Raw genomic sequence first — 447,677 nt, forward strand, 5'->3', positions numbered from 1 at the left:
TCGACGGCCACCCACCCATCAGCCGGCTGCCACCAACCTGATGGCCAAGTACACCTAGCCGCGGCGGCGGTACCGCAGCATCGTGAATCCGTCTTCCACCAGGATCGATGCCAGATCCATCTCCCGCGCCTCGCTGGCCATCCGGCCGATCGCGATGCGGTCCGCCCCACCACCGGCGAGCAGCGGCGCGACCGTCACGCACAGCTGGTCCACCAGGTCCTCGGCGACCAGCTCGCCGAACAGGTGCGGCCCGCCCTCGCAGTTGACCCGCAGCAGGCCGCGCTCGGCCAGCCCGTCCAGGGCGCGGCGCAGGTCGATGGTCTCCTCACCGGCCAGCAGGATGTCCGCACCCGCCTCCGCGAGCGCCGCGCGCCGCTCGGCGGGGGCGTGCTCGGTGGTGATCACGATCGGCGGCACCTTCGTGTCGGTGAACAGCGGCGCCGACGGGTCGAGGCGGGCACTGCCCGTGACGACGGCGATCGGCGGCACCTCGGCGAGTCCGAGCCGCGCCCGGCGCTCGCGCCGTTCCGGGGTGGTGCGCGCGCCGCGGTAGTTCTCGGCGCGGACGGTGCCGGCACCCGCCAGCACGACGTCGGCGAGCAGCCGGCCGTGGAAGAAGATCCGTTTGTCGGCCGGGCCGGACAGCCCCTCCGACCTGCCCTCCAGCGTGGAGGCGCCGTCGGCGGAGGAGGTGAAGTTGGCCTGGACCCACGGCCGGTCGAGGTCGTCCGGGTAGCCGTAGATCCGGTCCAGGTCGTCGTCGGTCACGTCGTCGAGGGGGTCGGGCCACACACTGCGCACGATCTCCATCACATCAGACCGTGACGGCGCGGGCTCGCCGCAGTGCTCCCGATAGCCTGGGTGGATGCCCGCGCACCTCACCGACCGGCAGCCCGAGCTGGGAGCGGACGAGCTCATCGCCGCTCTGGTGCCACCGCCGCGCTTCGACGCCGTGCGGTTCGCCACGTACGTGCCGAACCCCGACGAGCCGAGCCAGGCCCAGGCCGTCGAGTCGTGCTCGGCGTTCGCCGCGCGCATCGGGCAGGCGTCGCCCAGGAAGTCGAAGCTGCGGGCGCTGTTCGGCGGCGGGTCGGCGCCCGAGCCCGGCAAGCCGGGTCTCTACCTCGACGGCGGGTTCGGTGTCGGCAAGACCCACCTGCTCGCCTCGACCTGGCACGACGCGCCCTCGCCCAAGGCGTACGGCACGTTCGTCGAGCTGACCCACCTGGTCGGCGCGCTCGGGTTCGGCGAGGCGGTGCGGCGGCTGTCCGAGCACCGGCTGCTCGCGATCGACGAGTTCGAACTGGACGACCCGGGCGACACGATGCTGGTCACCCGGCTGCTGCGGGAGCTGACCGACGCCGGTGTGTACGTCGCGGCCACCTCGAACACGCTGCCGGACAAGCTCGGCGAGGGCCGGTTCGCCGCCGAGGACTTCCTGCGCGAGATCCAGTCGCTGTCGTCGCGGTTCGCCGTGGTGCGGGTGGACGGGCCGGACTACCGGCACCGCGGCCTGCCCGACGCGCCGCCACCGGTGGACGAGGAGATGCTGCTGAAGTCGGCGGAGAGCCGCGAGGGCGCGACCCTGGACGACTTCGACGCGCTGTGCGAGCACCTGGCGAAGCTGCACCCGTCCCGCTACGGACGGCTGGTCGACGGGGTTTCGGTGGTGCACCTGCGGGACGTGCGGCCGGCGCCGGACCAGAACGTCGCGCTGCGGCTGGTCGCCTTCGCCGACCGGCTCTACGACCGGGCCATCCCGGTGGTCGTGTCCGGCGAACCGCTGTCGGCGCTGTTCACCGAGGAGATGCTGCAGGGGGGCTACCGGAAGAAGTACCTGCGGGCGGTGAGCCGGCTGACCGCGCTGGCGCGAGACGCCGTGTCGGTGAGCTGAGCGCGAGCACCACGGCAACGGCGAAGCACGCGCCGCCCAGCACGTCGGTGGGGTAGTGGTACCCCAGCCCCACGAGACCGATGCCGGCGACGACGACGATCACCGCGCTGAGCGTCGCGGTGATCGCGGTGGCCGTCCGCGGGCGGGCGAGGAGCACGAGCACGGTCAGCGTGGCGACCATGCTGACGGTGTGCCCGCTGGGGTAGGCGAGGTAGCCGGTCTTCACCCGGTCGAACAGCGGTTTGAGCACCCACGCGTTGAGCGCGACCGGCACCGCGACACCCAGCACCGCGAGCGCCACGCCGTCCCAGCGGCGCCCGATCGCGCAGGCGAGCACGACGATCGCCAGCAGCGGCAGCAGCACGACCGGCTCGGTGGGCAGCACGAAGAGCCGCAGCAGCGCGGGCTGCCCGCCGAAGGTGCCGTCGATCCACGCGGTGATCGTGGCGTCGGGCCCGCTCGCGGTGGTGTCCCCGGCGAACGGGACCCCCACCGCGATCGCGGCGGCCAGGCAGACCGCCGCGGCCGCCCACCTCACGCGCTACTCCGTGATCGCCGGGAAGCGGCCGTTCTCGACCGCGGCGACCAGCTCGGCGTGGTCGGACTCGGTCTGGTCGGCGTAGCGCACCGCGAAGCGGCCGATGGCCTCGTCGAGCTGGTCGTCACCGTCGAAGTATCCCGCCAGCAATCGCGGGTGGACCGAGCGGATGTGCGCACGGGCGAGCAGCGCGCCGGCGAGGCGGCCGTAGTCGTCGAGGTCCCGGCCGCCCAGCCCGGTCGGTTCGATCGAACCCTTCATGTTGCGGAACTGGCGCACGATGAACGGCCTGTCCCCGACGGTCGTCCAGCCGAGCAGGATGTCGGTTTCGGCCTGCACCAGCCGGGCACCGTGGACGATACGCCGGCCCTCGTGTTCGCTGCGGTGCTCCGGGACGAACGGCGCGAGCGCGGACGGGCGGGCCTCCTTCACCTGCAGCACCAGGTCCTCGTCGGTGTTGCCGTGCAGCAGCACGAGGTAGCTGCGCAGCCCGACGCTGCCGGTGCCGACGACGCGGAAGGCGACATCGGCGATGCGGTAGCGCGCGATGAGGTTGCGCCGCGACTCGCGCAGGGTGTGCACATAGGACACCAGCCCGTCCGCGACGGCCTCGGCGGTGTCTTCGTCGACGTGGCGCAGGACCGGTGGGTCCTCGACGAACCGGTGGCGGCTCAGGCCGGTGGTGTGGTCGTCGATGCGCTCGGTCCACTTCGCGGCGACGCGGGCGCTGGTGTTGCGGCGGGCCTTCTCCGCGGCCTCACGGAACTCGTCGGACAGGTCGCCGGCCTTCACCGTGGAGAGGGCGTCCTCGTCGGCGAGCGCGTTCCACGACCGCAGGAACGACGCCTCGCCGAGCCGGCGGACCACGCGCCGGTAGGACTTCACCGCGTCTTCGGCCGCGTCCTGGCAGTCCTTTTCGGACACGCCGCCCTCGCGTCCGGCGAGCACCAGGCTCGCGGCGAGGCGCTTGAGGTCCCACTCCCACGGCCCGCGGACGGTCTCGTCGAAGTCGTTGACGTCCATGACGATCTGCCCGTCCGGCGTGCCGTACAGGCCGAAGTTCGCGGCGTGCGCGTCGCCGCAGATCTGGGCGGACAGTCCACTGTGCGGGGTGCCGGCGAGGTCGGCCGCCATCAACCCGGCCGCCCCGCGGAAGAACGCGAAGGGCGAGGTGATCATGCGGCCGATCCGCAGCGGGATCAGATCGTCGAGGCGGCCGGAGTTGCTCGCGTCGAGGAAGTCGGCGATCGACGGCCGGTGCGGGCCCCTCGCGTCGTGGTCGTGCGCGGAGGGCGGAGTGCGTTCGCCCAGCTCGCGGCCCCGTGCGTGCAGTTCCTCCGGGTCGCTCAGCTCGCCCGGCACCAGTGCCCGTTCCATCCCCTGCTCCCTCTCCTCGCCTGCCCAACGTACGGGAGAGGCCGGTGGTTTCAGCGGCGCAGGACCTCCTCCAGGACGTCCAGCCCGTGGTCCAGGTCGGCTTCCGAGATGGTCAGGGGCGGCGCCAGGCGCAGCGTGGCGCCGTGGGTTTCCTTCGCCAGCAGGCCCTTCCCGGCCAGGGCCGCGCAGGCTTCCCGGCCGCTGAGACCACCGGGGGTGATGTCGATGCCCGCCCACAGGCCGCGCCCGCGGACCTCGGCCAGCCCGTGCCCGACCAGTTCACCGAGGCGCGCGTGCATCCGGGCGCCCAGTTGTGCCGACCGCGCCTGGAACTCGCCGGTGGACAGCAGCCTGATCACGGCCCGGCCGACCGCGCAGGCCAGCGGGTTGCCGCCGAAGGTCGAGCCGTGCTCGCCCGGCTTGAGGACTCCCAGCACGTCCCGCCGGCCGACCACCGCCGACAGCGGCAGGATCCCGCCGCCGAGCGCCTTGCCCAGCGTGTACAGGTCCGCGCGCACCCCGGTGTGCTCCAGCGCCAGCAACGTCCCCGTGCGGGCCAGGCCGGACTGGATCTCGTCGGCGATCAGCAGCACCCCGGCGTCGTCGCACAGCCGGCGCGCCTCCGCCAGGTAGCCCTCCGGCGGCACCAGCACCCCGGCCTCGCCCTGGATGGGTTCGAGCAGGACCGCCGCGGTGTGGTCGGTGATCGCGTCGCGCAGGGCCGCCGGGTCGCCGTACTTCACCACCGTGAATCCCGGCGTGTAGGGGCCGAACCCGGCCCGTGCGGACTCGTCGGTGGAGAACGAGATGATCGTCGTGGTGCGACCGTGGAAGTTCGACCCGGCCACCACGATCCCGGCGCGCCCCTCCGGCACGCCCTTGACCTCGTAGGCCCACTTCCGGGCGACCTTCAGCGCGGACTCGACCGCCTCGGCGCCGGAGTTCATCGGCAGCACCATCTCGGTGCCGGTCAGCTCGGCCAGTTCCCGGCAGAACGGGCCCAGCTGGTCGTGGTGGAACGCGCGCGAGGTCAGCGTGACCTTCCCGAGCTGCTCCTGCGCCGCCGCGATCAGCGCGGGGTGGCGGTGCCCGAAGTTCAGCGCCGAGTAGGCGGACAGGAAGTCGAGGTACCGGCGGCCCTCGACGTCGGTGACCCAGGCGCCGTCGGCCTCGGCGATCACGACGGGCAGCGGGTGGTAGTTGTGCGTGCTCCAGCGCTCGTCGAGCGCGATGAACTCGGCCGCGGAGGTCGTCATGGCTTTCAGGCTAAGGGCAGTTCGAGCCCGGAATCAGCCGTTGATCGTTGCGGTGACGGGCTGATCGTTGCGCAGTTACCCGTGATTCCGGAGGTTCGTTGCGCCCGCGGCGAGAACGGGCAGACCCGCGCCGGCCGCCGCCGCACGACCGCGCGGGTCAGCTCGATCCGCAGCAGGTTCGAGCTGACCCAGGAGCTTGCCGTATTCGGTGGTGTCGACGGTCTCCCCGTGCCGGACGCGCGCTGTTGTGCCGCAGTTCGCGGAGTCCCACGCTGTGGTCGTCCAGAGCCGCCGTGGCCACAACTCACGGCGTGAGGATCTCGTCCCACTCGCGGATGTACCAGTGCCGCACCACCCCGTTGCGGACGAACGGGTCACCGCCGGCGAACTCCTCGGCGGCCTCCCGCGTCCGGAACACGCTGAGCGCCCCGTTCTCCTGGGGGTTCTCGAGTGTGCCGACGAGCAGCAGGTCGCCGCGGGCGTGGAACTCGCGCAGCCGCGCCGAGTGGTCGGCCATGTGCGGCGCCCCGCGCTCGAGGACGTTGTCGGCGGGCTCGTAGAACAGCAGGTACTTCATGCCGCACGCTCCGCTTCCGCCACGAGCCGGGCGAGGATCCGGGACCAGCCCTCGGTGAACGCGCCCCCGGCGTAGCCGCCGTCCAGCGCGCACGCCGCCCGCACCTGCTCGTCGCTGAGGGCCTCCCAGCCGCGGTGCTCGACCGCGACGCGGGTCAGCGCGGGGCCCAGCGCGCGGAAGGTCAGCTCGACCTCCGTCGGCGCGGGGGTGACCAGCCAGCTCATCGTGAACCGCTCGGGTGGGTCCCACGCCAGCACCTCGCCCCAGTCGTGCTCGGTGCCGTCGTCCCACGTCTCGTAGACCCGGCCGCCTTCGCGGCGCTCGAACGTCACGTCACGGACGCGTTCGCGGCCGCGCGAGAACGGCTCGACCGGCCACCACACGCCGATCGTGCGCACGAAAGTGTCGAAGGTGTGCGCGGCGTCGCTGCGCACCAGGGTCGCCTGCCGCACCGGCGGCCGGCTCAGGATTTCGGTCATGCCGATCCTCTCGCCGTGTCGTCTTCGCCGATCCCCCGCTCAGCTTCGACCAGCCGTCGAGCCGTGTCGAGGGATGAGGCCCACATGTCGTCGAGGAACTGCCGCAGTCCCGCGAGCCCGTCCGGGCGGGCCCGGTACAGCCGCCGGGTCCCGTCGCGCCGTTCGTCGAGCAGTCCCGCGTTCTTCAGCACGGTGAGGTGCTGGCTGACCGCCGTGCGGCTCACGTCGAACGACTCCGCGATCTCGCCGGCGGCCAGCTCGTCGTGGGCGACCAGCCGGAGGATCGCGCGCCGCCGGGGCTCCGCGAGCGCCCGCAGCGCCTCGTCCGTCCGCTCGTCGTCCGTCATCGCCACTCCTACGCCCAGAGTCCGACCTGGTTGCCGTCCGGGTCGGTGAAGATCGCGAACCGGCCGAAGTCGCCGGGCAGATCGGTCGGTGGCACCAGCCGCTTCCCGCCCAGCCGCTCCGCCCGGTCCAGGTACGCGTCGAGGTCGTCGACCCGCATGTAGATCTTGACGCCGGCGTCGCCGGGCGCGGTCGACGGCCCGATTCCGCCGCCGATGCCCCCGCCCGTGTCGACGAGCGCGTATCCGCCCATCGCGGGGTCGGCGCCGATCTGCCAGCCGAACAGCTCGGCGTAGAACTTTCGCGCCCGTTCGGCGTCGGGGCTGATCACTTCGAAGAACGCGACCTGCTGTCCCATGACGGCTCCCTTCTGTCAGTAACGGCTAACGTTAGGCCTTACTGACGGAACGTGTCAACGGCCGCTCGCCAAGACCGGCTCTCGTTTGACAGAGTGCGAGGCGTGACCGATGAGCTCTCCTTCCTTCGCCAGCAGGCCCGCACCCAGCGCTTCACCCTCGGCACCCCGCGCGAGTTCCGGGTCGCGCCGGACGGGTCGCGGCTGCTGTTCCTGCGTTCGGAGTCCGGCACCGACCGGCGCAACAGCCTGTGGGAGCTGGACCTCACGCGGGGCACCGAAACGAAGATCGTGGACGCCGCGGAGCTGCTGCCCGGTGAGGAGGAGCTGCCGCCGGAGGAACGGGCCCGCCGCGAGCGCATGCGCGAGAGCGCGGGCGGCGTGGTCGGCTACGCGGTCGACGACGAGTTCCGGGTGGCCGCGTTCTCCCTGTCCGGCAAGCTCTACACCGTCGACCTCACCACGCGCGAAGTGCGCGAACGGGTCGACACCGCCGTCGTCGACCCGCGCCCCGATCCCACCGGCACGCACGTCGCCTACGTCCGCGACCGCAAGCTGCGTGTCCTCGACCTCGCCCACGGCGAGGACACCGTGATCGCCGGTGAGGACGGCGAGGACGGCGAGGACATAGCCTGGGGCCTGGCCGAGTTCATCGCCGCCGAGGAGCTCGGCCGCGCCCGCGGCTACTGGTGGTCGCCGGACGGGACGACCCTCCTCGTCGAGCGCACCGACCGCTCGGACGTGCCCCGCTGGACGATCTCCGACCCGGCCCACCCCGGGGCCGGGGCGAGCACGGTCGCCTACCCGGCGGCCGGCACCACCAACGTCGACGTCTCGCTGTCCTTCTTCCGGCTCGACGGCACCCGGGTGGACGTCGACCGCGGCGAGTGGGAGTACCTCGTCGCGGTGCACTGGTCGGCCGGCGGCCCGCCGCTGCTCGCCGTGCAGCCGCGTGACCAGCGGGAACTGGCGATCTACGCGGTCGATCCCACCGACGGCTCGACCAAGCTGCTGCACACCGAGACCGACCCGCACTGGGTCGAGATCGTCCCGGGCGTGCCGGCCTGGACGTCCGACGGGCGGCTCGTGCACGTCACCGCCGCCGACGGCAGCCACCGCCTCGTGATCGACGGCGACCCGGTCACCGAGCCCGGCCTGCAGGTCCGTTCGGTGCTGCACGTCGGCGCCGACGTGCTGTTCAGCGCCTCCGCCGACGACCCGACCCAGATCCACGTCTACCGCACCGGTCCGGACGGCGTGACCCGCCTGTCCAGCGCGGACGGTGTGCACGTCGGCGCGGGCACCGCGGAGATCACCGTCCTGTCGTCGTGGAGCCTGCGCCGCAGCGGGCCCGAGGTGAGCGTCCTGCGCGACGACCGGCCGCTCGCCGAGGTCCGCTCCTACCCGGTCGACCCGGGGCTGGAGCCCGACCCGGAATGGCTCACCGTCGGCGAACGCGGCCTGCGCGCCGCGCTGCTGCTGCCCACCGGCTACCGGCCGGAGGACGGCAAGCTGCCCGTCCTGCTCGACCCGTACGGCGGCCCGCACGCCCAGCGCGTGCTGCAGAGCCGCAACGCGTTCCTCACCTCGCAGTGGCTGGCCGACCAGGGATTCGCGGTCCTGGTCGCGGACGGCCGCGGCACCCCCGGCCGCGGGCCGGCGTGGGAGAAGGAGGTCGCCCGCGAGCTGGCCGAGGTGACGCTGACCGACCAGGTGGACGCGCTGCACGCGGTCGCGGCCGACCATCCCGAGCTCGACCTGTCCCGGGTGGCGATCCGCGGCTGGTCCTACGGCGGGTACCTGTCCGCGCTGGCCGTGCTGCGGCGCCCGGACGTCTTCCACGCCGCGGTGGCGGGCGCGCCGGTCACCGACTGGTCCCTCTACGACACCCACTACACCGAGCGCTACCTGGGCCGGCCGGACGAGGAGCCGGACTCCTACGAGCGCAACTCGCTGATCGCGGACGCGCCGGGGTTGCGCCGGGCGCTGCTGATCGTGCACGGGCTGGCCGACGACAACGTGTTCGTCGCGCACGCGCTGCGGCTGTCCTCGGCTCTGCTGGCCGCCGGGCGCCCGCACGTGTTCCTGCCACTGGTCGGCGCGACCCACATGACCCCGCAGGCCGAAGAGGTCGCGGAGAACCTGATGAGGGTCCAGGTCGACTGGATCAAACGAGAGCTGGAGGCTGCTGCGCGATGAAGCGCTGGGGTATCACCATTCCGCTGACCGGGGTGCCGCTCACCGCGCACCGTGAGCTGATCGAGCGGCTGCCCGCCCTCGGCTACACCGACGCCTGGTCCGCCGAAACCGCCGGGACGGACGCGTTCTCGCCGCTGCTGCTGGCCTCGCAGTGGGCGCCGGAACTGCGGCTGGGCACCGCGATCGTCCCGGTCTACACCCGCGGCCCCGGCCTGCTGGCGATGTCCGCGGCGACCCTCGCCGAGGCCGCCCCCGGCCGGTTCGTGCTCGGCATCGGCGCGTCCTCGCCGGTCATCGTGCAGAACTGGAACGCCGCGGAGTTCGACAAACCGTTCGCCCGGACCCGCGACACGCTGCGGTTCCTGCGCGCGGCCCTGGCCGGGGAGAAGGTGACCGAGACCTACGAGACGTTCTCGGTGAGCAAGTTCCGGCTGGAGCGGGCCCCGGAACCGGCGCCGCCGATCATGCTCGCCGCCCTGCGCCCGGGCATGCTCAAGCTGGCCGCGAAGGAGGCCGACGGCGCCATCACCAACTGGCTCTCGCCTGCCGATGTGCGCCGGGTGCGCGCCGAGATCGGCCCGGACACCGAGCTGGCGGCCCGGATCTTCGTCTGCCCGACCCCCGACCGCGACGCCGCGCGCGGCCTGGGCCGGATGCTGATCAGCAGTTACCTGACGGTGCCGGTCTACGCGGCGTTCCACGACTGGCTCGGTCGCGGCGACGCGCTCGCGCCGATGCACCAGGCGTGGGCGGCCGGCGACCGGAAACGGGCCAACGAGGTGATTCCGGACGAAGTGGTCGACGACCTGATCGTGCACGGCAGCCCGGAGGAGTGCCGCGCGAAAATCGAGTCCTATGTGGACAACGGGCTGACCACGCCGGTGATCGCGCTGCTGCCCACCGGCGAGGACCCGGTCCGCCAGGTCGAGGCGCTGGCCCCGCGGTGAACCGCGGATGACCCCAATGGCGGCATGACGTGAGCTCCCCGGGCAGGCACTTTGGGAGGAACGTGCCCGCCGGGGGTGTGCCTGCGGCGCACGGTATCCGTATCGTGGCTTAGTGTAGGCATACCTAAGGAGTGGTGAGTGGGCGAATCGATGCCGGGGAGCGCCGCGCTGGCCGGCGGCCGGGACGGTCACCGGCGGCTGGCCGAGCTGATCCCGTTGGTCCTGAACGGGTTGGCGGACGGGACCGCGGAGCGCGGCGGCGCCGGGCCCGCGGGCGGTCCGGCCGCCGTCGCGGCCGGGGTGGCGGCCCTGACCGGGGCGGCCCCGCTGGCCGCTGCCACCGGGGTCGGAGCCGAGCAAGCGCTTACGGAGCTGTCCCGGCTGCTGGCCGCCGGCTCGGTCGACCCGGCCGATCCGGCGTGCGCGGCGCACCTGCACTGCCCGCCGCTGGCGGTCGCGGTCGCCGCGGACGTGGTGGCGAGCGCGCTCAACCCCTCGATGGACTCGTGGGACCAGGCACCGGTGGCCAGCGAGCTGGAACGCGAACTGGTCACCCTCGTCGCGCGGCTGTGCTACCCCGGCGCCACCGCGCCGGACGCCGTCGTCACCACCGGCGGCACCGAATCGAACCTGCTCGGGCTGCTGCTCGCGCGCGAGCCGAACCCGGCGGTCCGCCCGGTGTGCGGGCGCAACGCCCACCACAGCGTGGCCCGCGCTGCCTGGCTGCTCGGCCTGCCCGCGCCGGTCCTCGTGGACTGCGACGGCGAGCGCATGCGGCCCAGCGCGCTCGACGAGACGGTGCGCGGCCTCGGCTCGCCCGCCGTCGTGGTCGCCACGGCGGGCACCACCGACACCGGCGAGATCGACCCGTTGCGCGACCTCGCGCAGGTGTGCCGCCGCCACGGCGCCCGCCTGCACGTCGACGCCTCCTACGGCGGTCTCGCGCTGTGCAGCGCGAAACTCAAGCCCCTGCTGGACGGGATCGCCGACGCCGACTCGGTCGCGCTCGACGCGCACAAGTTCGGCTGGCAGCCGATCTCCGCGGGCCTGCTCGCGGTCCGGGAGGCCGCCGACCTGGCCGCGCTGTCCGTGCGCGCCGAGTACCTCAACGCCGGTGACGACACCGAGGCCGGCCTGCCCGACCTGCTCGGCCGGTCGATCCGCACCTCCCGCCGTCCGGACGCGTTCCGCATGGCCGTGACCCTGCGGGCGCTGGGCCTGGACGGCATGGGTGCGCTGGTCGAGCACTGCTGCGACACCGCCGCGGAAGTCGCCGGGATGATCGATCGGCACCCGGGGTTGCGGTTGTGGGGGGCGCCGACGCTGTCCACCGTGTTGTTCAAGCCGGTGGACGCCGACGACGAGCTGGTCGCCCGCGTGCGCCGGACGCTGCTGGAGGCCGGCACCGCGATCGTCGGGCGGGCCACCATGTCCGACGGCGTGTGGCTCAAGCTGACGCTGCTGCACCCGCACGCGAAGGCCGAGGACTACCGCCCGCTGCTGGAGTCGGTGGTCGCGACCGCGGACGCCGTGCGGCTGCCGGAAAGCGCGGCCGTCCGGTGACTCCGCTCGACCTGGCCGGGGTCGGCATCGGCCCGTTCAACCTGTCCCTGGCCGCGCTCGCCGAGCCGGTCGAGGACCTGACCGTGTCCATGTACGAGCGCAGCCCCGAGTTCCGCTGGCACCCGGGTCTGCTGCTCGACGGCGTGTCCCTGCAGGTGCCCTTCCTCGCCGACCTGGTGTCGCTGGCCGACCCGACCAGCCGGCTGTCCTTTGTGAACTACCTGCGGGAGCACGACCGGCTGTTCCCGTTCTACTTCGCCGAACGCTTCCACATCCCGCGCGCCGAGTACGACGAGTACTGCCGCTGGGCGAGCGGGCGGCTGTCGTCCTGCCGGTTCGGCACCGAGATCACCGCGATCTCGTTCCGCGACGGGCTGTTCCGGCTGGACTCGGCCGACGGTGAGATCAGCGCGCGCAACGTGGTGCTGGGCATCGGCACCGCGCCGCGGGTACCGGAACCGCTGCGCGAGCTGGCCGGCGACCCGGCGGCACCGGTGATCCACTCCGCCGAGTACCTGTCGCAGCGGGAACGGCTGCTCACGCTGCCCGCGGTCACGGTCGTCGGCTCGGGCCAGTCCGGTGCCGAGGTGTTCCTGGACCTGCTGCGCCACCGCAAGCAGCCGGACGGTCTGCGGTGGGTGACGCGCACGGTGGCGTTCGCGCCGATGGAGTACTCCAAGCTGGGGCTGGAGCAGTTCACGCCGGACTACACGCGCTTCTTCCACGCGCTGCCCGAACCCGAGCGCGACCGGCTGCTGCCCGCGCAGTGGCAGCTGTACAAGGGAATCGACGCCGGGACCATCGCCGAGATCCACGACGAGCTGTACCGCCGCTCGGTCGGCGGCGGCTGGCCCGGCGTCACGCTCACCCCCGGCGTGGAGGTGGTGTCCGCCGCCCGCGACGGCGACCGCATCGCGCTCGGCCTGCGCCACCGGCACCAGGGCAGCACCGCGACCTGGGTGACCGACGCGGTCGTCGCGGCCACCGGCTACACCGAACGCCCCCTCGACGGGATCCTCGGCCCGCTGGCGGACCGGATCGAGCGGGACGGCAGCGGGCGTCCGGTCGTCGAGCACGACTACCGGCTGCGGCTCGCCCGGGAGATCGGCGGCGCGATCTTCGTGCAGAACGCCGAACGGCACACCCACGGCGTGGGAGCCCCCGACCTCGGGCTCGCCGCGTGGCGCTCGGCGTCGATCATCAACGCGGTCTGCGGCCGCACCGTCTACCGGCTGCCGTCGCGCACGGCGTTCACGCGGTTCGGGTTGGAGGAGTGAAGGTGGAATCTGCGCAGGCCTGGCGCGCGGCGGGCACGCTGGTCGTGCACAAGATGCTCGGCGAACTGTCCTACGAGGGGCTGTTCCGCCCCGAGCCGGCCGAGGACGAACGGCCCGGTGCGCACCGGCTGTGGTCGCTGAAACTCCCGGAGGCGACCTACCAGTTCCGGGCCCGGCGCGGCGCCTTCGAATCCTGGACCGTGCAGCCGGGCTCGGCGACGCGCGACGGCGAACCGGCCACCGACCCGCGGACCCTGGTCGTGGACGCGCGCCGGGAACTGGGCCTGTCCGGACTGCGGCTGGCCGACGTGCTGGCCGAGCTGACCGCGACGGTGACCAACGAGGCCGCGCGGCTGCGCCGGGCGCCGAGCGCGGCGGAACTGTCCAGGATGGACTACAACCTGGCCGACGGGCACCTGACCGGGCACCCGCGCCTGGTGCTGAACAAGGGCCGCGTCGGGTTCTCGGCCGGCGACCGCGCCCGGTACGCGCCGGAGGCCGGGGTGGACGTGCGGCTGCGGTGGTTCGCCGTGCACCGCGACCACGCGCGGTTCCGGTGCGTGGACGATCTGTCGGCCTCGCGATTGCTGGCGGAGGAGCTGGACGACGACCAGCGCGCCGAGTTCGCCCGGCTCGCCGATCCCGGCGAGTACGTCTGGTTGCCGGTGCACCCGTGGCAGGCCGACGAAATCCTCGGCACCCTCTACGCCGGTGAGCTCGCGACCGGTGCCGTCGTCGACCTCGGCGAGTCCCGGGACGCCTACCGTCCACACCAGACGGTCCGGACCCTGGCGAACGTGTCCCGGCCGGACCGGCGGGACGTCAAGACCGCGGTGTCGGTGCGCAACACGCTCGTCTACCGCGGTCTCGCGGCGGGGGCGACGCTGGCCGGGCCCGCGGTGACCAGCTGGCTCAAGCAGGTCGGGGCGGACGATCCGCTGCTCACCGAGAAGTACCGGTTCGAGCTGCTGGGCGAGGTCGCGAGCGTGTCGGTCGAGCACCCGGTCTTCGGCACGATCGAAGAGCTGCCCTACCGGTTCCACGAAACGCTCGGCGCACTGTGGCGCGAACCGCTGCTGTCGCGGCTGGACGAGGGTGAGCAGGCGATCTCCTTCGCCGCCCTGCCCTACCGCGATCTCTCCGGCGCCGCGGTCATCACGAGCCTGATCGAGAAGTCCGGCTGGGACACCGAACGTTGGTGCGGCACGGTGTTCGACCTGCTGCTCACACCGCTGCTGCAATGGCTGCTGCGCTACGGCGTCGGGTTCTGCCCGCACGGCCAGAACCTGATCCTGATCATCGACGAAGGCGGGCGGCCGCTGCGGGTCGCGATCAAGGACTTCGCGCAGGGTGTCGACCTGCTCGACGAGGACCTGGACTGCTACCGGCTGCTCGCGCCCGAGGCCGCCGAGGAGATGCTGCGGTGGCCCGCGCACCTGCTCGCGCAGTCGCTGTTCAGCTCGGTGTTCTCCGGGCAGCTGCGGTTCTGGGCGGAGATCCTGCTCGATGACCTCGCCGTCCCGCGCGCCCGGTTCTGGGGGCTGGTGCGCGAGGTCGTCGGCCGCTACCGCGCGGAGAACCCGGACGTGGCGGAGCGGTTCGACGCCTGCCTGCTGTTCGCGCCCGACGTCGAGCGCGTCACGCTGAACCGGGAACACCTGGCCGGGCAGGGGTTCGACAAGGTCGACCGGGACGACGAGTTCGACGTGCGGTGGGGTCGCGTGCCGAACCCCCTGCACGCGCCGGACCCGGCGGGGGCGTGGTGAGATCGCCCCGCCCGGTCGGGCCGCGCACGCTCGCCGAACGCGCGGCGGCCGCCCGGGGCATGCGCGCCGCGCTCGCCCGCGGTGACCTGTCCCGGGTGGTGCTGCTGGTGCCCGACCCGCACGCCCGGTTCGCCGCGGTCGAGCTGTCCGGGCGGTTCCTCGCCGAGGAGGTCCTCGCGTCCGGGTACGGGGTGTGCACCTACGTGTTCGCGTGGGACCCGCCGCGGGAGGCGCTGCCGGTGGCCGCGGACAGCCCGCTCGCGCGGTACGTCGACGGCTACGGCGACCTGCGGATGCGGCCGGACCTGGCGACGGTGACCGCGTTGCCGGACGGGCTGACCGGCATCGTGTGCGACGTCGAATGGCCCGGCGGCGAACCGGCGCGAGCCGCGCCGCGGCAAGCCCTGACCGAGCAGCTGGCCGCGCTGGAGGCGACGGGGTTCGTACCCTCGGCCGGTCTCGAGCACGAGGTCGTGTTCAGCGACTCCGGCGGTCCGCTGACCGGGCACGGCGTCGACTACGCCGTCGGCGGGACCGAGCGCATGCGGCCGCTGCTGCGTGACCTGCGGGCGGCGCTCGACGCGTCCGGACTGGGGGTGGAATCGGCGCGCGCCGAATGCCACCCCGGCCAGTACGAGATCGTGCTGCGGCACCGGGACGCGCTCGCCGCGTGCGACGACGCCCTGCTGCAGCAGCTCGTCGTGCGGTCGGTGGCTGCCGAGCACGGCGTCCGGGCGAGCTACCTGGCCGCTCCCGAAGCCGGCCAGGGCAACTCGTGCCACGTGCACCTGTCGCTGGCGACGACGGCCGGCGCTCCCGTGTCCGGCGAGGGGACCGAGCTGTCACCGGTGATGGCGTCGTTCCTGGCCGGGGTGCTGCGCGACGCGGCGGCGCTGACGCCGGTCTGGGCGCCGACCTGGAACAGCTACGTCCGGCTGCGCACCGCGCCGTTCTCCCCGCGCGAGCTGCGGTGGGGCGTCGACGACCGCACGTCGTCGGTGCGCGTCGCGGGCCGGGACGGCTCGCTGCGGCTGGAGTTCCGGTTCGCCGGCGCCGACGCGCAGCCGCACCTGGTGCTCGCCGCGCTGCTGGCCGCGGGCCGGGCCGGGATCGAGGAGGGGCTGCCCCTGCCACCGCCGGGCGTGGTGCTGGGGTCGTTGCCGGGGGCGCCGTGGGAGGCGCTGGCCGGGCTGGACCGCGTCGCGAAGCTGCTCGGCGACGAGGTCGCGGCTCAGCAGGAAGCGCTGCTGCGGGCGGAACTGGACGCCGGGTGCGAGACGGTCACGGACTGGCAGCGCCGGCGGGGCGCCTTGCGGGCATGACCGGAATCGACGGCGGGCGCGTCTTCTGGCGGGGGATCGCGAAGGCCAGCAACAGCGCGACGCCGACCAGGACGTAGGTGGCGGCGGAGAGCTGTTCGAGGAACGTCCAGTCGCGGTGCACGACCGGGAAGTCCGTCTTCGGCAGGCTGTGGAACGGCGCGAGGACGAAGAACACCGCGGTCAGCACGCCCCACGCGAGCCACGCCGCGGCCAGCCAGGAGCGCTCCTCCGCGCGGCGGACCGCGATGCCCAGCATCACCAGCAGTGCCGGGACCACCCACACGTAGTAGTGCGACCACGAGGTGGGGGAGACCAGCAGCGCGAGCCCGGCGTTGGCCATCAGCGCGAGCGCCGGCTCGGCGCGGCGCATCGCGTTCCCGACCAGCGCCAGCAGCCCGAGCACCAGGACGATCCAGACGGCCTTCTCGGCCGCGCCGGTCAGCCCGGTCCGCACGATGACCGCCTCGATGGCCTGGTTCGTCGCGAACGCCGTGCCGCTGACGCCGCCGCCGCTCAGGCCGCCCTTGAACCAGTAGGTGATCGACCCGTCGAAGTCGGCGATGAACCCGATGACCGACGCCACCGCGAACGTGATGCCCGAGGTGATCGCCGCGCGGAAGTCGCGGCGGATCAGGAAGTACAGGATGAACGCGGCCGGGGTCAGTTTGATCGCCGCGGCCAGCCCGATGCCGAACCCGCGCGGCCAGACGGTGCGGCCGGCCAGGCAGTCGATGCTCACCAGGGCCATCATGATGATGCTGACCTGCCCGAAGCCGAACGTCTGGCTCACCGGTTCCAGGAAGACGCTCGCCGGCAGCCCGATGGAGGCGACCGCGACACCCCCCGCCCGCCCGAGCGACGGGCGCACGGCGCGCGCGACCAGGTACAGCGTGACGCCCAGGGCCAGCCCGTTCAGGATGTACAGGGTCACCACGGAGGCGTCCCACGGCAGCATCGCCAGCGGCGACAGCAGCACCGCGGCGAACGGCGGGTACACGAACGGCAGTTGCGCACCGTTCCCGACCGGCGGCAGGGTGCCGTACATGTCCTTGCCGTCCCACCACGCCTGCACGCCGTAGCGGTACACCTCCAGGTCGATCTGGGGGCGGGTGGGCAGGTAGTGCATCATCCCCTGCACGGCGAAGAACAGCCACACCGCACACGGCACCGGCACCAGCCACAGGTATTTGCGCATCGCGACCTACTGTAGAGATTCGGTAACGCCGGCTCACGCCGCCCTGCGGTGTACCCGCCGGTAGGCCGACGGAGGTGTCCCGCACAGCTCGACGAACGCCTGCCGCAACGTCTCGGCCGAGCTGAACCCGCAGCGCCGCGCGACGGCGGACAGCGGCAGGTCCGAGGTGGCGAGCAGCTGGGACGCGACCTCGGTGCGGGCGCGCTGGACGAACCGGCCCGGCGGGGTCCCGACGTGCTCCCGGAACAGCCTCGTCAGCTGCCGCGCGCTCAAACCCGCCCGCCTGGCCAGCGTTTCGGTCGACAAATCGCCGTCCGGGTGGCCGGTGATGTGGGCGACGAGGTCGGCCACCACGCGGTGCTCGGGCGGGGGAGCGGTGAGGAACATGCTGACCTGCGCCTGGTTCCCCGGCCGCTGCAGGTAGGTGACCAGCGAACGGGCCACCTCGCGCGCCATCGTCGGACCGTGGTCCGCCTCGACGAACGACAGCGTCAGGTCCCGCCCGCTCGTCACGCCCGTGGCCGTGTGCACGTTGCCGTCCTGGACGAACAGCGGCGCCGGGTCGATGGTCACCTCGGGGTACTGCCGGGCCAGCACGCCCGCCCACATCCAGTGCGTCGTCGCCCGCCGCCCGTTGAGCAGCCCCGCCGCGGCGAGCACCGAAGCCCCCGTGCACACCGACGCGACCCGCCTGGCCGTCGCGGCGACCCGGCGGACGTGGGTGGTGAGCCGGACGTCCGCGGCGGCGCGCTCGTGCCCGAAGCCGCCCCCCACGATCAGGGTGTCGATCGGCCCCCGGATCCGGTCGAGCCGTCCCTGCGCGGCCCCCTCGTACCCGACGAACACCATGCGGCGCAGGTACCCGTCCCCTCCGCCGCGGTTCCCAGGTTCTCGGACATGGCCCGTGTCGGTGCCGCCGCTTCCCGGCAACGTGCCCGGCCGGAAGACGATTGCTTTCGTGCTGTACCCGGGGCTGACGGTGGTGGATCTCGTCGGTCCGCTCCAGGTGCTGTCCGCGCTGCCGGCGGCGGACCCGTCCTTCGAGACGGTGGTGGCCGCGTCCCTGGAGCCGGGTCGCCACGGACACCGCCGCGTCGCTGGTCGCGGACCGCACGTTCGACGAGGTGCCGTCGCCGTACGCGGTGGTGGTGCCCGGCGGGCCGGCCGGAACGATGCGCGCCCTGGCCGATCAGCGCCTGGCGGAGTACGGGCGGGCGGTGGCAGCGCCGGCGTCGGTGCGCCCGAGCTCGCTGATCCTCGGCGCGGCCGGTCTGCTGACGGGCCGGAAGGCGACGACGCACTGGGCGTTCCTGGAGACGCTGCGCGAGTACGGTGCCGTGCCGGTCAAGCGCCGCTGGGTGGACCACGGCGGGATACTGACCGCCGCGGGTGTCGCCGCGGGCATCGACATGGCGCTCCACCTGGCGGCCCGCTTCGCCGGCGAGGACATTGCGAGGTCCTGCAGTTCGGCATCGAGTACGACCCCGACCCCCCGTTCGGCGGCCTCGACTGGGCGGCCGCGCCACGCGAGCGGTTCCGGGGCCTGTCCGGAACCGCCCTGCGGGACGGACTCGCGTCCGAGCCCTCGCTGCGGGCCCGCCTGGCCGCGCGGCTGTGATCTCGCGGTGGGACCGCTGGGGGTCAGCCCCACCGTTTCCCCAGGTCGAGTTGATGGGGGACCCCGCTACCGGCGCGTGTGCGGTCCGTAATAAGCTATGCCCCGTCGCCACCACGGTGGTGATGGCCGGGATGTGGCGCAGCTTGGTAGCGCACTTGACTGGGGGTCAAGGGGTCGCAGGTTCAAATCCTGTCATCCCGACCGGCAGCGGCCCGTTTACCCAGGTAGACGGGCCGCTTTCGTCTTTCTGCCCGAGAACCGCCCCGGTGCATGCCACATTCATGCCACACGGGGCGGTTCTCGTTGTTGGACGTTGCTACGCCGCTCGCTTGTCCAGGGCCGCGGTCCGCCGGAGATCGAGCACGTCGGCGACCTCGTCCAGCCGGTCCGGGAACAGGTGCCCGTAGATGTTCAGCGTCATGGCCGCGTCGGCGTGCCCAAGCATCTGCTGGAGCACCTTGACGTCCGCACCGGCTGCAATCGCGAGCGACGCCGCGGTGTGGCGGAGCTTGTGCGGGGTCAGGCCCTCAACACCGAGCTTGGCCTCCTTCACCGCCGCGTTGAACTCCCGGACTCGCCAGTTGTTCGCCCGAAGTGAGTGCCCGCGCGCGGTGCGGAAGATCAGCTCGTTGGCCGGCCGGTTCCCCATGACCCGGCGCAGCTCGGGGACCAGGGACGCGGGGATCGGCACCGTGCGCCGCTTGCCCGTCTTCGGCAGGCCTTCATGCTGGACGCCGTTGACCTCGTAGAAGGTCGTCGCGACCCGGACCCGCCGCTTGTCGAGGTCCACCCGGCCGATGCGCAGAGCGGCAGCCTCACCCCACCGAAGGCCGGTGTAGGACAGGAGCAGGATCAAGGCCCGGTTGACGGCCGCCGAGGCGGTCGGCACGCCGTACTTGGTCGTAAGACCGCCCGCGGCGTCGGCGAGCTTCTCGATCTGCTCGTAACTCAGGTAGACGTGCTCGTTCTCGGGTCGGATGGGGAGCTTGACCCCGCGGGCCGGGTTGACCTGCAAGCGGCGGGGCACGCACCACTCCAGGACCATCGCGAGTACGCGGTAGGCATGCCGGGTCTGCGACGGGCCGAGCCCGCTGCCTTCCTCCGACTTCGGCTTGAGCAGCGCAGCCACCCACGTGGCGATGTCCTCGCGGTCCACCGCGTGCAACTGCATGTCGCCCCAGCGGGGAATGACGTGGTTGTCGAGGATGCCCCGATACTTCCACCACGTGGACTTCTTGAGGTCGTGGCGGGACTCCAACCACTTCTCCGCCATGTCGCCGACCGTCACCTTGCTGGCGGCCGGGTCGACGTAGGTGCCCGCGTTGAGGTCCGCTTCCAGCTCGGTCCGCCGGGCCTCAGCACGGGCCTTGCTCGGCGCGACCTCCGAACGGAGCTTGCCCGCCCGGTCGTAGTACTGCACGAGCCACCGCGACGGCGGTTGCCGCCCCTTGGCCTTGGCCCGTTTGACCGCCTCCTGGTAGTCCTTCTTCTTCGTACGGTCGTAGACCCATGCGCGAGCCATCAGGCCACCCCCTGCTGTTCGACCCAGGCGTCCACGTCCTCTGGGCGGTAGCGCACGTACTTGCCGATCCGCCGGCCTTGCGGCCCGTAGCCCTTGGTGCGCCACTGGTAGAGCGTGCCCTTGGGGACGCCGAGGTAGTCGGCCAGGTCCTCGATGGACAGGAGCTTGCGGGTCACGGCTTGTCCTCCTTTTTGGTCGCACGGTTGTCGCGTTTGCGCTGGTAGATGGCTTCGGCGAGTTCACGTTCGGCGTCGTCCGCGTGGCCGTTGCCGGTGTAGTTCCAGTGGTTGACCACGACCACCGAGCCGGGCTCGACGCCGAGGGCATGCAGGGCGGTGTGCTGCTGGAAGGCGCGGCGGTTACCACGGAGCTGGGTGAAGGTCAGCGAATAGCGCTGGCTCTTGGTCAGGAAGTGACCGCGGAAGCCGAGCATGTGCGCCCAGCGGCGGAGGAACGCGAGGTCGTCGTTGCCGCCGAGCTGCCAGGCCGCGCGGATCATCCGCTTGTGGTGGGGGTGCACGTCGAGGTGGTCGATGTGGCGTTCGGAGTGCACCCGCCGGTCCGGGGTCTCGCTGGTGGAGGTGCCCTTCGTGGCGTACTTGGCGATGTAGCCGGCCAGCGCCTGATCAGTGAGGTTGCCGTGCCGGTCCTCGACCTGGTCGGGTCGGTGGATCACGCGGATGTCGAGTTGCTGACCCCAGGTGAACGTGTGCTCCTCGGTCCGGCCGTCGAGGTCGAGCGTCTTGGTGACCTGCGCGGTCTGCGCGGCGGCGCGGACGGCATGCTCCAGCAGGTCGGCGTCGGCCCAGGCCGGGGCCGGGTCGTGGGGACCGTCGGGGCCGTCGAGGCGGATCACGGCGTGGAAGTGGACGAGTCCGCGGCGCTGGTACTCGGCGACCTTGGCGTACGACAGCCGGGCGTGCTGCGAGAAGTCCTTGACCCGCAGGCCGGCCGCGGTGGCCAGCTCCCGGCGCAGCCGGATGGTGAAGCGGTGCCACAGCTCCCCCGCGTGGCCCTGCCACAGCACCGCACCGCGGTAGTCGTAGGCGTCCGGGTCGATCGCGGTACCCAGGCGGGGGTCGTCGGGGTGGTGGAAGGTGCCGCACGAGCACGGCCGAGGCTTGCCATGCCGAGTCGTCGGCCGGGTGTGGACCGCGCCGAAACTCGGAGCGGTCAGTGTGACGAACAGCCGCGGCCTGTCCGCGACGTCGGTGGGGATGGTTTTGCCTCCGGCGACTCCGGCGCGGATGAGCTGGAAGGCGTCCCCGGCGTAGCGGTCGGAGCAGGCCGGGCACACCGAGGCGCGACGGTTGCCGCAGGGGGCGTAGATCGTCCCGGCATGCCGGTCGAGCACCGTGCCGGTGGAGCGGTCGATGAGCTTGCGGAAGCCGGAGAGGTGGACGGGTTTGAGGCATCCGCCGGTGGCCTCCACTCGTGCCCGCCAGGTGCGGTAGTCGGGTGCGCGAAGGCGGTGCTGGATGCGTGTAGCCAGGTCGGTGACCTCAGCGTTCACGAAAATGCCTCCTTGTCGTGCAGGGGGTGGAACGAGGGCGAGGGACGAGCCGACCGGTGGGGATGTCCGGCGGCCCGTCCCTCGCAGGGATGCGCGGAGCGGGAGGTGCTCTGCGCGGGTCAGGTGGTGACGGGGTGGTGGTTGACGCTGGTGTTCAGCTCGTCCAGCAGGGCGGTAAGCATCGCGTCGGGCAGTTTCACCGCGCCCGACAGGTCATCGGCGGTGACCGGGCGGCCAGCGCTGTGGGCGGTTGCGGTGGTGCGGGTGACCGACTCACGCAGCCCGGCCGGCAGTTTCGCCAGTGTCGATCCCCGCGCGGGTGGCGGGAGTGGACGCGGAGGCGGGGCCGGGGTGGTGGTCGGTACGGGTGCCGTCGTGGTTTCCGGTAGGGGCGTGGCCGGTGGTTCGGCCGGGGTGCTGGTGGCGGCGGGAGCGGGTGTGCGGCGCATGAGGAGCTTGACCACGACCAGGAAGCCGAGGGCGGGCATCGCGGCCAAGAGCCAGCCGCCGGGGGTGGGTTCGGCCAGGGCGACCTGGGCGGTCATCTGAATGCCGAATCCGGCTACCAGGACGACCATCGGGAACGTGATCCTGCGGGTGTTGCCGGCGTGGTGGTCGCGGCGGACCTCGAACCCGGCCACGATGGCGATGCCCTCGATGACCACGGCGTCGGCCCAGGCGAGCCACCCGGTTTGTCCGTGGTGGACGGCCCAGTCGTGGGTGTGGGTGAACCCGGCGGCCGCGCCGATCCCGCCCAGCACCACGGTTACCAGCACCCGCACCACCTCCACGAGACGAGTGCCGGTCCCCTTGAGGCTGTCCACCTTGGACACGGTGGTTCTCCTTTCGTCAGTAGGGCTTGAGCGCGGACCAGCGAGCGAGCAGGTTCCTGCCCTGCCTGGTGAGCCGCAGCGGCGAGACCGGCCGCCGGACCACTCCGTGCAGGCACGAGACCGTTTCGCGGGCGGGGCACCGTTCGACGTAGCGGCCCTGGAGGAGGGCGTGCACGGCGTCTTCGTCGCCCGCGATCCGCACCCGGTCGGTGTCCTCGAACAACACCACCCGGTCGGAGTCGTCCAGCAGCCCATACCGGCCGTCCTGCACCTCCGCCAGCACGTCCTGAGCCAATGCCGGGCTCATGACCGCCTTCGAGCGCTTACGCGGTCGCGGTGGCGGACAGGGCCGCGACGGGGCCGGGGCCTCGGTGGCCGGTGTGGTGAACAGCTCGAACTCGTCTTCCATCACGGCCTCCGGTCCGGCCGACCGGTGACCCATTCGTTGACCTCGTGCCGGTAGCCGGTGCCGTGTGCTCGCCACTCCCGGTACAGCCCGACCGTGATGACGGCCCAGATCGCGAGGGTGAGGGCGGCGGCGAGGGCGAAGGGCCAGAACCCGTGGATCAGGGCGCGTTCGATGAGCAGGGCGATGAAGGCGAGGCCGGTGATTTTGGTCCAGGACCACAGGAACCGCAGCGTGATCATGATCAGTACTCCTTGGCCAGTCGGTGATGGGGGCAGAACACGTGCTGCTCGCTGGTGGTGGACCAGCCGGGGTGGTTGGCGACCTCGTCTTGTAGGTCCCACCAGTCGACAAAGGACCGCAGGCCTTCGCCGGGGGTGTCGCCGCAGTCGCCGCAGCGCAGGAGGAACACCGGCTGGTATCTCCAGATCTCGGGTTCGTGGTCACGGGCCGCGGGACTTTGCTGGATCTTGACCCGCCAGCGTTCTTGCTCTCGCTCGGCGGCGGCCCAGTTTGGGTGCAGGATTCCCGACTCGGGGGAAACGGAGTCGTGGCACCACACGACGAGCAGGTAGTGCGGGGTGTCGATCACGGCTGGATAGCGGACGTCGATGAGCATCAGGCCACCACCCGCAGCTCGGCGCCGCGCCATCCGGCCCGCACGAACTCGACCAGTTCGTCCAGTTCGCGGTCGTCGACGTAGGCGGCGCGGACGCGCATGGGGACGCGGGAGCGCTGCCGGATGACGTAGCCGATGCCGGAGGTTTCCGGGGTGTTGGGGATTTCGTCGGCGAGGGCGCCGCGGAGGCGGGCGTTTTCGCCGAGCACCATGTCCACGTGCGCGGCGGAGGTGACGCGCAGGCAGACGCGGGTGGTGAACAGGTCCCGCACCGGCACGGTGTCCTTGGTGGGTTCCTGCACCAGCCCGACCATGGAGTGGCCGGTGGCGCGGCCCTGGGAGCCGACAAGGGCGAGCTGCCGTTTCAGGCCGCGGGCGGCGGAGGCGTCGCCGTAGGCGAGCAGGGCGCCCATCTCGTCGAGGATCAGCAGGTTCAGCGGCGTGACCGGGGAGGGGCTGATCTTGCGTGTGCCCTGGTCGGCCAGGCCGCGTTGGGTGGCCTGCATGTCGGCGACGTAGTCGTCGACCAGTTCCATGCAGGTGGCGTCGTCGGCGGCGTAGCGGTGGGCGATGCCGGCGAGTTTGGCGGATTCCATCTGTTTGGGGTCGCAGATCCACAACCTGACGGCGCCGTCCCGGATCAGCGGGGCCAGCCCGCGGAGGAGGGCGTTGACCACCGAGTTCTTGCCCGCACCGGTCGCCCCGGCGACGAACAGGTGCTGCCCCAGCGCGGAGAGCCGCCAGTCGCCGCCGTACTCGGTCTCGCCGACGTAGAGGTTGGTCAGCTCGATCGCGTCGGAGTCGTAGACCAGCTCCGGGGCCTCGATGACCTCGGTGAACGGCTCGGACCGCTCCACCACCAGGGCGATCACCCGGGGCTTGACCCGCTCGAGTGCGATCCGCTCGACCTTGAGCGCCTCGGTCAGCTCGGGCAGCCGGGCCTCGAACTGCCGCAGGTGCTGGCCGGGGTGGAGCTTGACGTAGAGGGTGTCCACGCTCGGGGAGTAGGAGCGGATCCGGATCAGGCGGGGGACGTGCAGTTCGCCGGTCTTGCGGTTGGTGGTGAACAGGTCGCAGGCGATCAGGGCGTTGCGCCAGCGCGGCCCGAGGTAGGTGATCCAGCGGCGCCGCCAGGCCCGCAGCCGGGGTGCGGCGAACCGGTCGAAGGTGTCCGGATGCGCCCGATACCACGCACCCAGGCCCGCCGCGGTGCCGCAGACGATCCCGCCGGTGGTGGTCCACCCGAGTTCCAGCCCCGAGGCGGTCAGGGCGGCCGGGGTGAGCACGCTGCCCGGGTGCCGGCCGAGCCAGGCGGCGGCCTTGACCTCAGCACCCTTGGCCCGCTTGGAGAATTCCGAAGCCATGATGATCCCTTCCGAGAACGAAAAGAGAGGGACCGGCCCGCCACCGTGGGTGTGGTGGTCAGGCCGGTCCCTGCTGACGTGTGTGGTGTTGGGTTAGTCCTTGATCGCGGAGCGGGAGTCGGACAGTGCGACGGTGAGCTTGGCGACGGCTTTGGCCATGCGGTCGTGGTGGCCTTTGAAGCCCTCTCGCCGCACCGGAATGCCCTTGATCGCCTGCCGCAGCTGCCGCATCGCGGCGTCCACGGCATCTAGTGCGCGGTCTACTTGATGACCTGCCATCGGTCAGACCCTCCACTCGCGGGAGACCAGCTCGGTCTCGTACTTCTTCGCCACCGCCCGCAGCCGCTCCAGCTCATCGACCGCCTGGGACCGGTAGCCCTTCAACTCGTCCTGGGTGGCCACCGCCCACCCGGTGCCCTCGTGCTTGTCGTCCACCTTCTCGATCAGTCCGGTCAGGCCCTCCAGTGCTTCCAGCACCAGGTCCATCGCGGTCACGAAATTGCCGTAGCGGTCCCGAGCGCGCCGGTTGATCGCCTCGATCTGCATTCAGTTCCCCTTTCCCGCCGCGTATTCCGCTGCCGAGGTCAGGTCAGCCACCAGGAAACGCACCGCGTTGCTCACGGTCACCCGCGTTTCGCGATCCGGCTGTGTTGCGGCAAAACGTTCATACGCTGCAGTCGCGGCCGCGATGATGTCCCGAATTTCGGAGATCACGAGTCACACCTTCCACTGACAGGCGCACACGCGGCACGTGGCGATCCTTGCGGTGGACAGAAACCAGTCACCGTGGCCGTTCGGGCAGGTCATCGCGCCCTCCGCTGCGGCCCGTGCGGATCGAACGTGGACAACCCGCCCGGGGTGTCCTCGTCCTTGCCAGACCAGTAGTCACCATCAATCCAGTCTCGATTACGCATCTCCTTACCCCAATCACGTGTTGTGGTAGGACCCCAAGACCCCCGGACGGAAAAGCCGGGAATCAAGGCGCGCCACCACAAAAGGCGCGAATTTAGGCATGGATCGGCCCACTGTGTAATTCTCAAACAACAGGAAAGCGCGCTGGCCCGACTCGAACGGGCAGCCGCCCACACGGGCAGCGCTCCAGGATGTTGATCTGCGAGGCCCGGGGAGGAAGACCCCGCGACCGGTCACCCGCCGGTCAGTGCGGGGCTACGCGGCGGACGACAGACCGCGCTGCCCGGCAGGCTTCAACCCGTCGGCCTTGAACCACAGGCCGGAGGCGGTGATGCGCCCGTTGTCGTCCCGCATCTCGTAGGTGTTGAGGACCGGGTTGATCAGCTCCACGTAGCCGCCCTCGTCGAACCCGTCACCCGGGTCCGCCGGGAGGTTGACGCGGATCTCCTCGCCCTTGCCCGGACGCTTGCCCGGCTGCGCGATCGGCTTGGCGAACAGCACCACCACGAACTGCACCTCACCCTGACGGTTGGTCACCGTCTCCAGCTCCCCGGTGCGCGGGTTCTCCCGCATCTTCACCGTCGGCGCTTCCGTCACCATCAGCCGGTAGTTCCCCAGGTTGATCGAGATGTCCTGCATTGCTGTCGTCCTCCAAGTGCCAGCCTCGGAGCTGGTGTAGGCCCCCTAAACTCCCGAGGCGTGCTGATGTTTGTCGTCGTTGAGGGGGTCTAAACACGAACATAGGCACCCTCGCGCCTACTGTCAAGGGGGACTAAACTTCGGCTGCATGGAGAGTGAGAGCGAGTTCGAGAGCGTCCGCCGGGACCCGGACCCGATCCGGCGGGGCCAGCGGGCGTCCTCGCTGCTCATGCTCTACCAGCAGCGCGCCACGGAGCTTGCTCGCCTGCGTAAGGCCGCGATCGAAGAGGCGCACCGCGAGCGAGGGATGAGCTATACCGAGATCGCAGCAGCGCTGGGGATCACGAAGGGGCGGGTCACCCAGATCCGGAGCACCGCGCCTCCGCGTGAGCGGGCGTTCTTCGGCGTCGGTCCGGTCAGTGTTGGCGTTCCGTACCGCTACCAGACGACTGACCGCGAACGTCCCTTGATCGCTGCCGAGGATGCCCGGACCGGTGAAGAGCTGGAACGGCTGCTCGACAGCTTGGCGCTTGCCGTCACCCGGTACCAGATCGAGCCAGACCGGGAAGAGCCGCCGGCTGGTGACTCCGTGGTTGTCTGTGGTCCCAAGTCGGCACCGGTTGGCGCGGACCTGATGTCGCGTGACCCGGTTTTGGGGATGGTCGAGGCGGATGGACGCTGGTGGATCGAGCACCGCCCGACAGGGGAGCGGTACGGGTCGCCGAGTGACGAGTCGGAGCCCCAGTCCGCGGATGTGGCGTATGTGGCGCGCCACCGTCAGGAGGGACGTGTGATCGTCCACATCGCGGGCATCCATGGAATCGCCTCCCTGGGGGCCACGCACTACCTGACCGCGCACCTCGCCGAGGTGTTCGGGCAGGTGGGGGACAAGAGCTGTTCCCTGGCGGTGCGCGCGACATACGAAGGACTGACCATCACCGGCAGCGAACTTGCCGCCGGTCCGTACGTCTGGTGAGTGATGCGAGTAGCCACGGCCCAGCTCCCGCCCATCGAGGACAGCGACGACAAGATCTTCACCACCCCGAACGCTGTCATCGTGCTTGATGGAGCGTCGGCGTTCGTGCCGGTGCCCGTGCCCGCCTCGACCTACGCCGACGAACTCGGCCGGCAGATCGTCGCGTGCTTGACCGAGCAGCCGGACGCCGAGCTGCAAGGGGTGCTCGCCGAGGCGATCGCGCTGACGGCCAAAGCGCTTGAACTGGAGCCCGGGAGGTCGCCCTCCAGCACCGTGACGATGCTCCGGCAAACGAATGGCGTGGTCGATCTCCTGAGCCTGGGCGACAGCGTAGCCATCCTGCCCGACGAGGTTCTCACGGACGAGCGGATGGATGAACTGGACCTTGCCCCGCGACGTCAGTATCGGCAGCGTTTGGCGGAGGGCGGGGGATACGACGAGGCCCACCGTGCTTTGCTGCGCCAGCTGCAGACTCAGCAGGGGGAGCGCCGGAACCGACCCGGGGGGTTCTGGATCGCGGAAGCATCACCGGAAGCCGCTCACCATGCGCTCGTCGAGCATCGGCCGGTGTCGGCGGTGCCCTGGGCAGTCCTCGCTACTGATGGCGCGTACAACACGATGACCCACGTTGGCCTCACCGACTGGGAGAGGATCGCGGGCGCCAGTTCCGACGAGCTTGCCCGCATCCTGGACCGCTGCCAGCAGTGGGAACGCGACAAGGACCCGCATGCACGCAAGTTGCCGCGCGCTAAGCGACATGACGATAAGGCGATCGCAGCTGTGCAGCTCAGTCCGTAGAGCCGGGGGAATCGGCGTACCAGCGTTGCCAGAACGTGGGCATGTCGGTAAAGGTCTCTTCTGCTTCCTGCGCGATCCAGGACCAGCGAACAACCTCTAGGTTTTCGAGGTCGGTGTGCACGCAGAAGCACGTGCTTGCGCCGTCATCACCGAAGCCGATCAAGGTTCGCGGGAGCATCTCCATCTGCCAGGCTCTCAGGTTGTCGGAGACGATTACCTTGCACGACCACGCGGGCCGCCACTGGCCCCTCAAGTCCTCAAACCCGTTGGCGAAGGCCAGAAACTCTCGCAGGTGCGGCGGCAGCCCTATGCCCAAAGCGCGCTCTGTCCTCGCAAGCTCAGAGGCCGACACACCCTCGCTCAGCCGCAATCCCCACTGGTCAACCTTCAAGATCGCGGCCCAAGCAGTCACCCGCAGATCATCTCCTGAACCTCGCTGCGGCCGCTAGGGGCTTGAGCTCGCGTGTTCAGAGTTTCCTTACTTGTTCAAGGCGGCCCCTGCGGGGCCGCTGATCCGGCCCTCATCCTGTCGAACCGCCAGACGCGGGCGTGCGGCTGGCGCCGGTCCCGCGTGGCGGTTCGACGGAGGCCGGGCGGCCCCGCAGCCGCCGCAGAAGGAAGAAGAAAGATGCCCTCGCCGGGCAGGCAGGCTCCGGGATGACCGGGGGAGTGCAGGCCCGGTTGCGCTGGCAGGGTGGGCGCTTGGTGGTCATCCCGTCGCCTGATCTGATGGCTATCACGCCACGCCGGGGCCGCAAGGTTGGCAACTTCGGCCGGCGGCTTAGCACGGAGGTTGCGGCCCCAACGCGGCGTGATCGAGACGCCATCAGGCGACGGGATGACCACCAAGCACTTTCGGATCGGATAACGGTCAAGTCCGTTGGCTGCTTATAGCCCACGCAACTCTTCCATGCGGGCGTCTATCATATCGTCGATATAAGGTGACGCCATCTCCTCAAAAATCTCGTCCGCAAGTTCTTCGCAATTTCGTTGGATTTCGTCGAGGTCTAGAAGATCGAGAACCTTTGCTTGCCCGTCGACTATCTCAATTCCCAAGGGGAGGCGACCCTCTGGAAGTTGACGTAGCGACCAATTTCCCGAGTCGCCAGGCACAGCATAGCCGCCATCCAAAACTGCCTCGTCGAGGTGCTCCAAGCTATTTCGAAGAAATCGAAGCAGATCGCTTTCCTTGTCTCTTATTTCGCCACGGGCTTTGAGCATGCGCGTCGCCCACTTTTCGAATTGCTGCGTGGAGACCAGGAGTAGGTGCTGCTCGACCCATGCCGCATCCAACCGCTTCGTGACGCTCTCGGGCGGCAAACCCTGAGACGCTCGCTCGTCCACGGTTGCCCGGCCCAAGGAGTCCCTAAGGCGCTCCGCCTGCCGAAGAGCACCATACGCCCATCGCTCAGCGAACGATCGGGCCATGACATAGTCGTAGTCGTCTTCCTCTGCGCTCATCTCTCCCCCTACGGCCCGACCATTCTAAGCCCTGGATGAATAGTGATTGCGAACCGCTTTTGCAACTCAGCCAGCCCGCCAGGCAAACCAAGAACGAGGCTGTTTTCGTCATGAAGCTCAACGAGCTTACGGTAAATTGCTTCTACAAGATCACCCAACGATCGTAGATCCACCCAAGTCGCATTGAATTTGCTGCAATGGGCAAGTTGGCCGTCCCACTTGACCTTTGGAAGACGAACGAGCGGCGCACCCGGATCCGAGCTCGCATCGAGCAGAAAATGGTGCGTCAACTGCTCGCGCAAAATGACGTTCTTGATTTTCGGCGCGTTTATTAAACCATAGTTGTGGGCAAAACTGCATCTCAACGCCCATAATGCTTGCGCTTCAAGAAAAGAAATCTCAGGGGCATACAGGCTAAGCGCGTTCACGAAATCGGACGCTGGCTGTTTTAGTTCAACGCTCCGAATTCTGTAGCATTGGCCAATTTGGTCAAGCAACACCATGTAGCCAAGGGCGCCTAGCCAATTCCCAATCTTATCAATCGTCGCAGGATCAACATTGCCCGATTCGACGTCACGCCCAGTTGCCGACCGGGCGTCTCGCAAACCCGCCATAAGACAGGAAACCCAGTGGGGCTCCAACGGTGATCTTGCTGGCTGATACCTCAGCAGCGCACTGATGGTCTCTCGCTCGGACCAGTTGACGGAACCCACGTCCCATCATCGCGTAACGCAGTCGCGATGTTACGTTTCGCGTACAGAAGTCGACGCGCACAAGCACTGTTGTTTGTGTCTGCCAACTCTCGAGGTAGCGACAGCTGGAGGCTGGCAGCAACAACGAACCGCGCATGCCACATTCGTGCAACACGCCACCCGCAGAGGACGGCAGACGACAACGCTCGACGAGCAGCCCATTCGCAGGTCAGCGACGCTGCGACCGGTCCGCCGCTGGTCGACACAGACCCGAATAAGGTCAAGGGGTCGCAGGTTCAAATCCTGTCATCCCGACGGTCGGATGGAGCCCGCTGGCTCTGGGTGGAAGCCCAGGTCAGTGGGCTTTTTCGTATTCCTTTCACATTAGCCCCGCCTCGTCGATTTCAAGATCAACAGGGGTGTGCAGGAGCGATTCTGGAGTGGATCATGCTTCCGGCGGCAAATGGGGTCGCCTAACCGCTCCTCCTCGGCTGCTCCCTGGGCAACGGTTGTGAACGTGCTCGAACAGCCCGGCCAGAGGGTGGGGAACAACCCGGCGTTCGGCGCTATGGTCAGCGCCGCCGGCGGGGCGGACAAGGTGGCCGGCTACTTCCGTACTGCCGCCGGGAGATCGCCGAGCCGGGGCCGGTGACCCGCGTACTGGCGACGGTCAAGTCGGCGAGCCAGGGGCAGGCAGGTCGTCGTCGTCGCTGACCGGTCCCTGACTCACTCCTTGCGCAGCGACCGGCGGATCTCTTCGAGCTTGTCCCGCGCCGCCCGGTCCCGCTCGGCGATCTGCTCCTCGATCGAGGTGGTCTCGGGGGCCAGTTGGATGCTGCCGTCGGCGACCGCGGCGCGGCGTTCGATCCGGTCGCGCACGTAGTCGAAGGTCTGTACACCGCCCTCGGTAGTCGGTGGGGATCGGCTGCACGAGCTCGCCCTCGAGCATCCGCACTCCTTCGCCGGATCCTGCGACCAGTCTGCCACTCGCGGTCTCCCACACCTTGAACGCGCATATCGCGCAGATCACTTGCGCGTTTTGCGCAGTGAGACATAGAGTTGCGCGTACAACGCAGTCCGGGCGCGCCCCCGCCCCGGGCTTTCCGCACGTTCAAGGAGGAGCGTCGTGGCGGTTCCCATCAAGCGCCGGCTCGAAGCGATCCCGGGCGGGATGATGATCGTCCCGCTGCTGGTCGGCGCCGTGCTCTACACCCTGGCCCCGGGCACGGGAAAGTTCTTCGGCTCGTTCACCGGCGCCCTGTTCTCCGGTTCGCTGACGATCCTCGCCGTGTTCTACGTCTGCATGGGCGCGGGCATCGAGGTCAGGTCGACGCCCTACATCCTGAAGAAGGGCGGCGCGCTGTTCGCGGCGAAGGTGCTGGCCTCGGTGATCGTCGGGATCATCCTCGGCCGGCTGCTCGGCGAGCTGCCGATCAGTTCGGGCGCGTTCGCCGGCCTGTCCACCCTCGCCGTGGTCGCCGCGATGAACGACACCAACGGCGGCCTCTACATGGCGCTGATGGGCCAGTTCGGCAAGGGCAAGGACGTCGCCGCGTACTCGATCATGACCATCGAGTCCGGCCCGTTCCTCACCATGCTCACCCTCGGCGCGGCGGGCCTGTCCGCGTTCCCGTGGCAGACGCTCGTCGGAGCGATCCTGCCGCTGCTGGTGGGCATGCTGCTGGGCAACCTCGACCCCGAAATGCGCCAGTGGCTGGGCCGTGCCGTCCCGGTGCTCATCCCGTTCTTCGCGTTCGCGCTCGGCTCCAGCATCGACCTGAAGTCGGTGTGGCGCGCGGGCCTGCTCGGCATCGGGCTCGGCGTGTTCGTCTTCCTGGTCACGGGTGCGGTGCTGCTGCTCGCGGACAAGTTCACCGGCGGGAACGGCGTCGCGGGCATCGCGGCCGCCTCCACGGCGGGCAACGCCGCGGCGGTACCGGCGATCGTCGCCTCGGCGAACCCGGCCTACCACGCCGCGGCGGCGCAGGCGACGATTCTGGTGGCGGCCTCGGTGGTGGTGACGTCGTTGCTGGTCCCGTTCGCCACCGCCTGGTTCGCCGCCCGGGCCAGGGCGAAGGAGGAACGCGTGGCCGAGGAGGCGAAACCGTGAGCGACCGGCTCGTGATCGTCGCCGACGACCTCACCGGCGCGGCCGACGCCGCGGCCGCCTACGGGCCGTCCGCCGGCGTCACGGTGTCGCTCGACGCGTCGGCCCCGTTGCCGGACGCCGAGATCGTCGCCGTCGACACCGACAGCAGGCATCGCGGCCCCGCGTTCGCGGCCGCGGCCGTGACCGCCGCGGTGCGCGCCGCGGCCGCCGCCGGCATCCCGGTGTACAAGAAGATCGACTCGACGCTGCGCGGCAACATCGCCGCCGAGGTCGGTGCGGCGCTGCGCGAACTCTCCGCGACCGCGCTGCTCGCGCCCGCGTTCCCGGGCACGGGCCGGACCGTGACCGGTGGCATCCTGCGGGTCAACGGCGAGTCGCTCGGCGACTTGCGCAAGCTGTTCCACGAAAGCGGTTTGCGCACCGCGCTGATCCCGCTCGAGACAGTCCGTCGTGGACCGTCCGAAGTGGTCGCCGCCTATCGCGCCGCGGACGCCGACGTGATCTGCGCCGACGCGGAAACCGAGCACGACCTGGCGGTGCTGGCCGCCGCCGGGGCGGCGCTCGGGCCGGACGTCCTGCTCGTCGGCTCGGCCGGACTGACCCGGGTGGCGGCCCGCTCTCGCGGCACCGGCGCCCGGGCGTTCCCGCCGCCGGCGCCGGGTTCCGTGCTCACCGTGCTCGGCAGCTACTCGGGGCCGGCCCGCGAGCAGCGAGCCGCGCTGATGGCCTCCGGTGAGGTCACCGCGGTCGCGGTCGCGGTCGCGGCGCCGTTCGGTCCGCCGCAACAGGACCGCGCGCTCGCCCAGCTGTCCCATGCGGACGCGGACCTGCTGCTCGTGCCCGATCCCGCCGCGGCCGTCGAGCGCCGCAACGCCGCCGCCGTGGCCGCCGCGCTCGCCGCCGTCGCGGGCCGGTATCTCGCCGCGCACCGGGAAACGTTGGCAGGCCTCGTGCTCACCGGCGGCGAGACCGCCCGGGCCGTGCTGCTCGCCGCGGGCGTCACCCGGTTCGAGGTGCTGGGCGAGGTCGAGCCCGGCGTGGTCCGCGCCCGGGTGCCCGGGCTCGGCGGCCTGCCGCTGATCACCAAGGCGGGCGCGTTCGGCGAGCCGGGCACGCTCGACCGCGCTCGCCGCACGCTGCACCTGCCGGCCGCGCACGCCGCGGCCGCGCGCTGACGAAGGAGGAAGGACTTTCCATGGCACGTCCCATCGTCGCCATCACCATGGGGGACGCCGCGGGCGTCGGCCCGGAGGTCGTGGTCAAGGCACTGGCCGAGGAGCAGCTCTACGCCTCGTGCCGCCCGCTCGTCGTGGGCGACGCCGCGCGGCTGCGCAAGGCCGTCGAGATCACCGGCGTCGCGCTGACGGTCGAGGCCGTCGGGTCGCCGGAGGAGGGCGGGTACCGGGCGGGCGTGATCGACTGCCTGGACCTGGGCGTGATCCCCGAAGACCTGCCCTTCGGCACGTTGTCGCCGGTCGCGGGCGACGGGGCGTACCGGTTCGTCAAGGTCGCCACCGAACTCGCCGTCGCGGGCCGGGTGCAGGCGATCTGCACGGCACCGCTGAACAAGGAGGCGCTGCACGCGGCCGGGCACAAGTACCCGGGGCACACCGAGTTGCTCGCCGCGCTCACCGGCACGCCCGAGGTGTCGATGATGCTCGCCGCGCCGAAACTGCGCGTCGTGCACGTGACGACCCACATCGGGCTGGTGGACGCGGTCGCCAGGATCGAGCCCGGCCTGGTCGCGCGCACCATCCGGCGCGGGGACGAGACGCTGCGCAAGTCCGGCGTCGCGCGCCCGCGCATCGCGGTGTGCGGGATCAACCCGCACGCCGGCGAGAACGGGCTGTTCGGGCACGGTGAGGAGGAGGAGAAGGTCGCGCCCGCGGTCGAGGAGTGCCGGGCCGAGGGGATCGACGTCACCGGGCCGCTGCCGGCGGACACGGTGTTCTTCCGCGCCGTGCGCGGGGACTTCGACCTGGTGGTCGCGATGTACCACGACCAGGGGCACGGCCCGGTGAAGGTGCTGGGGCTCGACGCCGGGGTGAACATTACGATCGGCCTGCCGGTGATCCGCACCAGCGTGGACCACGGCACGGCGTTCGACATCGCGGGCACCGGAAAGGCCGATGCGGCCAGCATGCTGGAGGCGCTGCGGCAGGCGGTCGAGCTGGCGCCGGAGGCGAAGGAGGAGCAGGCGTCGTGAACGCGAGCACGCGGCGAGCCGCGATCCGGGACCTGCTGCGGACGAGGCCGGTCGGGGTCGACGAGCTCGCCGTGCGCTTCGACGTGACCGCGTCGACCATCCGCCGTGATCTCGCCATGCTCACCGAGGCCGGCGAGATCGTGCGCACCTACGGCGGCGCACTCGCCCCCGGCGGCGACGAACAACCGTTGCACGAGCGCGAAACGATGGCCGGCGTCGAGAAGGCGGCCATCGCGCGCGAAGCCGAGAAGCACATCGAACCGGGACAGCTGCTGTTCTTCGACGCGGGCACGACGGTCGGGGCGCTGGCTGCGCGGCTGACCGGCTGGCGCGGGATCAGCGTCGCCTCGACGGGCCTGACCACGATCAACGCGCTTGCCGACGCGGAGGGCGTGGAGCTCATCGCGCTCGGCGGCGTGGTGCGGCACATCAGCCAGGGGACGGTGGGGCCACTGACGGAGCTCGCCCTGACGCGGCTGACCGCCGACGCGGTGTACCTGAGCGGCGACGGCGTGACCGCGGAGCGCGGCGTGTGCGAGGCGAGCGCCGAGCAGGCTGCCGTGAAGCGGCGGCTGATCGAGCAGGCCGCGGCGGTCTTCGTCCTCGCCGACGCGAGCAAGCTCGGCCGAGCCGGCTCGCACTGGTGGACGCCGCTGCCCGCGCGATGGACGCTGATCACCGACGCGTCGGCGACCGAGCAGCAGCTCGCGCCGTTCCACGCCCTCCCCGGCGTGACGGTCGTCGTGGCTGAGGGGTAGCGGCGAGGCCGGGGCGAGCGGTAGCGGGGGAGGGCTGGGGCGAGGCAAGCGCGGCAGGCCGGGGCTGTGCAGCCCGATCGCCCGGGTGGCGACGCGCCACTGCCCGTCCGCCACCTGCGGCTGGTCCGGCTGCTGCGGGTGCCTGCCCGCGGTCGGTCTCCCGTTGCTCGCTTGGCGAGTGGCGTTGCTTTGCGCCTCACGGCGGCTGGTCCCTCCGCCGTGGGTGCCGTGCCCGCGGTCTCCCGTTGCTCGTTTGGCGAGCGGCGTTGCTTTGCGCCTCACCGCGGTCGGTCCCGTCGCCAACCAGTGGCGTCCGTTGTGCGCCTGCCGAACGTTGCCGCTCCGCCACCACCCGCGGCTCGTCCCGTCGCCGCCGCCGCGCGGGTGTCGCGCAGCCCGAGCACCCGGCCGGCGAAACGCCGCCGCGCCCGCCGCCCGGGTGCCGCCCGCCGCTCCGCCACCCCCCGCGGCTCCTCCCGTCGCCGCCGCCGCGCGGGTGTCGCGCAGCCCGAGCACCCGGCCGGCGAAACGCCGCCGCGCCCGCCGCCCGGGTGCCGCCCGCCGCTCCGCCACCCCCCGCGGCTCGTCCCGCCGCCGTCCGGGTGCCGCCCGCCAGCGGTATCCCTTGCCCCAGGCGGACGCTGCTGCACCACCCGTCACGTGCGGCTCGTCCCGCGCCCCTGGCCCCCCTGCCGACGGCCGCGCCCCGTGCCCGTCTGGCGACCGCCGCGCCCTGGCCCCTGCCGACCGCCGCGGCCTGGCCCCTGCCGACGGCCGCGCCCCGTGCCCGTCTGGCGACCGCCGCGCCCTGGCCCCTGCCGACCGCCGCGGCCTGGCCCCTGCCGACCGCCGCGGCCCCACAGCTCGTCCCGCCGCCACCGCCTCATGCCTGCCATCCCCGGTCCCGCAAGCGCGGCCCCGCCCCGGCCCACGCCCGCACACACCCTCCGGGCGCCCGGCCCTCCCCGGCCGAGCCTTGCCTTCGGGCTAGCGACGGGTTACCTTACGCCTAACCAGCATTCACCTAACGAGCGAAGGTGCTCAGCGTGCAGACGACTAGCGAGACGAGTGCGGGCACGGTCTCCGGCTCGGCCTACACCCGCCGCGAACGCGGCATGATCATTACGGCCGCGGTGAGCGGTTGGGGCCTGGAGTACTTCGACCTCGTCATCCTGTCGCTGCTGGCGAGCAACGTCGCGAGCGACTTCCACGTCTCCACCGCGGCGGTCGGCGGGGTGTTCACCGCACAGCTCGCGGCGACGGCGGTCGGCGGTGTGCTGTTCGGCTGGCTCGCCGATCGTTACGGCCGCCGCCGGGTGCTGACCTGGACGATCTGGATCTTCGCGATCGGCACCGGGCTCGGCGCGCTCGCGCCGAACTTCGGGATCTTCGTGCTGCTGCGGATGGTCGCCGGCATCGGTATCGGCGGGGAATGGGCCACCGGCTTCTCGCTGCTCAACGAAGCGTGGTCGCCGAAGCGCCGCGGGTTGGCCGGCGGGGCGGTGCAGGCCGCGATCTGGCCGGCGTACGCGATCGGGATCTTCGTCGCCGGCGCGGTGCCGAGCTGGCGATGGGCCTTCGCGATCGGTGCGGTCCCGGCCCTGTTCGCCGTCGTCATCCGGTTCTTCTGCCCGGAATCCAAGCAGTGGCAGGAACTGCGCCGCGCCCGCGCGGCGGGCGAGCTGCCGCCGGACGACCGCCAGGACTCGATGCGCCGCCTGTTCCGCCGGGGCAACGTGCGGCTCGTCGTGCTCGGCACGTTGCTCGTCTTCGGCGCGCAGTACTCCTACTACGTCTACTCGTCCTGGATGCCGACCTTCCTCAAGACGGGCCTGCACCTCGGCGCGAGCGGCACACAAACCGTGCTCTACGTCAGCGCCGGCATCTCGCTGGTGTCCTACCTGGCCGCCGGCGCGCTGGGCGACCGCTGGGGCCGGAAGCGCTCGCTGCTCGCCTTCGCCGCCGTGCAACTCGTGGCGTTCGTCGCCTTCGCGGTCTTCATCGCCGCGCACGCTTCGGTCGGTGCGGTGATCATCGCGTACTACGTGATTTCGTTCGGACTGGGCTATTTCGCCATCTTCGGCGCGTGGTTCGGCGAATTGTTTGCCACGCCGATCCGCGCCACCGGTTCGAGTTTCTGCTACTCCGTCGGGCGCGGCATCGCGAGCTTCGGCCCCGGGCTCGTCGGCTTGCTCGCGGCGAAATTCGGCCTGGGCGGCGGAATTTCCACCGGCCTGTTCGCCGTCGCGGCGATGATGGTCACCGCTCGTTTCCTCACCGACCGCTCCGGCCGCGCCATCACGGCCTCGGAATGAGTTAAGGATCCGTTTAGGAATGCAGCTCTGGAGGACCCTCGCCGACGAAACACTGGTCGCCGAGGCACGCGAATTCGCCCGAACCCACGTCGCCCCCGTCGCGGCCAAGCTCGACCGGGAAGATCTGTATCCGCTCGATCTCGTCCGCCTCACCTCGGACCACGGCTGGAACGCGATGACACTGCCGGCCACCTACGGCGGTGGCGGGCGGCCGATGACGGACCTGCTGGCGGTCATGGAAGAACTGTCGGTGCACAGCCCGATTCTCGGTATCTCGCTGATCACCATCTTCCAAAGTCAGAAGTGCATCGAGATGTACGGCCAAGAGTCGCTCAAGCGCCGTTACCTGCCGCACTACGCGGACGGGCTCCCCGCGTCCTTCGCGCTGACCGAGGACGGGCACGGCAGCGACATCCGTTACCTCGACACGAAAGCGCGCCCCAGCGACGGGGGCTGGGTGCTGTCCGGAGAAAAGGCGTTCATCACCTCGGGCGCGGCGGCCGAGCTGTTCGTGGTGCTCGCCGAGACCGAGCACGGCGTGTCGACCTTCGCGGTGCCGAAGGACGCCGCCGGGGTGTCGACCTACGAAGGTGAGCACGCCGAGACGTTCGGGCTCCGCAACGGGCCGCACGTGAACCTGGTGCTCGACGACGTCGAGGTCCCGGAAGACCACTTGATCGGCACCGAGGGCCGCGGGCTGAAGCAGGTGATGGTGACGCTGGCCAACTCTCGCACGCTGGCCGCGGGCATCAGCCTCGGTATCGCACGGGCGGCGTTCGAAGACGCCCTCGGCTACGTCAACGAGCGCACCGCGTTCGGCACCACCGTGCTCGACTTCCAGGGCATCCAGTGGTACTTCTCGCAGCTCGCGGCGGAGATCGACGCGGCACGACTGCTCACCTACGAGGCCGCCCGGGATCTCGACGCGGGCCGCGACATCGCACGATCGTCCTCCGAGGCGAAGATGCTGGCCGCGTCCCTCGCGACGCGCGTCGCGGCCACCGCGGTGCAGGTGTGCGGGGCGCACGGCACGCGCGAGTCGCAGCCGTTCGGGCGATATCTCCGGGATGCCAAGGCGTACGAGGTGGCGGGTGGCTCCGCCGAGGTCCTGAAGAACACCGTGGCCAAGACCCTGGTCAAGGCCGTCCGGGCGAAGGAGGATTGATGTTCGCCGCCACCTTGCAGCGACGGTGCGAGGCGTCGGGGGACGCGCCGTTCGTGCTCCACGGTGACCGGACGGTGACCTGGCGCGAGCTGTTGGAGGTCGTCTCGCGGACCGCGACGCTGCTGCACCGCAACGGCGTCCGCCACGGCGACCGGGTGTTGCTGGCCTGCGGCAACAACCCCAACTTCCTGTACCTGTGGTTCGCGTTGCGCTGGGCGGGTGCCACCTGCGTGCCGCTGCACAACCAGTCCACCCCCGAGCACGTGCGCCGGATCGTCGCGGACGCGGGCATCACGTTCGCGACCGGCGACGCGGAGGCGCTGGCGCGGCTGCGGGAAGGCGAGGCGTGGGCCGGCGCGGGGCACGGCTTCGCCGACGCCGAGGAGCTCGAGAAGTCCGTCGTGGACTTGCCGCCGCTGCCCCGGGCGGACGCCGAGCCCGGCGACGAGTGCAGCCTGCTCTACACCTCGGGCACCACCGGACCGCCGAAGGGCGCGGTGATCTCCGACAACGCGTTCGTCGCCGGCGGCCGGGAGCTGGCCGAGGCCATCGGCATCACCGCCGAGGACCGGATCCTGCTCGCCCTGCCGTTGTTCCACACGAACCCGCAGGTCTACGGCGTGATGACGGCGATCGCGACCGGCTGCTCGCTGGTCCTGGTCGAGCGCTTCGAACCCGCGCGGTTCCTCGAGCAGGCGGTCCATTATGGAGCAACCGGCTTCACCTACGTCGGCACGATGCTCGCGATGCTCACCCGTGCGCTGCCCGAGCGGATCCCCGAACACCGGCTGCGGTTCTGCACGGGGGGCGGGGCGCCGATCGAGTTGTGGAACGTGATCGAGGACCACCTCGGCGTCGACGTGCACGAGCTGTACGGCATGACGGAGACCGGCGGCTGGGTGACCGCGAACCGCGCGGGGGAGCGGCGGCGCGGCACCTGCGGCACGGTCCGGCCGGACATGGAGCTCGCCGTGCTCGGTCCCGCCGATGAACCCGTGCCCGCCGGTGAGCCGGGGGAGATCTGCGTGCGCCCGTTGCGGCCCGCGGTGCTGTTCGACGGCTACCACGGCAAGGCGGAGCTGACCCTGCGGAAGTTCCGCAACCTCTGGTTCCACACCGGTGATCAGGGGTTTGTCGACGAGAACGGCTACCTGCACTTCCTGGGACGGCTCGACGACATGATCCGCCGGGGCGGCGAGAACATCCGCCCGGCCGACGTCGAAGCCGTCCTCGCGGAACACCCGGCGGTCGAGGAGGTCGCCGTGGTGGGGGTGCCGGACGAGGTGATGGGCCAGGAGGTGCGGGCGGTCGTGGTGACGAACGGCGACTTCGACCCGTGGGCGCTCGCCGAGTTCCTCACCGGGCGGTTGCCGAAGCTGGCCTGGCCGCGCTATGTCAGCGTGCGCGACGCGCTGCCGAAGACGGCGACGCAGAAGATCCAGGCCGCGCGCCTGCGCGTGCTCGAAGCCGGCGACATCGATCTGCGGGAGGCGCGACGGTGAGTGGTGGCGTGCGATGGGAAAGCACCGGCGGCGTCGCGCTCGTGACGCTGGACAACCCGGGGCGGCGCAACGCGATCGACGCGGCGCTGGCCGCCGGGTTGGCCGACGCGTGCGACGCGATCGACGCGGACGCGACGATCGGCGCCGCCGTGCTCCGGGGCGCGGAAGGCTACTTCTGTTCCGGTGGCGACCGCGACGAACTCGCCGAGATTTCGGCTGCCCCCGTTTCGGACGCCGGGATGTCGGCCACCCAGCGCATCTACGACGCGTTCCTGCGCGTAGGCCGGCTGCTCGTGCCGACGATCGCGGCGGTACGCGGCGGCGCGGTCGGCGCCGGGGTCAACCTCGCACTCGCGGCCGATGTCCGGGTGGTCGCGGACGACGCCGTCCTCGCCTCGGGTTTCACCAGGCTCGGCGTGCATCCGGGCGGTGGCCACTTCGCGTTGCTGAACCGCTTCGCCGGACCACAGGCAGCGGCCGCGCTGGGTGTGTTCGGCGAGACCGTGGACGGGGCGTCCGCGGTGCGGCTCGGGCTGGCCTACGACAGCGTCCCCGACGACCAGGTGGAGGACCGCGCCCTGGCCTTGGCCCAGGTGGCGGGCAAGGATCCGGCATTGGCGCGCGCGACGATCAAGAGCCTGCGCACCGAGGCCGGGCCGCCCGCGGTCAGCTGGCCGGCCGCCGTCGCGCTGGAGCAGAGCGTGCAGCCGTGGTCGTTCGCGCGCAAGGGCGGTCCGGGCTGGTCGGCGCGCGGCGAACGCGGCGACGGCCGCTCCCGCTAGCCGGCCAGCTCGGGCGCCGTCAACGCGGCCAGCGCCAGGCCGGCGGTCCATTCCGCCAAGCGCGGCGCGCCGGCGAACCGGGACGACCGGGCCACCGCGTGGATCAGTTCCATCACCGACCTGCTCGCGGTCTGGGCGACCTGCTCGGACAGCTCGGGGCGCAGCGCGCGCACGGCCCGCACCCAGTAGTCCAGGTAGCGCTGCCGGTCCTGGCGAACCTGGCGGCCCAGCTCGCGCGGGATGTGGTGCGCCTCGGTCATCCACACCGAGATCCGGTCGCGGTCGGCCAGCGCCGTGCGCACGTGCGCGCTGACCAGCAGCTCCAGCACCTTCGCCGGGTCGTCGCCGGTGGCCAGCGCGCGGGCGCCGCACCAGCACAGCTCGTCGGCCGTCTCCTCGATGAGTGCGGTGAGGAGCGCCGCCTTGCTGGGGTAGTGGCTGTAGAGGGACGGGCCCGCGATGCCGATCGCGTGGCCGATGTCGTCGATGCCGACCGCGTGGTACCCGCGCGTGCGGAACAGTCGGGCCGCCCCGGCGAGGATCTCTGCCCGGCGGCCGGTAGCCGCTTCGTGGGCCCGTTCGACGGCGCCGAGCTCGAGCAGCTCCGGCGGTGGCGGCGGCGCCAGGAGCGTGGCGAGCACCAGGGTCTCGAGGGTGGGCGCCTGCGCCCGGAGGCGTCTGCGTGGCAGCACGGGGACGCAGTTGAGCAGGCCGAGCGCGGCGCGGATGCGGAACTCGCTCTGCCCGGCGTCGAGTTCGGGGCGTACTTCGCGCAGCACGCGGCTCCACAGCCCGACGCCCTCGACGCGCACGGCGATCAGCTCGTCGCGCACCTCGGCCGGCAGGTGGTGGGCCTCCTGGTGCCACAGGCCGACGACATCGGGGCGCTCCAGCACCACGGCCACCACCGTGGTGGTGAGCCGCCGCAGCACTGTTTCCGGGTCGCCGCCCTCGGCGAGGGCGAGCATCTCGCGGTCGCGCCAGGTGAGCACCATCTCCCGGATCGGCTCGGAGAGCAGGACCTTCTTGCCGGGGAAGTGCTTGTACACCGCGGACGCGGTGATGCCCACCTGGTCGGCCACGTCGGCCACGGAGACCCCGCCGAACCCACGCTCGCGGAACAGCCGCGCGGAGGCAGCGAGCAGGTCGGCGCGGCGGCCGGCCGACCGAGTACCCACCTGACCTCCAAGACGTGCGGAACACCCCGACTCTACCGCCACGATGACGTGGCGCCGAGAATCGGGGAGCGACGCGGTCTCAGTTCTCAAAGGACAGTCGTGGCCCGGGTTCGGTGTCTTGTCTGCGGTGGACTTGTTTCGGGTGCCGGTCGCCCCGTCGGCGGTGACGGCAGGCAACTGCTCCTGGGAGCCGGGGTACCGGTTGACGAGCGCCCACGCCTGCCGAGGCGGGGATGTCCCGTACCCCGGCGCCGTCGTAGCCGAGCTTCGACAAGGCCGCGATCGCCGGATTCAGGACGCGGCGCGGATGTCCGCCGAGATTCGGCCCCTCGGCGCGAATCTGGCTTCACCGAAAATTGGCCCCCACCTACGACCGGGTCCCCAGACGCCTTCTGTACGTCATACCGCCGTTGCCTCTGGGACCACGGGCTCACGGGACTTCGCCCGACGCAGGATGGCCAGCACGTCCCGCGGGGCTAGCCGCCGCCTTCACACTGTTTGGGTGGAGCAAGTCTGGAGCAGGCCTGGGCGCGCAGGAGCAGGAGCGAAAGCGGAGCGGCGGATGGTCGCGTGGTGCGTTGAACCGTCCTCAACGGGCCGCAACCGTCCCACGATGTGCAGGGCATTCTCTGTTCCCACTGGTCGGTGGCTTACCCGGGCGACACTGGGGGAGAGGTACTTGCCGTGGGCTTCGCCGCGTGCCGGCGGGGGCGGCGCGCTGGGCGATCACGTCGGTGGTGGGGCCGTCCGGCGTGGGCAGCTCGGCGCTGCTGAAGATCCTCGCGTGCCGGTGAGTGTCAGGTGTCGAACACGGGGGACGGCGCGGGCGACGTCCCCCGTGAACAGCGCCGGCAGAGCGCTCCAGTAGTGCACATGGGCGTTCAGCCCGGAGCCGTCCAGCGCGGCAGCGAGAGCACCGAACTCAGCCGGGCATTCTCGGCCCTCTTGGGCGTCACCGTGAAGAGCGGGCCGAGTGGTTGTTGGTGGATCCGCGCATTCGTTCTTAGCCAGATCAGACCGGTCGCGTCACGACTCCGGCGACGTCGGCGGGCAGGGCGGGGTCGAACGTCGCAAGGGCGAGCTGCAGCGTCGAGTAGTACCCGATGAGCCAGACGAGCTCGGCGAGCCCGGCGGCTCCCACCACGCGCACTGTCTCGGCGTACTCCTCGTCGTCGAGTCGCCCCTGTGCGAGCAGTGCCTCTGTGGCGCGCCACACGCACGCGTCCGTCGCATCGAGCCCGCCCGGCTCGTGGCGCTGCTGGATCGCCCTCAGCTGGGCGTCCGTCAGGCCCGCGTCGCGCCCGGCATTGACGTGCGCGAACCATTCGAAATCGGAGCCGCGGTGCACGGCGACGGTCAGGATCGCGAGTTCTCGCGTGCGCGGGGCGAACGCTCCCGAGAATCGCAGCGCCGCGCCGACGGATTGCACGGCATCGCCGATTTCGGGGGCGATCGTCATGAGCGCGAACGGCCCGAGGAGCCGGCCCGCTTCGTCGACGACGGGCACGAGTCCGGCCTGATGTTTGCGCGGTCCGTCCACGATCGCGGCATAGAGTGCGCGCTGCCGGGGGGAGAACTCATCGGGCAGCGGTGCCGTGTACCGGCTCATGCCACCTCCCGGACGGCCGAGCACGCGACGCCCTCGGCAATGGCGGCGCGCAGCGCCGGGAGCGACTGCTCCAGTGCGGCGCGTCCCGTCCCGGATTCGTACACGTACCCGTCGGGACGTACGAGCACCCAGGTGGCTCCGGCCCTCGCCAGCCAGTCGGCGAATCGCGGCTTCTCCTCGGCGAACGACGGGGTCGGCTCCCCGACGGCGACCCCGATGACCGCGCTACGGACCCCGACCAGGGCACACGTCTCCTCGGCCTCAGGAGAAAGGCCTTCGACGTCCGCGGGATCTGTCGTCAGCAGCTGGAATCCCGGACCGAGCACGTCGTCGAGCATCCGGCTGCGGTCGCCGTCCCACACCCGCGGCTGCACGGCGAGCGTCCCGGCGAGCGGGCCGGGGACGACGAACGCCTCCACGGGCGGGCGGAAGGGCGGCGGAGTTTCCGTCTGCGCGGCGAGGATCCGGTCGCGCTCGGCTGCCTTGGCCGGATCCGTCTCGCACACCATCTGGCCGATCCGCACCGACTCGGCGATGTACTTCGTGACGTGCGGGCGGCGGCTGAGCGTGTAGTTCTCGAGGAATGGCACGGGCGCAACGTCGCGCAGCACGAGATCGAGCATCCAGCTCAGCGTGATCGCGTCGCGCAGGCCGCTGACCATGCCCTGCCCCATGAACGGCGGCATCAGGTGCGCGGCGTCGCCGGCGAGCAGCACGCCCCCGGTACCGAAGGTCTCGGCCACGAGCGAGCGGAACGTGTACAGCGCGGATCGCCGCAGGACAGCCGATCCGGGGTCGACCCACCGGCTGAGTTTGGCCCACACCCGCTCGGGGTTCACCGCTTCGCCGGCGTCGACGCCGTCCAGCACCATGAACTCCCAGCGGTAGTGCCGGCCGCCGAGCCAGGCCATGTGGCGCGGCTGCGCCGGATCCAGCACCTGCCCGGTGTCCGGCACGTCCAGCGGAGGGCACCCCTCCTTGAGCTCGACGTCGTTGACCACCCACGTGGCCTCGAACCCGAGGTCTTCCCGGGGAATCCCCAGGCACTCCCGGACGAGGCTGTTCGCTCCGTCCGCGCCGATCACGAACCGGGCGGTCACGCGCTCGCCCGAGTCCAAGCTCACCGTGACGACCTCGCCGTCGTCGACGACGCCGGTCACCGCCATGCCCTGGCGAACCGTGACACCGGGCAGCGCCTTCGCCGCGGCGTCGAAGATGTGCTCGACGTCCGGCTGGTAGAAGTGGTACGACGCTTCCCAGCCCGTCGGTGTCTCCCAGCCGCGCGGCAGATCCGACAGCACACTGAGGTCCCCGCGCAGGAGCAGGTACTCCCTCGCCGGCGTGATCGCGGCGTCGATCTCGTCGGCGATGCCCATCGCCTGCAGGATCCGCATCGCCTCGTAGTCGAGATGACAGGCGCGAGGCAGCGGGTAGAGCTCGCGCTGGCGGTCGAACACCGCCGTCTTCCAGCCCCGTCGGCCGAGCAAGATCGCGAGCGCCTGCCCGACGGGGCCGTACCCGGCGATCGCGACGTCGAAGTCCGTGGTCACGGCAGCTCCCTCAGCGGAACGGGATCGGATCCGGACTCGCGACGATCGTCGACCGGAGCGAGCCGAGCCCCTCGATCGCGGCGACGACCTCGTCCCCGGGTTGCAGGAACGGGAAACGGCCGGCGCCGTGCGCCTGGCTCAGCTCGTTGATGCAGCCGGTGCCGCACGTGCCCGAGCCGATCACGTCACCGGGGCGCACCTCGGTGCCGCGGCTGGCGTAGGAGACCATTTCGCCGAACGAGAAGTGCACGTCCGACCAGTTCGCGCGCGAATACTCCACGCCGTTCACGGTGCAGGTCATCGTCCGGTCGAAGCCCGTGGCGGTGCGGTGCGGCTCCAGCTCGTCCTTCGTGACGAACCACGGCCCGAGCGACGTCGCGGTGTCCTTGCCCTTGACCGGACCCATCGACAGCGTCATTTCGCGGCGCTGGACGTCACGACCGCTCCAGTCGTTGAGGATCGCGTACCCGGCCACGGCGTCCTCGCCCTCCTCGGCGGTCAGGTCCGAGCCGCCCTTGCCCAGCACGGCCGCGACCTCCAGCTCGAAGTCGAAGGCCGTGGACCCGGGCGTCATCCGCACGTCGCCCTCGCCCCGGAAGGCGTACGGGTTCGAGAAGTAGAAGACGGGGATCTCGTACCAGAGCGGGTCCATCTCGAGGCCGCGCCACTTGCGGCCGGCGCGGACGTGCTGCTCGAACGCGTAGAAGTCCCGGAACGTCGGCGGGGTCGCGATGGGCGAAAGGTTCACGACCGTCGCGGGATCGACCGTCTCGCCCCGCTCGATCGCCGCGCCGCCCGCCTCGAGCAGCGCGTCCACACCGGACTCCAGCAGCGGCAGCAGGTCGGTGTGCCCCGCGACGACGTGGTAGGCGTCGCCGTCGACCACACCGAGCCGGGGTGCGTTGTCCCGCCCGGCGAATCGCACGAACTTCATGAATGTCTCCTTGTCGGTGCGCTGCGGTCAGCGCTTGGTCGTCGGCGCCAGGCCGTGGTCGCGGAAGCCGTCCGGCAGGAAGCCGCTGTGGGTGCTCCACTCGTTCCACCAGACCTTGCCGTCCGGCCACTCCGCCGGTGGCCGGTCGTCGTCGTAGATGTGCTCCATGTCCGTGTAGAGCTCGACGACGTTGCCCGAGTGCTCCAGGTAGTACGCGGCGAGGTTCTGGCCCGCGCCGTGGCGCACCGGTGCCCACAGCAGCTCGCGCCCGTGTGCGTGCAGCCGGTCCCCGAGCTTGGCGAGATCGACGAAGCTCTGCGTTTCCCACGCGTGGTGGTGCAGCGTGCCTCGCCCGCCGAGCACGGCGATCCCGTGGTGCTCGCTGCTGCACCGGAGGAAGTAGCCGAGCGAGCCGCCCGTGCCGATCACGTCCGAGACCCGGAAGTCGAGCACGCCGGTGAGAAAGCCGACCATGCGCCGGTGGTCTTGCGGGTGGAAGTTGAAGTGTCCGTACCGCTTCGGCCCGAAACCGGATGGCTGGACCGGGTTCCCCCCGGGCCGGACCACGACCTCGAACGCGAAGTTCTCCGGTCCGAGGAAGGAAAAGCCGTCCTCCGCGCCGGGCTGGCTCGGCGAGGTCGCGAGGATCGGCAGCCCCTCGTGCTCGATGCGCTTGCGCACCTCGTGCAGCGCGTCGAGGGTCGGTGCCACCAGCCCCAGCAGATCGAGGCCGTCGACGTCCGCGGCGAAGTACGTCAGTTCGGGACGGTCGCCGGCCGCGGCCAGGTGCACGCGTTCGCCGTCGCGTCCGACCTCCTTCAGGCCGAGAATGCCGACAGCGTCCCGGACGGACGTCTCGATGTCCGAGGTCCGGATGGTCACCGAACCCATGTCGGAGATGACACCCCAGCTCATGCGAGCCTCCACAGCAGGTTGAGCGCGATGGTCGAATGCCCGGCGGCGCCGGGCACGAAGGTCTTGTTCAGCTCCGCGACGGCGCGCTCGGGCGCTCGGTCTGGGCGCGGACGGCGCGGGCGCGTCCGCGGAGCGGGCTGACCGACTGTTCCGCTTCGTTCTCCGGGCCGAGGCCGATCCCGCTGCGGTCCTTGAGAAGCAGAATCGCCAGGGTCGACAGGCCGACCATCACGATGAGGTAGATCGTGACCGACGACGTGGTACCGGTCGCCTGCACGAGCGCGGTCGCGATGGTCGGCGCGAAGGCGCCGCCGGCGATGGCGCCGATGGCGTACGCGATCGAAGCCCCGGAGAGGCGCACCGAGGTGGGGAACATTTCCGCGAGCAACGCGGCGAGCGGGCCGTTCGCGAGGCCGAGACCGACGGTCAGGAACGCCAGCCCGAGGAACAGCAGGCCCACGTTGCCGGTGTTGACCAGGGGGAACATCGCGAGCACGGCGACGAACAGCAGCCCCCACGCCAGGAAGAAGGTCCGGCGGCGGCCGATCCGGTCGGAGAGCAGGCCACCGACGAGCGTGAAGACAAGCCAGGTCACCGCCGACCCCGTCACGGCCCACAGGACCTCCCCGGTGGGCAGGCGGAGGGGGCCGGTGGGATCCGTGGCGTAGCGCTGGATGTAGCCGCCCGTGGTCATGTAGCCGACCGCCTGACTGGCCACCGGCACGAAGCCGGCGACGATCAGGAGCAGCGGGTGTTTGCGGAAGAGCGCGGCGATCGGCGCGTGCGGCCGCGCCTTGCGTTCGACGAGCGCCTCGAAGACCGGGCTCTCCTCGACCCGGCGGCGGATGTAGACGCCGGCGACGATGAGGACGACCGACAGGAGGAACGGCACCCGCCAGCCCCACTCGAGGAAGGCCTCGCCGGGCGCGATCCGGGTCATGAGCGCCAGCACACCGGAGGACAGCAGCAGCCCGATCGGCACGCCGACCTGCGGAAACGCGCCGAAGAGCCCGCGTCGCCGCGGCGGCGCGTGCTCGACGGCCAACAGCGCGGCTCCGCCCCACTCCCCGCCCGCCGAGATCCCCTGCAGCACCCGCAGCACGACGAGCAGGACCGGCGCGGCGATACCGATGTCGGCGTGCGTCGGCAGGACACCGATCAGGGTCGTCGACACACCCATCATCACCAGGGTGACCAGCAGGACGAGCTTCCGGCCGTACCGGTCGCCGAGGTGCCCGGCGAGGAACGCGCCGAGCGGGCGGAACAGGAAGCTGAGGCCCACGGTCAGGAACGCGAGGATCGTGCCGAACCCCCGTCCCGCCGGGGCGAAGAAGAGTTCCGCGAACACGATCCCGGCCGCCGCCGCGTAGAGGAAGAAGTCGTACCACTCGATCGCGGTGCCCACGATCGTCGCGAGGACGACCCGGCGTCGATGAGCCGGTGAGGTGCGCGAGTCCGGGGGCGGCGGGTACTGGCTCGTCTCGGTCACTGCGATGACTCCTTTGTCGTCGCGCGCGGCTTCGCGCGTGTGGTCGCGTCGATCGACGACGCATGAACCGCTGCGTTCTGATAGGCAGAACAGATTTCGATAGGCGGAATCGCTGTTGGCAGGCTAGGCGGCGTTGCCGCGAACCCGCAAGACCTGTTTTTCGGCGGATCGTGTGCTAGCTTGCAGAACCGAGTCTGCTGTGCGGAACATCAGCCGCCAGAACCCTCCAACCCCCCCCAGGCAGGTGTGACAGACGTGACGACGCAGTCGAAACGGACCGAGGTGCAGCTCGACGACCTCTTCCCGAGTTCGCCGACCGAAGCGATCACCGAGACCGACGCGGAACTCGAACGGGTCGTCGACGGCGCGGAACTGCCCGTGCTGCTGGCATCGATCGCCGCGGCGACGGGTGACCTGTCCTGGCTCGGCGTCGGGCTCGAGCCTCCGCACCCACCGGCCGACCTGACGCCGTGCCCGCACGGCGGGATGACCGAGGATCAGCAGGCCCAGGCGCGGAAGCTCGCCCTGGCCGGGCTCCGCGAACTCGCCGAACGCCGGATCACGACGGTCTCCGTCCTGCCGCCCGAGCACGTCGACGCGATCCTGGGTTACCTCACCGGCGGGCGCGAGGAATGGCACCCCTCGCTGAAGCACGAACTGAACCTCGCGCCGGACAAGGGCGGCGCACCCGATTGGCGGTTCGCGGACCTGGCCGGGGATCGCGACTACTCGGTGCTCATCGTCGGCGCGGGCGTGGGCGGCATCGCCGCGGCGCACCGCTTCTCGCAGGCCGGTGTGCCGATCACCGTGGTCGAGAGCGCCGCGGAACTCGGGGGCACGTGGGCGAAGAACCGCTACCCGGGTGTCCGGCTCGACACCCCGACATTCGGGTACTCGTACTCGTTCGCGCAGCGGGGCGACTGGCCGCACCAGTTCGCCGAGGGACACGAGATCCTGGAGTACCTGCGGGACGTGGCCGTTCGCGCCGGTTTGACGGACAAGATCGAGTTTTCCACGACGCTCGTGCGCGCGCGGTGGAGCGACGCGGACGGGCGGTGGCACGTGACCACCCGCGACTCCGCCGGCGTGGAACGCGAACGGACCTTCTCCGCGATAGTCAGCGCGGTCGGCCAGCTCGACCGGCCGAACATCCCCGACTTCGCGGGCGCCGAGGACTTCCGCGGGGTCACGATGCACACCCAGGAGTGGCGGGACGACGTCGACTGGACCGGGGCCCGCGTCGCCGTCATCGGGACGGGGGCGAGCGCGTACCAGATCGTGCCGGCCGCGATCGCCGACGGCGTCGGCGAGCTCGTGCTCTTCCAGCGCAGCGCACCGTGGATGCTGCCCGCGCCGACCTACCACGACAAGGTCACCGAGGCGTTTTCCTGGCTGCGGCGCAAGGTGCCGCACTACGCGCAGTGGTACCGCCTGTGGGTCATCCTGCTCGGCATCCCCGGCCGCACGCATTCGGTGACGGCGGAGGAAGGCTGGCCGGGGGCGCCGTTGAGCGTGTCCGCCCGGAACCAGGCGGTGCGGGACGAACTCGTGCGGCGCCTGTCCGCCCAGCTCGAAGGCCGCCCGGATCTGCTCGCCCACGCGATTCCGGACTACCCGCCGGGGGCGAAGCGCATGCTGCGCGACAACGGGGTGTGGGCGGCCGCGCTGCGCTCGTCGCGCACCACCCTGGTGACCAGCGGCATCGACCACTTCACGCCACGGGGCATCGTCGACGGGGACGGCGTCGAGCACGTCGTGGACATCGTGGTGTTCGCGACCGGGTTCAAGCCGTCGGACTACCTCGAGGGCATCGAGGTCATCGGGCGCGGCGGGCTGGAGCTGCACGAGTACTGGGCGGGCGACGCACGCGCGCACGCCTGCGTGACGGTGCCGGGGTTCCCCAGCTTCTTCATGATCTACGGGCCGAACATCGGCGGTGTGTCGGCGGGGAGCCTGCACTTCATGCTGGAGCGCGCCGCGGAGTACGCCGTCAAGGCCGTGCGCCGGGTGCTCGAGGAAGGCGCGGCGGCGATCGACGTGCTCCCGGCCGCGCTCGACCGCTTCGTCGCGTGGGTCGACCGCGGCAACCGGCGGATGTCATGGGGGCAGCCGTATGTCCGCAGCTGGTACAAGAACAGCCACGGTCGCGTCTCGCAGATATGGCCGTACACCAACGCCGACTACTGGGACGTCACGGAGACCGTGCGCGACGAGGACCACGTCTTCCTCCGATGACGACGCACCGCCGCGGTGACGTTCTCTCGCCGACGCTGTGGATACCCTGGCTCAGCCGGCAGAGAAGGGACGCTCATGGATCAGGAACCAACCGCCGCGACCGAGGCGCGGTACGGGTACGCGATCGAGGCGGTGGAGAACGCCGCCAAGACACTGCTGATGCTGCGCACCCGTTCGACGATCCGGGCCGTCGACGTCTCGGCCGAGCTGGGCGTCGCCCGTTCCACCGCCCACCGCATGGTGTCGACGCTGGCGCAAGCGGGGCTTCTGCAGCGCAACCTCACCGACAAGACCTATACGGCCGGGCACGCTCTCGTCGAGCTCGGGATGGTCGTCGCCGATGCGGTCGACGTCCGTCCGGTCGTCCAGCCGCTGCTGACGCAGCTCGCGTTCGAAACGGGCGAGACCGCCCACTTCCTCGTCCGCGAGCAGGACGAGGTGCTCTTCACCTTGGTCGCGGAAGGCACCTACGTCATCCGCTCGGCCTCGCGCGTCGGCTCCCGGCTGCCCGCGCACACGACGTCGGCGGGGAAATGCCTGCTGGCCACGCTGACCTCCGAGGAGCTGAGCGCGCTCTACCCGCCGGGGCAGCCGCTGGAAGGTGGCACCGAGCGCGCCATCCGCGACCGCGGTCAACTGCTCGACGAGCTCGCGGAGGTCGCGGAAGCGGGGTGGGCGGTCAACCGGAGCGAGAGCGAGCCCGGCCTGTACGCGGTGAGCGTCGCCGTCCCGGGAAGGCGCGGGCGGGCGCTCGGCGCGATCACGATCTCCGGCCCCGCGGAGCGGCTCGAACCCCTGACGAAGCAGACGGTCGAGAAGCTGCGGTCCGCGGTGGCGGCCGTTCAGGTGCAACTCGCGGGCGCGCCGTGGCGGCACCCGGACGACTCCGGCACCCACCGCCGCACGAATTCATCCCCGGATACGGCGTAGCCGCCCGGCGGGCCCGGTCAGACCGACTTGGTCTCGCCACCGTCGACGCGAATGTTCTGACCGGTCAGGTACGCCGATTCCTCGCCGGCCAGGAAACGGACGACCCGCGCCGCCTCCGCGGTGCTCTGCGCCCGGCGCAGCGGGATGCCGCTCGTCCACTCCGCCGGGACCACGCTCGGGTCGTCCTTGGTCAGCCCGGTGAGCAGGTTGTTCATCCGGATGCCCCGGGGGCCGTATTCGTTGGCGTACAGCTTGGTGAACGAGGCCAGTGCCGCTCGCATCGTCACCGAGACCGGGAACATCGGACCGGGCTCGAAGACGCCGGCGGTGGAGATGTTCACGATCGCGCCGCCCCCGGAAGCGATCAGGTGGGGGGTCACCAGGCGGGCCATGCGCACGACGTTCATCAGGTAGAGGTCGGCGCCCTCGGACCACTGCTCGTCGGTGATCTCGAGCACCGGGCCGCGTGCCGCGTGACCGCTGCTGTTGACGACCGCGTCGACCCGGCCGTACCGCGAGACCGCGAGTTCGACGCAGGCCCGCAGATCCTCGACGCTGGTGTTCGAGCCGTCCACCCCGGCACCGCCCAGCGATTCGGCCAGGGCCCGGGCCCGGCCCGACGGCGACATCGCCACCACCCGGTAGCCGTTCCCGGCGAACTCCCGGACGCACGCCGCGCCGATCCCGGATCCGCCACCGACGACGATCGCGACCCGCTCGGCCGCGGACGAGGTGGGCTCAGGCATGCTCGTGCTCCTTCAGGCGGGCGGCGACCAGGAATTCGAGCGCGTCGGCGGACAGCTCGGCGTACCGGAGGAAGTCGATGTCGTCGCCGGCCGCCGCGGCGACGCGGAAGCCGTCGGTGAGCGCGCGGCCCATGACGGCCATGTCCACCGCCAGCTCCGCCAGGACCTCTTCCGGCACGCCCGGGTGGGAGGCCCGCACCCGGTCGGTGACGAGCTGGAACATCTCCTCGCGGATGGCGAGGTACCGCTGGCGGGCGAGGTTGTCCTCCAGGCGCCGCTCGAACGCGAAGACGAGGCCGATGCTCCAGAACGCCGCGGCCGGCTCGTCCAGGCTCGCCGAAGCCGCCGCCGACTCGCTGATGCTGCGCCGCAGCCGCTCACGCATGCCGCTGATGCCGGCGTCGGTCTGCTTCCAGACCTCGAAGCAGTAGTCGAGCAGCTCGACGAAGAGCTGCTCCTTGTTCTGGAAGTGCCAGTACACCGACCCGATCGGCAGACCAGCCGCGCGTGCGACGTCGGCCATGGTGGTGCCCTCGTACCCGGCCTTCACCACCTGCGAGAGCACGGCCTCGAGGATCGCCCGCTTCGACATCTCGGACGCCCGGTGGGTCCTTCGCCTCGTCGCCATCGATCCCCTTAGCAGCCGCTCGGACAGCCGTTCTACCAAATTCGGTTCACCCCTTGACAACTGAGGTCGGCATCAGTGACTGTAACGTCAATTCTAGAACCCTGATTCTAGGGACCGCCACCCGCCGGTGCGCGGCCCACCCCCGACCTGGCGGCCACGGCGACCACGCACGTCCGCCGATCCCGAGACAGAGAGGTCTCCATGAGGATCACCGACCACATCGCTCGAGAAAGAATGAGCGGCCTGCAGATCCGCGCCGTCGTCGTGGCGATCGGCCTGGTCGTGCTCGACGGCTACGACGTCTCGCTCACGTCGTTCTCCGCCCCCTACATCGAGAAGGGCTTCGGGGTCTCGAAAGCCGAGCTCGGCCTCGTCATGTCGGGCGCGCTGATCGGCATGCTCGTGGGCTCGATCGTCGTCGCGCCGCTCGCCGACCGCATCGGCCGGCGCAAGATGGGCGTCATCTCCACCCTGACGATCGCGATCGGCATGCTCATCGGCCCGTTCGCGACGCAGGAGACCGGCACCTGGCCGCTCGTCCTGAGCCGCATCGTCACCGGGATCGGCATCGGCGCCCTGGTGGCCGCGGTCGGCGTCATCCTCGCGGAGTACACCGCCAAGCGCGTGTACGCGCTGGTGATGGCGGTCTACGCCGCCGCCATCAACATCGGCGGGCTGCTGGGCTCGATGATCGTGGGCCCGATGCTCGGCGCGCACGGCTGGCGGTTCGGCTGGTGGGCCGGGTTCGCCCTGAGCCTGATCGCCGCGCTCGCCACGTTCGCCTTCCTCCCCGAATCACTGGCCTGGCTTTCGGAGGGCCGGCGCAAGGACTCCCTGCAGCGGCTCAACGCGCTGCTGACGAAGATGCACCGCCCCGCGCTCGACGCGCTCCCGGAGTCCGACTCGACCAGTGTCAAGGCGAAGGGCTCGCTGCGCACCGTGTTCACCGGCCGGACCGGCTTGTACACGCTGCTGATGGTCATCGGGTACTTCGCGTACATGCTCAGCTTCTACTTCATGACGAACTGGGCGCCGAGCACCGTCGCGTCCGCCAACCACCAGCCGGCCCTCGCCGCGCAGCTCGTCACGGCGTTCAGCGTCGGCGGCATCCTCGGCAACGTCCTTTTCGGCTTCCTCGGCGACAAGCTCAACGTCCGCCTCCTCACCCCGGTCTTCCTGGTACTGGCCACCGTCACCCTGTCGCTGTTCGGCTTCGCCGGCCCGGGGATGCCGACCGCCTGGTGGACCCTGTTCCTGGCCTCGTTCTTCGTCTGCGCGGGCACCGCCGCCTTCTACGCGATCGTCCCCGCGCTCTACCCGACGCTGGCCCGCTCGACCGGGTTCGGTGTCGTCATCGGCGTCGGCCGGTTCGGCGGCATCGCGGCGCCGATCGTCGGCGGGGCGGCCTTCGACGCGGGCATGGGGATGGGGGCGGCCTTCACCGTCTTCGCCTTGCCCATGCTCGTCGCCGGCCTCTGCGTCGTGGGCCTGCACCTGAGCCTGCGCCGCCGCTCCGCCGCACCGGACGTTCAGCTCGCCGCCACGTCCGCGTAGCCGCCGTCCAACACCTTCGAGAAAAGGAAACCGCACCATGCCGCTGGCTGTCGCCGCGCTCTCCCACGCGCCGTCCTTCGGCAACGTCGACCCGGGCGGGGAGACGTTCGCCGAGATCAACGCCGCCATCGACGAGGTCAGGGGGTTCGTCGCCGAGTACGGCCCCGACCTGGTCGTGGTGTTCGGGCCCGACCACTTCAACGGCCAGCTCTACTCGCTGATCACCCCGTGGGTGATCGGTGCGGTCGCCGAAGGCATCGGCGACTACGGCACCACCGCGGGGCCGCTCCCCGTCGACGGCGAAGCCGCCCGGGCCTTCCACACCGCAGTGCTGGGTGCGGGCATCGACATCGGCCGCAGCGAGCGGATGAAGGTCGATCACGGCGTGGTGCAGCCGCTCGACTTCGTGTTCGGCAAGGATTTCACGCAGTCGATCGTGCCGGTGTTCGTGAACGCGATCGGCCTACCGCTCTCCCCCCTGCGGCGGGTGCGCCTCATGGGCGAGGCGTTCGGCCGGGCCGCCCAGGAGATGGACAAGAAGGTGCTGTTCCTCGCCTCGGGCGGCATCTCCCACAGCCCGCCGATCCCGCGCTGGGAGGGTGCCCCCGACACGGTGCACGAGCGCCTGGTCAGCTATGCGCCCTCGCCCGAGGAACGGCACGAACGCGAGCAGCTGATCGTCAAGGGCATCCAGGCGATCGCCGACGGCAAGGCCCCGAGCGACCCGCTGAACGAGGAATGGGACACGCTCGTCCTCGACGTGCTCCGCTCCGGCGACCTCGCTCAGGCGGACGGCTGGGAGAACGGCTGGTTCCTGGCGGAGGGCGGCTCGGCCGCGCACGAGATGCGCAGCTGGATCGCCGCCTACGCGGCACTGTCCACGGCGGGCCCGTACCGCCTGGCCGTCGACCACTACTGGGCGGTCGAGAAGTGGGGCGCCGGCTTCGCGATCCAGGCGGCGGTGACCGCGTGAACCGCACCGGAACGAGACACCTCGCGACCTTCTGGGAGGAGATCGCGGACCTGGAGCACACGCTGCGGTACGTGGACGCGGGCGGCTACCGCACCCGGGTCCTCGACTTCACCGGAGCGGGCCCCGGGGCTCAGACGGTCATCCTCGCCAACGGCACCAGCGGCCACATCGAGGCGTGGACGCAGAACGTCCGCGCCTTCGCCGAGGCGGGCTTCCGGGTGGTCGGCTACGACTACCCCGGCCACGGCTACTCCTCGCCGGCGGACCATCCGCTGGAGATCCGCGACTACGAGGAGCACCTGCTCGCGCTGCTCGACGCACTGGAGCTGGAGCGCGTGCACCTCGCCGGCGAGTCGCTGGGCGGGTGGCTCGCGCTGAAGTTCGCGCCGAAGCACCCCGAGCGGCTGCACACGGTGATCCTTTCCGCGCCGGGCGGGCGGATGATCGCCGGACCGCGACTGGACAAGACGCAGTCGGTGAGCACCCAGGCGGTGCACGAACCGACCTTCGACAACGTGAAGAAGCGCCTGCAGGTCGTCATCCACGACCCGGAGAAGATCACCGACGAGCTCGTCCGCGTCCGCCGGGCGATCTACGCCCGGGACGGGTTCAGCATGGCGAACGTGACCGCGCTGCGGGAGCCGGAGCGGCGGTGGCGCAACCGCGTCACGGACGAAGACTTCGCCGCGATGCCGGTCCCGGCCCTGATGGTGTGGACCGACAACGAGCCGACCGGCGACGAAGCCGAGGGCGAGCGGCTGTGCGGATTGCTGCCGGACGGCGAGTACCTGCTGATCCGCGGGGCCGCGCACTGGCCGCAGTGGGAAGGCGCGGCGGAGTTCAACGCCGCGGCGGTCGCCTTCCTGAAGAAGCACGCGTGCGGAAAGGACCGCCGGTGAGCGTCACCCAGGAGACCATCGACCGGATCGCGCGCGAACTGTTCGAGGCGAAGCGCGACGTGTACACCGTGCCGTACGTGAGCCCGCGGCTCCCCGAGCGCGATCTCGACGCGGCGTACGCGATCTCCGCCGAGTTCGCCGCCCTCCGCGAGCGCGAGCTGGGTGTGCGGCGGGTGGGCCGCAAGGTCGGCCTGACCAACCCCCTCGTCCAGCAGCGCGTGGGTATCGACGAGCCCGACTACGGGATCATCCACGACGACATGGTGCACCCGTCGGGCGCGCACCTGCCGCTGTCGCGGTACAACCGGCTGCTGATCGAGGCCGAGGTCGCGTTCGCGCTGAAGAGCGACATCCTCGAGGCCTCCCGCGAGAGCGTCGAAGCCGCGATCGACTACGTGACGCCGGCGTTCGAGGTGGTCGACTTCCGCTACGGCGGCTCGGTCGGGCAGATCGTCGACACCATCGCGGACAACGCCGGCTGCAGCGGCATCGTGCTCGGCGAGGAGCGGCACCCGTACGGCGAGACCGACCTCACGAAGGTCGAGATGATCATCACCGGCGGCGGCGCGGAGATCACCCGGGGCGTCGGCAGCAATGTGCTGGGTGACCCGGTCAACGCGGTGATCTGGCTGGCCGGGACCGCGATCCGCATCGGCGAACCACTGCGGGCAGGCGAGCTGCTGCTGTCCGGGTCCATCGGCTACATCGAGCCGTGGCCCGCCGACGTCGAGTGCGTCGCCACCATCACCGGACTCGGTCGCGTGGTCGCGACCGCGGATGCGAAGGGCTGAACATGAGCGACTACCACCCCGTCGACGCGGCCACGCGCGTCGAGATCGAGCAGCTGATCGCGGAGATGCTGTACCGCCTCGACCACAACCGGGCGGACACCACCTGGGAGCTGTACACCGAGGACGGCGTCTCGGCCGGCCCACTGGGCGACATGGACCGCGAGGCCATGAAGGCCTGGGGTGCCCGGCGCGCCCAGCAGACCGACATCGTCAGCCGGCACTTCATCGGCGGGATCCGCCTCGTCCGGGACGGCGAGGAGGTCGACGGCACGGTGCAGTACCTGACCTTCCGCGACACCAACGAGCCGCCGACGCAGCCCGCGTCGGTCGGCGAGTTCCGCGAGCGGTACCGGAAGGTCGACGGGCAGTGGCGGTTCGCCCGCCGCGAGATCGTACCGATCTTCGGCGGCCAGGCAGCCGCCGCGCATGCCGCCCGGCTCGCCGGGCGAGAAGGGCCGGCGCAGTGAAGCGGGCAGCTCTCGGCGGCGGCAACCCCGTCCTGTACCACCAGTCGGTGCCGTCGTTCTCGATGCCGGAGTGGGCGGCGGCAGCCGGCTACGACGGGGTGGTCCTCGACCTCCAGCACGGCGAGCTGGGCCTGGAGGCGGCATGCGGGATCCTGCGCTCGCTGCCGCGGCAGAGCGCGTACTGCTACGCGCGGGTGGGCTCGCTCGATCCCGCGCCGGTCCTGCGGCTGCTCGACAGCGGGGCCCGCGGCATCATCGCGCCCGCGATCGAATCCCGGGCCGAGGCCGAGGCACTGGTCGCTGCGGTCGCCTACCCCCCGGTCGGCAACCGCAGCCTCGGCCCGTCCAGACCCGCGCTGTACCAAGGCGCCTCGTACACCGAGGCCGGCAATCTCGCCGTCTCCGCCATCGCCCAGATCGAGACGAAGACCGGCGTGGACCGTGCCGAGGAGATCGTGTCGACCCCGGGCCTGGACTCCGTCTACATCGGACCGGCCGACCTGGCCGTCTCCTACGGGCTGCCCGGGCGGGGCGACTGGGCGGACGGCCCCGTGCGCGCGGCGATCGCGCACGTGCGCGAGGTGACGGCCGCGCACGGCGTCACCCTCGGCATCTACTCGGGGCAGCCGGCGTACGCCGCCGGCCTGATCGCCGACGGCCTGGTCGACTACGCGGCCCTCGGCATCGACCTCGTCCTGCTGAACCGCGCGTTCGCCGACACCATCGCCGCGCTGGACTCGGCGCGATCTTCCGGGAGCACCGCATGAGCGAGACCACCGCCGACGTCCTCATCATCGGTGCGGGACCGGTCGGCCTCACCCTCGCGAACCTGGTGGGGCAGCAGGGCGTCGAAGTCCTCCTCGTCGAGAAGGGCGAGGAGCTGATCGACTACCCGCGGGCCGTCGGCATCGACGACGAGGCGCTGCGCGCGATGCAGACCGCCGGGCTCGTCGACGAGGTGCTCCCGCACACCATTCCGGACCAGAAGATCTACATGGTCAACGGGGACCGGATGATCCTGTCCGAAGTGGACCCGAGGACGCGCGAGTTCGGCTGGCCGCGCCGCAACGGCTTCGTGCAGCCGCTGGTCGACCAGGTGCTGCTCGCCGGCCTGGACCGCTTCCCGAACGCCACCGCGCGGTTCGGCACCGAAGTCACCGACCTCGCCGAAGACGCGGACGGCGTGGTGGCCACCCTCGCCGGCGGGGGGACTGTCCGCGCCCGGTACGCGGTCGCCGCCGACGGCGGGGCTTCGCCCACCCGCAAGCGCCTCGGCATCTCGTTCGAGGGCGAGACCCGGCCGACCGACGGCATCGTGATCGACGTGGCCAACGACCCGATCGGCACGCCCCACGCCGTCTTCGGCGGGGATCCGGCCCGCAGCTACGCCTCCATCGCGCTGCCGCACGGCATCCGGCGCTGGGAGTTCACCCTCTTCGAGGACGAGACCCCCGACCTCGTCGAGGACGACGCCTACGTCTTCGGGTTGCTGGCACCCCACGTACCGGACCCGGCCAAGCTCGACATCATCCGCCGCCGCGTGTACCGGCACCACGCCCGGATCGCCGGGCGGTTCCGCCACGGGCGGATCTTCCTCGCCGGTGACGCCGCCCACGTCATGCCGGTCGTCGGCGGCCAGGGCTGGAACTCGGGGATCCGTGACGCCTTCAACCTCGGCTGGAAGCTGGCCACCGTCCTCAAGGGCCTTTCGACCGACGCTCTGCTCGACACGTACGAGACCGAACGGCGGGGCCACGTCACGCAGATGGTGGCCGTCTCCCTCGGGATGGCGAAGGACATGACCGACCACGATCCCGAGAAGGCCGCGGAGCGCGACCGGATCGCCGCCAACCGCACCCCGGAGGAGCGGGAGGCCCTGAAGCGGCAGGCGTTCAAGCCCCAGCCGAAGTTCGACCAGGGCGTCGTGGTGCACACCCCGCTGCCGGCGTTCAAGACGCTGCCTGCGCGTGACGTGCCGCGTCTCGCCGGGTCGATCTTCCCGCAGCCGCGGGCCACCGATGCGGACGGCGTGGAGATGCTGCTCGACGAGGCCACCGGTCAGGGCTGGCGGGTGATCGCCTGGAACAACGACCCGACGGCCTTCCTGCCGGCGCAGCGGCTCGCCGTGCTCGAGCGCCTCGGCGCTCGCCTCGTGCGGATCGTGCCGAAGACACAGCTGCCATGGGCGCGCAAGCACGCCGCGCCCGGCGTCACGGTCGTCGGCGACCTCGGTGGGGAGTCGAGCCTGCAGGCCTGGTTCGACGCACGCCCGGTCGGCGCGGTCATCGTCCGCCCCGACCACGTGATCGCCGCCGAGTGCCTCGCCCAGGAACTCGACGACGTACTCGGCAAGGTCTTCGAGGCCGCCTGCATCGCGTGACCCCGCACATCCCCGAACCCGAACACGATGGAGCGCTGATGCCCGAGGCCGCCGAGATCGACGACGTGTACTGGCGCGACGAGTACACGCCCATTACGGAGGACGACGCCTTCCTCGAACGCATCGTCGCCGAGGCCGACCTGCCGTCGCTGCTCACGGCGCTGGCCGCCCTGACCGGAGATCACACGCTGATCCCGCCGGAGCTGCGCCCCCCGCTTCCTCCCGTCGACACGGCTCCGCCCGCGCACGGCGGCATGAGCGAGGCCGCGCAGGCTCGAGCGCGTGAGCTCGCGCTGACCGCGCTCAAGCGCGTCCGCGACGAGGGGCTCACCTCGCCCCGCCTGCTGGACCCCGAGGAAGCACGCACCATCGTGGACTTCATCACGGGCGGGGCGAGTGCCGAGGACGCGGCGCTGATGATGCACGAGCTCGACCTGGTCACCCAGCGCCCGGGAGCACCGGCTTGGCATGTCGACGAGGTCGCACCCGACCGCGACCTCGAAGTCGCGGTCATCGGCACCGGGATGAGCGGCATCGCGGCCATGTACCGGCTCAAGCAGGCGGGCGTACGGTTCGTCGCGTTCGAGAAGCACCCCGAGGTCGGTGGCACCTGGTGGGCCAACACCTATCCCGGGGTGCGCCTCGACACCCCGACCTTCGCCTACAGCTTCTCCTTCGCCCAGCGGGCCGACTGGCCCCACGCGTACGCCGAGGGCGCCGAGGTCGAGGGGTACGCCGTCGAGATCGTCGATCGCGCCAAGCTGCGTGAGCACATCGAGTTCGACACCGAAGTCGTCTCGATGACCTGGGACGCAGCATCGGCCACCTGGGAGGTCGTCGTCCGGCGCGACGGCGTCGAGCAGTGCCGGCGGTTCCACCTCGTCATCGCCGCGACCGGGCAGCTGGAGAAGCCGAGCATCCCGGAACTCCCCGGACAGGACGACTTCGGCGGCGTACAGATGCACTCCGCGCGGTGGGACCACGACGTGGACCTGACCGGGAAGCGCGTCGCGGTGGTCGGCACCGGCGCCAGCGCCTACCAGATCGTCCCGAGCATCATCGACCGAGTCGGCCACCTCGATGTCTTCCAGCGGTCCGGACCGTGGACGGTGCCCGCCCCGAACTACCACGACCGGGCACCATCGGCCCTGACCTGGCTCAGCGACCACGTCCCGCACTACGGGCAGTGGTTCCGGTTCCAGGCGTTCTGGGGTGCGCGCACCGGACGGCTGCACACCGTCAAGGTCGATCCGGAGTGGGACCGCACCGACTCGGTGTCGGCCACCAACCTGCGGGTGCGGGAGGAACTCACCGCGATCCTGCGCGAGCAGTGGGCGGACCGCCCCGACATGCTCGACGTCGTCGTGCCCGCGTACCCGCCCGGCGGCAAGCGCATGCTCCGCGACAACGGCGTGTGGGCGCGCGCACTGCACCGGGAGCACGCCGAGCTCGTCACCTCCCCGATCGAACGGTTCACGGCTGAGGGCATCGCCACCGCCGACGGCGAGCGGCACCCGGTCGACGTCGTGATCTACGCGACCGGGTTCAAGGCGTCCGACCACCTCGACCCGATCGTGGTCACCGGGCCGTCCGGGCAGACGCTCAAGGAGCACTGGAACGGTGACGCGACGGCCTGGGCCGGCATCTGCGTGCCCGGCTTCCCGAACCTCTTCCTCATCCAGGGGCCCAACACGAACTACGTCGTGCACGGCCAGTTCCACTTCATGATCGAATGCGGGGTCGAGTTCACCGTCGAGGCGATCCACCAGCTGCTGCGCCGCGGGGCGGCCTCGCTCGAGGTCAAGCAGGAGACCCTGGACCGCTTCCTCGCCTGGGTCGACCGGGGCAATGCCGAGTGCGCATGGGCGCAGCCGCAGGTCCGCACCTGGTACAAGAACTCCCGCGGCCGGGTCTCGCAGGTGTGGCCGTACAGCCATCTCGAGTACTGGACGCTGACCCGGGGCGCCGACTTCGACTCCGACTTCACGCTCGGCTCACGCCCCGAGGCGACGTCGTGAGCGCGCGACGTGACGTGCTCGTGGTGGGTGCCGGCCCGGTCGGGCTCGTCGCCGCCCTCCTTCTCGCCGATGCGGGCGTGCGCGCGACGCTCGTGGAGAAGGAGACCGAGCCGGGCGACCTGCCGCGCGCGATCAGCCTCCAGGACGAGTCGTTCCGCACCCTCGAGCAGCTCGGTGTGGCCGACGCGCTCAAGGCCGAGTCCCTGCTCGACACGGGCAGTCGCTACTTCGGCCTCGGGGACCGCCTCCTGCTCGAGGCGAGGCCGGTCGCGTCCCGGCTGGGGCATCCCGCCAAGACCCAGTTCGACCAGCCGATCCTGGAGCGGCTGCTGTGGGAGCGAGCAGCCGCGCACGAGCGACTCGAATTCCTGCGCGGCGCCGACGCGACAGCGATCATGCAGGACAGCGACGGGGTCGGCGTGACCGTGACCGCCGGAGAGAAGACACAGACCCTGACCGCCGACTGGCTGATCGGCGCCGACGGCGGGCGCAGCTTCGTCCGCCGGGCGGTCGGGATCGAGCTGGCCGGCACCACCCAGCCGCAGCGGTGGATCGTCGTCGATCTGCGCAACGAGCCGCGCGAGCGGGCCCCGTTCGCCGAATTCCACGGCGACGGCGAGCGGCCGTACGTGCTCGTGCCCGGCGTCAAGGGACGCCTGCGGATCGAGTTCATGCTCTTCGACGACGAGGACCCCGAGGAGATGACGACGCCGGAGCGGATCCGGGAGCTGGTCGTGCCGCGCTTCCGGGCCGAGCTGGCGCCGGATGACGTGCGCCGCGCGACCGTGTACATCGCGCACCAGCGCGTCGCGCGGCGGTATCGCGCGGGGCGCACGTTCCTGGCCGGTGACGCCGCCCACCTGATGCCGCCGTTCGCGGGCCAGGGCCTGAACGCCGGTATCCGCGACGCGACCAACCTCACGTGGAAGCTGATCGAGGCGATCACCGGCGGCGGGACCGAGCGGCTGCTGGATTCGTACGAGCTCGAGCGCCGCGCCCACGGAGCCGCGATGGTGCGGGTCTCGCGCCGCATCGGCGAGGTCGTCATGGCGACCCATCCGGTCGTCACGCGCCTGCGTGACGCCGTTGTCCGCACGGTCGGCTTGCTCCCCGGCGTCCGCGAATTCCTCGCCACCATGCGCTTCATCGCACCACCCGACTACGCCGCGGGAGCCGCCGTCGCGTCCGACGGCGTCACCTTCGACACCGTGACCGTCGGCCGCGCCTTGAGCCAACCGGTCGTCCGCGACGCCACTGGCGCCGAGCGCGGACTCGACGCTCATCTCGGGCGCGGGTGGACGTTGCTGCAGATCGGCGGTCCGCCCGCCGCGGCGGCCGACGCGTACTGGGACGCGATCGGCGCGAAGCGGCTGTGCGTCCGCCCACCGGGCAGCGAGCCGACCGACGGCGTGGTCACCGAGACGACCGCGGTGCTCACCTCCGGCGCCGGCACCCGTCCGGTCTTCGTCGCGGTCCGTCCCGACCGCTACGTCGCGGCGGTGTTCGACGCCGCCGGCGAGCGACGCGTCGTCGAGCACCTCCGCGCCTTCGTCGACGACCGCGACCTTCCCCGAAATCCCCGTTTCTCCGTCCACCCCTGAAGAGGAAGACCCGATGACCAAGTTCGTCAGCTACTACCGCGCCGACCACACCATCGCGTGGGGGCGCCTCGACGCCGAGACGATCTACGACGCGACCCCGGCCGCGCCCTCCCTCGCCGCGGCCATCACGGCCGGCTCCCTCGAATCCTTGGCGCACTACACCGAGCGCCCGGTGGCGCTCGGCGAGGTGGCGCTGGCCCCGGTCATCCCCGACCCCGGAAAGATCATCTGCATCGGGGTCAACTACCGCAGCCACCAGGACGAAATCGGCAAGCCGGCGCCGCAAGCCCCGGTCGTCTTCGCCCGCTACGCCGACAGCCAGCTGGGCCACGGCGCGGACGCCCGCAAACCGGCGGGCTCCGCCCAGTTCGACTACGAGGGCGAGGTTGCCCTGGTCATCTCGAAGCCCGCGCACCGGGTGGCCAAGGCCGAGGCCTACGACCACGTCGCCGGCTACGCCGTGTACAACGACTTCTCGGTCCGCGACTGGCAGCGTGCCGCCAGCCAGTGGCTGCCCGGCAAGACGTGGCCGGGCACCGGTGGCTTCGGTCCCTGCCTGGTCACCGCCGACGAGGTCGGCGACGTCACCGAGCTCGAGCTGACGACCCGGGTCAACGGCGAGGTGCGCCAGCGCGCCAAGCTCGCGGACCTGATCAACGACATCCCCTCGATCATCGAGTACGTCACCACGTTCACGCCGCTCGCCCCCGGCGACGTCATCGTCACCGGCACGCCCGGCGGTGTCGGGCTCTTCATGGACCCGCCGGGATTCGTCGTCGACGGCGATGTCGTCGAAGTCGAAGTGACCAAACTCGGAACGCTGCGCAACACGGTGCGCGACGTCGCCTGACCGATGCGAGGCGGCGACGCGATCGGGCAGGCGGCCTCCGCACCCGCTGACCGCCACCGCGGCGTCGGCTGCGGTCATTCCTGGAGCCTTGCGGGACAACAACTCTGGGGGCTGCATCGAGGGCGCAGCTTCGGTCGTAGCGTCGCCGGGGCTGTGGCCGAGTTCGCCGACGGCGTGACCGACCTGATCGGCTTGTGGCCACGTTGACCACCGCCTGGCGGGTGGCGCACTACCCGGTCGGCGGATGATCGGTGCAGGGCCGACTCAAGCCAGCACCCGCCCGAGGAAGCCTCGCAGATAACCCGCAACGACATCCAGATGGCTCTCCAGCAGGAAGTGACCGCCGTTGATCAGGTGCACCTCCGCGTCCTTGGCGTCGCGGGCGAAGGCGCGCGCGCCGGCCGGGCCGAAGATTTCGTCGTTGCGGCCCCACACGGCGAGCACCGGGACCTCGCTGGTGCGCAGGAATTCGTGCAGCAGCGGGTAGAGCGGGCGGTTGTTCTGGTAGTCGCGAAACAGCGCCAGCTGGACCTCGTCGTTGCCCTCGCGGGAGACAAGGGCGAAGTCGTGCTTCCAGGTGTCCGGGCTGACCACGCTCGGGTCGGGCACTCCGTGCACGTACTGCCAGCGGATGGCGTCGATGCTCAGCGCGGCGCGGACGGCGGATTCGGTGTCGGGGCCGGGGTTCGCCCCGTAGGCCCAGATGTCGGTCCAGAACGACTCGACGAAACCGTCCTCGTAGCCGTTGCCGTTCTGGGTGACGATGGCGGAGATCCGTTCGGGGTGCTTGAGCGCGAGGCGCCATCCGATGGGGGCGCCGTAGTCCTGGACGTAGAGGGCGTATCGGTCCAGGCCCAGTCGGTCGAGCAGTCCGGAGGTAAGTGCGGCGAGAGCGTCGAAGGTGTAGGCGAACTCCCCCGCGAGTGGGGCGGCGGAGTGCCCGAAGCCGAGGTGGTCCGGCGCGATGACGTGGTAGTCCCCGGCCAGCAGCGGGATGAGTTCGCGAAACATGAACGAACTGGTCGGGTAGCCGTGCAGCAGGACGACCGCGGGGGCGTCGGCAGGGCCGGCTTCGCGGTAGAAGATCTCGTAGCCGTCGACGGTGGCGGTCCGGTGGTGCACCAAGCTCATTTCTAACCCCTTCGGAGGTTTTATCTGGTTAGCCCTCGCCATACAAGCACGGGATGGGCTAACCTGTCAAAGGGTTCGATCTGGTTAGAGGGAGAGCGGTATCTGATGAATGCGCTGCTGGACCTGCTCAACAGCAGGCCACTGGTCAACGGCGAGGAACAGGACGCGCTCGCCGACCCGGAAGAAGGCAGACGCTGGGCACGGGAGCACGGCGGCGACGGCAGCCTCGCGGAACTGGCGCTGCTGCGCGAGGCTCGGGACATCCTGCGAGACGTCGTGCGCGGAGAAAGCCCGGCCACCGCGTTGAGTCCACTGCTCGAAGGAGTCCACCAGATCCCGGAGTTCACGTCGGATGGTCTTCAGTGGACAGTCAAGGCTCCTCCGCACGCCCGATTGGCAGTCGAGGTGGTCCTCGCCTGGGCCGACATCGAGGAGCGTCTACCGGGCCGGCTACGCCCCTGCGCCAACGACGAATGCCAGCTGTTCCTGCTCGACCGCAGCCGCGCCAACCGCGCCCGCTGGTGCTCGATGGCTGTCTGCGGCAACCGCGAAAAAGCACGCCGCCACTACCAACGCACCCGCTGACGCCTGCCGCTCGTGTCGCGCCCCATGCGCGTGGTCAGGACCACGCGGGAACCCACCCATATTTCAACCATGCTGCGAATGAACCGTCGGCAACGCCGTGCGACGTCCCGGGGGAGGCGATGCGGAAGAGGTCGCCTGTGTGCGTCACGGTGGTCAAACTCGGCGGAAAAGGACGGCAGCCAGGGCGACGAGGGGGATCGCCCTGGCTGCCGGAATCCGCGTGTCGTTACCGCTGTCCGTCGCCGATCGCTATCGCGGCCATCGGGCAGGACGCGGCCGCGTCTCGGACGCCGCCCAGGGCGCCGTCGGGAACGGGGTCCATCAGCAGCCGGGCGCGTTCGTCGTCGCCGACGGTGAACAGGTCCGGTGCCACGGATTCACAGATCCCCGACCCGATGCAGCTGTCGTTCACGCGGACGTTCTGACTCACGCCGGCCTCACCCACTGCCGGTGCATGCCATCCGGAGTCAGGTAGTTCCGTTCGCCCGGCTGGTGGTAGATCGGGATGAATGTGCGCGTGCTCACTTCGCCGAGCTCGCCGAGCGTCATCAACTCGGGGGACGCGCTCCACTTGCTCGCTTGCTCGGCGGAATCCCAGTGGGTCAGCAGGAGGTAACGGACGGGAGCCAGCTGCGGGGCCTCCTCGAGCGGGCCGACGAACTGGTAGGGGTTCGGCTCGAACTCGCCACTCAGGGTCTCGAACGGCCGCGGCCCGTACGCCGGCAGCGCCTGGTCGAGCAGCTTGAGCACGGAGGACATCTCGTTGTCCGACAACGGCTCCCGCCGAGCGAGGGAAGTCTCCACGAGCACGCGGCCGGTCACGGCCTCGCCATCCTCGGGTAGCCGCCATTTCCGGATGTAGTAGGCGTTGAACCAGGTTTCGTAGGCCTTGTTCTGGACCGCGCGGTGATGCCGCGTGTGGTACCACTGGTCCATGTCCTCGGGGGTCGCGAACACTCCCCCGAAGTACAACCAGGACGAGTTCGCGATGGGGCCGCCCAGTACGCCCCGGAAGCCGGGAGCGGCTGCGGCGATCGGGCCGAAGCGCTCCTGCGCCGGCCAGAACTCGTCCTCGACACCGGGGGCCAGCGTGAAACAGGCCTCCATCATGGTCAACGTCTGGGGTATCCGTGTGGGTGCCGCCATCGCACACCACTCCCTTTCGGCTGCGCTCGCACCGTTGCGATAGGACCGAGAGTATCGCTGAGCTGTGACGACCGTCAACAGAAAAGCATAAGTTGACCCGGACTTCGGCGAGTTCCCCGGCGCGGGGTTCCAAGCGATCGTCATCTGCGCGACAGTCAGCGATACCTGCGGCGCTGTCGGTGAATCGACCTCGCGCTCAAGGGGCTTCACCCGTCCAGGTGGCTACAGTGCGGTGCGGCCTCGGTGCAGCGACCCCAAGGTCGAGAAGACATCCGGCTCGGCCGCACCCGACCCGAATTGGTCGAAATGGCATGGGGACGTGCCGGTCACGAGGAACAGGGTCGCCTCGGTGGGATGCACGACGGAGGGGCGTCCGGGGAGGGCGAGTGCGATGTTCCGGCGCTGGGGGAGGTTGGTCAGAACCGGTAGCGGAGTATCCGGGTGCCTTGCCGGGACAGTGCGGTGCTGTGGCTCATGAGCCGGGTGGCCGCGCGCAGTGGCTGGGGAAAGTCGGCGACTTCCGGGGCGCGGGTGAGTAGTTGCTCCTCGACCACGGTCAGGCCGGCGTTCCAGGTCTCGGGGTCGTGCGGGTCGTCGAAGCCCTGAGCGGCGGTGATGCCGATGGCCTTGATCGTCGGGTGGTACTTCATCGACCAGGCGGCGAAGCGGGTGTAGCCGTTGATGGCGAGTTCGCCGGTGGTGAAGTGCGCGGTCAGCTCCTGGGTCATCCGCTGGAAGGTGTCGCCGGGCAGGAACGGCAGCAGGCCCTCGGCGACGATCATGGCCGGCCGGTCGCGGGGCAGCGGATCGAGCCAGCCCGGTGTGGTCAGATCGGCGCCGAAGCGCAGGGACCGGTCCGGGAGGAACCGGGCTCGCAGCTCGACGATGTCGGGGAAGTCGACGTCGTACCAGTCGACGCCGGCGGGCGGGTCGCAGCGGAGGACACGTGTGTCGAGTCCGCAGCCGAGGTCGAGCACGACGGCGTCAGGGTGGCCGGCGACGAACGCCCGGACCGCCTCGTCGAGTTTCTTGGCGCGGAGGGCGGTACCGCAGACGAGGCTGGGCTTGAGCTTGAGCTTGGCGAAGTCGTAGTCGATCGTGTCGGCGATGGCGGCGGAGTGGGTGTCGCCGAGGATCGAGTGGGGAAGCTTGGCGTCCAGAGCCCTCGCGTAGAGCGTGAGCAGCAAGGTTTCCCGGAGCGGGTCCAGGTCGAGTCGCAGGCGTGGCACGAGAAGTCCTTACCTTTTCGGGGGATTTCGGGCGGCGATGTCGCGTAGCCAGGTCAGGGACTGCTGGGCGGCGCGGATGCGTTCGCTGCGCGGCCCTCTGCCGCCCGCGAGTTTGACGCCCTCATCGGCGATGCCGTCGAAGGCGCCGAGGCTGTCGAGCTTGCGCTGGATCACCCTGTGCCAGGCGTCGTCCTCGATGCGGTAGTAGGTGGTGCGGTCACCTGGCACGCGAACCTTGCGGACCAGCCCGATGGCGGCGAGGAAACGCATGTTCGAGGTCAGCGAAGCGCGGCTGGCCTTGATCGTCTCGGCGATCTGGCCGGCGGAGCGCTCGGGCGGGTCGCAGATCATCAGCAGGCCGAGGATGCGCCCGGTGATCGGTGGGAGCGCCCATTCCTCCACGCAGAACGTGGCCACCCGCTCGACCCACCGCAGCACCTCGTCCTGGTTGTCCTGACTGGACACGGCACTCCTCCTCGGCTGAGTTGTCGGGGCCGTCACTGTGCCATGCCGGCAACCGGCTCGCGGGTCGGACCGGTGCAGAGGGTGGCGACCATCAACAGCGGGGTGGGCGACAGCCGGTGGACGAGACCCTCCGGCGCGACGGTGCTGGGGCTCGGCACCACAACACACCTCGCGCGCCGGACGAGCACCGCGGCCTGCACCGCGTCCGAGCCACTGACCCTGACACCCCAACCTGATCCGTGCCGGGTCCACCTCCGGTCGGTTCTGCAGGTAGGAGATCGCGCTGCGGATGTCCTGCCCCGAGGTTCGCCCTCGCCGGCACCGACCGTGCGGTCGTCGATTGCCGGCACGGCGAACCCGGCGCACGAGGTGCCGAGACTGGTGAACATCACCTGCCCAGGACGCGGAGTCATCGCCGCCGCCTTCCATCCGAGACGTAGCTAGTGGTTTCAGTCTCGACTGAAATCACTGGCTACGTCAACCCCCTGCCCACGCGTCGCGAACCGGGTGTCCGGTCCGGACGGACTGGAACGGCCGAGTTCCAACTGCCCGTCGACTTCGTGCGGCGCGCGGAGGCGGGAGTCGATGACGATCTCACCGTTGGCGAAGTGAGCCACCGATGGAGTTCCTCCGGCAGGTCCGGCTGGACCGCGCCCGCACCGAGCTGCCCTCGACGAGCCCGGCGAGGGCAGCCGGCCCGCGTCAGTAGATGTTGGTGTCGGCGAACGTGCTCTCGTGGCTGTTGATCTGCGCCCGCAGCGAGATCTGGTCGAACACGCGCACCTCGCGCACGATCCGTCCACCCTGGATCAGGAACTGCGACACCCCGAGCAGGTCCACCGGCCGGCCGGTGAGCGGCCCGAACTCGGCGACACCGCGGTAGGAGCCCTTCATCACCCACAGCACGGCGACGCGCAGGCCCGCGTAGCGCTCGGCGTGGTTGGTCTGGATGTCGCGCACCTCGAACCGCGCGTCCGGGAACGGTGCGACCTGGTTGAGCAGATCGCGCTGGTAGCCGTCGGGGCGCACGACGGTCCGGTCGCCGATCGTGTGCAGGAACAGGTCGCGCGGCATGAACTCGGTGACCTTGTGCAGGCGGCGCGCGTTCCACACCTCCTCGATGAACTCCAGCACCATCTCGCACTCCGGCCGGAAGTCGTCGGGGCGCGGGCCGCTGTCGCCCGCGGACAGGACGTCCGCCGGGGCCGGCTTGGTCATCGAGCCCTCGTAGCCGCGGAAGCGCAGCCCCCGCGCGACCTCGGCGGGGTCCAGGCCGAGCTGCAGGCACTCGGCCAGGTCGTCGCGCACCACCCATTCCTCCACCATCCGGCCCCGCCGGTACAGGCAGTTGGCGATGGTGCGCTTGCGGATCGGCGCCGGAACGCCGTTCACGATGTGCGTGTCGCTGGAGAAGACCAGGTGCGAGCTGAGGAAGGCGTCGTCCCCGCGGGCCTCCCACACGACGTCCTCGGCCTGCCCGACGTGCTGCGGCACCTGCGCGATCCGCATCAGGCTGCCCTCGATGACGCCGTCCCTGCCGACGACCGTGCCCAGGCCACCGTGGACGATCGAGTCCGGCTCGTAGTTGTCGACGATGTAGGAGATGTCGCGCTGGACCCAGATCCGGTCGGTCACTTCGCGGATGAAGTCGTCCGGGTCCTCGTAGGGCTGGTAGGCGACCGGATCGAGTGGCATGGTCTTCCCTTCGGTGGCACGGGGTACGGGCACCGCGAGTGTATCCGTATGCATAGCCGTCGGCAAGGTCGGACGCACATGTGCGGTTTGCGTCTTGACCGGGGCACTTGGCCGACCTATGTTGCCTCTCATACGTATGCAAACGGCTCTCGCCGTTGTGGCACAATGGAGGTGTCATGTCCACCGTCGCGCCGACCACAGCCGCGTCCACCGATGCGGCCGGACGTCGAAGGGTGATCCGCCGCGCGATCGTCGCCGGCAGCATCGGCAACTTCGTCGAACAGTTCGACTACGGGTTGTACGGCTACATGGCGCCCGTCCTCGCCTCCTCGTTCTTCCCGGCGAGCGACCACACGGCCAGCGTGCTGAGCGCGTACGCCGTGATCGCGATCGCATGCCTCGTCCGGCCGCTCGGCGGCAGTCTGCTCGGCCGGTGGGGCGACCGGTTCGGGCGCAAGCGCGTGCTGTTGTGGACGGTCGTGTTCATGGGCATCTCCACGGCGTTGATCGGTGTGCTGCCCACCTACGGCCAGATCGGGCTCGCCGCGCCGCTGATCCTGCTGGTGCTGCGGGTCGTGCAGGGCATGGTGGCGGGCGGTGAATACGTCGGCGCGGTCGCGTTCGTGGTCGAGTGGGCCGAGCCGCGCCGCCGCGGGTTCTACACGTCGTTCGCGTCCAACAGCTGTTTCTTCGGCATCCTCGCCGGTGCCGGGGTGGCCGCGCTGATGAGCGCCGTGTTCAGCGACGCGGCGCTGCACAGCTGGGGCTGGCGGATCCCGTTCCTCGCGGTGCTGCCGCTGTGCCTGGTCGGGATGTGGCTGCGCAGCCGGATCGGGGAGACGCCGGAGTTCGAGGCGGCGACCGAGCACGGGACGAACATCGTGGAGGCGCCGTTCCGGGAGGCGCTGCGGTCGCAGTGGCGGCCGATCCTCGTGTTCTGCGGCGCGTCGATCATGCTCGCGATCCTGTCCTACACGTGGGTCACCTTCTACCCGGAGTACCTGTCGGAGACGCTGGGCCTGCCGAAGTCGGCGGCGTGGCTGTCGAACATGATCTCGGTCGCGGTGCTGATCCCGCTGCTGCCGCTCGCCGGCGCGATCTCCGACCGGATCGGCCGCAAGCCGATGCTGATCACCGGGGCCGTCGCGTGCATCGTGCTGGTGCCGCTGGCGTTCTGGGTGGGGCAGCAGGGCACGTTCGCCGGCGCGGTGGGCAGCCAGCTGATCTACATCATCCCGGAGTTCTTCCTCACCGGCATCGTCACCGTGTGCGCGGCGGAGCTGTTCGCGACGCGCACCCGGTTCAGCGCGAGCTCGATCGCCTACAACAGCTCGTTCTCGATCTTCATGGGGATCACCCCGTTCGTGGCGACGCTGCTGGTGTCCACGTTCGGCACCATTTATGCCGTGTGGGTGTACCTGGCGGTGGCGGCGGTGCTGGCGCTGGTGGTGATCACGGTGTTCATGAAGGAGACCTACCGCAGCGACCTGGCGGCCGACAAGTTCGCCCACTGAGGCTCGCGGAGGCGGAACCGGCGGCGGCTCCCGCTTCGGCGGGGGCCGCCGCCAGTTCCGCCTCCCGTGGTCAGGGTCGCGGCTCCCGCGCGGGCAGGGGCCGCCGCTGGTCGAGCATCGAGTTGGTCAGCAGCAGGTCCACCGCGAGCCGTGCCAGTTCGGATGTCGCGGGGGACAGCTGGGTGTGCCGGCGGCGGATCAGGGCGAACGTGTTGTGCAGCGGCGGGTCGAACGTCGTCGTGTGCAGGTGCAGGCCCTCGGTCCGGATGAGGCGTTCGGCGACCGCACGGGACAGGAACGTGTCGCCGACCCCGCGGGCCACCAGGTGCAGCGCCGCCTGGGCCTGTTCGACCTCGATGAACGGCTCCAGCCGGACCCCGGCGACCTGCGCCCGCTCCGCCAGCTGCAACCGGTCCGGGTCCGACCACCCCACGTGCGCGTCGTAGAACACCAGGCGCCGCGAGGCGAACGTCGTGATGTCCACCGGCGCCGACACGTGCGCCGGGTCCGCCGACACGTACAGCACCTCGTCCCGCGCGAGCGGCGTCACCTCCAAACCCGCCGGGGTCACCGGCAGCACCACGATGCCCGCCTCCAGGTCCCCGGCCGCGACCGCCTCGGCGACCAGCGCCGCGTTCACCCCGACCAGCCGCACGCGCACATCCGGATGCGCCGAAGCGAACCGCTCACCGAGCTCGGCCAGCAGGTAGAAATCCGCGTTGCGGAACAACCCGAACGACGCCACCCCACCGGTCAGCCCGCGCACCGCCTTCACCGTGTCCTCGGCGTTGCGCGCCGCGCTCACCGTCTGCCGCGCGTGCGGCAACAACTGCGCACCCGCGGGCGTCAGCGTCAGCCGCCGCCCGCCGCGGTGGAACAACTGCAGCCCGCACTCCTCCTCCAGCCGGCGCACCAGCTCCGAGATCGCCGCCTGCGTGTACCCGAGCGCGGTGCCCGCGGCCGTGAACGAGCCGAGCTCCGCCGCCGCGACCAGCGCCCGCAACTGCGTCAGTGTCACAAGGAAATGCTATAGGTCGTCCAACGAAAGACAAGGTGGTCCTGTGGCTTCCACCGAACTAGCTTTCCGGGCATGTACTTCACCGAAGCCACCCAGCGCCGGTTCGCCGGCCGGTTCACCGTCGTCAAGGAGCCCGCGGCCGGGGGCGCGCCGGCCCAGCGCGATGCGGCCGTCATCGAGACCGTGACCCGCATGCTCGGGCAGATCCGCGCCGAGGGGCTCGACGCCGTCACCCGCTACGCCACCGAACTCGACGGCTACGACGGACGGCCGCTGGAGATTTCGCGCGAGGAGATGCACCGCAGCGGCGAGCTGCTGCCCGACGACCTGCGCGAGGCCATCGAACTCGGCGCCGCTCGCACCGCCGCGTTCGCCAAGGCCTCCCGCGACGCGCTCAAAGACCTCGAGGTCGAGCTCGAACCGGGGCTCGTCGCCGGATACCGCTACGTCCCGGTGCAGCGCGTGGGCGCCTACCTGCCCGCCGGCCGGTTCCCGCTGACCGCCAGCGCGTTCATGACCGTGAACGTCGCCAAGGCCGCGGGCGTCCCGTCGGTCGTCGCGTGCACCGCACCACAGGCGGACGGCGGCCCCAACCCCGCCGTCCTCTACGCCGCCTACGTGTCCGGAGTGGACCGGGTCTTCCTGCTCGGCGGGGTGCAGGCGCTCGCGTCGATGGCCTACGGCCTGGTCGGCGACGCCCCGGTCGACATGCTCGTCGGCGCGGGCAACGCGTTCGTCGCCGAGGCCAAGCGCCAGCTCTTCGGCACCGTCGCGATCGACCTGCTCGCCGGACCGTCCGAAGTGGCCGTGATCGCCGACGAGTCCGCCGACCCGGAACTCGTCGCGGCCGACCTGCTCGGCCAGGCCGAGCACGGACCGGACTCGCCCGCCGCGCTCATCACGACCAGCGGCGACCTGGCGGCCCGCGTCGCCGCGGAGGTCGGCCGGCAGCTCGCGACCCTGCCGACCGCGGCGATCGCGGGCCCCGCGTGGCGCGACCACGGCTCGATCACGGTGGCCGCCGACCGGGAAACGGCGGCGGCGCTCATGGACGACCTCGCCCCCGAGCACCTGGAGATCCAGACCGCGGACGACGACTGGTACCACGAGCACCTGACCGCGTACGGGTCCCTGTTCCTCGGGCCGTGGAGCACCGTCGCCTACTCGGACAAGGGCATGGCGGGGACGAACCACGTGCTGCCCACCGCGGGCGGCGCGCGGCACGGCGCCGGGTTGTCGGTGTCGCGGTTCCTGCGGCCGCTGACCTACCAGCGGGTCGCCGAGGAAGCCACGCCCGCGCTCGCCGGCGCCGTCGAGGTCATCTCCGCGTCGGAGGGCATGGCCGCCCACCTCGCCACCGCCGCCCTGCGGACCCGGCGTCTGACCCGGCAGGAGGTCTGATGGGCCGCCCGCTCACCCTCGCGCTCGCCCAGGTCCCCGGACGGCCGGCCGGTGATCTCGACGGGTTCGCCGCGCACGCGACCGCGACGCACCGCCGGTTCCCGGGCACCCGTCTGCTGGTCTACCCGGAACTGCACCTCGAGTCCGACGTGGACAGCGCGGAACCGGTCGGCGACGGGCCCCGGCACCGGTGTTTCGCCGAACTGGCCGGGGATCTGGGACTGTGGCTGTGTCCGGGCAGCGTCGCCGAACTCGGTGCCGACGGCCACGTCTACGACACCGCCGTCGTGTACTCGCCGGAGGGTGAGCTGGCGGCCGCCTACCGCAAGGTCTTCCCCTGGCGCCCGCACGAGCCGTTCCGGCCCGGGCGGGAGTTCGTGGTGTTCCCGATCCCCGGCGTGGGTCGTATCGGGCTGTCGGTGTGCTATGACGCGTGGTTCCCCGAAACGACGCGGCATCTGGCGTGGCTGGGTGCCGAGCTGGTGCTCAACGTGGTCCGCACCGACACCGCCGACCGCGCGCAGGAGATCGTGCTGGCCCGCGCGAACGCGACGGTCAACCAGGTGTTCGTCGCGAGCGTCAACGCGGCCGGCCCGGCCGGTCTCGGTCACTCGGTGCTGGCCGGCCCCGAGGGGCAGGTGCTCGCCGAGCTGCCCGGCGCCGGCGCCGGCGTGCTCACCGCCGTGATCGACCTGGACGCGGTGACCGCCGTGCGCCGCCACGGCAGCTTCGGCGTGACGCGCGTGTGGCGCCAGCTGCGGGAGGACGACGAGCCGATCCCGATGCCGCTGTACGGGGGCGCCCTGACCCCGGCCGCCTGGGCCGGGACGGACCTGCGGCAGGGGGAACCGGCGTGAGGATCACCGCGCCGCGTGCGTTCCCCTCGGCACCAGTTCCGGGGCGAACGTGACCCGGCGCGGTGCCTCCGGCGCGCTGCCGGACAGGCGCTCGACCAGCAGGCTCGCGGCGGCCTTGGCCATGCCGTCGAGGTCGTGCCGGACGGTGGTGAGGTCGAACGTCTCCCAGGCGGCCATCGGCAGGTCGTCGAACCCGATGACCGTCAGGTCGCCGGGCACGGTCAGCCCCAGCCGCCGCGCCGCGTTCATCGCGCCGATCGCGATCACGTCGTTGCCGCAGAACACCGCGGTGGGGCGGGGCTCGTCCCCGAGCAGGTCGAGCAGCCCCTGGTAGCCGGTGCCGTAGTCGAACGGGCCCCGGCGCACGCGGTGGCGCGGCAGCCCGACCCCGGCCTCGGACAGCCCGTCGCGGAACCCGAGCTCCCGGTCGCGCCCGGTGGTGGTGTCCGCGGGGCCGCCGATCAGGGCGACGTCGGTGTGGCCGAGGCGCACGAGTTCCTCGGCGACCACACGGCCGCCCGACTCGTTGTCGACCACCGCCGCGTCCGCCCCGTCGTTGCCCGTTTCCCGGTTGAGGAAGACGAACGGCAGGCCGCGACGGGTCAGCTCGGCGGGCAGGGGCGAGCCGATCACCGCGGTGGTGAGCACGACGCCGTCGATCGACCGGTCGAGCAGACGCTCGGTCTCCAGTGCGGTCTCACTGCGCTCGGTGAACAGCATCATCCGGTAGCCGTGCCGCTCGAGCTCGTCGTGCAGCGGGCCGATCAGGTGCGGGTAGAACGGGTTGGTCAGGTCGGTGACGACCACCCCGACCCGGTGGGTCGAGCGCGTCGACAGGCTCCGGCCCGCCTCGCTCGGCACGTAGCCCAGCGCCTCCGCCGCCTCGCGCACCCGGGCGCGCGTGGCCTCCGAAACCCGGTGGTCCCCGCGCAGCGCACGGGAGACGGTGGGCTGGGAGACCCCGGCGAGCCGGGCCACGTCATGGCTCGTGATCGACATCGGCTGCCCTTCCGGCGGAGTGTCCGTGCATACGCATCCTAGCCGAACTTCGGGGTGCGCGGGCTTGACACACGGGTGTCGCCGGTGGTGTTCTGCATACGTATTAACAAAACGAGCGCGGAGGGTGTCATGGTCAACGGCGAGGGGTGGGTCCCGGCGGACGAGCTGCGACGTCGCACGATCCGGCGGACCGATTTCGTGTCCTGCAACCAGGCGTTCATCGACTGCCGCACGCCGGGATCGGACCGCAAGGAGAACTACTCGATGATCGGGCCGGGGGTGACCCAGAACCCGAACCAGGTCGTCAACCTGCGCGAACCCCACGGCTTCAACATCGGCGCGGCCGCGATGCCGCACGGCATCACCAACAACCTGCACCTGCACTTCACCGCCGAGGTGTTCCTGTGCTTCCGCGGCGAGTTCCTGCTCCGCTGGGGCGCCGACGGCGACGAGGGCGAGCTGGTGCTCCGCGAGGGCGACATCGCCTCGATCCCGACCTGGATCTTCCGCGGGTTCACCAACATCGGCCCGGACGACGGCTGGCTGTTCACGGTCCTGGGCCACGACGACACCGGCGGGATCATCTGGGGACCGTCCGTGCTGCGTGAGGCCGCGGACCACGGCCTGTACCTGACCGCCGACAACCGGCTCGTCGACACCGTCGCCGGTGACGAGGTGCCCGAGCCGTCCGAGCTGGTCCGCCCGATGTCCACGCAGGACATCGCCGCACTGCCCGCCTACGACGTGGCGAAGCTGCGCCGCCGGGTGGTGGGAACCGGCGATCTGCGGTGGTCCGCGCGCGCCCTGCTGGGCAGCGTGCTGCCCGGCGGGCGCGCCGAACTGGCACCGGTGATCGGCTTCGGCATGACCGAGGACCGCGACCAGGAACCGCCGATCTACCACCCGCACGGGCACAACGTGGCGTGGCTGCGCGCCGAGCCGGGCGAGGGCGTTCCGCTGCACCGCCACGACGAGACGCAGGTGCTCATGGTCAAGGACGGCGAGTGGGAGGTCACGCTCAACCGGCACGACGAGGTGAGCGTGCGCCTCGGCCCGTGGGACATGCTGTCCGTGCCGCGCGGCGCGTGGCGCAGCATCCGCAACGTCTCCGACGGCACCGCGACCCTGCTCGTCGTCAACAGCGGGGACGGGCGGGTGCGCCTGCAGTGGGACGAGGAGGTCGTCAAGGCGGCCGCCGACGCCGGGGTGGGCCTGGACCACAACGGCTACCTCGCGCCCTACCACCTGCTGCCCAAGCCGGCCGGGCGGTGACCGTGCCGCCGGTGGTGCTGGTGCCCGGGATGCTGTGCGACGCGGGCCTGTGGGCCGACGTCGAGCCGCTCCTGGCGGGGCCGGTGGTCCACGCCGAGATCACCGCCCCGCACCTCGGCGGTATGGCCGAGCAGATCCTGGCCGCGGTCGACGGGCCGTTCGTGCTCGCCGGGCTGAGCCTCGGCGCGATCGCCGGGTTCGAGGTCGCCCGGCGCGCGCCGGAGCGGCTGGCCGGGTTCTGCGCGGTGTCGACCAACGCGGGCGCGCCGACACCCGGTCAGCTGGCCGGCTGGGCGGACTTCGACCGGCGCACCGCCGGGGGCGCGTTCGCCGGGGTCGCCGAGCAGATCCTGCCGACCATGTTCGCCGAGCCGGATCCCGGCCCCGTGCTGCGCGAGCGGTTCCTGGCGATGGCCCACCGGGTCGGGCCGGCGACGTTCCGCGCCCAGCTCGCCGCGCAGGCCACCCGGCGCGACGGCCACGACGCGATCGCGGGGCTGTCCTGCCCGGTCCTGGTGGTGTGCGGCGAACGGGACGCGCTGTGCCCGCCCGCGTTCCACCACGCCATCGCCGCTCACGCGCGGCACGCCTCCCTGCGCGTGCTCCCGGGAGCCGGGCACCTGCTGACCCTCGAGACGCCGGCCCCCGCGGCCACCCTGCTGCGCGACTGGCTGCGCGGCTTTTCCCACCAGTGAAGGAGTTCCCCATGCCCAAGGTCCTGAAATCCGCCGTGCCCGTCGAGCAGGTCGCGGCCCGGCGCACCGACGTCGCCGAGCGCGTGCGCGCGATCATCGCCGACATCCGGGAGCGTGGCGACGCCGCCGTTCGCGACTACTCCGCGAAGTTCGACTCGTGGTCGCCCGAGTCGTTCCGGCTGTCGCCGGAGCAGGTCGACCAGATCGTCGCCCGGGTGCCGGCCCAGGTGCTGGAGGACATCCGGTTCGTGCAGGACCAGGTGCGGACCTTCGCGCGGCACCAGCGTGACTCGCTCAGGGAGTTCGAGGTCGAGACGCTGCCGGGTGTCCACTTGGGACAGAAGCACGTCCCGGTGGCCGCGGCGGGCGCCTACGTCCCGGGCGGCCGGTACCCGCTGACCGCGTCGGCGCACATGACGATCGTGACCGCGAAGGTCGCCGGGGTGCCGCGCGTCGCCGCGTGCACGCCGCCGATCCGCGGTGAGGTGCCCGACGCCACCGTCGCGGCCATGCACCTCGCGGGCGCCGACGAGATCTACCTGCTCGGCGGCGTGCAGGCCGTGGCCGCCCTCGCCGTGGGCACCGAGACCATCGGACGGGTCGACCTGATCGCCGGGCCGGGCAACGCCTACGTCGCCGAGGCCAAGCGGCAGCTGTTCGGCGAGGTCGGTATCGACCTGTTCGCCGGCCCGACCGAGGTGCTCGTCGTCGCCGACCAGACCGCGGACCCGTTCGTCGTGGCGGTGGACCTGCTGTCGCAGGCCGAGCACGGCCCGGACTCCCCGGCGGTGCTGATCACCACCTCCGAGGCCGTCGCGCGGGAGGTACTCGACCACGTCGAGGCGCTCCTGCCCGGCATGCCCACCCGCGACTTCGCCGAGCCGGCGTGGCGCGACCACGGCGAGATCCACGTGGTCGACTCCCTCGACGAGGCCTTCGCACTGGCCGACACCTACGCCTCCGAGCACGTCCAGGTGCTCACCGCCGAGCCGCGTCAGGCGCTGGAGAAGATGCGCGACTACGGTGCCCTGTTCCTCGGGCCGGGGACGTGCGTGTCCTTCGGCGACAAGGTGATCGGCACCAACCACGTCCTGCCCACGCGCGGCGCCGCCCGCTACACGGGCGGGTTGTGGGTCGGCAAGTACCTCAAGACCGTCACCTACCAGGAGGTCACGAACAGCGAGTCGAGCGTGCGGCTCGGCGAGGTGTGCGGGCGCGCGGCGCGGGTGGAGCTGTTCGAGGGGCACGCCCGGTCCGGCGACGTGCGCGCGGCCGGGTTCCGGCGCGGTGAGCTGTCGTGGAACCCGGCGTGAGGGGGCGCACCGCACTGGTCACGGGGGGCGGCAACGGCCTCGGCCGCGCGATCGCGGTGGCGCTGTCGCAGGCCGGTGCGCGGGTCGTGGTGACCGGGCGGAACCGGGACACCCTCGAGGAGACGGTGGCGGCGCTGCCGGGACCGGGCCGGGCCGCGGTGTGCGACGTCGCCGACCCGGGGTCGGTCGCCGCGCTCGCCGGCGAGCTGGCGGGCGAGGAGATCTCGGTGCTCGTCAACAACGCGGGCGTGGCGGGTCCGGTCAAGCCGCTGGTCGAGGTCTCGCCGGAGGAGTGGGACGAGGTCTTCGCCGTCAACGTCCGCGGGGTGTACCTGGTGTGCCGGGCGTTCCTGCCGGCGATGGTCGCGCGCGGGGCGGGCGACGTCATCAACATCGCCTCGGTGAGCGGGAAGCGGCCGTTGCCGCGCCGCACGCCCTACTGCGCGTCGAAGATGGCGGTGATCGGGCTGACGGCCACGCTCGCGGCCGAGGCCGGGCCGTCCGGGGTGGCGGTGAACTCGCTGTCGCCCGGGCCGGTGGAGGGACCGCGGATGACGCGGAACTTCCGGCTGGAGGCCGAGCGCACCGGGGTGAGCTACGACGAGGCGGAGCGGGCGTTCACCAGCCGCGCCGCGCTGGGCAGGATGGTCACCGAGGCCGAGGTGGCGGCGGCGGTGCTCGCCATGCTGCGGATGCCGGGGCTGTGCGCCGCGGACATCGACCTGTCGGCCGGGATGGTGGCGCGATGAGCACGCTGAAACAGCGCTTGTCGGCGGGGGAGCGGCTGCTCGGCGGGCTGCTGCGGCTGCCGTCGGAGACGCTCGTCGAGATGGCCGGTGTGGCCGGACTCGACTTCGTGGTGCTCGACTGCGAGCACGGGCCCGCCGACCTGGTCCCTTTGCAGCAGCACGTGGTGGCGGCCCAGGCGCACGGGCTCGGCGTGCTGGTGCGCGTCGGCGCGGCCGAGCCCGCCCTCGTGCTGCGGGTGCTGGACCTGGGCGCGGACGGGATCATCGTGCCGCACGTCGACACCGCCGGGCAGGCCCGCGCCATCGTGTCGGCGGCGCACTACCCGCCGCTGGGCGAGCGCGGTTTCGCGACGTACAGCAGGGCCGGCCGGTTCGGCGCGCGCGGCATCGCCGAGCACCTGGAACGGTCCGCGGAGACGACGATCGTGGTACCGATGCTCGAGACGCCCGCCGCCTGCGAGGCCGCGGGGGCGATCCTGGCGGTGCCGGGTGTGGACGCGGTCCTGGTCGGCCCGGCGGACCTGTCCGTCGCGATGGGCCTGACCGGCGGCGCCGCCGAACCCCGTGTGGCACAGGCGATGACGGAGGTCGCGGACGCGGCGGAGCGGGCGGGCAAGCCGATGGCGAGCATCGTCGCAACCGTGGAGCAGGGCGCGGCCGCCCCGCCCGGCGCGGTGATCTACAACCTGGCGCACGTGCTGCTCCACGCGCTGCGCGGCCTCACCGGCCGCTGACCGTCCTCTCCGGACTGCCCGTGACCCCTCCCGGGTGCGGGACCGCACCGGCCCGGCGCGGTCCCGCACCCGCGTCCCCGTTTGACGCGGTGGCGCGGTGGGTAGGTCGGCGGAGGTCGCCGGACTCCTGCTCGGAAGGCCCGGCAACGACCGGCTTCGCGGGCGAGGAGGTGAGGACAGTGGGGTCCGACTTCGCCGAGGACCTCGGGCTGGTGTTCGCCCACGTGTCCGGTCTGCTGCTGTCCCGGGAACAGGTACAGACGGCCCTGTCGCTGCTGACCGCCCTGGTCACCGAGACCGTCCCGGGTACGGCCGGGGCGGGGATCTCCCTGCTGGACGAGGGCGGGACGCGCTCGACCGTCGCGGCCACGGCGGAGGAGGTGTGGCGCGCCGACAGCCTCCAGTACCGGCTGGGCGAAGGGCCGTGCCTGACCGCCTGGGAGCAGCGGGTGGTCGTGCGGGCCGACGACCTGCGCGACGAGCCCCGGTGGCCGGCCTGGGCGGAAGCCGCGACGGGCGCGGGCGTGGGGTCCTGCGTGAGCGCTCCGCTGGTCGCCGGCGCGCGTGCGCTGGGAGCGCTGAAGATCTACGGCGCCGGCCCGGGCGTCTGCGGCCCCCGGACCGAGCACGTGCTCGCCATGTTCGCCAACCAGGCGGCCGTCCTGCTGAACAACGTGCGCGGCGCCGAGGATGCCGAGCGGATCGGCGAGGCGCTCGGCGACCGGTTGCGGGGCCGGGACGCCGTCACCCTCGCCAAGGGCATCGTGATGAGCCGCGACGGGGTCGACGAGCACACCGCGTTCCTCGCCCTCGCCGACGCCGCCCGGCGGCACCGGCGGACGGTGCGCGAGGAGGCGGAACGACTGGCCGGGACGACCGTGCGCCGGCGGCGCTGAGGGCGTCATGACCGGCGAGCAGCAGCGCAGCATCGCCCAGGCCTGGCGGCGGGGCGGGCTGACCGCCGGGGAACTGTGGAGCCGGTACTTCGAGCTCGGCGGCGCGGCCGGGCCGCGCGCGCTGGAGGACTACCTGGCCGCCCGCGGCTCGCTGCCCGGCGCGCAGGCGGACCTGCTCGCGCAGGCGGTCAACGAGCGGCTGGACGAGCTGGTCCCGGCCGTGCGCGCCACCTACAGCCGTCCGTTCCGCGACAGCCGTCCCCGCGGCCGCCCGCTCGGTGCCCTGGTGCGGCTGCTGGAGGGCGCCGTGCTGTCGCCGCCGGAGCGGCTGCCGGCTCTGGTGACGGCCGCGGGCGGTGTCCTCGGGGTGGCCCCGGCGGTGTACCTCGTCGACTACGACCAGCGGCGGCTGCACCCGATGGGCGGCGGCGAGGCGCTCGACATCGACAACACCCTCGCCGGCCGCGCCTTCCGCGAGGTGCGGGTGCTGCCCGCGGAGACCCCGGGGCGTCCCCGCCTGTGGGTTCCGTTGCTGGACGGTGTCGAGCGGCTCGGTGTCCTCGAGGTCGAGGTCGACGACCCGGCCGAGCTGTACGACCCGGGGTTGCGCACCCAGTGCCGCTGGCTGGCGAGCCTGCTGGGGCACCTGGTGACGGCGGTCGACGGGTACGGCGACGCGTTCGACCGGGTGCGGATCCGGACGTCGCGGACCCTGGGCGCCGAACTGATCTGGGCCCTGCTGCCACCGCTCACCGCGGGGGTGGACAACCTCGTCGTCACCGGCGTGGTCGAGCCGAGCGAGCGGGCCAGCGGTGACGCCTTCGACTACGCCCTTTCCGAGACCACCGCCGACCTGATCGTCCTCGACGCCGTCGGGCACGACCTCGGCAGCGGGCTGATCACCGCGACGGCGTTGTCGGCCTACCGCGCGGCCCGCCGGGACGGGATGGGCCTGTTCGAACAGGCACGGGCCATCGACGAGATCATCGCCGGCCAGTTCGGCCGGAGCCTTTTCGCGACCGCGGTGCTCGCCGAGATCGACCTGGGGACCGGCCGGATGCGCTACCTCAACGCCGGGCACCCGCCGCCGCTGATCATGCGCGGCGGCAAGGTCGTCAAGCCGCTCACGGACGGGCGCCGCCGCCCGCTCGGACTGGGCGCGGAGGAGCTGACGATCGGGGAGGAGACGCTCGAACCGGACGACTGGCTCGTGATCCACACCGACGGGATCACCGAGGCGCGCGACGCCGACGGCACGTTCTTCGGCGAGGAGCGGCTGGCCGACTTCCTCCAGCGGGAAGCCGCCGCGGGGCACCCGCCGCCGGAGACCGCGCGCCGCGTCGTGCAGGCCGTGCTCAAGCACCAGCACGGAGCCCTCCAGGACGACGCGACGATGGTGCTGGCGAGGTGGACCAGCGCCCGCGGCCCCTGACGCCGCGGCCGGCGGCCGGCGGCGCGGGACGCGGGACCGGGCGGGCGCACGTGCTCGCGTTCGCCGGGGAGGGGGTCGGGTCGTCAACGGCGCGGGGACCGCATCCCCCGTGCACGGGCGGTGTGCGTGAGGTGCGGAACCGGTCTCCGGAGACCGCGCGCCGCGTCCTCCAGGACGACGCGACGATGGTGCTGGCGAGGTGGACCAGCGCCCGCGGCCCCTGACGCCGCGGCCGGCGGCCGGCGGCGCGGGACGCGGGACCGGGCGGGCGCATGTGCTCGCGTTCGCCGGGGAGGGGGCTCGGGTCGTCAACGGCGCGGGGACCGCATCCCACGTGCACGGGCGGTGTGCGCGAGGTGCGGAACCGGCCTCCGGAGACCGCGCGTGTCAGGTGAGCTCGGCCGAGACGACCGCGGGCAGTTCGCGCAGCCGGGTCAGCAGCTGCTCGATCTCGTCGCCCGGGAGGAGGACGGCGCAGGCCATGCTGCTCTCGCGCACGCCGTCACGGATGTCGACCGACAGTTCGTGCACCAGGTGGCCCCGCTGGGCCAGCACGCCGACCAGGCGCGGGATCTCCTCGACCCCGCCGGTGAAGTAGGTGGCGATCCGGCGGCGCACCGGCAGCGACCGGGGAGCCGGGGCGGTGGGGTAGGCGGTGTGGACGGACACGGGACATCTCCGCGGGTGAGAGAACTGGCAACGGTCGACGGGCCAGGTCCCGAAAGGAGAATGCCGCTCGTCCGCGGTCGCCGGTACTGCGCGCCGGCGACCTGGTTCAGCCGGCGCGCCGGGCTACGAGTCGCGAGGACGTCATCGGGCGCTGCACGGCGACAGGCTAACACGACCGCCCCGCCCGCAGCACCCCCGGAAAAAATCTTCCCCGGGCTGTCGAATTCGCCGGTGGCCGATCGATGCACTGGTGACAGCACACCACACCCACCGAGGAGGACCCATGCGCACCCTGATCGCGACCGCGTTCGTTTCGCTCGACGGCGTCGTCGAGGCACCCGGCGGCGAGCCGGGCTACCGGAACTCGGGCTGGACCTTCCGGGACATCCCGTTCGACGAGGCGGCTTACGAGCTCAAGGGCCGCGAGCAGGGCGAGGCCACCGCGATGCTGATGGGCCGCGTCAGCTACGAGGTCTTCGCGCCGGTGTGGCCGGGCATGACCACCGAGTTCCCCGGTTACAACGCGATGCCGAAGTACGTCGTGTCGACCACGCTCAAGGACGAGGACCTGGTGACGAACTGGGGCGAGATCACCATCCTGCGGTCCCTCGACGACGTCGCCGCGCTCAAGGACACCGAGGGGGGCCCGATCATCGTCCACGGCAGCGCCACCCTCGACCGCGCGTTGTCCGACGCCGGCCTGATCGACCGCTACCACCTGCTGGTCTTCCCGGTCCTGCTGGGCGCGGGCAAGCGGCTGTTCAGCGACACCGACAAGGACAAGCAGAACCTGCGGCTCCTGGAGAGCGAGTCCTACGGCAACGGCGTCCAGAAGCTCGTCTACGACGTCGTCCGCTGACGGGTTCCGCCGGGGCCGCTCACTGGGGGTGGCCCCGGCGGGGCGTCACGCGCCGACGTAGGCCGCGAGGTGCTCGCCGGTCAGGGTGGAGCGCTCGGCGACCAGGTCGGCGGGCGTGCCCTCGAAGACGATCCGGCCGCCGTCGTGCCCGGCGCCGGGGCCCAGGTCGATGATCCAGTCCGCGTGGGCCATGACGGCCTGGTGGTGCTCGACCACGATCACCGACTTGCCGGAGTCCACGAGCCGGTCGAGCAGGCCGAGCAGCTGTTCGACGTCGGCCAGGTGCAGGCCCGCGGTGGGCTCGTCGAGGACGTAGATCCCGCCCTTGGTGCCCATGTGCGTGGCCAGCTTGAGCCGCTGCCGCTCGCCGCCGGACAGCGTGGTCAGCGGCTGGCCGAGGCTGAGGTAGCCGAGGCCGACGTCGGCGAGCCGGTCCAGGATCGCGTGGGCGGCGGGCACCCGTGACTCGCCCGCGCCGAAGAACTCCGCGGCCTCGGTCACCGGCATCGCCAGCACCTCGCTGATGTCGCGGCCGCCGAAGCGGTACTCCAGCACCGCGGCCTGGAACCGCTTGCCCTCGCAGTCCTCGCAGGTCGTGGACGCCCCGGCCATCATCGCCAGGTCGGTGTAGATGACACCGGCGCCGTTGCAGGTGGGGCACGCGCCCTCGGAGTTCGCGCTGAACAGCGCCGGCTTCACGCCGTTGGCCTTGGCGAACGCCTTGCGGATCGGTTCCAGCAGCCCGGTGTAGGTGGCCGGGTTGCTCCGCCGGGACCCGCGGATCGGGGCCTGGTCGACCGACACCACACCCTCACCGGCGGGGATCGACCCGTGCACGAGCGAGCTCTTGCCGGAACCGGCCACGCCGGTGACCACGCACAGCACCCCCAGCGGGACGTCGACGTCCACGTCGCGCAGGTTGTGCGTCGTCGCGCCGCGGATCTCCAGCTTCCCGGACGGCGTGCGGACGGTGTCCTTGAGCTTGGCCCGGTCGTCGAAGTGCCGTCCGGTCACGGTCTTGCTCCGGCGCAGCCCGTCGACCGTGCCCTCGAAGCACACGCGCCCGCCCGCGGTGCCGGCGCCCGGGCCGAGGTCGACCACGTGGTCGGCGATCGCGATCGTCTCCGGCTTGTGCTCCACCACCAGCACCGTGTTGCCCTTGTCCCGCAACCGCAGCAGCAGGTCGTTCATCCGCTGGATGTCGTGCGGGTGCAGGCCGATGGTGGGCTCGTCGAAGACGTAGGTGACGTCGGTGAGCGACGACCCGAGGTGGCGGATCATCTTGGTGCGCTGCGCCTCGCCGCCGGACAGCGTGCCCGACGGCCGGTCGAGCGAGAGGTAGCCCAGACCGATCTCCACGAAGGAGTCGAGGGTGTCCCGCAGCGACGTCAGCAGCGGCGCGACCGTCGGCTCGTCCAGGCCCTTGACCCACTCGGCGAGGTCGCTGATCTGCATCGCGCACGCGTCGGCGATGCTGATCCCGTCGATCTTGGACGAGCGGGCCTCCGCGGTCAGCCGGGTGCCGTCGCAGTCGGGGCAGGTGGTGAAGGTCGCGACGCGCTCGACGAAGGCGCGGATGTGCGGCTGCAGCGAGTCGATGTCCTTGGACAGCATCGACTTCTGGATCGACGGCACCAGACCGGAGTAGGTGAGGTTGATGCCGTCGACCTTGATCTTGGTGGGTTCCTTGTAGAGCAGGTCGTCGAGCTGCTTCTTGGTGTACTTCTTGATCGGCTTGTCCGGGTCGAAGAAGCCGGACCCGCGGAAGATGCGGCCGTACCAGCCCTCCATGCTGTACCCGGGGATGGTGATGGCGCCCTCGTTGAGCGACTTGTTCTCGTCGTAGATCTGGGTCAGGTCGATGTCGTTGACCGAACCCCGGCCCTCGCAGCGCAGGCACATGCCGCCGGTGATGCTGAAGCTGCGCCGCTCCTTCACGGTCCGCCCGGCGCGCTCGACCGTGACCGCGCCGGCGCCGCTGATCGAGGCGACGTTGAAGGAGAACGCCTTCGGCGAGCCGATGTGCGGCTTCCCGAGGCGGCTGAACAGGATGCGCAGCAGCGCGTTGGCGTCGGTGGCGGTGCCCACCGTCGAGCGCGGGTCGGCGCCCAGGCGCTGCTGGTCGACGATGATCGCGGTGGTCAGCCCGTCCAGGACGTCCACGTCGGGCCGGGCCAGCGTGGGCATGAAGCCCTGCACGAACGCGCTGTAGGTCTCGTTGATCAGCCGCTGCGACTCGGCGGCGATCGTGGCGAACACCAGCGAGCTCTTGCCCGAGCCGGACACCCCGGTGAACACCGTCAGCCTGCGCTTGGGGATCTCGATGCTGACGTCGGCGAGGTTGTTCTCGCGCGCGCCGTGCACCCGGATCTTCTCGTGCGTGTCGGCGACGTGCGGCGCGGGTTTCCGCTTGGCCGTGGTCATCGTTTCTCCATCGTGTCGAGTGGAGGCCGCGGGGTCGCGGCCTCCACATCCGCCGGAGCGCTCAGCGCAGTTCCTGAATGCGGATCATGTTGCCGTTGGGGTCGCGGAAGGCGCAGTCGCGGACGCCGTAGGGCTGCTCGGTCGGTTCCTGGACGACCTCGGCGTCGCCGGCCTGCAGCCGCTCGAAGGTGGCGTCGAGGTCCTTGGTGGCCAGGTTGATGCTGGCGTAGGTGCCCTTGGCCATCATCTCCGAGATCGCGTTGCGCTCGTCGTCGGTGAGGCCCGGGCTCGCGGCCGGCGGGTACAGGACGATGTTCACCGGCTGGCCGGGCGGGCCGACGGTGATCCAGTGCATGCCCTGGTAGCCGACGTCGTTGCGGACCTCGAAGCCGAGGGTGTCGCGGTAGAAGGCCAGGGTGGCCTCGTAGTCGGTGTGCGGGAGGTAGCTCGCGTGAATGGTGATGTCCATGGCGGCCACGCTAACCACGTGCCGTCGTCGGCGCTTCTCGATTCCTGATCGGTCGGGTCACCTGTTTCGCGACGCACGGCGGCATGCCCTCGGTCGCGCGGGCCGCCTCGGCCCGGTAGGTGCTCGGTGGCATGCCGACCAGCTCGGTGAAGCGCGTGCTGAACGTGCCCAGCGACGAGCAGCCGACCTCGAAGCAGACCTCGGTGACGCTGAGGTCACCGCGCCGCAGCAGGGCCATGGCGCGCTCGATGCGCCGCGTCATCAGGTAGCTGTAGGGCGACTCTCCGTAGGCGCGGCGGAACTCGCGGCTGAGGTGGCCCGCGGACATGTTCACGCCCCGCGCCAGCGCTTCGACGTCCAGTGGCTGCGCGTACTCGCGATCGATGCGGTCGCGGACCCGGCGCAGCCGGGCGAGGTCCCGCAGGCGGGCCTCCGCATTGGCGCTTCTCGTCACCTGCGGAATCGTGCCACACCGGCGGCAGGGGTGGTGGCGGTTCCGGCCCGGACCCAGCCGGACCCCCGGCACGGGTGAGGCGACCTCACCGGCGACGGCGGGCCCGGGGGACGCGCAGCACGTCGCGCCACCGTCGAGCTGAGGGCCGGCATCGGCGCGGGGTCACCGGTCGTCGTTCTCGCGCCAGCGCGCCGCCAGTTCCGTGCGGTTGGTGATGCCGAGCTTGGCGTAGATGTGCGACAGGTGCGTCTTGACCGTGCTCCGGCTCATGAACAGGCGGGTGCCGATGTCCGGGTTGTTCAGGCCCTCCACCACCAGGCGCGCGACGCTCTCCTCGGTCGGCGTGAGGCTGCCCCAGCCGCTCTCCGGCCTGCCCCGCTTCCCGCGGGCGCGGCGCGCGTAGGCGATCGCCTCGCGCAGGGGCATCGCGTTCTCGTCGGCCACGCCGTGGGGCAGGCCCATGTCCCACCGCGCGCGTTCGCACGCCCGCCGCAGCGGTTCGTCGCCGTCGGCCAGTGCTTCCAGGCTGCTCAGGCAGCACAGCCACAACCCGTGCCGGGCGCGGATCACGAGCGCCTCGTGGTGCAGGCCCTCGGGCGCCTCGGCGAGGAAGGCGGACTGTTCGAGCGCGTCGGCGATCACCTTCGGCATCCCGGCGTCGCGGGCGGCGGTCAGCGCGCGCTCGCAGGCCGCGGCCGCCGTGCCGAGGTCGCCGAGCCGCCGGTGGGCTTCGGCGAGCCCGACCAGCGTGGGCGGGGTGAGGCGGCCGTCGCCGGCCTCCCGGTGGAACCAGCGCACCGCCTCCGCCGGCTCACCCGACCACAGGTGCAGGTAGCCCTTCGCCCTGGCCAGGCCGGGCACGAACGGCGCGGACTCGGCGCCGGCCACGAGCCGCACCATCGGGTCGAGCGCCGCGCGCGCCTCGTCGAGCCGCCCCGCGGTGCCCTCGACCATCGCCAGCACGCTCGTCGCCGAGCCGATGCGGTGGTAGTCGTCGAGCGGACGGGCCACCCGGACGCTCTCGGCCGCGAGGTCGCGGGCCCGCTCCACCTGCCCGGTGTGGAGCGCGCTGGTGGCCAGGAACGCCAGGGCGGTCGAGGCGACACCGCGGTCGTGCCTGCGCCGCAGCCCGTCGATCGCCGATTCCAGCAGGGTGGCCGCGGTGTCGTGGTCGTCCCGGAGGTGGGCGATGATGCCCAGCAGCGCGGTCGAACCGTCGCGGACGAACCCGTCCTCGCTCGCGCGCCCCTGCTCGGCGAGCTTGGCCGCGGCGTCGAAGTCGCGGACGAGTTCGCCCAGCGCGCCGAGCAGGGTCGCCAGCCCGTCGCCGGGGACGATCGCCAGCGCCGCCTGCGCCGCGTCGTAGTCCAGGCCCAGCGGCTGGGTCGTGTCGGCGACCAGCGCCAGCCCGGTGAGCAGGCGCGCCTGCAGCGCGGTGTCCGCGGGGCCGCGGTCGATGGCCCGGCGCAGCAGGGCCATGCCCTCGTGGCCGCGTCCGTTGAGGTGCCACAGCCAGGCCAGCGCCGCGGTGAGCCGCCGCCCGCGGTCCGGGTCCGCCGCGGCGAGGCCGTGTTCGATGGCGGCGCGCAGGTTCTCCTGGTCGGCCCCGACGAGCGCGCGCCACGCGTCCTTGTCGGTGTCCAGCAGCGGCGCGGCGCCCTCGGCGACGGCGAGGAAGGTGCGGAGGTGCCGGTCGCGGATCTCGTCCTCCTCGCCCGCGGACGCGAGCCGGGCCAGGGCGTAGTGGCGGATCGTCTCCAGCATCCGGTACCGCGTGACCGGCCCGGTGGTGTCCGCGATGACGAGCGATTTGTCGACCAGGCGGCCGATCCCGGTGAGCACGTCCATCCGGCCGAGGCCGCACACGGCGCCCGCCGCGTCGAGCGTGAACCCGCCGTGGAACACCCCGAGGCGGCGGAACAGGACCCGGTCGGCTTCGTCGAGCAGGTCGTGGGACCACGCCATGGACGCCGCGAGCGTCTGGTGCCGCGCCGCCACCCCGCGCGGGCCGCGCACGAGCAGCGCGAACCGGTCGTCCAGGCCGCGCAGGATCTCGGGCACGGTGAGGGTGCCGGACCAGGCCGCGGCCAGCTCGATCGCCAGCGGGATGCCGTCCAGCCGAGCGCACACCGTGCCGGTCGCGGTGTCCTCCCCGGTGCCCGAGCGGGCGCGGAAGAGCGCGACCGCGTCGGCGGCGCTGAGCGGAGGGACCCGCCACACGCGTTCGCCGGGAACGCCGAGCGGCTCCCGACTGGTGGCGAGAACGGTGACGTTCGGGCAGCCGGTGATCAGTTCCAGCGCCACCTCGGCGGCGGCGGTCAGCACGTGCTCGCAGTTGTCCAGGCAGACGAGGAGCCGCCGGTCGCCGATCTGGCGGGGCAGCGACCCGCCGCCCAGGGTGCCGGCCGCGGCGGCCACCAGTTGCGGCACCACGGCCCGGTCGGTGGTCGCGGTGAGGTCCGCCCAGCACACGTCGTCCCGGGCGGCGGCGACCTGCAGCGCCAGCCGGGTCTTGCCGCACCCGCCCGGCCCGGCGACGGTGACCAGCCGCGCCCCCGCGAGCTCCGCGGCGAGCGCGCCGAGTTCCGGGCCGCGGCCGACGAACGGGGTGAGCTGCGGCGGCAGGGTGGCTGACATCGCGGATCAGTCTGCCACTCCGAAGGTGGCCAGGTGGCCGATATTCCGGGACCGCGGCGTCGGCAGAGTGGTCGGTGTCCGGTTCACCAGGCAGAAGGAGAACTCCGATGAGCAAGGTCATCGCCAACATGTCCATGTCCCTCGACGGTTTCATCGCCGACCCCGGCGACGGCATCGACCAGCTGTTCGGCTGGATGGGCAACGGTGAGGTCGAGGTGCCGACCGCGGTGGAGTGGGCGACGTTCCGGATGTCGCCGGCGAGCGCGGAGTACATGCGCAGCGCCATGGCCGGGGTCGGCGCGCTGATCGCGGGCCGTCACCTGTTCGACATCACCCAGGGCTGGGGCGGCCGGCACCCGCTGGGCGTGCCGGTCGTGGTCGTAACGCACGAGCCGCCCGCGGACTGGCCGCACACCGAGACGTTCACGTTCGTGTCCGGCGTCGAGGAGGCGGTGCGGGTCGCGTCGGACCTGGCCGGGGACAAGGACGTGGTCGTCGCGAGCGCGAAGATCGCCCAGCAGGTGCTGGACGCGGGCCTGCTGGACGCCATCAACGTCGACCAGGTGCCGGTCCTGCTGGGCGAGGGCGTGCGGTGGTTCGAAAACCTGGGGAAGGCCCCGGTGCACCTGAGCGACCCGACGGTCATCGAGGGCAACGGCGTGACGCACCTGGCGTACGAGGTGCGCCGCGGGTGAGAAGGCGGTGGGCCGCGGGTGGGGCGTGGGGTCGGTCGGGGAGTGGCCGCGCGGGGCGGGCCGTGATCAGCCGGGCGCGGGGGCCGGCCGACCCTCCCGGCCCCCGCGGTCAGCGCGGTGGTCCCGCGTCCGTCCGGCCGGTTCGCCCGATGCCGCGACTGTGGCCGGCCGTCTGGGGCCTAGCTGTGTTGTCGATGAGGTTGGTGGCGCGGCTGGCTGGGGTGTTGTCGCCGATGGCGGTACGGGGTCGGTGGTGGTTGTACCGGTCCAGCCAGCCGCGGAAGGCGTGTTGTCGGTGGGCTTCTGAGGTGTGGGGCTGGTGGTAGGCCCATTGGTCGAGCAGGGTGCGGTGGAGGCGTTCCACCCTCCCGTTCGTTTGGCGTCGCCAGGGGCGGGTGAACCAGGCGTGCGCGCGGCGCAGAAGGGCTGCGCAGGTGGCAGCTTTCTCGTCGCGCAGGATCTCGGTGTCGGCCAGGCGGGAGCGATCACCCAGAGTGGTGCGCAGGCAGAGGTAGCCGCCGCTGGTGCGGACCTGGTTTTCCTGGCCTTGGGCACGGCCCAGGACCTTGTGCCGGCCTCCGTCGGGCGATGCGGCCGAGTTTCTTGACATCGACGTGCACCATCTCGCCGGGATGGTTCCTTTCGTAGCGGCGAATCGGCTCGCCGGTGGCCCGCTCACATGCGGCCGGCGCCCGGCCGATCTTGTGCTCCTCCCGCAACATCACGACCAGAGCCTCCACCGCAACCTACGTGCGGTTCGGGCTGTGATGCGGCCGGCTGGACCGGTCGTTCATCCCCGCCGGGCCGTGCTGGCGAGAGCGGCCCACCCAGCGGGCGACGGTGATGTGACTACCCGTGGGTGTCAACGGCGCGTTCCAGCGCACCTAGCCCGCGGCGTCCAGCCGTTGCGCGATCGGGCCGCGAGTGGGGGCCGGGGTGTCCTTCGGCAGCTTCTCCACGGCGCGCGCGAACTCGTCCCAGTTGGTGGCTTCCTTGAGCCGGAACTGGGCCGGTTTGAAGTTCGGGCTCGTCACGTCGATGCCGACCGCCGGGTCCTTGAAGAAGCTGTGCGCGTTCTCCTTGGCCATGTTCTCCAGCATCGCGGTGAAGTAGCCGGCCAGCCGGTCGCCCGCCTCGGCCAGGTTGGTCCGCGCCTGGAGCACGTCGGCCCGGAACTGCGTCATGATCTTGTCCGGGTCGGTCTCCTCCCAGGTCTTCTGCAGCTTCTGGATCGCGCCGACGACCTGCTCCATGTTCTTGATCCCGTTGACCAGCTCCGCCTTCTTGACCGCCTCGATGAGCCCGGCGGTGCCGTAGAACATGGTCAGCGCGAACTCCTGTTTGGCGGCGGTGCGGTGCTTGGCCGCATCCGTCAGCGCCTTCGTGATGTTCTCCGCCAGCTTCTCCGCGTTGTCCTCGCCCGTCCGCACGAGCAGGGCGTACTGCTCCAGCACCTTGTCCAGGTACGCGACGTAGGCCGACTGGTTCCCGACGAACGTCTCCAGGTCGTTCAGCGCACCCTTCACCGCCAGGGCGCCCGACCCCGCCCAGTCCTCGAGCGCCTCCCGGACCGACTTGAAGTCGCCGTCGACGTCGTCCACCGTGACGCCGACCGACGGCAGCTGCGCGCGCGCCCGGTCGGCGGCCTCGGCAGCTCCGGCCTGGTAACCGTGCACCTGGCCGAGCAGCTCGTAGGCCTCCCAGACCACTTCCTTCTTCTTCGCCGCGTCGATCGACAGCTGCCGGACGTACTCCTCGGTCTGGGTGCCCACGCCCTCGATCACCGGCGCCGGCGTCTGCTGGAGCAGGATCTTCGCGCAGTCCTCGATGACGCCGGCCAGCCGCAGGAACTCGGCGAAGAGCTGCTCCCGGTACTCCTCGTACTTGCCCACCGCTCAGCCCTGCCCGTCGGCGCGCGCGTACAGCGCCTTGATCTTCAGCATCGCCTTGCCCGCGTAGTCCAGCTCGTCGGCGACGTGCGTCTGCCGTCGTTCGACGAGATCGGTCAGTTTCGCGATGACGCCCTCCAGCTTGCGCAACGGCAGGTTCTCGGCGTCGCCCCGCAGCAGATCGTCCAAAGTGGACCCATCCGTGAACTCGACGTTCGTGCGGCAGGCGTGCAGGCGTCCCGCGTTCTCCGCCGCCGACCCGGCCGCCTTGCCCAGCGCCTTGCCCGCGGCCTCCAGGCCGGACAGGTCGACCTCGTACCCGCCGCTCATGCGCACCATCCCCATCCGCTCACCGCGACGGCGGCGCCGCTCCAGCCCGCGTACTTGATGCAGTCCGGCGCGTACCCCTTGGCCACGGCGTAGTACTTGTAGTCACCCTGGTCGATGACGTTGCGGCCGGAGTCCTCGGAATCCCGGTACAGCCCGGCCATCGTGTCGGTCGGGGTGCCGATCGCGGTCCATTTGATCGTGACCACGCAGTTGTAGCCGCCCGAGGCGTACAGCAGGTACACCCCGGCGTAGGCCTTGCCGTTCCACGTCGCCGTCCGCGAGTCGATCACCCGGTAGCCCGAGCCGCACACCTCCTGGGGTGTGTAGGGGTTCGTGGCGGCGTTCGCCGGGCTCATCCCGAGCCCGGCGAACAGCGCCACCATCCCGGCCAGCGTCACGGCCCTCCCCGTTCTCCGCCGCATGGCTCCCCCTCCGGTCGTTCCCCCTCGGACGGACCGAAGTGTGACGTCCGAAACCCTGCTGTCACCAGGTCCATTCCGGACAATGTCCGCTTGTGGTCACCTCTACAGCCAGCCGCGGCGCACCGCGGCGACCCCGGCGGCGAACCGGCTCTCCACGCCGAGGAGCTCGAGGATCGCCCCGACGTGCCGGCGGACCGTCCGGACGGCGGTGCCGGTCTGTCGCGCGATCGCCTCGTCGGTGAGGCCCGCGGCCAGCAGGCGCAGGATCTTGTGCCGCGCCGGGGTGAGCTCGGCCGGGGCCGACTCGCCGATGGTGGTGGTGCCGGGCGCGTCCCACAGGGCGTCGAACCACTCGGCGAGCAGGGCCAGCAGGGCCGGCGAGCGGACGTGCAACGCGCCGTCCGCGCCGGTGCGGTCGATCGTGACCAGGGCGACGCTGTCGTCGACGTGCATCATCTTCACCGGCACCGACCGGCGGATCCGGGCCTGCTCCCCGGCCAGCACCGACTGCTCGATGCTGTGCGAACCCCACTCGTCGGACGCGTGCTCGGCGTCGTAGAGCATGCGGAACTCGACGCCGGCGGCGATCGCGTCCGGCGGCGGGAGCAGCAGGCCCTCGGTGGTCGGGTTGTGCCCGGACCGCGCGTTGAACGTCGCCCGCAGCAGCCGCCGCGGCGACCGGTAGAGCCCGGCGGCGAGGCGGGCCATCTCGGCCGGGTCGCGGACCGCCTGGACGTCCTCCCCGTCGAGCGCGCCCTGCGCCAGGCCGGTGGTCGGCGCGACGAGGTCGGCGAACCGCTCCCACGACTCCGCCAGGCGGCCCTGCAGCGCCGAGAGCTGCCGGTGCTGCCGGTCGAGCAGCCGCCGCAACGCGATCACCGGGTGCACCACGCGCACGAACCGCGGCTGGCCACCCGCGCCGGCCAGCGTGACGAGCCCCGCGTCGAGCAGCTCGCGACCGACCTCGCTGTCGAGGTCGAACTCCCCGGGCCCGGTGCCGAGGGTGAGCTGACCGGCGGTGTGCAACCGGTCGTAGGCCTCCGCGCCCGCTTCGGACAGGAGGCCGGTCAGCACCTTCGCCGTCATGGTGGACATCATCTCGGTCTTCGGCTGAGGGGTCGCTACTCGGGTGGTTCACATTAATTAATAATTAATATTGACGCCGTGGCTCGGGCTGGGTGAGACTGGCGGCCGGGTGCGGCAACTGCCGTCGCGGCCACCCGAGCTCATGGAGGTGTCGTGAAGGTCGCGGTCGTCACGGGAGCCGCGCAGGGCATCGGCGCGGCGACCGCGCGGCGGCTCGCCGCCGGCGGTGCCGCGGTGGCGTTGCTGGACGTCCACGACAGCAGCGAGGTCGCCGCGGGCATCCACGGTCTCGCGATCCGGTGCGACGTCAGCTCCGAGGACTCCTGGGCCGAGGCGATCGAACGGGTGCACGCGGAACTCGGGCCGGTGGACATCCTGATCAGCAACGCCTGCACCGTCGACGTCTTGCCCGCCCACGAAACCACGCTGGAGTCGTGGAACCGGCAGCTGTCGGTCAACCTGACCGGCACGTTCCTCGGGTTCCGCGCCTGCCTGGCGGACCTGTCCCGCAACGGCACCGGCGCGGTGGTGCTGACCTCGTCGGTGCACGCGCTCGTCGGCCTGCCCGGCCGCCCCGCCTACGCCGCGACCAAGGCGGCGCTGACCGGCCTGGCCCGCCAGCTCGCCGTCGAGTACGGCACGGTTCTGCGGGTCAACGCGGTGCTGCCCGGGCCGGTGCTGACCGCCGCGTGGGACGGGATCGGCGAGGCGGACAGGCGGCGCAGCGCCGAGGAGACCGCCGTGAAGAGGTTGGGCAGACCGGAGGAAGTCGCCGCGGCGATCGCGTTCCTCGCCGGCGACGACGCCTCGTTCGTCACCGGTGCCGCACTGACCGTCGACGGCGGCTGGAGCGTCTCCAAGATGTCGTCGTGACGGGGTCGTGAGGACGGGGAGGATGGGCGCATGAGTGCCTACACCGGTCGCGGTGTGCACGGCCAGACGGTGGCCACGCTCGGCGCGCGCATCGTGTCCGGGGAGATCCCGCAGGGGGCGGTGATCGACCTCGGCGACCTCGGCCGGGACCTGGACGTCAGCCTGACCGCGCTACGCGAGGCGCTCAAGGTGCTGGCGGCCAAGGGACTGGTCGAGGCGCGCCAGAAGCGCGGGACGTCGGTGCGGGCGCGGGAACACTGGAACCTGCTCGACAGCGACGTCATCCGCTGGCGCAGCGAGGCCGGCGACACGGCCGCGGTGCTGCGCGACCTCGCCGAGGTGCGGGCCGTGGTCGAACCGGCCGCCGCATCGATGGCCGCGCGGCGCCGGGACGACGACGACCTCGCCGAGCTGGACGCGGCGCTCGAGGAAATGCGCACGGCGCGCGGCGCGGCCGCCGAGGTCGCGGCCGACCTGCGCTGGCACCGGGCGCTGCTGCAGGCGACCCACAACGAGATGCTGGCGCGGATGGACGTGTTCATCGAGCCCGCGCTGAGCCTGCGGGACGCGCTCGTGCACGAAACCCACGCCGGCGATCCGGTGCCCAGCCACGCCGTCGTCGTGGACGCGATCCACCGCGGCGACCCCGGCGCCGCCGCGGCCGCCGTGACCGCACTGCTGGACAAGGCCGCCGAGGACGTCGCGGGTGTCATCGGCGTCCGGGAGAAGGACGACGCGTGAAGATCACCTCCGTCGAGACGTTCCTGGTGCCGCCGCGGTGGCTGTTCTGCCGGGTGGCCGCCGACGACGGTCTCGTCGGCTGGGGCGAACCGGTCGTCGAGGGACGGGCGGACACCGTCCGCGCGGCGGTCGGCGAACTGTCCGACCTGCTCCTCGGCCGCGACCCGCGGCGGGTCGAGGACCTGTGGCAGCTCATGACCAAGGCGGCGTTCTACCGCGGCGGGCGGTGCTGTCCAGCGCCGTCGCGGGGCTGGACCAGGCGTTGTGGGACATCCTCGGCAAGTCGCTCGACGCGCCGGTGCACCAGCTGCTGGGCGGCGCGGTGCGGGACGAGGTGCGCGTGTACGGCTGGATCGGCGGCGACGAGCCGTCGGAGGTGGCCGACGCGGCGGCCGCGCAGGTGGCCGCGGGCCTGACCGCGGTGAAGATGAACGCCTCGGGGCGCATCGGCCGCATACCGACCCGCGCCGAGGTCGCCGACGTGGTGGCGCGGCTGGCCGCGGTGCGCGAGGCGGTGGGGGACTCGCGCGACGTCGCGGTGGACTTCCACGGCCGGTTCGGTGTGGCCGCCGCGCGGCGGGTCCTCCCGGAACTGGCGCCGCTGCACCCGTTGTTCGTCGAAGAGCCGGTGCTGCCGGAGTTCTCGCACCGGCTGGCTGACGTCGTGTCGTCGTCCGCGGTGCCGGTGGCGTGTGGCGAGCGGTTGTACTCGCGGACGGACTTCCTGCCGGCGCTGCAGGCCGGGATCGCGGTGGCGCAACCCGACCTTTCGCACGCCGGGGGGATTTCGGAGGTGCGGCGGATCGCGTCGCTGGCCGAGACGTTCGGCGCGCTGCTGGCCCCGCACTGCCCGCTCGGGCCGCTCGCGCTGGCGGCGAGCCTGCAGGTCGCGTTCGCCACACCGAACTTCCTGATCCAGGAGCAGAGCATCGGGATCCACTACAACGTGGGGGCCGAGCTGCTGGACTACGTGCTGGACCGCGCGCCGTTCGCGTTCCCCGGCGGCGCGATCCGGCGGTGGGACGCGCCCGGGCTCGGCGTGTCGATCGACGAGGACGCCGTGCGGGCGGCGGACCGGACCGGGCACCGGTGGCGGAACCCGGTGTGGCGGCACGAGGACGGGTCGTTCGCGGAATGGTGACCTGGCAGGCGTGGCCGACCGGTTCGGCTCGGCGAGGGGCTGCGGTTCGACGGCTGGCGGCTGGTGATGGAGGACATCCTGACCGGGCGGTTGCCGGAGCTGCCGCCCCGTCCGGGCCGCGGCTGATGGGCGCTGTGGACTGTCCGCTCGGGGCGGTGGCACGGCTGGGACGGGCTGGATCGCGGCGGGCCGCGGCGGGACGCGGTGGCTCGCCAGGGCCGGACGGGGCGCGTGAACGACGGCGTGGCCGATCCGGCCGGCCGGTTCCGGGCCGGGTCGATGGCCTACGACAACACGCACGGTGCGCTGTACCGGGCGGACGCGGACGGCACCGTGGCGGTGGCGCGAGGGGCTGACCGGGCCCAATGGACACCTCCCGTGAGCGGCGCGCCACGCACTGACGGCGTCCCGTGCCGCGGCGGCCCGCCCTGCCTGGAAACCGGAGAAGAAACTCCGCCGCGGCGAGGCGGAGTTCACGCTCGTCGACCCGCGCCCGTACACGACCTACCAGCCGTTCCTGCGCGAGGTGGTGGCCGCTCGATCGAGGCGTTCCCGGCGGCGGCGCGAACCCCGTCATCGCACGGCGCTCCCGCCGTCCTCGCTGGACTGTCCGATGTAGATGAACCACCCGCCCGTCAGAGGCGTTCTCGACGCAGCACCGCCATGTGGTGGAACACCGGGGCTGGGTCCAGGATCAGACGTCGTAGGTCAGCGCGAATTCGTACGGGTGCGGCCGCAACCGCAGCGGGTCGATCTCCGTCTCGCGCTTGAACGCTATCCACGTGTCGATCACGTCCTCGGTGAACACGCCGCCGGCGAGCAGGAACTCGTGGTCGTCCTCCAGCCGGTCGATCACCGCCTCCAGCGACGCCGGCACCTGCGCCACGTCGCGCGCCTCCTCGGGCGGCAGCTCGTACAGGTCCTTGTCGATCGGCGCCGGCGGTTCCAGCTTGTTGCGCACCCCGTCGAGCCCGGCCATCAGCATCGCCGAGAACGCCAGGTACGGGTTGCCCGACGAGTCCGGGCAGCGGAACTCGATGCGCTTGGCCTTCGGCGACGACCCGGTCACCGGGATGCGCACGCACGCCGACCGGTTCCGCTGCGAGTACACCAGGTTGATCGGCGCCTCGAACCCCGGCACCAGCCGGTGGTAGGAGTTCGACGTCGGGTTGGTGAAGGCCAGCAGGCTCGGCGCGTGGTGCAGGATCCCGCCGACGTAGTGCCGCGCCAGGTCCGACAACCCGCCGTACCCCGCCTCGTCGTAGAACAGCGGCCCGTTCTCGTCCCACAGCGACTGGTGGCAGTGCATGCCCGACCCGTTGTCGTTGTAGAGGGGTTTGGGCATGAAGGTGACCGTCTTGCCCTGCTCCCACGCGGTGTTCTTCACGACGTACTTGAACAGCTGCAGGTCGTCGGCCGCGTGCAGCAGCGTGTTGAACCGGTAGTTGATCTCGGCCTGGCCGCCGCTGCCGACCTCGTGGTGCGCCTTCTCCACGTCGATGCCCACGCCCTCCAGGTTGCGCACCATCTGGTCGCGCAGGTCGGCGAAGTGGTCGCGCGGCGACACCGGGAAGTAGCCGGCCTTGAACGGGGTCTTGTAGCCGAGGTTGCCGCTCTCCTCGTCGCGGCCGGTGTTCCACCAGCCCTCCACGGAGTCGACCTCGTAGAAGGCGGTGTGCTCGACGTTGCCGAACCGCACCGAGTCGAAGATGTAGAACTCCGCCTCGGGCCCGAAGAACGCGCGGTCGGCGATCGAGGACTCGCTGATGTACTCCTCGGCCTTGCGGGCGATGTTGCGCGGGTCCCGGCTGTAGGACTCGCGGGTGAACGGGTCGTGCACGAAGAAGTTCATCATCAGCGTCTTCTCGGCCCGGAACGGGTCGATCCGCGCGGTGTAGGGGTCGGGCAGCAGCAGCATGTCGGACTCGTGGATCGACTGGAACCCGCGCACCGAGGAGCCGTCGAACGCCACGCCCTCGTCGAAGGCTTCGGCGTCGAACGCCCGCGCGGGCACCGTGAAGTGCTGCATGATGCCGGGCAGGTCGCAGAACCGGACGTCGACGAACTCCACGTTCTCGTCGGCGAGGAACTGCAGGACTTCTTCCGCGTTCGCGAACATGAGCGGGCTCCTTTGCCGTCGCTGCCGGTGCGTGATCCAGGGTCCTCGCGTCGCGGGAGAGGTTCAATGGAGGAATGCGCGGTGGGGACAGCACGATCGAATCCGCGACGTGGAACCCGGCCACGGGCTGCGACCGCGTCAGCCCCGGCTGTGACCACTGCTACGCGCTGACCTTCGCGCGCCGGCTGCAGGCGATGGGCAACCCCGCCTACCGCCGCGACGGCGACCCGCGCACGAGCGGGCCGGGTTTCGCGCTCACCCTGCACCCCGATCGGCTCGCCGTTCCCGTGCGGTGGCGGCGGCCCCGGCTGGTCTTCACCGGGTCGATGACCGACCTGTTCCACCCCGGCGTTCCCGAGGAGTTCCTCGCCGACGTCCTCGACGTGATGGCGCGCGCCGGGCAGCACACGTTCTTCGCGCTCACCAAACGGCCCGCGCGGATGGCGACCGTGCTGGCCCGGCTGCGGCCCGAGCCGCTGCCCAACGTGTGGTGGGGCGTCACCGTCGAGAGCAACGACCACGTCCGGCGCGCCGACCGCCTGCGCGAAACCCCGGCCGCGATCCGGTTCCTGTCGCTGCAACCGCTGCTCGGGCCGCTGCCGGACCTGGACCTCACCGGCCTGGACTGGGTCTACGCCGGCGGGGAGTCCGGCCCGCACGCCCGCCCGATGGACGCGGCGTGGGTGCGCGCCGTACGGGACCGCTGCGTGGCGGCCGGGATCCCGTTCCTGTTCAAGCAGTGGGGCGGGCGGACCCGCAACGCCGGCGGGCGGCTCCTCGACGGCCGCACCTGGGACGAGATGCCACTGGGCTGGACACCCGCCGGTCGCCGGGCCAGGGTGTCGCCATGACTTCGACACGGGTTTCCGGGTTCGTGCGGGCGCCGCGCCCGGCCGTCTACCGCGCGCTGACCGACGCCCGCGCGATCGCGGCGTGGCGGGTTCCGGACGACATGACCGGCCGGGTGCACGAGTTCGAGGCCCGCGAGGGCGGCCGGTACCGGATGTCGCTGATCTACGACGACCCGGGCCGCGCGGGCAAGTCCGGCGCCCGCACCGACACCTTCACCGGCCGGTTCGCCGCGCTGGAACCGGACCGGCGTGTGGTCGAGCTGATCGAGTTCGACAGCCCCGACCCGGCGTCGCAGGGCGTCATGACCATGACGACCACCCTGTCCGACGCCGACGGCGGCACCGAGGTCGTGATCGAGCACGAGGGCATCCCGGACTCCGTCGCCCCCGCGGACAACGAGACCGGGACCCGCATGGCGCTCGCCAAGCTCGCCGCGTTCGTCGAGCAGCGGGGCTGACCCGCTTCTCGTCACGGCGGCGCGGGAGCCACGGCCGGCCCGTAGCTCCCGCGAACTCACACCACGTACTGCGCGAAGGACTTGCGCACCTTGTTCACCTTGGGCAGCGCGACCGCGAGGCAGTAGCCCTGGCCGGGGTTCTTGGCGAAGAAGTCCTGGTGGTACTCCTCGGCCCGGTAGAACTCGCCCAGCGGCTCCAGGGTCGTCACGATCTCGCCGTCCCACCACTCGCTCGCGCGCTTGATGGCGGCCTCGAACTCGGCGCGCTGCGCGTCGTCGGCGTAGAACATCGCCGACCGGTACTGGGTCCCGACGTCCGCGCCCTGCCGGTTGAGCTGCCGGGGGTCGTGCAGGGTGAAGAAGACGTCGAGGATCACCTCGGCCGGGATCACCTCCGGGTCGAACGTGACCGCGACGGCCTCCGCGTGCCCGGTCCGGCCCGTGCACACCTGCTCGTAGGTGGGCCCGGCCGTGTCGCCACCGGTGTAGCCGGACACCACGTCCTGCACACCGCGCAGCGTCCGGTAGACCGCGTCCAGGCACCAGAAGCACCCGCCGGCCAGCACGAACGTCCGCATCTCACATCACCTCACACCGAGTCCACTGGTTGCACCCGGGGCAACAGGGTGCGTGGTCCCAGTATTCCTGGCCAACCCGCCCGGAACCTCGGCAAACCCGGGCACGAGGGAACGCAACCGCCGCGCGGCCCGCACGGTCAGCGTCCGCCCGTCCGCGTCGAGCTCGACCAGCTCCTCCGCCCGCAACCGGTTCAGCACCGCGTTGCCCAGCGCCCCACCGAGATGCGGCCGCCGCAACGTCCTGTCCAGACAACTCGTCGCGATCTTGCGGCGGCCCCCGGCCACCTCGGACACGTCGATCCCGAAGCGCCCCAGCACCTCTTCCGCCCGCGGCCCCAGCTCCAGCTCGTCGGTGTCGGAGCGGCGGCGCACCGCGTCCTCGTCGAGCAGGTGGTCCAGCACGGCCACCCCCAGCCGGCCGGCGGCGTGGTCGTAGCACAGCCGTTCCGGCGGTGTGGCCGGGCCGGGCAGGGGGAGCGCGCCGCCCGCGTAGTCGGCCAGGGCGTCGAGCACCGCGGTGATCGCCGGGTCCGCCAGGCGGTAGGTCACGTGCCGGCCGCTCTGCTCGGTGGCCACCAGCCCGGCCTGCCGCAGCTTCGCCAGGTGGTTGCCGAGGCGGGCGGGTGTGACGCCGAGGATGTCGGCGAGCTGGGTCATGCCGTGCGGGCCCTCGTGGGCGAGCAGTTGCAGCACGGTCAGCCGGATCGGGTCGGCCAGTTCGCGGGCGAGGCCGGTCACCGTCGCCACCACCGGCTGCTCGGCGCTGGTCCATCCGAGGGAACTCACGGCACGCACTCTACCATCGACTTTCACGTTTCACGGATACGTGATAGGTCTTTGCGGATGCAGGCGCTGCGCAGGTACTGGCACGGCCAGGTCCCGCCGCCCGGCCCGTTCCGGGTGATGGCGCTCGGGGCGCTGGTCACCACGGCGGGGGGCGGCGCCTGGTACACCACGTGGGCGGTCTACTTGACGACGGTCGCGGGGTTGCCGCCGCCGGTCGTCGGGCTGGGGCTGATGGTGGCCGGCGGTGCGGGCCTGCTGGCGGCGACGCCCGTGGGGGCGCTGGCGGATCGGATCGGCCCGCGGGCGCTGCTCGCGGTGCTGATCGCGACGGAGGGCGTGTCGATGGGCGCGTTCGTGTTCGCCCAGCACGTCGCGGTGTTCCTGCCGGTCGCGGTGCTCAACACGATGGCCGATCGCGCCACGGCAGGGGTCCGCACCGCCTACGTCGCCCAGCTCGCCGACGAGCGGACCCGGGTGGGGCTCCTCGCCCGGCAGCGGGTCGCGAGCCACCTCGGGTACACGGTGGGTGCCGCGGCCGGGTCGGTGTGCCTGACGCTGGGGACGCCGGCGGCGTTCCACGTGCTGATCGCGGTCAACGCGGTCACGTCGCTGATCTACGCGGCGATGATCACGCGGTTGCCGGTGGTGCCGCCGGCCGCTCGGGAGCGCCGGTCGCTGGTGCGGGACCCCGCGTTCCTCGCCGTGGTGACGACGACCGGGTTGTTGTCCCTGTGCTGGGGGCTGGTGTCGACCGCGCTGCCGTTGTGGCTGGTGGGGAACACGCACCTGCCGGCCGGGCTCGCCGGGGTGGTGGTGATCGTGAACTCGCTCGGTGTGGCGTTGCTGCAGGTGGCGGCGAGCCGGGGATGCAGCGGGCCGCGGCGCGGGGCCCTGCGGGCGGCCTGGTCGGGGACCGCGCTGGCCGTCGCGTGCCTGCTGTTCGCGGCGACGAGTGGCGGGAGCGGCGCGGTGGCGGTGGGGCTGGTGCTGCTGGCGGCGACGGCCCACCTGGCGGGGGAGTTGTGGTTCATCGCGGCCAGGTGGTCGCTGACGCTCGGCCTGACCCCGTCCGGCGCGACCGGCCGGTACCAGGGCGTGGCGGCGACCGCGCAGGCCGGCGCGCAGATGATCAGCCCCGCGCTGATGACACTGCTGATCGGCAGCTGGGGCCGGCCCGGCTGGTTCGTCCTCGCGGCGGTGTTCCTGGCCGCCGGGGGTGCCACCGTCCCCGCCGCCCGCTGGGCCGTGCGCACCCGGGCGGGTGTCCTGAGCCGTCCGCCGTCCATCGGAGGAACAGGTTCCGGTCCGCGCCGACGGCACCCCTGACCACCGGCCTTGTCCGCGGTGAGAACATGTTCTAGTTTTGGGGCGTGACGGATCTGGGGCTGACGGGTGCGGTGGTGCTGGTGACCGGCGGTGTCCGCGGTGTCGGCCGCGGGATCAGCCGGGTGTTCCGCGACCACGGCGCCCGCGTGGTGACCTGCGCGCGGCGCGAGCCCGCGGAACCGGGCGGCGACTTCATCGCGTGCGACGTCCGTGATCCGGATCAGGTCGGGAGCATGATCGAGCGGATCGCCGGCGAGCACGGCCGCCTCGACGTCGTGGTCAACAACGCCGGCGGTAGCCCGTTCGCGCGCGCGGCCGAGGCCTCGCCCCGGTTCTCCGACCGGATCGTGCAGCTGAACCTGCTGGCGCCGTTGCTGGTCGCCCAGCACGCGAACGCCGTCATGCAGGGGCAGGACGGTGGTGGTTCGATCGTGATGATCTCCAGCGTCAGCGCGACCCGGCCTTCTCCGGGAACCGCCGCGTACGGGGCGGCGAAGGCGGGGCTGGACAACCTCACCGCGACCCTGGCCGTCGAGTGGGCGCCGAAGGTGCGGGTCAACGCGCTCGACGTGGGCATGGTGCGGACCGAGCAGGCGCACCTGCACTACGGCGACGACGCGGCGGTCGAGGCGGTGGGCAAGACGGTGCCGCTGGGCCGGCTGGCCGAGCCGGAGGAGGTCGGGCAGTGCGCCGCGTTCCTGGCTTCCCCGCTGGCTTCCTACGTCTCGGGAGCGACGTTGAAGGTGCACGGCGGCGGTGAGGTCCCCGCGTTCCAGGCGGCCGCGGATGTCAATCGGGAGGGTTCGTGAGCAGGTTGTGCCAGGACCGCGTGGTCGTCGTGACCGGCGCGGGACGCGGGATCGGGCGGGCGCACGCGCTCGCGTTCGCCGCGGAGGGGGCGCGGGTCGTCGTCAACGACGTGGGAGTGGCCCTCGACGGCTCGGCGACCGCGGACGGTCCCGCGGCGCAGGTCGTCGCCGAAATCGAGGCGCGGGGCGGGAAAGCGGTCGCCAGCACCGATGATGTCGCCGACTTCGCCGGCGCGAAGCACCTCGTCCGCACCGCGCTGGAGCACTTCGGCCGGCTGGACGTGCTCGTCAACAACGCCGGCTTCGTGCGCGACCGGATGCTGGTCAACCTGAGCGAGGACGAGTGGGACGCGGTGATCCGCGTACACCTCAAGGGCCACTTCGCGCCGTTGCGGCACGCCGCGGAGTACTGGCGGGGCGAAGCGAAGGCCGGCCGGACGCCGGACGCGCGGGTGATCAACACCAGTTCCGGGGCGGGTTTGCTGGGGAGCGTGGGGCAGTCCAACTACTCGGCGGCCAAGGCCGGGATCGCCGGGCTGACGGTGGTCGCCGCGGCGGAACTCGCGCGGTACGGGGTGACGGTGAACGCGATCGCGCCGTCGGCGCGGACGCGGATGACCGAGGAGGTGTTCGCGGGCACGATGGCCCGCCCGGACTCCGGCTTCGACGCGATGGCGCCGGAGAACGTCTCGCCGCTGGTGGTGTGGCTGGGCAGCACCGAGTCGGCGGGGGTGACCGGCCGGGTCTTCGAGGTCGAGGGCGGGAAGGTGTCGCTGGCGCAGGCGTGGCGGCACGGTCCGGCAGCCGACAAGGGACAGCGCTGGGAACCGTCCGAACTCGGCCCCGTGGTGGAGAAGCTGATCGCCGAGGCGCCCGCCCCCGAACCCGTGTACGGAGCGAACTGATGGGCATCACGACCAAACGCGACAGTCATATCGAGACGATCACAGTGGACTATCCCCCGGTGAACGCCCTGCCCGTGCGGGGCTGGTTCGACCTGGCCGCCGCGATCAACGCGGCCGGGGAGGATCCGGATGTGCACGTGGTGGTGCTGCGGGCCGAGGGGCGCGGGTTCAACGCCGGGGTGGACATCAAGGAGATCCAGCGCACCGAGGGTTACGACGCGCTCGTCGGCGCGAACCGGGGCTGCTACGCGGCTTTCGGTGCGGTGTACGACTGCGCGGTGCCGGTGGTGGCCGCGGTGCACGGGTTCTGCCTGGGCGGCGGCGTCGGGCTGGTGGGCAACGCCGACGTGATCGTGGCGTCGGCGGATGCGACGTTCGGGGTGCCCGAGGTGGAGCGGGGCGCGCTGGGTGCGGCGACGCACCTGGCCCGGCTGGTGCCGCAGCACCTGATGCGCACGTTGTACTTCACCGCGCGCAAGATCACCGCGGCCGAGCTGCACCAGCACGGCTCGGTCTACCAGGTGGTGCCGCGCGGCGAACTGGACGAGGCGGCGCTGGCCGTGGCCCGCGACATCGCGGCGAAGGACACCAGGGTGGTTCGCGCCGCGAAGGAGGCGTTGAACGGGATCGACACCCAGCAGGTGCACCGAAGTTACCGGTTCGAACAGGGGTTCACGTTCGAGCTGAACCTGCTGGGCGCGTCGGATGCGGCTCGTGAGGAGTTCCTGAATGGCCGATAAGCGCATGACCGCCGACGAGGTGGCTGCCGAGATCCGGGACGGCATGACGATCGGCATCGGTGGCTGGGGCTCGCGGCGCAAGCCGATGGCCCTGGTCCGCGCGCTGCTGCGCACCCCGGTTCGCGATCTGACGGTGGTGTCCTACGGCGGCCCGGACGTGGGACTGCTGTGCGCGGCGGGCAAGGTCCGCCGGGTGGTGTTCGGGTTCGTCACCCTGGATTCGATCCCGTTCGACCCGTGGTTCGGGCGTGCCCGGGAGACCGGCGCGATCGAGGTGACCGAGTACGACGAGGGCATGTTCGGCGCGGCGCTGTCGGCGGCCGCGCAACGGTTGCCGTTCCTGCCGATGCGGGCCGGCCTCGGGTCGGAGGTGATGCGCGCCAACCCGGGCCTGCGGACGGTGCGCTCGCCCTACGCCGACGGTGAGGAGCTGGTGGCGGTGCCCGCGCAGGAACTGGATGTCGCCCTGGTGCACCTCAACCGCGCCGACGCCCGCGGGAACGCGCAGTACCTGGGCCCGGACCCGTATTTCGACGACCTGTTCTGCCTGGCCGCGAAGAAGCGGTTCGTGTCGGTGGAGAAGGTGGTCGGCACCGCCGAGCTGACCGCGGGCGGGCCGGTGCAGTCGTTGTTGCTGAACCGGTCCGCTGTGGACGGTGTCGTGGCGGCGCCGCGAGGTGCGCACTTCACCACCGCGGTACCCGACTACGGTCGCGATGAGCGGTTCCAGAAGCACTACGTCGACTCCGCGAAGGACCTCGATGCGTGGCCCGGGTTCGTGGACCGGTTCCTGTCCGGGGACGAGCGCACGTACCTGTCCGAGGTGGACAAGTTCGAGGCGGAGGCGGCATGAGCGCGACCAGGGCCGAGATCGCCGTCGTGGCGGTGGCCGAGCTGTTCCGCGGCGACGGGGAGATCGTGGCCAGCCCGATGGGCCTGATCCCGTCGCTCGGTGCGAAGCTCGCGCGGCTGACGTTCGAGCCGGACCTGTTGCTCTCCGACGGCGAGGCGTATCTGGTCGACGAGAACGGTGTGGTGGAGGGCTGGCAGCCGTTCCGCAAGATGCTGGACACGATCGTCCCGCACGGGCGGCGGCACGTGGTGATGGGCGCGAACCAGATCGACCGGTACGGCAACCAGAACATCTCCGCGATCGGTGACCACGCCAGGCCGAAGAAGCAACTGCTGGGGGTGCGGGGCGCCCCGGGCAACACGGCCAACCACCGCACGAGTTACTGGGTCCCCCGGCACAGCAAGCGGGTTTTCGTGGACGCCGTGGACGTCGTCTCGGGCGTGGGCTACGACAACGCCGCCAAGGCCGGGCTGAAGTTCCACGACGTGCACCGCGTGGTGACGAACCTGGGGGTGTTCGACTTCGCCACCCCGGACCACACGATGCGCGCGGTGTCGCTGCACCCCGGCGTGACCGCGGCGGAGGTGGCGCAGGCGAGCGGATTCGAGATCGACTGCGGTGGGGCGCCGGTGTCGCGGGAGCCGACGGCGGAGGAGCTGCGGCTGATCCGCGAGGTGCTCGACCCGAAGGGGTTGGGGGACAAGGAAGTGCCGTCATGACGCTGGACACCGCGCTGACCCGGCTGGCCGGGATCCGGCACCCGGTGGTGCAGACCGGGATGGGGTGGGTCGCCGGGCCGCGGCTCGTGTCCGCCACCGCCGAAGCCGGTGGGCTGGGGATCCTGGCGTCGGCCACCATGACCTACCCCGAACTCGGCGCGGCCATCGCCGAGGTCAAGCAGCGCACCGGCAAGCCGTTCGGCGTCAACCTGCGCGCGGACGCCGCCGACGCGGGCGAGCGGGTCGACCTGCTGATCCGCGAGGGGGTGAAGGTCGCGTCCTTCGCCCTGGCGCCGCGCCGGGAGATGATCGCCAAGCTGCGTGACCACGGCGTCGTCGTGATCCCGTCGGTGGGTGCCGCGCGGCACGCGGAGAAGGTCGCGTCGTGGGGCGCGGACGCGGTGATCGTGCAGGGCGGCGAGGGTGGCGGGCACACCGGGGGAGTGGCGACGACGTTGTTGTTGCCGTCGGTGCTGGACGCGGTGGACATCCCGGTCGTGGCGGCGGGCGGGTTCTTCGACGGGCGCGGGCTGGCGGCGGCGCTGGCCTACGGGGCGGCCGGGGTCGCGATGGGGACGCGGTTCCTGTTGAGCAAGGAGAGCACGGTGCCGGAGGAGGTCAAGCGGGTCTACCTCGCGCAGGGCCTGGCCGGGACGGTCGTGACGCGGCGGGTGGACGGTCTGCCGCACCGGGTGTTGCGCACCGAGCTGGTCGACCGGCTGGAATCCACCGGCCGTGTGCGGGGCCTGCTCCAGGCGGCGCGCAACGCGGTGCGGTTCCGGCGCATCACGGGCCTCTCGCTGCCCGCGATGGTGCGCGAGGGCCTGGCGATGAAGCACGGCAACGAGATGACGTGGAGCCAGATCGTGATGGCGGCCAACACGCCGATGCTGTTGCGCGCCGGGCTGGTCGACGGTCGCACCGACGCGGGTGTCCTGGCGTCCGGGCAGGTGGTCGGGATGATCGACGACGTGCCGTCGGTGGCGGAGATCGTGGAGGGGACGGTCAGCCAGGCGGAGGAGATCCTCCACCGCCTCGGTGGGTGAAGGCGGTACCCTCCGACGGACCTGCTGACCGGTCAGCGGCGGCGGTTCCCGGAGCGGGCCGGACCTCGGGTGAGGCCGTTGTCGCGGCAGGCCGGCCGGCGGCTTGCGGTGCCCTGGCCCCAGGGGTGCGTCGTGTCGGGGCGAGCCGTGGCGTTCGGTGCGGTGCTCGTGCGCTGGGGTTTCCGGAGCGGGCCCGCCGCCCGGGTCTCGTCCGTCCGGCACCCGCCAGTTCGTGCGCACGGGGTGACCCAGGCGGTGCCGCCGTCGGGTGGGGCTGGGCTGTGGGGTTCGACGAGAGCGTGCGTGTAGCGGGCCGGCCGCGGCCCCCGCTGCCGGCTCCCAGGGCGGTGCGTCACACTGGGCGCCGGGCCCGGGTAGCAGGGTCTTCGCTGGTCAGAGGCGCTCGATGATGGTCACGTTGGCGGTGCCGCCGCCTTCGCACATGGTCTGCAGCCCGTACCGCCCGCCTCGGCGGCCGAGTTCGTGCAGCAGGGTCGCGAGCAGCTTCGTGCCGGTGGCGCCGATCGGGTGGCCCAGCGCGATCCCGCCGCCGTTGACGTTCACGCGCGCGGGGTCGGCGCCGGTTTCGTCGAGCCAGGCCAGGACCACGCTGGCGAACGCTTCGTTCACCTCGAACAGGTCGATGTCGTCCACCGACAGCCCGGTCTTCTTCAGCGCGTGCGCCGTGGCGGGGATGGGGCCGGTGAGCATCCACACCGGGTCCGCCGCCCGCACGGACAAGTGGTGGATCCGGGCGCGCGGGGCCAGCCCGTGTTCGCGCACGAACGACTCCGACGCGATCAACGCGGCACTCGCCCCGTCGGAGATCTGGCTGGCGACGGCGGCGGTGAGCCGGGAGCCGTCACTGAGGGGCTGCAACCCCTGCATCCGTTCCAGGCTGGTGTCGCGGCGTGGGCCCTCGTCGACGCGGAAGTCGCCGGCCGGCACGATTTCGGCGTCGAACCGGCCCTCGTCGATCGCCGCCAGCGCGCGCTGGTGGCTGCCCAGCGCGTAGGTTTCCATGGCTTCGCGGGTGATGTCCCAGTGCTCGGCGATCATGTCGGCGCTGCGGAACTGCGAGACCTCGACGGTGCCGTAGCGTTCCTGCCAGCCGGTGGATCCCGAGAACGGGTCGTCGAACCCGTACTCGCGTCCGGCGAGCATCGCGGCGCTGATGGGGATGCGGCTCATGTTCTGCACCCCGCCCGCGAGCACGAGGTCCTGCGTCCCGGACAGCACGGCTTGCGCGGCGAAGTGCACCGCCTGCTGGCTGGACCCGCACTGGCGGTCGACGGTCACGCCCGGCACGTGGTCGGGGAACCCGGCGGCCAGCCACGTGGTGCGGGCGATGTTGCCCGACTGCGGCCCGAGGGTGTCGGTGCAGCCGAGGATCACGTCGTCCACCAGCGCCGGGTCCACCCCGCAGCGCTGCACCAGCGCGGTGATCACGTGCGCCGCGAGGTCGGCGGAGTGCCAGGCGGACAGTGCGCCGCCGCGGCGGCCGACGGGCGTGCGCACGGCGTCGAGGATGAAGGCTTCGGGCACGACCACTCCTAGACGAGTAAGTCTTAACCCTGGGTGGTGTGTGGAGATGGGTGAAGGGTGTTCAAGATCAGTTTGTGAGGACCGATCTGAACACCCTTCTGACCGCACTGTACGTCAAGATCGATGACCATCTCGGCAAGCCCGTGCGTATCGGCAGGCCGCCGCGGCTGACCGATGCTGAACTGCTGACGCTGGCGGTGGCGCAGGTGCTGCTGGGGGTGCGCTCGGAGGCCCGGTGGTTGCGGTTTGTGCCCCGCCACCTGCCCGGCGCGTTCCCTTACCTGCCCGGCCAGTCCGGCTACAACAAGCGGCTGCGGGCCGCGGTCCCGCTGCTCAAACGGCTGATCCGGGTCTTGGCCGCCGACACCGACCTGTGGAGCGACACCACCTGGATCGTGGATTCCACCCCGGTGGAATGCGCACGGTCTCGTCCCACGGTGAAGCGGTCGAACTTGGCCGGCTGGGCCGGTTACGGCTACTGCGCCAGCCATTCCCGTTTCTTCTGGGGCCTTCGCCTGCACCTGATCTGCACCCCGGCCGGCCTGCCAGTCACCTGGGCCCTGGCCGACCCCAAAATCGACGAACGTCAGGTGCTGATGGCGATGCTGGATCAGGATCGCGCGTTGATCCACGACCGGCCCGGACTGCTGATCCTGGCCGACAAGGGCTACGTCTCCCGCGAACTCGACACCTACCTCGCCGACCGCAGGGTGCGCCTGCTGCGCCCGTCCTACCGCAACCGAACCCCGCATCCCGCCCAACACCTGCTCAAGCCAGTCCGCCAACTGATCGAGTCGGTCAACGACACCCTCAAAGGCCAACTCGACCTCGAGCTACACGGTGGCCGCACCATCGAAGGAGTCGCCGCCCGCATCACCCAACGACTGCTCGCCCTCACCGCCGCCATCTGGCACAACCGCGCCACCGGCCAACCCACCACCCGATCCCTGATCGCCTACGACCACTGATCAAATTCGGAATCACTCATCTAGGGGTGCTGGCTGGAGACGGAGACGACTTCGCCGGTCAGGTAGGAGGCGTAGTCGCTGGCGAGGAAGACCATCACGTTGGCGACCTCCCACGGCTGCGCGGCGCGGCCGAACGCCTCCCGGCCTTCGAGTTCGCGCAGCAGTTCCTCGCTGGTCACCTTCGCCAGGAACGGGTGCATCGCCAGGCTCGGCGCGACCGCGTTGATCCGCACCCCGTACTCGGCGGCGTCGAGGGCGGAGCAGCGGGTCAGGGCCATGACGCCGGCCTTGGCGGCGGCGTAGTGGGCCTGCCCCTTCTGCGCGCGCCACCCGACCACCGACGCGTTGTTGACGATCGCTCCGCCGCCACCCTGCTCCGCGAACTGCCGCAGCACCGCCCGGGTGCAGCGGAACGTGCCGGTCAGGGTGATGTCGAGGACCCGCGACCATTCCTCGTCGGTCATGTCCAGCACGGACTTCGTCCCGCCGAGACCGGCGTTGTTGATCATCACGTCGATCCGCCCGAAGTGCTCCACCGCACCCGCGACCAGCGCCTGGACCTGGGCCTCGTCGGTGACGTCGCAGGCGATCGCGTGGACCTTGCCCAGCTCGGCCAGTTCGGCGGCTTTCTCGGCGAGGCGGCGTTCGTGCCAGTCGCTGACGACGACGTCCGCGCCTTCCTCGAGACAGCGCCGGGCCACGGCGGAGCCGATGCCGGTGCCTGCGGCGGCGGTGACCACCACGACCTTGCCGGCCAGCAGGTCGTGTCCGGGCGGGTAGGCGGGGATCACGGTCGGGCCTCCTGGGGCAGGCCGAGGACGCGCTCGGCGATGATGTTGCGTTCGATCTCGTCGGAGCCGCCGTAGATGGTGTCGGCGCGGGTGAACAGGAACAGCCGCTGCCACTCGTCCAGCTCGCCGCCGGCCACCAGCGACCGCGCGCCGCGGGCCCGCACCGCGAGTTCGCCGAGGCGGCGGTGCCACTGCGCCCACATCAGCTTGCCGACGGCGACCTCCGGTCCGGCCGCCCGGCCGAGCGTGCGCAGGGCGTGCGCGCGCAGCACCCGCAGGCCCATCCGGGCGCGTTCGAGATCGGCGCGCAACAGCGGATCCTCCCAGGTCCCCAGCCGTTTCGCCTCGGCGATGACGCCCTCCAGCTCACGCCGGAACCCGATCTGCTGACCCAGGGTGGAGACGCCGCGTTCGAAGCCGAGGGTGGCCATGGCGATCCGCCACCCGTCGCCCGGCTCGCCCACCACCATCGACGCGGGGGTGCGGGCGTCGTCGAAGAAGACCTCGTTGAACTCCGAGGTGCCGGTGAGCTGCTGGATCGGCCGCACCGTCACCCCGTCCTGCTTCAGCGGCACCAGCAGGTAGGACAACCCGCGGTGCCGCTGCGAACCCCGCTCGGTGCGGGCGACCACGAAGCACCAGTCCGCCACGTGCGCCAGCGAGGTCCAGATCTTCTGCCCGTTGATCACCCACTGCCCGTCACGCAACTCCGCCGACGTCGACACCGCCGCCAGGTCCGAGCCGGCGCCGGGCTCGGAATACCCCTGGCACCACAGCTCCTCCACCGCCACGATCTTCGGCAGGAACCGAGCCCGCTGCTCCGGGGTGCCGAACGCGATCAGCGTCGGCCCCAGCAGCTGCTCCCCGATGTGGTTCACCCGCGCCGGCGCCCCCGACGCCGCGTACTCCTCGTGAAAGGCGACCTGCTCGTCCAGCGACAGCCCCCGGCCGCCGAACTCCACCGGCCACCCCACGCACGTCCACCCCGCCGCGGCCAGGTGCCGCTCCCAGGCCAACCGCAGGTCGAAGGCCTCGTGCTCCCGCCCCGGCCCGCCCAGACCGCGCAGCCCGGAGAACTCCCCGGTCAGGTTCTCCGCGAGCCAGTCCGCGACCTCGCGGCGGAATCGCGTCAGCTCCACGCACGCCTCCTTGCTGCCGGGCCCGTCGGGCACCTAGGGTAATGAGAACACGTTCTAGTTTCTCGGTCCAGGGGAGGGTGCGATGGGGCAGGCCACGATCCCGGCCGTTGTCCGCGATGCCGCAGCCAAGTTCGGCGCGTCGGAGGCCCTGGTCGACGGCGGTCTGCGCCTGGACTTCCGCGAACTCCTGGAACACGTTCGGACAGTCGCGCGGGCCTTCCTCGCACGCGGGATCCGGCCCGGCGACCGGGTCGCGGTCAACCTGCCGAACACGCACCACTGGGTCCTGACCGCGCTCGGCGCGCTCTACGCGGGCGCCACGCTCATCCCGGTCAACACGCGCTTCACCGCGGCCGAGACCGTCGACCTGCTGGTGCGTGGCCGGGCACGGGCCCTGGTCGTCGCGGCGGACTTCCTCGGCGCCGACCGCTACGCCGCGATCCGGGGGACCGGCGCGGACCTGCCCGATCTGGACACCGTCGTCCGGGTCCCGCTGGAGAAACCGCACGCCGGGGTGGACGGCACGCTCGGCTGGGCCGAGTTCCTCGCGCTGGCCCCGAGCGTCCCGGCCGCGGACGCGGAGGCGCGGGCCGATGCCGTCCGCCCGGACGACGTCAGCGACATCCTGTTCACCTCGGGCACGACCGGCCGGTCCAAGGGCGTGCTGTCGGCGCACCGCCAGGTGGTGGACGTCGCCGCGGCGTGGGCGGAGTGCGGCCGCGTCACCGAGGCCGACCGCTACCTCGTCATCAACCCGTTCTTCCACAGCTTCGGCTACAAGGCCGGCATCGTCGTCGGCCTGCTCACCGGTGCCGCACTCGTCCCGCAGGCCGTGTTCGACGTGCGAACGACACTGGACGTGATCGCGCGGGAACGCATCTCCGTGCTGCCCGGCGCACCCACGATCTTCCAGTCGCTGCTGCACGAACCGGACCGCGGGGACACCTCGTCGCTGCGGCTCGCGGTCACCGGCGCGGCCACCGTGCCGGCGTCGCTGGTCCGGAAGATGCGCGCCGAGCTGGGGTTCGAGACCGTGCTGACCGCCTACGGCCTGACCGAAGCGGTGGTGGTGACGATGTGCCGCCCCGGCGACGACGCGGAGATCGTCGCGAGCACCTCCGGGCGCGCCACGGCCGGGTTCTCCGTGGCGATCCGGGATGGGGAGATCCTCCTGCGCGGGCCCAACGTGATGCTCGGCTACCTCGACGACCCGGAGTCGACCGCGAAGGCGATCGACTCCGACGGCTGGCTGCACACCGGCGACGTCGGCGTCCTCGACGACGCCGGCAACCTGACGATCACCGGCCGGCTCAAGGACATGTACATCTGCGGTGGTTTCAACGTCTACCCGGCCGAGGTCGAACACGCCCTGACCGAGCTGCCGGGGGTCCGCGACGCCGCGGTGGTCGGGGTGCCGGACGAGCGGATGGGCGAAGTCGGCAAGGCGTTCGTCGTCGGCACCGGCCTGACCGCGGAGGACGTGATCGCGTTCTGCCGGGAACGGCTCGCCAACTACAAGGTCCCGCGGTTCGTCGAGTTCCTCGGCGAGCTGCCCCGCAACGCTTCCGGCAAGGTGCTGAAGCGGCTGCTCACTGAGGAGAACGCATGAGTGAACCGGTGGTCCGCTACACACGCCGGGGCGCGGTCGCGCTGGTGACGATGAACCGCCCCGAGTACCGCAACGCGCAGAACTCGGCGATGACCTACGCGCTGGACGACGCGTTCACCCGTGCCGTGAACGACGCGGAGGTGAAGGTGATCGTGCTGGCGGGGGAGGGCGAGCACTTCTCCGCGGGGCACGACATCGGCACGCCCGGCCGGGACGTGGATCGGTCGTTCGACCGGCGCGCGGTGATGTGGTGGGACCACACCGATCGCGCCGGGGGCGACCAGCGGTTCGCCCGGGAGTCCGAAGTGTACCTGGGGATGTGCCGGCGGTGGCGGGAGATCCCCAAGCCGATGATCGCGAGCGTGCAGGGCGCGTGCATCGCGGGTGGGTTGATGCTGGCGTGGATCTGCGACCTGATCGTGGCGTCCGACGACGCGTTCTTCGCCGATCCGGTGGTGCGCATGGGCATCCCCGGGGTGGAGTACTTCGCGCACCCGTGGGTGCTGGGCCCGCGTGCGGCGAAGGAGGTCCTCTTCACCGGCGAGCGGTTCTCCGTCCAGCAGGCCAGGGAGTGGGGGATGGTCAACCGGGTCGTGCCCCGCGCCGAGCTGGCGGAACGGACTCTGGAACTGGCGGGGAAGATCGCCGGGATGCCGCAGTTCGGGCTGGCGCTGGCGAAGAAGGCCATCAACCAGGCCGAGGACCTGATGGGCCTGCGGTCCGGCATGGACTCGGCGTTCGGCCTGCACCACTTCGCCCACGCCCACAACGCCGAAACCTCGACCGACTCGCTCGGCGGCCAGGACGCGCGCTCGATGCGTGACGCGAACAAGGGGGCGTAGTGGACCTCGACATCGATCCGGTCTCTGCGGCGTTCCGGGACGAGGTGCGGGAGTGGCTCGCGGCCAATGTGCCACGACCGGCGTTGCCGTCGATGGACACGGCGGAGGGGTTCGCCGCCCACCGCGAGTGGGAGGCCGAGCTCGCCGACGCCCGGCTGTCGGTGGTGTCCTGGCCGCGCGAGTACACCGGCCGGGACGCGTCGCTGCTGCAGTGGGTGCTGTTCGAGGAGGAGTACTACGCCGCCCGCGCGCCCGGACGGGTGTCCCAGAACGGGATCTTCATGCTCGGGCCGACGTTGTTCGCCCACGGCACGGCCGAGCAGCGGGACCGGATCCTGCCCGCGATGGCGCGCGGTGAACAGGTGTGGGCGCAGGCGTGGTCGGAGCCGGAGGCCGGGTCCGACATCGCCGCCCTGCGCAGCAGCGCCGTCCGCACCGACGGCGGGTGGTTGCTGTCCGGGCAGAAGACCTGGTCCTCGCGGGCCGCCTTCGCCGACCGCGCCTTCGGTCTCTTCCGGACGGACCCGGCCGAGAAGCGGCATCGCGGGCTGACGTACTTCATGTTCGACCTGCGGGCCGAGGGCGTCACGGTGCGGCCCATCCCGCAGCTCGACGGCGAGCCGGGATTCGCGGAGATCTTCCTGGAGCAGGTGTTCGTGCCCGACGCCGACGTGATCGGCGAGCCCGGGCAGGGGTGGAAGGTCGCGATGACCACGGCCAACAACGAGCGTGGTCTGTCGTTGCGCAGCCCCGGCCGGTTCCTCGCCGCCGCCGACCGCCTCGCCGGGTTGTGGCGCGAGACGGGCGAGGACCCGTCGCTGCGGGACCGGGTGGCCGACGCGTGGATCGGCGCCCGCGCCTACCAGCTCTACACGTTCGGGACCGTCAGCCGTCTCGCCGAGGGCGGCGAGCTCGGCCCGGAGTCCAGCGTGAACAAGCTGTTCTGGTCGCACCTCGACCTCGCCCTGCACGAGACGGCGCTGGACGTCCTCGGCCCGGACGGCGAAACCGACCGCTCCTGGGTGGACGGTTACCTGTTCTCCCTCGCCGGTCCCCTCTACGGCGGCACCGACCAGATCCAGCGCAACACCATCGCGGAACGGCTGCTCGGACTGCCCAGGGAGGCCCGCCGATGAGATTCGCGCTGTCCGCGCAGCACCGCGACTTCGCCACCAGCCTGCACGACTACCTCGCCGGCGCCGACACCCCCGGCGCGGTCCGGGCGTGGGGTGCGGGGCGGCACGAACCGGGGTTGACGATCCTGCGCGGGCTGGCGGAGATGGGTGTGACGGCGTTGCTCGTCGGCGAGGGTCACGGCGGGCTCGGTGCGTCCCCGGTCGACCTCGTCGTGGCGTTCGAGGTGCTCGGGTACCACGTCGTGCCCGGGCCGCTGGTGGAAACCGCGGCGGTGGCGCCCGTCGCGCTGACCGGTCACGCGGCACAGCGGTGGCTCCCGTCGCTGGCGGCGGGGAAGGCGTTCGCGACCGTGCCGGTGCCGCTGGCCCTCGACGCGGACATCGCCGACGTCGTCGTGGGCGCGGACGCCACCGGCGACGCCGAGTTCGTGCGGTCGATCGATCCCGCCCGGCGCCTGTTCCGGATCCCGGGCGCGACACCGCTGACCGGCGGCGAAGCCTTCGACACCGGGGTGCTCGCGGTCGCCGCCCAGTTGCTGGGGGCGGGACAGTGGCTGCTGGACGCCTCGGTGGCCTATGCCAAACAACGCAGGCAGTACGGCCGGCCGATCGGCGAGTACCAGGCCGTCAAACACCTGCTGGCCGACGTCGCCACGCACCTCGAACTGGCCCGGCCGCTGGTGCACGGTGCCGCCGTGACCGGGAGCCCGCGGGACATCTCCGCGGCCAAGGTCAAGGCCGGTGATGCGGCTTACCTGGCCGCGCGCACCGCGCTGCAGGTGCACGGCGCGATCGGCTACACCGCCGAGCACGACCTGGGACTGCGGCTGACCAAGGTGCGGGCGCTGGTGGGCGCCTGGGGCGACGGCCGGTTCCACCGGGAGCGGGTGCTGGCGCGATGAACCGGCCCGATCCACTGTGGACGGCGGAGGCGCGGGCGCTGCGGGAGTCCGTGCGCGCCCTGCTGACCCGGCGGTCGGGACCCGCGGCGGTGCGCGCCGCCATGGCGTCGCCGCTGGGCTACGACGACAAGTTGTGGTCCACGTTGTGCGAGCAGATCGGCGTGGCGGCGCTGGCCGTGCCCGAGGAGTACGACGGCGCGGGCGCGACCCTGGCCGAGGCGTGCGTGGTGCTGGAGGAGCTGGGGCGCACGCTGACACCGTCGCCGATGCTCGGGTCGGCGGTGCTGTGCGGGCAGGCGCTGCTGCTGACCGGCAACGACCAGGCGTGTTCCCGGCTGTTGCCCGGGATCGCGGCGGGCACGACGCTGGCCGCGCTGGCCTGGTCCGATGAGGACGGTCAGTGGACCCCGGCGTGTTCCGTCGTGGACGGCCGGATCCACGGGCGGGCGCACTACGTGCTCGACGGGGACATCGCGGACGTGCTGCTCGTCGTGGCCCGGACCCCGGAGGGCCCGGGCTTGTTCGAGGTGCCGCCGTCCGGCGTCCGGCGCGAGCGGGTGACCACGGTGGACCCGCTCCGGCGGCTCGCGGTGATCGGGTTCGACGGCGTCACCGGGCGGCGTCTGGACTCCGGCGGGTTCGACGTGGGGCGGCTGCGCGAGCTGGCCGTGGTCGCGCTGGCCGCGGAGCAGGTCGGCGCGGCCGGGCGGGCGCTGGAGCTGACCGTGGAGTACACGAAGCAGCGGCACCAGTTCGGCCGGCCGATCGGGGGTTTCCAGGCGCTCAAGCACCGGATGGCGGACGTGCACGTGTCGGTGGAGGCGGCCCGCTCGGCGCTGTACGCCGCCCTTACCGGCGACGACCCGTCCCTCGACGCGGCCACGGCCAGAACCGTCTGCTCCGAGGCGCTCCAGCACGCCGCCGCCGAGATGATCCAGCTGCACGGCGGCATCGCGATCACCTGGGAGCACGACGCGCACCTGTTCTTCAAGCGCGCCCACGGCAGCGCACTGCTGTTCGGGCCGGCCTAGCGTGTTGGCAGCTTGGAGCTGGTGTCTCCGGTAAACCGTTGTCGTTGCTGGTGGGTGTTCGGGTGGCCCGTATCGATCGTGGTCGAGCGCGGGCCCGGCCGGCGGCGAAGACGCTCCCCCGGCACCCGCGAGGCCGTGACCGGGCCCGGGTGTCGTGATCCCTACTCGTGGGTATCCCGATCGTTCGAGGTCGGTGGCCGGGCCCTTGCGCCCGCCCCGATGTGTGTTACCTTAGGTAACAGTAAATCGAGGTAACAGGCAACGGTGTTCAGGGAGGGTGTCATGACCAGCGTCGGTATGCACGAGCACGCGGACACGCGGCCTGACCGGCAGGAAGTCGCGCGGCGGCTGCTCGACTCGTCCGAGACGCTGTCCTACGACCCGGTCACGGAAGTCGACTGGGAGACCCCGCTCGACACGAGCTACCACGGCGCGAGCCCCGAGTGGAGCACCCTGTACGGCACCTCGTACTGGAACGAGATGACCCCCGAGCAGCAGCGCGAGCTGACCCGCCAGGAGGCGGCGTCCGTCGCCAGCACGGGGATCTGGTTCGAGATGATCCTGCAGCAGATGGTCCTGCGCGACTTCTACGCCAAGGACCCGACCGACCCCGCGTTCCAGTGGGCGCTCACCGAGATCGCCGACGAGTGCCGTCACTCGATCATGTTCGCCCGCGGCGCCGCGAAGCTGCGGGCCCCCGCCTACCGCCCGCGCCGGCTCGCGGTCGAGCTGGGCCGGTTCTTCAAGACCACCGCTACCGGTGAGGCCGCCTACGCAGCGATCCTGGTGGCCGAAGAGGTCCTCGACGTCATGCAGCGCGACTGGATGCGCGACGAGCGCGTGGTGCCGTTCGTGCGCACCATCAACAACATCCACGTGGTCGAGGAGTCGCGGCACATGAAGTTCGCCCGCGAGGAGACCCGCGAGCGGCTCAAGGGTGCCGGCCGCCTGCGCCGCCAGTACAACGCGCTGGTCGTGTCGATCGCCGCGTACTTCATCGTCAGCAGCATGGTCAGCCCGAAGGTCTACGCCAACGCCGGGCTCGACACCCGGCGCGCGCTGCGCGAGGCCAAGGCCAACGAGCACCACAAGTCGATGATGCGGTCCAGCTGCGCGGGCCTGATGGAGTTCCTCGACTCCGCCGGCCTGCTCACCAAGGCCTCGCTCGTCTTCTACAAGCGCGCCAACCTGATCTGACGCCATGGCCTTCGCGATCACCCAGACCTGCTGCAACGACGCCTCGTGCGTGTCGGTGTGCCCGGTCAACTGCATCCACCCGACGCCCGACGAGCCGGACTTCGGCACCACCGAGATGCTCTACATCGACCCGGCCACCTGCATCGACTGCGGCGCCTGCGCCGACGCCTGCCCGGTCGACGCGATCTTCCCGGTGGACGCGCTGGCGGCCTCGATGCGGCCCTACGCCGGGATCAACGCGGCCCACTACGCCGGACGTGACCAGGCCGAGGGTGATCCCGCGCCGAACTTCCACCGGTGGGGTCCGCCGGTGTTCGACCGCACCATCCCCAGCGACTTCCCGGCGCTGGACGTCGCGGTCGTCGGCACCGGGCCCGCGGGCATGTACGCGGTCGAAGACCTGTTGCTGCACACCAGTTCCCGCGTCACGCTCTACGACCGGCTGCCGGTCGCGGGCGGTCTGGTCCGCTACGGCGTCGCGCCCGACCACCCGTCCACGAAGAAGATCGGCGAGACGTTCGCGCGCTACCACCACCACCCGCGGCTGCGGATGCGGCTGGGGGTCGAGGTGGGCCGGGACGTCTCGGCCGGCGAACTCGCCCAGCGGCACGACGCCGTGATCTACGCGGTCGGGGCGTCCTCGGCCCGGCGGCTCGGCATCCCGGGCGAGGACCTGGACGGCAGCCTCGCCGCGACCACCGTGGTGGCCTGGTACAACGGCCACCCCGACGTGCCGGCCGACGCGGTCGACCTGTCGTCGGACCGCGTCGTGGTGGTGGGCACCGGCAACGTCGCCCTGGACGTCGCGCGGATCCTGACCACCGACCCGCGCTCGCTGGAGGGCACCACGATCTCGCCGGCCGCCCTCGAGCGGCTGACGGCGAGCCGCGTGCGGGAGGTCGTCGTGCTCGGCCGCCGCGGCCCCGAGTCCGCCGCCTACACCACGCCGGAGCTGCTGGCGCTCACCCAGCACGAGGACATCGACCTCGTCGTCGACGCGCACGACCCGCGCGTCACCGAGGCCATCGACACGGCCGAGCGGGCCGCGCTGCTGCGCAACCTCAAGCAGGAGACCATCGACTGGTCGGCGCCGCCCCCGCCCGGCAAGCGGCGCATCGTGCTGCGGTTCCACTCCGCGCCCCAGGAGATCGTCGGCGACCAGCGGGTCGAGGCGCTGCGCGTGACCGGTGACGTGGTGATCCCGGCCGGGACCGTCGTGCGCGCGGTCGGGTACCGCGGTACGCCGGTTCCCGGGCTCCCGTTCGACGAGGACACCGGCACCATCCCGAACGACGACGGCCGGGTGGCGCCGGGAACCTACGTCGTCGGCTGGATCAAGCGCGGTCCCTCCGGCGGGATCGGTGCGAACCGGTCGTGCGCGCAGGCTACCGTCGGCAAGCTCCTCGAGGACGCCGTCGCCGGGAAGCTGCGGACCTCCCGCCGCCGCACCGGCCTGGTGTCCCGTCTCGTCCGGCGCTGACCGTCACGACCGGGCGGCGCGCCGGGCGGCGAGCCGCCCGCGGGCCACGTCGACGACCGAGCGCCCCCCGGTGACGCACCAGATCGCGATCACCGGATCGCACACGGCGCAGCCGAACGACGAGTGGTCCGCGAACGGCACGATCGGCTCCCCGCGCAGGTGGTGCACCACGTCCCAGGCGGTGTGCATCAGCCAGCCGATGCCGATGAACGTCCACGACTCCAGCCCGCGGTAGGCGACGTAGGTGAGGGCCGCGGTGAACACGAACTCCCCGATCCCGAGCCCGCCACCGCTGAGGTAGGCCGCACCGGCGCCGCCGACCACGAGCGCGTTGACCTTGCGCCGGGTCTCCTCCTCCGGGATCAGCGAGTTGAGCAGGACGTAGAGACAGCCGATGAGAACCGCCAGGATGATCACGGAGCCGACGCTAGAACCGCCCGCACACGGCGAGTAGTGGCCGGAGTGCCAGGTTGCGACGGAATCTCGCCAGGGCCGTCAGCCGAGCCGCTCCTCGAGGCGCACGTGGACGGTGTCGCCGGCCTCCTTGCCGATCGCGCGGCGCACGTCGGTCTTCACGGGCAGCTTGTGGGTGCCGTCGCCGAGCGCCATGAACGAACTGCGGAACGGGACGCCGTCGATCGTGCCGCGGACCTTCACCAGGCCGCGGGTGCCGAAGTACTCGGCCGAGCCGGGCATCACCACGTAGGTCCAGCCGCCCTTGTTCGGGCTCCTGAGCAGCGTGGCGTCGAATTCCTTGCGCAGAGCGGTGCCGGTCATGCCGTCTCCTCCGTCAGCGGGGTCTGTCACGGGAAACGTCGAGACCGGCCGCCGCGTTTCGACATCGCCACCCGCAGCGGGGGAAATGCCGGGTGCTGCCCCCAGCACCCGGCACCCCCCCGGGCGTCAGCTCTCGCCGACGCGTGCCCACGCGCCCACGAGGGTCGGCGGGCGGAACATGCGGCCGGTCTCCACCTGCTCGTCGAAGAACCGCTGCCCGAGCGTCTCGATGCCGACATCCTCGGTCGTCGCGAGCCCGGTGCGCGTGAGGACGGGCAGCAGGGTGCGCAGGACGCCCGCCGCCATCCGGCTACCGGTCAGGGTGCCCGGCGCGGAGTAGCCCTGCAGACCCAGCACCGTCGCGCCGGCGAGGCCGGCCTCGGCGAACACCGTGCCCAGCCGCGCACCCAGGCCGGGGTCCAGCCCGGACCGGCGGAACGACTCGGTGATCCAGAACGCGACCCGCTCGCTGAACGGGGTCGGCGGCAGCAGCCCGGCGACGCTCATCTCGTACTCCATCGACACGACGACCCCGCCCGGCCGCACGTACCCGGCGTACTTGCGCAGCACCGCGGCGGGGTCCGGCGCGTAGAGCAGCACCAGCCGTCCGACCACCGCGTCCACCTCGCCGGCCGGGCGCATCTCGTGCAGGTCGTCGTGCACGAACGACACGTTCGTCAGCCCCTGCTCCGCGCACCGGCCCGCGGCCCAGCGCAGGGCCTTCGACGACTGGTCGATCCCGACGACCGACCCGGACGGCCCGACCAACCGGGCCACCTCGAAGGCGACGTCCCCGGCGCCGGTGCCCAGGTCGAGCACGCGCATCCCGGGCCGGATGCCGGCCAGCGCGAGGATCGCGCGGGTCGCGGGCGCCAGCGCCGCGGCCTGCTCCTCGAGGCGGCGCAGCTCCTCCGGTTCGCTGCCGAGCAGGTACGGGGTCTCGGTGGTGGTCATGGTGTGCTCCCTGCCTTGTGGTCGCCCCAGCGTGACCCGCGAGGGGGCCTGGTGACTTGGCGGAATCGTGGGGATGATGTGGAGATTCGCTGACGAGGTGACCTGCCGTGTACGCGTTCGAGGACTGCGAGGTCGACCCGCGGCGCTTCGAGCTGCGCCGCCGGGGCGAACCCGTGCACGTCGAACCGCAGGTCTTCGCCCTGCTCACGCACTTGATCCGGCACCGCGACCGCGTGGTCGGCAAGACCGAACTGCTCGACTCGGTGTGGGGCTACCGGCACGTCAGCGAGTCCGCGCTCACCAGCCGCGTCAAGGCGTTGCGCCGCGCGATCGGCGACAGCGGCGAGCGGCAGCGCATCGTCGCGACCGTGCACGGCGTCGGCTACCGGTTCATCGCGGAGGTGCGGGAGAGCGGCGCCCCGCCGCGCGGCCGGATTCCGCAGCAGATCCGCTACTGCCGCTCACCGGACGGCGCGTGCGTGGCCTACGCGCTGTCCGGCACCGGGCCGCCGCTGGTCAAGGCGGCGAACTGGCTGACCCACCTGGACCTGGAGTGGACGAGCCCGATCTGGGCGCACTGGCTGGACGGCCTCGCCCGGCGGCACACCCTGGTGCGCTACGACGAGCGCGGCTGCGGGCTGTCGGACTGGGACGTCGGCGACTTCCGGTTCGAGGACTGGGTCGACGACCTCGAACTCGTCGTCGACAGCGTGGGCCTGGACCGGTTCCCGCTGCTCGGCATCTCCCAGGGCGGCGCGGTCGCCATCGCCTACGCCGTGCGCCACCCCGAGCGGGTGTCCCGGCTGGTGCTCGCCGGCGCCTACGGCCGCGGCCGGTTCGCCCGTGCCGCCACCCCGGAGGAGAAGGAGGAGGCCGAGCTGGACCTGACACTGGGCCGGATCGGCTGGCGGCACGACGACCCGACGTTTCGGCAGGTGTTCGCGAGCCAGTTCCTGCCCGACGGCAGCCGCGAGCTGTGGGACGCGTTCAACGCCCTGCAGCGGGCCACCACCTCCAACGACAACGTGGTGCGGTTCCTGGACGTGTTCGCCCGCATCGACGTGTCCGGACTCGCGGCCTCGGTGCGCTGCCCGACGCTGATCCTGCACTCGCGCGGTGACCTGCGCGTGCCCCGGTCGCAGGCGCGCGAACTGGCGGCGCTCATCCCGGACAGCCGGGTGTGCTTCCTGGACAGCCGCAACCACATCCTCACCGAGCACGAACCGGCGTGGGCCGAGTTCCTCGCCGAGGTGGACGATTTCCTCGGCGGTTGACTCCACGGGTGTCGACCGTTGCAACGGCTCCACGACGTCTGGGAAAGCGCTTTCTCAGCGCCGTCGGCGACCTGCGCGGGCAACAGCATCGAGGCGTTCGACGCCATCCGTCGCGCGGAGGGCGTGGTGCCACGGGACGAACGTGTGTACCGCCGATCGGCCGTCAGCGAGGACCAGCGGGTGCCGTACTTCGGGCGGACCGGGGTGTTCGACCCGCGGACGGCGCCACCTGCGGCATCGACGCCGGGCCCGTTCGCCTGACCGGTTGCCGTCGGCGGGTTCGCGGGCGCCGCTAGTATTCCCGCATCCCCTTCAGCGCGCGGAAAGCAGGCAGGAATGGCGAAGTCCCGGTTCGAGCAGTTCCCGATGGACGGCGTCGACCTGGACCACCCCAACGTGGCCCGGGTGTACGACTACTACCTGGGCGGCAAGGCGAACTACGCGGTGGACCGGGTGTTCGCGGAGAAGGCGCTCGAGAAGTTCCCGTTCGTCCGGGACGCGGCGCGGGCGAACCGGCTGTTCCTGCACCGCGCGGTGCGGTACCTGGTCAAGCGGGGCGTGCGGCAGTTCGTCGACATCGGCGCCGGGGTGCCGACGATGGGCAGCACGCACCAGGTGGCCGACGAGCTGAACTCCGGGGCGCGCGTGGTCTACGTCGACAACGAGCCGGTCGCGGTCGCCCACTCCCAGATGCTGCTGGAGAAGGAGGGCGACCTCGCCCGGCACCGCGTGCTCCAGGCCGACCTGCGCGACCCCGACCTGTTGTGGCGCAAGGTGTCCGAGACCGGCGTGATCGATTTCGGGCAGCCGGTGGCGTTGCTGCTGATCGCGGTCCTGCACGTCACGCAGCCCGGCCCGGACGGTTCCGACGTCGGCCCGGCCGCGGTGGCGCGCTACCGGGAGCTGCTGGGGTCCGGCTCGTACCTGGTGCTCTCCCACGGCACGGCGGACGGCGTGTCGGCGAGCCGGGCGCGGGAGATGGCCGAGTTCGGCGAGATGTACGACGCCACGGCGACGCCGGTGATCTGGCGCCCGCGGCGGGAGATCGAGGCGCTGTTCGGGGACCTGGAGATGGTGGAGCCCGGCGCGACGTGGACGCCGCTGTGGCACCCCGAGGAAAGCGGCGAGAACGCGCCCGAGATCGAGTTCGACGAGCCCAACGAGTCCGTGGTGTGGGCCGGGGTGGGCCGCAAGCCCTGACCGCCCGGGTGGGCGGCGGGGCGGCGCGCACCCGCGGTGGCGTCCGGCTCAGCGCGGCGATGTCCGGACCTCGAGATCGGCCGGCCCCACCCGCAGGACCCCGTCGTCCAGGGGGACGCACCGCACGCCCCCGCGTCCGCGCAGGGCGCGGAACGCTCCCGAACCCAGGGTGACGTCCATCCACGCGCACGGGTGCGCCGGCCGGTGGGCCTGGAAACGCACCGCCCCCGCGCCGGAATCCAGGCTGAACACCGCCCCCTCCGGCACTTCCCGCGTCCGTGCGAGCGTGTCGACGCGGAAACCCCGCAGCACGATGTTCCGCCTGGCGGCCACCGGATCGGCCCCCGCGGGCAACACCGACGCGTCGAACACCGTCAGCGCGGCCTGCCGGTGCGCCGGCCGGTTGAAGTAGCGGTCGCCCACCAACCCCAGCCCGGCCCGCACCGCCACCTCGTCCCGGCTCACCGGTCCCGGATCCGCGCGCGGCCCGTCGGCGGGGCGTCCCTCGAAGGCGTGGATCGGCGACACCACCAGCGCCACGATCTCCACCCGCACCCGTGCACACTACCTCCGGGAAATCGCCGATCTCGGGGCCGCGCTCGTGGGAGACTGCGCCGGTGAAGCACTGGGGGTTGCCCGCACCCTGGGCACGGGCGCCGTGGATGCTCCTGCGCCAGCCCGCGGTCGCGGTGGCCATCGCCGCCGCCGCGTTCCTCGTCGCCCTGCCCGCGGCCGCCGCGGCCCTGTTCCTGTCCGCGGCGGGCAACGCGAGCCTGCGCGACCAGATCGCGGACGCCTGCCCGGCCTACACCGGCGCCCACGTCCAGGGCGGCGTGCGGTTCGACAACGGCGGACCACCGCTCGACGAGCGGGTCCGGTCGCTGGCCGCGGAGGGGGCGACGGTGCCGCGGCTGTCCGCGCCGGTCGTCACGCTGACCAGCCGGGCGCGCGCCGGTGACGGCACGGTCTCGCTGGTCGCCCGCGACAGGTTCGCCGACCACGTCACGGTGCTCGACGGCGGACGCGGCCCCGGCGTCTGGCTGCCCGACGGGTTCGCCGCCGAGCGCGGCATCCACGTCGGCGACCGCGTCCCGGTCAGCCAGGAGAACCACACGGTGCCGATGCCCGTCGCCGCGATCTACCAGGACCTGCGCGCGCAGCCCGACCAGCCGTACTGGTGCGGCCTGGTCGACCTCTACCGCGGCAAGCCGCTCGGCGAGGCCGCGATCTACCCGCTGGCGCTGGTGTCGCGGGCCGATTTCGTCGACCTCGCCCGCGGCACCGGCGCCGCCGCCACCACCACGATCGAGCTGACGGTCGACGCGGACGGCCTCACCACGGCGAACGTCGACCCCGTACTCGACGGCCTCGACCGCTTGCGCGACAACACCAACCAGGCCGCCGGGCAGTTCTCCTACGGCGTCCGGTTCGCCTCCGCCCTGCCCGCGATGGCCGAGCGGGCGGACCTGGTGGCCGGTGCGCTGACCGGCACCGTCGTGCCGCTCGCGGCAGCTGCCACGCTCGCCGGGCTGGTCGTCGCGGGCGCGGCGGGCGGGTTCTGGGTGGACCGCCGCCGCGCGGAGCTGACCGTGTTGTCGGCGCGCGGCGTCGGGCCGGTGGCGCTCGCCGGCAAGGCGGTGCTGGAGGTGGCGGCCGGCGTCGCCGCCGGTGCAGCCGGCGGCTGGTTCGCCGCCCGCGCACTCGTCGGGTCGGCCGGTCCGGGCTCCCTGGTCACGCCGGCGGCGCTGGCCGGCTCGATCGGCGCCGCCGCGGGTGCGGTCGCGGTGACCCTGGCAGCCGTGGGCCTGGTCGCCGGGCGGCGTGCGGCGCACCTGTTCGACGTGCCGCCGGCGCGGACGCGGCGCCGCCGCTGGGTGCCCTGGGAGCTGCTGCCGTTCGCCGCGGCTGTGGTGAGCTGGTTCGTCCTGGGCGACGACGTGCAGGCCGGGCTGACCGGGAGCGCCGGCACGGTCGCCCGCGTGCCACCCCGGCTCGTGGTCGCGCCGATCCTGCTGGTCATCGCACTCGCCCTGGCCGCGGCGCGCCTCACCCGCTGGGCGCTGTCGCGCGTGCGGGCGCGCGGCGGGCCGGCGCGGACGGGCTGGTTCCTGGCGAGCCGGCGGGTGCTGGCCGGCCCGGTCGCGGCCGCCGTGCTGATCGGCGCGACCGCGGTGCCGGTGGCGCTGGCGGTGTACGGGGCGTCGGTGACCGGCTCGGTGGACCGCACGCTGCACGCCGAAGGGCAGCTGATCGTCGGCACCGACGTCGTCTTCTCACTGGACCGGCCCGCGCCCACCCCGCCCGCGCTGGCGGACCGGTCCAGCCAGGTGTCCTTCTACTCGAACGGGCACGTCGCCGGCAGCACCGTGGAGGTGCTCGGCGTCGACCCGGCCACGTTCGGCCGGGTCGCGTTCTGGGACACCGCGCTGCCCGGGCCGTCCCTGCCCGGTCTGCTCGGCCGGATGGCCGGCGGGGAACCGATCGGCCTGCTCGCCGGGCTGCCCGGCGCCGACGGCCTGTCCACTGTGGACATCGGCGGGCGCGCCGTGCCGCTCACCGTCGTCGCCGTGCCGCAGCTGCCCGGCAAGAAGTCGGGCAACCCGCTGCTGGTGGTGCGCCAGGACGTCCTGAACTCCCTCGGCCTGGCCACCCGGCCGCAACTGTGGGTGCGCGGCGACCCGGACCTGCTGCTGCCCGAGGTCGCCGCCGCCGGGCTTCCCGTGCGCACCTACGCCGAAGCCACGAACGTGACCGCGGGCGGCGTGTACTCGCCGATCACCTACACCTTCGGCTTCCTGGCGGCGGTGTCGTTGCTGTGCGGCGCGATCATCGTCGTCGGCCTGCTGCTCTACCTGACGGCCAAGGCGCGGGCCCGGCGCAGCGCCTACGTCCTGCTGCGGCGCATGTCGGTGACACCGGCCGACCACTGGCGGGCGCTGTGTTTCGAAGTGGGCGGCCTGCTGCTGGCCGGGTTCGTCGCCGGGCTGGTGCTGGCCGCGGTGGCGGTCGGCTGGACCTCCGGCGGCTACGACCTCAACCCCGCCACCCTGCCCGGCACGTTGCTGGACGTGCCGTGGGGACTGGTCGCGGGGCTCGCCGGCGCGGCGGCGGTGACGACGGTGGTCGCGGCGGCCCTGGCGCAACGCGCGGTCTCCCGCGCCCGGCCTGCGGAGGTGCTGCGTGACGCGCGATGAGCGGTCGCTGTGGTGCGAGGGCGTCGGGTACGACTACCCGACGCCCTCGCACCACAGCGAGTCCGTGCGGGCCCTGTCCGACGTGGCGTTGTCGGTGCACCGCGGCGCGATCACCGCGGTGGTGGGCCCGTCCGGATCGGGCAAGTCGACGCTGCTGAAGATCCTGGCCTGCCTGGAACGGCCCGAGGAGGGGCGCGTGTGGATCGACGGCACGGAGGTGACCGCGTTGTCCGCGCGGGCGCGGCGCGCGATCCGCCGGGCGCGGGTGGGGTACGTGTTCCCCGACCCGGCGGACAACCTGCTCGACTACCTCACGGTCGCCGAGCACCTGGCGCTCGCCGCGCGGTTGCGCGGCCGCGACACCGGCGCCGGCCGGGTGCTCGGCACGCTCGGGCTGGAGCACCGGCGGGACCACGTGCCGCGGCGGCTCTCCGGTGGCGAGCAGCAGCGGTTGGCGCTCGCGTTCGCCGCGGTCGGTGAGCCGGCGGTGGTGGTCGCGGACGAACCGACGGCGCAGCTGGACCGCGCCTCGGCCGCCCGTGCGGTGGAGGCGTTGCGGGGACTGGCGGACCGGGGTCAGGCGGTCCTGCTCGCCACCCACGACCCGGAGGTGAGCCGGGCGGCGGACCGGGTGGTCGAACTGGTCGACGGACGGCTGGGGGAGGGCTGATGCTGAGCCTGCGCGGGGTGTGCAAGAGCTACGGGGAGGCGGAGGCGCTGCGGCCGGTCGACGCCGACCTGCCGGCGGGGGAGCTGGCCGTGCTCACCGGCCCGTCCGGGTCGGGCAAGAGCACGTTGCTGATGATCGCGGGCGGCTGGGAGACGCCCGACGGGGGCGAGGTGGTGCCGAGCCCGCCGTTGCCGGACCTGCCGATGGACCGGATGTCGTGGTCCGACGTCGGTTTCGTGCCGCAGTCGATCAGCCTGTTCGAGGAGCTGACCCTCGCCGACAACCTCGCCCTCGCGCTCGGCCGCCCCGGCGGCGGGGACCTGCTGGAGGCGCTGGACCTGACCCGGCTGGCCGCCCGCCGGCCGGGCGAGGTGTCGCGGGGCGAGCAGCAGCGGGCGGCGGTGGCGCGGGCGCTGGTCGCCGCGCCGGCGCTGGTGATCGCCGACGAGCCGACGTCGCACCAGGACCACCGCCGCGCGCTGCTGGTGCTGGACGCGCTGCGGGCCGCGGCGGACCGGGGCGCGGCCGTGCTGATCGCCAGTCACGACCCGGTCGCGGTCCGGTACGCCGACCGCGAGATCCGGCTCGGGGCGGGCAGCGTCCTGCGCGGATGAGCCGCCGCCCGGCGACCGTGGCGGTCAGGCCGGTGACGAGATCGGCGATCAGCTGTGCTCGTCGCCCGGCTCGGCGGTCTCGTACCGAGCTCCGGCGAGGGCGTTGGCGAACCTCGCCTGGCCGAGACTGTGTCGCACGCTCTCCCGGGTGTGGTCGCGGTCGCCACCGGGGATCAGATACGCCGACGACCAGGAGCCTGTCCGGACCGAGTGTCCGTCTCGCGCGTGCGGTGATCTCGGGGCCGTTCGCGGCGAGGACCCGCGGGTACGCGGTCCAGGGAGCGGTGCATCGTGGACAGCGGGCTGCCGAACTCCCGGCCGAGCGATGCGGGCCTGCTCGGGGTAACCGACGCCCGGCCCGAGCACCAGCCGTCCCGGATGAGCCCGGGCGAGGAAGTCCGCTCCGCCGTTGCCGAGCACCGGCACTTCCGGCCGCGCCGCGGCTGCGCTGCACATCACCCAGCCCTCCCTGAGCCGGCAGATCCGCTCGCTCGAACGGCAGCTGGGCGCATACGGGGGCCGCCGCCCGGGCGGGCTGGCTCACCATCGGCTGCACCGTGCACCTCATCGTCACGCCCGCGGTGCGCGGAATGCATCACCAGCGCCCCGGTTCCGACGTGCGTGCCGTGCACCTGCGCCGGAACGAGGCGCGCCGACCCGCGGCCCGACGGGCGCGCCGCCCCGGACGGTCCCCTGGTCGAGACGGTCGAGGACAAAGTCGAGCTCACCGCGGGCGGCGAGGCGGTGGCCATCGTCCCCGGGCGCGGCGGGGCGGTACGGCACCGGCCCGACCACGGTCCCACTGGAGTGCGTCGAGCCGAGCCACGTCGTGCCCGCCAAGCGGGCCGGCGACCACGACGCGGCCTTCCGCACGATCGCCGGGGCCCGTCTCACCGGCGCCCCGCCCGCCGCCGGAAACCCGCGCCGGGCAACGGTTTCCCTGCCCGTGTGCGGGGTATGAGGTCGGCTCACGCCGACACAGCGAGGGAACCACGCGATGAAACGACAGCTCTCCCGGAGGCTGGTGGACGGCCTCGGGGTTTTCAGCATCGGACTCGGCACCGCGCAGCTGGTGGCGCCCGCCGCGCTCAACCGCCTCATCGGCGCGCGGGACGACGACCGCACCCGGGCGGTGCACCGCTGGGCGGGCGGCGCCCGCGAAGTCACCGCCGGGGTGGGCCTGGGATCGCGGCGCAACCCGGTGGGGTGGCTGTGGGCGCGGGTCGCCGGCGACGCGGTCGACCTGGGCATGCTCTCCGCGGTGCGCCGCCGCGCCGGTGATCCGGACTCGCGGCGCCGCGCCGCCGTGGCGACCGCGGCGGTGGCCGGTGTTGCCGTCGCCGACGTGGTGGCCGCGGTCGTCATCACCCGCGCCGGAAACCGCGCCCCGGTCGAGGCCGCGGCACGCATCACGGTGAACAGGCCCGTCGGCGAGGTGTACGCCGCGTGGCGGGAGCTGGAGAACCTGCCGCGCATCATGACCCACCTGGTGTCGGTGCAGCCGGTCGGCGAGGGCCGCACCCGGTGGCGCGCCCGCGGCCCGGCCGGTCTCGACATCGTGTGGCACGCCGAGATCACCAGCGACGAGCCCGGCGAGCACATCGCATGGCGGTCGGTGGACAAGGAGACCGTGCGCAACTCCGGGCGGGTCGAGTTCCGGCCCGCGCCGGGCGGGCGCGGCACCGAACTGCGCGTGCACCTGACCTACGACCCGCCGGCGGGCAAGCTCGGCGCCGCCGTCGCGAAACTCTTCGGCGACGAGCCGTCCCAGCAGCTCCGAGACGACCTGCGGCGGTTCAAGCAGACGCTGGAGACCGGCGAGGTGGTCCGTTCCGACGGGTCACCGGGCGGGTCCGACGCGCGCGACCACCTCACCCAGCGCCCCGGCCACCCCCTGCCCGCCTGATCGGAGCCTGACATGCGAGCCAACACCTGGATGGGCAAGAACCACCTGAAGGTCCAGGAGGTCCCGGACCCGAAGATCCTCAACTCGCACGACGCGATCGTGCGCGTCACCTCGACCGCGATCTGCGGCTCGGACCTGCACCTCTACGACGGGTTCGTGCCCACGATGCGCAAGGGCGACATCCTCGGGCACGAGTTCATGGGCGAGGTCGTCGACGTCGGGCGGGAGGTCACCAAGGTCAAGCCGGGCGACCGCGTGGTCGTGCCGTTCCCGATCGCCTGCGGGAACTGCCGGGCGTGCGAGCGCGGGCTGACGTCGGTGTGCGAGAACTCCAACCCGAACGCGGCGATCGCCGAGAAGCTGATGGGCCACTCACCGTGCGGGATCTTCGGGTACTCGCACATGCTCGGCGGGTTCGCCGGCGGCCAGGCCGAATACGTGCGCGTGCCGTTCGCCGACTTCGGCCCGTTCAAGATCGAGGACGGGGTGCCCGACGAGCAGGTGCTGTTCCTGTCCGACATCCTCCCGACCGGCTACATGGGTGCGGAGATGTGCGACTTGCGGCCGGGCGACGTGGTGGCGGTGTGGGGCGCCGGACCGGTCGGGCAGTTCGCCATCGCCGGCGCGAAGATGCTGGGGGCGGAGCGGATCATCGCGATCGACCGGTTCCCGTACCGGCTGGAGATGGCCCGCGACAAGGCGGGCGCGACGGACGTCGTCAACTACGCGGAGACGCCCGTGCTGGACGCGCTGGACGAGCTCACGGCCGGACGCGGGCCGGACGCCTGCATCGACTCGGTCGGGCTGGAATCGCACATCGACGTCGGCGCCCTGCACCTGTACGACCGGGCGAAGCAGGCGACGATGACCGAGACGGACCGCCCGCACGCCCTGCGCGAGGCGATCATGGCCTGCGCGCCGGGGGGCGTCGTGTCGGTCGTCGGGGTCTACGGCGGGCTGGTCGACAAGTTCCCGATGGGCGCGTTCATGAACAAGTCGCTGCGGATGCGGACCGGGCAGTGTCACGTCCACCGGTACCTGCGGCCCCTGATGAACCGGATCGTGGCGGGCGACATCGACCCGGGTTTCGTCATCACGCACCGGATGAAGCTGGATGACGCGCCGAAGGGGTACAAGATGTTCCGCGACAAGAAGGACGGGTGCGAAAAGGTGGTACTCACGCCGTGAGTTCGGAAACCCTACGACGGCCGCCACCCCAGGGCGGGCCCGAGCTTCTCCGCCATGTCCGTCAGGATCTGCACGTAGTCGGCCTGCTCGAACGTGAACGGCAGGGCGAAGGCGACCTCGTCCACCTCCCGGAACGCGGCGTGTGCGTACAGCCGCTCGGCGATCTCATCCGAGGTCCCCACCAGATCGGGAGCGAACAGCAACCGGCCGGGCCCCTGCGGCTCACGGGTCCGGGGCGTGCGTTTCTCGGCGTACTCCCGGTACTTCGCACGCTGTGACGGCGTGGCCGAGTCGGTCGGGATCACGACCAGCCCCTGGGAGACCCGCGCCCGCTCGCCGTCCGGGTGGTGGGCCCGGAAGGTGCGGATGAGGGCGAGCTGGATCTCCGCGAAGTCCTCCGATTCCTCGGCTTTGACGACGCTGCTGGTCAGCAGGTTCATGCCGTTCTCGCCCGCCCACCGGGCGGAGCGGAGGCTTCCGCCGCCGTACCAGAGTCGCCGCGCGAGGCCGGGGGAGTGGGGCTGCACGCGATCGGAGTAGACCTCGAACCCCTCGGTGCCGCGGAAGGTCGTGACCGGCTCGCCGCGGACGGCGTCGAGGAAGCGGCGGACGCGGTCGTGGCTGAAGTCCTCCGCGTCGGCGGTGTGCGGGTACAGGGCGTGTTTGACCTGGTCCCAGTGCATCGGCGGGCCGACGGACAGGCCCGGGTTGAGGCGGCCGCCGGAGAGGATGTCGACCGTGGCGAGGTCCTCGGCCAGGCGGAGCGGGTTCTCCCAGCCGAGGGGGATGACGGCCGTCCCCAGCTCGATGCGGCGCGTGCGCTGCGAGGCGGCGGCGAGGACCGCCACGGGCGACGAGATGCCGTACTGCAGGTGCCGGTGCCGCACCCAGGCGCTGTCGAAGCCCAGCTGCTCGCCCAGTTCGATGACGCCGAGGGTCGACTCGTGCCCGGTGCGCGGATCGGCCTCGTCGAACAGGCCGATCGTGAGGAAACCCAGCTTCCGCAACGGCTGCGAGGGCAGTGGCACGTGATCCTCCCGGGGTCCGGTGATCACGATTGTGGCAGCCCCGCCACCGGCGGCGCCGCGTTCCCACAGGCTGGACGCCGCACCGGGGGAGCTCGGTGAGCGGCCGCGGCCCCGGCGATCGGCTGCTGCGCCGCTCACCCCGCCGCGGCCGCCGCCTGGGGGAGGGGAGCGCTGCCGGCCCGGGGGCGCGGAGCGGCTCGGCCTGCGCCGCCGCTTGGGTGGGGGGTGGCCGCGACCGGGGTGCGCTGCCGCTCTGGGGTGGCGGGGCACCCGCCCGGGTACCGCTGCCGGCCCTGGGGTGTGCTGCCGGCCCCGGGGTGTGCTGCCGGCCCCGGGGTGTGGGGCATCCGCCGAGTACTGCCGCCGGCCCTGGGGTGCGCGGACCGGCCCGGCCCGGCCTGCATCGCCGCTTGGGCCGGGGGCGGCCGCGACCGCGGTGTGCTGCCGGCCCCGGGGTGCGGGGCACCCGCCCGGGTACTCCCGCCGGCCCTGGGGTGCGCGGAGCGGCCCGGCCTGCACCGCCGCTCGGGCGGGGGACGGCCGCGACCGCGGTGCGCTGCCAGCCCCGGGGTGCGCTGCCGGTCTGGCGTGCGGGGCACCCGCCCCCGGTACTGCCGCCGACCGGGGATGCGCTGCCGACAGGCGGCCGGGCGGTGTTGGGCGGCGCCTCGCGCCGCCCGGATCACGTCAGCGCGCGCCGACCACGTCGGGTACGCCAGCGGCCGCCTCCATGACCGCCGGTACCTCGGCCTCGAAGCGGCTGAACTCGAACCGCACGTCGCTGCGGTCCGGGCCGCACGGGATGGCCGTGACGACGCCCGCGGTCTCCACGGCGGCGAGCTGCGCGAGCAGGCGCGCCAGCCGGTCGGGTGCGGAGGGCACCTCCTGGTCCGTCTGCACCACGGTGCGGTGCAGCGGCCCGTTGCCGGTCGGCACCGGCAGGGCCACCGTCAGCAGCCACCGCCCCGGCTTGCCGGACAGCGACGGCGTCCGGTGGCTGCCGATCCCGACGACCTGGTCGGCCCGGACCAGCCCGTCACCGAGCGTGCGAATCCACACGTTCTCCAGCGCCATCCTCATCCTCCCGTTCGGTCTCGTGATCGGTGTGCTCGCCCAGCCTGCGCCGCAACTCCCGGTTCTCGGCCCGCACCTTTGCCAGCTGGTCCTCCAGCCGGACGATCCGCTCGGCCGCCGCGAGGGTCATCCCGTCGTCGAACAGCTCGCGGACCCGCGCGGCCAGGCGCAGCTGGCGGCGCGAGTAGCGGCGGTGGCCACCGGACGAGCGGTGCGCCTGGACGACGTCGGCGGCGTCAAGGCTGCGCAGGAACGCGGGCTGCACGTCCAGCGCGTCCGCCGCCTGCCCCATCGTCCACGCGGGGTAGTCCTCGTCGTCCAACTTGTCTGTAGCCACACCTCCAGTGTATCTGCGCCATCGCCTTGACTCAATCTACAGTCACGACTATAGATTGGCTACGGAGGTGACGGCAGATGTTTCCGGATCTGGGGCTCGACCCGCAGAGCAGGCCCGCGCGGGGCCTGCGCCGGTACATCGGACTGATCGAGGAGACGCTCGGGTTGAGCGGGCAGGGCTCGTGCGTGCAACTGGAGCGCCCGCTCAGCGCCTACGTCGCGATCGAGGGCCGGGTGCCGGCCTTCCCGGACCGCGACGTGGCCCTGCTCTGGGACGAGCGGTACGGGTGGGCCGTCGCGGTGGAGGCCCGCTGCGGTGAGGACCTGCTGGTGCTGGCCTACCTGGGCGGACCCGTGGTGCCCTCGCCGCGCGTCGTCGCGCGGTTCGTGCACCGCGCGCTGGACGGCGAGCCGGCCGGCGCTCCCGAGCCGGATGTCCTGGAGGCGGGCGATGTCCACGACGAGCTGGCCGTCTACGCCCCGGCGGGTGAGGAGCTGCTCGCCGCGAGATAGCGCCGCGGCCGGTGGTGGCCCCCGACGCCCTCAGCCGCTGAGCGCTTCCTCCAGTGACGCGTGCACGGTCAGGAACTCCAGCAGATCGGTCAGGGCCAGGATCCGGCGGACCACCGCTCCGGCCACGACGCGCAGTTGCGCCGGCGCGGCTTCGCGGTGCGTGGTGGCCAGCAGGCCGAGCCCGCTGGAGCTGATGAACCGCAGTTCCGTCAGGTCCAGCACGAGCCGCCGCGGGTGGTCGACGAGCGCAAGCCGGATCAGGCGGCGCAGCTTGGGCATCGTCGCGGCGTCCAGCTCGCCCGTCGCGGTCAGCACGACGTCCTGACCGCGGTGCTCGGCCGACACCGTCATGGTGTGGGCGGGCGCGGCGTCGGGCGGAAGTCCCACCGGGGAACGGTCGCTGGGTGCCATCCGCCCATCATGCACACGAAACCGGAATCCGGCAGGGGAGCACCGCCGACCGCGTGAGCCTTGTTTTGCCCGGTGCGCGCCGGGGTATGAGCGCCGCGGATCCCTGTTCCGGCAAGGAACTCACCCTGCGACACCCGCTCCTACGCGCGCCCGCTTCGGCGTGCCGTGCCGGAAACGGAGAAGTTCGGCAGCGTGCCCCCGCGTTATCACGTCACATTCAGCCCGGAAAACAGTGGCACACGGCGCCGTGAGGCGGTTTTCGAGGAAACGAGCGGGGCCGCACGGTGGTTTTCCGTGCGGCCCCGCTCGTTTCAGTTCTTGGCGTGGTAGGCCTCGATGACCTCCGAGGGGATGCGCCCGCGATCGGAGATGTCGAAGCCCTTCTTGCGCGCCCACTGGCGGATCGCGGCGTTCTGTTCGCGGTCCGATTTGGGCGGTGAGGTCACCTTGGCGGGCACGGCGACCGCCGCGCCCGAGGTGCGGCGCTTGCGGCCGCCGACGCGGCGCGCGTGGCCCACGAACTGTGCGAGCGCGTCACGCAAGTCGGCTGCGTTGTCCTCCGACAGATCGATTTCGTAGGTGACCCCGTCGATCGCGAACTCGACCGTTTCGTCGGCCTCGGATCCGTCCAGGTCGTCCACCAGGGACACCACTACCGATTGCGCCATGACTCCCACTCAGCTTCGGATTCCACCAGTTTCCGAGCGCAAGGTAGCACGTCACCCGCGTGCGGGAGGGCCCGGTCACGACGTCGGAGCGCGCCCGGTCACCCGGTCATCGCGACCTGCTGAAGGCGGCGCGCAGTGGCCGCCCGTTGAGCAGGAACGCCGCCGGCACGAGGGCGAGCGCGCCCGCGATCTGCGCCGCCGCGAACCACGGCGGCAGAGCGCCGGGAATGCTGTCCACGGCGACGATCGCGACCGGTACGACGACCGAGATGACCCGCACCCGCACGTAGGCCCACCGCGCGCCCCGCGCTGCCAGTACGGTGAACCAGTTCGTGACCGCCGCGCTCGCGAACATCCCGCCGGTCCGTCCCCACTGGAACGAGCTCACCGCGTGCCCCGTGACCGCCAGTACCACGACCACGACGAGCAGCGCGACGCTCACCGCCCCGTAGGCCGCCACGAGCTTGCGCACCTTGCCCAGGGTTCCCACGATTCCTCCCGATGTCCGATGTGGACACCACGCTAGGGAGAACCCGGGCCGCCCGGTACGGGCCGGGACACACGACCGGGGTGGGGCCGGCCCCACCCCGGGTGCGCACCGGAGCCGGTCCGGTAGCGGTGGTTCAGAGGGCGCGGGCCAGCAGCATGACGCCCAGCGCGAGCATGGTCGTCGCGACCAGGGCGTCCAGCGTGCGCCACGCGGCGGGGCGGGACAGGACGCCGCTGAGCAGACGGGCCCCGTAGCCGAGGCCGGTGAACCACGCGAGGCTCGCCAGCATCGCGCCGGCCCCGAAGACCCACCGCAGCGGTCCGCGTTCGGCGGCGACCGAACCGAGCAGCAGGACGGTGTCCAGGTAGACGTGCGGGTTCAGCCAGGTCATCGCGAGACAGGTGAGCACCGCGGTGCCGGCGGACCCCGCCGTGGCGCCGGTCGTCGTCAGCGCCTGCCCGGGCCGCAGCACACGGCGGGCGGCCAGCGCGCCGTAGCAGATCAGGAACGCGCCGCCGGCCAGGCCGACCACGGTCAGCGCGGCCGGCCACGCGGTGACCACCGCTCCGAGGCCGGCCACGCCGAGCGTGATGAGCACCGCGTCGGACGCGGCGCAGATGCCGACCACCGCGAGAACGGCCTGCCCGCGCACGCCCTGGCGCAGCACGAAGGCGTTCTGCGCGCCGATGGCGACGATGAGGGACAGGCCGGTGCCGAAACCCGCGAGCGCCGCGGGGAGGATGCCGCCGTTCACCCCGCCGACGGTAGGGACGTTCCGGGCATCAGTACAGCTAAACATCTTTACGTATCATTAGCGCTTGTGATGGCCGATCTGCCGTTCGACCAGGTCCGCACGCTGCTCGCGGTCGTCGACGAGGGCACCTTCGACGCCGCGGCCGCGGCCCTGCACGTGACGCCGTCCGCCGTCAGCCAGCGGGTCAAGGCGCTGGAGCAGCGCACCGGGCGGGTGCTGGTGATGCGGACGAAGCCGGTGCGGCCGACGGAGTCCGGTCAGGTGGTGGTGCGTTTCGCGCGGCAGCTGGCGGCGCTGGAGCGGGATGCGCAGGCGGAGCTGGGGATCGCGGCGGGCAGCGCCCCGGCGCGGCTGGCGATCGCGGTGAACGCGGACTCGCTGGCCACCTGGTTCCTGCCCGCGCTGACGCGGGTGCCGCAGGACCCGCCCGTGTGCTTCGAGCTGCACCGCGAGGACGAGACGCACACCGCGGAGCTGCTGCGCGAGGGAAAGGTCATGGCCGCGGTGACCGCGTCGGCGGAGCCGGTGGCGGGCTGCACGGTGCGGCGGCTGGGGCTGGCACGCTACCGGCCGGCGGCCACCCCGCGGTTCGTGGCGGACCACCTGGACGGCGGGCCGCTGGAGCGCCGCCTGCCGGACGCGCCGGTGGTGGTCTTCGACCGGCGGGATGAGCTGCAGGACCGGTTCGTCCGGTCGCTCACCGCCGGCCGCTCGGGCGCCTCCGCGTTCCGGCACCACGTGCCGACGTCGGAAGGCTTCTGCGACGCGGTGGCGGCGGGACTGGGCTGGGGCCTGGTGCCCGAGCCGCAGGCCGCGCCGCTGCTCAAGTCGGGCGCCCTGGTGGAACTGGCGCCGGGACTGCGGATGGACGTGCCGCTGTTCTGGCAGCAGTGGACGCTCGACGTGCCCGCGCTGGCGCTGGTGGCCGAGACGATCGCGGCCGCGGCGGCACAGGCGCTGCACTGACGCCCTGCTCAGCCGCGGGCGCCGACCAGGCGGAGGGCGAACTCGCTGTACTGCCAGACCACCGCGAAGGCCCCTTCGTCGACACCCCCCTGCACCACTGCGCGGAACCCGGCCTCGTACCCGGCGCGCAGGTCTACGTCGCCGCGCTCGCCCGCCGCACCGCGGCGTTCGTCCGCGATGCGGTGATCCCCGTCGAGGAGGAACACCGGGGCGTGGTGCGCTCCGACGAGGTCCGCGCCCGGCTGCAGCGCGCCGCGAAGGAGGCGGGGGTCTTCGCCCCGCACGCCTCGCCCACGTACGGCGGGCGCGGCCTGGACATGGGGGGCCGCGCCGTGGTGTTCGAGGAGGCCGGCTACTCCCTGCTCGGACCGCTCGCCCTCAACATCGCCGCGCCCGACGAGGGCAACATGCACATGCTCGAGGCCGCGAGCGCCCGCTGGGGAGCGGCGAGATCTGCTCCTGCTTCGCGATGACGGAACCGGCGCCCGGCCACCGGGTGTGTGTCCAGCCTGCACGTCAACCGGGTGCCGGGCCACCAGGGCGGAAGCCCGGTTGTGGCCACCGTCACCCGGGAATCCGGACAACCGTGAGACGATGACCGCGCCCGAGCGTGGACGAGGAGATTCGATGCTCATCGGAGTGCTGAAGGAGGCCCAGGCGGGGGAGACCCGTGTGGCCGCGACCCCGGCGACCGTCGGCCAGCTGCGGAAGCTGGGCTACGAGGTGGTGGTGGACCCGGGCGCCGGTGTGGCGGCGAGTTTCACCGACGAGGCCTACGCCGAGGCTGGTGCGTCGATCGGTGACGCGGTGCGGGCGGACATCGTGCTGGGTGTGAACGCGCCCTCGGCCGAGCAGCTGGACGCGATGAAGCCGGGCGCGACGCTGATCAGCCTGCTGGCGCCGGCCCTGAACAAGGACCTGGTCGAGGATCTGGCGCGGCGGCCGGTCACGGCGATGGCGATGGATGCGGTGCCGCGGATTTCGCGCGCGCAGTCGCTGGACGTGTTGTCGTCGATGGCCAACATCGCCGGGTATCGGGCGGTGGTGGAGGCGGCGCACACGTTCGGCCGGTTCTTCACCGGTCAGGTGACCGCGGCGGGCAAGGTGCCGCCGGCGAAGGTGCTGGTGGTCGGCGCCGGGGTGGCGGGCCTGGCCGCGATCGGCGCGGCCGGGAGCCTGGGCGCGGTCGTGCGGGCCACCGACCCGCGCCCGGAGGTGGCCGACCAGGTCGCCTCGCTGGGCGGGGAGTACCTGTCGATCGAGGCGCCGGATGTCGAGGTGTCGGCGACCGGTTACGCCAAGGAGATGAGCGAGGACTACAAGGCCCGGGAGCGCAAGCTCTACGAGGAGCAGTGCCGCGACGTCGACATCGTCATCACCACCGCGCTCATCCCGGGCAAGCCGGCGCCGCGGATCATCACCGCCGACATGGTCGCCTCGATGCGGGCGGGCAGCGTGATCGTGGACATGGCCGCGGCCAACGGCGGCAACGTCGAGGGCACGGTGGCCGGCAAGGCCGTGACGACGGACAACGGCGTGACCATCCTCGGCTACACCGACCTCGCCGGGCGGCTGCCCGCGCAGTCTTCGCAGCTGTACGGCACGAACCTGGTCAACCTGATGAAGCTGGTGACGCCGGGCAAGGACGGTACGCCGGTGTTCGACACCGACGACATCGTGATCCGGTCGATGACCGTGGTGCGCGACGGTGAGCTGTTGTGGCCGCCGCCCCCGGCGCCGGTGTCCGCGGCGCCGGCGCAGGCGGCCCCGAAGGCCGCGCCGGCGGAGCCGGAGCCGGAGAAGAAGATGTCGGCGGCGGCCCGGATCGGGTTGACCGCGGTGGTCGGCGCGCTGTTGCTGTTGCTGGTGGCGGCGTCGCCGCCGGCGTTGCAGGGGCATCTGACGGTGTTCGCGCTGGCGGTGGTGATCGGCTACTACGTGATCGGCAAGGTGCACCACGCCCTGCACACGCCGCTGATGTCGGTGACCAACGCGATTTCCGGGATCATCGTGGTCGGTGCGCTGTTGCAGGTCGGCCACGCCAACGCGGTGGTCACCTGGATCTCGTTCGCCGCGATCCTGCTGGCCTCGATCAACATCTTCGGCGGGTTCGCCGTCACGCGGCGCATGCTCTCGATGTTCTCCCGCAGCTGATCTCGACCAGGAAGAGTGACATGAACCTCGACACGATCGCCCAGGCGGCCTATCTGGTCGCCGCGTTGTTGTTCATCCTGGCGCTGGCCGGGCTGTCGCGGCACGAGACCGCGAAGACCGGCAACGGGTTCGGCATGGCCGGGATGGTCATCGCCCTGGCCGCGACCATCGCGCTGGCGGTGCACCGCGACATCTCCACACTCGGCGTCGTGCTGCTGGTGGTGGCGATGGTGCTCGGCGCCGCCGTCGGCCTGCAGCGCGCCCGGGCGGTGCAGATGACCGGGATGCCCGAGCTGATCGCGCTGCTGCACTCCTTCGTCGGCCTGGCCGCCGTGTTGGTCGGCTGGAACGGCTACCAGGAAGTGGAAGCCCACCCCGGCGGGGCCGAGGCCCACACCTTGGAAGCACTCGGGCTGGGTGGGATCCACTCCGCCGAGGTGTTCATCGGCGTCTTCATCGGGGCGGTGACCTTCACCGGATCGATCGTGGCGTTTCTGAAGCTGTCGGCGCGGATCAACTCCAAGCCGTTGATGCTGCCCGGCAAGAACTTCCTCAACCTCGGCGCCCTGGTGGTGTTCGTGGCGCTGACGGTGTGGTTCGTGATCGACCCGCAGCTGTGGCTGCTCGTCGTGGTCACCGTGGTGGCGCTCGCGCTGGGCTGGCACCTGGTGGCCTCCATCGGCGGCGGGGACATGCCGGTGGTGGTGTCGATGCTCAACAGCTACTCCGGCTGGGCCGCGGCGGCGTCCGGGTTCCTGCTGGAGAACAACCTGCTCATCGTCACCGGCGCGCTGGTCGGGTCCTCCGGTGCCTACCTGTCCTACATCATGTGCAAGGCGATGAACCGCTCGTTCATCTCCGTCATCGCCGGCGGGTTCGGCCTGGAGAACACTGCGGCAGGGTCCGATGTCGAGTACGGCGAGCACCGCGAGATCACCGTCGACGGGGCCGCGGACCTGCTGGCCGACGCGAGCAGCGTGATCATCACCCCCGGTTACGGCATGGCCGTCGCGCAGGCCCAGCACGGGGTGGCCGAGCTGACCCGGCGGCTGCGGGAGCGCGGCGTGCAGGTGCGCTTCGGCATCCACCCGGTCGCCGGGCGGCTGCCCGGGCACATGAACGTGCTGCTCGCCGAGGCCAAGGTGCCCTACGACATCGTGCTGGAGATGGACGAGATCAACGACGACTTCGCCGACACCGACGTCGTCCTGGTCATCGGTGCCAACGACACCGTCAACCCCGCCGCGGCCGAGGACCCCGGCTCGCCGATCGCGGGCATGCCGGTGCTGCGGGTGTGGGAGGCCCGCAACGTCGTCGTCTTCAAGCGCTCCATGTCCTCCGGCTACGCCGGTGTGCAGAACCCGCTGTTCTTCCGCGACAACTCCGCCATGCTCTTCGGCGACGCCAAAGAACGCGTCGAAGACCTGCTACGCGCCCTGCCCACCGGAGCACCGGCCCGCGCGGGCGCGGCGCAGGGCTGACCGGCGCCGCGGCGACGACGACCAGGGATCGCCTGCCGTGTCGAGGGGTGGGAGTAGGGCTTGTCGGCGACTACCGCGTCGGCAGCGTGGTCGACCCGGTCCGATCCGGGCGACCGCGATCCCGTCGAACAGAACCCACAGCCAGATCAATTACCGGACATCGCCTGACCGCCCGCCGGGGGCGTGAGGAACGACTGCACGGTCGCGATCACGACCCCCGGTGCCTCCGCCGCGCCGAGGCGTCCCGCGCGGGTTTCCTCGGCCGCCCCGTTGAGCACGTAGTGCACGACGTTCACCAGCCACGTCAGCGGCAGGTCCGTGCGGAACACGCCCTGCCGCTGGCCGCGGCGGATCAGGTCCGCCATGCGCGTCGCGGCGTCGCCGTGCAGTTCGCGGATCCGCGCGGCCGGCAGGACGTCCTCGGCGGCCTGCAGCAGCTTCGTCGACTCCGCCACCAGTGACCAGCTCGGCTCGATCAGCCGGGCCAGTGCGGCGCGCGCGTCGCCCTCGAGGTCGACCGCGGACAGCACCTCCTCGCCCACCCGCAGCGCTTCGGCCAGGGCCGCTTCGACCAGGGATGCCCGGTTGGGGAAGTGCCCGTACAGCGTCATCCGGCCGACCCCGGCCGCCTTCACGACGTCGTCGATGCTCGCGTCCGGATCGCGGCTGAGAACCTCCCGTGCGGCGGAGACGATGCGGGCGATGCTGCGTTCGGCGTCGGCGCGCCGGCGCGGTCGGGCGGAAGTGGCCACGGCCGCAGTCTAGCTCGTATGGGAATGTACGAGTTAGCATGGCCGTTGTAAGTCGTACTGTGTCGTACGAGTTGACCGGAGCCGGCCATGTCAGAACTCCCCGGAAGACATCCCCTGCGGTGGCGCATCCTCGGATTCCTGGGCATCGCCCAGCTGATGCTCATCCTCGACGTCACGGTCGTGGCGATCGCCCTGCCGCACATCGAGAACGACCTGGGCCTCAGCCGCGCCGCGATGACCTGGACCGTCAGCGCGTACACGCTGACCTTCGGCGGCCTGATGCTGCTCGGCGGGCGGCTGGCCGACCTCGCCGGCGCGAAACGGGTCGCGCTCGCCGGCCTGCTGGTGTTCACCTTGGCGTCGCTGGCCACCGGGCTCGCCCCGTCCGCCGGTGTGCTCCTGGGCGGGCGGATCGCGCAGGGCGTCGGCGCGGCGCTGCTGTCGCCGTCGGCGTTGTCGCTGGTCGTCGCGCTGTTCGACGGCGACGAGCGGAACAAGGCGCTCGGTGTGTGGTCCGCGCTGGGCGGCGGGGGCGCAGCCCTCGGCGTGCTGCTGGGCGGACTGCTCACCGCCGGTCCCGGCTGGCCCTGGGTGTTCTGGGTCAACGTGCCGATCGGGCTCGTCATCGTCGTCGCCCTGGCCCGGATGCTGCCGCGCGGGACGGTGGCGGCGCCGCGGGCGCGGCTCGACGTGCCGGGGGCGCTGCTCGTCACCGCCGCGTCCGGCGCGCTGGTGTACGGGTTGATCAACGCCGGTGACCAGGGGTGGCTGACCGCGACCACGGGCTGGCTGGTGCTCGCGGCCGCGGCCGGCTACCTGGCGTTCGTGGCCTGGCAGCGCTCCGCGCGGGCCCCGCTGATGGACGTCCGGCTGCTGGTCCGCCGCCCGGTGGCGACCGGCACGTTCCTCATCCTGATGGCGACGGCGCTGACGGTCGCCGTGTTCTTCCTCGGCACGTTCTACTTCCAGCACGAGCGCGGCTACAACGCGCTGCAGACCGGCTTGCTGTTCCTCCCGGTCGCGCTGATGACCACGGCCGCGGCCAACCTCACCGGACGGGTCGTCGCGCGGTTCGGCGCACGACCGCTCGCCGTGTCCGGATTGCTGGTCGCCGCGGCCGGCCTGGGCCTGCCCGCGCTCGCGATGAACCCCGTGGTGGTCACGCTCAGCATGGCGGTCGGCGGCGCCGGGACCGGCGTGCTGTTCGTCGTCGCGTCCGCGACCGCCCTGGGGCAGGTCGCCCCGCACGAGGCCGGGATCGCCTCGGGCATCGTGAGCACGTTCCACGAGTTCGGTGCCTCGCTCGGCGCCGCGGTGGTCTCGAGCGTCGCGGCGGCGAGCCTGGTCGCCGACACCCTCACCGGCTTCACGAACGGCTTCCTGGTGTTCGCCGCGGCCGCGCTCGCCGCCGCGGCGGGGGCCGCCGCGTTGGCCCCGGGCCGGCCCGCACCGGTCGGCTGAGCGTTCCCCGGCGGTCCTGTCCGGACTGTCCGATCAGGACCGCAGGGTGGACGCGCGCAGGTGCAGCACCGGGTCGATCACCAGTGCCTCCGCCGGCTCGGCGGCGCCCGACAGCCGGGCGAGCATCAGCTCGACCGCGTGCTCGGCGAGGCTTTCGTGGTTGAGGTCCATCGCCGTGATCGGCGGGGACGCCGTGCGTGAGTGCTCGCTGTCGGTCAGCGAGGCGATCATCAGATCGTCCGGGACGCGCAGGCCCTCCTCGGTCGCGACGCGGGCGGCCGGTGCCGCGAAATCGCTGGTGGCCATGATGATCGCGTCCGGGCGGTGCCGCCCGCGCAGGGACGCGCGCACCGCCGTCATCGCGTCCTCCGGCGTCAGGCCTTCGCTGAGCACCTCGACGCGGGGCGCGCGGCGGCGCCGTGCGGACCAGGCCAGGTAGGTCTCCCGGGTGCGCCGGTTCCACGCGTTGTCCTCGGTGCCGGTGAACAGCGTGATGCGGCGGGCGCCCCCCTCGCGCAGGTGGTCCAGCAACTCCGTGACCACCTTGGGGTAGTCCAGCCGCACGGCCCACGGCAGATCGGGCCGTTCCGGGTCCTCCTCGACCGTGACGACCGGGATCCCGCGGCGCGTCAGCTCGGTCAGCACCGGGTCGTCGCCGTAGGGGTGGGCCACGATGCAGCCGTCCATCGGCACCCGCGCCACCGACGGGTCGTCGATGTCGGGCACGTGGATCAGCCCGGTCTTGCGCCGCAGCATCTCGGTGGCGACCGACCCCACCAGGCGGTTGAACGTCTCGGCCCGGTCCGGCGTCCCGGTGACCGCGTAGCGCGGCCGCAGCACCAGCCCGACGATCCCGGACCGCCCGGTGCGCAGGGACCGCGCGCTGGGGTTCGGGTCGTAGCCCAGCTCCTCGGCCGCGCGCAGCACGCGCTCCCGGGTGGCCTGCGAGATCGGCCTGCTGCCGGAAAAGGTGTGCGAGACGGTGCTGATCGCGACCCGGGCGCGTTCGGCCACGTCCCGGATCGTGATCTTCGCGGCCGGTCTGCTCACCGCTCCAGTATCGCCCACGGCCGTCCCGGCTCTTGACAGTCCCGCGTCGCGGCGCGTTTCATGTCCCGAACCATCAAATCGTTTTGACGAAGGCGGTGGGCGAATGGCCTCCGAGAGCGGAGCAGTCCCGGACACGACCGCGCCGGTGTCCGTCGGCGACGTGTGCGACCGCATGCAGCTGACCCGTGCCCACCTGATCGCGGGCGCGGTCCTGTTCTTCACGTTCGTCATCGAGGCGTGGGAACAGGTCGGGCTCGTCTACGTCTCGACCGGCATCGCCGACGACTTCGGCGTCGACAACACACGGCTGGGCTGGGCGCTGTCGGCGGTCGCGTTCGGCATGGTGCCGGGTGCGCTGCTGTGGGGTGCGGTCATCGACCGGCTCGGCCGGCGCAAGGTGACCGTGCTGAGCCTCCTGCTCTACGCCGGTCTCGCCCTGCTGGCCGGGGTGTCCCCGCAGTTCTGGATGTTCCTGGCCCTGCGGTTCCTCTCCGGCATGGCCTTCGGCGGCGTGTACTCGGTGACGTTCCCGTACTTCCTGGAGCTGCTGCCGACCCGGTGGCGGGGGCAGGGTGCCGTCGCGTTGTCGATCGGCTTCCCGGTCGGCACGTTGCTGTGCATCCTGGTCAGCCAGACCCTGGGCACGGTCAGCTGGCGGGCGGTGGCCATCGTGGCCGCGCTGGCCGGGCTGTGGGCGCTGGCGGTGCTGCGCTGGGTGCCGGAATCCCCGTACTGGCTGGCCAGGCAGGACCGCCACGCCGAGGCCGCGCAGGTGCTGCGGCGCCTGGGCGCCGGCATCGCCGAGGACACGCGGTTCCGGGTCGACCAGGAGGGCGGCGGCAGCCGGCGCGGTCTGCTCCGCGGTCGCGTCCGCCGGAACTTCCTGCTGCTGCTCGTGGTGTCGTTCACCTTCAGCTGGGGCTACTGGGGTCTGCAGACCTGGCTGCCGGTGCTCTTGCAGGGCCGCGGCATGAGCGTGTCGGGCGCGCTGTGGTTCGTCGCCGTGACGCAGCTGGTGTCGGTCCCCGGCTACCTGCTGGCCGCGTGGCTGACCCGGCGCCAGGGCCGCAAGCGCGTGTTCCTGTGGTTCGTGTTCGCCTCCGCCGCGGGCGGGGTGCTGTTCGGCGTCGCGGCGAACGCCGGCCAGATGTACGCGGGCAACCTGGTGCTGGCGTTCTTCTCCCTGGGCGCGTGGGGCATCTGGAACACCTGGGCGGGCGAAGCGCTGCCCACCAGCCTGCGCGGTCTCGGCTACGCGTGGGTGACCTCGGCGATCCTGCTGGCGAACACGGTGTCGGTGCCCGTCATCGGCGCACTGATGGACCACGGCGTCGCGTCCTTCGCCGTCATCGGCTCGATCGTGGCGTTCCTGGTCGTCGCGCTGCTGGCGGTGCTTCCGCTCCCGGAGACCGAGGGCCGGGCGCTCGACTGACGTTCTTCCGTCAACCACAAGGAGTTCTTCGCATGACCTACCGGGTCGCCATGGACATCGGTGGCACCTTCACCGACGTCGTCACCTACGACGAGACGACGCGGGAACTGCGCGCCGGCAAGGTCCTCACCACCCCGGACGACCTCGCGCGCGGCGTGTTCGACGCGCTCGAGGGGTTCGGGCTGCCCTTCGCCGACATCGGGTTCTTCGTGCACGGCACCACGCAGGGCCTCAACGCACTGCTGGAACGGCGCGGGGCGCGGGTGCTGATCCTGACCACGCGCGGGATCGGCGACGTGTACCAGATCGCCCGCGGCAACCGGAACCGCTTGTTCGACCTGCACTACCGCAAGCCCGAACCGCTGGTCCCGCGCAACGCCGTCGCCGAGGTCGGCGGCCGGTTGACCGCGGAGGGCACCGAACTCGAACCGCTGGACGAGGACGCCGTGCGGCTGGTGGCCAAACGCGTGCGGGAAGAAGGCTTCGACGCCGTCGCGGTCTGCTTCCTGTTCGCCTACCTCGACGGGGACCACGAGCGCCGCGCCGGCCGCATCCTGCGCGAGGAACTCGGCGACGACGTCCTGGTCGTGCTGTCCCACGAGGTCGCCCCGGAATGGCGCGAGTACGAGCGCACCTCGACCGCCGTCATGGAGGCCTACACCGGCCCGTCCGTGCACCGCTACCTCGACCGGATCGAGGCGCGCTTCGCGGAGAAGGGCCTGTCGGTGCCGGTGCACGTCATGCAGTCCTCCGGCGGGCTGGTCAACGCCGGCTTCGCGCGGCGGCACCCGCTGCAGACGCTGCTGTCCGGCCCGGTCGGCGGCACGATGGGCGGCGTCGCGGCGAGCCGGCTGCTCGGCAGGCCGGACGTCATCTGCATCGACATGGGCGGCACCTCGTTCGACGTCTCCCTGGTGATGGACCACCAGCCCGACGTGACCCCGGACGGCGAATGCGAGGGCTTCCCACTGCTCATGCCGCTGGTGAACCTGCACACCGTCGGCGCGGGCGGCGGCTCGCTCGCCTACGCCGAGGGCGACGGGTTGCGCGTCGGTCCCGAGTCGGCCGGCGCCGTGCCCGGCCCGGCCTGCTACGGCCGCGGCGGCACCCAGGCGACCGTGACCGACGCGAACTGCGTGCTGGGCCGCGTCGACCCGGAGTCCTTCGCCGGCGGCGGGATGCGGCTGGACACCGAAGCCGCCCACCGGGCCGTCGCCACGCTCGCCGCCGGGTTCGGCATGGACCCGGTCGAGCTCGCCTCCGGGATCTGCGACGTGTCCAACGCCAAGATGGCGCAGGCGATCCGCACCCTCACCGTCGAGCACGGCCGCGAACCGGCCCAGTTCGCGCTGCTCGCCTTCGGCGGGGCCGGGCCGATGCACGCCGCGTTCATCGCCCGCGAGATCGGCGTGCGGGAGGTGGTCGTGCCGCGGTTCCCCGGTGCGTTCTCCGCCTGGGGCATGCTCGAGGCCGACGTGCGCCGCGACTTCACGCAGCAGTTCTTCGCCACCGGCCAGAGCCTGGACACCGCCGCCCTCGCGGCGGCACTGAACACTTTGGACGAACAGGCGACGGAGGCGCTGGCCGAGCAGGGCATTCCGGCGGAGCGCCGCGAGGTCACCCACGGGCTGGACATGCGGTACGAGAGCCAGGACTACACGCTGACCGTGCCGATCCTGCCCGGCGAGGACGTGACCGCGCCGGAGTTCCGCGCCGCCATCGAGGACCGGTTCGCGCGGGCGCACCACCAGCGCTACGGGCACGCCACCCCCGGCGCCCCGGTCCAGTTCGTCACCATCCGCACCACCGGGCGCGGGCTGGTGGACCGCCCGCCGGGCGAACCGCCCGCGGTGCGGGAACGGGGCGAACCGGTGGTGCGCGACGTGGTGTTCGACGGCGCGGCGGTGCCGACGGCGATCGTCGCGCGCTCGGCCCTGCCCGCCGGGGCCACGCTGACCGGCCCGGCGATCGTGCACGAGGAGACCTCGACCACCGTCGTTCCGCCGGGCGCGGTGCTGCGGGTCGACGACCACGGATTCCTGATCATCACCCTGGACGCGGAGGAGCAGGCATGACGCCGAGCCCGGTCACCACGGAGATCATCCGCTCGGCGCTGATCCAGGCCGCCGAGGACATGAACATGACCCTCATCCGGTCGTCGTACACGCCGACGATCTACGAGGGCAAGGACTGCGCGGTCGCGCTGCTCGACCGGGAGCACCGGGTGCTCGGCCAGTCCTCCGGCCTGCCGATCTTCCTGGGCAACCTGGAGGAGTGCACCCGCTGCACCGAGGCCGAGTTCGGCGCTTCGGTGTGGCAGCCGGGTGACGTGTGGGTGCTCAACGACTCCTACATCGGCGGCACGCACCTCAACGACTGCACGGTGTACGCGCCGATCTTCGTCGAGGGCGAGCTCGTCGGGTTCGCCGCGTCGCGCGCGCACTGGATCGACATGGGGTCGAAGGACCCGGGCGGGTCGATGGACTCGACCACGATCTACCAGGAGGGCCTGCGGATGGGCCCGACCCGGATCGTCGTCGGCGGCGCGGAGAACCCGGACGTGTTGCGGCTGATCGAGACGAACGTGCGCTTCCCGTACGTGACGATCGGCGACATGCGGGCGCAGGTGGCGTGCGCGCGGATGGGGGTGCGCCGGCTGGGGGAGTTGTTCGCCCGGTTCGGGGCGGAGACCATCGAGGCCGCGCGCGCGGAGATCTTCGCGCAGACCGAGCGGCTGGAGCGGGAGCGGGTCGCGGCGATCCCGGACGGCACCTACGAGGCCACCGGGTACCTGGACAACGACGCGATCGACCTGGCGACCCCGCTGAAGGTGACCGTGCGGGTCGTCGTCGAGGGGGACCGGATGACGATCGACCTCACCGACTGCGCCGACCAGACCACCGGTCCGGTCAACTGTGGACGGTCGCAGGCGGTGTCCGCCGCGCGCGTGGGGTACAAGCTGCTGATCTCACCGTCGATCAGCCTCAACGGCGGCTCGTTCGCGCCGCTGGAGGTTCTGGTGCGGGACGGGTCGATGCTGGGCGCCCGCGAACCGGCGGCCTGCCAGTACTACTACTCCAGCCTCGGCATGCTCATCGACCTGGTGGTCAGGGCGCTGGCGCCCGCGATGCCCGGCGAGGTCGCCGCGGCCAGCTACGGGGACTCGATGATCGTCCAGTTCGCCGGCGACAACCCGCGCACGGGCGAGCCGTTCGTGACCCTGGAGGCGACGGTCGGCGGCTGGGGCGCCTGGCACGGCGGCGACGGCGAGACCGCGCTGATCAACAACGTCAACGGTTCGCTGCGGGACCTGCCGATCGAGGTGGTCGAGACGCTGTACCCGGTGCGGGTCGACGAATACCGCATCCGGCCGGACTCCGGTGGCGCCGGCCGGTGGCGCGGTGGGAACGGCGTGGTCCGCCAGTACACGATGGAGGCCGACCAGGACCTGTCCCTGTGGTGGGAGCGCTCGGTGACCCCGGCGTGGGGCGTGTTCGGCGGCGAGGCCGGGGCGCCGCCGCGGGTCGTGCTGAACCCGGGACGGCCGGACGAACGGGAGATGCTGAAGGTCAACAGCCTGCGCGTGCACCGCGGCGACGTCCTGCGCTGCGAGTCCGGGGGCGGCGGCGGATACGGCGAGCCGGCCGACCGCGACCCGGCGGCCGTCGAGTCCGACCTCGCGCTGGAGCTGATCACGCGGCGCCCCTGAGACGCCGGGGCCCCGGCGGACGGTGCGATCCGCCGGGGCCGGTCCCGCCGTGGACACGCCGGCCGCCGACATGTGTGTATAGTGTGTGTATGGCAAGGCTGAACGTCTACGTGCCGGACGAGCTGGCGAACCGCGCGAAGGCCGCCGATCTCAACGTGTCGGCGCTCGTGCAGGCCGCGATCGCCGACGAACTGCAACGCCGTGCCACCGACTCCTGGCTGGACGCTCTCCCGGTGCCGCGCGGTGCGGTGGCCCACGATGCGGCCATGACGGCTCTTGACGCCGCTCGGGCGGACCTGGCCGGCGATGACTGACGTTCCCGCGGAGATCGTGGTCCTGGACGCCTCGGTTCTCGTCGACCTGCTCGCGGGCACCGACCTGGCGGCGGCGGCCAAGGAGCGCCTCCCCGGCACCGTCCTGCACGCGCCGGCTCACCTGGACGCCGAAGTCCTGTCCGCCCTGGGCAGGCTCGAGCGTGCGGGGCACCTGGGCGCGACGGATGTCGAGGCGGCGCTGGCGTCCCTGGCGACCATCCCGCTCACCCGCCACCCGGTCGTGGAGCTCGTGCCCGGCGCGTGGGCGCGGCGGGCGGATCTGCGTCTGGTCGACGCGCTGTACGTCGAACTCGCCGCCCGCCTGCGCACCCGCGTGCTCACCACGGATCATCGCCTCGCCCGGGCGACCCCGCTCGCCGAGGGGATCGGCCGCTGAGGCCGGCGGGAGAGCGGAGGTGGACGGGAATCGAACCCGCCAGGCCGGGATCCCCGGCCTCGTCGGTTTTGAAGACCGCGGCGTCCACCAGGGCGCAGACACCTCCCTCGGCCGGCCCCATGCTAGCCGCACGGAGATCAGCGTGCGCGCCGGACGCGGCGGCACCGCCGGTTCCCGGCGGCCGGCGCCGCTGACCGGAGATGTGCGGGAGCCTCCCCACCGGCCGCGGCCGGATCAGGACCGCGGCCGTCCGGAGGCGACCCGCGGGGTCGCGTTCACAGGTCGGGCAGGTGCTGCGGCCGGCCGATCAGCGGGGCCAGCGGATCACCGGTGTCGCGGACGCGGTCGAGGACGGTGCGGATCGTCCAGCCGTCCGGCCGCAGGGCGGGGTCGTCGAGCTCGTCCCACGTGATCGGCACCGACACGGGCGCCCCGGGCGCCGGGCGCGGGCTGAACGGCGCGACCAGCGTCTTGTTGATCGCGTTCTGGGTGTAGTCGAGGCGGGCGAGGCCGCCGCGCTCGTTCTTGTACCAGCGCCAGCTCACCAGGTCGGGCAGGACGCGGCCGACGACCCGGGACACCTTCTCGACCCACGCGCGGGTGTCGTCGAAGGTGTAGCCGGCCGCGACGGGCACCCAGATCTGGATGCCGCGCTGCCCGGTGACCTTGGGCATGCCCGCGACGTCCAGGTGCTCCAGCGCCGTGCGGTAGAGGCGGGCGAGCTCGACGACGTCGTCGAAGCCGGTGGTCGTTCCCGGGTCGATGTCGATCAGTGCCCAGGTGGGCTGCCGCACGTCGGGCAGCCGCGAGGTCCACGGGTGCAGCTCGACCCCGCCGAAGTTCACCATCCACACCAGGGCGGGCACGCTGTCGAGCACCGCGTAGCACTGCGTTTCGCCCGGATCCGCGTCCGGGTTCTGCCAGCGGGTGAGCCAGTCCGGGGCGTGGCCGGGAACCTCCTTGTGCCAGAAGCCCGGCCGGTCCACGCCGTCGGGGTAGCGGTGCGCGTTGACCGGCCGCCCGGCGAGGTAGGGCAGCATGAACGGGGCGATCCGGGCGCTGTAGCGGATGAGTTCCCGCTTGGTGACGGGCGGCTCGCGACCGGTCCCCGGGAAGAGCACCTTGTCCAGGTTGGTGAGCTTGAGCGTGCGGCCGGCGACCGTCCAGGTGCCGCTCTTGCCGAGGTCGTCGAGTGCGGCGAGCTCGTCGTCGTCCGGCGCGTCCCACCGGCCGACGGGCGCGGCCAGGGGCACCTCGGCCTGGTCGGCCGGCACGTCGCTGCGCCACATCGCCTCCGGCGCCGCGGCCACCTCGTCGTTGGTGCGGCCGGTTTTCACCGAGCGCGGCAGCTCCTCGGGGTCCCAGCCGGGCCGGGCGTGGTCGTCGTGCTTGTGGATGAGCAGCCACTGCTCGTCCCCCCGCCCGGTGCGGACGAGCGCGAACCGGCCGGCCAGCTTCTCGCCCCGCAGGTCGAAGTGCAGCTCGCCGCCCGCGATCGCGCGCACCGGATCGGTGTCGTCGGCCGGTTCCCAGGTGCCCCGGTCCCAGACGATCACGTCGCCGCCGCCGTACTGGCCCTTCGGGATGACGCCTTCGAAGTCGGCGTATTCCATCGGGTGGTCCTCGACGTGCACCGCGAGCTGGCGCACCCCCGGGTCCAGCGTCGGCCCCTTCGGCACCGCCCAGCTGGCCAGCACCCCGTCGACCTCCAGCCGGAAGTCGTAGTGCAGCCGCCGGGCTCGGTGCCGCTGCACGACGAACCGGCGGCCCGGCCCCGGGGTCGCCGGCGCGCCGGCCGGCTCCCCGGTCACCGAGAAGTCCCGCTTGGCCCGGTACGACGACAGCCGGTCGCGGTCACCCCTGCTCCGGCTTCGCGCGCTCACCACCGGGAAATACCCAGACCGGCGCCGGCCATGCCGGGCACCGGCCGCCCGGTCAGCCGATCACCGCCATCGCGATCAGCATCGCCAGGCGGTGGCCCGGGTCGGTCAGGTCCACGCCCGGCACGGCTTCCGGGATGCGGCGCAACCGGTTGCGCACCGTGTTCTGGTGCACCTCGAGCGCGGCCGCGGCGCGGGCCAGGTCGCCTTGTGCTTCCAGCCACGCGCGCAGCGTCGGCAGGAACTCCGTGCCGTGCGAGGCGTCGTGGGCGGCCAGCCGCGCGACCGGTCCCCGGGCCGGGATGCGGCCCGCCGCGGCGGCCGAACGCAGGCGCTGCAACAACACCTGGTGCCAGGAATCGTCGTAGCACACGGCATCCGGGCCGCCGAGTTTCATGTGCAGCGCCAGGCATTCGTCGGCTTCCCGGCGTCCCGCGGACAGCCCGGCGACGTCACACTCTCCCGAAATGCCCGCCACGATCCGCAGGTGCTTCGGCAGCCCGTGGACCAGTTCGCGCACCCAGTGCCACGCCGGCGCCGGGTCCGCCCCGGCCGGCAGCACCGTGTAGACCGTGTTGCCGAACAGCGTGCTGCGCCCCACCCGCGACCACCCGAACCCCGTAGTGGCGCGCTCGAACGCCAGCAGCAGCCCGGCGTTGCGCTCGGCGTCGGCATGGGCCTGCACCGCGATGACCCGCAACCCGGCCTCGGGCAGGCCCAGCTTCCCGGCAACGGCGTCGGCGTCCGCGTCGCCCTCCAGCAACTGGATGACCAGTTCGGACTCCACCTGCCGTTCCAGGTCCGCACTCACCCGCCAGCGCAGCAGGTGCAGCGCCACCGTCCGGGCGCCGTCGGTCAGGATCCGCGCCCGGGCCTCGTCCAGCGGAGCGGTGCACGACACCCACAGCGACCCCAGCAGCTCCCGGCCCGCCCGCACGGCCGCCACCGACCGGCCGTGCAACCCGTGCTCCGGCGAAGCGGGGACGTGCAGCGGTTCGTCGGACCGGGCGAGGTGGGTGAACACGCCCTGCCGTTCGAACAGCGCGCGCACCCGGTCCGGCACGCGCCGGCCGAGGATGGTGTCCTGCCGCGCCGGATCGGCCTCGTGCTGCTGGCTCGAGTACGCCATCACCCGCGACAACTGGTCCTCGATCGTGACCGGACCGCCGACCGCCGCGGCGATGGTGTCGGCCAGCGCGGACAGGTCGGCCGGGCCGCGTCCCGACTCGGTCTCGCGGCCCTCCAGCACCAGCCCGTAGACCACCCCGGCCACCTGGCTCCACGACACGCTGGGCTCGACCACCAGCAGCGCGACGCCCGAGCGCAGCAGCTCGTCCGGCGGGGTTTCGGTGGTCCGCGCGACCAGCACCGCGGCCTGGGCCTCCCGGGCGAGGCGCACGGCGTCGGCCAGCGCCGGCACCCCCACGGCCAGGAAGACATCGCCCACCGGTGAGCCCGGCCGGACGGGGTCGTGCAGGGCGACGCTGTGCAGCTCGACCTCGCGATCGGCGGCGCCGAGGAGCCGGGCCCCGAAGGTGCCGAGGATGGTGATCAACCGGTCGAGCCGGACCATGCCCTCGCCTCCCTGTGGTCTTCCCACAACCGTACCCCGCCAGATTGTCGGGTTCGAACACTCACCGGAGGCGCGAAGTGGGCGATGCTCGGACGAACACGGCGAACCGGACGGCGAGGAGGATGTCGATGAGGGAGGCCGCTCAGGGCACGGGACCCCGCACCGCGGTGGTGGTCGGCGCCGGGATCGTGGGCCTGTCCACGGCGTGGTTCCTGCAGGAACACGGGGTGCGCGTCATGGTGGTCGACCGCGACGGGGTCGCCGCCGGAGCCTCCTGGGGCAACGCCGGCTGGCTTTCGCCCGGGCTGGCGATCCCGCTCAACGAACCCGCAGTGCTGCGTACCGGTCTCGCATCGCTGCTCCGGCGGGACGCGCCGCTGCACGTGCCGCGCACCGCCGACCCGGCGCTGTGGTCGTTCCTGCTGCGGTTCGCCGCGCACTGCACCTGGCCGGCCTGGCGCCGGGTGGTCCACGCCAACCTCGCGCTCAACGGCGACTGCCTCGAGGCGTTCGACGCCCTCACCCGCGGTGGCGTGGCGGCCGGCACCGTCGAGGCACCGATCACCGCCGTGTTCGACTCAGCCGGGCACGCCGGGACCCTGCTGGCCGAACTGCGCCGGTTCACCGCCGCCGGAGCCGAAGCTGCGCACACCGTCCTGACCGGCAGCGAACTCCGCGACCGGCTTCCGCAGCTGTCCGCGCGCGCCGGCGCCGGGGTGCACCTGGCCGGCCAGCGGTACCTGGACCCGGGCCGCTTCGTCAAGGCGCTGGCCGACTCGGTGCGCCACCGCGGCGGCACCATCCGCACCGGATTCGACGTCCGGTCCCTCCGCGCCCACCGGTACGCCGTCACCCTCGTGTCGCGGGAGAACGTCGGCGTCTCCGCCAACGTCGCCGTGCTCGCCACCGGAGCCTGGATCAGCTCACTGGGCCGCGACCTGGGCGTGCGGGTGCCGGTGCGCGCCGGCCGGGGCTACTCGTTCACCGTCCCCACCTCCACGCCGTTGCGCCACCCCGTCTACCTGCCCGGCGTCCGCGTCGCCGTCACGCCCTACCAGGACGGGATGCGCGTCGCCGGGACGATGGAGTTCCGCGGCCCCGACGACCCGCTCGACGAGCGGCGCGTGCGGGCGATCGTGCGCTCGGCGGCGCCCTACTTCGACGACGCCCGCTGGGACGACCGCGCCGACGTGTGGGTCGGTCCGCGTCCGGTGAGCGGCGACGGGCTCCCGCTCATCGGCGCCACCGCCCAGCCGGGTGTGTTCGTCGCCGGCGGGCACGGCATGTGGGGCTTCACGCAGGGGCCGGTGACCGGGAAGCTGCTCGCCGAACGCATCGTCACCGGCAAGCAGACCGAGGCGCTGCGGCCCTTCGACCCCCTCCGGAAGTGAGCCGTGGACCCGGAACTGGAGTTCCTCCGAGCCGAGAACGCGCTCCTGCGCACCGAACGCGACATCCTGCTGCGCGTGGCCGCCGGGTTCGCCGAAGACGCGAACGCGACCCTGCTCCGGCGCCGCGCCGCCCGAGAAGACAAGCGAGGATCCACTGTGGACACCGTCTGGCTGACCGAAGAAGCCTACGCCCGCCTCAGCGACGAGCTGGCCGCCCTGCGCGCCGCGGATGCCGCCGGTGACGGCGAGGACCGCGTGCTGGAGCTGCGACGGCGGCAGGCCCGGGTCGGCGAGCTGGAGGACCTGTTGCGCCGCGCCGTCGTCGGGCAGGCGCCCCCGGACGACGGCGTCGCCGAACCCGGCATGGTGCTGACCGTGCGCTTCGACGACGACCCGGAAACCGAGACGTTCCTGCTCGGCTTCCGCGACGGCGGTGGCGACCTGGAGGTGTATTCACCCGACTCGCCGCTCGGACGCGCTCTGACCGGCGCGCGCCAGGGCGAGTCCCGGACCTACACCGTGCCCAGTGGTGCGACGGTGCGAGTGACGCTGGTGGCGGCCGTGCCCTACGGTCACCACGCGGCCGCGACGGGGCGGTGAGGCCACCGAGACCCGCCGGCCGACGAGCTTCACGCTGCTCGGCCGACACCCGCGCAGTCGCGGGCTCCGTCCGAGGTCCGCTTCCACCCCTGACCGGCCCGGCCCGTCAGGGCCGCTCGCCGCTGCTGCGGTGTCCCTCGATCATCACGCGCGCCGCCGCGACGGACTTGGCGACCACCTGCTCCGGCCGGTAACCGTGCTTGACGAAGACCCCGTCGAGCCAGAACATGCCGTACCCGTGCGCCTGGGTGAACAGCTGCTCCATCAGCTCGAGCGCCTCGCCCGGCTCGGCGCACAGCCGCAGGCACAGCATGAGGAACTGATCGGTCAGCACCCGCGTGTTCTCGTGCAGCTCGGTGTAGCCGGGGCCGTGCAGGCCCTCGGCGTAGATCAGGTTCATCCCGGCCCGCCGGCGGATCAGGTAGGCGGTGTAAGCACCGGCCGCCGCGGCCAGTGAGTCCGCCGGGTCGTCCTCGCGGTCGATCGCGGCCCGCACCTCCTCCGCGAGCTGGCAGGCCACCGTGGCGGCCACGGCGGCCAGCAGGCTTTCGCGCTCCGGAAAGTGCCGGTAGGGCGCCGCGGGGCTGACTTTCGCCCGCCGCGCGACCTCGGCGACGGAGAACCCGGCCACCCCCCGCTCGGCGATCAGGTCGAGGGACACCCGGACCAGCTCGTCGCGCAGGTTGCCGTGGTGGTACTTGCCGCCCATGGCGTGGATCACATCCCCCGGCCGAAATATGTAAGAGCCCTCTTACGTAGCTGATGTATGAGGGCTCTTACAGTATGCCCCGCGACGTCGTTCCACGGAGGATTGATGACCACCACCACGCACGCCATCGCTGTCCCGTCGCCGGGTGCGCCGCTGGTGCCCACCACGATCGAGCGGCGTGACCTGCGACCGGACGACGTGCTGATCGACATCCGCTACGCCGGCATCTGCCACAGCGACATCCACCAGGCGCAGGAGGACTGGGGCGAGGCGATCTTCCCGATGGTGCCCGGCCACGAGATCGCCGGTGTCGTCGCCGCGGTCGGCCCGGCCGTGACCAGGTACCGGGTCGGGGACCGCGTCGGGGTCGGCTGCATGGTCGACTCGTGCGGCGAGTGCGAGTACTGCCGGGCGGGCACCGAGCAGTTCTGCGTCAAGGGCAACGTGCAGACCTACAACGGCGTCGGCTTCGACGGCGAGAACACCTACGGCGGCTACAGCCGCCAGATCGTCGTCAAGGACGCCTTCGTCTGCCGCATCCCCGACGGGATCGGCCTCGACGTCGCCGCGCCCCTGCTGTGCGCGGGCATCACCACCTACTCCCCGCTGCGGCAGTGGGGCGCCGGCCCGGGCAAGAAGGTGGCCGTGATCGGCCTCGGCGGGCTCGGGCACATGGCGGTCAAGCTGGCCGCCGCGATGGGCGCGGAGGTCACCGTGCTCAGCCAGAGCCTCAAGAAGCAGGAGGACGGCCTGCGTCTCGGCGCCAAGGACTACTACGCGACCAGCGACGAGGGCACCTTCGAGGCGCTGCGCGGCCGGTTCGACCTGATCCTCAACACCGTCTCGGCCACGCTGCCGGTGGACGCCTACCTCGGCCTGCTGCGCGTCGGCGGTGCGATGGTCAACGTGGGAGCCCCCGGCGAGCCGCTGTCCTACAACGCGTTCTCCCTGCTGGGCGGCAACAAGGTGCTGGCCGGGTCGATGATCGGCGGGATCGCCGAAACGCAGGAGATGCTCGACTTCTGCGCCGAGCACGGCATCGGCGCGGAGATCGAGACGATCTCGGCGGACCAGGTCAACGAGGCCTACGAGCGCGTCAACAACAGCGACGTGCGCTACCGCTTCGTCATCGACACCGCCACCATCGGCGCCTGACCGGGCGCGCGGGCCGGGCACTCCGGTGCCCGGCCCGCGAACCGGTGAACCCGGGGATCGGATGCGGGCGCGCTGTCGAAACGCGGCCGGCTCGTTCGATGTGCAGGTATGACTGACACCACGAACAAGCCCATCGCCACTCGGAACCTCGACCGGTACGGACACGCGGAACTGCCGTGGAGCCGTCCGCGCGACCTCCTCGTCCGCGACTCGGCCACGACCGACCTGACGTTCTTCGTCGCCACCGTGCGGCCCGACGGGCGGCCCCACTCGGCGGCGGTCGGCGCCGTGTGGGTGGACGACACCCTGTACTTCGTCGGCGGGCCCGGCACGCGCCGGTCCCGCAACCTCGCGGCCAACCCCGCCTGCACCGTGTCGGTGCGCCTGCGCGGCATCGACCTGGTGCTCGAGGGCGAGGCCCACCGCGTCACCGACACGCCCACGCTGGAGCGGATCGCGGACTTCTACCGCACGAGCGGCTGGCCGGCCACCGTGGACGGCCCGGCGTTCACCGCGCCCTACAACGCACCCAGCGCGGGCCCGCCGCCGTGGCACCTCTACCGGCTCACCGTGCACACCGCGTTCGGTGTCGCCACGGCCGAACCGCACGGCGCCACCCGCTGGGACTTCGCCCGCTGAACGCGCCGCGCCCGGCGGAGCGGGTTCAGTGACCGTGGAAGGCCTCGGCCAGCCACCAGGAACCGCCGTCGTCGGTGATCTTCGCGTCGACGACCAGCGGGGTGTCGCGGGGGCCGTCGAGCCAGCTCGTGACGTGCCGCAGGTCGCCGGTGGTGCGGACGGTCACCCCGGTGCAGCCGAACCCGCGCGCGATCGCGGCGATGTCGGTGGGCGGGAAGCGGACCGTCGTGTGATCGCCGGTGAAGTGGTGCACCTCGGCCCCGTACGCGGCGTCGTTGTAGACGACCACCATCAGCGGCAGCCCGAGCCGGACGGCGGTCTCCAGTTCGCCGGCCGCCATGTGGAACCCGCCGTCGCCGAGTGCGGCCACCGGCAGCCGCGCGGGCTGGGCGATCGCCGCGCCGATCGCGGTGGCCAGGCCGAGCCCGATGGACTGGAAGGCCTGCGTGAAGCAGAACCCGAACTCGTCGGGCACGTGGAGGTAGGCGCTGGGATAGCCCATGAAGTTGCCCGAATCCACCGACACGACGCGTTCGGTGGGCAGGATCCGGTCCAGCTCCGCCGACAGCGTGCGCGGATCGATCAGCTCGGCGGTCGAGCAGTCGGTGAACTCGGCCGTCGACCAGCGGGCGCGCGCGGCGATCCGGGCGCGCAGCCCGGGGGACCGGTAGCCGGGCGCGACCCGGCCGCCCAGCTCGGCGAGAACCGCGCGGGCCGTCGCGCCCGCGTCGCCGACCACCCCGGCGTCGATCGGGCGGTGCGCACCGAGCGCACCGGCCTCCACGTCCACCTGCGCGAGCCGCGCACCGGGCCCGATCAGCTTGCCCTGACGGGTCGTCCAGCGGTTCAGCGCACAACCCCAGCCCACGACGAGATCCGCGCCGCGGATCAGGTCCGCGGCGAGCGGGGAGGCGAACCCACCGGAAATGCCCAGCGCCCACGGATCGCCGTGGAACAACCCGTGCGCCACCGCCGACGTGGCCAGCAACGCACCACAGGCGTCGGCGAGGGCACGGATCTCCGCCGCGGCACCGCGACCACCCCGGCCGGCGACGAACACCGGCCGCTCGGCGCCGGTCAGCAGCGCGGCCAGTTCGGTGACCGCGGCGGGATCGGGCTGCAGCACGGGAGGTTTCCCCACCGGCGCAACGGGATCCAGCGGCGGGGCGGGCATCGCCTGGACGTCGAGCGGGAGGTTGAGCACGACGGTCCGCCGCTCGTGCAGCGCGGTGGTGTAGGCGCGGACGGTGTCGGCCACCGCCGTGTCCGGGCTGTGCACGCGCGCGGCGGTCGCGCCCACCGCGCGGGCCAGGCCGTCCTGGTCGATGCGGAAGTTGTTGAGCGGATCGCCGGCCGGCGTGTCGGCGGTGAGGACGATCAGCGGGGTGCGGCTCTTGGCCGCCTCGCCGATCCCGGTGACGGCGTTGGTCAGCCCGCAGCCCTGGTGCGTCGACACCAGCGCGACCCGGTCGCTCATCCGGGCGCACGCGTCGGCCGCGGTGGCCGCGCCGCCCTCGTGGCGGGTGGCGTGGAACGGGACACCGGCGTCCCGCAGCGCGTTCGTGACGTGGAAGTTCCCGCTGCCCACCACGCCGAAGACCGGTCCCGCACCCAGCTGCGCGAGCACCCGTCCCACGGCTTCGGCGACGATCACGGCTTCTCCACGAGCGCGTACACCCGCGCCGGGCTGCCCGAGCCGCCGACGATCGGCAGGGGCGAGACCACCAGCAGGGCACCGGTCGGGGGCAGCTGGGCGAGGTTCTGCAACTGGGTCAGCCCGCACTTGCCCGCCCCGAGCAGCCGGTCGTGGCACGGGAAGATCGGCTCCAGCTCGGCGGCGCGGCCGGCGTCGGTGCCCACCGTCTCCACGCCGAAGCCCGCGATCGGGGCCTCGTCGGCGAGCCACTGCGCGCACTCCGGCGACACGCCCGGGGTGTGCGAGGCGCCGTCGGCGACGTTGAGGAAGTCTTCCTGGTCACCGGAACGGGCGTCCCAGCCGGTCCGGTACAGCAGCCAGCCGCCGTCGGGCAGCGCCCCGTGCTCCCGCTCCCATTGCCGCACGTCGTCGATCGTCAGCAGGTAATCGGGGTCGTCGGCGACCTGGGCCGAGGCGTCGAGCACGACCGCGGGCGCGATCAGCGTGCTCAGCGGGATCTGGTCCACACCACCCTTGTCCTTGCCGGACAGCCAGTGGTTGGGCGCGTCGACGTGGGTGCCGACGTGCTCGCCGGTGTGGATGTCGTTCCAGTACCAGCGCGGGCCCCGGTCGTCGTACCGGCTGATCTCCTCCAGCCGGAAGCTCTGGGTGTTCGCGAACGGCGGCGGCAGCTGCAACACCGGAGTGCTCGCCGAAAGCGGTGCCGTCAGGTCGACGACCTCGACACGGCTCGTCCGCAGCGCGGACAGCAGGTCGGCCAGCACAGGCATGGGAACCTCCTCGGGATCCGGACGCTCACGGGCGGTGGGCGCCGGCCCGCGCTGGTGACGAGCCTAGTCAGCGGTCAAGCCCCGGCCGCGCGAGTTGCGGCCGGGCACTCGGGACGGTCTTCGCCGCGAGTGCCCGGCCGTGGGTCGCCCGGCGCGGGATCAGCCCGCCGGGGTGCCGGTGATGGCGGTGCGGAAGCCGCGCAGCCGGAGGCTGTTGGTCACCACGAAGACCGAGCTGAAGGCCATCGCGGCGCCGGCGATCATCGGGTTGAGCAGGCCCGCCGCGGCGAGTGGCAGGGCGGCGACGTTGTAGGCGAAGGCCCAGAACAGGTTGCCCTTGATCGTGCGCAACGTCCGCCGGGACAGGCGGATCGCGTCGGCCGCCACCCGCAGGTCGCCGCGCACCAGCGTCAGGTCGCTCGCCTCGATGGCGACGTCGGTGCCGGTGCCCATCGCCAGGCCGAGGTCGGCCTGGGCGAGGGCGGCGGCGTCGTTGACGCCGTCGCCGACCATGGCCACCACCTTGCCTTCGCCCTGCAGCCGCTTGACCACGTCCACCTTGTCCTTCGGGAGGACCTCCGCGATCACCTGGTCGATGCCGACCTCCGCGGCGACCGCCTTCGCCACGGCTTCGTTGTCCCCGGTGAGCAGGACCGGGGTGAGCCCGAGCCCGCGCAGTTGCCGGATCGCTTCGGCGGAGGTGGGTTTGACGGTGTCGGCGACCACCAGCACCGCCCGCGCCCGCCCGTCCCAGCCGACGGCGACCGCCGTCCGGCCCTGCCGCTCGGCCGCGGCCTTGGCCTCGGCGAGGCCGGCGGGCAGGTGCTGGCCCCAGTCGGCCAGCAGCGCGGTGCGCCCGGCGAGCACGGCCTTGCCGTCGACGATCCCGTGCACGCCGAGGCCTTCGACGTTGGTGAAGCCCTCGACGTCCGGCAGATCGCCGACCCGTTCCCGCGCGCCGGTGGCGATGGCCTGCGCGATGGGGTGTTCGGAGGCGTTTTCCAGCGCTCCGGCCAGGCGCAGCGCCTCGGTGGTGTCGACGCCGTCGGCGGTGTGCACGTCGGTCAGGGCCATCTTGCCGGTGGTGACGGTGCCGGTCTTGTCGAGCACGATGGTGTCGACGCGGCGGGTGGACTCCAGCACCTCCGGGCCCTTGATGAGGATGCCCAGCTGGGCGCCCCGGCCGGTGCCCACCAGCAGCGCGGTGGGGGTGGCCAGGCCCAGGGCGCACGGGCAGGCGATGATCAGCACGGCGACGGCCGCGGTGAACGCCGCGGAGACGGTGCCGCCGGCGCCGAGCCAGAACGCCAGGGTCCCGGTGGCGAGGGCGATGACGACCGGCACGAACACCGCGGAGATCCGGTCCGCCAGCCGCTGGACGGCCGCCTTGCCGGTCTGCGCCTCCTCGACCAGTTTCGCCATCTGCGCCAGCTGCGTGTCGGCGCCGACCCGGGTCGCCCGCACGACCAGCCGGCCGCCCGAGTTGACGGTGGCGCCGGTGACCGCATCGCCCGGCCCGACCTCGACCGGCACCGACTCACCGGTGAGCATGCTCGCGTCGACCGCGGAGCTGCCCTCGGTGATCACGCCGTCGGTGGCGATCTTCTCGCCGGGCCGGACCACGAACTTCTCGCCCACGGCCAGCTGCTCGACCGGGATGCGCTCCTCCCGGCCGTCGCGCAGCACCGCCACGTCCTTGGCGCCGAGTTCGAGCAGCGCGCGCAGCGCCGCCCCGGCCCGCCGCTTGGAGCGGGCCTCGAAGTAGCGGCCGGCGAGGATGAACGTGGTCACCCCGGCCGCGACCTCGAGGTAGATGTTGCCGTCCCCGCTGAGGCGTTCGATGGTCAGCTCGAACGGGTGCGTCATGCCGGGCACGCCGGCGCTGCCGAACAGCAGCGCGTAGAGCGACCAGGCGAATGCGGCCAGCGTGCCCATCGAGATCAGCGTGTCCATCGTGGCCGCGCCGTGCCGCAGGTTCGCCCACGCCGCCTTGTGGAACGGCCCGGCGGCCCACACGATCACCGGTGCGGCGAGCGTCAGCGAGATCCACTGCCAGTAGGTGAACTGCCACGCCGGGACCATCGCCAGCACGATCACCGGCACCGACAGCACCAGCGAGCCGACCAGCCGCTGCCGCAGCGACGCCGTCGGATCCGCCTCGGCGGCCTCCGGCTGCGGCTCCGCGGTCTTCGGCTGCGGGACGGTCGCCGTGTAGCCCGCCGCCTCGACCTGGGCGACCAGGGTGGCCGGGTCGAGGCCGGCGGGGAAGGTGACCTTGGCCTTCTCGGTGGCGTAGTTGACGGTCGCGGTGACCCCGTCGAGCTTGTTGAGCTTGCGTTCGATCCGCATCGCGCACGAGGCGCAGGTCATGCCGCCGATCGCCAGCTCGACGTCGCGGGCCGGTGCGTCGGTCCGCAGGTCCGAAGTCATCGTGGTGCCCCTTTCCCGGTCAGCGGTGGCCATGGCCGCTGTCACCGTGGCCGGCCGCGGGTGGAGCGGCCGGGGTGGTGCCGGCGGTGGGCACCGTGAACTCGGCCGTGCGGACCTGACCCGCGTGCTGGAAATCCAGGAACAGCCGGTAGGTGCCGGCGGAGGGGACCTCGGCGTAGAAGGTCACGGTCGGTCCCGGCCGGGTCACCCCGTCGCCGGGTGCGCCGTCGGGGTGGACGTGGAGGTAGGCCAGGTCGCCTTCGCGCAGCGCGACCAGGTGCCCGTAGGCGCCGAGGTAGGGCTGCAGGTCGGTGACGTCGCGGCCGTCGCGGGTGACGGTGAGGGTCAGCTTGGACGTCCGGCCCGGCACCAGGTCGCCGTCGAGGCGCACCTGGTAGCCGTCGACCCCGGCCACCCGCGAGGGCTGGTGAGCGCGGGGCTGGAAGTCGCCGGCCGCGGCCAGGTCGACGCCCAGGGTGGTGGCCTGGCCGCCGGTGGGGGTGAAGTCGGCGAAGGCGCGGTAGCTGCCTGCGTCGGCGACGGCCAGCGGCACGGTCCAGGTGCCGTCGGCCGCCATTTCCGGGTGCACGTGCTGGAACCCGGCGGTGTCGCGGCGCACCACGATGAGGTGCATGCGCTTGTCGTGCTCGACGTCGAACGCGGTGACGGCGTTGCCGTCGGGACCGGTGATCCGGAAGGAGAATGCGTTGGTGGTACCCGTGGTCAGCGTCGTGCTGGTGGGCGTGAGGGTGTAACCGCCCCTGGACGACGCCAGCCCCGCGGGCAGGCCGGGCTGTGCGGTCTCCGCGACAGTGCCGCTGTGACTGTCCCCGTGCGCGGCGTCCTCGCCGCCGCGCGTGCCGGCTTCGCCGGTGACGGGACCGACAGCGGTGCCGATCGCCCAGGCGCCACCGGCGACCAGGACGAGCGCCGCACCGTAGGCGGAGAGCTTCCCTGCAGTGTTCATGACATTCCTGTCCTCGGGCCGCCGCTACGCGGTCAGCTGGTATCCGGCTTCTTCGACGGCGGCGCGCACCGCGTCGGTGGTGAGCTCCTGCTCGCTGGTGACGGTGACCGTGCCGGTGGGCAGATCCACCGCGACGTCGGTCACGCCGGGGATCTCGCCGACCTCCTCGGTCACCGAAGCCACGCAGTGCCCGCACGTCATGCCGGTCACGGTGTAGGTCTGCTGAGTCATCTGTCTCTTCCCTTCTCGTTGTCAGGAACGGACCAGCCGGGCGATGGCCTCGCTCGCCTCGCGCACCTTCGCGTCAGCGGTGTCGCCACCCACGGCGATCGCCTCGGCCACGCAATGCTTGAGGTGCTCGTCCATCAGCCCCAGCGACACCGACTGCAAGGCCTTCGTCGCCGCCGAGATCTGGGTCAGCACGTCGATGCAGTACTCGTCGTTCTCGACCATCCGCTGCAGCCCGCGGATCTGCCCCTCGATCCGGCGCAGCCGCGCCAGGTAGCCGTCCTTGTCACTGGTGTAGCCCCGCATGGTTCGTCCTCCCTGCCCCGGCACTGCGGTGATACCCCCTGGTGGTATCCGCGCCGGTACGAGATTTATACCGCCCGGGGGTATGCGTGGTCAAGTGCCGGGTTCGCTGGAGGTGGTCAGCGACGCGCTGCGCCGGGAACCGTCCACATGACGGCGCTCTCCCCGGCGGGCATCCGCGTGAGCGTGGCGGGTCTGACGCTGTCCCAGCCGAAGGTGCCGAACGCGACGCGCACCATCACGGCGATGACGGAAAACCGGATAGCCTCGGGGATCAGGGCCGGCGCCGAGAGGATCTCCGTCCTCGCCACCCGCGGGGAAACCACGAAGGCCGCGCCGACCGCGGGCGAGCGAGAAGCGTGGGTGGCGGACCGGGCACGGAAACAGCGGCCGGGACCCGCCGGGCGACGGGGCTAGATGTGCCGTTCGGTGAGGTTGGTGGCGCGGCTGGCTGGGGTGTTGCCGCCGATGCCGGTGTGGGGTCGGTGGTAGTTGTACCAGTGCAGCCAGTTGGGGAAGGCTGTTTGGCGTTGGGTTTGTGAGGTGTAGGGCTGGTGGTAGGCCCATTCGTCGAGCAGGGTGCGGTGGAAGCGTTCCACTTTCCCGTTCGTTTGGGGCCGCCAGGGGCGGGTGAAGCGGGGTGTGATGTGCAGGTCGGTGCAGGTGGTGTGCCAGGTGGTTTTGCGGTAGGCCCAGGCGTTGTCGGTCAGCACGCGCTCGATGGTGATGCCGTGGCTGGCGAACCAGGCGTGCGCGCGGCGTAGGAAGGCTGCGCAGGTGGCGGCTTTCTCGTCGGGCAGGGTTTCGGTGTAGGCCAGGCGCGAGTGATCGTCCAGGGCGGTGTGGAGGCAGAGGTAGCCGCCGCCGGCGGCGCGGGCCTGGTTGGCCCGGCCTTGGGCACGGCCCAGGACCTTGTGCCCACCACCGTCGGGGATGCGGCCGAGTTTCTTGACATCGACGTGTACCAGCTCGCCCGGAGTGGTGCGTTCGTAGCGGCGGATCGGCTCGCCGGTGGCGCGGTCACACGCGGCCAGCACCTGCAGCCCGTGGCGGCGCAGGATCGCATGAGCGGTCGAGGGCGCCACCCCAGCCCGAACCGACAGAGCCTCCACCTCAGCCGAGGTGCGGTTCGGGCTGTGATGCGGCCGGCTGGACCGGTCGTTCATCCCCGCCCGGCCGTGCTGCCGATAACGGACTGACCTGGAACCGCTCCGCCGCCCGACGCAGCGACCACCCCTGCTCCACGACACACCGGGCCAGCCGCAGCCGACCCGTGGGTGTCAACGGCGCGTTACGGTGGACCATCGAGGACCTCCTGGTGTTCGGGTGTCGATGTCGCCATCCACACCGAACCCGGAGGTCCTCACCCACATCAAGATCATCCCAAGCGTGTCAGCCCATCACCAACGTCCCCGAACAGCGCAGCTAGACAGACGGCCCGGCGTCAGGGCAGGGATCGAAGGGCACGCGCGCCGGAGCGCGCGTGCCGCGGGCTGGGTGGCCTCGACAGCCGTGGGTGCGACTGCCGGGGCCACTCAGCCCGCCGCTCTCGCGACCGCCCAGATCAGAGCAGGTCCTCGATCCGGATCGGGATGTGGCGGACCCGGATACCGGTGGCGTTGTGGACCGCGTTGGCGACCGCGGCCGCCACCCCCACCGTGCCGATTTCGCCGAGCCCGCGCGCCCCGAGGTCGTTGTGCAGCGTGTCGGGGTACTCGACGAACTGCACGTCGATGTCCGGGATGTCGGCGTTCACCGGGATCAGGTAACCCGCGAGGTCGGCGTTGGCGAACCGGCCGCTGGACTCCACCTCGAAGCCCTCGTGCAGCGCCGCCGACACGCCCCAGATCATGCCGCCCTTGAGCTGGCTGCGCGCCGCCTGGTCGTTGATGATCCGGCCGCCGTCGAAGACCCCGAGCATCCGCGACACCCGCGCCTCCCGCGTCAGGCGGTGCACCCGGACCTCGGCGAACTGCGCGCCGAACGAGCTGAACGAGTGCTTCGTCATCTCCTCGCCGGGCGCCGACGAGCCGACCGCCGTCAGGCCCGGCCGTCCCACCGCCCGCAGCACCTCGCCGAAGGTCATGGTCCGGCCGTCGCCGTGGACCCGCCCGTCGGCGTAGCTGACCTCCTCACCGGCGAACGGTGCGCCAGGAGCGGAGGCCAGTGCGAGCAGCTCGTCGATCACCTGGGCGGCGCCCGCCATGATCGCCGTGCCCGCGCTGGCCGTGGCGGTCGAGCCGCCGGACATGCCTCCCGGCGGCAGCGCCGAGTCGCCGATCCGCGGCGTGACCCGGTCGGCGGGAACGTCCAGGGATTCGGCGCCCACCAGGGCCATCACGGTCAGCAGGCCGGTGCCCGGGTCCGCGCCACTGGTCTGGACGTCCACGGTGTCGTCCGCGTTGAGGGTGATCCCGACCGACGCCGGGAACCGGAGCGCGGGGAACATCGCCACGGCCACACCCATGCCCACGAGCCAGTCGCCGTCGGCGCGGCCACGCGGCTCGCGGTCGGCCCATCCGAACCGCTCGGCGCCGATGCGGAAGCACTCGTCCAGGTGCTTGCTCGACCACTGCAGGTCCTTGCCCGGCGGCGCCAGCGAGTTGTTCCGCTGCCGCAGCTCGATCGGGTCCATCCCGAGCGCCTCGGCCAGCTCGTCCATCGCGCTCTCCAGCGCGAACGAGCCGGGAGCCTCACCCGGCGCGCGCATGAACGTCGTCGGCGGGAGGTTCAGCGGCACGATCCGCTGGCTGATCGCCAGGTTCCGCGTCGCGTACCACTCGCGCGACGTACCGTGCGAAGTCGGCTCGATGAACGACCGCGCGATGTCGGTGCTGCACCACGACTCGTGCCGCAGGGCGACCAGCGTGCCGTCCCACTCCGCGCCCAGGGTGATCCGCTGCACCGTCGCCGCCCGGCCCGCCGTCGCGGTGAAGACCTGCTCCCGGGTCAGCGACGCCTTCACCGGCCGGCCGAGCGCCCGCGACGCGGCGGCCGCCAGGAACGCGGGCGCCGAGGTGCGGCCCTTGCCGCCGAAGGCGCCACCCACGAAGGGGTTCACGGCCCGCACCGCCGACGGCTCCAGCCCGAGCGCCATGGCCAGCTCCGCGGCCTGCAGGTGGGCACCCTGGTTTCCACTGTAGACGGTGAGCTCGCCCGGTTCCCACACGGCGACCGCCGAATGCGGCTCCATCGGGGTGTGGTTCTGCGGTGCGGTGCGGTAGGTGGCGTCGACGACCACCGGGCTGGCGGCGAACGCGTCCTCGATCGAGGCGACGCCGTCCTCCAGCACGGTGAGCGACGGCGGCGCGTCCACGTGCCCGGGTGCCGCCTCCACCGCGGTGTCCAGCCCGTCCTCCAGGGACGTCAGCGCGGGAAGCTCGCGGTAGGACACCTCGACGAGCATGGCGGCGTCCCGCGCCTGCTCGAACGTCTCCGCCACGACGAACCCGATCGGCTGGCCGACGTGGTCGACCTTCTTCTCGCGCAGGGGCACCCACGTCTCGCCGAACATCGGCGTCGTCACCGGGTTCAGCGCCAGCGGGTCGAAGGGGGAGTACACGCCGAGCACGCCCGGGGCACTCTTGGCCGCGGTGACGTCCATGCTCGCGATTTCGCCGTGCGCGATGGTGCTGACCACGACGTAGCCGTACACCATGCCGGGGAAATTGTGGTCCACCCCGTACTTCGCGTCGCCGGTGACCTTCAGCGGCGCGTCCAGCCGTGCGGGCATCATCGGCTCCCCTCGGTGACTTCGAGCAGGGCGCGGACGATCGTCCGCGGCAGCAACGACAGCTTGAAACCGTTCTCCGGCAACGGTTCGGCGCCTTCGACGGCGAGCGATGCCGCCTGCGCGAACGACTCCTCCGTCGCGGGCGCGCCGCGCAGGGCCGCCTCGACGGCCGGCAGCCGCCAGGGCACGGTGGCCACGCCACCGACGGCGACCCGCGCGTCGGCGACCACCCCGTCCCGCACGTCCACGGCGACCGCCGCGGAACAGAGCGCGAATTCGTACGACTGCCGGTCGCGCACCTTGACGTACGTCGAACGGTCGGCCCAGTCCAGTCGCGGCACGACGACCTCGGTGATCAGCTCGCCCGTGTGCAGGTCGTGCTCGACCTCGGGGGTGTCGCCGGGAGTGCGGTAGAAGTCGGTCAGCTTGACAGCCCGCTCCCCGTGCGGCCCGCGGAGCCGGACCTCGGCGTCGAGGGCGACGAGGGCGACCGCCACGTCGCTGGCGTGCGTGGCGACGCACTTCTCGCTCGTGCCGAGCACGGCGTGCATCCGGTTCGCGCCGGTGATGGCGGGGCAGCCGCTGCCGGGGACGCGCCGGTTGCACGGCGTGGTCACGTCCCGGAAGTACGTGCACCGCGTGCGCTGCATCAGGTTCCCGCCGATGCTGGCCATGTTGCGCAGCTGCTGGGAGGCGCTGAGCAGCAGCGCGCGGGAGATCGCCGGGTACACGCCGGGGTGCGCCGCGATGTCGGCCATCCGCTCGAGCGCGCCGATCCGCAGCCCGTCGCCGGTCTCGATGCCGCGCAGCGGGAGCCCGTTGATGTCCAGCACGTGCTGCGGCGTCAGGACGTTGAGCTTCATGAGGTCGACGAGCGTGGTGCCGCCGGCCAGGAAGGTGCCGGACGAGCCCAGCGCGTCGCCGACGGCTGCCGGGGCGGTCAGCTCAAAGGGTCGCATCGGCCCTCCTCGCCTGCTCGACGGCCTTGACGATGTTCGGGTACGCCGAGCAGCGGCAGAGGTTGCCCGACATGAACTCCCGGACGTCGTCGACGTCCTGCTCGATGGCGGCGACCGCGGACATGATCTGCCCCGGCGTGCAGAACCCGCACTGCAGGGCGTCCTGATCGGCGAAGGCCCGTTGCACGGGGTGCAGTTCGTCCCCTGTGGACAGTCCTTCCACGGTGGTGACCGGTGCGGTCACGGTGGCGGCGAGCGTGAGGCACGCGAGCACGGGCCGGCCGCCGACGTGCACCGTGCACGCCCCGCATTGACCGCGGTCGCAGCCCTTCTTCGGTCCGGTGACCCCGAGCCGCTCGCGCAGTGCGTCGAGCAGCGTCACGCCGGGGTCGGCGCTCAGGTGTTCGGGGTGGCCGTTCACTTCGAGTGAGATGTCCACTGATCTCTTCCCTGGCAGGGTGGTGGGTGAAGCGGATAAGAATCCGTTTGAACTGTGATCGAACGTATCGGATTACAATCCGCTTCGCAACGAACGGTACCCGCGGAGTTGCTCCAGGCCGGCGGGTTAACGTGGGTCGCCGGCACCGGACAGGGCGAGGAGGGACCATGACGACGGGTTCGGTCAGCCCGCGGCGTGCCGACACCCGCCGCAACCACGAACGCATCCTCACCGTCGCGACCGAGGCCCTCGCCGAGTCGTCCGAGGTGTCGTTCAACGCGATCGCCAAACGCGCCGGGGTCGGCGTGGGCACGGTGTACCGGCACTTTCCGACGCCGGCGGACCTGATCCTGGCCGTCTACGAGCGCGAGGTGCGGCACCTGGTCGACGTCGTGCCGGAGCTGCTGGAGCACGCCGGCCCGGCCGGGGCGTTCCGCGCCTGGGTGACCGGCCACCTGGCGCCGTACATGATGACCAAGCGCGGACTGGCGAAAGCGCTGGCCGCGGCGACGGCGCAGCGGGGCACGCTGCCGCCCACCGCCGTCCAGTCCATCCGGGGGGCGATGAAGGCCCTGCTGGCCGCCAACGTCGAAGCCGGCCTGGTGCGGCCGGGAATCGACGCCGAGACGGTGATGCGCAGCCTCCTGGGCCTGCTGCACCTCAACCCCGACGGCGACTGGCGACGCGAGACGACCGAGCTGGTCGAGCTGGTGTGGCGGGGCATCCGCGCGGACTGAGGTCCCGGCCGGCCGGTGCGAGGTAGCCCGGGGCGGGCGCCGTCATCCCGGGCCACCGGGGTGGGCGAGGTCGTAGGCACGGGACACCTTCTGGGGGACGACCATCCGCCACGCGTCCACGACCAGCTCGCGCGCCTCGGCCGGCTCCAGGGCGGCCAGCTCGGCGCGGACCCAGTTGAACCGCATGTCCGACGCCGACGGCAGCCGGAACTTCTCCGGTTCGCCGGCGACGAGCGCGGCGCGCTCCTCCTTCGGGAACGCGAACTCCATCACCGTTTCGTCGCGGGAGAACGCGACGTAGACGATCTGCTTGACCCGGAACTTCAGCCGGCCGCGCACGTAGACCGGATAGGAGCGCTCCAGCTGCGACCCCAGTGCGAGAACGTCCTCGACCACCGCCATCACGTACCTCCTCACGCGGGACGAAGGCAGGCCGAGCCCGGGATACCGGCCGTCCCGGGGCGTGCCCACCACCGTATCGCCACGGACGCGGTCGGGCCGGGTGCGGGAACACCGGCGCGTCGCCGGCCTGCCCGGGACCGACCAGAGCGATGCCAGGTCCAGATCCGCGACACGACCGCCACCATCCCGACAACCAGCCACGATCTTTGTCAGACACGCCCTGGGCGTCCCGGCGGCCGGCAACACCGGGCCGGGTGGGCCGCCCGGCCCGCCCGGCCCGCTGTCTCACGCGCCGGCCGCCACTGCGCCGAGCGGCGGTGCGGGGTGGTCGGCGGGCACGACCGCCGAGTAGAGCGCCGTCCAGCAGGAGGGGCAGCAGTACTGCCGGAAGACGACCGCCGCGTCGACGTAGTCCGCGGCGTTCGCGATGATCTGCGGCCCGGCTTCGGTGGCGGGTCCGTCGAACACCGCGAGCGCGAGGTCGTCGCTCTCGCCGAGGATTTCCCTGCAGTGACGGCACGCCACGGCCTCACGCGGCCCGTCGGTGATCTCGACCAGGTTGTCGTCGAGTCGCTTGCCCGATGCCAGGTCGGTCTTCCGCCCGGACGGCGCCCGCAGCAGGCGCGAGCGTTGCCGGCGCTCGGCTCGCCGCCGGTTGCGTTCGGCGGCGGTCGCGGCTTCGTCCACCGCGCCGCCCTCGACGACCACCCCGTAGACGCTCCTCGCGGCGTCGGCGGTGATCTTCTCCTCGCGCAGGTCCCTGGCCACGGCGCCGGGATCGCGGGTGAGGGGGTCGCCGTACCCGCCGCCGCCCTGCCAGGTCATGACGAACACCTCACCGGGCGCGAGGTGGCTGGAGGCGTAGTTCTGCGCGGGTTCCAGCGTCCCGCCGATCTCGGACAGGTCGCCGGGAATCCGCCCGGCGGCGAGGACGTCGGTGATGCCGCTGCCGCGGGCCAGCACGTCGAGTCCGGTGTTGCCCGGGTGCCCGCCCGCCAGGCCGCCGTTCTGCGAGACCGCCTTGCCGTTGGAGGCGAGGACGAGTCCCATCGGGATGCTCGTGCCGTGCGGGGTGATGGCGATCGACGCTCCGACGCCGCCGCGGTGCCGCCCCGGGCCGCCGGAGTCGGGCACCTCGCGGCGCCACAGCGCCAGGACCGGGTAGAGGAACTCGGTCATCTCGACATCGGGGATGCGGCCCATCGGGATGCAGAACAGGCCGCCGGTGTCGATGCCGTCGGCGTGCGGGCGGGCCCCGTACCCGCCGGACATCGGCTCCATGATGATGTTGAGGAACGGGGCGGGCTGCTCGCCGCGCTCGTCGAGTCCCGCGATCACGGCGGTGTCCCAGGTGCCGCAGCAGGTGGCCTGGACGTTCTTGCCGAGTTCGAGGTCGCGGTCGAGCATCTGGGCCAGGCATTCGGCGACCAGGTTGCCGGTGAGCCAGGCCGGGCCGATCGGCCCGCGGCCGACCGCGGCGGGGTAGGTGGCGTTGTTCAGCGTGCCCTCTTCGGTGACGAGGTCGAAGCAGCGCATCAGCCCGCCGGCCGACCACGGGATGTCGCCGGCCAGGATGGGCAGCAGGGCGAGCATGACGCCGCCGCGCATCCCGGCGTAGGTGCAGTTGACCACGCCGGACTGGGGGCCGGTGCCGGTGAAGTCGAACGTGAGGTGGTCGCCGGTCTTGGTGGTGGTGACGGTGATCTTGTGCAGGCCGCGGTCGCCCTCGTGGGACTGGTCCTGGTACCCGGTCGCGGTCCAGCTGCCGTCGGGCAGGCCGGCGAGCTTGCCGCGCAGCCGGGTCTCGGCGTCGGCCATCATGCGCTTCATCACGGCCTTGACGGTGTCGGCGCCGTACTGCTCGATCAGCGCGTGCAGGCGTTCGCGGCCGACGTTGTTGGCGCCGATCTTGGCGCGCAGGTCGAGGGCGACCAGCATGGGCACCCGGGAGCGCCGGACCCACAGGTCGGCCACGTCGCGCTGGAGCTGGAAGTCGCGCACCACCTTGACGGGCGGGGTGGGCAGCGATTCGGAGAAGACGTCCTGCGCGGCGGGGGAGAACGAGCCGAGCCCGACACCGCCGAGGTCCGGTTCGTGGCAGATCGCGCTGGTCCAGGCGAACAGCTCGCCGTCGTGGAAAACCGGCTGGTACACCATCACGTCGTTCTGGTGCAGGCCGCCGCCGACCCACGGGTCGTTGGTGAGGAACATGTCCCCGTCGGCGATCCCGGGGTTGGTGGCGCGGTGGCGCAGCGTCCAGTAGATGGCCAGGTCGACGGCGCCGACCAGCATGGTGTTGTAGAGGCCGACCTGGACCTCCTGGCCGAGCTCGTCGGAGATGGCGAAGTCGAAGTCGTTGGCGTCGGTCACGATCGGCGAGCCGGACATGCGCTTGAGCGCTTCGCCCATCTCGTCGGTGACCGACCACAGGCGGTGGCGCACCACCTCGTAGGTGAGCGGGTCGAGCGCGTCGACCTGCTCCTGGGTGACGGTGTGGACCGGCAGGGTGGTGGGCAGCGAGCGCTGCAGCTCCGCCGGGTCGACGGGACGGCTGGAGAAGGTCTCGGAACCCAGGATGGGCATGCTCATGAGGTGCTCCCGGCGGGGGTGCGGCGGATGATCAGGTTGCCGAGCGAATCCACGGTGCCTGTGGTGCCGGCCGGGACGACGACGGTGGTCGTGGGGACCTCGACGATGGCCGGGCCGGCGAGCTCGTGCCCGGCGCGCAGCGCGCGGTAGTCGTAGACGGGCGTGTCGGCGTAGCCGGCGGCGGCGTCGAGGCAGACCGGGCGCCGGCCGGCCAGCGCCGCGGCCGGGTCCGGTGAGCCGGCGGCCGGAATCGTGGGCAGTTCGGGCGAGAACGGCAGCACGCCGATCCCGCGCACGCGGAAGGTGATGGCCTGGATGCCGGCTTCGCGGAAGCCCGCCTCCTGGCCGTAGAGCGCGGCGTAGCGCTCCTCGAACGCCGCCGCGGCCTCCTCGATCGCGGCCGCGTCGAGCGGGCCGCTCACGACCGGTGCGGTGACTTCGGCCAGTTGCATCGAATAGCGCATGTCGATCTCGCGGTGCAGCTCCACGGTTTCGAACCGCACACCCTGCCGGTCGAGCCCCTCGCGGACCTGCTTCTCCAGGTCGGCGAAGTTCTGCTCGGCCCGGGCCGGGTCGAACGGCACGGTGGTGGGGTCGGACAGTTCGGCGGCCAGCGCGATGTCCGAGGACGCCAGGCCGTAGGCGGAGAACGCGGACGCGACCGGGCCCAGCGGGACCACGACCTCGTCGACCCCCACCTCGGCGGCGTAGCCGGCGCAGTGCGCGGGTCCGGCACCGCCGAAGGCGTAGAGCACGAACTCGCGCGGGTCGTGTCCGGCTTCGACGACGGTCTTGCGCAGCAGGTCGCCCGTCTGGGCGTTCTGCACGGTGTAGATCGCGGCGGCCGCTTCTTCGATCGAGAGGCCGAGTGGTTTCGCGATCTGGGTGTCGATGGCCTGGCGCGCCAGCTCGAGCGAGAGGGGTTTGCGGCCGCCGAGCAGGCCGCGCTCGGGCAGGATGCCGAGCACGAGGTTGGCGTCGGTGTTGGTCGGCTCGGTGCCGCCGTTGCCGTAGCAGGCGGGGCCGGGCACGGCCTGGGCGCTGCGCGGCCCGATGCGCAGGTTGCCGCCCGCGTCGAGCCAGGCGATCGCGCCGCCGCCGGACCCGATGGCGTCCACCCGCAGGGTGGGCACGTTGATCGGGTGGTGGTTGATCACCGTGGTCGTGTCGCGGACCGGTTCGCCGTCCACGACCAGCCCGGCCAGGAACGTGGTGCCGCCGACGTCGGTGGAGATGATGTTGCGGTGGCCCAGCTGGCGGCCCAGTGCCACCGACCCGACCACACCACCGGTCAGCACGGAGCCGACGGTGCTGATCGCGGTGGCCGGGGCCTCCTTGGCGGCGACGGCCCCGCCGTTGCTCTGCATCACCAGCAACGGGCCGGACAGCCGGTTCGCGCGGAGCGTGGTCTCCAGCGTGGTGAGGTAGTCGCGCAGGCCCGGCCCGATCTGGGTGCTCATGATCGTGGTGGCGTTGCGGGCGAACTCGCGGATGCGGGGACTCACTTCGCTGGACAGCGCGACGAACACCCCGGGGTCCTGCTCGGCGACCAGTTCCCGCAGCCGCCGCTCGTGGACCGGGTTGCGGAACGACCACAACAGCGACACCGCGATGGCGCGCACGCCGTCGTCGAGCAGGGTGCGGATCGCGGCGCGGGCCTCGTCCTCGTCGAGGGGGACGACGATCCGGCCGTCGCGGTCGAGCCGCTCGGTCACCTCGAGCGCGTGGCGCTTGGGCAGCAGGGTGTGGTCCTTGGCCTGGCCGAGCACGTTCTGCAGTTCGTGCGGCGAGCGGCCGAGGTAGCGGCCCTCGACGTTCATGATGAAGATCGAGTCGCGGTGGCCCCGGGTGGTCAGGAAACCGACCGGGGGCACGTTGCCCATCACCAGCGCGTTGAGCGAGGACGTCGTGCCGTGCGCGATGTGGTGGGTGTCGGCCAGCATCTCCGGCAGCGGCCGGCCCAGCTGGCCGGCCAGCAGTTCGAGCACGTCGAGGACACCGCGGGAGTAGTCCGGCGGGGTGGACGGGGACTTGGCGGCCAGCACGGTCCCGGCGTCGTCGTCGAGGACGGCGTCGGTGAACGTGCCGCCCACGTCCACGCCGATGACATAGGCCATGACTCACGCTCCTTTGCGCGGAGGCTACTAACGGATGAGTAGACTATTCAACGCTGACGACAGTAGTCAAGGACTTGACGCGCCCTCTTCCATGCCGTCAAATAGTCGACGGTCTAGTTGAACCGGGAGGTCAGGATGCACCTGAGTCGAGCCGCGGTGCTCGGTGGGGGACCGGGCGGGCTCTACGCCGCACGCCTGCTCAAGCTCGCGTACCCGTCCTGCGAAGTGACCGTGTACGAACAGGGCACGCCCGACGCCACCTTCGGCTTCGGGGTGGGACTCGCCGCGGGCACCCAGCGCAAGCTCGACGCGGCCGACCCCGACACGCTGCGCGACCTCGTCGCCGCGGGGCACCGCCACGACATGACCCTGCGGGTCGGCGCCGACACCGTGCGGGTGCGCAACGACCGCCTGATCGGGATCGCCCGCACCGAGCTGCTCGCGATCCTGCACCGCCACGCGGAAAAGGCCGGGGCGGCGCTGGAGTTCGGCAGCCGCCGCACGGCCGCCGAACTCGACGCCGACCTGGTGATCGCCGCCGACGGGGTGAGCAGCGAAACCCGCGGGAACGGGCCCTTCGGCACCCGGATCGACGTCGGCCGGGGCCTCTACCTGTGGTGCGGCACCGACTTCGCGCTCGAGGACGCCGTGTTCGCCCCGGTGCACACCGAGCACGGCACGTTCGTCACCCACGCCTACCCCTACTCGGGCGGGCGCAGCACCTTCCTCATCGAGACCGACGAGCGCACGTGGCGCAACGCCGGGTTCGACGTCTCCACCGCGGCGACGCCGTTCGACGCCTCCGACGAGGTGTCCCTGGCCTACCTGGGAGAGATCTTCGCCGAGCAGCTGCGCGGCCGCCCGTTGATCGGCAACCGCACCCGCTGGCTGCGCTTCCGGACGGTGCGGTGCGCGCGCTGGTCCGCCGGGCGCACGGTGCTGCTGGGCGATGCCGCGCACACCGCGCACTTCTCCATCGGCTCCGGCACGAAGCTGGCGATGGAGGACGCGATCGGCCTGGTCGCGGCACTGCGGGAGGCGCCGGACCTGGCGACGGCGTTCGCGCGGTACGAGGCCGCGCGCCGACCCGCCGTCGAGCGGCTGCAGGAACTCGCCCGCCGCAGCCAGTTGTGGTGGGAGTCGTTCCCCGCGCGCTTGCACCTGCCCGTCGAACGGCTCATGGTGGCCTACATGACCCGGTCCGGGAACGTGCCGCTGGACCGCTTCGCGGCCACGAACCCCGATGTCGTGGCCGCGGCGCTCACCCACTACGCGGGCGAACAACCACCGCCGTCTCCGGACGCCGTCACCGGCTGGGTGCTCGACCGCCCGTTGATCCACAACGGACGGCATTACCCGCACCGGCACCCGGCGCGCGTGGACGCGAACCTGGTCACCCTCGACGAGGTGCTCACCGACCCGTGGGACGAGACCGGCGACGCCGTCGTCGCGCGGGCCCGGCGCGCTCGCGCCGACGGCGCCGACGGGTTCCGCTTCACCGGGCCCGGCGACCGCGCCGCCGTGCTCACCCGGCTCGACCTCGCCGAGCGGGTCCGCACCGAGGTGGGCGGGCTGTCCGTCGTGGAGGCACCGGCGGCGCTGCGCGAGGACCTCGCCGCGGGCCTGGTCAGCGGCCGCACCGACCTCGCGTCCTTCACCGGGGAGTCGTGATGGGCAAGCTCGTGACCTACCCCGCCGACCTGCGCCGCGCGTACCGCGAAGCCGGGCTGTGGGGCCCCCGCACCCTCGCCGACGAGTTCCACCGCGTCGCGCGCGCCCACCCCGCCCGCCACGCCGTCGTCGCCCTGGACGGCCGGCTGAGCTACCGCGAACTCGACGAACGCAGCGACCTCCTGGCCGCGGGACTGGCCGGGCTCGGCCTCGCGCCCGGCGAGCCGGTGCTGTTCCAGGTCACCAACCGGCTGGACACCGTCGTCGCCTGGTACGGCGTGCTCAAGGCCGGTTTGGTGCCGGTGTGCACGCTGGCCGCGCACCGGGGTCACGAGATCGGCGAGATCAGCCGGCGCGTCGGCGCCACCGCGCACCTGGTGGAGGCCGGTACCCGCGGGTTCGACCTGATCGCCTTCGCGCTCGGGCAGCGACGCGACCACCCCACGCTCCGGCACGTCCTGACCCTCGGCGCGCGGGACGACCCGCGCGGCATCCCCGTCGAAACGCTGGCCGCTGACCTGGACCCCGGCACCGCCCGCGAGACCGTCGCGCGGATCCAGTCCGCGATCGACCCCGACGACGTCGCGGTCTTCCAGCTCTCCGGCGGCACCACCGGCGTGCCCAAGGTGATCCCGCGGCTGCACGCCGAGTACTGGTACAACGCCGCCGCCTACGCCCGGTCCTGGGACTGGGGCCCGCACACCCGCGTCGCCCACCTGATCCCGGTCATCCACAACGCGGGCATCGTCTGCGCCGTGCACGGGCCGCACAGCGCGGGCGCCTGCCTGGTCCTGGGGACACCGGACCTCGACGAGTCGCTGCCGCTGCTGGCCCGCGAACGCGCCACCCACGTGCTGCTGGGGCACGGGCACTTCCGCGCCGCGAGCCACCCCGCGTTCGCGGCCGCCACCGCTTCGGTGACGCAGGTCGTGCTGTCGGGCAGCAAGATCCCGCCCGCGCTGTTCGACGGCCTCGAACGCCGGGGGCTGTGGTCCGGGCAGCTGTTCGGCATGGGGGAGGGACTGTTCCTCACCACCCGCCCCGGCGCGCCGCGCGAGGCCCGCGCGACCACCGTCGGCACCCCACTGTCCGAACTGGACGAGATCCGCATTCTCGAACCCGGATCGGAGACCGTGCTTCCCGACGGCGAGACCGGCGAGCTGTGCTGCCGCGGCCCGTACACCCTGCGCGGCTACTTCGACGCCCCGGAGCACAACGCGCGCGCCTTCACCTCCGACGGCTTCTACCGCACCGGAGACCTCGCGGCGGTGCGCGTCATCGACGGCGAGCGGTACGTGTCCATCGAGGGCCGGATCAAGGACGTGATCAACCGCGGCGGCGAGAAGATCAACGCCGAGGAGATCGAGCTGCTGCTGGTGCGCCACCCCCGCGTGAGTGCCGCCGCGGTCGTCGCCATGCCCGATCCCCGTCTCGGCGAACGGGCCTGCGCCTTCCTCGTCACCGAGGGCGGACCGCTGGCCCTGAGCGAGGTCCAGGAGCACTTCGCCGCGCTGGGCGTGGCCAAGTTCAAATGGCCCGAACGCCTCGAACACCTCACCGAGATGCCCCGCACCCTCGTCGGGAAGCTCGACAAGAAGCGCCTGCACGCCGAGATCGCCGAGAAGGTCACGGCCGAACTCGCGTCCACCACAGGAGGTAACCCGTGACCGCAGTCCACCGCATCGGCCTGATCGTGCCCAGCTCGAACGTCACCGTCGAGACCGAGGTGCCGGCGCTGCTCGCCCGCCACCGCGGCGCCCGGTTCTCGTTCCACTCCAGCCGGATGCGGATGCACCGGGTCTCGCCGGAGGAGCTGCGGGCCATGAACGCCCAGCGCGAGCGGTGTGTCGACGAACTCGCCGACGCCGGCGTGGACGCGCTGCTCTACGCCTGCCTGGTCGCGCTGATGGCGCAGGGACCGGGCGAGCACCGGCGGACCGAGAAGGCGGTCACCGGCCGGCTCGCGCGCAGCGGCCGCCGCCCCGCGGTGCTCTCCAGTGCGGGTGCGCTCGTCGAAGGGCTGCAGGCGCTCGGTGCCCGGCGCATCGCGCTGGTGACCCCGTACCTGCGGCCGCTGGCCGAGCAGGTCGTGGGCTACCTGCGGGCCGAGGGCTTCGACGTCGTCGACTGGGCCGCCCTCGAGGTCGGCGACAACGCCGAGGTCGGCTGCATCCCGGGCGACCGCGTGATGGCCGCCGCCCGCGGTCTCGACCTCGACGGTGCCGACGCGCTGGTGATCTCCGCGTGCGTGCAGATGCCCTCGCTCGGGCTCATCACCGCCGCCGAGGAGGAGTTCGGCCTGCCGGTGCTGTCGGCGGCCACCGCCGGTGCCTACAGCCTGCTGCGGCACCTCGGCCTGCCGCCCGAGCTTCCCGACGCCGGGCGGTTGCTCGCCGCGCCACTACCATCACATCCATGACCCGCAAGAAGACGGCGAACGTCGGCGAGGTGAAGACCGGGAGCACCGCGCGGCGCGAGCTGGTGGAGAACGAGCTCTACGAGCACGCCACCCGGCTGTTCGCCGAGCGCGGGTTCGCCGGCACCAGCCTGCAGGACATCGCCGACGCGCTGGGCATCACGCGGCCGGCGCTCTACTACTACGTCAAGAGCAAGGACGAGCTGCTCGCCAAGCTCGTCACCGAGGTCACCAACGGGCCGCTGGACGAGCTGAGCGAGCTGGTCGCGCGGGACGAGCTGGACCCGGTGCAGAAGCTGCGCGGGATCGTCGAGGTCATCGTCGGCCGCCGGGCGACGCAGCCGGCCCGGTTCCGGCTGCTGATCCGGTCGGAGGCCGAACTGCCCGCCGAGCTGACCGCGGCGTACGACGACAGCCGCCGCGCCGTGCTCAAGACCATCGCGGGGGTGATCGAGGACGGGGTGCGCGCGGGCCGGTTCCGCCCGGTCGACCCGCGCGTCGCGGCGCTCGGCGTGCTGGGCATGTGCAACTGGGTCGCCTGGTGGTTCCACCCCGGCGGCCGCGACACGGCCGAGGACGTCATCGAACAGCTCGCCGACATGGCCGTGGGCGCGTTGCAGCGTCCCGACCACCACGTGCTCGACGGGGAGGGGCCGGCGGCGGCGCTGAAGATGCTGCGGCAGGACCTCGACTACCTGGAGCGCATCCTGGACCGCTGATCCCGCCCCTCCGCCGCCGGTGGAGGGGTCTTTCCGGCCCTGCGATTCGTCTCAACCGTCAAACTGTTGACTCAAGCGTCGAGAGCGGCGTACCGTCCGGGTACGAGCACTCGCCCAGGGGAAGGACATGCCATGACCGAGCTGGACCACCGGGTACAGGGGGTCGACCACGTCGCGTTCCCGACGTTCGACCCCGCGGCGACGGTGCGCTTCTACCGGGACGTGCTGGGTTTCCCGGTCGTGCACTCGATCTGCGCGGCCGGCTGGGGGCCCGAGGACCACCCGGACTTCATCCACTTCTTCTTCGACATCGGCAACGGCGACCGGATCGCGTTCTTCTACTACTTCGGCGCCGACCCCGCGATCGGCGGCGCACCGGGCGAGAAGGGCGACGTCTACGCCCGGTTCGGCGCGGGCGTGCCGGAGTTCTTCGTGCGGTCGCGGCACCTGGCCATCCACGTGGAGAACGAGGACGACCTGCTGGAGTACCGGCGGCGCCTGGACGCCAGCGACTGGCCGGTGGAGATGCAGATCCAGCACGAGACCATCGAGTCGATCTACACCCACGACCCGAACGGGTACATGTTCGAGATCACCCGTGCCATGCGGCCGGTGACGCCCCAGGAGGACCTGGACGCGAACCTCACCATCGACGCGCTGCTCGACGTGGTGGGCGAGCCGGAGCCGACGTTCGGCAAACTGCTGGCCCGCAAGGCCGAGCTCATCGTCGAGCGGGCCGCGGAGTGGGAACTGGCGCGGGGGAGCGACCGGTGACCACGCTCTACGTCCTCGACGTCCCCGAAAACACCCCGATGGCGAAGGTCGCCGCCGAGGACCCGGCGGTCACCGTCGGCCGCATCGGCCCGTACTTCGAGATCAGCGCGGCGGGCCCGATCGTGATCGACCGGCGCGCCACCGGCTGCCGTCACGCGGTCTGGTACTCCGCCGTCGGCGGCGTGGCCCGCGACAGCCGCATCACGCAGCACGACAAGAACGCGCTGCGGGTGGAACCGGCGTGAGCGCGAGCGCGTCCCGGCTCGGCGTCGGCCGGTACCTGCCGGCCGGCCGCCGCCCGGAGAACACCAGCACCACGGTCCACGAGCTGACCACAGTGGACGGTGCCGGCGTCCGTGGTGTCCTCACCACGACGCCGGGCGCGTCGACGGTCGTGTGCCTGACCCACCCCCGCCAGGACGTCACCCACCACCCGCTGGTCCCGCTGCTGCTGCGGGCCGGGGCGGCGGTGTGGACCCAGCACACGCGGTCGGTCAACAACGACCTCACCCTGGTGCACGAGCAGGCGCTGCTCGACGTCGCCGCGGGCCTGGTGTTCCTGCGGGAGCGGGGTTTCCGGTCCATCGTGACGCTCGGCCATTCCGGTGGCGGCACGCTCTACGCCTTCTACCTGGAGCAGGCCGCGCTGCCGGCCACCCGTCGCCTCGCCACCACCCCGGGCGGCCGCCCCGTCCCGCTGGCCGAGGCCGAGATGCCCCTCGCGGACGGCGCGGTCTTCCTCGCCCCGCACCCGGGACAGGGACAGCTCTTGCTCGCGTGCATCGACCCGTCGGTGGCCGACGAGCGGGACCCGATGTCCGTGGTGCCCGAACTCGACCCGTTCAGCCCGGCGAACGGTTTCGCCGATCCGCCCGCGAGCTCGTCCTACCCGCCCGAGTTCCTGGCCCGCTACCGCGCCGCGCAGCGCGAACGGGTCGCCCGGATCGACGCCGTCGCCCGGCAGCACCTCGCTCGTGCGGCCGAGGCGCGGGCGGCGTTCAAGGCCGGCGGCGACCCGGTGCACCGGCGCCGCGCGCTCGCACCGCGGATCATCCCGGTGTACCGCACCGACGCCGATCCCCGGAACGTCGATCTGTCGCTCGACCCCAGCGAACGCCCCTACGGCTCGCTGTTCGGCACGCGCCCCGACCTCATCAACTACGGCCTGACCGGCTTCGGCCGCCTCACCACCCCCGAGGCGTGGCTGTCGACGTGGTCCGGGCTCAGCTCGAACGCCGACTTCGTCCGGTGCGCGCCGGGCGTCACCGTGCCGACCCTGTTCGTCGAGCTCACCGGCGACCAGGCCGCCTTCCCGGCCGATTCCCGCCGGATGATCGACGCGCTCGGCGCGGACGACCTCAGCACGGCCACCGTGCGCGGCCTGCACTTCGGCGGCGCCATCGCCGAGGGCGAACCCACCGGCAACGAACTGGCCGCCGCGGAAATCGTGCGCTGGCTGGACGAACGCTACGAACTCGCCGCGCGGGCCTGACGCCCGCGGATCCGGCGCCAGGGCTCGCAGTCGCTGCCGCAGTCGCCGGCCGGCCGTCAGGCCGGGGCGAGCAGTGACACGGTGAGCAGCTCGATCATGCGGCTGTAGCGGCCGGCGAAGTCCACGTGGGCGGCGTGCAGTGCGGGGTCTTCCACGGCCGCGGTGACGGCGGGCCCGGGGTGGGCGAACGGCCACAGGCCCGCGATGAGCACGATGGTCGACGAGGCCAGTTCCCCCGCCGCCGCCCGGTCCAGGCCGGCCACCCGCGCGTGCAGGATGTCGGCGAGCCGCTCGTTGTTGGCCAGTGCCCGGCGTTTGTAGGTGCGCACCGTCTCCACCGACAGCGTGCGTTCCAGCACGCTGGCCAGCACGCTCGCGAGCTCGCACAGGACGGGCCGGGCGTTGAGCGAGGCGGCGTAGGCGTCGGCGAAGGCGCGCACCGGCTCGGTGCTGTCGCCGTCCGGCGCCAGGTCGGCCGGGAGCGCGTCCAGCCAGGCGCCGTACTCCCGGTTGAGGAGCTCCAGGAAGACCGCTTCGCGGTTCTCGAAGTACCGCAGCACGTTCGAGGTGGCGATCCCGGCCTGCCGGCCGATGTCGCGCAGGGTGATGTCGGCCACCTGCGCCCCGGACAGCAGCTGCGCGGCCGCGTTCAGGATCGACTGCCTGCGCAGCTCCCGGTTCTCCGGGCGGCGGGCGCGGATGAACCCCTGCGTGGTCTCGCTCATCACCCTCCTCGTGCTCGCCCCGCTCGCGCCGCCCGCCACGATACAGCCACCCCTGGATAAGAGAACGACATTCTGTTACGGTCGTTAAGAGAACAGGATTCTCTTACGAAGGAGACATCGTGATCACGTACGACAAACTGCTGGTGGGCGGCGAGTGGACCACCCCGGCCACGACCGGCGTCCTGCGGGTCCGCTCGCCGCACGACCAGTCCCTGGTGGGCGTCGTGCCGGAGGCGTCCGTCGCCGACGTCGACCGCGCCGTCACCGCCGCCCGCGAGGCCTTCGACCACGGCCCCTGGCCGCGCCTGGCGCCCGCGGAACGACAGCGGGTGGTGGCGCGGTTCACCGAGCTGCACTCGGCGCGCGCCGACGAACTGGCCGCCCTCATCACCTCGGAGAACGGCTCGCCGATCTGGTTCACCACCTGGCTGCAGCGCAGTCTGCGGGGCTACAACGACGATTTCCTCGAGACCGCGGCGGGGTTCGACTGGGAGACCGAGCTGCCCGGGGAGGACGGCCACCGCACCGTGGTGCGCCGTGCCCCGGTGGGGGTCGTCGCCGCGGTGATCCCGTGGAACGCACCGCACCAGTCCGCGCTGGTCAAGATGATCCCGGCGCTGCTGGCCGGATGCCCGGTCATCCTCAAGCCCTCGCCGGAGACAGCCGTGGACGCCCTGCGACTCGCCGGGATCCTGGCCGAGGCCGGCTTTCCCGAGGGCGTGGTCAGCGTGCTCCCCGCCGACCGCGCGGTCAGCGAGTACCTGATCGCCCACCCCGGCGTGGACAAGGTCGCCTTCACCGGTTCGACCACCGCCGGGCGCCGCATCGCCGCCCTCGCCGGTGAGCGGTTCAAGCGCGTCAGCCTGGAGCTCGGCGGGAAGTCCGCCTCCCTCGTCCTGCCCGACGCCGACCTGACCCAGCTGGCCGAGGGCCTCAAGGGCCTGGCGCTCGGCAACAACGGCGAGGCGTGCGTGGCCCACACCCGCATCCTGGCGCCGCGCAGCCGCTACCGGGAGGTCGTGGACGCGATCGCCGGGATGATGGAGGGCATCACCGTGGGCGACCCGGCCGACCCCGCCACCTGGATCGGGCCCATGGTCAAGGAAGCCCAGCAGCAGCGCGTCCAGTCCTACATCGAGGCGGGCCTCGCCGAAGGCGCCCGCCTGGTGCTCGGTGGGCCCGGCGCACCGGACGTCCCGGGGCTGGAGAAGGGCTTCTACGTGCGCCCGACCCTCTTCGCCGATGTCGCCAACACCATGCGGATCGCCCGTGAGGAGATCTTCGGCCCGGTCCTGGCCGTCATCCCGTTCGGCACCGAGGACGAGGCCGTCGCCATCGCCAACGATTCCCCCTACGGCCTGGCCGGCGGCGTGTGGACCGCCGACCCGGAACACGGTCTCGAGGTGGCGCGCCGCATCCGCACCGGCACGTTCACCGTCAACGGCGCGCCCCGCGACATGCGGTCCCCGTTCGGCGGCTTCAAGGCGAGCGGCTTCGGCCGCGAGTACGGCCCCGCGGGGCTGAGCGCCTACACCGAATACCAGTCCATCGGCGTGTGATCCGCGCGGGCGCCGGCCCGGCTCGGTGCTACGGCGGCCAGGTGTGCACCGGCTCGTTGGTGTGCATGTGGTGCCGGTAGTCGGCGACCAGGGTGCGCAGGGTGTCGAACCGGTCCATCGTGGTGGTGTCGAACAGCCGGTGGAACCGCCGCTGCTGCCAGGTCGCGCCGGTGGTGGCGGTGAGGCAGCGCTGCTCGATGACGCCCAGCAGCCGGTCCCGTTCGCCGGCGTCGACCCCCCACTCGCGCAGTCCCTCGTCGGCCATCGGTAGCAGCCTGCGCAGGACCAGCTCGGCGACCGGGACGGTGCCCAGGCCGGGCCAGTAGATCGAGGCGTCGATGCCCATCCTGGCGCAGGTGTGGAAGTTCTCCTCCGCCGCGCTGAACGACATCCGGGTCCAGATGGGGCGTTCGTGCTCGGCGAGCGTCCGCACGAGTCCGAAGTAGAACGCGCCGTTGGCCATCGTGTCGACCACGGTGGGTCCGGCCGGGAGGACGCGGTTCTCCACGCGCAGGTGGGCGCGGCCGCGGGTGACCGCGTAGATCGGCCGGTTCCAGCGGTAGATCGTGCCGTTGTGCAACCGCAGTTCGGCGAGCGAGGGTGTGTCGCCGCGGTCGAGCACCTCGAAGGGGTCCTCCTCGGAGCAGATCGGCAGCAGCGCCGAGAAGTACCGGGCGTTCTCCTCGAACAGGTCGAAGATCGAGGTGATCCACCGCTCGCCGAACCACACCCGCGGCCGCACCCCCTGGGCCTTGAGTTCCTCGCTGCGCGTGTCGGTCGCCTGCTCGAACAGGGCGATCCGGGTCTCGGCCCACAGGTGCTTGCCGAGCAGGAACGGCGAGTTCGCGCCGACCGCGACCTGCACCCCGGCAATCGCCTGGGCGGCGTTCCAGTACGCCGGGAACTGCGCGGGGCTCACCTGCAGGTGGAACTGGGTGCTGGTGCACGCCGCCTCGGGCACGATCGTGTCGCAGGTGGCCCGCAGCCGTTCGGCGCCGTCGATGGCGATGTGCAGGTCCTCGCCCCGCGCGGCCAGGATCTGGTCGTTGAGCAGCGCGTACCGCGGGTTCAGCGACAGCGACGCGCCGGTCAGGTGGTCCTGCCGCAGGGTGGGCAGGATCCCGACCATGATCAGGTGCGCGCCGATCCGGTTCGCCTTCGCCTCGGCGGCGTTGAGGCTGGCCCGCACGTCGTCCTCGAACGTCTTCGCGCCCGCTCCGCTCAAGCGGCGGGGCGAGACGTTGATCTCCAGGTTCCACTGGCCCAGCTCGGTCTGGAAGTCCGGATCGGCGACCGCCTCCAGCGTCCGGGCGTTGCACATGGTGGGCTCGCCGCGCTCGTCGACCAGGTTGAGCTCGATCTCCAGCCCGGTCATCGGCCGTTCGAACTCGAAGTGCGACTCGCGCAGCATGCGCGCGAAGGCGTCCAGGCAGCGGCGCAACCGGACCCGGTACCGGGTGCGGTCGGCTCCGGTGAACGTGTGCTGCTCGACGTCCTCGCCCATGTGGCCTCCGGCAGGATCGTCTGTAGTGTCCCACCGATCCGCCGGTGGTGTCAGTCCGCCGGCGCGCCCAGCCCGAGTGTCCGCAGCCGGGCTTCGAAGAACGCCGCCGCGGTGATCGACCGGTACTTCCGCTCGCCGCCCGCCCAGCGCTCGTCCGGCCGGAGATCGACGTCGGCGCGGGGGTAGATGAACAGCGGGCTGGAGTAGCGGCTCCGCCCGGTCGGCGCGCCGGGGGCGTCGATGCGGTGGACGGCCGAGCGCAGGTGGCCGCCGGTGAGGTGCTGCAACATGTCGCCGACCTGCACGATGGTGTGACCTTCCGGCGCGGTGCCGTCGATCCAGCCGCCGCCGCGGAGCTTGACCTTGAGGCCCTTGCCCGTGGACGGCGGGAGGACCGACACGAGGTTGCCGTCGGTGTGCCGGCAGCCCCACACGACCCGCCCGGTCTGTTCCGCGGTGAGCGGCGGGTAGCACAAGGGTCGCAGCGCCGTGCTCCCGTCACGGGTGAGGTCGTCGAAGAATCCGTCGCCATAACCGAGCCGCTGCTCGAGAGCGCGCAGAACCGCCATGCCGACGGCGTTCAGGGCGTCGAACACGGCGAGTGCGTTGTCGCGGAAGTTGGGCGCGTCCACCGGCCACACGTTGTCGGCGTAGAAGGCGGGGAAGCGGTCCCTGAGCGTGGTGTCGGCGACGGACTCGGGGCCGATGAGCCAGCACGAGCGCTGGTCGGGCTGCGATGCGCCGTCCGCGCCGGAACGCCGGCACGCGGCCGCGGTCTCGACGCCGAGCGGGGTGTAGCCGCGCAGGTGGTGGATCCCGGGCCGCCGGTACCGTTCGAGCTCGTCCGCGGGGCGGGCGAACACCTCGGCGTAGGACGCATACGCGGCGGGCAGCATGCGCGCGACGTCCGGGGTCCGGACGAACACGAAGCCGATCTCGCGCAGCCCCCGCTCGACGGTTTCGGTGAACTCACGTCGCCGGGCCGCTGGCGCCGCCGCGTCCGCCAGGTCGACCCGGGGTATTTCCCGCATCATGCCGGGACGGTAAGCGCGCCTGGCCCGCGCGGGCAATGGCCCGCGAGGCGGTTCACGACACCGGCACGATTCGTCACGCAAGGCCACCCCGGATGACCGCGCTGCCGGTGTCCGGATCTGTGGGGTAGCGGTCGGAATCTCGGGAGCACCCACCACCCGCGGTCGGCAAAACTGGATTCAGTCCAGATCACGTCCGACCGTCGAGGAGACGACATGGCGTTCGCCGAGAACACCGAACCGCTGACCACCGCGGCGGGAGCGCCCGTCGCGGACAACCAGAACAGCATGAGCGCAGGCCCGCGCGGCCCTCTGCTGTTGCAGGACCTGTGGCTGATCGAAAAGCTCGCCCACTTCGACCGCGAGGTCATCCCCGAGCGGCGCATGCACGCGAAGGGATCCGGGGCGTTCGGCACCTTCCGGGTCACGCACGACATCACCCGCTACACCAAGGCCGCGATCTTCAGCGAGGTCGGCAAGGAATGCGAGGTGTTCGCCAGGTTCTCCACCGTCGCCGGTGAGCGGGGCGCGGCCGACGCCGAACGCGACATCCGCGGTTTCGCCGTGCGGTTCTACACCGAGGAAGGCAACTGGGACGTCGTCGGCAACAACACCCCGGTGTTCTTCCACCGCGACCCGCTGAAGTTCCCGGACCTCAACCGGGCCGTCAAGCGCGATCCGCGGACCAACCTGCGCAACCCGGAGAACAACTGGGGTTACTGGACGAACCTGCCGGAGGCGCTGCACCAGGTCACCATCGTGATGAGCGACCGGGGGATCCCGAAGTCCTACCGGCACATGCACGGGTTCGGGTCGCACACCTTCAGCTTCATCAACGCCGAGGGCGAACGGCACTGGGTCAAGTTCCACTTCCGCACGCAGCAGGGCATCCAGAACCTGACCGACGAGGAGGCGGCGAACGTCATCGCCGGCGACCGCGAGTCGCACGGGCGTGACCTGTTCGAGGCGATCGAGCGCGGCGACTTCCCGAAGTGGACGCTGTTCGTGCAGATCATGCCGGAGGCCGACGCGGAGACCTACCGCTTCCACCCGTTCGATCTGACGAAGGTGTGGAGCAAGAAGGACTACCCGCTGATCGAGGTCGGGGAGTTCGAGCTCAACCGCAACCCGGACAACTACTTCGCCGATGTGGAGCAGGCCGCGTTCACCCCGGCCAACCTGGTCCCCGGTATCTCCTACAGTCCCGACAAGATGCTGCAGGGCCGGCTGTTCTCCTACGGTGACGCCGCGCGCTACCGGCTGGGCGTCAACCACCACCAGATCCCGGTGAACCACCCGCGCGCCGCGAAGCTGGTCAACACCTACCACCGCGACGGGGCGATGCGGGTCGACGGCAACCAGGGTGGCGTGCCGGGGGTGGAGCCCAACAACTTCGGCCGCTGGGCCGAGCAGCCGGCCTACGCCGAGCCGGCGCAGAAGATCGGTTCGACGGCCGACCGGTTCGATTTCCGCGAGGACGACGACGACTACTTCACCCAGCCCGGCGACCTGTTCCGGTTGATGAGCACGGAGCAGCAGCAGGCGCTGTTCGACAACACGGCGCGGGCGATCAAGGGCGCGCGGCGGGAAACCGTGGAAAGGCACATCGAGAACTGCACCAAAGCCGACCCGGATTACGGAGCGGGCGTGCGAAAGGCCTGCGAGAAATTCGGCGCGCTCTGATCCCTCGTGCCGGACCGAACAATGTGAAATGCCTTCCCGCCGGGCGCGGCGGGAAGGCATTTTCGTCGGACGATCACAGCGTGCGGCCGAACATCTCCGCCGCCTGGCGCGCGGTGGGCGTGCCGAGGTCGAGGTTCGCGCCCGACCGCTTGAGCAGCTCGACGATCTCGCTCTCGCCCTTGAACAGCGCCCCGGCTATGGGGGTCTGGTCACGATCGTTGGTCACATCGGGATCGGCCCCGCGGCGCAGCAAGAGCTCCACCGTTCCGGCCCGGCCGTGGTAGGCCGCGAGCATGAGCAGCGAATTCCCCGACTCGTCCCGCGCGTCGACATCCAGTCCGTGGTCGAGGAAATCGGCCAGCTCGGCGGAATTCCCCTCCCGGGCGAGATCCATCGCGATCGCGCGTATCTTGCGGTACTGCTCGCTGTCCTCGTCCAACCGGGACAGGACATTTTCGTCATTCGAGGGCATGACCGCAGTGTACCGGAAATTGATGCACGAAATGGCTTTCGCGCATCAATTTCCGAAATGCCCGGCAGCCGGTGGTCGCGGCGGTCGCGCGCTCAGCGGTCCCGCCGGACGGCGCCCCGCTGTCCTTCCCGGTCCCGCAGGGCCTTGCGCAGGATCTTCCCGGCCGGGGACTTGGGGATCGCGTCGACGAACTCGACGGCGCGGACCTTCTTGTGGGGCGCCACGCGCGGCTACGAATTCGATCACTTCGCTCGCGCCGAGCCCGGGGTGGGTGTCGCGGCGGGTGACGAAGGCCTTCGGCACCTCCTCGCCGTCCCGGTCGGGCACACCGATGACCGCCGCGTCCGCGATGCCCTCGTGCGTGAGGAGCACGGCTTCCAGCTCGGCGGGCGCGACCTGGTACCCCTTGTACTTGATCAGTTCCTTCAGCCGGTCGACCACGTGGAAGACCCCGCCGTCGTCGACGGTGACCAGGTCGCCGGTGTGCAGGAACCCGTCGGCGTCCACAGTGGCCGCGGTGGCCTCCGGATTGCCGAGGTAGCCGCGCATGATGTTCGGACCGCGGACCCACAACTCGCCCGGCTGCCCGGGCGGGGTGTCCGCGCCGCCGCGCGGGTCGACGACCCGTGCCTCCACCCCGGGCAGCACGACGCCGATCGAGCCGCGGTCGATGTCCGGCCGGTCGGCGGGAATGCCGTGCGTGGCGGGGCCGGCCTCCGTCATGCCGTAACCCTGCGCGACGGTCGTGTTCAGGCGCCGGCCGAGCGCGGTGGCCAGTTCCCCGTCCAGTGGTGCGGCGGCCGAGATCACCATCTCGAGCGCGCTGAGGTCGTAGTCGTCCACGAGCGGGCTCTTCGCGAGGGCGAGAGCGATGGGCGGGGCGATGAACACGTGGTCGATCCGGTGGTCCTGCAGCGCACGGAGGAAGCCGGCGAGGTCGAACCGCGCCATCGTGACCAGGGTGCCCCGGCTGTGCAGGGTCAGGTTCATGATCGAGTTGAGGCCGTAGATGTGGAAGAACGGCAGCACGGCCAGCACCCGCGAGCCGGTGCGCACGCGGTGCACCGGGTGCAGCTGCAGCAGGTTGGCGACCAGGTTGCGGTGGGTGAGCTCGACGCCCTTGGGCAGGCCGGTGGTCCCCGACGAGTACGGCAGTGCGGCCAGATCGCCGCCGGAGACCGGCGCGACCGGTGGTATGAGCGGGCCGGCCAGGAAGTCGGTGAACGCGGTGGCACCGTCCGGGCCGTCGTCGCCGAGCACGACGATCTCCCGCACGTCCGTCCCGGCGGCGGCGCGGACGCGGTCGAGTTCGGACGGTGTGGTGAACACCAGCCGCACGCCCGCGTCGCGGAACTGGTGGGCCATCTCGTGCGCCGTGTACAGCGGGTTGACCGGGGACACGACCGCACCGGCCCGGAGCACCCCGTGGAAGAGCGCCGGGTACTCACCGCGGTTGGGCGTGACGAGCGCGGCGACGTCGCCGGGCCCGAGCCCGCGCCGCGTCACGGCCGAGGCGACCCGCTCGACCGCCTCGGCCAGCGCGGCGTAGCTGTACTCGCGGCCGGTGGTGGTGTCGATCACCGCGGGCCGGCCGGCCACCTCGGCGGGGACGCTGCCGGAGAGGAACTCCGGGAGCGTGCTGTCGGGGACGGTGATGCCGGGGTAGGTGCTGCGGATGATCACGGGGTCTCCGGAGCGGCCGGACGGGGCGGTGGTCACCGGGCGCGGACGTCCTCGTGCTCGGCCTGCCACTGGCGCCGCAAGCGTTCGCGGTCCACGACGCGTCCGTGGAGGACCACGTCGGAGATGCGGCGGGTGTTGGTGATGTCGTCACGCGGATCGGCGTCGAGCACCAGCAGGTCGGCGCGACGGCCGGCCTCGATGACGCCGCGGTCGGTCAGCCCGAGCAGCCGGGACGACCGGCGGGTGGCGAACTCGATGGCCTCCAGCGGCGACAGGCCCGCCTCGACCAGCGCTTCGAGCTCGCGGTGTTCGGCCACGCCGGGCAGCTGCGCGAAGACCCCGGTGTCCGGCGAGTACACCAGCCGGACGCCCGCCTGGTGCAGGGTGGCGAAGTTCTGCTGCAGCCGGCGGAACGTTTCGCCGGTGTCGAACAACGGCTCCGGCTCCCGGGCCCGCATCCGCGTGCGCAGGTCCTCGATCGCCGCGTCCGGCAGGGTCTCGCGCACGAACGGGTCGTCCAGCCACCCGGTGCGGGCCGGCCCCTGCACGCTCATCGAGGTGAACACCGCGATGTCGCGGTCCACGAGCCGGTCGATGAGCTCCTGGTCGGGTTCCGGGCTGCGCGGCATGTGCGCGAGGATGTCGGCGCCGGCGTCCAGCGCGGTCTTGGCGTCCTCGACCGTGTAGATGTGCGCGGCGGCCTTGATGCCGTGCCGGTGCGCCTCGTCGACGATCTCCCGGCAGGCTTCGGGGGACAGCTTGGCCGCGGCACCACCGCGGTCGTCGATCCAGAACTTGACGGCGTCGACGCCCTGCCCGGCGAGCTCGCGCACGAAGGCCCGGCCGTCGGCGGGATCGGTGACCTGGTGCACGGCGTCGACGGCGAAGAACGGGGCGCCGCTGGCCTGCCCGGCCGTCGGTGCCGCGACCAGGCCCGAGCCCGCGGTGAACAAGGTCGCCAGGTCGGGGTCGGCGAGGGCGCCGGAGCGCTGCTCGTCGCGGATCGCGACCTCGGTGCCGTTCCAGTCGGTGCCCAGGCACTGGAAGGTGCTGACGCCGTGGTAGACGAACCGGCGCAGGTGGTCGAGGATGTTGTCGCGCGAGTAGAAGGCCGGGTCGCACACCGTGCCGCGCATGTAGCCGATGTGCCCGTGCGGGTTGACGAGTGCGGGCATCACAGTCTTGCCGCGCAACGAAACCACGTTCGCGGCACCGAGGTCGCCGGCCGGGGCCCGGGTGACGCCGGTGATCAGTCCGTCGTGGACGGTGATCACGGCGTCGTCGAGGACGGTGGTCCCGTCACCGACGATCACCCGCGCATCGGTGAACGCGGTCGTGCCGGCAGGGTGGTGGTGGGTCATCGGCGTTGCCGTCTTTCCGTGTGGGACGGGTGGATCACTGGTAGCGGGCGGCGCGTGCTTCGTAGTCGGCGTAGCCCATGAGGGATTCGAAGGCGTGCTGGCCCAGCATCAGGTCGCGGATGTCGGCGACCTCGCGGCCCTGGCCGAGCGCGTCGAGCGCCGCGAGGACGTTCTTCGCCGCCGCGCCGATGAGGCTGTACCACAGCAGCAGGACGTCCGCTCCCGCTTCGGCGTACTCGGCGAGCGTGCTGCCGGGCCGGTCGCCGTCCGGAGCGTCGAACAGGTCCGCCGCCACCACGACCGGGGCGTCGATCCGCGACCGGACCTCCTTGAGCTTCGCCGCGGGGATCGCCGGGGCGAACACCGCGTCGGCACCGGCCGCGACGTAGCTCCGCAGCCGGCTGACCGCCTCGTCGACGTCCCGGTACACCCACGCGGCGTCCGAGCGGGCGATGATCAGGAAGTCCGGATCGGTGCGGGCGTCGAGCGCGGCGCGGATCCGGTTGGTCATCCGTTCGCGCGTCATCAGCCCCGCCGGCCGTGACGTGTGCTTGCCGCCGAGGTTGTCCTCGATGTGGATGCCGGCGACGCCCGCGCCTTCGAACGCCTGCACCGTGCGCCAGATGTTCTCGGCGTCGTAGAAGCCGTTCTCGCCGTCGGCGAGCACCGGCAGCCCGGTCGCCTCGACGATCCGGCGCGAGGCCTCCACCATGTCGTTCAGGGTGATCAGTCCCACGTCGGGGTGACCGAACGTGCTGGCCGCGGCGGCGAAGCTGCCCAGGTAGGCCGCGGGGAACCCGGCGCGCTCGACGAGCCGTGCGGTGAAGGCGTCGTAGGCGCCCGGGAGGACGAGCGGTTCGGACGCCCGGACGAGCTCGCGGAACGCCACGCGGCGCTGCGCTGGGGTTGCGGACATGGCTGCGCCTCCGTGCTGGGAATCCCCGCACCGCGTGGTGGGTGCCGGGCCGGGCCGCCGGTGCGTACCCCGGCCGCTGACTTGTTTTCCGCAACTTAGCAGGCTGGGTTTCGAACCGCAAGTCATCCGGGTAGCATCCGGGTATGCCCAAGACGCTCGGCAAGGACTCGACCTGCTCCATCGCCCGGAGCCTCGACGTGCTCGGCGACAGCTGGACGCTGCTGATCGTCCGGGAGGCGATGCTGGCCGATTCCACGCGCTTCCAGGAATTCCGCGACGCGCTGGGCATCGCGCCGAACATCCTCGCCAAGCGGCTGGCGGTGCTGGTGGACGAGGGCCTGATGGAACGGCGGACCTACCGGGAGCCGGGGCTGCGCGCGCGCGACGAGTACGTCCTCACCGAGGCCGGCCGGGGGATGAGCGTGATCATCGCGGCGCTGGCCACCTGGGGGCGCACCTACCGGCCCCGCGCCGACGGCACGTCACCGCGGTTCGTGCTGGAGGACTCGGACACGGCGGCGCGGCTCGCGTTCGTCACGCCGGACGGTGACGTCGTGCCGCCCGCGCGGCTGATCGCCCACCGCACACCCGACGAGGTGCTCGACCGCACCGCCTGACGACGGCGCCCGGTCACCAGGAGCGCACGTGCACGTCCGCCTCGGTGACCTCGCCGCCGGTGATCCGGTAGGCGCGCACCGAGCGGGTCCACGGTGGACCGGTCGCCACGATGACGTGCCAGATCGACGGGTCGTCCGCGTGCTCGACGTCCAGTGTGGACGGACACGCGGGTCCGGCCGTGTGCGAGTGGTAGATCGCCAGCGGGACCTCACCGCGCTCGTCCATCGCGCGGAACTGCGCGAGCAGTTCGGCCGGGTCGGCACGGTGCCGGTGCGGCTCGCGGGCCACGTTGCGCAGTGGCACGGCGCGCTGCCGGGTGTGGTCCTCGGCGAGCGCGGCGATCAGGCCGTTCGCCTCGACCGGGTGGTCGGACTGCGCGTGGGCGAGCACCGTGGCGTAGACGTCCGCCCGCAGGACGAGCCCGCAGAGATCCGGGCCCGTTGCGGGCGGACGCGCGGGGGAGCTCATTCCGGCCAGGCGTTGCCGCGGATGATCTCCACGAAGTCCGCCCGGGTGAACCCCGGGTCGAACGCGGCGAGCACGTCGTCGTTCATGGTGCCGAACGTGGTGTCCGGGCGGTCCTTCATCCCGGTGTAGAAGGCGTGCAGGATGCCGTTCTTGAAATCGGGGCGCGGGTGCGCGGCCACGACCGCGTCACGCTGCTCCGCGGTGATCTGGTCCAGCTCCAGGCCGAGCACGTCGGTCTCGACGCCGAGGGTGACGACGTGGACCTCGGGCTCCAGGTGGTCCGGGATCCCCGGCGTGGTGTGCAGCGCGATCGCCAGCCACACCGTGCGCGCCTCGGCCTCGCTCCAGCCGTGCCCGAGCAGGAAGTCGCGGGCCAGGTCGGCGCCGTCCACCTCGAACCGCTGCTTGGTGCTGCGGTACTTCTCGGTCAGGCCGAGGTCGTGGAACAGGGCGCCCACGTAGGCGGCCTCCGGGTCGACGGTCAGGCCGCGGTGGCGGGCCTTGAGGCTGCCCCACAGGAACACCCGTCGGGAGTGGTGGAACAGCAGGTCGTCCTCGGCGGCCCGGACGAGGTCGGTGGCTTCCCTCGCGAGGGCGGAGTCGGGAACGGCTATCCCGGCGATGGTCTCGGTCACGGTCGGTGCCTCCCGGTTCGGCGGAATTCGGACTTCACCACCGATACTCCGCCGCCGGGTACCCAGGCGCCGCCCGATGACGGACACGTTCCCCTCGATTTCGGACATGCCGCCGGGTTCGCCGGAGGCGCGGTCAGCCCACGTGCCGTCCCAGATCGAGCGTGTGGCCCATGCGCTCCTGCTTGGTCCGCAGGTAGCGCAGGTTGTGCGGGGTCGGCGCGGTGGGCAGTGCGACCGAACCGGCGATCTGCACGCCGTGGCCCGCCAGATCGCCGTGTTTGCCGGGGTTGTTCGTCACGAGCCGGATCCTCGTGATCCCGAGTTCGCCGAGGATGTGCGCCGCCGTGCCGTAGGAGCGGGCATCGACCGGGAGGCCCTGTGCGAGGTTGGCTTCGATCGTGTCGAGACCGCTGTCCTGGAGGGCGTACGCGCGGATCTTGCCGGCCAGGCCGATCCCGCGGCCTTCGTGACCCCGCAGGTACACCACGGCTCCGGCACCTTCGGCGGCGATCGCCCTGAGCGCCTGCTCGAGCTGGGCGCCGCAGTCGCAGCGCAGCGATCCGAGGATGTCGCCGGTGAGGCATTCGCTGTGCACCCGGACCAGCGCACCGCCCGGGGTGCGGGCCGCCGCGGCGGCGTCACCGTGGACGAGCGCGAGGTGTTCGGTCCCGTCCGGAAGGGACCGGAACGCCAGCGCCCGGAACTCGCCGAACACGGTCGGCATGGCCGCCGTCGCGACGAGCTCCACGCGGCGTTCGGTGGTCTGCCGGTACCGGACCAGGTCGGCGATGGCGAGCACCGGCAGGTCGTGCTCCCGGGCGAACGCCCCGAGCGCTTCGCCGCGAAGCATGGACCCGTCCGGTCCGACGAGCTCCCCGATCACGCCGACCGGCTCCTGCCCGGCGAGGCGGAGCAAATCCACCGCGGCCTCGGTGTGGCCGGGACGCTGCAGCACGCCACCGGGCCGGGCCCGCAAGGGGAAGACGTGGCCGGGCCGGCGCAGGTGCTCGGGACGGGTGGCGGGGTCGGCCAGGGACCGCAGCGTCGCCGCGCGGTCCGCCGCGGAGACGCCGGTGCCGGTGCCGGCGTGGTCGACGGTCACGGTGAACGCGGTCCCGTGCGGGTCGGTGTTGTCCGGGACCATCGGCGGCAGCCGCAGCGCATCGGCGCGCTCGGCGGACATCGGGGCGCAGACGATCCCCGTCGTGTGCCGGACGACGAACGCCACCTGCTCGGCGGTGGCGGTCGCGGCGGCCAGGACCAGATCGCCCTCGTCCTCACGGTCGGCGTCGTCGGTCACGACGATCATCCGGCCCTCGGCGAGAGCGGTGACCGCCCCACGCACGGACTCCGGCTGTGACCGCGCGGCCCTCACGCCGCCGCCTCGAGCGTCTCGTGCCAGCCGAGAACTCCGCACGCGACGTTGAGGGCCCGGGACAGCGCCAGCGCGTGCTGCCGGGCCTGGTGCAAGTGCGGGGCGACGGCGGCGCGGCGGCGCAGTCCGCCTTCGTAGTCGCCGACCAGCTGCCCGGCCAGGGCGGCGATCGCGGACAGGTCGGACAGCGCGATGAGGGCGTCGCAGTCGCCGTACGCGCGGTCGGGGTGGGCGAACACTGCGGACAGCGCGTCGACCGCGTGCGCGATGTGGTCCTGCGGAGCGTGCGTCATACCGTTCCTCCTTCCGCGAGAACGTCTGCCCAGCGAGGCTACGAGCATCCCGCCGGGTGCGGCTATCCGCTTTCCGCCCGCCGCTGTCCGCCGGACGACACCTTTCGACGCGACCCCGGCCAGGCTCAGTCAGCGGGTTGTGGTCATTCGCTTCCGGCCGCGTGCCGGTGGGCACGCACGGATCGGTCCCGCCACGGCGACCCGGTCCGGAAACCGCCACCAGCTCCCACAACTCTTCCGAGATCTCGGGACCCGCCTAGGCCAGCTGATCACCCCACTTGCGCTCGATCTCGCGCAGGAACTCCGGTTCGCTGCGGGCCACGCGCGGGAACGAGCCCAGTCGTTCGAAGGGGCGGCACGCGTCGATGATCGCGCGGGTGTTGCGGGCCGGCGTGCCCTCGGTCCACAGTGGATCCAGCCGGCTGCCCCACGTCTGCCGCAGCACCTCGATGTCCTGCCCCGGGTCGCTGCGGGTGGACATCGCCCAGATCACCTCGTCCGGGTCGGCCGGGTTGATGTCGGCGTCCACGACCACCACGTAGCGGTTCATGTAGGCCGCGGCGGGGCAGTGCGCGGCCAGGTGCGCCACCTGCCGCGCGTGCCCGGGGTAGCGCTGCTCCACCGACACCGCGATGAACAGCCGCCCGCCGCCGGACTCGTGCGCCCACGCCTTGACCACGCCCGGCACGCCGGTCGCGGCCAGCTCGTCGTGGATCATCGCCGACTTCATCACCGTGCGCATGTACGAGTAGTCGTGCGGCGGCTTGCCCGGCGGCGCGCCGAGCAGGACCGGGTCGTCCCGGTGCCACAGGCGCGTGATCTCCACGGCCAGGTTGGGGCGCCGCCGCCCCGAGTAGTACCCGGTCCACTCACCGAACGGGCCCTCGTCGCGCAGGTGGTCCGGGCGCAGCCAGCCCTCGATCGCGATCTCGCTGCCCGCCGGGATCGGCAGCCCGGTGTCCGGCCCGGACACCACCGGCACGCGCTCGCCGAGCACCGCGCCCGCGTACTCCAGTTCCGAGATCCCGCCCGGCACCTCGGTGCCGCCGAGCACCAGCAGCAGCGGGTCGTGCCCGAAGGAGACGGTCACCGGCGCCCGGCCCTCCCGCTCGAACCAGCGCTGGATGTTCTGCGCCCCGTGCTTGCCCGGGACCGCCGCGACCGTGACCGTGCGGCCGTCGTCGGCGACCTCCATCCGGTAACAGCCGCCATTGTGGACACCGGTCTCCGGATCGCTGGTCACGACGAAGCAGCCGGTGCCGATGAAGCGGCCACCGTCGTGCTCGTGCCAGCGCGGCACCGGGAACTCCAGCAGGTTCACCTCCTCCCCGGGCACCTCGTTGGCCAGCAGGGGAGCGTCGTCGACCGGGCGCACCGGGAAGTCCCGCGCGGCGGCCGCCCACCGCGACGGTTTGCCGCGCAGCGCGGCGACGACCCCGGCGTCGTCGAGGTCGTCGCCCAGGCGCAGGGTCCGCCCGAGACGCCGGGGCGAGCCCGTGCTGCCGGTCAGCACACGCATGCCGGCCGGATAGCCGGGGATCTCGTCGAACAGCACCGCCGGTGGGGCCGCCAGCCGGTAGCTCAGCTCGGCGATCCCGCCCAGTTCGAGGTCCCAGTGCGCACCGCGCACGTGCCGCAGCTCGCCGAAGCGTTCCACGGCGTCGAGGTGGGTGCGCAGGCTCAACAACGGTTCGTCCATCACCCGGCTCCCGTCAGCCGGCCAGGTGCGCGGCCACGGCCGGCCACAGGTCCGGGCGTTCCAGCAGGCTCAGGTGCCGGGTGCGGGCCAGCACCTCCAGCCGGGAGCCGGGGATGCCGGCCGCCAGCGCCTCGGCCATCGCCGGGGGAGTGGCGTAGTCCTCCTCGCCGACCAGGATCAGCGTCTCCGCCCGCACCTGGGGCACGAGGCCGGTCGCGTCGAGCGCGCCCAGGGCCCGGCAGGCGGCGGCGTGCGCCGCCGAGTCCGTGGCGAGGAAGATGTCGCACACCCGCTCGACCTCCTCGGGGTGCTGCGCCCGGAACTCCTCGGCGAACCACCGGTCGCGCTGGAAGGTCAGCTGCTGCGCCCGCGGCACCCGCTCGGCGCGCTCGGCGCGTTCGGCCCACTCGGCGACCCGGTTGGGGCCGTAGCAGGCGGTCGCGTCGGCCAGCACCAGGCGGTGCACCAGCTCCGGCCGGGTGGCGGCGAGGACGAGCGCCGTGCTGCCGCCCATCGACAACCCGATCACGTCGGCCGGGCCGTCACCGGCCTCCTCGATGACCGCCGCCGCGTCCGCCGCCATGTCGGCCACGGTGAACTCCGCACCGTCCCAACCGGACTTGCCGTGGCCGCGCGCGTCCGGGGCGAGCACCCGCTGCCGGGTACCCAGGTAGGCCGCCACCGGGTCCCACACCGCGCCGCTGAGCGCGAGCGGGTGCAGCAGGACGACGGGACGGCCGTGCTCGCCCGTCCGGTGCACGTACCGGGTCATGCCGTTTTCCTTTCCCCAGCGGCCTGCCGGCGGGCGGCGGTGGCCTTGATCGCCGCGCGGATCTCGCCGTAAGTGCCGCACCGGCAGATGTTGCCCTCGAGGTGCGCGGTCACGTCCTCGTCGGTCGGCCGCGGGTTCTCGCCGAGCAGTTCGTGAGCCATCAGCACGAACCCGGGGATGCAGTAGCCGCACTGCATCGCCCGCGCCGCGACGAACTCGTCGACGACGTCGTCGTCCTCCGGCAGGCCGTCCGCGGTCGTGACCTCGGCGCCGTCGTAGCGCGCGGCACGTGCCAGGCAACTGGACACGCTGCGCCCGGACACCAGGACCGTGCAGGCCCCGCACGCGCCGACGCCGCAGCCCTCGCGGACGCTGGTGGTGCCGAACTCGCGGCGCAGCACGTCCAGCAGCAGCTCGTCGTCGGCGACCGCCACGCGGCGGCGCAGGCCGTTGACGGCCAGTTCGATCTCCCTCATGCTCGCTCCTGCTCGGTGATCGCGGTGAGAATCCGTTCCGGCGTCAGGGGCAGCCGGGTCAGCCGGACGCCCGTGGCGTCGCGCACCGCGTTGGCGATCGCGGGCGCCAGCGGGATGATCGTGGTCTCGCCGACCCCCTTCGCGCCGAACGGCCCGGTGCGGTGGGGGCTTTCGACGATGATCGGCGTGAGCCGGTCCGGCATGTCCTTGATCGAGGGCAGCTGGTAGTCCAGCAGCGTGCCGTTGACGATCTGGCCCTCGTCGAACACGAGCTGGTCGAACAGCGCGTGGCCGAGACCCATGATCGCCGCCCCGGACAGCTGCTGCTCGACCAGTGCCGGGTTGATGGCGCGGCCGACGTCACCGGCGACCGCGAGGTGCTCGACGTGCACGCGGCCCGTCGCGGTGTCCACGGTCAGCTGGACGGCGGCGGCGCCGGCGAACCAGTGCTCGGTGACCTGCGGCGACCGCCCGGTCTCCGGGTCGTAGGGCTGCCAGGACGTGGCGAACTCGGCTTCCGTGGTCAGCGTCGTGCCGCGCGCGCCGAAGTGCGCGTGCAGCAGGTCGGGGATGCTGACGGTCTCCTGGGTCTGGGCGCTGACCAGGCCGTCGCCGGTCAGCTTGAGGTCGGTGGCCGCGACGCCGAAGTGCCGCGCCGCGAGCTCGATCAGCTTGTCCCGCATGGATTCCGCGGCCAGCCGGACCGCGTTGCCGGTGTGGTAGGTCGACCGGCTGCCCGCGGTGATCGTGTCGTAGGGCGTCACGTCGGTGTCCGCGCCGACCACCCGCACCCGGCCCTCGCCCAGGCACAGCACCTCGGCGGCGATCTGGGCCATGATCGTGTCGCTGCCCTGCCCCATGTCCACGGTGCTGATCAGCAGGGTGGCCGAGCCGTCCTGGTTGAGCTGCAAGGTCGCGTTGGAGATCGTCGGCGTGAGCACCGCCTTGACCCCGACGGCGACGCCGCGCCCGCGCAGCAGACGGCCCTCCTGGCGGGTCAGCGGCGTGTTCCAGCCGATCGCTTCGGTGACCGCGTCCAGGCAGCCCACGAAGTCCGCGCTGTGCATGGCGGTGCCGACCGGCGACACGTCCCCGTCGCGCAGCAGGTTGCGCCTGCGGAACTCGGCGGGGTCCTCGCCGAGCTCGCGGGCCAGTTCGTCGACCAGGGACTCGTGGGCCCACGTCACCTGCGGGACGCCGAAACCGCGGAACGGCCCGGCGGACGGTTTGTTCGTGTAGACGCAGCGGGACCGGATGCGCACGTTGTCCGCTTTGTACGGTCCACTGGCGACCATGCCCGACTTCGCGGTGATGCGGGGCCCGACGTCGGCGTAGGCGCCGGTGTCGTAGCGGATGTCCGCGGTGACGGCGGTGATGCGGCCGTCGTCACCCGCGGTCATGCTCCCGGTGACCGCGGCGCCGTGCCGCGTGGTGAGCAGGAACGACTCCTCGCGCGTCGCCGTCATCCGGACCGGCTTGCGCTGGGTCCAGGCCAGCGCGGCGATCAGCGGTTCGAGCCGGTCGTACATCTTCGCGCCGAAGCTGCCGCCGAGGGGGGCGGTGCGGACGCGGACGTGGTTGAGCGGCAGGCCGAGCAGATCGGCCAGGCTCTGCCGGACGTAGGAGGGGGTTTGCGTGGTGGCCAGGATCTCCAGCCGGTCGCCCTCGCACCAGGCCGCCGCGTAGGGCAGTTCGATGGGCACGTGGTGGGTGGGCGGTGCCCAGAACTCGGCGCTGACCGTCGTGCCCTCGGCCGTGCCCGGGTCGCCGTGCCGCAGGTTGAACTCGTAGTTGACGTTGGTGTCGCGCTTGCCGCGCAGGTGCTTGAGGTCGCCGAACACCGCGGAAGGCCGCAGTTCCTCGTGCACGAAGGACTGCCCGAGGGTGGCCTCGTCCACGTCGTGCACGCCGGGCAGGTCGGCGTAGGAGACCTCGATCGCGCCCGCCGCGGCGCGCGCGATGGCCACGCCGTGCGCGATCACGGCGGCGACCGGCTCGCCGACGTAGCGCACCTTGTCCACGGCCAGGCAGGGCTGGTCGGAGAACGCCGGGCCGGTCATCATCCGGTCACCCAGCAGGGCGTACAGGTCGGCGCCGGTCACGACCGCGACGACACCGTCCATCGCCAGCGCAGACGCGGTGTCGACGGACTCGATCCGGGCGTGCGGGCGGGTGCTGCGGTGCACCGCGACGTCGAGGCACGGCCGCACCGGCTGCTCGGCCGCGTACCGGAACTCGCCGCGGACCTTCGCCCGCGCGTCGGTCCGGGACCAGCGTTCACCGACGGCGGCGCCAGAACGGGGTTCGCCGTTCATCGTCACCCTCCTTCCAGGAGGCTCGTACGGCTTCGCCGACCGCGACGAGGCCGAGCCGTTTCTTGTGGTCACGTCCGCCGCGAACGTCGGGGATCGGGTCGATGACCGCTTCGGCGGCCGCGCAGGCGGTGGCGACGACCTCGTCGGCCGTGCTGCCGGCGTCGGCCTCGAACTGCACGTACAGCGGGATGTGGGAGAGCGCGCCGAGGCCGAGCCGGACCTCGCGCCGCCGTCGTGAGCCGTCCACGACCAGGGCGGCCGCGGAGGCGCACGGCCAGTCGTTGGCGGCCAGGCTGCTGAGCTTGACGAAGTGCGTGCCCGCGCTCCCGGGCTGGTGCGGGATCTCGATCGCGGTCACGATCTCGCCCGGCTCCAGCGCCGTTTTCTGGAAGTCCACGAAGAACTCCCGCGCGGCGACGGTCCGCTTGCCGCGGGAGGAGGTCAGCTCGACCGATGCATCCAGCACCATGAGCGCGGTGGGCGGGTCCAGCCGGTAGTCGCCGTGGGCGATGTTGCCGCCGACGCTGGCCGTGTTGCGGACCCGCGGGTTGGCGACGTGGCCGTAGACCGTGGCGGCCAGCGGCGCGACTTCGCGGACGAGGGGGCTCGTCTCCATCTGGCGCAGCGTCACCAGCGGTCCGACCCGCAGCCCGGACCGGGTGCGCGTGATGTCGGTGAGCCCGGGGACGCGGCCGATGTCGACGAGGTCGGAGGCGAACAGCACGTCCTGTTTGAGCAGGATCTGCACGGCGGTGCCGCCGCCGTAGACCATGCCGTCGTCGGCGGCGGCGAGGATCGAGCAGGCCTCGGCGAGGGTGTCCGGGTAGTGGTAGGCGGGCATCAGCGCCGCTTTCCGAACAGGCGGGTGAGCAGTCGGCGCCACCACGGGACGCGCGCGCTGACGGCCGGCTCGTCGACGGCGGCGCCCTGGCCGCGCCGGTCGAGCACGCGCTGCAGCCCGGGGTTGCCGGGACCGGGCGGCCCGGCGGCGCAGATCTCGGCGAACGCGGCGACGAACTCGCGCTCGACCTCCTGGGACCGGCGCCGCACGATCGACTCGCCGAGCCGGCCGATCTTGCCCCAGATGGCGACGTCGAGGCTGTAGCCGACCTTGGCGGAGTCGGGGCCGTCGGGCTCGACCGCGAGCGTGGCGTCGATCTTGATCGAGCTGCCGAGCCGGTGGTCCTCGCCCTTGAGCAGGGCGCGGACCTGTTCCGGTTCGCGCAGTTCGACGATCTCGGCGCTGAACCCGGCGCTGAACCGGACGTGCGCGATCTCGTTGACCAGGCGGCCGCGGTAGTGGGTGTCGTCGGACCGGACCAGCTCCGCGCAGCCGGGAACCGCGACCCGCATGGAGTCCGGATCCAGGAAGTGCGCGAACACGCGGTCGTGCCCGGCGGGGACGAGGAACGAGGACGTCAACTTCATATGACCACCATTGAGGACTTGGTGTCTGATATGGAGGACAGTAGCACGTTCCTGGCGACCCCGGAACCCGCTCGGCTACGGTCGCGGGAACGGAAACGATGAGGGGTGACCATGGCGAGCGAGGTGCCAGCCGTGCTCAGCGCGGTGCGGATTCTCGAGCGGATCGCGCGCGACTGGCCGGAACCGGTGGCATCGGGGGCCTTGATCGACGAGCTCGGTCTCAACCGCAGCACCTGCTACAACATCCTCGGCACACTCCAGCGCGCCGGCTGGGCGGCCAGCCGCGGCGATCGCGGCGGGTGGTCGCTCGGGCCGCGGCTGCTGGCCATGGCGCGGGTGTCCGAGGACTGGATGTCCGAGATCGTCGAGCAGGAGCTGGACGCCTACAGCCGGCGCCTCGGCTGCATCGTCTTCGCCGTGCAGCGGCAGGGGCAGGGGCAGTACTCCGTGCTGGCCAAGGGGGACCGCGGCCAGGGGGTCCGCATCACCGTCGGCGTCGGCGACACGTTCCCGTTCTCCGCGCCGGCCATCATGCGCGCCTTCCACGCCTGGTCGGACCCGGCCGAGGTGGACCAGCTCATCGGGCGGCACGGGCTCGAGGCGTTCACGCCGGAAACCGTGGTGGATCCGGGGAAACTGCACGACGTGCTGCGCGAGACCCGGGAGCGGGGGTACAGCGCGAGCATCCGCGAGTTCGACCTCGGCCAGTCCGGGGTGGCCGCGCCGGTGTTCGACACGCAGGGGCGGGTGTCGATGGTCGTGTGCTCGCTCGCCTTCTCCTCCGAGCTCAACGAGTCCACTCTGGACCGATACGGCGCCCTGATCCGCGAATGCGGTCTGCGCATCACCGAGCGCACCGGAGGTACGGCGCGAATCGGGTGACGGTTCCGCGAATGCCGGCGTTCCCCGTGCCGTCGCCGGCGGGACGTCCTTGACCTGCGGGGCCACTTCTGCCTACTGTGCCGCATGCAGGACCCGATGTCCTCGATGCAGGACATCACTCCTGCGGCCCTCCCGCGTCCGGCCCACGGCGGCCCGGAAAGGAGACATCCATGGCAGAGGTCGCCGCCGCCCGGAGCTCGTGGACGAAGACACTGGACCGGACCCAGCGCCGGTCCCTGTTCGCCGCCAACCTCGGGTGGCTCTTCGACGGGTTCGAGACCTACGCACTCATCCTCACCGCCGGCATCGTGCTGCGTCAGCTCGACCCGTCCGCGCCGGCGGGGCGGGTCTCCTTCCTCACCGGTGCCACCATTTCCCTCACCCTCCTCGGGTGGGGTCTCGGCGGGATCCTCGGCGGGGTGTTCGCCGACTACTTCGGACGGCGCCGCGCGCTGCTGACGTCGATGGTCCTGTACGCGACCTTCACCGGGCTCACCGCCCTGTCCTGGTCCTGGACCTCGTTCCTGGTGCTGCGGTTCATCACCGGGTTCGCGCTCGGATCGGAATGGGGGACCGGCACCGCCCTGGTCGCCGAAACCTGGCCGAAGCACGCACGCGCCAAGGCCGCCGGGCTCATGCAGTGCGGGCTCGGGCTCGGGTTCTTCGTGGCCTCGGCGTGCTGGTACTTCATCGCCCCGCTGGGCGGGAGCTCCTGGCGCTACCTGTTCCTCATCGGCGTCCTGCCCGCGCTGTTCGCCCTGTGGCTGCGGCGCAAGGTGCCCGAGTCGGAGCAGTGGAGCGCCGCGCACCGGCGCCGCCGCGAACTGCGCGAGCGCGGTGACGCCGAGCTGACCGCGCGGGAGCGGTCGTTCACCCGGCTGACCCTGCGCGAGATCATGGTGGACCCCAAGCTGCGCAAGCTCACGATCCTCGGCTCGCTCATGTCGCTGGTCACCACGCTGGGCTGGTGGGGGATCTCGACCTGGGTCCCGGCCTACGTCGCCTCCCGCGCGTCCGGCTCCGGCCAGTCCGCCACCGCGTGGGCCAGCTGGGCGGGCATGATCTACAACGCCGGTGCCATCGCCGGGTACGTCGCGTTCGGTTTCCTCGCCGACCGGTTCGGCCGCAAACCCGCCGTGCTGCTGTACTTCGGCGCGTCGCTGGTGCTCACCCCGGTGCTGTTCCTGTGGACGCACAACCTGGGGCTGATCGTCGTCGTCCTCGTCGTCAACGGGTTCTTCACGCTGGGCCAGTACACCTGGATGCCGGTGTGGCTGCCCGAGTTCTACCCGACGCACCTGCGCGCGACCGGCGCGGCGTTCGTGTTCAACGCCGCGCGGTTCGTCGCGTTCCTCGGCCCGCTGACCGCGGGCGCCATCATCTCCCGGCTCGGCGGCTACGGGATCGCGGCCTCCACCGTCGGTCTGATCTACGTGCTCGGACTCGTCGTCGCGCCGTTCTGCCCCGAGACCAAGGGCCAGACCCTCCCCGAGTGAGCTCTTCCGCGAAAGGAAGCCACCCCGTGTCGATCGTCCGCCATCCCGCCCGCACGGGCGGGAGCACCGCCACGCGCGCCTTCACCGCCCGCGTCCTGTTCTTCGCCTTCCTCGGCACCCTGTTCGACGGTGCCGAACTCAACCTCGTCGGCTACCCGATGGCCTACATCTCCCAGAGCCTGGACGTGAGCACCCTGCAGATCGTGCAGGTGGCGACGCTGCAGGGGTTCGCGTCGATCGCCGGCGGGATCCTGTGCGGATGGCTCGGCGACATCGTGGGCCGCCGCTGGACCTACACCGGTTCGGTGCTGATGTTCGGCATCGCCGCCCTGCTCGGCGGGCTGGCACCCACCTACCTGCTCTTCCTGCTCACCCGGCTGCTCGCGGGCGTCGGGATGGGCGGCCTGTTCGGGTTGTCGTTCTCGATGTTCGCCGAGTGCTGGAAGACGCGCAAACGCGGCATGATGGGCGGCTCGATCCAGGCGATGTACTTCGTCGGCCAGATCCTCACCGAGGGCGTCCTCTACTTCTGCCTGGTCCGCTTCGGCGAGCACACCGGATGGCGCACCGGGTACATCCTGATCGGCGTCGCGACCCTGGTCATCGGCGCGGCCGCGGCCGTCCTCCTGCCCGAGTCCGAGCAGTGGCGCACCTACCAGCGCGAGCTGACGGAGGGCCGCATCCCGGAGAACCTGCGCCGCACCAAGGTTCCGCTGCTCGACCTGTTCCGCGGAGGGTACGCGCGCGGCACGTTCCTGTTCATGGGACTGGCCACGGCGCTGTTCCTCACGACCAACTCCCTGATCTCCTACCTGTCCACGTTCCTGATCAAGGTGGAGAAGGTGCCGCTGGGCACGGCCAGCCTGATCGTGCTGCTCGGGCTGATCGTCACCGCCGTCACCTACCCGGTGGCCGGGCTGCTGTCGGACGTGCTGAAGCGCAAGTGGGCCTTCTTCGCCTCCAGCGCGTTCGGGCTGATCGGGTTCGTGTGGTTCCTGACCCTGGTGCTGACCCACTCGACGGCGATCGGTGCCGATTTCTGGGCGTCGCCGACGTTCTGGGCGCTGATGATGTGCGCGGGCGCCAGCGGCGGGTTCGGTGTGCTCGGCGTGTGGATGGCGGAGTTCTTCCCGACGCGGATCCGCTCCAGCGGCTCCAACCTCGGCTACTACGCCGGGCGCGGCCTCGGCGCGGGCCTGTTCCCGCTGATCGCCCTGTCGCTCGCCGGGACCGTGCCGCTGGCGCTCGCCCTCGGCATCGTCGGGCCCTTCCTCGGCGCCTTCCTGGCGGTGGCCGCGCCGGACTCGACGGGACGGCACATCGAGGCGATCGAATAGCGGGGAGAGGCGGATGCGGATCGTCGTGGCGATCACCGGGGCGAGCGGCGCCGTGTACGGGGTGCGGATCCTCGACCTGTTGCGGGGCCGCCCGGACGTCGAGGTCCACCTGGTGGTGACGCGCGCCGGGATGATGACGCTGCGGCACGAGTGCGGTCTGACCCCGGCCGCGGTGCGGGACCTGGCCGCGGTGGTGCACCCGCCCGGCGACATCGGGGCGACCATCGCGTCCGGGTCCTACCCCGTCCACGGGATGCTCGTGGCGCCCTGCTCGGTCAAGACGCTGTCCGCAATCGCCTACTGCCACGCCGACGACCTGGTCAGCCGGGCCGCCGACGTGTGCCTCAAGGAGGGGCGGCCGCTGCTGCTGATGGTGCGGGAGACGCCGTTGCACCTGGGGCACCTGCGGGCGATGACCGCGGCCGCCGAAGCCGGCGCGATCATCGCCCCACCGGTGCCCGCCTTCTACGCCGGGCCGTCCTCTGTGGACGAACTGGTGGACCACACCGCCCGGCGGGCGCTCGCCCGCATCGGCCTTTCCGGCCTCGCACCCGCCGAATGGGCCGGCGAGATCGGCCGGGCGACCGAAGCGGACCCGGCGGTCGTGGCGCCCGCGCGGCGAACGCTTCGTTGAGCTCAGAGTTTCGTCCGCTCGGCGCGGTACAGCGATCCGCCGATGATCAGACGCTGGATCTCGCTGGTGCCCTCGTAGAGGCGCAGCAGCCGGACCTCGCGGTAGATCCGCTCGACCGGGACCTCGCGCATGTAGCCGGTGCCGCCGTGCACCTGCACCGCCAGATCGGCCACGCGCCCGGCCATCTCGGTGCAGAACAGCTTCGCCGCCGAGGGAGCGACGCGGCGGTCGGCGCCGCTGTCGTAGGCCGCCGCGGCGTCGCGGACGAGTGCCCGGCCCGCGGCGACGCCGGTGTAGGAGTCGGCCAGCATCGCCTGCACCAGCTGGTGCTCACCGATCGGGACCCCGCCCTGGGTGTTCGCGGCGGCGTAGGCGACCGACTCGTCCAGCGCACGCTGGGCGCACCCGACGGCGAGGGCCGCGATGTGCACCCGCCCGCGCGCGAGTGAGGTCATCGCCGCCCGGTAGCCGACCTCCTCCGAGCCGCCCACGAGCGCGGAGTCCGGGACGCGCACCGAGTCGAAGTGCACGTCGGCGGTCCAGGCGCCCTCCTGGCCCATCTTGGCGTCGTGGGGGCCGACACTCAGCCCAGGCGTGTCCGCGGGCACCAGGAACACCGCGATGCCCGGGTCCTTCGGTGCCGCCTCCCGGGTGCGGGCGAACACGAGGAACAGGCCGGCCACCGGCGCGTTGGTGATGAACCGCTTCTGCCCGTCGATCACCCAGGCGGCACCGTCGCGGTGGGCGCGGGTGCGCAGGCCGGCCGGGTTCGAGCCCGCGCCGGGCTCGGTGAGTGCGAAGGAGGCGACCACCTCACCCGAGGCGATGCGCTCCAGCCACTGCTTCTTCTGCTCGTCGGTGCCGAAGTTGACCAGCACCTGCCCGGCGATGCCGTTGTTGGTGCCGAACATCGACCGCAGCGCGAGCGTGGTGTACCCGAACTCCATGGCGAGCTCGACGTCCTGCCGCAGGTCGAGCCCGAGCCCGCCCCACTCCTGCGGGATGGCGTACCCGAACAGGCCCATCGTCGCTGACCTTCTCGTTCCCTCGATTCTCGGCCCCCGTCCGGTGCGGTGTCCAAGGTCCGGAACAGCCGGTGCGAGCACCGCCGATACCATCGTCGTCGACTGAGAGGGGTCTCCCATGTCCGAGCCCGATCCCGCACCGCGTCCGCTGGCCGGCCTGGAGATCGTCGAATGCGCGAGTTTCGTCGCCGGGCCCACCGGCGGGATGACCCTGGCCCAGCTGGGCGCGCGGGTCGTGCGCATCGACCCGATCGGCGGTGGCAGCGACCAGTACCGCTGGCCCGTGGTGGGTGGCGGGAACGGGGCCCCGGACGCGCGGTCCTACTACTGGGCCTCGCTCAACAAGGGCAAGCGGTCGGTCGCGGTGGACATGCGGTCCGGCGAGGGGCGGGAACTGGTCACCGCCCTGATCACGGCGCCCGGGGAGAACCGCGGCATCCTGGTGGACAACGTCGTGGGCCGCCGGTGGATGGCGCACGACGCGCTCGTGGCACGCCGGCCCGATCTGATCCACCTGCGGGTGCAGGGCTACCCCGACGGCCGACCCGCGGTGGACTACACGGTCAACGCCGAGGTCGGCATCCCGGACATCACCGGCCCGGAGATCGGTGGGGCACCGGTCAACCACGTCCTGCCCGCCTGGGACCTGGTGACCGGCCTGACCGTGTCGACCGGTGTGCTCGCGGCGCTGCGCGAGCGGTCGCGGACCGGTCGCGGTGCCTTCGTCGAGCTCGCGCTCTCCGACGTGGCGCTGGCCGGCGTGGCGAACCTCGGCTGGCTGTCCGAGGCCGCGGAGCGGGGCAGCGAGCGGCCCCGGCACGGCAACCACGTCTACGGCAGCTTCGGGGTCGACTTCGCCTGTTCCGACGGGCACCGCGTGATGGTCGTGGCGCTGACCGAGGGCCAGTGGTCGGCGTTGTGCGAGGTGACCGGGACCGCCGAGGTGTTCGCGGCCCTGGAGGCGGCGATGGGAGCGGATCTGGCGAAGGAGGCCGACCGCTACCGGCTGCGGGAGACGATCGCGGCGATCCTCAAACCGTGGTTCGCCGCGCGTGATCTCAAGCAGGTGCGCGACGAGCTCGACGCCGCGAAGGTGCTGTGGGGCCGCTACCAGGGCATGCGTGACGTCGTCGCCGCCCACCGCGACGGACGGCACCCCGTGCTCGCCGACGTCACCCTCCCCGGCGGCACGGCCGCCATCACGGGCCGGTCCCCGTTGCGGTGGAACGGAAACCACGGCGACGCGGGCGCGGCACCGCTCCTGGGCCGGGAGACCGACGAGGTGCTCGCCGAGTGGCTCGGGCTGACCCAGGCGGAGATCGGCGCGTTGCGGGCGCGGGGTGTCGTCGCCGGTCCGTCATGACCTGCGAGCCGCCCCCGCTTTCGGGGCGGCGTCCACAGTGGATCGTGGCGTGCGCCGTTCACCGGACGGTGGCGGCAGCCCGGCGGCGTGCGGTGGCCAGTCCGAGAGCGATCATGCCGGCGCCGAGGCCGAGGTGCAGCCAGTTGTCGGCGCTGTTCACCGGGACGAAGTTGGCCGTGGAGTCGTGGCCGATGGCGAGGCCGTAGAGCCACAGCACCAGGTAGATCACCCCGCCCGCGATGAGGAAGGTTCGGGCGCCGCCCGGGGTGCGCGCGAGCGCCAGACCCGCGACGCCGAACGCCAGGTGCACGATGTTGTGCAGGATCGACACGGCGAACACGCCAAGCAGCATCGCGCCCGAGTGGTGCCCGGCGAAGCTGAGCATGTCGTAGTGGGTGGTCAGGCCGGGGATGAAACCGGCGACACCGACGAGCAGGAACACGACGGCCACAGTCGCCGCGATGACTTGACCGGCGGTGCGTGAGCCGGTGACAGTGGTGGATCGGGACATCGGTTTTCCCCTTCGACAAGTGGCAGCGCGGTGGTCCTCGGCCGCATTGGCTCCCACATACCCCGGCGCAGCCGCGTTCAAAGACGGGAACGCCTCGTTTTTGCAACGTTTGGCTGTCACCGGATCGGGTAACTGCGGTGGACCGGACTGCCTCCTCGTCCAGAGCGGGGCGCGGTACGGCGCCGAGCGCAGCTGGGCGCCCCTCGAAGGGAATGAACTCCGATGACGCAGAGCCAGCAGAACTACGCCCGCTGGAGCGGGCGCACCCTCTACGACAGCAACGGTGAGAAGGTCGGTCAGGTCGGCCGGCTGTGGACCGACGACGAGGACGGCCACCCCACCTGGCTGACCGCCCGCACCGGGATGTTCGGCACCGGCGAATCGTTCGTGCCGGTGCAGGGTGTCCGCGACCGCGAGGACGGGAACCTGGAAAGCCGCTACAGCAAGGAAATGATCAAAGACGCCCCGCGCGTCGACCCGGACTCGACACCGCGGGGCGAGCACATCGACCGCGCGGAGGAGGACCGGCTCTACCGCCACTACCAGCTCACCGGCACCGGGCAGAGCGGCACGGCGAGTGGCGGGGACGGGCACGACACGTCCGGGCCGACGACGGACGAGGCGATGACCCGTTCCGAGGAGCGGTTGCGGGTGGGTACCCAGCAGCGCGAGCGTGGCCGCGCCCGTCTGCGCAAGTACGTGGTCACCGAGACCGAACAGGTCGAGGTCCCCGTCAGCCGGGAAGAGGTGCGCGTCGAGCGGGAACCGATCACCGACGCCAACCGCGAGCGGGCGGTCGACGGGCCGGCCATCTCCGACGAGGAACACGAGATGACCCTGCACGAGGAACGCCCCGTCGTGGACACCGAAGCCGTCCCCGTCGAACGGGTCCGGCTGGCCAAGGAGCGGGTCCAGGACACCGAAACCGTCAGCGGCGAAGTCCGCAAGGAGCACATCGAAACCGACACCGACAGCGGCCTCGAAGGCCGCCGCGGATGATCCCGCGTCACGGCGGCCCACCCGGTACCCCGGCCCGATGCGCGGCCGGGGTACCGCCCCGCTTGCCGAGGCCGGTCGGCGATCGAGCGGCGCACACTCAAAGGTTCTTGATATCCGCCAGTCATCCCCGAACGGGGCAACGGAGGGTGAAGACCTTGACAGGTGGACAGAGGTGTGTCTGCGGCATCAGGGGCGAGGGATGGGGTTCTGCCACGTCGAGCGCGCGAGATCGCGCTGTGCGGTCGTGTGCTCGCGACCTGCGACGAACCTAGTTCAACTATTCGTGCCGTGGTGGAGTGGGCGGCGGTGACCGATCGCCGGGGAGGCCGGTTGCAGCCGAAGTGATCGGCCGGGCTAGTTACCCTCGGTCAATTCTGCCGTTCACCCGACCGCTGAGCGCTCCGGTTGAACCGCTCGGCGCGAAGCGCCCGGAGTTGCGAGAGGGGAGCGGTGTAGAGCGGTCAGAATGGGTCCAATCGCACCAGCGCTTGCGCGCTGGTGGAGGAAAGGACGTGGCCCCCTGCGCCAACAGGGGGCCACGTGAGTGTCCATGAATGTCCGCCTAGACAAACGTGAGGACTCGATGACTGTACCGCCCGCTGCTGGCACTCCGCCAGAGAAGGTCCCGCCCCCACGCGTTCGCGTCGTCCTGAACCACACGGACGAGAGCCCTCGGCGTCCGCTGCCGGCGCCTTACCGTCCAGTCGGCTCGAACAAGCAGTCCGGTCCTGGGCGCCATCGCCGGCAGCCCGTGCGCGACGGGTGGTTCTGCCTGGCCGCTCAGGTGTTGAGTGGCTGGTCGACGACCTTGCGGGCCTGTGTCCTGCTGTCGGTCTTCGGGGCGCTGATCGCCGCGATCGTTCTGATGACCGCTCCGGCCATCGGCGCATCCCTGGGAACCGTTGTGGCAGGCCTCGGCGCGCTGACCTTCTGGACAGCTCAGGCTCGTCGGAGCCCGCAGCCGCGCCTGTGACGGCGGGGCGCGGTTCGACCCTCTTCGTGGGACTGGGGCCGGACCGCGCTCCAGTCACGGCGAGCATGTCTGTTTGCCTGCCTGGCGCCAGAAATTGGGGTTCGTCCACTCGGGGGTCTCGGCGCAGTGGCCCCTGGACGGTGACCGGGCCATCTGCGAGGCTGGAAGGTCACGGTGCTCCAGGGGGAGCATGCGCGTCTGCTTCGGGGCAGGAGTCGGCGATGGGTGAACTGGGCATCGATCTGGGCAACTCGAACACCGTCGTCTGCACTCCGAACGACGGGCTGGTCTTCGAAGAACCGTCGGTGATGCTGCTGCGCGACAGCGGCGGACGACGGCCCCGGGTCGCCGCCATCGGGCACGAGGCGCGGGTGATGCTGGGGCGCGCCCCCGCGTCGTTGACGGCGACGAGACCGTTGCGGGACGGCGTGATCACCGACCTGGACACCGCCCACGAGTTCATCCGGGCGATCCTGCGCAAGGTCGCCCGGCACCGCTGGCAGCGGTGGCGCACCCGGGCGGTGATCGGTGTCCCGGTGGGCGCGACCGCGCTCGAGCGCCGGGCCCTGCTGGAGGCGGCGGAGGAGGCCGGGCTGCGCCGGCCGGCGCTGCTGGCGGAACCGATCGCGGGCGCCATCGGGTGCGGGGTCGACCCGCTGGACCGCCGCACCCACCTCGTGGTCGACGTGGGCGGCGGCACGGCGGAGGTCACCGCGTTCTGCTTCGGCGGTGTCCTCGCGCACCGGTCCTGCCGCGTCGCCGGGGACGAGATGACCCTCGCGGTCTACCACCACATCCGCGACGCCCACGGGATCCTCGTCGGTGAGGTGGATGCCGAGGAGATCAAGATCCGGTGCAGCGCGGAGGAGGGGCCGGCGATCGCGGTGTCGGGGCGGGACGCGGCCACGGGACGGCCGCGGGTCGCTTCGGTCCCCGTCGCCGAGATCGAGGCCGCCGTGCGCCCGGTGACGGACTCGATCATCCGGACGCTGGCGTCCTGTCTGGACGACCTCCCGCCGCAGAGCGTGGGGGACGTCCTGTCCGAAGGACTGCTGGCCTTCGGCGGCGGCTCCCTGCAACGCGGCTTCCCCGAGCGGCTCGACGACGCGCTCGGGTTCTCCGTGAAGCCCGCGGAACGGCCGTTGACGTGCGTGGCCGAAGGCGCGGTCGTCGCGTTGCGCAACCGCGCCGTGCTCGACGCCTTCCGGGGCTGGTGACGGGTCAGCCGCCGGCGACCTGCTGCACCGGCGGCGTGGCCAGGATGTCCTGCTGGTGGGCGAAGTAGTAGTCCAGCGCCTGGCGCACCACGGGGCCGGTCCGGGAAGCGCCGTCCCCGTGACCCTGCACCATCGCGGTCACCACGATCGAGGGGGAGTCGAACGGCGCGGCGGCGGTCATCCAGTCGTCGAGCCCGCTGCCCCCGGCGGACGGGTCCTGGGCCGTGCCGGTCTTCGCGCCCACGGGCACGGGCAACGAGTTCAGCTGCGTCGCGGTGCCGGAGGTGACCGCGGCGCGCATGCCCTCGCGGACCGGGCCGAGCAGGCCGGCGAACGGTAGCGGGGTGGTCCGCGGTGCCGGCAGGGCGGTGTAGGTGCCGGACCCGGTCGCCATCCCCAGCCGCGGCGTCACGAGGTTCCCGGTCGCCGCGGCCGCGGTCCACCGGGCGTTCTGCAGCGGGGTCACGGTCAGGTACCCCTGGCCGATGCCGAGGATGACGGTCGACCCGCCGTACCAGGTCCCGCCGGCCTGTGTCACCGACTGGGGCGTGCCGAGGTAGCCCGCGCTCTCGCCGGGCAGGTCGATCCCCGTCGGCTGCCCGACCCCGAACTCGCCGGCGGTGCCCGTCAGCGCGTCCGGTCCGAGTGCGGCGGCGAGCTTGTAGAAGTAGACGTCGTTGGACCACGCGATGGCCTGCACGAGGTTCTGCGGGGGCAGCACCCGCCAGTTGTTGAACGTGTGCCCGCCGAGGGTGAACGAGCCACCGGTCGGGATCACCGCACCGGGGTCCCAGGGGGGAGCCCGCAGGTCCGCAGCGGCGACCACCAGCTTGAAGGTCGACCCGGGCGGCGCGGCGAGCTGGGTGACGTGTTCCAGCGTGGGCTGTCCCGGTGCGCGGGCCGCCGCCTGCAGCGCGGCGGAGTCCACGGGCGGGCCGTAGGCGTTGTTGTCGAACGAGGGCAGGCTCGCCATGGCGAGCACGGCGCCGGTGCGCGGATCCATCGCCACCGCACCGCCGACGGCGCCGTGTGGCTCGGTGGCCAGCGCCCCGGCGAGCGTGCTGGTGAGGTACCGCTGCAACGGCAGGTCCAGCGACAGCCGCAGGTCCGCTCCCGGTACCGGTGCCCGGATCGTGCTCTGGGCGACCGGTTCGCCGACGGGGTCGACCGTGAAGCAGTCCTGGCCGTCGACGCCGCGCAGGACGGCGTCGTAGGACTGCTCGAGTCCCGCGCGGCCGACGATCGCGGTGGGGGAGAGCCCGGGCCAGCGGCGCAGTTCGGTGGGCGTGGCGATGCCGGCGAACCCGAGCATCGGGCCGAGCAGCGCGCCCTCGGGGTAGCGGCGGGCCGGCTTCGGCACGAGCACGACGCCGGGGAGCCCGGCGGCCGCGATCTGCCCCGCGGTCGCGGGCGGCACGTCGGCCAGCGGGGTGGACAGCGTGGTGGCGGGCAGGGTGTCGAGCGTGTGCTGGACGGCGTCGGCGGGCTGCCCGGTCAGGGCGGCCAGGCGGTCCACGTCGGCCGGGCGGCCCCGCAGCAGCGCGGGCACGGCGAGCACGGTCTGGGTGTCGACGCCGGTCGCCAGCGGTGTGCCGTGCCGGTCGGTGATCGTGCCCCGCGGCGCGGGCAGGGTGATGCAGCGGGTCATCTGGGACTGGCCGGCCAGCCGCAGCGCGGCGCCCTGCGTGTTCTGCAGGTTCCACGCGTAGCCGGCGAAGACCAGCAGGAGGCAGGTCAGCGCCAGCGCGGCGAAACGGCCCAGCCGTGGCCGGGCGTGCCGCCACGACGGTGCCGACCACAGCCGCCGCCGGGCGCCGTCACGGCGCACGGCGAGCACGATCCCGAGCGCCACCAGGTGCACGAACACCGCGGTGCCCCCGTAGCTCACGAGCGGGAACGGCACGCCCGCCACCGGCAGCAGGCCGAGGTTGCCCCCCAGCGACACGGCCGCCTCCACACCGATGAGCACGGCGAGCCCGGCGGCGACCAGACCGCCGGCCCGCTCCCGCGGTACGCGCGCGGCCACCGCGAGCCGCCACACCAGCACCAGCGCGGCCGCCACCGCCGCGGCCGCGGCCACCAGGCCCCACTGCTCGGCAAGGCTCGCCAGGGCCAGGTCGGTCTCCCGCTCCGGCAGGTACTCCGCGAGCAGCTGGCGCATCGGGTTGCCCGCCTGACCCAACAGCCCGCCGGAGGCGAGGGCGATGTGGGCCTGGTACACGGCCCAGCCGGTGCCGGAGTTCGCGGGGGTCGCGGCGAGGAACGCCGTGAGGCGGTCGATCTGGTAGGGCCGGAGCAGCCCGACGGCCAGCGGCGCGATCACCAGGGCCCCGCCGAACAGCGGCACCAGGAAGCGCGCCGGGATGCGGCCGAGGATCATCATGGTCGCGGTGAGCACGACCAGCAGCGTGGCCGTGCTCAGGTCCGGTTCCAGCACGGTCAGCCCGATCGGGATGGCCGCGAGGACGAGGGAGAACAGGAACCGCTGCCAGTCCGGGCGGTTCGACCCGGCCACACCGGCCAGCACGATCAGCAGGCCCAGTTTCGCCAGCTCCGAGGGCTGGAAGGTGAATCCGGACAGGGCGATCCAGCGTTGCGCCCCGTTGGCCTCGGAGCCCACCACGAGCACGGCGGCCAGCGCCACGACGGCCACGCCGTAGCAGGCCCAGCCCAGCAGGGTGAGCAGCCGCGCCCGGATGCGCCAGAACACCACCAGCCCGGCCACCCCGGCGAGCACGACGACGGCCTGGTGGTCGGCCAGGGGCAGGCCGCCGACCGCGTAGAGGTTGAGGATGCCCAGCCCGGCCAGGACGAGCAGCGCGAGGACCGCGGCCAGGTCGAACGCCCCCGCCGGCACCCGGGGCAGGCGCAGCCGGGGCCAGGGACGGCGCCGGCGCAGGCGATGGCGCCGGGAGCGTCCCGGTCCGTTGGGCCCGCCTCCTTCGAGTGTCAGCACGACGGACTCCCCACGATCAAGGGTGGGCTGCTCGCGCGCCCCGGCGAGCCGGTCACCGCGAACACCGCGACCGTCCGCGCGGCCGGCAGGGGCACTTCGGTGACCACGTTGAGCCGCGTGTCCTGGGCGGCGGCGGCGAGTTTCCCGCCCGGCGCGGTGGTTTGCGCCCCGGTGCAGCGGTCGACGATCATGACGTCCCAGGCGAGCGTGAGGGCGTCGTGCGGGGGCGTGAGGTCCACCTGCAACCGGACCTGGCAGGACTGTCCGGGCGCGCAGAGCACGAGCGGGCGGAGGTCGAGGCCGCCCACCGGGGTGGACGACGGCGGCGCCGGCGCGGCGACCGGTCGCGGCGGGACGGTGGTCGGCGCGGACGCCTCGGGCGCGGCACGACCGGCGTCGAGCAGAACGCGCAGGTCGTTGCTGAGCCGGTCGTGCAGCAGCAGCCATTCGAGCAGGACGGCGGCGGCCAGCGCGGCCAGCGCGGCCAGACCGCGCCACAGCGGCCGCAGGCCCGCTCGCGGGCGGCGGGGCACGGGCACCAGGGGTGCGCGTGCCGGCGGGGTCGCGGCGGGCTCGGGCCGTCGCCCCAGGGCGGCGTTCACGAGGACCGCGACCTCGGCGGCCACGCGCTCCGGATCGGGCCCGGCCAGCCGGGAAGCCACCTCGGGCGCCGCCGCGCCCGCCGCGATGTCCCGGGCCGCGTCACGCAGGGTACGGCGAGCCCGTTCGTCGCTTCGGACGTTGTCCGCCAACAAGGTCAGCAGTGCGGCGAGGCCGGAGCGGTCGAGCGGGCCGGGCGGACCGGTGGTCAGCACCTCGCCGTGGTGGTCGACCAGGACCGATGCCGCCGGCCCGGCGACCGGTGCCCGGCCGAGTGCTGTGACGATTCCGTGGGCGAGGAAGAGCGCCTGCTCGCCCGTGACATCACCGACGCGCAGCAGCCGCCGCACCGTGAGAGTCCCCGTGGGGTGCGCGATCTCCGCCCGCTGGACCATCCCCGTTACCTCCCCGCACCGTCCAGTTTCGCCCGGATGCCGCAGAGGGCAAGGCTTTCGGGGGCCAGCGGCGCCCGATCGTTATTGAGGAGGCCGGCGAGTGCTCCCTGATCAAGGCGCGGGGCGGTCGTCCACCCGCTCGCCGATCACCAGTGTGGGGGACAGGCGGCGGACGTCCTTTCCGGACGGTGCGGGCCGTGCGCGGGCGAGGTCAGCCGCAGTGTGATCAGCTCCGGCTCGGCCGGTGCTGGGCAGCATCCCCCGGCGCGGCCCCCGTGACCCACTGCTGCACGCCGTCGCGACCGGCCCGGTCCTGCACCACTCCGCACCGGGCACGACACCGTCTTCCTCGAGCGTCGCTCACCGGTCAACCGGCCGCTCCGGGCTCGGGCGCCCCGTCCGTTCCCAGCCAGGCGAGCGCGGCGACGGTCATCGCGCTGACGCCGGTGTCGAGCGTCGGCTGGATGACGGGTGCGAACCTCGGGCTGTGGTTGACCGGGATGTCGCGGGCGAGCGTGCCCCGCTTCTCGGCGTCGGCGTACTCGGCCGGGTCGATGCCGCCGAACCCCCAGTAGGTGAACGGCGCGCCGAACGCCCGCGGGATCTGGCTCATGTCCTCGCTCGCGGTCTGCCGCTCGATGGTGTGGGACTCGTCGAAGTACCGGGCGAACGCGGCCGCGACCCGCGCGGTGGGTTCCTCGTCGTTGATCGTCGGCGGGAAGGAGGTGATCCGCTTGATCTCCGGGGGTTGCGGGGACCCGGACGCCGCGCATTCGGCTCGCACGATCCGCTCGACGGCCTCCAGCACGTGGGTGCGCGTCGCGTCGTCGTAGGTGCGCACGTTGAGCTGGATCACCGCGCTGTCCGGGATGATGTTGGGCCCGGACCCGGCGTGGATGCTGCCGACGGTGAGCACCGCGGGGGTGGTGGCGGCCAGCTCCCGGGCGACGACGGTCTGCAGGCGCACGACGATCATCGCGGCCATTACCACGGGATCCACGGCCGCTTCGGGCTTCGAGCCGTGCGCGCCGCGGCCGTGGACGGTCACCTCGAGACTGTCCGCGGCCGACAGGAACGAGCCCGCGCGGGTGCCGACGTACCCGGCGGGGTAGGGCAGGACGTGCTGGGCCAGCACGACATCGGGCGTGGGTGCCCGGCCGGTCAGCCCGTCGCCGATCATGGTGTCGGCGCCGTCGCCGTTCTCCTCCGACGGCTGGAACAGCGCCACGAACGTGCCCCGCCAGGCGTCCCCGGCTCCGGCGAGCAGCCGCGCGCACCCGGTCAGCGCGGCCACGTGCATGTCGTGCCCGCAGGCGTGCATGACCGGCTGGTCGCCGTCGGTGACCGTCGACGCGTACGGCAACCCGGTCGCTTCCCGCACGGGCAGGGCGTCCATGTCCGCACGGGCCATCACCACCGGCCCGGCGCCGTTGGCCAGGACCCCGACCACCCCGGTGCCGCCGATGCCCTCGGTGACGTCGTAGCCGGACTCGCGCAACGCCCGGGCGGCCTTGGCGGCGGTGCGGTGCTCCCGCAGGCCCAGTTCCGGGTGCCGGTGCAGATCCCGGTAGAGCTCCTCGAGATCGTCCCGGACGTCGGCCAGGCCGGCGAGGACCTGATGAACGCTCATCACGACTCCTCGGCCGGTGTCAACCGGTATCGAGTCTAGGAGGGTCTCGGCGCGGCCGCCCGGTGGCCGTCCTGCGTAGGGTGCCGGGTATGGCGGCGATCGAGACGATCACCCAGGTGACGCGCTACCTCGACCTGGCGGGGGTGTTCGCGTGCGCGATGCTCGGCGGGGCCATCGCGCGCGTCGAGCGGCTGGACCTGTTCGGGTTCCTCGTGGTGGGCAGCGTGTCCGGGCTCGGCGGCGGCGTCATCCGCGACACGCTCCTGCAACACGGCACGCCGGTCGCGCTGACCGACTACGCCTACCTGACGACCGCGCTGGCCGGCGCGCTGCTGTCGTTCGTGATCTCGATCAGCGAGAGCGCGTGGGACAAGCTGTTCACGGCTCTGGACGCGGCGGTGATCGGGTTCTGGGCGGTCACCGGGGCGCAGAAGACGCTCGCCGCCGGGTTGGGCTGGCTGCCGGCGATCCTGCTGGGCACGACGTCGGCCGTGGGCGGCGGGGCGCTGCGGGACATCTTGTTGCGGCGGGTGCCGGCCGTGTTCGGCGGCACCCCGCTGTACGGCACGGTCGCGGCGGCCGTCGCGGCCACCATGGTGATCTGCACCGACCTGGGCGTCCCGCTGGTGGGCATCGTGGTCGGCGTCGTGGGCGCCCTGCTGTTCCGCGTGGCCGCCGTCAGGTTCGGGTGGAACCTGCCCAACGGGCTGGAGTGGCAGCCGCACTCCCGGCTGGCGAGCGCGTGGCGCAACCGCCGCCAGCGCCGCAACCCGCCCCAGGACGGCACCAGCTGACCGGGGGTGCCAGGCGGCGCCCGTCACCGCTCGGAGGCGTTGTCCCTGCGGTGATCACCGGGGATGATCACCTCCTCGGTGCCCAGCCGGTGCTGGACCACGAGGGCCACCTGCCCCGTGCGCAGTGTGTTGAACCCCTTCCCGACGGAAACCTGGCGGGCCCGGCGTGCGGCGATCTCCTCTGCGGCCGACGACCCCGGCCGGGTACCCGCCGGAGGCCGGGTGCTGGAACCGGCGCCCCCGGTGGCGGGGGCGCCGTGTCGCCCGCCGACGATGGTCACTGTCGTCGTCGCAATCTCCGGTGTGCCCGACCGGTTCCGCGATGTGCGGGAACCGGCAGCACCGCCGGCAACGCGGCGCTCGGACCTACCGCGCGCGTTCGAGGACGAAGTCGTACCGGGCCAGCAGGCCACCGTCGCCCCGCGGCTGCGGGTCGAGGACGAGCTCGGGTTTGGTGGCGCGGGCCACGTCGTCATCGAGCCAGTCGCCGCCTTCGAAGTACAACTGGGTGGTGATCCGGCGATAACCCGGGGCGCGCACGATCAGGTGCAGGTGCGCCGGCCGCCAGGGGTGCCAGCCCGCCGCCTCGATGAGCTCGCCGGTCGGACCGTCGGTCGGGATCTGGTACGGGGCCGGCTTGATCGTGCTGATCTCGAACCGGCCCTGTCCGTCGCAGACCACGACCCCGCGCAGGTTCCCCTCCGGGACGTGCGCGGCGAACCCGCTGTAGTACCCCTCGTCGTCGGCGTGCCAGATGTCCAGCTCGGCTCCCGGGACCGGGTCGCCGTCGAGGTCCCGAACCTGACCGGTGAACACGAGCGGAACGCCCTTCTCGCCGGGGCGCATGGGCAGCTGCGTCACCGACGGCAGCTTCGGCCGGCCGGGCAGGTAGTACGGCCCCAGGATGCTTCCCTTGGTGCCGTTGCGCTCCTCCGATGCGACCTCCTCCACGACGTGCTCGACGAACACGTCCAGCAGCAGCGGCCACTCGCCGCCCTCGCCGACCTCGATCAGCCACTGCTTGGCGGCCTGGAACTCCGGGTAGGTCACCTTCTTCGCGCGGATGGCGGCGTGTACCCCGTCGAGCACCGCCGACACGACATCGCTGGTCCGTTCCGCGGAGACCGCCGGCGTGGCGTGGTCCTCGGTGCGTGCGGAACGGAAGACCTGCGTGGCGGAGGCGCCGGCGCCGGCGGCGGTCGGCGGGTGTTCGGTGGCGGTCATCGGATGCTCCCTCCGTGGCGGGTTGTCCGCCGGACAGTCGCACGACCCCGTGAACCCGGCGGAAACGCGCGACGGGCGGTGCTTTCGGTCCGGTTCACGGGAATGCCGGATTCTCGTGGGCGACCGGGCAGGGCCGGACGTGAGGAGTGCGTGATGGACAGGACCGAGTTCCGGCGGGTGGCCGGCCACTTCGCCAGCGGTGTCACGGTGGTGACCGCGCGGCACGACGGTGCCGACTACGGCATCACCCTCAGTGCGATGTCCTCGTTGAGCCTGGATCCGCCGATGGCGCTCATCTGCGTGAACCGGTCGGTTCCCTCGCACGACGCGATCAAGGCCAGCGGCGTGTTCGTCGCGCACGTGCTGGCCCGGCACCAGAAGGGTCTCGCGAGCCAGTTCTCCCGGCCCGCCACCGACAAGTTCTCGGGTGTCGAGTGCACCCGCAGCGCTGCCGGGCCGCTCGTCATCGCCCGGACCCTCGCACATTTCGTGTGCCGGGTCGCGCACACCGTTCCCGGCGGCACGCACACCGTGTTCCTGAGCGACGTCCTGTCGGCGGAAACAGCGTCGGGGCTGGAGCCGTTGATCTACTACCGCGGCGGTTTCGGCCGCCTCACCGAGGAGGCGGACGTCACCGCCCCGCGGGCCTACGTTCCGGCCGAACACGAGGACGATCTCGTCGGGGCCGGGGTCACGCCGGCGCCGTTCCGCCTCGGGTCCTTCTACCTCTCCTGACGCGCGATCACCGGCGCAGGTCGTCCAGCAGCCTGCGGGTGCTGGACGCGGGTCTGGTGCCGAGCTGGCCGAGCGCCTGCTCGCAACCGCGGTACGTCGCGATCACCCGGTCGGTGTCACCGAGGGCGTCGGCTACCCGCATCTTCAGGCGCCACATCGATTCCCGGAAGGGGTCCTCGGTCAGCACCTCCTCGGCCAGGGTGTTCGCCCGGGAGAAATCGCCCGTCGCGAAGGCCAGCTCCGCGGCTTCGCACCGGGTGTCGACGCACAGCACCGCCAGCTGTTCCCGCCGGTGCTCGACCCACGGCGACGACAGGTCCGGCAGGTATTCGCCACTGGCGATGGACAGCGCCGAGGACAAGGTCGCCAAGCGGTCCGCGCCGCGCAGGTCGGCCGCTTGCGAGATCAGACACTGCAGCCGGCCGGAATCGCTGCCCACCACGACGTGCTCGCTCAGCCGGATGAGGCCGCCCTCGGCGCGCACGGAATCCTCCGGTAGCACTTCGCGGAGTTTGCGCAGCGCCTGCCTGAGGTAGGCACCCGTCGAATCGTCGTGCCGCCCGGCGAAGAGGGCGTCGACGAGTTCCTCCTTCGTGGCTTCGCGCTGACGGCGAGCGGCGAGGTAGGCCAGCAGTTCGTAGCTCTTCTTGATCCGGGGCCGTACTTCACGCCCGTTGACGTGGATCGCCACCCGGCCGAATTCGGTCAGCCGGATCGTCGGCGCGAGCGGGCCCGCCAAAGCCACCCCACGGGACATCAGGGCCCGGCCCAGTTCGTGCCAGGGCGAGTCGGCGTCCGGTTCGGCGTCGAGACGCCGCGACAGCACGAGCGGAAAGCTGGTCAGGGCCTCGAGCAACAGGTGGTTCGAGCCCTGTCGCTCCGCCGCGGCGAGGGCCAGGTCGCTCGCGCGGTCGGATCGTTCTTCGTCGCCGGTGCGCCATTCCGCCTCGGCCAGGTAGATCGCCGCGGCGGGGAGCGAGAGGATGCGATGCCCGCGCTGCATGCTCGACACGGCCTCACGCAGGCACTCCGTCGCCGCCCGGTCGTCCCCGTCGAGCAGCTGGGCCAGGCCCAGCCAGGTCGCGGCCTGCTCGGCCACGAACGCGTAGTCGCGTCCCACCGGGTGGCTGCGCACCCGTTCCAGCGCCGCCCGGGCGCTGGTGGTGTCCCGGTTGAACCGCAGTTCGAGCGCGGCCTCCTCGACGTAGCTCAGCAGCTCCAGCATCACCGATCCGCTCGCGCGCAGCCGTTCCCGTCCCTTGAGCAGGGCCCGCCAGGCCTGGTCCGGTTCGCCCAGCCGGCGCAGGAGCTCGACGCTGAACAGCGAGTACAACCACACCCCTGGGTCGCGCTCGGCGCAGATCGCCCGGTACAGGGTCGCCGCCTCGTCCACGTGACCCATCGCGAGGAGCGCGCCCAGGCGCCAGGATTCCGTCGCCTTGACGGCCCACGGAAGCGACGGCGGGTCGAGCAGCCGGGGGAAGTTGCCGTGGTAGTAGTGCACGCGCATGGTCAGCGCGTCGAGCGGCCCGCCGCTGAGCGCGCCACCGGCCCGCGGCTGCGGGACGTCGTCGAGCAGGGTCATGCAGTACCGCATGGCGTCGAGGTCGGCGCCGGCCCGGCCGGCGGCGAGGACGGCGCGGATGTCCTCGAGCCGTCCCGCGTGCAGATAGCACCAGGCCATCATGGCGGCGAGCTTGCTCGAGGACCCGGCGACCTCGTCGCGGCGGCCCGCCCGGGCGAGCCGGTCGGCGATCCGGACACCCAGGCGGTAGTTCTCGTCGGAGATGGCCAGCATCAACTCCGCTCCGGTGAGACGGACGTGCTCGTCGTCCCGTACCGGTGCCAGCCGGTCCAGCCAGTGTTTCGCGACCGGGAAGTCCGCGCGTTCCATGACGGTGTCGATGACCTGCTCGGCCACGGCGGCCGCCGCGCGGAGCTCCCCGGCCTGCAGGTACTCCTCGACGGCTTCCTCCAGGTGCTTTTCGCCGGCCAGCAACCGGGCGTGCGCCGCGTGCCGGGCCCGCTGGGTCTCCGCGTCCAGACGCTCCAGGCGGGCCAGGAGGTATTCGCGGAACCGCGGGTGGCAGCGCAGCGCGAGGCCGTCCCACGCGGCCGGCAAGCGCTTGTGCCGCAGGCGGTGCATCCGCGCGGCGGCGTCGGTTACGCCGAGCGCCTCCGCCCGGGCCGGCGTGACCTCGTCGAGCAACGCGGTCTCGACCAGGAAGTCCCGTTCCTCCGCGGACAGCTGGGCGAGGATGTGCGTGGCCAGGTAGCCGTGCAGCGGATCCGCCTCGCCACCGAGGCCGCTGGCGTGATCGGCGGAGCGCCACGCCTCGAACAGCACTCCGGTCACCCAGCCGCCGGTCACGGCGACGGCTTGCTCGGGGTCGACGTCGGGGAAGTCGGCGCGCGACAGCGCGACCGCCGCTTCTTCCGCGGTGAAGGCGAGATCCTGCTCGCCGAGCACCGGGAGCCAGGCGACCCGGCTGATTCCGTCCCGGACGAAAGCCAGTTCCTGACGGCTGATGAGCACGACTCGCGCGCCGGCGGGCGCGTACTCGAGGAAGGCCTCGACGACGGCCAGCGACGCGGGCACCCTCGCCAGGCATTCCATGTTGTCCAGGACCAGCAGCAACTCCCGGTCGCCGATCGCTTCGGCCAGCATCCCGGCGACCTCGGTGTGCGCGAGGCCCGCGGCGAGCGCCTTCCTGATCAGTCCCGCAACACTCGGCACGTGAACCGCGAGCGCGGCCTCGAGGTAGGTGAGCAGCCGCCCGGTCGCGGCCTCCGTCGTGTCCACCGACAACCAGCAGAGGGGCAGGCCGAGCCCGCGTACGGTCTGGGCGACCGCGGTCGTCTTCCCCGCACCCGCCGTGGCGTACACGCAGACGACACGGTTGTGCCGGATCAGGCGGGTGAGTTGCTCCTCCAGCCGCGGACGTGGCACCGCCGAGGCGGGAACCGGTGACGGCATGATCTTGCGGCGGATGATCCGCGAGGTCGCCGGCACAGGACCACCGGCGGCTTCCGGCGGGCGGGCATCGGGAAGGTCATGAGCCGCCATGGCCACCATCCAACGCTTCGGAACCGGGACTGGGAAGTACACGATCGCGCCTGCCGGGCGGCCCGGAGGTCCGGGACCGCCCGGCAAGCGTGCGTCAGGCGTGCGCCGCGGCCCGAGCCGGGAACGGCAGGGCCTGAGCGGCCAGCACCTTCAGGCCGGCCTGGAAGTTCAGGCCGTAGCGTCCCTGCAGTTCCACCATGAACAGCGCGTTCTGCTCGAGCACCCGCGAGTTGCGCAGGGCGCCCGCGTCGATCGGGCGCAGCCCGCTCGATTCCACCAGTTCGGCCACCCGCGCCTTGGCCTCGTCGGAGTCGGAGGCGAGGAAGACGTCCACGACCGTGCGGTCGAAGGCGTCGTCGGCGAGCACCGGCGCGAACGTGGTGTTGAACGCCTTGACCACGTGCGCCCCCGGGATCCGGCGCTGGATCTCCTCCCCGGCGCTGGTGTCGTAGTCGGTGATCAGCCCGTCGAACGTCTCGTTGAACGGGTTGGCGATGTCCACCACGACCTTGCCGCGCAGCAGGTCGCTCAGTTCCACGGCGATGCGCGTCGACTGGGAGTACCAGGTCGCCAGTACCACGACGTCGCAGCCGCTCGCGACGGCGTCCTTCGTCGCGGCGGCCTCGATCGTCCCGGGCCCCTGGCCGCCCAGTTCCTGGGCCAGCGCGCGGCCCTTCTCCTGGCTGGATCCGGCGACGAAGACCTGGTGCCCGCCGTGGATCAGCCGCCGGGCGATGACCCGGCCCATGTTGCCGGTGCCGATGATGCCGACCTTCATGATTGTTCCTTTCTTCCGAAGCCGTGGCAGGGAAAGACGCATGGCGCTCAGGTGTGGGCAGGTGCGCCCTCGACGGGCTGCCACCGCGGCCAGGCATCGCCGGTCCAGCCGTCCAGGTCGTACTCGCTCATGCACTGGTCGACCATCGCGCGCAGCCGGTCGTTGTCGCCCAGCGCTTCCCCGGTGAAGTAGGTCTCGACGCGGTTGCCCTCGTAGCTGCCGGAGAAGTTGCGCTCGTGCACCTCGGCTCGCCCGGCGAACTCCGTCGCGAACTCGTCCCAGACCAGCCGGACCAGCTTGACCCGCTCCTCGGCCGAGAGGGTGGCCGACTTCCAGTAGCGGTCGAGCCAATGCCGGATCGCCGGGTTCTTGAAGTCCTGCGCGGAGGAGGGGATCTGGATGAACCCGCCGGCCATCAGGTTGTGGAACACGGTGCGGACCTTGGTGAAGATGTCGCCGTAGCAGTTGCGCCACTGCAGCGCGTACCGGATGTTCGGGTGCACGTACGGCTCGCCGCTGGGCACCGGGTCCGGTTCCGCGGCCATCGCGCCGACGAGCGCCCACAACTGGTGGCGCAGTCCCAGAACCTCGCCGATCGAGGCCTGCACCCCGCGGAAGGCGGAGATCTGGTTCATGTCGGTGACCTTCAGCAGCAGCCCGCACAGGAAGTCGAGCTTGACCGCCGTGCGGGTGCAGGCGTGGAAGCAGAACCGGGCGGCGAAGTCCCGCGGGAACAACCCGTTGACGACCTCGGGGTTGCGGTAGGCGGTGACGTTCTCCCACGGGATCAGCACGTCGTCGAGGATGATCGAGTAGTCGGTCTCGTCGAACCGGCTGGACAGCGGGTAGTCGAAGGGCGTCCCGACCTTCTTCGCGAGGTACTCGTAGGAGTACCGGCCGATCAGCTTCACGCCGGGGGCGTCGAAGGGTACGAAGAACCCGAGTGCGAAGTCCTTGTCGTCCGCGCCGAGACCGGCCGCCGGGATGTACTGGCTGACGTAGGTCACGTGGCTGAAGGCAGCGCCGGTGGAGATCATCCGCGCGCCGCGCACCACGATGCCGTCGTCGCGTTCCTTGACCACGTGCATGTAGGTGTCCCGCTGCTGCGCGATCGGCTTCATCCGGTCACCGGCCGGGTTCAGCAGGCTCAGGTTGACGAACATGACGTCGTCGGTGACCTTTTCGTACCACCGGCGGACGTTGCCGGCGAACTCCCCGTAGAAGTCGGCGTCGGCCGCCAGCCCGGCGACCAGCGCGGCCTTGTAGTCGGGCCCGCGGGACAGGCTGCCGTAGCTCATCCGCGCCCACTCGGCGATCGCGTTCCGCGCTTCGAACAGGTCCTGCGACGAGGTGGGGATCTTGTAGAACTTGTGCGAGCGCGTACCGCGTTCGGTCTCGAACGTCAGGACGTCCCGCTTCGCGGGGTCGTGCAGCGAGTCGTACATCCGCGCGACGGAGTGCGCCGCGTTGGTGAAGGCGGGGTGCCTGGTGACGTCGTCGACGCGCTTGCCGTCGAGGTAGAAGACGCGGCCGTCCCGCAGGCTCTCCAGGTACTGCGCGCCGGTGGGCGGTTCTTTCGCCAGGCGGGGTGGTGCGAGGTCCCGTGAGACTTCCGGCCGGTCGGCGATGGCTGTCATCGGCTCTCTCCTTCTCCTGGTGGTGGCGCTCCCGAACCGGCGGGCGGCCGGGGTGCCGGAAAGAGTGCGATGGTGACGTGAACCACACCGAAATCCGCGGCGGCTGTGCGACGGCGCCGTCAGCGTGCGTAGTTCGCATCCAGCGCCGGGCGCGCCGGCTCCCAGCCGATCTTGCCGGCGTCCCAGCCCTCGGCCAGGGGAACCCACCAGAAGAAGGTGACCTTGCGTTCGGCGAACAGCCACCTCCCGTCCTGCCGCACCAGTGAATCGGTGTACCGGCCGGCCGCGACGTGCGCCTCGCCCTCGACCACGCAGGGTTGGTACAACCAGGTTTCCCCGGAGGCGACGTCACCGTCCACAGTGACCGTCTCATTGGCACTGAAGTGCCACCAGGCGGTGAGCGGTCCGCGCTGCAGCCCCGCGAAGAACGTCCGCAGCTCGGCGCGCCCGCTGGCGGTGGACAGGCCGACGAACCGGCCCTCCTCGGTGAACAGATCGGCCAACTGGTCCCAGCGCCCGTCATCCAGGTACTGGCAGTACCTCGCGCGCAGCTGACCGATCTCGTGGACGTCTTCCAGCCGCCTGATCCGCGCCTCGAGGTCGGTCATGCAGCGCCTCCTCGTTGAGTACGAACGATCGTTCTCAGCGTAGGCCCGCGCTCCGGGCCCGGGCAAGGTCAGCCGTCGAGGCGGGTTTCCAGCAGGGCGAGCGCGTACCGGGCGTGCTGCTCGGCGAGGGCCTCCTTGGACAGCTGCCCCTCCGGGTGGTACCAGGTGGAGATCGCCGAGCACATCGAGACGATGTTGCGCGCCGCGCCGTCGGGGTAGGGCGTGGGGAACCGGTTCCCGGCCACGCCGTCGGCGATGATCTCACCGAAGATGGCCTGGGTGCTGTCCCGCGCGCGCACGACCCGTTCCCGGTGCTCGCCGTGCAGGTAGCGGATCTCGCTGATGGCGACGAGTGCGGCCGTCTGGTGGTCGACGACGAACCCCACGTAGGCCTTGACGGCCTCCCGCAGCCGGTCGGCCGGGTCGTCCCCGGCGTCCCGGACCGCGGTGCTCGTGCGGTGGAGCAACTCGTCGTTGGCGCGCCGCAGCAGTTCGGCCAGCAGGTGCGATTTCGACGGGAAGTAGTTGTAGAGGTTGGACAGGCTGGTTCCGGCGCCGGCGGCGACATCACGCATCGAGGCGCCGTTGAAGCCCTTCTCCCCGAACGCCGCCAAGGCGGCGTTGAGGATCGCCGCCCTGGTGCCCCCACTCGACTCGCTGATCAGACCGGCGACGGGAGAACGACTGTTCATCCGGCGAGATTACCCGAGGGGAAGTCCGCATTCCGCGCGCGAGGTGCGCAGGTGGGGAGACGAAACCCGGCCGGGTGCCGGAGCTGTTCCCACGCGCAGCCGCCTCGGCGCACACGCCCGGCCGGGGCCGGGCCTTGACGGTGCCCGGGTCGGCTGCTTCACTACCTGAACGGTCGTTCGTTCTCACCCGGCCGTGTGGACGATCAACGAGGAGGTCCCCGGTGTCTACCGACCGTGACGTGTCCCCGCCGCCCCGATCCGGCGCGGCTCACGGTGGTCCGGTCGTCGACGAGCGCAGGATGCGCAACCTCGCATTCGCCTCGATCGCGTCGACCGTGCTCGAGTGGTTCGACTTCCTGGTCTACTCGACCGCCGCGGCCCTGGTGTTCGGTCCGTTGTTCTTCCCGGCACTGGGCGGGGTGCAGGGCACGCTCGCTTCGTTCGCGACGCTCGCGGTCGGGTTCGTCTCCCGGCCGCTCGGCGGCGTGCTCGCCGGGCACATCGGCGACCGGTACGGGCGCAAGGTCCCGCTGGTCGGCTCGATGGTGCTGATGGGCGTCGCGACCTTCGTGGTGGGCCTGCTGCCGACGTACGCCGCCATCGGGATGTGGGCGCCGATCCTGCTCGTCGTCGCCCGCATCGTCCAGGGGCTCGGCGTGGGCGCGCAGTGGGGCGGCGCGGCGATGCTGCTGGTCGAGCACGCGCCGCTGGCCAAACGGGGATTCTACGGGTCGCTGGTCAACACCGGCACGATCCTGGGCGCGGTCCTGGGCAACGGCTTCTTCCTGGTTCTCACCGCGCTGGTGCCGGCGGGGTCGTTCGAGGCGTGGGGCTGGCGGATCCCGTTCCTGTCGGGGCTGCTCCTGGTGTTCGTCGGGATCTACGTCCAGCTCAAGATCGAGGAGAGCCCGGTGTTCAACGAACTCCGCCGGTCCTCCTCCGCCGCGGCGCGCCGGGCCGGTGTGCGCAAGGCCCCGGTCGGCCAGGCGATCCGCTTGTACTGGCGGCAGATCCTGCAGGCGGTCTGCGCGTTCTTCGTGGTCAACGGAACCTTCTACATCTTCATCTCGGGAATCCTGGACTACGGGACGAAAACGCTCGGCCTGGACCGCACGCCGATGCTGCTCGTGGTGATGCTCGCGGGGCTCACGCAGGTGGTGACCATCCCGGTGTTCGGCGCGTTGTCCGACCGGGTCGGGCGCAAGCGGATCTACCTCGCGGGCGCGGTGGCCATGGCCGTCGCCGCCTTCCCGATGTTCTGGCTCATCGACACCGGCAGCCTGCTGTGGCTCGGGGTCGCGCTGGTCGCCGGGTTCACGATCCACGCGGCGATGTACGGGTGCCAGACCGCGATGTACGCGGAGATGTTCCCGGCCGACGTCCGCCTTTCCGGCGCGTCACTGGGTTTCCAGATCGCGTCGGTGCTCGCGGGCGGTCTGGCGCCGATGATCACGACCGCACTGGTGGCCACGTTCGGCGGGTCGTCGGCGGTGTCGGTGTACATCATCGCGATGGCCGCGGTGACCGTCCTCGGCGTGAGCACCATCCGGGAGCGGTTCCGGCGCGACCTCTACGAGGTGTCCGGCGACCGGGAAGCACGTGCGGCGTGAACGGTGGAGGTGGCGTGTACTTCGAGGAATTCCGGGTGGGCCGGCGGTTCACGGCGGGACCACGAGTGGTGACCGAGGAGGACCTGGTGCGGTTCACCGCGCTCAGCGGCGACGATCATCCGCTGCACACCAGCGCCGGATACGCCCGGTCCACGTCGTTCGGCGAGCCGGTCCTGCAGGGCTCCTTCGGTGCCGCGGTCGCGGCCGGGCTGTGGACCCGGCTCGGCCTGGTCGCCGAGTCGATCGTGGCCGCCGTGGGGGAGAGCTGGACCTACCACCACCCGATCAAGGTGGGCGACGAGCTCTCCCTCGCGGTGACGATCGTCCGCCTGCAGGACAGCCGCGGGGGCGGTAAGGGACTGGTGACCCGGTACAACGAACTGCTCGACGGCGACGGGACCGTGCTCCAGTCCGGCACGGCCACCGCGCTGGTGCGGGCCGGCGACGGCGGGGCCCGGCCGACCAACCGGGACGTGGGCACCGTGGCCTGGGGGAAAGCGCTTGCCGACACCCTCACCGCGAACCCGGCGTTCACGTCCGCGGTCGCGTCCTGGGACGGCACCATCGGCCTGCGCGGCGGCGAGCACGAAGTCCACCTGCGCGTCTACCGGGGGCGGATCATCGACGTGACCCGGCGGTCACCGCACGGCGCCACGTTCACCTTCGGCGCGAGCGACAAGACCTGGGCGGACCTGCTCACCGCGGAGGAGGGCCGGTTCGGCACCCGGCTGATGACCGGGGAGTTCGCCTCCACCGGTGACCCGTACGAGTACCTGCGGCTGACCAAGGCACTGGAGATCATCGTGGACGCCGCCCGGGAACTCGCCGCGAGGAGCGAGGACAGCGAGGTGCCCGCGTGAACGTCACCGCCCACCACCTGACCCTGGACGGCCGCATCGGGTTCGTGCAGGACGCCGCACCGCGGGAGCCGAACGGAACCACGGTGGTGCTGGTCCACACGGCGGGGCAGAGCGGCGTGCAGTGGCGGCACGCGCTCCGGCCGTTGACCGACCTGGGATACCGGCTGATCGTGCCCGACCTGCCCGGCCACGGCCACTCCGAACCCCCGGCCGCCGGTGCGATCCGGGACCTGCGCGACTACGCGGACTGGCTCGTCCGGCTGCTGGACGTCCTGGCGGTGCCGCGGCCGGTCGTGGTCGGCTGCTCGATCGGCGGCAAGATCGCGCAGGACCTCGCCGCCCGGCACGGAGCCCGGTTCGCCGCGGCGGTGTCGATGTGCGCCGAGTCGGGACCCGGACGGGCGCAGCTGCACGCGCTGGAACGGGAGCTGGAGGACAGCGCCGCCGCCTCGCGCGCCGACCGCACCCACCTGGGCACCCGCGCCGTGGTGGGCCGGCGGGTGGACCGCGATCGCGCCGAACTCATCGCGCGCATGCACTGCCGCGAAGACCCGCTGGTGTCCACCAGCGACCTCATCGGCTGGGGCACCCACGACGTGCGGCCGTTGCTGGCCGGCATCCCGTGCCCGGTCACGTTCGTCGCCGGCGAGGACGACCTCTGGGTGGACCCGCGATCGGTGGCCGACTCCGCCCGCCGGGTGCCCAACGGCCGGTTCGTCCTCCTGCCCGGGTACGGGCACTACCCGATGGAGGAGATGGACGACTTCGCGAAGGTCCTCGACGCTTGGCTGGCTGAGATGAAGGAGGGACGACAGTGACCGCGACACCGCGTCTGCTCGACGTCTTCGCCGGTCTGACCGCGGCCGACCCCGACGCCGTCGTGCTGTACGACGCCCACGCCGGCCAGGCCCCGGCCCGCCCGGTCACCCGCCGGCAGCTGCGCGACCTGGCCGCAGGCATGGCCGAGGACCTGCGCGCCCACGGCGTCGGGACGGGCGACTGCGTGGCCGTGTGGCTGCCCAACTGGTCCCACACCGTCGCCGTGCAGTTCGCCGCCCTGGCCGTGGGCGCCCACGTCATCGGGATCAACACCCGGTACAACGTCGACGAGGTGGCGCACGTGCTGCGCATGGCCCGGCCGCGGGCGGTGGTCGCCGCCCACGGCTTCCTGAACCTCGACCTGCGCGCGATCCTGCACGCCGCGCACGAAGCGGCCGCGACCGCGGCGCCGGTGTGCCTGGTGACGACCGCGCCGGGAACGCCTGGCGCCGCACCGGAGGAGGTGGCGAGCTACGACGTGGGCGGTGGGGCCTCGGCGTTTCCCCGCGCGAGCGGCGGCGGCGAGCTGCGGCCGTGCCCGGAGCCGGGACTCGCCACGGCGTTCACCACTTCGGGATCGACCGGGCACCCGAAGCTGGCCGCCCACCGCGAACTCGGCCTGGGCGAGCACCTCCTGGCCGCCGCCGGGCGGATCGGGCTCGGACCCGGGCACGTCGTGCTCGGCGCGCTCCCGCTGTCCGGGGTCTTCGGGTTCGTCGCGGCGATGGCCGCCGTCGTGTCCGGCGCCGCCGTGGTGCTGGAGCCGGTGTTCGACGCCGGCGGGGTCCTCACCGACGTGGTGCGCCACCGGGTGACCCACGTGATCGGCGCCGACGACCTGATCGGCCGCCTCGAGCGGGCCTGGCGGGACCATCCCGTGCCACTGCCGTGGCAGTGGATCGGGATCGCCGACTTCGAGGGTCGGTCCCGGCAGCTCGCGGAGTGGGCGGAGCGGGAGTTCGGCACGACCGTCGCCGGCGTGTACGGCTCGTCGGAGCTGTTCGCGCTCACCGCGTTCTGGCCCCGGCACTACGCACCCGAGCTGCGCTGGACCGGTGGCGGCCAGGTGGTCACGGACTCGATCGAGGTGCGGGTCGCCGATCCCGCCACCGAGGAGGTCGTGCCGGACGGGGCCGAGGGCGAGATGCAGTTCCGCGGCCCCAACGTGGTCGACGCCTACCTCGGCGATCCCGCCGTCGCCGGTGAGGTGTTCACCCGGGACGGCTGGTTCCGCAGCGGCGACCTCGGGCGGCTGGTGGCTCCGGGGACCGTGCAGTACCTCTGCCGGATCGGTGACGTCCTGCGGCTGCGGGGATTCCTGGTCGACCCGTCCGAGATCGAGGCCCGGCTGGCGGCGCACCCGGGGGTGGCGATGACGAAGGTCGTCGGCGTACCCGGGCGCGGCGGGGGCACGATCGCGGTCGCGTTCGTCGTGCCCTACGGGCCGACACCGCCGGCCGAGGACGAGCTCCGACAGTGGTGCGCCCAGACCCTGGCGAAGTTCAAGGTGCCGTCCCGGATTCGCCTGATCGACGAGATGCCCACGACGTCGGGCACGAACGGAACCAAGATCCGAGCCGCCGCGCTGCGCGAGCTGGCTCTTGCGGAGGGAATCTGAACCATGGACGACGTCGTGATCTGCCACCCGCTGCGCACCCCGGTGGGCCGGTACGGCGGTGCCTTCCGGACCTTGTCGGCGACCGAGCTCGCCGCGCACACCCTGCGGCAGCTGATCGAGCGAACCGGCCTGCCCGCCGACCGGGTCGAGGACGTGCGGCTGGGCCAGTGCTACCCGAGCGGTGAGAGCCCGGCGATCGGCCGCGTTGCCGCGCTGGACGCCGGCCTGCCGGTGACCGTGCCCGGCGCCCAGATCGACCGCCGCTGCGGATCCGGTCTGCAGGCCGTCATCGACGCCACCATGAGCGTCGCCACCGGGGCAGCCGGGCTGGTCATCGCCGGGGGCGCCGAGTCGATGAGCAACGTCGAGTTCTACACCGACCAGATCCGCTGGGGCGTCAAGGGCGACGGGCCCCGGTTGCACGACAGGCTCGCGCGGGCCCGGGTGACCGCCGGTGGAAAAGACCACCCGGTGCCGGGCGGCATGCTCGAGACGGCCGAGAACCTGCGGCGCGAGTACTCGATCTCGCGGCAGGAACAGGACGAATGGGCGTTGCGCTCCCACGAACGCGCGGTGAAAGCCGCCGCCGAAGGCCGCTTCGCGGAGGAGATCGTGCCGGTCACCGTGCCCGGCCGTCGCGGCGCGCCGGCCACCGTCGTCGACACCGATGAGCACCCGCGGCCCGACGTCTCGCTCGACGCGCTGGGCACCCTGCGGCCGGTCATGCTCGCCAGTGACCCGGAGGCGACCGTCACCGCGGGCAACGCCAGCGGCCAGAACGACGGCGCGGCGGCCTGCATCGTCACCACCCGCGACACCGCCGGCGAGCTGGGCCTGACGCCGATCCTCCGCCTGGTCAGCTGGGCCGTGGCCGGGGTTCCGCCGCGCACCATGGGGATCGGGCCGGTGCCCGCCGTCGCCAAGGCACTGGACCGCGCCGGTCTCACGCTTTCGGACATCGACCTGCTGGAGGTCAACGAGGCCTTCGCCGCCCAGGTCATCGCCTGCTTCCGGGAATGGGATCTCACCGATCGCGACCTCGAGCGGGTCAACGTCAGCGGATCGGGCATCTCGCTCGGCCACCCGGTCGGCGCCACCGGGGCGCGGATCCTGGCCACGCTGGCCTACGAAATGCGCCGGCGCGGGGCGCGCTACGGCCTGGAGACGATGTGCATCGGCGGCGGGCAGGGTCTGGCCGCCGTCCTGGAGCTGGTCGAGTGACCACTGCGCTGCGCGGGCTGCGGGTCGTGGAGGTCATCAGCTTTATGGCCGGCCCGCTCGCTACGCGGTGAACCGCCGGCGGAGGTGCTCGGGCTGTCCGGCCGGGATCGGCCGGCTCGCCGACGACGGGCTGATCACGACGAGGAGAGAAGAGAGCAATGCCGCGTGAACTGTGCCGGACCGAGGGACTGACCGACGTCCAGGACGAAATCCTGAAGACCGTCCGCGCGTTCGTGGACGACAAGATCATCCCGGTCGCGACCGAGCTGGAGCACGCCGATCAGTACCCGGCCGCCATCGTCGACGGGATGGCGGAGCTGGGCCTGTTCGGGTTGACGATTCCCGAGGAGTACGGCGGGATCGGCGAGTCGCTGCTGACCTATGCGCTGGTGGTCGAGGAGATCGCCCGCGGCTGGATGAGCGTGTCGGGCATCGTCAACACCCATTTCATCGTGGCTTACCTGCTGATGCAGCACGGCACCGAGGAGCAGAAGCGCCGCTACCTGCCGAAGATGGCCACGGGTGAGGTCCGGGGCGCGTTCTCGATGTCCGAGCCCGGCTGCGGCTCCGACGTGTCCGCGATCCGCACGCGGGCCACGCCGCGCGGCGACGGGTACGTGATCAACGGGCAGAAGATGTGGCTGACCAACGGGGGATCGTCGACCCTGGTGGCGGTGCTGGTCAAAACGGATCTCGGCGCGCCGTCGGCGCACCGGAACCTGACCACGTTCCTGGTCGAGAAACCGGCCGGTTTCGGTGCGGTGGCGCCGGGCCTGACAGTGCCGGGCAAGATCGAGAAGATGGGGTACAAGGGCGTCGACACCACCGAACTGGTCTTCGACGACCACGCGATCGGCGCGGCGCAGATCCTGGGCGGCGAGCCGGGGCGCGGGTTCTACCAGATGATGGACGGCGTCGAGGTCGGGCGGGTCAACGTCGCGGCCCGCGGGTGCGGGGTGGCCTGGCGCGCGTTCGAACTCGGCGTGGCGTATGCGCAGCAGCGGCAGACCTTCGGCCGTCCGATCGCCGAGCACCAGGCGGTGCTGTTCCGCCTGGCCGAAATGGGCACCAAGGTCGAGGCGGCGCACCAGATGATGGTGCGGGCGGCGCGGAAGAAGGACTCCGGGGAACGCAACGACCTCGAGGCCGGGATGGCGAAGTACCTGGCCTCGGAGTACTGCGCCCGGGTGGTCGAGGACTCCTTCCGCATCCACGGCGGATACGGGTACTCCACCGAGTACGAGATCGAACGCCTCTACCGCGAGGCGCCGATGCTGCTGATCGGCGAGGGCACCGCCGACATCCAGCGGATGATCATCGGCCGCCGCCTGCTGGAGGACTACGCACTGCGGTGAGGCGGCGGACCCGTCACACGGTCAGGTCCAGGGCGGCGCGGACGATGCTGTCGGTGTCCAGGCCGTGGTGGCGGTAGACGTCGTCGAGTGAGCCGGACTGCCCGAACCGGGTCACGCCGAGCGCGGTGGTCGGCACGCGGTTGATCGTGTCCAGGAACGACAGCGTGTGCGGGTGTCCATCGAGGACGGTCACCAGCGGGGTGGCGCGGTCGGCGGGGAAGACCTGGTCCAGGATCCAGGTGCCGGCCGCGTCGTGGCCCTGCCGGGCGCGGAGGGCGCGGTAGAGCAGGTCGGGGCTGGTCACGCACACCACGTCGGCCGGGATGCCGATCTGGCCGAGCCGGGCGGCGGCGTCGAGGGCCTCGGGGACGACGGCGCCCATCGCCGCGATCGTGACGGCCGCGTCAGGCGTCCGGCGCAGGGGGTAGGCGCCGGCGACGACCTGGCGGCGCCGGCGTTCGCGGGCGGCCGGGTCGGTCGGCACCGCGGCGAGGGTCTGGTCGACGGGCCGGGTGGACAGCCGCAGGTAGGCCGACGAACCGCCGGGTTTGCCCAGCTGGGCGAGTGCGGCGAGCAGGGTCCATTCGGCGTCGATCGCGAACGCCGGCTCGTAGGTGAGGCAGCCGGGTTGTTCCAGGCCGATCGAGGGGGTCTTGATCGACTGGTGCGCCCCGCCTTCGGGGGCCAGCGTCACCCCGGAGGGGGTGCCGATGAGGATGGACTGGCCGCCGGCGTAGATGCCGTAGGACCAGGGCTCGAGGGCGCGTTCGACGAAGGGGTCGTAGAGCACGCCGATGGGTAGCAGGGGCTGGCCCCAGCGGCTCCAGGTGGCGCCGAGCTCGCCGATCAGGCTGACCAGGTTGGTCTCGGCGATGCCGAGTTCGATGTGCTGCCCGGTGGGTTTTTCGCGCCAGTGCAGGATGGTTTCGGCGTCGTCGGCGAACCAGTCCGGTCGTTCCTGGACCGACCAGACGCCGACCTTGTTGACCCAGCCGCCGAGGTTGGTGGTGGAGCTGACATCGGGGCTGACGGTGACGACGCGGCGGGCGGTGCCGGGGGCTTCGCGGGTGAGGTCGAGCAGGGCGCGGCCGAGTGCGGCTTGGGTGGTGGCGGTGCCGGTGGGGGTGCGGCCGAAGTCGGCGGGGACCGCGGGCGGGGCGACCGCGGGGACGTCGGCGCGGCGCAGGCGTTCCGCGGTGGCCCGGCACAGTTCGGCTTCGGGGCTGCCGTCGGGGAAGGCGCGCCACGGGTCGTCGAGGTCGGCGCCCAGCCGGTCGGCCAGCTCGCGCATCTGGGCGTCGGTGAGCAGCGCGGAGTGGTTCTGCGGGTGGCCCTTGGTGGCCAGGCCGTAGCCCTTGATGGTGTAGGCGAAGATGACCGTCGGGCGGGTGTCGTCGATCCGGGCGAACGCGTCGTCCAGCGCGGTCAGGTCGTGGCCGCCGAGGTTGGCTATCGCGTCGACCAGGGTGGTGTCGTCGAGGCCGGCGACGAGTCCGGCGACGGCGTCGGCGCCGGGACCGTCGCCGGGCAGGCGCCGGCGCAACTCGGCGGCGTCGCACCGCAGCAGCCGCTGGTATTCCGGGTTGGTCATCGCGTCGATGCGCTGCCGCAACTCGGCCCCGCCGGGCCGGGTGAACAGGTCTTCGAGCAGGCGCCCGTACTTGAGCCGGATGACCTGCCAGCCGGCGGCGGCGAACATGCCCTGCAGCTTGTCCGCGGCGATGTTGGGCACGATCCGGTCCAGGGACTGCCGGTTGAGGTCGACGATCCAGACGATCTCGCCGAGTTCGGCGACGCCCGGGTCGAGCACGGCCTCCCACACCGCGCCCTCGTCCAGTTCGGCGTCGCCGACCAGGGAGTACTGGCGGCCGGTGCCGGCGCCGCCGAACGCCGTGTCGACATAGCGCCGCGCCACCGCGCCCCAGATCGGGGCGGTGGCGCCGATGCCGACCGAGCCGGTCGAGTAGTCGGCCGGGTCGGGGTCCTTGGTGCGGCTGGGATAGCTCTGCAGGCCGCCGAACTCGCGCAGTCGCGGCAGGTAGGACGCGTCCAGCTCGCCGAGCAGGTAGTTGATCGCGTGCAGCACGGGGGAGGCGTGCGGTTTGACCGAGACGCGGTCCTGCGGGCGGAGGTGGTTGAACCACAACGCGGTCATGATCGAGGCCATCGACGCCGACGACGCCTGGTGGCCGCCGACCTTGAGCCCGGACGGGTTGGGCCGCACCCGGTTGGCGTGGTGGATGATCGCGCTGGACAGCCACAGCACGCGGTTCTCGAGCGCCCGCAGGACGTCGGTGCCGGGCGTGCTGACGACGGACTCGGTCATCGGGCCATCCTCGATCCAGGGGTGCAGGTTGCACCCAGTGAACCAACCTGCTGGACTGATGCTCAACACCCCGGCCCGAGATTGAGCAATCTGCCCAATCCCTGGTGCGCAGATCGAAGGAGAGGCGAGCAGAATGCCCCACGACGGACCCGTCGACGCGGTCGACGCCCGGATCCTGCTGGAGCTGGCCCGGCACCCGCGCGCCACCACCCTCGCGATCGCCGACCGGGTCGGGATCTCGCGCAACACCGCCCAGTCCCGGCTCGGGCGGCTGGAGCGGAGCGGGGCGCTGGAGTCGTTCGAGCACCGGATCTCCCCGGCCGCGCTGGGCTACCCGCTCACCGCGTTCATCACCGCCCAGGTCACCCAGCGCCTGCTGGACGAGGTCGCCGCCGCGCTCGCCGACGTGCCCGAGGTGCTGCAGGTGCAGGGCATCTCCGGGCCGGTCGACCTGATGATCCAGGTGGTCGCCCGTGACGCCGACGACCTCTACCGCATCGCCGGGCGCGTCCTCGCGATCCCCGGCGTGGAGCGCACCAACACCGCACTGGTCATGCGGCAGCTCGTCGGCTACCGCCTCACGCCGCTGCTCCACCTGACGACGGGATGACACCGGGCCGGGACCTGTGGTGCCGCGGAAGTCACGGCCGGGAGCGGCGTGTCAGTGGCGGCGTCAGCGCGATGGCGGTCCGGTGTCAGGACGGCGGGCGATCGTGGCGACATCGACCACAGGGGTTCCCGGCCAGCGGGAACGCCCGATCCCGAGGAGAGCACGATGCACACGTTCGACACCCCCGCCCCGATCTCCGTCGCCCTGGCCGTCCCCGCCGGCCGCATCCAGGTCGTCGCCACCAACCGTGCCGACACCACCGTCGAGGTCGCGCCCGCCGACCCCGGAAAGAAGCGCGACGTGCGGATCGCCGGGCAGATCACCGTCACCTACGCCGACGGCGTCCTGCGGATCCAGGCGCCCGAGCCGGCGAACCAGATCTTCGGGCCGTCCGGGGAGGTGGCCGTCACCGTCGGGTTGCCCGCCGGCTCCCACATCCGGGCCACGACCGCGTGCGCGGAGTTCCGCGCCGCCGGCCGTCTCGGCGACGTCACCGTCGACGGCGCGTACCGCCACATCCGGATCGACGAGGCCGCGACGGCCAGCCTCACCGCGGTCGACGGCGACGTCGAGGTCCGCAGGCTGGGCGGCCCCGCGGACATCCGCACCGCCCGGGGCGACATCCGGATCACCGAGGCCGTGCGCGGCAAGGTCGTGCTGAGCACCCGGTCCGGCGACATCGCGATCGCCGCCGCGGCGGGCGTCTCGGCTGCGCTGGACGCCGGCACCGGTCACGGGCGCATCAGCAACTCCGTCCGGAACACCGGCGAGCCCGGGCTCGACATCCGGGCCACGACCGCCCAGGGCGACATCACCGCCCGGAGCCTGTGACCGGTGCGAAGCCAGGATCGGCGGTGCTGCCGCCGGTTCGGAGGGTGAGACGGGACGGGGTGCGCCCGGGGCCACCGCGGCCTCGTGAGCGCGCCCCCGGCCCGGCGGGGCGCTCCCGGTCCGTCATGGCCCTCCCGGCACCGCCGGTGACCCACGGCGAAGGCCGTGGACGGCCCCGTCACCACCGTCCACGGCCTTTCCGCGCGGTCACTGGTAGAGCGCCGCCTGGATCTTCGGATCGTTGATGTTGGTCTTGTCGTACCAGTAGAAGGCCGTGTCGATCCGCTTGGGCAGCGGCTGGTGGTTGATCGCCTTCAGCGCCGCGTCCACCAGCTGCCGGCCGATGTCCATCGGGTCCTGCGTGATCGCACCGGCCATCAGGCCGTTGTTGATCGCGTCGATCTGGGCCTTACCGGAGTCGAACCCGACGATCGTCAGGCCCTGCTTCCCGCTCTCCTGCACGCCCTTGATCACGCCGATGGCCGAACCCTCGTTGGAGGCGTAGATGCCCTTCAGGTCCGGGTTGGCCGCGATGATCGACTTGGTGATGTTGGCCGACTCCAGCTGGTCACCGCCGCCGTACTGGGGTGGCAGCACCGTGATGCCGGGCGCGTTCTTCGCCATCCAGTCCAGGAACCCGTCCCGCCGGTCCTTGCCGGACAGGCTCGTCTGGTCGTGCACCACCAGCGCGACCTTGCCCTGCCCGCCGATCTGCTGCGCCAGGTGCTTGGCCGCCTCGGCCGCCGCCGCCTTGTTGTCGGTGGCCACGGTGGTGACCGGGATGTCGCTGTCCACCCCGGAGTCGAACGCCACGACCGGGATGTTCTGCGACTTCGCCTGCTGCAGCAGCGGGGCGGCGGCACGCGAGTCCAGCGCCGCGAACCCGAGCGCCTGCGGCGACTTGGCCAGCTCGTTGGTCAGCATGTTGACCTGCTGCTCGACGTCCTTCTCGGTCGCCGGGCCGACGAACGTGGTCCGCGCGCCCTTGGCGGCCGCCTCGTCCTCGGCGCCCTTCTTCACGGCCTGCCAGAACTGGTGCTGGAAGCCCTTGGACACGATCGAGATGAGCGGGCCGTTCCCGCCGCCACCGGCGGTGTTCCCGCCCTGGCCGCACGCGCCCAGCGCCAGCGCCAGCACGGCGGCGGCGGCCGCGGCGGCGAACTTTCTTGTCCTCATCAAGAACTCCTTTGTTCTTTTCAGGCTTCCCGTTTCCGGATCCGGTCGGTGTAGACGGCCACGAGGATGACGCATCCGAGGATGACGTTCTGCCACTCCTGCGGGATCGACATGATCTGCAGGCCGTTGTTGAGCACCGAGATGATCAGCGCGCCGATCAGGGTGCCGAGGATCGATCCCTTACCACCCGACAGCGACGTCCCGCCGATCACCACGGCGGCGATCGCCTGCAGCTCGTATCCCATGCCGGTGGCCGGCTGCGCCGACCCCAGCCGGGCCGAGATCATCACCCCGGCCAAGCCGGTGAACAGCCCCGCGAAGGCGTAGATCCCGAGCTTCCACCGGCGCACGTCGATGCCGGACAGGGCGGTGGCCTCCTCGTTGCTGCCGATCGAGTATGTGTAGCGGCCGAGGACGCTCTTGGTCAGCAGCACGCCCGCGATGATCGCGATCGCCAGCAGGATCAGCACCGCGTTGGGCACGTTCGGGATCAGGTTGCCGGCCGAGATCTCGATGTAGCCGGGCGAGTTGCTGAAGTAGATGGGGGTGCTGTGGGACAGCACCAGCGCCAGCCCCTCGGCGACGAGCATCATCGCCAGCGTCGCGATGAACGGCGGGATCTTCAGCAGCGCCACGTTGATCCCGTTGACCAGCCCCATCAGCCCGCCGAACAGGATCGCCAGCGGCACCCCGAGCGCCAGCGGCAGCCCGATGTTCACGATGAACACCCCGGACATCACCGCGCACAGCGCCATCCCGGTGCCGATGGACAGGTCGATCCCGCCCGTGATGATGACGAACGTGGTGCCGATCGCGAGCGTGCCGATGACCACCGTGGAGAACAGGATGGCGATGAAGTTGCCGTAGGAGAAGAAGAACGGGCTCACGATCGAGAAGAACGCGTAGATCACGATGAGGCTCGCGAACGCCAGCAGTTGCTGGAGCCTGCTCTTGATCGCACCGGCCATCCCGCCGGCCTGCTGCCGCTCCGCCGTCGGAGCCTTGACCGTCGTCATGCCTGTCCTGCCTTCTCTTCGGCCGTCCCGGGGATGAGGCCGAGCTCGGCGGCGTCGGCCGGGTTCTCGTCCGGCCGTAGGGTCGCGAAGTGCATGATGTTCTCCTGGGTCGCCTCGCTCGCGTCGAGCACGCGCGTCACGCGGCCCTCGCTCATCACCACGACACGGTGGGACATGCGCAGGATCTCCGGGAGTTCCGAGGAGATCATGATGATCGACTTGCCCTGCCCGGTCAGCTCGTTGAGCAACTGGTAGATCTCCTCCTTCGCGCCGACGTCGATGCCCCGCGTCGGCTCGTCGAAGATGAGAACGTCGCAGTCCTTGGCCAGCCACTTGGCGATGACGACCTTCTGCTGGTTGCCGCCGGAGAGGTTCTTCGTGGTCTGGTCGAGCGAGGGGGTCTTGATGCTCAGCGCGCCGATGTAGCGTTCGGCCTTCGCGCGCAGCGCGCCGTCACGCACGAACCCGGCCCTGGTGAACTGGTCCCGCAGCGCCGACAACGCGATGTTGGCCTTGACGTCCTGGTCCAGCAGGAGCCCGAACCGCTTCCGGTCCTCCGACAGGTAGCCGATGCCGAGCTTCGCGGCGTCGGCCGGGGTGCTGATGCGCACCGGCCTGCCGTGCAGGGTCACGGTGCCCGCCTCGGCCTTGTCCGCGCCGACGAGGGCGCGGGCCACCTCGGTGCGGCCGGCGCCCATGAGCCCGGCGAACCCGAGGATCTCGCCGTGCCGCAGGTCGAACGACACGTCCTTGAGCAGGTCCCGGGTGCGCAGGCCCTCGACCCGCAGCACGACCTCCTGGTCCGCGCGCACCCCTTCCGGGCGGGCTTCGGTGTCGATGGGCCGGCCGACCATCAGTGCGATGATGTCCGCGGTGGCCGCCGTGGCCATGTCGAGCGTGTCGATGTACTCGCCGTCGCGGATCACCGTGACCCGGTCGGCGATGCGCTTGATCTCCTCCATGCGGTGGGAGATGTAGATGACCCCCGTACCCGGCCGCACGAAGTGGCGGATCAGCTCGTGCAGGGTGGCCACCTCGGCGTCGTTGAGCGCGGCCGTGGGCTCGTCCATGATCAGTACGCGCGGGTCGTAGGACAGCGCCTTGGCGATCTCGACCATCTGCTGGTTGGCCACGGTCAGGCTGCCGGCGACCGCCCGCGGGTCCAGCCGCAGGTGCAGCCGGCCGAGCAGGTCCGCGGCGTCGGCGTTGAGCTTGCGCTCGTCCAGCAGCAGCCGTCCGCGACGCGGTTCCCGGCCGATGAAGATGTTCTGCGCGACCGTCAGGTGCGGCACCAGGTTGAACTCCTGGTGGATGATGCTGATGCCCAGCTCCAGCGCGTGACGCGGGCCGGAGGGCCGGTACGGTTCGCCGCCCAGCCGGAACTGCCCCGAATCGGCGGTGTGGATGCCGGAGAGCAGTTTCATCAGGGTGGACTTGCCCGCACCGTTCTCGCCGACCAGGGCGAGAACCTCGCCGGAGCGCAGCTCCAGCCGCATGTCGTGCAGCGCACGCACACCCGGGAAGTGCTTGTTCACGCCCTCGACTTCGAGCAGTGGCTCCGTCATCGTCACGACCCCGCTCATCGCACCCGCTCCGCCACACGGTAGAGCGCCCTCGCCGTCGCGGACAACACGGCAGCCGGTTCGGTCTCGGACAGCTCACCGATCAGTGTCGATACGGTTTCCCCGGTTTGGCCGTACCCTCCACTGGGGACGGTCACCGGCCGGTCCCCGGCGTAGCGGACGGTGGCACGCAGCGGACCGCCGGGTGGTGGCCACGCGTGCTCGCTCACCGTGCGGTCCCACTGGTGGGTGTTCACGCCGTACTCGGTCGTCATGCCCGGATCAGCCCCTTGTCGCGCAGTGTCGTCCAGAGTTCGCCGGGCACGGCGGTCCGCAGCCGCCGCGCGTTCTGCCGCACCTCCTCCGGGGTGGCGGCACCCACCACGACCGCGCGCACCGCCGGTTCCCGCAGCGGGAAGTGCAGCGCGGCGGTGGGCAGGTCCACACCGAACTCGGCGCAGACCGCGGCGATCTCGCGCGCGGTGACCACGACGTCCGGGGGAGCGGGGGCGTACTCGTAGTGGCCCGACGGCTCGGGCGTGGCCAGCAGACCGGAGTTGAACACGCTCGCGGCCGCCACCGCCACCGACCGGGTGCGGCACTCGGGCAGCACCTCGTCCAGCGCGGACTGGTCGAGCAGCGTGAACCGGCCCGCGACCATCAGCAGGTCGGCGAGCCCGGAGCGGGCGGCGGCGGCCAGTGCGGCGACCGACTTGGAACCGACACCGACCGCCCTCACCACGCCCTCCGCGCGCAGCGCGGCGAGCGCGGGCAACCCCGAAGCCAGTGCCGAATCCAGGTCGTACTCCTCCGGGTCGTGCAGGTAGACGACGTCGACCGAGTCGAGCCCCATCCGGGTCAGCGACTCCTCCAGCCCGCGGCGCACCCCGTCGGCGGTGAAGTCCCACACCCGCCGGTGGTCGGCCGGCACCGCGAACCGGTTCGCCTCGTCCAGCCGTCCGGCGCCGGCGGGGTCGGGCACCAGGCGCCGGCCTGCCTTGGTGGACACCACGAACTCCGCGCGCGGCTTGCCGGCGAGGAAGGCGCCCAGGCGGCGTTCGGACAGGCCGAGGCCGTAGTGCGGCGCGGTGTCGAAGTAGCGGATCCCGCAGTCCCACGCGGCGTCCAGCACCGCGTGCGCCTGCGCGTCGCTCATCGGCGCGTACAGGTTGCCCAGGTTCGCGGCGCCGAGCGCGAACGGGCCCGGCACGCTAGTCATGGGCGTACTCCGCGAGCGACGACGCGTGCATCTCGGTCCCCGCGCCGGGTGCCTTGGGGGCGAAGTAGCGTCCACTGTGGACCTCCACCGGGGTGGTGAAGTGCTCGTGCAGGTGGTCGACGAACTCGATCATCCGGTCCTCGACCGTCCCGGACACCGCGACGAAGTCGAACATCGCCAGGTGCTGCACCGCCTCGCACAGTCCGACGCCGCCCGCGTGCGGGCACACCCGGACCCCGAACTTGGCGGCCAGCAGCAGGATCGCGATGTTCTCGTTGACGCCGGCCACGCGGGTGGCGTCCAGTTGCAGCACCGAGAGCGCCTGGGCCTGCAGGAGCTGTTTGAACAGCACCCGGTTGGCGCCGTGTTCCCCGGTGGCGACCGGGATGGGCGCGACCGCCTTGGCGATGGCGGCGTGGCCGAGGATGTCGTCGGGGCTGGTGGGCTCCTCGATCCAGGCGAGGTCGAACGGGCGCAGCCGCTCCACCCACGCGATCGCGTCGCCGACGTCCCAGCGCTGGTTGGCGTCCACGGCGATGCGCACGTCCGGCCCGCACACCTCGCGCGCGATCCGCAGGCGGCGGACGTCCTCGTCGAGGTCCGCGCCGACCTTGAGCTTGATCTGGCCGAACCCGTCCGCGACCGCTTCCCGGCACAGCCGCGCGAGCTTGTCGTCGTCGTACCCCAGCCAGCCGGGGGTCGTGGTGTAGGCGGGGTAGCCCTCGCTCAGCAACCGGGCTTCCCGCTCGGCGCGACCGGGCTGCGCGGCGCGGAGGATCTCCAGTGCCTCGCCGGGGGTCAGCGCGTCGGTCAGGTAGCGGAAGTCGACCAGGTCGACGATCTCCTCGGGGCTGAGGGAGGACAGCAGCTGCCACAGCGGTTTGCCCTCTCGCTTGGCGCGCAGGTCCCACAGCGCGTTGACGGCCGCGCCGATGGCCATGTGCATGATCCCCTTTTCGGGGCCGAGCCAGCGCAGCTGCGAATCGTGCACCAGGTCGCGCCACAGTCCGCCGAGGTCGGCGAGCGTGGCGTCCACGTCCCGGCCGAGCAGGTGGCCTTCGAGCGCGCGGAGCGCGGCGACCTGGACGTCGTTGCCGCGGCCGATGGTGAAGACGAACCCGTGGCCCTCCACGCCGTCGCCGGCGTCGGTGGCCAGGCGCAGGTAGGCGGCCGAGTAGTCGGGGTCCGGGTTCATCGCGTCCGAGCCGTCGAGGGTGCGCGACGTCGGGAACCGGACGTCGTGCGTGTGCAGGGCGACGATGCGAGCCACGGACCCACTCCCTTGTACGTCTCGGTGACGAGGCCGACGATAGAGATCCGATGTCTTCGGCGTCAAGGCTCGCGACTGGCCCGATATCTGCCCCACGATTCGGCCACTCCGGAGGAGAGACCCGACCAATATGGTGCGGACGTGAACCGGGTACCTCGTCCGCCTCGGTTCCGTGGGACAGGAACGCCCCGCCGTCCTCGCCGACGGCCTGCGATCTGTGCCCTGATCATGGATCGTCGGGGCCGAGAGGAACTCGGATCTCGCGACCGCTCGGGGCCTGCCCGAGGTCGGGTCGCGTTTCCGGCAGGACCACCACCGGCCGGGCCTCCTCCGTCAAGGCTGAGCCCGGGGGGAGCGCTACGCCGGCTCGGTCCGTCCATTGTCGACTCGGAGGGTCGTGGCCCAGCGTGTGCGCAGCCGCCGGGTGTGGGCGGCCACCGCGGTCGCGCCCCGGGCCGGGGGCAAGTGGTTCGCCGGCTCCTCGATCGCGGGGCCGGCTCGTCCAGCAGGACCGCCGACGGTCGTCGCAACCAGCAACGCCGCCGGCGCGAGCCGTCCGCGCCGGCCTCCGGACGGCTCGCGCCACGTCGGCGGCGGCTCCGCGCCGCCGAACCCCAGCCCCGCGAGTACGATCTCCGCCCACGGGTCGGCGGCCCGGGTGTCGTGCAGCTGGGCCAGTTCGAGCCGTTCGGCGTAGGCCGCCATCGCTTGCTCGTCGTCGGCGAGGAGGGCGCCGAGCCAGTCCGGCTCGGCCGGATCCTCGCGCGCGTCCGCCAGCGCGGCGTCGACCGCAGCGGCCACCGTCGCCGCCGGGTCGAACGGCATTTCCTGCTGCGGGTAACCCTGATCGGCCGGGCGTTCGACGCTGCTGCGGTCCGCCCCGGCCCGCACCCGCAGCAGCGTCGAGACCCGCGCGCCGTTCTCGCCGATCAACCGGATCCGGTGCCCCGGCGCGGCCGTCAGCGACGCCCCGTCGAGCACATGCCGCCGAATCCCGGCGTGCGTCAGCGGGACTCGGTCAGCGTGCCGTCGGCGAGGCGGAGCCTGCGGTCGATCCGGATCTCGCGGAGGAACCGTTCGTCGTGGCTGACCACGACGAACGCGCCCTGGTAGGCGTTGAGCGCGCTCTCCAGCTGCCCGGCGCTGACCAGGTCCAGGTTGTTGGTCGGTTCGTCCAGCAACAGCAGCTGCGGTGCGGGCTCGGCGAACAGGATGCACGCCAGCGTCGCGCGCAGCCGTTCCCCGCCGGACAGCACCGCGACGGGCAGGTGCGCGCGGTCGCCGCGGAACAGGAAGCGGGCGAGCAGGTTCATCCGCTGCGCCGGGAGCATCGCGGGTGCGAACGCGGCCAGGTTCTCCGCGACCGTGCGGTCGTCGTCGAGCAGGTCCAGCCGCTGGGACAGGTAGGCGATCCGGCCGTCGGCGCGCTTGACGGTGCCGCCGTCCGGGTCGAGATCGCCGGTGATCATCCGCAGCAGCGTGGACTTCCCGGACCCGTTGGCACCGGCGAGCGCGATGCGTTCCGGGCCGCGGATCGCCAGGGCGATGCCCTCGCCGAAGAGGTCTCGCTTGCGCAGGCCCTCGCCGAGGAACAGGGTCCGGCCGGCGGGCACCGCGGTCTGCGGGAGTTCCAGGGTGATCTTCGCCTCTTCACGCAGCGAACGTTCGGCCTCGTCGAGCTTCGCCTTCGCCGCGCTGACGCGGGCCGCGTGCGCGCCGTCGGCCTTGCCCGCGGACTCCTGCGCGTTGCGCTTGCGGGCTCCCGCGAGGATCTTCGGCAGGCCCGCGCTGGAGAGGTTGCGCTGCGCGGTGCTCGCCCGTTTCGCCGCGCGCTCCCGGGCCTGTTGCCTCTCGCGCTTCTCGCGCTTGACCTCCTGCTCGGCGTTGCGGATGTTCTTCGCCGCCACCTCCCGCTCGGCCTGGACAGCCTCCTCGTAGGCGGTGAAGTTGCCGCCGTAGTAGCGCACCTCGCCGGTGTCGAGCTCGGCGATGCGGTCCATGCGGTCGAGCAGGGCGCGGTCGTGGCTGACCACCAGCAGGCACCCGGACCAGTCGTCGAGCACGGCGTAGAGCTTGCGCCGGGCCGCCAGGTCGAGGTTGTTCGTGGGTTCGTCGAGCAGCAGCACGTCGGGCCGCTTGAGCAGTTGCGCGGCCAGGCCGAGCGAGACGATCTGGCCGCCGGACAGGGTGCTCAGCGTCCGGTCCAGCGTGACCTCGCCCAGGCCCAGCCGGTCCAGCTGGGCGCGGGTGCGTTCCTCGATGTCCCACTCGGTGCCGATGGCGGTGAAGTGCTCCTCGGCGACGTCCCCGGACTCGACGGCTTCCAGCGCGCGTAGGACCGGCTCGATGCCGAGGACCTGGGACACCGGCAGCTCGCCGGTGAGCGGCAGGTCCTGCGGCAGGTAGCCGAGCAGACCGTCGACGGACACGCTGCCGTCGGTGGGCTGCAGTTCGCCCGCGATGAGCTTGAGCAGGGTCGTCTTGCCGGCGCCGTTGGGCGCGACCAGGCCGGTGCGGCCGTCCGGGACGGTGAGGGACAGCTGGTCGAACACCGGGGTGTCGTCGGGCCAGGAGAAGGACAGGCCGGACACGACGATGGGGGCACTGCGGACATCGGACATGGGACTGAGACCTCGGGGCGTGGGGCGCAGGCCAATCGCCTGCGTGCGAACGGGTGGACGACGACATGGCCACCGCGGCTGTCAGATGCCGGGGGCCCGCTCACTCCGGGGCTCACCCGGAGATGTCGTCTTCACCTGCCACGTCGGGTCTCCTTCGCACGGCTGTCTCCCCTTCGACCATAGCAGCCGGCCCGTTCTCCGGCGATCAGGTTTTCCCCCGGGACGATCTCCGGATCGTCCACACTGGAGCGGACGGGTGCCTCCCGGTGGCGGAGTCCGTGGCCGCCCGCCGGCTCGGCGGCGCCGCCCGAGTGCCTCAGCGTTGTGGCGGATACCGATGGTGACGGCTACACGGGAGGGTATGTTGTGGGAATGAGAGCCGACGCCGCCCGCAACCTCGAGCTCGTCCTGACCACGGGCGCCCGCATGCTGGCCGAGGACCCCGCCGCGAGCATGGGGGCGATCGCGGCCGAGGCCGGCGTCGACCGCCGGACCGTGTACCGGCGGTTCGCGAGCCGGGAGGAGCTGCTGGCGGCGGTGTACCGGGCGCGGCTGGACGCGATCGAGGCGGCGATGGACACCGCCCGGCTCCGCGAGGCGCCGGTGCCGGTGGCGCTGCACCGGTACGTCGAGGAGATCGTCGGCGTCAACCGCAAGTGGCCGGTCGAGCTCAGTCGCATGCGCGCCGACCCGGAGATCTGGGCGCGGCGGCTGCGCGCGGTCGAGGAGCTGGAGGTGTTCCTGCAACGGGCCACCGACGAGGGGTTCCTCCGGCCGGGCCTGCCCGCGCGGTGGGCCGGCCACGTGCTCGGGCGTCTGCTGCACCTGGCCGCACGCGAACTTCCCGGCCTGACCGATGCGCAGGCGGCCGACGTCCTCGTCGACACGTTCCTGCACGGTGTCGGCCAGAGCACCTGAGGCTCGAGGCGGCCCCACGCCACGCCGGGCGCAGCCGGCCGGGTTCGGGGGCCCGAAGTGACCACAGTGGACACGACGAGCCCGGCCGCGGCCGGGAGGCGGGCGACCGGGCCCGGAGGGGTGCCTGCCGGCCCGAAGTTAAGGTAGCCGGATGAGTGCCACCCTCCTCGCGAAGGACCTCACCGCGGGGCATGGGCACCGCACCCTCTTCGCCGGCCTCGACCTGGTCGTCGCGCCCGGTGAGGTCGTCGGGCTGGTCGGCGTCAACGGCGCCGGCAAGTCGACCCTGCTGCGGATCCTCGCCGGGCTGGACAAGCCGGAGCGGGGCGAGGTGCGGCTCACCCCGCCCTCGGCGACCGTCGGGCACCTGCCGCAGGAGCCCGAGCGCCGGCCGGGTGAGTCGGTGCGCGCGTTCCTCGCGCGGCGCACCTCCGTGGCTTCGGCACAGGCGGAGCTGGACGCGGCGACCGAAGCGCTCACCCAGGGGGTGGACGGTGCCGACGACCGCTACGCCACCGCGCTGGACCGCTGGCTGGTCCTCGGCGGCGCGGACCTCGACCACCGCGCCGAGGAGGTCGCCGTCGACCTGGGGCTGGCCGTGGACCTCGACCAGCCGATGACGTCGCTGTCCGGTGGGCAGGCGGCCCGTGCCGGACTGGCGTCGCTGCTGCTGAGCCGCTACGACGTGTTCCTGCTCGACGAGCCGACCAACGACCTCGACCTGGACGGGCTGGAACGGCTGGAGCGGTTCGTGACCGGCCTACGGGCGGCGACCGTGCTGGTCAGCCACGACCGCGAGTTCCTCGCCCGCACCGTCGACAGCGTCCTGGAGCTGGACCTGCCGCAGCAGCAGGTGCGGCTCTACGGCGGCGGGTACGAGGCGTACCTGGAGGAGCGCGCGGTGGCGCGCCGGCACGCGCGCGAGGAGTACGACGAGTACGCGGCGACGCGCGCGAACCTGGAGACGAGGGCGCGGACGCAGCGGGCGTGGATGGAAAAGGGCGTGAAGAACGCCCGGCGCAAGGCGACCGACAACGACAAGGCGGGGCGCAAGTTCCGCGCCGAGGCCACCGAGAAGCAGGCCGCGAAGGCGCGTCAGACCGACCGGTTGATCGAGCGGTTGGAGGTCGTCGAGGAGCCGCGCAAGGAGTGGGAGCTGCGGATGGAGATCGCCGCCGCCCCGCGCGCCGGTGCCGTCGTGGCGACCCTGCGCGGGGCCGTCGTCCGCCGTGGCGCGTTCACGCTCGGGCCGGTCGACCTGCAGATCGACTGGGCCGACCGGGTGGCCATCACCGGCGCCAACGGTTCCGGGAAGTCGACCCTGCTGGCGGCGCTGCTCGGCCGCGTCGCCGTGGACGCGGGCGCCGCTTCACTGGGGTCCGGCGTGCTGGTCGGTGAGGTCGACCAGGCGCGGCGGTTGTTCCTCGGTGACCTGCCGCTGGTTCAGGCGTTCGCGCGGGAGGTGCCCGAGTTCGCCGACGCGGATGTGCGGACGCTGCTGGCGAAGTTCGGCCTCGGCGCGGCACACGTGCTGCGCCCGGCGGTCACGCTCTCACCGGGCGAGCGGACGCGCGCCGCGCTGGCGCTGCTGCAGGCCCGCGGGGTCAACCTGCTGGTGCTCGACGAGCCGACCAACCACCTCGACCTGCCCGCGATCGAACAGCTCGAGTCCGCTTTGGACACCTTCGCGGGCACCCTGCTGCTGGTGACCCACGACCGCCGCATGCTCGACGCCGTGCACGTCACGCGCCGTCTGGAAGTGAACGACGGCAAGGTCACCGAGGCCTGATGGCCGTGCCCGTTCCCGGGCGATTGTTTAACGCACGAGTAGTAAAACGACGTTAACCGTCCATTTGACACAATGGTGAATCAATCTTGGTTTTTCACCTTGTTCAAGAATCTCATTTTCGTCAGTTCCACTCGTTTCGGTGACACCCGGCCGGGGTAGCTCGATGTGCACGAACGCATCCTGCTCGCCCCGAGACGTCGGGGGGTGGCGCGTGGGTTGTGAACTCGCCAATCGCCGGAGTCAGGAGGAAACGAAATGAAGGCAGGGGCACGGGTGGCCGCCGCGGTCGCCGCGGGATATCTGTTGGGGCGCACCAAGAAAATGCGGCTGGCCCTGATGATCGCGGCCGCCGGGGCGACGGGGAAGGCGAACCTCTCGCCCGGGAAGCTGCTGCAGAACGGGCTCAGCCAGCTGGGCTCGTCGCCGGAGCTGGGCAAGCTCGCCGATCTCGCCCGTGACGAACTGCTGGGGGCGGCGAAGGCGGCGGCGGTGACCGCGGCCAGCAGCCGGATCGAATCGTTGAGTGACCGCCTCCAGGAGGGCGGCCCGTTGCTGTCCGGCAAGAGCCGCGGCAAGGACGGCGAGCAGGAGGCCGAGCCGGACGAGGACACCTACGCGGAAGAGGAAACCGAAGAGGAATCTCCCGAAGAGGAAGAGGAACCGCAACGGCCCGCGCGTCGTCGTGCGGCCCGCGGGGGACGGCGTCGCGCCGAGCCCGAAGAATCCGAGGACACCGGCTCCGACGAAGGCGAGTCCGACGAGGCCCAGTCCGATGAGGGCGAGTCCGACGAGTCCGAGGAGGCCGAGCCCGAGGAGGAGTCCCGGCCGACCCGTAGCCGCCGCACCCGCGCCACCGCCACGCGGACGCCGGTCCGGCGGGCCCGGAGGTGACGGCGATGGCTACCAGGCAGGTCGGCAAGGCCGCGGGCAAGGCGAAGGACACCGCGTCGAAGGCCACCGGCACAGCGACGGACACGGCGTCGAAGGCCACTGGCACCGTGTCCGACGTCGCGACGGTGCCCACGGGGGATCTGACGGTGGCGCTGCGCAAGCTCGCGACCGCGGTCGCCGGGCGGGCGACCACCTCGCTGACGAAGAAGATCACCTCGACCTCGGGACGTCTCACCGACTTCTCCCAGGGCGGCGGTGGCGGACTGGTCGAGGCCCTCCTGGGCGACAAGCCCAGCGTGAAGGGCAAGGCGGCGATGGGCGCGGTCAAGGGCGGCCTGTCCGGCGTCATGGACAAGGTCAAGGGCGCGGTGTCCGGCGGTGACGGTGGCGGCGGCGGGCAGAAGCTCAAGGTCACCAACATCGTCGAGCACATCGACATCGGTGCGCCGGTGGACCTGGTGTACGCCCAGTGGACCCGGTTCAGCGACTTCCCGCGGTTCATGAAGAAGGTCGAGAACGTCGCGCAGGTCAGCGACGAGAAGACCGAGTGGAAGGCCCAGATCTTCTGGTCGCACCGCACCTGGGAGGCCACGATCGTCGACCAGGTGCCCAACGAACGCATCATCTGGCGGTCCAAGGGCGAGAAGGGGCACGTCGACGGCGTTGTCACGTTCCACGAGATCGCCCCGAACCTGACGCGGGTCGTGCTGGTGCTGGAGTACCACCCGCAGGGGCTGTTCGAGCGCACCGGCAACATCTGGCGCGCGCAGGGCCGCCGGGCTCGTCTGGAGCTCAAGCACTTCCGGCGTCACGTCATGACCGAAGCGCTGCTGCACCCCGACGAGGTCGAAGGCTGGGAGGGGGAGATCCGCGACGGCCAGGTCGTGGACAGCGAAGAGGGCGAGGAAGGCGAAGAAGAAGGCGAGGAGTCCGACGAGGCCGGTTACGAGGACGAGGAAGAACCCGAAGAGGAAGAACCCGAAGAGGACGAGGAAGAACAGCGCCCGGCACGCCGGTCCCGCGCGGCGGCGGGCCGTGGACGAGGGAGGAGCCGATGACCACAGCAGTGCAACCGGCCGGGGGTGGCGGCGGACTCGACCGCCCGAGCTCGAGCAGTCTCGCCGACGTGATCGACACGATCCTGGACAAGGGACTCGTCATCGACGCCTACGTCCGGGTCTCCCTGGTGGGGATCGAGCTGCTGACCGTCGACGCCCGCGTGGTGGTGGCCAGCGTGGACACCTACCTGCGGTTCGCCGAGGCGGTGAACCGGCTGGACATCTCCGGTACCGAGCAGAAGGGCCTGCCCGACCTGGTCGAGGGTGTGGCCAGTGGCGGCTCGAAGGCCAAGACGAAGGGAGCCATCGAGGCGGCGGGCGACAAGTTGCGGGACCTGCTGGGCGAGGACGAGGAGCCCGAGCAGGCCGGGCGGCGCCGGAAGGGGAACTGACATGGCCGAAGACAGCGACGGCAAGGCGGTGTACGTCTACGGCATCGTGCCCGCGGACGTGGAAACCGATCCGGAGGCGAAGGGCGTCGGCGATCCGCCGGCCCCGGTCAAGACGGTGCGGCACGAGAAGATCGCCGCGCTGGTCAGCCCGGTCAGCACCGGGGATCCGCTGGGCAGGCCCGAAGACCTGACCGCGCACGCCTCGCTCCTCGACGCCGCGGCGGCCGAGGTGCCGGTGCTGCCGCTGCGGTTCGGCGCCGTCGTCACCGACGAGGACGCGGTGGTGGACGAGCTGCTGGCGCCCTACCACGAGGACTTCGAGTCCGCGCTCGAAGAGCTGGAGGGCAAGGCCCAGTACGTGCTCAAGGCGCGTTACGTCGAGGAGGCGATCCTGCGCGAGGTGCTGGAGGGCGACGCCGAACTGTCCCGGCTGCGCGAAGCCATCCGGGGCAAGCCCGAGGACGCCACCCGCAACGAGCGGATCGCCCTCGGGGAGCGGATCACCCAGGCCATCGCCGCCCGGCGCGAGGAGGACACCCAGCGCGCGGTGGCGGCACTGGAGCCGCTCGACGTGCGGATCAACCTCCGCGAACCGACGCACGACCAGGACGCGGTGCACCTGGCGTGCCTGGCCGAAACGGCGAAGCAGGCCGACCTCGAGGACGCGGCCGGGCGCCTCGCGCAGGAGTGGGAAGGGCGGGCCCACGTGCGGCTCCTCGGACCGCTGGCGGCCTACGACTTCGTCGTCACCCGGCGGCCGGGGGAGTAGCGCATGGGGCTGCTCACCACGATCGTCACCCTGCCGCTGGCGCCGCTGCGCGGCGTGATCAGCCTCGCCGAGGTGATCAAGCGGCGGGTCGACGAGGAACTCGCCGATCCGGCCGCCGTCCGGCGCCAGCTCGAGGCGGCCGAAGAGGCCCGCGAGGCCGGTGAGATCTCGGCCGAGGAGGAGACCGAGATCCAGCAGCACGTGCTGCAGCGGCTCGGAGCGAACGAGAAGGAGAGGTGATGGCGCGATGGCCGGGGAGGACGGACGAGGGCTGACCGCGTCCGAGGCCGCGTCCAAGGCACTCGGGCACGCGGGCGAACTGATCACGAGCGACCCGGTGGCGGTCACCTCGGTCGAACCGGTCGAGGACGGGTGGCTGATCGAGGTCGAGGTGCTCGAGGAACGCCGCATCCCCTCGTCCGCCGACATGCTCGCCATCTACGAGCTGGAACTCGACCTCGGCGGCGACCTGCTCGCCTACCGCCGCACGAAGCGGTACGTGCGCGGGCAGGCCGGCACCGGAAGCGAGGTGGGCTGACCATGGCGCAGCGGCAGCCCGTGACCAGCACCGGGAACCAGACGCCCGCACTCGGCGGCGGCAACCACCAGACCGCCAACCTCGGCGACATCCTGGAGCGGGTCCTGGACAAGGGGGTCGTCATCGCCGGCGACATCCAGGTCAACCTCCTCGACATCGAGCTGCTCACCATCAAGCTGCGGCTCGTGGTCGCCTCGCTGGAGACCGCCAAGGCGGTCGGCATCAACTGGTGGGAAAGCGATCCGTGGCTGTCCGGGGACACCTCCCGGCTGGAGAACGAGAACCGCGAGCTGAAGGCGCGGCTGGCCGAGCTGGAGGGGGACCGGCACGAGATCGAGGACGGCCGAAGTGACTGAGGGAACCGGGATCTGGCTCTACGCGGTGACGCGGCAGCTCGCCCCCGGGGTGCTCGACGCGCTGCGGGGCGTGGCCGGTGAAGAGGTCCGGGTGGTGCGCGACGCGGGCCTGTCCGCCGTCGTCGGGGACGTGCCGATGGAGACCTTCGGCGAGGAACCGTTGCACCGCAACTTCGAGGACCTCGACTGGCTGGGCGGCGTGGCGCGCGCCCACGACGCCGTGATCAGCGCGGTGGTCGCGGCCGGGCCGGCCGTGCCGATCCGCCTGGCCACCGTCTACCACGACGAGGACCGGGTGCGCCGGGTCCTCGAGCACCGCCGGCCGGACTTCGAACGCGCGCTGGACTTCGTGACGGGACGAACGGAGTGGGGCGTCAAGGCCTTCCTGCAGGACCCCGGACCCGGGGAGGAGGGCGGCGACGCCGGGAACGCTCCGTCCCGACGAGGGGCCGGGACGGCCTACCTGGCCCGCAGAAAAGCCGCGCTGTCCGCGCGGGAAACCACCCAGCAGCGGGGCCGCGACCAGGCGGTGGACGTCTACAACAGACTGCTGGAGTTCGCCGTCGCCGCGCGGACCCACCCGCCGCAGAGCAAGGAACTGAGCGGCCACAGTGGACAGATGATGCTCAACGCCGCCTACCTGGTCGACGAGGACGCCGCGCGGGGTTTCGCCGCGGCGGTGGCCGCGTGCGACGACGAGCACCCGGCGCTGCACCTCCAGCTCACCGGGCCGTGGCCACCGTATTCGTTCGCGTCAGTGGAGGAGTCATGAACCAGCAGGGTCCCGCGAGGGTCACCGGGCGCCGGATCCCGGCGCGGACGGTGCAACAGCAGGCTCCCGCGAGGGGCACCGCGCGGCGGGTACCGGCGCGGACGGTCGAACAGCACGCTCCCGCGAGGGTCACCGGCCGCCGGGCTCCGGCGAGGACGACCGGAGAGCAGGTTCCCGCGCCGGTCGCCGACCAGCCGATCGCCCTGGTCGACCTGCTCGACCGGGTCCTGGCCGGCGGGGTCGTCGTGACCGGGGAGATCACCCTGTCCATCGCCGACGTCGACCTCGTGCACATCTCGCTGCGCACCCTGTTGTCGTCGGTCAGCGCGCTCCGGGCCGGCGATGAGTGAGCCCGGCGGGCGGCGGATCAACGCCGACCCGGACAACACCGAACGCAGCCTCGTGACGCTGGTGCTCACCGTGGTCGAGTTGCTGCGGCAACTCATGGAGAAGCAGGCGCTGCGCAGGGTGGACAGCGACGACCTGACCGACGACCAGGTCGAGGCGATCGGGCTGACCCTGATGCGGCTGGAGGAGCGGATGGCGGAACTGTGCGACCACTTCGGTCTCGAGCCCGCCGATCTGAACATCGATCTCGGCCCGCTGGGCCCGCTCCTGCCCGAACGGTGAGGAATTCGCGTTTCCGCGGTGTCGTGCGGGGAATCCTGGTGCATCGCCGGAAAATGGAGTTGCGATGACAATCACCGGAATCATCAGTGCACTCGTCGTCGGCCTCGTCATCGGTGTGCTCGGCCGCCTGCTCGCGCCCGGGAAGCAGCGCATCCCGATGTGGCTGACCATCGTGATCGGTATCGTCGCCGCGTTCGTGGGCACCGCGATCGCCCGGGGCGCCGGTTACGCCGACACCAACGGGATCGACTGGCTCGAGCTCCTGACCCAGGTCGTCCTCGCCGCGCTCGGGGTCTCCGCCGCTTCCGCCCTGTTCGGCAAGCGGCGCAAGCTGATGCACTGACCCCCTCCCCGCCCGGCCCGGTCCAGGTTCCGCTGGGCCGGGCCGGGTTCTTCGTGCGGGGCCGTCAGTCCGCGGCCCGCGCTACAGGCAGGAGTAGACCGCCTCGACGAACGCTCTCGCGTTGGGTGCGCCGAGCAGGCCCGGCTCCATCCGGTTCATCACGTAGGCGAACGTCAGGCGCCGGTCGAGGTCGTTGACCACCACGGAGCCCCCGAATCCGCTCCACCAGCAGATCCGGCCCTCCGGCAGCGGCAGCGGGCCGTCCAGCGCGTAGCCGAGTCCGAACCGGACACGGGTGCCGAGCACGCGGTCCACCCCGTCGCTCTGCACCTCGAAGATCCGGTCCACTGTGGAAATCGCGCCGTGCGAGACGAGCGACTGCAGCGAAGCGACCGACCGCGCGTTGCCCTGCCCGTTCAACCCGCCCAGCTCGGCGGTGAGGAACGGCCGAGTGGTGGCCACCGCGGGCGGGATGACCGGGTTGGTCAACGTCCGGATCGCGATCGGATCCAGCGCGGAACGGTCCACACCGGACGATGCCGCGGGAACCAACGTCGCGATCCGGTCGAAAGCGCTCTCCGGCGTGCCGAGCCAGTAGTCCGCGCCCGGGAACTCCTCCCGCAGCACCGTGCCCAGCGATCGCCCGGTGATCCGGCGGACGATCTCGCCCACCAGGTGCCCGTGGCACACCGCCTGGTACCCGGACCCCCCGCCCGGCGTCCACCACGGCTCCTGCGCGGCGAGCAGCGCGGCGGCGCGCTCGGCGTCGTAGAGATCCTCCAGCGTCACGGTTTCCCGCCACCCGCACACCCCGGAGGTGTGACCCAGCACGTGCCGCACGAGCACGTCCCGCTTGCCGGCCGCGGCGAACTCCGGCCAGTAGCGGGACACCGGCGCGTCCGGGTCCAGCTCGCCCCGGCCGGCGAGCACGAGCGCGACCAGCGCCACCATCGTCTTGGTCAGCGAGTAGGTGTTCACCAGGGTGTCCCCGCGCCAGGGCGCCGACGGGGACGCGGCGCCGCCCCACAGGTCCACCGCCACGTCCCCGTCCTGGATGACGCACACCGACGCGCCGACCTCGTCGCCGTCGCGCAGCCGCCGCTCCAGCAGCTCACCCACGCGGGCGAACCGAGCCGCGCACGCGCCGGACACGCTCACCGCGCGGCCGCCAGTGCCCGCTTGCGGCCCGCTTCGATCTCCTTGTGCAGGTCGCGCACGTACCGCGCGAAGTCGACCTGGATCGTGTGCCGCGGCGCCTGGTAGTACTGGCCCAGGTGCCTGGCCTCGTCCCGCGCGATCGCCTCCCGCATCTCCGCCACGCCCGGCAGGGCGTAGTCACCGGTCAGGTGCGCGGCGACGAGCTTGCTCTGCTGTTCGGCGAGGTTGACGATCGTGGGAGAGGCCTGCGCCAGTCCCGCGTAGTACAGGTTGCCGATCCCGGGCCGGATGATCCGTTTGAACAGCGGCATCCGGTGCTCGGCGTCCGGGAGCAACGCGGGATCGTCGAAGAACGGGAACGACATCCGGTACCCGGTCGCGCACACGATCACGTCGGCCTCGATCCGCGTGCCGTCCACGCACACCACGGCGTCCCCGTCCAGCCGCGCGATCTCGGGGACGCAGGTGAGGTCGCCGGAGCCGGCCTTGGCGAGGAAGTCGATGCTCACCGACGGGTGCGCGGACAGCGGCTCGTGGTCCGGTTTCGGCAGCCCGTAGTCCTCCATGTTGCCGAGGATCTTCTTGATCGCCCGGCGGGACAGGGCCAGGCCGAGCTTCTTCGGCATCCACGGCGGCATCATCATCTTGTCCGCCGGCTTGCCGCCGCGGTACTTCGACAGCACCCACACGCCGCGGCGCGCGGAAACCCAGACGTGCCGGGCGATCGAGCGGTGCGACAGCTCGGAGGCGATGTCCAGCGCCGAGTTCCCCATGCCCACGACGACGATCCGCTTGCCGCGCATGTCGACCGGGTCGAACGGGCTGCGGTAGGAGTGGCTGTGCAGGAGGGGCCCGTCGAACTCGCTGGGGTAGTCGGGCAGGTAGGGGTTCCAGTGGTGGCCGTTGGCGACGACGAGCGCGTCGTAGCCGCGCTTCTCGCCCGTGCCGAGGGTGACCGACCACGTGCCGTCCGGCTGCCGGGCGGCGTGTTCGACCGCGGTGTTGAAGGTGATCTTCTCGCGCAGCCCGAAGTGGTCGACGTAGTCGCGGAAGTACTGGTGGATCAGCGAGTGGTGCGGGAAGTGCGGCCAGTCCTCGCCGGCCGGGAAGTCCTCGAACTGCAGCCGCGTGGTGGAGGTGTCGATGTGCAGCGACTCGTAGCAGGCGGAGCGGCCGTTGGGGTTGCCGTAGTACCAGTTGCCGCCCACGTCGTCGGACATCTCGAAGCAGTCGAAGGGGATGCCGTGGTCGGCGAGCCGCTTCGCCGTGGTGAAGCCGGAGCACCCGGCGCCGATGACGCAGACGGTCGGGAGTGAACTCACGCGCGCCTCCTCGCGAACGATCGGGTGCCGCTCACTGTCGCACGTTCACTGACGCAGTGTCCAGTGAGTAGTCTGAGCGTCATGACCCTGCGCGAGCTGCAGAAGCAGCAGACCCGCCGCAGCCTGCTGGACTGCGCCAAGAACCTCTTCGTGGAGCGCGGGTACGCGGCCGTCACGATCGACGACATCGTGTCCGCGGTCGGGTGCAGCCGCGCCACGTTCTACCTGCACTTCTCCGGCAAGCCGGAAATCCTGCAGAAGATCGGCGCGGAGACGATGGCGCGGCGGGCGGTGACGGTGTACGCGGACCTCGACGCGGTGCTGGAGACCGGTTCGCGTGCCGAGTTCGCCGGCTGGATGCGGCGCGCGGTGGCCTGGTTCGAGGAGAACCAGGCGATCCTGCCGGCGTGGGACGAGGCGGTCGCCCTCGAACCGGAGTTCAAGGCGATCGCGAAACGGGCGGTCGACGAGCTGCCCGCGGCGATGCCCCGCTACCTGGCCCGGTGGGGCGCGCGGCGCCGGGACGAGGCGCACCTGCGGATCGAGCTGCTGGTCAGTCAGCTCGAGCGGTTCTTCACCCGGTGGGCGGTGCAGGGCACGATCGACTCCTCCGCGGACGCGGCCGCGGAGGTGCTGGCCGACATCTGGTTCCCGGCGCTGCTGCCCCCGGAGTCTCGAGAGCTATCGATTGACTTTCGATAGATTGCTGCTGATACTCGATGCATGGTGACCGGTCATCGCGTGGTGCTCCCGCTGCGGCTCTTCCTCGTCCTGCTCTTCGGGGTGCTCGTGGTGTTCCAGGTCCTGTCGCTGCCCGGGCAGTTCGCCCACATGGCACGCGAAAACCCGGACCTGGCGCACCTGCGGTGGCCGGCGACGGCGGTCACGGTGTTCTGGCTGCTGTGCGTGCAGGTGGTGATCGTCGCGATCTGGCGGCTGCTGACGCTCGTCAAGAGGGATCGCATCTTCAGCGAGGCATCGCTGGTGTGGGTGGACGTGATCGTGGGGGCGATCGCCGCCGCGTGGCTGGCGCTGGCCGGCGTGTTCCTGTTCGTCGGGTTCAGCGCGCACGACCCCGGGCTGCCGCTGGTGTTGTTCCTGCTGCTGATCGGGGTCACCGTGCTGGGGCTGCTGATGCTGGTGATGCGGGCGCTGCTGCGGCAGGCCACGACGCTGCGGACCGACATGGACGCGGTGATCTGATGGCGATCGTCGTGCGCCTCGACGTCGAGCTCGCCAAGCGCAAGATGAGCGTCGGCGAGTTCGCCGAGAAGGTCGGCCTGACACCCGCCAACGTCGCGGTGCTGAAGAACGGGCGCGCGAAGGCCGTGCGGTTCAGCACGCTCGAAGCGATGTGCCGAGTGCTCGGCTGTCAGCCCGGGGACCTGCTGGAGTGGGTCGAGGACTAGGGAGTGTCCCTCGCATCAGTGGTGGCCGCCGGCAACCCGCCCGGGTGGTGACAACCCTCGACGGCTGACCTCGCCTCCACAGTGGACCCGGCTGCCCGGCGGTCCTGTCGCGGATCAGGACCGCGCCCCGGCGTGGGTGTCCAAAGCCTGACCACGTTCGTCGTGCGGGCCCGGCCGGACCGTCATCCCCGTCATGACCCGGGCCCGCGGCGAAACCGTCCAGCGACATCAGGAAATGCCAGTTGACCTGGAGTTCGCTCCAGCACCTAGCGTCGCCGCCATGACCACCGAACAGCACAAAATCGGCTCCGGATTCGGCGCGACCACCACCGTGGCCGAGGTCCTGCGGGGCATCGACCTGTCCGGCAAGCTCGCGATCGTCACCGGCGGCTACTCGGGCCTCGGCCTGCAGACCACCCGCGCACTGGCCGCCGCGGGTGCGCACGTCGTCGTCCCGGCACGACGGCCGGACGTCGCCCAGCAGGCGCTCGCCCGCCTCGCCGAGGTCGGCGAACTGGACCTCGGCGACCTGGACAGCGTGCGCGGCTTCGCCGAGCGGTTCCTCGGCTCGGGCCGTCGCATCGACATCTTCATCGGCAGCGCGGCGATCATGGCCTGCCCGGAAACCCGCGTCGGACCCGGGTGGGAGGCGCAGTTCGCGACCAACCACCTCGGCCACTTCGCCCTGGTGAAGCGCTGTGGCCGGCGATGGCGCCCGGCGCGCGGGTCGTGGCGGTGTCCTCGCGCGGGCACCACTTCTCCGGCATCCGCTGGGACGACCTCGCCTTCGAGCGCGGCTACGACAAGTGGGCGGCCTACGGCCAGTCCAAGACCGCGAACGCGTTGTTCGCGCTGCACCTCGACAAGCTCGGCGAGCCGTCGGGCGTGCGGGCGTTCTCGGTGCACCCGGGCAGCATCCTGACGCCGTTGCAGCGCCACGTGCCGCTCGAGGAGAAGATCGCGAACGGCTGGGTCGACGAGAACGGCGAGCCGGTCGCGGACTGGTTCAAGACCCCGGAACAGGGCGCCGCGACGCAGGTCTGGGCCGCGACCTGCCCGCAGCTCGCCGGGATGGGCGGGGTGTACTGCGAGGACTGCGACATCGCCGAACCGGCCCCGGACGAGGACCTGGCCTGGCCGGGCAACCGCCCGCCGGTGCGCCTCGGCGTCCGGGACTGGGCGGCCGACCCGGCGCAGGCCGAGCGCCTCTGGGCGCTGTCGGCGGACCTGACGGGCGTGAACGCGTTCGCGTGAGTCCGAAGTGGATCCCGGCCGCCCCGTCGCGCGGCCGGGATCCGGCCCGGATCAGGAGAGGTGGTGCACCTCCTGCAGTCCGTACACCTCCGTCGGGATGCCCTCGTAGCGCGCCTTCAGCTGCAGCGCCAGGTACAGCGAGTAGTGCCGCGACTGGTGCAGGTTCCCGCCGTGGAACCACAACCCGGGTTGCTGGGTGGGCTTCCACATGTTGCGCTGCTCGCCCTCCCACGGCCCGGGGTCCTTCGTCGTCGCCGAGCCCAGACCCCAGCACTTGCCGACGCGGTCGGCCATCTCCTGGCCGGCGATGTCGGCGACCCAGCCGTTCATCGACCCGTACCCCGTCGCGTACACCACGAGATCGGCCTTGAGCTCGGTGCCGTCGGCGAGCACCACGGCGTCACGCGTCAGGTGGTCGACCTGGCCCTGCACGAGCTTGATCTTGCCGTCCGCGACCAGTTCCGAGGCGCCCACGTCGATGTAGTAGCCCGAGCCGCGGCGCAGGTACTTCATGAACAGCCCGGACTCGTCGTCGCCCCAGTCGTGCTGGAAGCCGGCCTTCTCCAGCCGCGCGTAGAAGTCCGCGTCCCGCTCCTTGATCTTCTGGTACACCGGGATCTGGAACTGGTGCATGATCCGGTACGGCAGCGAGGCGAACACCATGTCGGCCTTCTCGGTCGTCATCCCGGCCGCCACCGCGCGCTCGGAGTACAGGTCGCCGAGCCCGAACTCCATCAGCGAGTCCGACTTCACCACGTGGGTGGAGGACCGCTGCACCATCGTCACGTCCGCGTCGTGTTCCCACAGCGCGCCGCAGATGTCGTGCGCGGAGTTGTTCGACCCGATCACCACGACCTTCTTGCCGGCGTAGGCGTCCGGACCCGCGTGTTGCGAAGAGTGGTGCTGTTCGCCCTCGAAAACATCCATCCCGGGGAACGAGGGGATGTTCGGCTTCCCCGACATGCCGGTGGCGAACACGAGCTGTTTCGGTTTCAGGACCACGGTTTCCCCGTCCCGGTCGACGGTGACCGTCCACTCGCCGGTCTCCTCGTCGTAGGACGCCGACTTCGCCTCCGACCGCGTCCAGTACGGCACCTCCATCACGCGGGTGTACATCTCCAGCCAGTCCGCGATCTTGTCCTTCGGCGCGAACACCGGCCAGTTGTCCGGGAAGGGCAGGTAGGGCAGGTGGTCGTACCAGACCGGGTCGTGCAGGCACAGGCTCGTGTACCGGCTGCGCCACTGGTCGCCGGGCCGGTCGTGGCGGTCCAGGACCAGCGACGGCACGCCGAGCTGCCGCAGCCGCGCGCCGAGGGCGATGCCGCCCTGGCCGCCACCGATGACCACGACGTAGGGCTGCCGCTCGTAACCGAGTTCCTTGGCTTCCAGTTCGCGCTCCTGGGCCCACGACAGGCGTCCTTCGAGGGCGCCGTGCCGGACACCCTTCGGACGGCGTTCGCGCTGCGGCTCCTCGAACCCCTTCAGCTCGCGCAGGCTGGTGAGCAGCGTCCAGGCGCCCTCGTCGGTCAGCCGGAGGTGGCCCTTGCCTCGCCCGGTGGCGGTCTCGAACTCCAGCCACGCCTCGGTGACACCGTCGGCCTCGGTGGGCGGTTCGGTGGTGCGGAAGCCGGACGGGTCGGTGCCGTCGAGGCAGGCGGACAGCATGTCGGCCACGCCCTCGCGGCCCTCGACGGTCTTGATGTTCCAGGTGAACGCCACCAGGTCGCGCCAGAAACTGTCGACCGCGAACATGCCGGCCGCCGCCGCGACGTCCCGTGCCGCCAGCGCCGCCTCGAACTCGCGCAGCCAGGCGTCGACGCGGGCCTGCGGGGACCGCGACGGTGCCTCCCGGTCGATGGTCTGTGTCATCGCCACTCCTCGTCCTCGCCGTTGGGGATGTAACACCGATCACAGCCCGTCCGGACGCGGCGGGCAACGGTTGCAGCGGATTGCACGTCTTGGCGACGGCCGCGGCGGGCACCTATGCTCGGTCGTCGACGCAGTGGTGCGGAGGTGGAGTGTGAGCGTGCCCGGCGCAGTCCCGCCTGGGTGCAGCCTGCCCGCCTACGCCCGTGACCTGGTCCGCATGCACGACGCCGTCATCGCGGGCGGTCGGCCACCGCTGCGGCCGCGGGACGTCGTGTCCCGGTCCTGGTCCCGTGTGCTCGGGCTGGGGTTGAAGGCGGACGGGCTCAACGCGCGCGACTGGCTCGGCGAGGACGAGCTGGCGCGGCGCCGGGAGGCCTCGCCGCTGCGCGACGCGGTCGGCGACCTCCGGCAGGTGCTCGGCGGGATGTCGCACGTGCTGCTGGTGGTCACCGACGCCGACGGCGTCATCCTCTGGCGCGAGGGCACGCCGGCGGTGCGCCGCCGCGCCGACGACCTCGGGTTCTTCGAGGGCGCGGAGTGGACGGAAGAGCGGGTCGGCACGAACGCGATCGGCACCGCGATCGCCGAGGCCGCCCCCGTCGAACTGCTCGCCGGCGAGCACTTCGAGCAGGACCAGCACCCCTGGTACTGCACGGCGTCGCCGGTGCACGACCCGCGCACCGGCGAGCTGCTCGGCGTGATCGACGTGAGCGGTCCCGCCCTGACGCTGCACCCGGCGATCGGGGCGCTCGTCGAGACCGGGCGCAGGTTCGCCGAGGCGCAGATCTGGCGCTGGCACCAGCACCGCCTGGACCGGTTGCGCCAGGTGGGTGAACCGCTGCTCGCCGCCGGTCCCGCCATCGTGGTCGACGACCACGGCTGGGTGGCCGCCAGCGCGGGCGTCTCGGTGGGCGACCGGATCGCGGTTCCCGCCGGCGGCGAGCCGATCGCGGTGCCCGGGCTGGGCGCGTGCCTGCCCGAGCGGCTGGGCGAGGGCTGGCTGATCCGCCCGGCCGGGCCCGGCCGCCGCGTCACGCTGGACCTCGACCTGTCCGGGACCCCGCTGCTGACGCTGCAGGGCGGCGACACCGGCTGGCGGCGGCCGCTGACGCGCCGGCACGCCGAGATCCTCGTGCTGCTGCACCGGGCGGGCCCCGCCGGCCTCTCGGCGGAGCGCCTGAGCCGCGCCCTGTACGGCGACGCCGAGCACCTGGTGACGGTACGGGCCGAGGTGTCCCGCCTGCGGCGCCTGCTGGGCGCCCTGGTCGACACGAGGCCCTACCGCCTGGCCGACGGCGTGACGATGACGGTGCGCGAGAACTAGCCGCTCGACGATCGCCGACGGCCGGTCACCATGTCCGGTGTCCTCCTCCGGTGCGTCCCGTTCGTCGGACGGGGGACGGCGTCTTCTCGCAGGGAGGCAGACATGCGGACAGTCACATCGGCGGACGGGACCACCATCGCCTACTCGCGGCAGGGCAGCGGGCCGGTGATCGTGTTCCTCGGCGGCGCGTTCAACGACCGGACGGCGTGCGCACCGGTCGCGGACGCGTTGCGGGACTCCTACACGGTCGTCTGCGTCGACCGGCGCGGGCGGGGGGACAGCGGGGACGTCATCGCGCCGCGGGAGGTCGCGCGGTACGAAATCCGGCGCGAGGTCGAGGACCTGGACGCGGTGATCGCGGCCGAGGGCGGGTCGGCGGCGGTGTTCGGGTTCTCCTCGGGCGGCATCCTGGCGCTGCACGCCGCGGTGGCCGGTTCGGCGATCGGCGCGCTCGCGCTGTACGAGCCGCCGTTCGCGCTCGGCGGGCTCGCGGGATCGGCCCGGGATCTGACCGGGAAGCTCGCGGAGCTGGTCGCCGCCGGGCGGCGTGGTGATGCCGTCGCGACGATGCAGATCGAGGGCATCGGACTGCCGCCCGCCGCGGTCGACGACATCCGCCGCTCCCCGATGTGGCCCCAGCTGGAGGCGGTCGCGCAGACGGTGGTCTACGACGCCGCCCTCACCGCGGCACCCAACCTGCCCACGGAGGCCATGCGCGCCCTCGAGGTGGACACGCTCGTCCTGGCGGGCGCGGAAACCTGGCCCGGCCTGCGGAGCGCCGCATCGGCCCTGCCGGACCACCTGCCCCGCGCCCGGTACGCCGAGATCCCCGGCGGCGCCGGACACGGCATCCCAGCGGAGGCGACGGCCCGCGCCGTCGACGAGTTCCTGCGCGGAAAATGAGTGAGCCTGTGGCGGGCGCGGCGGTCGAGTTCCTGACCGGCTTCGCCGACGTTGGGCGCGCACTCGAACTGGGCACCGGCACCTGGCGGATCGCGCTACCCCTCACCCGGCGAGGTGCACGGAATCGACCTCTCCCGTGCGATGGTCGCCCGCCTGCGCGCCAAACCGGGCGGCGACGCCACCCCCATATTTCTCCGTCGCCTACCTGGTCGGGGTCCCCGCGCTGCGGCAGCTCCCGCGCGGCCAGGACGTCGTGCCGTTCCGGGTGGGCTTATGACGTCTACGATGCCGCGCCACCCAGGCGATGAGTTCCAATTACGTCGACGTGGTCGACCGGCCCGCCGAGCGCGCTCGCCGGGCTTCGCCTGCGCGAGCGCTGGTCGAGCTGGACCCGGGAGCCTTTCACCGGCGAGAGCGAGAAGCACGTCTCGGTCTGGGAGAAGCCCTGAGTCACTCGCCGCGCATCTGGCGGCGGATCTCCTCCAGTTTGTCCTTCGCGGCGCGGTCGCGGTCCGCCAGCTTCTCCTCGAACGAGGCGGCCTCCGGCGTCTCGCTCGCCAGCTCGGTCGAACCGAGCGACGTCGCGTAGCGGTTTTCGATGCGGTCGCGCACGAAGTCGAAGTTCGGCACACCCGAGTCGGTGTAGTCGCCCTCGGGCGGGGTCGTCTCGGACATCTGGGTCCCCTCTCGTCGGTCCCCACCATTGTGCGCTCAGGACACGGGTTTCGAGGTCGGCCGCCGGAAACTGTCGGTGGTCCCGGTTAGTCTCCGCGCATGCTGGATCACCTGGGAGTTCAAGTCGCCGACGTCGAGGCGTCGGCCGCCCTCTACCTGCGCCTGTTCGGGCCGATCGGGATGGCGGAGGCGATGCGCATCCCGGTCGGCGACAGTTCCGTCGTGGGCTTGTCCGGCCCCGACGGCGGCCCCGACTTCTGGCTCAGCCCGGCGCGCGGAGTGGAGACGCGAGAGCTGCACGTCGCCTTCCGCGCGCCGAGCCGGGACGCGGTGGATGCCGTGCACGAGGCCGCCGTCGCCGCGGGGGTCGAGGTGCTGCACGCGCCGCGCGAGTGGCCCGAGTACCACCCGGGCTACTACGCGGGTTCCTCCGCGACCCCGACGGGCACAACGTGGAGGCGGTGCACCACGGCGGATGAGCACACCGTGACGCCCCCGGTCATCCTCTGAAGACGGGTCCGGCGCTTTTCACCCGGCGAGATGTACGCCTGCACCGGGTGGACATCCCCGGTCAGCGGCTGCACGGTGTGACCCCGTCCGGGCCGGGTGGAGCTGGACGCGCGGGGGAGCGCCGTCGAGCTCCTGGCCGGCGATGAGATGCCGGCGGTCACCGAGCACGGACTGGCCCGGCTCGGTCCACGCTCAGGCCGGACCACGCCGATCATCGAGCTGCCGCCCGCATGCGCGACGGCGCGATCGACCCGCCCGGCCGGTGCTTCGCGGGCTCGCCCACACGACGGGCAGGGTGCCGGGGCGTGTTCTGCATGCCGGGGCGCGGCGTCGAACGGCCTGGACCGTCCGCCGGACGGGCGGGTGCTCCGCCACGTCGGCACCTCCACCGGGGACATCACGGCGTGGCGTTACCGCCCGGCGACGGGGGAGGTGGCGCACCCGCGGGTGCCGCGGCACGTGGGGTTGCCGGAGGGACTGACCGTTGACGTGGCGGCTGCGTGTGGGCGGCCAGTTATGACGGCTCGACCGGCTGTTCGGTGAGGGTCTGACCACTGTGGACGTCGCGGCGGCGTGCCCGACGAGCTGCACCTTCGGCGGTGCGGACCTGGACCAGCTTGTCGTGACAAGCGCGCCGGGAGGGCGAAGGCGGGCTGCTGTACCCCGCCGCGCTGGTTCGTCGAGGGCTTCTGACCGCACCCCGCCCGGGCCGCCGCCGGGGGCGGCTGCGTCAGCCCTTGAGGCGACACGGGACGGTCGAGGCGGGCGGTCGCCGGAGTCGGTCGCTTCGCATTGCTGTGCCTGCCCCGCACGTGCGTGGCCACCTCACTGGCGTGGCCACCCCGCCGGAGGGCGGCTGGGCTGGGGTGGCCGCCCGCCGGAGGGCGGCTGGGCCGCCGGATGTGGCTGCGCCGCTGCGCCTACCCGGCCCCCGCTTGTGTACCCGCTCGCGGCTTACCCGGGCGAGCCGTGGGTCGAGCACTTCGAATTCGAATGGCCGGCCCCGCTGTTCGACGAGTACCTGGAGATCTCCGGCGGGCGCATGCACCTGTCCGCGCGGCCGGGACTGGGCGTGACGATCAGCGAGCAGGCGCGGGAGTGGACGGTCGCCTCGGGCGAGGTGCGGGCCTAGCGCGCCAGTTCGGTGTCCCAGGCGGTCACCGTGATCGTGCCGGTGGTGCCGAGGTCTGTCTCCACCGGCAGCGCACGCGGGGTCTCGCCGGGCGCCGAGGCGACGCTGATGGCGGAGCCGGTGGTGAGGTCGCCGGACGTCACGGTTGCCGACGACGCCACCACGGCGACCAGGGACCGGCCCGGTCGCAGGTCGAAGGTCTTCGGCCCGGGGTCGATGCCCATGTAGGACGTGCCGTTCTCGACGCGCACGTCCGTCACCTGGTTGCGGCCGTCGAGGACGTGGACGTCCGGGTAGCCGGCGACCCGCCGCGGGCGGTCGCCGCAGTTGACCACCGTGAGCACGAACCCGCGGTGCCCCAGCGCGGCGTCGACGATCCCGGCCTCGTACCGCACGCCGGCAGCGCAGTCGCTCGCCGACGGTACGGGTTCCGGTGCCACGGTAAGCGGCTCCGGAGGCGGTACGGGCACCGGCCCGGGCGCTGAACACCCGGCGAGACACAGCAGCACGGCCGCGAGCGCGACCCGGATTCCCCCATCAGCGGCGAGGCTACCGGAACCGGGCGAGACGGTGGCCGCACAGGCGGTCGGTCTGGTCGTGCGAGGTCTCTGCCTGCTGTTCCTGAACGTGCTGTCCGTGCCGACTAGGGGCTGCCTGCGCTGGCGCCGGGGAACCGGTCTGGTGAGCGGCGGCCTACGACGTCCGGGTCGTGCGGGGTGTCGAGGCCGGGCCGACTGTGATCACCGGGCCGGTCCACTGCGTGGACAGGGTGGACGGGCTGCCGAGCGGCGGCCGGGGGTGCGGCTCCAGCGCACGCTGCCGGGCCACCTCGTCGCTGTCGCCGTCGTTGCTCGGCCTGGTCGTGCGGGCAACGGCGCGGCTCGGGGTGGTGCGGGCGAGCGTTCCCGGCGGGGTGGCCGTGGTGGTCTCCGTGACGGGCGCGGCGGGAGCGGTGGCCGAGGTCAGCGCCTCCGCCGGGACCACTGGGGCGGGAGCAGGAGCGGGAGCGGGTGGTGCGGTGGCCGTGGACGTGAGCGAAACCGCCACGACCGCGGCCGCGCCGGTCGCGAGGGTGAGCACCGCGAGCGCGGGCCGCGACCAGGATCTGGATGTCATCGAACCTCTTCCGGGTGATCGCGCGAAAAGTACCACCCGGTCGCGGGTCAGCCCGTGGACACCAGTTCGGCCAGGCGGGTGAGCGACTCGTCGAGCCGGTTTTCCACGTCCTGGGCCGCCCCGCCGCCGTGGGCGGCCGGCTGGTCGCCGTGGAAGGACAGGTGCAGGGTGGCGTAGCTGGAGCCGCCCTCGGCCGAGGACACCTGCAGCCAGCCGCTGTAGTCGGGGCTGCCGCGGCGGCCCCACTCGAGCCGCATCTGCTCCCGGCTCGCGCCCAGGACGCCCGGCGCCTCGTACTCGCCGGCGGGGTCGTGCACGTCGACGTCGAGGCCCTCCGGCTCGTCCGGGCGGACCGTGATCACCCCGGGCAGCCACTCACCGAGGCGGTGCACGTCGGAGGCCACGGCGAACACCCGCTCGGCCGGGGCGGGCATCGCGCGTTCGCGTTCGAACTCGGTCATGCCCGCGGGCTACCCGTGCCCCGCGGCCTCTACTCACCGCGCCCGCGTGTAGACCCACTGCCCGTCGACGCGGGCGAACTCGCTGTTCTCGTGCACCGACCCGGGGCCGTCGGGCGTGCGGTAGTGCGCCCGGAACTCGACGGTGCCGGTGGTGTGGAACGGGCTCCCGCCCGTCGTGCCCAGCACCTCAAGCCGGATCCAGCGTTGCCGCGGGTCGAGCTGGAGCGCGGGCGGGCGCGTGTCCGGGTGCCAGCTGCGCAGCAGGTAGGCCGAGTCGCCGACCGCGAACGCGCTGAACCGCGATCGCATCAGCCGCTCGGCCGTCGGCGCGGCCGACGATCCGCGGTGCAGCGGCTCGCAGCAGTTGTCGTACGTCTCACCCGACCCGCAGGGACACCTCATGCCGGTGATTCTCCCGCTTGACGCTCACCGGCCGAGCCTGATAACCCTATATCAGTAATGCTGATATAAGGAGCACGATGAGCACAGGCAACGGCCAGGTCCGCACGGAACCCTGGGGCGACACGGTGGCGGTGGAGTTCGACGAGGGCATCGCCTGGGTCACGCTCAACCGGCCGGACAAGCGCAACGCGATGAACCCGGCCCTCAACGACGAGATGGTGCGGGTCCTGGACCACCTGGAGGCCGACGACCGCTGCCGCGTGCTGGTCCTCACCGGCGCCGGCGAGTCGTTCTCCGCGGGCATGGACCTCAAGGAGTACTTCCGCGAGGTCGACGCCACCGGCAGCACGGCGGTGCAGATCAAGGTCCGCCGCGCCAGCGCCGAGTGGCAGTGGAAGCGGCTGGCGAACTGGAGCAAACCGACGGTCGCGATGGTCAACGGCTGGTGCTTCGGCGGCGCGTTCACCCCGCTGGTGGCCTGTGACCTGGCCTTCGCCGACGAGGCGGCGACCTTCGGGTTGTCCGAGGTCAACTGGGGCATCCCGCCGGGCGGCGTGGTCAGCCGGGCACTGGCGGCGACCGTGCCGCAGCGGGACGCGCTGTACCACATCATGACCGGCGAGCCGTTCGACGGCCGTCGCGCGGCGGAGATGCGGCTGGTCAACGAGGCGCTGCCGGCGTCCCGCCTGCGCGAGCGCACCCGCGAGGTCGCGCTGAAACTGGCGTCGATGAACCCGGTGATCCTGCACGCGGCCAAGACCGGGTACAAGATCGCCCAGGAGATGCCGTGGGAGCAGGCCGAGGACTACCTCTACGCCAAACTCGACCAGTCCCAGTTCGCCGACAAGGCGGGGGCCCGCGCCAAGGGGCTCGGCCAGTTCCTCGACCAGAAGGCCTACCGGCCGGGCCTGAGCGCCTTCGACCCGGAGAAGTAGCGGCGGTGCGCAACCTGGGCCTGGGCTCGTGGCCGGTGCGCCGCGCCAGGATGAGCCCGCACGCGATCGCGGTCCGCCACGGCGGGACGGAGCTGACCTACGCGCAGCTGTTCCGCCGGGTGGCCCGGCTGGCGCACGGGCTGCGCGCCGCCGGGGTTCGCCCCGGCGACCGGGTCGCCTACCTCGGGCCGAACCACCCGGCGTACCTGGAGACGCTGTTCGCGTGCGGGCAGGCCGGGGCGGTGTTCGTGCCGCTTGAACTTCCGGCTGACCGTCCCGGAACTCGACTACGCGCTGGCCGATTCCGGGGCCACCGTGCTGATCCACACCCCGGAGTACGGCGACACCGCCGCGCGGCTGTCCGGTGACCGGCTCACCCGGACACCGGTGGGCGCGCTGGAGGGCACGGACGAAGAGCCGCTCGACCTACCCACCGGCCCGGACGACGTGTGCCTGCTGATGTACACCTCCGGCAGCACGGGACGCCCCAAGGCCGCGATGCTCACCCACGGCAACCTGACGTGGAACAGCGTCAACGTCCTGGTGGAGACCGATCTGGCCGGCGACGAGCGGGCCCTGGTCGCCGCGCCGCTGTTCCACGCCGCCGCGCTCGGCATGATCTGCCTGCCCACGCTGCTCAAGGGCGGCACCGTGGTCCTGCACTCGAAGTTCGACCCGGCCGCCGTGCTGTCGGCCATCGAGGCGGAGCGGGTGACGCTGATGTTCGGCGTGCCCGCGATGTACCAGGCGATGGCGGCGCACCCGTCGTGGGAGTCGGTGGACACCTCGAGCGTGCGCACGCTGCTGTGCGGCGGCGCGCCGGTGCCGGCGGAGGTGATCCGCCGGTACCTCGACCGCGGCCTGGTGTTCGTCCAGGGCTACGGGATGACCGAGACCGCGCCGGGCGCGCTGGTCCTGGACCGCGCGCACGCCGCGGACAAGATCGGCTCGGCCGGGGTGCCGTCGTTCTTCACGGACGTGCGGGTGGTCGGTCCCGGCGGCGAACCGGTGCCGGCGGGCGAGAAGGGCGAGATCGTCGTCAGCGGCCCGAACGTGATGAAGGGCTACTGGGGCCGCCCGGACGCGACGGCGGACGTGCTGCGGGACGGCTGGTTCCACTCCGGTGACGTGGCCACTGTGGACGACGACGGGTACTTCCACGTCGTCGACCGGATCAAGGACGTGATCATCTCCGGCGGCGAGAACGTCTACCCGGCCGAGGTGGAGAACGAGCTGTACGGGTTCCCCGGGGTGCGGGCGTGCGCCGTGATCGGTGTGCCGCAAGCGCGGTGGGGCGAGGTGGGCCGCGCGATCGTGGTGCCCGAGCCGGGTGCCCGCGTCACCGAGGACGAGCTCCTCGGCCACCTGCGGACCCGGCTGGCGTCCTACAAGGTGCCCAGGTCGGTGGTGTTCACCGACGACCTGCCCACCACCGGGTCGGGGAAGATCCGCAAGGCGGCCCTGCGCGGCCGGGACGGGTGAGCGGTCAGCGGCGCCGGCCGGAGAGGGCCGCGAGCGTGGTGGTGCCGCGCTCCAGGCCCTCCCGGAAGGTGTCCCACCGCGCCGGTTCGAGGCCGGCGAGCAGTTCGTCCTCCAGCTCCCGCACGGCGGGCGCGCACTTCCTCGCCGGCCTCGGTCAGCGTCGCCGGCAGCACCCGCTTGTTGCCCGCCCGCGGCCGCCGCTCGATCAGCCCGCGCTTCTCCGGCGCGAGCACGATCCAGGAGCGCGCGGATCACCAGCTCCAGCCGTTTGACCAGGTAGAGGGTCAGTGGCCGGCCGGGCTCGGGGTCGCTGCACCGGAGGGGCCCGGCGCGCGAAACCGGTGCGGTTCCGGGGCAGCGGCTAGGGTGGCGAGCATGGACATCCGGACGAGGAACGCGGTGAGCGTCACCGGCAGGCCGGGCGGGCAGCCGGTGATGTTCGCCCACGGTTTCGGGTGCGACCAGTCGATGTGGCGGTCGGTGACGCCGGCCTTCGAAGCGGATTACGCGCTGGTGCTGTTCGACCACGTCGGTGCGGGCAGCTCCGACCTCGGCGCGTGGCATCCCGAGCGCTACGGCTCGCTCGGCGGGTACGCCGACGACGTCCTGCAGATCTGCGACGAGCTGGACCTGCGGGACGTGGTGTTCGTCGGGCACTCGGTCAGCTCGATGATCGGCGCGCTGGCCGTGGCGCGCGAACCGTCGCGCTTCGCCGGCCTGGTGATGGTGTGCCCGTCGCCCTGCTACATCGACGACGACGGCTACACCGGCGGCTTCGCCCGGCCGGACATCGACGAGCTGCTCGACTCGCTGGACAGCAACTACCTCGGCTGGTCGGCGACGATGGCGCCGGTGATCATGGGCAACCCGGACCGGCCCGAGCTCGGCGACGAGCTGACCAACAGCTTCTGCCGCACCGACCCGGAGATCGCCCGCGAGTTCGCGCGGGTCACGTTCCTGTCCGACAACCGCGACGACCTGGCGCGGGTGCCGGTCCCCACCCTCGTCCTGCAGAGCAGGTACGACGCGATCGCGCCGGTGTCGGTGGGCGACTACGTGCACGACCGGCTGCCGGACAGCGACCTGGTGGTCCTCGACGTGCACGGGCACTGCCCGCACCTGAGCGACCCCGACCTGACCCGGTCGGCGATCGCCGCGTTCCTGGCCCGCCGCGGGATCCGGTGATCGAGGGCGGCTCCCCGGTGCTCGCCTGGGACAGCGCGGAGGACCTCTGGGACAACGCTCCCTGCGGCTATCTCGTCGCGAAGCCCGACGGGACCATCCTGCGGGTCAACAAGACCCTGCTGAACTGGCTCGGCTACCCGGCCGGCGAGCTGGTGGGACGCCGGTTCAGCGACCTGCTCACCGCGGGCGGCCGGCTCTACCACGAGACGCACTACGCGCCGTTGCTGCGGATGCAGTCCGAGGTGCGGGAGATCGCACTGGAACTGGTGACCGCGGACGGCGGTCGCCTGCCGGTGCTGGTCAACTCGACGCTGCGCACCGGCCCGGACGGCAGGCCCGGTATCCGGACCTCCGTCTTCGACGCCCGCGCCCGCCGGTCCTACGAGCGGGAGCTGCTGCGGGCGCGCCGGGAGGCCGAACGGGAGCGCGAGCGGCTGGCCCGGTTGTCGCAGACGCTGCAGGAGACCCTGCTGCCGCCCGGCCTGCCCGAGGTGCCCGGACTGCGTGCCGCCGCCTATTACCACACCGCGGCGGCGGAGCAGCTCGGCGGCGACTTCTACGACCTGTTCCCGGTCAGCGGGAACCGGTGGGCGTTCTTCATCGGCGACGTGTGCGGCAAGGGTGCCGAGGCCGCCGTCCTCACCTCGCTCGCGCGGTACACGCTGCGCGCCGCGGCGGTGCAGGAGTCCGATCCGCGCTCGGTGCTCGCGACGCTCAACGCGGTGCTGCTGCAGTCCTACCGCGCTCGTGAGGGCCGGTTCTGCACCGTCCTGTTCGGACTGATCGAACCGGACGGCGACGGGTTCCGGGTGGATCTCGCCGGTGGTGGCCACCCGCCCGCGCTGCGGGTGGCCACCGACGGCCGGGTGCGCAGGCTGGACACCCCCGGCGGGCAGCTGTGCGGGGTGATCCCCGATGCGGCCTTCACGGCGGTGGCCACCCGGCTCGAGCCGGGGCAGGTGCTGTTCCTCTACACCGACGGGCTGTTCGAGGCGCGCGATGCCCAGGGGGCGCTGGTCGGCGAGGAGCGGCTGGCACGGGCCGCGGCGGGGTTCGCCGGGCTGGACGCGGACGCCGTGGCCGGGCGGGTCGCGCGGCTGGTGGCGGACCTGGAGGAGGGCGTGTCCGACGACACAGCCGCGCTGGTGCTCACCGTGCCCGCCTGAGCGGGTTGCGACGAGCGGGTGGTGACCGTCCGCTGATCAGGTGAACAGTGTTCTACACGGCCGGACGCTTCTGGCCCCCCGGCCGATCGGCGGCTTGCCCGATACTCCTCGCGATCCACTGTGGAGGGTCTGGTACTACTGTCCGATGATCCATTCGGTAAGCGTTTTCGCAGATGGCGGGTGCAGGAACGGCCACGGCCCCAGCGGTTTCCGGGCGCGCGGGGCACGCAAGGTGCTGGGGTGCGAGCGAATTCCCGCGTCGCGCGGCGCCCGCGCAGCTGGTGACCGGGAGTGCGCTCAAGATCACTCCTCCAGCGGTACGTCTCGCCGGAAAGATGACGTTATGTTGGTCGACGGTCTGTCCCCCGCCTAGTCGAGTCGTTGCTCGCCAGACCGTCGGAGTGAGTGTGAACGTCGCGCCTGTGACCCTATTCGACCACGCCAGTAGACAGCTCAGAAATCTCTGCAGGGTGGCAGGTTTTCCGGACGACGACGGCGATCCCGTCGTCGTCCTGCGTGAGCTTCTCGATGCCGCGGGCCGCCGCCCGCTGACCCGGCCCCCGTTGTGGCCCTCGGACGTCGCCGACGACGCGACCCCGGTGGAGTTCTCGCTCGCGCTGGACGAGAGCGGCGACCGCGCGGTGCGGATCCTCGGTGAGCCTATCCCGGAGAACCCCGGTCCCGCAGCAAACATCCACGCCGCGAAGCGCTTTCTCACCCACATGGCGCAGCGCCTGGACCTGACGCTGCACCGGTTCCACGCGGTCGAGGACCTCTTCCTCGCCGAGGAGCCGCAGGGGAAGTTCGCGCTGTGGTTCTCCGTCATCCTGCGTCCCGGGCGCCCGCCCGCGCTCAAGGTGTACTTCAACCCGCTGGTGCGCGGCGTCGACGCCGCACCCGCACTGGTCGCCGAAGCCCTGCGGCGCCTGGGTTTGGACGAGGCCTACGACACGGTGGCGAGCTCCGCGTTGCGCCGCGGCGCGGCGGACCGCTTCTCGTTCTTCGCGCTGGACCTCGACAACGGCCCGCTGTCGCGGGTGAAGCTCTACATCTCCCACGAGTCGGCGGATTCGGCCACGGTCGAGCGCGCCGCGGAGGCCGTCGACGGCGTGAACCCCATGGCACTGCGGGAGTTCCTCACGCTCGCCGGGGGCGGGACCGGGCCGTTCGCGGGCCGGCCGCTGGTGTCGAGCTACTCGTTCGTCGAGGCCGGCGCCGGGCGGCCCGGCAACTACAGCCTCTACCTGCCCATCCGCGACTACGTCCCGGACGACGAGGTGGCGCGGGCCCAGGTGCTGGCCCACTTCGACCGGGCCGGGCTGCCCGCGGCGGAGCTGGACCGCGCGATCGGCGCGGTCACCGGCCGCGCGCTGCGGGACGGGACGGGCCTGATCGCGCACGTCTCCCTGCGTCTCGGCCGCTTCGGGACCGGGACCACGGTATATCTTTCTTCGGAGGCCTACGCCGTGACGGCGCCGCGCGGGCGGATGAGCACCGCCCAGCCGCGCGGCACGGCCACCGCCACGCTCTGACAGGGAGGAAGAGTCGCACATGAAGCCGTTCCCGCCGTACCGGGTCCAGGTTGTCAAGGAGATACCGATCACGACCCGGCAGGAGCGGGAGGAAGCGCTTTCCCGCGCCGGCTACAACATGTTCGACCTGCCGGCGAGCATGGTCACCATCGACCTGCTGACCGACTCCGGCACGGGCGCGGTCTCGGCGGCCCAGGAGGCCGGCGCCGCGGCGGCCGACCGGTCCTACGCGGGCTCGGACTCGTGGTTCCGGTTCCGGGAGGCGCTGGCGGACCTGACGTCGTTCCCACACCTGTTCCCGGTCCACCAGGGCCGCGCGGCGGAGCGGGTGCTGTTCTCCACGGTCCTGAAGCCGGGGCAGATCTCGCTGTCCAACACGCACTTCGACACCACCCGCGCCAACGTGGAGCTGACCGGCGCGGAGGCGCGGGACCTGCCCTGCGCGGAGGCGGCCGACCTGGACAGCCGGGAGCCGTTCAAGGGCAACATCGACCTGGGGGCGCTGGAGGACACGCTGGCGGGCCCGGACGGGCCGCGGGTGGGCCAGGTGCTCATCACCATCACCAACAACGGTGGCGGCGGGCAGCCGGTGTCGATGGCGAACCTCAAGGCCGTGCGCGCGCTGTGCGACCGGTTCCGGGTGCCGTTCTTCCTCGACGCGGCGCGGTTCGCGGAGAACTCGTGGCTGGTGATCCAGCGCGAGCAGGGGTACGCGGACAAGACGCCCAAGCAGGTCGCGCAGGAGACCTTCGCACTGGCCGACGGATTCGTGGCGAGCCTGAAGAAGGACGCGATCTCGCCGATGGGCGCCGCGATCGGCGTCCGGGACACCGAGCTGGCCAAACAGTGCGAGGCGATCCTCATCGCCACCGAGGGGTTCCGGACCTACGGCGGCATGGGCGCGCACGACCTGGAGCGCGTCGCGCAGGGCCTGCGGGAGGTCCTGGACCCCCACTACCTGCGCAACCGGGCCGAGGAGACGGCCCACTTCGCCCGGCTGATCAACGAGGCCGGGGTCGACATCGTCCAGCCCGCGGGCGTGCACGGCCTGTACCTCAACGCCGGCCGCCTCCTCCAGCACCTGCCCCCGCACGGCTTCCCGGGACACGCCCTGGCGTGCGAGCTGTACCTCGCCGGCGGGATCCGGTGCGCCGAGCTGGGGTCGCTGTACCTGGGCACGTTCGACGAGTCGCACAACCTGGTGAGCCCGGCGCCGTTCGAGCTGGTCCGGTTGGCGATTCCGCGCCGGACGTACACGCTGGCGCACCTGGAGTACGTGGCCGACGTGCTCGCCTCGATCGCCAAGAACCCGGAGCGGGTGCCCGAGTACCGGGTGACCTACGCGCCCGAGTTGCTGCGGCACTTCAACCTGAAGCTGCGCCAGGTTCGACGGGGCGTGTAGCTGCTGCTCGGGTTCTTGCCGCTCCGCGGGTCTGCCTTCCGAACCCGATCGCGTAGCGGCTGGCACGGTCTGGGCTCCTGAGCCAGGAAGGGAGCTCTTGGCTGAGCGAGTGTGGAGTGAGAAGGACCTGGTCAGGCGCCCGAACCGGCGCCTGGCCGTTCTTCGTCACGCGGACGAGGTCAGTGGCACCGTCGCGGCCACCTGCCGGCACTACGGCATCCGCCGCACAGTCTTCTATCGGTGGAACTGAAAGACGGTTCGAGTGCCCCGATGCCTTGCCCGGCCAGAACGTCCACCACACGAGAAAGGGCCACCCCGCCCGAAAACGGCGGGGTGGCCCGGAACAGATCAGGCCCGCGTCAGCTCGGGCTCGGCGGGCAGCTTGCTCATCGCGTAGCGAACCAGCCGGATGAGCGCCAGCTTGCTCGACTCCCGCGACCGCGCGTCGAAGAACATCACGGGCACACCGGGGGAGATGGCGAGCGCCTTGCGGATCTCGTCCTCTTCGTACTCGTCCGCGTCGTCGAAGCAGTTGACCGCCACGATGAACGGGATCTTGCGCCGTTCGAAGAAGTCGATCGCCGCGAAGCTGGAGTCCAGCCGTCGCGTGTCGACCAGCACCACGGTTCCGATGGCGCCGAGCGCGAGCTCGTCCCACATGAACCAGAACCGGTCCTGCCCGGGCGTGCCGAACAGGTAGAGCACCGTCTGGGGCGAGATGGTGATGCGGCCGAAGTCCAGCGCGACCGTCGTGGTGGTCTTGCGTTCGACGCCGGTGAGGTCGTCGACACCGGCGCTGGCCTCCGTCATCACCTCCTCGGTGGACAGCGGCACGATCTCGCTCACCGACGCGACCATGGTGGTCTTGCCGGCGCCGAAACCGCCCGCGATCACGATCTTGACCGGCGTCGGGATGACGCCCGCCTCTTCAGAGCCTGTTGAGGCCATCGAGCACCGCCTGGAGTAGTTCGCGATCCGGGGCCTTGGCCGGCTGCGACGGAGAACGGACGATCACGGCGCCCCGTTCGATCAGATCGCTGCACAGCACCTTGACCACGGCGAGGGGGACCTTGACGTACACGGCAATTTCAGCGACCGACAGCGGGCGCTGGCACAACTCGAGGATCGTCAGGTGTTCCGGGGTGAGGCCGATCGGGTCGTGGTTGCCCCGGATGGCCATCACCTGCGTCGCCACGTCGAGCTTGATGTCGACGGACGGGATCCTGCCCCGGGTGATGGCGTACGGCCGGATCAGCGGCCCGGCCGCTTCGTCGTACCACTGGTCGTCCGCCATCAGTTGTGCTCCGGAACGAACCTCGCGGCATCCCGGGGAGCCGACGTCATGTAGTCACCGACGCGCTTGACGAGACGGCTCATCTCGTAGGCGATCATCTCCACGTCGACGGTCTCCTCGGCGAGAATCGCCAGGCACGCGCCCTGACCGGCCGCGCACACGAAGAGGTAGCCCTCCGCCATCTCGATGAGGGTCTGCAGCACCGGGCCGCGCTGGAAGTGCCTGCTGGCGCCCTTGGCGAGGCTCTGCAGGCTGGACGCGATCGCCGACAGCTGGTCCGAGTCGTCCTTCGACAGGTTCGCGGACTTGCCCATGAGCAGCCCGTCGGCCGAGAGCACCACGGCGTGCTGCGCCCCGACGACCCGGTCAACCGTGTCGTCGAGCAGCCAGTTCAGGTCGACCTTGGAATTCTCGTTCTCGTTCATCGATGAGGTTCGACTTCCCTCTCAGTCGGTGGTGGCCCGTGGGTCAACCGGAGCGTCCGCGTCGCGCCCGCGGCGGGTTCCCTTGTGGAACGCCGAGAGCGTGGAGCGGGTCCGTCCGGAGAACTCGTGGTAATCGGTGGCGTCGGACTCCGGGTCGTCGCGGAGCTGGGCGACCAGGTTCTGCTGCGGCTCGCGCTGGGGCAGCGGGGCCTTGGCGCGCTTGGGCCGCGGCGAGGGCGCCGGCGTCGGCGCCGCCTCCGGCTCCACGACGGAGATCGTGCGGACCCCGCTCGTCTCGTTCGCCGTCTCCGGCTCGGGTTCGGCGTGCCTGCCCGCGCGGATCTCCGCGGGGACGCGCCGCACGGGTTCGGGGGAACCGTTGTTGTCGTTTCGTCCCATACCATTCGCCCCGGCCGTGCGGCCGGTCTCCTCCAGCTCGTGCGAGTCGTGCCCGGACGCGCCGGGGAACTCCGAGTCGGCGTTCTCGGCGACCTGGTCCCCGCTGGCGAGCAGCGCCGTGGGGATCAGGATCGTGGCGCGGGTGCCACCGTAGCGCGACGAGTCGAACATGACCTTGAGGCCGAGCCGCGCCGCCAGGCGCGCCACCACGAACAGACCCAGGCTGGAGTCGGCCTTGAGCGCCATCGCGTCGAACTCCGGCGGCTCCGACATCATCCGGTTGGCCCATTCCCGGACGTCGTCCTTCATGCCCAGGCCCTGGTCGGCGACGTCGACGACGACACCGCGCGCGACCAGCGTCGAGGTCATGTGGACCTGCGACCCGGGCGGGGAGAACGTCGTGGCGTTGTCGACCAGCTCGGCGACCAGGTGGATCGTGTCGGCCACCGCGGACCCGATGATCGCGACCTGCGGGACGTTCTCGACCTCGACGCGCGAGTAGTGCTCGGTCTCCGACACCGCGGCGCGCAGCACGTCCATCAGCCACACCGGCTTGCGCCAGCGGCGGCCCGGCTGCTTGCCGCCGAGGATGATCAGGTTCTCGGTGGTGCGGCGGGCGCGGGTGGCCAGGTGGTCGAGCTGGAACAGGCCCTTGAGCTGCTCGGGGTTCTCCTCGCGGCTCTCCATCCGGTCCAGGATCTGCAGCTGGCGGTGCACCAGGCCCTGGTTGCGGTGCGCGATGCCGAGGAACACGTTGTTGACACCGCTGCGGGCCTTGGCCTCGGAGGCGGCGGCCTGGACGGCGGTCAGCTGGGCGATGTTGAACGCCTCGGCCACCTGCCCGATCTCGTCCTTGCCGTGGTCCAGCCGCGGCAGCTCGGCCCCGACGTCGACCGCCTCGCCCTCCTTGAGGCGGCTGACGATGCTGGGCAGGCGCGTGCGGGCCAGCTCCAGCGAGTCGTTGCGCAGGCGCTCCAGGCGCGTCATCAGGGTCCGGTCGACCAGGGTGCGGGACACGCGGACGGCGACCCAGATGGAGGCGACGGCGGCGAGCAGGGCGACCACACTGCCGATGATCACCGTCCACAGGTTGACGTTGCCCTTGTCCAGTGCGGCGCCGGAGGCCAGCTCCGACTGCTCGACGGTCAGGTCGATCAGCTGCGTCGAGACCTGGGTGGTGACGTCCCGCCAGTCGTTCTCCCGCACGTTGAGACCGGCGACGTTCTCACGGAACGGGCCAGGGCCGTGCGAGATGATCACGTTCTCCGCCGCCGCGAGCCGCTGCCACGCGTCGGTGTTGGTCAGCTGCCGGTACCGCTCGCCGGCCTGCGGGGCCATGTAGGAGGCGACCTTGGCCAGCTGGTTGCGGTAGCTGCCGACGAGCTGGGCGAACTGCAGGTGGTCGGCGGGGGAGAACTGGCCGGCCGCGAAGGCGCTGGAGGCCAGCGAGGCCGCGCGCGACATCTGGTCGGAGGCGCGGAAGATGTCCACCGACGTCATCCCGCCCTGCGTGGACTCCGCGTCCGGCACCAGGCGGGCCTGCGAGTCGAACAGGTCGGTCGAGGTGTCCAGCAGCCGGTTGTAGAAGTCGTTGACCTGCTCCTTGGAGATGGTGCGCAGGTTGATCTCGGCTCGGATGACCGGGAGCTGGTCGAGGCTGGACTCCATCTGGTTCATCCGCTGCCCGATCTCGTCGGGCACCAGGCTCTTCACCTCGGCCAGCGCGCTGCGCAGGCTGGTCAGCGACTTGTCGATGGACTGCTGCTGCGCCTGCAGGTCACGCAGGCCGACCTGGGGGCGTTCCAGGTAGACCAGGGACAGCTGGCGTTCCTGCTGGACGGCGCCGAGCGCGGTGACCGCGGGGATCGACACGTCCTGCACGGAGGAGGCCACCGTGCGGACGTAGATCGCGTCGACGAGGAAGTAGCCCGAACCCGCGATCCACATCACCAGCAGCGCGATACTGGGGATCAGGACGGTGCCGGTCAGGCGCTTGCGGATCGACTTGTGGTGGCCTTCGCCAGACTTGTCTTCTGTGTTTTTCACGACGCTCCACGAAATCCTGGGGACCGGGACGAAGACGGCGACGTCACCACAGAGTCGTACTCAACCACCCCTGTCAAGTGCGGGGTGCCGACGACGGCCCCACCGGCGGCTCGGGGGTCGTTCTCACTCTGAGTCACAGTCACCGATCACTCGATAGATGCTCTGGTCGGAGGAGAATCATGTCGCATTCGGTTCCCGCGCGAGCCGCGACCCCCCGGTTACTGTGCGCAAACCACGTTCTTCCCGGTTGCGGCGACCCCCTGGCCCCCGAAAGCGTTTTCCTCCGCACGGGTGAGCTACGCAGAGGTGCCGGGAACGGCGAACCCGTGCCACGGACGCGGGAAGGCGTTCGTGACGCGGGTTCGCCGGGGTCAGGCGCCCAGCGCCGGGCCGGAGCGCGCGATCCGGCCGGTCTCCACGTGCCCGGCCGGCTGCCGCGTGACACCGGGCCCGTCGACGCTCACGTCGCACCAGCCGTCCGTGGTGCGGACGAGGTGCACGGCCGACGCCCCGGCCCGCGGTCGGTGGGCCGCCGCGCGGTCACCTCGGCCGCGTCGCCGGCGAACCGGCGGAAGAACCCGGTCGGGCCGTGCGCCGCGACCTCGGCGGCCCAGGTGTCGCTGACCTGGTCACCGGCTCCGACGGCGTACCCGCGGGGGCCGTCGGCGTACGTGACGTGGAAGTGCGCGCCCGCCCCGCCCCGGCCGGCGAAGGTCAGCGTCAGCCTGCCCTCGCGCCTCGCCGTCCACCGCCACGTCGTAGGGCAGCGGCAGGGCCGGGCGGCGGCGCTCTCCTGGCCGGCAGCGCCGGATCGGCCGGGGAGCGGGCACGGAGTCCGGGTGCCGGTCGCGGTCCGGGTGGGCGACGTCGAACGCCGTGGTCAGGTCGCCGCAGATCGCGCGGCGCCACGGCGAGAGGTGTGGTCGAACGCCTGCGAGCACACGCGGCCACCCTTGCTCCACGGCGACACCACCACCATCGGCACGCGCCGGCCGACGCCGTGGGGCAGGCCGTCCAGCAGCTCGCCCGTGGTGTCCACAGTGGATCTGCCGGGCACTCCGCCGCCGGCCGGAACGGCAGCACCTCGCGGTCCGGCTGGTCCTGGGCGACGCTCGGGGCGAGCGCGGACAGGGCGGCGGATCCGCCGGCCGGCTGCGGGAACCCGCGACGGTGCAGGGCTGTCACGGCGGTCAGTCTGATCTCGCGCTTCGCGGGTGTCCGGTGGCCTGCCGCGAGCCGGCGCCCTAGCGGCCGGGGAGCCGGCCGAAGCTGTCCACACTGGACCCGGTGGGCACGTACTCCAGCCCGACCCAGCCGTCATACCCGGTGGCCGCCAGGCGGTCCAGCCACGCGATGACCCCGAGCGTCCCGGTGCCCGGCTCGTGACGTCCCGGCGCGTCGGCCACCTGGACGTGCCCGATGCGCTCGAACAGCGGCGGGGCGAGCAGCGCGTCCAGGTCGTCGCCGTTGACGCCGAGGTGGTAGACGTCCGCGAGGAGCCTCACGCCGTCCGCCCCGGCCTCGTCGGCGAGCGCGAGCGCGTCGGCGGCGTGCAGCAGCGGGTAGTCCGGCGCGCCGCTGAGCGGTTCGAGCAGCACCGTGCCGTCCAGTCGCTCGGCCGCGAACGCGAGGTTGTCGAGCAGCACGTCTCGCGACGCGCCGGTGCGGTTGCCGGGCAGGACGTTGAACAGCCGGCACCCGAGCCGTTCGGCGATGCCCGCGGCGACGTCGACCCCGTCCCGGAACTCCGCCGTCCGCCCGGGAAACGCGGCCAGCCCCCGTTCCCCCGCGGCGAGGTCCCCGTGCGGCACGTTCAGGGACACCAGCTGCACGCCGGCATCGGCCACCGAGCGCACGAACCGCTCGACCTCGCGGTCACCCGGCACGCCGCGGAAGGGCCACCACGACTCCACGCCGGCGAAGCCCGCCGCGGCCGCCGCCGCGGGCCGCCGCTCGGGCTCCAGCTCGGTGAACAGGATCGAGACGTTGACGTCGTACCGCACGAGGTCATCCTCGCAGACGCGCCCGCAGCTCCAGCTTGGCGATCTTGCCCGTGGCGCCCTTCGGCAGCTCGTCGACGATCCGCACCCGCCGCGGGTACTTGTAGGCCGCGATCCGCTCCTTGGCCCACGCCACGATCTCCTCCGGCTCGGCGGTCGCGCCCGGCTTGAGCGAAACCACCGCGACCACCTCCTCGCCGAGCCGCTCGTCCGGCTCGCCGATCACCGCCGCCTCCGCGATCGCCGGGTGCCGGTACAGCAGCTCCTCCACCTCGCGCGGGTAGACGTTGAACCCGCCGCGGATCACCAGGTCCTTCTTGCGGTCCACGATGAACACGAACCCGTCGGAGTCGACGTAACCGAGGTCGCCGGTGTGGAACCAGCCGCCGCGGAAGGCCTCCGCGGTCTCCTGCGGCCGCTTGTAGTAGCCCTTGGTGATGTTGTGCCCGCGCAGCACGATCTCGCCCACCTGCCCGGTCGGCAGCGGCCGGTCCGCCTCGTCCACGATCCGCAGCTGCACGCCCCAGATCGGCTTGCCGATCGACAGCACCTTGCGGTTGTCCGCGCCCGGGTTGACCGTCGTCGTCGAGGCCGATTCGGACAACCCGTAGCCCTCGAGCACGGGGATCCCGAACTTCTCCTCGAACCGGCGCAGCACCTCCTCCGGGATCGCGGCGCCGCCGGAGCTGCCGATCCGCAGACTGCTGGTGTCGTAGCCGGTCGTGTCGGCGTAGGCCAGCGCGTGGTACATGGTCGGCACCCCGGCCATGATCGTGACGCGGTCGCGCTGGATCGCCTCCAGCACCGCGGGCACCTCGAACCGCGGCACGACCGAGATCGTGCGCCCGTGCCGGGCCGAGGCGTTGAGGATGCTGGACAGCCCGTAGACGTGGAAGAACGGCAGCACCGCGAGCGCGACGTCGTCGGGTTCCGCGCCGAACTTCTCGCTGCCCAGCGTGCAGGTCATGTAGAGCTGGAAGTGCGACAGCTCGGCGCCCTTCGGGCGGCCGGTCGTGCCGCTGGTGTAGAGCAGCACGGCCGTGTCGTCCGCCGCGCCCGGCCAGATGTCGCCGTCGTCCTCGGGCTCCAGCAGCGCGCCGAACGCGGTGGTGCCCTCGGGCCAGGCACTCGCGTCGAGTTCGCCGACCACCACCGCGCGCACGCCGGCCAGCTCCTTGAGCGCGGTGGACACCTCCCCGGCGCCCGCGGTGTGCGTGATGATCATCCGGGCGTCCGAATCGTCCAGGTGGTAGGCGATCTCGGCGGCCTTGAGCAGCGGGTTCAGCGGCACCATCGTCAGGCCCGCCTTGAGGATCCCGAAGTAGGCGACCACGAACTCGGGCACGTTGGCGAGCTGCACGGCGACCTTGTCCCCGGGGCGCAGGCCGCGCTCCCGCAGCGCGACGGCCACCCGGCCGGAGCGCCGGTCGACCTCGGCGTAGCTCATCGACCCCGACGGGAACCGCAGGAAGTCCTTGTCCGGCGCCGCCGTCGCCGACTCCCGCAGCATGATCGCCAGGTTGAAGCTCATCGCCTGCTCACCCTCCGAACGTCGTGGTGTCCGTTCCCGGCGGGCCGGCGGGCGGCACAACAGAATCCCGTTCGGTTTTGCGGCGACGTCGACCCGTCAGCCAGTTAAGCGCGCGCTCAGTCGGGCGGTCAAGCCCCGGCCGGTTCGGCCAGGTCGCCGGGCCTGATGCGGTAGACCTGCAGCCGCAGGTCGTAGTACTTGCTGGTCTCGCCGACCCACTGCATGCCCAGCCGCTTGGCCGTCGCGATCGCCCGAATGTTGTTCGGCCGCGCGACCGCGAACAGCTCGTCGGCGTCCTGCGTGAACGCCCACTCGATGAGCGCCTTGCTGCCCTCGGTGGCGTACCCGTGGCCCCAGGCGTCCGGGTGCAGCTGCCAGCTGAGCTCGAGGTCCTCGTCGAACGGCGGCAGCAGCCGGATGCCCAGGCCGCCGATCACCCGCCCGTCCTCGCGGCGCTCCATCGCCCACCGCCCGCGCGGTGGCGGCAGCTTGGGCTGCGCCTCGTGCCAGGCCTGCAGGACGGCGCGCATCGCGGCGACATCGCCGACCCGGTCCATCGCCGGGGTCAGCCAGTGCGTGACCTCTTCCGCGCCGTAGATCGCCAGCGCGGCCTCCGCGTCGTCGACCGTCCAGTCACGGATGACCAGCCGGTCGGTGATCAGGGGCGACTCCATGGGTAAACGCTACGGGAAGGACGGCCGGCGCGGCAGCCGTGAGCGGCAGATGCGCCCAGAGGGCCGCATGGTCCCCGTCGCCGCTGCGGCCCCACAGGGCCGCGCAGGTCGTCAGGACGTGCAGACCGGTGCCGAAGCCGGTGCCGGTGTCCGGCAGCTGGATGCCGGGCGCGGCGAGGGAGATCCGCAGCCAGTCCGAGCGGGAGCCCTCGCGCAGGAGGCGGATCGTGGCCGGCACGCGGCCCTGGTCGTAGGCCGTGCTGGCCAGTGCGTCGACCACGAGCAGGGCGTCGGTGATGGTCTCGACGCTGCAACCGGTCAGGAACGCCGCCGCAGACTCGCGCAGGGCGCGGATGTCGGTGGGCTGGGACAACACCCGTTGCAGGGCGTTGTCCATCCAGAAGTCGGTCACGCGCGGGCTCCTTCCGCTGTCTGCTCAACGGTCGGGACGGGCTACCCAGCCGAGCGGGACGCAAACCGGGCGAGCGTGTGACGGTGATCGCAATACGGGGCGTTCCCGCGTGATCACCCGCCCGCGGTGTGGTGGCGGAGCACCCGGCCCAGCAGGGCGGTCAGCTGGTCCCGCTCGGCGGCCGTCAGCGGGGCGAGCAGGTCGTCCTGGACGCGGGTGATCTCCTTGTCCAGCCGCTTGAGCTGGCGCCGGCCCGCCGCGGTGATGGTGACGACGTTGCGCCGCCGGTCCGCGGGATCGGGCTCGCGGCTCACCAGGCCGCGCTCGGCGAGCTCGTTGATCGTCGCCACCAGGTCGGACAGGTGGATCGCGCTGCGCCGCCCCAGCGTGGCCTGGCTCGCCGGGCCGGACTCCTCCAAGGCGGCCAGCAGCCGGTAGTGGTAGCCGCGGGCGCCGGCCTCGGCGAGGCCTTCGCTGACGAGGCGGTGCGCGTGGTGGGCGGTCTGGGTGATCAGCCAGCTGGGCAGGGTCCGCAGGCGCTCCGGGGCGGTGTCCATGCGCGGAGTGTAGCCGAACCGTTCGTCGTCCGAATCATTTGACGGACTAACGTTAGTCGGACTAACGTTGCGGGCATGACTGGGAAACCGTTCCGCATCGACATCCCGCAGGCCGCGCTCGACGACCTGGCCGCCCGGCTGGATCGCGTCCGCTGGCCCGACGAGCTGCCCGGCGCGGGCTGGGAGTACGGCATCCCGCTCGCCCGCGTCCGCGAGCTGGCCGGGCGCTGGCGTCACGGCTACGACTGGCGCGCGCAGGAGGCGGCGCTGAACGCCCTGCCGCAGTTCGTCGACGAGATCGACGGGCAGACCGTGCACTACGTGCACGTGCGGTCGCCGGCGGCGGACGCCCTGCCGCTGATCCTGACCCACGGCTGGCCCGGCTCGTTCACCGAGTTCCTGGACGTGATCGAGCCCCTGTCGCGGGAGTTCCACCTGGTGATCCCGTCGATCCCCGGGTTCGGGTTCTCCGGCCCGACCCGGGACCGGGGCTGGGACACCACCCGGGTGGCGCGCGCGTGGGCGGAACTGATGCGGCGCCTGGGATACCGGCGCTACGGCGCCCAGGGCGGCGACTGGGGATCGGGGATCTCGACCGCACTGGCCGCGGTCGCCCCGGACCAGGTGGCCGGGGTGCACCTGAACTACCTGCCCACCCCACCGCCGCCGGGCGGGATCACCGGACTGTCCGCAGAGGACGAACGGCGGCTGGCCCACACCACGGCGTACGCCGCGAACCGGCCGGGCTACCAGGTCCTGCACATGACCACACCCCAGACGCTCGCCTACGCCCTCACCGATTCCGCGGTCGGCCAGCTCGCCTGGATCGCCGAGCGGTTCGCGAGGTGGACGGACCCGGCGTCGCGAATCCCCGACGACCGGCTGCTGACCGACGTGATGCTGTACTGGCTCACCGGCACGGCGGGATCGTCGGCGCGGCTGGCGAAGGAGAGCTCCTACGGCGGGCGGCCGCCGTGCCCGGCGCCGGTCGGGGTGGCGGTGTTCGCGCACGACATCACCCTGTCCGTGCGCCCGGTCGCCGAGCGGCTGTTCGACATCCGGCACTGGAGCGAGTTCGACCGGGGCGGCCACTTCGCGGCGATGGAGGTGCCGGAGCTGTTCGCCGGAGATGTCCGGAAGTTCTTCGGTTCGCTGGCATAATCGTGCCTCGTGTTGTCGGCGAGCGAGCTGGACGCGCTGGCCGCGTGGATGGACGCGCGGGGGTTGCCGGGCGGGCCGGTCGAGGACCTGGCGCCGATCGCGGGCGGCACGCAGAACCGGATGTTCTCCTTCCGCCGAGGTGGCCGGGCGTACGTGTTGCGCAGCGGGCCCCGGCACCGGCGGGCGGGCAGCAACGACGCGTTGCGGCGGGAGATGCGGGTGCTGGACGCGCTGTCCGGCACGGCGGTCCCGCATCCGGCGCTGATCGCGGCGTGCCCGGAGGAGACCGTGTGGCCGGGCGCGGTGTTCTACCTGATGGAGCCGGTGGACGGGTTCAACGCGACGGTCGAGCTGCCCGAGCCGCACGCGTCCCGGCCCGGCCTGCGGCACGCGATGGGCCTGGCGATGGCGGATGCGCTCGCGGCGCTGGGCGCGGTCGACCACGAGGCGGTCGGGCTCGGCGATTTCGGGCGCCCGCACGGGTTCCTGGACCGGCAGGTGCCGCGGTGGCTGGCCGAACTGGACTCCTACCGCGGGTCCTATCCGGGGCCGGAGCTGCCCGGTGTGGAGGCGGTCGCGGAGTGGCTGGGCGCGTGCGTCCCGCGGCGGTGGTCACCGGGGATCCTGCACGGCGACTTCCACCTGGCGAACGTGATGTTCTCGCGCGCGGACGCCACGGTGGCGGCGATCGTGGACTGGGAGATGAGCACGATCGGCGACCCGCTGCTCGACCTGGGGTGGCTGCTGGCCACCTGGCCCGGCACCCGGGGCGCGCTCGGGTGGCAGGGCCTGGCGACGGCCGCCGGCCTCGCCGGCGAGGACGAGATCATCGCCCGCTACGCGGCCCGGTCGGAACGGGACCTGTCGGCGATCGACTGGTACGTGGTGCTGGCGTGCTTCAAGCTGGGGATCATCCTGGAGGGCACGCACGCGCGGGCGTGGGCGGGCAAGGCGCCCCACGAGACCGGCCGGCGCCTGCACACCGCCGCGGTGGGGCTGTTCGAGCAGGCGCTGGATCGCATCGCCGCGGCGTGACGGCGGGGCTGGTGCGTGGTGGGGTGCCCCGGTGAGTGCCCGGTGAGCGGCGGCTGCGCGCTTCGGTAGTGGGTGTTCGAGCAGGCGCTGGATCGCATCGCCGCGGCGTGACGGCGGGGCTGGTGCGTGGTGGGGCGCCCCGGTGAGCGTGCCCGGCGGCGGTGGCTGCGCGCTGCGGTGGTGGGGTGTTCCGGCAGGTGCCCGATCGCATCGCTGCGCGTAGCCGCGGCGGCGTGCGCGATCAGGGCACCACGGTCACCGGCCAGAGACCGGCTCGCACCAGGCGGTTCGCCACGGAGCCGACTATGCGGTGCCCCCGGCTCTCCGACGCGCCCACCACGACGAGGTCCGCGTGCAGCTCCACCGCCGCCCGGCGCAGTTCCGCGAACGCGTCGCCCCGGCGGACGATGAACGTGATCGGCATCCGCGCCTCGTCGGCCAGTGCGCGGATCGGCTTGCGCATCTCCTCGATCGTCGCCTCGTAGGCCTCCTCCTGGGCGGCCGCGAGGTAGCCGGTCGCCATGCCCGTCCACGCCGCCGGCGCCAGCACGTACACGACCACCAGCCGCGACCGCTGCCGTCGCGCGAGCCCGGCCGCGTAGGCACCCGCCCGCGACGCGGCGGGGGAGCCGTCCACCCCCGCCAGCACCACGTGCGGTCCGTCGGTGCCCCGCTCGAACGGCCCCGGCGACCACGCCGGGCCGTACTCCTCCACCAGCTGCTCCGCACCCACGGTCCGCATTATCGGGCACCGGCCGCGCCGGGTGCGGGTGCCCGGCACCACTTTGGTACGAATGACGTCTACGCCGACAGGAGGAACGAAGTCGTGGGTAACGGGTCCAGCCCGGTGCGGGCGGCCGACGTGGCGATGGCTGCCGCCCGGTTCGCCGGGGTGATCCAGCCGACACCTCTGCACCGCAACGAACGGCTTTCGCAGCGGCACGGCGTCGACGTCTGGCTCAAGCGCGAAGACCTCAGCGCCGTCCGCTCCTACAAGGGGCGTGGCGCGTACAACCTCGTGAGCCAGCTCTCACCCGAGGAACGCGCCCGTGGTGTCGTGTGCGCCAGCGCCGGCAACCACGCGCAGGGTGTTGCGTTCGCCTCCGCCGCGCTCGGCGTCCTCGCCCGCGTCTACCTGCCGCGCACCACCCCGCGGCAGAAGCGGGACCGGGTCGCGCGCCTGGGCGGCGAGCACGTCCAGATCGTGGTGCACGGCGACACCTACGACGACGCGGCCGCCGCGGCCCAGCAGTACGCCACGAGCACCGGCACCACGTTGATCCCGGCGTTCGACGACCCGCGCACCATCGCCGGGCAGGGCACGGTCGTCAAGGAGGCCATCGAGCAGCTGGGCCGCGCGCCCGACGCGGTGGTGGTGCCCGTCGGCGGCGGCGGCCTGCTCGCCGGGACGATCGCCTGGCTGCGCGAGACCCACCCCGAGGTGCGGGTGATCGGCGCCGAGCCGCAGGGCGCGGCCAGCATGGCCCTCGCGCTCGAACACGGCGGGCCGGTCGCGATGGACACCGTCGACCCGTTCGTCGACGGCGCCGCCGTCCGCCTGGTCGGGGAGCACACCTACGCGCTGGCCGCCGAGCGCCGGCCGGACATGGTGGCCGTGCCCGAGGGCAAGATCTGCGTCGAAATGCTCGACCTGTACCAGTCCGACGGCGTCATCGCCGAACCCGCGGGCGCGCTCTCACCGGCCGCGCTCGGGCCGGACCTCGGTCTCGAGCCCGGCTCGACGGTGCTGTGCATCGTCTCCGGCGGCAACAACGACGTCAGCCGCTACGCCGAGGTCGTCGAGCGCGCGCTGATCTTCGAGGGGCGCAAGCACTACTTCCTCGTCGAGTTCCCGCAGGAGCCCGGGGCGCTGCGGCGCTTCCTCGACGACGTCCTCGGCCCCGACGACGACATCACCCTCTTCGAGTACGTCAAGCGCAACAACCGCGAGACGGGCCCCGCGCTCGTCGGCATCGAGCTCGGCGCGCCGGAGAACCTCGAGCCGATGATGAAGCGCATGTCCGCGGGTCCGCACCGCATCGAACGGGTGCCGCCGGACAGCCCGCTGTTCACGTTCCTGGTGTGACGGGCGTCGAGATGGCGTGTTCGGCCGCCGGGGAGGGGAAGAAGGCCGGCTGCGCAAGGCCGTGCCGGCGGACCAGCTGTCCGATGTGGACATAGAGATGGCGGCGGACCTGACCTGGGCCCGGTCACAGCCCGGTCCTCGGCTTCCCGCGCATCCCACCGCCCGCCGCCGCGGGGGAGGTCAGCGCTTGGCGGCCACCGCCTGCTCGAAGAAGTCCGCGAGCTGCCTGCCGTAGGTGTCCAGGTCCAGGGAGGGGTCCTCGTCGTGGGCCTGGACCGCGCCGTCGATGCTCTGGGCGATCGTGCGGGCCGCGACGTCGGGCGCGAACTCCCCGAACGCCCCTTCCCGTTGTCCCTGGATCAGCAGCCGCTCGATGCGGCCGATCCGGAAACCGCGCAGCAGCGGCCCGGCGACCGGCCAGCCGTCCGCGTCGTCGGCGTTCGCGGCCACCTCGCGCAGCACCCGCACGCACTCGGGGTGGTCGCGGACGAACGTGACCTCCGTTTCGATCAACGCGCGCAGCATCCCGGCGCGGTCGGTGGTGCCGCCGGCCCGCTCCTCCAGGTAGCGGTCCCGGATGCTCATCGCGGTCGTCACGACGGCCTGGATCAGCGCGGCCTTCGTGCCGAAGTGGTAGCCGATCAGGCGCGTGCTGCTCAGCCCGGCCCGCTCCTTGATCCGCGCGTACGACGTCCGCCGGTACCCCAGCTCAGCCATCGTCGCCATCGTCGCGGCGATGATCTGCGCTCGCCGCGCCTCTTCCGCGGGACTGAGCCCGAGGTCCGGCTGCACATCCTTGATTACTTGCATGAGTAACAAATTACTCACGCAGGTAACGGGCCGCAACCGCCTTACTTGAGCAGTGCGTCCACCAGTTCCTCGGTCCAGCTGGGATCCGCGGGCTGACCTGCGAAGATCGCCCGGTAGTAGAGCGGCCCGAGCAGGACGTCCGCCGCGTGCGCGGTCTCCGGGGCGGTGCCGCCGCGCGCGCGTTCCCGGTCGAGGATGGCGGTGAGCTGCGCGTGCCGGTCGGCCGTGCAGGCGCACCCGCCCTGCGGGCCGGATCCGATGGCGGCGCGCATCACCGCCAGGACGTCGGGGTCGGCGAGGTCGGTCGCCACGTCGCGCGCCCACCGGCGCAGGTCCTCGCGCAGCGAACCGGTGTCCGGCACCACGATGTCGCCGCTGAACCGGCTGCTCGCGACGTCGGCCATCAGGTCCGCGACCGTTCCCCATTTCCGGTACAGGGTCGTCGGGTGGACGCCGGCACGGCCGGCGATCAGGGGCAGCGTCATCGTCTCGGCCGGGTTGCCGGCGAGGAACTCCTGGACGGCGCGGTGCACGGCGGCGCGCACCCGTGCGGAGCGGCCACCGGGCCGGGCTGTGCTTGTCGCGACGGGCATGCCACAAATTATCGCATCGATCGTTGCGTTTGCGCTATGGTCGACCTAACGCATCGATCATTGCTTTTTGAGGAGTGTTGATGTCCGGTTCCCCCGCCCTCGCCGCCGGCGCGGTCGTCCCGAGATCACGGCGCCTACCGCACCCGGTCGCGTTCGCGGCGGTCGCGGTGATCTTCGTGCTGTTCATGGCCGCCTCCAGCGTGCCGTCCCCGCTCTACGTCGTCTACCAGCAGGAATGGGGCTTCTCGTCGATGACGCTCACCGTGGTCTTCGCGGTGTACGTCCTGGGGTTGATCGCGTCGCTGCTGGTCGTCGGCGCTCTGTCCGACCACGTCGGACGACGGCCGGTGCTGGCCGCGGCCATCGTCGGTGAGGCCGTGTCGCTCGTGCTGTTCCTCCTGGCCGGGGACGTCTCCGCGCTGTTCGCGGCCCGTGTGGTGCAGGGCATCGCGACGGGTGCGGCGATGTCGGTGCTGGGCGCGACCCTGGTCGACCTCAACCCGCCGCACGCTCCCGGTCGCGCGGGCGTGATCAGCAGTGTCGCGCCCACGAGCGGTCTCGCGCTCGGCGCCCTGGGTTGCGGGGCGCTCGTCCAGTTCGCGCCCGCGCCCACGCACCTGGTCTACGTGCTGCTCCTCGCCGGAATGGTCGTCGCGCTGCTGCTGACCGCCGGCCTGCCCGAGACCTCGGCCCGCCGTCCCGGCGCGCTCGCCTCGCTCACCCCGCGGCTCGGCGTCCCGGCCCGGCTGCGCCCCGACCTGTTCGCCCTGGTTCCGATCCTGATCTCCAGCTGGGCGCTGGGCGGCCTCTACCTGTCGCTCGGGCCGTCGGTGGCGGCCGGGCTGTTCGGGCTCACCAACCACCTCGTCGGCGGACTCGTCGTGACCCTGCTGTGCGGCACCGGCGCCCTGACCTCGCTGGCGCTGCGGTCCGCACCGGTCGGGGGTGTCCTGCAGGCCGGTGCCGCGTTGCTGGCGGTGGGGATGGGGATCACGCTCGCCGGGGTGCTGTCGGGCGTCGTCGCCGCCGCGCTGGCCGGCACCGTCGTGGCCGGTATCGGGTTCGGCGCGTCCGCGCTGGCCAGTTTCGGAACCCTGGCGCGGCTCGCGGCGCCGGCCGAACGCGGGGAGCTGTTCGCCGTCGTCTACGTCGTCGCCTACCTCGCGTTCAGCGTGCCCGCCGTCATCGCCGGTTTCGCCGCGACCTCCGCGGGCCTGCGGCCCACCGCGATCGTCTACGGGTTCGCCGTCGCCGGCCTGGCCGTGCTCGCGGTGATCGCCCAGTCGGTGCGCGCCGCCCGCCGGTGATTGCGGAATCGGGCGGACCGGGTTATCTTCTCTGTCTATACCCCTAGGGGGTATAGAAACGGAGGGAGTGCCTGATGGACCACTCGACTCACCAGCTCACGGCGCGCACCGCCACCTGGGCGACCGCGGCGCAGGCGACGCTGCACTGCCTCACCGGCTGCGCCATCGGCGAGGTGCTCGGCATGGTCATCGGCACCGCGCTGGAGTTCGGCAACCTCGCGACAGTGGTGCTCGCCATCGCCCTGGCGTTCGTGTTCGGCTACTCGCTCACCATGCGCGGCGTCCTGCGCGCCGGCCTGCCCTTCCGCGACGCGCTGAAGGTGGCGCTGGCCGCCGACACCGTCTCGATCGTGGTGATGGAGATCGTCGACAACCTGGTCGTTCTCGCGGTTCCGGGCGCGATGGACGCGGGCCTGGACAGCTGGCTGTTCTGGGCCTCGCTGGCCGGCTCGCTGGCGGTGGCGTTCGTGCTGACGACACCGGTCAACAAGTGGATGATCGGGCGCGGCCGGGGCCACGCGGTCGTCCACCAGTACCACCACTGACCCGGGCGGGCGGCCCTGCCGGCCGCCCGCCCGGTGCCCTGCCCGGGTCGGCAGCTGCCGAATCTCGTCGTGGCGGCGACCGCGCGGGACTAGCATTCCGCTCGTGGTGGACACCCAGAGCACGTTCCGCACCGGCTCGACCGACCCGGCCGTCGTCGCGCGCCTGGCCGAGATCCTCGACTCGCAGGCCGCGACCCCCGGTGTTCAGCGGTTGCGCGCGTGGGCGCATGACGCGCTCGCCGTCCGGCCGGGGGAACGGGCCCTGGAGATCGGCTGCGGGACCGGGTCGGAGGTCCAGGTGCTCGCGGCCGCCGTCGGACCCGGTGGTGAGGCCATCGGGCTCGACCCCAATGAGGGCATGCTCGGTCTGGCGCGCGAGCGCGCCGCCGGGTCACCCGCCCGCTTCGTGCCCGGCGACGTCTACGCGCTGCCCTTCGCCGACGCGAGCCTCGACGCGGTGCTCTGCGAACGGGTCTTCCAGCACCTGACCGACCCCGTGTCCGCCGTGGCCGAGATCGCGCGCGTCCTGCGGCCCGGCGGGCGGGTCGTGCTGGTCGACACCGACTGGGCGACCGGGCTGCTGCACCCCGGTGACCCGGGAACCGTGCGGGCGATGCTGGACGGCATGCTCGGGCGGACCGCCCAACCCGCCGCGGGCCGCAAGCTCGCCGGATGGCTGTCCGGCGCCGGCCTGACAGTCCGCGACCGCGGTTCGCAGGCGCTGATCTCGGACTGGGAACCGGTGCGCGACACGCTGCTGCCGATGATGGTCGACACCGCGGTCGGCGGCGGCGTGGTCACGCGCGAGCGGGGTGACCGGCTCATGGCCGACCTCGCCGACGGCGCCGCCCGCGGCGACTTCCACATGTCCGTGACGATGTTCGCGGTGCTGGCTCAGCGGGTCTGAACCGCCCGCCACGCGGTGCGGATCGCGGCCACGCTGCGGTCCACGTCGGCCTCGGTCGTCTGCCAGTTCGACACCGAGATGCGCATCAGTCTGCGGCCCTGCCACGTGGTGCCGCCCATCCAGCACTCGCCGGACCGCTGCACCGCCTCCAGCACGCGCGGGGTGTCGTCGCCGAAGCCCACGAGAACCTGGTTGAGGACCACGTCGTTGACGATGTCCGCGCCGGCGTCGGACAGCTGCGCGGCGAACCGGCGGGCGAGGGCGCAGTTCCGTTCGACCAGGTCCGCGACGCCCTGCCGGCCGAGCTGCCGCAGCGCCGCCCAGGTGGTGAACCCACGGGCCCGGCGGGAGGACTCCAGGACGTGGTCGCCCGGCGAGCGCAGGGTTTCCGGGGAGTCGCCGACGAGGTAGGCGGCGGTGTAGGAGGTCGCGGCCACGTGCGCGGCGGGGTGCGCGCAGAACGCGTAACCGCTGTCGTAGGGGACGTTGAGCCACTTGTGGCCGTCCGCGGACCACGAGTCGGCCCCGGCCATGCCGTCGGTCAGGTGCCGCAGCGCCGGGCAGGCCGCGGCCCACAGCCCGAAGGCGCCGTCGACGTGCACCCAGGCGTCGTGCTGCCGGGCGGCGGCGATCGCCGCGGGGAAGTCGTCGAAGGCGCCGGTGTTCACCTCGCCGGCCTGCAGGCACACGATGGCCGGTCCGTCCGCAGTGGACAGTGCGGCGCGCAGTGCGGGCACGTCGATGGCGCCGTCGGGGGAGGTCGGCACCTCGGCGAGCGACTGCGTGCCGAGGCCGAGCAGGCGCAGTGCGCGGTCGATCGTCGCGTGGCGGCCGCTGCCGGCGAACACCCGGACCGGCGGTGCGCCGTGCAGGCCCCGGGTCTCGACGTCCCAGCCGGCCCGCTCGAGCACGGCGTGGCGGGCGGCGGCCAGGCAGACGGTGTTGCCGCCCTGGCCACCGGTGACGAACCCGAAGGACGCGGTCGGCGGCAGCCCGAACAGGTCCTTGAGCCACGTGCCGGCGACCTCCTCGGCCAGGGCCGCGGCGGGGGAGGTGAGCGGGTTGAAACCGTTCTGGTCCCAGCCGGTGGTGAGGATGTCCGCGGCCGCGGCGGCCTCCAGCGCGCCGCCGGTGACGAAGCCGAAGTAGCGCGGTCCGGCGCTGGCGACGAGCGCGGGTTCGACCGCGGTGCGGAGCTGCTCCAGGACGGTGGCGGGCGCGGTGGAGCCGTCCGGGAGGTCACCGAGCGCGGTGCGGACCGCGGCGGGGTCGAGGTCGTGGGGGAACACCGGGCGGCCGGCCAGGTCCGCACGGAAGTCCCGGGCCAGCTCCGCGGCGCGGGGCAGGAGGTCATCGGTCACGGCGGGATTCTAGTCATTTGCCTTCCGAAAATATGAATCGTGAAGTACCTGCGGAGTTGGGTGGCCGCGTGGGCTGGTCGCCGTGGCCGGGAGCCGCGCGGAGGTGTTACTGCGCGGTGGCGCGGTGCAGGCTCAGCACGCCGTCCCGCGGGCCGGTCGGCGTCCAGCCCCCGGACTCCGCCGTCCAGGTCACGCCGTCGAACGTGACGCCGTCCACGGCGAAGCGCGTCGCGTTCGCGACCAGCCAGCTCGCGTACGCCCAGCCCTCGGCCGCGGGGTGCGGGCCGCTCAGCACCGCCGTCCCCAGCTCGGCGTCGGCGACCGGCACGATGTCCGCCTCCGGTGCGCCGAGCGTCAGGTTCGAGCAGGTCAGGGCCTGCGGCGTGCCACCCGTCAGCGCCCCGGCGGCGGTCCGCGCCAGCGGCTCCCACTGGGCGTAGGCCTCGGGCAGCGCCGACCGCTGCACCAGCTGCGCCGCCTGCGTGACCGGCATCGTCGCCCACCCCGGCTGGTCCCGCAGTCGCTCGAAGAACGCCGCCGCGGCGTACAGCGGGTCCGTCACCTCGTCGTACGTGCCCCATCCCTGGCTCGGTCGCTGCTGGAACAGGCCCGCCGAATCACGGTCCCCGCCCGGCAGGTTCCGCAGCCCCGACTCCTGCATCGCCGTGGCCAGTGCGACGGTCACCGCGTGGTCGGGCATGCCCAGCCGCCGCCCCACGGCGGCGATCGTGGCGGCGTTGCGGGCCTGCTCGACGGTGAGGCGGAAGCTCTCGCCGCCGGCGGTGGACACCGTGCACCCCGGCTTCGGCGCCGGACGCCCGGCCAGCACGATCCACCCGACCACCGCGACGACCACGACGACGGCGAGGACGAGGACCAGCAGCGGCCCACGGCTGCTCCGCATGCTGCCCTCCCTCCCCGCGACGTGGGCGTGCCCCTCCCCCCATCCAGACGCGCGAGACCGTCCCCGGTTCGTCGTACCCGCCGACCGCCCCCGGAAACGGTGTCCCCGTTACCCGGAAGAGGTGCGAAACCGGGTGCGATACCGTTCCATGCCGAACCGCCACACCGCACGAAGGATTTGATCATGGGAGAGAGCTCCCCGAAGGTCACGGTCGTCGTCCCGACCTACAACGAGCGGGACAACCTGCCCCGCCTCGTCGGCCAGCTCACCGACCTCGGCCTGCCCGATCTGCACGTGCTCGTGGTGGACGACAACTCGCCGGACGGCACCGGCGACGTGGCGGACAAGCTCGCCACCGAGAACCCCGACCGCATCGCGGTGCTGCACCGGACCGAAAAGGACGGACTCGGCCGCGCCTACGTCGCCGGCATCACCCGTGCGCTCGACGAGGGTGCCGACATCGTCATCCAGATGGACGCCGACCTGTCCCACCCGGTCGAGGCGGTTGCCCGGATGATCGACAAGCTGTCCACTTCGGACGCCGCCGTGGTGCTCGGATCCCGTTACGTGGCGGGCGGTTCGCTGGCCGGGGAGTGGGGCTGGCACCGCAAGGCGCTGTCGGCGTGGGCCAACTTCTACGTCAACGCGATCCTGCGGCTGCACGTCAAGGACGCGACGGCCGGGTTCAAGGCGTGGCGCGCCGAGACGTTGCGGCGCATCGACATCTCCACCATCCGCAGCAACGGCTACGCCTTCCAGGTCGAGATGAACTACCGCACCGTGAAGCAGGGGCTGCGGATCGACGAGATCCCCATCCGCTTCGAGGAGCGCGCGGAAGGCGTGTCGAAGATGAGCCTGGCCGTGCAGCTGGAGTCGGCGCTGATGCCGTGGAAGCTGCTGTTCGGCCGCAAGCTCGGCTGAGTACGCGTCCCGGCGTAGACGCCGGTCACGCTCCTCGGCGGACGCGGTGACGGCCTCGCGCCCCCGACAGTGGGGGGCATGAAGCGACTGACCGCGGGCGGACGGAAAGCCTGGCTGGCGACCCACATCGTGGCGTCCGGAGCCTGGATCGGCATCGACGTGGTGCTGGCGGTGCTGGTGTTCACCGCGATGCTCACGACCGACCCCGCGCTGGCCGCCGTGTGCTACCAGGCGCTGCGGGTGTTCACCCTCTGGCCGCTGCTGGTGGCCGGGCTGCTGTGCCTGGGCAGCGGGATCGTGCTCGGGCTGGGCACCAGGTACGGGCTGGTCCGGTACTGGTGGGTGGCCGTCAAGCTGGTGCTCAACATCGTGCTGACCGTGCTCGGGCTGGTCGCGCTCCGGCCGGGCGCCGAGGAGGCCGCGGCCTACGGGCGGTCGCTGCTCGCCGGCCTGCCCGGCGTGGAACCCAACCTGGTCTTCCCACCGATCGTGTCGCCGTCCTGCCTGCTGATCGCGGTGCTGCTCTCGGTGTACAAGCCGGGCGGGCGGGTGCGCGGGACACCGTCCAACGCCGGCGGCGCCTCCCGCGACGACCGGACCTCGCGCTCCAGGAACTCCGCCGCGTCGGCCGCCGTCCGGAAATCGAGGCCGACGACGACGTAGTGCGGATCGCCTTCTCCCGCAACGCCTTCGACGCCTGCGCCGGCAGGCGCCTACCGCGAAGAGCGCGTTGCGCGAGCGGCGCACCCTGCCGGCCCGTGCCCGGGCGGCCGAGCTCGCTCCGGCCGTTTCCGGCGCCGGTGCGCGGAAACGAGCAAAACTGTCGGGCATCGGTGGTAAGAAGGCGAAGTGACCGACGATGCCTTCGCCGACCTCGATGCCTACGTCCGCCTGCCGCGGTTGTCGGGGCTGGTGCTCTCCCCGGACGGCCGCCGACTCGTCGTCGGCGTCGCGACGCCCGACCTGAAGAAGAACCGCTACACCACGGCTCTGTGGGAGGTGGACCCGGCGGGCGAGCGGCCCGCCCGGCGCCTGACCCGCAGCGCCGAGGGCGAGTCGGGCGCCGCCTTCACCCCGGGCGGCGACCTGCTGTTCGTCTCCGCGCGGCCGGACTCCGCCGCCGACGGTGAGGACGCCCCGAAGAGCGCCCTGTGGCTGCAGCCCGCGGGCGGGGGCGACGCGCGGGTCGTCGCGGCGCCCGCCGGCGGGATCGGCGGCGTGCTGGTCGCCGCGGAGGCCGGCACCGTGCTCGCCGGCGCGCCGGCGATGCCCTCGGCCACGAGCCTCGACCACGACGCCGAGGTCCGCAAGGCCCGCAGGGACGCCGGGGTGTCGGCGATCCTGCACGAGAGCTACCCCATCCGCTTCTGGGACCACGACCTGGGGCCCGACCGCACCCGGCTGGTCGTCGCCGACGGGGTGCCCGCCGGGGAGGACCGGCTCGATCTGCGGGATCTCACCGGCCACGTCGGGGGCGCCCTCGACGACGAGGCCTCCTGGGACGTCGCGCCGGACGGCCGCACCGTGGTCACCACCTGGGTGGTGCCCGAGGAGGGCGGCTCGCGGCGCACCACGGTCGTCGCGATCGACGTGGCCACCGGTGAGCGCCGGGTCCTCGCCGACGACGCCGGCCACGAGTACGAGTCGCCCCGGATCTCCCCGGACGGAACCCGGGTCGCGATCGCGGTCTACCGGCGCTCCACCCCGCACGACCCGGGCGACTACTGGATGTCCGTCGTCCCGCTCGCCGGGGGCGAGCCGGTGCCCCTCACGCGCGACTGGGACCGCTGGCCGCACGCGGCGCGGTGGCTGCCGGACGGCTCCGCGTTCGTGGTCGCGGCCGACGACCAGGGCCGGTCTCCGCTGTGGCGCGTCGACGCCACCACCGGCGAGGTCACCCGCCTGACCCCGGACGACGGCGCCTACACCGATCCGCGGGTCTCGCCGGACGGGCAGTGGGTCTACGCGCTGCGCTCCGCGGTCGACCACCCGCCGGCGCCGGTGCGCGTCGCGCTCGACGGCTCGGGCGTGCACCCGCTGCCCGGGCCGGCCGAGGCGCTGGGCCTGGACGCGGAGATCCCCGGCCGACTGGAGGAGGTGACCGCGACCGCCGAGGACGGCACGCCGCTGCGCGCGTGGCTCGCGCTCCCGCGCGACGCCGGGCCGCAGTCACCGGCGCCGCTGCTGCTGTGGATCCACGGCGGCCCGCTCGGCTCGTGGAACGCCTGGCAGTGGCGGTGGAACCCGTGGCTCGCCGTCGCGCAGGGGTACGCGGTGGTGCTGCCCGACCCGGGCATCTCGACCGGCTACGGCCGCGACTTCATCGCCCGCGGCTGGGGCGCGTGGGGCGCCGAACCGTTCACCGACCTGATGGCGATCACCGACGCGGCGGAGCGGCACCCGGGCGTGGACGAGACGCGCACGGCGGCGATGGGCGGCTCGTTCGGCGGCTACATGGCCAACTGGGTCGCCGGGCACACCGATCGCTTCAAGGCGATCGTCACGCACGCGTCGCTGTGGGCCCTGGACCAGTTCGGGCCGACCACCGACGCGTCGTACTACTGGCGCCGCGAGCTGACTCCCGAGATGGCCGAGGCCAACTCCCCGCACCGGTTCGCCGACCGGGTCACGAGCCCGATGCTGGTCATCCACGGCGACAAGGACTACCGCGTCCCGATCGGCGAGGGGCTGCGCCTGTGGTGGGACCTGGTGTCCCGCTCGGCGGCCGAGGACGGCTCGACACCGCACAAGTTCCTCTACTTCCCGGACGAGAACCACTGGATCCTCACCCCGCACCACGTGAAGGTCTGGTACTCGACGGTCTTCGCGTTCCTCGCCCACCACGTGCTGGGCAAGGACTGGGAGCGGCCCGGCCTGCTGGGCTGACCGGTCAAGGCCGCGGAACCGGAACGTCCTCCCTCGCCCGTCACCGCCGGCGAGGGAGGACGCCGGTGCGCCGTCTCGCCCACTCGAGGACGCCACGGCCGCCGAGGCCCGGGGCCGCCTGCAGACCGCCCGGCTCCACACCACGACCCGACGACCCGGGCGTGAGGGACATGCTCAAGCTCGACCCCGCCCGCGACGCCGTCCGGCGATCTCACCGGGGCGACGTCGAGACCTCCTAGGGCGGACGGGCCGTGGGACGCGCCCGCAGCGCGAGCCGCCACGCCGGTGCCGCGGGGCTGCATCTGCGCTGGTAGGGCACGGTCGCGGCGCCTCGACGGTGAGTGGCCCCGCCAGCCAGCGAAATGGCCGAGATTCGATGGCCAGGGGCCCAGAATTGCAGAGTCGTCTCGAAGTGGGACGCAGCGCGACTGGGCGCCACCGCAGTGCGATGACCTGCGAAACGCGGCCTGAGGTTTCCACCTCAGCGGTCTCCCCGGACGGTTGAGCACCTCTGCGCACACACCCGCCCGGCTGACGATGATGTCGTGCCACGGCCGGAACCGCCCATCAAGCCGAGGCCGAGGTCGCCGCGGCGTTGCCGAGTGGGCCCGGCTGGCGGTTCGAACCGACGATGGACGGCTTCCGCGGCCTGATTCACGTGCCCTCGGGGCTGGTGCACTCCTGCACCGGGGCCGATCTCAGGGCCGCTTCCCGGGCCTGGTCGAGGACGCCATCGAGCTGGGCGAGGTCGTGCTCGACGGCGAGATCGCCGAGGTCCAGGCCGGCGGCCAGGGCCGGCGCGCAACGCCGAACGCCACGGCTACCGTCAGTGAGCACGCAACCGAGGTGACCACCATCGAATGCACTTCGCGCGATGTCCACTCGAAAGGGTGGCCGAGGCCGTGCGCCCGGCACCGGAACTGGCTAGCTTTTGCCCCTCGTCGAACAACGGATGTCCCGAGGGAAGGAAAGCTCAGTGTCGCGCACACTTCGTGCTGGTGTCATGGGTCTCGCGGCCGCCTCGGCGGTTCTGGCCGGGACGGGCGCCGCGCAGGCCGATGTCGGTACGCCACAGCTCAAGGCTGTCGGCATGACGGTCAACGGCCTGATGGGCGCGGGCGGCACCCCCAGCGTGCTCAGCGCCGTCACGGGCAAGGAGAGCGCGGTCTCGCCGATCACCGGCGGCAACCCGCTCCGGTTGGTGACGGGCAAGCTGCCGATCCGCTGAACCCGAACAAGCGCGCCACGGAAAACCCTTCCGTGGCGCGCTTCTTCGCGTTCAGCGCTGCAGTGACTCGAGCAGGTTGCGGGCCACCACGGCGAGCTTGGTGTTCGTCCGCTGCGACTCCTCGACGAGCCGGGTGAACGCCTCCTCGGCGGTGCACCCGTGGATCGCCATCAGCACACCCTTGGCCTGGTCGATCTCGGCCCGCGAGGTCAGCGCGGTCTCCAGCTGCCCGATCTTGCGGTTGGTCGCCTGCCAGCGGCGGGCGTTGGCGAAGGCGTCGCAGGCGGCGGTGACGAACAGGCGCATCACCTGCTCGTCGTAGGTGTCGAAGGCCTGCGCGGTGAAGCTGTACATGTCCAGGCCGCCGACCACCTCGTCCTCGCCGGACTCACCGGACAGCAGCAGGGGCACCGACAGGTAGGTGTTGACGCCGGCCGCCTTCGACGCGGCGGTGAACTCCGGCCACTCCGCCTCGTGTTCGCCGACGACGGCGCGCACCGGGTGACGCCGGGTGGCCGCCTCGACGCACGGGCCACGGCGGGACGCGTACTGGACCTTGTCGATCTGGACGACGCTGTCGTCGGTGGCCGCGAGGGTGTACAGGTGGCCGTCCTCGGCGAGGGCCGTGATCGTCGCGGCGTCGGCGTCCGGCACGGTCGCGATGGCCCCCTCGAGAATGCCGCGCACGGCTTCGTCGAGCGGCTGCTCGGCGGCCTGATCGCGCAGGTCCTCCAGCGCCGCCGCGATGTGGTCGAGGCGGGCGAGGTGGTCGTCGCGGCCTTCGTCGCTCATGCCGGGCGGGTACCCGAGGCGCCGGAGGCGCAACCGGGAGCCGTGCGCAACCAGATGTTGCCGCCCGGGTTGTGCGCCATGTCCGGAATCGCGGACTCCAGCAGGTCGCGGTGCCTCGTCCACATGTACTGCTGGAACCAGCGGACCTCGAAGCGCGGGTTGTGCGTCAGGAACGACCGCAGCAGGTAGATCTCCTGCCAGGCCCGGCCCTCGGTCACCCAGTCCAGCGGGTACTCGAACGGGAAGAACACGTCGTGCACGTGGATCCACACCCCGTCGGGGAGCCGGGGGAGCACCTCGAAGAACAGGTGGTTGACGTCGGAGCCGGCCTTGACGACGTGCGTGGAGTCGATGAACAGCACGTCCCCGGCTTCCAGCGCGAGGAACGTCTCCAGCGGCACGTCCTGCACCGGCCGGGCGAGCACCGTCACGCGCTCGTCGTCGCCGGGTCGCATCAGCGACCGCAGCCGGTCCGGGTAGGGCTCGACGAAGGTCAGCTCGACCGCACCGTCCAGCCAGTGCTCGACGGTGTCCAGCGTCATCGCCGAGGAGTAGCCGGACCCGATCTCCACGAGCCGGCGCGGCCGCAGGTGGCGCAGCATCGCGTGCAGGACGAGCGCGTCGGACCAGGAGTACTCGGGGTTGCCGAAGAAGTACCGGTACCGAGGCGACCGCTCCGCCGGGAAGGGGTGGTCCCGCAGCAGTTCGGTGAGGGTGCTCAGCAGTGCGAGCTGGTCGCCCTCGCGCAGGTCGATGCCCACCGGGTCGCGGGTGGTGTCGAACAGCTCCGGGGACCGGGCGGCCACCTGTGCCGGGTCCGGGTGGGGCGAGTAGAAGTGACCCGGCGGCACCCACGTGCGGTAGGTGGCGGCCAGCTCGTCCCGCTCGGCTGCCAGCGCCGCGTACCGCGCGAGCAGGTCGTCGTGCGTCCGGCGCGACACCGCGTAGCGCCTGGCCAGCCTGCGCAGCGGCTCACCGATCATGGGCACCGCGGCAGTCTAGACACCGGCGGCGCCTACCCTGGAGTCGTGTTCGTCAAGATCTGTGGCCTGCGCACGGAGGCCGACGTGGAGTGCGCGGTGACGGCCGGTGCCGACGCGGTCGGGTTCGTCCTGACGCCGAGCCCGCGGCAGGTCACCGTCGCGGAGGCCACCCGGCTGGTGGCCGCGGTCCCGCCCGGGGTGCTCAGCGTCGGGGTGTTCCTCGGCATGCCCGTCGCCGAGGTCCGGGACGTGGCCGTCAAGACCGGGCTGGGCGCGGTCCAGCTGCACGGCGACGGCTACACGGCCGGCGACTTCGCCGCCCTCACGGACCTGGGCGTGCGGCTGGTGCGGGCCACGTCCACCGCCGGTGAGCGGGTCGAGGTCGGCACGTTCGGCGAGGAGATGCTGATCCTGGACTCGCCGCGGGCCGGCTCGGGTGAGCAGTGGGGGTGGTCGGAGCTGCGCGGGCAGACCGGGCGGTGGCTGCTCGCCGGCGGGCTGCGGCCGGGCAACGTGGCCGAGGCGGTCGAGACCGTGCGGCCGTGGGGCGTGGACGTCTCGAGCGGGGTGGAGTCCGCGCGCGGGACCAAGGATCATGGGCTGATCCGCGAATTTCTCGCCGCCGCGCGTCCCTGAGCGCGCGTCCCGTTCGTCGGTGTGGTGAGAACACAGACCGGCGAGGAGGACCGACATGCAGTACATGCTTCTGATCTGCGGGGGCCCGGAGGCCGCCGAGCACGCCGAGGACGGCTGCGGCGGCTGGAGCGAGGAGATGGCCGAGCGGGGTGTCCTGCGGGGCGGGGCGGGCCTGCGGCCGCCGCAGGAGGCGACCACGGTGCGGGTCCGGTCGGACGAGGTGCTGCTGTCCGACGGGCCGTTCGCCGAGACCAGGGAACAGGTCGGCGGGTTCTGCCTGATCGAGTGCGCCGACCTGGACGAGGCGGTCGAGATCGCGTCCAAGCACCCGGCCGCGACCTACGGCTCGATCGAGGTCCGGCCGCTCTGGCAGCCGTGACCGACGTCCACGCCGCGCTCGTCCGGGCCTTCCGCGACGAGTGGGGCCAGGTGGTCGCGACCCTGATCCGGCTCACCGGTGACTGGGACCTCGCCGAGGAGTGCGCGCAGGACGCGTTCGCCCGTGCCGTCCGGTCCTGGCCCCGGGACGGCGTGCCGCGCCGCCCCGGGGCCTGGCTCACCACCGCCGCCCGCCACCGCGCGCTCGACCGGCTGCGCCGGGACGTGGTGGGGGAGGCCAAGCTGCGGGAGGTCGCGGCGATGACGTTTCCCGATGACGAGGACTTCGACGACAGCGGCGTGCCCGACGACCGGCTGCGGCTCATGTTCACCTGTTGCCACCCGGCGTTGTCGCTGGACTCGCAGGTGGCGCTCACGTTGCGCACACTGGCCGGGCTCACGCCGGCGGAGATCGCGCGGGCGCTGCTGGTCGCCGAGCCCGCGCTGAAGAAGCGGCTGGTGCGGGCGAAGCAGAAGATCCGGCACGCCGGGATCCCGTACCGGGTGCCGCCGGCGCACCTGCTGCCCGAGCGCACCCCGGCCGTGCTGGCGGTGCTGTACCTGCTGTTCAACGAGGGCTACTCGGCGACGGCGGGTGCGGACCTACTGCGGCGCGAGCTGTCGGCCGAGGCGATCCGGCTGGCGCGGGTGCTGCACCGGCTGATGCCGGACGAGCCGGAGGCGGCGGGTCTGCTGGCGCTGCTGTTGCTGCAGGACGCCCGGCGGGATGCGCGGGTGGACGACCACGGGGACCTGGTGCTGCTGGAGGACCAGGACCGCGCCCGGTGGGACCACGCGGAGATCGACGAGGGCGTCGCGCTGCTGGACGCCGCGTTGCGGCGGGGCGCGCCGGGGCCGTACCAGGTCCAGGCGGCGATCGCGGCGTGTCACGACCGCGCGGCGCGCGCCCAGGACACCGACTGGCCGCAGATCGCCGCGTTGTACGGGCGGCTGGCGTCGATGACCCGGTCGCCGGTGGTGGAGCTGAACCGCGCGGTGGCCGTGGGCATGGCCGCCGGGCCGGCCGCCGGCCTGCGTGCGCTGTCCGATGTGGACCTGCCGGGGTACCACCTGCTGCCGGCGACGCGGGCGGAGTTCCTGCGACGGCTGGGGCGGCGCTCGGAGGCGGCCGACGCGTACCGGGAAGCGCTGCGGCTGGTGACGTCGGACGCCGAGCGGCGCTTCCTGACCCGGCGGCTCGCGGAGGTGGGATGCGCTCCCTGAGCGCACCTGCTCATCCGCGAGCCGGGGACAGTGGTCACGGGCGGGATCAGCCGCCGCTGAGGACGCGTCAGCGGAGCAGACGCGCGACGAAACCGGTCACGACGAGCCAGAAGACCGCCGCCACCCCGTAGTTGATCAGCACGTTGAGCTGCGGGTTCGCCACCGGGAAGAGCCCGGGGAAGAACAGCGCGAGCGGTTGTGCGATCGAGTTGATGAATCGGTAGAAGGCGTTCGCCGCGTTGGCGCCCGCCAGGACCAGGACGATGTAGATCGCCTCGACGAGCGCGAAGAGCGCCCCGATCCCGGTGACCACTCTGACGGCTGCGCCCCGTCCACGGTAAATTCCCGTTCTGGTCATACGAAGGAGTGACCGGATCGGGGATTTTCAAACCCGTTCGGGTGGCCTCCGCCGGGGCGCGTTCGGCCGTGCCGGTCAGCGGCGTTCGCTGGGGATGATGACCCACAGCACGAGGTAGACCAGGAACTGCGGGCCGGGCAGCAGGCAGGACAGCACGAACAGCCAGCGCATCGTGCTGGGCTTCCAGCCGAGGCGGTGGGCCAGGCCGGCGCACACCCCGGCGATCACGCGATCGTGGCGGGACCTCGTCAGGGTCGTCGTTGTCGTCATGCCTCCACGATGCCCCTGCCCGGCGCCGTCCGCATCGGTGGAAACCCCGGATCCGACCCTCAGATGTCGGCGCACGCGCCGCGGGCGCGGGTCATCGCCGCGTCGAACTCGGGACCGTCCGCCCTGAAGGTGGCCTGCACGATCTCGATCGGCCTGCGCAGCGCGTCCGCGAGCGCCTGGCGCCGCGGGTCCTGCTCGGCGGCGACGGCGGCGAGCTCGGCCGCCGCGGCCCAGCGGCGGTACTGCGCGTAGTCGGCCTCCGGGTCGAGCCGGGTGGTGCGGCCGACGATCGCGCAGGCGGTTTCCACGTCCGGCGAACCGGCCGCGGACCCCAGCCACACCAGTCCCACCGCCCCGCCGCCGACGACGAGCCCGGCCACCAGTGCGGCCACGGGCAACCGCCAGCGGCCGCGGGCCGGCGGAACGGGTTGGGGGTGGGTCATGGGAAGTCCTTTCCGTCGCGGGTGGAGTCACCACATCGACGCGCGCCCCCCCCCGCACCCGGTTCCGGCCGGTGCTCGGCGCGACGCCCGCGCGGACACCCGGCTCGTCGCGGGCCGCGGACGTGAACCGCCCGTGGCGAACCATTCTCCGGCGAAATCGGCGAAACACTGCCCGGTCTGCTCGAGTTCGTGCTCACCGTGCCGTCTAGGCTCGCCCGGTGACGACGAGACCGGCGGACCGCCCGTGAAGCGATGGGTGCTCCTGCTCGCCCTCCTTCTGGTGGCGTGTGGAGCGCCGGTGCCCGCCCCGGCGCAGGACGTGGTGTCCCTGGGCGCCGGGCGCCTGCGCGGCACCGTGGCCGCGGATCACCGGTTGTTCCAGGGAATTCCGTACGCGGCCCCGCCGATCGGCCCGCTGCGCTGGCGCCCGCCGCAACCCGTCGCGGCCTGGACCGGGGTGCGGGACGCGACCGCGCCCGGCGCGCGCTGCCCCCAGCCCGGCGCGGAGGGCAGCGAGGACTGCCTGTTCCTCAACGTCACCACGCCCGCCGACACCCACGAGCGGCACCCCGTGCTGGTGTGGGTCCACGGCGGCGCGTTCCTGGGCGGCAGCGGGGACACCTACGACGCGCGCGAGCTGGCCGCCCGCGGCGACCTGGTCGTGGTCACCCTCAACTACCGGCTCGGCGCGCTCGGCTGGCTGGCGCACCCCGCGCTCGCGCACGAGGGCGGGGCGGGCAATTTCGGCCTGCTCGACCAGCAGGCCGCGCTGCGGTGGGTGCGGGACAACATCGCCGCGTTCGGCGGCGACCCGGCGCGCGTGACGGTCGCGGGCGAGTCCGCGGGCGCGATGTCGGTGTGCGACCACCTGGTGTCACCCGGATCGGCCGGGCTGTTCCGCGCCGCCATCGTCCAGAGTGGACCTTGCCAGGCGCACGCGACCGCCGCGGCCGCGGCGCAGGCCAGCACCGCCTACGCGGCGAACGTCGGCTGTGCCGACCCGGCCACCGCGGCGAGCTGCCTGCGTGCCCTGCCGTTCGCCGCCCTGCTGACCGCACCGCGGTACTACGACCTGGCCGGGGTGCCGGTAGCGGGACCGGTGACCGGCGAGGCGCTGCTGCCCGCCAACCCGGTCGACGCGATCGCCTCCGGTGCCGCGGCGCGCGTTCCGGTGATGGTGGGCGTGACGCGAGACGAGTTCACCCTGTTCCTGGCTCAGCAGTACGCGGCGACCGGGAAGACGGTGACGGCGGCGGACTACCCGCCGGCACTGGCGAAGGTGTTCGGCGCCGGTGCGCCCGCGGTGGCCGGCGAATACCCGCTCGCCGCCTACGACTCCGCGCCGCGGGCGCTGGCCGCGGCGCTCACCGATTCGGCTTTCGCCTGCGTGGCCAGGGACATGGCGTCGTCGCTGTCGCGCACCGCGCCGGTGTACGCCTACGAGTTCGACGACCCGCACGCGCCGGCACCGGACTCGTTGTCGCGCACGCCGTTCCCACTGGGCGCGGCGCACAGCCTGGAACTGCCGTACCTGTTCGGCGACGGCCGGTCGCTGGACGACGGGCAGCGGCAGCTGTCGGCGGAGATGATCGCCGACTGGGCGGCGTTCGTGCGCACCGGCGCGCCCGGCCCGGGCTGGCCCCGCTTCGACCCCGCCCACGAACAGGTCCGCACCCTCGCGCCCGGCGAGACCCAGGTGAGCGCCGGCTACGCGACGGCCCACCACTGTGATTTCTGGGCGGCTCACCGGCTCCGCTGAGCTCCTCGGAACGGGCGCGCCGAACGTCGTTCGGTCCGCCGGGGCGACAGTTGTCACGCTGCGACGAAGTCCGGCGTTCGATAGGTTGTCCGGCGTGCGAAAGCGGATTCTGATCACGGGCGCCAGCGCCGGGCTCGGCGAGGAGATGGCGCGCCAGTTCGCGGCGCTGGGCCGGGACCTCGCGCTGTGCGCCCGGCGCGTCGACCGCCTGGAGGCCCTGCGCGACGAACTGACGTCGGCGCATTCCGGTGTCGCAGTGGCGGTTCGCGGTCTGGACGTCACCGATCACGACGCGGTGTTCCGGGTTTTCCGTGAACTGCGCGACGAACTGGGCGGGCTGGACCGGATCGTCGTCAACGCCGGATCGGGCAAGGGGCAGCCGCTCGGGACCGGATATTTCGCCGCGAACAAGCAGACGGCGGAAACGAACTTCGTCGCCGCACTGGCCCAGTGCGAGGCCGCGATGGAGATCTTCCGCGAGCAGGGCGCCGGGCACCTGGTGGTGATCTCGTCGATGAGCGCGATGCGCGGGCTGCCGCGCAACCTGACGACCTACGCGGCCAGCAAGGCCGGAGTGGCGGCGCTCGCCGAGGGCATCCGCGCGGACACCCTCGGCACGGGCATCAAGGTGACGACGGTGTTCCCCGGCTACATCCGCAGCGAGATGAACGCGCGGGTGGCGAAGACGCCCCTGCTGGTCGACACGAGGCCCGGCGTGCGCTCGATGGTGAAGGCCATCGAGCGCGAACGCACGCAGGCCTACACGCCGGCCTGGCCATGGACGCCGCTCAGCCTGGCCATGCGGCACCTGCCACTCCGCTGGGTCGCGAAGTTCTCCTGACCGGGGCGCGCCGGCGCCGTACCCGTGGATCCTTGAGGCCGCGCCCCACCCGGCGGGTATCACACCCGGGCGTCGGCCGGGTCGCGTCACCCGGTGCGGAGCCGCCCGGGCTGAGCGCGCGCCGCCGGCACCGCAAGGAGCATCGGTGGGCACTGGTCACCGCGTCAGGACCGGCTCCGGCCGCAGCGCCCGTCCCACGATCCGCGTGTCCCCGAGCCACCCGCAGTACCCCTGCCCGTACTGCTCGGCGAACCGGGTTCCGCCGGTCCCGCGCCGCGGTTGGGCCGCCGGCCGACCGAAGGCCGGCGTGGCCGGGTGCGGCGCGTGAGGCCGTCGCCGTCGCCGGGCAGCGGCTCGTGAAGTCGATCTCGACGGTGAACCGGTCGGTGTCGCGGGACAGTTCGCGTGTTTCGGCCTCCAGGGCGGTCGGATCGCGCCGCGCCCAGCCGGGGCGAGAAGGTGCCGACGTCGATCACGCCGCGCACCAGGTCGAAGGCGCAGTAGCGGAGCATGCCCGCGCCGCCGTAGCAGCGGTCCTGGTGGTTCGTGATGTGCAGGTGAACCGGGTTGCTGTGGTCATCGAGCAGCGTCGGGCGCCCGGTCGGCCAGTACAGACCGCCCTTGGCGAGGAAGATCGGGTCGAAGCGGCGGATGACCTGGTCTCCGTGGTCGGACAGGGCCGCGCCGCCGTTGCTCTCGCGGTGGATGAGGTCGTGCGTCGTCAGGATCGCCGGCAGCCCGGGGGGCGCGTCGAGCACGCCGCGCGTCCAGGCGATGCCCTCGTCGGACCCGCGCCAGTCCAGCGCGAGCAGCAGTCGCCGCCCGCAGGACGTGGAAGCTGTGGTACCCGTCGTGCGAGGCGCCGCCCTAGTGCTGGACCGGGCGAAAGCGGCGCGGCCCGAACGCCCGCATGGTCGTCGCCGGAGACGCAGGTCTCGCGCAGCGGGTCGCGGTCGGAACCGGGCTCTCGGTACCCGCCGGGACTGGAGCACGGGCCGCCAGGGCGGGCTGCGCGCCGAGCACGGCCGAAGCCGCGACGGGGGCGCCCAGGCCTCCGGCAACCGGGTCCGGCGAGCGAGAGTCGGACTGGGCCGCGCCCAGCCTGGAGCGCACGTCCGACGTCCCGATGTCACCCCGCGAAACGGTCGCCCACCTGGGGCGGCACCTGGTCCATCGCCGCGCGGCTCAGCCGTCCGTGCCGCGCCCGGTCTTCTCCTGTAGCCGGTCGATGAGCTGCGACGCTTCCGCCTTGGTCAGGTCCTCCGGCAGCTCCTCACCCGCCTCGCGGGCGAGTGTCTGCAGGTAGGAACGCTGTGGGCCGGTCATCTGCTCCTCGCCCGTGGTCCACTCCCGCGGGTCCTTCTCCGGGTTCTGCGGTCCGGTCACCCCTGCCTCCGTTCGCCGGTGTGTTCGAAACCGGCTTACCCAGGGCGGGCCCCGCTCATGCGCCGGACGCCTCCCGGATCAGCCAGGCCGCGACGTCCCGCAACTTGACGTTGGCGTGCTGGGACGCCTCGACGAGCATGTCGAACGCCCGGTCGCCGTCGACGTGGTGGCGCTCGACGAGGATGCCCTTGGCCATGCCGATGGTGTCCCGCGTGTCCAGCGCGTCCACCAGCTGGGCCTGCTTGCGCGACCCGGACAGCGCGACCGCCGCGTGCGCCGCGAACATGCCCGCGACGGTCTCGGCGTCGTCGTCGAACGCGTCCGTCTTGCCCGAGTACAGGTTCAGCGCGCCGAGCACCGTGCGTTCGGTGTACAGGCGGACCGCCAGCATTGAGACCACACCGAGCTCGGTGGCGGCGACGGTGAACTTCGGCCACCGGTCGTCGCGGTTGAGGTCGCCGCTGCGGTACAGGTCGCCCTCGAACGCGGCGTCGGTGCACGGCCCCTCGCACAGTTCGTGCTGGACCTGGTCGAGCTTGGCGACCCGTTCGCTGCTCGGCCCGACCGAGCGCACCCGGCCGCGCTCCAGCAGCGTCACGCCCGCGTCTTCGGCGCCGGGCACCATCGTGATGGCCGCCCGCACCAGGCGGCCCACGGTCTTCGTCACGTCCGGTTCCGGTTCCAGGCGCCGGGCGACCGCGGCGAAGGCCGTGGCGAGGTCGGCGGTCTCGTCGTGGGCGGTCATCCCCTCACTGTCCCCGCGCGAGGACCCCCCGTCCACTCAGGCGCGGATTTCGTTGAGGTAGTTGTAGATCGTGTAGCGGGTGACCTCGAGCTCGGCCGCGAGGAAGTCGACCGCGTCCTTGATGAGGAAGAACCCGGCCTCGTCCAGCTCGCGCACCACCGCCGCCTTGTGCTTCTTCTTCATCAGCCCGACCGGGATCCCGGTCTGCGCCACGGCCCGGTCGACCAGGAACCGCTGCAGGCTGTCCACGTCGGGCGGGAAGCTCTCCGCCCGCACCTCGGCCGCGGCACCGCGGCTGACCTCGCTGTTCACGCACAGGCAGCCGATCGCCACGCCGTCGGGGTCGCGCAGGAAGATCGTCGACGACCGGATCGGCCTGCCGTCGGGGCCGTGGGTCTCGTAGTTGGTCAGGTCGTGCGTGGTGCCCCGCCGCACCAGCCCGAGCAGCAGGTCGGTCATCGGCCCGCCGGGCTCCCGCCCGGTGATGCCGCCCGCGATCGCCACGATCGAGTCCGGCAGCTTGGACAGGTCGTGCAGCACCACCTCGTTGCCCGGCCCGAGCATGGCGGCCAGCCCGTCCACGGCCGGGACCAGCGCGGACAGCACCGAGCCGGCCGCCTGCGCGGCGGTCCGCGGCCGGGACGGCAGCGGCCGGGACAGGTGCTCCAGCGCGGTGCGGACGGCCTCGGCGGCCGACGCGGGCGTGGACGCGTGCGGGGACAACCGCACGTGGTCGGTGCGGACGGTCGCCGCGATGCCCTCCGCCGCCAGCACCGCCCCGACCCGCTCCGCGGAATGCCCGGGCAGGGCGAACGCGAGGATCCCGGCGCGGCGGTCGACCGCGGAGACGATCTCCGCGCCCAGCGAGCGCAGCATTTCCTCCAGCTCACCGACCCGGTCGGCGATCCGGGCCTCGATGGCCGCCACCCCGGCCTCCTCGACCAGTTCGAGCGCCGCCGCGAACGCGCCCGAGGTGACCGGGCTGAGGTTGCTCACCGACCACGACGCGGCGAACTCGGCCGGCGGGTGGATCTCGTCGTCGAACAGGCCCGCGTCGTGCGCGCCCGTCCAGCCGGACAGCACCGGCCGCATGCGTTCCAGCGCCCGGTCCGACAGCACCGCGAACCCGGTTCCCCAGCCGGCGCGCAGCCACTTCTGCCCGCCGACGACCAGCACGTCGGCCGCGTCCCACGGCGCGTCGACCACGCCGAAACCCTGGATGCCGTCGACCACGAGCAGGCGGTCGCCGACCGTCTCCCGCAACGCGGCGAGGTCGGCTCGGTAGCCGGTGCGGAAGTCGACCGCGCTGACCGACACCACCGCGGTGTCCGGCCCCAGCTCCGCGGCGACGGCCTCCGGCGTGACGTACCCGTCCTCCGGCCGCATCCGGCGCAGCGTGACCCGCCCGGCCTCGTGGGCGCGCGCCCACGGGTAGGTGTTGGCCGGGAACTCGGCTGCCGACACCAGCACCTCGCCGGGCGGGGCGTTGAACGCGGCCTGGAACAGGCCCTGGCTGGTGTTGGGCAGCAGCACCACGTGATCGGTGTCGGTGCCGCACAACCGGGCCACCGCGGCCTTCGCGCGGACCTCCTGCCGCATCAGATCGTCCACAGTGGAGGGACCGGCCTTGGCCGAGGAGTTCAGCAGGCGCGCGGTGGTGTCCACGACCGCGTGCGAGGGCGGGCCGTAGCGGGCGAAGTCCAGGTAGCCCGCGGGCTCGTCGAACTGGAGCAGGTAGCTGGGCGGGATCCTGGCCATCAGAGGATGCGCGCCAGGAACTGCCGGGTGCGCTCGTGCCGGGGCGCGCCGAGGACCTGCGCGGGCGGCCCGGTCTCGACGACCGCGCCGTCGGCCATGAAGACGACCTCGTCGGCCACCTCCCGCGCGAACCCCATCTCGTGTGTCACGACCACCATTGTCATCCCTTCGGCCGCGAGCGAGGTCATCACCTCCAGGACCTCGCCGACCAGTTCCGGGTCCAGCGCCGAGGTCGGCTCGTCGAACAGCATCAGCTTCGGTTTCATCGCCAGCGCCCGCGCGATCGCGACCCGCTGCTGCTGGCCGCCGGAGAGCTGGTCGGGGTGGGCGTCCGCGCGGTGGGCGAGACCGACCCGGTCGAGCAGGTCCATCGCCGTCCGGCGGGCTTCGGCCTGGTCGAGCCCGCGCACCCGCACCGGGCCCTCGGTGACGTTCTGCAGCACGGTCCGGTGCGCGAACAGGTTGAACCGCTGGAACACCATGCCGATGTCCCGGCGCTGGCGGGCGACCTCCCGCTCGCGCAGCTCGTGCAGCTTCCCGCCGCGCAACCGGAACCCGATCGGCTCACCGTCCACCCACACCTGACCGCCGTCGATGGTCTCCAGGTGGTTGACGCAGCGCAGGAACGTGCTCTTGCCCGCACCGGACGGCCCGAGCAGGCACACCACCTGTCCCTTGTGGACCGACAGGTCGATCCCGCGCAGCACCTCGGTGCCGGCGAAGTGCTTGCGCACGTTGACCGCGCGCAGCAGCGGCTCGGTCATGTCAGGCCCTCCGCAGCGTCGTCAGCGCCCGGCCGACCCGCGACCACGGCCGTGCCGCGGGCGTCTCGGACGCGAACGCGCGTTCCAGGTAGTGCTGGCCGATGCTGGCCACGGTGACCACGACCATGTACCAGATCGCCGCGGCCAGCAGCGTCTCCATCACCAGCAGGTTGTTCGACGAGATGTTGTTGGCCGCGTGGATGAGCTCGGTCACGCCGATCACCGATGCCATCGACGTCCCCTTGAGCATGTTGATGAAGTCGTTGCCGGTGGGCGGGATGATCACGCGCATGGCCTGCGGCAGCACGATCCGGCGCAGCGTCGTGGCCGGGGTCATGCCGATCGACTTCGCCGCCTCGGTCTGCCCGCGGTCCACGCTGTTCAGGCCCGCCCGCACGATCTCGGCCATGTAAGCGCTCTCGTTGAGCGCGAGCCCGAGCAGGGCGGCGACGAACGCGCTGACGATGACGTTGGTCGGCTCGTGCACCAGGTAGCCGCCGCCGAAGGGCAGCGGGATCGACACGAACTCGAACACCAGCGCGAGGTTGAACCAGATCAGGATCTGCAACAGCACGGGCAGGCCGCGGAACAGCCAGATGTAGACCGCGGCCACGACGCGGGCGACGGGGTTGGCCGAGCGGCGCATCAGCGCGATCACGACACCGATGACGATCGCGGCGGCCTGTGCGATCACGGCGAGCAGCACCGTGTTGAGCAGGCCGACGGCCATCACGCGGTACCAGAGGAACTCCGGCACGGTGTCGTAGGCGATCTTCGCCCGGGCCAGCACCACCCCGATCCCGGCCAGCAGCGCCAGGATGACCACCGCCGACACCCACCGGCCCCAGTGCCGCAGGCGCACGATGGGAAGCTCGGCCGGTGGCGTGCGGGTGGACAGGTCAGCTTCCGGCATTGACGGTCACCTTCGTGATCGCGCCCTGCTCGACGCCCCACGCGTCGAGGATCTTGCCGTAGGTGCCGTCGGCGACCAGCGCGGACAGCGCCTTCTCGACCGCGTCGCGCAGCTGCGGGTTCGCCTTGTTCACACCGATGCCGTACGGGCCGCCGTTGATCGGCTCGCCCGGTACGACCTCGAAGAACTCCCCGTTGCCCGCGTTCTTCGAGACGTAGGCGGCGGTCGGCAGGTCGTTGAGGATGGCGGCGACGCGGCCGGTGCGCAGCTGGTTCTGGTTCTGCGAGTCGCTGTCGGTGGCCGTCGTGGTGATCGCCGGCTTGCCCGCCTGCACGCACCGGGTGCTCTGCTCGGCGGCGAAGGTCTGGTGGCTGGTGCCCTGGACGACCGCGACCGTCTTGCCGCACAGCGAATCCGGCCCGGTGATGCCGTCCGGGTTGCCCTTGCGCACCATGATCGTGATGCCCGAGGTGAAGTAGTCCACGAAGTCGATCTGCGCCTGGCGCGCCTTCGTGTCGTTCATCCCGGCCATCGTGAGGTCGAGCCGGCCGGACTGCAGGCTCGTGATCAGCGAGCCGAACGCCATGTCCGTGTGGTGCGCGGTGACGCCCAGTTTGGCCGCGACGGCCTTCGCGATGTCCACCTCGAAGCCGACCGGCGTCTTGCCGTCCGCGGAGTAGAAGTTGTTCGGCGCGGACTGGATGTTCGAGCCGATGTTGAGGGCGCCGGCCTGCGCGATCTGGGCCGGCAGCGCGGCGGCGAGCTGCGGGTCCTTCGTGACGGCCTGCAGGATCGCCGTGGTGTCGGGCACGTCCGAACCGGTCGCGGCGGCGCCCCCGGTGCCCCCGGCTCCGTCGGACCCGCCGCCGCAGGCCGCCGTGAGCAGCAGACAGCCGACGACCAGCGCGCCCCAGCGCGTCACCCGTGCCCTCGCAGACATCGCATCTCCTCACCCGTTCGAATGATGAGGACGGACGCTACAACTGCTTGTTGAAGACGTCAACTGCCGGTTGAAACATGCTGGTCAAGTGGCGGGGAAGTCGAACTGGTAGCCCTGCCCGACCAGCCAGGGCAGCAGCTCGGCGAGCGCGTCGACGGTCTGCCCCCGCTGGCCGCCGCCGTCGTGGAGGAGGATCACCGCGCCCGGCTGGACCGCCTGCTCGACCGTCGCCACGATCGCGGGCGCGCCGGGCAGGGTCCAGTCGCGGGAATCGACCGACCACCCCAGGGGCGTCATTCCGGCGCGGGACGCGATGGTGGTGATCGTTTCCGACCAGTTGCCGCCGGGCGCGCGAAAATAGGGAACCGCAACGTCGCCGTCGGCGGCCAGTCGCAGATCCGCCTGGGCGCCGGTGATGTCCGCGGAAATGCGCGCCTCGTTTCGCCGCGCCAGTTGTTCGTCGTGGCTGACCGTGTGGTCGCACAGCCGCATTCCGCGTCGCACGACCTGCGCCACCAGTTCCGGGTGGCGGCGCACCTGGGTGCCGACCATGCAGAACGTGGCGACCGCGCCGTGCTGCGCCAGCAGGTCCAGGATCTGCGGCGTGTAGGCCGGATCGGGGCCGTCGTCGAAGGTCAGCGCCACGAACCTGCCCTGCCGTGCCGTGGTCCGGACCGGCGCGTGGGCCGGCGCGGCGGGCGCTTGCGGGCCGGGCGCCGCCTGAACCGGTTGCGCGGACGGCGGTTGCGATCCGGCGGGTGTGCCCTCGGCGCCGGCCCAGGACAGGGAAATGATCAACGAAACCGTCACGAGCACAATGGAGATCAGGACCGCCCACCGATAGCAGTACGGCGGGCGCAGCACCTGATAGCGCATGGGCACCTCCACGAATCGCGACGTCGCCCGCGCACGATAGAGTGAAAAGTGCCTCGATCGGGGGAATTCCGCGCGTGTCCGAAATGGTTGCCGAGGCGAAGTGCCGCAGGTGCGGCCAGAGCGCCGGCCTCGTTGTGTCAACGGCGCGCACAGCGTCGCGACTGTCCTGCTCGTCGTTGCCCGGCGTTCGGTCGGGGGTCGTGTCCGGCGCCGGCTGGAGCGGGGGCCGCGCGGACAACACGGTGAGCAGGGTGAGCACGACGCCGACCGGTCCCGCCGCGAACTGCGGGAGGGGCTGGGTTCTCAGGGGCGTCCCGTGCGCGGCGGTGCCGGTCATGTCGAGCTCCGACAGTGGGAGCGGCAGGGCGGGGTGTACGGCGAGTGCGGACGGCCGGACGCGGGGTGGCGCCCGGGATGCGGGCTGGATGCTGGGAGCGAGGCCGGACGCGGGGTGGCGCTGGTGCCAGGTTCGGCGGTCGCTTCGGGCACCCGGACAGGGCCGGCGCACGCAGGTCGTGATCGGACAGTCACGGTGCGCCTTTTCGTCAAGGACGCTTCCTCCTAATCGGGCAGCAGGGGCACCGACGGACCGTCGTCCCGCCCGAGGAGCATCGCGCGCGTCACCGCGGACGAGCCGTAGCGGTCACGCACCCGGTCCAGCGCCGCGTCGAGGGCGTCCGGCGGGTGGGCGTCGAACGGCAGCTCCAGTTGGCGCGGCGTGTCGTTGTCCAGGTTGGACAGCGCGACCCCGATCAGCGTGATCCCCTGCGCGTGGATCATCGGCATGGCCGCGGCCAGCAGCCCGCGCGCGGTCGCCAGGATGTCCTCCGTGTGCGCCGTCGCGTGGGACACCGTCTGCGACCGCGTCGCCCGGCTGAAATCGGCGAACCGCAGTCGCAGCACCACCGTCCGGCACACGCGGTGCGCCGCGCGCAGCCGCCGGGCCAGCCGGTCGACCAGCGCGGCCAGGATCTCGTCCAGCTCCGCGGGGGAGCGCTGCCGTCGCCCCAGCGCCCGCTGCGCCCCCATCGACCGCCGCCGCCTGCCGACGACCACCGGCCGCGGATCGCGGTTGTGCGCGAGCGCGTACAGGTGCCGCCCGCTCGCCCGGCCGAGCAGCGCCACCAGCTCGGCCTCGCCCCGCTCGGCGACCTGGCCCACCGTCCTGATGCCGCGCGCGTTCAGCTTCTCGGCCGTCACAGTCCCCACGCCCCACAGCCGCTCGACCGGCAGCGGGTGCAGGAACTCCAGCTCGCGGTCGTGCGGGACGACGAGCAGCCCGTCCGGTTTCGCCACGCCGCTGGCGACCTTGGCGAGGAACTTCGTGCGCGCCACGCCGACCGTGATGGGCAGACCGACCTGTTCGACCACCGCGCGCCGCAGGCCGGCGGCGATCCGGCTCGGCGTGCCGGCGATCCGGGCCAGACCGCCGACGTCGAGGAACGCCTCGTCGATGGACAGCCCCTCGACGACCGGCGTGGTCTGCTCGAACACGGCGAACACCGCCTTGCTGGCGGTGCTGTAGGCCGACATCCGCGGCGGCACCACGACGGCCGACGGGCACAGCCGCAGCGCCTGCGCGCAGCCCATCGCGGTGCGGACGCCGCGCGCCTTGGCCTCGTAGCTCGCCGCCAGCACCACACCCCCGCCGACGATGACCGGCCGCCCGCGCAACGACGGGTCGTCACGCTGCTCGACCGACGCGTAGAACGCGTCCAGGTCGGCGTGCAGGATCGGGCCCTCGTTCGTCACGAACACATGTTCGCACCCGCCTCCGACATTTTCCGGATCCGCGACGGCGGTGGAAGGCTGTGCGCATGGACGATCCGAAGGCCGACCTGCACCGCTACCTGCAGACCGCGCGCGACGCGATGCTGTGGAAGCTCGAGGGGCTGTCCGAATACGACCTGCGCCGCCCGATGACGCCGACAGGCACGAACCTGCTCGGGCTGGTCAAGCACCTCATCGGCTGCGAGATCGGCTACTTCGGCGCGACCTTCGGCCGGCCGTTCGGGCGCGAGCTGCCCTGGCTGTCGGAGACCGAGCCGAACGCCGACATGTGGGCGCGGCCGGACGAGTCCAGCGCGGAGATCGTCGCCCTCTACCGCCAGGCCTGTGCGCACGCAGACGCCACCATCGACGCCCTGGCCCTGGACGCGGTCGGGCACATCCCGGCGTGGGACGGCGGCACCGAGGTCACCCTCCACCGGATCCTGGTGCACATGACCGCCGAGACCCACCGCCACGCCGGGCACGCCGACATCGTGCGCGAGCTCGTCGACGGCGCCGCCGGCCTGCGCCGCGACCACGGCAACCTGCCCGACGCCGGCGAGCAGTGGTGGGCGGACTACCGGGACCGGCTCGAGCGGGTCGCCCGCGAATCCTTGCCTTGACGTCAGCGTCAAGCTTTACGCTCGCCGGATGCGAATCGGCGAGCTGGCGGAGCGGGCCGGGACGACCACGCGGGCGTTGCGGTTCTACGAGTCACAGGGGCTGCTGTCCGCCCGGCGGGCGGCCAACGGCTACCGCGAGTACGGCGAGGAGGACTTCCGGCTGGTCCGGGAGATCCAGGCGCTGCAGGCGGTCGGGTTCAGCCTCGACGACACGCGTCCGTTCGTCGACTGCCTGCGCGCCGGCCACCGGACCGGCGACTCGTGCGCGGACTCGATCGAGGTGTACGAGCGCAAGCTCGCCGAGGTCGAGGCCTGCCTGGACCGGCTGCGGGCCGTGCGCGACGACCTGCGCGCCAAGCTCACCGAGGCGCTGGACCGAGAACCCGGCCCGTGCCGGGTCACCACCGCGTTCGAGGAGCCCAGATGACGTCCACGCACCTTCCCGGCGAACTGCTCGCCGTCACCGACGAGACCTTCGAGGCGGAGGTGCTGCGCCACGACGGACCCGTGCTCGTCGACTTCTGGGCGCAGTGGTGCCCGCCGTGCCACATGATCGCGCCGGTGCTCGCGCAGATCGCCGAGGAGCGGGCCGGCAGCCTGACCATCCGCAAGATCAACTCCGACGAGAACCCCCGCACCGCGCGGGACCACCAGGTGATGTCGCTGCCCACGCTGATCCTGTTCGACGGCGGGCGGCCGGTCGCGCAGTGGGTGGGGGCGCGGCCCAAGGCCCGCCTGCTCGCCGACCTCGACGCCGCGCTGGAGGCGTAGGGCGTGTCTGGCAACGCGTTTGTCCAGGTGATGGCGTCGACGATGAGGATGGCGGCGCGGTAGACGGTGGCGAGTTGGTCGTAGCGGGTGGGATGCCGCGCGATTGTTTGAGCTGGATGAAGCTGCGTTCGATGGCGTTGCGGCCGCGGTAGTCCCCGCAGGTGGGCCATGAGCGGTGTGAACATCGGCGGGTCCCCCGCTTGCCCGGCGGTCAGCAGCGTGACCAGCGGGCGGCCGTCGCCGTCGGCCAGACGGTGGATCTGGGTGGTAGGGCCGCCGCGGGAGCGGCCGATGGCGTGATCAGGCGGCTCGATCCCGGGTCCGGACCTGGCATCGCCGCCTGGCGCGAGAGGGCACCTGGGACGTGGTGCTGCAGCGGTTGCTCGCGACGGCTGACGCGGCCGGGCAAACGGCCGCCCGGGTATCCCGTGGGCGCCGGCAACACGTCCTTGATCAACGCCCGCTGCTCATCCGCGAGCAACTCACACCGCGACACGACCAGCAGCATCCCAAAAACCAGCCACGACCTTCTATCAGACACGGCCTAGGGGCGACGCCGTTTAGTCCACTTCGGACGCCGGGGCGTGCCCGGCGTCCGGTTCGCGACCGTGCCCGGGACGGCCGGCGTCAGTCCCGCAGGCGCGCACGAGCGAGCAGCGTGGACGCGCCGGTGACGACGGCCTTCCCGGCGCCGCGCACGCTCGAGGCGAGGAACGTGGCCCAGTCGAAGTAGTCCCGCCACAGCACGATCCCGCCCTCGCGCACCTCGAAGGTGCCGCAGACCCAGAACCGCGCGTCCCAGGCGCCCGCACGCAGCACGTCGGTGCGCTCGGTCAGCACGATCGGGCCGTCGGCGGCGATGTGGTGCACCCGCGCCTCGAACCCGATGCGGTAGCGGGTGAGCAGCCGCAACTGCTTCTCCACGGCCGCGATCCCGCGCGCCGGGGGGAGCGGCACGTTCTGGTACACGACACCGGGGTCGACGAAGGTCAGCGCGCCTTCGACGTCGCCGCGCTCGAGGGCCGTCAGGAACGAGGTCACCGTGCTCTTCGGGTCCGCCATGGGATCAGGCTAGTGGCGGGAGGTGCTCGTCAGAAGGGACGATCACCGGCGATCGCGACGCGTTCGGCGACGCGGACGTGCGGGTGGTAGTCGTTGACGGCGTAGTGCTGGGTGGCGCGGTTGTCCCAGAACGCCACGGAGCCGGGCCGCCAGGTGAACCGCACCTGGTACTCCGGAACGTGCGCCTGCGCGAACAGCAACCGCAGCAGGCGGTCGCTTTCGTCGCGGTCCAGGCCGGTGATGTGCGTGGTGAAGGCCTGGTTGACGAACAGGGTGCGGCGCCCGGTCTCCGGGTGCACACGCACCACCGGGTGCTCGACCGGCGGGAAGCGGTCCTGCAGGCGGGCCAGCAGGTCGTGGCCGGCGAAGCGGGCGAAACCGGGGACGAAGTCGTGCACCGCGCGACGGCCGTCGATCCGTTCCCGCACGTCGGCCGGCAGGTTGTCGTAGGCGGCGGCCATGTCGGCCCACAGGGTGTCGCCGCCCAGCGGTGGCACCTCGACCAGGCGCAGCACCGAGCCGAGCGCGGGCGCCGGGCGCCACGTCACGTCGGTGTGCCAGATGTTTTCGAAGCCGGGCACCCCGGCGCCGCGCGCGAACCGGACCACCTCGGCGGAGTCGCCGGCGGGCAGGAACGGGTTGGTCTCCAGCGGGCCCCAGTTCCGCGCGAACGCCCGCTGCTGCGCGGAATCGATGTCCTGGTCGCGGAAGAAGAGCACCTTCCACTCCAGCAGCGCGCGGTTCAGTTCGTCGCGCAGCGCGGGGGTGAGGGGCCGTCCGAGGTCCACGCCCTCGATCTCGGCGCCGATCACCCGTCCCAGCGGGCGCACGTGGAACATCTCGTAGGGGCGCGAGTGGGCATTCTCGTGCAGGCGCGACAGGAGACGCGGGCCTTCGAGGATGCCGCCGGCCGGAACCCGGGCCGGACGGAGTCGGACGCGTTCGGGCAGCTCAACGGGCATTTCGCGGACCTCCCGGGAAGACCTGGCGGACTCCCGGATGATCACCAGGCGTGCCTGGACGCGGCAAGGCACGTCCAGCATGTGGTCCTCTCGTGCGGGAAAGGACTGACCCCGCTACCGCCTCAGGCCGTAGGGTTTGGGTCGTGAGCCTGCCCATCCTCATGACCGTCGACGACGATCCGTCCGTGTCCCGGTCGGTCGCCCGTGACCTCCGCCGTCGTTACGGCCAGGATTACCGCGTCGTGCGCGCCGCCTCCGGCGCGGACGCGCTCGACGCGCTGCGCGAGATCAAGCTGCGCGGTGACGCGGTCGCCGCGATCCTCGCCGACTACCGCATGCCGCACATGGACGGCATCACGTTCCTGGAACAGGCGATGGACCTGTTCCCGTCGGCGCGGCGAGCGCTGCTGACCGCCTACGCCGACACCGACGCGGCCATCCAGGCGATCAACGTCGTCGACGTCGACCACTACCTGCTCAAGCCGTGGGACCCGCCGGAGGAGAAGCTCTACCCGGTGGTCGACGCGCTCGTGGAGGCCTGGCGCGCGGCCGGTGAGCGCCCGGTCGAGGAGACGAAGGTGATCGGGCACCGGTGGTCCTCGCCGTCCTACAAGGTGCGGGACTTCCTGGCCCGCAACTCCGTGCCCTACCGCTGGTACTCCGTCGACGAGCCGGAGGCCTGCCGCCTGCTCGAGGCGGCGGAGTGCGCGGCCGAGGACATCCCGGTGCTGATCACGCCGGACGGCACCGTGCTGCGGAAACCGCAGGGCGAGCAGATCGCCGACGCGGTCGGCCTGTCCACCCGCCCGGCGTCGGAGTTCTACGACCTGGTGGTCGTCGGTGGCGGCCCGGCGGGGCTGGGCGCGGCGGTCTACGGCGCGTCGGAGGGGCTGCGCACGGTCCTGGTCGAGCGGCGGGCCACCGGGGGACAGGCCGGGCAGAGCTCGCGGATCGAGAACTACCTCGGCTTCCCGGACGGCGTGTCCGGGGCGCAGCTGACCGACCGGGCCCGGCGCCAGGCCCAGAAGTTCGGCGCCGAGGTGCTGACCACGCGGGACGTCACCGGCCTGGAAGCGCGCGGTTCGGCGCGGGTGGTGAAGTTCGGCGACGGCAGTGAGATCGCCGCGCACGCCGTCGTCCTCGCGACCGGTGTGTCCTACCGGGCGCTGGAGGCCGAGGGGGTGGCCGAACTGACCGGGCGCGGCGTGTTCTACGGCTCGGCGTCCACCGAGGCTCCGGAGTGCGCCGGCGAGCACGTCTACATCGTCGGCGGTGCGAACTCCGCCGGGCAGGCCGCGGTGTTCTTCGCCCGCTACGCCAAGGAGGTCTCGATCCTGGTGCGCGGCGCATCGCTGCAGGCGTCGATGTCGCACTACCTGATCGAGCAGATCGAGGGCATCGACAACATCCACGTCCGCACCCGCACCACCGTGGTGCGCGCGCACGGCACGGACCACCTCGAAGAGCTGACGTTGTGCGACCAGGAGCGGGGTGTCACCGAGACCGTGCCCACCGGGCACCTGTTCGTGTTCATCGGCGCGGCCCCGCGGACGGAGTGGCTCGGTGACGACGTGCTGCGCGACGAGCACGGGTTCGTGTGCACGGGGCCGGACCTGGTCGTGGAGGGCAAACGACCACCGGGGTGGACGCTCGACCGCGATCCGCACCACCTGGAGTCGTCGATCCCGGGCGTGTTCGTGGCCGGGGACGTGCGGTCCCAGTCGGTGAAGCGGGTGGCGTCCGCGGTCGGCGAGGGCGCGATGGCGGTCACGCTCGTGCACCGGTACCTGGAGGCACGATGAGCGAGCCCCAGCTGACCCGAGAGTTCCTGCGCGAGCTGTTCCTGTTCACCAGCCTGGAGGACGCCCAGCTCGACTGGATCCTGGACCACGCCAAGATCGAGCACTACCCGGCCGGCACCGCGATCATCAGCGAGGGCGATCCGGCGACCTGCTTCTACGTGCTGCTGTCGGGTGCGCTGCGGATGACGCGGCTGGTGGGCGGCAGCGAGGTGGAGACCGTCCGGTCCGATCAGCGCGGCGCCTATTGCGGGGCGACGCAGTTCTTCTACGGGCAACAGGAGCAGGTCTACGGCGCATCGGTGTACGCGGTCACCGAGCTGACGTTCCTCACGTTGCCCGCGAAGGAGTTCGCCGAGAAGTTCCGCAGCTGGTTCCCGATGGCGACGCACCTGCTGGAGGGTTCCTACCTGGGCTGGCGCAACTCGGACGCGCTGATCGGGCAGCGGCGGCGGTTGCTGGCGCTGGGGGAGATGTCCGCGGGGCTGACCCACGAGCTGAACAACCCGGCGGCCGCGGCGGTGCGGGCCACCGCGGCGTTGCGGGAGCGGGTCGCCGGAATGCGGCACAAGCTGGCGATACTGGCGAAGCGGGACATCGAGCCCGATCTGCTGGAGTTGCTGCTGGAGGTGCAGGAGCGGCTGGTCAAGCAGGTGGCCGACGCGCCACCGCTGACGGCGATGCAGCAGGCCGACCGCGAGGACGAGATCGGTGACTGGCTCGAGGAGCGCGACATCGAGCAGGGCTGGGATCTGGCCCCGATCTTCGTGGCGGCGGGACTGACCGCGGACAGCCTCGACCACGTCCTCGAGTCGGTGGGCGACGGGCTGCTGGACGGGGCCCTGCGGTGGCTGGCGTACGCGCTGGAGACCGAGATGCTGATGGGGGAGATCGAGGACTCGACGACGCGGATTTCGGCGCTGGTGGGTGCGGCGAAGCAGTACTCGCAGATGGACCGGGCGCCGCACCAGTGGATCGACGTGCACGACGGTCTGGATTCGACGCTGGTGATGCTCGCCGGGAAGATCGGCACCGGGGTGGAGGTGGTGAAGGAGTACGACCGCGGCCTGCCGACGGTCCCGGCGTACGCGGGCGAGCTGAACCAGGTGTGGACGAACATCATCGACAACGCCGTGAGCGCGATGGGTGGCACGGGCACGCTGACACTGCGCACTTTCCGCGAGGGCGACCGGGTGGTGGTCGAGATCGGCGACACCGGGCCGGGCATCTCGGCGGAGACCAAGCAGCGGATCTTCGAACCGTTCTTCACGACGAAGCCCGTCGGCGAGGGGACGGGGCTCGGGCTGGACATCTCGTGGCGCATCGTGGTGGACCGCCACCGCGGCGACCTGCGAGTGGAGTCGGAACCGGGGAACACGCGGTTCCGGGTCTACCTGCCGACGACGGAGCAAGCCTCCGAGTAACGCAGACGCGCTTCTGGGGTGGCGTACGTACCCCGTGGGGGGAGCAAGCGTCCGCGTAACGCCGGCGCCCTTCTGGGGCGGCGCACGTACCCCGTTGGCCGAGCGGCGGCCATCGGTGGGGCTGCTCCAGCCCGTCCAGTGCCAAGGGGAGCCCGTCGCCCGGCCGGCGCCTTCCGGCGGCGCCCACCAGCGCCTACCGGGCGGGCGCCCGAGGCGCCCGCGGCGCAGCTGTCCTCGCGGCGGTCGGTGGGAGCGGCATGCGCGGTGCGGCTGCGGCGCCTGCGGCGCGGTGCACCTCCGGCGGGTTGCTGTGCGGGCGCGGTCCGCCTGGTGTGCGGTGGCGCCTGCGGCGGGTGCGCCTGGTGCGCGGTGGCGCCTGCGGCGGGTGCGCCTGGTGCGCCGTGCGTTTGCCGCGGGGTGGGCCTTGCGCCTGCGCCACGGTGCCTGCACCGCGGTGCCTGATGCGCGATGTGCCTGCTGCGCCCCGCGGTGCTTGCTGCGCGCTGCACCTGCTCGCCTGCTGTGCCGTGCACGTGCTGCCCGGTGCGCCTGCGGCGCCCTGCTCCGCCACTTGCGCTCCTACGGCGCGCACCCGGCCGCCGGAGCTGCGTCGGCTACTGGGCTGCCTGGCTACTGGAGGCGCGCTGGCTGGAGTTGCCTTCCGGCACCTGGGCCGCCCGCTGCCCGCGCGCCCGCGCCCTCCGCCTGGGCGGCGCGCGCGTCGGCCGAGACTGGGGCCGTGCCCCTTCCGGCCGCCGCCGTAGCTACCTCCGCCGGAACCGGCGCCATGCCCCTTCCGGCCGCCGAGGGCTCCGTGGCCACCTCCACCTCCACCGCCGCCGGCGCGGTGGCCACCTCCACCGAAACCGGCGCCGGCCAGCGCATCTGCACCGTGGTGCCCCGGGGGCCGGGGGAGATTTCCGCGTGCTCGGCCAGTGCGTGGATCAGCGGCAGGCCCCGGCCGTGCAGGGGGCCGGGCTCCGCGGCCGGCTCGCGCCAGTTGCCCTGGTCGCTCACGGTCACCCGCACCGCGTCCCGGCGCAGCTCCGCGGACAGCTCCAGCGGCCCCTCCTCGCGCACGGGGTAGGCGTGGGTCACCACGTTGATCATCGCCTCGTACGCCGCCAGCACCATCGCGTCCGCGGTGTCCTCCGGCAGCGCCACGGCGTGCGCCCAGCGGGTGAGTTCGTGTCGCAGGCTCGTCGCGTTGTGCGACCGGGCCGGCACCAGGTGGTGCAGGCGTTGATCTCCGGCGTCCATCGAAGTCCCCCTCGGCGTGTGCTCCGTCGCACCGGGATTACCCACCGTGCACGGGTTACACACCTGCTGGTCGCCGGATCCGGGTCAACCGGTCGTGAGCTCGGCCCACACGACCTTGCCGTCCGGGGTCGTGCGCGTCCCCCACCTCGTCGCGGCCTCCTCGACCACCTGCAGCCCACGGTGCTCGATCCCGCCGGTCGCCAGGATGTGCGGCAGGGCGCCCGCGCGGTCCGCGACGTCCACCGTCAACCGCTCCCCGTCGTGGTACAGCCGCAGCGTCAGCGGCGCCGACGCGTGCTTCAGCGCGTTCGTCACCAGCTCGGCCGCCACCTTCGCGGCGCCCTCGGCCACCTCGTCCAGGCCCCACCCGGCTAGCCGCCCCACCACGAACTCCCGCACGGCCGCGACATCCACCTGCCGCGTCAACGCCATCGACGCCACCCGCCGGTGCGCGCCGCGGTGGTCGACGTACAGCAGCGCCACGTCGTCGTCGTGACGCCCGCCCGTCAGCTGCGCGATCAGCGCATCGCAGCCGGCGTCGAGATCACCGTCCGCGGGCAGCGCCCGCAGCCCGGCCAGCAACTCGTCGATCCCGGCGCCCAGCTCGCGCGTCCGGCTCTCCACCAGCCCGTCGGTGTACAGCACGAGCCGCATCCCGGGCGGGAACGGCACCTGCTCCTGCGGGTACTGCTCGCCGACCCCCAGCGGCATGCCCAGCGCCTCGGCGATCTGCCGTGTCGACCCGCCGGCGTCGATCAGCACCGCGGGCAGGTGCCCGGCGTTGGCGTAGGTGAGCGAGTCGTCGATCGGGTCGTGCACCGCGTACAGGCAGGTGATGAACTTGGCGCCGGGCGTCGACCGCGCCAGCTGCGACACGTTGTGCAGCACATCGGACGGCGGCAGGTCCACCAGCGCGTACGACCGGATCGCGGTGCGCATCTGGCCCATCACCGCGGCCGCCGGCACCCCGCGCCCCACCACGTCGCCGACCACGAACGCGGTCCGCCCGCCGGGCAGCTGGATCACGTCGAACCAGTCGCCGCCCACCTCCGACCCCGCCGCGGCCGGCAGGTAACGCGACACGATCCGCAGGCCCGGGATGTCCGGCACCGCGGGCAGCATGCTGCGCGCCAGCTCCGTCGCCATCGACCGGTGCCGCGCGAACATCCGCGCGTTGTCCAGCGCGACGGCCGCGTACCCGGCGATCCCGGCCGCGATCTGCTCGTGCCGCACGGTGAACCGCCCCGGCTCGGGGTGGGCGAAGAAGAACCCGCCCAGCACCTCGCGCGTCGTCGGCGTGATCACCGGGACGGCCAGGTAGCTGCGCACCGGCAGGTGACCCTCCGGCATGCCGAAGTGCGGCGCGTTGTGCCCGTAACGCGGATCCTCGGTGATGTCGTCACTGCGCACGATGCCGCTGCCGTTGAACGTCGGCGCGAACACGCCCGTGTTGCGCGGCATCGGGAAGCCGTCGAAGGTCTCCTTCGGGATCCCGGACAACGTGTAGAGCGTGTAGGACTCGCCGAACTCGTCGATCAGGTTGTAGAAGAACGCCCCGAACGCGGCCGCGGTGCCGCGGGTGGCCGCGTCGGTGGCCTCCTGGACGAGGGTGTCGATGTCGAGCTGGGCGGTCAGCCGTAGGCCGATCGCCTGGAGCATGTCGACCAGTTCCGCCTCGGCGCCCACCCGGTCGACGGCCCGTTCGAGCGCCGCGCCCTGCACCCGCGCGACGTCCTCCAGCATCGCGAGGTAGTCGCGCAGCGCTTCCTCGCGTTCGGCGGCTGTCCCGCGGGACAGCAGCCCCGCCCGCACGCTCACGGCGATCGCGCGGGCGGTCCGCTCCGGCAAGCCGGCCGGATCGCGCAGCGCGATCCAGAACGACCGTCCACCGGACAGCGGGCCGCCGAAGGCCAGCACCCCGGCCGAACGGGCCACCGGGAACCGCTCCGCAGGCGGCCGCGGGCCGATCACCCCGTCCAGCGCGGCGCCGGCCGGCGGATCACCGGCCGAAGCGACCAGCACCGGCGACCCGTCCTCGTCCACTGTGTACAGCTCGGCCGCGGCGGCGAACCCGTCCCGCAACCGGCGGACGACGGCCTGCGCGGCGGTGGCGAGGTCGGGCGCGTGTTCGGCTTCGGCGCGCAGCGCCGCGGCGACCCGGACGGTGTCCGACAAGCCGAAGACCGGGGGTTCGTGCGCCCCCGCTTCCCCGTGGTCGGCCTGCCGCCCGGTCATCGGTCCGCGCTCCCCTCACGTCGGCGGCTGCCAGCCTAACCCTCGTGACACCGGCGTGACGCGGTTTCGGCCGGATACGACACCGATCCGCTGCTCAGTTCACACATTCCCCCGCCGGCGCCGGGCCTGTCGCGGGCAGGTCCGCCACGAACGTGCGCACCTGGCCGGGATCGAGGCCGAGGGTGCCGGTCCGTTCGTCGTCGGCGACGGGCACGGTCGCGATCCGCAGCCCGGCGGGCCGGGTCGTGCGCAGGAGAGCGGCGAACCCGGGCAGGTCCCAGCCCGGATCGGTCCGGACGGACCGGCCGACGGCGTGGATCAGCGCGGTCACCGACGCGGGGTCGGCGAGCAGGTTCCCGGTGAGCACCTCCTCCGCCGCCGAGCGCAGGAACGCCTGCAGCCGCACGATCCGGTCCAGGTCCCCGTTGGGCAGGCCGAAGCGTTGCCGCAGGAAGTCCGGCGCCGTCGTCGCGGTCAGGACCTGCCGCCCCGCCGGGAAGGACGCGCCGGTGCGCGGGTCGTGGGAGGCGGCGCGCAGGCACACCGGCACACCGTGGAGCGCTTGCGCGAGCGCGCCGAACCCGGACATGCCCACCAGCGCGTAGTGGTCGATGGGCGTGCCGGTCAGCTGCTGCACGGTGTCGACGAGCGTGCGGGCCCCGGCCTCGGTGGCGCTCGCCTCGTCCTGGCCCCGTTCGCGGGCGGCCGCCTTGGCGCCGGCGTAGGCGGAGTTCAGCCTGCCCTCGCCGAACCCGGGGATGGCCACCCAGGAGTCGCGGGGGATCGAGGCGAGCGCGGCGGTGCCGTCCGGGCGGAACCGGCCGAGCACCACCGAATCGGCCTGGTCGTGGTCGTCGAGGCCGGCCAGCAGGACGGTCTGGCCCGCGGCGGGCGGCGTGCCGACCACGGGTTCGGTGCGCTGGAGCACCTTCGGCACCAGGACGGCGGCGACGGCCACGACGACCACCGCCGCGGCGGCCACGACCAGAACCGGGGTCCGGGCGCGGCGCGGCTGCGCGCGGCGGCGCTCGAGTTCGGCCAGGACGGCCCGCGGGTCCGGGCGCCGGTCCGCTTCGACGGCCAGGGCGGCGCGGATCAGCTGTTCGGTGCTCGGGCGTTCGGGGGTCATGACAGTGCCTCCGTGACGGACACGCGACGGCTGCGCTCGGCGGTGCGCAGTGTGCTCAGGGCGCGGGAGATGTGGCTGCGGACGGTGCCCGCCGAGCAGCCGAGCACCTCGGCGATCTCGGCGTCGGTGCAGTCGGAGTAGAAGCGGAGCACGATCGCGGCGCGCTGCTTGCGCGGCAGGGCGGCGATCCGCGAGCGCATGGCGTCGCGTTCGGCGAAGTGCTCGGCGGGGTCGGCGACGGGGGTCGCGAGGGCGTCGAGCGTGCTGTGCGCGGCGGCCACGTTGCGGGAGGACCGCAGGCGCCGCCACGACAGGTACTCGTTGGTGATCATCTTGCGCACGTAGCTCTCGGGGGCGGCCAGCCCGGCGATGCGGGACCAGCGGTGCTGGGCGCGCAGCAGCGTCTCCTGCACGACGTCCTGCGCGAGATGCGGATCGCAGGTCAGCGCCGTGGCGTAGCGGAGCAGGCGGTCGAGGCGTTCGGCCACGAAGTCGTCGAAGCGGTCCCGCACCGGCGCTCCTTTCGGTCTGTCGGGTGTGCGTCCTCAACGCTGCGGGACCCCCCGGTTGTTGAATCCGATCCGGAAATCGTCCCAGCCGGTTAGGGTCGGGCCATGTTGCTCCTCGCGCACCTGTCGGACATCCACCTCGACGGTGGCGAACGCAACGCCGGGCGCGCGGCGCGGATCGTGCGCTACCTGGCCGACTTGCCGCGGCCGGTGGACGCCGTGCTGGTCACCGGCGACCTGGCCGACCACGGCTCGCCGCAGGAGTACGGCGAGGTCGCGACGCTGCTGGCCGGGCTGCCCTACCCGGTGTTCCACTGCCCCGGCAACCACGACGCGCGGCCCGCCTACCGGGAGGCGCTGCTCGGCGAGGCGCCGTCGGACGCGCCGGTCAACCAGGCCCGCCACGCCGGCGGTGCGGTGTTCGCGCTGTGCGACAGCAGCATTCCCGGCAGCGGCGCCGGACACCTGGCCGACGAGACGCTGGACTGGCTGGACGGCGTGCTGGCCGAGGAGGCGGGGCGGCCCGCGTTCGTGGCCTTCCACCACCCGCCGGTGGTGCTGCACCACCCGCTGCTCGACGAGATCCGGCAACGGCAGGCGGAGCGGCTCGCCGAGGTCGTCGGCCGCCACCCGGACGTGGTGGCCCTGTTCTGCGGGCACGCCCACACCCCGTCGGTGAGCACCTTCGCCGGGCGGCCGCTCGTGGTGGCGCCCGGAGTGGTGTCGACGCTGTCCCTGCCGTGGGAGCCGGGCGGCGAGGTGGGCTGGGCGGACGGCGGCCCGCTCGACCACGACCGGCCACCGGCGCTGGCGTTCCACGTGGTCGACGACGACCGGCGGCTCACCACGCACTTCCGGCTCTGCCCGTAGCCCGGAACTCCTTGGCGGCTAACGGGTTTCCACGCGGTCAGGCGCCCGATGCGGGCCCGGGCACCAGCCGGAGCGGGTCGTGCTGCGGCGTCCGCTCGGCGGGACGACCGATCCGTGCAGCTCGCCGTCGGCGGCCCAGTGCAGGAACTCCTCTTCCCAGGGCCGGTTCTCCAGGTCGCGGCGCTCGGCGAGCTCCACCTGCGTCTCGGCGAACTCGCGCAGCGCGGTGAGGATCCGGCTCAACAAGCGCATGGCCCGATCGTGCTCCGGCTCACCAGCCCGGACGAGTGGCAGTACTGCTTGTGTTCGACAAAATTCTGCCATTGACGGCTTTCGCCGCGCGAAAGGACTGCACCCGGGGGTGACTTCGGCCGCCCGTGAAGGCATGATCGCGGAGTATCCGTAGTGGGAGGCCAGTTTTGAGCATCGTCGGCACCAGGGTGGTCCGCGTCGAGGACCACCAGCTGATCACGCAGGGCGGGACCTACGTCGAGGATCTGCGGGTGGAGGCGCTGACCGGGGCGGTGCACGCCATGTTCGTGCGCAGCCCGGTCGCGCACGCCCGCGTCACCGTCGACGCGTCCGCCGCGCTCGAGGCGCCGGGGGTCGTCGCGGTCTACACGGCCGCCGACCTCGACCTCGCGCCGCACAAGGCAGGACCGGTCGTCGAGCCGTGGCTGGCCGACGGTGTGGTCCGCTACGTGGGCGAGCCGGTCGCGCTCGTGCTCACCGAGGAGCGCTACCAGCTCGCGGACGCCGCCGAGCTGGTCGACGTCGACTACGACCCGCTCGACGTGGTCGCGAGCATCGACGCCGCGCTGTCCGACGAAACGGTGCTGTTCCCCGACCAGGGCACCAACACGCTGCAGACCACCGGCGGCGAGTTCGACGACAAGGCGTTCGACGACTGCGAGGTCGTGGTCACGAAGACGATCCTCAACCAGCGGGTCGCCCCGGCGCCGCTGGAAGTGCGTGGCGCGGCCTGCGCGTGGGGCGACGACGGCAGGCTGACGCTGTGGTTGTCCACGCAGAACGCGCAGATCTCGCGCGCCACCGTGGCGAAGGGGCTCGGCGTCGACGCCAAGGACGTCCGGGTGATCACGCCCGACGTCGGCGGCGGGTTCGGTGCGAAGATCGGCACCGACCCGGAGTCGGTGGTGCTGGGCTGGGCGTCGAAGCGGTCCGGCCGGCCGATCCGCTGGGTGGAGACCCGCAGCGAGAACCTGGTCGCGATGACGCACGGGCGGGCGCAGCAGAACACCGTCACCATCGGCGGGCGCCGCGACGGCACCGTGCTCGCGTTCCGGCTGGAGGTCGTGCAGGACGCCGGCGCCTACCCGCGCACGATGTTCCTGCCGACGCTGACCGAGCTGATGGCCACCGGCGTCTACCACTTCCCGAAGGTGGAGACGAGCAGCCGCGCGGTCGTCACCAACACGACGCCGATCGCGGCCTACCGGGGCGCGGGCCGCCCGGAGGCGACCGCCGCGATCGAGCGCGCGATGGACCTCTTCGCCGCCGAGATCGGCGTGGACCCGGCCGAGGTCCGGCGGATCAACTTCATCCGGCCGGAGGAGTTCCCGTACACCTCGCCGACCGGCGCCAGCTACGACACCGGCGAGTACGCCAAGGCGCTGGACAAGGTCCTGGAGGCGGGCGGGTACGCCGGCCTGCGCGCGGAGCAGGCCCGGCGCCGCGAATCCGGTGACCCGGTCGCGCTCGGCCTCGGGATCGCCACCTACGTCGAGATCACCGGCGGCGACTCGGGCGGCGAGAGCGGGCGCCTGCTGATCAACCCCGACGGCTCGGTCACCGCCTACACCGGCTCCTCGCCGCACGGCCAGGGCCTGGACACCACGCTGACCATGCTGCTGTCCGACCAGCTCGGCGTGCCGATGGAGCGGATCACCGTCCGGCACGGCGACACCGACGAGGTGCCCCGCGCGATCGGCACGTTCGGGTCGCGCTCGCTGCAGCTGGGCGGGTCCGCGCTGCGCCAGGCCGCCGACCAGGTCATCGACCAGGCCCGTGCGCTGGCGGCCGACCGGCTGGAGGCGAGCCCGGACGACGTCGAGCTCGTCGACGGCGCCTTCCAGGTGCGGGGCGCGCCCGCGAGCGGGTCGGTCACCTGGGCGCAGCTGGCCGAGGAGGCCGAGCTGACCGCGGACGTGTGGTTCGGCGACGGCAGCCCGACCTTCCCCTTCGGCGCGCACCTCGCCGTCGTGGAGGTCGACACGCTCACCGGGAAGGTCGTGCTGAAGCGGATCATCGCGTGCGACGACGCCGGCCCCATCGTCAACCCGCTCGCCTTCCAGGGGCAGCGGCACGGCGGGCTCGGCCAGGGCGCGGCACAGGCGCTGCTGGAGGTCATGAACTACGACGCCGACGGCAACCCGACGACGGCGACCCTGGCGGACTACTCGTTCGTCACCGCACCCGAGCTGCCCGACTTCGAGCTGGTCGACTCCGAGACCCCGACGACCCGGAACCTGCTGGGTGTCAAGGGGATCGGCGAGGCCGCCACGATCGGCTCGACGCCCGCGGTGCACAACGCGGTGGTCGACGCGCTGTCCCACCTGGGCGTGCGTCATCTCGACATGCCCACCACCCCGCTGCGGGTGTGGCAGGCGCTCACCGAAGCGAGGAAGGCGAACTGACGTGAAGGTCTCCATCGAGATCAACGGCACGACGGTCTCCGAGGAGGTCGAGGACCGGACCCTGCTGGTCCACTTCGTGCGTGAGCAGGCCGGGCTGACGGCCACGAACATCGGGTGCGACACCACGTCGTGCGGCGCGTGCACCGTCCTGCTGGACGGCGAGTCCGTCAAGTCGTGCACGGTGCTGGCCGCGCAGGCCGACGGGCACCGGGTGACGACGCTGGAGGGCCTGCGCGGCGAGGGCGGCGACCTGCACCCGGTGCAGCGCGCGTTCCGCGAGGAGCACGGTCTGCAGTGCGGGTTCTGCACACCCGGCATGATCATGGCTTCGGTGTCGCTGCTGGACCACAACCCGAAGCCGACGCGCCAGGAGGTGCGTGACGGGCTGGAGGGCAACCTGTGCCGCTGCACGGGTTACCACAACATCGTCAACGCCGTGATGAACGCGTCCGGTCAGGAGGTGCAGCGGTGATCCCCGCCCGGTTCACCTACCGGCGCGTGTCCTCTGTGGACGAGGCGCTGGCCGCGGTCGCCGAGCACGGTGACGACGCCAAGCTGCTGGCCGGCGGGCAGTCGCTGTTGCCGTTGATGAAACTGCGGTTCGCCGCGCCGGAGCTGCTGATCGACCTCGGGCCGCTGGACGAGCTGCGGTACGTGCGGCGGGAGGGCGACGAGATCGCGGTCGGGGCCATGACGCGCTACCACGACCTGCACCACGACGCGGTGCTGGCCGAGCACGCGCCCCTGCTCGCGCACGTCGCCGGATCGGTGGGCGATCAGCAGGTGCGCCACCGCGGCACCATCGGCGGCTCGCTCGTGCACGCGGATCCGGCGGCGGACCTGCCCGCGGCGGTCCTGGCCGTGGACGGCGTGCTCGTCGCGCGGGGCCCGGACGGTGAGCGCCGGATTCCCGCGGCGGAGTTCTTCCAGGGCCCGTTCGAGACGCCGCTGGCGCCGGAGGAGCTGCTGACCGAGGTCCGCGTGCCGGTGCAGGACGGCGCCGGGTGGGGGTTCGAGAAGTTCACGCGCCGGGCGATCGACTGGGCCATCGTCGGCGTCGTGGTCGCCGGGCGGGCCGTGTCCCTGATCAACATGGGCGGCACGCCGCTGCGGGCGTCCGCTGTCGAGGCGGCTCTCGCCGAGGGGGCCTCGGCCGCCGAGGCCGCCGCACTGGCCGCGGAGGGAACCTCACCGGCGGACGAGGCGCACGCCACGAGCGAGTACCGGGAGCACCTGGCCCGCGTGCTGACCGAGCGGGCCCTGGTGTCGGCCGGGGTGTCGTAGCGGGCTTCGCCGCGCGCGGCCGGCCGGGCGTGTCAAGGCTGTCGCCCAGCCTTGACACGCCTGCCGGCTACGAAGCCGCCAGCAGAACAACGCCGTCGTCATCGGCGTACAGCAGATCCCCGGGCCGGAAAGTCACCCCGCCGAAGCCCACCGGCACGTCCACCGAACCGTCCCCGGCCTTGCTGCTCTTCCGGGGGTTCGTCCCCAGCGCCTTGATCCCGATCGGCAGTCCGGCGAGCACCGCCGAATCGCGCACCGCGCCGTTGATCACCAGCCCGGCCCACCCGTTGTCCACCGCGGACCGGGCGATGATGTCGCCCGTCAGGGCCGTGTGCAGTGACCCGCGCCCGTCGACCACCAGCACCGCGCCGTCACCGGGCGTGGCGAGCAGCTGCTTGACCAGGCCGTTGTCCTGGAAACACGAAACGGTCCGCACGCGCCCGGAAAAGACGCGAGTCGCCCCGAACTGGCGGAACTGCGTGTCGCACACCCGCAGCTGGTCGCCGTGCTCGTCGACCAGGTCGGCAGTGGAGAAGGTCACCCGGATCGCCTTTCGTCGTGGTGGGCCCGGCGGATCGAGTCCAGCAGGCCGGGGAACCGCGCGGTGATCTCGTTCCGGCGCAGGCGCACGAAACTGCCGTTGCCGGCGTCGCGCTGCCGGATCAGACCGGCCTGCCGCAGCACCCGCCAGTGGTGGGTGCGCGTCGACTTCGCCAGTGGCAGGTCGAACGACGCGCACGCGTGCTCGCCGTCGGGCCGGTCCAGCAGGTCGACCACCACCCCGCGCCGATGCGGATCGGCCAGGGCGGACAGCACCGCGCCCAGATCGAGGTCGTCCATCGCGATCCCCTTGTCGTAGGTACGACGGTGATAGTACCTTGCCGGACATGCTGCTCGTCTTCGACATCAACGAAACCCTCCTCGACCTCGCGCCGCTGGACGACGTGCTCGGCGGCACCGAGGTCCGCACCCGCTGGTTCGACCTGCTCATCCACACCGCGCTGGTGGTCACCGCGAGCGACCGGTACGAGGACTTCGCCAAGCTCGCCGGGGCCTGCGCCCGCACCGTCGCCCCCGGGGCCGACGTGCCCCAGCTCGCCGAAGCCCTGCGTTCGCTGCCGCCGCACCCGGACGTCGTGCCCGCCCTGGACGAGCTGCGCGACCAGGGGCACCGGCTGGTCGCACTGGGCAACTCGCCGCAGGCCGTGGTCGAGGCGCAGGTCGCCGACCTCGGGTTCGACGCCGTCTACTCGGCGGAGGCGGCGGGTGCGCTCAAGCCGTCCCCGGCGGCGTACGCGCTGGTCGAGCACAGCGGGGAACCGCCGGTGATGATCGCCGCGCACGACTGGGACATCGCCGGCGCCCAGGCCGCCGGGATGCGCACGGCGTTCGTCACCCGGGACGGCCGCAACCCGCTCCCGGGTCACCCGAGTCCGGATTGGACGGTGACCGACCTGGCCGAGTGGGCGCGCTCGCTGCGTCAGTGAACCGGCGTGACGATGCCGTACTCGTGGATCTTGCGGTAGATCGTCGCGCGGGAGATGCCCAGCAGCTGGGCCGCGCGGACCTTGTTGCCGTCGGCCTCCTCGAGGCTGCGCACGATCGCGTCGCGCTCGACGGCCTCGAACCGGTTCAGCTGGCGGCGGGTGAGCGTGTGGTACTCGGCGGGCAGGTCGGTCGGGCGGATGGTGCCGGTGCGGCGGCGTTGCGTGACCTCGCGCAGCACCTGGTACAGCTGGGCGGTGTTGCCCGGCCACGGCGCGCGCATCAGCAGGTGCATCGCCGCGGGTGAGCAGGTGATCTCCCCGCCGTGCGACAGCCTGCTCAGGAACAGCGGCACCAGCTCGGCCAGGTCTTCCACGTGCCGCCGCAGCGACGGGACGCCGATGGTGCGGGGGAAGAACGCGAGCAGGTCCGCCAGCCGCGGGCTGGTCTCGGCCTCCGGGGTGAGCGTCAGCGCGATCCACGGCCCGTCCGGCCGCGGCACCTCGCGCAGCACTTCCACCAGCGCGGCCACGTCGTGGTCGCCGAGGCGGTCGGCGTGCCGGATCACGAGGGTGTCCACGGGGTCGTCGAGCAGTTCGCGCCGCAGGTCGGCGGCCCACGTCGGTCCGGCGTCGGCGGCGTCCAGGGTGTGCAGGCGCCCGGCCGGGTTGCGCCGCCGGTGCACGCCCTGGGCGAGCGTGTACTTCCCGACGCCCGGCTCGCCGGCCAGGACGATCCACTCGCCGCGGCAGTAGCTGGTGTCGACGGCCTGGCTGCTGCGCGTCCACTGCGACGCCGACCCGGCCACCCCGGGCAGGAACATCGGCACGACCGGCAGCGCCGCGCCCTCCTCGTCGTCGGTCTCGATGAGCTTGACCGTCAGCACCCCGCCGGCGATCTCGCCGGCCCGCTCACCGGGCACGCGGCGGCAGTACATCCGCACCCGGCTGCCGCTGGACAGCACGATCGTCTCGGTGGCGCGCCGGTTCGACGACAGCACCTGCGTCGCGTGCCCCAGCACGAGCGCCTGGTCGGCCGGATCCAGGAGGTGGCGGGCGGCGTCGTTGACCATCACGACGTCGTCGTTGAACGCGATCACGATCCCGGAGGTCCGCCGGCACGCCTGCAGGTAGGACTGGAACAGCACCAGCTCGCGCATGTTGCTGTGCGTCAGCAGCGCCTGCCGGATCTGCTCGGCCGTGGTGCGGGCGAGCGCGACCAGCAGGCCGCCGGCGTCCTTGCGCCAGCACGTCAGGTCGACCGCGCCGATGGTCTTGCCGGAGATGGGGTGGTGGATCGGCACACCGGCGCACGCGAGGTTCTCCAGGTTCTCCGCGTAGTGCTCGTGCCCGAACACCTGGGTGGGCCGGCCGTCGGCGAGCGCGGTGCCGATGCCGTTGGTGCCGACGAACCGTTCGCCGTAGCTGAACCCCGGCGCCAGTTCGACGCTCTGCAGGTGCCGGTGCAGGTCGTGGTCGCCGGTGCGCTGGCTCAGCACGACGCCGGTCTGGTCGGTGAGGATCATGCTGATGGGCTGGCCCTCGAGCTGGTCGCCGAGGCGTTCCAGCACCGGTTTCGCGCCGCGGATCAACGGCGTGTCGAGGTCCTGGTCGCCGGCGTAGGGCAGGTCGATCCGGTCGGCGGGCACCCGGAACTCGCGGGATCGCCACCACGACGCGAGGATCGCCTCGCGCACCTGCCCGGGTTCGACGGATTCCGAGGTCAGGAACCGGATCCGGGTACGCGCGAGACCGTCGTCGTCGGCCAGAACCTGAGTCCGGTCGCCGTCCACGATGACCTCCCGCCGCCTGCCCAGCGCGATACCGGGCACCGCCGTGTGCCCGCACCACACGGTACGCCGGGCCCGCACGGCCCCGTGTCTCAAATTGAGACACGCCCCACGTGGGGACAGGCGTGTGATGGGGAGATGTCCGAGGAGACGTACAACCCGTGGACCGTGGTGAACGTCGTGTTCCACCACCTCGCCGACCAGGGCCTGCACCCGACGCTGGGCGACGGGCACCCGGGGGAGCCGGCCGCGGAACTGCTGCGCGCCCTCGGCATCCGCCCGGAGGCCGAGGGCGACACCCGGCAGCGCACCGACGTGCACGATCACCTGGCCGAACTGCGCCGCAGCGTGTTCGGCGAACCCTGAACCGCCTGTCTCATATTGAGACCCGCGTCACCCGGCGGCACGCCGTTCAATCGTGATGTAGGACTGGTGCCCACCGAGGAGTGAACATGAGCCGCCAGAGTGTGGCGAAAGCCCATCAGAAGATCCAGGAGCTGTCCTGGGAACCGGCCTACCACGAGCCGGTGTCGCAGTACGGGACGGACTACACGTTCCGCAAGGCGAAGAAGAAGGACCCGCTCAAGCAGGTCCTGCGCTCGTACTTCCCGATGCAAGAGGAAAAGGACCACCGCGTGTACGGCGCCGAGGACGGCGCGATCCGCGGGAACATGTTCCGGCAGGTCCAGGAACGCTGGCTGGAGTGGCAGAAACTCTTCCTGAGCATCATCCCGCTGCCGGAGATCTCGGCGGCGCGGGCGATGCCGCTGCTGTTCCGCACGGTGCCCAACCCCGAGCTGCACAACGGCCAGGCGATCCAGATGATCGACGAGGTCCGGCACTCGACGATCCAGCAGAACCTCAAGCGCCTGTACATGAACAACTACATCGACCCGGCGGGCTTCAACTCGAGCCTGCGCAACTTCCAGAACGACTACTGCGGCACGATCGGCCGCCAGTTCGCGGAAGGCTTCATCACCGGTGACGCGATCACCGCGGCCAGCATCTACCTGACGATCGTCGCCGAGACCGCGTTCACCAACACCCTGTTCGTCGCCATGCCGGCCGAGGCCGCCGCCAACGGCGACTACCTGCTGCCGACGGTGTTCCACTCGGTGCAGTCCGACGAGTCCCGGCACATCAGCAACGGTTACGCCACCCTGCTGATGGCCCTGTCCGACGAGAGCAACCACCAGCTGCTCGAACGCGACCTGCGCTACGCGTGGTGGAACAACCACGCCGTCGTCGACGCCGCGATCGGCACGTTCATCGAGTACGGCACCAAGGACCGCCGCAAGGACCGGGAGAGCTACGCCGAGATGTGGCGCCGCTGGATCTACGACGACTACTACCGCAGCTACCTCGTGCCGCTGGAGAAGTACGGCCTGGTCATCCCGCACGACCTGATCGAGGAGGCGTGGAACCGGATCTGGAACAAGGGTTACGTGCACGAGGTCGCCCAGTTCTTCGCGACCGGGTGGCTGGCCAACTACTGGCGCATCGACCCGATGACCGACGAGGACTTCGAGTGGTTCGAGCACAAGTACCCCGGCTGGTACGACAAGTACGGGAAGTGGTGGGAGAACTACAACCGGCTGTCCGTACCGAACGGGCATCACCCGATCGTGGCCGAGGACGTCGACTACGTGTACCCGCACCGGTGCTGGACCTGCATGGTGCCGTGCCTGATCCGTGAGGACATGGTCACCGACAAGGTGGACGGGCAGTGGCGCACCTACTGCTCCGAGACCTGCCGCTGGACCGACGCCGAGGCGTTCCGGCCCACCTACCAGGGCCGCCAGACGCCGAACATGGGCCAGCTCGTCGGCGCCCGCGAGTGGGAGACCCTCTACCACGGCTGGAACTGGGCCGACGTGGTCGCCGACATGGGATTCGTGCGCGACGACGGCAAGACCATGGTCGCCCAGCCGCACCTGGACCTCGACCCGAAGAAGATGTGGACGCTGGACCACCTGCGGCGCATGCCGGAGGTGCAGAGCCCCAACGTGCTGCTCAACCAGATGACCGACGACGAGCGGGCGGCCTTCGTGGCCGACTACAACCGCCAGGGCCCGGCCGGGCGGCCCGCACCGGCGAACTGATCCGCGTGGGGCCCCGGTCGTTCCGGGGCCCCCACGCACCGACGACACGAAGGGGTGTCGATGGGCGACAAGCACTCGGTGCGCTTCGAGCCGGTGGGGATCGAGATCGAGGTCGACGAGGAGCAGACGATCCTGCGGGCCGCGGCCGAGCAGGGCGTCATGCTCATGCACGGCTGCAAGGAGGGGCAGTGCGCCTCGTGCAAGTCGTTCATCCTCGAGGGCGACGACGTGGAACTCGACAAGTACTCCACGTTCGCGCTGCCCGAGTTCGAGAAGGACGAGGGGTTCACGCTGCTGTGCCGGGCGCACGCGTACGAGGACCTGACCATCGAGCTGCTCAACTACGACGAGGAGATGATCCACTCCGGACTGCCGATCCGGACGGCGGTCGCCGAGGTCGTGTCCAACGAGAACGTCACGCACGACATGCGCCACCTCGTGCTGAAGCTCGTCGAACCGGCCGCCCTGAAGTACTTCCCCGGCCAGTACCTGGACTTCGCGATCCCCGGCACGGACGAGACGCGCTCGTTCTCCATGGCGGGGATCCCCGACACCGAAGGCGGCCTGCTCGAGTTCGTCGTGAAGATCTACCCCGGCGGCCTGTTCTCGAACTTCCTGGACACCGGGGTCGCGCCCGGTGACCGTCTCGAGGTGACCGGCCCGTTCGGGGTCTTCACCCTGCGGGACGCGCCCGGCGCGCCGCTGGTCTTCGTCGGCGGCGGCGCCGGCATGGCGCCGATCCTGGCGCTGCTGCGGTCCATGGCCGACCGGGGGATCGACCGGAAGACGACCTTCTACTACGGCGCCCGCCGCCGCCGGGACCTGTGTTTCGACAAGGAGCTCCACGAGCTGGAGCAGACCCTGCCGGACTTCACCTACGTGCCCGCCCTGTCCGAGCCGGGGGACGACGACTGGGACGGCGAGACCGGGATGGTCACCGACGTCCTGCGCCGCCGTGAAACCGATCTCACCGGGGCCGACGCCTACGTGTGCGGCCCGCCGCCGATGGTCGAGGCGGCGCTGGAACTGCTGCCCGCGCTGGGCGTCGCGGACAAGCGGATCTTCTACGACAAGTTCACCACCACCGGCGACGCGGACGAGTAAAGGAAGAAGCCGATGACCACGACGCAGGAACGCAGCGTTCCCAAGCCCGTCTTCACCGACGCCGAAGCGGGCGCCAAGGTGTTCCCGGACTCGGGGGCGCGGCAGTTCAACTACTTCAACCCGGCCAAGCGCAAGCAGAGCCACTACGAGGACGTCACCGTCGAGGTGCAGCCCGACCCACGGCACTACCTGGCGCAGGGCTGGCTCTACGCCTTCGCCGACGGGCGCGGCGGCTACCCCCTGGAGTGGACGCGGCTCAAGGCGTGGGGCTCGGACCGGCCGGAACCGCAGCGGGGTCCCGGCTCGGGCGGCCGCGGCTACGACTGGCCTGCCCACGGCTGGCACGAGTTCCGCGACCCCAACGAGGAATGGGAGCTGACCCTCTACCGCTACAACGCCAACGTGGTCCGGCAGCTCAACCAGAACGTCGAGGCGGCCCGCCAGTCCAAGGCGTTCGAGCAGTGGAACCACAACTGGGTCACCTTCGTCGCGCAGCACGTCGGCGCGTGGATGCACGTCGACCACGGGCTGGGCCTGTACCTGTTCGCCAACGCCAACCGGCGCGCGCCGACGAACATGCACAACAACGCGATCTCGGTGAACAGCATGCACCGCATCCGCGCGGCGCAGGACCTGGCGCTGTACAACCTGACGCTGTCGGAGGAGATCGAGGGCTTCGACGGCACCGCCCACCTGTCCACCTGGAACGACGACCCGGCCTGGCAGGGCGTGCGGGAGACCGCCGAGCAGCTGACCGCGATCGACGACTGGTGCGAGGCGGTCTTCGCCGCCAACGTGGTGTTCGAGCCGCTGGTCGGTGAGCTGTTCCGCAGCAACCTCGTGCAGCAGGCGGCGCCGGCCAACGGCGACTTCGTCACGCCGACGCTCATCGGCGCCGAGGAGTTCGACTTCGCCGAACGGGACCTGCGCTACACGCGGGTGATGTTCGACCTGCTGGTCAACGACAAGGAGTTCGCCGAGCACAACACGAAGATCCTGCAGGAGTGGCTGGGCACGTGGGTGCCGCGCTGCCTCAAGGCGGCCCGGACGCTGCAGCCGTTGTGGTCGCAGCCCGACGCCAAGCCCTCCCGGTTCGAGGACGGGCTCGACCGCGTGAAGAGCCGCTTCGGCGGCATCCTGTCCGACCTGCGTCTGCAGACCCCGAAGGAGCTGGCCCAGTGACCACGTTCAAGAGCGCGGAAAGCCCCTACAAGTCCGACAACACCGCCTCCAACAAGTGCGGCTTCACCCTGATGAACAACCAGGTGGGCGTGATCGTCGCCGAGGTCATGGGCACCAAGGACAACGTGGAGATCACCCACCTGCCGTCGATGATCCGCGTCGACGCCACCGGCCGGATGGACGTGGTCTACAGCGAGATCGACGAGGCGGCCGGCGAGGAGGAGGGCTGGTTCAACTCGGCGGAGTTCGAGGAGAGCATGTCCACCCACTACGGGCGCATGGTGCACCTCGACGACCGCACGATCATGTTCGCCAACCCGGAGGACGCGGCCGAGTACCTCGACTTCGACCTCAAGCCCATCCGCTGACCCGCCACCACACGAAGCAAGGGCAGGACAAACCATGTACGAGAAGGATGGCGAGAAGTACTTCGTCGTCGACGGCCACACGCACTTCTGGGACGCGAGCCCGGAGAACTGGGTCGAGGGGCAGGAGGAATACGCCAAGGGCTGGATCGAGTGCTTCCACGCCTACCAGGGCCTCGGCCCGCAGGACACGCACTGGCCCATCGACCGGTTCCAGAAGTACTCCGAGGAACTGATGATGCACGACCTGTTCGAGGCCGGGCACGTCGACGTGGCGATCTTCCAGCCGACGAACCTGCGGCAGTGGTACCGAAACGGGTTCAACACCACGGAGGCCGACGGTGCGCTGGCCGAGAAGCACCCCGGCAAGTTCCTGGTGAACACCTACTTCGACCCGCGCGAGGGCGACGCCGGCATGAAGGCGTTCGAGGAACGGGTCAAGCGCTACCACTGCAAGGGCGTCAAGCTGTACACGGCCGAATGGCTGGGCGACTCGCGCGGCTGGTCGCTCAAGGACCCGGAGGCCTCGCGCTACCTGGAGAAGTGCGAGGAACTCGGGGTCAGGAACGTCCACGTCCACAAGGGCCCGACGATCTGGCCGCTGGACAAGGACGCGTTCGACGTGTCCGATGTGGACTACGTGGCGACGAACTTCCAGGGGCTCAACTTCATCGTCGAGCACGTCGGGCTGCCGCGGATCGAGGACTTCTGCTTCATGGCCACGCAGGAGCGCAACGTCTACGCCGGCCTCGCGGTCGTCGTCGGCGGGCTCATGCACGCCCGGCCGAAGTTCTTCGCGAAGGTGATGGGCGAGCTGATGTTCTGGCTCGGCGAGGACAAGCTGATCTTCGGCGCCGACTACGCCATCTGGGAACCGAAGTGGCAGGTCGAGGGGTTCGTCGACTGGACCATGCCCGCCGACGACGACCTGTCCGACTTCCCGCCGCTGACGGTCGCGCAGAAGAAGAAGATCCTCGGCCTGAACGCGGCCCGGCTCTACGACATCGAGGTACCCGAGGAGCTCAAGCTCGAGGCACCGAAGGTGGTCGAGCCGGTCGGCGTGCCGAACCCGTGACCGCCCTGGAGGAGGTCCGCGCCTGTCACGCCGCGGTGTGGCAGGCGCTGGGCACGGTGCGCGACCCCGAGCTGGACGAGCCGCTCACCAGCCTCGGGTTCGTCGCGCGGTGCGCGGTCGAGGACGGCCGCGCCTCGGTCGACCTGCGGCTGCCGACGTACTTCTGCGCGCCGAACTTCGCGTTCCTCATGGTCGCCGACGCCTACGACGCCGTGTCGGCGGTGCCCGGTGTCGCCACGACCGAGGTGCGCCTGGTGGATCACTTCGCGGCCGAGGCGATCAACCGGGGAGTGGCCGCACGGGCGGGGTTCGCCGCGTCGTTCGAGGGCGAGGCGACCGGCGAGCTGGAGGAGCTGCGGGCGACGTTCGTGCGCAAGGCGGTGCTGGCGGGCACCGACCGCGTCGTCCGGGCGCTGCTCGCGTCCGGGGTGGACCGGGCGCGGCTGGCGGACCTGACGCTCGGCGAGGTGCCCGCGACGGCGGACCGCGAGCGGCTGCGGGACCGGCGCCGCGAGCTGGGACTGCCGTGCGGTGACGGCGATCCGCTGCTCGTCGACCCGGAGACCGGGCAGCCGGTACCGGCGGGGGAACTGGCCCGGCACCTGGGTTTCGCACGGCTGACGCGGGCCAGTCAGGAGGCCAACTCCGGGGTGTGCCGCGACATGCTGCGCGTGCGCTACCCGCACATCGGAGAACAGGAGGGCGCACGATGAAAGCGGTGCGGCTGCACGCCTACCACCAGCAGCCGGTGGTCGAGGAGGTCCCCGAACCGCGGGCGAAGGAACCGTTCGACGTGGTGGTCAAGATCGGCGGCGCGGGCGTGTGCCGCACCGATCTGCACATCATCGAGGAGCAGTGGGCCGAGAAGTCGGGTGTCACCCTGCCCTACACGATCGGGCACGAGAACGCCGGCTGGGTGCACGAGGTCGGACCCGCTGTCACCAACGTGGCGGTCGGTGACACGGTCATCCTGCACCCGACGCCCACGTGCGGGCTGTGCCGGGCCTGCCGCGCCGGCAACGACATGCACTGCGAGAACTCGACCTTCCCCGGCATCGACTCCGACGGCGGGATGGCCGAGTACCTGCTGACCTCGGCACGGGCGTGCATCAAGCTCAGCCCGGACACCCAGCCGGCGGACGTGGCGGCACTGGCCGACGCCGGCATCACCGCCTACCACGCCGTGCGCAAGGCCGTGCCGCAGCTGTACCCGGGCACGGTCTGCGTGGTCAACGGAGCGGGTGGGCTGGGCCACATCGGCATCCAGTCGCTGCGCGCCCTGACCGCGGCCACCGTGGTGGTCGTCGACCGCAACGCCGAGGCGCTCGAGCTCGCGGCCGAGCTCGGCGCCGACCAGACCGTGCTCGCCGACGGCAAGCAGGTCGAGGCGGTGCTGGACCTCACCGGCGGCAACGGCGCCGAGGTCGTGCTCGACTTCGTCGCCGAGCAGGGCGCCCAGCAGGACGCCTTCGCGATGACCCGCCGGGGCGGCTCGCACTTCGTCATCGGTTACGGCGGCAACATCGACATCCCGACCATCGACATCATCTCGACCGAGCGCAACGTCATCGGCAACCTGGTCGGCACCTACAACGACCTGGCCGAGCTGATGGTGCTCGCGCAGGCCGGGAAGGTCACCCTGCACACCAGGAAGTACCCGCTCGACGCGGCACTCGACGCGCTGGCCGATCTCGACGCCGGCCGCGTGCGGGGCCGGGCGATCCTCACCCCCTAACTCACTCGCAGCGGAGGAGTGGACCCACGATGGCCAAGGAACTGCGATTCGGCACGGACGCCCGCGGCCTGCTGCTGTCCGGTGTGGACAAGCTGGCGGAGGCGGTGAAGTCCACGCTGGGCCCCAAGGGGCGCAACGTGATCATCGAGAAGATCACCGGCTCACCGGTGGTCACCAACGACGGCGTCACCATCGCCCGCGAGATCCACCTGAAGAACCAGTTCGAGAACATGGGCGCGCAGCTGGTCAAGGAGGCCGCGATCAAGACCAACGACGTGGTGGGCGACGGGACCACCACGGCGACGGTGCTCGCCCAGGCCATCGTGCGGGAGGGCATGGCGGCGATCGCGCGCGGCGGCAATCCGGTGCTGGTCAAGCGCGGCATCGACCACGCCGTCGGCCGTCTGGTCGAACGGCTGGAGAAGGTGGCGCACCCGGTGGTGACCGAGCACGACTACGCCCGGGTCGCCGCCATCTCCGCCAACGACGACGACGCGGTCGGCGCGGTGATCGCCAAGGCGCTGCACACCGTCGGCGACACCGGTGTGGTCACCGTCGAGGAGTCGCCGCGGATCGGGATGAGCGTGGACTTCGTCGAGGGGTTCGAGTTCGACAACGGCTACCTCTCCCCGTACCTGGTGACCGATCCGGGGCGCCTGGAGGCCGTGCTCGACGACCCCTACATCCTGATGTGCAGCGAGAAGATCACCAAGGTGCAGCAGCTGATGCCGTTGCTGGACAAGGTGATGCGCGCGCCGCGGCCACTCGTGGTGATCGCCGAGAACGTCGAGGGCACGGCCCTGAGCATGCTCGTGCACAACCACGTCAACGGCGCGTTCCAGGCGTGCGCGATCCGGGCCCCGGGCTTCGGCGACCGGCGGCTGCACAAGCTGGAGGACCTCGCCGCGGTCGTCGGGGGCGCGGTGCTGTCCCGCCAGTCCGGGTTCACGCTCGAGACGATGACCCTGGAGCACCTCGGGCGCGCCCGGCAGGTGCGCGTCACCGAGAACACGACGACGATCGTCGGAGGCGCGGGGTCCGCCGACGACGTCGAGTTCCGCGTCACCCAGCTGCGCGCGGAGCTGGAGCGCGCCCGGTACGGGATCGACGAGGACGTGCTGACCGAACGGATCGGCGCCCTCACCGGCAAGGTCGCGATGATCCACGTCGGCGCGGCCACCCCGGCCGAGCTCAAGGAACTCCAGCACCGGGTCGAGGACGCGTTGTCCGCGACGCGGGCGGCCATGGCGGAGGGCATTGTCGCCGGCGGCGGGGCGGCGCTGCTGCACGCCGAGAAGGTCCTCGCCGACACCGGCCTGGCCGGGGACTACGCCACGGGGGCGGAGATCGTGCGGCGGGCGCTGGCCGAACCGGCGCGGCTGATCGCGGCCAACGCCGGCTACCCGGCCGAAGAGGTCGTCGCGCGCACCCGCGAACTCGGCGACGACGAAGGTTTCGACGCGCTGCTCGACCGGTACGGCAACATGGTCGAGATGGGGATCATCGATCCCCTGCGGGTGTGCCGGTCCGCGCTGCAGAACGGCGCGTCGGTCGCCGGGCTGCTGCTCACGACGAACTCGCTGATCGCCGAGGAACAGACCCCCTGGGGTGGCAGCCCGGCGCTGATGACCGAGTTCGGTCCGCTGGACGAGGGGCTGCACCAGCCCTCGCCCGATTCCTCTACGCCACAGTCGCTCGGGATGGGCCCGTCCGTGGGCTGATCTCACCGATCTCCGAGGTGGAACGCCATGACTGAGACAACGCAGAGCACCAACGTCCATCCGGAAACCGTGCCGGCGGCCCACGACCTGCGGGCCATCGTGGAGTCGCCGGGACACCCGGCCGGAGTGGTGGTCGGCGCCGGTGGTGATCCGCTGATCCTGGCGCTGCCGATCTTCGCCGTCGGATCGCTCGCGCTGGGCGTCACGCTGACCGGGCTGATGTTCCCGGTGGCCTCGCTCGGCGCGGTGATCCCCGTCGTCCTGCTGGCCACCGGGCTGGGCCTGGTGATGTCGACGATCTGGGCGGCGCTGCTCGGGCAGACGATGGTCGCCGGGATCACCGGCACGTTCGGCGGGTTCTGGCTCAGCTTCGGGGGCCTGCTGCTCGGGCTGACGCACAACTGGTTCGGCGTCGACCCGGCCGCGGTGGCGCCGGTGCAGGAGCTGTTCTTCGTCTCCTGGGCGTGCCTGTTCCTGTTCCTGCTGGTGCCGTGCCTGCGGCTGCCGGCCGTGTACCCGGCCATCGTCGGGCTCGTGGTGGCCACGCTGGCGCTGGCCGCCGCGTCGGCCGCCACCGGCAACGCCACCGTGCTCAAGATCGCCGGGTACGTGACGCTGGCGTTCGCCTTCCTCGGGTTCTCCGCGTTCGTGAACGTCGGCCTCACCGCGATGGGCGCGCGCAAACCCTTCCCGCCGTTGGGCAGGCCGCTGATGTCCTGACGGCGGGCGCGAGCCCCGTGCGCCGGGATTGGGCCGCCACTCCCGGCGCGCGGCGGCCTACCGGGCGACCGCTCGCCACGGCCCGGGCACCGGCTCGGACCGCGTCGCGGCGGGGGTGGCTCAGGCTTCGGGCAGCGGGAGGCGCAGGCTGGACGTTCCGGTCAGGTCCAGCCACGCCGCTCGCGGTCCGCGCACCAGTTTCAGCACCACCGCGTCACAGCCGGCGCAGCGGGCCACCAGGCCCGGGGCGTGCCGGTACACGCGCAGCGCCGCCACCGCGTCGACGCGGCCACAGCCCACGCACCGCGTCTCGGCGGCGGTGATGTCCACCGCGAAGATCTCGCCGGCCGGGCCGGCCAGCGCGTTGCCGTCTTCGAAGAGCTCGCTCATGGTCAGCTCCCGCTGGGCCCGAAACGTTCGGTCTTGACACGCCGCGCGTCGTGCCCCAGCGCGACGAGGATGTCGGCCACCGTCTCCACGAACCCGGTCGGCCCGCAGACGAAACACTGCGGCGAGAACTCCGCGGGCCATCCCGCCGTGTTCACGTCCGCGACGCCGATCCGGTGTGGTTCGCCCGGCCGGCCGTCCGGGCCCTTGCGCGTGTAGCGGATCGTGACGTCCAGCCCGGGTTCCGGGCGGCGCAGCTCGTCGGCGTAGTACACGTCCTCCGGGGTGCGCACCGAGTACAGCAGTTTGAACGGCGCCCGGCTGCCCGCGCGGCGCCGGGCGCGGATCATGGCCATCAGCGGCACGATCCCCGCACCGCCCGCGACCAGCATCACCGGATCGGGTGCCGTCGGCCGCCACACGAACCACCCGCCCACCGGGCCGCGCAGCTCGATCGGATCACCGACGGTGAACACCTCGGTCAGGTACGGGGACACCTCGCCGTCCGGCACCCGCTGCACGGTCACCTCGACGCGCTCACCCTCGGCGGGCGCGGCCAGCGAGTACGTGCGCGTCGTGCGGTACCCGTCCGCGGCGGTGAGGCGGAGGTCGACGTGCTGCCCGGCCAGGTGCCCGGGCCAGCCGGGCACGTCGAGCGCGAGCGTGCGCGCGCTGGGCGTCTCGTCGCGGACCGCGGCGAGACGGCCCACCCGCCACGCCAGCTTTCCCTGGACCACGTCAGTCCCCCTGGTAGCGCTGCTCGCGCCACGGGTCGCCGTACGAGTGGTAGCCGGCCGCTTCCCAGAACCCGAGGTCGTCGTCCAGCATCAGCCGCAGGCCCTCGACCCACTTGGCGGACTTCCAGAAGTACAGGTGCGGCACCAGCAGCCGGGCCGGACCGCCGTGCTCGGCCGGCAGGTCCTCGCCCTCGAACTCGTACGCGATCCACGCCTGGCCGTCGAGCAGGTCCTCCAGCGGGAGGTTCGTCGTGTACCCGCCGTGCGATTCGACCATCACGTGGTCGGCCGCCGTGTCCACGTCCTCCAGCAGCGTGTCGAGCGAGACGCCCCGCCAGGTGGTGGACAACTTCGACCACCGCGTCACGCAGTGGATGTCCACGGTGGGGGTCTCGGACGGCAGCGCCACGAGGTCGTCCCACGACCATTCGTGCTTCCGGCCGGCCTCCGTGGTGACGGTGAAGCGCCAGTTCTCGGTGCGCACCCGCGGCGTCGGCCCGGCGGAGAGGACCGGGAAGTCCTCCACCAGGTACTGCCCGGGCGGCAGCCGCTCGTCGTCCGACCGTGCGCGCCCCCGGAACCCCGGTGTCACGATGCCCATCCCAACCCCTTCCTCGCCCGGTGAGTCTAAGCGGCCGCGATCTGCCGTGCTTTACTAGAACGTGTTCTCATCGCCGGAGACGGGAGGCGGCTGTGCGCCACGGGGTCGTGCTGTTCACCAGTGACCGCGGGATCACCCCCGCCGCGGCGGCGCGGGCGGCGGAGGATGCGGGTTTCGACTCGTTCGCGGTGCCGGAGCACACGCACATCCCGGTGCGGCGCGAGGCCGTCCACCCCGGCACCGGCACGGCCGACCTGCCCGACGACCGCTACCTGCGCACGCTCGATCCGTGGGTGGCGCTGGCGACCGCCGCCTCGGTCACCAGCCGCATCATGCTGTCGACCGCGGTCGCCCTGCCCGCCGAGCACGACCCGATCACCCTGGCGAAGACCATCGCCTCGCTCGACTTCCTGTCGGGCGGGCGGGTCGTGCTGGGCGCCGGGTTCGGGTGGAACGTCGACGAGCTGACCGACCACGGGGTCCCGGCCGGTCAGCGGCGGACGGTGGTGCGTGAGTACCTGGAGGCGATGCGCGCGCTGTGGACCGCCGAGGAGGCGTCGTACGAGGGAGCGCACGTCCGGTTCGGACCGTCCTGGGCGTACCCGAAGCCCGTGGGGCCGGTGCCGGTGGTGATCGGGGCGGGCGGCACGGAACGGACGTTCACCTGGATCGCGCGCTCCGCGGACGGCTGGCTGACCACCCCGCGGGACCACGAGCTGGACGACAAGGTGCGGCTGCTGCGCAAGATCTGGCACGACGCGGGCCGCGAGGGCGAGCCGCAGGTGATCGCGCTGGCCGGCAAACCCGACCCGGCCGTGCTGGCGCACTGGAGTTCGCTCGGGGTGACCGAGGTGCTGTTCGGCCTGCCCGACCGGGGCGCCGGCGAGGTGACCGCCTACATCGGGAAGCTGGGGGAGCGGCTGGGGCTGGGGTGACCCACCGGGCCCTGGCTAGCGACGCGAGCGGTAGGTGCGCATCTTGTGCCGCGCGCCGCAGATGTCCATCGTGCACCACACGCCGTTCCCGGCGGGGGAGCGGTCCCAGAACAGCCACCGGCACTCCGGCGCCCGGCACGGCTTGAGCCGCCGCGCCCGGCCCGTCACCTCGGCCCGGAACAGGATGTCCAGCAGCCGCGCGATCAGCTCGTCCCCGCCGGTGCCCGCCGCCGCCAGCGCCGGCCCACCGGCCGACCACCGGGGCCCGGCCACCGCCGCGGCGGCGAACGAATTCAGCGCCGCCGTCACGTCCTGCCCGCCGAGGTGGTCCCGCAGCGTTTCGCGGAACCGCACCAACCGCTCCAGCGACGGGGAGTCCAGCGCCGGCTCCCCGAACCCGTGCGATGCGAGCCAGCCGGTGGCCTCGTCCGGCGAACTCAGGTTGTCCTCGTCGTACAGCAACCGCGCCGAGTTGCCGAACAGCTGCAGCGGGAGCAGCTCGGCGGGGGCGGCGGGACGCGACGAGGCCATGAACGGCAGGTTACCGAATCAAGGCGGCAAGCGGTAACACGTGCGCCCGGCCGGCGTCAGCACCGCTCGCGGACGGGCTAACGTGACAGGGGAGCGAGGAGGGGTGCATGGCGAACGAGGACGAGGCCCGCGACTGGAACGGTGCCACCGGGCGGTACTGGGCCGACCACCCCGGCCACTACGACGCGATGCTCGCCCGCCTGACCCCGCACCTCATCGAGGCGGCCGGCATCCGGCCGCGGGAGCGGGTGCTCGACATCGGCTGCGGCTTCGGCACCACCACGCTGCTCGCCGCCGAGCGGGGCGCGACGGTGCTCGGCGCGGACCTGTCCGGCCCGATGCTCGCCGTGGCCCGCGAACGGGCCGCCGGGCGCGACGGCGTGCGCTTCGAGCAGACCGACGTCCAGGTCCACGACTTCGGCGCGGACTCCTTCGACGTCGCGCTGAGCCGCTTCGGCGTGATGTTCTTCGACGACCCCCTCGCCGCGTTCACCAACGTCACGCGCGCGTTGCGTCCCGGCGGCCGGCTGGCGTTCCTGTGCTGGCAGGACCTGCGCGAGAACGAGCACCGCGCGGTCGCCCTGGACGCCATCGCCCCGCACGTCGACGTCACCGGCGCCGCCCCGGCCGGCCCCGGCCCGTTCTCCTTCGCCCGGCCGGACTACCTGCGCGAGCTGCTGTCCGGCGCGGGCCTGACCGGGATCGGCGTGGACCCGGTCCGCGAGCCGGTCCGGCTCGGCGCGGACGCGGCCGACGCGGCGGAATTCCTGCGCCACGGCGCGATGTTCAAGACGATCTTCGCCCGGTACCCGGCCGAGACGGTCGAGCGGGCCGTCGCCGCGCTGATCGAGGCGCTGGTGCCGCACGAAACGCCCGAGGGGGTGCTGCTGGGCGGGGCCACCTGGCTGGTGACCGCCCGCAAACCCTGATGGAGACCACGCGACGCTCGCTGCACGGCGTCGCCGAGCTGCTGTTGGCGGGGCCGCAGTTCCGCGCCGGGCACGGCATCCGGTTGCGCGTCACGCCCGGCGGGTTCGGCACGACCGCCGCGCCGGACCTGCGGCTCGACGGTGACCTGCTGGTGGCCGGCGCCCTGCGGATCCCGGTCGCCGGGCGGCGCTACACCGATCTCGCGGCCGAAGCCGGGGTCGAGGCGGGCGCACCCGCCGGGTTGTACTCCGGCGGGTCCGGGGTCTCCCCGGCGGAGGAGGTCGTCCTCGATCCCGAGCCGGCGCGGCTGATCCTGCGCGCGTTCGCCGAGGGCGACGAGGCGCTGCGCGCGTTCGCGCCCGGCGAGACGCCGGTGCTGTGGCCGGAGCACTTCGACGTCGCGATCACCGTCGACGAGGTGAACTACGGCGTGTCGCCCGGCGACGCCCACCTGCCGGAGCCCTACGCCTACGTCGGACCGCACCGGCCGCGGACGGGTCCGTTCTGGACGGCGCCGTTCGGCGCGGCCCGCGCGCTGCGCGAACTCGGTGGCACCGCGGAGATCCGCCGCTTCTTCGAGGAGGGCCGGGCGGCCCGCTGACTCCACAATGGAGGAGTGGGGTTCGTCTCGCCGGGCCGGGAAACCCGCACGGCTGCGGTAACCTGGGACAACGTGCCCGCTGATCCCCTCCTGACCCTCGGTCCGTGGCAGCTGGCGTTCCTCGTGGTGGCCGGTGTCGGCGCGGGCCTGACCGGCTCGATCGCCGGGCTCGCGTCGCTGGTGTCCTACCCGGCGCTGCTGGCGGTCGGCGTGCCCCCGGTCAGCGCGAACGTGACGAACACCGTGGCACTGATGGGCAACACGGTCGGCGCCGCCGCGGGGTCGCGCCCGGAGCTGCGCGGGCAGCGGAACCGGTTGCTGCGCCTGTGCGCGATCACCGCCGTCGGCGGTGCGGCGGGCAGCGCGCTGCTGCTGCTGACCCCCGAGGGCACGTTCGCCTCCATCGTCCCGTTCCTCATCGCCGGTGCCTCGGTGCTGCTGCTGTTCTCGCCCCGGCTGGCCGAGCGCGCCGCCCGCGGTGACGGCGGGGTGACCGCGGGCACCGGGGTCGGTGCGTTCCTCGTCGCCATTTACGGCGGCTACTTCGGGGCCGCCGCCGGGGTGGTCATGCTGGCGCTGCTGTCGGCGGCGTGGGCGCAGCCGCTGGCGCGGACGAACGCGGCGAAGAACGTCGTCACCGGCGCCGCGAACATGGTCGCCGCGCTGGTGTTCGCCTTCACCGGCCCGGTGCTGTGGCCGGCGGCGGCCGCCCTGTGCGTGGGTCTGGTGGCCGGTTCGTTCGCCGGGCCCGCCGTGGTCCGGCGCCTGCCGCCGGCGCCGCTGCGGATCGCGATCGCCCTGGCCGGACTGGGGCTCGCCGGGGCGCTCGGCTGGCAGGCCTGGGCCTGACGCGTCCACAGTGGAGCCGGCGACGGTCGCGACCGCCGACGAGGTCCGGCTCGCACGCTCGACGTGCTCGCCTGCGGCCAGGACTTCGCCGCGGCGCTGGGGGCGCGCTCACCCGGCCCCCGCCAAGGCTGCCTGCTGCCGGTCGGCGTGGTCACGTCGAGCAGCGGCGTGCCGGCGTTTGTCGCCGTCCTCGACGGCGGCCGTCCACAACGGACGGTGGGAGGGCGCGTCAGCGCAGGGCGTCCCGTCCGGCGTCGGTGAGCCGGGCGGGGATCCGCGCGCCGGTGCCGGGGACGCGCCGGACCAGCCCGGCGTGGATCAGCAGGCGGGCGCTGAACTGATCGCAGCAGGACAGGCCGTCGACGTAGACGTGCGGCTCGCTGCTCGCGGTGAGTTCCACGCGGCCGTCGGCAACCGCTTTCAGGAACTCGGCGTCACGGTGGCTCAGGGTGGACGCGGTCATCGCTGGGCACCTTTCCGAGGTGGTGTGGTGCGCCACAGAATAGAGGATTGTTGAACGATGAGGCAAACGGGTTGACGGATCGTTCAACAATCACTAGTGTTCTGCTCATGCGATCCAGCTCACACGACAGCGGGCAGACCGTCGCCGCCGGCGTCCCGGACGACATTTCCTGGATTTCCTGAGAACTGTTGATGACCTGCCAGTAACGCGCCCCGCTTTCGCCTCGATTCACTGGTAAGGCCCGCGCGGAGGGTGGGCGTGACACCTCCGGCAATGCCGTCTTGCCCGGCGCTCGAACTCCCCCTCGGAGCGTTGCGGCAGGCGAGTGGCCCCCGAGCGCGGACTCCCAACTGCCCCGCGCTCGGGGGCCCTATTCGTAGACCACGTACGACGGCCGCGGCGTCAACGCGAGCACCTGTTCGGGCGACATCAGGTGCTGACCGTTGCGCGTGTCTTCCTGGTAGAAGAGCTTGAACCCGGCGTTGACGAACGAGGGACGGCGCTTCATCACCATGTCCCAGGTGGCCTTCTTCGCCTCGGGGCTGCCGATGCCGTCCACGACGTTGATCACGGCGACCCCGTTGTGCCGCCTCAGGCCCTGGATGTCCTCGACCACCGACACGGCGACCTGGTGGTAGACCATGATCTTCTCCGGCAGTCCCCGGCGCGCGACGAGCGACGCGAGGTAGGCGGCCACGCCGTCCAGCTCCTGGCCGGTGGTGCGGCCGAACGCCTCGCCCGGCTCCACACCCGGTTCCACGGCCCACTCCGGATCGAGCGCGACGCCGACGTCCGGTTCGGTCAGCCACCGTTCGTAGGCCTGGACCTCGGGCAGGAAGTCCGCGCGGCCCGGCTGGATGTTGAGCAGCAACTGCCCGCCCAGCGCCCGCGCCTGGTCCAGGTAGCGCTGGATCGTGCTGTCGTTCGCGCGGCTGCGGTACATGCCGTCCGGACCCGGCGCCGGGTTCACCGTGGTCGCGATCAGTTCGACGACCGGGACGACCGGCCGGTCCTTCGGGTAGGTGCCGATCAGCTCACGCAGCTGCGCGGACGCCTCCCGCAGATCCCCGGTCATGCGGCCCAGCGCCGGGCTGCCGGGCGCGCCGCAGTAGCCGACCAGCAGGTGGTCGGAGACCACGCTGTGCGCCGTCACCTGGGCCGGGATCTTGCGCAGCCCGGCCGCCGGCGCGTCCAGCCGGGGCTGCGCCGGATGTCCGGAAAACGTGGGCACGGAAAAGAAACCGCCACCGCCGCACGCCGTCGTCGCCGCGCCCGCCAGGAGCGCGGTGAGGAACGCCCGCCTGCCCAGTCCGCCAGTCCTGTTCCCCGCCATGACCGCGGGATGCCCGGTGATTCACCGCTTACACGCAGCAGCAGGAAAATCACTGCCCGCGAAACTACTTCGTTACCCGGGCAGCAGCTCGGTGACCAGGTGCGTCAGCTGGCGGAGGTTGCGGCACTCGTGCATCGGCACCACTCGGCCGTACTCGAGGGCGGCGGAATCACCGGTGCCCCAGGAGGAGCGGGCCTCCGGGTTGAGCCAGTACACGTGCTTGGCCCGGTCGGCGATCCGGCGCACCGCGTCCAGGTTCGGATCGCCGCCGTTGGTGCGGCCGTCACCCAGGATCAGGACCGAGGTGCGGGGGCCGATCGCGTCGGGCCACCCGTCCACGAAACTCGCCAGCGACCCGCCGTAGTCGCTGCTCATGCCCCAGCGGGTGAGCTTCGCCCGGGTCAGGATGCGCCGCGCGAGCCCCTCCGGGTCGGCCGCGCCCGCGGGGACCAGGCCGGTGATCTCGTCGGTCAGCTCGACGAACGCGAACGTGCGGATCTTGCTGAACTGGTCCGACAGCGCCTGCACCAGCAGCAGCGTGAACTGGGCGAAACCGGCGACCGACCCGGACATGTCGCACAGCAGCACCAGTTCCGGGCGGCCCGGGCGGCGGTCCCGCATCGCCGGGCGCATCGGCACCCCGCCGGTGGCCAGCGACCGCCGCAGCGTGCGGCGCAGGTCGATCTGCCCGCGCCGGGCACGACGGCGGCGGGTCGCCAGGCGTGTGGCGAGCTTGCGGGACAGCGGCTGGATCGTGCGGCGCAGCTCGGCGAGCTGGGCGCGGGTGGCGTTGGTGAAGCTGACCAGGTCGGTCTGCGGCGGCACCGCGTAGTGGGCGATGCGTTCGCGCCCGCGCAGCTCGGCCGTGCGCCGCCGCGCCTCGGCCTGCACCGCCTCGCGGTAGCGCGTGATGCGGGACCGCGCCTCGGTGCGCGCGACCGCGTCGCCGAAGGCGCCGGTGTCGGTGCGGATCGCGGCGAGCACCCGGTTCAGCAGCGCCTCCGGCCGGACCCGGTCCAGCGCCTGGTAGGCCGACCAGCCGCGCATCCCGCCCGCCCCACCGCCACCGGAACCGCCCTGGCCGAAGTTGCCGTAGCGGCCGAACTCCTCGACCGCGGCCGCGGCCAGCGACCGCAGCCGCGCCTCGTCGCCCTCGGCGAGCGCGGCCACCAGGGCCTCCCGCAGCTCGGCGGCGTCCAGCGGCTTGTCCGCCGACTCGGCGGCGCCGACGGCGACCGGGAAGTACAGGTCGAACAGCGCGTCGAAGGTCGCCCGCTGACCCGAACGGCGCAGGACGGTCGCGGCCAGCGCCGCCCGCAGTTGCTCGCGGTCGGCGAGCCCGAGCACGTCCACCGCGGCGGCCGCGTCGACCGTCTCGCCGGGGCCGACCGGGATGCCGTGCTCGCGCAGGGAGCCGACGAACTCCACCAGCCGCCCGGGCAGCGCGGACGCGGTCATGACAGGAGCGTGTCGAGCCGCAGCTCCGCCGCGGCCTTCCGGTGGTCGCTCTGGTACTTGAGGATCACGCCGAGGCTGGTCTCGACCACCTGCTCGTCGAGCGTGTCGGCGCCGAGCGCGAGCAGCGTGCGGGCCCAGTCGACCGTCTCGGCGATCGAGGGGGCCTTGCGCAGCTCCATCGTGCGCAGCGCGCCGACCACGCGCACCACCGAGTCGGCCAGCGTGGCGTCCAGACCGGGCACCTTGAGGGCGACGATGTCCCGTTCCAGCTCGGGCGAGGGGAAATCCAGGTGCAGGAACAGGCAGCGCCGCTTGAGCGCCTCCGACAGCTCGCGCGTGGCGTTGGAGGTGAGCAGCACGAACGGGCGGCGCTGCGCGGTGATCGTGCCCAGCTCGGGGACCGTCACCTGGAAGTCGCCCAGGACCTCCAGCAGCAGGCCCTCCATCTCGACGTCGGCCTTGTCGGTCTCGTCGATCAGCAGGACGGTCGGGTCCGGGTTGCGGATCGCCTTCAGCAGCGGCCGGGGGAGCAGGAACTCCTCGCTGAACACCTCGTCGCGGGCCTGGTCCCAGCCCTCGTCGCGGCCGGCGGTGATGCGCAGCAGCTGCTTGGCGTGGTTCCACTCGTAGAGCGCGCGGGCCTCGTCGATGCCCTCGTAGCACTGCAGCCGGACCAGGTCGCTGCCGGTGGCCTGCGCCAGCGCACGGGCCAGCTCGGTCTTGCCGACGCCCGCCGGGCCCTCGACCAGCAGCGGCTTGCCCAGGCGATCGGCGAGGAAGACGGTGGTGGCCACGGCGGTCGACGCCAGGTAACCGGCCCCGGCCAGGCGCTCGACGACCTCGTCCACCGAGCCGAACAACGGCTCCTGCATCGGCCACTCCTCTTCCGCGGTGCGTAACCCTCCCATTCTGGACTTCCGAACCGCGTTCGGTCGCCGGGATCGTGCGCAAGGTCACCCGCGCCGCGCGGAACCGGAGGTCACCGGGTGCAGGCGGCCAGCACCCGGCGCAGCACCGCGGCCTCACCGGTGACCTCCAGCGGGTGCGCCGTGCCCCGGCCCCACAGCCACAGGTACACGTCCGGCGCGTCGCCGGCGACCCGCCCGTCCGCGGCCCCGGCCGCTTCGCGGAGCACGTCCGGATCGCCCTCCCCGTCGGGCATCCGCACCGTCCACACGCGACCCGGGCACCGCACCTGGATCACCTCGCCCCGGCCGGTGACTGTGACGGCGGGCCCCGGGGCGGGCCGGTTCGGTTCCGCCAGCCACAACGTCAGGACCTCGTCCACCCCGTCGGCCGCCAGCACCGGGTCGACCACCGGTGGCATGCCCAGCGCCTGCTCCAGGTCCACCCGGTGCACGGTGAACTCGTGCGCCATCCGGCGCCGCCAGAACCCGAACGTGCGGTCGGCGGGGGACCAGGTCTGGCACGGGAAGCTGGGCGGCCTGCTGGCGAGGCTGCGGAACAGGCCGTCGGCCGCCGCCCGGAACCACTCCAGCGCGTCCTGCCCCGCGGAGGGTTCCCGCTCCCACTCCAGCGGCGGCGTCTGGGTGTCCACCCACGCGGTGACCCGGTGGGCGACGCCGCCGAGGTGCTCCACGAGCGTGCCGGTCGTCCACCCCGGACAGGCCGGGACCGGGAGATCCGGGTCGGCCGGAGTGGCGAGGACCCCGATCCCGTGGATCTCGGCGCGCAGCGTGTCGAGGAGGAACGGCTGATCGGGCTTGGTCATGACCCGGCCGAAGATACCGGCCGGCCGATGGACGCGGGGGACGGATTCACTCCGAAGTGGACGTTTCAGGACCGGGTGTCACAGCGGTCGCCGGGCGGCGGTCACCGCACCGTCGCCACCCGGACGTCCTCCGGGCCCGGCGCGCGACCGCCGGCGGCCCGGGCCGCGGGCGCAGGGCCGTGCCAGGCCGCTCCGGCGGCCGGAACAGCTCCTCGAGACTGGTGGTGTGCGCCCCGCCGGGTACGCTGGGTTGGAAGCGGTGCGGAACAGCAGCCGCTCACCCAGTGCGCCCGAAGGGCAGGCGAGCGCGCATGACTCATGCCTCGCACGTCCCCGACGAACCGACCGGACTGCCCCGATCCGCGGCACTCACCGTCCACGCCCGCTGGCCGGACCGGCGGGTCGCGGTCCTCGCGGTCGCCGGCGAACTGGACCTGGCCACCGCGCCCCGCTTGGAGGCCGCGCTGCGCCGCCTCGCGGCCCGCCGCCCGCGGCTGGTCGTCATCGACCTGACCGGCGTGGTGTTCCTCGGCTCCTCCGGCCTGGCGGTGCTCACCGCGGCCGGCACGCTCGGCGTCGTGCTGCGCATCGTCGCGCCCGGGTCGCTGGGCCGCATCTTCGCGCTCACCGCGCTGGACAAGGTCCTGCACCTCCACGACACCGTCGAAGAGGCGCTGGCCGCGGGCTGAGCCGGGGGTCACGAGGCGCGCAACGCCGCCTCGATCCCGGTGAGCAGGCAGTCCAGGCCGAATTCGAAGCGCGCCGCGGGGTCGGGGTCGCCGGCCTCCAGCACCCGGCGGTTGAAGTGCGGGTACCGGCCGGACTCGACCACCTGGCGCACGTAGGCGCCCACCCAGTCGCGCCACTCGTCCTCGGTCATCCCGGTGCGGCGCTGCACCTCCAGCTCGGCCAGCTCGGCCGACACCGCGCCCAGCACGTGCGTGTTGATCGCGTTCACCACCATCGAGGCCAGGGTCGGATCGTCCGTCACCCGGGACACGATGCCCAGCTCGTGGTCGGCGCGGGCGATCACGTTGGGTCCGAGCGCGGGCCGTCGGGCCGCCTGCACGGCGAGCCACGGGTGCCGCAGCAGCACGCCACGGTAGTGGCGGGCCACCGCGGCCAGCTCGTCGCGCCAGCCGCCCGTGGCCTCCGGCAGCGGCTCCGCGCCGAAGATCGCGTCCACCATCAGCTCGATCAGCTCGTCCTTGCTCGCCACGTACCGGTAGAGGGACGTGGTGCCCGAGCCCATCTCGCTCGCGATGCGGCGCATCGACAGCGCGTCGAGGCCTTCGGCGTCGGCGAGCGCGATGGCCGTCCGGACGATCTTGTCCTCGGTGACGACCGGACGGGTGCGGGTGGTCCGGTCGCGCATCCAGACGGCGGTGGGCGGGTTCTTCGAGGGCGGCATGGGCACACCGTACTTCTCGGGTACAGTGTGCCCAGTAGTGGGAACGCTGTTCCCAGGGAGGAGAGCGCACATGCCGGACGTGGTGATCGCCGGTGGCGGGTCGGTCGGCCTGGCCACCGCCGTGTTCCTCGCGCACCACGGGGTGCGCGCCCACGTGGTCGAGCGCCGGGCGGGTCTGTCCGAGCATCCGCGGGCGCTCGGGATCAGCCCGCGCACGCTGGAGTTCTTCCGCGAGACCGGGCTGGGCGAGTCGCTGGAGGCCGTCGCGGTCCGCTCGACGGCGATGTGGAAGGCGAACGCCCGCACCGTGGCGGAGATCGACCGTGACCGCGCGCCCCGCCGCCCCCCGCTGGTGGTGCCGGAGGTGTCGCCGGAGATGCCGCGCGGGCACTACCCGCAGGACCGGCTCGACGCCGTCCTCCTGCCGGCCGCGCGGGAGCGGGGCGCGACGGTGGAGTTCGGGGTCGCCGTCACCGGCGTGGAGCAGGACCCCGACGGGGTGTCGGTGGCGTTGTCGGACGGGCGGGTGCTGCGCACCCGGTACCTGGTCGGGGCGGACGGGGTGAACACCGCGGTGCGGCCCGCGCTCGGCATCGGCACGACCGGGCCCGGCGAGGTGGGGGACCCGGTGCTGAACATCCTGTTCGAAGCCGACCTCGACGCGCGTTTCGGCCTGATGCCGGCGATGACCGAGATCCGGCACCCGGACGTCCGCGGGATGCTGATGAGCGTCGGCGAGCGTCGGTGGGTGCTGCACACCGGGGCGCCGGGGACGCCGGAGGAGCTGGTGCGCACGGCGATCGGCGCCGACGTGCCGGTGACGGTGATCGCCGCCAAGTGGTGGCGGGCGACGCTGCGGATGGCCGAGGAGTTCCGTGCCGGGCGGGCGTTCCTGGTGGGGGACGCGGCGCGGGCGATCACGCCGCTGGGGGCGTTCGGGCTCAACACCGGCCTGGCCGACGCGCACAACCTGGCGTGGAAGCTGGCGATGGTGCTCGCCGGGCGGGCCGGCGAGCGGCTGCTGGACACCTACCACGACGAGCGGCACGCGGTGGCCGAGCTCGTGACGCGGCAGGCGGTGCTGCGGTGGCGGAACCCGCGGCTGCACTGGGACCCCTCGGCGGTGGCCGAGCGCGCGGCGGTGGGTGCGTGGCACGCGCCGGTGGTCGCGATGGGCTACCGGTACGACTCCGCGGCGGTGATCGACGCGGTCGTCGACATGCCGTCCACAGAGGACGTTCTGCTGTCGCTGGACGGCGCCGCGGGGTCCCGGTTGCCGCACCGGTGGGTGTCGGCCGCGGTATCCACACTGGACCTGGTGCGGTCGCGGTTCACGGTGTTCGCGGCGGAGGCGGACTGGGCCGAGGTGGACTGGGCCGACGCGGCGGACAAGGCGGGAGCACGGCTGGGGTTGACGGTGGGGACGGCCCTGGTCGCCGACCCCGGGTGGCCGGCGCAGGTCGGGCTGTCCGCGGGCGGCGCGCTGCTGGTGCGGCCGGACGGGTTCGTCGCGTGGCGCTCACCGGTGCCGGTGCCGGAGCCGGACGCCGTGCTGGAGTCGGTGCTGGCGCGTGTCACCGGGTTGCGTTGATCCGGCCCGCCACGACGACGACCGTCGGCGCGCGCCGCCGTGCGCGCGGGGTGGGCGCCACTGGTCTTGCGTGGGACACTGGGGCATGCTCTTCGACCGGAGGGCGATCGAGGGACTTGCCGACGGCAGCGTCACGGTGGCCTTCCGCCGGTGGGACGCGCCGCGCGTGCGCCCCGGTTCGCGCATGCGCACCGCGGCCGGGGTGGTCGAGGTGACCTCGGTCGAGGAGGTCGGTTCCGTCACCGACGAGGACGCCCGCGCGGCGGGTGCCGCCTCCGCGGCCGAGGTGGCGGGCCGCGGGACCGGGCGGCTCTACCGCATCGGTCTGCGTGTCGTGGGCCCGGACCCGCGCGTGGCGCTGCGCTCGTCGGCCGACCTGAGCGACGACGACCGCGCCGGGATCGGCGCCGCGCTGTGGCGGCTGGACCGCGTGGCGGAGGTGCCGTGGACGGGCGCGCTGCTGCGGCTGATCGCCGAGAACGAGGCGGTGCGGGCGGCCGACCTGGCCGACCGGGTGGGCCTGCCCAGGGACGTGTTCAAACGCCGCGTGCGCCGGCTCAAGGAGCTCGGGCTCACGGAGAGCCTGGACATCGGATACCGGATATCGCCACGAGGTCGCGCCTTCCTCGCTGGTGGCTGATCCCGCTCGCGCGCTCAGGCCAGCGCGTGCAGCACCGCCGCGGCCAGGGCGCTTCGTTCCAGCATGCCGTCGATGCTGATGTGCTCGTGCCGGGCGTGCGCGCCGTCGCCGACCGCGCCGAAGCCGTCGAGCACCGGGATGTCCAGCGCGGCCACGAAGTTGCCGTCGCTGGCGCCGCCCACCGCGCATTCCCGCAGCGTCACACCCAGCTCCGCGGCGAGGTCCCGGGCCAGCCCGAACAACCGCGCGATCCCCGCGGACCGCTCCATCACCGGCCGGTTCCAACCGCCCTCGACCGACACCGTCGCCCGCGGGTCGGCCGCTCCCAGCCCGGCCAGCGCGGCCTCCACCCGCGCCGCCTCCGCCGCGCTGGACACCCGCACGTCGACCTCGCCCGAGGCGGCCCCGGCGATCACGTTGCCCCGCGACCCGCCGGAAATCACCCCCACGTTCACCGTCGTGCCCGCGCCGTGATCGGTCAGCCCGTGCAGCGTCAGCACCATCCGCGCGATCTCGTCCACCGCGCTGGCGCCCTTGCCCGGGTCGAGCCCGGCGTGCGCCTCGACCCCCGTCGCGCTGATCCGGTATATCCCCACGCCCTTGCGGGCGGTCTTCAGCGCGCCGTCGGCCGCCGCCTCGAACACCAGCGCCGCCTGGACACCCGACGCCGACGCCTCGATCACCGGCCGCGACACCGGGCTGCCGATCTCCTCGTCGCCGTTGAGCACCAGCCGCACCGGCGGCCGCGGCAACCCGGCCGCCTCCAGCGCCCGCAGCGCCCACACCGCCTGCACCAGCCCGGACTTCATGTCGAACACACCCGGACCGGTCGCCCGGTCACCGTCCACGGTGAACGGCCAGCCGGCGAGCGTCCCCTGTGGCCACACCGTGTCGTAGTGGCACAGCAGCAACACCGGCGCGGCACCCGAACCCGGGTAGTCGTACACCCGCACGTCGCCGAAGCGGCCGCCCTCGGTGACCTGCACCGACGACGGCTCACCCAGCCGCGCCCGCAGCCAGCCGTCCAACCAGGACAGTCCGGCCTCGAGCAGCAACCGGTCGGTGCTCGGGGTCTCCAGGTCGACGTACCGGCCCAGGTCGTCGACCATCTCCTCGCGGTGTGCCCGCACCCACTCGTGCAACGCCCGGACGTCGCTCACAGCATCCGCTCCAGTTCCCTCAGGTGATCCTCCGACATGAGCCTGCGTCCGGCCTCGACGTCGCGCAAGAGCGCGAGCATCGCCGTCAGCAGCGGCACACCCACGCCCCGGGAAGCGGCCTCGGCGAGCACCGGCCGGTAGTGGTGGTGCACCTCGACCGGGCGGTGCCGCACCGCGATGTCCCGCCAGATGCCGCTGCGGTCCTTCGGCTGGCTCCGCAGCCACGCCACCAGCCGGTCCGTCGCCGCCTCCCGCGCCGCGACCGGCGCCGCCGGCAGGTACGCGGCCGGGTCGAACTGGTCGAACGGCTCCAGGACCCGGTCACCCGCGACGGCCAGCACCTCCGCCGTGATCGCGTGCATGAGCGGCCGGTGGGCGTCGATCAAGTCCGCCATCGGCGCGTCGGCCAGCGCGGTCGTGGTCAGCATCGCCCCGAAGCCCAGCTTCGACCACAGGAAGCCCTCGACGTTGGCCGTCGCCTTCGCCGGGCCCCACGCCTGCAGGTCCGCCACGATCCGCTCGACCCGCGGCGTGATCCGCCCGTCGGGTTCGCCGACCACCAGGGCGCCGGCGCCACCGTCCCGGATCACGCCCGGCGCGACCACGTCGGCGAACAGGTTCACGAACGCCCCGACGGTCCGCTGCGCGCCCACCACCGAAGCGATCGTGGACTCGTTCAACCCGTTCTGCAGCGACACCACGAACCCGTCCGGCGCCAGCCGCGGCGCGAGCCACGGCAGCACGTGCTCGGTCGCCTGCGCCTTCACCGCGAGCAGCACCCGGCTCAGCCGCGCCGGTGCCTCGTCGGGGGAAAACGCTTCCACGACCACGCGAGCGTCGCCGTCCGCGCCGCGCAGCACCAGACCGTGCCGGCGGATCGCGGCGACGTGCGCGGCATCGGTATCGACGATCCGCACCGGGTGCCCGGCGCGGGCCAGGTGGAACCCCAGCGTGCCGCCGATCGCCCCACCCCCGACGATCGTGTACGGCTCAGACATGAACGCTCCCTTCCTGGACGGCGGTGGTGCCGTCCCAGTGCAACGGCAGCCCGGGCGCCCCGGCGGTCGACCCGCCGTCCACGCGCAGCACGGCGCCGGTGATCCACGAGGCCTGCTCACCGGCGAGCCAGTGCACCGCCTCGGCGATGTCGCCGGGCAGCCCGCGCCGCCCCAGCGGGTTGACCGACACCGCGGCCGCGTACTCCTCGGTGACCGGGTTCGCCGCACTGTCGACGGTGACGAAACCGGGACTGACCGCGTTGACGCGGATCCCGTGCGGACCGAGCTCGACCGCGCAGGCCTTGGTCAGCATCTCCAGCGCGGCCTTGGACGTCGCGTAGTGCGCGGCACCCGGCCGGGCGCGGGTCGCGGCACCCGACGAGATGTTCACCACCACGCCACCGCGACCCGCCGCGACACACCGCCGTCCGAATGCGACGGTCGTCAGCATGGCCGCGCGGACGTTGACGTCCTGCACCCGGTCCCAGGTGGACGCCGTCATCTCCAGCAGGGGAGTGGCCGGGTAGATCCCGGCGGCGTTCACCAGGACATCGACGGCACCGGCGTCATCCACGAGCGACGACGCGAACGCGGCATCGGCCAGATCGCCCGCGAACCAGGCGGCGTCCAGTTCGGCGGCCCGCTCGGCGAGCCGCGGACCGTCCACGTCGGCCAGGGTCAGGCGGTCACCGCGGAACCGTCCGGCGATCGCGGCGCCGATCCCGCCGGCGGCGCCGGTGACGAGCACGTGCCGCACTACAGCTCCTTCCCCTTGGTCTCGGGCATCGTGGCGTAGACGGCGACACCGATCACCGCCGCGATCGCCACGTACAGCCACACCAGGTGACCGAGGCCGCCGGCGTTCATCCACGTCGTCACGTACGGCGCGGTCCCCCCGAAGATCGCGACCGCCAGCGCGTAGGGCAGCCCGATCCCGGTCGTGCGGACCTCGGCGGGGAACTGCTCGGCCATGATGACGGCGCAGTTGGCCGAGTACCCGACGATCAGCACCATGCCGACGATCTCGATGAGCAGCAACGTCCAGAAGTCGTCGGCCAGGAAGTGGAACGCGGGCCACGAGAAGAGCAGGAAGCCGGCGGCGAACGCGGTCATCGTGGGTTTGCGCCCGATCCGGTCGGACAGCAGCCCGCCGAAGGGCAGCAGGACCAGGAACACCACGATCGCGAGTGTGTTGGCCAGCAGCGCGGTGCGCAGCGGCATCCCGGTCGCGAGGTGGGCGTAGGTGGGCATGTAGGTGACCCACACGTAGTAGATGAGCGTGCCGGCGATGGTCACCCCGGCCACCCGCAGGGCCGCCTTCGGGTGGTCCCGGAACATGGCGGCCAGCGGGTTGCGGCGCGGCCGGTCCTTGATCCGGGTGAACGCCTCGGTCTCGTGCACCGAACGCCGCAGCCACAGCCCGACCAGGCCGAGCAGCCCGGCGATCGCGAACGCCAGACGCCAGCCCCAGCCCTGCAGCTGCGCTTCCGACAACGTCGAGTTCAGCACCGTCCCCAGCAGCGAGGCGATCAGCGCGCCCGCGCCGACCGACACCTGCTGCCACGAACCGGCGAACGCCCGCCGTCCGCGGGCGGCCGACTCGATCAGGAACGCCGAGGACGAGCCGAACTCGCCACCGGCGGAGAACCCCTGCACCAGCCGGGCGAGCAGCAGCACCAGCGGCGCCAGCACACCGACCTTCGCATACGTCGGGCACACCGCGATCACCAGGGAGGCGCCGGCCATCAGCGAGATGGTGAGCGTCAGGCCCTTCTTGCGGCCGTGCCGGTCGGCGTACGCGCCGAGCACGGCGCCGCCGATCGGCCGCATCACGAACCCGACCGCGAACACGGCCAAAGCGGACAGCAGCGCGGTGGTTTCGTTGCCCGGCGTGAAGAACTGCCTGGCGAACACCGGGGCGAACGTCGCGTAGACGGCCCAGTCGACCCATTCGACGGTGTTGCCGATGGCGCCGGCGACGATCGCCTTGCGCTGGGCGGCGGAGAGCCGGTGGTCCTGTGTGGACACGGCCTGGGTGGTCATGGCGTCTCCTGCTCGGCGAGGACGTGGGCGACGACCTGGGCGTGGGTGGCGAACCAGACGCCGTCGTGGCCGCTGATGTGGTCCAGCAGTTCGGTGAGGACGGCCATCCGCGAGCGGTGGCCGATGATGTGCGGGTGCAGGGTGAGCTGGAACAGCCCGCCTTCGGCGTAGGCGGCGTCGAACTCGTCGCGCCAGATGGACAGCACCCCGCGCGGCGGCGTGTACGGGCGCAGTGACGCGAAGCGGTCCATCATGAAGTACGGGGCGTCGTCGCGGATCCACTCCACCGGCAGCTCGACCACGCCGGTGGGCTCGCCGTCGGCCAGCAGTTCGTAGCAGTCGTCGTCGGCCATCAGCGACGAGTCGTAGGCCAGGCCCAGCTCGCGGGTGATCGCCAGGGTGTCGGCGGAGAAGTCCCACGACGGCGTGCGGATGCCGGCCGGACGCGTGCCGGCCAGTCTCTCCAGCGTGTCGGCAGCGCGGAAGGCCAGGTCGCGCTCGGCGCCCGGGGGCAGCGACGTGTTGCGCTCGTGGATCCACCCGTGCAGCGCGACCTCGTGCCCGCCATCCACATAGGACTTGATCTCGCCGTCGTGCAGCAGCGCCGACACCGCGGGCATGAAGAACGTGGCGGGTGCGGAGATCCGCTCGAGCAGGCGCAGGATCCGCGGCACACCGACCCGCGCGCCGTACTCGCCCTGGGCGAGCTTGCCGGGCAACGTCTCGCCGTCGCGCAGCGCGGGCGTCTCGTGGTCGGAGTCGAACGACAACGCGACGGCCACGCGCGCGCCGCCCGGCCACGACGACGGCCGCAGCGACCGTCCGGCCCGGACCCGGCCGACGTGGCCCCGCCACGTCGATTCGTCCCACTGCCACGGGGAAAGCTGGTCGGTCACACGTCCTCCAGGATGGTTCGGGGGGTGGGGGTCCAGGCGCGCTTGAGGGTCGACACCTGCAACGTGACGTCGGCGGCCTGCAGGCCGGGCAGTGCGCCCACGACGTCGGTGGTGTGGCGGTAGAGCTCCCCGTAGTGGCGCAGCACCACCTGACCGACCAGGTTGAACCGGCCGGTGGTGGCGGACAGGTAGCGCGTGCCGGGGTGGGCGGCGAGCTGCTGGCCGGCGGCGTCCAAGTGGGCCGGCAGCACCGACAGCCACAACATGAACTCGACGGTGAAGCCGAGGATGCCCGGCTCGGCGAGCGTGCGGAAGCGCAGGCAGCCGCGCTTGACCAGCGAGTCCACGCGGCGCGCCGCGGTCGACTCGCTGCTGCCGACCTGGCGGGACAGCTCCTTGAACGACATGCGGCCGTCCTCGCCGAGCGCGGCGATGATGGCCAGGTCCAGCTCGTCGAGCTTCTCCGGCGGCTGCTCCCACAGCTGTTCCTCGAACGGCCGCACGTCGGGCCCGCGCAGCCCGGCCACCGCGTCCGGGCCGAGCACGCCGGAGTCCCAGTCGTGGTTGGACGTGAAGGTCCGCATCACGGCGAGCGTCTCGGTCTCCAGCACGTTGTCGCCGCCCGGCAGTCCGTCCAGCTGGATCCGCGCCACATCGGAGTGCGTCGGCAGCACCAGTTCGGCGGTGAGGTCCGCGCTGCCGGTGAGCACGCTCGCGTAGCGGGTCTCGGGGCGGGCCGCGACGGCCTCGGCGACCGCGCCCGCCGTGCCGGGGCGGCAGCGGAACCGCACCAGCACCGGCACCCCGAGCCCGCAGCGCAGCACGTCCACGACGCCGATCACCCGCACCTGCCCGCTCTCGGTGAGCTGGGCGGCGCGGCGCAGCACCGTCGACTCGCTGGTGCCCGTGTGGCGGGCGATCGCACCCCAGGACGCCCGGCCGTTGAGCTGCAGCGCCGCGACGATCCGGCGATCCAGTTCCCGTCCTTTGACGTCTTCCTGCATGAGAAGGATCGTCGGTGCAGGAAATCGTCATGTCAAGAGAAGATGTGCGGGAAATCTGCGCGTACCTGATGGTCCGCGCGTGGCCGGCGAGGCTCTCGAGGCCAGGAACGCCTGGTCAGGACGTTGCGCAGGTGGACACCCCGCAGGTCGCGTGGTAGGACAACCGCACCGGACTCGTGCGCAGGGGAGGGCAGCACCATGTCGGTCAGGACCTCCGCCGACGGTCTGCTCACCGTCCGCCGCGAGACCCGCGCACCCGCGGTGGTCCTGCACGTCACCGGCGAGGTCGACTTCAGCTCGCTCGGGCACCTGCAGGAGGAGTTCAGCACCGCCGTGCTGGCGGCGTCGCCGCCCGGCCCGGTCGTGCTCGATCTCGAGGAGGTCGGCTTCTTCGGCTGGTGCGGGCTCACGATGCTGGTCAACTCCGACGACCGCTGCACCCGCAACCACACGCCGTTGCGGGTGGTCGCGGCGAGCGCGACGGTGCTGCAGCCGCTGAAGCTCGCCGGCCTGGACCGGGTGCTCCCGATCTACCCGGACGTGGGGTCCGCGCTGGCCGAGAACGCACCCGTCGCCTGAACGCGCGGGCGCTTTCACGCACCGGACGTGGAGCACTACGCTGGGTGGACCCACCCGCCCGCGAGAAGGTGTATCGATGACTTCTTCGCCCAGCCAGGTGCCCGTCGGCGTCGACCCGACACGGCCCAGCATCGCCCGCATCTACGACGGTTTCCTCGGTGGCAAGGACCACTACGAGGTCGACCGCGCGGTGATGCAGAAGATCAACGCCGCGGTCCCCGAGGCGGTCGACATCGCGCGCGGTAACCGCGGCTTCCTCAACCGCGCCTGCCGTTTCCTGGCCACGCAGACCCCGGTGACCCAGTACCTCGACTGCGGCTCCGGCCTGCCCACGGCGGAGAACACCCACCAGATCGTGCAGCGCGCCAAGCCCGAGGCGACGGTCGTCTACGTCGACAACGACCCGGTCGTCCTCGCCCACGGCCGCGCGCTGCTCGAGGAGAACGAATTCGTCCACATGACCGAGGCGGACATCTTCGAGCCACCGCAGGTCCTGAACAACGAGGTCGTGCGGCGCCACCTCGACTTCAGCGAGCCCCTCGTGCTGCTGCACGTCGGCACGCTGCACCACTTCGAGGGTGACGGGGCGGCGGACGTCATGCGCGAGTACATCGACGCGCTGCCCTCGGGGTCCTACGTGGTGTTCTCGCACTTCTTCGACCCCGGGGTGCCGGAGCTGACCGCGGTCGCGAAACGGATCGAGGACATCCTCGTCCACGGCCCGATGGGCGCCGGCCGGTTCCGCACCCGGGACGAGATCCTCGCGATGCTGCCCGGACTCGAGCTGATCAAGCCCAACGCGCTGTCCGAGCCGGGCCTGGCGGTGTGCGACGAGTGGTGGCCGGACGGCCCGCGCCTCACCCCGCTCAGCGACGCCGCCCAGTGCATCGTCGGTGTGGTCGGCCGGAAACCGTAACGCGCGCGAAAACCGGCCCGCTGGGGTGGTCGCGGATGGACGGGTTGTCCGGCACGGGCGCGATCGTGAGCTGACGCGGTCGTGCGCCGCGCGCTGCTCGCCGCCCGATTCCGCGGACCGGTGATTCGCCGGTGCGCGCCTGCCGGATGTGGCCGGTTCCCTGCATCTCTGGGTGCCGGGACACGTGCCCGTACCGAGTTCCCCGGTGACGGCGGCGGATCAGGAGTCTTCGCGCTCCTGGTCCGCCGCGTCCGCGCGGTGCTCGTCCTCCTCACCGGCGCCGCGCGGGCCGAACCCGGGCGCCGGTTCGGGAGCTCCCCGGCCGGCGTCCGCGGCGGCGATGCGCTCCTCGCCGAGGTGGGGGTCGGGTTCGAAGGGTGAGGTCGTCATGGCGGTGGGGTACCCCGGTGCCGGGCGATCACGCCCCGGCGGGCGGCCACGCCGGCGCACCCAGCTCGCGCGAGATCGCCCGCGCCGCCTCCCGGACCGCGCCCGCCACCGCGGGCCCGGCCGGCCAGTCGGTCATCGGCACGACCACGCCGATCGCCCCCGTGATGTCCGGGCCGGCGTCGAAGATCGGGGCGGCGAGGCCGCATTCGCCGATCACCGCCTCCTCGACCTCGGTCGCCAGGGCCTCGTCGCGAATGCGCCGCAGGTGGCCGGCCAGTTCGTCCGGGTCGGTCACGGTGTCCCGGGTCATGCTGCGCAGCGGCTCCGGCGCGAGGCCGGGGGACCAGGCCAGCATCGCCTTGCCGAGCGCGCTCGCGTGGGCGGGGATGACGATCCCGACCTCCGGCATCTGGCGTGAGCCGTCCGGGCGCGGCTCGTGGTGGACGATCATCACCTCGCCCGGCAGCAGCACCCCGGTCCGCACCGCGAACCCGGTGGTGCGCGCCAGCTCGGCGGCCCAGGTCAGCGCGCGGGAGCGGAGCTCGAGGGTGTCCAGGTAGACGTTGCCCAGTTTGAGCACGGCCGGCCCCAGCCGGTAGCGGGCCGAGCCGCGGTCCTGCAGCACCAGGCCGTGGGCCTGCAGGGTCTTGATGATCCCGTGCACTGTGGACGGTGCGAGCCCGAGCCGGGCCGCGATCTCGGACAGGCTCACCCGCCGCTCCGCCTGGAGCACGGCGAGCACGCGGACTGCCCGGTCGACGGACTGGATCATCGGCGTCCCTCCTGCCCGCCCGCACTTTACAACAGTCCCCCGTCGTCCTATCTTCGGACGATATTCGATAATGTCGAATGACAGTCGACGATGACGGAGGAGCGGCATGGCGGTACGTCAGCTCGTGAACGATCCGGACGAGTTCGTGCGGGAGGCGCTGGAGGGGCTCCAGCGGGCGCATCCGGACCTGGTCCGCCGGCACGAGGACCCGGCATACGTGGTCCGGGCGCGGCAGGTGGACAAGGTCGCGCTGGTCTCCGGCGGCGGGTCCGGGCACGAGCCGCTGCACACCGGTTTCGTCGGAACCGGCATGCTCGACGCCGCCGTCCCGGGCGCGGTGTTCGCCAGCCCAACCGCGTTCCAGATCCGCGCGGCCATCGGCGCGGCCGACCGCGGGCGCGGCGTGCTGCTGATCGTCAAGAACTACACCGGTGACGTGCTGAACTTCCGGATCGCCGCCGAACTGGCCGCCGACGACGGCATCGAGGTGCGGACCGTCCTCGTCGACGACGACCTCGCCACCGACGGCCAGGAGGACGGCGCGCCCGGCCGCCGCGGCACGGCCGCCGTCGTCGCGGTGGAGAAGATCTGCGGCGCGGCGGCGGAGAACGGCGCGTCCCTGGACGAGGTGGCCGCGCTGGGGGAGCGGGTCGTGTCCTCTGCCCGCACGATGGCGCTGGCGCTGGCGGCGTGCACGCAGCCGGGGCAGGACCGGCCCTCGTTCGACCTGCCCGAGGGGGAGATCGAGTTCGGGGTCGGCATCCACGGCGAGCACGGTGTCGGGCGCCGGCCCTACGCGCCGGCGCGGGAACTGGTCGCCGACCTGGCGAAACCACTGGTCGCCGCGCTCGGGCTGGACCGGGGCGACGAGGTGATCACCATCGTCAACGGGCTCGGCGCCACGCACGGCCTGGAGCTGTCGGTGGTCCACCGCGAGCTGGCCGGTTTCCTGGACGGGCTCGGCGTCCGCGTCGGGCGCGCGCTGGTCGGGTCGTACGTGACCGCGCTGGACATGCGGGGCTGCTCGATCACGCTGTTGCGCACCGACGACGAACTGACCGCCCTGTGGGACGCGCCGGTCCGCACGCCGGCCCTGACCTGGTGAAGGAGACTCTTGTGGACAGTCGCAAGTGGATCGAGCGGTTCGCCGCCGTCATCGACGAGCGCGGCGCCGAGCTGACCGAATTGGACCGCCGCGCCGGTGACGGGGACTTCGGCACCAACCTGCGCTCCGCCCTGGGCCGGGTGCGGGCGAACCTGGCCGCGGACGACCCGTCGACCCCGGACGAGGTGTTCACCGCGGTGTCGACCGCTTTCTTGAACACCGGTGGCACGAGCGGGCCGCTGTTCGGCATGTGGTTCCGCGAGTTCGCGAAGGGCCTGGGCGACGAGGTGTCGATCCGGAGCCTGGCCGCGGCGGCGGGGGAGGCCGAAGCGGTGGTGCGCCGGCTGGGCGGTGCCGAGGTCGGCCACAAGACGATGGTGGACGCGATGGTGCCGGCGGCGGAGGCCCTGGCCGCGGCGGCCTCGCGGGGCGCCGACGTGGAGACCGCGCTGAAGGAAGCCGCGGCGGCGGCCGACGCGGGGGCACGCTCGACCGCGGAGCTGCTGGCCAAGCGCGGCCGGGCGAGCTACGTCGGGGAGCACGCCCGCGGGGTCGTGGACCCGGGCGCGCTGACGGTGGCGTGGTTCTTCGAAGCCGCGACCGCCGCGTGACTCGCGCCGCTGTGGCGGCAGGGTGACTCCCGGCGCGGCGGCGGGAGTCACTGGCGCCGCTGTGGCGGCGGGGTGACTTCCGGCGCGGCGGCGCCTGCGTGACTGGCGCCGCTGTGGCGGCGGGGTGACTTCCGGCGCGGCGGCGCCTGCGTGACTGGCGCCGCTGTGGCGGCGGGGTGACTTCCGGCGCGGCGGCGGCCGTGTGAAACTCGGCAGTCGCGGCGGCCGGGTGAGACCCGGGGCGGCCGGGTGAGACCCGGCAGTCGCGGCGGCCGGTGGAGGCCCGGGGCGGCGCGGTCCAGTGGGGTGTGGCCGCGCCGCCCCGTTCTGCCTGTCCCGTTCTGCCCGCCCCGGCTGCTCAGCTGGTGACCACTCCGGTCCTGGAATGCTCCCCGAACACCCGCTTCGCGTGCTTGCGCGGCCGAGCCCAGCCGATCCCGTCCGCGCCGGCCGACGAGCGTGCCCAGCACGCGAGCTGGATCTGCGGCACGAGGTGCACGGCAGCCCGCCGCGGTCGATGGCTTCCGCCAGGTGCTGCTCCACCCGCCCGGCCCACCCCCGGTAGCCCACGGCGCGCTGCGGCCGGGCGTCGGCCTTCTCCCGGCAGTTCGTCGTCCACCTGGAAGCGCTCTCCGCGACGCGCCCGGACCCGCAAGCGGCGGCGAAAGGCCCCGGTTCTCCGCCCGAAACCGTCCGCCCCCGGCGCGGGCTGCTGCTCGAGCGCCGTCACCTTCCCCACGCGGAGGTGCGCCGGACGGCTCACTCCGCGGTGAGCCACTCCGGCCGGGACGAGCCGCGCGGCACCAGCACCGTGCGGTACCGGCCGGGCGTGGCCGACATCCGCACCTGGTCCGTCACGCCCTGGTAGTGCCCGAGCGGCGTGTCGGCGGTGAAGGTCTCCGGGTCGAGGTACGCGTGCTCCTCGCCGCGCCCGGCGGTCTCGGTCGCGTACGTCTTGTCGAACACGCCCAGGCTCAGGATCCACAGCGCGGCCCGCGTGAGCGACACGTGCACCCGGTAGCTGCCGCCCTCGACGGCGCGCCGCGCGAGCGCCTCGACGATCCCGGCGCTCATCAGCCACGACACGATGTAGTCGTTGACCACCAGGATCGGCGGCAGCGCGGGCCGCGACCCGTCGCCCTCCAGGTGCATCATCCCGACCAGGCTCCCCGCGCTCTGGTCGAACCCGACGCGGTCCGCCCACGGGCCCTGCTCCCCGTTCAGCGAAGCCGTCGCGTGGATGATGCCCGGCCGCACCTGCGCGGCCTCCTGCGCCGAGAACCCGATCTTGTCCAGATAGCCCGGACGGCGGTTGGCGTAGAAGACGTCCGCCCCGCCCAGCAACGCGCGCAGCCGCCGCGCGCCCGCCTCGTCGTACGGGCTGATCGTCGCGGACCGCACCCCGACGTTCGCCGTGATGTAGGTGACGTCGTGCTCCAGCTCGTTCGGGCGCCACACGTTCAGCACGTCCGCACCGTGCAACGCCAGCGCCCGCCCCACCCCGGCACCGGCGATCACGTGGCCCATGCCCAGCGCCTGGATCCCGGACAGCGGATCCTCCGCCGGCCCCAGCGGTTCCGGCGCGCTCTCCCCGATCTTCGTGACCTCGACCAGCGGCAGGTCCGCGAACACCTCGCGGTAGTGCGGCTCGGCCATCAGCTCGGCCGGCGTGCGCAGCATCGGCAGCACCGCGCCCGCGGTGACGGCCGCGTTCTCCAGGTCCCGGCCCCGCCACTTCGCGATCGCCGCCGCGACCGCCTCCGTGTCGTCGGGCACGCCGAGCAGCTTCTGCGCCGCGAGCTTGATCTTCGGGTACGGGTTGAGCGGCATCACCCAGTGGTCGTCGGCCGTGCGGTAGAAGTGGAAGCCCAGCGCGTTCGAGGGGTTGGCGGGCGTGCTCCCCGGATAGCCGTTGAGCAGTTCCCACTTGCGGTCGTAGAACGGGCACAGCCGGTGCGGCGCCACCCGCAGGTCGACCGCGATGTCCTGCCCGTCACCGCCGCGCAGCCGCCACAGCTTCGCGATCGCCGCGGACTTCGCGGCCAGCGCGATCGCCGCCGACCCGCCCAGCCGCAGCGTGCTCGGCACCACCGGATCCGCCCCGCGGAAGGAGATCGTGCCTCCGGTGTCGTCCGGGCTCATCCCGATCCCGGCGAGCACCTCGGCCAGTTCGGCGTGCGGGTCGAACTCGTCGCTCGTGGCCGGCTTCGCCACGGCGGCGGTGATGCGGTCACTCAGCGACATCGGCGAGCAGCTCCTCGGGGATCAGGACGTGCTTGGCGCGCAGGTATTCGCCGACGGCCTTGCCGACCTGGTCGGCGCGCAGGTTCGCGGAACCGCCGGTGCCCAGCAGCCCGCGCAGGACGAAGTGCACGGCCCGCAGGTGCGGGAACTCGTGCCGGACGATGTCCAGGCCCGCGGCCTCGGGCAGCAGACGGCGAAGCTCCGCTGTGGACAGTGTCTGCCGCAGCCACGGCCAGGCCCGTTCGTCGGGCACCCATACTCCGACGTTGCTGTTGCCGCCCTTGTCGCCGCTGCGCGCGTACGCCACCGCACCGAGCGGCGCCTCGCGCACGCCCACCGCGGCCGGTGCCCCGGCCGGTTCGCGGTGCACCGGTTGCGGGTGCACGGGCGCCGTCGGCGGGGGCCCGACCGGCAGCGTGCGGCCGTCGTCGAGGACCACCCGGTGGGCGACCTCGGACATCGGCAGCAGCGCCGGCCAATAGTCGATGCGCGGCTTGCTGCGCCCGGTCAGGCCGGCGCCGCCGTCGTGGTAGAAGCCCGGGATGCTCTGCAGGTACAGCGATCCCAGGCGGGCTGGCAGGTTCAGCTTCGCCAGCGGTTCGGGTGTCGCGGCCACCGCCATCACCCGCAACGCGACCGTCGCGTCCCACTGCGTCCGAGGGTTCTCCGCCGCGGTGCCCAGGCGCGTGATGTCCAGTTCCACGCCCTCGGGCAGATCGCGCGAAATCTGCGCGCGCAGCAGCGCCACCTTGGCGTCCACGTCCGGCGCGGTGACGTAGACGGTGTTGACGAGCGTGTGCCCGATCGCGGCGAACACCGCGACCTTCGTGGTCGGCGGGGGAGGGGTCCCGGTCGCGCCGGTGACCTCGACGCGGTCCGGTCCGGCCGCGGCCAGCCGCACGGTGTCCAGGTGCGCGGTCACGTCGGGGTTGAGGTAGTGCGGGCCCTGGATCTCGTACACCAGCTGGGCGGTCACCGTGTCGACGGTGACCGCGCCGCCGTGCCCGGCGTGCTTGGTGATCACGCTGCTGCCGTCCGCGGCGACCTCGGCGATCGGGAACCCGGGGACCAGCATGTCCGGGATCCGCGTGAAGCCGGAGAAGTTGCCGCCCACGGCCTGCGAGCCGCACTCGATGATGTGGCCCGCGGTGACCGCACCGGCGAGGGCGTCCCAGTCGTCGGCCGCCCAGCCGTGCCACCACGCGGCCGGCCCGGTGACCAGCGACGCGTCGGCCACCCGCCCGCACACCACGATGTCGGCACCCTCGGCCAGCGCGGCGGCGATGCCCCAGCCGCCGAGGTAGGCGTTGGCCGCCAAGGGTTCGTGCCCCCAGGACGCCAGGGGCGCGCCGGTGTCCAGGTTCTCCATGCGGTGCCCGGCCGCGGCGTACTCGCCCAGCCGCGACAGGACGTTGTCACCCTCCACGTGTGCCACCCGCAGCGCGACGCCCTCGTCGGCGGCGACCTTGCGCAGCTTCTCCGCCAGCGCGGCCGGGTGGAAGCCGCCGGCGTTGGTCACGACCTTCACCCCGCGGGCGGCGAGCGCGGCCAGGTGCGGGCGGATCTGGTCCACGAAGTACTCGACGTAACCGCGCTCGGGGTCGCGCCGGTAACCGACCGCGAGCGCGGCCAGGGTGACCTCGGCGAGGTAGTCGCCGATCAGCACGTCGACCGGATCGCCGCTCATCGCCTCGTCGATCGCCGTGTAGCGGTCCCCCAGATATCCGGAGAAGTTCGCGATCCGGACGGCACGGCTGCTCATCGGGCGGCACCTCCTGTGGTCTCCTGCCGACGATAGCTTATTAAGCGCTCGTTAAGTAGAGTGATCAGGCGGTCCCCGGAACGGCGACGAAGACCTCGGTGCCGTGGTTCCCCAGGTCCTCTTCGGACAGTTCCAGGGCCCGTCCAGCCACCCCGTGTGGACAGGTGTGCCCAGGGCGCGCTGCAATATCTGCGAACGGACGTGAGCAGAGTGGAGACCGACGATGGGCCAGGCTGCCGCCCCGGCCCGCCTGGACGACGCGATGATCGGCGCCGGCCTGCTGGCCGCGGGCGCGAACGTGATCATGCAGCTCGCCCATCCCGGGGTCGGGTACGGCGTGTACGAGAGCCGGGTGGACAGCGGGAACCTGTTCAAGCACCCGATCAAGCGCAACCGGACGACCATCACCTACCTGGCGGTCGCGGCGCTGGGCAGCGACGAGGAACGCGCGGCCTACCGCGAGGCCGTCAACGTCTCCCACCGGCAGGTCCGCTCGACCGAGCAGAGCCCGGTGCGGTACAACGCCTTCGACCCGAAGCTCCAGCTGTGGGTCGCCGCCTGTCTCTACCGCGGGGTCGAAGACGTCTACGAGGCCTTCGTCGGGCCGCTCGAGGGCGAGAAGGCCGAGGAGATCTACCGGCACTCCGCCGTGCTGGGCACCACGTTGCAGGTCAAGGAGGAGATGTGGCCGGCCGACCGGGCCGCGTTCGAGAAGTACTGGAACGCGGCGCTGGACGAGGTCTCGATCGACGACACGGTCCGCGAGTACCTGATGGGCATCGCGGACCTGAGGTTCCTGCCGAAGATCGTCAGCCGCGCCCTCGGGCCGGTCAACCGGTTCCTCACCACCGGTTTCCTGCCTGCCAAGTTCCGGCAGGAGATGAAGCTGGACTGGACGGCGCGCGACCAGCGCCGGTTCGAGAAGGTGCTCAAGGCCGTGAGCGTGCTGGTGAGGTTGTCGCCCAAGCCGCTGCGCGAGTTCCCCTACAACGCCTACCTGGCGGACTTCCGGCGCCGGCTGCGCACGGGGCGGCCGCTGGTCTGAGGCTCAGGCGCGGCGCGGCGGCCCGGACGGGCCGCGGGCGGGAAGGGTGCGGCGGTAGACGACGTTGGTCGTCGTGCTGCCGAAGTGCGCCAGCCGGTCGACGACCTCCTCCAGGTGTTCCATCGAGGCGGCGGCGACCTTGAGGGTGTAGCAGTCGTCGCCGGTGGTGCGCAGGCACTCCAGGATCTCGCAGCGGTCCGCGAGCAGCTCGTGCAGCGGCTCGTGCCGGTTGCCCGGGTACTTCAACCGGACGACGGCCAGCACCGGGTAGCCGACCTTGCCGAGGTCGACCTCGGCGCGGTACCCGGTGATCACCCCTGTCGCCTCGAGCCGCTTCACGCGCTCGGTCGCCGCGGACGCGCTGAGGTTGACGCGGCGGCCCAGCTCGGTCAGCGGGATCCGCCCGTCCCGCTGCAGCTCGGCGAGGATCGCCCAGTCGGTCGCGTCGAGGGTCTCGGTCATGCGCCGAATCTACCGGCAGATCCACGGCGCGGGGCCCGTGATAGCGGGAAGAATCCCTGTGCGCCACGGCGATCGCTGCCTAGCCTGGATCTCGTGCGACTCGGTGTGAACGTTCCGAACTTCGGGCCCGGCACCGACCCCGGCGTCCTGCGCGACTGGGGCCGGACGGTCGAGGGCCTGGGCTACGACCTGCTGATGGTGTCCGACCACGTGGTGATCACGCCCGACGTGGCCGAGCAGTACCCGGCGCCGTTCTACGAGCCGTTCACGACGTTGTCGTGGTTCGCGGGGGTCACCGAGCGGATCCGGCTCGGCACGACCGTCCTCGTGCTGCCCTACCGGCACCCCCTGCTGACGGCGCGGATGGCGGCGAACCTGAACGCGTTGAGCGGTGGGCGGCTCGTGCTGGGGGTCGGGGTCGGCTGGGCGCGGCAGGAGTTCGCGGCCCTGGACGTTCCGTTCGACCGGCGCGGCGCGCTGACCGACGAGTACCTGGACGCGATCCGGGCGGCGTGGGGCGAGAACGACCGGGTCCCCCTGTGGATCGGCGGGAACAGCCAGGCGGCTCTGCGGCGGGCCGTGCGCCTGGGCGAGCCGTGGCACCCGCTGCGGTTCACCCTGACCTGGTACCGCCGGATGCTGGGCCGGTTGAAGGAGCTGGCCGACGAGAGCGGACGGCCGGTGCCCGGGCTCGTCCCGCGGATCGTGCTGCGCCTGACGGACACGCCCGTGCACGACCCCGAGCGGCGAGCCGGGGAGGGCACGATCGAGCAGGTCACCGCCGACCTCGAAGAGCTCGAGACGCTCGGCGCCGGGACGGTGGTGCTGGACCCGTTCGGCGGAGACCCGGAGGAAACGACGCGGCCGCAGGCCGCCTGGCAGGCGCTGGCGACGGTCCGCGCCCACGTGGAGGTTTGATGGAAGAGAAGTACCTGCGGCGCGCGATCGAGCTGGCCGCCGAGGCGCGCGAGTCGGGCAACCCGCCGTTCGGATCGCTGCTGGTGGGCCCGGACGGGCAGATCCTCGCCGAGGAGCGCAACACCACGATCACCGACCGGGACATCTCGGCCCACCCCGAGCAGAAACTGGCCCGGTGGGCGGCGCGCGAGCTGGAGCCGGAAACCGCGGCGGCCACCACGATGTACACCAGCTGCCAGCCGTGCGGGATGTGCGCCGGTGCGCTGGCGCGGTCCGGGCTGGGGCGGGTGGTGTTCGCGCTGTCCGGGGAGCAGCTGGAGAGCCTGAAGGAACCGACCGCGCCGGTCGTGGCGAGGCCGGTGCCGCAGGACGGGCCGTTCCTGTTCGACGAGGCGCGGGTGCCCGTGGAGGGCTACTACCGCTGACGGTTGGTCGCGGCCGGGTCGACGCGGCCGCTGTCCCGGTTCTTCCCGGTGACGGGCGCGCGGGTGGTGGCCGCCGGCGGCCGGGACTCACGGTGATTTCGTGGCGGGATCGGTTCGGCGTGCGCGGGTACGGCTCGTCTGGCGTCGCCGCCCGTGTCGGCAGGTAGGCGCTGGCCGCCTCGGCGGCTACCTCGGGGAACCACCGGTCGCCCTTGTCGGCCACCTCGATGCCGGCACCCAGTCGCGCGGGCGCGGCGCGAGCGCGGATGGCGACCGCCGGAACCGGGACTCGCCGTGATTTCGTGCCCGGATCAGTTCGGCGTCTGTGTTCCGGTTGGTTGGGCGTCGCCGCCCGTGTCGGCAGGTGGGGGCCGGCCGCCTCGGCGGCCACCTCGGGGAACCGCCGGTTGCCCTCGCCGGCCACCCCGATGCGCGCCGTCCGGTCGCGCGGGCGCGGCGAGAACGAGGATGGCGACCGCCGGAACCGGGACTCGCCGTGATTTCGTGCCCGGATCGGTTCGGCATGCGCGTTCCGCTCCGGAGCGGCTATCATGGAGGAGGCGTCGTTCTCCCAGTGACCCCCAGGCTGGTCGAGAACGACGCCCCTTTTTGGTGCTTGACTTTTGTTCGCCGTAATCATTAGATGAGTACGGTAGTGCAGAAGAACGGCCAGCAGGGGGAGAAGTGGCGAACGAGCCGTTGCGGGCCGGCATCATCGGCGCGGGCTTCATCGGAGCGGTGCACGCCCGCGCGGTGCGCACCCTCGGGCAGGACCTCGTGGCGGTCGCCGCGTCCACGCCCAGCCGCTCGCGCGAAGCCGCGGCGGCGCTCGGTGCCCGGACCGCCGTCGACACGGCGGAGGAGCTGGCCGCCTCCCCGGACGTCGACGTCGTCCACATCTGCACGCCGAACGCCCTGCACGCACCGCTGACCCGCGTCGCTCTGGCGGCGGGCAAGCACGTCGTCCTGGAGAAGCCGGTCGGGATGAGCACCGGCGAGGTCGCCGACCTCGAACAACGGTGGCGCGACACCGACCGCGTGGTGGCCGTTCCCTTCGCCTACCGCTTCTACCCGGTGGTGCGCGAGGTGCGGGAGCGGGTGCGCGGTGAGCGGATCCGGCTGATCCACGGGCAGTACCTGCAGGACTGGCTCTCCCGTGACAGCGACACGAACTGGCGCGTCCAGGCCGCGCTCGGCGGGCCGTCGCGCGCGTTCGGGGACATCGGCGTGCACTGGTGCGATCTCGCGGAGTTCGTGAGCGGGCAACGGATCGCCCGCGTGCACGCGATCCTGCCGCGCGTGGTGGCGCAACGGGCCGGGGCCGCGGTGGACACCGAGGACGCGGCGCTGGTGCAGTTCGAGACCGGTCAGGGCGTGTTCGGCTCGACGGTGATCAGCCAGATCTCGCCCGGCCGGCGCAACCAGCTGCAGCTGCGGATCGACACGCCGGACACCGAGTACGCGTTCGACCAGCAGGAGCCGGAGGTCCTGTGGATGGGCCGGCGCGACGGGACGCGGATCCTGCACCGCGGCGACCCCGGCTTCGGCCCGGACGCCCGGTCCCGCGACCTGGTTCCGGCCGGCCACCCGCAGGGCTACCTGGACAGCTTCACCGGCTTCATCGCCGACGCCTACGCCGCGATGCGCGGCGGGCGGCCCGAGGGGCTGCCGACCCTGGCCGACGGTGCCCGCGCGGCGGCGATCACCGAGGCGGTGCTCGAGTCCGCGCGGCGGCGCGACTGGGTGGAGGTCACGCCCGGTTGACCCCGGGTTTGGTACGAATTCCGGGTAGTGCGAGCGAAGGGACCGCCGTGACCGCAACCATCCCGTCCGACCAGCTCGACGATCTGGTCCAGGTGCTCGACCTGGTGCGCTCCGGCGCCGCGCGGACCCGGCCCGAACTGGGCAGACGGTCGGGGCTCGGGCGGACGGTCATCAGCCAGCGCGTCGGTCACCTGATGCGCGCCGGGTTGCTGGAGGACGGCGAGCTGGGCCCGTCCAGCGGCGGGCGCGCGCCGCGCGAGCTGCGGTTCCGGTCCGGCGCCGGGGTGATCCTCACCGCCGAGCTGGGCGCGACCAGCGTCAGCGCCGGGCTCACCGACCTGGCCGGGTCCCTGCTGGCGCAGCGCACCGAGCCGTCCGACGTCGCCCGCGGGCCGGAACCCGTGCTGGCGCAGGTCGACGCGCTGTTCGACGAGCTGCTGGCCACGCGGCCGGACGCGCCGGTGTGGGGGGTCGGCATCGGGCTGCCCGGGCCGGTCGAGTTCGCCACCGGGCGGCCGAGCGCGCCACCGATCATGCCCGGCTGGGACGGCTACCCGGTGCGCGACCACTTCGCCCGACGGCACGGCGCGCCGGTGTGGGTGGACAACGAGGTCAACGCCATGACGCTGGGCGAGTTCCGGGCGGGCGCGGCGGCCGGGGTGCGTGACTACCTGTACGTGAAGATCGGCACCGGGATCGGGGCCGGGCTGATCTCGGGCGGGCACCTGCACCGGGGCAGCCAGGGGTGCGCCGGCGACATCGGGCACACGGCGGCGCGCATCGACACGACGGTGGTGTGCCGGTGCGGCAACATCGGCTGCCTGGAAGCGCTTGCGGGCGGCGCGGCGCTGGCGCGGGACGGCGAGATCGCCGCGAAGGACGGCAGCAGCCAGGTCCTCGCCGAGCGTCTGGCGGACAACGGCACGATCACCGCGGAGGACGTGACGTGGGCGGCGCAGAACGGTGACCGGGCGGCGCTCGAGCTGATCCAGCGGGCGGGGCGCCTGATCGGGGACCAGCTGGCGATGCTGGTGTCGTTCTTCAACCCGTCGCTGCTGCTGATCGGCGGCGGCGTGGCCGGCGCGGGCGACCACCTGCTCGCCACGATCCGCGAGGTGATCTACGGACGATCCCTCCCCCTGGCGACGCGCGACCTGCGGATCGTGCGCTCGTCACTCGGCGACCAGGCCGGGGTGGTGGGCGCGGCGTTCATGGTGCTGGACGAGCTGTTCAAACGGGACCGGTTGGCACGGTGGATCGACGCCGGCAGCCCCGCGGGACTGCCGGAGCTGACCGAGCCGGCGGCCTGACGCGGAGGTCCTGACCGCACCGGAAACCCCCAAAAAAAAGCGGTGTGCCCGGTCCCCCGAAGGGAACCGGGCACACCGGAGCTCGTGGTGTCAGACGATGCTGACGCGGCTCGCCTGGGGGCCCTTGGCTCCCTGCGTGATTTCGAAGGTCACCTGCTGGTTCTCCTCGAGGCTGCGGAAGCCGTTGCCGTCGATCTCCGAGTAGTGGACGAAGACGTCCGGGCCGCTCTCCTGAGCGATGAAGCCGAAGCCCTTCTCGGCGTTGAACCACTTCACGGTGCCCTGTGCCATGTGTTTCTCCTTGATTTTCTAACTGTGGGCGGTTGCCCTGTTGGTCAGCCCGAGCATGTCGAGCAGCTCTCGGCAGTCCTGGACGTCCAGCGCGTGGTCGGCGACCGTGCGCGCGGCCCGGTGGTTCGCGAGCGCCTCGCCGTGCGCCATGCGGGCGCGGGCCTCGGCGATCGGACCGGTTTCGGGTTGCGCCTGCGTGGCGTGCCGGGCCCAGGTCATGGTGATCCCTTCGGTTGGACGGGTGTCTTCACGGCCAGCCGGGCCAGCCGTTGCTCGGTGGGCCAGCGCACCTGCCAGGCCCAGCCGAGTCGTTCGAACGCCCAGATCACGCGGGCGGACACGTCGATCTGCCCCCGCCGCACGCCGTGCCGCGCGCAGGTCGGGTCGGCGTGGTGCGAGTTGTGCCACGACTCGCCCATCGACAGGATCGCCAGCGGCCAGAAGTTGGCCGACCGGTCGCGGCTGGCGAACGGGCGGTCGCCGATCATGTGGCAGATCGAGTTGACCGACCAGGTCACGTGGTGCTGGAACGAAACCCGTGCCAGCCCGGCCCACAGGAACCCGGTCAGCGCGCCCCACCACGACAGCGTGGCCAGCCCGCCGATCAGCGCCGGCAACAGCACCGACAGCGAAACCCACAGCGGGAACAACCGATCCACCGCGCGAATGTCCTTGTCAGCGGCCAGATCCGGCGCGAAACGCTCCACATTGGTGCGATCGCGGCCGAACAGCCACCCCATGTGCGCGTGCCAGAAACCCTTGGCCAGCGCGGCCGGTGAGGTGCCGAACAGCCACGGCGAGTGCGGATCGCCCGCCCGGTCGGAGAACGCGTGGTGGCGGCGGTGGTCGGCGACCCAGCCGAGCACCGGTCCCTGCGCGGCCATGCTCCCCGCGATCGCCAGCGCGATCCGGAGTGGACGGTTGGCGCGGAACGCGCCGTGCGTGAAGTACCGGTGGTATCCGATGGTGATGCCCAAAGTGGACACCGTGTAGAACCCGGCGGCGACCGCGAGGTCGAGCCAGCTCAGGCCCCATCCCCAGAACAGGGGCACGGCCGCGATCAGCGCGGCGAAGGGGATGATCAGGAACGCCCGGATGATCACCATTTCGGCCATCGAGGCGGGTTGGGACAACAGGGGCTTGGGCGCGGGGGGCGCGGCGGAAGCCGTTGAGCTCAAAAAGGAACTTCTCTCGTGGAGGATCAACCGGCAGCCCGGTGTTTCGTTTTTCCTCGTCCAGCGCCGGACGCTGAACATCGTGGGGACTGCTGGACGAACTGAAGGGAACGAAACCGGCCCGGTTGCCAGCCTGCGATTAACTCCCGACAAGAGTGACACTACCGTACCCGGCCGCTTCCGTCACGGTTCGACCGGGGTGCCTGGCAAGCTGGCCCGATGATCGTCCTCGCCGTGGTCGCACTCCTGGCCTGGTCGTGGCTGGCCGCGACCGGGTTCTGGCGCACCGGGCAGCGGCTGCCGCCCCGCAGGCCGCCCGCGACCTGGCCGAGTGTGGCGATCGTGGTGCCCGCGCGGGACGAGGCCGCCGTCCTGCCGGACACCCTGCCCACGCTGCTCGCCCAGCGTTACCCCGGCCCGCTGCGCCTGGTCCTCGTCGACGACGGCAGCACCGACGGCACCGCGGACCTCGCCCGCGAGCTGGGCGGCGCCCGGGTCACGATCACCGCATCGGGTGAGCGTCCGGACGGCTGGACGGGCAAGCCCTGGGCGCTCGCCCGCGGGGTCGAGGTCGCCGGCGAGGTCGACTGGCTGCTGTTCACCGACGCCGACATCGCTGCACGGCCCGGATTCGCTCACCGCGATGGTCGAGGCCGCGGGCGAGCGGGACCTGGTGTCCCAGATGGCGGTCCTGCGGACCCGCACCGTGTGGGAACGACTCGTGGTTCCCGCGTTCGTGTACTTCTTCGCGATGCTCTACCCGTTCCACCGGGTGAACGGACCCGGTCGCACGGCGGCCGCGGCGGGCGGCTGCTGCCTGGTGCGGCGGACGGCGCTGGAGCGGGCCGGGGGAGTGGCCGCGATCCGCGGGGCGGTCATCGACGATGTCGCGCTCGGCCGGGCGGTCAAGCGCGCCGGGGGCCGTGTCTGGCTCGGGTTGGCCGACGACGTGCGGAGCGTGCGCCCGTACCCCACGCTGGGATCGTTGTGGCGCATGATCGCCCGCAGTGCGTACACGCAGTTGCGGCACTCGGTGGTGTTGCTCGCCGGGACGGTGCTGGGCCTGGCCGTGGTGTTCCTCGCGCCACCGGTGCTGACGGTCGCGGGCCTCGGGCAGCCGTGGGTGCTGGTGCCGGCGCTCGCGGCGTGGGTGCTGATGACGGTCACGTTCGTCCCGATGCTGCGGTACTACGGGCAGCCGTGGCCGGCCGCGCTGCTGCTGCCGGTCACCGCGACGCTGTACCTGCTGATGACCGTCGACTCGGCCGTGCGGCACTGGCGCGGCCGCGGCGCCGCGTGGAAGGGGCGCAGCTATTCGCGTGAGCGCGGATGATCGCGGGTACGGTCGACACGACCCCGGAACGAGGAGAAGCACCATGGCCGACCAGGACATCATCGCCAACATCGACAAGCTGATCGCCGAGGAGCACGAGCTGCGGTCACGTTCGGTCGGCGACGGCCTGAGCGACGAGGACCGCACCCGGATGCGCCGGGTCGAGGAGCAGCTGGACCAGTGCTGGGACCTGCTCCGCCAGCGCCGCGCCGCGCGCGAGTTCGGCGAGAACCCGGACCAGGCGCAGGCCCGGCCGGTCAGCGAGGTGGAGTCCTACCGGCAGTGACACGGTGCCGCCCGGGGCTCGCCCCGGGCCGGCCGCCGGTGCGGTTGACCTGCGGCGCCGGCTGAACCCCGGCCGGGCTTCCGCGGGGGTGCTGCGGCCGGCGCCGGGGGCCCTGCGCCGGCCGCAGCGGCCGTCAGCGCCCGGCTGGGCGCCCGGCCGGGTGCCCAAGGGGCGAATGTGGTGTCCCGGGGCCCGGCGCCAGCCGACGGTGCCCGGCGGGCGCCCAAGGGGCGGTGTGGTTGCCCTGGGGCCCCTTCGGCGGCCGGAACCCGGGCCGGGGCGAGCTTGGGCGGGTCGGATCACGCCCGTGTGCGGAGCGGTGTCCCATGCCCGGTGCTTGAAGCCCGGCGAGCGGCGCCCGCGGAACCCCGGCCGGGCTTCCGCGGGGGTGCTGCGGTCGCCCCGGGGTGCCCTGCGCCGGCCGTTGCGCCCGGCAGAGCCCGGCTGGGCGCCAACGGGCGGTGTGGTGCCCCGGGGGCCCGGCGCCAGCCGACGGCGCCCGGCGGGCGCCCGAGGGGTGGTCTGGTTGCCCTGGGGCCCCTTCGGCGGACGGAACCCGGGCCGGGGCGAGCTTGGGCGGATCGGATCACGCCCGTGCGCTGAGCGGTGTCCCATGCCCGGTGCTTGAAGCCCGGCGGGAACCCGGGTCGGCTTCCGCGGGGTGCTGCGGTTGCCCCGGGGAGCCGTGCGCCGGCCGCCGGCGCCCGGCAGAGCCCGGCTGGGCGCCCAAGGGACGGTGTGGTTGCCCGGGGCCCGGCGTCAGCCGCCGCGGGTTGACCTCCGGCCCCGCCCGGCGCCCGGCCGGGTGCCCGGTGGAACGGCTCGGCTCCACGGCGCGACGCCGGAATACCGGCGCCGCCCCCACCGTTACCCTGCATAGTTGAACGCACAACTACCTGAGCAGGGTGAGGTCCATGTCCCGCACACTCGTGGTCGTCTCGGCCGGCCTGAGCAGCCCTTCCTCGACACGGCTGCTGGGCGACCGCCTCGCGCAGGCCACCGCCCGCGAGATCGACGCCCAGGTCGAGGTCGTCGAGCTGCGCGATCTCGCCACCGACATCGCCAACAACCTCGTCACGGGCTTCCCCAGCCCCAAGCTGGACGAGGCGATCGGAACCGTGACCCGCGCGGACGGCCTCATCGTGGTCACGCCGATCTTCAACGCCTCCTACAGCGGCCTGTTCAAGTCGTTCTTCGACGTGATCGAGGCCGGCTCGCTGCAGGGCAAGCCGGTCCTCATCGCCGCCACCGCGGGCACCGCCCGGCACTCGCTCGCCCTCGAGTTCGCCCTGCGGCCGCTGTTCGCCTACCTGCGCGCCGACGTCGTGCCCACCGCCGTGTTCGCCGCGTCCGAGGACTGGGGCGCGGCCGACGGCCCGGACGGCGACCTCACCGCCCGCATCGACCGCGCCGCCGGTGAACTGGCCGCGGTGATGGGCGGACGGCAGGCCGCCGCGCCCGCCACCGACGAGGAGGAGTTCGTCCCGTTCGAGGCGCAGCTCGCCCGGCTGGGCATCACGTCATAGCGTTGACGCCGGTCAGGTCCCGGCCGATGATCAGCTTCTGCACCTGGCTGGTGCCCTCGTACAGGGTCAGCACGCGGGCGTCCCGGACGTACTTGCCGACCGGGTACTCGTCGATGAACCCGTAACCGCCGAACACCTGCAGGCAGCTGTTCGTCACGCGCACCGCGGTCTCGCTCGCGTGGTACTTCGCCGCCGAGGCGTCCGTCGCGTACTCCTTCGGCTTCACCCCGGCGTCGGCCATGCGGGCGACCTGGTGCGTGAGCAGGCGCGAGGCCTGCACGTCCACCGCCGCGTCCGCGAGCAGCTCCTGCACCAGCTGGAACGAGGCGATCGGCTTGCCGAACTGCTCCCGCTCGGTCGCGTACCGGGTGGCCGCGTCCAGCGCGGCCTGGGCCACGCCGACGGCGCCCGCGGCCACCGAGATGCGGCCCCGCGACAGCGTGCCGAGCGCGATGCCGAGGCCCTTACCGACCTCGCCGAGCCGTGCCGAGTCGGGCACGCGCACGTTGTCGTAGGTCAGCTCGGCGGTCGCCTGGCCGCGCAGGCCCAGCTTGCCCTTGATCTCCTTGGCCGTGAAGCCGGGGGAGCCGGTGGGCACCAGGAACGCGGTGATGCCGGATTCGCCGGTGCGCGCGAACGTCAGCGCGACCTCGGCCCAGGTGCCGTTGGTGATGAACATCTTGCTGCCGTTGATCACCCAGTCGCCGCCGTCCCGCTTCGCGCGGGTGGTCAGCGACCCGGCGTCGGATCCGGTGCCCGGCTCGGTGAGGCCGAAGCAGCCCAGCGCCTCGCCGCTGATCAGGCGCGGCAGCCACTCCTGCTTCTGCTCGTCGGTGCCGTGCGCGGCGATCGTCTTCGACACCAGGCCGAGCGACACCGACACGATCCCGCGCACGGCCGAGTCGCCGCGGCCCAGCTCCTCGGTGACCAGGACGTAGGACAGCATGTCGGCGTCCACGCCGCCGTACCGCTCGTCCAGGGTCAGGCCGAGGAACCCGAGCTCGCCCAGCCGCCGCACGACGCTCTGGTCGACCTGCTCGGCGCGGTCCCACTCGCGGGCGTTCGGCACGATCTCGGCGTCCACGAACTCCGCCGCCATCCGGCGGAAGTCGCGCTGGGTCTCGGTCAGCCCGAAATCCCGTGCCAGCATGGTTCTTCTCCTTCTCAGACGTCTTCGGGCGCGGGGCCGGCGGCGGTGAGCGGCAGGCCGAGCTGCGCCCGCTCGGTCAGCCAGCGCGTCGGCCGGTAGCGCGGGTCACCCGTCGCCTCGTGCAGGGCGCGCTGCAGTGTGAGCAGCCGGGCCGGCCCGATCTCGTCGCCCCACGACAGCGGGCCCTTCGGGTAGCCGAGTCCGAGCCGCACGCCGAGGTCGATGTCCTCCGGCGCGGCGATGCCCTGCTCCGCGATCGAGGCCGCCACGGACACGATCGACGACACCAGCCGCTGCGCGACCCCGCCCTCGACGTCCCGCACGACCGTCACCGCCTTCTCGCCGCGGGCCAGCACCGCCCGCGCGTCCCGCGCCGCGGCCGGGTCGGTGGCCGGGGTGATCGCCAGGACCCGGCGCCCGGTCCGCACCGACAGCGGGTCGACGCCGAAGGTCCGCTCCGGCGGCAGGCCCTGGGCGGCGATCACGGTCGCCACCGTCGTTCCCCACGTCGCGACCAGCGCGACCGCATCCCCGGTCAGGCTGTCGGTCACCTTCGCCCCGGCGTCGGTGAGCACCGCGCGCAACTCCGCGTCGTCCGTCCACACCGGACGGTCCGGGTCGCCGGTGACCGGCTTTTCCGCCGGCTTTTCCGCGCCGGGCGAGTAGTCGAACCAGCCCTGCCCGGTCTTGCGGCCGTGCAGGCCGGCGGCGACCCGGTTCGGGGTCAGGAACGATGCGCGCAGCCGGTCGGCGTAGCGGAACCCGGCCCAGATCGACTCGATCACCGTGGCGGTCACGTCCAGCCCGGTGAGGTCCATCAGCTCGAACGGGCCCATCTTCAGCCCGAGCACGTCCCGCGCGACGCGGTCCAGCTCGGCGGGCTCGGCGACCTGGCGCTCCAGCAGGGCCAGGGCCTCGGTGACCAGGCCGCGGCCGGCGTGGTTGATCAGGAAACCCGGCGTGTCGGACACGACGACCGCGCTGTGCCCGGTCCGGCGGACCAGCTCCGAGACCGTGTCCACGACGCCGGCCCGGGTGCGGGCGCCCGGGATCACCTCGACGATCTTCATCAGCGGCGCCGGGTTGAAGAAGTGCAGCCCGACCAGGCGGGACGGATCCGACAGGCGCGCCGCGATCTGCGTGACCGGCAGCGACGAGGTGTTGGTGGCGAACACCGTCGTGGCCGGCAGCGCGTTCTCCAGTTGGGTGAACAGCGCGGCCTTGGTGTCCAGGTCCTCCCGGATCGCCTCGATCACCAGGTCCACCTCGCCCGGCTCGGCCGGCGAGCCCAGCGGCACCAGGCGCTGCGCGATCGCGGCGGCCTCCTCGGCGGTGCTGCGGCCCTTCTGCACGGCGCGGTCGAGCATGCCGCGGACGAACTCCACGGCCTCGCCGACCGACTCGGGCCGGGCGTCGGCCAGCTCCACGGTGTGCCCGGCGGTGGCGGCCCACTGGGCGATCCCGCGGCCCATCACCCCGGTCCCGACGATCCTGATGCGCACGGTCCTCTCCTTCATCGCAGATACACCCGCTCCGGGTCGACATCCTCGCGCAGCAACCGTAGTTCCGCCTCGGTGGGCGGTTCGATCACCGGCACGTCGTCGGCGACCTGCAACGGCCATCCGGTCGACTCGCGCGCCTGCTCGACGGTGACGCCGGGGTGCCGCGCGACCAGCCGCAGCTCCTCGCCGGGGCCGCCTCGGGCCAGGATGCCCAGCTCGGTGATCACCTTCGTGACGCCGAGCCCGAACGGTTCCACCCCGTCGGCGAGCGCGCGGTCCGGGCCGGGGGAGGTGCAGAAGTCCAGTTCGTCCACAAAGGACCGCGGATCGTGGCGGCGCATCACCACGAACACCTCGCGCGAGTTCGCCATGACCTCCATCGCACCACCGGGACCGGGCAGCCGCACCTTCGGCGAGTGCCAGTCGCCGATCACCGACGAGTTCAGGTTTCCCCAGCGGTCGATCTGCGCCGCGCCGAGGAACCCGACGTCGATGTGCCCGCCCTGCAGCACGTACCCGAACAGCGCGGGCATCGACAGCACCGCCTCGGCGCCGGTGATCAGCACCGCGTCCGCGATGGTCTCCGGCAGGTGCGACGGGTGCGCCCCGCACACGCCGGACTCGTAGACGATCTCCAGGTCCGGCGCGACGGTCAGGTGCGCCAGTGACGCGGCGAGCGTGGGCAGGCCGATCCCGGCGAACACCGTGCGCCTGCCGGCCAGCTCGCGGGAGGCGACGACGGAGAGGACTTCCGACGCTGTTGTCACCGTGGCCATGTCCGTCACAACCTCCGTCCGTAGTTCACCGGTTCGCTGAGCGCCTCGCCGACCGCCAGACCCGCCCAGAACTCCTCGCCCAGCTTGGCGACGTACTCGGCGTGGTCGGCCGTGCCGTGCACCCACTCCGCCATCCACGCGGCCAGTTTTTCCTTGTCCCTGCTGATCCCCGACCACGCGCGGTAGAAGGCGTTGTCGCGGTCGTAGTAGCCCTGGGCGAACGACGGGTGCGCGCCGCGCGGGCACTCGACCACCGCGTCGACCGCGTGCGCGGGGACGACCGTGCGGTTCGGGTCGGAGCGGACCACCTCGTCGGGCACGACCTCCTCGACGACCACGATCGCCTTCTCCGCGGCGAACACCGCCTCGGCCTGGATGCCGGTGAGTCCCCAGATCTGGGTGTTGCCCGACCGGTCCGCGCGCTGGGCGTGGATGATCGTGACGTCCGGGTTCACCGGCGGGACGACGTAGATCTGCTCACCGTCACCGTAGGGCGAGGTGACCTTGCGGATGTCCGGGTTGACGCGCGGCAGGTCGGAGCCGGCGTAGGAGCGCAGCGGGTAGAACGGCAGGCGCTGCGCCCCGGCGAGGTAGCGGCAGATCATGCCGTAGTGGCTGTACTCCTCGAACTCCAGCGGCTCGGGATCGGCGTGCTCGACGCGGCGGCGCAGCTCGCCCAGTGAGCCGGCCGAGGAGTTGCCGACGAACGACGACACCAGCTTGCGCACGCACCCGCCGGCGAGCATCTGGTCGACGACGATGTCGGCGGTCATCCGGACGACGGTGAGGTCGCGGCGGCCCTGGCGGATGATCTCGTGCCCGGCCGCGGTGGGGATGAGGTGCGTGAACCCCTCGAGCGAGACGGTGTCACCGTCGCGCACGAAGGCCGCGACGGCGTCGGCCAGGCTCATCGTCTTGTCCGGGCTCGGACGGGGCATCGTCGCTCCTGCTCGGGTCGGTGGACGGGGCGGTCTTCACCGTGCCACCGAGATTGATTAGTGTCCAATACCGAATCGGAGTCAGATCAAGACGGAGGCCGTAATAGTGGAGCTGCGCTACCTCACGTCGTTCCTGGCCGTGGCCGAGGAGCTGCACTTCGGGCGGGCCGCCAAGCGGCTGCAGATGGCGCAGCCGCCGCTGTCCCAGCAGATCCGGCAGCTGGAGAAGGAGCTCGGGGTCCAGCTGTTCGAGCGCAACACCCGGTCCGTGCGTCTGACCAGCGCGGGGGAGTCGTTCCTCGAACCGGTGCGGCAGGTGATGGAGGACCTCGACATCGCGACGAAGGCCGCCCGGGCTGCCGGACGGGGCGAGTACGGGCGCGTGACGGTCGGCTTCGCGGGCGCGTCGAGCCACGAGAGCCTGCCACTGCTCACCCGTGCGGTGCGAGCCGCCCACCCCGGGTTGGAGCTGGTGATGCGCGGTCAGACGTACGCCAACGTGGCGCTCGCGCGGGTCGCCGACGGCTCGCTGGACCTGGGCTTCGTGCGGTTGCCGATCACCGCGCCGGGGGTCGAGGCGCGGGTGATCGACGAGGAGGAGATGATCTGCGCGCTGCCGTCGGACCACCCCCTGGCCCGGCTGGACGAGGTGCCGGTGGAGGCGCTGGCCGAGGAACCGTTCGTGAGCTTCCCGGCCAACGCGGGGTCGAGCGTGCGGGACGCGACCGTGCGGGTCTGCGTGTCGGCCGGGTTCAATCCGCGCGTGGTGCAGGAGGCGCCGGACTCGTACACGATTCTCGCGCTGGTGGCCGCCGGGGTCGGGGTGACGTTGACCGTGTCGTCCTGTCAGCACATCCAGCAGACGGGCCTGGCGTACCGGCGGCTGGCCGGGGAGCCGGTGCGGTTGCAGGCCGCGCTGGCCTGGCGGCGCGACAACCCGTCCGCGGCGCTGCGGACGGTGCTCGCCATCGCGGAGCAGGCGCTGCCGACGCCCCGCCGCGATTGAGACGACCGCCGTCTTGCCGGGGGCGTCATTCGGTATTGGACTCTTCTAGGTTCCGTTTGGCACGGTGTGCGAGCAACACGGGATCTCAAGGGAGAGAAAATCACCATGAGCGCGGCCACCGCGGCCAGACGAGCGGGTATCGGGTCGTTCATCGGCTCGACCATCGAATGGTTCGACTTCTACATCTACGGCACCGCCTCGGCGCTGGTGTTCGACAAGGTCTTCTTCCCCGAACTGGACGGGGCGCTGGGGACGCTCGTGGCGTTCGCGACGTTCTGGGTGGGCTTCCTGGCCCGTCCGCTGGGCGGCATCGTCTTCGGCCACTACGGTGACCGGCTCGGGCGCAAGAAGACCCTGGTCATCACGCTGCTGATGATGGGCGTCTCGACCACCCTGATCGGCGTCCTGCCCTCCTACGCGCAGATCGGCATCGCCGCGCCGGTGCTGCTCATCGTGATCCGCATGGTGCAGGGCATCGGCCTCGGGGGCGAGTGGGGCGGTTCCGTGCTGATCGCGTCCGAGCACGCACCCAAGGGCAAGTCGATCCTCTACGGCGCGTTCGCCCAGCAGGGGTCGCCCGTCGGCAACACCCTGAGCACCGTCAGCTTCCTCGCGATCAGCCAGCTGCCGGACGACGCGTTCACCTCGTGGGGGTGGCGGGTGCCGTTCCTGTTCTCCGCGCTGCTGGTGATCGTCGGCCTGTTCATCCGGCTGCGGGTGGCCGAGTCGCCCGCGATGGCCAACCTCATCGAGAAGAAGGCGGTCGCGAAGCTGCCGTTCACCGAGGTGATCCGCACCCAGCCGATGCTGATCGTGCTCGGCATCGGGGCGTGCACGATCGGGTTGTCGGCCACGTACTTCAAGTCGACGTTCGCGCTGTCCTGGGCGACCTCGGACCTCGGCTTCGACAAGTCGTCGTTCCTGACGATCATCCTCGTCGCCAACATCACGCAGATCCTGGTGCAGCCGTGGGGCGCGTGGATCGTGACGAAGATGCGCAGCTGGTCGCGCGCGGTCATCGTGATGCTGGTGCCGGAGATCATCCTGATGCCGTTGATGTTCCTGTTCATCGGCACCGAGAACTACGCGCTGGCGATGGTCGGCACGGTGATCGCGACCGTCCCGCACTGCCTGTACTACGCGGCGCTGGCCGGCATGCTCGCCAGCCGCTTCCCGGCGCACGTGCGCTACACCGGAATCTCGCTGTGCTACCAGCTGTGCGGCACGTTGCTCGGCGGCACCACCCCGATCGTCGGGCAGTTCCTGCTCAACCAGACCGGGTCGATCACCGCGGTGATCGCGTACGCGGTGTTCCAGGTGCTGCTGACCATGGGCTGCATGCTGGCCCTGCTGCGCAAACCCAACCACGACGACCGGGCCGGCGAGGAGCCGCGCACGCAGGCCGTCGCGGCCTGAGGGAGGAGAGGAACCGCATGCCGGTGGTGGCCGACGGGATCGCGGAGATCCTGGCGCTCAAGGGACGCGACCTCGGGTACTCGTCGTGGCGCGAGGTGACGCAGGAGCTGATCGACGCCTACGCCGAGGTGTCCGGGGATCACCAGTGGATCCACACCGACCCGGAGCGCGCCGCGCACGGCCCGTTCGGGCGGACGATCGCGCACGGGTACATGACGTTGAGCTGGGGCATCCCGCTCGTGGCCGAACTGCTGCAGGTGACCGGCGTCGGGATGGCCCTGAACTACGGCGTGAACAAGGTGCGCTTCCCCGCGCCCGTCCCGGTGGGCAGCCGCGTCCGGCTGCACGCCGAGATCGCCGACGTCGAGGAGGTCGGCCGCGGCGGCGTGCAGGTCACGCGCACGTTCACGTTCGAGATCGAGGGCTCGGACAAGCCGGCCTGCGTGGCGGAGTCGCTGACGCGCTACTACCCCTAGCGCGTGTCTGACAATGCCTTGGTCCAGGTGATCAGGGCATGCGGGACGACGGCTGGTCGGTAGTCGATGGCCAACTTGTCGTCACGAGTAGCCGGGGCTCGCCACTGTTTGGGCAGGTTGAACCGTCGTTCGACGACGTGGCGGCCGCGGTGGTCCGCCGCGTCGAATGCCGGTGGCCGGCCGCCGCGGGAACCGCGACGTTGGCGGTGCCTGGCCTGGTCAGCCGGCTCGGGGATCACCGCGGTGCTGCCGCGGGTGAGCAGTTGTCCCCGGGTCGCTGGTGATGAGTAGGCCTTGACGCCGCGGACCCGGTCAGGCCGGGTCCGGGCACCGCGACACCACCAGCCGCATCCCAACAACCAGCCACGACCTTTGTCAGACACGCCCTAGACCGGGTCGCGGACGAGCGGGCACGTCATGCAGTGCCCGCCGCCGCGGCCACGGCCCAGTTCGGCGCCCGAGATGGTGATGACCTCGATGCCGGCCTTGCGCAGCAACGTGTTCGTGGTCGTGTTGCGGTCGTAGGTGAACACCACGCCCGGTTCGACCGCGACGGCGTTGTTGCCGCTGTCCCACTGCTGGCGTTCCGACTCGTAGGCGTCGCCGCCCGTTTCGATCACCCGCAGCTCGGACCCCACCGCCTCGGCGACCACGTCCAGGAACGACCGCTTGCCCTCGTCGACCACCTCGATGCCCGGCGCCCGGTCGGACGGGTGCAGCGAGAACGGGTGGATCCGGTCCACGATCCGCGGGTAGACGGTGACGACGTCGTGGTCGGCGAAGGTGAACACGGTGTCCAGGTGCATCGCCGAGCGCAGCTTGGGCATGCCGGCGACGATGACGCGCTCGGCGGCCCCCGCGGCGAACAACGCGCCCGCGACCTGCGTGATCGCCTGCCGCGAGGTCCGCTCGCTCATCCCGGCCAGCACCGTCCCGCCGCCGATCGGCATCACGTCGCCGCCCTCGAACGTCGACCGGCGCCAGTCCCGCTCCGGATCGCCCCACCACACCGTCGACGAGGCGAACCCCGGGTGGTGGGTGTAGATCGCCTTCATGATCAGCGTTTCGTCGTGCCGCGCGGGCCAGTAGAGCGGGTTCAGGGTGACCCCGCCGTAGAGCCAGCACGTGGTGTCGCGCGTGTAGAGGGTGTTGGGCAGCGGCGGCAGCAGGTACTCCCGCGCGTCCGGCGAGTACTCCGCCAGCAGGCGGTACCCGGGTGCGAGGTCCTCCGGCAGCTCGGTGGTGGCCAGCCCGCCGATGAGGTGCTCGGCGAGCTCGTGCGGCGCCAGCGTCTCCAGGAACTCGCGGGTGGCGTCCACCAGACCCGGGCCGACGATCTCCGGCACGATCGTGCGGTCGAGCAGCCAGTCGCGCGCCCCGGGCAGCGTCACCGTCTCGGTCAGCAGCTCGTGCAGCTCGACCACCTCGACGCCGCGACCCCGCAGCAAGTGCACGAAGTCGGCGTGGTCGCGCTGCGCGGTCTCGACCCACAACACGTCGTCGAACAGCAGGTCGTCGCAGTTGGTGGGGGTGAGCCGCTGGTGCGCCATCCCCGGGCGGCACACCAGGACCTTGCGCAGCCTGCCCACTTCCGAATGCACGCCGTGTTCCATGGCCCTCCCCTTCAGATGGCGATCGCCCCGGTGGCGAGCGCGACGATCCCGGCGACGGCACCGAGCACCGAGATGACGAAGATCCCCAGCTCCACCGGGGAGAACAGCCGGCGGCCCTGCTCGCGGCGCGCCATCGCGAACAGGACCGTGGCGGGCGCGTAGACGATGAACGCGATGAGCAGGAACTTCAGGCCCGCCGCGTAGAGCAGGAACACCGTGTAGACCGTGGCCAGCGCGGCCACGACGAGTTCGCGCCGCCACCCGGCCGGCTGTTCGCGGTAGGTCTCGCGCGTCATGGCGAGCTTGAGCGCGTAGCCGGCGGCGAGCAGGAACGGGATCAGCGACAGCGCGCTGGTGAGGTCGAGCGCGAACGCGAAGGCGTCCTCGGAGAACAGCGTGATCAGCAGGACGACCTGGATGAGCAGCGTGGTCATCAGCAGGGCCGGGCCGGGCACGTCGGCGGTGTTGGTGCGGCCGAGGAACCGCGGCATGTCGTGGTCCTTCGCCGCGACGAACAGCACCTCCGACGACATCAGCGTCCACGCCAGGTACGCGCCGAGGACCGAGACGATCAGCCCGACGCTGACGAACGCCTTGCCCCACGTGCCCACGGCCGCTTCGAGCACGCCGGCCATCGACGGCTGCCGCAGCTGGGCGATCCGGTCCAGGGGCAGGATGCCGTAGGACACGATGGTCACCGACGCGAAGATCGCCAGGACGCTGAGGAACCCCAGGACGGTCGCCCGCCCCACGTCCTCCCGGCGGCGGGCGTGCCGGGAGTACACGCTCGCGCCCTCGACGCCGAGGAACACGAAGACGGTGGCCAGCATCGTGCCCCGCACCTGCTCGAACAGCGAGCCCACCCCCGGCCCGCCGCGCAGGTTGTCCACGAACACCTGGGGTTTCAGCAACACGAGCGCGAGCACGATGAACACCACGATCGGCACGATCTTGGCGACGGTGACGATCCGGTTGAGCGCCGTGGCCTCCCGCACGCCACGGCGGATCAGGAAGTAGAACGCCCACACGCACACCGAGGACAGCACGAACGCCAGGACAGTGTCGCCGTCGCCCAGCGCACCCCAGATCGTGCCTACGGTCGAAAAGATCAGGATCCAGTACGTCACGTTGCCGACGCAGGCGCTGGCCCAGTAGCCGAACGCGGAGAAGAACCCCAGGTACTCGCCGAACCCGGCCTTGGCGTAGGCGTAGACGCCGGCGTCCAGGCCGGGTTTGCGGATCGCGAGCGTCTGGAAGACGAAGGCCAGCATGAGCATGCCGAGGCCGGCGATCAGCCACGCCACGACGGCGCCGAGGATCCCGGTCTCCGCGGCGAAGCGCTGCGGCAGGGAGAACACGCCCGCACCCACCATGGAGCCGACGACCATCGCCGTCATCGTCGGGACGCCGAACTTCGCGGTCGTCCGTTCCGTCACCTCGGTCGAGCTCATGCTGCGTCTCCTCCCCGGTCAGCTGCTGAAGGCCGGACGGTCGGTCAGGGTCAGCGGTGCGCGCACGTCCCGCCCGTCCGGCCCGTGGAAGGTCAGCGTGATCACCTGACCCGGGTCGCGCCGTCGCAGCTGGACGAGGAACTCCTCGGGCGTTCTCACCACCGCGTCGTCGACGCGCGTGATGATGTCGCCGGGGCGCAGGCCGGCCGTGGCCGCCGGGCCGCCGGGCACGATCGCGGCGGCGATCACACCGTCCGCGCGGGGCAGGCGCAACTGCGCCACGATCTGCGGCGTGAGCTGGGCGGGTTCGAGCCCGGCGAAGGCGTGCCGGGCGCGGCCGGTGGTCCGCAGCTGCTCGGCGACGTCGACCGCGGTCGCAGCCGGGATGGCGAAGCCGAGTGCCACGGCGCCGGCCTGCGGCGGGATGTAGGCCTCACTGATGCCGACGACCTCGCCCGCGGCGTTGAACATCGCGCCGCCGCTGCTGCCCGGGCTGATCGGGGCGTCGGTCTGGATGAGGTCGACCAGCGCCTGGGTTTCGGCCGCGCTGCCCGGGATCTCCCGGTGCAGTCCGGAAATCACCCCCGCGGTCACGCTGTTTTCGAACCCGAGCGGGCTGCCGATGACGATGACGAGCTCACCGGGCTGGGGGAGCGCCGGCTGGAACCTCGCGGGCGGCAGGTTCGCCCGGGGAACCTCGACGAGCGCCAGGTCGGTGACGACGTCGACGGCGCGGACGGTTCCCCCGATCCGCTGCCCGTCGGCGAAGGCGACCTGCACGGCGGACGCGCCGCGCACGACGTGCTCGTTGGTGAGGATGAGACCGTCGGGGGTGTAGACGACGCCGCTGCCGTTGCCGCCGGTGGTGAGGATCTTGACCACGCTCGGCTGGGCCTGCGCGGTGACCGCGACGACCCCGGTGGTGATCTGGGGTGCCGGGGGTTGCTGGACCGGAGCGGGTGACCCCGTGCAGGAGGCCAGGAGGAGCGCCGCGGCGCACACCGCGGCCGGCAGGCGAACCGGCCGCGAGGCCGGGCGGCCACCGGTCCGCTTCCTCACCCGGCGGACGCTAGTGCCCCACCGCCGCCGCACCCTCACCCGAAGCGGGTGAGATCGCCGGGCGCGCTGTCGGAACTTTTCCCACCGCTTGACCGCGAACAACCTTCACGTTATGGTCCATACCATATGGTCTAGACCAAAGAAGTCATCAGGTCCCACCCGAGGAGCCGGCATGACCACCGGACGCCGTATCGCGACCATCGCCGCCGCGGCCGCTCTCGCCCCGCTCGCCCTCGTGGCCCTGCCGGGCACCGCCAGCGCCCACGGCTACGTCGACACCCCGCCCAGCAGGCAGGCCCAGTGCGCCCAGGGTGTCGTGCTGTGCGGCGACATCAAGTACGAACCGCAGAGCGTGGAAGGTCCCAAGGGGCTGCGCAGCTGCAGTGGGGGCAACGCCCGCTTCGCCGAGCTGGACGACGACTCGAAGGGCTGGCGGGCCACCCCGGTCGGCACCACTGTGACCTTCACCTGGCAGCTCACCGCCCGGCACCGCACCAGCACGTGGGAGTACTACGTCGGCGACACCCGCGTCGGCCTGGTCGACGACGGTGGTGCGCAGCCCGGCGCCACCGTCACCCACGACGTGGACCTCAGCGGCTTCACCGGGCGGCAGAAGGTGCTGGCCGTCTGGAACATCGCCGACACGGCCAACGCCTTCTACGCCTGCCTCGACCTGCAGGTCGGCTGACCGCCACCGGCCGTCTCGCGGTGCGTCAGGTCGCGAGACGGCTGGTGATCCAGTTCTCCACCTCGGCCACGTGCCGGGCCGCCGCGCTGAACGCGGCCAGGCTGTCCCGGTCCCGCAGTGCCTGGTAGATCCCCAGGTGCTGCTGGTGCGTCCACGACGCCACGTCCTCCTTCACCAGCGCCCGCCAGATCCGCGCCCGCGCCGTGCGGTGCGCGATCGACTCGGCCAGCGACTCCAGCGTCCGGTTCCCGGTCGCCGCCACGATCGCCCCGTGGAAGGCCAGGTCCTCGGCCACCAGTTCCTCCGGATCGGTCAGCGACGCCATCCGCTCGACGCTCGCGTGCAGCACCGCCAACCGCGCGTCGGTCATCCGCGTCGCCGCCAGCGCCGTCGCGCCCGGTTCCAGCACCCGGCGGCACTCGAACAGCTCACCGAGGTGCCGGTCCTGCGACAGGTCGAGGAACTGCCCGAGCACGCGCACCATCTTGTCCGGCCGCAGATCGGTCACGAACGTGCCGGTGCCGCGCCGCACCTCGAGCACCCCGGCCATCACCAGCGCACGCACGGCCTCGCGCAGCGACAACCGCGACAGCTGCAGTTCCTCGGCCAGCGTGGCTTCCGGGGGCAGGCGGCTCCCCGGGCCGTACTCGCCCCGGGAGATGCGTTCGCGCAGCCGCTCGATCGCCACGTCGACGACGCCGCCCGTGCTCGTCTCGGTCATGTCCGACTTCCTACACCCCGCCACACTTCGCCGTCCGGGAAGGTGAACCGGCGCAGCGTGCCGGGCCGGATCTCGGCGCTGTAGCCGGGCGTCTCGGGCACCAGGTACCGCGCGCCGCGCATCCGCACCGGGTCGACGAAGTGCTCGTGCAGGTGGTCGACGTACTCCACCACCCGGTTCTCCATCGACCCGCTCACCGCGACGTAGTCGAACATCGACAGGTGCTGCACCAGCTCGCACAAGCCGACGCCGCCGGCGTGCGGGCACACCGGCACGCCGGCGGCCGCGGCGAGCAGCAGCGCGGCGACCGCCTCGTTGACCCCGCCCAGCCGGCACGCGTCGATCTGGCAGATCCCGATCGCGCCCGCGGCGAGGAACTGCTTGACCATCACCACGTTGTGCGCGTGCTCGCCGGTCGCGACCTTGACCGGCGCGATCGCCTCCGCGATGGCCGCGTGCCCGAGGACGTCGTCCGGGCTGGTCGGTTCCTCGAACCACCAGACGTCGAACCCGGCCAGCGCCTCCGCCCAGCGGATCGCGTCCGGCACGCCGAGCGTCTGGTTGGCGTCGATCATCAGGCGCCGGTGCGGGCCGAGGATCTCGCGCGCGATGCGGCAGCGCCGGACGTCGTCGTCGAGGTTCGCGCCGACCTTGAGCTTCACCGAGTCCCAGCCCGCCTCGACGGCCTCCCGGCACAGCCGCGCCAGTTTCGCGTCGTCGTAGCCGAGCCAGCCGGCGCTGGTCGTGTAGGCGGGGTAGCCGTGCCGGCGCAGGTGCGCCTCCCGCTCGGCGCGCCCGGATTCCTGGCGGCGCAACATCTCCAGCGCATCGTCCGGGGTGAGGACGTCGGTGAGGTAGCGCCAGTCGACGAGGTCGACGATCTGGCGCGGGCTCATGTCCGCCAGCAGCTTCCACACCGGTTTGCCGGCGAGTTTGCCCGCGAGGTCCCAGGCGGCGTTGACGACCGCGGCGGTGCCGAGGTGGATCGTGCCCTTGTCCGGGCCGAGCCACCGCAGCTGGCTGTCCGCGGCGAGGTGCCGGGCGAAGCCGCCGAGGTCGTGCACGACGTCGTCGACCGGAAGGCCGATCGCGCGCTCGCCTACCACGCGCGCCGCGGCCAGTGCCAGCTCGTTGCCGCGGCCGATGGTGAACGTGAACCCGTGGCCGCTGTGCCCCTCGTCGGTGCGCAGCACGACGTAGGCCGCGGAGTAGTCGGGGGCCTCGTTCATCGCGTCCGACCCGTCCAGCTCGCGCGAGGTGGGGAAGCGCAGGTCGACGGCGTCCAGGCCGGTGATGCGCGCGGTCATGGTCTGCTCCTCGGAGACATCTGATCTCACAGCTGAAATCGAGGCTACAACCCCTTGTTTTCGTCGAGCAACCTCTCCTATGGTTCCGGGACATCAGATCTCTGAAGGTCAACGTCGACCACTGGAGGTGTCGTGCCGAGCACGGTGCACGACGTCCGGCGCAAGGTCGCCCGGCGTCTGCTCCCGCCCCTGTTCGTGATGTTCGTGCTGTCGTTCCTCGACCGCACGAACGTGAGCCTGGTCAAGGACCACCTCGCCGCGAGTGCCGGCATTTCGGCCGCGGCGTACGGGTTCGGGGCCGGGGTGTTCTTCGTCGGCTACGCCGTGCTCGGCGTGCCGTCCAACCTCGTCCTGCACCGGATCGGCGCGCGGCGCTGGCTGTGCGGGATGATGATCGTGTGGGGTGCGCTGTCCTGCGCGATGGCCCTGGTGAGCGGGCCGGTCAGCTTCTACGTCCTGCGGTTCCTGCTCGGCGTCGCCGAGGCCGGGTTCTTCCCGGGCGTGATCCTCTACATCACCTACTGGTTCCCGGCGAGCGCGCGCGGCAAGGCGACCGGCGTGTTCCAGTCCGCCGTCGCGATCGCCAGCCTGATCGGCAACCCGCTCGGCGGCTGGCTGCTCGGGATGCACGGCCTGGGCGGGCTCGAAGGCTGGCAGTGGATGTTCCTCATCGAAGGCCTGCCGACCGTGGTCGTCGCGATCGCGGTGCCGTGGCTGCTCACCGACCGCCCGGAGCAGGCGCGCTGGCTGAGCGCGCAGGAGCGCGCGGTGCTCACCGCCGCCATCAAGGCCGACGAGCCGCCGCCGTCCGCGCGACCGGAGCGCGGGGTGCGCAAGGTAGTCGGCGATTCGCGGGTCCTGCGGCTGGTCTACGTGTACTTCGCCATCCAGCTCGGCGTCTACGGGGTGACGTTCTGGCTGCCCGCGCTGGTCAAGCGCATCGGCGGGCTGCCGGAGTTCAGCGTCGGGCTGATCTCGGCGATCCCGTGGCTGTTCGCGCTGCTCGGCGTGCTGGTGCTGCCGTGGCTGTCGGACCGCACGGGCAACCGCCGCACGCCGCTGCTCGTCGCGCTGATCTGCACCGCGGCCGGGCTGATCGGCGCGGTCGCGCTGCCGCCGGTGGCCGCGGTCGGCGCGCTGTGCGTCGCGGCGTTCGGGTTCCTCGGCGCGCAGCCGGTGTTCTGGACCGTACCGCCCACGATCCTCGCCGGCGTCCAGATCGCCGCGACGATCCCGCTCATCTCCGGCATCGGCAACCTCGGCGGGTTCGTCGGGCCGTACGCGATGGGCGCGATCGAGGACGCGACCGGCAGCGGGGCCGCCGGACTGTACCTCGTCGCCGCGGTGGTCGCCGTCGGCGCGCTGGTCGCCGCCACCTTCCGCTGGGTCGGTGGCCCGGGCACGAGTGTCATCGGGAAGAAGGGAAGCACACCATGCACCTCGTCCGCTTCGCCGACCGCGGCGGAAAGGTCCACTGTGGAGTGAGGACGGAGGCCGGTGTCGTCCCGTTCGACGGGGTCGACGGGATCGCCGGCCTGCTCGCGCTGCGCGCCGGGGAACTGCGGGCGCTCGTGACCGAGACGGCCGGGCGGGAACCGGCCGGGGACGTGCGGCTGCTCGCGCCGGTCGACGGCCGGATGGAGGTGTGGGCCGCCGGGGTGACCTACCGGCGCTCCCGCGAGGCCCGGATGGAGGAGAGCTCGGAACGCTCGGTGTACGAGAAGGTGTACGACGCCGCCCGCCCGGAGTTGTTCTTCAAGGCCGTGCCCTGGCGTGTGGTGACCGACGGTGAGCCGGTGACCGTGCGGGCGGACTCGCCGCTCAACGTCCCGGAGCCGGAACTGGGTCTCGTGGTGAACCGGCACGCCGAGATCGTCGGCTACACGGTGGTGGACGACGTCAGCTCCCGCTCGATCGAGGGGGAGAACCCGCTGTACCTGCCGCAGGCCAAGGTGTACGCGGGCAGCTGCGCGATGGCGCCCGGGATCCGCCCGGTGTGGGAGGTGGCCGACCCCCTCGCGCTGGAGATCACGATGACCGTGCGCCGCGGGACGGAAACCGCCTTCGCCGGCGCGGTCTCCACGAGCGCGCTGCACCGCGGGCTGGACGACCTGGTGCGGTACCTGTTCCTCGGACAGTCCTATCCGGACGGTGCGGTGCTGGCGACCGGGACCGGGATCGTGCCGGAGATGGACTTCACGCTGCGGCCGGGCGACGTCGTCGAGATCGCCATCAGTGAGGTGGGGAGGCTGGTCACACCCGTGGAGTGAGGGGAGCATGGGGTGATGAACCGCTGGAACCCGGATTCCGTCGCGCCGCCGGCGGGGCGCTACAGCCACCTCGCCGCCGTCCCGCCCGGGCACGAGCTCGTGTACCTCGCCGGGCAGCTCGGCGTCCTCCCGGACGGCAACCTCGCCGGGGCCGGCGCGGAAGCGCAGGCCCGGCAGATCTTCGCCAACATCGAGGCGCTGCTGACCGCGGCAGGGGGCGGTCCGCGGCACCTGGTGAAGCTGCTGGCGTTCGCCGCCGGGACCGAACACCTTCCCGGCTACCGCGCCGCACTGGCCGACACCTTCGAGCGCTGGTTCCCGGACGGCGACTACCCGGCGCAGTCCCTGGTCGTGGTGGCGGCGCTGGCCGCACCGCAATACGCCCTCGAGGTCGAGGCGATCGCTGCGATCCCGCGGTCGTGACCGGAGCGTCCCGCGGGTGGGGTTCGAGGTCGTGCCCGGCGCCGGCGACGCTCATGCCCGCCCCGCTCACGCCGAGCCGGCCGCCAGGTCGTGGGCGATGGCCGTCGCCGTGGCGGAGAGGGCTCCCACCCACGTCGGGAGCAGGTCGTGGTCGAAGCGGGCCGACGGCAGGGCCAGGGACAGCGCCGCCGCGGGTTCGTCGCCCGCCGGCCACGGGATCGCGACCCCGACGGCGGTCAGGCCGGTCTCGGTGAGCTGGTCGTTGATCGCGAACCCCCGTTTGCGGATCAGCCCCAGCTCCCGCCGCAGCCGGGTCAGGTTGACGTCCGTCCCGGCGTAGCGGCGGGTCAGCTCGCCGGGCGGCAATGCGGCCAGCAACGCCTTGCCGCCGGACGCCAGGTGTGCCGGCAGCACCCGCCCGGCCCGGTCGCCCACCCGCAGGATCTGGTCGCACTCCACCGACGCCGCGAACCGCACCTCCGCGCCCGCCAGGACCTGCAGGTTCACCGTCTCCCGCACCCGCGCCACCAGCGCCTGCAGGTGCGGCATCGCCGCCTGCCGCAGCAACGCCACCGGAGCGCCCACCGGATCGGCGGGCCGCAGCACCGGCCCGGCCCGGTAGCGCCGGTCGGGGCCCCGCTCGGCGAAATCCCGGTACACCAGCATCGCCAGCAGCCGGTGAGCCGTCGACCGGGAGACACCCAGGCGGGCGGCCGCCTCCGACACCCCCAGCGGCCCCTCCTGCTGCAGCAGCGTCGCCAGGTGGAGCGCGTGGTCGACGGAGTCGATCGCGTACGGCGGCTTGTTCTTCACAGCAGAATTCTAGATCCCTGCTGACAGAACTTCACTTACGTTCGTGCCATGCCCGCCGCTCCGCGCAACGCCGCGCCCCTGGTGACCGCCCTGTGCTGGGTGGTCGTCGTGTTCGACGGATACGACCTCATCGTCTACGGCACGGCCCTGCCGCGCCTGCTCACCGAACCCGGCTGGAACCTGACCAGCAGCACCGCCGGCCTGCTCGGCAGCCTCGCCTTCGCCGGCATGCTGCTGGGCGCCCTGCTCGCCGGCCGCCTGGCCGACACGCTCGGCCGCCGCCGGACGATCCTGGCCTGCACCGCCTGGTTCTCGGTGTTCACCGCGCTCTGCGCGATCGCGCCCGACCCCGTCACGTTCGGCGCGTTCCGGCTGCTCGCCGGGCTCGGGCTGGGCGGTCTGGTGCCCTCGGCCAACGCGCTCGGCAGCGAGTTCGTCCCCGCGCGCAGCCGCTCGGTGGTGTCCACGCTGATGATGTCCGGCGTCCCGATCGGCGGCAGCCTCGCCGCGCTGATCGGCATCGCGGTGCTGCCCCGCTACGGCTGGGAGGCGATGTTCCTCATCGCGCTCCTGGCGCTGGTGCTGGTGCTCCCGCTGTGCGCGTGGCTGCTGCCCGAGTCCCCGGCCTGGCTGCGCACCCGGGGCCGCACCAGCGAGGCCGAAGCGCTGGAGCAGCGCTTCGGCCTCGTCCCGGAGACGCGAACCGTGCCGCAGCGGGGTTTCCGCGCCCTGCTCAAACCGCCGTACACCGGCGCCACCGTCGCGTTCGCCCTCGCCACGCTCGCGACCCTGTTCGCCTGGTACGGCCTGGGCACGTGGCTGCCGCAGCTGATGCGGCAGAGCGGGTTCGACCTCGGTTCGTCGCTGACGTTCCTGCTCGCGCTCAACCTCGGCGCCGTCGCCGGGTCGCTGGTCACCGCGTGGGCCGGTGCCCGGATGGGCCCGCGGCGCGCCGCCGTGCTCGCCGCGGCCGTCGCCGCCGTGGGGTTGCTCGTGCTGGTGCTGCACCCGGCGCAACTGGTGGTCTACCTCGCGCTCGTCCTCGCCGGGGTCGGCACGCACGGCACCCAGTGCCTGATCATCGCCGCCGTCGCCGACCACTACCCGGCGCCGTTGCGCGGATCGGCGCTCGGTTCGGCGCTGGGCGTCGGGCGCATCGGCGCCGTGCTCGCGCCGCAGGCCGGCGGCTGGCTGCTGGCCGCCGGGCTGGGCGTCACCTCCAACTTCCTCGTGTTCGCCATCGGCGCGGCCGTCGCCAGCGGCTTCGTCTCGGCCTGCCCCCGTCCCGTTGTCACCCAGGAAGGAGCGGTCACGCGATGACCGGCAACCAGCCCGAACCGTCCCCGGAGCTCGACGAGCTGTACCGGGGATTCCAGGAGGAACTCCTCGTTCCACTGTGGACCGAAATCGGCGACCTGATGCCGATGAGCCCGTCGCCGGCGATGCGCCCGCACGCCTGGCGGTGGAAGACCCTGCTGCCGCTGGCGGAGAAGGCCGGCGAGCTGGTCCCGGTCGGCCGCGGCGGTGAGCGCCGCGCCATCGCGCTGGCCAACCCCGGCCTGGGCGGCGCCCCGTACGCGACGCCAACGCTGTGGGCCGCGATCCAGTACCTCGGCCCGGGTGAGAACGCGCCCGAGCACCGGCACACGCAGAACGCGTTCCGGTTCGTCGTCGAGGGCGATGGTGTGTGGACGGTCGTCGACGGCGACCCGGTCGCGATGCGCCGCGGCGACTTCCTGCTCACCCCCGGCTGGCACTTCCACGGCCACCACAACACCTCCAGCGAGCCGATGGCCTGGATCGACGGCCTGGACATCCCGTTCGTGCACTACACCGGCTCCGCGTTCTTCGAGTTCGGCCCGGAGAAGGTGTCCAGCACACAGACCCCGGACCGCTCGCGTGCCGAGCGGCTGTGGGCCCACCCGGGCCTGCGGCCGGTGTCGCACACCGCTCCCGCGGTCAACTCGCCGATCGCCGCCTACCGCTGGGAGCACACCGACGCCGCCCTGACCGACCAGCTCGCCCTGGAGGACGAGGGCTACCCCGGCGTCGTCGAACCCGGCCACGCCGCTGTCCGCTTCACGAACCCGACCACCGGCGGCGACGTCATGCCGACCATCCGCGCGGAGTTCCACCGGCTGCGCGCCGGCGCGGAAACCGCCGCCCGCCAGGAGGTCGGTTCCGCCGTGTGGCAGGTCTTCGAGGGCTCGGGCACGGTCCGCGTCGCCGACCGGGAATGGCACGTCGACCACGGCGACCTGTTCGTCGTCCCGTCCTGGGCCCCGGTGACCCTGGCCGCCGACACGCAGCTGGACCTGTTCCGGTTCAGCGACACCCCGATCTTCGAACGACTGCACGCCGACCGCGTGCGGGTGGGAGGACAGCAGTGAAACTCGCAACCCTGCGCACCGCCGAGGGCACCCGGGCGATCCGCGTCGAGGGCGAGCGCTACGCCGAACTCGGTGCGCCCGACGTCGGTGCGTTCCTGGCCCAGGAGGACTGGCGCGCCCGGGCCGGGGCGGTCACGCCGGAGCGGCCGCTGGCCGGCGCGGACCTCGCCCCGGTCGTGCCGCGGCCGGGCAAGATCCTGTGCGTCGGCCTGAACTACCGCAACCACATCCTGGAGATGGGCCGCGAACTCCCCGAGTACCCGACGCTGTTCGCGAAGTTCCCGGAGGCGCTGATCGGCCCCGCCGACCCGGTCGCGCTGCCGCCGGAATCGGACGCGGTGGACTGGGAGGCCGAGCTCGCCATCGTCATCGGCACCAGCGTGCGGCGTGCCGGCGAGGCCGAGGCCGAGGCGGCGATCGCCGGGTTCAGCGTCCTCAACGACGTGACCACCCGCGACTGGCAGTACCGGTCGCCGCAGTGGTTGCAGGGCAAGACGTTCGAGGGCACCACGCCGTTCGGCCCGTACCTGGTGACCCCGGACGAACTGCCCGGCGGCACCGCGCCCGCGCTCGACCTGAGCTGCTCGGTCGACGGCGAGCAGGTGCAGAAGGCGAACACCGAAGACCTGGTGTTCAACCCGGTCGAGCTGGTCCGGTACGCCTCGACGATCCTCACGCTGCGGCCCGGCGACGTCATCGCCACCGGCACCCCCGGCGGCGTCGGCCACGCGCGCAAGCCCCCGCGTTACCTGACCGCGGGCGCGCGGCTGGTGACCGAGATCAGCGGCCTCGGCCGCCTGGAGAACGTGGCCCGCGATGAGCACGCGTGACTGGATGGACGAGGGCACGCGGCTGGTGCTGGACGCGATCGGGAAACTGGCGGACGACGAGTTCGACGCGCCGACCCTGCTGCCCGGCTGGACCCGCCGCCACCTCGTCGCGCACCTGCACTACAACGCCGAGGCATTGCGGCGCCTGGTGAGCTGGGCCCGCACCGGGGTCGAGGCGCGCATGTACGAAAGCGCCGAGCAGCGGGCGGCCGAGATCGCAGAGGGCGCGAAGCTGCCCGTCGCCGAGCTGCGCCGGAGGGTGCGGGAGTCGGCGGACGCGCTGGCCGCCGACCTCGACGCCCTGCCCGCGGACGCCTGGTCCCACCAGGTGGTCACCGCGCAGGGCCGGACGGTGCCGGCCACCGAGATCGTCTGGATGCGGACCCGCGAGGTCGCGGTGCACGCGGTCGACCTGGCCACCGGCACCGGGTTCGAGGACCTGCCGGACGACCTGGTCCAGGCCCTCGTCGAGGACGCGCTCAAGCGCCGTCTGGCTCAGGGGCAGGGCCCCGCGCTGGCCCGCTGGCTCACCGGACGCGCCTCGCAAGCGCCCGACCTCGGCCCCTGGCTCTAGGAGGAGAAGACATGACCGACACCGATGTCGTGGTGGTGGGCGGCGGGATCGGCGGCCTGGCCAACGCCTACGCCCTCGCCTCGGCGGGGCACCGCGTGCGCGTGCTGGAGCGGGCGCCCGCGTTCGCCGAGGTGGGCGCCGGGCTGCAGCTGGCGCCCAACGCCACCCGGATCCTGCGTGAGTGGGGCCTGCTCGACGAGGTCGTCGCGCGCGGGGTGCTGCCGCGGCGGCTCGTGCTCAAGGACGCGCTCGACGGCGCCGAACTGACCTCGCTCGACCTCGGCCAGGGCTTCGTCGACCGCTACGGGGCGCCGTACGTGGTCATCCACCGCAGCGACCTGCTGACGATCCTGCACGACGCCTGCCGCGACGCCGGGGTCGAACTGCTCGCCGACCACAAGGTCGACGACGTCGAGGTCCTGCCCGAGGGCGTGCGGGTGCGCGCGGGGGAGCGGGAGTTCGCGGCGGAGGCGGCGCTGGCCGCGGACGGGCTGTGGTCGTCGCTGCGGCCACGGCTGTCCCGCGACCAGCCGGTGTGCTCGGGGTACGTCGCCTACCGCGGCACCCGGCCGGTGGCCGAGGTGACCGGGCTGGATTCCGATGTGCTGACCGACGTGGTGGTCCACTTCGGACCGAAGTGCCACCTGGTGCAGTACCCGCTGCGCGGCGGCGAGCTGCTCAACACGGTCGCCGTGTTCGCCTCGCCGTCCTACGAGCGGGGCGCGGCGGAGTGGGGCGGGCCGGACGAGCTGGACGCGGCGTTCGAGGGCACCTGCGACGCGGTCCGGCGCGGCCTGGAATGGCTGTGGCGGGACCGGCGGTGGCCGATGTACGACCGGCTGCCCGTGGAGCGGTGGGTGGACGGACGGCTGGCCCTGACCGGGGACGCGGCGCACCCGATGCTGCAGTACCTCGCGCAGGGGGCGTGCCAGGCGCTGGAGGACGCGCACAGCCTCGCCGGCGAGGTGGCCAAGCAGCAGGCCGCGTCGGCGCTGGAGTGGCCGGGCGCGCTGGCGGCCTACGAGCAGGCCCGCACGGCGCGGACGGCGCGGGTCCAGTCGAGCGCGCGGGTCTGGGGAGAGCTCTGGCACTGCGACGGCCTCGCCCGGTTGCTGCGCAACCAGTACCTGACGGAACGCAGGTTGGACGACTACCGCTGGACGGACTGGCTCTACCGGCCGTGAGGCGAAGGGGGCACCTCTCGCGGGCGAGGTGCCCCCTTCGCCGCCGGTTGCGGCGGGACCGTCCGCGGAGGACGCTGGTCCGCACGCGCCGGGAGGAGCGACCATGGGGACGACGTACCTGCACGCGGTGGCCTCGCTGGACGGCTACATCGCCGATGAGCACGACGACGTGGGACCGCTCCACGACTGGTACTTCAACGGCGACCACCCGCTCGTCGAGGAGGACCATCCCGACGTCCACGGCGCGCCGTTCCGGGTCTCGGCGGCCTCGGCCGAGTACGTGCGCGGGATGTGGTCGCGCCAGAAGGTCCTGGTCGTCGGCCGGCGCCAGTTCGACCTGACCAACGGCTGGGAGGGGCATCCGCCGGCGAGCGAGCACGTCGTGGTCGTGTCGCACCGGCCGCGGCCGCAGGGCTGGCACCCGGAGGCGCCGTACCACTTCGCCGGCTCGGTGGCGGAGGGGATCGCACGAGCGCAGGAGCTGGCCGGCGACGGTGAGATCGGGGTGGGCGCGGGCGACGTCGGCGGGCAGGCGCTGGCGCTGGGACTCGTCGACCACGTGGCGATCGACGTCGTGCCGGTCGTCTTCGGACGGGGGAAGCCGTACTTCGGGACGCTCGCCGACGGCACCCTGATGCTCGGTGATCCCGACGTGGTCATCCAGGGCGACGGTGTGCTGCACCTGCGCCTCCCCGCCCGCTCGGGGGCCGGCCGTTGGTCGTCTTCTACAACTGCTGAGTGATCAGGCTCTCAGGGCTACCGGGGTCCCGCGTGCACGCGAGCCGCGGGCATTGTGCCGGGTCAGCGGGCTCCTTTGGAGGGTTCCGACAAAAAACGGCCGTCGGCACGGTGCGGGTGCGACGATCACACTACCGGTGGGTACGCGCGATGCTGGATGAGCGGCCAGGGGAGGCCGCGCAGTCCAACCACCACAACTTGTGAGGCTCGATTCGGTGTTCAGTCGTGTCGCGATCGTCAACCGGGGAGAGGCCGCGATGCGCCTCATCCACGCCGTCGGTGAGCTCAACGCGGAGGGCGGGCCGCGCATCGAGACGGTGGCCCTCTACACCGACGCCGACCGCACGGCGACCTTCGTGCGGGAAGCCGACATCGCCTACAACCTGGGCCCGGCGTCCGCCCGCCCGTACCTCGACCTCGCCGTGCTGGAACGCGCCCTGATCGAGACCGGCGCCGACGCGGCCTGGGTCGGCTGGGGCTTCGTCGCCGAGGACCCCGCCTTCGCGGAGCTGTGCGAGAAGATCGGCATCACCTTCATCGGCCCGAGCCCGGACGCCATGCGCAAGCTGGGCGACAAGATCGGTGCCAAGCTGATCGCCGAAGAGGTGGGCGTCCCGGTCGCGCCGTGGAGCCGCGGGCCGGTCGAGGACCTCGACGCCGCCCTGGCCGCCGCCGAGCGCATCGGCTACCCCCTCATGCTCAAGGCCACCGCCGGCGGTGGTGGCCGCGGCATCCGCGTCATCACCGGCCCCGACGAGCTCAAGGACGCCTACGAGCGCACCAGCCAGGAGGCCGCGCGGGCCTTCGGCAGCGGCGTCGTGTTCCTGGAGCGCCTGGTCACCGGCGCGCGGCACGTCGAGGTCCAGGTGATCGCCGACGGCCAGGGCACCGCCTGGGCCCTGGGCGTGCGGGACTGCTCGGTGCAGCGCCGCAACCAGAAGATCATCGAGGAGTCCGCCTCGCCGGTGCTGGCCCCCGAGCAGGCGGCCGAGCTGAAGGCCTCCGCCGAGCGGCTGGCCGTCGCGGTCGGCTACCGCGGCGCCGCCACGGTCGAGTTCCTCTACCACCCCGGCGACAAGCTGTTCGCCTTCCTCGAGGTCAACACCCGGCTGCAGGTCGAGCACCCGATCACCGAGTCCACCACCGGCGTGGACCTGGTGAAGGCGCAGCTGCACGTCGCCGCGGGCGGCAAGCTCGAGGGCACCCCGCCGGCCGAACTGGGCCACGCCATCGAGGCCCGGCTCAACGCCGAGGACCCGGACCGCGACTTCGCGCCGGCGCCCGGCCGCATCGCGCTGCTCGACCTCCCGGCCGGCCCGGGCATCCGGGTCGACACCGGCGTGAGCGAGGGCGACTCGATCCCGGCCGACTTCGACTCGATGATCGCCAAGATCATCGCCTACGGCCGCGACCGCGACGAGGCGTTGTCCCGCCTGCGCCGCGCGATGCGCGAGACCACCGTCCTCATCGAAGGCGGCACCACCAACAAGAGCTTCGTCCTCGACCTGCTCGACCAGGCCGAGGTGATCGACGGCAGCGCGGACACCGGCTGGATCGACCGCGTCCGCGCGCAGGGCCGTCTGGTCTCGCACGCGCACTCCGGCATCGCGCTGGCCGCCGCGGCGATCGAGGCCTACCAGGACGAGAAACAGGTCGAGCTGCAGCGGCTGCTGTCCACCGCACACGGCGGCCGCCCGCAGGTGCAGCACGAGGTCGGCCGCCCGATCGACCTCAAGCTGCGCGGCGCGAGCTACCGGCTCACCGTCGCCCAGACCGGCCCGGGCCGCTACCGCATCGGGTTCGTCACCGGCGAGGACGTGGAGACCGTCGAGGCGGAGCTGGAGCGCTTCGACTCCCACACCGGCCAGATCCACGTCAACGGCCGCCGCTTCCGGCTCGTCACCGGCACGCACGGGCCGATCCACCTGGTCGAGGTCGACGGCGTCACCCACCGGATCAGCCGCGACGAGGGCGGCGTCGTCCGCTCGCCCGCCCCGGCCCTGGTGGTCGCGACCCCGCTCGCGGCCGGTGACGAGGTCGAGGCCGGCGCCCCGGTGCTGGTGCTGGAAAGCATGAAGATGGAGACCGTCCTGCGCGCGCCGTTCCGGGCGGTGCTCAAGGAGTCCCTGGTCTCCGTGGGCAGCCAGGTCGAGACCGGCGCCGCGTTGCTGCGCCTGGAACCGCTGGCCGACGACGACGCCGAGGCCGCCCCCGCGACCGCGGGTGTCGACCTGGACCTGCCGGCGGAGCCGGACGGGCTGTCCGCCGCGCACCGGGCCGAGCGCGGCCTGGCCGACCTGCGCAGCATGCTGCTCGGGTTCGACGTCGACCCGCGCGACGGCGGCCGCACCCTGGCCAGGTACCTGTCCGCGCGCGCCGAGCTGCCGCAGCGGCCGCTCGAGGCCGAGACGGCGCTGCTGGACGTCTTCGCCGACCTGTCCGAGCTGTCCCGCAACAAGCCCGACGGCGAGGAGACCAAGGCCGAGACGCGGGTGCACAGCCCGCGCGAGCACTTCCACACCTACCTGCAGAGCCTCGACGCCGAGCGCGCCGGGCTGTCGGAGACCTTCCAGGGCCGCCTCACCCGCGTGCTCGGCCACTACGGCGTCGACGGTCTGGACCGCACGCCGGAGCTGGAGGAGGCGGTCTTCCGGATCTTCCTCGCCCAGCAGCGCGCGGCTTCCGACGTCGCGGTGATCACGGCGCTGCTGCAGCAGTGGCTGACCGAGGCACCGCCGCACAACGGCGTCCGCCAGACCGTCGGCCACGCGCTGGAGCGGCTGATCCGCGCCACCCAGCTGCGCTTCCCGGTGGTCGGCGACCTCGCGCGGAGCCTGGTGTTCCGCTGGTTCGCCCAGCCGCTGCTGCGCCGCACGCGCGCCGAGGTCTACACGAAGGTGCGCCGCCACCTGGCCTACCTCGACGCGAACCCGGACGCGGCCGACCGCGACGAGCGCATCGCCGAGATGGTCGCCAGCCCCGAGCCGCTGGTGCGGCTGCTCGGCCAGCGCATCGGCCGCCCCGGTCTGGACGCCGGGCCGCTGCTGGAGGTGCTCAGCCGCCGCTACTACCGCGAGCACGGCCTGGAGGACGTCGAAACCCGCACGGTGGACGGGCGCGCGCTGGTCACCGCCGGGTACGACCTGGACGGGCAGCGGCAGCGGCTCATCGCCACCGTCGCCGACTTCGCCGGCCTCGCCGACGCGGTCCGCACGGTCGCCGAGGTCGCCGAGGAGGCCGGGCCCGGTGGCCTGGTCGCCGACATCTACCTGACCTGGCCCGGCCAGCCCGCCGACGCCGACCTGATGGCGGCCGAGCTGCGCGAGGTGCTGACCGGTGTCGCGCTGCCGGACAACCTGCGCCGCGTCACCACGACGGTCGCCGGGAGCAGCGGGTCGGCGATGCACCACCACTTCACGTTCCGGCCCGCCTCGACCGGGCTGACCGAGGAGCGGCTGATCCGCGGCCTGCACCCGCTCATCGGGCAGCGCCTGCAGCTGCGGCGCCTGCAGAACTTCGACCTCACCCGGCTGCCCTCGGCCGACGAGGACGTCTACCTGCTGCGCTGCGTGGCGCCGAAGAACCCGTCCGACGAGCGCCTGGTCGCGATGGCGCAGGTCCGCGACCTGACCCCGCTGCGCGACGACGAGGGCCGCATCCTCGCCCTGCCCGCGGTGGAGGGCGCGCTCGGCGCGTGCCTCGACGCGATCCGCAAGGTGCAGGCGCAGCGGCCGGCCAAGAAGCGGCTCGACACCAACCGGATCTTCCTCTACGTGTGGCCGCCGAGCGACCTCACGCCGGAGGACCTGAACACGGTCGCGCAGCGGGTGGTGCCCACGACCGCGGGCGCCGGCGTCGAGGAAGTGCTGTTCCTCGGCCGCCAGCGCGACAAGGAGACCGGTGAGCTGCGCCCGGTCGCGGTGCGCGTGTCCTACGAGGTCGCCAGCGGCGTGCGGCTGTCCATCACCGACCCGCCGACCGAGCTGATCCAGCCGCTGGACGACTACGGCCAGAAGGTGCTGCGGGCGCGCCGCCGCGGCACCGTCTACCCGTACGAGCTGACCGGGATGCTGGCCGGCGAGGGCGGGACGTTCACCGAGTACGACCTCGACGACGCCGGTGCGCTCGTCCCCGTCGAGCGCGAGAAGGGCCTGAACAAGGCCGGGATCGTGACCGGCGTGGCGACCACGCCGACCGAGCGCTACCCCGAGGGCATGACGCGCGTGGTGCTGCTCGGCGACCCGACGAAGGCGCTCGGCGCACTGTCCGAACCGGAGTGCGCGCGGGTGATCGCCGCGCTGGACCTGGCGGACCGGCTGTCGGTCCCGGTGGAGTGGTACGCGCTGTCCGCGGGCGCGCGGATCGCGATGGACTCCGGTACCGAGAACATGGACTGGATCGCCGCGGCGCTGCGCCGCATCGTCCAGTTCACGCAGGACGGTGGCGAGATCAACATCGTGGTCGCCGGGATCAACGTCGGCGCCCAGCCGTACTGGAACGCCGAGGCCACGATGCTCATGCACACCAAGGGCATCCTGGTGATGACGCCGGATTCGGCGATGGTGCTGACCGGCAAGCAGTCGCTGGACTTCTCCGGTGGCGTGTCGGCCGAGGACAACTTCGGCATCGGCGGGTACGACCGCGTGATGGGGCCGAACGGGCAGGCGCAGTACTGGGCGCCGAACCTGGACGCGGCGCACGGCGTGCTGATGAGCCACTACGACCACACCTACGTCCTGCCGGGCGAGAGCCGTCCGCGCCGGGCGGTCACGACCGACCCGATCGACCGGGACGTGTCCGACTATCCCCATGCGATCGTCGGCAGCGACTTCACCACCGTGGGGCAGATCTTCTCGCGGGAGACCAACCCGGACCGCAAGAAGCCGTTCGACATCCGGACCGTGATGCGCGCGCTGGCCGACTCCGACCACCCGATCCTGGAGCGGTGGGCCGGCATGGCGGACGCGGAGACCGCGGTCGTGCAGGACGTGCACCTCGGCGGGTACCCGGTGTGCCTGCTGGGCATCGAGTCGCGGTCGGTGCCGCGGCGCGGGTTCCCGCCCACCGACGGCCCGGACACCTACACCGCCGGCACGTTGTTCCCGCGCTCGTCGAAGAAGGCGGCACGCGCGATCAACGCGGCGAGCGGGAACCGGCCGCTGGTGGTGCTGGCGAACCTGTCCGGTTTCGACGGTTCGCCGGAGTCGATGCGCAAGCTCCAGCTGGAGTACGGCGCGGAGATCGGGCGCGCGATCGTGAACTTCCGCGGGCCGATCGTGTTCTGCGTGATCTCGCGCTACCACGGCGGCGCGTTCGTGGTGTTCTCGAAGACGCTGAACCCGAACATGACCGTGCTGGCCGTGGACGGTTCCTTCGCGTCCGTGCTGGGCGGCGCCCCCGCCGCGGCCGTGGTGTTCGCGCAGGAGGTCAACTCCCGCACGGCGAACGACCCGCGCGTGACGGAGCTGGAGGCGCGGGTGGCGTCCGCGGACAGCGCGTCGCGGGCGGCGCTGGTGACGCAGCTGGCCGACGTGCGGGCCTCGGTGCGGGCGGAGAAGCTGGGCGAGGTGGCCGCCGAGTTCGACGGGGTGCACTCGATCCAGCGGGCCCAGCGGGTCGGCTCGGTGGACGCGATCATCCGCCCGGAGGAGCTGCGGCCGCAGATCATCGCCGCGGTGGAGCGGGGACTGGCGCGGGCCTAGCGGCGCGGACGTGAACTGCCCCCGGCGGGACCTCCGCCGGGGGCAGTTCTGTTCCGGGCGCTGGCCTTGCGCCCCGGCCCGGGGCCGGGCCGGGCAGCTCGCCCGTGGCCGGTGGCCCGGGGTTGCCCGGGGTGGCTGCTGGCTGGTGGCCGGGGGTTGCCAGGTGGCTGGTGCGCGCAGCCGGCGCTCGCGCCGGGCGGCCGGAGCCCGGTGCCGGTGCAGCCGGTGCCGGCACCGCTGCCGGCGCTGGGGTCGGTGCAGCTGCCCGGTCGCTGGGGCGCGCCGCGGGGGCCGGGTGGCTGGTGGCGGCGGCTACCCGGTGGCCGCTGATCCCCACCGGGGCCGGGGCGGTGGCTGGTGGGCGGGCCCGGGTGCTGCTGCCGGGTCGGACGGCCGCCGCCGGATGCCGGTGGCTGGTGGTCGGTGGCTGGTGCGCGGACCCGGGTGCTGCTGCCGGGGGATGGCCGCCACCCCGGTGCCCGTGCCTGCGGCCCGGTGGCCTGCGGCATCCGGTCGATGGCTGCGGCCCGGTGCCGGTGGCTGGTGGCTGGTGCGCGGGCCGGGTGCTGCCGCCGGGTGGGACAGCCGCCACCCGGTGCCCGTGCCTGCGGCCGTGTGGCCTGCGGCATCCGGTCGATGGCTGCGGCCCGGTGCCCGCGGCTGCGGCCTTGCGCCGGTGGCGGGTGGCGGGTGGTTGCGGCCCGGTGGCCTGGCGTCATCTTGTCGATGGCTGCGGCCCGGTGCCGGTGGCTGGTGCGCGGGCCGGGTGCTGCCGCCGGGTGGGACGGCCGCCACCCGGTGCCCGTGCCTGCGGCCCGTTGCCCGCGGCTTCGGCCCTGCGCCGGTGGCGGGTGGTTGCGGCCCGGTGGCCTGCGGCATCCGGTCGATGTCCGCCGCCCGATAGCCGCCACCCGGTGCTCGGCGGGAGGCTGCCGCCGCCACCCGGGATGGTTCCCGGCACCCGCCGCCGCCCGCGGGCTGGTTCCAGGCGCCCGCCGGCCACCCGCGGGCTGGTTCCCGCCGCGTGCTGGGCGCGTCCCCGCCACGCGCCGGGCTCAGCGGCGGGCGCGGGCCAGCACCTTGCGCGCCGCGCGGGCCGGGGGACCGTCGCCGGCCCGTACGACCCCAAGGCCGGGGAACGCACGCCGCAGGCGCTGGGCCTCCGCGGGGTCGTGGAGCACCACACAGCCGCCCTCACCGTGCTCCGCCATCTGCTCCGCGAACACCCGCGCCGCGCCGTGGCTGTCCACCACCACGTCCGGCACGCCGTGGCGTTCCCGCACGTCCTTCGCGAACGCGGCGACGGCTTCGGCGTCCGGCAGGGGGCCCGCCGTCACGACCTCGGCGCCCGTGCCCGCGAACGCCGCCGCGCAGGCGCGCGCGAACCGGCTCGCGCTCGTCACCACCACCAGCTCGAAACCGCCCGTCCGGGCGCGCCGCAGGCCCCGGCTCTCCGGCGCGCCCTCGACGTGCTCCACCAGCTCGGCCGCGCAGCGCGCGATCACGTCCGGGCGCTCCCGCGGGATCCAGTGCCCGCCCGGCAGCCGCCGCACCCACAGCCGCGGCGCCCAGCGCCCCACCTCGGTCTGCAGCGCGGGCGTGACGTACGGATCGCCCAGCGGTGCGAGCACCTGCACCGGGATCTCGGCCGCCCGCGGGCGGGGCCGGGACAGCCGCGCGCCGACGTTCGCCCGGTACAGCTCCAGCCCGTGCACGGCGTCCGCGACCCGCGGCCGGCCCACCGAGGGCCCGGACAGCCTCGCCAGCACCCGCTGACCGGCCCCGGACCGCCAGCCCAGCTCGGGAACCAGCGGGATCTGGAAGAACACGATGTAGGTCGAGTGCACCAGCTGCCGCAGCGCGGGCGCCCATCCCGAGGGCCGCCGCAGCTTGCCGCGGAACCAGTCCCCGGCGTGGTCCAGCGACGGCCCGGAAATCGAGGTGAACGACGCGATCCGGCCGCGCAGCGCATCCGACGTGACGGCGTGCCAGCACTGGATCGATCCCCAGTCGTGCGCGAGGAGGTGCACCGGACGGCCGGGACTGACCGCCGCGAGGACGGCCTCCAGGTCCTCGGTCAGCCGCTCCAGCCGGTAGCCGTCCCTCCGACGTGGACGGTCCGATTCGCCCGCGCCGCGCACGTCGTAGGTCACCACGTGGAACCGCTGCGCCAGCAGGGCCGCGACGCCGTCCCACACCGAGCGGTCGTCGGGATAGCCGTGCACGCACACCACGACCGGGGCCGCCGCATCGCCGGCCTCCGCGACCGCGATCCGCGTGCCGTCGCGGGACACCACTCGCCGGACCACGCCGCCTCCTCACCGAAGCTATTACCCGAAGTAACAGTTACCGGGTCGAGCATCGGCGGCCGGGGGGAGGGTTGTCAAGCGCCGCCACGAGGTCCAGTCCACACGCGTGAGTGACGCACCAAGGAAGGATCCCCTGTGCCCCAAGGAAAATTCTCCCGCCCGCCGTGACGGATCCGGTTCGCGGCGCCGAGCAGCGGAAGTCGCCGCGGAACCGTACCGCGGTGCGATTGCAACGTGACCTGCGTCACGCCGGTGTGCCGGATTTGCCCCCGCCGTCCCGGGCACCCGCACCACGAAGCCGATCACGGCTTCAGCCCGGAATCCGTTGATACGAAGGGAATTCAGAACAATGAACGTTCGTCGCTTCGCGATCGCCAGCCTGCTGGCCATCCCGTTGTCGTTCGGTGCCGCGGGCATCGCGTCGGCCGACACCTACGGCTCGTCGAACGCGAGTGCCGGCCCCGACGGCGCGGCCATCACCAGCGCCGGCTCGGTTGCGGGCCACGACTACGACGACGGCTGGGGCCACGGCTACGGCTACGCCGGCTACCAGGACGCGAGCCTGGCCGCCGGCCCCGACGGTGCGGGCGGCGAGTACACCGTCTCCGGCACCAACGGCCACTTCTCCTTCTACGGTGAGGGCTCCTCCTGGGCGGGCCCGGAGGGCGCGCACTCGAGCCAGACCTACTCGGTGGCCGGTCACCACCACCACCATCACCACCACCACGACTGGGACGGCGACGACGACTGACGGCCGCCCGCTCCCGCGTGTCCGACGGTGACCCCCGGTCCGGCCGGGGGTCACCGCTTCCCGCGGTCCGATGGGGACGGCTCGATCAGGCCGCGGCGCGGCAGCTTGTGCCAGGGCAGCCGCGCGCCGGCCAGCGCCGTGCTCAGCGACTGCAACACGACGAGGTACATCAGCTGCCGGTAGACGAACTGCTGCAGCGGCAGCGCCAGAAGCGGCGCCGGCGGTTCGCGGTCCAGGCGGAACGCGACGACCGCGGGCGCGGCCTGCAACACCAGGAACGCGAGCCAGGACGCGAGTACCAGCAACCCGTCCCCGGTGAACAGCCCGAACACCGCGGCGACGTCCACGAACGGGGCGAGCACCGGCAGCAGCACCTGGAAGAGCAGCAGGTACGGCAGACCGCGGCGGCCCAGTCGCCCGGCGCCGCCCGGCTCGGAGATCGCGTGCCGGTGCTTCCACACCGCCTGCAACGTGCCGTAGCACCACCGGTAGCGCTGTTTCCACAGCTCGGCGAGCGTCGCCGGCGCCTCGGTCAGCGCCCGCGCGTCCTGCTCGTACACCACGCGCCAGCCGCCGCGCAGCAGCGTCATGGTCAGATCCGTGTCCTCCGCGAGCGTGTCGGACGGCACCCCACCGGCCCGCAGGACGGCCGAACGGCGGAACGCGCCCACCGCGCCGGGCACCGTCGGCATGCACTCGAGGACGTCGTAGAACCGGCGGTCCAGGTTGAACCCGGCCACGTACTCGATGTGCTGCCACTGGCCGAGCAGGCGGCCGCGGTTGCCGACCTTCGCGTTGCCGGCCACGGCCCCGACCCGCGGATCGGCGAAGTTGCCGACGAGCGCGGGCACCGAACCGGGCTCCAGCACGGTGTCGCCGTCCATCATCACCACCAGTTCGGTCCGCGCCGCCGCCAGGCCGGTGTTGAGCGCGGCCGCCTTGCCCGCGTTCTCCTGGCGGATCAGGCGCACGGCGGGCCGGGCACGGGCGAGCCGCTCGACGATCGCGCCGGTGCCGTCGGTGGACCCGTCGTCGACGACGATCACCGACACCCGCGGCCCCGCGGCCAGCGCGGACCGCACCGCCCACTCGATGCCCTCGCGTTCGTTGTACGCCGGGATGATCACCGTGACCGGGTCGTCGCCCGTGGTGCGGGGCAGTCGCCGCCGGCGCCGGGCGTGCACAGCCGCGGTCACGCCCAGCAGCACCGCGCGCAGCAGCGCCAGCGCGGTCGCGACGACGGTCAGCACGCGCAGGGTCCCGGCCACGAACTCCCCGGCCCGCACGGCGAACACCAGCAGCCGGCCCCCGATCCGCGCGCGGACCGGTGCCGCCGATGCCGTGCCGGCCAGCCCGACCGAGTCGGTCACGGTGCCGAACTGCCAGCCGCGAGCCTGCAACCCGGGCACCAGCCGGCCGAGTGCTTCCACGGTCTGCGCGCGGTCGCCGCCGCCGTCGTGCATCAGCACGATCGCGCCGCCGGTGCCGGACGGCGTGGCGTTGGCCACGATCGCGTCGACGCCGGGCCGCCGCCAGTCCTGGGAGTCCACATCGGACAGGACGACGAGCTTGCCGTCCGCACCCAGCCGCCGGACCGCCGCCCACTCGGAGTCGCCGAGCGTGTCCGGAGTGGACGAATAGGGTGGCCGGACCAGTACCGGCAGGACACCGCCGGTGCCGGCCAGGACGAGGTCGGTGGTGCGGATCTCCAGTCCGGCCCGCGCGTCGCCCGTGGCACCGAGGTCGGTGTGGCTCGCGGTGTGGTTGCCGATCTCGTGGCCGCGGGCCAGGATCTCGCGCACCAGGTCCGGGTAGCGCGCGGCGTTCGCCCCGGTCACGAAGAAGGTCGCCGTGACCCCGTACCGGTCCAGGACGTCGAGGATCCGCGGTGTCCACACCGGATCGGGGCCGTCGTCGAAGGTCAGGGCGATCGTGTGGTCGTGCGCCCGCGCGGTGGCCGGCGGGTCCGAGCGCGCGTCGATCACCGGTCCGCCGTGGCGCACCGACGACGGCACGGTGGCCGCCGGACCCGGTGGTGAGGTGTCCTCGCCGCCGTCCGCACCCGCCACGAAGACGTTGAGCGCGAGCAGGCCGGCCACCACCGCGAGGATCGCCGACAGCAACAGCCAGTGGGCCTTCGGCGGGCTCGGCCGCCGGTGCCGCGTCACCGGCGCGGTTCCGGCCGCTCGGTCCGGGTGTGGCCGGGCGGATCGGACCGGCCGCGCGGCGTCCGTGATGGTTCGGACGACGACACCGGCGGCGGTGCGCCCGTCGTGGCCGGAGCCGGGGGCTGCGCCGCCGTGGCGACGGGCTCCTCACTCGACGGCCCGGTCGTGTCCGGCGTGGGGGTGTCGTCGGTGGACGGCCCGCCGCCGGGCGCGGGTGGCGCGGGCCGGACCGGCGCGTCGGTCGTCCGCTGATCGGGCACCGGGAGCAGGGCGGAGGCGGGGATCGGGGCGCCCAGCAGCGAAGCCACCAGCAGCACCGCGTAGCCGCTGACCAGGGCGCACGCCGCGATGCTGACACGGCGGAGGATCCGGCGTCTTCGCCCGGACGGATCGACGAAAACGGGTTTCCGCCAGGGAATTTCGACAGTGTCGTCGGTAATTGTCTTCATCACCAAGGGGATCGCGTCGGGGGCCGGTCGGGGGCCTTCACCCTAAACAGATCCCGCGCACCGGCCAAGCACCGCTCGCCGTGAACTTTCCCCGTGCCCCCACGGCATCGGGAAAAGATCAACCCCCGGCCATGGCGCCCATCACGAGGAACGGTTCGGTGCCCGCCACGACCGGTGCGGGCAACGGCGCGTCCGGCTCCTCGTGCGAGAGGTCCTGCTCGCACGCGAAGAACCGCACGAACGCGCGCCGCTTGCCCGTGCCGTGTTCGCGGATCGTGCCGCGCAGCATGGGATAACGCTCCTCCAGTGCGTCCAGCACGGCGCGCTGGGTGACCGCGCCGTCCAGGTCGAGCTCGACCTCGCCGTCGATGTGCGCGATGGTCCGCAGGTGCGCGGGCAGGTGGACGCGGATCATGGCAGTGTCTGGACCTCCACCGACAGGACCGCGGGCAGGTCCCGCACGATCGGCGCCCAGGTGTCCCCGGAGTCCGCGGAGGCGTAGACCTGACCCCCGGTCGTGCCGAAGTACACCCCGCACGACTCGAGCGAGTCCACCGCCATCGCGTCGCGCAGCACGTTGACGTAGCAGTTCTCCTGCGGCAGCCCGGCGGTCAGCGGCTCCCAGTCCTCGCCGCCGCCGCGGCTGCGGTACACGCGCAGCCGCCCCTCCGGCGGGAAGTGGTGCTCGTCGCTCTTGATCGGCACGACGTAGACCGTGTCCGGCTCGTGGGCGTGCACGTCGATGACGAAGCCGAAGTCGGTGGGCAGGTTCCCGCTGATCTCGTACCAGTTGTCGCCGCCGTCGTCGCTGCGCATGACGTCCCAGTGCTTCTGCATGAACAACACGTCCGGGCGCTCCGGGTGCCGGGCGATGTGGTGCACGCAGTGGCCCACCTCGGCGTCCGGGTCGGGGATCTGGCCGGACTTCAGGCCGTGGTTGATCGCCTGCCACGTCTTGCCGCCGTCCTCGGTGCGGAACGCGCCGGCCGCGGAGATGGCGATGACCAGCCGGTTCGGGTCACGCGGGTCCTGGATGACGGTGTGCAGGCACATCCCGCCCGCGCCCGGCTGCCACTTCGGGCCCGACCCGTGCCCGCGCAGTCCCGGCAGCTCCTGCCAGGACGCGCCCGCGTCGTTCGAGCGGAACAGCGCCGCGTCCTCGACCCCGGCGTAGATCAGGTCGGGATCGGTGAGCGACGGTTCGAGGTGCCACACGCGCGCGAACTCCCACGGGTGCGGTGTGCCGTCGTACCACTGGTGGGTGCCCGGGACGCCGTCGTAGGCGAACTCGTTGCCGACCGGCTGCCAGGTCCTGCCGCCGTCGTCCGAGCGCTGGATCAGCTGGCCGAACCAGCTGGTCGACTGCGCTGCGAAGATCCGGTCCGGGTCCGCGGGGGAGCCCTTGACGTGGTAGATCTCCCAGCCCGGGAAGTGCGGCCCGCTGACCTCCCAGTCGGCGCGCCGCTCGTCGGACGTCAGGACGAACGCTCCCTTGCGTGTGCCGACCAGCACGCGAACCCCGCTCATCGTCGCTCCTTCCCGTGGCAGGTGGTTAGACCGTACGGAGCCGGGGCCGGGTGCGTCTTCTCCAATCTTGCGGTTTGCGGGCGGGGCGCCGGGTACCCGCCCGGAAACACCCGCGGAAGGAGGAGGCCATGCCGGAGGCGCTGTCGGACGCCGAGATCACCCGCGCCCTGGGAGGGCTCGCGCGATGGCGTGGGGACGCGACGCACCTCTCGCGCACCGTGCGCCTGCCGGCCCAGGAGCACAGCACGCTGATCGGCCTCGTGCAGCGGGATGTCGCGGACCTGAGCGACCACGCCCAGTTCGAGCGGCGCCCGGACGAGCTGACGTTCACCGTGACCACCGGCCGTCCGGGCGCCGTCACGGCACCGGATGTGTGGCTGGCGGAACGCATCGAAGCCGCGATCGCCACCCTGGCCTGAGCGCGCGTGCGTCAGATCTTGCGCCAGTCGTCGTCGGCCAGACCGGAGGCGCCCTGCGGGCCCATGAGCAGCATCCCGCCGTCCACCACGTACGACGAGCCCGTCACGTAACCGGCCGCCGGGGTGGCCAGGAACGCCACCACCGCGGCCACCTCGCGCGCGTGCCCGGTCCGGCCCAGCGGCACGCCCGGGCGGACCTGGTCGTGCGGGTTCACGTCGGTCTGGCCGGTCATCGGCGTGGAGATCTCGCCCGGCGCCACCGAGTTGACCGTGATGCCGTACTCGGCCAGCTCCAGCGCGAGCACCTTGGTCAGCATGCCCATGCCGGCCTTCGCCGCGCAGTAGGGCGCCGCGCCGACCTTCGGGGCGTGCTCGTGGACGCTGGTGATGTTGACGATCCGCCCGCCCCGGCCGGCGTCGATCATGCGCCGCGCCGCCCGCTGCGCGCACAGGAACGCGCCGTCCAGGTCGACCGACAGCACGTGCCGCCAGGTGTCGAAGTCCATGTCCATGACCCGCCGGCCGGTGCCCGTGCCGGCGCAGTTGACCAGCACGTCGACCCCGCCGAGCGCGTCGGCGAGCTCGTCGACGGCGGCCGCCGCCGTCGGCAGGTCGCCCAGGTCCAGCCGGCGCACCTCGGCGCGGGCGCCGGCCTCGCGCACCTGCTCGGCGGTGTCCCGTGCGCCGTCTTCGTCGCGGTGCCACGTGATGCCGACGTCGACGCCGCCACCACCGAGCGCGACGGCGACCGCGCGTCCGATACCGGAGTCGGAACCGGTGACGATCGCGGTGCGCGGCCGCCCGGCCTGCTCGTCGGGAAGGGGAGCTGTGTGCGTCATGCGGTCGAGCTACCCGGCCGCCCGGTGGTTAACCCACCGGCCCCTCGACCAGGGCCGCGCTCGTGGTGTGCTGCTGCCCGGACTGGTCCAGCCACGTCACCGGCACGTGGTCGCCGGGATGGAGCGTGTCCATCGTGGCGGTCAGGTCGGTGGCCGAGCCGATCGTGCGGCCGTTCAGCCCGGTGATGACGTCGCCGGCGGCCAGGCCCGCGTCGTCCGCCGGCCCGCCGGAGACCACCTGCTGCACCATCGCGCCGGAACCGCCCGCGTCGCTCACCGACACCCCGATGAACGCCGACGGTCCGATGTGGACGGTTGCGGAGCCGGTGCCCGTCTCGATCTGGCGGGCCAGTTGCAGCGCGTCGTCGATCGGGATGGCGAACCCGCTCACGTCCGCGCTGCGCCCGTCGCGGCCCAGCTGGTACCCCGTCGAGGCGGCGGTGTTCATGCCGATCACCCGGCCCTGGCTGTCGGCCAGCGCGCCGCCCGAGTCGCCGGACTGGATGTTCGCGTCCACCTGGATCAGCCCGGTCAGCTGCTCGGAACTGCCCGTCGACTCGTCCGTCGCGGTGATCGACTGGTGCAGCGCGGTCACCTTCCCGGGGGAGACGCTCGGTTCGCCGCCGTCCCCGCCCGCGTTGCCCAGACCCACCACGGGGTCACCGACCGTCACCTCGGCGGAGTCGCCCGTGGTCACCGGGTCCAGTCCCGAGGCGTTGTGCAGCTTGAGCACGGCGACGTCGGCCGGGCGGCTGTACCCGACGACCTCCGCGCGGTAGCTGCGGCCGGTGTCCACGTCGGTCACGCGGATGCTCGTGGCACCCGCGACGACGTGGTTGTTGGTGAGGACTTCCCCGTCGCCGGTCAGCACCATGCCGGTGCCCGCGGCCTGCTGGCCGGAGTAGCCCAGCGTGGAGTAGATGTCGAGCAGGCCCGGCTTGACCTTCGCCGCGACGGCGTCCGCGTCGAGCGTCCGGTCGCCGGTCTGCTCGTTGTTCAGGGTGCGCTCGAGCGGGGACGCGACGCCGCCCGTCCGCGACGGCGCCCGGCCCAGGTCCCAGGCCACGAACCCCAGCGCGAGCAGCACGACCAGGCCGAGCACGCTCAGCACCGCGCCCGGCCCGCGCCGGCGACGCGGGGGTGGCGGCGGCGGAGCCCACGGGTCGTACTGCGGTGGGTAGTAGCTCATGCTGCCCCTCCTCCGCCTCCAGTGAACGCCTCCTGACTGAGATGCGCCTTCGGGCGGGTTGTGAAACACCTGAGAAGGAGGTGCGTTTGCGCAGTTGACCTTGGGGTACACCAGGCCAGATGCGGAAGGGGACGGCTTTCGCGGGCCTCGCGCTCGCGGCGACGCTCACCGCCTGTTCCGGCAGCTCGGCATCGAGCTACGTGGACAGCGCGGTCGTCCGCGCGCAGGACGGGCTCAGCGCGGTCGGCACCCTGCACGACATCATCCGGGCCCACACCGAGGGCAGGCTGTTCCCGGCGTTCACCACCGCCGCGGTCGACGACGTGCTCGCCACGGCCACCAAGGCTCTCGACGAACTGGACAGCCAGCAGCCGCCCACCCCCGGCACCCGGCAGGTCTACGACGAGCTGCACCCCCGGCTGCAGGACGCGGTCGCCCGCGCCAGCGAGGCGCAGGAAGCACTGGACGCGGGCGACCCGGCGCGCATCGGCGCGGCCGACGCCCAGCTCGAGCGGGTGACCGGCGAGCTGACCGCGTTCGTGGAGAGCCACCGGTGAAGAAAGCCCTCGCCGTCACCCTGGGCATCCTGACCGCCATCGGCGGTTTCGTCGACATCGGCGACCTGGTGGCCAACGCCGAGTCCGGGGCGAGGTTCGGCATGCGGCAGGGGTGGATCGTGGTCATCGGCGTGATCGGCATCTGCGTGTTCGCCGAGATGTCCGGCCGGGTCGCGGCGGTCAGCCAGCGGCCGGTGTTCGACCTGGTGCGCGAACGGCTCGGGCCGCGCGTGGCCATGGCCAACCTCGTCGGGTCCTACCTGGTCACGCTGCTGACCCTGGCCGCGGAGATCGGCGGCGTCGCGCTGACGATCCAGCTCGCCAGCGGCCTGCCGCACCTGCTGTGGGTCCCGCTGACCGCGTTCGCGGTGTGGGTCGTGCTGTGGCGGCTCAAGTTCGAGCTCATGGAACAGATCTTCGGCGTCCTCGGGCTGGCGCTCGTGGTGTTCGTGGTCGCCCTGATCGCGCTCGACCCGCCGTGGGGCACGTTCGCGCAGCAGCTGATACACATCTCCCCGCCGTCCGGGGAGAACTGGGGCACCTGGGGCTACGTGGCGGTGTCGCTGTTCGCCTCGGCCCTGACCCCGTACGAGGTGTTCTTCTTCTCCTCCGGCGGCGTCGAGGAGAAGTGGACGACGAAGGACCTCGCGACCGAACGCAGCAACACGCTCGTCGGTTTCCCGCTCGGCGGAGTGCTCGGCCTGGCGATCATGGGGTGTGCCGCGGCGGTCTACGAGCCGGCCGGCGTCCAGGTTTCGCAGCTGAGCCAGACCGCCCTGCCGGTCGCCTTGTCGCTGGGCAAGATCGGCCTGGTCGTGGTCCTGATCGGGTTCTTCGCGGCCACCTTCGGCGCCGCGCTGGAGACCGGGCTGTCCACCGGCTACTCGGTCGCCCAGTACTTCGGGTGGCAGTGGGGCAAGCGGGTCCGCCCGCGCGAGGCGGCGCGGTTCCACACCGTGATCCTCATCAGCGTGCTGCTGGGCACGGCGGCGCTGCTCACGACCGTCGACCCGGTGCAGATCACCGAGCTGTCGCTGCTGTTCAGCGCGGTGGTGCTGCCGCTGACGTACCTGCCGATCCTGGTCGTGGCCAACGACCGGGACTACCTCGGTGACCACGCCAACGGCCGGATCCAGAACGCGCTCGGCGTGGTGTTCCTGATCGTCATCCTCGTCGCCGCGGTCGCCGCGATCCCGCTCATGATCATCACCGGGATGGGGCAGTCATGATCCTCGGACGACCGGACCCGCTGCGCGTCGAGTTCCACCTGCTCGACCGCCAGATCGTCGACGTCGAGGGGGAGCCCGTCGGCAAGGTCGACGACATCGAGCTGGCGCGCAACCCCGACGGCACCTACCGGATCACCGCGTTGCTGGTCGGGCAGTACGTGCTGGGGCAGCGGATCGGCGGGCTGCTCGGGCGCGTGGTGTGCTGGCTGGCGGCTCACCTGGGCGGCGGGCAGACCGAGCCGCTGCGCATCACCTACGAGCACGTGAAGCAGGTCAGCAGCCACGTGACGCTGTCCCTGCGGGCCGAGGTGCTGGAGGTGCCGCCGTTGGAGAACTGGTTGCGGCGCAAGGTGATCGGGCGCATTCCGGGGGCGGGCCATGCCGGCGGATGACGTGGTCCGGGCCAGCGAGCTGCTCGGACGGAGGGTGTACGACGAGCGGGGGCGGCGGCTGGGAAAGGTGACCGACCTGATCACCCGGCTGGACTCGCTCGGGCAGGAGCAGACCGTGGCGGTTCTCGTGACACCCGGCCGGCGGGGCCGGTTGCTCGGGTACGAGCGCAGCAGTCAGCGGGGACCGTGGCTGCTGGCCTGGCTGGCGGCGGTGCTGCACCGGGGGACGCGGGAAGTGCCGTGGTCGGAGGTGCGGTGGAACCCGTAGGCGCGCCCCCACCACGCGGTCGTGGTGGTCGAGCCCGCCGAGTTCCGCACCCGCACCCTCCGCAACGCCCTGGCCGCCACCTCTCGATCGGCCTGGGCACGCGCCACCGGTCCTGGGTGCGGGTGTTCACGCTCACCGCACCCACCCCGTCCTGATCGACGTGGGCACCTGAACACCGGCCGGGCCGCCGCCCGCCGTCACACCGAAGCCAGGTACTCCTCGGTCTTGCCCGGGTCCAGCAGCCAGTGCTGGAAGTCCGTCGGGTTGTTGAAGCCGTTCACGAACCGTTTCGCCACCTTCGGGTTCGTCTGCGCCGCCCCGAGGATCTGCTGCACGTGCGGCGGTGGCGGCTGCAGCATCGCGTTGGTGAACGTGGTGACCCACTGGGCGTGTTCCCAGTACCGGTCGAACGCGCGCTGCATCCACTCCCGGTCGAACGGCCGGTCCTCGTTCTCCAGGATGCTCCCCAGGTACGACTCCGCGCACTTGGCCGCGTTGTTGGCGCCCTGCCCGGTGATCGGGTCGTTGGCCACCACGACGTCCGCCATGCCGAGCACGAACGCACCCGAGGGCAACTCGCCGACGGGGTGCCGGACGACGGGCGCGTACCCGCCGACCAGCACGGCCTTGCCGTCGGTCAGCTCCACGTTCTTGGCCCGCTCGTACTCCCAGGGGATGTACTGCCGGAACAGCTCGAGGTGCCGCCGCAGCTGCTCGGCCGCGGGCGGCCGGTCGGCGAAGGAGTCGAACGGGCCACCGGGGATGCCCGACACGTAGAAGATGTCGCACGGCCCGGACAGCGTGTAGCCCGGGATGTTGATCAGCTCGCCGACGCCGGGGATGATGTTCATCCACACGTCCGTCGTGCCGGGACGCTCCGGCCGCGCCTCCTGACCGTGCACATAGGACACCGACAGCCGGCGCTGCGGCTTGGTGTAGGGCGATCGCGACGGATCGCGGTCGAACAGCTGCACCAGCTCGCCCTTGCCGGCCGCGACGATCACCAGCTCGTACATCCGGGCCAGCGCGTTCAGGTCCGCCGTGGTGACCCCGTGGATGACCACGTTGCCGCCGCGGTCCTCGAACAGCTCCAGCCACGCCGACATCTTCACGCGCTGGTCGATCGACTGCGCGGGACCACCGTCCCACGACTCGATCCAGTTCAGCGCGCGCTGCCCGTCCGGGCCGGCCATCGAAAACCCTTGCCCGGCAACGCGGGGAGCGACGTCGTCCCACAGGTTGAGGCCGTGCTCGCGCTCGATGGCGAGCGCGTCGGCGAACATGCACTGGGTCGAGGTGACCCAGCCGCCGCGGATCTCGTCCGGCGTGCGCGCGGACATCACGGTGACGTCGTAGCCGTGCTCCTGCAGGCTCAGCGCGAGCTGCAGGCCCGACTGGCCCGAACCGACGATCAGGATCTTACGCATGGGCGCGGATCCGGCCCCCCTCCGAAACCTCGGCCAGTGACAGCGTGTGGGACACCAGTTCCTGCAGCGTCCCGAGCACGGACGCCTTGTCCCGCGCGTCGCAGGTGACCAGCGGAACGTCCGGGCTGAGCGCGAGCGCTTCCCGGACCTCGTCGACGTCGTGCGCGAGCTGCCCGTCGAACAGGTTGATCGCCACGATGAACGGCAGGTCCGAGTCGTTCTCGAAGTAGTTGATCGCGGCGAACGACTGGTCCAGCCGCCGCGTGTCGACCAGCACGATGGCGCCGAGCGCGCCGCGCGAGAGGTCGTCCCAGAGGAACCAGAACCGCGACTGACCCGGCGTGCCGAACAGGTACAGCATCAGGTCGGGGTAGAGGGAGATCCGGCCGAAGTCCATCGCGACGGTGGTGGTGGTCTTGCCGCCGTCCGGCGGCAGCTCGTCCACGCCCTCACCGGCCTCGGTCATCCAGGCCTCGGTGTTCAGCGGCGGTACCTCGGACACGGACCCGACCAGCGTCGTCTTGCCCACCCCGAACCCGCCCGCGACGACGATCTTCGCCGAGATCGTCAGCGGGCCGGGATCAGACGGGGAGCTGCTTGAGTCCATTGAGGATCCTCTCGAGCATGTTCCGGTCGTGGGAATAGGCGTGGGCGGTCGGGTGGATGAACACCGCGCCCTGCCCGGCCAGGTCGCTGACCAGCACCCGCACCACCCCGAGCGGGATGGTGAGCAGCGAGGACAGCTCGGCGATCGAGACCTGGGAGCGGGCCCGTTCGTACAGGGCGCGCGATTCCGGCATCAGCTTCTCGGCCAGGGCCGGGTCGTACCGCGGCACCGAGATGAGCGTCTCGACCAGCAGCTGGTGGCGTGCCCGGGTGCGGCCGCCGGTGAGGGTGTACGGGCGGATCCGCTTGCTGCGCGGTTTGACCACCGTCTCCTCCGGCCCGGTCTCCTGGGACATCGTGATCACATCCTGTCGGGACCGCTCAGGCCTGGGGCCGGCGGCCGGTGAGCACACGGCGCAGGTCCGCGCGCATCTCGGGGGTCAGCGCGTGGCCCGCGCTGGAGACGAACTGGGTCATCTCGTACGCGACGACCTTCATGTCGCAGTCGGGCGTGGTCAGCACGGCCAGCCCGGCCTGCGTGTCGATGCCCATGAACAGGAAGTACCCGTGGGTGAGCCGGATGATGATCTGCTCGCAGGTGCCCTTGTCGAACAGCGCGGCGCTGTTGCGCGCGAGGCTGAGCAGGCCGCTGGCGATCGCCGCGAGCTGCTCGCGCTCCTCGGTCGACATGTCGTCCGACGCGGTCAGCGGGAACCCGTCCGACGACATGATCAGCGCGTGCGACACGCCGTGCACCTTGCGGACGAAGTCGTTGATCAGCCAGGTGAAGTCCTGGCCGGTGTCGGCGGTCACTGCTGCTTCTCCCCGGGTTCGTCGGCGCCCTGCTGCTCCCGTGCCTCGCGCTCACCGGCGGTGAAGGCACCGAGATCGGCGAGCAGTTTCTCGTGCCCGGCCGCGCGGTCCTCGGCAGGGGCCGGCCCCGCCGGCTCCGGCGCCTGGCCGGTGGGGTTCTTCAGGCTGTGCGAGACCCGGCGCGGCAGCCCGCTGGCCGTGGTGCCGCCGACCATCGAACCGGGCTGGGGGCGGTGCGGCTGCGGCGCCGGCTTCGGCGGGGGCGCGGCCGGGGTGCGCTTGGGCAGGCCGGAGCGCGACCGGGCGGGCGCGGGCGCCTCGGCGACCGCGGTGCCGCGCGGCGCCTGCGGGAACACCACCGTCTGCTGACCGGACCAGGTCGCCTCCGGCAGGTCGGCGATGAGCCCGGCGGGCAGCAGCACCGAGGCGGTGGTGCCGTGCGGGACGCGCCGGTCGAGCCAGGTGCGCATGCCGTGCCGCGCGGACAGCCGCCGCACGACCGCCAAACCCATGTGGCGCACCGCGGAGTCGTCCAGCACCGGTTCGCCGGAGAGGCGGTCGTTGAGCTCGGCCAGCCGGTCCGGCGGCAGTCCGATGCCCTCGTCCTCGATCCGCAGCAGCACGCTGCCCTGCTCGGTCAGGTGCGCGCTGACGCGCACCGGCGTGTTGGGCGCGGAGGACTTCGTCGCGTTGTCGAGCAGTTCGGCGAGCAGGCGGCTGAGGTCCTCGCTGGCGAACCCGACCACGCCCAGCGACACGACGCGCCCGATGGTGACGCGGCTGTACTGGTCGATCGACGACATCGCGCCGCGGACGGCGTCGACGAGCGAGGTGGTCTCGGTGGTCGCGTCGGTGGCGTCGCGGCCGGCGAGCACGCGCAGGTTCTCCGCGTTGCGGCGCAGCCGCGTCGCGAGGTGGTCGAGGCGGTACAGCTCGCCGAGCCGGTCGGTGTCCTCCTCCCTGGCCTCCATCTCCTCCAGCTGCGACAGCAGGGAGTCGACCAGGTTGAGGTCCCGCAGCGCGACGTTCGCGCACAGCGCGGCGAGCGCTTCCTCGGCCGCGCGTTCGCGTTCGGCCTGCGACGGCGACTGCGCGACGACCGGCGGCCGCGGTGGCGGCTGCGTGGGTGGGGGACCGAAGAGCTGCGAAGCCGCTTCCCGTGAGCGGTCCAGCAGCGCGCGTGAGCGGATGAGCAGGTCTCGAGCACGCGTCGCCATGTCGTCCTAACTGCCTGGGTTCGTCACGTGCGAAGGGCCTGCCGCCACGGGAACACCGGCCCCGCGTCTGGTCGCACCCCCGCGCCGGTACACGCCATGCAACCACTCCGACCCGGTCCGTGTCCACCACTCTCCGCGATCTTGACGCACCGTGGCCGGGGGGTGCACGCATGGTGCAGCACGGCCGTTTCCCCTGGCGGGCCAGGGGAAACGGGCTGATCACACCTCAGGCGAGGTGCATGTCGAGACGGGTGCGCCCGTGCCCGGCCCGCACCGCCCGCCGGACCGGTGCGTAACTGGTAGCGACGACGGTGTAGGTGCCGGGATCCAGGTCGTGGAAAGCGTACCGGCCGTCGTCGCCGGCGTGCGTGCTGCGCACGACGTCGCCCGACTCGTCCAGCAGGCTCACCGTGATCCGCGGCCACGGCCGCGGCGCCTCGGGCACGTGGACCGAACCGCGGATGACCGCCGCGTCGGCGAGGTCGACGTCCTGACGCACCGCCGCGTCGGTCATGGTGACCGCGACGGCCGTCGGCCGGTATCCGGGTGCGTTCACGGCGAGCGTGTAGGACCCGGCGGGCAGCGCGCCGAAGGAGTACTCGCCGCTCTCCCCGGACAGGTACGAGCCGATCACCTCGCCCCGGAAGTCGGTCAGCGTCACCGTCGCGCCCATGACGGGCACGCCGGTGGAGTCGGCCCGCACCACGCCGCCGAGCCCGGTGGCGCCGGTCATCACCAGGTCCAGGCCGGCCGGCGCGTCCCCGACGGTCACCGTGGCCGCCTCGGGCCGGAACGCGGGCGCCGACGCGATCAGCACGTAGACACCGCGACCCGGCGCGGGCAGGCGGTAGGTGCCGTCGTCGCCGGTGGTGGCGCGGGCGACCTGCTGCCCGCTCGAATCGACGAGCGTGACGGCCACGCCGGGCAGCGCCGCGCCCGTCTCACCGCGCACGCGTCCGGCCACCTCGCCGCCGCGGGCCTGCCGCGGGATGGGCCCGCCGGTCATGACCGCGCCTGCTCGGGCCGCCCGGACAGCAGGTCGACGTCGACGGTCGCCTGCTCGCCGCCGGCGAGGTCGACCTGCCGCACCGCGGGTTCGAACAAGCTCGTGACGACGGTGTAGTCGCCGGGCGCCAGCCCGGTCAGCTCGTAACCGCCGTGTTCGTCGGTGACGGTCTCCGCGGCGAGCTCGCCGGTGGCGTCGGACACCGTGATCCGCGCGCCGGGCACGGGCTGCCCCTCCGGGCCGGTCACCGTGCCGTGCAGCGCGCCCGCCGCCTGGACGAGCAGGTCGGCGACGGCGGGTTCGCTGCCCGACACCGCGACGGTGGCCGCCTCCGGGCGGTGGCCGTCGAGGTGCGCGGTCACGGTGATCTCCCCGGCGGGCAGGCCGGTGAGCTGGAACGCGCCGTCGTCGAGGGTGCGGGTCTGGCCGACGACCCGCCCGCTGCCGTCCGTGGCGACGACCGCGGTGTCGCCGATGCCCGTGCCGCCGGGGGAGCGGCGCACGATGCCGGTCACCGTGCCGCCGCCGGCGACCACGAAGTCGCGGACCGCGCCGGCGCCCTGGACGGTCACGGTGGCCGCCTCCGGGCGGAACCCGGTGGCGGTGACGATGAGCGTGTACGTCCCGGTGGACAGGCCGGACACGGCGTAGGTGCCGTCGGCGGCGGCCCGGGCGCGGCCGACCTGGTTGCCGTCGGGACCGGTCACGGTCACCACGCCGCCGGCGAGCGCGCTGCCGCCCGCGGTGCGCAGGCGCCCGGCGATGCGGCCCGGGCCCGTGGTCACCGCGTCGTGCTCGCTGACGTCGACGATCTCGCCCGCGGCCGCGGCGAGTTCCGATCCCGCGGTTTCGTGCGCCTGGCCGGGCGCGGCCTTGCGCGCCGAGCCGGTGAACCACGACGCGAGCGCGGCGACGACGGACGCGATGATCGCGAACCAGAACGCGGCGGTCAGGCCGTCGGCGAACGGGCCGGAGATCAGCTGCGGGAAGAAGCTGCGGCCGGTGAGGTAGGTGGCCTGGTCCGGCGGCAGCGTGTGGAGCACACCACCGAGCAGCTGCTCGATCGGGTTGTAGCCGAGGAACGCGGCGAACAGAACGCCGACCGGCGGCAGCGACGCGATCTGGCTGGCGTCCGCGGCCGGGACGCCGTGGGCGGCCAGGCCCTGCGCCATCGCGGTCGGCAGGTGGTCGGCCAGGCCCGCGATCATCAGGCTGAAGAAGAAGCCGATGGACAGCACCATCGCCGAGTTCTGGAACGTCGCGGTCATGCCCGCACCGGCGCCGCGCGCGTTGTTCGGCAGGCTGTTCATCACCTCGGCCCGGTTGGGCGAGGTGAACAGGCCCATGCCGAGGCCGTTGAGGAGCAGGATCGCGGCGAAGGCCCAGTAGTTGAAGTCGACCGGCAGAACCTCGAGCAGGACGAAGCTGACCGCGGTGACCAGCATGCCGCCGGTCGACAGCAGCCGCCCGCCGATGCGGTCGGAGATGATGCCGGAGACCGGCGCGGAGACGAGGAAGCCGATCGTCAGCGGCAGCATGTAGATGCCGGCCCACAACGGGGTCTTCTCGAAGCTGTAGCCGTGCTGCGGCAGCCAGATGCCCTGCAGCCAGATGATCAGGACGAACTGCAGGCCGCCGCGGCCGAGCGAGGCGAGCAGGTTGGCCAGGTTGCCGAAGGTGAATGCGCGGATCTTGAACAACCCGAGGTTGAACAGCGGGTTGGCCACCTTGGTCTCGATGATGCAGAAGACGATGAGCACGACGACACCGCCGATGAGGCAGGACAGCACGAACGGGCTCGTCCAGCCCATCGTGTGCCCGCCGTAGGGCTGGATGCCGTAGGTGATGCCGACGAGCACGGCGATGAGGCCGACCGCGAAGGTCAGGTTGCCCCACCAGTCCATCTTCGCGCGGTGCCGCTCGCTGGTGTCCTTGAGCTTGAGGTAGGCCCAGATCGTGCCGAACACGCCGAAGGGCACGGAGACGAGGAAGACCAGCCGCCACTCGACCGGGCCGAGCAGGCCGCCGATCACCAGGCCGAGGAAGGAGCCCGCGATCGCCGCGACGCCGTTGATGCCCAGCGCCATGCCGCGCTGGTGCTTGGGGAAGGCGTCGGTGAGGATCGCGCTGGAGTTGGCCATCAGGAACGCGCCGCCGATGCCCTGCACGATGCGCCAGACGATCATCCAGATCGCCGCCGTGCTCCCGCTCATCCAGGTGACCGCGAGGAAGATCGACGAAACGGCGAAGACGGCGAATCCCAGGTTGTACATCCGGACACGTCCGTACATATCGCCCAGACGTCCGAAACCGACCACGAGCACGGCGGTGACGACGAGGAAGCCCATCATCATCCACAGCAGGTAGCTGGTGTTCGACGGCTCCAGCGGGTTGATGTCGATCCCGCGGAAGATGTCGGGCAGCGCGATGAGCACGATCGAGGAGTTGATCGTGGCCATGAGCATGCCGAGCGTGGTGTTCGACAGCGCGATCCACTTGTACCGGGGCCCGAGCTCGCCGGATGGGCGCCGGTGTGAACCGGGGGCCGGGAGAGTCTGCGAGGCAGACTGCACTTCCATCACTCCAACCAGGGAAGTTCGTCGCCGTTGACCGGTGCGGAAAATTAGTTGACCTATGCTAACTGATTTCCACCGGAACGGGTGACCCGGCTCGCAGAATGGGAGTGCGTGATCCGGATCGCACCCGTCCGGAGCATTCGGCGGAAATGCCGCCAGGGCGCGTGAAAGCGACATTTTGCCTGTCCGTCTCCGGGTCGCCGCGGACCTCCCGGCCTGCGGAAGCGCCGTTGACAACCCGGGATCGATATCAGTAGACCTGATACCTATGGATCCCACGCAGCTCGAGGCGATCGACGTGCACGTCCACGTCGAGACCGACGCCCACGGGCACCTGTCCCTGCCGGACGACTTCGTCGAGGCCTCCTCCGCCTACTTCGGCGCCGAGGAGAGGCTGCCCACGATCGACGAGATCGCGCGGTACTACCGCGAGCGGCGGATCGGGGCGGTCCTGTTCACCGTCGACATCGAGGCGTTCACCGGGCACCCCGCGCTGTCCAACGAGGAGATCGCCGAGGCCGCGGCCAGGCACCCGGACGTGCTGCTGCCGTTCGCGAGCATCGACCCGGCCAAGGGCAGGGCCGGCGCGCGGCGGCTGGAGCGGCTGATCACCGACCACGGGGTGCGCGGGCTGAAGTTCCACCCGAGCCTGCAGAACTTCGCGCCCAACGACCGCAGCGCGTACCCGCTGCTGGAGATCGCGCAGGAGCACGGCCTGCCCGCGCTGTTCCACACCGGACAGACCGGCATCGGTGCGAACATGCGCGGCGGCGGGGGCGTGCGGCTGGGCCTGTCCGACCCCATGCTGCTGGACGAGGTCGCGATCGACTTCCCGGACCTGACGATCATCATGGCCCACCCGTCGTTCCCGTGGCAGGACGAGGCGCTGGCGGTGGCGACGCACAAGCCGAACGTCCACATCGACCTGTCCGGCTGGTCGCCCAAGTACTTCCCGCCGCAGCTCGTGCGCTACGCCAACAGCCTGCTGCAGGACAAGGTGCTGTTCGGTTCCGACTACCCGCTCATCACGCCCGACCGGTGGATGGCCGACTTCGCCGAGCTCGACATCAAGGAGCACGTGCGGCCGAAGATCCTCAAGGACAACGCGGTCCGCGTGCTCAACCTGGCCTGAGGTTTCCGCCGGCTCGACGAGGAGTCAGGATGATCTACCGCAGCCCGTTGCCCGACGTGGAGATCCCGGACGTCACGCTCACCGAGTACGTGATCGGCGGCGCGGCTCGCTTCGGGGACGCGCCCGCCGTGGTGGACGGCGTGACCGGCGAGACGCTCACCTACGCCGGGTTGCGGTCCCAGGTCGGGTCCGCGGCCGCGGGGCTCGCCGCGCACGGCGTCGGGCCGGGCGACGTCGTCGCACTGATGAGCCACAACCAGCCGCGGTTCGTCGTCGCCCTGCACGCGGCGATCGCGGCCGGTGCGGCGGTCACCCCGATCAACCCGGCGTTCACCGTGGGGGAGATCGAGAAGCAGCTGCGCCTGTCGAAGGCCCGGATGCTGATCGCCGCGGAACCGGTGGCGGACAAGGCGCTCGCGGCCGCCGGCGGGGCGGAGGTGGTCGTGCTGGGCGAGCACGACGGTGCGCTCCCGTTCGACGCGCTGCTCACCCGTGGGACGGCGCCGCGGCTCGGCCTCGACCCGGCGACCGCGGTGGCGGTGCTGCCGTTCTCCAGCGGCACCACGGGGACGCCGAAGGGCGTGCGGCTGACACACCGCAACCTCGTCGCCAACCTGGCCCAGACCCGCGCCGGGTGGCGGATCGGGCCGGACGACGTGCAGGCCGCCGTGCTGCCGTTCTTCCACATCTACGGGTTCACGATCATCCTCAACTCGGGTCTGCTGGGCGGGGCGAAGGTGGTGACGCTGCCGCGCTTCGAGCTCGACGGGTACCTGCGGGCGCTCGCCGCGCACCGGGTCACCCGCGCCTACTTCGCGCCACCGATGGTGCTCGCGCTGGCGACCGCGCCCGAGGTGTCCGGCCACGACCTGTCCAGCCTGCGGTTCGCGCTGTGCGGGGCCGCGCCGCTGGACGTGGAGGTCACCGAGCGCGCGCAGCGCCGGCTGGGGTGCCTGATCCGGCAGGGCTACGGCATGACCGAAGCCAGCCCGGGCACGCACCAGGTGTTCGACGACGAGTTCGCGTCGACACCGCCGGGCAGCGTCGGCCGGTTGTCGCCGAACACGCTGGCGCGGGTGGTCTCACCCGGCACGGACACCGACGTCGCGCCGGGCGAGACGGGTGAGCTGCTGGTCCGCGGGCCGCAGGTGATGGCCGGCTACCTCGACGACCCCGGCGCCACGGCGGCGACCGTGGTGGACGGCTGGCTGCACACCGGCGACCTGGTCCGCGTCGACTCCGACGGGGTGTTCTGGATCGTGGACCGGCTCAAGGAGCTCATCAAGTACAAGGGCTACCAGGTGGCGCCGGCCGAGCTGGAAGCCGTGCTGCTGACCCATCCCGCGGTGCTGGACGCCGCCGTGGTGGGGGTGCCGCACCCGGAGGGCGGGGAAGCGCCGAAGGCGTTCGTCGTCGCGTCCGCGCCGGTCACCGGGGCGGAGCTGATGGCGTTCGTGGCCGCGCGGGTGGCGCCGTACAAGAAGGTGCGCGAGGTCGAGTTCGTCGAGCGGATCCCGAAGTCGCCGACGGGCAAGATCCTGCGCCGGCTGCTCAAGGGGTGACCGTGGCCCGCAGGATGTCGCGGGTCAGCTCGAGCTGACCGTGGTGCTGGGCCAGCTCCTCGAAGACGTGCACGAGGGCCGCGCCCTGCCGCCGTCCGACCGGGGTGGCGGCGTACTTGTCCGGCACCGGGCCGCGGGGCGGGGCGTCGAAGTCGGCCGTCCCGGTGTCGCGGCGCAGCTGCTCCCTGGCCTGGGCGAGGCGTTCCAGGAGCGGCGCGACCGGCCCGGATGCCGTGAACTCGGCCTCCCGGTCGCGGTGGACGGTGCGGCCGGCGACGACCTGCCCGGCCCAGGCCGCGATCACGCCGAGGCAGTGGTTGACGATCGCATAGGGCGTGTTCGCGCCCGGCAGGCCGGGTCGCGTGTTGGCGAGGTCGTCGCCGAGCTCGGTCAGGATGGCCGCCATCCCGTCGAGCGCGCGGTCGGTGAAGAACAGGAAGCTCTCGTCGTCCAGCATGATCGTCATTGTCCCGGAAACGGCGGTCCCCGCCGGGCGGCGGGGTCTGCCCGGTTTCGGTTCGACCGCTCGGCGAACGCGAGCCCTGTCCGGGAGGACGGTGATCGGGCCTGGTGGCCGACGTCCTCGCCGATCAGGCCAGGATCGCGGCGTTCATCGGCGGTGGCGGTTGTGTTGCTGCTGGGGGCGATCGGGATTGGTGGGAGTGATCGGGCCTGCTGGAGGTGACCGGGCCGTTGAACGGGGCTGGTTCGCCGTGGACGAGCCTCGTGCAGGGCGTGGTGTTCGTCATTGCGTCGACGCTGGTGGCCTTCGGGGGTGGCGAGGTCCCTTCCTGGCTTCATAGCTGGCGGGTCGATGGTTACGGTCGCCGTGCCATGAGTGCCCGTGCCATGAACGGACCGTTCAAGGGCCGACCGTTGCCCCGACGACGCTCGCCACTGCATGAATGGTCCGTTCATGGCCCTACCGTTGGCGCAACGACGTTCGCCACGGCTTGGATGGTCCGTTCGTGGGCGCACCGTTGGCCCGACGACGCTCGCCACTGCACGAATGGTCCGTTCATGGACCGGCCGTTGGCCCGTTGGTGCTGGCCGCTGCGTGAGCGGTCCGTTCGTGCCCCCGCCGCTGGCCCATCGGGGCTCGCCGCCACGTGAACGGTCCGTTCGCGCCCGCCGCTGCCCACGGCACGAACGGTCCGTTCGCACCCGACGCAACCAGGCGGCCCTCCGCACACCGAACCAAGCCCAGTCGGCCCGCCCACCGAAGCCGGCCCGCCTCGGGAAGAACCATCCCGAGCGGCCCCCCAAACGAGCCCACCTCAAGCGGGCCCGCCTGACGCTGGTCCACCGAAGCCGCCCACCCCAAGCCGGCCCACCTCAAGCAGGCTCACCGGAGCCAGCCCGCCCCGAGTGGTACCACCCCGCGCAGCACCCAAGCCGGCCCACCCCGCGCAGGTCCACTCCGAGCGACCCCCCGAGCCAGCCCACCTCGGGCCGGTCCACCTCAAGCGGGCCTTCCAAGCTGGCCCACCCCACGCCGCCCCACCTCAAGCGGGCTCACCCGACGTGGGCCACCGAACCCGGCCCACTCCGAGCGGTCCCTGAGCCGGCTACCTCAAGCGGGCCCGACCGGCACCAAGCCGGCCCACCCCAAGCCGACCCACCTCCAGCGGGCCCGCCCCACAGCAGAACCACCCCGCCGAACCACAACCACCACACCAGAACCACCCCGAACAACACGCCCGCCTTTCACCAGATGAAAACGCGCCTCGTCCCGCCCTCCGGCACTGGCGACAGTGTGCACACCATCTACACCAGAGGAGTTGCGGATGAGTGCGTTCGTGCGGAACCAGTGGTATGTCGCGGCCTACGGCACCGAGGTGGGGCGCGGTCTGCTCGCCAGGACGATCCTCGGCGAGCCCATCGTCTTCTACCGGACCACCGCGGGGGACGTCGTGGCCCTCGCCGACCGGTGTGTGCACCGCCGCTTCCCGCTGTCCGAGAGCCGCCTCGACGGCGACCGCGTCGTGTGCGGCTACCACGGCTTCACCTACGACCCCTCCGGCACCTGCGTGTCCGTGCCGGGCCAGACGCGCGTCCCCCGCACCGCGCGCGTTCCGTCCTACCCCGTGGCCGAACAGGACTCCTTCGTGTGGGTGTGGATCGGCGACCCCGCCCGCGCCGACAACTCCCTCATCCCGCGCGCCCCCTGGCTCGCCGACCCCGCCTACACCACCGTCCGCGGCAGGGAACCCCTCGCGGCGCGGTACGAACTCCTCGTCGACAACCTCATGGACCTCTCCCACGAGACCTACCTCCACGGCGGCTACATCGGGACCCCGGAAGTCGCCGACACCCCCATCACGACCGAAGTGGACGAAGAGCGCCGCGTCATCTACGTCAGCCGCCACATGGCCGACGCCGCCTGCCCGCCCTTCTACGCCAAGTCCACCGGCATCGAGGGCCGCATCACGCGCTGGCAGGACATCGAGTACCACCCGCCCTGCCTGTACCTCCTCCACAGCCGCATCGCCCCCGCCGGCGTGCTGCCCGGCGCGGACGGCACCGACCCGCACGGCTTCCACGTCGAGGTCGTCTACGCGATCACGCCGGAAACCGAGCACTCCACCCACGACTTCTGGGCCGTGGCACGGGATTTCGCCCTCGGCGACCAGGAGGTCTCCGACTTCCTCGCCGAGAACAACCGCACCGTGGTGCTCCAGGACGTCGAGGCGCTCGACGTCCTCGAACGGGTCATCCAGCACGAACCGGACGGCTACCGGGAACTTTCCGTCAACATCGACACCGGCGGACTGGCCGCCCGCCGCATCCTCGAGAAGATGGCCGAACCGGACAGGGCCGCGGCGCGATGACCGAACGCACCGCCGTGCTGCACGGCGACACCGTCTACCGCATCCACTGGAAACTCGGCACCGACCTGCTGGTGGGCGTCTGCTTCTGCGGCGCCGAACACGAATCGGACGACCCGGTCGAGCTGTGGGACTGGCTGCTCGCACACCCCGGCGGACACGACGACCCGCCACCGGCGCCGACCGCGGACCCGGTGCTCACCGGCGCGGGGAGGACACGATG

Annotated in this window: 444 protein-coding genes, 2 tRNA genes and 7 pseudogenes (3 of these 453 cut by a window edge); 226 read left to right on the plus strand and 227 right to left on the minus strand. The window is 72.2% G+C overall.

What is annotated here, in order from left to right:
• Positions 1–41, plus strand: a pseudogene (locus FB470_RS21250) (integrase core domain-containing protein) (its annotated part extends 145 nt beyond the left edge of the window); the annotation flags it as partial.
• A 13-nt stretch (positions 42–54) separates the two neighbouring features.
• Here the strand turns inward: FB470_RS21250 and FB470_RS21255 are convergent.
• Complete coding sequence (locus FB470_RS21255) at positions 55–810, minus strand: pyrimidine reductase family protein (protein ID WP_306994099.1); 756 nt, start codon at positions 808–810, stop codon at positions 55–57.
• A gap of 55 nt (positions 811–865) precedes the next feature.
• Here FB470_RS21255 and zapE point away from each other — a divergent pair, with 55 nt between their 5' ends.
• The gene (gene zapE, locus FB470_RS21260) at positions 866–1,894 is read left to right on the plus strand and encodes a cell division protein ZapE (protein WP_306994101.1); all 1,029 of its coding nucleotides are present in this window, start codon (positions 866–868) and stop codon (positions 1,892–1,894) included.
• Here zapE and FB470_RS21265 read toward each other — a convergent pair.
• The 7 genes from FB470_RS21265 to FB470_RS21295 all read right to left on the minus strand — a co-directional run bounded on the left by FB470_RS21265 (position 1,797) and on the right by FB470_RS21295 (position 6,824).
• A complete protein-coding gene (locus FB470_RS21265) occupies positions 1,797–2,432 on the minus strand; it encodes a phosphatase PAP2 family protein (RefSeq protein ID WP_306994103.1) in 636 nt (211 codons plus the stop codon). The genes zapE and FB470_RS21265 overlap by 98 nt on opposite strands.
• A gap of 3 nt (positions 2,433–2,435) precedes the next feature.
• Positions 2,436–3,809 (minus strand): DUF2252 domain-containing protein, encoded by a 1,374-nt coding sequence (locus FB470_RS21270; protein WP_306994104.1) that lies wholly within the window; start codon positions 3,807–3,809, stop codon positions 2,436–2,438.
• 50 nt (positions 3,810–3,859) lie between these two features.
• Positions 3,860–5,065: an ornithine--oxo-acid transaminase gene (rocD, locus tag FB470_RS21275; protein WP_306994106.1), complete on the minus strand. Its 1,206-nt coding sequence runs from the start codon at positions 5,063–5,065 to the stop codon at positions 3,860–3,862.
• A 304-nt stretch (positions 5,066–5,369) separates the two neighbouring features.
• The gene (locus FB470_RS21280) at positions 5,370–5,642 is read right to left on the minus strand and encodes a YciI family protein (RefSeq protein WP_306994108.1); all 273 of its coding nucleotides are present in this window, start codon (positions 5,640–5,642) and stop codon (positions 5,370–5,372) included.
• Entirely contained in the window at positions 5,639–6,121 is a 483-nt protein-coding gene (locus FB470_RS21285; protein WP_306994109.1) for an SRPBCC domain-containing protein, read from the minus strand. Before FB470_RS21285 ends, FB470_RS21280 begins: the two co-directional genes overlap by 4 nt.
• Complete coding sequence (locus tag FB470_RS21290; protein ID WP_020419980.1) at positions 6,118–6,468, minus strand: ArsR/SmtB family transcription factor; 351 nt, start codon at positions 6,466–6,468, stop codon at positions 6,118–6,120. The genes FB470_RS21285 and FB470_RS21290 overlap by 4 nt, the downstream gene beginning before the upstream one ends.
• An 8-nt stretch (positions 6,469–6,476) precedes the next feature.
• Positions 6,477–6,824, minus strand: a complete 348-nt coding sequence (locus tag FB470_RS21295) for a VOC family protein (RefSeq protein ID WP_306994112.1) — start codon at positions 6,822–6,824, stop codon at positions 6,477–6,479.
• A 102-nt stretch (positions 6,825–6,926) separates the two neighbouring features.
• Between FB470_RS21295 and FB470_RS21300 the strand changes: the two genes are divergently transcribed.
• The 6 genes from FB470_RS21300 to FB470_RS21325 all read left to right on the plus strand — a co-directional run bounded on the left by FB470_RS21300 (position 6,927) and on the right by FB470_RS21325 (position 15,895).
• Positions 6,927–9,020, plus strand: a complete 2,094-nt coding sequence (locus tag FB470_RS21300) for a S9 family peptidase (protein WP_306994114.1) — start codon at positions 6,927–6,929, stop codon at positions 9,018–9,020.
• Complete coding sequence (locus tag FB470_RS21305; protein WP_306994116.1) at positions 9,017–9,967, plus strand: LLM class F420-dependent oxidoreductase; 951 nt, start codon at positions 9,017–9,019, stop codon at positions 9,965–9,967. Before FB470_RS21300 ends, FB470_RS21305 begins: the two co-directional genes overlap by 4 nt.
• Positions 9,968–10,117: 150 nt before the next feature.
• Positions 10,118–11,530: a pyridoxal phosphate-dependent decarboxylase family protein gene (locus FB470_RS21310; protein WP_306999412.1), complete on the plus strand. Its 1,413-nt coding sequence runs from the start codon at positions 10,118–10,120 to the stop codon at positions 11,528–11,530.
• Positions 11,527–12,807: a lysine N(6)-hydroxylase/L-ornithine N(5)-oxygenase family protein gene (locus FB470_RS21315; RefSeq protein ID WP_306994118.1), complete on the plus strand. Its 1,281-nt coding sequence runs from the start codon at positions 11,527–11,529 to the stop codon at positions 12,805–12,807. The genes FB470_RS21310 and FB470_RS21315 overlap by 4 nt, the downstream gene beginning before the upstream one ends.
• A 53-nt stretch (positions 12,808–12,860) precedes the next feature.
• Positions 12,861–14,573, plus strand: coding sequence for an IucA/IucC family protein (locus FB470_RS21320; protein ID WP_370876688.1), 1,713 nt, complete (start codon positions 12,861–12,863; stop codon positions 14,571–14,573).
• Positions 14,567–15,895, plus strand: coding sequence for a type I glutamate--ammonia ligase (locus tag FB470_RS21325; RefSeq protein ID WP_370876521.1), 1,329 nt, complete (start codon positions 14,567–14,569; stop codon positions 15,893–15,895). The genes FB470_RS21320 and FB470_RS21325 overlap by 7 nt, the downstream gene beginning before the upstream one ends.
• Here the strand turns inward: FB470_RS21325 and FB470_RS21330 are convergent.
• Entirely contained in the window at positions 15,855–17,090 is a 1,236-nt protein-coding gene (locus tag FB470_RS21330) for a glycosyltransferase 87 family protein (protein WP_306994122.1), read from the minus strand. The two genes, FB470_RS21325 and FB470_RS21330, sit on opposite strands and share 41 nt — an antisense overlap.
• Before the next feature lie 33 nt (positions 17,091–17,123).
• Positions 17,124–17,939, minus strand: coding sequence for a GlxA family transcriptional regulator (locus FB470_RS21335; protein WP_306994124.1), 816 nt, complete (start codon positions 17,937–17,939; stop codon positions 17,124–17,126).
• Positions 17,940–18,238: 299 nt separating this feature from the next.
• Between FB470_RS21335 and FB470_RS21340 the strand changes: the two genes are divergently transcribed.
• Both FB470_RS21340 and FB470_RS21345 read left to right on the plus strand, forming a co-directional pair.
• On the plus strand, positions 18,239–18,799 hold the full coding sequence (locus FB470_RS21340; protein WP_370876689.1) for a DJ-1/PfpI family protein: 561 nt from the start codon (positions 18,239–18,241) through the stop codon (positions 18,797–18,799).
• A gap of 36 nt (positions 18,800–18,835) precedes the next feature.
• Positions 18,836–18,909, plus strand: a tRNA-Pro gene (locus tag FB470_RS21345).
• 115 nt (positions 18,910–19,024) lie between these two features.
• Here FB470_RS21345 and FB470_RS21350 read toward each other — a convergent pair.
• The 12 genes from FB470_RS21350 to FB470_RS21405 all read right to left on the minus strand — a co-directional run bounded on the left by FB470_RS21350 (position 19,025) and on the right by FB470_RS21405 (position 26,516).
• Positions 19,025–20,230, minus strand: a complete 1,206-nt coding sequence (locus FB470_RS21350) for a tyrosine-type recombinase/integrase (protein WP_306994126.1) — start codon at positions 20,228–20,230, stop codon at positions 19,025–19,027.
• Positions 20,230–20,406 carry a helix-turn-helix transcriptional regulator gene (locus FB470_RS21355; RefSeq protein ID WP_306994128.1) on the minus strand — a complete coding sequence of 59 codons (177 nt, stop codon included), beginning with the start codon at positions 20,404–20,406 and terminating at the stop codon, positions 20,230–20,232. The genes FB470_RS21350 and FB470_RS21355 overlap by 1 nt, the downstream gene beginning before the upstream one ends.
• Entirely contained in the window at positions 20,403–21,749 is a 1,347-nt protein-coding gene (locus FB470_RS21360) for a replication initiator (RefSeq protein ID WP_370876690.1), read from the minus strand. Before FB470_RS21360 ends, FB470_RS21355 begins: the two co-directional genes overlap by 4 nt.
• Before the next feature lie 113 nt (positions 21,750–21,862).
• Entirely contained in the window at positions 21,863–22,576 is a 714-nt protein-coding gene (locus tag FB470_RS21365; protein ID WP_306994131.1) for a DUF2637 domain-containing protein, read from the minus strand.
• Positions 22,577–22,592: 16 nt separating this feature from the next.
• A complete protein-coding gene (locus tag FB470_RS21370) occupies positions 22,593–22,985 on the minus strand; it encodes a hypothetical protein (RefSeq protein WP_306994132.1) in 393 nt (130 codons plus the stop codon).
• Positions 22,985–23,224, minus strand: a complete 240-nt coding sequence (locus FB470_RS21375) for a hypothetical protein (protein ID WP_306994134.1) — start codon at positions 23,222–23,224, stop codon at positions 22,985–22,987. The genes FB470_RS21370 and FB470_RS21375 overlap by 1 nt, the downstream gene beginning before the upstream one ends.
• Before the next feature lie 2 nt (positions 23,225–23,226).
• Positions 23,227–23,601, minus strand: a complete 375-nt coding sequence (locus FB470_RS21380) for a hypothetical protein (protein ID WP_306994135.1) — start codon at positions 23,599–23,601, stop codon at positions 23,227–23,229.
• Positions 23,601–24,965, minus strand: a complete 1,365-nt coding sequence (locus FB470_RS21385; protein ID WP_306994137.1) for an FtsK/SpoIIIE domain-containing protein — start codon at positions 24,963–24,965, stop codon at positions 23,601–23,603. Before FB470_RS21385 ends, FB470_RS21380 begins: the two co-directional genes overlap by 1 nt.
• Positions 24,966–25,058: 93 nt before the next feature.
• Positions 25,059–25,208: a hypothetical protein gene (locus FB470_RS21390; RefSeq protein WP_306994139.1), complete on the minus strand. Its 150-nt coding sequence runs from the start codon at positions 25,206–25,208 to the stop codon at positions 25,059–25,061.
• Positions 25,209–25,247: 39 nt separating this feature from the next.
• On the minus strand, positions 25,248–25,511 hold the full coding sequence (locus FB470_RS21395; RefSeq protein WP_306994140.1) for a hypothetical protein: 264 nt from the start codon (positions 25,509–25,511) through the stop codon (positions 25,248–25,250).
• A complete protein-coding gene (locus tag FB470_RS21400) occupies positions 25,512–25,679 on the minus strand; it encodes a hypothetical protein (protein ID WP_306994142.1) in 168 nt (55 codons plus the stop codon).
• A 453-nt stretch (positions 25,680–26,132) separates the two neighbouring features.
• Complete coding sequence (locus FB470_RS21405) at positions 26,133–26,516, minus strand: hypothetical protein (protein WP_306994143.1); 384 nt, start codon at positions 26,514–26,516, stop codon at positions 26,133–26,135.
• Positions 26,517–26,664: 148 nt separating this feature from the next.
• Here FB470_RS21405 and FB470_RS21410 point away from each other — a divergent pair, with 148 nt between their 5' ends.
• Positions 26,665–27,492, plus strand: a complete 828-nt coding sequence (locus FB470_RS21410) for a hypothetical protein (RefSeq protein ID WP_306994144.1) — start codon at positions 26,665–26,667, stop codon at positions 27,490–27,492.
• Between the two features lie 3 nt (positions 27,493–27,495).
• Positions 27,496–28,290 (plus strand): hypothetical protein, encoded by a 795-nt coding sequence (locus FB470_RS21415; protein WP_306999418.1) that lies wholly within the window; start codon positions 27,496–27,498, stop codon positions 28,288–28,290.
• Here the strand turns inward: FB470_RS21415 and FB470_RS21420 are convergent.
• The 4 genes from FB470_RS21420 to FB470_RS21435 all read right to left on the minus strand — a co-directional run bounded on the left by FB470_RS21420 (position 28,280) and on the right by FB470_RS21435 (position 31,322).
• The gene (locus FB470_RS21420) at positions 28,280–28,702 is read right to left on the minus strand and encodes an SMI1/KNR4 family protein (RefSeq protein WP_306994146.1); all 423 of its coding nucleotides are present in this window, start codon (positions 28,700–28,702) and stop codon (positions 28,280–28,282) included. The genes FB470_RS21415 and FB470_RS21420 overlap by 11 nt on opposite strands.
• A 476-nt stretch (positions 28,703–29,178) precedes the next feature.
• Positions 29,179–29,751, minus strand: coding sequence for a hypothetical protein (locus FB470_RS21425; RefSeq protein ID WP_306994148.1), 573 nt, complete (start codon positions 29,749–29,751; stop codon positions 29,179–29,181).
• A gap of 8 nt (positions 29,752–29,759) precedes the next feature.
• A complete protein-coding gene (locus FB470_RS21430) occupies positions 29,760–30,464 on the minus strand; it encodes a hypothetical protein (RefSeq protein ID WP_306994150.1) in 705 nt (234 codons plus the stop codon).
• Positions 30,465–31,169: 705 nt separating this feature from the next.
• A complete protein-coding gene (locus tag FB470_RS21435) occupies positions 31,170–31,322 on the minus strand; it encodes a hypothetical protein (protein WP_306994151.1) in 153 nt (50 codons plus the stop codon).
• A gap of 247 nt (positions 31,323–31,569) precedes the next feature.
• Between FB470_RS21435 and FB470_RS21440 the strand changes: the two genes are divergently transcribed.
• The 8 genes from FB470_RS21440 (at position 31,570) to FB470_RS21475 (ending at position 41,281) form a co-directional block, all read left to right on the plus strand.
• Entirely contained in the window at positions 31,570–32,553 is a 984-nt protein-coding gene (locus tag FB470_RS21440) for a 2-keto-3-deoxygluconate permease (protein WP_306994152.1), read from the plus strand.
• Positions 32,550–33,728: a four-carbon acid sugar kinase family protein gene (locus tag FB470_RS21445; RefSeq protein ID WP_306994154.1), complete on the plus strand. Its 1,179-nt coding sequence runs from the start codon at positions 32,550–32,552 to the stop codon at positions 33,726–33,728. The genes FB470_RS21440 and FB470_RS21445 overlap by 4 nt, the downstream gene beginning before the upstream one ends.
• A gap of 20 nt (positions 33,729–33,748) precedes the next feature.
• Complete coding sequence (gene pdxA / locus FB470_RS21450) at positions 33,749–34,759, plus strand: 4-hydroxythreonine-4-phosphate dehydrogenase PdxA (protein WP_306994156.1); 1,011 nt, start codon at positions 33,749–33,751, stop codon at positions 34,757–34,759.
• On the plus strand, positions 34,756–35,517 hold the full coding sequence (locus FB470_RS21455; protein ID WP_306994158.1) for a DeoR/GlpR family DNA-binding transcription regulator: 762 nt from the start codon (positions 34,756–34,758) through the stop codon (positions 35,515–35,517). The genes pdxA and FB470_RS21455 overlap by 4 nt, the downstream gene beginning before the upstream one ends.
• Positions 35,518–36,563: 1,046 nt before the next feature.
• A complete protein-coding gene (locus FB470_RS21460; protein WP_306994160.1) occupies positions 36,564–37,832 on the plus strand; it encodes an MFS transporter in 1,269 nt (422 codons plus the stop codon).
• 19 nt (positions 37,833–37,851) lie between these two features.
• Positions 37,852–38,997: an acyl-CoA dehydrogenase family protein gene (locus tag FB470_RS21465; protein WP_306994162.1), complete on the plus strand. Its 1,146-nt coding sequence runs from the start codon at positions 37,852–37,854 to the stop codon at positions 38,995–38,997.
• The gene (locus tag FB470_RS21470; protein WP_306994163.1) at positions 38,997–40,499 is read left to right on the plus strand and encodes a class I adenylate-forming enzyme family protein; all 1,503 of its coding nucleotides are present in this window, start codon (positions 38,997–38,999) and stop codon (positions 40,497–40,499) included. The genes FB470_RS21465 and FB470_RS21470 overlap by 1 nt, the downstream gene beginning before the upstream one ends.
• An 8-nt stretch (positions 40,500–40,507) precedes the next feature.
• On the plus strand, positions 40,508–41,281 hold the full coding sequence (locus FB470_RS21475) for an enoyl-CoA hydratase-related protein (RefSeq protein ID WP_306994165.1): 774 nt from the start codon (positions 40,508–40,510) through the stop codon (positions 41,279–41,281).
• Here the strand turns inward: FB470_RS21475 and FB470_RS21480 are convergent.
• The 6 genes from FB470_RS21480 to FB470_RS21505 all read right to left on the minus strand — a co-directional run bounded on the left by FB470_RS21480 (position 41,278) and on the right by FB470_RS21505 (position 48,956).
• Entirely contained in the window at positions 41,278–42,459 is a 1,182-nt protein-coding gene (locus tag FB470_RS21480) for a TetR/AcrR family transcriptional regulator (protein ID WP_306994167.1), read from the minus strand. The two genes, FB470_RS21475 and FB470_RS21480, sit on opposite strands and share 4 nt — an antisense overlap.
• A 1,012-nt stretch (positions 42,460–43,471) precedes the next feature.
• On the minus strand, positions 43,472–44,068 hold the full coding sequence (locus tag FB470_RS21485; RefSeq protein ID WP_306994169.1) for a carboxymuconolactone decarboxylase family protein: 597 nt from the start codon (positions 44,066–44,068) through the stop codon (positions 43,472–43,474).
• On the minus strand, positions 44,065–45,618 hold the full coding sequence (locus FB470_RS21490) for a bifunctional 3-(3-hydroxy-phenyl)propionate/3-hydroxycinnamic acid hydroxylase (protein ID WP_306994172.1): 1,554 nt from the start codon (positions 45,616–45,618) through the stop codon (positions 44,065–44,067). Before FB470_RS21490 ends, FB470_RS21485 begins: the two co-directional genes overlap by 4 nt.
• A 10-nt stretch (positions 45,619–45,628) precedes the next feature.
• Positions 45,629–46,552, minus strand: a complete 924-nt coding sequence (locus FB470_RS21495; protein WP_306994174.1) for a fumarylacetoacetate hydrolase family protein — start codon at positions 46,550–46,552, stop codon at positions 45,629–45,631.
• 27 nt (positions 46,553–46,579) lie between these two features.
• Complete coding sequence (locus tag FB470_RS21500; protein ID WP_306994176.1) at positions 46,580–47,467, minus strand: VOC family protein; 888 nt, start codon at positions 47,465–47,467, stop codon at positions 46,580–46,582.
• 67 nt (positions 47,468–47,534) lie between these two features.
• A complete protein-coding gene (locus FB470_RS21505) occupies positions 47,535–48,956 on the minus strand; it encodes an MFS transporter (RefSeq protein ID WP_306994178.1) in 1,422 nt (473 codons plus the stop codon).
• 255 nt (positions 48,957–49,211) lie between these two features.
• On the opposite strand from FB470_RS21505, the gene FB470_RS21510 reads away from it, so the two are divergent.
• Together FB470_RS21510 and FB470_RS21515 are read left to right on the plus strand one after the other, a co-directional pair.
• Positions 49,212–51,191: a flavin-containing monooxygenase gene (locus FB470_RS21510; protein ID WP_306994180.1), complete on the plus strand. Its 1,980-nt coding sequence runs from the start codon at positions 49,212–49,214 to the stop codon at positions 51,189–51,191.
• A 75-nt stretch (positions 51,192–51,266) separates the two neighbouring features.
• On the plus strand, positions 51,267–52,121 hold the full coding sequence (locus FB470_RS21515) for an IclR family transcriptional regulator (protein ID WP_306994183.1): 855 nt from the start codon (positions 51,267–51,269) through the stop codon (positions 52,119–52,121).
• 17 nt (positions 52,122–52,138) lie between these two features.
• Here the strand turns inward: FB470_RS21515 and FB470_RS21520 are convergent, their stop codons facing one another.
• Together FB470_RS21520 and FB470_RS21525 are read right to left on the minus strand one after the other, a co-directional pair.
• Positions 52,139–52,867, minus strand: coding sequence for an SDR family oxidoreductase (locus FB470_RS21520; protein ID WP_306994185.1), 729 nt, complete (start codon positions 52,865–52,867; stop codon positions 52,139–52,141).
• The gene (locus FB470_RS21525) at positions 52,860–53,495 is read right to left on the minus strand and encodes a TetR family transcriptional regulator (protein WP_306994188.1); all 636 of its coding nucleotides are present in this window, start codon (positions 53,493–53,495) and stop codon (positions 52,860–52,862) included. Before FB470_RS21525 ends, FB470_RS21520 begins: the two co-directional genes overlap by 8 nt.
• Before the next feature lie 201 nt (positions 53,496–53,696).
• Between FB470_RS21525 and FB470_RS21530 the strand changes: the two genes are divergently transcribed.
• Genes FB470_RS21530 through FB470_RS21575 form a run of 10 tightly spaced genes read left to right on the plus strand, consistent with a single transcriptional unit; the run spans position 53,697 to position 65,028 of the window.
• Positions 53,697–55,049, plus strand: coding sequence for an MFS transporter (locus FB470_RS21530; RefSeq protein WP_306994190.1), 1,353 nt, complete (start codon positions 53,697–53,699; stop codon positions 55,047–55,049).
• 37 nt (positions 55,050–55,086) lie between these two features.
• A complete protein-coding gene (locus FB470_RS21535; RefSeq protein WP_306994191.1) occupies positions 55,087–56,022 on the plus strand; it encodes a 3-carboxyethylcatechol 2,3-dioxygenase in 936 nt (311 codons plus the stop codon).
• A complete protein-coding gene (locus FB470_RS21540) occupies positions 56,019–56,921 on the plus strand; it encodes an alpha/beta fold hydrolase (protein WP_306994193.1) in 903 nt (300 codons plus the stop codon). The genes FB470_RS21535 and FB470_RS21540 overlap by 4 nt, the downstream gene beginning before the upstream one ends.
• Positions 56,918–57,712 (plus strand): 2-keto-4-pentenoate hydratase, encoded by a 795-nt coding sequence (locus FB470_RS21545; RefSeq protein ID WP_306994195.1) that lies wholly within the window; start codon positions 56,918–56,920, stop codon positions 57,710–57,712. The genes FB470_RS21540 and FB470_RS21545 overlap by 4 nt, the downstream gene beginning before the upstream one ends.
• Before the next feature lie 2 nt (positions 57,713–57,714).
• Positions 57,715–58,179, plus strand: coding sequence for a nuclear transport factor 2 family protein (locus FB470_RS21550; RefSeq protein WP_306994198.1), 465 nt, complete (start codon positions 57,715–57,717; stop codon positions 58,177–58,179).
• Positions 58,176–58,946 carry an HpcH/HpaI aldolase family protein gene (locus tag FB470_RS21555; RefSeq protein WP_306994199.1) on the plus strand — a complete coding sequence of 257 codons (771 nt, stop codon included), beginning with the start codon at positions 58,176–58,178 and terminating at the stop codon, positions 58,944–58,946. The genes FB470_RS21550 and FB470_RS21555 overlap by 4 nt, the downstream gene beginning before the upstream one ends.
• Complete coding sequence (gene mhpA / locus FB470_RS21560) at positions 58,943–60,559, plus strand: bifunctional 3-(3-hydroxy-phenyl)propionate/3-hydroxycinnamic acid hydroxylase MhpA (protein WP_306994201.1); 1,617 nt, start codon at positions 58,943–58,945, stop codon at positions 60,557–60,559. The genes FB470_RS21555 and mhpA overlap by 4 nt, the downstream gene beginning before the upstream one ends.
• Before the next feature lie 38 nt (positions 60,560–60,597).
• Positions 60,598–62,577 carry a flavin-containing monooxygenase gene (locus FB470_RS21565; RefSeq protein WP_306994203.1) on the plus strand — a complete coding sequence of 660 codons (1,980 nt, stop codon included), beginning with the start codon at positions 60,598–60,600 and terminating at the stop codon, positions 62,575–62,577.
• Positions 62,574–64,178 carry an FAD-dependent monooxygenase gene (locus FB470_RS21570; RefSeq protein ID WP_306994205.1) on the plus strand — a complete coding sequence of 535 codons (1,605 nt, stop codon included), beginning with the start codon at positions 62,574–62,576 and terminating at the stop codon, positions 64,176–64,178. Before FB470_RS21565 ends, FB470_RS21570 begins: the two co-directional genes overlap by 4 nt.
• Positions 64,179–64,191: 13 nt before the next feature.
• Entirely contained in the window at positions 64,192–65,028 is an 837-nt protein-coding gene (locus tag FB470_RS21575; protein ID WP_306994207.1) for a fumarylacetoacetate hydrolase family protein, read from the plus strand.
• A 264-nt stretch (positions 65,029–65,292) separates the two neighbouring features.
• Here the strand turns inward: FB470_RS21575 and FB470_RS21580 are convergent, their stop codons facing one another.
• Positions 65,293–66,159 (minus strand): alpha/beta fold hydrolase, encoded by an 867-nt coding sequence (locus FB470_RS21580; RefSeq protein WP_306994209.1) that lies wholly within the window; start codon positions 66,157–66,159, stop codon positions 65,293–65,295.
• 105 nt (positions 66,160–66,264) lie between these two features.
• Here FB470_RS21580 and FB470_RS21585 point away from each other — a divergent pair, with 105 nt between their 5' ends.
• A complete protein-coding gene (locus FB470_RS21585; protein WP_306994211.1) occupies positions 66,265–66,744 on the plus strand; it encodes a CGNR zinc finger domain-containing protein in 480 nt (159 codons plus the stop codon).
• 226 nt (positions 66,745–66,970) lie between these two features.
• Here the strand turns inward: FB470_RS21585 and FB470_RS21590 are convergent, their stop codons facing one another.
• The 6 genes from FB470_RS21590 to FB470_RS21615 form a co-directional block, all read right to left on the minus strand.
• The gene (locus FB470_RS21590) at positions 66,971–67,156 is read right to left on the minus strand and encodes a ferredoxin (protein WP_306994213.1); all 186 of its coding nucleotides are present in this window, start codon (positions 67,154–67,156) and stop codon (positions 66,971–66,973) included.
• A 14-nt stretch (positions 67,157–67,170) separates the two neighbouring features.
• On the minus strand, positions 67,171–67,890 hold the full coding sequence (locus tag FB470_RS21595; RefSeq protein WP_306994215.1) for a hypothetical protein: 720 nt from the start codon (positions 67,888–67,890) through the stop codon (positions 67,171–67,173).
• Between the two features lie 416 nt (positions 67,891–68,306).
• The gene (locus FB470_RS21600) at positions 68,307–69,119 is read right to left on the minus strand and encodes a class I SAM-dependent methyltransferase (protein ID WP_306994217.1); all 813 of its coding nucleotides are present in this window, start codon (positions 69,117–69,119) and stop codon (positions 68,307–68,309) included.
• A gap of 9 nt (positions 69,120–69,128) precedes the next feature.
• Positions 69,129–69,584: a GbsR/MarR family transcriptional regulator gene (locus FB470_RS21605; RefSeq protein ID WP_306994219.1), complete on the minus strand. Its 456-nt coding sequence runs from the start codon at positions 69,582–69,584 to the stop codon at positions 69,129–69,131.
• 32 nt (positions 69,585–69,616) lie between these two features.
• Positions 69,617–69,742: a hypothetical protein gene (locus FB470_RS21610; RefSeq protein ID WP_306994221.1), complete on the minus strand. Its 126-nt coding sequence runs from the start codon at positions 69,740–69,742 to the stop codon at positions 69,617–69,619.
• Positions 69,743–70,286: 544 nt separating this feature from the next.
• Positions 70,287–71,279, minus strand: coding sequence for a nuclear transport factor 2 family protein (locus tag FB470_RS21615; protein ID WP_306994223.1), 993 nt, complete (start codon positions 71,277–71,279; stop codon positions 70,287–70,289).
• 176 nt (positions 71,280–71,455) lie between these two features.
• Between FB470_RS21615 and FB470_RS21620 the strand changes: the two genes are divergently transcribed.
• Complete coding sequence (locus tag FB470_RS21620) at positions 71,456–72,793, plus strand: MFS transporter (protein WP_306994225.1); 1,338 nt, start codon at positions 71,456–71,458, stop codon at positions 72,791–72,793.
• 70 nt (positions 72,794–72,863) lie between these two features.
• Here the strand turns inward: FB470_RS21620 and FB470_RS21625 are convergent, their stop codons facing one another.
• A complete protein-coding gene (locus FB470_RS21625) occupies positions 72,864–73,811 on the minus strand; it encodes a LysR family transcriptional regulator (RefSeq protein WP_306994227.1) in 948 nt (315 codons plus the stop codon).
• Between the two features lie 72 nt (positions 73,812–73,883).
• On the opposite strand from FB470_RS21625, the gene hisD (FB470_RS21630) reads away from it, so the two are divergent.
• Positions 73,884–75,212: a histidinol dehydrogenase gene (gene hisD / locus FB470_RS21630; RefSeq protein ID WP_306994230.1), complete on the plus strand. Its 1,329-nt coding sequence runs from the start codon at positions 73,884–73,886 to the stop codon at positions 75,210–75,212.
• Complete coding sequence (locus tag FB470_RS21635; protein ID WP_306994232.1) at positions 75,212–76,069, plus strand: carbon-nitrogen hydrolase family protein; 858 nt, start codon at positions 75,212–75,214, stop codon at positions 76,067–76,069. Before hisD (FB470_RS21630) ends, FB470_RS21635 begins: the two co-directional genes overlap by 1 nt.
• Positions 76,070–76,072: 3 nt before the next feature.
• Here FB470_RS21635 and FB470_RS21640 read toward each other — a convergent pair whose 3' ends face one another.
• Positions 76,073–77,068, minus strand: coding sequence for a LacI family DNA-binding transcriptional regulator (locus tag FB470_RS21640; protein WP_306994234.1), 996 nt, complete (start codon positions 77,066–77,068; stop codon positions 76,073–76,075).
• Between the two features lie 129 nt (positions 77,069–77,197).
• Here FB470_RS21640 and FB470_RS21645 point away from each other — a divergent pair, with 129 nt between their 5' ends.
• From FB470_RS21645 to FB470_RS21675, 7 genes are all read left to right on the plus strand, one after another.
• On the plus strand, positions 77,198–78,340 hold the full coding sequence (locus tag FB470_RS21645; RefSeq protein WP_306994235.1) for a cupin domain-containing protein: 1,143 nt from the start codon (positions 77,198–77,200) through the stop codon (positions 78,338–78,340).
• Positions 78,337–79,035 (plus strand): alpha/beta fold hydrolase, encoded by a 699-nt coding sequence (locus FB470_RS21650; RefSeq protein WP_306994237.1) that lies wholly within the window; start codon positions 78,337–78,339, stop codon positions 79,033–79,035. The genes FB470_RS21645 and FB470_RS21650 overlap by 4 nt, the downstream gene beginning before the upstream one ends.
• Positions 79,036–79,046: 11 nt before the next feature.
• Positions 79,047–80,348: a histidinol dehydrogenase gene (gene hisD / locus FB470_RS21655; RefSeq protein ID WP_306994239.1), complete on the plus strand. Its 1,302-nt coding sequence runs from the start codon at positions 79,047–79,049 to the stop codon at positions 80,346–80,348.
• A complete protein-coding gene (locus tag FB470_RS21660; RefSeq protein WP_306994240.1) occupies positions 80,345–81,097 on the plus strand; it encodes an SDR family NAD(P)-dependent oxidoreductase in 753 nt (250 codons plus the stop codon). The genes hisD (FB470_RS21655) and FB470_RS21660 overlap by 4 nt, the downstream gene beginning before the upstream one ends.
• The gene (locus FB470_RS21665; protein WP_306994242.1) at positions 81,094–81,831 is read left to right on the plus strand and encodes an HpcH/HpaI aldolase family protein; all 738 of its coding nucleotides are present in this window, start codon (positions 81,094–81,096) and stop codon (positions 81,829–81,831) included. Before FB470_RS21660 ends, FB470_RS21665 begins: the two co-directional genes overlap by 4 nt.
• Positions 81,832–82,010: 179 nt before the next feature.
• Entirely contained in the window at positions 82,011–82,727 is a 717-nt protein-coding gene (locus FB470_RS21670) for a GAF and ANTAR domain-containing protein (protein WP_306994244.1), read from the plus strand.
• Positions 82,728–82,734: 7 nt separating this feature from the next.
• A complete protein-coding gene (locus FB470_RS21675) occupies positions 82,735–84,159 on the plus strand; it encodes a PP2C family protein-serine/threonine phosphatase (protein ID WP_306994246.1) in 1,425 nt (474 codons plus the stop codon).
• A 387-nt stretch (positions 84,160–84,546) separates the two neighbouring features.
• On the opposite strand, the gene FB470_RS21680 is transcribed toward FB470_RS21675, so the two are convergent.
• The gene (locus FB470_RS21680) at positions 84,547–84,828 is read right to left on the minus strand and encodes a hypothetical protein (RefSeq protein WP_306994247.1); all 282 of its coding nucleotides are present in this window, start codon (positions 84,826–84,828) and stop codon (positions 84,547–84,549) included.
• A gap of 283 nt (positions 84,829–85,111) precedes the next feature.
• On the opposite strand from FB470_RS21680, the gene FB470_RS21685 reads away from it, so the two are divergent.
• Positions 85,112–85,687, plus strand: coding sequence for a dihydrofolate reductase family protein (locus tag FB470_RS21685; RefSeq protein WP_306994248.1), 576 nt, complete (start codon positions 85,112–85,114; stop codon positions 85,685–85,687).
• A gap of 45 nt (positions 85,688–85,732) precedes the next feature.
• Here the strand turns inward: FB470_RS21685 and FB470_RS21690 are convergent, their stop codons facing one another.
• The 4 genes from FB470_RS21690 to FB470_RS21705 all read right to left on the minus strand — a co-directional run bounded on the left by FB470_RS21690 (position 85,733) and on the right by FB470_RS21705 (position 91,671).
• Complete coding sequence (locus FB470_RS21690; protein WP_306994249.1) at positions 85,733–88,111, minus strand: excinuclease ABC subunit UvrA; 2,379 nt, start codon at positions 88,109–88,111, stop codon at positions 85,733–85,735.
• Positions 88,112–88,172: 61 nt separating this feature from the next.
• Positions 88,173–88,580 (minus strand): VOC family protein, encoded by a 408-nt coding sequence (locus tag FB470_RS21695; RefSeq protein WP_306994250.1) that lies wholly within the window; start codon positions 88,578–88,580, stop codon positions 88,173–88,175.
• Positions 88,581–88,590: 10 nt separating this feature from the next.
• Entirely contained in the window at positions 88,591–89,034 is a 444-nt protein-coding gene (locus FB470_RS21700) for a helix-turn-helix transcriptional regulator (RefSeq protein ID WP_306994251.1), read from the minus strand.
• A gap of 162 nt (positions 89,035–89,196) precedes the next feature.
• Complete coding sequence (locus FB470_RS21705; protein ID WP_306994252.1) at positions 89,197–91,671, minus strand: helix-turn-helix transcriptional regulator; 2,475 nt, start codon at positions 91,669–91,671, stop codon at positions 89,197–89,199.
• A gap of 107 nt (positions 91,672–91,778) precedes the next feature.
• Here FB470_RS21705 and FB470_RS21710 point away from each other — a divergent pair, with 107 nt between their 5' ends.
• Positions 91,779–92,366, plus strand: a complete 588-nt coding sequence (locus FB470_RS21710; RefSeq protein WP_306994253.1) for a dihydrofolate reductase family protein — start codon at positions 91,779–91,781, stop codon at positions 92,364–92,366.
• Between the two features lie 196 nt (positions 92,367–92,562).
• Here the strand turns inward: FB470_RS21710 and FB470_RS21715 are convergent.
• The 5 genes and pseudogenes from FB470_RS21715 to FB470_RS21735 all read right to left on the minus strand — a co-directional run.
• A pseudogene (locus FB470_RS21715) lies at positions 92,563–93,250 on the minus strand (integrase core domain-containing protein); the annotation flags it as partial.
• Positions 93,251–94,258: a hypothetical protein gene (locus FB470_RS21720; protein WP_306994254.1), complete on the minus strand. Its 1,008-nt coding sequence runs from the start codon at positions 94,256–94,258 to the stop codon at positions 93,251–93,253.
• 3 nt (positions 94,259–94,261) lie between these two features.
• On the minus strand, positions 94,262–94,585 hold the full coding sequence (locus FB470_RS21725; protein WP_306994255.1) for a hypothetical protein: 324 nt from the start codon (positions 94,583–94,585) through the stop codon (positions 94,262–94,264).
• The gene (locus FB470_RS21730; protein ID WP_306994256.1) at positions 94,582–95,007 is read right to left on the minus strand and encodes a hypothetical protein; all 426 of its coding nucleotides are present in this window, start codon (positions 95,005–95,007) and stop codon (positions 94,582–94,584) included. Before FB470_RS21730 ends, FB470_RS21725 begins: the two co-directional genes overlap by 4 nt.
• Before the next feature lie 102 nt (positions 95,008–95,109).
• Positions 95,110–96,093 (minus strand): helix-turn-helix transcriptional regulator, encoded by a 984-nt coding sequence (locus tag FB470_RS21735; protein WP_306994258.1) that lies wholly within the window; start codon positions 96,091–96,093, stop codon positions 95,110–95,112.
• A gap of 153 nt (positions 96,094–96,246) precedes the next feature.
• Between FB470_RS21735 and FB470_RS21740 the strand changes: the two genes are divergently transcribed.
• The 4 genes and pseudogenes from FB470_RS21740 to FB470_RS35785 all read left to right on the plus strand — a co-directional run bounded on the left by FB470_RS21740 (position 96,247) and on the right by FB470_RS35785 (position 99,619).
• Positions 96,247–96,966, plus strand: a complete 720-nt coding sequence (locus FB470_RS21740; protein ID WP_306994260.1) for an SDR family NAD(P)-dependent oxidoreductase — start codon at positions 96,247–96,249, stop codon at positions 96,964–96,966.
• A 30-nt stretch (positions 96,967–96,996) separates the two neighbouring features.
• Positions 96,997–97,707, plus strand: a complete 711-nt coding sequence (locus tag FB470_RS21745) for a FadR/GntR family transcriptional regulator (RefSeq protein WP_306994262.1) — start codon at positions 96,997–96,999, stop codon at positions 97,705–97,707.
• Positions 97,704–98,848, plus strand: a pseudogene (gene dgoD, locus FB470_RS21750) (galactonate dehydratase). Before FB470_RS21745 ends, dgoD begins: the two are co-directional and overlap by 4 nt.
• 231 nt (positions 98,849–99,079) lie before the next feature.
• The gene (locus FB470_RS35785; RefSeq protein WP_370876527.1) at positions 99,080–99,619 is read left to right on the plus strand and encodes a hypothetical protein; all 540 of its coding nucleotides are present in this window, start codon (positions 99,080–99,082) and stop codon (positions 99,617–99,619) included.
• On the opposite strand, the gene glnA is transcribed toward FB470_RS35785, so the two are convergent.
• Entirely contained in the window at positions 99,543–100,967 is a 1,425-nt protein-coding gene (glnA, locus tag FB470_RS21755; RefSeq protein ID WP_306994264.1) for a type I glutamate--ammonia ligase, read from the minus strand. The genes FB470_RS35785 and glnA overlap by 77 nt on opposite strands.
• Positions 100,968–101,041: 74 nt before the next feature.
• Here glnA and FB470_RS21760 point away from each other — a divergent pair, with 74 nt between their 5' ends.
• Positions 101,042–101,818 (plus strand): DUF5131 family protein, encoded by a 777-nt coding sequence (locus FB470_RS21760; RefSeq protein WP_306994266.1) that lies wholly within the window; start codon positions 101,042–101,044, stop codon positions 101,816–101,818.
• On the plus strand, positions 101,815–102,276 hold the full coding sequence (locus FB470_RS21765; RefSeq protein ID WP_306994267.1) for an SRPBCC family protein: 462 nt from the start codon (positions 101,815–101,817) through the stop codon (positions 102,274–102,276). The genes FB470_RS21760 and FB470_RS21765 overlap by 4 nt, the downstream gene beginning before the upstream one ends.
• 56 nt (positions 102,277–102,332) lie before the next feature.
• Here the strand turns inward: FB470_RS21765 and msrA are convergent, their stop codons facing one another.
• Positions 102,333–102,854, minus strand: a complete 522-nt coding sequence (gene msrA / locus FB470_RS21770) for a peptide-methionine (S)-S-oxide reductase MsrA (protein ID WP_306994270.1) — start codon at positions 102,852–102,854, stop codon at positions 102,333–102,335.
• Between the two features lie 6 nt (positions 102,855–102,860).
• Positions 102,861–103,640 carry an ArsR/SmtB family transcription factor gene (locus tag FB470_RS21775; RefSeq protein WP_306994271.1) on the minus strand — a complete coding sequence of 260 codons (780 nt, stop codon included), beginning with the start codon at positions 103,638–103,640 and terminating at the stop codon, positions 102,861–102,863.
• 57 nt (positions 103,641–103,697) lie between these two features.
• On the opposite strand from FB470_RS21775, the gene FB470_RS21780 reads away from it, so the two are divergent.
• Genes FB470_RS21780 through FB470_RS21810 form a run of 7 tightly spaced genes read left to right on the plus strand, consistent with a single transcriptional unit; the run spans position 103,698 to position 110,038 of the window.
• Complete coding sequence (locus FB470_RS21780) at positions 103,698–104,966, plus strand: MFS transporter (protein WP_306994273.1); 1,269 nt, start codon at positions 103,698–103,700, stop codon at positions 104,964–104,966.
• A gap of 44 nt (positions 104,967–105,010) precedes the next feature.
• A complete protein-coding gene (locus tag FB470_RS21785) occupies positions 105,011–105,775 on the plus strand; it encodes an SDR family oxidoreductase (protein ID WP_306994274.1) in 765 nt (254 codons plus the stop codon).
• On the plus strand, positions 105,772–106,680 hold the full coding sequence (locus FB470_RS21790; protein WP_306994277.1) for an SDR family oxidoreductase: 909 nt from the start codon (positions 105,772–105,774) through the stop codon (positions 106,678–106,680). The genes FB470_RS21785 and FB470_RS21790 overlap by 4 nt, the downstream gene beginning before the upstream one ends.
• Positions 106,680–107,420: an enoyl-CoA hydratase family protein gene (locus FB470_RS21795; protein ID WP_306994278.1), complete on the plus strand. Its 741-nt coding sequence runs from the start codon at positions 106,680–106,682 to the stop codon at positions 107,418–107,420. Before FB470_RS21790 ends, FB470_RS21795 begins: the two co-directional genes overlap by 1 nt.
• A complete protein-coding gene (locus FB470_RS21800; protein ID WP_306994280.1) occupies positions 107,410–108,273 on the plus strand; it encodes a CoA transferase subunit A in 864 nt (287 codons plus the stop codon). Before FB470_RS21795 ends, FB470_RS21800 begins: the two co-directional genes overlap by 11 nt.
• Entirely contained in the window at positions 108,270–108,992 is a 723-nt protein-coding gene (locus FB470_RS21805) for a CoA-transferase subunit beta (RefSeq protein ID WP_306994281.1), read from the plus strand. The genes FB470_RS21800 and FB470_RS21805 overlap by 4 nt, the downstream gene beginning before the upstream one ends.
• A 2-nt stretch (positions 108,993–108,994) precedes the next feature.
• A complete protein-coding gene (locus FB470_RS21810) occupies positions 108,995–110,038 on the plus strand; it encodes an NAD(P)H-dependent flavin oxidoreductase (protein WP_306999420.1) in 1,044 nt (347 codons plus the stop codon).
• A 393-nt stretch (positions 110,039–110,431) separates the two neighbouring features.
• Here the strand turns inward: FB470_RS21810 and FB470_RS21815 are convergent, their stop codons facing one another.
• Positions 110,432–111,583 (minus strand): acetyl-CoA C-acetyltransferase, encoded by a 1,152-nt coding sequence (locus FB470_RS21815; protein WP_306994283.1) that lies wholly within the window; start codon positions 111,581–111,583, stop codon positions 110,432–110,434.
• Between the two features lie 74 nt (positions 111,584–111,657).
• Here FB470_RS21815 and FB470_RS21820 point away from each other — a divergent pair, with 74 nt between their 5' ends.
• Positions 111,658–112,551 (plus strand): IS982 family transposase, encoded by an 894-nt coding sequence (locus FB470_RS21820; protein WP_306989434.1) that lies wholly within the window; start codon positions 111,658–111,660, stop codon positions 112,549–112,551.
• Between the two features lie 20 nt (positions 112,552–112,571).
• Here FB470_RS21820 and FB470_RS21825 read toward each other — a convergent pair whose 3' ends face one another.
• Together FB470_RS21825 and FB470_RS21830 are read right to left on the minus strand one after the other, a co-directional pair.
• A complete protein-coding gene (locus tag FB470_RS21825) occupies positions 112,572–113,342 on the minus strand; it encodes an SDR family oxidoreductase (protein ID WP_306994285.1) in 771 nt (256 codons plus the stop codon).
• A complete protein-coding gene (locus tag FB470_RS21830) occupies positions 113,339–114,481 on the minus strand; it encodes an acyl-CoA dehydrogenase family protein (RefSeq protein ID WP_306994287.1) in 1,143 nt (380 codons plus the stop codon). Before FB470_RS21830 ends, FB470_RS21825 begins: the two co-directional genes overlap by 4 nt.
• 82 nt (positions 114,482–114,563) lie before the next feature.
• Here FB470_RS21830 and FB470_RS21835 point away from each other — a divergent pair, with 82 nt between their 5' ends.
• The 7 genes from FB470_RS21835 to FB470_RS21865 all read left to right on the plus strand — a co-directional run bounded on the left by FB470_RS21835 (position 114,564) and on the right by FB470_RS21865 (position 122,678).
• Complete coding sequence (locus FB470_RS21835) at positions 114,564–116,090, plus strand: FadD3 family acyl-CoA ligase (RefSeq protein ID WP_306994288.1); 1,527 nt, start codon at positions 114,564–114,566, stop codon at positions 116,088–116,090.
• Positions 116,087–116,932: an enoyl-CoA hydratase gene (locus FB470_RS21840; protein ID WP_306994290.1), complete on the plus strand. Its 846-nt coding sequence runs from the start codon at positions 116,087–116,089 to the stop codon at positions 116,930–116,932. The genes FB470_RS21835 and FB470_RS21840 overlap by 4 nt, the downstream gene beginning before the upstream one ends.
• Positions 116,932–118,068 carry an acyl-CoA dehydrogenase family protein gene (locus FB470_RS21845; protein ID WP_306994292.1) on the plus strand — a complete coding sequence of 379 codons (1,137 nt, stop codon included), beginning with the start codon at positions 116,932–116,934 and terminating at the stop codon, positions 118,066–118,068. Before FB470_RS21840 ends, FB470_RS21845 begins: the two co-directional genes overlap by 1 nt.
• Positions 118,065–118,970, plus strand: a complete 906-nt coding sequence (locus FB470_RS21850; protein ID WP_306994294.1) for an acyl-CoA dehydrogenase family protein — start codon at positions 118,065–118,067, stop codon at positions 118,968–118,970. The genes FB470_RS21845 and FB470_RS21850 overlap by 4 nt, the downstream gene beginning before the upstream one ends.
• Positions 118,967–120,001, plus strand: a complete 1,035-nt coding sequence (locus tag FB470_RS21855) for an acyl-CoA dehydrogenase family protein (protein ID WP_306994295.1) — start codon at positions 118,967–118,969, stop codon at positions 119,999–120,001. Before FB470_RS21850 ends, FB470_RS21855 begins: the two co-directional genes overlap by 4 nt.
• Positions 120,002–120,283: 282 nt before the next feature.
• Positions 120,284–121,198 carry an AurF N-oxygenase family protein gene (locus FB470_RS21860; protein ID WP_306994297.1) on the plus strand — a complete coding sequence of 305 codons (915 nt, stop codon included), beginning with the start codon at positions 120,284–120,286 and terminating at the stop codon, positions 121,196–121,198.
• 4 nt (positions 121,199–121,202) lie between these two features.
• On the plus strand, positions 121,203–122,678 hold the full coding sequence (locus FB470_RS21865) for an FAD-dependent oxidoreductase (protein ID WP_306994299.1): 1,476 nt from the start codon (positions 121,203–121,205) through the stop codon (positions 122,676–122,678).
• A gap of 3 nt (positions 122,679–122,681) precedes the next feature.
• Here the strand turns inward: FB470_RS21865 and FB470_RS21870 are convergent, their stop codons facing one another.
• The 3 genes from FB470_RS21870 to FB470_RS21880 form a co-directional block, all read right to left on the minus strand.
• On the minus strand, positions 122,682–123,095 hold the full coding sequence (locus FB470_RS21870) for a DUF6010 family protein (RefSeq protein ID WP_306994301.1): 414 nt from the start codon (positions 123,093–123,095) through the stop codon (positions 122,682–122,684).
• A gap of 78 nt (positions 123,096–123,173) precedes the next feature.
• Positions 123,174–123,455 carry a DUF1905 domain-containing protein gene (locus FB470_RS21875; protein ID WP_306994303.1) on the minus strand — a complete coding sequence of 94 codons (282 nt, stop codon included), beginning with the start codon at positions 123,453–123,455 and terminating at the stop codon, positions 123,174–123,176.
• A 126-nt stretch (positions 123,456–123,581) separates the two neighbouring features.
• The gene (locus FB470_RS21880; protein ID WP_306994305.1) at positions 123,582–124,409 is read right to left on the minus strand and encodes a class I SAM-dependent methyltransferase; all 828 of its coding nucleotides are present in this window, start codon (positions 124,407–124,409) and stop codon (positions 123,582–123,584) included.
• 107 nt (positions 124,410–124,516) lie between these two features.
• On the opposite strand from FB470_RS21880, the gene FB470_RS21885 reads away from it, so the two are divergent.
• Both FB470_RS21885 and FB470_RS21890 read left to right on the plus strand, forming a co-directional pair.
• A complete protein-coding gene (locus FB470_RS21885) occupies positions 124,517–125,683 on the plus strand; it encodes an alpha/beta hydrolase (RefSeq protein WP_306994307.1) in 1,167 nt (388 codons plus the stop codon).
• A gap of 336 nt (positions 125,684–126,019) precedes the next feature.
• Positions 126,020–126,883 (plus strand): SAM-dependent methyltransferase, encoded by an 864-nt coding sequence (locus FB470_RS21890; protein ID WP_306994309.1) that lies wholly within the window; start codon positions 126,020–126,022, stop codon positions 126,881–126,883.
• A 48-nt stretch (positions 126,884–126,931) separates the two neighbouring features.
• On the opposite strand, the gene FB470_RS21895 is transcribed toward FB470_RS21890, so the two are convergent.
• The gene (locus FB470_RS21895) at positions 126,932–127,438 is read right to left on the minus strand and encodes a molybdenum cofactor biosysynthesis protein (RefSeq protein ID WP_306994311.1); all 507 of its coding nucleotides are present in this window, start codon (positions 127,436–127,438) and stop codon (positions 126,932–126,934) included.
• A 62-nt stretch (positions 127,439–127,500) separates the two neighbouring features.
• On the opposite strand from FB470_RS21895, the gene FB470_RS21900 reads away from it, so the two are divergent.
• The 6 genes from FB470_RS21900 (at position 127,501) to FB470_RS21925 (ending at position 134,455) form a co-directional block, all read left to right on the plus strand.
• Positions 127,501–130,077, plus strand: a complete 2,577-nt coding sequence (locus FB470_RS21900; RefSeq protein ID WP_306994313.1) for an ABC transporter permease — start codon at positions 127,501–127,503, stop codon at positions 130,075–130,077.
• The gene (locus FB470_RS21905; RefSeq protein WP_306994315.1) at positions 130,064–130,747 is read left to right on the plus strand and encodes an ABC transporter ATP-binding protein; all 684 of its coding nucleotides are present in this window, start codon (positions 130,064–130,066) and stop codon (positions 130,745–130,747) included. Before FB470_RS21900 ends, FB470_RS21905 begins: the two co-directional genes overlap by 14 nt.
• Positions 130,747–131,361, plus strand: a complete 615-nt coding sequence (locus FB470_RS21910) for an ATP-binding cassette domain-containing protein (RefSeq protein WP_306994317.1) — start codon at positions 130,747–130,749, stop codon at positions 131,359–131,361. The genes FB470_RS21905 and FB470_RS21910 overlap by 1 nt, the downstream gene beginning before the upstream one ends.
• Positions 131,362–131,770: 409 nt before the next feature.
• A complete protein-coding gene (locus FB470_RS21915; RefSeq protein ID WP_306994320.1) occupies positions 131,771–132,322 on the plus strand; it encodes a helix-turn-helix domain-containing protein in 552 nt (183 codons plus the stop codon).
• Positions 132,323–132,358: 36 nt separating this feature from the next.
• Entirely contained in the window at positions 132,359–133,267 is a 909-nt protein-coding gene (locus FB470_RS21920; protein ID WP_306994322.1) for an SRPBCC family protein, read from the plus strand.
• Between the two features lie 12 nt (positions 133,268–133,279).
• Entirely contained in the window at positions 133,280–134,455 is a 1,176-nt protein-coding gene (locus FB470_RS21925; protein ID WP_306994324.1) for a zinc-dependent alcohol dehydrogenase, read from the plus strand.
• Between the two features lie 11 nt (positions 134,456–134,466).
• On the opposite strand, the gene FB470_RS21930 is transcribed toward FB470_RS21925, so the two are convergent.
• The 3 genes from FB470_RS21930 to FB470_RS21940 form a co-directional block, all read right to left on the minus strand.
• A complete protein-coding gene (locus FB470_RS21930; protein WP_306994325.1) occupies positions 134,467–135,483 on the minus strand; it encodes an LLM class flavin-dependent oxidoreductase in 1,017 nt (338 codons plus the stop codon).
• A 687-nt stretch (positions 135,484–136,170) separates the two neighbouring features.
• Positions 136,171–136,557, minus strand: a complete 387-nt coding sequence (locus FB470_RS21935; RefSeq protein ID WP_306994327.1) for a hypothetical protein — start codon at positions 136,555–136,557, stop codon at positions 136,171–136,173.
• Positions 136,520–136,849, minus strand: coding sequence for a helix-turn-helix domain-containing protein (locus tag FB470_RS21940; protein ID WP_306999422.1), 330 nt, complete (start codon positions 136,847–136,849; stop codon positions 136,520–136,522). The genes FB470_RS21935 and FB470_RS21940 overlap by 38 nt, the downstream gene beginning before the upstream one ends.
• Positions 136,850–136,971: 122 nt before the next feature.
• Between FB470_RS21940 and FB470_RS21945 the strand changes: the two genes are divergently transcribed.
• Positions 136,972–137,406: a DUF6292 family protein gene (locus FB470_RS21945; RefSeq protein ID WP_306994329.1), complete on the plus strand. Its 435-nt coding sequence runs from the start codon at positions 136,972–136,974 to the stop codon at positions 137,404–137,406.
• Between the two features lie 30 nt (positions 137,407–137,436).
• Here FB470_RS21945 and FB470_RS21950 read toward each other — a convergent pair whose 3' ends face one another.
• The 4 genes from FB470_RS21950 to FB470_RS21965 form a co-directional block, all read right to left on the minus strand.
• Entirely contained in the window at positions 137,437–137,793 is a 357-nt protein-coding gene (locus FB470_RS21950) for an STAS domain-containing protein (protein ID WP_306994331.1), read from the minus strand.
• A 335-nt stretch (positions 137,794–138,128) separates the two neighbouring features.
• Positions 138,129–138,485 (minus strand): histone-like nucleoid-structuring protein Lsr2, encoded by a 357-nt coding sequence (locus tag FB470_RS21955; protein ID WP_306994333.1) that lies wholly within the window; start codon positions 138,483–138,485, stop codon positions 138,129–138,131.
• Positions 138,486–138,591: 106 nt separating this feature from the next.
• Positions 138,592–138,975: a hypothetical protein gene (locus FB470_RS21960; RefSeq protein WP_306994335.1), complete on the minus strand. Its 384-nt coding sequence runs from the start codon at positions 138,973–138,975 to the stop codon at positions 138,592–138,594.
• Positions 138,976–139,108: 133 nt separating this feature from the next.
• Complete coding sequence (locus tag FB470_RS21965; protein ID WP_306994337.1) at positions 139,109–139,729, minus strand: LysE/ArgO family amino acid transporter; 621 nt, start codon at positions 139,727–139,729, stop codon at positions 139,109–139,111.
• A 69-nt stretch (positions 139,730–139,798) separates the two neighbouring features.
• Between FB470_RS21965 and FB470_RS21970 the strand changes: the two genes are divergently transcribed.
• Complete coding sequence (locus FB470_RS21970; protein ID WP_306994338.1) at positions 139,799–140,695, plus strand: LysR family transcriptional regulator ArgP; 897 nt, start codon at positions 139,799–139,801, stop codon at positions 140,693–140,695.
• 8 nt (positions 140,696–140,703) lie between these two features.
• Here the strand turns inward: FB470_RS21970 and FB470_RS21975 are convergent, their stop codons facing one another.
• A complete protein-coding gene (locus FB470_RS21975; protein ID WP_306994340.1) occupies positions 140,704–140,901 on the minus strand; it encodes a hypothetical protein in 198 nt (65 codons plus the stop codon).
• Here FB470_RS21975 and FB470_RS21980 point away from each other — a divergent pair.
• The 3 genes from FB470_RS21980 (at position 140,878) to pntB (ending at position 144,330) form a co-directional block, all read left to right on the plus strand.
• Positions 140,878–141,168: an acyl-CoA dehydrogenase family protein gene (locus FB470_RS21980; RefSeq protein ID WP_306994342.1), complete on the plus strand. Its 291-nt coding sequence runs from the start codon at positions 140,878–140,880 to the stop codon at positions 141,166–141,168. The genes FB470_RS21975 and FB470_RS21980 overlap by 24 nt on opposite strands.
• A gap of 154 nt (positions 141,169–141,322) precedes the next feature.
• Positions 141,323–142,849, plus strand: coding sequence for a Re/Si-specific NAD(P)(+) transhydrogenase subunit alpha (locus tag FB470_RS21985; protein ID WP_306994344.1), 1,527 nt, complete (start codon positions 141,323–141,325; stop codon positions 142,847–142,849).
• Positions 142,850–142,869: 20 nt separating this feature from the next.
• Complete coding sequence (gene pntB, locus FB470_RS21990; protein WP_306994346.1) at positions 142,870–144,330, plus strand: Re/Si-specific NAD(P)(+) transhydrogenase subunit beta; 1,461 nt, start codon at positions 142,870–142,872, stop codon at positions 144,328–144,330.
• A 146-nt stretch (positions 144,331–144,476) separates the two neighbouring features.
• Here pntB and FB470_RS21995 read toward each other — a convergent pair whose 3' ends face one another.
• Positions 144,477–145,082 carry a TetR/AcrR family transcriptional regulator gene (locus FB470_RS21995; RefSeq protein ID WP_306994347.1) on the minus strand — a complete coding sequence of 202 codons (606 nt, stop codon included), beginning with the start codon at positions 145,080–145,082 and terminating at the stop codon, positions 144,477–144,479.
• Positions 145,083–145,169: 87 nt separating this feature from the next.
• On the opposite strand from FB470_RS21995, the gene FB470_RS22000 reads away from it, so the two are divergent.
• Positions 145,170–146,543 carry an MFS transporter gene (locus FB470_RS22000; protein ID WP_306994349.1) on the plus strand — a complete coding sequence of 458 codons (1,374 nt, stop codon included), beginning with the start codon at positions 145,170–145,172 and terminating at the stop codon, positions 146,541–146,543.
• 33 nt (positions 146,544–146,576) lie between these two features.
• On the opposite strand, the gene FB470_RS22005 is transcribed toward FB470_RS22000, so the two are convergent.
• Complete coding sequence (locus FB470_RS22005) at positions 146,577–147,593, minus strand: LacI family DNA-binding transcriptional regulator (protein WP_306994351.1); 1,017 nt, start codon at positions 147,591–147,593, stop codon at positions 146,577–146,579.
• A gap of 103 nt (positions 147,594–147,696) precedes the next feature.
• Here FB470_RS22005 and FB470_RS22010 point away from each other — a divergent pair, with 103 nt between their 5' ends.
• The 5 genes from FB470_RS22010 (at position 147,697) to FB470_RS22030 (ending at position 153,445) form a co-directional block, all read left to right on the plus strand.
• Positions 147,697–149,025 carry an MFS transporter gene (locus tag FB470_RS22010; protein WP_306994353.1) on the plus strand — a complete coding sequence of 443 codons (1,329 nt, stop codon included), beginning with the start codon at positions 147,697–147,699 and terminating at the stop codon, positions 149,023–149,025.
• Positions 149,026–149,057: 32 nt separating this feature from the next.
• Complete coding sequence (locus FB470_RS22015; protein ID WP_306994355.1) at positions 149,058–151,100, plus strand: hydantoinase/oxoprolinase family protein; 2,043 nt, start codon at positions 149,058–149,060, stop codon at positions 151,098–151,100.
• Positions 151,097–152,734: a hydantoinase B/oxoprolinase family protein gene (locus tag FB470_RS22020; RefSeq protein WP_306994357.1), complete on the plus strand. Its 1,638-nt coding sequence runs from the start codon at positions 151,097–151,099 to the stop codon at positions 152,732–152,734. The genes FB470_RS22015 and FB470_RS22020 overlap by 4 nt, the downstream gene beginning before the upstream one ends.
• Before the next feature lie 89 nt (positions 152,735–152,823).
• Positions 152,824–153,048, plus strand: coding sequence for a type II toxin-antitoxin system CcdA family antitoxin (locus FB470_RS22025; RefSeq protein WP_306994359.1), 225 nt, complete (start codon positions 152,824–152,826; stop codon positions 153,046–153,048).
• The gene (locus FB470_RS22030) at positions 153,041–153,445 is read left to right on the plus strand and encodes a type II toxin-antitoxin system VapC family toxin (RefSeq protein ID WP_306994361.1); all 405 of its coding nucleotides are present in this window, start codon (positions 153,041–153,043) and stop codon (positions 153,443–153,445) included. Before FB470_RS22025 ends, FB470_RS22030 begins: the two co-directional genes overlap by 8 nt.
• Positions 153,446–153,459: 14 nt before the next feature.
• Here FB470_RS22030 and FB470_RS22035 read toward each other — a convergent pair.
• The 3 genes from FB470_RS22035 to FB470_RS22045 form a co-directional block, all read right to left on the minus strand.
• A tRNA-Sec gene (locus FB470_RS22035) sits at positions 153,460–153,551 on the minus strand.
• Positions 153,552–153,720: 169 nt separating this feature from the next.
• Complete coding sequence (locus tag FB470_RS22040) at positions 153,721–155,328, minus strand: non-homologous end-joining DNA ligase LigD (RefSeq protein ID WP_306994363.1); 1,608 nt, start codon at positions 155,326–155,328, stop codon at positions 153,721–153,723.
• A gap of 52 nt (positions 155,329–155,380) precedes the next feature.
• Entirely contained in the window at positions 155,381–156,898 is a 1,518-nt protein-coding gene (locus FB470_RS22045; RefSeq protein WP_306994364.1) for a PucR family transcriptional regulator, read from the minus strand.
• 128 nt (positions 156,899–157,026) lie between these two features.
• Between FB470_RS22045 and FB470_RS22050 the strand changes: the two genes are divergently transcribed.
• A complete protein-coding gene (locus tag FB470_RS22050) occupies positions 157,027–158,289 on the plus strand; it encodes an NAD(P)/FAD-dependent oxidoreductase (RefSeq protein WP_306994365.1) in 1,263 nt (420 codons plus the stop codon).
• A 3-nt stretch (positions 158,290–158,292) separates the two neighbouring features.
• A complete protein-coding gene (locus FB470_RS22055; RefSeq protein WP_306994367.1) occupies positions 158,293–158,889 on the plus strand; it encodes a GreA/GreB family elongation factor in 597 nt (198 codons plus the stop codon).
• A 106-nt stretch (positions 158,890–158,995) separates the two neighbouring features.
• Here the strand turns inward: FB470_RS22055 and FB470_RS22060 are convergent, their stop codons facing one another.
• The gene (locus FB470_RS22060) at positions 158,996–159,598 is read right to left on the minus strand and encodes a TetR/AcrR family transcriptional regulator (protein ID WP_306994369.1); all 603 of its coding nucleotides are present in this window, start codon (positions 159,596–159,598) and stop codon (positions 158,996–158,998) included.
• A gap of 105 nt (positions 159,599–159,703) precedes the next feature.
• Here FB470_RS22060 and FB470_RS22065 point away from each other — a divergent pair, with 105 nt between their 5' ends.
• Positions 159,704–160,753 (plus strand): NAD(P)-dependent alcohol dehydrogenase, encoded by a 1,050-nt coding sequence (locus tag FB470_RS22065; RefSeq protein WP_306994370.1) that lies wholly within the window; start codon positions 159,704–159,706, stop codon positions 160,751–160,753.
• Between the two features lie 108 nt (positions 160,754–160,861).
• Positions 160,862–161,392 (plus strand): pyridoxamine 5'-phosphate oxidase family protein, encoded by a 531-nt coding sequence (locus FB470_RS22070; RefSeq protein WP_306994371.1) that lies wholly within the window; start codon positions 160,862–160,864, stop codon positions 161,390–161,392.
• A gap of 25 nt (positions 161,393–161,417) precedes the next feature.
• Here FB470_RS22070 and FB470_RS22075 read toward each other — a convergent pair whose 3' ends face one another.
• The 11 genes and pseudogenes from FB470_RS22075 to FB470_RS22125 all read right to left on the minus strand — a co-directional run bounded on the left by FB470_RS22075 (position 161,418) and on the right by FB470_RS22125 (position 172,878).
• Complete coding sequence (locus tag FB470_RS22075; RefSeq protein ID WP_306994373.1) at positions 161,418–163,046, minus strand: thiamine pyrophosphate-binding protein; 1,629 nt, start codon at positions 163,044–163,046, stop codon at positions 161,418–161,420.
• On the minus strand, positions 163,043–163,819 hold the full coding sequence (locus tag FB470_RS22080) for a cyclase family protein (RefSeq protein WP_306994375.1): 777 nt from the start codon (positions 163,817–163,819) through the stop codon (positions 163,043–163,045). The genes FB470_RS22075 and FB470_RS22080 overlap by 4 nt, the downstream gene beginning before the upstream one ends.
• Before the next feature lie 159 nt (positions 163,820–163,978).
• A complete protein-coding gene (locus FB470_RS22085) occupies positions 163,979–166,249 on the minus strand; it encodes a heavy metal translocating P-type ATPase (protein ID WP_306994376.1) in 2,271 nt (756 codons plus the stop codon).
• Between the two features lie 19 nt (positions 166,250–166,268).
• Positions 166,269–167,216, minus strand: a complete 948-nt coding sequence (locus FB470_RS22090; RefSeq protein ID WP_306994378.1) for a hypothetical protein — start codon at positions 167,214–167,216, stop codon at positions 166,269–166,271.
• A 24-nt stretch (positions 167,217–167,240) separates the two neighbouring features.
• The gene (locus FB470_RS22095; protein WP_306994379.1) at positions 167,241–167,447 is read right to left on the minus strand and encodes a heavy-metal-associated domain-containing protein; all 207 of its coding nucleotides are present in this window, start codon (positions 167,445–167,447) and stop codon (positions 167,241–167,243) included.
• 21 nt (positions 167,448–167,468) lie between these two features.
• Entirely contained in the window at positions 167,469–167,750 is a 282-nt protein-coding gene (locus FB470_RS22100; protein ID WP_306994381.1) for a metal-sensitive transcriptional regulator, read from the minus strand.
• 116 nt (positions 167,751–167,866) lie between these two features.
• Positions 167,867–168,058: a hypothetical protein gene (locus FB470_RS22105; protein WP_306994382.1), complete on the minus strand. Its 192-nt coding sequence runs from the start codon at positions 168,056–168,058 to the stop codon at positions 167,867–167,869.
• Between the two features lie 102 nt (positions 168,059–168,160).
• Positions 168,161–169,052 (minus strand): annotated as a pseudogene (locus FB470_RS22110) (IS481 family transposase).
• Between the two features lie 259 nt (positions 169,053–169,311).
• The gene (locus tag FB470_RS22115; protein ID WP_306999424.1) at positions 169,312–171,480 is read right to left on the minus strand and encodes a xanthine dehydrogenase family protein molybdopterin-binding subunit; all 2,169 of its coding nucleotides are present in this window, start codon (positions 171,478–171,480) and stop codon (positions 169,312–169,314) included.
• Positions 171,480–172,439, minus strand: coding sequence for an FAD binding domain-containing protein (locus tag FB470_RS22120; protein WP_306994384.1), 960 nt, complete (start codon positions 172,437–172,439; stop codon positions 171,480–171,482). Before FB470_RS22120 ends, FB470_RS22115 begins: the two co-directional genes overlap by 1 nt.
• On the minus strand, positions 172,426–172,878 hold the full coding sequence (locus FB470_RS22125; protein WP_306994386.1) for a (2Fe-2S)-binding protein: 453 nt from the start codon (positions 172,876–172,878) through the stop codon (positions 172,426–172,428). The genes FB470_RS22120 and FB470_RS22125 overlap by 14 nt, the downstream gene beginning before the upstream one ends.
• Before the next feature lie 167 nt (positions 172,879–173,045).
• Between FB470_RS22125 and FB470_RS22130 the strand changes: the two genes are divergently transcribed.
• Positions 173,046–173,615 (plus strand): TetR/AcrR family transcriptional regulator, encoded by a 570-nt coding sequence (locus FB470_RS22130; RefSeq protein ID WP_306994387.1) that lies wholly within the window; start codon positions 173,046–173,048, stop codon positions 173,613–173,615.
• Positions 173,616–173,657: 42 nt separating this feature from the next.
• Here the strand turns inward: FB470_RS22130 and FB470_RS22135 are convergent, their stop codons facing one another.
• The 3 genes from FB470_RS22135 to FB470_RS22145 form a co-directional block, all read right to left on the minus strand.
• Positions 173,658–174,017 carry an MmcQ/YjbR family DNA-binding protein gene (locus FB470_RS22135; protein WP_306994389.1) on the minus strand — a complete coding sequence of 120 codons (360 nt, stop codon included), beginning with the start codon at positions 174,015–174,017 and terminating at the stop codon, positions 173,658–173,660.
• A 285-nt stretch (positions 174,018–174,302) separates the two neighbouring features.
• Complete coding sequence (locus FB470_RS22140) at positions 174,303–176,606, minus strand: hydantoinase B/oxoprolinase family protein (RefSeq protein WP_306994390.1); 2,304 nt, start codon at positions 176,604–176,606, stop codon at positions 174,303–174,305.
• A complete protein-coding gene (locus tag FB470_RS22145; RefSeq protein WP_306994392.1) occupies positions 176,603–178,723 on the minus strand; it encodes a hydantoinase/oxoprolinase family protein in 2,121 nt (706 codons plus the stop codon). The genes FB470_RS22140 and FB470_RS22145 overlap by 4 nt, the downstream gene beginning before the upstream one ends.
• 135 nt (positions 178,724–178,858) lie before the next feature.
• On the opposite strand from FB470_RS22145, the gene FB470_RS22150 reads away from it, so the two are divergent.
• The 7 genes from FB470_RS22150 to FB470_RS22180 all read left to right on the plus strand — a co-directional run bounded on the left by FB470_RS22150 (position 178,859) and on the right by FB470_RS22180 (position 185,795).
• Positions 178,859–180,394: an FAD-dependent monooxygenase gene (locus tag FB470_RS22150; RefSeq protein ID WP_306994394.1), complete on the plus strand. Its 1,536-nt coding sequence runs from the start codon at positions 178,859–178,861 to the stop codon at positions 180,392–180,394.
• Entirely contained in the window at positions 180,394–182,061 is a 1,668-nt protein-coding gene (locus tag FB470_RS22155; RefSeq protein ID WP_306994396.1) for a (2,3-dihydroxybenzoyl)adenylate synthase, read from the plus strand. The genes FB470_RS22150 and FB470_RS22155 overlap by 1 nt, the downstream gene beginning before the upstream one ends.
• Positions 182,058–182,813, plus strand: coding sequence for a maleate cis-trans isomerase family protein (locus FB470_RS22160; protein ID WP_306994398.1), 756 nt, complete (start codon positions 182,058–182,060; stop codon positions 182,811–182,813). The genes FB470_RS22155 and FB470_RS22160 overlap by 4 nt, the downstream gene beginning before the upstream one ends.
• Positions 182,810–183,529 (plus strand): TetR/AcrR family transcriptional regulator, encoded by a 720-nt coding sequence (locus FB470_RS22165; protein ID WP_306994400.1) that lies wholly within the window; start codon positions 182,810–182,812, stop codon positions 183,527–183,529. The genes FB470_RS22160 and FB470_RS22165 overlap by 4 nt, the downstream gene beginning before the upstream one ends.
• A gap of 132 nt (positions 183,530–183,661) precedes the next feature.
• Positions 183,662–184,303, plus strand: coding sequence for a VOC family protein (locus FB470_RS22170; protein ID WP_306994402.1), 642 nt, complete (start codon positions 183,662–183,664; stop codon positions 184,301–184,303).
• Entirely contained in the window at positions 184,300–184,548 is a 249-nt protein-coding gene (locus FB470_RS22175) for a hypothetical protein (protein ID WP_306994404.1), read from the plus strand. The genes FB470_RS22170 and FB470_RS22175 overlap by 4 nt, the downstream gene beginning before the upstream one ends.
• The gene (locus tag FB470_RS22180) at positions 184,545–185,795 is read left to right on the plus strand and encodes an alpha/beta hydrolase (protein WP_306994405.1); all 1,251 of its coding nucleotides are present in this window, start codon (positions 184,545–184,547) and stop codon (positions 185,793–185,795) included. The genes FB470_RS22175 and FB470_RS22180 overlap by 4 nt, the downstream gene beginning before the upstream one ends.
• Before the next feature lie 56 nt (positions 185,796–185,851).
• Here the strand turns inward: FB470_RS22180 and FB470_RS22185 are convergent, their stop codons facing one another.
• Positions 185,852–186,520: a TetR/AcrR family transcriptional regulator gene (locus tag FB470_RS22185; RefSeq protein ID WP_306994407.1), complete on the minus strand. Its 669-nt coding sequence runs from the start codon at positions 186,518–186,520 to the stop codon at positions 185,852–185,854.
• Positions 186,521–186,639: 119 nt separating this feature from the next.
• Here FB470_RS22185 and FB470_RS22190 point away from each other — a divergent pair, with 119 nt between their 5' ends.
• Positions 186,640–188,079, plus strand: coding sequence for an aldehyde dehydrogenase (locus tag FB470_RS22190; RefSeq protein ID WP_306994409.1), 1,440 nt, complete (start codon positions 186,640–186,642; stop codon positions 188,077–188,079).
• Between the two features lie 28 nt (positions 188,080–188,107).
• Here the strand turns inward: FB470_RS22190 and FB470_RS22195 are convergent, their stop codons facing one another.
• Both FB470_RS22195 and FB470_RS22200 read right to left on the minus strand, forming a co-directional pair.
• The gene (locus FB470_RS22195; RefSeq protein WP_306994410.1) at positions 188,108–189,583 is read right to left on the minus strand and encodes a glutamate--cysteine ligase family protein; all 1,476 of its coding nucleotides are present in this window, start codon (positions 189,581–189,583) and stop codon (positions 188,108–188,110) included.
• A gap of 50 nt (positions 189,584–189,633) precedes the next feature.
• On the minus strand, positions 189,634–190,617 hold the full coding sequence (locus FB470_RS22200; RefSeq protein ID WP_306994412.1) for an isopenicillin N synthase family dioxygenase: 984 nt from the start codon (positions 190,615–190,617) through the stop codon (positions 189,634–189,636).
• A 213-nt stretch (positions 190,618–190,830) separates the two neighbouring features.
• On the opposite strand from FB470_RS22200, the gene FB470_RS22205 reads away from it, so the two are divergent.
• A complete protein-coding gene (locus FB470_RS22205) occupies positions 190,831–192,297 on the plus strand; it encodes a catalase (RefSeq protein WP_306994414.1) in 1,467 nt (488 codons plus the stop codon).
• A gap of 73 nt (positions 192,298–192,370) precedes the next feature.
• On the opposite strand, the gene FB470_RS22210 is transcribed toward FB470_RS22205, so the two are convergent.
• From FB470_RS22210 to FB470_RS22225, 4 genes are all read right to left on the minus strand, one after another.
• Positions 192,371–192,691 carry an ankyrin repeat domain-containing protein gene (locus FB470_RS22210; protein WP_306999426.1) on the minus strand — a complete coding sequence of 107 codons (321 nt, stop codon included), beginning with the start codon at positions 192,689–192,691 and terminating at the stop codon, positions 192,371–192,373.
• Between the two features lie 123 nt (positions 192,692–192,814).
• Positions 192,815–194,452: an AMP-binding protein gene (locus FB470_RS22215; RefSeq protein WP_306994416.1), complete on the minus strand. Its 1,638-nt coding sequence runs from the start codon at positions 194,450–194,452 to the stop codon at positions 192,815–192,817.
• A gap of 32 nt (positions 194,453–194,484) precedes the next feature.
• Positions 194,485–195,813: an amidohydrolase family protein gene (locus tag FB470_RS22220; protein WP_306994417.1), complete on the minus strand. Its 1,329-nt coding sequence runs from the start codon at positions 195,811–195,813 to the stop codon at positions 194,485–194,487.
• Between the two features lie 34 nt (positions 195,814–195,847).
• Positions 195,848–196,729, minus strand: a complete 882-nt coding sequence (locus FB470_RS22225; protein WP_306994419.1) for an isocitrate lyase/PEP mutase family protein — start codon at positions 196,727–196,729, stop codon at positions 195,848–195,850.
• Positions 196,730–196,872: 143 nt separating this feature from the next.
• Here FB470_RS22225 and FB470_RS22230 point away from each other — a divergent pair, with 143 nt between their 5' ends.
• Positions 196,873–197,346, plus strand: coding sequence for a winged helix-turn-helix transcriptional regulator (locus FB470_RS22230; RefSeq protein ID WP_306994421.1), 474 nt, complete (start codon positions 196,873–196,875; stop codon positions 197,344–197,346).
• A 13-nt stretch (positions 197,347–197,359) separates the two neighbouring features.
• On the opposite strand, the gene FB470_RS22235 is transcribed toward FB470_RS22230, so the two are convergent.
• The 10 genes from FB470_RS22235 to FB470_RS22280 all read right to left on the minus strand — a co-directional run bounded on the left by FB470_RS22235 (position 197,360) and on the right by FB470_RS22280 (position 206,808).
• The gene (locus FB470_RS22235) at positions 197,360–197,815 is read right to left on the minus strand and encodes a M67 family metallopeptidase (RefSeq protein WP_306994423.1); all 456 of its coding nucleotides are present in this window, start codon (positions 197,813–197,815) and stop codon (positions 197,360–197,362) included.
• Positions 197,812–198,450 carry an HD domain-containing protein gene (locus FB470_RS22240; RefSeq protein WP_306994425.1) on the minus strand — a complete coding sequence of 213 codons (639 nt, stop codon included), beginning with the start codon at positions 198,448–198,450 and terminating at the stop codon, positions 197,812–197,814. Before FB470_RS22240 ends, FB470_RS22235 begins: the two co-directional genes overlap by 4 nt.
• Positions 198,451–198,583: 133 nt before the next feature.
• Positions 198,584–199,795, minus strand: a complete 1,212-nt coding sequence (locus FB470_RS22245) for a bifunctional 3,4-dihydroxy-2-butanone-4-phosphate synthase/GTP cyclohydrolase II (protein ID WP_306994427.1) — start codon at positions 199,793–199,795, stop codon at positions 198,584–198,586.
• Between the two features lie 26 nt (positions 199,796–199,821).
• Positions 199,822–200,118, minus strand: coding sequence for a hypothetical protein (locus FB470_RS22250; protein WP_306994429.1), 297 nt, complete (start codon positions 200,116–200,118; stop codon positions 199,822–199,824).
• A gap of 256 nt (positions 200,119–200,374) precedes the next feature.
• Complete coding sequence (locus tag FB470_RS22255; protein ID WP_306994431.1) at positions 200,375–201,817, minus strand: UbiD family decarboxylase; 1,443 nt, start codon at positions 201,815–201,817, stop codon at positions 200,375–200,377.
• A 13-nt stretch (positions 201,818–201,830) separates the two neighbouring features.
• Positions 201,831–202,589, minus strand: a complete 759-nt coding sequence (locus tag FB470_RS22260; RefSeq protein ID WP_306994434.1) for an alpha/beta fold hydrolase — start codon at positions 202,587–202,589, stop codon at positions 201,831–201,833.
• Positions 202,586–203,065, minus strand: coding sequence for a (2Fe-2S)-binding protein (locus tag FB470_RS22265; protein WP_306994435.1), 480 nt, complete (start codon positions 203,063–203,065; stop codon positions 202,586–202,588). Before FB470_RS22265 ends, FB470_RS22260 begins: the two co-directional genes overlap by 4 nt.
• A complete protein-coding gene (locus tag FB470_RS22270) occupies positions 203,062–205,380 on the minus strand; it encodes a xanthine dehydrogenase family protein molybdopterin-binding subunit (RefSeq protein WP_306994436.1) in 2,319 nt (772 codons plus the stop codon). Before FB470_RS22270 ends, FB470_RS22265 begins: the two co-directional genes overlap by 4 nt.
• Positions 205,343–206,221 (minus strand): FAD binding domain-containing protein, encoded by an 879-nt coding sequence (locus tag FB470_RS22275; RefSeq protein WP_306994437.1) that lies wholly within the window; start codon positions 206,219–206,221, stop codon positions 205,343–205,345. Before FB470_RS22275 ends, FB470_RS22270 begins: the two co-directional genes overlap by 38 nt.
• Entirely contained in the window at positions 206,221–206,808 is a 588-nt protein-coding gene (locus FB470_RS22280; RefSeq protein ID WP_306994438.1) for a CoxG family protein, read from the minus strand. The genes FB470_RS22275 and FB470_RS22280 overlap by 1 nt, the downstream gene beginning before the upstream one ends.
• Before the next feature lie 111 nt (positions 206,809–206,919).
• On the opposite strand from FB470_RS22280, the gene FB470_RS22285 reads away from it, so the two are divergent.
• The 4 genes from FB470_RS22285 to FB470_RS22300 all read left to right on the plus strand — a co-directional run bounded on the left by FB470_RS22285 (position 206,920) and on the right by FB470_RS22300 (position 211,157).
• A complete protein-coding gene (locus FB470_RS22285; protein ID WP_306994440.1) occupies positions 206,920–207,690 on the plus strand; it encodes an IclR family transcriptional regulator in 771 nt (256 codons plus the stop codon).
• Between the two features lie 170 nt (positions 207,691–207,860).
• Entirely contained in the window at positions 207,861–209,186 is a 1,326-nt protein-coding gene (locus FB470_RS22290; RefSeq protein ID WP_306994442.1) for an MFS transporter, read from the plus strand.
• Between the two features lie 26 nt (positions 209,187–209,212).
• The gene (locus FB470_RS22295; RefSeq protein ID WP_306994444.1) at positions 209,213–210,523 is read left to right on the plus strand and encodes an MFS transporter; all 1,311 of its coding nucleotides are present in this window, start codon (positions 209,213–209,215) and stop codon (positions 210,521–210,523) included.
• A 13-nt stretch (positions 210,524–210,536) separates the two neighbouring features.
• The gene (locus FB470_RS22300) at positions 210,537–211,157 is read left to right on the plus strand and encodes a UbiX family flavin prenyltransferase (RefSeq protein ID WP_306994446.1); all 621 of its coding nucleotides are present in this window, start codon (positions 210,537–210,539) and stop codon (positions 211,155–211,157) included.
• Between the two features lie 2 nt (positions 211,158–211,159).
• On the opposite strand, the gene FB470_RS22305 is transcribed toward FB470_RS22300, so the two are convergent.
• Positions 211,160–212,302, minus strand: a complete 1,143-nt coding sequence (locus FB470_RS22305; protein WP_306994448.1) for an acyl-CoA dehydrogenase family protein — start codon at positions 212,300–212,302, stop codon at positions 211,160–211,162.
• Here FB470_RS22305 and FB470_RS22310 point away from each other — a divergent pair.
• A complete protein-coding gene (locus tag FB470_RS22310) occupies positions 212,301–213,545 on the plus strand; it encodes a CoA transferase (RefSeq protein ID WP_306994450.1) in 1,245 nt (414 codons plus the stop codon). The genes FB470_RS22305 and FB470_RS22310 overlap by 2 nt on opposite strands.
• 58 nt (positions 213,546–213,603) lie before the next feature.
• Here the strand turns inward: FB470_RS22310 and FB470_RS22315 are convergent, their stop codons facing one another.
• Positions 213,604–214,056, minus strand: coding sequence for a DUF4383 domain-containing protein (locus FB470_RS22315; protein ID WP_306994452.1), 453 nt, complete (start codon positions 214,054–214,056; stop codon positions 213,604–213,606).
• A gap of 222 nt (positions 214,057–214,278) precedes the next feature.
• Between FB470_RS22315 and FB470_RS22320 the strand changes: the two genes are divergently transcribed.
• Both FB470_RS22320 and FB470_RS22325 read left to right on the plus strand, forming a co-directional pair.
• Entirely contained in the window at positions 214,279–215,055 is a 777-nt protein-coding gene (locus tag FB470_RS22320; RefSeq protein ID WP_306994453.1) for a PRC and DUF2382 domain-containing protein, read from the plus strand.
• Positions 215,056–216,249: 1,194 nt separating this feature from the next.
• Positions 216,250–217,245, plus strand: coding sequence for a rod shape-determining protein (locus tag FB470_RS22325; RefSeq protein WP_306994455.1), 996 nt, complete (start codon positions 216,250–216,252; stop codon positions 217,243–217,245).
• A 4-nt stretch (positions 217,246–217,249) separates the two neighbouring features.
• Here the strand turns inward: FB470_RS22325 and FB470_RS22330 are convergent, their stop codons facing one another.
• The 3 genes from FB470_RS22330 to FB470_RS22340 form a co-directional block, all read right to left on the minus strand.
• Positions 217,250–220,201 carry an FtsW/RodA/SpoVE family cell cycle protein gene (locus tag FB470_RS22330; protein ID WP_306994457.1) on the minus strand — a complete coding sequence of 984 codons (2,952 nt, stop codon included), beginning with the start codon at positions 220,199–220,201 and terminating at the stop codon, positions 217,250–217,252.
• Positions 220,195–221,196, minus strand: coding sequence for a hypothetical protein (locus FB470_RS22335; protein WP_306994459.1), 1,002 nt, complete (start codon positions 221,194–221,196; stop codon positions 220,195–220,197). The genes FB470_RS22330 and FB470_RS22335 overlap by 7 nt, the downstream gene beginning before the upstream one ends.
• Positions 221,197–221,563: 367 nt before the next feature.
• Positions 221,564–222,826 carry an amidohydrolase gene (locus FB470_RS22340; protein ID WP_306994461.1) on the minus strand — a complete coding sequence of 421 codons (1,263 nt, stop codon included), beginning with the start codon at positions 222,824–222,826 and terminating at the stop codon, positions 221,564–221,566.
• Between the two features lie 89 nt (positions 222,827–222,915).
• On the opposite strand from FB470_RS22340, the gene FB470_RS22345 reads away from it, so the two are divergent.
• Positions 222,916–223,620 carry a trimeric intracellular cation channel family protein gene (locus FB470_RS22345; protein WP_306994463.1) on the plus strand — a complete coding sequence of 235 codons (705 nt, stop codon included), beginning with the start codon at positions 222,916–222,918 and terminating at the stop codon, positions 223,618–223,620.
• Between the two features lie 23 nt (positions 223,621–223,643).
• Here the strand turns inward: FB470_RS22345 and FB470_RS22350 are convergent, their stop codons facing one another.
• The gene (locus FB470_RS22350) at positions 223,644–223,901 is read right to left on the minus strand and encodes a hypothetical protein (protein ID WP_306994465.1); all 258 of its coding nucleotides are present in this window, start codon (positions 223,899–223,901) and stop codon (positions 223,644–223,646) included.
• A gap of 85 nt (positions 223,902–223,986) precedes the next feature.
• Positions 223,987–224,844, minus strand: a complete 858-nt coding sequence (catA, locus tag FB470_RS22355) for a catechol 1,2-dioxygenase (RefSeq protein WP_306994467.1) — start codon at positions 224,842–224,844, stop codon at positions 223,987–223,989.
• A gap of 153 nt (positions 224,845–224,997) precedes the next feature.
• Between catA and FB470_RS22360 the strand changes: the two genes are divergently transcribed.
• Positions 224,998–225,579: a flavin reductase family protein gene (locus FB470_RS22360; RefSeq protein WP_306994468.1), complete on the plus strand. Its 582-nt coding sequence runs from the start codon at positions 224,998–225,000 to the stop codon at positions 225,577–225,579.
• Positions 225,580–225,586: 7 nt separating this feature from the next.
• On the opposite strand, the gene FB470_RS22365 is transcribed toward FB470_RS22360, so the two are convergent.
• The 5 genes from FB470_RS22365 to FB470_RS22385 all read right to left on the minus strand — a co-directional run bounded on the left by FB470_RS22365 (position 225,587) and on the right by FB470_RS22385 (position 232,361).
• Positions 225,587–228,592, minus strand: a complete 3,006-nt coding sequence (locus FB470_RS22365; protein ID WP_306994470.1) for a BTAD domain-containing putative transcriptional regulator — start codon at positions 228,590–228,592, stop codon at positions 225,587–225,589.
• A gap of 148 nt (positions 228,593–228,740) precedes the next feature.
• Positions 228,741–229,424: an NADPH-dependent F420 reductase gene (locus FB470_RS22370; protein WP_306994472.1), complete on the minus strand. Its 684-nt coding sequence runs from the start codon at positions 229,422–229,424 to the stop codon at positions 228,741–228,743.
• Between the two features lie 47 nt (positions 229,425–229,471).
• Complete coding sequence (locus FB470_RS22375) at positions 229,472–231,061, minus strand: 4-hydroxyphenylacetate 3-hydroxylase family protein (protein ID WP_306994473.1); 1,590 nt, start codon at positions 231,059–231,061, stop codon at positions 229,472–229,474.
• A gap of 119 nt (positions 231,062–231,180) precedes the next feature.
• On the minus strand, positions 231,181–231,669 hold the full coding sequence (locus tag FB470_RS22380) for a nuclear transport factor 2 family protein (protein ID WP_306994475.1): 489 nt from the start codon (positions 231,667–231,669) through the stop codon (positions 231,181–231,183).
• Positions 231,670–231,737: 68 nt separating this feature from the next.
• Complete coding sequence (locus FB470_RS22385) at positions 231,738–232,361, minus strand: TetR/AcrR family transcriptional regulator (RefSeq protein WP_306994478.1); 624 nt, start codon at positions 232,359–232,361, stop codon at positions 231,738–231,740.
• 221 nt (positions 232,362–232,582) lie between these two features.
• On the opposite strand from FB470_RS22385, the gene FB470_RS22390 reads away from it, so the two are divergent.
• The 6 genes from FB470_RS22390 (at position 232,583) to FB470_RS22415 (ending at position 239,844) form a co-directional block, all read left to right on the plus strand.
• Positions 232,583–233,971 (plus strand): MFS transporter, encoded by a 1,389-nt coding sequence (locus FB470_RS22390; protein ID WP_306994480.1) that lies wholly within the window; start codon positions 232,583–232,585, stop codon positions 233,969–233,971.
• 14 nt (positions 233,972–233,985) lie between these two features.
• Positions 233,986–234,831, plus strand: coding sequence for a MaoC/PaaZ C-terminal domain-containing protein (locus FB470_RS22395; protein WP_306994482.1), 846 nt, complete (start codon positions 233,986–233,988; stop codon positions 234,829–234,831).
• A complete protein-coding gene (locus FB470_RS22400; protein ID WP_306994484.1) occupies positions 234,828–235,649 on the plus strand; it encodes an alpha/beta fold hydrolase in 822 nt (273 codons plus the stop codon). The genes FB470_RS22395 and FB470_RS22400 overlap by 4 nt, the downstream gene beginning before the upstream one ends.
• Entirely contained in the window at positions 235,646–237,268 is a 1,623-nt protein-coding gene (locus FB470_RS22405; protein ID WP_306994486.1) for an AMP-binding protein, read from the plus strand. The genes FB470_RS22400 and FB470_RS22405 overlap by 4 nt, the downstream gene beginning before the upstream one ends.
• A gap of 3 nt (positions 237,269–237,271) precedes the next feature.
• On the plus strand, positions 237,272–238,489 hold the full coding sequence (locus FB470_RS22410; protein ID WP_306994489.1) for an acetyl-CoA C-acetyltransferase: 1,218 nt from the start codon (positions 237,272–237,274) through the stop codon (positions 238,487–238,489).
• Positions 238,490–238,647: 158 nt separating this feature from the next.
• Positions 238,648–239,844 carry an acyl-CoA dehydrogenase family protein gene (locus FB470_RS22415; protein ID WP_306994491.1) on the plus strand — a complete coding sequence of 399 codons (1,197 nt, stop codon included), beginning with the start codon at positions 238,648–238,650 and terminating at the stop codon, positions 239,842–239,844.
• A 13-nt stretch (positions 239,845–239,857) separates the two neighbouring features.
• Here FB470_RS22415 and FB470_RS22420 read toward each other — a convergent pair whose 3' ends face one another.
• Positions 239,858–242,170: a transketolase-like TK C-terminal-containing protein gene (locus FB470_RS22420; RefSeq protein WP_306994492.1), complete on the minus strand. Its 2,313-nt coding sequence runs from the start codon at positions 242,168–242,170 to the stop codon at positions 239,858–239,860.
• Positions 242,171–242,303: 133 nt separating this feature from the next.
• On the opposite strand from FB470_RS22420, the gene FB470_RS22425 reads away from it, so the two are divergent.
• Both FB470_RS22425 and FB470_RS22430 read left to right on the plus strand, forming a co-directional pair.
• Positions 242,304–242,780, plus strand: a complete 477-nt coding sequence (locus FB470_RS22425; RefSeq protein ID WP_306994495.1) for an Lrp/AsnC family transcriptional regulator — start codon at positions 242,304–242,306, stop codon at positions 242,778–242,780.
• A 165-nt stretch (positions 242,781–242,945) separates the two neighbouring features.
• Positions 242,946–243,611: a DUF4097 family beta strand repeat-containing protein gene (locus FB470_RS22430; RefSeq protein WP_306994497.1), complete on the plus strand. Its 666-nt coding sequence runs from the start codon at positions 242,946–242,948 to the stop codon at positions 243,609–243,611.
• A gap of 207 nt (positions 243,612–243,818) precedes the next feature.
• Here the strand turns inward: FB470_RS22430 and FB470_RS22435 are convergent, their stop codons facing one another.
• The 8 genes from FB470_RS22435 to abc-f all read right to left on the minus strand — a co-directional run bounded on the left by FB470_RS22435 (position 243,819) and on the right by abc-f (position 252,475).
• The gene (locus FB470_RS22435) at positions 243,819–244,787 is read right to left on the minus strand and encodes an ABC transporter substrate-binding protein (RefSeq protein WP_306994498.1); all 969 of its coding nucleotides are present in this window, start codon (positions 244,785–244,787) and stop codon (positions 243,819–243,821) included.
• 20 nt (positions 244,788–244,807) lie between these two features.
• The gene (locus FB470_RS22440) at positions 244,808–245,803 is read right to left on the minus strand and encodes an ABC transporter permease (protein WP_306994500.1); all 996 of its coding nucleotides are present in this window, start codon (positions 245,801–245,803) and stop codon (positions 244,808–244,810) included.
• Positions 245,800–247,386, minus strand: a complete 1,587-nt coding sequence (locus FB470_RS22445; RefSeq protein ID WP_306994502.1) for a sugar ABC transporter ATP-binding protein — start codon at positions 247,384–247,386, stop codon at positions 245,800–245,802. Before FB470_RS22445 ends, FB470_RS22440 begins: the two co-directional genes overlap by 4 nt.
• The gene (locus FB470_RS22450; RefSeq protein ID WP_306994504.1) at positions 247,383–247,640 is read right to left on the minus strand and encodes a hypothetical protein; all 258 of its coding nucleotides are present in this window, start codon (positions 247,638–247,640) and stop codon (positions 247,383–247,385) included. The genes FB470_RS22445 and FB470_RS22450 overlap by 4 nt, the downstream gene beginning before the upstream one ends.
• A complete protein-coding gene (locus FB470_RS22455) occupies positions 247,637–248,584 on the minus strand; it encodes an aldo/keto reductase (RefSeq protein ID WP_306994506.1) in 948 nt (315 codons plus the stop codon). Before FB470_RS22455 ends, FB470_RS22450 begins: the two co-directional genes overlap by 4 nt.
• Entirely contained in the window at positions 248,577–249,854 is a 1,278-nt protein-coding gene (locus FB470_RS22460; RefSeq protein WP_306994508.1) for an L-fuconate dehydratase, read from the minus strand. The genes FB470_RS22455 and FB470_RS22460 overlap by 8 nt, the downstream gene beginning before the upstream one ends.
• Positions 249,855–250,211: 357 nt before the next feature.
• Positions 250,212–250,835 (minus strand): ATP-binding cassette domain-containing protein, encoded by a 624-nt coding sequence (locus FB470_RS22465; protein WP_306994510.1) that lies wholly within the window; start codon positions 250,833–250,835, stop codon positions 250,212–250,214.
• Between the two features lie 23 nt (positions 250,836–250,858).
• Positions 250,859–252,475: a ribosomal protection-like ABC-F family protein gene (gene abc-f / locus FB470_RS22470; protein WP_306994512.1), complete on the minus strand. Its 1,617-nt coding sequence runs from the start codon at positions 252,473–252,475 to the stop codon at positions 250,859–250,861.
• Between the two features lie 372 nt (positions 252,476–252,847).
• On the opposite strand from abc-f, the gene FB470_RS22475 reads away from it, so the two are divergent.
• From FB470_RS22475 to FB470_RS22535, 13 genes are all read left to right on the plus strand, one after another.
• Positions 252,848–253,393, plus strand: a complete 546-nt coding sequence (locus FB470_RS22475) for a TetR/AcrR family transcriptional regulator (protein ID WP_306994514.1) — start codon at positions 252,848–252,850, stop codon at positions 253,391–253,393.
• Between the two features lie 151 nt (positions 253,394–253,544).
• Positions 253,545–255,182 carry an ABC-F family ATP-binding cassette domain-containing protein gene (locus tag FB470_RS22480; protein ID WP_306994516.1) on the plus strand — a complete coding sequence of 546 codons (1,638 nt, stop codon included), beginning with the start codon at positions 253,545–253,547 and terminating at the stop codon, positions 255,180–255,182.
• Between the two features lie 255 nt (positions 255,183–255,437).
• On the plus strand, positions 255,438–256,073 hold the full coding sequence (locus FB470_RS22485; protein WP_306994519.1) for a hypothetical protein: 636 nt from the start codon (positions 255,438–255,440) through the stop codon (positions 256,071–256,073).
• A 5-nt stretch (positions 256,074–256,078) separates the two neighbouring features.
• The gene (locus FB470_RS22490; RefSeq protein ID WP_306994521.1) at positions 256,079–257,131 is read left to right on the plus strand and encodes an SRPBCC family protein; all 1,053 of its coding nucleotides are present in this window, start codon (positions 256,079–256,081) and stop codon (positions 257,129–257,131) included.
• Positions 257,128–257,523: a gas vesicle protein GvpJ gene (gene gvpJ, locus FB470_RS22495; RefSeq protein ID WP_306994523.1), complete on the plus strand. Its 396-nt coding sequence runs from the start codon at positions 257,128–257,130 to the stop codon at positions 257,521–257,523. Before FB470_RS22490 ends, gvpJ begins: the two co-directional genes overlap by 4 nt.
• 1 nt (position 257,524) lies before the next feature.
• Positions 257,525–258,292, plus strand: coding sequence for a GvpL/GvpF family gas vesicle protein (locus FB470_RS22500; RefSeq protein WP_306994524.1), 768 nt, complete (start codon positions 257,525–257,527; stop codon positions 258,290–258,292).
• A 3-nt stretch (positions 258,293–258,295) separates the two neighbouring features.
• On the plus strand, positions 258,296–258,532 hold the full coding sequence (locus tag FB470_RS22505; protein ID WP_306994526.1) for a gas vesicle protein GvpG: 237 nt from the start codon (positions 258,296–258,298) through the stop codon (positions 258,530–258,532).
• Between the two features lie 7 nt (positions 258,533–258,539).
• Positions 258,540–258,830 (plus strand): gas vesicle protein GvpO, encoded by a 291-nt coding sequence (gene gvpO / locus FB470_RS22510; protein ID WP_306994528.1) that lies wholly within the window; start codon positions 258,540–258,542, stop codon positions 258,828–258,830.
• A 2-nt stretch (positions 258,831–258,832) separates the two neighbouring features.
• Positions 258,833–259,186 carry a gas vesicle protein gene (locus FB470_RS22515; RefSeq protein ID WP_306994530.1) on the plus strand — a complete coding sequence of 118 codons (354 nt, stop codon included), beginning with the start codon at positions 258,833–258,835 and terminating at the stop codon, positions 259,184–259,186.
• A complete protein-coding gene (locus tag FB470_RS22520; RefSeq protein ID WP_306994533.1) occupies positions 259,179–259,958 on the plus strand; it encodes a GvpL/GvpF family gas vesicle protein in 780 nt (259 codons plus the stop codon). The genes FB470_RS22515 and FB470_RS22520 overlap by 8 nt, the downstream gene beginning before the upstream one ends.
• A 197-nt stretch (positions 259,959–260,155) precedes the next feature.
• Complete coding sequence (locus FB470_RS22525; protein WP_306999428.1) at positions 260,156–260,308, plus strand: gas vesicle protein; 153 nt, start codon at positions 260,156–260,158, stop codon at positions 260,306–260,308.
• Positions 260,301–260,588: a gas vesicle protein K gene (locus FB470_RS22530; RefSeq protein WP_306994535.1), complete on the plus strand. Its 288-nt coding sequence runs from the start codon at positions 260,301–260,303 to the stop codon at positions 260,586–260,588. The genes FB470_RS22525 and FB470_RS22530 overlap by 8 nt, the downstream gene beginning before the upstream one ends.
• A 64-nt stretch (positions 260,589–260,652) precedes the next feature.
• Entirely contained in the window at positions 260,653–260,931 is a 279-nt protein-coding gene (locus FB470_RS22535) for a GlsB/YeaQ/YmgE family stress response membrane protein (protein WP_306994537.1), read from the plus strand.
• A gap of 81 nt (positions 260,932–261,012) precedes the next feature.
• Here the strand turns inward: FB470_RS22535 and FB470_RS22540 are convergent, their stop codons facing one another.
• The gene (locus FB470_RS22540; RefSeq protein WP_306994539.1) at positions 261,013–262,050 is read right to left on the minus strand and encodes a serine hydrolase domain-containing protein; all 1,038 of its coding nucleotides are present in this window, start codon (positions 262,048–262,050) and stop codon (positions 261,013–261,015) included.
• Between the two features lie 35 nt (positions 262,051–262,085).
• The gene (locus tag FB470_RS22545) at positions 262,086–263,411 is read right to left on the minus strand and encodes a flavin-containing monooxygenase (RefSeq protein WP_306994542.1); all 1,326 of its coding nucleotides are present in this window, start codon (positions 263,409–263,411) and stop codon (positions 262,086–262,088) included.
• A gap of 81 nt (positions 263,412–263,492) precedes the next feature.
• On the opposite strand from FB470_RS22545, the gene FB470_RS22550 reads away from it, so the two are divergent.
• The 4 genes and pseudogenes from FB470_RS22550 to FB470_RS22565 all read left to right on the plus strand — a co-directional run bounded on the left by FB470_RS22550 (position 263,493) and on the right by FB470_RS22565 (position 266,074).
• Positions 263,493–264,113 (plus strand): TetR/AcrR family transcriptional regulator, encoded by a 621-nt coding sequence (locus FB470_RS22550; RefSeq protein ID WP_306994544.1) that lies wholly within the window; start codon positions 263,493–263,495, stop codon positions 264,111–264,113.
• Positions 264,114–264,134: 21 nt separating this feature from the next.
• On the plus strand, positions 264,135–264,614 hold the full coding sequence (locus tag FB470_RS22555; RefSeq protein ID WP_306994547.1) for a DUF2975 domain-containing protein: 480 nt from the start codon (positions 264,135–264,137) through the stop codon (positions 264,612–264,614).
• On the plus strand, positions 264,614–264,820 hold the full coding sequence (locus FB470_RS22560) for a helix-turn-helix domain-containing protein (protein ID WP_306994549.1): 207 nt from the start codon (positions 264,614–264,616) through the stop codon (positions 264,818–264,820). Before FB470_RS22555 ends, FB470_RS22560 begins: the two co-directional genes overlap by 1 nt.
• Before the next feature lie 280 nt (positions 264,821–265,100).
• Positions 265,101–266,074: pseudogene (locus FB470_RS22565) on the plus strand (SDR family NAD(P)-dependent oxidoreductase).
• 51 nt (positions 266,075–266,125) lie between these two features.
• Here the strand turns inward: FB470_RS22565 and FB470_RS22570 are convergent.
• Entirely contained in the window at positions 266,126–267,943 is a 1,818-nt protein-coding gene (locus FB470_RS22570; RefSeq protein WP_306994551.1) for a flavin-containing monooxygenase, read from the minus strand.
• Positions 267,944–268,094: 151 nt separating this feature from the next.
• Here FB470_RS22570 and FB470_RS22575 point away from each other — a divergent pair, with 151 nt between their 5' ends.
• Both FB470_RS22575 and FB470_RS22580 read left to right on the plus strand, forming a co-directional pair.
• The gene (locus tag FB470_RS22575; RefSeq protein ID WP_306994553.1) at positions 268,095–269,267 is read left to right on the plus strand and encodes a helix-turn-helix domain-containing protein; all 1,173 of its coding nucleotides are present in this window, start codon (positions 268,095–268,097) and stop codon (positions 269,265–269,267) included.
• Between the two features lie 102 nt (positions 269,268–269,369).
• Positions 269,370–270,170 carry an alpha/beta fold hydrolase gene (locus FB470_RS22580; protein WP_306994555.1) on the plus strand — a complete coding sequence of 267 codons (801 nt, stop codon included), beginning with the start codon at positions 269,370–269,372 and terminating at the stop codon, positions 270,168–270,170.
• 450 nt (positions 270,171–270,620) lie between these two features.
• On the opposite strand, the gene FB470_RS22585 is transcribed toward FB470_RS22580, so the two are convergent.
• Positions 270,621–270,845 (minus strand): hypothetical protein, encoded by a 225-nt coding sequence (locus tag FB470_RS22585; RefSeq protein ID WP_306994556.1) that lies wholly within the window; start codon positions 270,843–270,845, stop codon positions 270,621–270,623.
• A 99-nt stretch (positions 270,846–270,944) separates the two neighbouring features.
• Between FB470_RS22585 and FB470_RS22590 the strand changes: the two genes are divergently transcribed.
• Together FB470_RS22590 and FB470_RS22595 are read left to right on the plus strand one after the other, a co-directional pair.
• Positions 270,945–271,355, plus strand: a complete 411-nt coding sequence (locus FB470_RS22590; protein ID WP_306994558.1) for a VOC family protein — start codon at positions 270,945–270,947, stop codon at positions 271,353–271,355.
• Positions 271,356–272,292: 937 nt separating this feature from the next.
• A complete protein-coding gene (locus tag FB470_RS22595) occupies positions 272,293–272,487 on the plus strand; it encodes an enolase C-terminal domain-like protein (RefSeq protein ID WP_306994560.1) in 195 nt (64 codons plus the stop codon).
• Here FB470_RS22595 and FB470_RS22600 read toward each other — a convergent pair.
• The 4 genes from FB470_RS22600 to FB470_RS22615 form a co-directional block, all read right to left on the minus strand.
• Positions 272,484–272,882 (minus strand): DUF4232 domain-containing protein, encoded by a 399-nt coding sequence (locus FB470_RS22600; RefSeq protein ID WP_306994562.1) that lies wholly within the window; start codon positions 272,880–272,882, stop codon positions 272,484–272,486. The two genes, FB470_RS22595 and FB470_RS22600, sit on opposite strands and share 4 nt — an antisense overlap.
• 298 nt (positions 272,883–273,180) lie before the next feature.
• On the minus strand, positions 273,181–273,603 hold the full coding sequence (locus FB470_RS22605) for a hypothetical protein (protein WP_306994564.1): 423 nt from the start codon (positions 273,601–273,603) through the stop codon (positions 273,181–273,183).
• Positions 273,604–273,650: 47 nt separating this feature from the next.
• On the minus strand, positions 273,651–274,064 hold the full coding sequence (locus tag FB470_RS22610; RefSeq protein ID WP_306994566.1) for an SRPBCC family protein: 414 nt from the start codon (positions 274,062–274,064) through the stop codon (positions 273,651–273,653).
• A 33-nt stretch (positions 274,065–274,097) separates the two neighbouring features.
• On the minus strand, positions 274,098–274,466 hold the full coding sequence (locus FB470_RS22615) for a YchJ family protein (RefSeq protein WP_306994568.1): 369 nt from the start codon (positions 274,464–274,466) through the stop codon (positions 274,098–274,100).
• 77 nt (positions 274,467–274,543) lie between these two features.
• On the opposite strand from FB470_RS22615, the gene FB470_RS22620 reads away from it, so the two are divergent.
• From FB470_RS22620 to FB470_RS22650, 7 genes are all read left to right on the plus strand, one after another.
• Positions 274,544–275,401 carry a p-hydroxycinnamoyl CoA hydratase/lyase gene (locus FB470_RS22620; protein ID WP_306994570.1) on the plus strand — a complete coding sequence of 286 codons (858 nt, stop codon included), beginning with the start codon at positions 274,544–274,546 and terminating at the stop codon, positions 275,399–275,401.
• Between the two features lie 50 nt (positions 275,402–275,451).
• The gene (locus FB470_RS22625) at positions 275,452–275,769 is read left to right on the plus strand and encodes an AMP-binding protein (protein ID WP_306999431.1); all 318 of its coding nucleotides are present in this window, start codon (positions 275,452–275,454) and stop codon (positions 275,767–275,769) included.
• The gene (locus tag FB470_RS22630) at positions 275,657–276,883 is read left to right on the plus strand and encodes an acyl-CoA synthetase (RefSeq protein ID WP_306994572.1); all 1,227 of its coding nucleotides are present in this window, start codon (positions 275,657–275,659) and stop codon (positions 276,881–276,883) included. The genes FB470_RS22625 and FB470_RS22630 overlap by 113 nt, the downstream gene beginning before the upstream one ends.
• 375 nt (positions 276,884–277,258) lie before the next feature.
• On the plus strand, positions 277,259–278,068 hold the full coding sequence (locus FB470_RS22635) for an alpha/beta fold hydrolase (RefSeq protein ID WP_306994574.1): 810 nt from the start codon (positions 277,259–277,261) through the stop codon (positions 278,066–278,068).
• Entirely contained in the window at positions 278,065–279,234 is a 1,170-nt protein-coding gene (locus tag FB470_RS22640; RefSeq protein WP_306994575.1) for a SpoIIE family protein phosphatase, read from the plus strand. The genes FB470_RS22635 and FB470_RS22640 overlap by 4 nt, the downstream gene beginning before the upstream one ends.
• Positions 279,235–279,704: 470 nt before the next feature.
• Positions 279,705–280,766, plus strand: coding sequence for a tryptophan dimethylallyltransferase family protein (locus tag FB470_RS22645; protein WP_306994577.1), 1,062 nt, complete (start codon positions 279,705–279,707; stop codon positions 280,764–280,766).
• A 19-nt stretch (positions 280,767–280,785) separates the two neighbouring features.
• On the plus strand, positions 280,786–282,168 hold the full coding sequence (locus FB470_RS22650) for a tryptophanase (protein ID WP_306994578.1): 1,383 nt from the start codon (positions 280,786–280,788) through the stop codon (positions 282,166–282,168).
• Between the two features lie 348 nt (positions 282,169–282,516).
• On the opposite strand, the gene FB470_RS22655 is transcribed toward FB470_RS22650, so the two are convergent.
• The 12 genes and pseudogenes from FB470_RS22655 to FB470_RS22705 all read right to left on the minus strand — a co-directional run bounded on the left by FB470_RS22655 (position 282,517) and on the right by FB470_RS22705 (position 291,506).
• Positions 282,517–283,116: a GTP-binding protein gene (locus FB470_RS22655; RefSeq protein ID WP_306994580.1), complete on the minus strand. Its 600-nt coding sequence runs from the start codon at positions 283,114–283,116 to the stop codon at positions 282,517–282,519.
• Complete coding sequence (locus tag FB470_RS22660) at positions 283,097–283,462, minus strand: DUF742 domain-containing protein (RefSeq protein WP_306994582.1); 366 nt, start codon at positions 283,460–283,462, stop codon at positions 283,097–283,099. Before FB470_RS22660 ends, FB470_RS22655 begins: the two co-directional genes overlap by 20 nt.
• On the minus strand, positions 283,462–283,887 hold the full coding sequence (locus FB470_RS22665; protein ID WP_306994583.1) for a roadblock/LC7 domain-containing protein: 426 nt from the start codon (positions 283,885–283,887) through the stop codon (positions 283,462–283,464). The genes FB470_RS22660 and FB470_RS22665 overlap by 1 nt, the downstream gene beginning before the upstream one ends.
• A 21-nt stretch (positions 283,888–283,908) precedes the next feature.
• Entirely contained in the window at positions 283,909–286,332 is a 2,424-nt protein-coding gene (locus FB470_RS22670; protein WP_306994585.1) for a sensor histidine kinase, read from the minus strand.
• A gap of 371 nt (positions 286,333–286,703) precedes the next feature.
• Positions 286,704–286,832 carry a hypothetical protein gene (locus FB470_RS22675; RefSeq protein ID WP_306994587.1) on the minus strand — a complete coding sequence of 43 codons (129 nt, stop codon included), beginning with the start codon at positions 286,830–286,832 and terminating at the stop codon, positions 286,704–286,706.
• Positions 286,793–287,062: pseudogene (locus tag FB470_RS35790) on the minus strand (phospholipase domain-containing protein); the annotation flags it as partial. The pseudogene FB470_RS35790 and the gene FB470_RS22675, both read right to left, overlap by 40 nt.
• Before the next feature lie 150 nt (positions 287,063–287,212).
• The gene (locus tag FB470_RS22680) at positions 287,213–287,371 is read right to left on the minus strand and encodes an alkaline phosphatase family protein (RefSeq protein WP_306994589.1); all 159 of its coding nucleotides are present in this window, start codon (positions 287,369–287,371) and stop codon (positions 287,213–287,215) included.
• 205 nt (positions 287,372–287,576) lie between these two features.
• Positions 287,577–288,335: a hydroxypyruvate isomerase family protein gene (locus tag FB470_RS22685; RefSeq protein ID WP_306994591.1), complete on the minus strand. Its 759-nt coding sequence runs from the start codon at positions 288,333–288,335 to the stop codon at positions 287,577–287,579.
• A 4-nt stretch (positions 288,336–288,339) separates the two neighbouring features.
• On the minus strand, positions 288,340–289,863 hold the full coding sequence (locus FB470_RS22690) for a long-chain-fatty-acid--CoA ligase (RefSeq protein WP_306994593.1): 1,524 nt from the start codon (positions 289,861–289,863) through the stop codon (positions 288,340–288,342).
• Positions 289,864–289,991: 128 nt separating this feature from the next.
• Positions 289,992–290,537, minus strand: coding sequence for a GNAT family N-acetyltransferase (locus tag FB470_RS22695; RefSeq protein WP_306994594.1), 546 nt, complete (start codon positions 290,535–290,537; stop codon positions 289,992–289,994).
• The gene (locus tag FB470_RS22700) at positions 290,497–290,949 is read right to left on the minus strand and encodes a hypothetical protein (protein WP_306994596.1); all 453 of its coding nucleotides are present in this window, start codon (positions 290,947–290,949) and stop codon (positions 290,497–290,499) included. Before FB470_RS22700 ends, FB470_RS22695 begins: the two co-directional genes overlap by 41 nt.
• Positions 290,950–291,062: 113 nt before the next feature.
• Entirely contained in the window at positions 291,063–291,506 is a 444-nt protein-coding gene (locus FB470_RS22705) for a MarR family winged helix-turn-helix transcriptional regulator (RefSeq protein WP_306994597.1), read from the minus strand.
• Between the two features lie 75 nt (positions 291,507–291,581).
• On the opposite strand from FB470_RS22705, the gene FB470_RS22710 reads away from it, so the two are divergent.
• The gene (locus FB470_RS22710) at positions 291,582–292,667 is read left to right on the plus strand and encodes an epoxide hydrolase family protein (protein ID WP_306994599.1); all 1,086 of its coding nucleotides are present in this window, start codon (positions 291,582–291,584) and stop codon (positions 292,665–292,667) included.
• 9 nt (positions 292,668–292,676) lie between these two features.
• Positions 292,677–293,702, plus strand: coding sequence for a phosphotransferase family protein (locus FB470_RS22715; protein WP_306994601.1), 1,026 nt, complete (start codon positions 292,677–292,679; stop codon positions 293,700–293,702).
• A 241-nt stretch (positions 293,703–293,943) separates the two neighbouring features.
• Here FB470_RS22715 and FB470_RS22720 read toward each other — a convergent pair whose 3' ends face one another.
• A complete protein-coding gene (locus FB470_RS22720; protein WP_306994603.1) occupies positions 293,944–294,435 on the minus strand; it encodes a universal stress protein in 492 nt (163 codons plus the stop codon).
• Positions 294,436–294,549: 114 nt separating this feature from the next.
• Between FB470_RS22720 and ilvA the strand changes: the two genes are divergently transcribed.
• The gene (gene ilvA / locus FB470_RS22725) at positions 294,550–295,788 is read left to right on the plus strand and encodes a threonine ammonia-lyase IlvA (protein ID WP_306999432.1); all 1,239 of its coding nucleotides are present in this window, start codon (positions 294,550–294,552) and stop codon (positions 295,786–295,788) included.
• A 180-nt stretch (positions 295,789–295,968) separates the two neighbouring features.
• On the opposite strand, the gene FB470_RS22730 is transcribed toward ilvA, so the two are convergent.
• Positions 295,969–296,598, minus strand: a complete 630-nt coding sequence (locus FB470_RS22730) for a TetR/AcrR family transcriptional regulator (RefSeq protein WP_306994604.1) — start codon at positions 296,596–296,598, stop codon at positions 295,969–295,971.
• Between the two features lie 41 nt (positions 296,599–296,639).
• Positions 296,640–297,191, minus strand: coding sequence for a TetR-like C-terminal domain-containing protein (locus FB470_RS22735; RefSeq protein WP_306994606.1), 552 nt, complete (start codon positions 297,189–297,191; stop codon positions 296,640–296,642).
• 80 nt (positions 297,192–297,271) lie between these two features.
• Between FB470_RS22735 and FB470_RS22740 the strand changes: the two genes are divergently transcribed.
• The 3 genes from FB470_RS22740 (at position 297,272) to FB470_RS22750 (ending at position 299,950) form a co-directional block, all read left to right on the plus strand.
• Positions 297,272–298,498, plus strand: a complete 1,227-nt coding sequence (locus FB470_RS22740) for an MFS transporter (protein WP_306994608.1) — start codon at positions 297,272–297,274, stop codon at positions 298,496–298,498.
• Positions 298,499–298,572: 74 nt separating this feature from the next.
• Positions 298,573–299,043 carry a DUF4396 domain-containing protein gene (locus FB470_RS22745; protein ID WP_306994610.1) on the plus strand — a complete coding sequence of 157 codons (471 nt, stop codon included), beginning with the start codon at positions 298,573–298,575 and terminating at the stop codon, positions 299,041–299,043.
• A gap of 103 nt (positions 299,044–299,146) precedes the next feature.
• Positions 299,147–299,950: a methyltransferase domain-containing protein gene (locus tag FB470_RS22750; RefSeq protein ID WP_306994612.1), complete on the plus strand. Its 804-nt coding sequence runs from the start codon at positions 299,147–299,149 to the stop codon at positions 299,948–299,950.
• Here the strand turns inward: FB470_RS22750 and FB470_RS22755 are convergent.
• Entirely contained in the window at positions 299,938–301,311 is a 1,374-nt protein-coding gene (locus FB470_RS22755; protein WP_306994614.1) for a pyridoxal phosphate-dependent decarboxylase family protein, read from the minus strand. The two genes, FB470_RS22750 and FB470_RS22755, sit on opposite strands and share 13 nt — an antisense overlap.
• Before the next feature lie 106 nt (positions 301,312–301,417).
• Positions 301,418–302,215 (minus strand): hypothetical protein, encoded by a 798-nt coding sequence (locus FB470_RS22760; RefSeq protein WP_306994616.1) that lies wholly within the window; start codon positions 302,213–302,215, stop codon positions 301,418–301,420.
• A 183-nt stretch (positions 302,216–302,398) separates the two neighbouring features.
• Here FB470_RS22760 and FB470_RS22765 point away from each other — a divergent pair, with 183 nt between their 5' ends.
• From FB470_RS22765 to FB470_RS22775, 3 genes are all read left to right on the plus strand, one after another.
• On the plus strand, positions 302,399–303,136 hold the full coding sequence (locus FB470_RS22765; protein WP_306994618.1) for a polyprenol monophosphomannose synthase: 738 nt from the start codon (positions 302,399–302,401) through the stop codon (positions 303,134–303,136).
• A gap of 78 nt (positions 303,137–303,214) precedes the next feature.
• Positions 303,215–303,799, plus strand: coding sequence for a hypothetical protein (locus FB470_RS22770; RefSeq protein ID WP_306994619.1), 585 nt, complete (start codon positions 303,215–303,217; stop codon positions 303,797–303,799).
• 186 nt (positions 303,800–303,985) lie between these two features.
• On the plus strand, positions 303,986–306,022 hold the full coding sequence (locus FB470_RS22775) for a S9 family peptidase (RefSeq protein WP_306994620.1): 2,037 nt from the start codon (positions 303,986–303,988) through the stop codon (positions 306,020–306,022).
• 654 nt (positions 306,023–306,676) lie between these two features.
• Here FB470_RS22775 and FB470_RS22780 read toward each other — a convergent pair.
• Positions 306,677–306,859 carry a hypothetical protein gene (locus FB470_RS22780; protein WP_306994621.1) on the minus strand — a complete coding sequence of 61 codons (183 nt, stop codon included), beginning with the start codon at positions 306,857–306,859 and terminating at the stop codon, positions 306,677–306,679.
• 166 nt (positions 306,860–307,025) lie between these two features.
• On the opposite strand from FB470_RS22780, the gene FB470_RS22785 reads away from it, so the two are divergent.
• A complete protein-coding gene (locus FB470_RS22785) occupies positions 307,026–307,250 on the plus strand; it encodes a hypothetical protein (RefSeq protein ID WP_306994623.1) in 225 nt (74 codons plus the stop codon).
• Between the two features lie 51 nt (positions 307,251–307,301).
• On the opposite strand, the gene FB470_RS22790 is transcribed toward FB470_RS22785, so the two are convergent.
• On the minus strand, positions 307,302–308,042 hold the full coding sequence (locus FB470_RS22790; RefSeq protein ID WP_306994624.1) for an ANTAR domain-containing response regulator: 741 nt from the start codon (positions 308,040–308,042) through the stop codon (positions 307,302–307,304).
• Positions 308,039–309,025, minus strand: coding sequence for a class I SAM-dependent methyltransferase (locus tag FB470_RS22795; protein WP_306999434.1), 987 nt, complete (start codon positions 309,023–309,025; stop codon positions 308,039–308,041). Before FB470_RS22795 ends, FB470_RS22790 begins: the two co-directional genes overlap by 4 nt.
• Before the next feature lie 45 nt (positions 309,026–309,070).
• On the opposite strand from FB470_RS22795, the gene FB470_RS22800 reads away from it, so the two are divergent.
• Genes FB470_RS22800 through FB470_RS22810 form a run of 3 tightly spaced genes read left to right on the plus strand, consistent with a single transcriptional unit; the run spans position 309,071 to position 311,263 of the window.
• Positions 309,071–309,661, plus strand: a complete 591-nt coding sequence (locus FB470_RS22800) for a phosphoribosylanthranilate isomerase (RefSeq protein WP_306994625.1) — start codon at positions 309,071–309,073, stop codon at positions 309,659–309,661.
• A 55-nt stretch (positions 309,662–309,716) separates the two neighbouring features.
• Positions 309,717–310,040, plus strand: coding sequence for a YciI family protein (locus FB470_RS22805; RefSeq protein ID WP_306994626.1), 324 nt, complete (start codon positions 309,717–309,719; stop codon positions 310,038–310,040).
• Positions 310,037–311,263, plus strand: a complete 1,227-nt coding sequence (locus FB470_RS22810) for an RNA polymerase sigma factor (protein WP_306994627.1) — start codon at positions 310,037–310,039, stop codon at positions 311,261–311,263. The genes FB470_RS22805 and FB470_RS22810 overlap by 4 nt, the downstream gene beginning before the upstream one ends.
• Positions 311,264–311,330: 67 nt before the next feature.
• Here FB470_RS22810 and FB470_RS22815 read toward each other — a convergent pair whose 3' ends face one another.
• The 3 genes from FB470_RS22815 to FB470_RS22825 all read right to left on the minus strand — a co-directional run bounded on the left by FB470_RS22815 (position 311,331) and on the right by FB470_RS22825 (position 312,334).
• Positions 311,331–311,576, minus strand: coding sequence for a hypothetical protein (locus tag FB470_RS22815; RefSeq protein WP_306994628.1), 246 nt, complete (start codon positions 311,574–311,576; stop codon positions 311,331–311,333).
• Between the two features lie 120 nt (positions 311,577–311,696).
• The gene (locus tag FB470_RS22820; protein ID WP_306994629.1) at positions 311,697–311,891 is read right to left on the minus strand and encodes a PspC domain-containing protein; all 195 of its coding nucleotides are present in this window, start codon (positions 311,889–311,891) and stop codon (positions 311,697–311,699) included.
• A 59-nt stretch (positions 311,892–311,950) separates the two neighbouring features.
• A complete protein-coding gene (locus tag FB470_RS22825) occupies positions 311,951–312,334 on the minus strand; it encodes a hypothetical protein (protein ID WP_306994630.1) in 384 nt (127 codons plus the stop codon).
• 244 nt (positions 312,335–312,578) lie between these two features.
• On the opposite strand from FB470_RS22825, the gene FB470_RS22830 reads away from it, so the two are divergent.
• Positions 312,579–314,093, plus strand: a complete 1,515-nt coding sequence (locus FB470_RS22830) for a carboxylesterase/lipase family protein (protein WP_306994632.1) — start codon at positions 312,579–312,581, stop codon at positions 314,091–314,093.
• A gap of 94 nt (positions 314,094–314,187) precedes the next feature.
• Positions 314,188–314,934: an SDR family oxidoreductase gene (locus FB470_RS22835; protein WP_306994634.1), complete on the plus strand. Its 747-nt coding sequence runs from the start codon at positions 314,188–314,190 to the stop codon at positions 314,932–314,934.
• Between the two features lie 1,185 nt (positions 314,935–316,119).
• Here FB470_RS22835 and FB470_RS22840 read toward each other — a convergent pair.
• From FB470_RS22840 to dinB, 8 genes are all read right to left on the minus strand, one after another.
• Positions 316,120–316,320, minus strand: coding sequence for a DUF3072 domain-containing protein (locus tag FB470_RS22840; protein WP_306994636.1), 201 nt, complete (start codon positions 316,318–316,320; stop codon positions 316,120–316,122).
• A 55-nt stretch (positions 316,321–316,375) separates the two neighbouring features.
• Positions 316,376–317,065: a GAF and ANTAR domain-containing protein gene (locus FB470_RS22845; RefSeq protein WP_306994638.1), complete on the minus strand. Its 690-nt coding sequence runs from the start codon at positions 317,063–317,065 to the stop codon at positions 316,376–316,378.
• Positions 317,066–317,101: 36 nt separating this feature from the next.
• Complete coding sequence (locus FB470_RS22850) at positions 317,102–318,823, minus strand: aminotransferase class V-fold PLP-dependent enzyme (protein ID WP_306994640.1); 1,722 nt, start codon at positions 318,821–318,823, stop codon at positions 317,102–317,104.
• Positions 318,823–319,587 carry an amino acid ABC transporter ATP-binding protein gene (locus tag FB470_RS22855; RefSeq protein ID WP_306994641.1) on the minus strand — a complete coding sequence of 255 codons (765 nt, stop codon included), beginning with the start codon at positions 319,585–319,587 and terminating at the stop codon, positions 318,823–318,825. Before FB470_RS22855 ends, FB470_RS22850 begins: the two co-directional genes overlap by 1 nt.
• 1 nt (position 319,588) lies before the next feature.
• Positions 319,589–320,500: an amino acid ABC transporter permease gene (locus FB470_RS22860; protein WP_306994642.1), complete on the minus strand. Its 912-nt coding sequence runs from the start codon at positions 320,498–320,500 to the stop codon at positions 319,589–319,591.
• Positions 320,487–321,440, minus strand: a complete 954-nt coding sequence (locus FB470_RS22865) for an ABC transporter substrate-binding protein (RefSeq protein ID WP_306994644.1) — start codon at positions 321,438–321,440, stop codon at positions 320,487–320,489. The genes FB470_RS22860 and FB470_RS22865 overlap by 14 nt, the downstream gene beginning before the upstream one ends.
• Before the next feature lie 84 nt (positions 321,441–321,524).
• Positions 321,525–322,316, minus strand: coding sequence for a polysaccharide deacetylase family protein (locus FB470_RS22870; protein WP_306994645.1), 792 nt, complete (start codon positions 322,314–322,316; stop codon positions 321,525–321,527).
• 561 nt (positions 322,317–322,877) lie between these two features.
• Positions 322,878–324,074 carry a DNA polymerase IV gene (dinB, locus tag FB470_RS22875; protein WP_306994647.1) on the minus strand — a complete coding sequence of 399 codons (1,197 nt, stop codon included), beginning with the start codon at positions 324,072–324,074 and terminating at the stop codon, positions 322,878–322,880.
• Between the two features lie 53 nt (positions 324,075–324,127).
• On the opposite strand from dinB, the gene FB470_RS22880 reads away from it, so the two are divergent.
• From FB470_RS22880 to trxA, 3 genes are read left to right on the plus strand one after another with little or no spacing between them, the layout of a single operon-like run.
• Positions 324,128–324,709: a DinB family protein gene (locus FB470_RS22880; protein ID WP_306994649.1), complete on the plus strand. Its 582-nt coding sequence runs from the start codon at positions 324,128–324,130 to the stop codon at positions 324,707–324,709.
• A 28-nt stretch (positions 324,710–324,737) separates the two neighbouring features.
• Positions 324,738–325,136 carry a MerR family transcriptional regulator gene (locus FB470_RS22885; RefSeq protein ID WP_306994651.1) on the plus strand — a complete coding sequence of 133 codons (399 nt, stop codon included), beginning with the start codon at positions 324,738–324,740 and terminating at the stop codon, positions 325,134–325,136.
• Positions 325,133–325,480: a thioredoxin gene (gene trxA / locus FB470_RS22890; protein ID WP_306994653.1), complete on the plus strand. Its 348-nt coding sequence runs from the start codon at positions 325,133–325,135 to the stop codon at positions 325,478–325,480. The genes FB470_RS22885 and trxA overlap by 4 nt, the downstream gene beginning before the upstream one ends.
• Before the next feature lie 627 nt (positions 325,481–326,107).
• On the opposite strand, the gene FB470_RS22900 is transcribed toward trxA, so the two are convergent.
• Positions 326,108–326,542, minus strand: a complete 435-nt coding sequence (locus FB470_RS22900; protein ID WP_306994655.1) for a limonene-1,2-epoxide hydrolase family protein — start codon at positions 326,540–326,542, stop codon at positions 326,108–326,110.
• A 29-nt stretch (positions 326,543–326,571) separates the two neighbouring features.
• The gene (locus tag FB470_RS22905) at positions 326,572–327,504 is read right to left on the minus strand and encodes a TauD/TfdA dioxygenase family protein (RefSeq protein ID WP_306994658.1); all 933 of its coding nucleotides are present in this window, start codon (positions 327,502–327,504) and stop codon (positions 326,572–326,574) included.
• A 143-nt stretch (positions 327,505–327,647) separates the two neighbouring features.
• Here FB470_RS22905 and FB470_RS22910 point away from each other — a divergent pair, with 143 nt between their 5' ends.
• Together FB470_RS22910 and FB470_RS22915 are read left to right on the plus strand one after the other, a co-directional pair.
• Positions 327,648–329,306 carry an NAD(P)/FAD-dependent oxidoreductase gene (locus FB470_RS22910; protein WP_306994660.1) on the plus strand — a complete coding sequence of 553 codons (1,659 nt, stop codon included), beginning with the start codon at positions 327,648–327,650 and terminating at the stop codon, positions 329,304–329,306.
• Entirely contained in the window at positions 329,303–330,727 is a 1,425-nt protein-coding gene (locus tag FB470_RS22915) for an ATP-binding protein (protein WP_306994662.1), read from the plus strand. The genes FB470_RS22910 and FB470_RS22915 overlap by 4 nt, the downstream gene beginning before the upstream one ends.
• A 630-nt stretch (positions 330,728–331,357) precedes the next feature.
• Here FB470_RS22915 and FB470_RS22920 read toward each other — a convergent pair.
• The 4 genes from FB470_RS22920 to FB470_RS22935 form a co-directional block, all read right to left on the minus strand.
• Positions 331,358–331,987: an ATP-binding protein gene (locus FB470_RS22920; RefSeq protein ID WP_306994664.1), complete on the minus strand. Its 630-nt coding sequence runs from the start codon at positions 331,985–331,987 to the stop codon at positions 331,358–331,360.
• 84 nt (positions 331,988–332,071) lie between these two features.
• A complete protein-coding gene (locus FB470_RS22925) occupies positions 332,072–334,222 on the minus strand; it encodes a SpoIIE family protein phosphatase (RefSeq protein ID WP_306994666.1) in 2,151 nt (716 codons plus the stop codon).
• A 94-nt stretch (positions 334,223–334,316) separates the two neighbouring features.
• Entirely contained in the window at positions 334,317–335,351 is a 1,035-nt protein-coding gene (locus tag FB470_RS22930) for an LCP family protein (RefSeq protein ID WP_306994669.1), read from the minus strand.
• Positions 335,348–335,863: a SigE family RNA polymerase sigma factor gene (locus FB470_RS22935; protein WP_306994671.1), complete on the minus strand. Its 516-nt coding sequence runs from the start codon at positions 335,861–335,863 to the stop codon at positions 335,348–335,350. Before FB470_RS22935 ends, FB470_RS22930 begins: the two co-directional genes overlap by 4 nt.
• Positions 335,864–335,965: 102 nt before the next feature.
• On the opposite strand from FB470_RS22935, the gene FB470_RS22940 reads away from it, so the two are divergent.
• Positions 335,966–336,730, plus strand: coding sequence for a metallophosphoesterase (locus FB470_RS22940; protein WP_306994672.1), 765 nt, complete (start codon positions 335,966–335,968; stop codon positions 336,728–336,730).
• 18 nt (positions 336,731–336,748) lie between these two features.
• Here FB470_RS22940 and FB470_RS22945 read toward each other — a convergent pair whose 3' ends face one another.
• Positions 336,749–336,982 carry a hypothetical protein gene (locus FB470_RS22945; protein ID WP_306994674.1) on the minus strand — a complete coding sequence of 78 codons (234 nt, stop codon included), beginning with the start codon at positions 336,980–336,982 and terminating at the stop codon, positions 336,749–336,751.
• A 167-nt stretch (positions 336,983–337,149) separates the two neighbouring features.
• Here FB470_RS22945 and FB470_RS22950 point away from each other — a divergent pair, with 167 nt between their 5' ends.
• From FB470_RS22950 to FB470_RS22960, 3 genes are read left to right on the plus strand one after another with little or no spacing between them, the layout of a single operon-like run.
• Positions 337,150–339,387, plus strand: a complete 2,238-nt coding sequence (locus FB470_RS22950; RefSeq protein WP_306994676.1) for a xanthine dehydrogenase family protein molybdopterin-binding subunit — start codon at positions 337,150–337,152, stop codon at positions 339,385–339,387.
• A 1-nt stretch (position 339,388) separates the two neighbouring features.
• Positions 339,389–339,859, plus strand: a complete 471-nt coding sequence (locus FB470_RS22955) for a (2Fe-2S)-binding protein (protein WP_306994678.1) — start codon at positions 339,389–339,391, stop codon at positions 339,857–339,859.
• Positions 339,856–340,671: an FAD binding domain-containing protein gene (locus FB470_RS22960; RefSeq protein WP_306994680.1), complete on the plus strand. Its 816-nt coding sequence runs from the start codon at positions 339,856–339,858 to the stop codon at positions 340,669–340,671. The genes FB470_RS22955 and FB470_RS22960 overlap by 4 nt, the downstream gene beginning before the upstream one ends.
• Before the next feature lie 67 nt (positions 340,672–340,738).
• On the opposite strand, the gene rraA is transcribed toward FB470_RS22960, so the two are convergent.
• Complete coding sequence (gene rraA / locus FB470_RS22965) at positions 340,739–341,212, minus strand: ribonuclease E activity regulator RraA (protein WP_370876534.1); 474 nt, start codon at positions 341,210–341,212, stop codon at positions 340,739–340,741.
• Positions 341,209–341,511: an ArsR/SmtB family transcription factor gene (locus FB470_RS22970; RefSeq protein ID WP_306994682.1), complete on the minus strand. Its 303-nt coding sequence runs from the start codon at positions 341,509–341,511 to the stop codon at positions 341,209–341,211. The genes rraA and FB470_RS22970 overlap by 4 nt, the downstream gene beginning before the upstream one ends.
• A gap of 47 nt (positions 341,512–341,558) precedes the next feature.
• Between FB470_RS22970 and FB470_RS22975 the strand changes: the two genes are divergently transcribed.
• Entirely contained in the window at positions 341,559–342,158 is a 600-nt protein-coding gene (locus FB470_RS22975; RefSeq protein WP_306994684.1) for an HAD family hydrolase, read from the plus strand.
• On the opposite strand, the gene FB470_RS22980 is transcribed toward FB470_RS22975, so the two are convergent.
• Positions 342,152–343,948: a sigma-54-dependent Fis family transcriptional regulator gene (locus FB470_RS22980; protein WP_306999438.1), complete on the minus strand. Its 1,797-nt coding sequence runs from the start codon at positions 343,946–343,948 to the stop codon at positions 342,152–342,154. The two genes, FB470_RS22975 and FB470_RS22980, sit on opposite strands and share 7 nt — an antisense overlap.
• 135 nt (positions 343,949–344,083) lie before the next feature.
• On the opposite strand from FB470_RS22980, the gene FB470_RS22985 reads away from it, so the two are divergent.
• The 10 genes from FB470_RS22985 (at position 344,084) to FB470_RS23030 (ending at position 353,949) form a co-directional block, all read left to right on the plus strand.
• The gene (locus tag FB470_RS22985; protein ID WP_306994686.1) at positions 344,084–344,311 is read left to right on the plus strand and encodes a hypothetical protein; all 228 of its coding nucleotides are present in this window, start codon (positions 344,084–344,086) and stop codon (positions 344,309–344,311) included.
• 86 nt (positions 344,312–344,397) lie between these two features.
• Positions 344,398–346,047 carry a ferritin family protein gene (locus FB470_RS22990; protein ID WP_306994688.1) on the plus strand — a complete coding sequence of 550 codons (1,650 nt, stop codon included), beginning with the start codon at positions 344,398–344,400 and terminating at the stop codon, positions 346,045–346,047.
• A gap of 60 nt (positions 346,048–346,107) precedes the next feature.
• Positions 346,108–347,151 carry an NADH:ubiquinone reductase (Na(+)-transporting) subunit F gene (locus FB470_RS22995; RefSeq protein ID WP_306994690.1) on the plus strand — a complete coding sequence of 348 codons (1,044 nt, stop codon included), beginning with the start codon at positions 346,108–346,110 and terminating at the stop codon, positions 347,149–347,151.
• Between the two features lie 12 nt (positions 347,152–347,163).
• Complete coding sequence (locus tag FB470_RS23000) at positions 347,164–348,333, plus strand: ferritin family protein (protein WP_306994692.1); 1,170 nt, start codon at positions 347,164–347,166, stop codon at positions 348,331–348,333.
• Positions 348,330–348,701 carry a propane 2-monooxygenase effector subunit MimD gene (mimD, locus tag FB470_RS23005; RefSeq protein WP_306994694.1) on the plus strand — a complete coding sequence of 124 codons (372 nt, stop codon included), beginning with the start codon at positions 348,330–348,332 and terminating at the stop codon, positions 348,699–348,701. The genes FB470_RS23000 and mimD overlap by 4 nt, the downstream gene beginning before the upstream one ends.
• 34 nt (positions 348,702–348,735) lie before the next feature.
• Positions 348,736–349,773 (plus strand): amidohydrolase family protein, encoded by a 1,038-nt coding sequence (locus FB470_RS23010; RefSeq protein WP_306994696.1) that lies wholly within the window; start codon positions 348,736–348,738, stop codon positions 349,771–349,773.
• Positions 349,770–350,486, plus strand: coding sequence for an iron-sulfur cluster assembly protein (locus FB470_RS23015; protein ID WP_306994697.1), 717 nt, complete (start codon positions 349,770–349,772; stop codon positions 350,484–350,486). Before FB470_RS23010 ends, FB470_RS23015 begins: the two co-directional genes overlap by 4 nt.
• A complete protein-coding gene (locus FB470_RS23020) occupies positions 350,483–351,508 on the plus strand; it encodes an NAD(P)-dependent alcohol dehydrogenase (RefSeq protein ID WP_306994699.1) in 1,026 nt (341 codons plus the stop codon). The genes FB470_RS23015 and FB470_RS23020 overlap by 4 nt, the downstream gene beginning before the upstream one ends.
• A gap of 29 nt (positions 351,509–351,537) precedes the next feature.
• A complete protein-coding gene (gene groL, locus FB470_RS23025) occupies positions 351,538–353,229 on the plus strand; it encodes a chaperonin GroEL (RefSeq protein ID WP_306994701.1) in 1,692 nt (563 codons plus the stop codon).
• A gap of 27 nt (positions 353,230–353,256) precedes the next feature.
• Positions 353,257–353,949, plus strand: a complete 693-nt coding sequence (locus tag FB470_RS23030; RefSeq protein ID WP_306994703.1) for a GPR1/FUN34/YaaH family transporter — start codon at positions 353,257–353,259, stop codon at positions 353,947–353,949.
• A 120-nt stretch (positions 353,950–354,069) separates the two neighbouring features.
• Here FB470_RS23030 and FB470_RS23035 read toward each other — a convergent pair whose 3' ends face one another.
• Genes FB470_RS23035 through FB470_RS23045 form a run of 3 tightly spaced genes read right to left on the minus strand, consistent with a single transcriptional unit; the run spans position 354,070 to position 355,674 of the window.
• Positions 354,070–354,339, minus strand: coding sequence for a DUF6510 family protein (locus FB470_RS23035; RefSeq protein WP_306994705.1), 270 nt, complete (start codon positions 354,337–354,339; stop codon positions 354,070–354,072).
• A 2-nt stretch (positions 354,340–354,341) separates the two neighbouring features.
• Positions 354,342–355,073, minus strand: coding sequence for a ferredoxin reductase (locus FB470_RS23040; RefSeq protein ID WP_306994707.1), 732 nt, complete (start codon positions 355,071–355,073; stop codon positions 354,342–354,344).
• 1 nt (position 355,074) lies between these two features.
• Entirely contained in the window at positions 355,075–355,674 is a 600-nt protein-coding gene (locus tag FB470_RS23045; RefSeq protein ID WP_306994709.1) for a sulfite oxidase-like oxidoreductase, read from the minus strand.
• 92 nt (positions 355,675–355,766) lie between these two features.
• Here FB470_RS23045 and FB470_RS23050 point away from each other — a divergent pair, with 92 nt between their 5' ends.
• Positions 355,767–356,609, plus strand: coding sequence for a TIGR03619 family F420-dependent LLM class oxidoreductase (locus tag FB470_RS23050; protein WP_306994712.1), 843 nt, complete (start codon positions 355,767–355,769; stop codon positions 356,607–356,609).
• 15 nt (positions 356,610–356,624) lie between these two features.
• On the opposite strand, the gene FB470_RS23055 is transcribed toward FB470_RS23050, so the two are convergent.
• Positions 356,625–357,140: a CGNR zinc finger domain-containing protein gene (locus FB470_RS23055; RefSeq protein ID WP_306994714.1), complete on the minus strand. Its 516-nt coding sequence runs from the start codon at positions 357,138–357,140 to the stop codon at positions 356,625–356,627.
• Between the two features lie 107 nt (positions 357,141–357,247).
• Here FB470_RS23055 and FB470_RS23060 point away from each other — a divergent pair, with 107 nt between their 5' ends.
• The 3 genes from FB470_RS23060 to FB470_RS23070 all read left to right on the plus strand — a co-directional run bounded on the left by FB470_RS23060 (position 357,248) and on the right by FB470_RS23070 (position 359,520).
• On the plus strand, positions 357,248–358,069 hold the full coding sequence (locus FB470_RS23060; protein WP_306994716.1) for a class I SAM-dependent methyltransferase: 822 nt from the start codon (positions 357,248–357,250) through the stop codon (positions 358,067–358,069).
• Positions 358,069–358,671: a hypothetical protein gene (locus tag FB470_RS23065; protein ID WP_306994718.1), complete on the plus strand. Its 603-nt coding sequence runs from the start codon at positions 358,069–358,071 to the stop codon at positions 358,669–358,671. Before FB470_RS23060 ends, FB470_RS23065 begins: the two co-directional genes overlap by 1 nt.
• A gap of 72 nt (positions 358,672–358,743) precedes the next feature.
• Positions 358,744–359,520: a sulfite exporter TauE/SafE family protein gene (locus FB470_RS23070; protein WP_306994720.1), complete on the plus strand. Its 777-nt coding sequence runs from the start codon at positions 358,744–358,746 to the stop codon at positions 359,518–359,520.
• A gap of 229 nt (positions 359,521–359,749) precedes the next feature.
• Here FB470_RS23070 and FB470_RS23075 read toward each other — a convergent pair whose 3' ends face one another.
• From FB470_RS23075 to FB470_RS23095, 5 genes are all read right to left on the minus strand, one after another.
• Positions 359,750–359,983 carry a hypothetical protein gene (locus FB470_RS23075; protein WP_306994722.1) on the minus strand — a complete coding sequence of 78 codons (234 nt, stop codon included), beginning with the start codon at positions 359,981–359,983 and terminating at the stop codon, positions 359,750–359,752.
• A 370-nt stretch (positions 359,984–360,353) separates the two neighbouring features.
• On the minus strand, positions 360,354–361,316 hold the full coding sequence (locus FB470_RS23080; RefSeq protein WP_306994725.1) for a hypothetical protein: 963 nt from the start codon (positions 361,314–361,316) through the stop codon (positions 360,354–360,356).
• Between the two features lie 72 nt (positions 361,317–361,388).
• Positions 361,389–362,774: a vWA domain-containing protein gene (locus FB470_RS23085; RefSeq protein WP_306994727.1), complete on the minus strand. Its 1,386-nt coding sequence runs from the start codon at positions 362,772–362,774 to the stop codon at positions 361,389–361,391.
• Positions 362,771–363,646 (minus strand): AAA family ATPase, encoded by an 876-nt coding sequence (locus tag FB470_RS23090; protein WP_306994728.1) that lies wholly within the window; start codon positions 363,644–363,646, stop codon positions 362,771–362,773. Before FB470_RS23090 ends, FB470_RS23085 begins: the two co-directional genes overlap by 4 nt.
• 107 nt (positions 363,647–363,753) lie before the next feature.
• Entirely contained in the window at positions 363,754–364,506 is a 753-nt protein-coding gene (locus tag FB470_RS23095) for a maleylpyruvate isomerase family mycothiol-dependent enzyme (RefSeq protein ID WP_306994730.1), read from the minus strand.
• Between the two features lie 311 nt (positions 364,507–364,817).
• On the opposite strand from FB470_RS23095, the gene FB470_RS23100 reads away from it, so the two are divergent.
• Positions 364,818–365,195, plus strand: coding sequence for an STAS domain-containing protein (locus tag FB470_RS23100; protein ID WP_306994732.1), 378 nt, complete (start codon positions 364,818–364,820; stop codon positions 365,193–365,195).
• A gap of 8 nt (positions 365,196–365,203) precedes the next feature.
• Here the strand turns inward: FB470_RS23100 and FB470_RS23105 are convergent, their stop codons facing one another.
• Positions 365,204–365,917, minus strand: a complete 714-nt coding sequence (locus tag FB470_RS23105) for a TetR/AcrR family transcriptional regulator (RefSeq protein ID WP_306994734.1) — start codon at positions 365,915–365,917, stop codon at positions 365,204–365,206.
• A 70-nt stretch (positions 365,918–365,987) separates the two neighbouring features.
• Here FB470_RS23105 and FB470_RS23110 point away from each other — a divergent pair, with 70 nt between their 5' ends.
• Complete coding sequence (locus FB470_RS23110) at positions 365,988–367,508, plus strand: FAD-dependent monooxygenase (RefSeq protein WP_306994735.1); 1,521 nt, start codon at positions 365,988–365,990, stop codon at positions 367,506–367,508.
• Between the two features lie 85 nt (positions 367,509–367,593).
• Positions 367,594–368,148 (plus strand): winged helix-turn-helix domain-containing protein, encoded by a 555-nt coding sequence (locus tag FB470_RS23115; protein ID WP_306994737.1) that lies wholly within the window; start codon positions 367,594–367,596, stop codon positions 368,146–368,148.
• Between the two features lie 14 nt (positions 368,149–368,162).
• On the opposite strand, the gene FB470_RS23120 is transcribed toward FB470_RS23115, so the two are convergent.
• The 6 genes from FB470_RS23120 to FB470_RS23145 are packed head-to-tail and all read right to left on the minus strand — an operon-like array spanning position 368,163 to position 374,249.
• The gene (locus FB470_RS23120; protein ID WP_370876536.1) at positions 368,163–369,308 is read right to left on the minus strand and encodes a M20 family metallopeptidase; all 1,146 of its coding nucleotides are present in this window, start codon (positions 369,306–369,308) and stop codon (positions 368,163–368,165) included.
• Positions 369,305–370,306, minus strand: coding sequence for a ketopantoate reductase family protein (locus tag FB470_RS23125; protein WP_306994739.1), 1,002 nt, complete (start codon positions 370,304–370,306; stop codon positions 369,305–369,307). The genes FB470_RS23120 and FB470_RS23125 overlap by 4 nt, the downstream gene beginning before the upstream one ends.
• Positions 370,299–371,063, minus strand: a complete 765-nt coding sequence (locus tag FB470_RS23130; RefSeq protein WP_306994740.1) for an SDR family NAD(P)-dependent oxidoreductase — start codon at positions 371,061–371,063, stop codon at positions 370,299–370,301. The genes FB470_RS23125 and FB470_RS23130 overlap by 8 nt, the downstream gene beginning before the upstream one ends.
• Positions 371,063–372,349, minus strand: a complete 1,287-nt coding sequence (locus FB470_RS23135) for an MFS transporter (RefSeq protein ID WP_306994742.1) — start codon at positions 372,347–372,349, stop codon at positions 371,063–371,065. Before FB470_RS23135 ends, FB470_RS23130 begins: the two co-directional genes overlap by 1 nt.
• Positions 372,346–373,245: a polysaccharide deacetylase family protein gene (locus tag FB470_RS23140; protein WP_306994744.1), complete on the minus strand. Its 900-nt coding sequence runs from the start codon at positions 373,243–373,245 to the stop codon at positions 372,346–372,348. Before FB470_RS23140 ends, FB470_RS23135 begins: the two co-directional genes overlap by 4 nt.
• Positions 373,242–374,249: an Lrp/AsnC family transcriptional regulator gene (locus FB470_RS23145; RefSeq protein WP_306994746.1), complete on the minus strand. Its 1,008-nt coding sequence runs from the start codon at positions 374,247–374,249 to the stop codon at positions 373,242–373,244. Before FB470_RS23145 ends, FB470_RS23140 begins: the two co-directional genes overlap by 4 nt.
• A gap of 198 nt (positions 374,250–374,447) precedes the next feature.
• Here FB470_RS23145 and FB470_RS23150 point away from each other — a divergent pair, with 198 nt between their 5' ends.
• On the plus strand, positions 374,448–374,828 hold the full coding sequence (locus FB470_RS23150; RefSeq protein WP_306994748.1) for an STAS domain-containing protein: 381 nt from the start codon (positions 374,448–374,450) through the stop codon (positions 374,826–374,828).
• Between the two features lie 76 nt (positions 374,829–374,904).
• On the plus strand, positions 374,905–375,744 hold the full coding sequence (locus FB470_RS23155; protein WP_306994750.1) for an SAM-dependent methyltransferase: 840 nt from the start codon (positions 374,905–374,907) through the stop codon (positions 375,742–375,744).
• Between the two features lie 219 nt (positions 375,745–375,963).
• On the opposite strand, the gene FB470_RS23160 is transcribed toward FB470_RS23155, so the two are convergent.
• On the minus strand, positions 375,964–376,134 hold the full coding sequence (locus FB470_RS23160; protein ID WP_306994752.1) for a hypothetical protein: 171 nt from the start codon (positions 376,132–376,134) through the stop codon (positions 375,964–375,966).
• Positions 376,135–376,162: 28 nt separating this feature from the next.
• Positions 376,163–376,906: an IclR family transcriptional regulator gene (locus FB470_RS35990; protein ID WP_306994754.1), complete on the minus strand. Its 744-nt coding sequence runs from the start codon at positions 376,904–376,906 to the stop codon at positions 376,163–376,165.
• 106 nt (positions 376,907–377,012) lie between these two features.
• Here FB470_RS35990 and FB470_RS23170 point away from each other — a divergent pair, with 106 nt between their 5' ends.
• Both FB470_RS23170 and dhaL read left to right on the plus strand, forming a co-directional pair.
• Complete coding sequence (locus FB470_RS23170) at positions 377,013–378,011, plus strand: dihydroxyacetone kinase subunit DhaK (protein WP_306994755.1); 999 nt, start codon at positions 377,013–377,015, stop codon at positions 378,009–378,011.
• A gap of 11 nt (positions 378,012–378,022) precedes the next feature.
• Positions 378,023–378,622, plus strand: a complete 600-nt coding sequence (gene dhaL, locus FB470_RS23175) for a dihydroxyacetone kinase subunit DhaL (RefSeq protein WP_306994756.1) — start codon at positions 378,023–378,025, stop codon at positions 378,620–378,622.
• A gap of 759 nt (positions 378,623–379,381) precedes the next feature.
• Here the strand turns inward: dhaL and FB470_RS23180 are convergent.
• Positions 379,382–380,866 carry a CoA transferase gene (locus FB470_RS23180; protein WP_306994758.1) on the minus strand — a complete coding sequence of 495 codons (1,485 nt, stop codon included), beginning with the start codon at positions 380,864–380,866 and terminating at the stop codon, positions 379,382–379,384.
• Complete coding sequence (locus FB470_RS23185) at positions 380,853–382,628, minus strand: acyclic terpene utilization AtuA family protein (protein WP_306994760.1); 1,776 nt, start codon at positions 382,626–382,628, stop codon at positions 380,853–380,855. The genes FB470_RS23180 and FB470_RS23185 overlap by 14 nt, the downstream gene beginning before the upstream one ends.
• Before the next feature lie 223 nt (positions 382,629–382,851).
• On the opposite strand from FB470_RS23185, the gene FB470_RS23190 reads away from it, so the two are divergent.
• Entirely contained in the window at positions 382,852–383,673 is an 822-nt protein-coding gene (locus FB470_RS23190; protein WP_306994762.1) for an oxygenase MpaB family protein, read from the plus strand.
• Between the two features lie 3 nt (positions 383,674–383,676).
• Here FB470_RS23190 and FB470_RS23195 read toward each other — a convergent pair whose 3' ends face one another.
• Positions 383,677–384,135 carry an Lrp/AsnC family transcriptional regulator gene (locus FB470_RS23195; protein ID WP_306994764.1) on the minus strand — a complete coding sequence of 153 codons (459 nt, stop codon included), beginning with the start codon at positions 384,133–384,135 and terminating at the stop codon, positions 383,677–383,679.
• Between the two features lie 93 nt (positions 384,136–384,228).
• On the opposite strand from FB470_RS23195, the gene FB470_RS23200 reads away from it, so the two are divergent.
• The 4 genes from FB470_RS23200 (at position 384,229) to FB470_RS23215 (ending at position 388,552) form a co-directional block, all read left to right on the plus strand.
• Positions 384,229–385,053, plus strand: coding sequence for an LLM class flavin-dependent oxidoreductase (locus FB470_RS23200; protein ID WP_306994766.1), 825 nt, complete (start codon positions 384,229–384,231; stop codon positions 385,051–385,053).
• Entirely contained in the window at positions 385,053–385,478 is a 426-nt protein-coding gene (locus FB470_RS23205) for a nucleoside deaminase (protein WP_306994768.1), read from the plus strand. Before FB470_RS23200 ends, FB470_RS23205 begins: the two co-directional genes overlap by 1 nt.
• 684 nt (positions 385,479–386,162) lie before the next feature.
• A complete protein-coding gene (locus FB470_RS23210; RefSeq protein WP_306994770.1) occupies positions 386,163–387,242 on the plus strand; it encodes a Gfo/Idh/MocA family protein in 1,080 nt (359 codons plus the stop codon).
• A gap of 47 nt (positions 387,243–387,289) precedes the next feature.
• Complete coding sequence (locus FB470_RS23215; protein ID WP_306994772.1) at positions 387,290–388,552, plus strand: ROK family protein; 1,263 nt, start codon at positions 387,290–387,292, stop codon at positions 388,550–388,552.
• 90 nt (positions 388,553–388,642) lie between these two features.
• Here the strand turns inward: FB470_RS23215 and FB470_RS23220 are convergent, their stop codons facing one another.
• Genes FB470_RS23220 through FB470_RS23230 form a run of 3 tightly spaced genes read right to left on the minus strand, consistent with a single transcriptional unit; the run spans position 388,643 to position 389,958 of the window.
• Entirely contained in the window at positions 388,643–388,843 is a 201-nt protein-coding gene (locus FB470_RS23220) for a cold-shock protein (protein ID WP_020421349.1), read from the minus strand.
• An 18-nt stretch (positions 388,844–388,861) separates the two neighbouring features.
• Positions 388,862–389,062 carry a hypothetical protein gene (locus tag FB470_RS23225; protein WP_306994775.1) on the minus strand — a complete coding sequence of 67 codons (201 nt, stop codon included), beginning with the start codon at positions 389,060–389,062 and terminating at the stop codon, positions 388,862–388,864.
• On the minus strand, positions 389,059–389,958 hold the full coding sequence (locus FB470_RS23230; protein ID WP_370876538.1) for an acyl-CoA desaturase: 900 nt from the start codon (positions 389,956–389,958) through the stop codon (positions 389,059–389,061). The genes FB470_RS23225 and FB470_RS23230 overlap by 4 nt, the downstream gene beginning before the upstream one ends.
• Between FB470_RS23230 and FB470_RS23235 the strand changes: the two genes are divergently transcribed.
• The 5 genes and pseudogenes from FB470_RS23235 (at position 389,939) to FB470_RS23255 (ending at position 393,163) form a co-directional block, all read left to right on the plus strand.
• On the plus strand, positions 389,939–390,241 hold the full coding sequence (locus tag FB470_RS23235; protein ID WP_306999625.1) for a hypothetical protein: 303 nt from the start codon (positions 389,939–389,941) through the stop codon (positions 390,239–390,241). The two genes, FB470_RS23230 and FB470_RS23235, sit on opposite strands and share 20 nt — an antisense overlap.
• A pseudogene (locus tag FB470_RS23240) lies at positions 390,238–390,591 on the plus strand (glycosyltransferase); the annotation flags it as partial. The gene FB470_RS23235 and the pseudogene FB470_RS23240, both read left to right, overlap by 4 nt.
• 70 nt (positions 390,592–390,661) lie before the next feature.
• Positions 390,662–391,351, plus strand: a complete 690-nt coding sequence (locus tag FB470_RS23245) for a glycosyltransferase (RefSeq protein WP_306994779.1) — start codon at positions 390,662–390,664, stop codon at positions 391,349–391,351.
• A gap of 43 nt (positions 391,352–391,394) precedes the next feature.
• A complete protein-coding gene (locus tag FB470_RS23250; protein ID WP_306994781.1) occupies positions 391,395–391,637 on the plus strand; it encodes a DUF2630 family protein in 243 nt (80 codons plus the stop codon).
• Between the two features lie 914 nt (positions 391,638–392,551).
• Positions 392,552–393,163 carry an FMN reductase gene (locus FB470_RS23255; protein ID WP_306994782.1) on the plus strand — a complete coding sequence of 204 codons (612 nt, stop codon included), beginning with the start codon at positions 392,552–392,554 and terminating at the stop codon, positions 393,161–393,163.
• On the opposite strand, the gene FB470_RS23260 is transcribed toward FB470_RS23255, so the two are convergent.
• Genes FB470_RS23260 through FB470_RS23275 form a run of 4 tightly spaced genes read right to left on the minus strand, consistent with a single transcriptional unit; the run spans position 393,153 to position 397,529 of the window.
• Complete coding sequence (locus FB470_RS23260) at positions 393,153–394,313, minus strand: acyl-CoA dehydrogenase family protein (RefSeq protein WP_306994784.1); 1,161 nt, start codon at positions 394,311–394,313, stop codon at positions 393,153–393,155. The genes FB470_RS23255 and FB470_RS23260 overlap by 11 nt on opposite strands.
• A gap of 14 nt (positions 394,314–394,327) precedes the next feature.
• The gene (locus tag FB470_RS23265; protein WP_306994785.1) at positions 394,328–395,830 is read right to left on the minus strand and encodes a 3-hydroxyacyl-CoA dehydrogenase; all 1,503 of its coding nucleotides are present in this window, start codon (positions 395,828–395,830) and stop codon (positions 394,328–394,330) included.
• Positions 395,827–396,591: a CoA-transferase subunit beta gene (locus FB470_RS23270; protein WP_306994787.1), complete on the minus strand. Its 765-nt coding sequence runs from the start codon at positions 396,589–396,591 to the stop codon at positions 395,827–395,829. Before FB470_RS23270 ends, FB470_RS23265 begins: the two co-directional genes overlap by 4 nt.
• A 5-nt stretch (positions 396,592–396,596) precedes the next feature.
• Positions 396,597–397,529, minus strand: a complete 933-nt coding sequence (locus FB470_RS23275; RefSeq protein WP_306994789.1) for a CoA transferase subunit A — start codon at positions 397,527–397,529, stop codon at positions 396,597–396,599.
• 106 nt (positions 397,530–397,635) lie between these two features.
• Between FB470_RS23275 and FB470_RS23280 the strand changes: the two genes are divergently transcribed.
• The 3 genes from FB470_RS23280 (at position 397,636) to FB470_RS23290 (ending at position 400,427) form a co-directional block, all read left to right on the plus strand.
• Complete coding sequence (locus FB470_RS23280) at positions 397,636–398,535, plus strand: LysR family transcriptional regulator (RefSeq protein WP_306994791.1); 900 nt, start codon at positions 397,636–397,638, stop codon at positions 398,533–398,535.
• A 105-nt stretch (positions 398,536–398,640) separates the two neighbouring features.
• On the plus strand, positions 398,641–399,951 hold the full coding sequence (locus FB470_RS23285) for an MFS transporter (protein WP_306994793.1): 1,311 nt from the start codon (positions 398,641–398,643) through the stop codon (positions 399,949–399,951).
• Between the two features lie 17 nt (positions 399,952–399,968).
• Entirely contained in the window at positions 399,969–400,427 is a 459-nt protein-coding gene (locus FB470_RS23290; RefSeq protein WP_306994794.1) for a MaoC family dehydratase, read from the plus strand.
• Between the two features lie 386 nt (positions 400,428–400,813).
• Here FB470_RS23290 and FB470_RS23295 read toward each other — a convergent pair whose 3' ends face one another.
• The 3 genes from FB470_RS23295 to FB470_RS23305 are packed head-to-tail and all read right to left on the minus strand — an operon-like array spanning position 400,814 to position 404,550.
• The gene (locus tag FB470_RS23295; protein WP_306994797.1) at positions 400,814–402,028 is read right to left on the minus strand and encodes an arginine deiminase; all 1,215 of its coding nucleotides are present in this window, start codon (positions 402,026–402,028) and stop codon (positions 400,814–400,816) included.
• Between the two features lie 23 nt (positions 402,029–402,051).
• On the minus strand, positions 402,052–403,491 hold the full coding sequence (locus FB470_RS23300; RefSeq protein ID WP_306994799.1) for a basic amino acid/polyamine antiporter: 1,440 nt from the start codon (positions 403,489–403,491) through the stop codon (positions 402,052–402,054).
• Between the two features lie 18 nt (positions 403,492–403,509).
• Positions 403,510–404,550 carry a S1C family serine protease gene (locus FB470_RS23305; RefSeq protein WP_306994801.1) on the minus strand — a complete coding sequence of 347 codons (1,041 nt, stop codon included), beginning with the start codon at positions 404,548–404,550 and terminating at the stop codon, positions 403,510–403,512.
• A 172-nt stretch (positions 404,551–404,722) separates the two neighbouring features.
• Between FB470_RS23305 and FB470_RS23310 the strand changes: the two genes are divergently transcribed.
• Positions 404,723–405,238, plus strand: coding sequence for a lytic polysaccharide monooxygenase auxiliary activity family 9 protein (locus FB470_RS23310; RefSeq protein ID WP_306994802.1), 516 nt, complete (start codon positions 404,723–404,725; stop codon positions 405,236–405,238).
• A 25-nt stretch (positions 405,239–405,263) separates the two neighbouring features.
• Here FB470_RS23310 and FB470_RS23315 read toward each other — a convergent pair whose 3' ends face one another.
• Both FB470_RS23315 and FB470_RS23320 read right to left on the minus strand, forming a co-directional pair.
• Positions 405,264–405,959: a FadR/GntR family transcriptional regulator gene (locus tag FB470_RS23315; protein WP_306994804.1), complete on the minus strand. Its 696-nt coding sequence runs from the start codon at positions 405,957–405,959 to the stop codon at positions 405,264–405,266.
• Positions 405,956–407,266, minus strand: coding sequence for an enolase C-terminal domain-like protein (locus FB470_RS23320; protein WP_306994806.1), 1,311 nt, complete (start codon positions 407,264–407,266; stop codon positions 405,956–405,958). The genes FB470_RS23315 and FB470_RS23320 overlap by 4 nt, the downstream gene beginning before the upstream one ends.
• 132 nt (positions 407,267–407,398) lie before the next feature.
• Between FB470_RS23320 and FB470_RS23325 the strand changes: the two genes are divergently transcribed.
• Genes FB470_RS23325 through FB470_RS23335 form a run of 3 tightly spaced genes read left to right on the plus strand, consistent with a single transcriptional unit; the run spans position 407,399 to position 409,959 of the window.
• A complete protein-coding gene (locus FB470_RS23325; protein WP_306994808.1) occupies positions 407,399–408,751 on the plus strand; it encodes an MFS transporter in 1,353 nt (450 codons plus the stop codon).
• The gene (locus FB470_RS23330) at positions 408,748–409,536 is read left to right on the plus strand and encodes a fumarylacetoacetate hydrolase family protein (protein WP_306994810.1); all 789 of its coding nucleotides are present in this window, start codon (positions 408,748–408,750) and stop codon (positions 409,534–409,536) included. The genes FB470_RS23325 and FB470_RS23330 overlap by 4 nt, the downstream gene beginning before the upstream one ends.
• A 12-nt stretch (positions 409,537–409,548) precedes the next feature.
• Positions 409,549–409,959, plus strand: coding sequence for a RidA family protein (locus FB470_RS23335; RefSeq protein WP_306994812.1), 411 nt, complete (start codon positions 409,549–409,551; stop codon positions 409,957–409,959).
• Positions 409,960–410,025: 66 nt separating this feature from the next.
• Here FB470_RS23335 and FB470_RS23340 read toward each other — a convergent pair whose 3' ends face one another.
• Positions 410,026–410,772 (minus strand): IclR family transcriptional regulator, encoded by a 747-nt coding sequence (locus FB470_RS23340; protein WP_306994814.1) that lies wholly within the window; start codon positions 410,770–410,772, stop codon positions 410,026–410,028.
• Positions 410,773–410,820: 48 nt separating this feature from the next.
• Here FB470_RS23340 and FB470_RS23345 point away from each other — a divergent pair, with 48 nt between their 5' ends.
• From FB470_RS23345 to FB470_RS23375, 7 genes are all read left to right on the plus strand, one after another.
• Positions 410,821–412,092, plus strand: a complete 1,272-nt coding sequence (locus FB470_RS23345) for an MFS transporter (RefSeq protein ID WP_306994816.1) — start codon at positions 410,821–410,823, stop codon at positions 412,090–412,092.
• The gene (locus tag FB470_RS23350; protein ID WP_306994817.1) at positions 412,089–413,162 is read left to right on the plus strand and encodes a cupin domain-containing protein; all 1,074 of its coding nucleotides are present in this window, start codon (positions 412,089–412,091) and stop codon (positions 413,160–413,162) included. The genes FB470_RS23345 and FB470_RS23350 overlap by 4 nt, the downstream gene beginning before the upstream one ends.
• On the plus strand, positions 413,159–413,992 hold the full coding sequence (locus tag FB470_RS23355) for a fumarylacetoacetate hydrolase family protein (RefSeq protein ID WP_306994819.1): 834 nt from the start codon (positions 413,159–413,161) through the stop codon (positions 413,990–413,992). The genes FB470_RS23350 and FB470_RS23355 overlap by 4 nt, the downstream gene beginning before the upstream one ends.
• Complete coding sequence (locus FB470_RS23360; RefSeq protein ID WP_306994821.1) at positions 413,979–414,566, plus strand: maleylpyruvate isomerase family mycothiol-dependent enzyme; 588 nt, start codon at positions 413,979–413,981, stop codon at positions 414,564–414,566. The genes FB470_RS23355 and FB470_RS23360 overlap by 14 nt, the downstream gene beginning before the upstream one ends.
• Positions 414,567–414,577: 11 nt before the next feature.
• Entirely contained in the window at positions 414,578–415,750 is a 1,173-nt protein-coding gene (locus FB470_RS23365) for an FAD-dependent oxidoreductase (protein ID WP_306994823.1), read from the plus strand.
• Positions 415,751–415,853: 103 nt separating this feature from the next.
• Entirely contained in the window at positions 415,854–416,492 is a 639-nt protein-coding gene (locus FB470_RS23370) for a dihydrofolate reductase family protein (protein WP_306994825.1), read from the plus strand.
• A 211-nt stretch (positions 416,493–416,703) separates the two neighbouring features.
• Positions 416,704–422,190, plus strand: coding sequence for an ATP-binding protein (locus tag FB470_RS23375; protein ID WP_306994827.1), 5,487 nt, complete (start codon positions 416,704–416,706; stop codon positions 422,188–422,190).
• Between the two features lie 1,055 nt (positions 422,191–423,245).
• Here the strand turns inward: FB470_RS23375 and FB470_RS23380 are convergent.
• Complete coding sequence (locus tag FB470_RS23380; protein ID WP_306994829.1) at positions 423,246–424,499, minus strand: alpha/beta fold hydrolase; 1,254 nt, start codon at positions 424,497–424,499, stop codon at positions 423,246–423,248.
• A gap of 349 nt (positions 424,500–424,848) precedes the next feature.
• On the opposite strand from FB470_RS23380, the gene FB470_RS23385 reads away from it, so the two are divergent.
• Positions 424,849–425,250: a hypothetical protein gene (locus tag FB470_RS23385; RefSeq protein ID WP_306994831.1), complete on the plus strand. Its 402-nt coding sequence runs from the start codon at positions 424,849–424,851 to the stop codon at positions 425,248–425,250.
• A gap of 50 nt (positions 425,251–425,300) precedes the next feature.
• On the opposite strand, the gene FB470_RS23390 is transcribed toward FB470_RS23385, so the two are convergent.
• The 4 genes from FB470_RS23390 to FB470_RS23405 form a co-directional block, all read right to left on the minus strand.
• Entirely contained in the window at positions 425,301–427,418 is a 2,118-nt protein-coding gene (locus FB470_RS23390) for a bifunctional polysaccharide deacetylase/glycosyltransferase family 2 protein (RefSeq protein WP_306994833.1), read from the minus strand.
• The gene (locus FB470_RS23395; protein ID WP_306994835.1) at positions 427,415–427,870 is read right to left on the minus strand and encodes a hypothetical protein; all 456 of its coding nucleotides are present in this window, start codon (positions 427,868–427,870) and stop codon (positions 427,415–427,417) included. The genes FB470_RS23390 and FB470_RS23395 overlap by 4 nt, the downstream gene beginning before the upstream one ends.
• 115 nt (positions 427,871–427,985) lie before the next feature.
• Complete coding sequence (locus FB470_RS23400; protein WP_306994836.1) at positions 427,986–428,282, minus strand: MoaD/ThiS family protein; 297 nt, start codon at positions 428,280–428,282, stop codon at positions 427,986–427,988.
• Positions 428,279–429,394, minus strand: coding sequence for a WD40/YVTN/BNR-like repeat-containing protein (locus tag FB470_RS23405; RefSeq protein ID WP_306994838.1), 1,116 nt, complete (start codon positions 429,392–429,394; stop codon positions 428,279–428,281). Before FB470_RS23405 ends, FB470_RS23400 begins: the two co-directional genes overlap by 4 nt.
• Positions 429,395–429,522: 128 nt before the next feature.
• On the opposite strand from FB470_RS23405, the gene FB470_RS23410 reads away from it, so the two are divergent.
• A complete protein-coding gene (locus FB470_RS23410; protein WP_306994840.1) occupies positions 429,523–429,813 on the plus strand; it encodes a 4a-hydroxytetrahydrobiopterin dehydratase in 291 nt (96 codons plus the stop codon).
• An 11-nt stretch (positions 429,814–429,824) separates the two neighbouring features.
• Here the strand turns inward: FB470_RS23410 and FB470_RS23415 are convergent, their stop codons facing one another.
• Together FB470_RS23415 and FB470_RS23420 are read right to left on the minus strand one after the other, a co-directional pair.
• Positions 429,825–430,652, minus strand: coding sequence for an SDR family oxidoreductase (locus tag FB470_RS23415; protein ID WP_306994842.1), 828 nt, complete (start codon positions 430,650–430,652; stop codon positions 429,825–429,827).
• 28 nt (positions 430,653–430,680) lie between these two features.
• Entirely contained in the window at positions 430,681–431,841 is a 1,161-nt protein-coding gene (locus FB470_RS23420) for a S1C family serine protease (RefSeq protein WP_306994844.1), read from the minus strand.
• 119 nt (positions 431,842–431,960) lie between these two features.
• Here FB470_RS23420 and FB470_RS23425 point away from each other — a divergent pair, with 119 nt between their 5' ends.
• From FB470_RS23425 to FB470_RS23440, 4 genes are read left to right on the plus strand one after another with little or no spacing between them, the layout of a single operon-like run.
• Positions 431,961–432,398 carry a hypothetical protein gene (locus FB470_RS23425; protein ID WP_306994845.1) on the plus strand — a complete coding sequence of 146 codons (438 nt, stop codon included), beginning with the start codon at positions 431,961–431,963 and terminating at the stop codon, positions 432,396–432,398.
• A complete protein-coding gene (locus FB470_RS23430) occupies positions 432,395–433,627 on the plus strand; it encodes an NRAMP family divalent metal transporter (RefSeq protein WP_306994847.1) in 1,233 nt (410 codons plus the stop codon). Before FB470_RS23425 ends, FB470_RS23430 begins: the two co-directional genes overlap by 4 nt.
• Complete coding sequence (locus tag FB470_RS23435; protein WP_306994849.1) at positions 433,624–434,019, plus strand: hypothetical protein; 396 nt, start codon at positions 433,624–433,626, stop codon at positions 434,017–434,019. Before FB470_RS23430 ends, FB470_RS23435 begins: the two co-directional genes overlap by 4 nt.
• Positions 434,006–434,287, plus strand: coding sequence for a PRC-barrel domain-containing protein (locus tag FB470_RS23440; protein ID WP_306994851.1), 282 nt, complete (start codon positions 434,006–434,008; stop codon positions 434,285–434,287). The genes FB470_RS23435 and FB470_RS23440 overlap by 14 nt, the downstream gene beginning before the upstream one ends.
• Before the next feature lie 197 nt (positions 434,288–434,484).
• On the opposite strand, the gene FB470_RS23445 is transcribed toward FB470_RS23440, so the two are convergent.
• The 7 genes from FB470_RS23445 to FB470_RS23475 all read right to left on the minus strand — a co-directional run bounded on the left by FB470_RS23445 (position 434,485) and on the right by FB470_RS23475 (position 441,821).
• Complete coding sequence (locus FB470_RS23445; RefSeq protein WP_306994852.1) at positions 434,485–435,714, minus strand: styrene monooxygenase/indole monooxygenase family protein; 1,230 nt, start codon at positions 435,712–435,714, stop codon at positions 434,485–434,487.
• The gene (locus FB470_RS23450) at positions 435,707–436,321 is read right to left on the minus strand and encodes a GTP-binding protein (protein WP_306994854.1); all 615 of its coding nucleotides are present in this window, start codon (positions 436,319–436,321) and stop codon (positions 435,707–435,709) included. Before FB470_RS23450 ends, FB470_RS23445 begins: the two co-directional genes overlap by 8 nt.
• Entirely contained in the window at positions 436,296–436,676 is a 381-nt protein-coding gene (locus FB470_RS23455) for a DUF742 domain-containing protein (RefSeq protein WP_306994856.1), read from the minus strand. The genes FB470_RS23450 and FB470_RS23455 overlap by 26 nt, the downstream gene beginning before the upstream one ends.
• A gap of 25 nt (positions 436,677–436,701) precedes the next feature.
• On the minus strand, positions 436,702–437,133 hold the full coding sequence (locus FB470_RS23460; protein WP_306994858.1) for a roadblock/LC7 domain-containing protein: 432 nt from the start codon (positions 437,131–437,133) through the stop codon (positions 436,702–436,704).
• Complete coding sequence (locus tag FB470_RS23465) at positions 437,130–438,350, minus strand: sensor histidine kinase (RefSeq protein ID WP_306994860.1); 1,221 nt, start codon at positions 438,348–438,350, stop codon at positions 437,130–437,132. The genes FB470_RS23460 and FB470_RS23465 overlap by 4 nt, the downstream gene beginning before the upstream one ends.
• A 226-nt stretch (positions 438,351–438,576) precedes the next feature.
• Complete coding sequence (locus tag FB470_RS23470; RefSeq protein ID WP_306994862.1) at positions 438,577–439,356, minus strand: MSCRAMM family protein; 780 nt, start codon at positions 439,354–439,356, stop codon at positions 438,577–438,579.
• Positions 439,353–441,821: an MFS transporter gene (locus tag FB470_RS23475; protein ID WP_306999442.1), complete on the minus strand. Its 2,469-nt coding sequence runs from the start codon at positions 441,819–441,821 to the stop codon at positions 439,353–439,355. Before FB470_RS23475 ends, FB470_RS23470 begins: the two co-directional genes overlap by 4 nt.
• Before the next feature lie 379 nt (positions 441,822–442,200).
• On the opposite strand from FB470_RS23475, the gene FB470_RS23480 reads away from it, so the two are divergent.
• Complete coding sequence (locus FB470_RS23480; RefSeq protein ID WP_306994864.1) at positions 442,201–443,064, plus strand: amidohydrolase family protein; 864 nt, start codon at positions 442,201–442,203, stop codon at positions 443,062–443,064.
• Positions 443,065–443,093: 29 nt separating this feature from the next.
• Complete coding sequence (locus FB470_RS23485; protein ID WP_306994866.1) at positions 443,094–444,626, plus strand: AMP-binding protein; 1,533 nt, start codon at positions 443,094–443,096, stop codon at positions 444,624–444,626.
• On the opposite strand, the gene FB470_RS23490 is transcribed toward FB470_RS23485, so the two are convergent.
• Positions 444,616–445,083: a mycothiol transferase gene (locus FB470_RS23490; RefSeq protein WP_306994868.1), complete on the minus strand. Its 468-nt coding sequence runs from the start codon at positions 445,081–445,083 to the stop codon at positions 444,616–444,618. The two genes, FB470_RS23485 and FB470_RS23490, sit on opposite strands and share 11 nt — an antisense overlap.
• Before the next feature lie 1,330 nt (positions 445,084–446,413).
• On the opposite strand from FB470_RS23490, the gene FB470_RS23495 reads away from it, so the two are divergent.
• Entirely contained in the window at positions 446,414–447,457 is a 1,044-nt protein-coding gene (locus tag FB470_RS23495; RefSeq protein ID WP_306994870.1) for an aromatic ring-hydroxylating dioxygenase subunit alpha, read from the plus strand.
• Positions 447,454–447,677, plus strand: the 5' portion of a protein-coding gene (locus FB470_RS23500; protein WP_306994872.1) for a hypothetical protein. 1 nt of this gene lie beyond the right edge of the window; 224 of the gene's 225 nt are visible here — the first part of the coding sequence; the start codon lies at positions 447,454–447,456; only part of the stop codon is in view: it crosses the right edge, with 2 bases visible at positions 447,676–447,677. Before FB470_RS23495 ends, FB470_RS23500 begins: the two co-directional genes overlap by 4 nt.
• Positions 447,675–447,677, plus strand: the 5' end (the start) of a protein-coding gene (locus tag FB470_RS23505) for a PDR/VanB family oxidoreductase (RefSeq protein WP_306994874.1). 957 nt of this gene lie beyond the right edge of the window; the window shows 3 of its 960 coding nt (coding positions 1–3); its start codon is at positions 447,675–447,677; the stop codon falls past the right edge of the window. The genes FB470_RS23500 and FB470_RS23505 overlap by 4 nt, the downstream gene beginning before the upstream one ends.

The sequence above is a fragment of the Amycolatopsis thermophila genome (assembly GCF_030814215.1).
Taxonomy (GTDB): Bacteria; Actinomycetota; Actinomycetes; order Mycobacteriales; family Pseudonocardiaceae; genus Amycolatopsis_E; species Amycolatopsis_E thermophila.

Coding starts and splice junctions, on each gene's coding strand:
- FB470_RS21875 (WP_306994303.1), bottom strand. CDS start 123,455: ATGACCGGCACCGCTCTGCGCAAGGAATTCGACGCCACGCTGCTCAGG.
- FB470_RS23105 (WP_306994734.1), bottom strand. CDS start 365,917: ATGCCGCCCTCGAAGAACCCGCCCACCGCCGTCTGGATGCGCGACCGG.
- FB470_RS22560 (WP_306994549.1), top strand. CDS start 264,614: ATGGCGATCGTCGTGCGCCTCGACGTCGAGCTCGCCAAGCGCAAGATG.
- FB470_RS21725 (WP_306994255.1), bottom strand. CDS start 94,585: ATGAGCGGCGGGTACGAGGTCGACCTGTCCGGCCTGGAGGCCGCGGGC.
- FB470_RS22430 (WP_306994497.1), top strand. CDS start 242,946: ATGCACACGTTCGACACCCCCGCCCCGATCTCCGTCGCCCTGGCCGTC.
- FB470_RS23195 (WP_306994764.1), bottom strand. CDS start 384,135: ATGACCGAGACCCTCGACGCGACCGACTGGGCGATCCTCGCCGAGCTG.
- FB470_RS22385 (WP_306994478.1), bottom strand. CDS start 232,361: ATGAACAGTCGTTCTCCCGTCGCCGGTCTGATCAGCGAGTCGAGTGGG.
- FB470_RS22665 (WP_306994583.1), bottom strand. CDS start 283,887: ATGAACGAGAACGAGAATTCCAAGGTCGACCTGAACTGGCTGCTCGAC.
- FB470_RS21850 (WP_306994294.1), top strand. CDS start 118,065: ATGAGATTCGCGCTGTCCGCGCAGCACCGCGACTTCGCCACCAGCCTG.
- FB470_RS22500 (WP_306994524.1), top strand. CDS start 257,525: ATGGCCGAAGACAGCGACGGCAAGGCGGTGTACGTCTACGGCATCGTG.
- FB470_RS23090 (WP_306994728.1), bottom strand. CDS start 363,646: ATGCAGGAGCCGTTGTTCGGCTCGGTGGACGAGGTCGTCGAGCGCCTG.
- FB470_RS22505 (WP_306994526.1), top strand. CDS start 258,296: ATGGGGCTGCTCACCACGATCGTCACCCTGCCGCTGGCGCCGCTGCGC.
- FB470_RS23350 (WP_306994817.1), top strand. CDS start 412,089: ATGACCGGCAACCAGCCCGAACCGTCCCCGGAGCTCGACGAGCTGTAC.
- FB470_RS23475 (WP_306999442.1), bottom strand. CDS start 441,821: ATGCTCATGGCCACGATCAACTCCTCGATCGTGCTCATCGCGCTGCCC.
- FB470_RS23260 (WP_306994784.1), bottom strand. CDS start 394,313: ATGCTGGCACGGGATTTCGGGCTGACCGAGACCCAGCGCGACTTCCGC.
- FB470_RS21405 (WP_306994143.1), bottom strand. CDS start 26,516: ATGCAGGACATCTCGATCAACCTGGGGAACTACCGGCTGATGGTGACG.
- FB470_RS22145 (WP_306994392.1), bottom strand. CDS start 178,723: ATGGCCTATGTCATCGGCGTGGACGTGGGCGGCACGTTCACCGACGCC.
- FB470_RS22050 (WP_306994365.1), top strand. CDS start 157,027: ATGAGGGAGGCCGCTCAGGGCACGGGACCCCGCACCGCGGTGGTGGTC.
- FB470_RS23445 (WP_306994852.1), bottom strand. CDS start 435,714: ATGCGTAAGATCCTGATCGTCGGTTCGGGCCAGTCGGGCCTGCAGCTC.
- FB470_RS23225 (WP_306994775.1), bottom strand. CDS start 389,062: ATGACCTGGGCCCGGCACGCCACGCAGGCGCAACCCGAAACCGGTCCG.
- FB470_RS22930 (WP_306994669.1), bottom strand. CDS start 335,351: ATGACCCCCGAACGCCCGAGCACCGAACAGCTGATCCGCGCCGCCCTG.
- FB470_RS22610 (WP_306994566.1), bottom strand. CDS start 274,064: ATGACCGAGTTCGAACGCGAACGCGCGATGCCCGCCCCGGCCGAGCGG.
- FB470_RS22120 (WP_306994384.1), bottom strand. CDS start 172,439: ATGCGACCCTTTGAGCTGACCGCCCCGGCAGCCGTCGGCGACGCGCTG.
- FB470_RS21495 (WP_306994174.1), bottom strand. CDS start 46,552: ATGAAGTTCGTGCGATTCGCCGGGCGGGACAACGCACCCCGGCTCGGT.
- FB470_RS21415 (WP_306999418.1), top strand. CDS start 27,496: ATGCGAGTAGCCACGGCCCAGCTCCCGCCCATCGAGGACAGCGACGAC.
- groL (WP_306994701.1), top strand. CDS start 351,538: ATGGCCAAGGAACTGCGATTCGGCACGGACGCCCGCGGCCTGCTGCTG.
- FB470_RS22730 (WP_306994604.1), bottom strand. CDS start 296,598: ATGCAAGTAATCAAGGATGTGCAGCCGGACCTCGGGCTCAGTCCCGCG.
- FB470_RS22855 (WP_306994641.1), bottom strand. CDS start 319,587: ATGACCGAGCCGCTGCTGCGCGCGGTCAACGTGCGCAAGCACTTCGCC.
- FB470_RS22705 (WP_306994597.1), bottom strand. CDS start 291,506: ATGGACACCGCCCCGGAGCGCCTGCGGACCCTGCCCAGCTGGCTGATC.
- FB470_RS21920 (WP_306994322.1), top strand. CDS start 132,359: ATGAAACGACAGCTCTCCCGGAGGCTGGTGGACGGCCTCGGGGTTTTC.
- gvpJ (WP_306994523.1), top strand. CDS start 257,128: ATGACCACAGCAGTGCAACCGGCCGGGGGTGGCGGCGGACTCGACCGC.
- FB470_RS22455 (WP_306994506.1), bottom strand. CDS start 248,584: ATGACTAGCGTGCCGGGCCCGTTCGCGCTCGGCGCCGCGAACCTGGGC.
- FB470_RS22535 (WP_306994537.1), top strand. CDS start 260,653: ATGACAATCACCGGAATCATCAGTGCACTCGTCGTCGGCCTCGTCATC.
- FB470_RS21370 (WP_306994132.1), bottom strand. CDS start 22,985: ATGGAAGACGAGTTCGAGCTGTTCACCACACCGGCCACCGAGGCCCCG.
- FB470_RS22010 (WP_306994353.1), top strand. CDS start 147,697: ATGGCCTCCGAGAGCGGAGCAGTCCCGGACACGACCGCGCCGGTGTCC.
- FB470_RS22065 (WP_306994370.1), top strand. CDS start 159,704: ATGACCACCACCACGCACGCCATCGCTGTCCCGTCGCCGGGTGCGCCG.
- FB470_RS22820 (WP_306994629.1), bottom strand. CDS start 311,891: ATGACGACAACGACGACCCTGACGAGGTCCCGCCACGATCGCGTGATC.
- FB470_RS21305 (WP_306994116.1), top strand. CDS start 9,017: ATGAAGCGCTGGGGTATCACCATTCCGCTGACCGGGGTGCCGCTCACC.
- FB470_RS22945 (WP_306994674.1), bottom strand. CDS start 336,982: ATGCGCTTGTTGAGCCGGATCCTCACCGCGCTGCGCGAGTTCGCCGAG.
- FB470_RS22885 (WP_306994651.1), top strand. CDS start 324,738: ATGCGAATCGGCGAGCTGGCGGAGCGGGCCGGGACGACCACGCGGGCG.
- FB470_RS23410 (WP_306994840.1), top strand. CDS start 429,523: ATGCCGGAGGCGCTGTCGGACGCCGAGATCACCCGCGCCCTGGGAGGG.
- FB470_RS22975 (WP_306994684.1), top strand. CDS start 341,559: ATGCTGCTCGTCTTCGACATCAACGAAACCCTCCTCGACCTCGCGCCG.
- FB470_RS22090 (WP_306994378.1), bottom strand. CDS start 167,216: ATGAACACTGCAGGGAAGCTCTCCGCCTACGGTGCGGCGCTCGTCCTG.
- FB470_RS23095 (WP_306994730.1), bottom strand. CDS start 364,506: ATGACCAAGCCCGATCAGCCGTTCCTCCTCGACACGCTGCGCGCCGAG.
- FB470_RS22000 (WP_306994349.1), top strand. CDS start 145,170: ATGTCAGAACTCCCCGGAAGACATCCCCTGCGGTGGCGCATCCTCGGA.
- FB470_RS22490 (WP_306994521.1), top strand. CDS start 256,079: ATGGCTACCAGGCAGGTCGGCAAGGCCGCGGGCAAGGCGAAGGACACC.
- FB470_RS22450 (WP_306994504.1), bottom strand. CDS start 247,640: ATGACGACCGAGTACGGCGTGAACACCCACCAGTGGGACCGCACGGTG.
- FB470_RS23425 (WP_306994845.1), top strand. CDS start 431,961: ATGCGGAAGGGGACGGCTTTCGCGGGCCTCGCGCTCGCGGCGACGCTC.
- FB470_RS23190 (WP_306994762.1), top strand. CDS start 382,852: ATGGGCCAGGCTGCCGCCCCGGCCCGCCTGGACGACGCGATGATCGGC.
- gvpO (WP_306994528.1), top strand. CDS start 258,540: ATGGCCGGGGAGGACGGACGAGGGCTGACCGCGTCCGAGGCCGCGTCC.
- FB470_RS22585 (WP_306994556.1), bottom strand. CDS start 270,845: ATGTCCGAGACGACCCCGCCCGAGGGCGACTACACCGACTCGGGTGTG.
- FB470_RS21375 (WP_306994134.1), bottom strand. CDS start 23,224: ATGATCACGCTGCGGTTCCTGTGGTCCTGGACCAAAATCACCGGCCTC.
- FB470_RS22770 (WP_306994619.1), top strand. CDS start 303,215: ATGAAGCGACTGACCGCGGGCGGACGGAAAGCCTGGCTGGCGACCCAC.
- FB470_RS21765 (WP_306994267.1), top strand. CDS start 101,815: ATGACTTCGACACGGGTTTCCGGGTTCGTGCGGGCGCCGCGCCCGGCC.
- FB470_RS22445 (WP_306994502.1), bottom strand. CDS start 247,386: ATGAGCGGGGTCGTGACGATGACGGAGCCACTGCTCGAAGTCGAGGGC.
- FB470_RS22285 (WP_306994440.1), top strand. CDS start 206,920: ATGGCGAGCGAGGTGCCAGCCGTGCTCAGCGCGGTGCGGATTCTCGAG.
- FB470_RS22735 (WP_306994606.1), bottom strand. CDS start 297,191: ATGCCCGTCGCGACAAGCACAGCCCGGCCCGGTGGCCGCTCCGCACGG.
- FB470_RS22045 (WP_306994364.1), bottom strand. CDS start 156,898: ATGGTCCGGCTCGACCGGTTGATCACCATCCTCGGCACCTTCGGGGCC.
- FB470_RS23490 (WP_306994868.1), bottom strand. CDS start 445,083: ATGCTGGACGACGAGAGCTTCCTGTTCTTCACCGACCGCGCGCTCGAC.
- FB470_RS23080 (WP_306994725.1), bottom strand. CDS start 361,316: ATGGCGGGGAACAGGACTGGCGGACTGGGCAGGCGGGCGTTCCTCACC.
- FB470_RS23300 (WP_306994799.1), bottom strand. CDS start 403,491: ATGAGCTCGACCGAGGTGACGGAACGGACGACCGCGAAGTTCGGCGTC.
- FB470_RS23155 (WP_306994750.1), top strand. CDS start 374,905: ATGACTTCTTCGCCCAGCCAGGTGCCCGTCGGCGTCGACCCGACACGG.
- FB470_RS22905 (WP_306994658.1), bottom strand. CDS start 327,504: ATGCCCGTTGAGCTGCCCGAACGCGTCCGACTCCGTCCGGCCCGGGTT.
- FB470_RS21800 (WP_306994280.1), top strand. CDS start 107,410: ATGGCCGATAAGCGCATGACCGCCGACGAGGTGGCTGCCGAGATCCGG.
- FB470_RS22150 (WP_306994394.1), top strand. CDS start 178,859: ATGCACCTGAGTCGAGCCGCGGTGCTCGGTGGGGGACCGGGCGGGCTC.
- FB470_RS22745 (WP_306994610.1), top strand. CDS start 298,573: ATGGACCACTCGACTCACCAGCTCACGGCGCGCACCGCCACCTGGGCG.
- FB470_RS22710 (WP_306994599.1), top strand. CDS start 291,582: ATGACTGGGAAACCGTTCCGCATCGACATCCCGCAGGCCGCGCTCGAC.
- FB470_RS23455 (WP_306994856.1), bottom strand. CDS start 436,676: ATGTCCCAGGAGACCGGGCCGGAGGAGACGGTGGTCAAACCGCGCAGC.
- abc-f (WP_306994512.1), bottom strand. CDS start 252,475: ATGTCCGATGTCCGCAGTGCCCCCATCGTCGTGTCCGGCCTGTCCTTC.
- FB470_RS23470 (WP_306994862.1), bottom strand. CDS start 439,356: ATGACCGGCGGGCCCATCCCGCGGCAGGCCCGCGGCGGCGAGGTGGCC.
- FB470_RS22140 (WP_306994390.1), bottom strand. CDS start 176,606: ATGAGCATGCCCATCCTGGGTTCCGAGACCTTCTCCAGCCGTCCCGTC.
- FB470_RS22970 (WP_306994682.1), bottom strand. CDS start 341,511: ATGGACGACCTCGATCTGGGCGCGGTGCTGTCCGCCCTGGCCGATCCG.
- FB470_RS21320 (WP_370876688.1), top strand. CDS start 12,861: ATGCTCGGCGAACTGTCCTACGAGGGGCTGTTCCGCCCCGAGCCGGCC.
- FB470_RS23205 (WP_306994768.1), top strand. CDS start 385,053: ATGGAAGAGAAGTACCTGCGGCGCGCGATCGAGCTGGCCGCCGAGGCG.
- FB470_RS23405 (WP_306994838.1), bottom strand. CDS start 429,394: ATGAGCGGGGTTCGCGTGCTGGTCGGCACACGCAAGGGAGCGTTCGTC.
- FB470_RS22235 (WP_306994423.1), bottom strand. CDS start 197,815: ATGAGCTCCCCCGCGCGTCCGCCCGCAACGGGCCCGGATCTCTGCGGG.
- FB470_RS22100 (WP_306994381.1), bottom strand. CDS start 167,750: ATGCGGGGCTACACCAGTGACAAGGACGGCTACCTGGCGCGGCTGCGC.
- FB470_RS22255 (WP_306994431.1), bottom strand. CDS start 201,817: ATGGACGAACCGTTGTTGAGCCTGCGCACCCACCTCGACGCCGTGGAA.
- FB470_RS21385 (WP_306994137.1), bottom strand. CDS start 24,965: ATGGCTTCGGAATTCTCCAAGCGGGCCAAGGGTGCTGAGGTCAAGGCC.
- FB470_RS22320 (WP_306994453.1), top strand. CDS start 214,279: ATGACGCAGAGCCAGCAGAACTACGCCCGCTGGAGCGGGCGCACCCTC.
- FB470_RS21735 (WP_306994258.1), bottom strand. CDS start 96,093: ATGACGGCGAAGGTGCTGACCGGCCTCCTGTCCGAAGCGGGCGCGGAG.
- FB470_RS22030 (WP_306994361.1), top strand. CDS start 153,041: ATGACTGACGTTCCCGCGGAGATCGTGGTCCTGGACGCCTCGGTTCTC.
- FB470_RS23385 (WP_306994831.1), top strand. CDS start 424,849: ATGAACGTTCGTCGCTTCGCGATCGCCAGCCTGCTGGCCATCCCGTTG.
- FB470_RS22060 (WP_306994369.1), bottom strand. CDS start 159,598: ATGGGCGGCAAGTACCACCACGGCAACCTGCGCGACGAGCTGGTCCGG.
- FB470_RS23110 (WP_306994735.1), top strand. CDS start 365,988: ATGCCGGACGTGGTGATCGCCGGTGGCGGGTCGGTCGGCCTGGCCACC.
- FB470_RS21645 (WP_306994235.1), top strand. CDS start 77,198: ATGGTCAACGGCGAGGGGTGGGTCCCGGCGGACGAGCTGCGACGTCGC.
- FB470_RS22915 (WP_306994662.1), top strand. CDS start 329,303: ATGAGCGAGCCCCAGCTGACCCGAGAGTTCCTGCGCGAGCTGTTCCTG.
- FB470_RS21285 (WP_306994109.1), bottom strand. CDS start 6,121: ATGACCGAAATCCTGAGCCGGCCGCCGGTGCGGCAGGCGACCCTGGTG.
- FB470_RS21695 (WP_306994250.1), bottom strand. CDS start 88,580: ATGGACATCACCATTCACGCGAGCTACCTCCCGCACACCGACTACGAG.
- FB470_RS22635 (WP_306994574.1), top strand. CDS start 277,259: ATGGACATCCGGACGAGGAACGCGGTGAGCGTCACCGGCAGGCCGGGC.
- FB470_RS22370 (WP_306994472.1), bottom strand. CDS start 229,424: ATGAAGGTCGGCATCATCGGCACCGGCAACATGGGCCGGGTCATCGCC.
- mhpA (WP_306994201.1), top strand. CDS start 58,943: ATGAGCGAGACCACCGCCGACGTCCTCATCATCGGTGCGGGACCGGTC.
- FB470_RS22825 (WP_306994630.1), bottom strand. CDS start 312,334: ATGACCCACCCCCAACCCGTTCCGCCGGCCCGCGGCCGCTGGCGGTTG.
- FB470_RS22375 (WP_306994473.1), bottom strand. CDS start 231,061: ATGACAGCCATCGCCGACCGGCCGGAAGTCTCACGGGACCTCGCACCA.
- FB470_RS23135 (WP_306994742.1), bottom strand. CDS start 372,349: ATGACCACCCAGGCCGTGTCCACACAGGACCACCGGCTCTCCGCCGCC.
- FB470_RS22615 (WP_306994568.1), bottom strand. CDS start 274,466: ATGAGGTGTCCCTGCGGGTCGGGTGAGACGTACGACAACTGCTGCGAG.
- FB470_RS22765 (WP_306994618.1), top strand. CDS start 302,399: ATGGGAGAGAGCTCCCCGAAGGTCACGGTCGTCGTCCCGACCTACAAC.
- FB470_RS22795 (WP_306999434.1), bottom strand. CDS start 309,025: ATGATCGGTGAGCCGCTGCGCAGGCTGGCCAGGCGCTACGCGGTGTCG.
- FB470_RS21530 (WP_306994190.1), top strand. CDS start 53,697: ATGAGGATCACCGACCACATCGCTCGAGAAAGAATGAGCGGCCTGCAG.
- FB470_RS23310 (WP_306994802.1), top strand. CDS start 404,723: ATGACCACCGGACGCCGTATCGCGACCATCGCCGCCGCGGCCGCTCTC.
- FB470_RS22570 (WP_306994551.1), bottom strand. CDS start 267,943: ATGACACAGACCATCGACCGGGAGGCACCGTCGCGGTCCCCGCAGGCC.
- FB470_RS22250 (WP_306994429.1), bottom strand. CDS start 200,118: ATGACGCACGCTCCGCAGGACCACATCGCGCACGCGGTCGACGCGCTG.
- FB470_RS22425 (WP_306994495.1), top strand. CDS start 242,304: ATGCCCCACGACGGACCCGTCGACGCGGTCGACGCCCGGATCCTGCTG.
- FB470_RS21635 (WP_306994232.1), top strand. CDS start 75,212: ATGGGCCGCCCGCTCACCCTCGCGCTCGCCCAGGTCCCCGGACGGCCG.
- FB470_RS21945 (WP_306994329.1), top strand. CDS start 136,972: ATGTTTCCGGATCTGGGGCTCGACCCGCAGAGCAGGCCCGCGCGGGGC.
- FB470_RS22200 (WP_306994412.1), bottom strand. CDS start 190,617: ATGATGCGGGAAATACCCCGGGTCGACCTGGCGGACGCGGCGGCGCCA.
- FB470_RS21855 (WP_306994295.1), top strand. CDS start 118,967: ATGAACCGGCCCGATCCACTGTGGACGGCGGAGGCGCGGGCGCTGCGG.
- FB470_RS21280 (WP_306994108.1), bottom strand. CDS start 5,642: ATGAAGTACCTGCTGTTCTACGAGCCCGCCGACAACGTCCTCGAGCGC.
- FB470_RS21410 (WP_306994144.1), top strand. CDS start 26,665: ATGGAGAGTGAGAGCGAGTTCGAGAGCGTCCGCCGGGACCCGGACCCG.
- FB470_RS21290 (WP_020419980.1), bottom strand. CDS start 6,468: ATGACGGACGACGAGCGGACGGACGAGGCGCTGCGGGCGCTCGCGGAG.
- FB470_RS23045 (WP_306994709.1), bottom strand. CDS start 355,674: ATGGGCATCGTGACACCGGGGTTCCGGGGGCGCGCACGGTCGGACGAC.
- FB470_RS22900 (WP_306994655.1), bottom strand. CDS start 326,542: ATGGCGGACCCGAAGAGCACGGTGACCTCGTTCCTGACGGCCCTCGAG.
- FB470_RS22415 (WP_306994491.1), top strand. CDS start 238,648: ATGCCGCGTGAACTGTGCCGGACCGAGGGACTGACCGACGTCCAGGAC.
- FB470_RS22740 (WP_306994608.1), top strand. CDS start 297,272: ATGTCCGGTTCCCCCGCCCTCGCCGCCGGCGCGGTCGTCCCGAGATCA.
- FB470_RS21470 (WP_306994163.1), top strand. CDS start 38,997: ATGTTCGCCGCCACCTTGCAGCGACGGTGCGAGGCGTCGGGGGACGCG.
- FB470_RS22620 (WP_306994570.1), top strand. CDS start 274,544: ATGAGCACAGGCAACGGCCAGGTCCGCACGGAACCCTGGGGCGACACG.
- FB470_RS23010 (WP_306994696.1), top strand. CDS start 348,736: ATGTACGAGAAGGATGGCGAGAAGTACTTCGTCGTCGACGGCCACACG.
- FB470_RS22290 (WP_306994442.1), top strand. CDS start 207,861: ATGGCAGAGGTCGCCGCCGCCCGGAGCTCGTGGACGAAGACACTGGAC.
- FB470_RS23125 (WP_306994739.1), bottom strand. CDS start 370,306: ATGTCTGAGCCGTACACGATCGTCGGGGGTGGGGCGATCGGCGGCACG.
- FB470_RS22130 (WP_306994387.1), top strand. CDS start 173,046: ATGACGACGGGTTCGGTCAGCCCGCGGCGTGCCGACACCCGCCGCAAC.
- FB470_RS23450 (WP_306994854.1), bottom strand. CDS start 436,321: ATGGACTCAAGCAGCTCCCCGTCTGATCCCGGCCCGCTGACGATCTCG.
- FB470_RS21685 (WP_306994248.1), top strand. CDS start 85,112: ATGCGCACCCTGATCGCGACCGCGTTCGTTTCGCTCGACGGCGTCGTC.
- catA (WP_306994467.1), bottom strand. CDS start 224,844: ATGACCGCCACCGAACACCCGCCGACCGCCGCCGGCGCCGGCGCCTCC.
- FB470_RS22070 (WP_306994371.1), top strand. CDS start 160,862: ATGACTGACACCACGAACAAGCCCATCGCCACTCGGAACCTCGACCGG.
- FB470_RS21840 (WP_306994290.1), top strand. CDS start 116,087: ATGAGTGAACCGGTGGTCCGCTACACACGCCGGGGCGCGGTCGCGCTG.
- FB470_RS22015 (WP_306994355.1), top strand. CDS start 149,058: ATGACCTACCGGGTCGCCATGGACATCGGTGGCACCTTCACCGACGTC.
- FB470_RS23415 (WP_306994842.1), bottom strand. CDS start 430,652: ATGACGCACACAGCTCCCCTTCCCGACGAGCAGGCCGGGCGGCCGCGC.
- FB470_RS21575 (WP_306994207.1), top strand. CDS start 64,192: ATGACCAAGTTCGTCAGCTACTACCGCGCCGACCACACCATCGCGTGG.
- FB470_RS21955 (WP_306994333.1), bottom strand. CDS start 138,485: ATGGCGCAATCGGTAGTGGTGTCCCTGGTGGACGACCTGGACGGATCC.
- FB470_RS22790 (WP_306994624.1), bottom strand. CDS start 308,042: ATGAGCGACGAAGGCCGCGACGACCACCTCGCCCGCCTCGACCACATC.
- FB470_RS23060 (WP_306994716.1), top strand. CDS start 357,248: ATGGCGAACGAGGACGAGGCCCGCGACTGGAACGGTGCCACCGGGCGG.
- FB470_RS21595 (WP_306994215.1), bottom strand. CDS start 67,890: ATGGCGGCACCCACACGGATACCCCAGACGTTGACCATGATGGAGGCC.
- FB470_RS21690 (WP_306994249.1), bottom strand. CDS start 88,111: ATGACCACGGCCAAGCGGAAACCCGCGCCGCACGTCGCCGACACGCAC.
- FB470_RS22920 (WP_306994664.1), bottom strand. CDS start 331,987: ATGGACGCCGGAGATCAACGCCTGCACCACCTGGTGCCGGCCCGGTCG.
- FB470_RS21795 (WP_306994278.1), top strand. CDS start 106,680: ATGGGCATCACGACCAAACGCGACAGTCATATCGAGACGATCACAGTG.
- FB470_RS23365 (WP_306994823.1), top strand. CDS start 414,578: ATGACCGACACCGATGTCGTGGTGGTGGGCGGCGGGATCGGCGGCCTG.
- FB470_RS21335 (WP_306994124.1), bottom strand. CDS start 17,939: ATGGTGTTCGTCGGGTACGAGGGGGCCGCGCAGGGACGGCTCGACCGG.
- FB470_RS22440 (WP_306994500.1), bottom strand. CDS start 245,803: ATGACGACGGTCAAGGCTCCGACGGCGGAGCGGCAGCAGGCCGGCGGG.
- FB470_RS22345 (WP_306994463.1), top strand. CDS start 222,916: ATGGCGGCGATCGAGACGATCACCCAGGTGACGCGCTACCTCGACCTG.
- FB470_RS23320 (WP_306994806.1), bottom strand. CDS start 407,266: ATGACCGCGCGCATCACCGGCCTGGACGCCGTCGACCTGCGCTTCCCC.
- FB470_RS21565 (WP_306994203.1), top strand. CDS start 60,598: ATGCCCGAGGCCGCCGAGATCGACGACGTGTACTGGCGCGACGAGTAC.
- FB470_RS22660 (WP_306994582.1), bottom strand. CDS start 283,462: ATGGCGGACGACCAGTGGTACGACGAAGCGGCCGGGCCGCTGATCCGG.
- FB470_RS23400 (WP_306994836.1), bottom strand. CDS start 428,282: ATGATCCGCGTCCACCTGCCCGCGCACCTGCGGACCATCGCGCACATC.
- FB470_RS21520 (WP_306994185.1), bottom strand. CDS start 52,867: ATGCCTGAGCCCACCTCGTCCGCGGCCGAGCGGGTCGCGATCGTCGTC.
- FB470_RS22550 (WP_306994544.1), top strand. CDS start 263,493: ATGACCCTGCGCGAGCTGCAGAAGCAGCAGACCCGCCGCAGCCTGCTG.
- FB470_RS21330 (WP_306994122.1), bottom strand. CDS start 17,090: ATGCGCAAATACCTGTGGCTGGTGCCGGTGCCGTGTGCGGTGTGGCTG.
- FB470_RS22360 (WP_306994468.1), top strand. CDS start 224,998: ATGGACAGGACCGAGTTCCGGCGGGTGGCCGGCCACTTCGCCAGCGGT.
- FB470_RS23465 (WP_306994860.1), bottom strand. CDS start 438,350: ATGGCGACGCGTGCTCGAGACCTGCTCATCCGCTCACGCGCGCTGCTG.
- FB470_RS22515 (WP_306994530.1), top strand. CDS start 258,833: ATGGCGCAGCGGCAGCCCGTGACCAGCACCGGGAACCAGACGCCCGCA.
- FB470_RS21535 (WP_306994191.1), top strand. CDS start 55,087: ATGCCGCTGGCTGTCGCCGCGCTCTCCCACGCGCCGTCCTTCGGCAAC.
- FB470_RS23245 (WP_306994779.1), top strand. CDS start 390,662: ATGGTCGAGGCCGCGGGCGAGCGGGACCTGGTGTCCCAGATGGCGGTC.
- FB470_RS21710 (WP_306994253.1), top strand. CDS start 91,779: ATGAGCAAGGTCATCGCCAACATGTCCATGTCCCTCGACGGTTTCATC.
- FB470_RS22655 (WP_306994580.1), bottom strand. CDS start 283,116: ATGGCCTCAACAGGCTCTGAAGAGGCGGGCGTCATCCCGACGCCGGTC.
- FB470_RS21760 (WP_306994266.1), top strand. CDS start 101,042: ATGCGCGGTGGGGACAGCACGATCGAATCCGCGACGTGGAACCCGGCC.
- FB470_RS22925 (WP_306994666.1), bottom strand. CDS start 334,222: ATGACCGGGCGGCAGGCCGACCACGGGGAAGCGGGGGCGCACGAACCC.
- hisD (WP_306994239.1), top strand. CDS start 79,047: ATGCCCAAGGTCCTGAAATCCGCCGTGCCCGTCGAGCAGGTCGCGGCC.
- FB470_RS22990 (WP_306994688.1), top strand. CDS start 344,398: ATGAGCCGCCAGAGTGTGGCGAAAGCCCATCAGAAGATCCAGGAGCTG.
- FB470_RS23255 (WP_306994782.1), top strand. CDS start 392,552: ATGTCCCGCACACTCGTGGTCGTCTCGGCCGGCCTGAGCAGCCCTTCC.
- FB470_RS23235 (WP_306999625.1), top strand. CDS start 389,939: ATGATCACCATTTCGGCCATCGAGGCGGGTTGGGACAACAGGGGCTTG.
- FB470_RS23440 (WP_306994851.1), top strand. CDS start 434,006: ATGCCGGCGGATGACGTGGTCCGGGCCAGCGAGCTGCTCGGACGGAGG.
- pntB (WP_306994346.1), top strand. CDS start 142,870: ATGAACCTCGACACGATCGCCCAGGCGGCCTATCTGGTCGCCGCGTTG.
- FB470_RS21910 (WP_306994317.1), top strand. CDS start 130,747: ATGCTGAGCCTGCGCGGGGTGTGCAAGAGCTACGGGGAGGCGGAGGCG.
- FB470_RS22555 (WP_306994547.1), top strand. CDS start 264,135: ATGGTGACCGGTCATCGCGTGGTGCTCCCGCTGCGGCTCTTCCTCGTC.
- FB470_RS22220 (WP_306994417.1), bottom strand. CDS start 195,813: ATGACCCACCACCACCCTGCCGGCACGACCGCGTTCACCGATGCGCGG.
- FB470_RS22985 (WP_306994686.1), top strand. CDS start 344,084: ATGTCCGAGGAGACGTACAACCCGTGGACCGTGGTGAACGTCGTGTTC.
- FB470_RS22580 (WP_306994555.1), top strand. CDS start 269,370: ATGCGGACAGTCACATCGGCGGACGGGACCACCATCGCCTACTCGCGG.
- FB470_RS23290 (WP_306994794.1), top strand. CDS start 399,969: ATGCCGGTGGTGGCCGACGGGATCGCGGAGATCCTGGCGCTCAAGGGA.
- FB470_RS23480 (WP_306994864.1), top strand. CDS start 442,201: ATGGATCCCACGCAGCTCGAGGCGATCGACGTGCACGTCCACGTCGAG.
- FB470_RS21585 (WP_306994211.1), top strand. CDS start 66,265: ATGAATGCGCTGCTGGACCTGCTCAACAGCAGGCCACTGGTCAACGGC.
- rocD (WP_306994106.1), bottom strand. CDS start 5,065: ATGACGACCTCCGCGGCCGAGTTCATCGCGCTCGACGAGCGCTGGAGC.
- FB470_RS22805 (WP_306994626.1), top strand. CDS start 309,717: ATGCAGTACATGCTTCTGATCTGCGGGGGCCCGGAGGCCGCCGAGCAC.
- FB470_RS22845 (WP_306994638.1), bottom strand. CDS start 317,065: ATGACCGCCCACGACGAGACCGCCGACCTCGCCACGGCCTTCGCCGCG.
- FB470_RS23100 (WP_306994732.1), top strand. CDS start 364,818: ATGACTCATGCCTCGCACGTCCCCGACGAACCGACCGGACTGCCCCGA.
- FB470_RS23285 (WP_306994793.1), top strand. CDS start 398,641: ATGAGCGCGGCCACCGCGGCCAGACGAGCGGGTATCGGGTCGTTCATC.
- FB470_RS35990 (WP_306994754.1), bottom strand. CDS start 376,906: ATGATCCAGTCCGTCGACCGGGCAGTCCGCGTGCTCGCCGTGCTCCAG.
- FB470_RS21580 (WP_306994209.1), bottom strand. CDS start 66,159: ATGAGCTTGGTGCACCACCGGACCGCCACCGTCGACGGCTACGAGATC.
- FB470_RS22095 (WP_306994379.1), bottom strand. CDS start 167,447: ATGACTCAGCAGACCTACACCGTGACCGGCATGACGTGCGGGCACTGC.
- FB470_RS21395 (WP_306994140.1), bottom strand. CDS start 25,511: ATGCAGATCGAGGCGATCAACCGGCGCGCTCGGGACCGCTACGGCAAT.
- FB470_RS23150 (WP_306994748.1), top strand. CDS start 374,448: ATGTCGGTCAGGACCTCCGCCGACGGTCTGCTCACCGTCCGCCGCGAG.
- FB470_RS22860 (WP_306994642.1), bottom strand. CDS start 320,500: ATGCCGGAAGCTGACCTGTCCACCCGCACGCCACCGGCCGAGCTTCCC.
- FB470_RS22605 (WP_306994564.1), bottom strand. CDS start 273,603: ATGACATCCAGATCCTGGTCGCGGCCCGCGCTCGCGGTGCTCACCCTC.
- FB470_RS21465 (WP_306994162.1), top strand. CDS start 37,852: ATGCAGCTCTGGAGGACCCTCGCCGACGAAACACTGGTCGCCGAGGCA.
- FB470_RS23085 (WP_306994727.1), bottom strand. CDS start 362,774: ATGACCGCGTCCGCGCTGCCCGGGCGGCTGGTGGAGTTCGTCGGCTCC.
- FB470_RS21880 (WP_306994305.1), bottom strand. CDS start 124,409: ATGACCACCACCGAGACCCCGTACCTGCTCGGCAGCGAACCGGAGGAG.
- FB470_RS21860 (WP_306994297.1), top strand. CDS start 120,284: ATGACCAGCGTCGGTATGCACGAGCACGCGGACACGCGGCCTGACCGG.
- FB470_RS22650 (WP_306994578.1), top strand. CDS start 280,786: ATGAAGCCGTTCCCGCCGTACCGGGTCCAGGTTGTCAAGGAGATACCG.
- FB470_RS22185 (WP_306994407.1), bottom strand. CDS start 186,520: ATGAGCGAGACCACGCAGGGGTTCATCCGCGCCCGCCGCCCGGAGAAC.
- FB470_RS22380 (WP_306994475.1), bottom strand. CDS start 231,669: ATGACCGACCTCGAGGCGCGGATCAGGCGGCTGGAAGACGTCCACGAG.
- pdxA (WP_306994156.1), top strand. CDS start 33,749: ATGGCACGTCCCATCGTCGCCATCACCATGGGGGACGCCGCGGGCGTC.
- FB470_RS22625 (WP_306999431.1), top strand. CDS start 275,452: ATGAGCCCGCACGCGATCGCGGTCCGCCACGGCGGGACGGAGCTGACC.
- FB470_RS22260 (WP_306994434.1), bottom strand. CDS start 202,589: ATGACCCGGTACGTGCACCGGACGGGCGAGCACGGCCGTCCCGTCGTC.
- FB470_RS22315 (WP_306994452.1), bottom strand. CDS start 214,056: ATGTCCCGATCCACCACTGTCACCGGCTCACGCACCGCCGGTCAAGTC.
- FB470_RS22155 (WP_306994396.1), top strand. CDS start 180,394: ATGGGCAAGCTCGTGACCTACCCCGCCGACCTGCGCCGCGCGTACCGC.
- FB470_RS23370 (WP_306994825.1), top strand. CDS start 415,854: ATGGGGACGACGTACCTGCACGCGGTGGCCTCGCTGGACGGCTACATC.
- FB470_RS21970 (WP_306994338.1), top strand. CDS start 139,799: ATGGCCGATCTGCCGTTCGACCAGGTCCGCACGCTGCTCGCGGTCGTC.
- FB470_RS22695 (WP_306994594.1), bottom strand. CDS start 290,537: ATGGAGTCGCCCCTGATCACCGACCGGCTGGTCATCCGTGACTGGACG.
- FB470_RS22205 (WP_306994414.1), top strand. CDS start 190,831: ATGGCGTTCGCCGAGAACACCGAACCGCTGACCACCGCGGCGGGAGCG.
- FB470_RS23115 (WP_306994737.1), top strand. CDS start 367,594: ATGCTCTTCGACCGGAGGGCGATCGAGGGACTTGCCGACGGCAGCGTC.
- FB470_RS22530 (WP_306994535.1), top strand. CDS start 260,301: ATGAGTGAGCCCGGCGGGCGGCGGATCAACGCCGACCCGGACAACACC.
- zapE (WP_306994101.1), top strand. CDS start 866: ATGCCCGCGCACCTCACCGACCGGCAGCCCGAGCTGGGAGCGGACGAG.
- FB470_RS22280 (WP_306994438.1), bottom strand. CDS start 206,808: ATGAAGTTGACGTCCTCGTTCCTCGTCCCCGCCGGGCACGACCGCGTG.
- FB470_RS22270 (WP_306994436.1), bottom strand. CDS start 205,380: ATGAACGGCGAACCCCGTTCTGGCGCCGCCGTCGGTGAACGCTGGTCC.
- FB470_RS23275 (WP_306994789.1), bottom strand. CDS start 397,529: ATGCCCCGTCCGAGCCCGGACAAGACGATGAGCCTGGCCGACGCCGTC.
- FB470_RS22225 (WP_306994419.1), bottom strand. CDS start 196,729: ATGTCCGCAACCCCAGCGCAGCGCCGCGTGGCGTTCCGCGAGCTCGTC.
- FB470_RS22115 (WP_306999424.1), bottom strand. CDS start 171,480: ATGCCCGCACGGCTGGACGCGCCGCTGAAGGTCACCGGCGACGCGAAG.
- FB470_RS22230 (WP_306994421.1), top strand. CDS start 196,873: ATGCCCAAGACGCTCGGCAAGGACTCGACCTGCTCCATCGCCCGGAGC.
- FB470_RS22760 (WP_306994616.1), bottom strand. CDS start 302,215: ATGCGGAGCAGCCGTGGGCCGCTGCTGGTCCTCGTCCTCGCCGTCGTC.
- FB470_RS22690 (WP_306994593.1), bottom strand. CDS start 289,863: ATGAGCTTCAACCTGGCGATCATGCTGCGGGAGTCGGCGACGGCGGCG.
- FB470_RS22020 (WP_306994357.1), top strand. CDS start 151,097: ATGACGCCGAGCCCGGTCACCACGGAGATCATCCGCTCGGCGCTGATC.
- FB470_RS21425 (WP_306994148.1), bottom strand. CDS start 29,751: ATGAGCGCAGAGGAAGACGACTACGACTATGTCATGGCCCGATCGTTC.
- FB470_RS22435 (WP_306994498.1), bottom strand. CDS start 244,787: ATGAGGACAAGAAAGTTCGCCGCCGCGGCCGCCGCCGCCGTGCTGGCG.
- FB470_RS22475 (WP_306994514.1), top strand. CDS start 252,848: ATGAGAGCCGACGCCGCCCGCAACCTCGAGCTCGTCCTGACCACGGGC.
- FB470_RS23315 (WP_306994804.1), bottom strand. CDS start 405,959: ATGACCGAGACGAGCACGGGCGGCGTCGTCGACGTGGCGATCGAGCGG.
- FB470_RS22195 (WP_306994410.1), bottom strand. CDS start 189,583: ATGGGCGAGGACGTCGAGCAGCACACGTTCACCGGAGCCGACCGCACC.
- FB470_RS22485 (WP_306994519.1), top strand. CDS start 255,438: ATGAAGGCAGGGGCACGGGTGGCCGCCGCGGTCGCCGCGGGATATCTG.
- FB470_RS21665 (WP_306994242.1), top strand. CDS start 81,094: ATGAGCACGCTGAAACAGCGCTTGTCGGCGGGGGAGCGGCTGCTCGGC.
- FB470_RS21985 (WP_306994344.1), top strand. CDS start 141,323: ATGCTCATCGGAGTGCTGAAGGAGGCCCAGGCGGGGGAGACCCGTGTG.
- FB470_RS21615 (WP_306994223.1), bottom strand. CDS start 71,279: ATGCCACTCGATCCGGTCGCCTACCAGCCCTACGAGGACCCGGACGAC.
- FB470_RS23345 (WP_306994816.1), top strand. CDS start 410,821: ATGCCCGCCGCTCCGCGCAACGCCGCGCCCCTGGTGACCGCCCTGTGC.
- FB470_RS22080 (WP_306994375.1), bottom strand. CDS start 163,819: ATGCCTGTGCTGGCCGACCTGCTGTCCGCGCTGCGGACGAGCCGTGTC.
- FB470_RS21675 (WP_306994246.1), top strand. CDS start 82,735: ATGACCGGCGAGCAGCAGCGCAGCATCGCCCAGGCCTGGCGGCGGGGC.
- FB470_RS23145 (WP_306994746.1), bottom strand. CDS start 374,249: ATGCAGGAAGACGTCAAAGGACGGGAACTGGATCGCCGGATCGTCGCG.
- FB470_RS23220 (WP_020421349.1), bottom strand. CDS start 388,843: ATGGCACAGGGCACCGTGAAGTGGTTCAACGCCGAGAAGGGCTTCGGC.
- FB470_RS22085 (WP_306994376.1), bottom strand. CDS start 166,249: ATGACTTCGGACCTGCGGACCGACGCACCGGCCCGCGACGTCGAGCTG.
- FB470_RS23420 (WP_306994844.1), bottom strand. CDS start 431,841: ATGAGCTACTACCCACCGCAGTACGACCCGTGGGCTCCGCCGCCGCCA.
- FB470_RS22590 (WP_306994558.1), top strand. CDS start 270,945: ATGCTGGATCACCTGGGAGTTCAAGTCGCCGACGTCGAGGCGTCGGCC.
- FB470_RS23360 (WP_306994821.1), top strand. CDS start 413,979: ATGAGCACGCGTGACTGGATGGACGAGGGCACGCGGCTGGTGCTGGAC.
- FB470_RS22785 (WP_306994623.1), top strand. CDS start 307,026: ATGGGTCTCGCGGCCGCCTCGGCGGTTCTGGCCGGGACGGGCGCCGCG.
- FB470_RS21350 (WP_306994126.1), bottom strand. CDS start 20,230: ATGGCTCGCGCATGGGTCTACGACCGTACGAAGAAGAAGGACTACCAG.
- glnA (WP_306994264.1), bottom strand. CDS start 100,967: ATGTTCGCGAACGCGGAAGAAGTCCTGCAGTTCCTCGCCGACGAGAAC.
- FB470_RS23485 (WP_306994866.1), top strand. CDS start 443,094: ATGATCTACCGCAGCCCGTTGCCCGACGTGGAGATCCCGGACGTCACG.
- FB470_RS22210 (WP_306999426.1), bottom strand. CDS start 192,691: ATGGATCTCGCCCGGGAGGGGAATTCCGCCGAGCTGGCCGATTTCCTC.
- FB470_RS22170 (WP_306994402.1), top strand. CDS start 183,662: ATGACCGAGCTGGACCACCGGGTACAGGGGGTCGACCACGTCGCGTTC.
- FB470_RS23065 (WP_306994718.1), top strand. CDS start 358,069: ATGGAGACCACGCGACGCTCGCTGCACGGCGTCGCCGAGCTGCTGTTG.
- FB470_RS23030 (WP_306994703.1), top strand. CDS start 353,257: ATGACTGAGACAACGCAGAGCACCAACGTCCATCCGGAAACCGTGCCG.
- FB470_RS21525 (WP_306994188.1), bottom strand. CDS start 53,495: ATGGCGACGAGGCGAAGGACCCACCGGGCGTCCGAGATGTCGAAGCGG.
- FB470_RS21705 (WP_306994252.1), bottom strand. CDS start 91,671: ATGTCAGCCACCCTGCCGCCGCAGCTCACCCCGTTCGTCGGCCGCGGC.
- FB470_RS22870 (WP_306994645.1), bottom strand. CDS start 322,316: ATGCGCTATCAGGTGCTGCGCCCGCCGTACTGCTATCGGTGGGCGGTC.
- FB470_RS22135 (WP_306994389.1), bottom strand. CDS start 174,017: ATGGCGGTGGTCGAGGACGTTCTCGCACTGGGGTCGCAGCTGGAGCGC.
- FB470_RS21730 (WP_306994256.1), bottom strand. CDS start 95,007: ATGCGGCGGAGAACGGGGAGGGCCGTGACGCTGGCCGGGATGGTGGCG.
- FB470_RS22850 (WP_306994640.1), bottom strand. CDS start 318,823: ATGGCCAGGATCCCGCCCAGCTACCTGCTCCAGTTCGACGAGCCCGCG.
- FB470_RS21865 (WP_306994299.1), top strand. CDS start 121,203: ATGGCCTTCGCGATCACCCAGACCTGCTGCAACGACGCCTCGTGCGTG.
- FB470_RS21935 (WP_306994327.1), bottom strand. CDS start 136,557: ATGGCGCTGGAGAACGTGTGGATTCGCACGCTCGGTGACGGGCTGGTC.
- FB470_RS22420 (WP_306994492.1), bottom strand. CDS start 242,170: ATGACCGAGTCCGTCGTCAGCACGCCCGGCACCGACGTCCTGCGGGCG.
- FB470_RS22480 (WP_306994516.1), top strand. CDS start 253,545: ATGAGTGCCACCCTCCTCGCGAAGGACCTCACCGCGGGGCATGGGCAC.
- FB470_RS22275 (WP_306994437.1), bottom strand. CDS start 206,221: ATGCCCGCCTACCACTACCCGGACACCCTCGCCGAGGCCTGCTCGATC.
- FB470_RS22940 (WP_306994672.1), top strand. CDS start 335,966: ATGTTGCTCCTCGCGCACCTGTCGGACATCCACCTCGACGGTGGCGAA.
- hisD (WP_306994230.1), top strand. CDS start 73,884: ATGTACTTCACCGAAGCCACCCAGCGCCGGTTCGCCGGCCGGTTCACC.
- FB470_RS21270 (WP_306994104.1), bottom strand. CDS start 3,809: ATGGAACGGGCACTGGTGCCGGGCGAGCTGAGCGACCCGGAGGAACTG.
- trxA (WP_306994653.1), top strand. CDS start 325,133: ATGACGTCCACGCACCTTCCCGGCGAACTGCTCGCCGTCACCGACGAG.
- FB470_RS21835 (WP_306994288.1), top strand. CDS start 114,564: ATGGGGCAGGCCACGATCCCGGCCGTTGTCCGCGATGCCGCAGCCAAG.
- FB470_RS23035 (WP_306994705.1), bottom strand. CDS start 354,339: ATGAGCGAGCTCTTCGAAGACGGCAACGCGCTGGCCGGCCCGGCCGGC.
- FB470_RS23435 (WP_306994849.1), top strand. CDS start 433,624: ATGATCCTCGGACGACCGGACCCGCTGCGCGTCGAGTTCCACCTGCTC.
- FB470_RS21255 (WP_306994099.1), bottom strand. CDS start 810: ATGGAGATCGTGCGCAGTGTGTGGCCCGACCCCCTCGACGACGTGACC.
- FB470_RS23185 (WP_306994760.1), bottom strand. CDS start 382,628: ATGAGCAGCCGTGCCGTCCGGATCGCGAACTTCTCCGGATATCTGGGG.
- FB470_RS22305 (WP_306994448.1), bottom strand. CDS start 212,302: ATGGGAGACCCCTCTCAGTCGACGACGATGGTATCGGCGGTGCTCGCA.
- FB470_RS21780 (WP_306994273.1), top strand. CDS start 103,698: ATGCAGGCGCTGCGCAGGTACTGGCACGGCCAGGTCCCGCCGCCCGGC.
- FB470_RS23055 (WP_306994714.1), bottom strand. CDS start 357,140: ATGGCCTCGTCGCGTCCCGCCGCCCCCGCCGAGCTGCTCCCGCTGCAG.
- FB470_RS22265 (WP_306994435.1), bottom strand. CDS start 203,065: ATGAGGGAGATCGAACTGGCCGTCAACGGCCTGCGCCGCCGCGTGGCG.
- FB470_RS23160 (WP_306994752.1), bottom strand. CDS start 376,134: ATGACGACCTCACCCTTCGAACCCGACCCCCACCTCGGCGAGGAGCGC.
- FB470_RS21310 (WP_306999412.1), top strand. CDS start 10,118: ATGCCGGGGAGCGCCGCGCTGGCCGGCGGCCGGGACGGTCACCGGCGG.
- FB470_RS23230 (WP_370876538.1), bottom strand. CDS start 389,958: ATGGCCGAAATGGTGATCATCCGGGCGTTCCTGATCATCCCCTTCGCC.
- FB470_RS22325 (WP_306994455.1), top strand. CDS start 216,250: ATGGGTGAACTGGGCATCGATCTGGGCAACTCGAACACCGTCGTCTGC.
- FB470_RS22310 (WP_306994450.1), top strand. CDS start 212,301: ATGTCCGAGCCCGATCCCGCACCGCGTCCGCTGGCCGGCCTGGAGATC.
- FB470_RS21550 (WP_306994198.1), top strand. CDS start 57,715: ATGAGCGACTACCACCCCGTCGACGCGGCCACGCGCGTCGAGATCGAG.
- FB470_RS21745 (WP_306994262.1), top strand. CDS start 96,997: ATGAGTGCCTACACCGGTCGCGGTGTGCACGGCCAGACGGTGGCCACG.
- FB470_RS23265 (WP_306994785.1), bottom strand. CDS start 395,830: ATGAAGGAGAGGACCGTGCGCATCAGGATCGTCGGGACCGGGGTGATG.
- FB470_RS22300 (WP_306994446.1), top strand. CDS start 210,537: ATGCGGATCGTCGTGGCGATCACCGGGGCGAGCGGCGCCGTGTACGGG.
- FB470_RS21485 (WP_306994169.1), bottom strand. CDS start 44,068: ATGAGCCGGTACACGGCACCGCTGCCCGATGAGTTCTCCCCCCGGCAG.
- FB470_RS21500 (WP_306994176.1), bottom strand. CDS start 47,467: ATGAGCTGGGGTGTCATCTCCGACATGGGTTCGGTGACCATCCGGACC.
- FB470_RS23020 (WP_306994699.1), top strand. CDS start 350,483: ATGAAAGCGGTGCGGCTGCACGCCTACCACCAGCAGCCGGTGGTCGAG.
- FB470_RS23270 (WP_306994787.1), bottom strand. CDS start 396,591: ATGGCCACGGTGACAACAGCGTCGGAAGTCCTCTCCGTCGTCGCCTCC.
- FB470_RS23000 (WP_306994692.1), top strand. CDS start 347,164: ATGACCACGACGCAGGAACGCAGCGTTCCCAAGCCCGTCTTCACCGAC.
- FB470_RS22865 (WP_306994644.1), bottom strand. CDS start 321,440: ATGTCTGCGAGGGCACGGGTGACGCGCTGGGGCGCGCTGGTCGTCGGC.
- FB470_RS23170 (WP_306994755.1), top strand. CDS start 377,013: ATGGCGGTACGTCAGCTCGTGAACGATCCGGACGAGTTCGTGCGGGAG.
- FB470_RS23075 (WP_306994722.1), bottom strand. CDS start 359,983: ATGACCGCGTCCACCCTGAGCCACCGTGACGCCGAGTTCCTGAAAGCG.
- msrA (WP_306994270.1), bottom strand. CDS start 102,854: ATGCGGACGTTCGTGCTGGCCGGCGGGTGCTTCTGGTGCCTGGACGCG.
- FB470_RS21640 (WP_306994234.1), bottom strand. CDS start 77,068: ATGTCGATCACGAGCCATGACGTGGCCCGGCTCGCCGGGGTCTCCCAG.
- FB470_RS21295 (WP_306994112.1), bottom strand. CDS start 6,824: ATGGGACAGCAGGTCGCGTTCTTCGAAGTGATCAGCCCCGACGCCGAA.
- FB470_RS21890 (WP_306994309.1), top strand. CDS start 126,020: ATGGCGAAGTCCCGGTTCGAGCAGTTCCCGATGGACGGCGTCGACCTG.
- FB470_RS21620 (WP_306994225.1), top strand. CDS start 71,456: ATGTCCACCGTCGCGCCGACCACAGCCGCGTCCACCGATGCGGCCGGA.
- FB470_RS22165 (WP_306994400.1), top strand. CDS start 182,810: ATGACCCGCAAGAAGACGGCGAACGTCGGCGAGGTGAAGACCGGGAGC.
- FB470_RS21515 (WP_306994183.1), top strand. CDS start 51,267: ATGGATCAGGAACCAACCGCCGCGACCGAGGCGCGGTACGGGTACGCG.
- FB470_RS21380 (WP_306994135.1), bottom strand. CDS start 23,601: ATGCTCATCGACGTCCGCTATCCAGCCGTGATCGACACCCCGCACTAC.
- FB470_RS21805 (WP_306994281.1), top strand. CDS start 108,270: ATGAGCGCGACCAGGGCCGAGATCGCCGTCGTGGCGGTGGCCGAGCTG.
- FB470_RS22340 (WP_306994461.1), bottom strand. CDS start 222,826: ATGAGCGTTCATCAGGTCCTCGCCGGCCTGGCCGACGTCCGGGACGAT.
- FB470_RS21940 (WP_306999422.1), bottom strand. CDS start 136,849: ATGGGGCAGGCGGCGGACGCGCTGGACGTGCAGCCCGCGTTCCTGCGC.
- FB470_RS22025 (WP_306994359.1), top strand. CDS start 152,824: ATGGCAAGGCTGAACGTCTACGTGCCGGACGAGCTGGCGAACCGCGCG.
- FB470_RS23180 (WP_306994758.1), bottom strand. CDS start 380,866: ATGTCGCTGAGTGACCGCATCACCGCCGCCGTGGCGAAGCCGGCCACG.
- FB470_RS21925 (WP_306994324.1), top strand. CDS start 133,280: ATGCGAGCCAACACCTGGATGGGCAAGAACCACCTGAAGGTCCAGGAG.
- FB470_RS23250 (WP_306994781.1), top strand. CDS start 391,395: ATGGCCGACCAGGACATCATCGCCAACATCGACAAGCTGATCGCCGAG.
- FB470_RS22410 (WP_306994489.1), top strand. CDS start 237,272: ATGGACGACGTCGTGATCTGCCACCCGCTGCGCACCCCGGTGGGCCGG.
- FB470_RS23495 (WP_306994870.1), top strand. CDS start 446,414: ATGAGTGCGTTCGTGCGGAACCAGTGGTATGTCGCGGCCTACGGCACC.
- FB470_RS22995 (WP_306994690.1), top strand. CDS start 346,108: ATGGGCGACAAGCACTCGGTGCGCTTCGAGCCGGTGGGGATCGAGATC.
- FB470_RS22335 (WP_306994459.1), bottom strand. CDS start 221,196: ATGGTCCAGCGGGCGGAGATCGCGCACCCCACGGGGACTCTCACGGTG.